Annotated in this window: 327 protein-coding genes, 1 tRNA gene, 4 pseudogenes and 2 riboswitches (1 of these 334 only partly in view); of the genes and pseudogenes, 137 read left to right on the top strand and 195 right to left on the bottom strand. The window is 67.1% G+C overall.

Annotated elements, in window-relative coordinates; genetic code table 11:
- Both QP609_RS01655 and QP609_RS01650 read left to right on the top strand, forming a co-directional pair.
- A protein-coding gene (locus QP609_RS01655) for a peptidoglycan DD-metalloendopeptidase family protein (RefSeq protein ID WP_032961400.1) crosses the window boundary here: on the top strand, positions 1 to 1,259 show its 3' portion. Its footprint begins 214 nt before the window's first position; 1,259 of the gene's 1,473 nt are visible here — the last part of the coding sequence; its start codon lies off the left edge, out of view; it ends in the stop codon at positions 1,257 to 1,259.
- Positions 1,260 to 1,325: 66 nt separating this feature from the next.
- Positions 1,326 to 2,453 (top strand): anhydro-N-acetylmuramic acid kinase, encoded by a 1,128-nt coding sequence (locus QP609_RS01650; RefSeq protein WP_014645679.1) that lies wholly within the window; start codon positions 1,326 to 1,328, stop codon positions 2,451 to 2,453.
- Between the two features lie 116 nt (positions 2,454 to 2,569).
- Here QP609_RS01650 and QP609_RS01645 read toward each other — a convergent pair whose 3' ends face one another.
- The 3 genes from QP609_RS01645 to QP609_RS01635 all read right to left on the bottom strand — a co-directional run bounded on the left by QP609_RS01645 (position 2,570) and on the right by QP609_RS01635 (position 4,980).
- Positions 2,570 to 2,800 (bottom strand): hypothetical protein, encoded by a 231-nt coding sequence (locus tag QP609_RS01645; protein WP_014645678.1) that lies wholly within the window; start codon positions 2,798 to 2,800, stop codon positions 2,570 to 2,572.
- A gap of 78 nt (positions 2,801 to 2,878) precedes the next feature.
- Complete coding sequence (locus QP609_RS01640; RefSeq protein ID WP_014645677.1) at positions 2,879 to 4,183, bottom strand: MFS transporter; 1,305 nt, start codon at positions 4,181 to 4,183, stop codon at positions 2,879 to 2,881.
- Positions 4,180 to 4,980, bottom strand: a complete 801-nt coding sequence (locus QP609_RS01635; protein ID WP_069118571.1) for an exodeoxyribonuclease III — start codon at positions 4,978 to 4,980, stop codon at positions 4,180 to 4,182. The genes QP609_RS01640 and QP609_RS01635 overlap by 4 nt, the downstream gene beginning before the upstream one ends.
- 162 nt (positions 4,981 to 5,142) lie before the next feature.
- Between QP609_RS01635 and pyrE the strand changes: the two genes are divergently transcribed.
- The 8 genes from pyrE (at position 5,143) to QP609_RS01595 (ending at position 14,628) form a co-directional block, all read left to right on the top strand.
- Positions 5,143 to 5,802: an orotate phosphoribosyltransferase gene (pyrE, locus tag QP609_RS01630; protein WP_032961411.1), complete on the top strand. Its 660-nt coding sequence runs from the start codon at positions 5,143 to 5,145 to the stop codon at positions 5,800 to 5,802.
- Between the two features lie 18 nt (positions 5,803 to 5,820).
- Complete coding sequence (locus QP609_RS01625; RefSeq protein WP_014645674.1) at positions 5,821 to 6,483, top strand: hypothetical protein; 663 nt, start codon at positions 5,821 to 5,823, stop codon at positions 6,481 to 6,483.
- A 210-nt stretch (positions 6,484 to 6,693) separates the two neighbouring features.
- Positions 6,694 to 6,786, top strand: coding sequence for a potassium-transporting ATPase subunit F (locus tag QP609_RS01620; RefSeq protein ID WP_005407770.1), 93 nt, complete (start codon positions 6,694 to 6,696; stop codon positions 6,784 to 6,786).
- 11 nt (positions 6,787 to 6,797) lie between these two features.
- The gene (gene kdpA, locus QP609_RS01615) at positions 6,798 to 8,507 is read left to right on the top strand and encodes a potassium-transporting ATPase subunit KdpA (protein WP_014645673.1); all 1,710 of its coding nucleotides are present in this window, start codon (positions 6,798 to 6,800) and stop codon (positions 8,505 to 8,507) included.
- A 10-nt stretch (positions 8,508 to 8,517) separates the two neighbouring features.
- Positions 8,518 to 10,575, top strand: coding sequence for a potassium-transporting ATPase subunit KdpB (kdpB, locus tag QP609_RS01610; protein ID WP_014645672.1), 2,058 nt, complete (start codon positions 8,518 to 8,520; stop codon positions 10,573 to 10,575).
- Positions 10,572 to 11,222, top strand: coding sequence for a potassium-transporting ATPase subunit KdpC (kdpC, locus tag QP609_RS01605; RefSeq protein ID WP_075076360.1), 651 nt, complete (start codon positions 10,572 to 10,574; stop codon positions 11,220 to 11,222). Before kdpB ends, kdpC begins: the two co-directional genes overlap by 4 nt.
- Positions 11,223 to 11,273: 51 nt before the next feature.
- Complete coding sequence (locus QP609_RS01600; RefSeq protein WP_014645670.1) at positions 11,274 to 13,934, top strand: sensor histidine kinase KdpD; 2,661 nt, start codon at positions 11,274 to 11,276, stop codon at positions 13,932 to 13,934.
- Positions 13,915 to 14,628 carry a response regulator transcription factor gene (locus QP609_RS01595; RefSeq protein WP_032961423.1) on the top strand — a complete coding sequence of 238 codons (714 nt, stop codon included), beginning with the start codon at positions 13,915 to 13,917 and terminating at the stop codon, positions 14,626 to 14,628. The genes QP609_RS01600 and QP609_RS01595 overlap by 20 nt, the downstream gene beginning before the upstream one ends.
- A 474-nt stretch (positions 14,629 to 15,102) precedes the next feature.
- Here QP609_RS01595 and QP609_RS01590 read toward each other — a convergent pair whose 3' ends face one another.
- The 3 genes from QP609_RS01590 to coaBC are packed head-to-tail and all read right to left on the bottom strand — an operon-like array spanning position 15,103 to position 19,223.
- The gene (locus QP609_RS01590) at positions 15,103 to 17,451 is read right to left on the bottom strand and encodes a phosphomannomutase/phosphoglucomutase (protein ID WP_075076361.1); all 2,349 of its coding nucleotides are present in this window, start codon (positions 17,449 to 17,451) and stop codon (positions 15,103 to 15,105) included.
- 12 nt (positions 17,452 to 17,463) lie between these two features.
- Positions 17,464 to 17,937 (bottom strand): dUTP diphosphatase, encoded by a 474-nt coding sequence (gene dut, locus QP609_RS01585; protein ID WP_197621341.1) that lies wholly within the window; start codon positions 17,935 to 17,937, stop codon positions 17,464 to 17,466.
- Positions 17,934 to 19,223 carry a bifunctional phosphopantothenoylcysteine decarboxylase/phosphopantothenate--cysteine ligase CoaBC gene (gene coaBC, locus QP609_RS01580; protein WP_014645667.1) on the bottom strand — a complete coding sequence of 430 codons (1,290 nt, stop codon included), beginning with the start codon at positions 19,221 to 19,223 and terminating at the stop codon, positions 17,934 to 17,936. The genes dut and coaBC overlap by 4 nt, the downstream gene beginning before the upstream one ends.
- Positions 19,224 to 19,422: 199 nt before the next feature.
- On the opposite strand from coaBC, the gene QP609_RS01575 reads away from it, so the two are divergent.
- From QP609_RS01575 to QP609_RS01560, 4 genes are all read left to right on the top strand, one after another.
- Positions 19,423 to 20,049: a response regulator transcription factor gene (locus tag QP609_RS01575; RefSeq protein WP_014645666.1), complete on the top strand. Its 627-nt coding sequence runs from the start codon at positions 19,423 to 19,425 to the stop codon at positions 20,047 to 20,049.
- A 70-nt stretch (positions 20,050 to 20,119) separates the two neighbouring features.
- A complete protein-coding gene (gene radC / locus QP609_RS01570; RefSeq protein ID WP_014035697.1) occupies positions 20,120 to 20,824 on the top strand; it encodes a DNA repair protein RadC in 705 nt (234 codons plus the stop codon).
- Between the two features lie 112 nt (positions 20,825 to 20,936).
- Positions 20,937 to 22,625: an arginine--tRNA ligase gene (argS, locus tag QP609_RS01565; RefSeq protein ID WP_032961431.1), complete on the top strand. Its 1,689-nt coding sequence runs from the start codon at positions 20,937 to 20,939 to the stop codon at positions 22,623 to 22,625.
- 21 nt (positions 22,626 to 22,646) lie between these two features.
- A complete protein-coding gene (locus tag QP609_RS01560) occupies positions 22,647 to 23,543 on the top strand; it encodes an SPOR domain-containing protein (protein ID WP_197621342.1) in 897 nt (298 codons plus the stop codon).
- 90 nt (positions 23,544 to 23,633) lie between these two features.
- Here QP609_RS01560 and QP609_RS01555 read toward each other — a convergent pair whose 3' ends face one another.
- Positions 23,634 to 24,386, bottom strand: a complete 753-nt coding sequence (locus QP609_RS01555; RefSeq protein ID WP_014035694.1) for an SDR family NAD(P)-dependent oxidoreductase — start codon at positions 24,384 to 24,386, stop codon at positions 23,634 to 23,636.
- 160 nt (positions 24,387 to 24,546) lie between these two features.
- On the opposite strand from QP609_RS01555, the gene QP609_RS01550 reads away from it, so the two are divergent.
- The gene (locus QP609_RS01550) at positions 24,547 to 25,014 is read left to right on the top strand and encodes a DUF1456 family protein (protein ID WP_014645662.1); all 468 of its coding nucleotides are present in this window, start codon (positions 24,547 to 24,549) and stop codon (positions 25,012 to 25,014) included.
- Here the strand turns inward: QP609_RS01550 and QP609_RS01545 are convergent.
- Complete coding sequence (locus QP609_RS01545; protein ID WP_014645661.1) at positions 24,983 to 25,870, bottom strand: LysR family transcriptional regulator; 888 nt, start codon at positions 25,868 to 25,870, stop codon at positions 24,983 to 24,985. The genes QP609_RS01550 and QP609_RS01545 overlap by 32 nt on opposite strands.
- Positions 25,871 to 26,013: 143 nt before the next feature.
- Here QP609_RS01545 and QP609_RS01540 point away from each other — a divergent pair, with 143 nt between their 5' ends.
- Positions 26,014 to 27,162, top strand: coding sequence for an MFS transporter (locus tag QP609_RS01540; RefSeq protein WP_343238362.1), 1,149 nt, complete (start codon positions 26,014 to 26,016; stop codon positions 27,160 to 27,162).
- Here the strand turns inward: QP609_RS01540 and QP609_RS01535 are convergent.
- A complete protein-coding gene (locus QP609_RS01535) occupies positions 27,159 to 27,857 on the bottom strand; it encodes a TorF family putative porin (protein ID WP_049408698.1) in 699 nt (232 codons plus the stop codon). The genes QP609_RS01540 and QP609_RS01535 overlap by 4 nt on opposite strands.
- A gap of 178 nt (positions 27,858 to 28,035) precedes the next feature.
- On the opposite strand from QP609_RS01535, the gene QP609_RS01530 reads away from it, so the two are divergent.
- Positions 28,036 to 28,425, top strand: coding sequence for a DUF6165 family protein (locus QP609_RS01530; RefSeq protein WP_010486915.1), 390 nt, complete (start codon positions 28,036 to 28,038; stop codon positions 28,423 to 28,425).
- A 6-nt stretch (positions 28,426 to 28,431) separates the two neighbouring features.
- Here the strand turns inward: QP609_RS01530 and QP609_RS01525 are convergent, their stop codons facing one another.
- Complete coding sequence (locus tag QP609_RS01525) at positions 28,432 to 29,115, bottom strand: response regulator transcription factor (protein WP_032961444.1); 684 nt, start codon at positions 29,113 to 29,115, stop codon at positions 28,432 to 28,434.
- 198 nt (positions 29,116 to 29,313) lie between these two features.
- On the bottom strand, positions 29,314 to 29,886 hold the full coding sequence (locus QP609_RS01520) for an Ax21 family protein (protein ID WP_014645657.1): 573 nt from the start codon (positions 29,884 to 29,886) through the stop codon (positions 29,314 to 29,316).
- Between the two features lie 210 nt (positions 29,887 to 30,096).
- Here QP609_RS01520 and QP609_RS01515 point away from each other — a divergent pair, with 210 nt between their 5' ends.
- Positions 30,097 to 32,499: a prolyl oligopeptidase family serine peptidase gene (locus tag QP609_RS01515; protein ID WP_197621343.1), complete on the top strand. Its 2,403-nt coding sequence runs from the start codon at positions 30,097 to 30,099 to the stop codon at positions 32,497 to 32,499.
- A 91-nt stretch (positions 32,500 to 32,590) separates the two neighbouring features.
- Positions 32,591 to 32,950, top strand: coding sequence for a DUF1428 domain-containing protein (locus tag QP609_RS01510; RefSeq protein ID WP_014645655.1), 360 nt, complete (start codon positions 32,591 to 32,593; stop codon positions 32,948 to 32,950).
- A 15-nt stretch (positions 32,951 to 32,965) separates the two neighbouring features.
- On the opposite strand, the gene QP609_RS01505 is transcribed toward QP609_RS01510, so the two are convergent.
- Positions 32,966 to 33,652 carry a hypothetical protein gene (locus QP609_RS01505; protein WP_014645654.1) on the bottom strand — a complete coding sequence of 229 codons (687 nt, stop codon included), beginning with the start codon at positions 33,650 to 33,652 and terminating at the stop codon, positions 32,966 to 32,968.
- 107 nt (positions 33,653 to 33,759) lie between these two features.
- The gene (locus QP609_RS01500; RefSeq protein WP_169412394.1) at positions 33,760 to 34,641 is read right to left on the bottom strand and encodes a histone; all 882 of its coding nucleotides are present in this window, start codon (positions 34,639 to 34,641) and stop codon (positions 33,760 to 33,762) included.
- 490 nt (positions 34,642 to 35,131) lie between these two features.
- Here QP609_RS01500 and QP609_RS01495 point away from each other — a divergent pair, with 490 nt between their 5' ends.
- From QP609_RS01495 to QP609_RS01450, 10 genes are all read left to right on the top strand, one after another.
- Positions 35,132 to 36,565 carry a Do family serine endopeptidase gene (locus tag QP609_RS01495; protein WP_014645652.1) on the top strand — a complete coding sequence of 478 codons (1,434 nt, stop codon included), beginning with the start codon at positions 35,132 to 35,134 and terminating at the stop codon, positions 36,563 to 36,565.
- Positions 36,566 to 36,666: 101 nt separating this feature from the next.
- Entirely contained in the window at positions 36,667 to 37,032 is a 366-nt protein-coding gene (locus tag QP609_RS01490) for a hypothetical protein (protein WP_004153835.1), read from the top strand.
- Positions 37,033 to 37,040: 8 nt separating this feature from the next.
- Positions 37,041 to 37,511: a phage holin family protein gene (locus QP609_RS01485; RefSeq protein ID WP_014645651.1), complete on the top strand. Its 471-nt coding sequence runs from the start codon at positions 37,041 to 37,043 to the stop codon at positions 37,509 to 37,511.
- Positions 37,508 to 37,963, top strand: a complete 456-nt coding sequence (locus tag QP609_RS01480) for a hypothetical protein (RefSeq protein WP_014645650.1) — start codon at positions 37,508 to 37,510, stop codon at positions 37,961 to 37,963. Before QP609_RS01485 ends, QP609_RS01480 begins: the two co-directional genes overlap by 4 nt.
- Before the next feature lie 67 nt (positions 37,964 to 38,030).
- Complete coding sequence (locus QP609_RS01475; protein ID WP_032961455.1) at positions 38,031 to 39,140, top strand: AI-2E family transporter; 1,110 nt, start codon at positions 38,031 to 38,033, stop codon at positions 39,138 to 39,140.
- Between the two features lie 91 nt (positions 39,141 to 39,231).
- Positions 39,232 to 39,699, top strand: a complete 468-nt coding sequence (locus QP609_RS01470) for a hypothetical protein (protein ID WP_032961458.1) — start codon at positions 39,232 to 39,234, stop codon at positions 39,697 to 39,699.
- Between the two features lie 74 nt (positions 39,700 to 39,773).
- Positions 39,774 to 40,493: an HAD-IA family hydrolase gene (locus QP609_RS01465; RefSeq protein WP_049441851.1), complete on the top strand. Its 720-nt coding sequence runs from the start codon at positions 39,774 to 39,776 to the stop codon at positions 40,491 to 40,493.
- A gap of 3 nt (positions 40,494 to 40,496) precedes the next feature.
- The gene (locus QP609_RS01460; protein ID WP_005411979.1) at positions 40,497 to 41,864 is read left to right on the top strand and encodes a M17 family metallopeptidase; all 1,368 of its coding nucleotides are present in this window, start codon (positions 40,497 to 40,499) and stop codon (positions 41,862 to 41,864) included.
- Between the two features lie 136 nt (positions 41,865 to 42,000).
- Entirely contained in the window at positions 42,001 to 43,104 is a 1,104-nt protein-coding gene (locus tag QP609_RS01455) for a catalase family peroxidase (RefSeq protein WP_053495702.1), read from the top strand.
- Entirely contained in the window at positions 43,101 to 43,637 is a 537-nt protein-coding gene (locus QP609_RS01450; protein WP_049441850.1) for a cytochrome b, read from the top strand. Before QP609_RS01455 ends, QP609_RS01450 begins: the two co-directional genes overlap by 4 nt.
- A 533-nt stretch (positions 43,638 to 44,170) precedes the next feature.
- On the opposite strand, the gene QP609_RS01445 is transcribed toward QP609_RS01450, so the two are convergent.
- From QP609_RS01445 to QP609_RS01435, 3 genes are read right to left on the bottom strand one after another with little or no spacing between them, the layout of a single operon-like run.
- Positions 44,171 to 44,773 (bottom strand): response regulator transcription factor, encoded by a 603-nt coding sequence (locus QP609_RS01445; RefSeq protein WP_014645643.1) that lies wholly within the window; start codon positions 44,771 to 44,773, stop codon positions 44,171 to 44,173.
- Entirely contained in the window at positions 44,770 to 45,993 is a 1,224-nt protein-coding gene (locus QP609_RS01440; protein WP_032956229.1) for a sensor histidine kinase, read from the bottom strand. The genes QP609_RS01445 and QP609_RS01440 overlap by 4 nt, the downstream gene beginning before the upstream one ends.
- Positions 45,990 to 46,118: a hypothetical protein gene (locus QP609_RS01435; RefSeq protein WP_257473236.1), complete on the bottom strand. Its 129-nt coding sequence runs from the start codon at positions 46,116 to 46,118 to the stop codon at positions 45,990 to 45,992. The genes QP609_RS01440 and QP609_RS01435 overlap by 4 nt, the downstream gene beginning before the upstream one ends.
- A 202-nt stretch (positions 46,119 to 46,320) precedes the next feature.
- On the opposite strand from QP609_RS01435, the gene QP609_RS01430 reads away from it, so the two are divergent.
- The 4 genes from QP609_RS01430 to QP609_RS01415 all read left to right on the top strand — a co-directional run bounded on the left by QP609_RS01430 (position 46,321) and on the right by QP609_RS01415 (position 50,868).
- Complete coding sequence (locus QP609_RS01430; protein ID WP_100450917.1) at positions 46,321 to 47,568, top strand: efflux RND transporter periplasmic adaptor subunit; 1,248 nt, start codon at positions 46,321 to 46,323, stop codon at positions 47,566 to 47,568.
- 102 nt (positions 47,569 to 47,670) lie between these two features.
- Positions 47,671 to 48,360, top strand: a complete 690-nt coding sequence (locus QP609_RS01425; protein WP_004137569.1) for an ABC transporter ATP-binding protein — start codon at positions 47,671 to 47,673, stop codon at positions 48,358 to 48,360.
- Positions 48,361 to 48,374: 14 nt separating this feature from the next.
- Positions 48,375 to 49,532: an ABC transporter permease gene (locus QP609_RS01420; protein ID WP_014035671.1), complete on the top strand. Its 1,158-nt coding sequence runs from the start codon at positions 48,375 to 48,377 to the stop codon at positions 49,530 to 49,532.
- Between the two features lie 13 nt (positions 49,533 to 49,545).
- On the top strand, positions 49,546 to 50,868 hold the full coding sequence (locus tag QP609_RS01415) for an ABC transporter permease (protein ID WP_197621673.1): 1,323 nt from the start codon (positions 49,546 to 49,548) through the stop codon (positions 50,866 to 50,868).
- 96 nt (positions 50,869 to 50,964) lie between these two features.
- Here QP609_RS01415 and QP609_RS01410 read toward each other — a convergent pair whose 3' ends face one another.
- On the bottom strand, positions 50,965 to 51,243 hold the full coding sequence (locus QP609_RS01410) for a YrhB domain-containing protein (protein WP_197621672.1): 279 nt from the start codon (positions 51,241 to 51,243) through the stop codon (positions 50,965 to 50,967).
- Between the two features lie 358 nt (positions 51,244 to 51,601).
- Between QP609_RS01410 and QP609_RS01405 the strand changes: the two genes are divergently transcribed.
- Positions 51,602 to 54,427, top strand: a complete 2,826-nt coding sequence (locus QP609_RS01405) for a TonB-dependent receptor (RefSeq protein WP_197621671.1) — start codon at positions 51,602 to 51,604, stop codon at positions 54,425 to 54,427.
- 207 nt (positions 54,428 to 54,634) lie between these two features.
- On the opposite strand, the gene rarD is transcribed toward QP609_RS01405, so the two are convergent.
- Positions 54,635 to 55,531, bottom strand: coding sequence for an EamA family transporter RarD (gene rarD, locus QP609_RS01400; protein WP_014645638.1), 897 nt, complete (start codon positions 55,529 to 55,531; stop codon positions 54,635 to 54,637).
- Positions 55,528 to 56,433, bottom strand: a complete 906-nt coding sequence (yedA, locus tag QP609_RS01395) for a drug/metabolite exporter YedA (protein ID WP_197621670.1) — start codon at positions 56,431 to 56,433, stop codon at positions 55,528 to 55,530. The genes rarD and yedA overlap by 4 nt, the downstream gene beginning before the upstream one ends.
- A 223-nt stretch (positions 56,434 to 56,656) precedes the next feature.
- Between yedA and QP609_RS01390 the strand changes: the two genes are divergently transcribed.
- Both QP609_RS01390 and QP609_RS01385 read left to right on the top strand, forming a co-directional pair.
- On the top strand, positions 56,657 to 57,991 hold the full coding sequence (locus QP609_RS01390; RefSeq protein ID WP_014645636.1) for an MFS transporter: 1,335 nt from the start codon (positions 56,657 to 56,659) through the stop codon (positions 57,989 to 57,991).
- Between the two features lie 67 nt (positions 57,992 to 58,058).
- Entirely contained in the window at positions 58,059 to 58,355 is a 297-nt protein-coding gene (locus QP609_RS01385) for a hypothetical protein (protein WP_014645635.1), read from the top strand.
- A 127-nt stretch (positions 58,356 to 58,482) separates the two neighbouring features.
- Here QP609_RS01385 and QP609_RS01380 read toward each other — a convergent pair whose 3' ends face one another.
- The 4 genes from QP609_RS01380 to QP609_RS01365 form a co-directional block, all read right to left on the bottom strand.
- On the bottom strand, positions 58,483 to 60,135 hold the full coding sequence (locus QP609_RS01380) for a M28 family metallopeptidase (RefSeq protein ID WP_197621674.1): 1,653 nt from the start codon (positions 60,133 to 60,135) through the stop codon (positions 58,483 to 58,485).
- A gap of 105 nt (positions 60,136 to 60,240) precedes the next feature.
- Complete coding sequence (locus tag QP609_RS01375) at positions 60,241 to 61,173, bottom strand: MBL fold metallo-hydrolase (RefSeq protein ID WP_197621669.1); 933 nt, start codon at positions 61,171 to 61,173, stop codon at positions 60,241 to 60,243.
- Between the two features lie 204 nt (positions 61,174 to 61,377).
- Entirely contained in the window at positions 61,378 to 61,674 is a 297-nt protein-coding gene (locus tag QP609_RS01370) for a hypothetical protein (protein ID WP_032956243.1), read from the bottom strand.
- Between the two features lie 203 nt (positions 61,675 to 61,877).
- Complete coding sequence (locus tag QP609_RS01365; protein WP_014645631.1) at positions 61,878 to 63,173, bottom strand: tryptophan--tRNA ligase; 1,296 nt, start codon at positions 63,171 to 63,173, stop codon at positions 61,878 to 61,880.
- A 108-nt stretch (positions 63,174 to 63,281) separates the two neighbouring features.
- Between QP609_RS01365 and QP609_RS01360 the strand changes: the two genes are divergently transcribed.
- Positions 63,282 to 64,088: a hypothetical protein gene (locus QP609_RS01360; RefSeq protein WP_197621757.1), complete on the top strand. Its 807-nt coding sequence runs from the start codon at positions 63,282 to 63,284 to the stop codon at positions 64,086 to 64,088.
- 73 nt (positions 64,089 to 64,161) lie between these two features.
- Here QP609_RS01360 and QP609_RS01355 read toward each other — a convergent pair whose 3' ends face one another.
- The 3 genes from QP609_RS01355 to rocF all read right to left on the bottom strand — a co-directional run bounded on the left by QP609_RS01355 (position 64,162) and on the right by rocF (position 65,804).
- On the bottom strand, positions 64,162 to 64,383 hold the full coding sequence (locus QP609_RS01355; RefSeq protein ID WP_004153772.1) for a CsbD family protein: 222 nt from the start codon (positions 64,381 to 64,383) through the stop codon (positions 64,162 to 64,164).
- 202 nt (positions 64,384 to 64,585) lie between these two features.
- Complete coding sequence (locus QP609_RS01350) at positions 64,586 to 64,723, bottom strand: entericidin A/B family lipoprotein (RefSeq protein ID WP_014035659.1); 138 nt, start codon at positions 64,721 to 64,723, stop codon at positions 64,586 to 64,588.
- Positions 64,724 to 64,883: 160 nt separating this feature from the next.
- Positions 64,884 to 65,804, bottom strand: a complete 921-nt coding sequence (rocF, locus tag QP609_RS01345; protein WP_197621758.1) for an arginase — start codon at positions 65,802 to 65,804, stop codon at positions 64,884 to 64,886.
- A gap of 208 nt (positions 65,805 to 66,012) precedes the next feature.
- On the opposite strand from rocF, the gene QP609_RS01340 reads away from it, so the two are divergent.
- The 3 genes from QP609_RS01340 (at position 66,013) to QP609_RS01330 (ending at position 68,290) form a co-directional block, all read left to right on the top strand.
- Positions 66,013 to 66,528 carry a hypothetical protein gene (locus tag QP609_RS01340; RefSeq protein WP_289213848.1) on the top strand — a complete coding sequence of 172 codons (516 nt, stop codon included), beginning with the start codon at positions 66,013 to 66,015 and terminating at the stop codon, positions 66,526 to 66,528.
- Positions 66,529 to 66,707: 179 nt separating this feature from the next.
- Complete coding sequence (locus QP609_RS01335) at positions 66,708 to 67,463, top strand: SGNH/GDSL hydrolase family protein (RefSeq protein ID WP_197621759.1); 756 nt, start codon at positions 66,708 to 66,710, stop codon at positions 67,461 to 67,463.
- A 467-nt stretch (positions 67,464 to 67,930) separates the two neighbouring features.
- A complete protein-coding gene (locus QP609_RS01330; protein ID WP_289213847.1) occupies positions 67,931 to 68,290 on the top strand; it encodes a hypothetical protein in 360 nt (119 codons plus the stop codon).
- Between the two features lie 24 nt (positions 68,291 to 68,314).
- Here QP609_RS01330 and QP609_RS01325 read toward each other — a convergent pair whose 3' ends face one another.
- A complete protein-coding gene (locus QP609_RS01325) occupies positions 68,315 to 69,085 on the bottom strand; it encodes a DUF3011 domain-containing protein (protein WP_289213846.1) in 771 nt (256 codons plus the stop codon).
- Between the two features lie 594 nt (positions 69,086 to 69,679).
- Here QP609_RS01325 and QP609_RS01320 point away from each other — a divergent pair.
- On the top strand, positions 69,680 to 70,081 hold the full coding sequence (locus tag QP609_RS01320; protein WP_197621761.1) for a hypothetical protein: 402 nt from the start codon (positions 69,680 to 69,682) through the stop codon (positions 70,079 to 70,081).
- A 172-nt stretch (positions 70,082 to 70,253) separates the two neighbouring features.
- On the opposite strand, the gene QP609_RS01315 is transcribed toward QP609_RS01320, so the two are convergent.
- From QP609_RS01315 to birA, 6 genes and pseudogenes are all read right to left on the bottom strand, one after another.
- A complete protein-coding gene (locus QP609_RS01315) occupies positions 70,254 to 70,556 on the bottom strand; it encodes an addiction module antidote protein (RefSeq protein ID WP_197621762.1) in 303 nt (100 codons plus the stop codon).
- A 58-nt stretch (positions 70,557 to 70,614) separates the two neighbouring features.
- Positions 70,615 to 70,901, bottom strand: a pseudogene (locus tag QP609_RS01310) (type II toxin-antitoxin system RelE/ParE family toxin).
- Between the two features lie 206 nt (positions 70,902 to 71,107).
- Positions 71,108 to 71,183: transfer RNA gene (locus QP609_RS01305), tRNA-Thr, on the bottom strand.
- Positions 71,184 to 71,223: 40 nt separating this feature from the next.
- Positions 71,224 to 72,078 carry an SPOR domain-containing protein gene (locus QP609_RS01300; RefSeq protein WP_197621763.1) on the bottom strand — a complete coding sequence of 285 codons (855 nt, stop codon included), beginning with the start codon at positions 72,076 to 72,078 and terminating at the stop codon, positions 71,224 to 71,226.
- Between the two features lie 9 nt (positions 72,079 to 72,087).
- Positions 72,088 to 72,819 carry a type III pantothenate kinase gene (locus QP609_RS01295; protein WP_053494627.1) on the bottom strand — a complete coding sequence of 244 codons (732 nt, stop codon included), beginning with the start codon at positions 72,817 to 72,819 and terminating at the stop codon, positions 72,088 to 72,090.
- On the bottom strand, positions 72,816 to 73,784 hold the full coding sequence (birA, locus tag QP609_RS01290; RefSeq protein ID WP_014645623.1) for a bifunctional biotin--[acetyl-CoA-carboxylase] ligase/biotin operon repressor BirA: 969 nt from the start codon (positions 73,782 to 73,784) through the stop codon (positions 72,816 to 72,818). Before birA ends, QP609_RS01295 begins: the two co-directional genes overlap by 4 nt.
- A 144-nt stretch (positions 73,785 to 73,928) precedes the next feature.
- Between birA and QP609_RS01285 the strand changes: the two genes are divergently transcribed.
- Complete coding sequence (locus QP609_RS01285) at positions 73,929 to 74,213, top strand: hypothetical protein (RefSeq protein ID WP_142235555.1); 285 nt, start codon at positions 73,929 to 73,931, stop codon at positions 74,211 to 74,213.
- A complete protein-coding gene (locus QP609_RS01280; protein ID WP_167692531.1) occupies positions 74,180 to 74,971 on the top strand; it encodes a M90 family metallopeptidase in 792 nt (263 codons plus the stop codon). Before QP609_RS01285 ends, QP609_RS01280 begins: the two co-directional genes overlap by 34 nt.
- Positions 74,972 to 75,056: 85 nt before the next feature.
- Here QP609_RS01280 and QP609_RS01275 read toward each other — a convergent pair whose 3' ends face one another.
- The 28 genes and pseudogenes from QP609_RS01275 to QP609_RS01140 all read right to left on the bottom strand — a co-directional run bounded on the left by QP609_RS01275 (position 75,057) and on the right by QP609_RS01140 (position 101,716).
- Positions 75,057 to 76,481, bottom strand: coding sequence for a sensor histidine kinase (locus QP609_RS01275; protein ID WP_014645620.1), 1,425 nt, complete (start codon positions 76,479 to 76,481; stop codon positions 75,057 to 75,059).
- A 25-nt stretch (positions 76,482 to 76,506) separates the two neighbouring features.
- Positions 76,507 to 77,190 carry a response regulator transcription factor gene (locus QP609_RS01270; protein ID WP_004136763.1) on the bottom strand — a complete coding sequence of 228 codons (684 nt, stop codon included), beginning with the start codon at positions 77,188 to 77,190 and terminating at the stop codon, positions 76,507 to 76,509.
- A 73-nt stretch (positions 77,191 to 77,263) separates the two neighbouring features.
- Positions 77,264 to 77,638 carry a hypothetical protein gene (locus QP609_RS01265; protein WP_014645619.1) on the bottom strand — a complete coding sequence of 125 codons (375 nt, stop codon included), beginning with the start codon at positions 77,636 to 77,638 and terminating at the stop codon, positions 77,264 to 77,266.
- Positions 77,639 to 77,851: 213 nt separating this feature from the next.
- Positions 77,852 to 78,883, bottom strand: a complete 1,032-nt coding sequence (gene dusA / locus QP609_RS01260; RefSeq protein WP_197621364.1) for a tRNA dihydrouridine(20/20a) synthase DusA — start codon at positions 78,881 to 78,883, stop codon at positions 77,852 to 77,854.
- Between the two features lie 90 nt (positions 78,884 to 78,973).
- Positions 78,974 to 81,388, bottom strand: coding sequence for a peptidoglycan-binding protein (locus tag QP609_RS01255; protein ID WP_197621363.1), 2,415 nt, complete (start codon positions 81,386 to 81,388; stop codon positions 78,974 to 78,976).
- 25 nt (positions 81,389 to 81,413) lie between these two features.
- On the bottom strand, positions 81,414 to 82,016 hold the full coding sequence (locus QP609_RS01250) for a lysozyme inhibitor LprI family protein (RefSeq protein ID WP_289213845.1): 603 nt from the start codon (positions 82,014 to 82,016) through the stop codon (positions 81,414 to 81,416).
- Positions 82,017 to 82,356: 340 nt separating this feature from the next.
- Positions 82,357 to 83,232, bottom strand: a complete 876-nt coding sequence (locus tag QP609_RS01245; RefSeq protein ID WP_014645615.1) for a lysozyme inhibitor LprI family protein — start codon at positions 83,230 to 83,232, stop codon at positions 82,357 to 82,359.
- Between the two features lie 155 nt (positions 83,233 to 83,387).
- Positions 83,388 to 84,167, bottom strand: a pseudogene (locus tag QP609_RS01240) (SulP family inorganic anion transporter); the annotation flags it as partial.
- Positions 84,168 to 84,296: 129 nt separating this feature from the next.
- Entirely contained in the window at positions 84,297 to 85,007 is a 711-nt protein-coding gene (locus QP609_RS01235) for a hypothetical protein (RefSeq protein WP_197621361.1), read from the bottom strand.
- Positions 85,007 to 85,324, bottom strand: coding sequence for a hypothetical protein (locus QP609_RS01230; RefSeq protein ID WP_041862969.1), 318 nt, complete (start codon positions 85,322 to 85,324; stop codon positions 85,007 to 85,009). The genes QP609_RS01235 and QP609_RS01230 overlap by 1 nt, the downstream gene beginning before the upstream one ends.
- Positions 85,324 to 88,812, bottom strand: coding sequence for a host specificity protein J (locus QP609_RS01225; RefSeq protein ID WP_197621360.1), 3,489 nt, complete (start codon positions 88,810 to 88,812; stop codon positions 85,324 to 85,326). Before QP609_RS01225 ends, QP609_RS01230 begins: the two co-directional genes overlap by 1 nt.
- Positions 88,809 to 89,402: a tail assembly protein gene (locus tag QP609_RS01220; protein ID WP_049405454.1), complete on the bottom strand. Its 594-nt coding sequence runs from the start codon at positions 89,400 to 89,402 to the stop codon at positions 88,809 to 88,811. Before QP609_RS01220 ends, QP609_RS01225 begins: the two co-directional genes overlap by 4 nt.
- A complete protein-coding gene (locus tag QP609_RS01215) occupies positions 89,395 to 90,135 on the bottom strand; it encodes a C40 family peptidase (protein ID WP_032956266.1) in 741 nt (246 codons plus the stop codon). The genes QP609_RS01220 and QP609_RS01215 overlap by 8 nt, the downstream gene beginning before the upstream one ends.
- Positions 90,136 to 90,197: 62 nt before the next feature.
- Positions 90,198 to 90,893: a phage minor tail protein L gene (locus QP609_RS01210; protein WP_014645608.1), complete on the bottom strand. Its 696-nt coding sequence runs from the start codon at positions 90,891 to 90,893 to the stop codon at positions 90,198 to 90,200.
- 152 nt (positions 90,894 to 91,045) lie between these two features.
- Positions 91,046 to 92,182, bottom strand: a complete 1,137-nt coding sequence (locus QP609_RS01205; RefSeq protein WP_197621359.1) for a hypothetical protein — start codon at positions 92,180 to 92,182, stop codon at positions 91,046 to 91,048.
- Positions 92,183 to 92,222: 40 nt separating this feature from the next.
- Entirely contained in the window at positions 92,223 to 93,362 is a 1,140-nt protein-coding gene (locus QP609_RS01200; protein WP_289213844.1) for a hypothetical protein, read from the bottom strand.
- 12 nt (positions 93,363 to 93,374) lie between these two features.
- Positions 93,375 to 93,827 (bottom strand): hypothetical protein, encoded by a 453-nt coding sequence (locus QP609_RS01195; protein ID WP_049441823.1) that lies wholly within the window; start codon positions 93,825 to 93,827, stop codon positions 93,375 to 93,377.
- 1 nt (position 93,828) lies between these two features.
- Complete coding sequence (locus QP609_RS01190) at positions 93,829 to 94,950, bottom strand: hypothetical protein (protein ID WP_152665595.1); 1,122 nt, start codon at positions 94,948 to 94,950, stop codon at positions 93,829 to 93,831.
- A gap of 31 nt (positions 94,951 to 94,981) precedes the next feature.
- The gene (locus tag QP609_RS01185; protein ID WP_197621356.1) at positions 94,982 to 96,133 is read right to left on the bottom strand and encodes a hypothetical protein; all 1,152 of its coding nucleotides are present in this window, start codon (positions 96,131 to 96,133) and stop codon (positions 94,982 to 94,984) included.
- 244 nt (positions 96,134 to 96,377) lie between these two features.
- Positions 96,378 to 97,361, bottom strand: coding sequence for a hypothetical protein (locus QP609_RS01180; protein WP_197621355.1), 984 nt, complete (start codon positions 97,359 to 97,361; stop codon positions 96,378 to 96,380).
- Positions 97,362 to 97,363: 2 nt separating this feature from the next.
- A complete protein-coding gene (locus QP609_RS01175) occupies positions 97,364 to 97,693 on the bottom strand; it encodes a phage tail protein (protein WP_049441818.1) in 330 nt (109 codons plus the stop codon).
- Positions 97,690 to 99,054, bottom strand: a complete 1,365-nt coding sequence (locus tag QP609_RS01170; protein ID WP_197621354.1) for a phage tail tape measure C-terminal domain-containing protein — start codon at positions 99,052 to 99,054, stop codon at positions 97,690 to 97,692. The genes QP609_RS01175 and QP609_RS01170 overlap by 4 nt, the downstream gene beginning before the upstream one ends.
- A 75-nt stretch (positions 99,055 to 99,129) precedes the next feature.
- Positions 99,130 to 99,387, bottom strand: a complete 258-nt coding sequence (locus QP609_RS01165) for a DUF1799 domain-containing protein (RefSeq protein WP_014645600.1) — start codon at positions 99,385 to 99,387, stop codon at positions 99,130 to 99,132.
- 50 nt (positions 99,388 to 99,437) lie between these two features.
- On the bottom strand, positions 99,438 to 99,746 hold the full coding sequence (locus QP609_RS01160) for a phage tail assembly chaperone (protein ID WP_014645599.1): 309 nt from the start codon (positions 99,744 to 99,746) through the stop codon (positions 99,438 to 99,440).
- A complete protein-coding gene (locus QP609_RS01155) occupies positions 99,746 to 100,405 on the bottom strand; it encodes a phage tail protein (RefSeq protein WP_014645598.1) in 660 nt (219 codons plus the stop codon). Before QP609_RS01155 ends, QP609_RS01160 begins: the two co-directional genes overlap by 1 nt.
- Before the next feature lie 71 nt (positions 100,406 to 100,476).
- A complete protein-coding gene (locus tag QP609_RS01150; protein WP_197621353.1) occupies positions 100,477 to 100,833 on the bottom strand; it encodes a DUF3168 domain-containing protein in 357 nt (118 codons plus the stop codon).
- Between the two features lie 23 nt (positions 100,834 to 100,856).
- Positions 100,857 to 101,207 carry a head-tail adaptor protein gene (locus QP609_RS01145; RefSeq protein ID WP_126411611.1) on the bottom strand — a complete coding sequence of 117 codons (351 nt, stop codon included), beginning with the start codon at positions 101,205 to 101,207 and terminating at the stop codon, positions 100,857 to 100,859.
- Positions 101,204 to 101,716 carry a head-tail connector protein gene (locus QP609_RS01140; protein WP_164077531.1) on the bottom strand — a complete coding sequence of 171 codons (513 nt, stop codon included), beginning with the start codon at positions 101,714 to 101,716 and terminating at the stop codon, positions 101,204 to 101,206. The genes QP609_RS01145 and QP609_RS01140 overlap by 4 nt, the downstream gene beginning before the upstream one ends.
- 378 nt (positions 101,717 to 102,094) lie before the next feature.
- Between QP609_RS01140 and QP609_RS01135 the strand changes: the two genes are divergently transcribed.
- Both QP609_RS01135 and QP609_RS01130 read left to right on the top strand, forming a co-directional pair.
- Complete coding sequence (locus tag QP609_RS01135; RefSeq protein ID WP_014645594.1) at positions 102,095 to 103,051, top strand: cation transporter; 957 nt, start codon at positions 102,095 to 102,097, stop codon at positions 103,049 to 103,051.
- A 111-nt stretch (positions 103,052 to 103,162) separates the two neighbouring features.
- Entirely contained in the window at positions 103,163 to 103,588 is a 426-nt protein-coding gene (locus QP609_RS01130; RefSeq protein WP_004153735.1) for an organic hydroperoxide resistance protein, read from the top strand.
- Positions 103,589 to 103,807: 219 nt separating this feature from the next.
- On the opposite strand, the gene mmsB is transcribed toward QP609_RS01130, so the two are convergent.
- From mmsB to QP609_RS01105, 5 genes are read right to left on the bottom strand one after another with little or no spacing between them, the layout of a single operon-like run.
- Positions 103,808 to 104,698: a 3-hydroxyisobutyrate dehydrogenase gene (gene mmsB / locus QP609_RS01125; RefSeq protein ID WP_005407687.1), complete on the bottom strand. Its 891-nt coding sequence runs from the start codon at positions 104,696 to 104,698 to the stop codon at positions 103,808 to 103,810.
- On the bottom strand, positions 104,695 to 105,870 hold the full coding sequence (locus QP609_RS01120; RefSeq protein WP_164077533.1) for an enoyl-CoA hydratase/isomerase family protein: 1,176 nt from the start codon (positions 105,868 to 105,870) through the stop codon (positions 104,695 to 104,697). Before QP609_RS01120 ends, mmsB begins: the two co-directional genes overlap by 4 nt.
- On the bottom strand, positions 105,867 to 106,664 hold the full coding sequence (locus QP609_RS01115) for an enoyl-CoA hydratase (RefSeq protein WP_197621352.1): 798 nt from the start codon (positions 106,662 to 106,664) through the stop codon (positions 105,867 to 105,869). Before QP609_RS01115 ends, QP609_RS01120 begins: the two co-directional genes overlap by 4 nt.
- On the bottom strand, positions 106,661 to 107,827 hold the full coding sequence (locus tag QP609_RS01110; RefSeq protein ID WP_134966924.1) for an acyl-CoA dehydrogenase family protein: 1,167 nt from the start codon (positions 107,825 to 107,827) through the stop codon (positions 106,661 to 106,663). Before QP609_RS01110 ends, QP609_RS01115 begins: the two co-directional genes overlap by 4 nt.
- Before the next feature lie 14 nt (positions 107,828 to 107,841).
- Positions 107,842 to 109,347: a CoA-acylating methylmalonate-semialdehyde dehydrogenase gene (locus QP609_RS01105; protein WP_014645591.1), complete on the bottom strand. Its 1,506-nt coding sequence runs from the start codon at positions 109,345 to 109,347 to the stop codon at positions 107,842 to 107,844.
- Positions 109,348 to 109,462: 115 nt separating this feature from the next.
- Between QP609_RS01105 and QP609_RS01100 the strand changes: the two genes are divergently transcribed.
- Positions 109,463 to 110,830 (top strand): short-chain fatty acyl-CoA regulator family protein, encoded by a 1,368-nt coding sequence (locus tag QP609_RS01100; protein WP_014645590.1) that lies wholly within the window; start codon positions 109,463 to 109,465, stop codon positions 110,828 to 110,830.
- A gap of 132 nt (positions 110,831 to 110,962) precedes the next feature.
- On the opposite strand, the gene QP609_RS01095 is transcribed toward QP609_RS01100, so the two are convergent.
- Positions 110,963 to 112,855, bottom strand: coding sequence for a patatin-like phospholipase family protein (locus QP609_RS01095; protein ID WP_289213843.1), 1,893 nt, complete (start codon positions 112,853 to 112,855; stop codon positions 110,963 to 110,965).
- A gap of 187 nt (positions 112,856 to 113,042) precedes the next feature.
- Between QP609_RS01095 and QP609_RS01090 the strand changes: the two genes are divergently transcribed.
- The 4 genes from QP609_RS01090 (at position 113,043) to pncA (ending at position 117,465) form a co-directional block, all read left to right on the top strand.
- Positions 113,043 to 114,098 carry a bifunctional nicotinamide-nucleotide adenylyltransferase/Nudix hydroxylase gene (locus tag QP609_RS01090; protein WP_126411609.1) on the top strand — a complete coding sequence of 352 codons (1,056 nt, stop codon included), beginning with the start codon at positions 113,043 to 113,045 and terminating at the stop codon, positions 114,096 to 114,098.
- Positions 114,099 to 114,162: 64 nt separating this feature from the next.
- Positions 114,163 to 115,572, top strand: coding sequence for a nicotinate phosphoribosyltransferase (locus QP609_RS01085; RefSeq protein WP_111206541.1), 1,410 nt, complete (start codon positions 114,163 to 114,165; stop codon positions 115,570 to 115,572).
- A gap of 134 nt (positions 115,573 to 115,706) precedes the next feature.
- A riboswitch (cobalamin riboswitch) is annotated at positions 115,707 to 115,936 on the top strand.
- A 175-nt stretch (positions 115,937 to 116,111) separates the two neighbouring features.
- Positions 116,112 to 116,783, top strand: a complete 672-nt coding sequence (locus tag QP609_RS01080) for an epoxyqueuosine reductase QueH (RefSeq protein ID WP_032962114.1) — start codon at positions 116,112 to 116,114, stop codon at positions 116,781 to 116,783.
- A 55-nt stretch (positions 116,784 to 116,838) separates the two neighbouring features.
- Positions 116,839 to 117,465 (top strand): bifunctional nicotinamidase/pyrazinamidase, encoded by a 627-nt coding sequence (gene pncA, locus QP609_RS01075; RefSeq protein WP_032962116.1) that lies wholly within the window; start codon positions 116,839 to 116,841, stop codon positions 117,463 to 117,465.
- 133 nt (positions 117,466 to 117,598) lie between these two features.
- On the opposite strand, the gene purU is transcribed toward pncA, so the two are convergent.
- Entirely contained in the window at positions 117,599 to 118,450 is an 852-nt protein-coding gene (purU, locus tag QP609_RS01070) for a formyltetrahydrofolate deformylase (RefSeq protein ID WP_005411937.1), read from the bottom strand.
- Between the two features lie 114 nt (positions 118,451 to 118,564).
- Here purU and QP609_RS01065 point away from each other — a divergent pair, with 114 nt between their 5' ends.
- The gene (locus QP609_RS01065) at positions 118,565 to 119,476 is read left to right on the top strand and encodes a LysR family transcriptional regulator (protein WP_142235534.1); all 912 of its coding nucleotides are present in this window, start codon (positions 118,565 to 118,567) and stop codon (positions 119,474 to 119,476) included.
- Positions 119,477 to 119,479: 3 nt separating this feature from the next.
- On the opposite strand, the gene QP609_RS01060 is transcribed toward QP609_RS01065, so the two are convergent.
- The 3 genes from QP609_RS01060 to QP609_RS01050 form a co-directional block, all read right to left on the bottom strand.
- Positions 119,480 to 120,580 carry an NADH:flavin oxidoreductase/NADH oxidase gene (locus tag QP609_RS01060; protein ID WP_014645582.1) on the bottom strand — a complete coding sequence of 367 codons (1,101 nt, stop codon included), beginning with the start codon at positions 120,578 to 120,580 and terminating at the stop codon, positions 119,480 to 119,482.
- 141 nt (positions 120,581 to 120,721) lie between these two features.
- Positions 120,722 to 121,528, bottom strand: coding sequence for an NAD-dependent protein deacetylase (locus tag QP609_RS01055; RefSeq protein WP_180834783.1), 807 nt, complete (start codon positions 121,526 to 121,528; stop codon positions 120,722 to 120,724).
- Positions 121,529 to 121,584: 56 nt separating this feature from the next.
- Positions 121,585 to 121,986 carry an acyl-CoA thioesterase gene (locus QP609_RS01050; RefSeq protein ID WP_004153688.1) on the bottom strand — a complete coding sequence of 134 codons (402 nt, stop codon included), beginning with the start codon at positions 121,984 to 121,986 and terminating at the stop codon, positions 121,585 to 121,587.
- 152 nt (positions 121,987 to 122,138) lie between these two features.
- On the opposite strand from QP609_RS01050, the gene QP609_RS01045 reads away from it, so the two are divergent.
- A complete protein-coding gene (locus QP609_RS01045) occupies positions 122,139 to 122,774 on the top strand; it encodes a LysE family translocator (RefSeq protein ID WP_075076406.1) in 636 nt (211 codons plus the stop codon).
- 123 nt (positions 122,775 to 122,897) lie between these two features.
- Here QP609_RS01045 and QP609_RS01040 read toward each other — a convergent pair whose 3' ends face one another.
- The gene (locus QP609_RS01040; protein ID WP_005420683.1) at positions 122,898 to 123,917 is read right to left on the bottom strand and encodes a ribonucleotide-diphosphate reductase subunit beta; all 1,020 of its coding nucleotides are present in this window, start codon (positions 123,915 to 123,917) and stop codon (positions 122,898 to 122,900) included.
- A 144-nt stretch (positions 123,918 to 124,061) separates the two neighbouring features.
- Positions 124,062 to 126,464, bottom strand: coding sequence for a ribonucleoside-diphosphate reductase subunit alpha (locus QP609_RS01035; protein WP_014645579.1), 2,403 nt, complete (start codon positions 126,462 to 126,464; stop codon positions 124,062 to 124,064).
- 554 nt (positions 126,465 to 127,018) lie between these two features.
- Here QP609_RS01035 and QP609_RS01030 point away from each other — a divergent pair.
- Positions 127,019 to 127,855: a DUF2884 family protein gene (locus tag QP609_RS01030; protein WP_032956617.1), complete on the top strand. Its 837-nt coding sequence runs from the start codon at positions 127,019 to 127,021 to the stop codon at positions 127,853 to 127,855.
- 100 nt (positions 127,856 to 127,955) lie between these two features.
- Here QP609_RS01030 and zapE read toward each other — a convergent pair whose 3' ends face one another.
- Positions 127,956 to 129,056, bottom strand: a complete 1,101-nt coding sequence (gene zapE / locus QP609_RS01025; protein WP_049441797.1) for a cell division protein ZapE — start codon at positions 129,054 to 129,056, stop codon at positions 127,956 to 127,958.
- Complete coding sequence (locus tag QP609_RS01020; RefSeq protein WP_014645576.1) at positions 129,053 to 129,724, bottom strand: CocE/NonD family hydrolase; 672 nt, start codon at positions 129,722 to 129,724, stop codon at positions 129,053 to 129,055. The genes zapE and QP609_RS01020 overlap by 4 nt, the downstream gene beginning before the upstream one ends.
- A gap of 43 nt (positions 129,725 to 129,767) precedes the next feature.
- Here QP609_RS01020 and QP609_RS01015 point away from each other — a divergent pair, with 43 nt between their 5' ends.
- Positions 129,768 to 130,625, top strand: coding sequence for an EamA/RhaT family transporter (locus QP609_RS01015; protein ID WP_111206550.1), 858 nt, complete (start codon positions 129,768 to 129,770; stop codon positions 130,623 to 130,625).
- 122 nt (positions 130,626 to 130,747) lie between these two features.
- Here the strand turns inward: QP609_RS01015 and QP609_RS01010 are convergent, their stop codons facing one another.
- From QP609_RS01010 to QP609_RS01000, 3 genes are all read right to left on the bottom strand, one after another.
- The gene (locus QP609_RS01010; protein ID WP_289213842.1) at positions 130,748 to 132,193 is read right to left on the bottom strand and encodes an ExeM/NucH family extracellular endonuclease; all 1,446 of its coding nucleotides are present in this window, start codon (positions 132,191 to 132,193) and stop codon (positions 130,748 to 130,750) included.
- Between the two features lie 208 nt (positions 132,194 to 132,401).
- Positions 132,402 to 132,920, bottom strand: coding sequence for a c-type cytochrome (locus tag QP609_RS01005; protein WP_014035592.1), 519 nt, complete (start codon positions 132,918 to 132,920; stop codon positions 132,402 to 132,404).
- Positions 132,921 to 133,128: 208 nt separating this feature from the next.
- Positions 133,129 to 133,746 (bottom strand): TetR/AcrR family transcriptional regulator, encoded by a 618-nt coding sequence (locus tag QP609_RS01000; protein WP_014645572.1) that lies wholly within the window; start codon positions 133,744 to 133,746, stop codon positions 133,129 to 133,131.
- A gap of 159 nt (positions 133,747 to 133,905) precedes the next feature.
- Between QP609_RS01000 and QP609_RS00995 the strand changes: the two genes are divergently transcribed.
- The 3 genes from QP609_RS00995 to QP609_RS00985 are packed head-to-tail and all read left to right on the top strand — an operon-like array spanning position 133,906 to position 138,714.
- On the top strand, positions 133,906 to 135,069 hold the full coding sequence (locus QP609_RS00995) for an isovaleryl-CoA dehydrogenase (RefSeq protein ID WP_197621580.1): 1,164 nt from the start codon (positions 133,906 to 133,908) through the stop codon (positions 135,067 to 135,069).
- Positions 135,070 to 135,079: 10 nt separating this feature from the next.
- On the top strand, positions 135,080 to 136,690 hold the full coding sequence (locus QP609_RS00990; RefSeq protein ID WP_046427997.1) for a carboxyl transferase domain-containing protein: 1,611 nt from the start codon (positions 135,080 to 135,082) through the stop codon (positions 136,688 to 136,690).
- A gap of 41 nt (positions 136,691 to 136,731) precedes the next feature.
- Positions 136,732 to 138,714 (top strand): acetyl/propionyl/methylcrotonyl-CoA carboxylase subunit alpha, encoded by a 1,983-nt coding sequence (locus tag QP609_RS00985; RefSeq protein WP_197621581.1) that lies wholly within the window; start codon positions 136,732 to 136,734, stop codon positions 138,712 to 138,714.
- Positions 138,715 to 138,733: 19 nt separating this feature from the next.
- Here QP609_RS00985 and QP609_RS00980 read toward each other — a convergent pair whose 3' ends face one another.
- Positions 138,734 to 139,900, bottom strand: coding sequence for a putative peptide maturation dehydrogenase (locus QP609_RS00980; protein WP_197621582.1), 1,167 nt, complete (start codon positions 139,898 to 139,900; stop codon positions 138,734 to 138,736).
- 138 nt (positions 139,901 to 140,038) lie between these two features.
- Here QP609_RS00980 and QP609_RS00975 point away from each other — a divergent pair, with 138 nt between their 5' ends.
- The gene (locus QP609_RS00975) at positions 140,039 to 140,332 is read left to right on the top strand and encodes an NHLP-related RiPP peptide (RefSeq protein ID WP_014645567.1); all 294 of its coding nucleotides are present in this window, start codon (positions 140,039 to 140,041) and stop codon (positions 140,330 to 140,332) included.
- A 7-nt stretch (positions 140,333 to 140,339) separates the two neighbouring features.
- Here the strand turns inward: QP609_RS00975 and QP609_RS00970 are convergent, their stop codons facing one another.
- From QP609_RS00970 to aceB, 4 genes are all read right to left on the bottom strand, one after another.
- Positions 140,340 to 142,829, bottom strand: coding sequence for a putative peptide modification system cyclase (locus QP609_RS00970; protein ID WP_014645566.1), 2,490 nt, complete (start codon positions 142,827 to 142,829; stop codon positions 140,340 to 140,342).
- 13 nt (positions 142,830 to 142,842) lie between these two features.
- Complete coding sequence (locus QP609_RS00965; RefSeq protein ID WP_041862962.1) at positions 142,843 to 143,883, bottom strand: GGDEF domain-containing protein; 1,041 nt, start codon at positions 143,881 to 143,883, stop codon at positions 142,843 to 142,845.
- Between the two features lie 432 nt (positions 143,884 to 144,315).
- Positions 144,316 to 145,617, bottom strand: coding sequence for an isocitrate lyase (gene aceA / locus QP609_RS00960; RefSeq protein WP_019337654.1), 1,302 nt, complete (start codon positions 145,615 to 145,617; stop codon positions 144,316 to 144,318).
- 64 nt (positions 145,618 to 145,681) lie between these two features.
- Entirely contained in the window at positions 145,682 to 147,304 is a 1,623-nt protein-coding gene (gene aceB, locus QP609_RS00955) for a malate synthase A (RefSeq protein WP_197621860.1), read from the bottom strand.
- A 110-nt stretch (positions 147,305 to 147,414) separates the two neighbouring features.
- On the opposite strand from aceB, the gene QP609_RS00950 reads away from it, so the two are divergent.
- Positions 147,415 to 148,383 carry a LysR family transcriptional regulator gene (locus QP609_RS00950; protein ID WP_046427979.1) on the top strand — a complete coding sequence of 323 codons (969 nt, stop codon included), beginning with the start codon at positions 147,415 to 147,417 and terminating at the stop codon, positions 148,381 to 148,383.
- Between the two features lie 331 nt (positions 148,384 to 148,714).
- Positions 148,715 to 149,623: a LysR family transcriptional regulator gene (locus QP609_RS00945; protein WP_014645561.1), complete on the top strand. Its 909-nt coding sequence runs from the start codon at positions 148,715 to 148,717 to the stop codon at positions 149,621 to 149,623.
- Positions 149,624 to 149,741: 118 nt separating this feature from the next.
- Here QP609_RS00945 and QP609_RS00940 read toward each other — a convergent pair whose 3' ends face one another.
- Entirely contained in the window at positions 149,742 to 150,998 is a 1,257-nt protein-coding gene (locus QP609_RS00940; RefSeq protein WP_197621768.1) for an MFS transporter, read from the bottom strand.
- Between the two features lie 123 nt (positions 150,999 to 151,121).
- The gene (gene lepB, locus QP609_RS00935; RefSeq protein WP_014645559.1) at positions 151,122 to 151,748 is read right to left on the bottom strand and encodes a signal peptidase I; all 627 of its coding nucleotides are present in this window, start codon (positions 151,746 to 151,748) and stop codon (positions 151,122 to 151,124) included.
- A gap of 275 nt (positions 151,749 to 152,023) precedes the next feature.
- On the opposite strand from lepB, the gene QP609_RS00930 reads away from it, so the two are divergent.
- Both QP609_RS00930 and QP609_RS00925 read left to right on the top strand, forming a co-directional pair.
- Entirely contained in the window at positions 152,024 to 152,425 is a 402-nt protein-coding gene (locus QP609_RS00930) for a hypothetical protein (RefSeq protein ID WP_014645558.1), read from the top strand.
- 3 nt (positions 152,426 to 152,428) lie between these two features.
- Positions 152,429 to 152,875 carry a 3-dehydroquinate dehydratase gene (locus tag QP609_RS00925; protein ID WP_004153636.1) on the top strand — a complete coding sequence of 149 codons (447 nt, stop codon included), beginning with the start codon at positions 152,429 to 152,431 and terminating at the stop codon, positions 152,873 to 152,875.
- Between the two features lie 146 nt (positions 152,876 to 153,021).
- On the opposite strand, the gene dcp is transcribed toward QP609_RS00925, so the two are convergent.
- The 3 genes from dcp to arfB all read right to left on the bottom strand — a co-directional run bounded on the left by dcp (position 153,022) and on the right by arfB (position 156,327).
- Complete coding sequence (gene dcp, locus QP609_RS00920; protein ID WP_049405170.1) at positions 153,022 to 155,178, bottom strand: peptidyl-dipeptidase Dcp; 2,157 nt, start codon at positions 155,176 to 155,178, stop codon at positions 153,022 to 153,024.
- Between the two features lie 110 nt (positions 155,179 to 155,288).
- Positions 155,289 to 155,891 (bottom strand): lysophospholipid acyltransferase family protein, encoded by a 603-nt coding sequence (locus QP609_RS00915; protein ID WP_014645556.1) that lies wholly within the window; start codon positions 155,889 to 155,891, stop codon positions 155,289 to 155,291.
- A 4-nt stretch (positions 155,892 to 155,895) separates the two neighbouring features.
- Complete coding sequence (gene arfB, locus QP609_RS00910) at positions 155,896 to 156,327, bottom strand: alternative ribosome rescue aminoacyl-tRNA hydrolase ArfB (protein WP_005420755.1); 432 nt, start codon at positions 156,325 to 156,327, stop codon at positions 155,896 to 155,898.
- Positions 156,328 to 156,461: 134 nt separating this feature from the next.
- Here arfB and QP609_RS00905 point away from each other — a divergent pair, with 134 nt between their 5' ends.
- The gene (locus QP609_RS00905) at positions 156,462 to 156,989 is read left to right on the top strand and encodes a DUF2059 domain-containing protein (protein ID WP_014645555.1); all 528 of its coding nucleotides are present in this window, start codon (positions 156,462 to 156,464) and stop codon (positions 156,987 to 156,989) included.
- 70 nt (positions 156,990 to 157,059) lie between these two features.
- On the opposite strand, the gene QP609_RS00900 is transcribed toward QP609_RS00905, so the two are convergent.
- Both QP609_RS00900 and QP609_RS00895 read right to left on the bottom strand, forming a co-directional pair.
- Entirely contained in the window at positions 157,060 to 157,803 is a 744-nt protein-coding gene (locus tag QP609_RS00900; RefSeq protein ID WP_197621767.1) for a pseudouridine synthase, read from the bottom strand.
- An 84-nt stretch (positions 157,804 to 157,887) separates the two neighbouring features.
- Positions 157,888 to 158,475: an O-methyltransferase gene (locus QP609_RS00895; RefSeq protein ID WP_197621766.1), complete on the bottom strand. Its 588-nt coding sequence runs from the start codon at positions 158,473 to 158,475 to the stop codon at positions 157,888 to 157,890.
- Between the two features lie 166 nt (positions 158,476 to 158,641).
- On the opposite strand from QP609_RS00895, the gene QP609_RS00890 reads away from it, so the two are divergent.
- The 4 genes from QP609_RS00890 to QP609_RS00875 are packed head-to-tail and all read left to right on the top strand — an operon-like array spanning position 158,642 to position 161,774.
- Positions 158,642 to 159,253, top strand: coding sequence for a PIG-L deacetylase family protein (locus QP609_RS00890; RefSeq protein ID WP_014645552.1), 612 nt, complete (start codon positions 158,642 to 158,644; stop codon positions 159,251 to 159,253).
- The gene (locus tag QP609_RS00885) at positions 159,253 to 160,392 is read left to right on the top strand and encodes a glycosyltransferase family 2 protein (protein WP_014645551.1); all 1,140 of its coding nucleotides are present in this window, start codon (positions 159,253 to 159,255) and stop codon (positions 160,390 to 160,392) included. Before QP609_RS00890 ends, QP609_RS00885 begins: the two co-directional genes overlap by 1 nt.
- The gene (locus QP609_RS00880; protein ID WP_197621765.1) at positions 160,379 to 160,984 is read left to right on the top strand and encodes an acetyltransferase; all 606 of its coding nucleotides are present in this window, start codon (positions 160,379 to 160,381) and stop codon (positions 160,982 to 160,984) included. Before QP609_RS00885 ends, QP609_RS00880 begins: the two co-directional genes overlap by 14 nt.
- A gap of 4 nt (positions 160,985 to 160,988) precedes the next feature.
- Positions 160,989 to 161,774, top strand: coding sequence for a YaiO family outer membrane beta-barrel protein (locus QP609_RS00875; protein WP_032962225.1), 786 nt, complete (start codon positions 160,989 to 160,991; stop codon positions 161,772 to 161,774).
- 52 nt (positions 161,775 to 161,826) lie between these two features.
- Here the strand turns inward: QP609_RS00875 and ubiB are convergent, their stop codons facing one another.
- Together ubiB and QP609_RS00865 are read right to left on the bottom strand one after the other, a co-directional pair.
- Positions 161,827 to 163,482, bottom strand: a complete 1,656-nt coding sequence (gene ubiB / locus QP609_RS00870) for a ubiquinone biosynthesis regulatory protein kinase UbiB (protein ID WP_014645548.1) — start codon at positions 163,480 to 163,482, stop codon at positions 161,827 to 161,829.
- Positions 163,479 to 164,114: an SCP2 sterol-binding domain-containing protein gene (locus QP609_RS00865; protein WP_005420772.1), complete on the bottom strand. Its 636-nt coding sequence runs from the start codon at positions 164,112 to 164,114 to the stop codon at positions 163,479 to 163,481. Before QP609_RS00865 ends, ubiB begins: the two co-directional genes overlap by 4 nt.
- A 469-nt stretch (positions 164,115 to 164,583) precedes the next feature.
- Here QP609_RS00865 and ddlA point away from each other — a divergent pair, with 469 nt between their 5' ends.
- On the top strand, positions 164,584 to 165,678 hold the full coding sequence (gene ddlA, locus QP609_RS00860) for a D-alanine--D-alanine ligase (protein WP_099475899.1): 1,095 nt from the start codon (positions 164,584 to 164,586) through the stop codon (positions 165,676 to 165,678).
- Between the two features lie 76 nt (positions 165,679 to 165,754).
- On the opposite strand, the gene QP609_RS00855 is transcribed toward ddlA, so the two are convergent.
- From QP609_RS00855 to oleC, 3 genes are all read right to left on the bottom strand, one after another.
- A complete protein-coding gene (locus QP609_RS00855; RefSeq protein WP_005407633.1) occupies positions 165,755 to 165,910 on the bottom strand; it encodes a DUF1328 domain-containing protein in 156 nt (51 codons plus the stop codon).
- Positions 165,911 to 165,991: 81 nt separating this feature from the next.
- Entirely contained in the window at positions 165,992 to 166,984 is a 993-nt protein-coding gene (gene oleD, locus QP609_RS00850) for a 2-alkyl-3-oxoalkanoate reductase (protein ID WP_014645546.1), read from the bottom strand.
- Positions 166,981 to 168,639 (bottom strand): olefin beta-lactone synthetase, encoded by a 1,659-nt coding sequence (gene oleC / locus QP609_RS00845; RefSeq protein ID WP_197621842.1) that lies wholly within the window; start codon positions 168,637 to 168,639, stop codon positions 166,981 to 166,983. Before oleC ends, oleD begins: the two co-directional genes overlap by 4 nt.
- Positions 168,640 to 168,743: 104 nt before the next feature.
- Between oleC and QP609_RS00840 the strand changes: the two genes are divergently transcribed.
- A complete protein-coding gene (locus QP609_RS00840; RefSeq protein WP_029380125.1) occupies positions 168,744 to 169,175 on the top strand; it encodes a YkgJ family cysteine cluster protein in 432 nt (143 codons plus the stop codon).
- A gap of 111 nt (positions 169,176 to 169,286) precedes the next feature.
- On the opposite strand, the gene QP609_RS00835 is transcribed toward QP609_RS00840, so the two are convergent.
- The 4 genes from QP609_RS00835 to QP609_RS00820 all read right to left on the bottom strand — a co-directional run bounded on the left by QP609_RS00835 (position 169,287) and on the right by QP609_RS00820 (position 174,820).
- Positions 169,287 to 170,177, bottom strand: a complete 891-nt coding sequence (locus QP609_RS00835; RefSeq protein ID WP_014645544.1) for an alpha/beta fold hydrolase — start codon at positions 170,175 to 170,177, stop codon at positions 169,287 to 169,289.
- Positions 170,178 to 170,317: 140 nt separating this feature from the next.
- A complete protein-coding gene (locus QP609_RS00830) occupies positions 170,318 to 171,334 on the bottom strand; it encodes a 3-oxoacyl-ACP synthase III (RefSeq protein WP_014035559.1) in 1,017 nt (338 codons plus the stop codon).
- Positions 171,335 to 171,437: 103 nt separating this feature from the next.
- Positions 171,438 to 171,755 carry a DUF4156 domain-containing protein gene (locus tag QP609_RS00825; RefSeq protein ID WP_005407628.1) on the bottom strand — a complete coding sequence of 106 codons (318 nt, stop codon included), beginning with the start codon at positions 171,753 to 171,755 and terminating at the stop codon, positions 171,438 to 171,440.
- Between the two features lie 215 nt (positions 171,756 to 171,970).
- Entirely contained in the window at positions 171,971 to 174,820 is a 2,850-nt protein-coding gene (locus QP609_RS00820) for a pitrilysin family protein (protein WP_169411661.1), read from the bottom strand.
- Positions 174,821 to 175,240: 420 nt separating this feature from the next.
- Between QP609_RS00820 and QP609_RS00815 the strand changes: the two genes are divergently transcribed.
- A complete protein-coding gene (locus tag QP609_RS00815; protein ID WP_005407626.1) occupies positions 175,241 to 175,717 on the top strand; it encodes a hypothetical protein in 477 nt (158 codons plus the stop codon).
- 69 nt (positions 175,718 to 175,786) lie between these two features.
- Positions 175,787 to 176,266, top strand: a complete 480-nt coding sequence (locus tag QP609_RS00810) for a tRNA (cytidine(34)-2'-O)-methyltransferase (protein WP_049441773.1) — start codon at positions 175,787 to 175,789, stop codon at positions 176,264 to 176,266.
- A 203-nt stretch (positions 176,267 to 176,469) separates the two neighbouring features.
- On the opposite strand, the gene QP609_RS00805 is transcribed toward QP609_RS00810, so the two are convergent.
- Positions 176,470 to 177,633, bottom strand: a complete 1,164-nt coding sequence (locus QP609_RS00805) for an acyl-CoA dehydrogenase family protein (protein ID WP_046427898.1) — start codon at positions 177,631 to 177,633, stop codon at positions 176,470 to 176,472.
- Positions 177,634 to 177,890: 257 nt separating this feature from the next.
- Here QP609_RS00805 and QP609_RS00800 point away from each other — a divergent pair, with 257 nt between their 5' ends.
- Together QP609_RS00800 and QP609_RS00795 are read left to right on the top strand one after the other, a co-directional pair.
- Complete coding sequence (locus tag QP609_RS00800; RefSeq protein WP_041862952.1) at positions 177,891 to 179,567, top strand: electron transfer flavoprotein-ubiquinone oxidoreductase; 1,677 nt, start codon at positions 177,891 to 177,893, stop codon at positions 179,565 to 179,567.
- A 65-nt stretch (positions 179,568 to 179,632) separates the two neighbouring features.
- Positions 179,633 to 180,034 (top strand): c-type cytochrome, encoded by a 402-nt coding sequence (locus tag QP609_RS00795; protein ID WP_197621400.1) that lies wholly within the window; start codon positions 179,633 to 179,635, stop codon positions 180,032 to 180,034.
- Here QP609_RS00795 and QP609_RS00790 read toward each other — a convergent pair.
- Complete coding sequence (locus QP609_RS00790) at positions 180,028 to 183,627, bottom strand: transporter substrate-binding domain-containing protein (RefSeq protein WP_046427896.1); 3,600 nt, start codon at positions 183,625 to 183,627, stop codon at positions 180,028 to 180,030. The genes QP609_RS00795 and QP609_RS00790 overlap by 7 nt on opposite strands.
- 75 nt (positions 183,628 to 183,702) lie before the next feature.
- On the opposite strand from QP609_RS00790, the gene QP609_RS00785 reads away from it, so the two are divergent.
- The 7 genes from QP609_RS00785 (at position 183,703) to pnuC (ending at position 192,522) form a co-directional block, all read left to right on the top strand.
- Positions 183,703 to 184,341: a response regulator transcription factor gene (locus tag QP609_RS00785; protein ID WP_014035550.1), complete on the top strand. Its 639-nt coding sequence runs from the start codon at positions 183,703 to 183,705 to the stop codon at positions 184,339 to 184,341.
- 376 nt (positions 184,342 to 184,717) lie between these two features.
- On the top strand, positions 184,718 to 185,488 hold the full coding sequence (locus tag QP609_RS00780) for a hypothetical protein (protein WP_197621399.1): 771 nt from the start codon (positions 184,718 to 184,720) through the stop codon (positions 185,486 to 185,488).
- A gap of 112 nt (positions 185,489 to 185,600) precedes the next feature.
- On the top strand, positions 185,601 to 187,589 hold the full coding sequence (locus QP609_RS00775) for a peptidoglycan-binding protein (RefSeq protein ID WP_032959398.1): 1,989 nt from the start codon (positions 185,601 to 185,603) through the stop codon (positions 187,587 to 187,589).
- A 247-nt stretch (positions 187,590 to 187,836) separates the two neighbouring features.
- A complete protein-coding gene (locus QP609_RS00770; RefSeq protein WP_014645533.1) occupies positions 187,837 to 188,244 on the top strand; it encodes a glycine zipper 2TM domain-containing protein in 408 nt (135 codons plus the stop codon).
- Positions 188,245 to 188,365: 121 nt separating this feature from the next.
- A complete protein-coding gene (locus tag QP609_RS00765; RefSeq protein WP_075076531.1) occupies positions 188,366 to 189,490 on the top strand; it encodes a phosphotransferase in 1,125 nt (374 codons plus the stop codon).
- A 98-nt stretch (positions 189,491 to 189,588) separates the two neighbouring features.
- Positions 189,589 to 189,684: riboswitch (TPP riboswitch) on the top strand.
- A gap of 70 nt (positions 189,685 to 189,754) precedes the next feature.
- Positions 189,755 to 191,944 carry a TonB-dependent siderophore receptor gene (locus tag QP609_RS00760; RefSeq protein WP_197621398.1) on the top strand — a complete coding sequence of 730 codons (2,190 nt, stop codon included), beginning with the start codon at positions 189,755 to 189,757 and terminating at the stop codon, positions 191,942 to 191,944.
- Positions 191,945 to 191,952: 8 nt separating this feature from the next.
- Positions 191,953 to 192,522 (top strand): nicotinamide riboside transporter PnuC, encoded by a 570-nt coding sequence (pnuC, locus tag QP609_RS00755; protein ID WP_046427881.1) that lies wholly within the window; start codon positions 191,953 to 191,955, stop codon positions 192,520 to 192,522.
- A 104-nt stretch (positions 192,523 to 192,626) separates the two neighbouring features.
- Here pnuC and QP609_RS00750 read toward each other — a convergent pair whose 3' ends face one another.
- The 6 genes from QP609_RS00750 to QP609_RS00725 all read right to left on the bottom strand — a co-directional run bounded on the left by QP609_RS00750 (position 192,627) and on the right by QP609_RS00725 (position 196,542).
- Positions 192,627 to 193,046 (bottom strand): hypothetical protein, encoded by a 420-nt coding sequence (locus tag QP609_RS00750; protein ID WP_046427870.1) that lies wholly within the window; start codon positions 193,044 to 193,046, stop codon positions 192,627 to 192,629.
- 119 nt (positions 193,047 to 193,165) lie between these two features.
- A complete protein-coding gene (locus QP609_RS00745) occupies positions 193,166 to 193,471 on the bottom strand; it encodes a hypothetical protein (RefSeq protein WP_169411669.1) in 306 nt (101 codons plus the stop codon).
- Between the two features lie 69 nt (positions 193,472 to 193,540).
- The gene (locus tag QP609_RS00740) at positions 193,541 to 194,515 is read right to left on the bottom strand and encodes a Dyp-type peroxidase (RefSeq protein WP_197621397.1); all 975 of its coding nucleotides are present in this window, start codon (positions 194,513 to 194,515) and stop codon (positions 193,541 to 193,543) included.
- Between the two features lie 123 nt (positions 194,516 to 194,638).
- Positions 194,639 to 195,007, bottom strand: a complete 369-nt coding sequence (locus QP609_RS00735; protein WP_169411673.1) for a VOC family protein — start codon at positions 195,005 to 195,007, stop codon at positions 194,639 to 194,641.
- A 68-nt stretch (positions 195,008 to 195,075) separates the two neighbouring features.
- A complete protein-coding gene (locus QP609_RS00730; RefSeq protein ID WP_046427864.1) occupies positions 195,076 to 195,843 on the bottom strand; it encodes a helix-turn-helix transcriptional regulator in 768 nt (255 codons plus the stop codon).
- Positions 195,844 to 195,966: 123 nt separating this feature from the next.
- The gene (locus QP609_RS00725; RefSeq protein ID WP_005411880.1) at positions 195,967 to 196,542 is read right to left on the bottom strand and encodes an Ax21 family protein; all 576 of its coding nucleotides are present in this window, start codon (positions 196,540 to 196,542) and stop codon (positions 195,967 to 195,969) included.
- A 161-nt stretch (positions 196,543 to 196,703) separates the two neighbouring features.
- Here QP609_RS00725 and QP609_RS00720 point away from each other — a divergent pair, with 161 nt between their 5' ends.
- From QP609_RS00720 to QP609_RS00705, 4 genes are all read left to right on the top strand, one after another.
- The gene (locus tag QP609_RS00720; RefSeq protein WP_289213841.1) at positions 196,704 to 197,708 is read left to right on the top strand and encodes a DUF2268 domain-containing putative Zn-dependent protease; all 1,005 of its coding nucleotides are present in this window, start codon (positions 196,704 to 196,706) and stop codon (positions 197,706 to 197,708) included.
- A 211-nt stretch (positions 197,709 to 197,919) separates the two neighbouring features.
- Entirely contained in the window at positions 197,920 to 198,192 is a 273-nt protein-coding gene (locus QP609_RS00715) for a hypothetical protein (RefSeq protein ID WP_010487149.1), read from the top strand.
- Positions 198,193 to 198,359: 167 nt separating this feature from the next.
- Positions 198,360 to 199,046 (top strand): L,D-transpeptidase, encoded by a 687-nt coding sequence (locus QP609_RS00710; RefSeq protein WP_197621396.1) that lies wholly within the window; start codon positions 198,360 to 198,362, stop codon positions 199,044 to 199,046.
- 185 nt (positions 199,047 to 199,231) lie between these two features.
- Entirely contained in the window at positions 199,232 to 199,564 is a 333-nt protein-coding gene (locus tag QP609_RS00705) for a hypothetical protein (RefSeq protein WP_289213840.1), read from the top strand.
- 28 nt (positions 199,565 to 199,592) lie between these two features.
- Here the strand turns inward: QP609_RS00705 and arsH are convergent, their stop codons facing one another.
- A complete protein-coding gene (gene arsH, locus QP609_RS00700) occupies positions 199,593 to 200,321 on the bottom strand; it encodes an arsenical resistance protein ArsH (protein ID WP_197621395.1) in 729 nt (242 codons plus the stop codon).
- 17 nt (positions 200,322 to 200,338) lie between these two features.
- On the opposite strand from arsH, the gene QP609_RS00695 reads away from it, so the two are divergent.
- The 4 genes from QP609_RS00695 to QP609_RS00680 all read left to right on the top strand — a co-directional run bounded on the left by QP609_RS00695 (position 200,339) and on the right by QP609_RS00680 (position 203,115).
- Complete coding sequence (locus QP609_RS00695) at positions 200,339 to 200,668, top strand: metalloregulator ArsR/SmtB family transcription factor (RefSeq protein WP_014645511.1); 330 nt, start codon at positions 200,339 to 200,341, stop codon at positions 200,666 to 200,668.
- A gap of 37 nt (positions 200,669 to 200,705) precedes the next feature.
- Positions 200,706 to 201,209, top strand: a complete 504-nt coding sequence (locus QP609_RS00690; RefSeq protein ID WP_111206057.1) for an arsenate reductase ArsC — start codon at positions 200,706 to 200,708, stop codon at positions 201,207 to 201,209.
- Between the two features lie 13 nt (positions 201,210 to 201,222).
- Entirely contained in the window at positions 201,223 to 202,254 is a 1,032-nt protein-coding gene (gene arsB / locus QP609_RS00685) for an ACR3 family arsenite efflux transporter (RefSeq protein ID WP_014645509.1), read from the top strand.
- A gap of 486 nt (positions 202,255 to 202,740) precedes the next feature.
- Positions 202,741 to 203,115 carry a hypothetical protein gene (locus QP609_RS00680; RefSeq protein WP_197621394.1) on the top strand — a complete coding sequence of 125 codons (375 nt, stop codon included), beginning with the start codon at positions 202,741 to 202,743 and terminating at the stop codon, positions 203,113 to 203,115.
- Between the two features lie 13 nt (positions 203,116 to 203,128).
- Here the strand turns inward: QP609_RS00680 and QP609_RS00675 are convergent, their stop codons facing one another.
- The gene (locus tag QP609_RS00675; RefSeq protein ID WP_164077211.1) at positions 203,129 to 203,794 is read right to left on the bottom strand and encodes a hypothetical protein; all 666 of its coding nucleotides are present in this window, start codon (positions 203,792 to 203,794) and stop codon (positions 203,129 to 203,131) included.
- A gap of 114 nt (positions 203,795 to 203,908) precedes the next feature.
- Between QP609_RS00675 and QP609_RS00670 the strand changes: the two genes are divergently transcribed.
- Positions 203,909 to 204,385, top strand: coding sequence for a nuclear transport factor 2 family protein (locus tag QP609_RS00670; RefSeq protein WP_164077210.1), 477 nt, complete (start codon positions 203,909 to 203,911; stop codon positions 204,383 to 204,385).
- 124 nt (positions 204,386 to 204,509) lie between these two features.
- Here QP609_RS00670 and QP609_RS00665 read toward each other — a convergent pair whose 3' ends face one another.
- From QP609_RS00665 to QP609_RS00645, 5 genes are all read right to left on the bottom strand, one after another.
- The gene (locus QP609_RS00665) at positions 204,510 to 205,535 is read right to left on the bottom strand and encodes an NAD(P)H-dependent glycerol-3-phosphate dehydrogenase (RefSeq protein ID WP_005420929.1); all 1,026 of its coding nucleotides are present in this window, start codon (positions 205,533 to 205,535) and stop codon (positions 204,510 to 204,512) included.
- Positions 205,536 to 205,555: 20 nt separating this feature from the next.
- On the bottom strand, positions 205,556 to 206,074 hold the full coding sequence (gene secB / locus QP609_RS00660) for a protein-export chaperone SecB (protein ID WP_005407596.1): 519 nt from the start codon (positions 206,072 to 206,074) through the stop codon (positions 205,556 to 205,558).
- A gap of 99 nt (positions 206,075 to 206,173) precedes the next feature.
- The gene (locus QP609_RS00655) at positions 206,174 to 206,611 is read right to left on the bottom strand and encodes a rhodanese-like domain-containing protein (protein ID WP_014645505.1); all 438 of its coding nucleotides are present in this window, start codon (positions 206,609 to 206,611) and stop codon (positions 206,174 to 206,176) included.
- A gap of 57 nt (positions 206,612 to 206,668) precedes the next feature.
- Complete coding sequence (locus QP609_RS00650) at positions 206,669 to 207,094, bottom strand: hypothetical protein (protein WP_014035526.1); 426 nt, start codon at positions 207,092 to 207,094, stop codon at positions 206,669 to 206,671.
- Between the two features lie 32 nt (positions 207,095 to 207,126).
- Positions 207,127 to 207,594 (bottom strand): YiiD C-terminal domain-containing protein, encoded by a 468-nt coding sequence (locus QP609_RS00645; protein WP_005407593.1) that lies wholly within the window; start codon positions 207,592 to 207,594, stop codon positions 207,127 to 207,129.
- A 35-nt stretch (positions 207,595 to 207,629) separates the two neighbouring features.
- On the opposite strand from QP609_RS00645, the gene QP609_RS00640 reads away from it, so the two are divergent.
- From QP609_RS00640 to QP609_RS00630, 3 genes are all read left to right on the top strand, one after another.
- Positions 207,630 to 208,439, top strand: coding sequence for a uroporphyrinogen-III synthase (locus QP609_RS00640; protein WP_197621393.1), 810 nt, complete (start codon positions 207,630 to 207,632; stop codon positions 208,437 to 208,439).
- A 104-nt stretch (positions 208,440 to 208,543) separates the two neighbouring features.
- A complete protein-coding gene (locus QP609_RS00635) occupies positions 208,544 to 209,521 on the top strand; it encodes a uroporphyrinogen-III C-methyltransferase (RefSeq protein ID WP_032959352.1) in 978 nt (325 codons plus the stop codon).
- A 6-nt stretch (positions 209,522 to 209,527) separates the two neighbouring features.
- On the top strand, positions 209,528 to 210,823 hold the full coding sequence (locus tag QP609_RS00630; RefSeq protein ID WP_197621392.1) for a heme biosynthesis HemY N-terminal domain-containing protein: 1,296 nt from the start codon (positions 209,528 to 209,530) through the stop codon (positions 210,821 to 210,823).
- Between the two features lie 226 nt (positions 210,824 to 211,049).
- Here QP609_RS00630 and QP609_RS00625 read toward each other — a convergent pair whose 3' ends face one another.
- Positions 211,050 to 212,345: an acetyl-CoA C-acetyltransferase gene (locus QP609_RS00625; protein ID WP_087786464.1), complete on the bottom strand. Its 1,296-nt coding sequence runs from the start codon at positions 212,343 to 212,345 to the stop codon at positions 211,050 to 211,052.
- 93 nt (positions 212,346 to 212,438) lie between these two features.
- On the opposite strand from QP609_RS00625, the gene QP609_RS00620 reads away from it, so the two are divergent.
- The gene (locus tag QP609_RS00620) at positions 212,439 to 213,326 is read left to right on the top strand and encodes a hypothetical protein (protein WP_041862938.1); all 888 of its coding nucleotides are present in this window, start codon (positions 212,439 to 212,441) and stop codon (positions 213,324 to 213,326) included.
- A 295-nt stretch (positions 213,327 to 213,621) separates the two neighbouring features.
- Here QP609_RS00620 and QP609_RS00615 read toward each other — a convergent pair whose 3' ends face one another.
- The 14 genes from QP609_RS00615 to glnA all read right to left on the bottom strand — a co-directional run bounded on the left by QP609_RS00615 (position 213,622) and on the right by glnA (position 228,283).
- On the bottom strand, positions 213,622 to 214,248 hold the full coding sequence (locus tag QP609_RS00615; RefSeq protein ID WP_111206061.1) for a superoxide dismutase family protein: 627 nt from the start codon (positions 214,246 to 214,248) through the stop codon (positions 213,622 to 213,624).
- 32 nt (positions 214,249 to 214,280) lie between these two features.
- Positions 214,281 to 214,850 carry a superoxide dismutase family protein gene (locus tag QP609_RS00610; RefSeq protein ID WP_014645498.1) on the bottom strand — a complete coding sequence of 190 codons (570 nt, stop codon included), beginning with the start codon at positions 214,848 to 214,850 and terminating at the stop codon, positions 214,281 to 214,283.
- A 93-nt stretch (positions 214,851 to 214,943) separates the two neighbouring features.
- Positions 214,944 to 216,392, bottom strand: coding sequence for a nitrogen regulation protein NR(I) (gene ntrC, locus QP609_RS00605; protein ID WP_014645497.1), 1,449 nt, complete (start codon positions 216,390 to 216,392; stop codon positions 214,944 to 214,946).
- Positions 216,385 to 217,446, bottom strand: coding sequence for an ATP-binding protein (locus QP609_RS00600; RefSeq protein ID WP_032959394.1), 1,062 nt, complete (start codon positions 217,444 to 217,446; stop codon positions 216,385 to 216,387). The genes ntrC and QP609_RS00600 overlap by 8 nt, the downstream gene beginning before the upstream one ends.
- 115 nt (positions 217,447 to 217,561) lie before the next feature.
- Positions 217,562 to 219,607 (bottom strand): TonB-dependent receptor, encoded by a 2,046-nt coding sequence (locus tag QP609_RS00595; protein ID WP_197621577.1) that lies wholly within the window; start codon positions 219,605 to 219,607, stop codon positions 217,562 to 217,564.
- Positions 219,608 to 219,710: 103 nt separating this feature from the next.
- Complete coding sequence (locus QP609_RS00590; protein WP_005411860.1) at positions 219,711 to 220,025, bottom strand: hypothetical protein; 315 nt, start codon at positions 220,023 to 220,025, stop codon at positions 219,711 to 219,713.
- Positions 220,026 to 220,133: 108 nt separating this feature from the next.
- Positions 220,134 to 221,300, bottom strand: a complete 1,167-nt coding sequence (locus QP609_RS00585; protein WP_164109089.1) for an MltA domain-containing protein — start codon at positions 221,298 to 221,300, stop codon at positions 220,134 to 220,136.
- A 67-nt stretch (positions 221,301 to 221,367) separates the two neighbouring features.
- On the bottom strand, positions 221,368 to 222,114 hold the full coding sequence (locus QP609_RS00580; RefSeq protein WP_197621576.1) for an N-acetylmuramoyl-L-alanine amidase: 747 nt from the start codon (positions 222,112 to 222,114) through the stop codon (positions 221,368 to 221,370).
- 463 nt (positions 222,115 to 222,577) lie between these two features.
- Positions 222,578 to 223,045: a hypothetical protein gene (locus tag QP609_RS00575; RefSeq protein ID WP_197621575.1), complete on the bottom strand. Its 468-nt coding sequence runs from the start codon at positions 223,043 to 223,045 to the stop codon at positions 222,578 to 222,580.
- The gene (locus tag QP609_RS00570; RefSeq protein ID WP_197621574.1) at positions 223,042 to 223,419 is read right to left on the bottom strand and encodes a VENN motif pre-toxin domain-containing protein; all 378 of its coding nucleotides are present in this window, start codon (positions 223,417 to 223,419) and stop codon (positions 223,042 to 223,044) included. The genes QP609_RS00575 and QP609_RS00570 overlap by 4 nt, the downstream gene beginning before the upstream one ends.
- Positions 223,420 to 223,979: 560 nt before the next feature.
- Complete coding sequence (locus QP609_RS00565; protein WP_146257712.1) at positions 223,980 to 224,486, bottom strand: hypothetical protein; 507 nt, start codon at positions 224,484 to 224,486, stop codon at positions 223,980 to 223,982.
- Positions 224,487 to 224,760: 274 nt separating this feature from the next.
- On the bottom strand, positions 224,761 to 226,191 hold the full coding sequence (amt, locus tag QP609_RS00560; protein ID WP_014645492.1) for an ammonium transporter: 1,431 nt from the start codon (positions 226,189 to 226,191) through the stop codon (positions 224,761 to 224,763).
- Positions 226,192 to 226,213: 22 nt separating this feature from the next.
- Positions 226,214 to 226,552, bottom strand: a complete 339-nt coding sequence (locus QP609_RS00555; protein WP_004134334.1) for a P-II family nitrogen regulator — start codon at positions 226,550 to 226,552, stop codon at positions 226,214 to 226,216.
- Positions 226,553 to 226,873: 321 nt separating this feature from the next.
- Positions 226,874 to 228,283: a type I glutamate--ammonia ligase gene (gene glnA, locus QP609_RS00550; RefSeq protein WP_014645491.1), complete on the bottom strand. Its 1,410-nt coding sequence runs from the start codon at positions 228,281 to 228,283 to the stop codon at positions 226,874 to 226,876.
- A 222-nt stretch (positions 228,284 to 228,505) separates the two neighbouring features.
- On the opposite strand from glnA, the gene QP609_RS00545 reads away from it, so the two are divergent.
- The 3 genes from QP609_RS00545 (at position 228,506) to QP609_RS00535 (ending at position 230,814) form a co-directional block, all read left to right on the top strand.
- The gene (locus tag QP609_RS00545; protein ID WP_014645490.1) at positions 228,506 to 229,300 is read left to right on the top strand and encodes an undecaprenyl-diphosphate phosphatase; all 795 of its coding nucleotides are present in this window, start codon (positions 228,506 to 228,508) and stop codon (positions 229,298 to 229,300) included.
- Between the two features lie 73 nt (positions 229,301 to 229,373).
- A complete protein-coding gene (locus tag QP609_RS00540) occupies positions 229,374 to 230,201 on the top strand; it encodes an META and DUF4377 domain-containing protein (RefSeq protein WP_049420290.1) in 828 nt (275 codons plus the stop codon).
- A 79-nt stretch (positions 230,202 to 230,280) separates the two neighbouring features.
- Positions 230,281 to 230,814, top strand: coding sequence for an NADPH-dependent FMN reductase (locus QP609_RS00535; RefSeq protein WP_014645488.1), 534 nt, complete (start codon positions 230,281 to 230,283; stop codon positions 230,812 to 230,814).
- Positions 230,815 to 230,915: 101 nt separating this feature from the next.
- Here the strand turns inward: QP609_RS00535 and QP609_RS00530 are convergent, their stop codons facing one another.
- The 9 genes from QP609_RS00530 to QP609_RS00490 form a co-directional block, all read right to left on the bottom strand.
- On the bottom strand, positions 230,916 to 231,527 hold the full coding sequence (locus QP609_RS00530) for a YbhB/YbcL family Raf kinase inhibitor-like protein (protein ID WP_014645487.1): 612 nt from the start codon (positions 231,525 to 231,527) through the stop codon (positions 230,916 to 230,918).
- A 10-nt stretch (positions 231,528 to 231,537) separates the two neighbouring features.
- Positions 231,538 to 233,607 carry a tetratricopeptide repeat protein gene (locus QP609_RS00525; protein ID WP_032961627.1) on the bottom strand — a complete coding sequence of 690 codons (2,070 nt, stop codon included), beginning with the start codon at positions 233,605 to 233,607 and terminating at the stop codon, positions 231,538 to 231,540.
- Positions 233,608 to 233,663: 56 nt separating this feature from the next.
- Positions 233,664 to 234,653, bottom strand: coding sequence for an alpha/beta fold hydrolase (locus tag QP609_RS00520; protein ID WP_046427777.1), 990 nt, complete (start codon positions 234,651 to 234,653; stop codon positions 233,664 to 233,666).
- Positions 234,654 to 234,705: 52 nt separating this feature from the next.
- The gene (locus QP609_RS00515; protein WP_032961622.1) at positions 234,706 to 235,497 is read right to left on the bottom strand and encodes a lysophospholipid acyltransferase family protein; all 792 of its coding nucleotides are present in this window, start codon (positions 235,495 to 235,497) and stop codon (positions 234,706 to 234,708) included.
- 118 nt (positions 235,498 to 235,615) lie between these two features.
- Positions 235,616 to 236,050: a hotdog fold thioesterase gene (locus tag QP609_RS00510; protein ID WP_075075902.1), complete on the bottom strand. Its 435-nt coding sequence runs from the start codon at positions 236,048 to 236,050 to the stop codon at positions 235,616 to 235,618.
- A gap of 10 nt (positions 236,051 to 236,060) precedes the next feature.
- Entirely contained in the window at positions 236,061 to 238,118 is a 2,058-nt protein-coding gene (locus tag QP609_RS00505; RefSeq protein ID WP_197621573.1) for a phospholipase D family protein, read from the bottom strand.
- Positions 238,115 to 238,732 (bottom strand): YceI family protein, encoded by a 618-nt coding sequence (locus QP609_RS00500; RefSeq protein WP_014645483.1) that lies wholly within the window; start codon positions 238,730 to 238,732, stop codon positions 238,115 to 238,117. Before QP609_RS00500 ends, QP609_RS00505 begins: the two co-directional genes overlap by 4 nt.
- Before the next feature lie 4 nt (positions 238,733 to 238,736).
- On the bottom strand, positions 238,737 to 239,213 hold the full coding sequence (locus QP609_RS00495) for a histidine phosphatase family protein (protein ID WP_014035499.1): 477 nt from the start codon (positions 239,211 to 239,213) through the stop codon (positions 238,737 to 238,739).
- A gap of 49 nt (positions 239,214 to 239,262) precedes the next feature.
- Positions 239,263 to 239,892: a ParA family protein gene (locus QP609_RS00490; RefSeq protein ID WP_005420986.1), complete on the bottom strand. Its 630-nt coding sequence runs from the start codon at positions 239,890 to 239,892 to the stop codon at positions 239,263 to 239,265.
- A gap of 123 nt (positions 239,893 to 240,015) precedes the next feature.
- Between QP609_RS00490 and QP609_RS00485 the strand changes: the two genes are divergently transcribed.
- Positions 240,016 to 241,500 (top strand): AAA family ATPase, encoded by a 1,485-nt coding sequence (locus QP609_RS00485; protein WP_014645482.1) that lies wholly within the window; start codon positions 240,016 to 240,018, stop codon positions 241,498 to 241,500.
- 472 nt (positions 241,501 to 241,972) lie between these two features.
- Here QP609_RS00485 and QP609_RS00480 read toward each other — a convergent pair whose 3' ends face one another.
- The gene (locus QP609_RS00480) at positions 241,973 to 242,608 is read right to left on the bottom strand and encodes a tetratricopeptide repeat protein (RefSeq protein ID WP_046427754.1); all 636 of its coding nucleotides are present in this window, start codon (positions 242,606 to 242,608) and stop codon (positions 241,973 to 241,975) included.
- Positions 242,609 to 242,777: 169 nt separating this feature from the next.
- On the opposite strand from QP609_RS00480, the gene QP609_RS00475 reads away from it, so the two are divergent.
- Complete coding sequence (locus tag QP609_RS00475; RefSeq protein ID WP_197621857.1) at positions 242,778 to 246,464, top strand: indolepyruvate ferredoxin oxidoreductase family protein; 3,687 nt, start codon at positions 242,778 to 242,780, stop codon at positions 246,462 to 246,464.
- A 73-nt stretch (positions 246,465 to 246,537) separates the two neighbouring features.
- Here the strand turns inward: QP609_RS00475 and QP609_RS00470 are convergent, their stop codons facing one another.
- On the bottom strand, positions 246,538 to 247,152 hold the full coding sequence (locus QP609_RS00470) for a DUF938 domain-containing protein (protein WP_032961616.1): 615 nt from the start codon (positions 247,150 to 247,152) through the stop codon (positions 246,538 to 246,540).
- A gap of 766 nt (positions 247,153 to 247,918) precedes the next feature.
- Between QP609_RS00470 and QP609_RS00465 the strand changes: the two genes are divergently transcribed.
- From QP609_RS00465 to QP609_RS00425, 9 genes are read left to right on the top strand one after another with little or no spacing between them, the layout of a single operon-like run.
- A complete protein-coding gene (locus QP609_RS00465; protein WP_032957606.1) occupies positions 247,919 to 249,550 on the top strand; it encodes a TldD/PmbA family protein in 1,632 nt (543 codons plus the stop codon).
- A 30-nt stretch (positions 249,551 to 249,580) separates the two neighbouring features.
- Positions 249,581 to 251,215: a TldD/PmbA family protein gene (locus tag QP609_RS00460; protein ID WP_014645477.1), complete on the top strand. Its 1,635-nt coding sequence runs from the start codon at positions 249,581 to 249,583 to the stop codon at positions 251,213 to 251,215.
- A 21-nt stretch (positions 251,216 to 251,236) separates the two neighbouring features.
- Positions 251,237 to 252,571 (top strand): TldD/PmbA family protein, encoded by a 1,335-nt coding sequence (locus QP609_RS00455; RefSeq protein WP_014645476.1) that lies wholly within the window; start codon positions 251,237 to 251,239, stop codon positions 252,569 to 252,571.
- Positions 252,571 to 253,278 carry a DUF4159 domain-containing protein gene (locus QP609_RS00450; protein WP_032957605.1) on the top strand — a complete coding sequence of 236 codons (708 nt, stop codon included), beginning with the start codon at positions 252,571 to 252,573 and terminating at the stop codon, positions 253,276 to 253,278. The genes QP609_RS00455 and QP609_RS00450 overlap by 1 nt, the downstream gene beginning before the upstream one ends.
- Before the next feature lie 16 nt (positions 253,279 to 253,294).
- The gene (locus QP609_RS00445; protein ID WP_014645475.1) at positions 253,295 to 254,278 is read left to right on the top strand and encodes a MoxR family ATPase; all 984 of its coding nucleotides are present in this window, start codon (positions 253,295 to 253,297) and stop codon (positions 254,276 to 254,278) included.
- Between the two features lie 7 nt (positions 254,279 to 254,285).
- Positions 254,286 to 255,182 carry a DUF58 domain-containing protein gene (locus tag QP609_RS00440; RefSeq protein WP_164077881.1) on the top strand — a complete coding sequence of 299 codons (897 nt, stop codon included), beginning with the start codon at positions 254,286 to 254,288 and terminating at the stop codon, positions 255,180 to 255,182.
- On the top strand, positions 255,179 to 256,300 hold the full coding sequence (locus QP609_RS00435) for a BatA domain-containing protein (protein WP_164077880.1): 1,122 nt from the start codon (positions 255,179 to 255,181) through the stop codon (positions 256,298 to 256,300). Before QP609_RS00440 ends, QP609_RS00435 begins: the two co-directional genes overlap by 4 nt.
- On the top strand, positions 256,297 to 258,465 hold the full coding sequence (locus tag QP609_RS00430; protein WP_197621685.1) for a hypothetical protein: 2,169 nt from the start codon (positions 256,297 to 256,299) through the stop codon (positions 258,463 to 258,465). Before QP609_RS00435 ends, QP609_RS00430 begins: the two co-directional genes overlap by 4 nt.
- Positions 258,462 to 260,270, top strand: coding sequence for a hypothetical protein (locus QP609_RS00425; RefSeq protein ID WP_197621684.1), 1,809 nt, complete (start codon positions 258,462 to 258,464; stop codon positions 260,268 to 260,270). Before QP609_RS00430 ends, QP609_RS00425 begins: the two co-directional genes overlap by 4 nt.
- 58 nt (positions 260,271 to 260,328) lie before the next feature.
- On the opposite strand, the gene QP609_RS00420 is transcribed toward QP609_RS00425, so the two are convergent.
- Positions 260,329 to 261,003 (bottom strand): hypothetical protein, encoded by a 675-nt coding sequence (locus QP609_RS00420; RefSeq protein WP_014645470.1) that lies wholly within the window; start codon positions 261,001 to 261,003, stop codon positions 260,329 to 260,331.
- 40 nt (positions 261,004 to 261,043) lie between these two features.
- Positions 261,044 to 261,562, bottom strand: coding sequence for a hypothetical protein (locus tag QP609_RS00415; RefSeq protein ID WP_032957598.1), 519 nt, complete (start codon positions 261,560 to 261,562; stop codon positions 261,044 to 261,046).
- 212 nt (positions 261,563 to 261,774) lie between these two features.
- Here QP609_RS00415 and QP609_RS00410 point away from each other — a divergent pair, with 212 nt between their 5' ends.
- The 3 genes from QP609_RS00410 to QP609_RS00400 all read left to right on the top strand — a co-directional run bounded on the left by QP609_RS00410 (position 261,775) and on the right by QP609_RS00400 (position 265,676).
- Entirely contained in the window at positions 261,775 to 264,264 is a 2,490-nt protein-coding gene (locus QP609_RS00410; protein ID WP_014645468.1) for a DEAD/DEAH box helicase, read from the top strand.
- Complete coding sequence (locus QP609_RS00405) at positions 264,261 to 265,283, top strand: ribonuclease H-like domain-containing protein (RefSeq protein WP_197621683.1); 1,023 nt, start codon at positions 264,261 to 264,263, stop codon at positions 265,281 to 265,283. Before QP609_RS00410 ends, QP609_RS00405 begins: the two co-directional genes overlap by 4 nt.
- Positions 265,284 to 265,361: 78 nt before the next feature.
- Positions 265,362 to 265,676, top strand: coding sequence for an I78 family peptidase inhibitor (locus tag QP609_RS00400; protein WP_014645466.1), 315 nt, complete (start codon positions 265,362 to 265,364; stop codon positions 265,674 to 265,676).
- Positions 265,677 to 265,742: 66 nt separating this feature from the next.
- On the opposite strand, the gene QP609_RS00395 is transcribed toward QP609_RS00400, so the two are convergent.
- Both QP609_RS00395 and QP609_RS00390 read right to left on the bottom strand, forming a co-directional pair.
- On the bottom strand, positions 265,743 to 267,743 hold the full coding sequence (locus tag QP609_RS00395; protein ID WP_164077876.1) for a M56 family metallopeptidase: 2,001 nt from the start codon (positions 267,741 to 267,743) through the stop codon (positions 265,743 to 265,745).
- A 3-nt stretch (positions 267,744 to 267,746) separates the two neighbouring features.
- On the bottom strand, positions 267,747 to 268,133 hold the full coding sequence (locus QP609_RS00390; RefSeq protein ID WP_014645465.1) for a BlaI/MecI/CopY family transcriptional regulator: 387 nt from the start codon (positions 268,131 to 268,133) through the stop codon (positions 267,747 to 267,749).
- Between the two features lie 191 nt (positions 268,134 to 268,324).
- On the opposite strand from QP609_RS00390, the gene QP609_RS00385 reads away from it, so the two are divergent.
- On the top strand, positions 268,325 to 269,446 hold the full coding sequence (locus tag QP609_RS00385) for a serine hydrolase domain-containing protein (RefSeq protein WP_164077882.1): 1,122 nt from the start codon (positions 268,325 to 268,327) through the stop codon (positions 269,444 to 269,446).
- On the opposite strand, the gene QP609_RS00380 is transcribed toward QP609_RS00385, so the two are convergent.
- From QP609_RS00380 to QP609_RS00370, 3 genes are all read right to left on the bottom strand, one after another.
- Positions 269,381 to 270,193: a hypothetical protein gene (locus QP609_RS00380; protein ID WP_075075917.1), complete on the bottom strand. Its 813-nt coding sequence runs from the start codon at positions 270,191 to 270,193 to the stop codon at positions 269,381 to 269,383. The two genes, QP609_RS00385 and QP609_RS00380, sit on opposite strands and share 66 nt — an antisense overlap.
- A gap of 3 nt (positions 270,194 to 270,196) precedes the next feature.
- Complete coding sequence (locus QP609_RS00375; RefSeq protein WP_197621081.1) at positions 270,197 to 271,612, bottom strand: XVIPCD domain-containing protein; 1,416 nt, start codon at positions 271,610 to 271,612, stop codon at positions 270,197 to 270,199.
- Positions 271,613 to 271,728: 116 nt separating this feature from the next.
- Positions 271,729 to 272,835 carry an SDR family oxidoreductase gene (locus tag QP609_RS00370; protein ID WP_014645462.1) on the bottom strand — a complete coding sequence of 369 codons (1,107 nt, stop codon included), beginning with the start codon at positions 272,833 to 272,835 and terminating at the stop codon, positions 271,729 to 271,731.
- Between the two features lie 218 nt (positions 272,836 to 273,053).
- Here QP609_RS00370 and QP609_RS00365 point away from each other — a divergent pair, with 218 nt between their 5' ends.
- A complete protein-coding gene (locus QP609_RS00365) occupies positions 273,054 to 273,362 on the top strand; it encodes a hypothetical protein (RefSeq protein WP_014645461.1) in 309 nt (102 codons plus the stop codon).
- On the opposite strand, the gene QP609_RS00360 is transcribed toward QP609_RS00365, so the two are convergent.
- Positions 273,350 to 274,408: a DNA topoisomerase IB gene (locus QP609_RS00360; RefSeq protein ID WP_014645460.1), complete on the bottom strand. Its 1,059-nt coding sequence runs from the start codon at positions 274,406 to 274,408 to the stop codon at positions 273,350 to 273,352. The two genes, QP609_RS00365 and QP609_RS00360, sit on opposite strands and share 13 nt — an antisense overlap.
- Positions 274,409 to 274,519: 111 nt before the next feature.
- Between QP609_RS00360 and QP609_RS00355 the strand changes: the two genes are divergently transcribed.
- From QP609_RS00355 to QP609_RS00345, 3 genes are all read left to right on the top strand, one after another.
- On the top strand, positions 274,520 to 274,909 hold the full coding sequence (locus QP609_RS00355) for an I78 family peptidase inhibitor (RefSeq protein ID WP_014035471.1): 390 nt from the start codon (positions 274,520 to 274,522) through the stop codon (positions 274,907 to 274,909).
- 174 nt (positions 274,910 to 275,083) lie between these two features.
- Positions 275,084 to 279,538 carry a glutamate synthase large subunit gene (gene gltB, locus QP609_RS00350; protein WP_197621082.1) on the top strand — a complete coding sequence of 1,485 codons (4,455 nt, stop codon included), beginning with the start codon at positions 275,084 to 275,086 and terminating at the stop codon, positions 279,536 to 279,538.
- Between the two features lie 61 nt (positions 279,539 to 279,599).
- The gene (locus tag QP609_RS00345; RefSeq protein ID WP_041862916.1) at positions 279,600 to 281,045 is read left to right on the top strand and encodes an FAD-dependent oxidoreductase; all 1,446 of its coding nucleotides are present in this window, start codon (positions 279,600 to 279,602) and stop codon (positions 281,043 to 281,045) included.
- Here QP609_RS00345 and QP609_RS00340 read toward each other — a convergent pair.
- Positions 281,031 to 283,439, bottom strand: a complete 2,409-nt coding sequence (locus QP609_RS00340) for an ATP-binding protein (protein ID WP_049442527.1) — start codon at positions 283,437 to 283,439, stop codon at positions 281,031 to 281,033. The two genes, QP609_RS00345 and QP609_RS00340, sit on opposite strands and share 15 nt — an antisense overlap.
- A gap of 166 nt (positions 283,440 to 283,605) precedes the next feature.
- On the opposite strand from QP609_RS00340, the gene QP609_RS00335 reads away from it, so the two are divergent.
- A complete protein-coding gene (locus tag QP609_RS00335; protein WP_197621083.1) occupies positions 283,606 to 284,472 on the top strand; it encodes a methylglyoxal synthase in 867 nt (288 codons plus the stop codon).
- Between the two features lie 320 nt (positions 284,473 to 284,792).
- Here the strand turns inward: QP609_RS00335 and QP609_RS00330 are convergent, their stop codons facing one another.
- The 3 genes from QP609_RS00330 to ttcA are packed head-to-tail and all read right to left on the bottom strand — an operon-like array spanning position 284,793 to position 287,494.
- Positions 284,793 to 285,572 (bottom strand): SprT family zinc-dependent metalloprotease, encoded by a 780-nt coding sequence (locus QP609_RS00330; protein WP_032962385.1) that lies wholly within the window; start codon positions 285,570 to 285,572, stop codon positions 284,793 to 284,795.
- A gap of 59 nt (positions 285,573 to 285,631) precedes the next feature.
- Positions 285,632 to 286,537: a recombination-associated protein RdgC gene (locus QP609_RS00325; RefSeq protein WP_005411825.1), complete on the bottom strand. Its 906-nt coding sequence runs from the start codon at positions 286,535 to 286,537 to the stop codon at positions 285,632 to 285,634.
- Positions 286,538 to 286,573: 36 nt separating this feature from the next.
- Positions 286,574 to 287,494 carry a tRNA 2-thiocytidine(32) synthetase TtcA gene (gene ttcA / locus QP609_RS00320; protein WP_197621084.1) on the bottom strand — a complete coding sequence of 307 codons (921 nt, stop codon included), beginning with the start codon at positions 287,492 to 287,494 and terminating at the stop codon, positions 286,574 to 286,576.
- Positions 287,495 to 287,585: 91 nt separating this feature from the next.
- On the opposite strand from ttcA, the gene QP609_RS00315 reads away from it, so the two are divergent.
- Entirely contained in the window at positions 287,586 to 287,789 is a 204-nt protein-coding gene (locus QP609_RS00315; protein WP_032962381.1) for a YdcH family protein, read from the top strand.
- 100 nt (positions 287,790 to 287,889) lie between these two features.
- Here the strand turns inward: QP609_RS00315 and plsB are convergent, their stop codons facing one another.
- The 5 genes from plsB to QP609_RS00290 all read right to left on the bottom strand — a co-directional run bounded on the left by plsB (position 287,890) and on the right by QP609_RS00290 (position 294,449).
- Positions 287,890 to 290,526 carry a glycerol-3-phosphate 1-O-acyltransferase PlsB gene (gene plsB, locus QP609_RS00310; protein WP_032962379.1) on the bottom strand — a complete coding sequence of 879 codons (2,637 nt, stop codon included), beginning with the start codon at positions 290,524 to 290,526 and terminating at the stop codon, positions 287,890 to 287,892.
- Positions 290,526 to 291,479, bottom strand: coding sequence for a hypothetical protein (locus QP609_RS00305; protein WP_014645453.1), 954 nt, complete (start codon positions 291,477 to 291,479; stop codon positions 290,526 to 290,528). The genes plsB and QP609_RS00305 overlap by 1 nt, the downstream gene beginning before the upstream one ends.
- A 284-nt stretch (positions 291,480 to 291,763) precedes the next feature.
- Complete coding sequence (locus tag QP609_RS00300; protein ID WP_075075923.1) at positions 291,764 to 292,585, bottom strand: serine protease; 822 nt, start codon at positions 292,583 to 292,585, stop codon at positions 291,764 to 291,766.
- A 218-nt stretch (positions 292,586 to 292,803) separates the two neighbouring features.
- Positions 292,804 to 293,529 carry an orotidine-5'-phosphate decarboxylase gene (pyrF, locus tag QP609_RS00295; protein ID WP_014645451.1) on the bottom strand — a complete coding sequence of 242 codons (726 nt, stop codon included), beginning with the start codon at positions 293,527 to 293,529 and terminating at the stop codon, positions 292,804 to 292,806.
- Positions 293,526 to 294,449, bottom strand: a complete 924-nt coding sequence (locus tag QP609_RS00290; RefSeq protein ID WP_014645450.1) for a 5'-nucleotidase, lipoprotein e(P4) family — start codon at positions 294,447 to 294,449, stop codon at positions 293,526 to 293,528. The genes pyrF and QP609_RS00290 overlap by 4 nt, the downstream gene beginning before the upstream one ends.
- A gap of 101 nt (positions 294,450 to 294,550) precedes the next feature.
- Here QP609_RS00290 and QP609_RS00285 point away from each other — a divergent pair, with 101 nt between their 5' ends.
- Positions 294,551 to 295,201 (top strand): DUF480 domain-containing protein, encoded by a 651-nt coding sequence (locus QP609_RS00285; protein WP_014645449.1) that lies wholly within the window; start codon positions 294,551 to 294,553, stop codon positions 295,199 to 295,201.
- Positions 295,202 to 295,332: 131 nt separating this feature from the next.
- Here the strand turns inward: QP609_RS00285 and QP609_RS00280 are convergent, their stop codons facing one another.
- A complete protein-coding gene (locus QP609_RS00280; protein ID WP_046427708.1) occupies positions 295,333 to 295,857 on the bottom strand; it encodes a GNAT family N-acetyltransferase in 525 nt (174 codons plus the stop codon).
- 225 nt (positions 295,858 to 296,082) lie between these two features.
- Here QP609_RS00280 and QP609_RS00275 point away from each other — a divergent pair.
- A pseudogene (locus QP609_RS00275) lies at positions 296,083 to 296,501 on the top strand (transposase); the annotation flags it as partial.
- A 123-nt stretch (positions 296,502 to 296,624) separates the two neighbouring features.
- Here the strand turns inward: QP609_RS00275 and QP609_RS00270 are convergent.
- The 3 genes from QP609_RS00270 to QP609_RS00260 are packed head-to-tail and all read right to left on the bottom strand — an operon-like array spanning position 296,625 to position 303,719.
- Positions 296,625 to 297,191: a DUF4304 domain-containing protein gene (locus tag QP609_RS00270; protein ID WP_080052954.1), complete on the bottom strand. Its 567-nt coding sequence runs from the start codon at positions 297,189 to 297,191 to the stop codon at positions 296,625 to 296,627.
- Entirely contained in the window at positions 297,188 to 301,069 is a 3,882-nt protein-coding gene (locus QP609_RS00265; protein WP_289213839.1) for an RHS repeat-associated core domain-containing protein, read from the bottom strand. The genes QP609_RS00270 and QP609_RS00265 overlap by 4 nt, the downstream gene beginning before the upstream one ends.
- Positions 301,070 to 301,082: 13 nt before the next feature.
- The gene (locus QP609_RS00260; protein WP_289213838.1) at positions 301,083 to 303,719 is read right to left on the bottom strand and encodes an RHS repeat domain-containing protein; all 2,637 of its coding nucleotides are present in this window, start codon (positions 303,717 to 303,719) and stop codon (positions 301,083 to 301,085) included.
- Positions 303,720 to 304,223: 504 nt separating this feature from the next.
- On the opposite strand from QP609_RS00260, the pseudogene QP609_RS20880 reads away from it, so the two are divergent.
- Positions 304,224 to 304,607, top strand: a pseudogene (locus QP609_RS20880) (hypothetical protein); the annotation flags it as partial.
- Positions 304,608 to 305,111: 504 nt separating this feature from the next.
- Positions 305,112 to 305,468, top strand: coding sequence for a hypothetical protein (locus QP609_RS00255; protein ID WP_014645445.1), 357 nt, complete (start codon positions 305,112 to 305,114; stop codon positions 305,466 to 305,468).
- Positions 305,469 to 305,848: 380 nt separating this feature from the next.
- Here QP609_RS00255 and QP609_RS00250 read toward each other — a convergent pair whose 3' ends face one another.
- Positions 305,849 to 307,825: a UvrD-helicase domain-containing protein gene (locus tag QP609_RS00250; protein WP_289213837.1), complete on the bottom strand. Its 1,977-nt coding sequence runs from the start codon at positions 307,823 to 307,825 to the stop codon at positions 305,849 to 305,851.
- 99 nt (positions 307,826 to 307,924) lie between these two features.
- On the opposite strand from QP609_RS00250, the gene QP609_RS00245 reads away from it, so the two are divergent.
- The 3 genes from QP609_RS00245 (at position 307,925) to QP609_RS00235 (ending at position 309,992) form a co-directional block, all read left to right on the top strand.
- The gene (locus QP609_RS00245) at positions 307,925 to 308,596 is read left to right on the top strand and encodes an SEL1-like repeat protein (RefSeq protein WP_014645443.1); all 672 of its coding nucleotides are present in this window, start codon (positions 307,925 to 307,927) and stop codon (positions 308,594 to 308,596) included.
- A 196-nt stretch (positions 308,597 to 308,792) separates the two neighbouring features.
- The gene (locus tag QP609_RS00240) at positions 308,793 to 309,362 is read left to right on the top strand and encodes a hypothetical protein (RefSeq protein ID WP_014645442.1); all 570 of its coding nucleotides are present in this window, start codon (positions 308,793 to 308,795) and stop codon (positions 309,360 to 309,362) included.
- Between the two features lie 9 nt (positions 309,363 to 309,371).
- Positions 309,372 to 309,992, top strand: a complete 621-nt coding sequence (locus QP609_RS00235) for a thymidine kinase (RefSeq protein WP_005421101.1) — start codon at positions 309,372 to 309,374, stop codon at positions 309,990 to 309,992.
- Positions 309,993 to 310,401: 409 nt separating this feature from the next.
- Here QP609_RS00235 and QP609_RS00230 read toward each other — a convergent pair whose 3' ends face one another.
- From QP609_RS00230 to QP609_RS00210, 5 genes are all read right to left on the bottom strand, one after another.
- Positions 310,402 to 312,006 (bottom strand): glucan biosynthesis protein D, encoded by a 1,605-nt coding sequence (locus QP609_RS00230; protein WP_014645440.1) that lies wholly within the window; start codon positions 312,004 to 312,006, stop codon positions 310,402 to 310,404.
- 105 nt (positions 312,007 to 312,111) lie between these two features.
- Positions 312,112 to 312,924 (bottom strand): bifunctional DNA-formamidopyrimidine glycosylase/DNA-(apurinic or apyrimidinic site) lyase, encoded by an 813-nt coding sequence (mutM, locus tag QP609_RS00225; protein ID WP_014645439.1) that lies wholly within the window; start codon positions 312,922 to 312,924, stop codon positions 312,112 to 312,114.
- A gap of 76 nt (positions 312,925 to 313,000) precedes the next feature.
- Positions 313,001 to 313,819, bottom strand: a complete 819-nt coding sequence (locus tag QP609_RS00220) for a hypothetical protein (protein WP_197621086.1) — start codon at positions 313,817 to 313,819, stop codon at positions 313,001 to 313,003.
- A gap of 198 nt (positions 313,820 to 314,017) precedes the next feature.
- Positions 314,018 to 314,350, bottom strand: a complete 333-nt coding sequence (locus QP609_RS00215) for a hypothetical protein (protein WP_014645437.1) — start codon at positions 314,348 to 314,350, stop codon at positions 314,018 to 314,020.
- A complete protein-coding gene (locus tag QP609_RS00210; RefSeq protein WP_014645436.1) occupies positions 314,347 to 315,549 on the bottom strand; it encodes a fatty acid desaturase in 1,203 nt (400 codons plus the stop codon). The genes QP609_RS00215 and QP609_RS00210 overlap by 4 nt, the downstream gene beginning before the upstream one ends.
- Positions 315,550 to 315,700: 151 nt before the next feature.
- On the opposite strand from QP609_RS00210, the gene QP609_RS00205 reads away from it, so the two are divergent.
- A complete protein-coding gene (locus QP609_RS00205) occupies positions 315,701 to 316,522 on the top strand; it encodes an ATP-binding cassette domain-containing protein (RefSeq protein WP_032962356.1) in 822 nt (273 codons plus the stop codon).
- A 130-nt stretch (positions 316,523 to 316,652) separates the two neighbouring features.
- On the opposite strand, the gene QP609_RS00200 is transcribed toward QP609_RS00205, so the two are convergent.
- Both QP609_RS00200 and QP609_RS00195 read right to left on the bottom strand, forming a co-directional pair.
- Positions 316,653 to 317,855: a DUF4785 domain-containing protein gene (locus tag QP609_RS00200; protein ID WP_014645434.1), complete on the bottom strand. Its 1,203-nt coding sequence runs from the start codon at positions 317,853 to 317,855 to the stop codon at positions 316,653 to 316,655.
- Between the two features lie 11 nt (positions 317,856 to 317,866).
- A complete protein-coding gene (locus QP609_RS00195) occupies positions 317,867 to 318,745 on the bottom strand; it encodes a hypothetical protein (protein WP_032962353.1) in 879 nt (292 codons plus the stop codon).
- Between the two features lie 258 nt (positions 318,746 to 319,003).
- Between QP609_RS00195 and QP609_RS00190 the strand changes: the two genes are divergently transcribed.
- Positions 319,004 to 319,843: a phosphatase PAP2 family protein gene (locus tag QP609_RS00190; RefSeq protein WP_049408886.1), complete on the top strand. Its 840-nt coding sequence runs from the start codon at positions 319,004 to 319,006 to the stop codon at positions 319,841 to 319,843.
- Between the two features lie 133 nt (positions 319,844 to 319,976).
- Here QP609_RS00190 and QP609_RS00185 read toward each other — a convergent pair whose 3' ends face one another.
- Entirely contained in the window at positions 319,977 to 322,247 is a 2,271-nt protein-coding gene (locus QP609_RS00185) for a TonB-dependent receptor (RefSeq protein WP_049408885.1), read from the bottom strand.
- A 157-nt stretch (positions 322,248 to 322,404) separates the two neighbouring features.
- Here QP609_RS00185 and QP609_RS00180 point away from each other — a divergent pair, with 157 nt between their 5' ends.
- The gene (locus QP609_RS00180; RefSeq protein WP_142235497.1) at positions 322,405 to 323,424 is read left to right on the top strand and encodes a TIGR00266 family protein; all 1,020 of its coding nucleotides are present in this window, start codon (positions 322,405 to 322,407) and stop codon (positions 323,422 to 323,424) included.
- Positions 323,425 to 323,627: 203 nt separating this feature from the next.
- Positions 323,628 to 324,620, top strand: coding sequence for a patatin-like phospholipase family protein (locus QP609_RS00175; protein ID WP_197621087.1), 993 nt, complete (start codon positions 323,628 to 323,630; stop codon positions 324,618 to 324,620).
- A gap of 39 nt (positions 324,621 to 324,659) precedes the next feature.
- Here the strand turns inward: QP609_RS00175 and QP609_RS00170 are convergent, their stop codons facing one another.
- On the bottom strand, positions 324,660 to 325,145 hold the full coding sequence (locus QP609_RS00170; protein ID WP_014645428.1) for an Lrp/AsnC family transcriptional regulator: 486 nt from the start codon (positions 325,143 to 325,145) through the stop codon (positions 324,660 to 324,662).
- Between the two features lie 124 nt (positions 325,146 to 325,269).
- On the opposite strand from QP609_RS00170, the gene phhA reads away from it, so the two are divergent.
- Complete coding sequence (phhA, locus tag QP609_RS00165; protein ID WP_014645427.1) at positions 325,270 to 326,163, top strand: phenylalanine 4-monooxygenase; 894 nt, start codon at positions 325,270 to 325,272, stop codon at positions 326,161 to 326,163.
- Positions 326,164 to 326,269: 106 nt separating this feature from the next.
- Here phhA and QP609_RS00160 read toward each other — a convergent pair whose 3' ends face one another.
- Entirely contained in the window at positions 326,270 to 327,325 is a 1,056-nt protein-coding gene (locus QP609_RS00160) for a LacI family DNA-binding transcriptional regulator (RefSeq protein WP_041862907.1), read from the bottom strand.
- A 240-nt stretch (positions 327,326 to 327,565) separates the two neighbouring features.
- Here QP609_RS00160 and QP609_RS00155 point away from each other — a divergent pair, with 240 nt between their 5' ends.
- From QP609_RS00155 to QP609_RS00140, 4 genes are all read left to right on the top strand, one after another.
- On the top strand, positions 327,566 to 328,156 hold the full coding sequence (locus tag QP609_RS00155) for a cysteine dioxygenase family protein (RefSeq protein ID WP_014645425.1): 591 nt from the start codon (positions 327,566 to 327,568) through the stop codon (positions 328,154 to 328,156).
- 117 nt (positions 328,157 to 328,273) lie between these two features.
- Positions 328,274 to 328,912: a bifunctional 4-hydroxy-2-oxoglutarate aldolase/2-dehydro-3-deoxy-phosphogluconate aldolase gene (gene eda / locus QP609_RS00150; protein ID WP_014645424.1), complete on the top strand. Its 639-nt coding sequence runs from the start codon at positions 328,274 to 328,276 to the stop codon at positions 328,910 to 328,912.
- Between the two features lie 96 nt (positions 328,913 to 329,008).
- Positions 329,009 to 330,037: an alcohol dehydrogenase AdhP gene (gene adhP / locus QP609_RS00145; protein ID WP_075075937.1), complete on the top strand. Its 1,029-nt coding sequence runs from the start codon at positions 329,009 to 329,011 to the stop codon at positions 330,035 to 330,037.
- Between the two features lie 166 nt (positions 330,038 to 330,203).
- Complete coding sequence (locus QP609_RS00140; RefSeq protein ID WP_197621088.1) at positions 330,204 to 330,596, top strand: hypothetical protein; 393 nt, start codon at positions 330,204 to 330,206, stop codon at positions 330,594 to 330,596.
- 75 nt (positions 330,597 to 330,671) lie between these two features.
- On the opposite strand, the gene ligD is transcribed toward QP609_RS00140, so the two are convergent.
- The 3 genes from ligD to QP609_RS00125 form a co-directional block, all read right to left on the bottom strand.
- Positions 330,672 to 333,164 carry a DNA ligase D gene (gene ligD / locus QP609_RS00135; protein ID WP_197621089.1) on the bottom strand — a complete coding sequence of 831 codons (2,493 nt, stop codon included), beginning with the start codon at positions 333,162 to 333,164 and terminating at the stop codon, positions 330,672 to 330,674.
- Between the two features lie 3 nt (positions 333,165 to 333,167).
- Positions 333,168 to 334,088 carry a Ku protein gene (locus tag QP609_RS00130; RefSeq protein ID WP_032958403.1) on the bottom strand — a complete coding sequence of 307 codons (921 nt, stop codon included), beginning with the start codon at positions 334,086 to 334,088 and terminating at the stop codon, positions 333,168 to 333,170.
- Between the two features lie 164 nt (positions 334,089 to 334,252).
- Positions 334,253 to 334,651 (bottom strand): hypothetical protein, encoded by a 399-nt coding sequence (locus QP609_RS00125; protein WP_289213836.1) that lies wholly within the window; start codon positions 334,649 to 334,651, stop codon positions 334,253 to 334,255.
- Between the two features lie 146 nt (positions 334,652 to 334,797).
- On the opposite strand from QP609_RS00125, the gene QP609_RS00120 reads away from it, so the two are divergent.
- Positions 334,798 to 335,142, top strand: coding sequence for a hypothetical protein (locus QP609_RS00120; protein WP_014645419.1), 345 nt, complete (start codon positions 334,798 to 334,800; stop codon positions 335,140 to 335,142).
- 79 nt (positions 335,143 to 335,221) lie between these two features.
- Here QP609_RS00120 and QP609_RS00115 read toward each other — a convergent pair whose 3' ends face one another.
- Positions 335,222 to 337,315, bottom strand: coding sequence for a TonB-dependent receptor (locus QP609_RS00115; protein WP_197621039.1), 2,094 nt, complete (start codon positions 337,313 to 337,315; stop codon positions 335,222 to 335,224).
- Positions 337,316 to 337,486: 171 nt separating this feature from the next.
- Between QP609_RS00115 and QP609_RS00110 the strand changes: the two genes are divergently transcribed.
- The 3 genes from QP609_RS00110 to QP609_RS00100 all read left to right on the top strand — a co-directional run bounded on the left by QP609_RS00110 (position 337,487) and on the right by QP609_RS00100 (position 340,784).
- Positions 337,487 to 338,689, top strand: coding sequence for an amino acid aminotransferase (locus tag QP609_RS00110; RefSeq protein WP_014645417.1), 1,203 nt, complete (start codon positions 337,487 to 337,489; stop codon positions 338,687 to 338,689).
- A 259-nt stretch (positions 338,690 to 338,948) separates the two neighbouring features.
- The gene (locus QP609_RS00105) at positions 338,949 to 339,965 is read left to right on the top strand and encodes a class 1 fructose-bisphosphatase (RefSeq protein ID WP_197621040.1); all 1,017 of its coding nucleotides are present in this window, start codon (positions 338,949 to 338,951) and stop codon (positions 339,963 to 339,965) included.
- A gap of 108 nt (positions 339,966 to 340,073) precedes the next feature.
- Positions 340,074 to 340,784, top strand: a complete 711-nt coding sequence (locus QP609_RS00100) for a 2OG-Fe(II) oxygenase (protein ID WP_134966366.1) — start codon at positions 340,074 to 340,076, stop codon at positions 340,782 to 340,784.
- Between the two features lie 96 nt (positions 340,785 to 340,880).
- On the opposite strand, the gene QP609_RS00095 is transcribed toward QP609_RS00100, so the two are convergent.
- From QP609_RS00095 to dnaA, 19 genes are all read right to left on the bottom strand, one after another.
- The gene (locus QP609_RS00095) at positions 340,881 to 341,399 is read right to left on the bottom strand and encodes a hypothetical protein (RefSeq protein ID WP_141098666.1); all 519 of its coding nucleotides are present in this window, start codon (positions 341,397 to 341,399) and stop codon (positions 340,881 to 340,883) included.
- 204 nt (positions 341,400 to 341,603) lie between these two features.
- Positions 341,604 to 341,807: a hypothetical protein gene (locus QP609_RS00090; protein ID WP_046427592.1), complete on the bottom strand. Its 204-nt coding sequence runs from the start codon at positions 341,805 to 341,807 to the stop codon at positions 341,604 to 341,606.
- A 291-nt stretch (positions 341,808 to 342,098) separates the two neighbouring features.
- Positions 342,099 to 342,281 (bottom strand): hypothetical protein, encoded by a 183-nt coding sequence (locus QP609_RS00085; RefSeq protein WP_041863994.1) that lies wholly within the window; start codon positions 342,279 to 342,281, stop codon positions 342,099 to 342,101.
- Between the two features lie 67 nt (positions 342,282 to 342,348).
- Positions 342,349 to 342,945, bottom strand: coding sequence for a hypothetical protein (locus QP609_RS00080; protein ID WP_249327337.1), 597 nt, complete (start codon positions 342,943 to 342,945; stop codon positions 342,349 to 342,351).
- Between the two features lie 66 nt (positions 342,946 to 343,011).
- A complete protein-coding gene (locus QP609_RS00075; RefSeq protein WP_032957941.1) occupies positions 343,012 to 344,103 on the bottom strand; it encodes a PA0069 family radical SAM protein in 1,092 nt (363 codons plus the stop codon).
- Positions 344,104 to 344,245: 142 nt separating this feature from the next.
- Positions 344,246 to 344,989, bottom strand: coding sequence for a pyridoxine 5'-phosphate synthase (locus tag QP609_RS00070; RefSeq protein WP_014645413.1), 744 nt, complete (start codon positions 344,987 to 344,989; stop codon positions 344,246 to 344,248).
- 9 nt (positions 344,990 to 344,998) lie between these two features.
- Entirely contained in the window at positions 344,999 to 345,268 is a 270-nt protein-coding gene (locus tag QP609_RS00065) for a hypothetical protein (protein WP_169411753.1), read from the bottom strand.
- Positions 345,269 to 345,308: 40 nt separating this feature from the next.
- Positions 345,309 to 346,769 (bottom strand): cardiolipin synthase, encoded by a 1,461-nt coding sequence (cls, locus tag QP609_RS00060; protein ID WP_180834725.1) that lies wholly within the window; start codon positions 346,767 to 346,769, stop codon positions 345,309 to 345,311.
- A 173-nt stretch (positions 346,770 to 346,942) separates the two neighbouring features.
- Complete coding sequence (locus tag QP609_RS00055) at positions 346,943 to 347,356, bottom strand: biopolymer transporter ExbD (protein ID WP_005411740.1); 414 nt, start codon at positions 347,354 to 347,356, stop codon at positions 346,943 to 346,945.
- 3 nt (positions 347,357 to 347,359) lie between these two features.
- Positions 347,360 to 347,785, bottom strand: a complete 426-nt coding sequence (locus QP609_RS00050; RefSeq protein WP_005421196.1) for a biopolymer transporter ExbD — start codon at positions 347,783 to 347,785, stop codon at positions 347,360 to 347,362.
- 61 nt (positions 347,786 to 347,846) lie between these two features.
- The gene (gene exbB / locus QP609_RS00045) at positions 347,847 to 348,608 is read right to left on the bottom strand and encodes a TonB-system energizer ExbB (RefSeq protein ID WP_005411738.1); all 762 of its coding nucleotides are present in this window, start codon (positions 348,606 to 348,608) and stop codon (positions 347,847 to 347,849) included.
- 94 nt (positions 348,609 to 348,702) lie between these two features.
- The gene (locus tag QP609_RS00040; protein ID WP_172601398.1) at positions 348,703 to 349,260 is read right to left on the bottom strand and encodes an energy transducer TonB; all 558 of its coding nucleotides are present in this window, start codon (positions 349,258 to 349,260) and stop codon (positions 348,703 to 348,705) included.
- 254 nt (positions 349,261 to 349,514) lie between these two features.
- Positions 349,515 to 350,708 (bottom strand): tetratricopeptide repeat protein, encoded by a 1,194-nt coding sequence (locus tag QP609_RS00035; protein WP_014035419.1) that lies wholly within the window; start codon positions 350,706 to 350,708, stop codon positions 349,515 to 349,517.
- Positions 350,709 to 350,840: 132 nt separating this feature from the next.
- The gene (locus tag QP609_RS00030) at positions 350,841 to 351,647 is read right to left on the bottom strand and encodes a M48 family metallopeptidase (RefSeq protein ID WP_014645409.1); all 807 of its coding nucleotides are present in this window, start codon (positions 351,645 to 351,647) and stop codon (positions 350,841 to 350,843) included.
- 71 nt (positions 351,648 to 351,718) lie between these two features.
- Positions 351,719 to 352,567, bottom strand: a complete 849-nt coding sequence (locus QP609_RS00025) for a type II CAAX endopeptidase family protein (RefSeq protein ID WP_046433405.1) — start codon at positions 352,565 to 352,567, stop codon at positions 351,719 to 351,721.
- A gap of 67 nt (positions 352,568 to 352,634) precedes the next feature.
- A complete protein-coding gene (gene gyrB / locus QP609_RS00020; RefSeq protein WP_014645407.1) occupies positions 352,635 to 355,094 on the bottom strand; it encodes a DNA topoisomerase (ATP-hydrolyzing) subunit B in 2,460 nt (819 codons plus the stop codon).
- Between the two features lie 112 nt (positions 355,095 to 355,206).
- Entirely contained in the window at positions 355,207 to 356,301 is a 1,095-nt protein-coding gene (gene recF / locus QP609_RS00015) for a DNA replication/repair protein RecF (protein ID WP_046433401.1), read from the bottom strand.
- A 991-nt stretch (positions 356,302 to 357,292) separates the two neighbouring features.
- Complete coding sequence (gene dnaN, locus QP609_RS00010; RefSeq protein WP_058983147.1) at positions 357,293 to 358,393, bottom strand: DNA polymerase III subunit beta; 1,101 nt, start codon at positions 358,391 to 358,393, stop codon at positions 357,293 to 357,295.
- Positions 358,394 to 358,668: 275 nt separating this feature from the next.
- The gene (dnaA, locus tag QP609_RS00005) at positions 358,669 to 360,000 is read right to left on the bottom strand and encodes a chromosomal replication initiator protein DnaA (RefSeq protein ID WP_014645405.1); all 1,332 of its coding nucleotides are present in this window, start codon (positions 359,998 to 360,000) and stop codon (positions 358,669 to 358,671) included.

Genomic DNA, 360,000 nt, shown 5'->3' with positions numbered 1-360,000 from the left:
ATGCCCCCTACGCTGACAGCCACACCAGCCTGGCGCTGCCGTTGCCGCCGCTGACCATGGCCCGCCAGCAGCAGGTGCCGGGTGACAGCTGGCAGGTGCTGCGCGTGCAGCGTGGCCAGACCCTGAGCGACCTGTTCGACAAGGCTGGCATTCCGGCCACCACCCTGCACCGGGTGCTGGACCACCCCGGCGCGCGTGAGGCGTTGACCAAGCTGCGCCCGGGTGCCGAGATCGCCTTCGACATGCCGCTGTCCGGCGACCTGCGCAGCATCCGTTTCGACCGCGATGCCGACAACCGCGTGGAACTGAGCCTGGCCGGCGATGACATCAAGGAGAAAGTGACCAAGCGTGAGTCCTCCACGCGCACCGTGGTCACCAGCGGCGAGATCACCAGTTCGCTGTATGCCGCGGCCCGACGGGCCGGGCTGTCGCCGTCGGCGATCGCGACGATGACCGACGACATCTTCAAGTACGACATCGACTTCTCCAAGGACCTGCAGCCGGGCGACCGCTTCAGCGTGGTGATGGATGAAACCTGGCGCGAAGGCGAGAAGGTGGACACCAGCAAGATCCTGGCGGCGACCTTCACCACCGGTGGCAAGACCTATTCCGGCTTCCGCTTCGACCGCAACGGCAAGTCCGAGTACTACGACATCAACGGCCGTTCGCTGAAGAAGAGCTTCATCCGCATGCCGATCCCGTTCGCGCGGCTGAGTTCGACCTTCGGCGCGCGCAAGCACCCGGTGCTGGGCAAGATGCGCATGCACAAGGGCGTGGACTACGCCGCGCGCACCGGCACTCCGATCATGGCCGCCGGCGATGCCCGCGTGCAGTTCGCCGGCGTGCAGCGCGGCTACGGCAACGTGGTGATCCTCGACCATGGCCGCGGCCACACCACCCTGTACGGCCACATGTCGCGCTTTGCGAACATCAGGACCGGCCAGCGCGTGGCCCAGGGCACGGTGATCGGCTATGTCGGCTCGACCGGCCTGGCGACCGGGCCGCACCTGCACTACGAATTCCGCGTCAACGGCGAGCACCGCAACCCGCTGACCGTGACCATGCCGCCGCCGGAACCGCTGAAGGGCGCCGAGCTGGTCGCCTTCCGCGCGCAGACCGCGCCGGCGATGGCGCGCATCCAGGGCATGGAGAAGCTGATCTACGCCGACGCCAGCCCGGCACCGACCAGCCGCGACGAGGCTGCGCCCGAGGTGGCCAGCGCCAAGGACAAGCAGGCGACCGGCCGCAAGCGCGGCTGAGCGTCTTGCGTTGACGAAGAAGGACGCGGCAGCCCAAGCTTGCCGCGTCCTTTTTTTATGCCTGCCATGAACACGACTGCCGACGCTGACGCCCCCCTGTACCTTGGCCTGATGTCGGGCACCAGCGCCGATGGCATCGATGCCGCGCTGGTGCAGTTCCCCGCCGGCGGTGGCTGCCGCTTCGTGCACGGCCTGACCGCCCGCTGGGAGCCGGTGCTGCGCGCGCGGCTGGTGGCGCTGGGCGAAGGTGGCCCGCTGGAGTCGCTGGAGGAACTGGGCGAACTGGACGCGCGGATCGCGATCAACTTCGCCGGGGCCGCCAATCAACTGCTGGCCGAGGCCGGCGTGGACCGCAGCCAGGTGCGCGCGATCGGCTCGCACGGCCAGACCGTGCGCCACCGCCCGCTGGCCGACCCGGCGTTCACCGTGCAGCTGGGCGACGGCAACCGCATTGCCGAACTGACCGGGATCACGACGGTATCCGACTTCCGCCGCCGCGACGTGGCGGCCGGGGGCCACGGTGCGCCGCTGATGCCGGCCTTCCACCTGGGCATGCTGGGCACCGCCGACGAAGACCGCGCGGTGCTCAACCTGGGCGGCATCGCCAATCTGACCCTGATCCCGCGCGAAGGCGCGGTGCGTGGCTTCGATACCGGCCCGGCCAATGCGCTGATGGACGCCTGGTGCCAGCGCCATACCGGCCGCACCTTCGATGCCGATGGCGCTTACGCTGCCAGTGGCACGTTGGACGAGGGCCTGCTGGCCGCCTGGCGTTCGGACCCGTGGTTCGCGCTGCCGCCGCCGAAGAGCACCGGGCGCGAACAGTTTCACCTGTCCTGGGCCGAAGCCCACATGGGGGAAGGCGAGTACGCCGCTGCCGATGTGCAGGCCACCCTGCTGGAGCTGACCGTGGCGACCGTGGCCGATGCGTTGCTGGCGCAGCAGCCGCAGACCCGGCGCCTGCTGGTCTGTGGCGGCGGTGTGCGCAACCGGCAGCTGATGAAGCGGCTGGCGGCGCGGCTGCCGGAGGTGCAGGTTGAGTCCAGCGCGGTGCATGGGCTGGACCCGGAGTACGTGGAGGCGATGGGTTTCGCCTGGCTGGCGCAGCGGACGATGGACGGGCTGGCGGGCAACCTGCCGAGCGTGACCGGGGCAACGGGCCCGCGGATCCTGGGGGCGATCCACCTGGCGTGAGGTGGGCCGTCCGCGCAGGTGAGGCGCCGTTGTAGAGCCGAGCCCTGCTCGGCTTAGCGCGGGCCGGGCCGGGCCGGGCCAAGAGCAGCCGAGCATGGCTCGGCTCTACAAAGGCGCTAATCGAAGCCCTGCCCTGCCGGCAGGGCCTGCAGGGCGGCAATCGCGGCGGAGAGGGCGTCCACTTCGGGATCGCCGAAGCCGGAGCGGACCTCCAGTTCACTGCTGAACAGCCCCTGCTCCAGCAAGGCGGCGCAGGTCTGTTCGTGGGTCCAGCCGCGGGCGACCGCGACCCGTCGGATGCGTTCCAGCAGCAGCGGGTCCAGGTCCCGCAGCACAACGTCGGCCATGCTCACTTCCCCGTTCGCAAGGCACCGCCCCCTCGGCGCGTCGGGGGCGATGATCCCGCAGTCCGGGCGGGCAGGCAATCAGGCGACCGGCGGCGGCCCGCGATCGGCGATCCGCGGCCACAGCCACGCCAGCAGCAGCAGGGTTGGCACCACGGTGATCGAGCTGAGGATGAAGAACGTGCTGTAGGACGTGGCTTCGACGATGTAGCCGGAGACGCCACCGACGAACTTGCCCGGCAGGTTGGCCAGCGAGACCAGCAATGCGTACTGGGTGGCGGTGAAGTTGCGGTCGGTCAGCGACGACATGAAGGCCACCAGCACGGTGCCGGCAAAGCCCTGGAACAGGTTGTCGGCACTGAGCGCGGCGTAGAACGCCCACAGCTTGCCCGGATTGTGCGCCATCAGCAGGAAGGCCAGGTTGGACAGCGCCACGCCCAGCGCGGCCACCAGCAGCATGCGGCGGAAGCCGAACGCAGCCACCGCGATGCCGCCAAGGAACGCGCCGCCGATGCCCATCCACACACCGAACAGCTTGGAGACGGTGGCGATGTCGGCCTTGTCGAACCCCGAGTCGAGATAGAACGGCCCGGCCATCACTCCGATCACCTGGTCGGGGAACTTGAACAGGCCGACGAAGGCCAGCAGCACCAGCGCCAGTGCCACGCCATTGCGGCTGAAGAAGCTGGAGATGGGCTGGACGAACGCTTCGGCAATATCGATGCGGCGCTGCACGGCGGTGGCCGGGCGCTGCGGTTCGGCGCACAGCAGGGTGGTGACGATCGGCAGCAGCATCAGCGCGGCCATCGCCAGGTAGGCGACGATCCAGCCTTCGAACTGGGCCAGGTACAGCGCGCCGGCACCGGCCAGGATCAGGCCGATCCGGTAGCCCAGCGTATAGGTGGCGGCCAGCGCCGCCTGGGCGGTCTGCGGCGCGATCTCGATGCGGTAGGCATCGACGGCCGAATCCTGGGTGGCGCCGGCGAACGACGCCACCAGCACCCACATCACCAACGGCCACACGCCCTGTTCGGGCCGCACGAAGGCCAGCGCGACCAGCCCGACCAGCACCAGCACCTGCGACACCAGCAGCCAGGAGCGGCGGCGGCCGAGCCGCCCCAGCAGCGGGAAGGCGTAGCGGTCCAGCAGCGGTGCCCACAGGAACTTGAGCAGGTAGAAGAAGCTGGCCAGGCTGATCAGGCCGATGCTGCCCAGGTCCAGCCCGACGTCGCGCAGGCGCGTGGACAGGGTCTGCGAGGCGATCAGCAGGAACGGCAGGCCACTGCCGAAGCCGAGCATGGCCATGGTCAGCGCCGACGGGGTACCGAAGGCGCGCTTGATGCCGGCCCAGCCCTTGTAGCTGACCGGCGTGGCGGCCTCGGTCACAGGTCGTAGTCCACGGTGAACGGGGCGTGGTCGGAGAAGCGCTCGTCGCGGTAGATCGAGCAGCTGCGCAGTCGGTCACGCAGGCCCGGGGTGATGAACTGGTAGTCGATGCGCCAACCGACATTGTTGGCACGGGCGGCGCCGCGGTTGCTCCACCAGGTGTAGTCCTCTCCGGTGGGGTTGAGCAGGCGGTAGGCATCGGCCCACCCACGGCCGCCGGCGACATCGGTGGTCTGGCCGTGGTCGGCGCACAGCGCGTTGAGCCAGTCGCGCTCCTCCGGCAGGCAGCCGGAGTTCTTCTGGTTGGACTTCCAGTTCTTGATGTCCAGCGCCGAACGCACGATGTTCCAGTCACCGCACAGCACGTAGTCGCGGCCGCTGCGCGCCCACGCTTCGAGGATCGGCCGCAGCCATTCCATCACTTCGAACTTGAAGCCCTGGCGCAGGTCGCCCGAGCTGCCCGATGGGATATAGAAGGAAACCACGCTGAGATTGCCGTAGCGCGCCTCGATGTAGCGGCCTTCGTCGTCGAACGGCGCCCAACCCAGCGAGGTGATGACCTGGTCCGGTTCGCGCTTGCTGTAGATCGCCACGCCGCTGTAGCCCTTCTTGGTGATGGCATCGCGATAGAAGCAGTGGTGGCCGTCCGGACGGAACATCGGGTCGGTCAGCTGGTCTTCCTGGGCCTTGGTTTCCTGGATGCACAGGACGTCGGCGTCCTGGGCACGGAACCAGTCGAGGAAGCCCTTGGTCGCGGCGGAACGGATGCCATTGGCGTTGAAACTGATGATGCGCATGCGGGGGACCTGCGGCGGGAAACCGGGCAAGCATAACGGTTGCCCGCAGGGCTGCGCAGTCCGCCAGGCCGGGCCTGGACGGCTTTCACATGGCGCTGGACGAGCGCGAAACGCCCAGCTGGATTAGGATTTGTGCTCCAAATGAAGATGAATCGAGTTTTGATGAGCGACCACCGCCACCGTTTCCTGCAGCTGGCCCTGACTGCCGACGCCCTGCGCTTCGGCCAGTTCACCCTCAAGTCCGGCCGGCTGAGCCCCTATTTCTTCAACGCCGGTCGTTTCGACTCCGGTTCGCTGCTGTCGCAGCTCGGCGCCTGCTACGCCGATGCCATCGATGCCACCGGGATCAAGTACGACGTGGTGTTCGGCCCGGCCTACAAGGGCATTCCGCTGGCCACCGCGATGGCCTGCGAGCTGGCCCAGCGTGGCCGCGACCTGCCGCTGTCGTTCAACCGCAAGGAAGCCAAGGACCATGGCGAAGGCGGCCAGCTGATCGGCGCCGACCTGAATGGCAAGCGCGTGCTGATCGTCGATGACGTGATCACCGCCGGTACCGCGATCCGCGAAGCGCTGGGCATCATCCGCGCTGCCGGCGGCACCCCGGCCGGCATCGTGGTGGCACTGGACCGCCAGGAGATCGCCTCGGAAGCCGACCGTCGCTCGGCGGCACAGTCGGTGGCCGAAGAAGCCGGCATTCCGGTGATCGCCGTGGCATCGCTGGCCGATCTGCTTGATTTCGCCTCCGGCAACCCGGAACTTGTCGGTTACCGGCAGCCGCTGGAAGCCTACCGGGCCCAGTACGGCGTCCGTTCGATCCGCTGACCGACCAGGGGAAAGGTCATGTCCCGAGTTCCTGCTGTTCTCTTTGCCGGCCTGCTGCTGGCCGTGCCGTTCACCGTGCCGGCGCAGTCGCGCGACGGCGGCAAGGTGGAAAAGAAGCTGTACTGCTGGAACGAGGGCAAGGAGCGGATCTGCAGTGATTCGCTGCCGGCCGATGCGGTAAATCACGCCCGCGAGGAGTTCAACGCGAAGAGCGGCCTGCGCAATGCGCAGGTCCAGCGCGCGTTGACCGACGAGGAGCGCGCCGCAGCCAGCACCGTGGCACAGCAGCAGCAGCTGGACCTGATGGCCGAGCAGACCCGCCAGCGCACCGAGCAGGCGATGCTGTCCACCTATGGCAGCGAGGACGACCTGCGCCGGGTGTTCGCCGAACGCCAGGAAGTGCTGGACAACAACCTGAAGACCGCCGAGTACAACGTCACCAGCCTGCGCGAATCGCTGGTGGCGCTGCTGTCGGCCGCCGGTGACCGCGAACTGGCCGGTGGCAAGGTGGCCGACAAGCAGGCCGAGGCGATCCGCCAGCGGCATATACAACTGCAGTCGCAGCAACGCCTGCAGGCCGGGTTCCTGCAGCAGCAGCAGGCGCTGAAGGCCGAGATCGACAGCACGCTGCAGCGCTATCGCGAGCTGAAGGGCGTGGCGCAGGCGAGCCAGGCGCCGTGATTCGCCTGTAGCGCCGGGCCACGCTCGGCTCCGCGTGACCTTGGGAAAGCATGGGCTCGGCTCTACAGCAGGCGGCGCCTGGTTACGGGTTGGCCCACGGAATTTATGCACTCTTTACGCGTCGGCCCGGTCCGGCGCGTAGTGCGTTTATGGGCGGCAGGACGACGATGACGGCCTGAGGTGGAGGGGTTCCACCAGGTCGCTATTGAAATGTCCCCCTGGCTGTCTTTGTTGTGTGGCGTGCTGGTGCTGGTCGCCGCCGCCTATCTTCTCTATGTCGTGCTGCGGCCCGAATCGTTCTAACGGAGCCGGCCATGACTGAGATGCTTGTCATTCTTGCCGCCAGCCTGCTGCTGGCGTGGCCGCTGGGCCTGTACCTGGCCCGCGTGATGCGCGGCACGCCGATGAAGGTCGACGTGCTGTTCAACTGGATCGAAAAGCCGTTGTACAAGGTGTTCGGCGTCGATCCCTCGCGCGCGATGTCCTGGCGCGGCTACGTGCTGGCCTTCGTGCTGAGCAACGTGGTGGTCGCTGTGTTGACCCAGGCGGTGTTCATGACCCAGGCCTGGTTGCCACTGAACCCGGACCAGATCCCGAACATGCGCTGGGACACCGCGCTGCACACGATGATCTCGTTCCTGACCAACACCAACCAGCAGCACTATTCGGGCCAGGCGCAGCTGTCCTACCTCTCGCAGATGACCGGCATCACCGGCCTGCAGGTGGTGACGCCGATGATGGGCCTGGCGCTGGCGGTGGCGACGCTGCGCGCGTTGTTCTCGCGTGCGCCGCAGGCTGCGGCGGCCACCGGTGCCGGCGATGACCGCCAGGTGGCGGTAGGCAACTACTACGTGGACGTGGTGCGCCTGTGCGTGCGCTTCCTGTTGCCGCTGTGCCTGGTGTGGACCCTGCTGCTGACCAGCCAGGGTGTGCCGTCGACGATGGCCGGTGGCCCGCAGGCCACGCCGATCGATGCCAGCGCCGGCATGACCGGACAGAAGCTGCCGCTGGGCCCGGTGGCGGCGATGGTCGCGGCCAAGCAGCTCGGCGCCAACGGTGGCGGCTGGTACGGCCCGAACAGCAGCTTCCCGCTGGAGAACCCGACCCCGCTGTCGAACGCGCTGGAAATCGTCGGCATCCTGCTGGTGCCGATGGCGGTGATCTTCATGATCGGCGCGTTCACCGGCCGGCGTCGCTTCGGCGCCCTGGTGTTCAGCTGCATGCTGGGCATGTCGCTGCTTTCCACCGGCGCGATGATGTGGAGCGAAGGGCATAGCGCCAGCGCCGCCACCCCGCTGCTGATGGAAGGCAAGGAGGTGCGCTTCGGCGCCGACGGCACGGCGCTGTGGGCGGCGGTGACTACCCAGGTCTCCAATGGCTCGGTGAACGGCATGCACGATTCGCTGGCGCCGCTGAGCGGTGGCATCGCGATGGTCAACATGCTGGTCAGCGCGATCTGGGGCGGCATCGGCTGTGGCCTGCAGCAGTTCATCGTCTATCTGCTGCTGGGTGTGTTCCTGGCCGGGTTGATGACCGGGCGCACGCCGGAACTGTTCGGCCGCAAGCTGGAGACTCCCCAGGTGCGCCTGCTGGCCCTGCTGGTGCTGCTGCAGCCGATCACCCTGCTGGTGTTCACTGCGATCACCCTGGCCGTGCCCGGCCTGGCCGGCACCTCCAACCCCGGCTTCCATGGCATCAGCCAGGTGTTCTACGAGTATGTCTCGGCCTACGCCAACAACGGTTCGGGCTTCGAAGGACTGGGTGACGCCACGCTGTGGTGGAACCTGAGCTGCTCGCTGGTACTGCTGCTGGGCCGCTTCCCGCTGCTGATCATTCCGCTGGTGGTGGCCGCACAGCTGGCCGCCAAGCGCCAGGCGCCGGAGTCTGCCGGCAGCCTGCAGATCGAAACCCCGACCTTCGCCCTGACCCTGGTCTCGGTGATCGTCATCCTGACCGTGCTGCAGTTCATGCCGGCGCTGGTACTCGGCCCGATCGCCGATCACCTGAGCCTGGGACTGCGCTGAGGACACCCTGATGAGTACCCAAGCAAGTTCAACCCGTAGTACCCATGCACCGCGCCCTGCCCTGCTTGATGGCGCCGGCCTGCGCCGTGCGCTGGTCGAAGCAGTGCGCAAGCTGGCGCCGATGCATCTGGTGCGCAGCCCGGTGATGGCGGTGGTGATGGCCGGCACGATCGTCGCCGCGATCGTCACCCTGACCGGCAATGCACCGCTGGGCTTCGGCCTGGCGGTAACCGCCATCCTGCTGGTGACCGTGCTGTTCGGCAATTTCGCCGAGGCAGTGGCCGAAGCGCGTGGCCGTGGCCAGGCCGCCTCGCTGCGCCGTGCCCGCCAGGACCTGGTGGCGCGCCGGCTGGCGGCGCCGCAGCCGGGCGCAGCCGAAGCCCAGGTGCCTGCCGCCGAGCTGCGCCCGGGCGACCATGTGATCGTCAGTGCCGGTGAGCTGGTGCCGGCCGATGGCGAGATCGTGCAGGGCCTGGCCACCATCAACGAAGCGGCAGTGACCGGCGAATCGGCACCGGTGCTGCGCGAGGCCGGTACCGACCGTTCCGGTGTGATCGGTGGCACCAAGGTGCTGTCCGACCAGATCATCGTGCGGGTGACCGCCGAGCCGGGCCACAGCTTCCTGGACCGCATGATCGCGCTGGTGGAAGGTGCCAATCGCCAGAAGACCCCCAACGAGATCGCGCTGACCCTGCTGCTGGCGGCGATGACGCTGACCTTCCTGGTGGTGGTGGCCACGTTGCCGGCGATCGGCGCGGCCGTGGGCGTGCAGGTCGATCCACTGCTGCTGATCGCACTGCTGGTGTGCCTGATCCCGACCACCATCGGCGGCCTGCTGCCGGCCATCGGCATCGCCGGCATGAACCGTGCGCTGGCCGCCAACGTACTGGCCAAGTCGGGCAAGGCAGTGGAAGTGGCCGGCGACGTCGACGTGCTGCTGCTGGACAAGACCGGCACCATCACCTACGGCGACCGCCAGGCCAGCCACTTCCATCCGCTGGCCGGCATCGACGCCAGCCAGCTGCGCGAGGCGGCACTGCTGTCCTCGCTGGCCGACCCGACCCCGGAAGGCAAGTCGATCGTGCGCCTGGCGCGCGAACAGGGCTGCGCCACCGCCGAGCCGGACCGTGCCGACTACCTGGCCTTCAGTGCCCAGACCCGGATGTCCGGCGTCGATCTGGAACATGGGCGGCAGATCCGCAAGGGCGCTGCCGATGCGATCCGCACCCACGTGCAGGCGCTCGGCGGCAGCGTGCCGGCTGAACTGGCCGGCCGCGTCGAGCAGGTCGCGCGCAATGGCGCCACCCCGCTGGTGGTGGCCGAGGGCCGCCACGTGCTGGGCGTGATCGAGCTGTCGGACGTGGTCAAGCACGGCATGCGCGAGAAGTTCGCACAGCTGCGGGCGATGGGTATCCGCACGGTGATGATCACCGGCGACAACCCGCTGACCGCCGCCGCCATCGCTGCCGAAGCGGGCGTTGATGACTACATCGCCGAGGCCCGTCCGGAAGACAAGCTGGCACGCATCCGCCAGGAACAGGCCGGTGGCCGCCTGGTGGCGATGGTGGGCGATGGCACCAACGATGCTCCCGCGCTGGCCCAGGCCGACATCGGCCTGGCGATGAACTCCGGCACGCAGGCGGCGAAGGAGGCCGGCAACATGGTCGACCTCGATTCAGACCCGGCCAAGCTGCTGGCGGTCGTGGAAGTGGGCAAGCAGCAGCTGATCACCCGCGGTGCGCTGACCACCTTCTCGCTGGCCAACGACGTGTCCAAGTACTTCGCGATCCTGCCGGCGCTGTTTGCCGCTGCGGTTCCGGCCATGGCCGCACTGAACGTGATGCAGCTGTCGAGCCCACGCAACGCGGTGCTGGCGGCGCTGATCTTCAACGCGCTGGTGATTCCCGCGCTGATCCCGCTCGCCCTGCGTGGCGTGCGCTTCCGTCCGGCCACGGCCACCGCGCTGCTGCGCCGGAACATGCTGGTGTACGGCCTCGGCGGCGTGCTGTTGCCGTTCGCGGCGATCAAGCTGATCGACCTCTTCCTTGTCCTGGTATTCGGCGCATGAACCGTTCTGCTTCCACCTCCACCTCCCTGCCCCGCGAACCGAAGGCCGAAGCCCGCGTGGCCAGCCTGCAGGACGGCGCCGGCTGGCGCCCGGCGATCGGCCTGGGCCTGGCCACCCTGCTGCTGGCCGGCGCGGTCTACGCCGGCATCGCCACCGGTTTCGCCGGCCTGGCCTACCCCACCCAGGCCGAGGGCAGCCTGCTGCGCGATGGCAGCGGCCAGGTGCGCGGCTCGGCATGGTTGTCGCAGCCGTTCACCGGCGATGGCTACTTCCAGGCACGGCCGTCGGCGGCCAACTACGACCCGATGGCCGCGGCCGGTTCCAACCTGGCGCGCAGCAACCCGGCGCTGGCCGAGCGTGTTGCCGCCAGCACGGCTGCGGTGGCCGCGCGCGAAGGTGTCGCCCCGGCGCAGGTGCCGGCCGACCTGGTCACCCAGTCCGGCGGCGGGCTGGATCCGCAGCTGTCGCCGGCGGCGGCGCAGCTGCAGGTGGCACGCGTGGCACGTGCCCGCGGCCTGCCGGTGGAGCGCGTGCAGGCCTTGGTGCAGGCACATACTGAAGGGCGCCAGTGGGGCGTGTTCGGCCAGCCGCGGGTGAACGTGGTGACGCTGAACTTCGCGCTGGACCATGCGGCCAAGGCGCCGTGATGCCGGCCTGCATCGGCTGCGCGCACAATGGCGGCCATGACAGCGGCCCCCATGACTGATGCGCGTACCCGCCAGGCCGATGCCCTGGTGGAAGGCCTGCAACGCGAAGCCGGTGGCAAGCTGACCGTGTTCCTCGGCGCTGCGCCGGGTGTGGGCAAGACCTACACCATGCTGACCCGTGCCCAGGAGCAGCTGCGCCGCGGCGTGGACCTGGTGGTCGGGCTGGTGGAAACCCATGGCCGCGCCGAAACCCAGGCCCTGCTGGAAGGCCTGCCGCAGCTGCCGTTGAAGGACGTGGCCTATCACGGCCACGCCCTGCAGGAGATGGACCTGGATGCCGTGCTGGCACGGCATCCGGCGCTGGTGCTGGTGGACGAACTGGCCCATCGCAATGCGCCCGGCAGCCGCCATGAGCGGCGCTGGCAGGATGTGATGGAGCTGCTCGACGCCGGCATCGACGTCTGGACCACGGTCAACATCCAGCATCTGGAAAGCCTCAACGACGTGGTGATGCGCATCACCGGCGTGCGGGTCAGCGAGACCGTGCCCGATGGCGTGCTCGATCGCCTGCACGACATCGTGCTGGTCGATCTGCCGCCGCGCGAACTGATCGCGCGCCTGCAGCAGGGCAAGGTCTATGTGCCCGAACAGGCCGCGCAGGCGCTGCAGGCGTTCTTCTCGCCGGCCAACCTGACCGCCCTGCGTGAGCTGGCGATGCAGGAAGCCGCCGACCGCGTCGACAGCAGCCTGCGTGAAACCCGCGCCGCACGGGGCGAAGGCAACCTGCCGCTGCGGCGCGGCGTGCTGGTGGCCATCGATGGCGGCGGCCAGAGCGAGTACCTGGTGCGGGTGGCGCGCCGCATCGCCGAGCGCCGCGACGCACCGTGGACGGTGGTGACCGTGCAGGGCCGGCGCCAGGACGAGGCCACGCGGCGCGAGATCGATGCGGCCTTCGCCCTGGCACGGCGGCTGGGCGGCGACGCCGAACTGCTGCACGGATCGAGCATCGCCGATGCCCTGCTCGACCATGCAGCGCACAACGGCGTATCGACCCTGGTGCTGGGGCGCACCCGTGAGCGCCCGCTGGCGCGGATGTTCAACCGAACCCTGACCCAGCAGCTGATCCAGCGCGGCGCGCACTACGAGATCACCATCATCAGCACGCCGCAGGCCCGGGCGCGCTCGCGCCGCGAAGGTCTGCTGCCACCGATGCGCGGCATCAGCTACGAGCCGGTACAGGCACTGATCGCCACCGCGCTGGCCTGTGCGGTGGCTTGGCTGGCCGAACGCTGGGTCGGCATGGCCGACCTGTCGATGGTGTTCATCGTGGCAGTGGTGCTGGTGGCGGCGCGCACGCGTGCCAGCGTGGCGGTGATGGCGGCGATCCTGTGCTTCCTGGCCTACAACTTCCTGTTCATCGCGCCCCGCTTCACCTTCGCCATCGGTGCGCGCCAGGGCGTGATCACCGTGTTCCTGTTCCTGGCCGCCGCCTTGGTGGCCGGACGGCTGGCCTCGCGCCTGCGCATGCAGGTCATTGCGCTGCGTGCGGCCAATCGCCATGCACGTGCACGCCAGCAGCTGGGCCGTCAGCTGGCCAGCGCCGCTGGCAACGGCGAGGTGGCACAGGCAGGTCGGCATGCCTTGGAGCAGGCGATGGATGTGCCGGCGTGGCTGCGGATCGGCGCGGACACTGCCGCCGGTGGCCGCAGCCAACCCGGCGATACCGACCTGGCTGCCGCCGACTGGGCGCTGCGCCACGGCCAGCCCAGCGGCCGCTTCACCGACACCCTGGCCGGTGCGCAGTGGTGGTTCCTGCCATTGCTGGATGGCGAAGATCGCGCGATCGGCGTGGCCGGCCTGTACCTGCCCGGCGCACAGGCACGCCTGCTGCCCGAACAGCGGCAGCTTGCCGAGGCGATGGTCGATGACATCGCGCAGGCCGCACTGCGTACCCGGCTGGTGGCCGAACTGGAACAGGCGCATGTCAGCAACGAGACCGAGCGGTTGCGCTCGGCCCTGCTCTCTTCGGTGTCGCACGACCTGCGCTCTCCACTGGCGGCGATGATCGGTTCGGCCGACAGCCTGGCCAGTTACGGCGCGGCGATGGACACGGCCGATCGCCGTGCCCTGCTGGACACCATCCTGGTCGAAGGCGAGCGGCTGGACCGCTACATCCAGAACCTGCTGGACATGACCCGCCTTGGCCACGAAGGTCTGAAGATCAACCGTGACTGGATCGGCGTGGACGAACTGATCGGCTCGGCCGCACGGCGCCTGCAGCGCTACCAGCCCAAGGTGCGGCTGGAGCTGGACATTCCGTCCACGCTGGCGCCGATCTGGGTACACCCGGCACTGGTCGAACAGGCCGTGTTCAACGTGATGGAGAACGCGGCCAAGTTCTCGCCGCCCGACGCCGCCGTGCAGGTGCAGGCGCGCGAACTGGACGGCCAGCTGCGCATCGACGTGATCGATGCCGGCCCCGGCATTCCCGACGACGAGCGCGCGCGCATCTTCGACATGTTCTACAGCGTCGAGCGCGGCGACCGCGGCCGCCACGGCACCGGCCTGGGCCTGACCATCTGCCAGGGCATGATCGGCGCACATGGCGGCAGCGTGCAGGCGCTGCCCGGACGCGACGGTCGCGGTACCCTGATCCGCATCACCCTGCCCCTGCTCAAGCCAGCCTCCCACGATGAGCCCGACCCCGATTGATGCCAGCGTGCCGGCCGCGCGCGTGCTGGTGATCGATGATGAAACCCAGATCCGCCGGTTCCTGGACATCAGCCTGCGCGCGCAGGGCTACCAGGTGCGACAGGCCGCCACCGGCCAGGAAGGCCTGCAGCTGGCCGCCAGCGAGGACATGGACCTGGTGATCCTGGATATCGGCCTGCCGGACATGGAAGGCCACGAGGTACTTGAACAGCTGCGGCAGTGGAGCCAGGTGCCGGTGATCATGCTGACCGTGCGCGCCGGCGAAGCCGAGAAGGTGCGCGCACTGGATACCGGCGCCAACGACTACGTGACCAAGCCGTTCGGCACGCAGGAACTGATGGCGCGGGTGCGGGCGCTGCTGCGCACGCGCAGCGTACCCAGTGATGGCACGCCGCCGGTGTTCGACGACGGCCACCTGCGCGTGGACCTGGTGCGCCGCGAAGTCGCCCTGCAGGGTGAACCGGTGGCGTTGACCCGCAAGGAATACGCGTTGCTGTCGCTGCTGCTGCGCAATGCCGGGCGGGTAGTGACACAGCCGCAGATCCTGCAGGAGATCTGGGGGCCGACCCACCAGCACGATACCCATTACCTGCGCATCCTGGTCGGCAAGCTGCGGCACAAGCTGGGCGATTCGGCGCTGGATTCACGCTACCTGTTCACCGAACCGGGCGTGGGCTTGCGATTCAAGGGGTGAGGGTGTGCCGAACAACGGTCGGCACCCACCAAAGCAAATTCGGAAGAGCATCCACGCATGGCGTGGATCTCTGCTGTGTCGACCAAGGTCGACACCTACCAAGAGCAGTTCATGCGGTTCGGACAGATCGCGGAAATCTGTCGAAGGCGGGGTGGGTCCGGTTGCGGGGGCGTGAGCCGCATGGGCCCGAGGTATGCCTCGGGCGGGTTGGGCAGGACGCCCAACCCCGGTCTTGCCATGTGCGCACGACTGCGCACACGAGCAAGCGGCGACCGAGCTTACATGGGTGAGGGCGCTTTGCTTGCGAAGCACTGCTTCGCAAGCGCCCGAACGCCCAGCCGCCAGCGGCTGGGCCGGGCCCCGGAGGGGGACTTGCAGCGTCCCCCGTAACCGGACCCACCCCGCATCCTACGGATAGCCGGCCTTTGACGTTGACGTTGATTCGGCGGGTGCCGGGCGCCGCCCGGCCCCACCTCAGAACCCCAGCGGGGTGTCGCCCAGCACCGGCTGCAGCTGGCTGCGGAACAAGGCCTTGATGCGCTCCAGTGCGGCATCGTCGTTGCCTTCGAACCGCAGCACCAGCACCGGCGTGGTGTTGGAGGCGCGCACCAGGCCCCAGCCATCGGCGAAGTCCACGCGCAGGCCATCGATGGTCGACAGGCGGCCCCCCACATACGGGTTGTCCGGCGACTGCGCCGCCGCCACCAGCATCGCCACCAGCGCATGCGGCGTCCCGTCGGCCACCGCTACCTTCAGCTCCGGCGTGGCGACCATTTCCGGCAGTTCGCCCAGCACTTCGTCCGGGGTTTCCTCGCGCTGGGCCAGGATCTCCAGCAGGCGCGCAGCGGCGTACAGGCCGTCGTCGAAACCGAACCAGCGTTCCTTGAAGAAGAAGTGGCCGCTCATCTCACCGGCCAGCTCGGCATCGGTCTCGCGCATCTTCGCCTTCATCAGCGAATGCCCGGTCTTCCACATCAGCGGGCTGCCACCGTTGCGCAGCACATGGTCGGACAGCTTGCCGGTGCACTTGACGTCGTAGATCACCATCGCGCCCGGATTGCGCATCAGCACGTCGGCAGCGAACAGCATCAGCAGGCGGTCGGCATAGATGATCCTGCCTTCGCCGGTGACCACGCCCAACCGGTCGCCATCGCCATCGAAGGCTACGCCGAGGTCGGCGCCGAAGCGCTTGACCGTCTGCACCAGGTCTTCCAGGTTGGCCGGCTCGCTCGGGTCGGGATGATGGTTGGGGAAGGTGCCATCGACATCGCAGTACAGCGGAATGACGTCGGCGCCGATTGCTTCCAGCAGCTGCGGGGCCAGTGCGCCGGCCACGCCATTGCCGGCATCGGCCACGACCTTCAGCGGACGGTCCAGCTGCACGTCATCGGCGATGCGCTGGATGTAGTCGGCACTGACATCGCGCTGCTGGTAGTCACCCGGCTCGGCGGACTGCACCAGGCGGCCCTCGACGATGCGCTGGTAGAGGTCGGTGATCGCATCGCCGGACAGCGTCTCGCCGCCGATCACCACCTTGAAGCCGTTGTACTCGGGCGGGTTGTGGCTGCCGGTGACCGCCACGCAGGTGCCGGTACGCAGATGGAAGGCGGCGTAGTACACGAGCGGGGTCGGCGCCAGGCCGATGTCGATCACCGCGCAGCCGGCACGGCGCAGGCCCTCGGCCAGCCCGGCCGTCAGCTCGGGTCCGGACAGGCGGCCATCGCGCCCGATCACCACCTCGCGCAGGCCCTGCTCCAGTGCCACGGTGCCGATGGCCTGGCCGATCAGCGCCGCGGTCTTCGGTGTCAGTTCGCTGCCCACCATGCCGCGGATGTCATAGGCGCGGAAGATGCCGGCGGCCAGCTCTTCGGCAGGCACCGGCGGTGGCGGCGGTGGCGTGGCATCGCCACTGCCGGTCACGGCGGCCACCGGTGGCGGCGCCTGCTGCAGGCTCTCGCTCAGGGTCGGGCCATGGTCGGCCTCGGACGCGGCGGCGCGGCGCGGCAACGGCAGCGACTTCGGCAGCCGGTCGCGCCCCACCACCAGCAACACGGCAATGAACGCCAGCAGCAACGCCACAATGGCGCTGGCCAGCGCGCCCAGGCCGAGCGGACCGGCCTCGACATTCGGCACCGACGCGACCAGCCGCAACGGCGTGCCTGCAACCGGGCGCGCCAGCGCTTCCGCGCTTTCGGCCAGGCTCGGGTCGCCCTGGGTGACCAGATCGAATGCTCCCTGGCGCAGGCCGAGGAAGCCGGCGGACGGCGCGCTGACCTGGTCGAGCGGCGACGTCAGCCGCAGCAGCGGTTGGCGGACATAGATGACGGCCGGCCCCAGGCTGCCCAGCTGCACCGGCGCGGCCAGGCCCAGGCGGTTGCCGCCGCCGTCGCGGACCACGCGCAGGCTTGGCCTGGCCTCGGCCAGCGCCGCTTCCAGCAGCGCCAGGCGGGAATACCCGAAGGTGGCCGGATCGGCATAGGCGTTGGCCAGATCGGCCGCCAGCACCTCGACCTGCTCGACCCCGGTCCAGCTCTCGCGAACGGCCAGCGCCGCCGCAGCGGCGTCGCCGGCCTGCAGCGCCTGCTGCACGCGATCATTCTTCAACTGCTGCTGCAGCTGCTGCAACTGGCCTGCAGCAGCCTGCTGCAGGCCCTGCACGGCCTGGTCACGCGCCTCTTCCAGCGCCTGCCCGTTGGCCTCCTGCCGCCATTGCTGCACCGCGCTCCATCCGAACCAGCCGGCCAACAGGATCAACAGCACCCCCAGTAGAGGTGCACTGCGACCCAACGACCGTCCCCGCTGTCCTTCCCCGATGCCGCTCATCGATGTCCCCTGTCAACGCACCCCGGTATGGCCGAATCCACCCGCGCCCCGCACGCTGTCGGTGAAAGTATCCACTACCTGCAGGCTGACGCGGGCGATCGGAACCACCACCAGCTGCGCGATGCGATCGCCCGGCTCGATGGTGAAGGCCTCGCGGCCACGGTTCCAGACGCTGATCAGCAGCGGCCCCTGGTAGTCGGCATCGATCAGGCCGGTGCCGTTGCCCAGCACGATGCCATGCCGATGGCCCAGCCCGGAACGCGGCAGGATCACCGCGCACAGGTTCGGGTCGGCAATATGGATGGCCAGGCCGCTGGGCACCAGCGCGGTGTCGCCCGGCTGCAGGGTCAGCGCGGTATCCAGCGCCGCGCGCAGGTCCATGCCGGCACTGGCCTCGGTGGCATAGGCCGGCAGCGGCCAGCTGTCGCCGAAGCGCGGATCGAGCAGCTTGACCTGCAGCGGGTGGGAAATGGATGCCTGGGTCATGCCTGGAGTCTCCGCGCGATCAGCGCCAGCAGTTGTTCGGCCAGCTCGCGCTTGGAAGTGGCCGGGAATACCTGTTCGCCGTCCTGCCAGAAGGCCGTGGCGGCATTGTTGTCGCTCTCGAAACCGCCGCCACTGATGCCGACCTGGTTGGCGATCACCAGGTCCAGGCGCTTGTCGACCAGTTTGCCGCGCGCGTATTTCTCCACGTCGTGGGTCTCGGCGGCGAAGCCGACCACCAGCTTCAGCGACTGCGTCTGTGCAGCGACTTCGGCGAGGATGTCCGGCGTGCGCACCAGTTCGATCACCAGCGACTGGCTGTCGGCGGTCTTCTTCAGCTTCTGCGCGGCGACCTGGCGCGGCGTGTAGTCGGACACCGCGGCGGCACCGATATAGATGTCGGCGGGCAGCGACTTCAGTACGGCATCGCGCATCTGCGCGGCCGAGCGCACGTCGATACGCTGCACGCCCGGCGGCGTCGGCAGCTGTACCGGACCGCTGACCAGCACCACCTGCGCGCCCAGCGCGGCAGCAGCGGCGGCCAGGGCAAAGCCCATCTTGCCGCTGCTGCGGTTGCCGACGTAACGCACCGGATCGATGTCTTCGTAGGTCGGGCCGGCACTGATCAGCAGGCGCAGCCCCTGCAGGGCACGGGTTTCCGGCGCGGCAACCGTCGCAGCGGCGCCGCCATTGGCGGCCAGCGCGGCCACGATGTCGCCGGGTTCGGCCAGCCGGCCGGGACCGGATTCACCTTCGGCCAGCGGGCCATCGACCGGGCCGATCACCTGCGCACCACGCTGGCGCAGCAGGGCGATGTTGGCCTGGGTGGCCGGATGCAGCCACATGCGATGGTTCATCGCCGGGCAGATCGTCAGCGGTGCGGTGCTGGCCAGGCACAGGGTGCTGACCAGGTCATCGGCATGGCCCTGGGCCAGCCGGGCCAGCAGATCGGCGGTTCCCGGCGCGACCACGATGCGGTCCGCCCAGCGGGCCAGCTCGATGTGGCCCATGGCCTGTTCGGCGGCGCTGTCCCACAGCGTGGTGCGGGTCGGCTGCCCGGACAGGGCCTGGAAACTGAGGGGGGTGACGAACTGCTGGGCGCCGGCGGTCATCGCCACCTGCACCTGGGCGCCCGCATCACGCAGGCGTCGCACCAGTTCCAGGGCCTTGTAGGCCGCGATCCCGCCTCCGACGCACAACAGCAGTTTCTGGCCTTCCAGCGCGCGGCCGGGCGCGGGGGAAGCGTTGGGGGAGTCAGCCACCTGGAATTCCTGTGCAAACGAGGGCATTAGCTTACCCGATGGTCGGTAATGTCCCGGTGCACAGCGCACATAGCGGGCAGCTATCAGCAGATGGGACTTGCACCACAGCGCTTCCGGGGTTCAAGACACTGCGATTCGGAACTTTCCTATACCTGTAGGCCGGCCACGTTTGCAGAATCATCAGTGGCCGCCGCAGGTGTGCCGCTTCGCTTTTCGAGGATTCCGCGTGCACCCGCGCATCATCATCGCCGACGACCATCCCGTCGTCCTGCACGGCATCCGCATCGTGCTGCAGACCCACCTGATGGAGGTCGTCGGCAGCGCGCGTGACGGCGCCGAGCTGCTGCAGCTGGTCGAGCACCACGGCTGCGACGCGGTGCTGACCGACCTCTCCATGCCGGGCACCGGCCCGGATGGCCCGGAACTGATCGCTGAACTGCGCGCACGCCACCCGCGCATGCCCGTGGTGGTGCTTACCGGCGCCCGCCACCCCGGCCTGCTCGATGGCCTGCTGCGTGAGGGTGTCAGCGGCCTGGTCGACAAGTGCGCCGATTTCGGCGAGTTGCCGCAGGCCTTGAACGCGGCCATGGCAGGGCAGGTGTTCGTCTCGCAGCAGCTGCGCCACCACCTGCAGGCGCGCGACCTGATGTTCGCGCGCGAACCGGCGGCGCTGTCCGCCCGCGAACAGGAAGTGCTGGACCTGTTGGCCGCCGGGCTGAAAGTGAACGCCATCGCCGTCCACTGCGGCCGCAGCCCCAAGACGATCAGCCGGCAGAAGGCCGAGGCCAAGCGCAAGCTGGGGCTGCAGAACAACCAGGAGCTGTTCGCCTACCTGCAGTCGCGACGCGACTGAGGCAACGGCCGACCCGGGCATGCGTCCTGCCCTGATGGGCCGCATCGCCCCCACTGGCGATGATGCAGGCATGCCCATCCACGACTGGCCCGAACAGGAACGTCCCCGCGAGAAGCTGATCGCACGCGGCCCCGCCACGCTGTCCGACGCAGAACTGCTGGCACTGTTCCTCGGCTCCGGCTTCGGTGGACGCGATGCGGTGCAGACCGCGCGCGACCTGCTGCAGGCGCACGGTCCCCTGCGTGTGCTGCTGGACCGCCCGGCCCGCGAGCTGGCCCGGTTGCCGGGGCTGGGCCCTGCTCGAAGCTGTGCACTGGCCGCCGGGCTGGAACTGGCCCACCGCTATCTGGCGGCCGAACTTCAGCAGGGCGAGGCCGTCGGCAACAACCCGGCTGCGGTCGGCCGCTATCTGCAGCACCGCCTGCGCGGCCAGGCCCGCGAGATCTTCATGGCGCTGTTCCTGGACAACCGCCACCGCCTGATCGCCTGCGAAGAACTGTTCCAGGGCACCATCAATGCCGCCCCGGTCTATCCCCGCGAGGTGGTGCGTCGAGCCCTGCTGCACAATGCGGCAGCGGTGATCCTCAGCCACAATCACCCTTCCGGCGACCCCGAGCCCTCCGGCGCCGATACCCGCATCACCGATGAACTGCAGCAGGCGCTGGCACTGGTGGACGTGCGCCTGCTCGACCACTTCGTGGTCGGCGAGGGCCGCCCCGTTTCATTTGCTGAACGGGGCCTGCTGTCCCCGCCCCAGCCGCGCCTGTTCGGCTGAACGGCCCTGGTCAGGGCCGGGCGGGCGCCCCGCAGGCATGTCCTGGTCAGCGTGGGCGCGGGCATCTGCGCTAAAATGGGCGATTCCGCCGCTCATTCTCACAGCAGGCCTCGTGAAAAATCTCCTCCGCGCCCTGATCAGCCAAGGCATCGAAGCCTTGCGCGCCAATGGCACCCTGCCCGCCGACTCCCTGCCGCCGGACTTCGTGGTCGAGCGCCCGAAGACCCGTGACCACGGCGACTTCGCCACCAACGCCGCGATGCTGCTGGCCAAGGCCGCGCGCAGCAATCCGCGCGCACTGGCACAGGCGCTGGTCGAGGCGCTGCCGCGCAGCGAGGACGTCAGCAAGGTCGAGATCGCCGGCCCCGGCTTCATCAACTTCCATCTGGCCCCGGCCGCGTACCAGCGCGAAACCGCCTCGGTCATCAAGGAAGCCCACGACTACGGCCGCAACCTGTCCGGCAATGGCCGCACGGTGGGCGTGGAGTACGTGTCGGCCAACCCGACCGGCCCGCTGCATGTCGGCCATGGCCGCGCAGCGGCGATCGGCGACTGCGTGGCCCGCGTGCTCGATGCCAACGGCTGGAACGCCAAGCGCGAGTTCTACTACAACGACGCTGGCGTGCAGATCGAGAACCTGGCGCTGTCCACCCAGGCGCGGATCAAGGGCATCGCACCCGATCAGGACGGCTGGCCGGAAGGCGGCTACCGCGGTGAGTACATCGCCGATGTCGCCCGCGCCTACATGGCCGGTGCCAGCGTCGACCTGGAAGGCAGCACCGTGGTCGGCGCCAAGGACCCGGACGACATGCAGGCAATCCGCCGCTTCGCCGTGGCCTACCTGCGCAACGAGCAGAACCTGGACCTGGCCGCGTTCGGTGTCGACTTCGACATCTACTTCCTGGAAAGCTCGCTGTACGCCGACGGCAAGGTTGCCGAAGCGGTGGCCAAGCTGCAGGCGTCCGGCCACACCTATGAGGAAGGCGGCGCGCTGTGGCTGCGCAGCACCGACTTCGGTGACGACAAGGACCGCGTGATGCGCAAGTCCGACGGCACCTTCACCTACTTCGTGCCGGACGTGGCCTACCACCTGTCCAAGTGGCAGCGCGGCTACGAGCGCGCGATCACCGAACTGGGCGCCGACCATCACGGCTCGCTGGCGCGCGTGCGCGCCGGCCTGCAGGCGATGGAAGTGGGCATCCCGCAGGGCTGGCCGGAATACGTGCTGCACCAGATGGTCACGGTCATGCGCGGCGGCGAGGAAGTGAAGCTGTCCAAGCGTGCCGGCAGCTACTTCACCCTGCGCGACCTGATCGAAGAAGCCGGCCGCGATGCGACCCGCTGGTTCCTGATCGCGCGCAAGCCCGATTCGCAGCTGACCTTCGACATCGACCTGGCGCGCCAGCAGAGCAACGACAATCCGGTGTTCTACGTGCAGTACGCGCACGCCCGTGTCTGCAGCCTGCTGCGCCAGGCGCAGGAAAAGGGCCTGGTGTACGAGCAGGGCAATGGCCTGGCCAACCTTGGCCACCTGGCCGACGATGCCTCGCTGCTGTTGATGAACGAGATCTCGCGCTATCCGGAAGTGGTGGAAGCGGCCGGCGTGGCGCTGGAGCCGCACCTGGTGGCGCAGTACCTGCGTGAATTGGCGCATGCCTTCCACACGTGGTATCACGGGACGCCGGTGCTGGTGGAAGACGCCGCCGATCGCAACGCCAAGCTGACCCTGGCCTGCGCGGCGCGCCAGGTGCTGGCCAACGGCCTTGAACTCCTGGGCGTGAGCGCCCCGGAAAAAATGTAAGCATCAGGAGACGCAGTACACATGGCAGCACGACGCGGCAAAACCCAGGCACGACGCAACAGCAGCAGCCAGGGCACACCCGGATGGGTGTGGCTGGTGGCCGGTGTGGCGATCGCCGCCGTGGTGTTCCTGGCGGCGCCGAACCTGTTCAAGGGCGAAGGCGACGGCTTCCTGCGCGCCGGTCCGCAGCCGAACCCGAACGCGCAGCCGGCCCCGGTTGCTGATGCAGACAGCGATGTCGGCAGCCAGCCAGCCGCGCAGCCGGCCACGCCGAAGCCGGCCGAACCGGAGAAGCCCGCGGCGACGCAGTACGACTTCTACACCCTGCTGCCGGGCAAGGAAGTGGAAATGTCCGACGCCGAACTGGCCGCCAGCGCGCGTGCCGAGGACCAGCGCCGGGCCAAGGCCGAAGCGTCGCGCGCGCAGGCCGCGCTGGAGGGCAAGCCGGTGCCGCCGGCGAGCACGGCCACGCCGGCACCGACCGCAACGGCCAGCGTCGCCAGCATCGCACCGGTGACCGCGAGCAACCGTCCGCTGCCGGCACCGCTGAGCGAGCGCCCGGCCGCGGCAACCCCGCCGGCCAGCACCGCACCGGCGTCGACCAGCACGGCCGCCGCCCCCGCGCCGCGCGCGGAAGCCGCGCCCACCGCGCCGGCGACCACTGCCGCACCGGCGCCCGCCGACAACGCCCGCTACATCCTGCAGGCAGGTGCCTTCGGTGCGTCCGGCGACGCCGAAGCCACCAAGGCCAAGCTGGCCATGATGGGCCTGGCGGCACGCGTGGAGTCGGCGCAGATCAACGGCAAGACCGTGTATCGCGTGCGCATGGGGCCGTACGGCAGCGCCGGCGAACTGTCTGAAGCGAAGCAGAAGCTGGATGGCACCGGCCTGCAGGCGATGGCCATCAAGGCGCAGTGACGTTCTGCGGGACTGCATGAAGAAAGCCGGGCATTGCCCGGCTTTTTTTGTTTCTGCCGAGTCGAGCATGGCTCGACTCCACACACGGCGTCAGCCCTCGCGGGCGACCTGGAACCCGGCGAAGGACTGGCTGACCGGCATCAGCTCCAGGCGATTGATGTTCAGGTGCGGTGGCAGCGTGGCCACCCAGAAGATCTGTTCGGCGATGTCTTCGGCGGTCATCGGATTGGCACCGCTGTACAGCTTGTCCGATGCATTCTGGTCGCCATGGGTGCGGACCACGGTGAACTCGGTCTCGGCCATGCCCGGCTCGATCGTGGTCACGCGCACGCCGGTGCCGTGCAGGTCCGAACGCAGGCCCAGCGAGAACTGGCTGACGAAGGCCTTGGTGCCACCGTAGGCGTTGCCACCCGGGTACGGGTAGACGCCGGCCACCGACGAGATGTTGATGATCGCGCCCTTGCGCTCCACCAGCTGCGGCAGCAGGCGGTGGGTCAGGGTCACCAGCGCGGTGATGTTGGTGTCGATCATCGTGGTCCAGTCCGACAGCCTGGCGCTCTGTGCCGGTGCGGTGCCCTGCGCCAGACCGGCGTTGTTGACCAGCAGGTCGATCTCGCCGAAGGCCGGCGGCAGCGCCAGCAGGGCCGCCTCCATCGCCACCGGATCGCGGATGTCGAAGGCGGCGGCGTGCACCACGTCCTTGCCATAGCGCTCGACCAGCGGTTGCAGGCGTTCGCCGCGGCGGCCGGTGGCGATCACTTTCCAGCCGGCCTGGGCGAAGCGGTGGACAGCGGCGGCGCCGAAGCCGGATGTGGCGCCGGTAATCAGGACAGTGCGGGTCATCAGGCAACTCCAGGGGGAAAACCAGATCCCCATTCTGGCACCGTCCGGCAGCACCCGTGTTGCCGGATCGGCCGGATCCGGGGTCAGATCCCTTTGCGGAGCAAAGGGGTCTGACCCCGGCGGCGACCCCACGTGTCGGGGTGACCGGTACAATTGCGCCATGATCAACAATGATGTCCTGCGCAGCGTGCGCTACTCCCTGGACCTGGGTGACCAGCACGTGGTCACCCTGTGCCAGATGGCCGACCCGGCCTTCGCCGTGGATACCGAGCAGGTGAAGGCTTGGCTGCGCCGCGAGGACGAAGCCGGTTTCGAGGCGATGAACGACAGCGCACTGGCGCACTTCCTCGATGGCCTGATCGTGCACCTGCGCGGTCGCGACGAGAGCCAGCCGCAGCGTGCGGTGGAAACCCGCATCGACAACAACCTGGTGCTGAAGAAGCTGCGCGTGGCCTTCCAGCTGCGCGACGTGGACCTGATGGAGATCTTCGCCAGCGCCGGCTTCAACGTGTCCAAGTCGGAAGTCGGTGCGTTGTTCCGCCAGCCCGGGCACACCAACTACCGGCGCTGCCTGGACCAGATGCTGCGCAACTTCCTCAAGGGCCTGAGCCTGCGCCTGCGCGGCTGAGCACGGCCTCGACGAAGGCGCGCGCGGCTGGCGTCGGCAGCCGCTGCCAGACCAGGTGTACGCGCCGGGTCGGGGTCGGCTGCAGTGGAATCTGAACCACGCCCTGGAAACCTTCGGCGATCAACGCCGGCACGATGCCGACCGCCAATCCGTGGCGGACGAAGCGCTCGACCAGTTCCATCAGGTTGACCTCGAAACGCACCGTGTGCGGCAGGCCAGCGGCGGCGAAGGCATCGTCGGTCTGCCGGCGCGCACCGGTACCGCGCGGGAAGTCGACCAGCGCTTCATCCTGCAGTGCGGTCAATGGCAACCGCGTGCGCCCGGCGAGCCGGTGCGACGGCGCCAGTACCGCTACCAGATCCTCCTCCTGCAGCACCTGGTGGCAGACGCCATCCAGCGCTGCCGACGGCGCCAGGCCGACCAGTGCCACATCCAGCGCGCGCGACTGCACCTGTGCGATCAGGTCTTCGCTCTTGTCCACGCGCAGCTGGAACTCCACCTGTGGGTGCACCCGCTGGAAGGCCGCCAGCATCGCCACGACGTCGATGTCGGTCAGCGAAGAAATCTGCCCGATGGCCAGCAGGCCACGCACTTCGCCACTGACGGCGGCCACGTCGGCGCGCAGGTGGCGCAGGCTGGCCAGCACCTGGCGTGCGTGCACCAGCAACGCCTCGCCGGCGGCGGTAGCCCGCACCTGGCGTGGCAGGCGCTCGAACAGCGTGGCACCCAGTTCCTGTTCCAGGTGGGCGATCTGGTGGCTGAGCGCGGACTGCACCACGTGGCAGCGCTCGGCGGCACGGGTGAAATTGCCCTCCTCGGCCAGGGCGACGGCAAACTCGAGCTGCTTGAGGTTCATCCAGCTATCTTGTTTTCAGATGACAAGGATGATGATGATTCATTTCCATCATGACCGCAGCAGGCGGACACTGTGCACCCCGCTTCCTGGAACACCGCGTGAGCCCGTCCCTTCCCCCTCTGCACCGCTGGCAGGTGCTGCTGATGTCGGTCGCCACCGGCGTGGCCGTGGCCAGCAACTACTATGCGCAACCGCTGCTGCACACCATCGCAGATGCCTTCGGCGTGCCGTTCGGCCAGGTCGGCATGGTGGTTACCGCAGCACAGCTGAGCTATGCCGCCGGACTGATCCTGCTGGTGCCACTGGGTGACCTGTTCGAGCGCCGCCGCTTGATCGTGGTGATGAGCCTGCTGTCGGCCGGTGGCCTGGTGATCAGTGCCTGCGCGCCGTCGCTGGCCTGGCTGCTGGTCGGGACCGCGATCACCGGACTGTTTTCGGTGGTGGCACAGGTGCTGGTGCCGTTCGCGGCCACGCTGGCCGCGCCGGAACATCGTGGCCGCGTGGTCGGCACGCTGATGAGTGGCCTGCTGCTGGGCATCCTGCTGGCGCGTACCGTGGCCGGCTTGCTTTCCAGCCTGGGTGACTGGCGCCTGGTGTATGCCATCGCTGCCGGCACCCTGGTGCTGACCGCACTGGCATTGCAGCGCGGCCTGCCGCGATTCCACCACAGCGCCGGCCTGGGCTATTTCGCCTTGCTGCGCTCGATCGGCGTGCTGTTCGTGCAGGAGCCGGTGCTGCGCCAGCGCACCCTGCTGGGTGCCTGCAGCTTTGCCATGTTCGCGATTTTCTGGACCCCGCTCGCGTTCCTGCTGGCACGGCCACCTTACGCCTACAGCGATGCCACCATCGGCCTGTTCGGGCTGGTCGGTGCAGCCGGCACGCTGGCGGCCGGCCTGGCCGGGCGCATGTCCGACCGCGGCCAGACCGGACGCGCCACTGCCATCGCGCTGGTGCTGTTGCTGCTGTCGTGGCTGCCACTGGGGCTGTCGGCCCACTCGCTGCTGGCGCTGCTGATCGGCGTGGTGGTGCTGGACCTGGCCGCACAGCTGCTGCACGTCAGCAACCAGAACCTGATCTATGCGCTGCAGCCCGCGGCGCGCAACCGCCTCAATGCCGGCTACATGACCGGCTACTTCATCGGCGGCTCGCTGGGTTCGCTGCTGTCGGCGCAGGTCTACCAGCGCTACGGTTGGACCGGCGTCTGCGTGGCCGGTGCCGCCGTGGCCGTGCTGGCCCTGCTGCTGTGGCTGCCCGGCGCGCTGCGCGCGCGCCAGGCGGCATCGTCGAACTAGAAGCTGCCCTGCAGCGCCAGCTCCCAGCGTCCACCGGCATTGCCCGGGAACAGTCGCTTGGCCGCGCTGTCGGTGTCATGCACGGTGGCGCGCAGCTCCCATGCCGGAGTCAGCGTGGCAATGGCACTGAGCTGGCCATGCAGGTAATCCGGGCCCTGCGCGGTGGCCAGCCAGTACTGGCCCACCGCTGCTTCCAGGCGGACGCGTTCGTGCAGCGGCACACGCACGCCCAGCTGGGCATAGGTTCCGCGATGGCCACCGGCCAACGCATCGTTGGAATGCGCGACCTGCAGCCAGGCGCGCTGCTTCCAGGTCACGGTGGTGTTGAGTTCGGTCCAGTCCAGCGCACGACCGGTACCCGGATACACATAGCGGGTCAGGTTCGCATCCAGCGTCCAGTCCGGTGCCAGCGCGCCGGACCAGCCCGCCACCAGGTCGAACTCGCTGCGCGCGCCATTGTCCGGCTTGAACGAGACGTTGGACCCCCACACGCTGGCGTACCAGCCCGATGGGATCGAGATCTTCGCGCCGGCCTGCACCGCCGGGTCACCATCGCTCTGCGAGCTGCCGCGCCACACGTAGTCACTGGTCAAGGCCGCACTGCCACTGACCTGCACCTGTGCCTGCGCGCTGCCCATGCCAAGCAGCCCTGCCAGGGCGGCCACCACCGCCGCCATCATCCCCTTGCTGTTCACTGCACTGTGTTCCTCGTCGAAGGCGGTCACGCCGCCGGGACGGCAGTGTCCAGCGCGTGGCCGTAACGGATCGAGGGTGCGGCCCGGCCCGCGGCGCAAATTCGGCGTAAATCCCGTGGATCGGGGCCATGCGCCAGCGGCGCGGTATCATGGCGCCCTGTTTCCAGGAACCAACCGCGTGGACGCCATCCTGACCCCGGTATCGATCGGCGAGCTGATCGACAAGATCACCATTCTCCAGATCAAGGCCGAGCGCATCGACGATGCCGCCAAGCTGGCCAACGTGCGCACCGAGCTGGACGGCCTGCTGCCCCTGTTGCAGCAGCAGCTGCAGGCACAGCCGGCCCTGGCCGCGCTGCAGCAGCAGTTGAAGGCGATCAACGAGCGTATGTGGGACATCCAGGACCAGCTGCGCGACAAGGAAGCGGCCCAGGTGTTCGATGATGCATTCATCCAGCTGGCACGCGGCGTCTATGGCACCAATGGCGAGCGCGTGCAGGTGAAGAACGAGATCAACCGCGTGGCCGGTTCGGCACTGGTGGAAGAGAAGCAGTACCAGGGCGAGTAACGCCGCTCATCCGCATTCCAGCAGGTGGCGGAAGCGGAACAGGTCACCGTCCCCGCGGATGCCGAGCTTGCGGTAGGCCGAGGTTTTCTGCGAGCTGATCGTGCTGGCTGAACGCCCCGATCGCAGGGCCATTTCGCTGGTGCTGACCCCTTTCAGCACCAGCCCGAGCACTTCCCGTTCGCGCTGGCTCAACGGCACCAGTGCCGGGGCCGGCATTCTGCGTGCACGCGTGCCCGGCAGGTTCAGTTCCGCGCGCAGCTCCGGTGGCACGAAGCGCCCTCCCCGGGCGACCACATCAATGGCACGCAGCAGCACGTCCGGTGGCGTCGACTTGGACAGGAAGCCGCGCGCACCGGCACGCATCGCGGTGGCCACCGTGCTGGCATTGCAGTGTGCCGAGAGCACCAGCACCGGCAGTGCCGGCCAGCGCTGCGACAGCACGTGCAACAGGGCCAACCCATCGCCCAGGTCGCCCATGGGCAACGCATCGATCAGCAGCAGGTCGACACACGTCGGGCTGCGCTCCAGCAGGTGCAGCAGGTGCGCCTCGCTGGACAGGCTCACCCGTACCTGCACACCCGCGTGCTGGCGCAGCAGCACTTCCACGCCCAACCGCAGTACCGGGTGCGGGTCCAGCAGCGCCAGGCGTCGTGGCCGATCAGGCAGCAGAGGCGGGAGGGTCAGCGGCATTGCGGCATGTCCAGGCAACATGGGACATCCAACGTAGGTCGGTGCCCGCAGCGGCGGAATCCAATTCCTTGCAATGGCTGGCCCGCGCATTCCGCCAGTCAGACAGCATTCCGGTTTGCCACGGCGCAAACGCAACAGGCCCGGCAAATGCCGGGCCTGTTGGGGCGTCTTCAGCGCGCAATCGCGCCGAGGCAGCAATTACCAGCTGAAGCGCGGGCCGACGGTGTATTCCTTGTCGCCGTGGCGGTTCATCTTCAGCTCGCCGTTCAGGCCCCAGTTCTGGTTCAGCTTGACCTGACCACCCAGGCGGCCGTACCACTGGCCATCCGGATTGACGCCGTGCTTCTTGGCGTAGTCTTCGTAACCGACCATGCCGTAGACCTCGGCGTGGGCGCCGAAGGCAGTGCGGATACCGGCTTCAGCGCTGTAGCCGTTGAAGTCCAGACCGTGCTTGCGGTCGAACTTCTGGTAGGCAACGCGGGCAACGAAGTCGGTGCTCGGAGCGATTTCAACGTTGTAGCCGGCACCGACCTTCCACTGGTCAACCTTCAGGTTGGTGTGGTCGATTTCCTGGCGGCTGTATTCGCCGAAGGCGTGGAAGTTCGGCAGGAAGCCGTAGGAACCCTTCACGCCCCAGCCGTCGGCCTTGATGCCTTCAACGTCGGTCTTGGCGTAGTCGGCTTCGGCGTAGTTGTAGGACAGGTTCTCAGCAGCCGAAGCGGTGAACGGCAGGGCAGCGGCCAGGGCCAGAGCAATCAGCGAATTCTTCATGGGGGTACACCTTTACTTTCTTATGGTGTGCAGCAGCGCCAGGGCGCCATCGCATCGGGAATGTAAATTCTCCGTTATTCGCCACAACGCTCCCTGAAAACAGCGGTCTTCGCATTGCTGAATTTTTTGGCTTGATTCAGGCTGCGTCTGGCATACGCGCGCGGCGCGCGTGCATTCGAATTCCGCTGACCCTTGCAACAGGAGGTTGCCTTGCACGTACCTGCCCCGCTGCGGTTCCGGTTCTGCGCCGCCGTCCTCGCCTTCATCGGCGTGCTTTCCACAGCATCGGCTCGGCCGTTGCAGCCCTCCGATTACCAGCGCGCCGAGCGCGTGCACGACAGCCACCTGCGCGGTGCGCTGCGCAATGCCTCGCTCCTGCCGAACTGGCTGGCCGATGGCCGCTTCTGGTACGAACGCGAAGACGGCCAGGGCCGGCGCGAGGGCGTGCTGGTCGATCCGGCGCAGGCCTCCCGGCAGATCCTGTTCGATCGCGCTGCGCTGGACAGCGCTGCGGGGGCCCTGGGGGTGAACGGGCAACGGTTGCGGTTGGTCAATGTGCAGGTGCTGGCCGATGGCCTGCGCCTGCGCTTCAGCGGTGAAGCCGGCATCGACTGCCAGTGGCCACGTTGGCAGTGCCTGCGGACGCAGGGCGCCATGCCTGCTGCCGATGCACTGCCCGCACCCGACGGCGAGGCCTGGCTGCAGGTGCGCGACCACAATCTATGGCTGCAGCAACGCCGACAGGCACCGCGGGCGCTGACCACCGGCGGTGTCGCCGGCCATGGCTATGGTGTATTGCCCGATTTCACCCTGCGCGGTATTCCACGCAGCCAGGGCCGGATGCCGGCGCGGCCATTCGCCGTCGGCTGGTCGCCCGATGGACGCTATGTTGCCGGCGTCCGCTACGACGAACGTGCGCTGCGGGACTACCCCTATCTGGAAAGCACCCCGGCCGGCGGCGCGCGGCCCCGCGTGCACACGGTGAAACTGGGATTGCTGGGCGATGCACAGCAGGTGCGTGACAGCCTGTACATCGTCGATGTGCGCAGCGGCCGGCAGCAGGACATCACCCTGCCCGAGGGCTGGAACACCCTCAGCGAGGCCGGCCTGCTGGGCTGGGACGGCCACCGGCTGTATGCCGCGATCGCGCACTTCGGCGCGCCGCGACGACTGCGCCTGGTGGAGATCGATGCCGGCAGCGGTGCGCTGCGCACCGTGCTGGAAGAAGCCGGCGACGCGCGCCTGCAGCTCAGCCTGTATTCCTACAACCGTGCCTCGGTTGCGATCCTGCCCGGCCAGGACACCGCCGTGTGGTTCTCGCAGCGTGATGGCTGGGGCCATCTGTACCGGGTGCGCCTGTCCGACGGCAAGGTGATGCGCCAGCTCACCCGCGGCCGGTGGGCGGTGCGTGACCTGCTCGGGGTGGACAGCGCAGGCGCTTGGGCATACTTCAGTGCTGGAGGTGTCGAGGGCGGCGATCCCTACGTACGTGGCCTGTACCGGGTAGCACTGCACGGTGGGCCGGTGCAGCGCCTGGCCGCCGATGGCAGCGACCACCTGGCCGATGCGGGCACCGGCATGCTGTTCGGCGGACGCGCGCCGCAGGCGCTGTCGCCCGGCGGCAGCTATCTGGTGGATACCGTGTCCAGCCTCGCGCAGCCGCCGCGCACGGTGCTGCGCGCCAGCGACGATGGCAGCGAAGTGATGGTGCTGGAGGCTGCGGATGCGCAGGCGATCATCGCTGCTGGCTGGCGGCCGCCGCGGCGCGAACGGCTGCTGGCCGCCGACGGGCGCACGCCGATCTTCGCCACCGTCTACCTGCCCCGCGACTATCGCGATGACGGCAGCTTCCCGGTGATCGACGCGATGTACGGCGGTGCCTTCATCAGCAATGCGCCGGTGACCTATGCCGAAGCGGTTTCGGCGCAGAACCCGGTATCGCGCGCCAGCCTGGCCGAGCTCGGCTTCGTGGTGGTCAGCATCGATGCCCGCGGCACCGGCGGCCGCGACAAGGCATTCCATGACAGCAGCTTCCTGCACGGCGCCGATGTGCAGCTCGATGACCATGTGGCCGCGCTGCGCCAGCTGGGCGAACGCTACCGGGGCATCGACCTGCAGCGGGTCGGCATCTACGGGCATTCGTTCGGTGGTTACAGCGCGGCGCGTGCACTGCTGCGCCACCCGGCGTTCTACAAGGTGGCTGTGGCCTCGGCCGGCAGCCACAATTTCCAGGGCATGTACGGCGGCGCCCTGCACGGCATGGACCGGCTGTTCGGTGGCGTGGTGCCAGCTACAGCCATGGCCGATGGCGTGCCGGCCCCCTTTGCCGGGCTCGACAATGCGGCACTGGCCGGCAACCTGCGCGGGCATCTGCTGCTGGTCTATGGCGAACTGGACGAGAACGCGCCACCGGCGCTGACCCTGCAGCTGGCCGCGGCCCTGAACAAGGCCCAGCGTAGTTACGACCTGCTGTACCTGGCCCGGCAGGACCACGAACTGTTCCGCAACGACGCCACCTACACGCACCGCATGTGGGACTACTTCGTGCGCCACCTGGCCGGCCAGCAGCCACCGGATACGGTGCTGGCCCCGCTCCCGGGTGGCCCGGGCTGAACAGGCGCACGCGGGATGTCGATTCCCTACGCGCTGGTTCGTCGTGTACCTGAAGGCCGTGCATGTGGCACGGTCCATCCGGAGGCAGGCAATGAGCTACATCGACGGTTTCGTCCTGGCGGTGCCCACCGCCAACAAGGAGAAGTTCCTCGCCCATGCACGCACAGGGGATCCCGTTTTCATCGAGTACGGCGCGCTGCGCGTGGTCGAGTGCTGGGGCGATGACGTGCCGCACGGCAAGACCACCGACTTCTTCGGCGCGGTGAAAGCCACGCCGGATGAGACGGTGGTGTTTTCCTGGATCGAATGGCCGGACAAGCCGACCCGCGACGCCGGCATGAAGAAGATGATGGAGGACCCGCGGTTTGATCCAACGAAGAATCCGATGCCGTTCGACGGCGCGCGGATGATCTACGGCGGCTTCGTGCCGCTCTACGAGCTGACGCGCTGAACCCGGCGGACGTGCTCAGCGCGCGTCCGTTTCATCGCTGGCAGCAGCATGGCCGGCGCCCAGTGCGGCGCCGGCACCGAGGCCCATGCCGCCCATGCCGGCGCCCATTCCACCACCACCGCCACCGCCTGCACGGCCGCCCTTGGCATCGCCGTCGTTACGGCCCTTGCCGCCACCACTGGCAACGGGCCGGGTCGGCCCCTGCGGTGGAATCTGCAGATCGGCCGGAATCGGGGCCAGATCCAGCGCTTCGCGCACGAAGTCGCGCAGCGAGACCACCAGTTCGTGGGTATGCACCGGCCGCCCCTGTGCCAGTTCGTTGGCGGCACGCGTGGCCAGCCGCACCTGTTCGTCGGTGCCCAGCAGCAGGATGTCCGACAGCGCGGCCTCGACCGCATCGCGGATGCGCCGCGCACGGTCCGAGCGCGGCTCGGCGATGCCGTCGGCATCTTCGCGCTGGCGCAGGTCGCGACGATGGCTGGGATCCACGCCCAGCTCGCCGGTGAACGAACCGCCCAGGGTCTTGTAGGCGGCCATCAGCGTGCGCAGCCGTTCGTTGATCTGCCGGTTCTCGCGCTCGCGGCGCTGCTGCAGGGTCTGCATCACCAGCAGGCGGATGCCGACGCCGAGCAGGGTGATCAGGACCAGGCCGGCCAACGTGGACAGCACGCCCTGCCAGGAACTGAAGTCGATACCGCGCATGGTCGGGGCTCCGGCGGGAAGAACCTGCATCTTGCCCCAGGTAGCGCCCCAGAAACGCGAAAGGCCCTACCACCCGGTGGGTGGCAGGGCCTTCGGTCACGGCGCGATTACTTGCGCTTGGCGACCTTGCGCACGGCCTTCTTGGCCGGAGCCTTCTTGGCGGCGACCTTCTTCAGCGGCGCAGCCTTCCTGGCGACCGTCTTGCGGGTGGCGGCAACCTTCCTGCCCACCGCCTTCTTGGCGACGGCGGTCTTCTTGCCGACAGCCTTCTTGGCGACGGCGGCCTTCTTGCCAACAGCCTTCTTGGCGACGGCAGCCTTCTTGCCGACAACCTTCTTGGCGGCCGCGGTCTTCTTGGTGGCGACCTTCCTGGTGGCGGCAACCTTCTTGCCGACAACCTTCTTCGCAGCCACGGCCTTCTTGCCGGCGACCTTCTTGGCGGCGACGGTCTTCTTGGCCACAGCCTTCTTGGCGGTGGCGACCTTCTTGCCGACCACCTTCTTGGCGGCCACGGTCTTCTTGGCAACGGTCTTCTTCGCGACGGCGGCCTTCTTGGTGGCGGCCTTCTTCACGGTGGCGACCTTCTTGGCGGCAGCCTTGGTGGCCTTCTTGGCGGCAGCGGCCTTCTTGGTCACAGCCTTGCCTGCAGCGGCCTTCTTCTTGGCCACTTCCTTCTTCAGGGCAGCGGCTTCGGCCTTGGCGTTCTTCTTGGCCGCTTCCAGCTTCTTCTTGGCATTGGCAACGGTCTTGCCGACCGACTTGGCGGCCTTGTCGGCCTTCTTGGCAACGGTCTTCTCGACCTTGGCCACGGCCTTCTTGGCCTTGGCAACGCGGGTACCGGCCGCCTTGGTGGCGCGCTTGACGGTCTTCTTGACCGACTTCACGGCGTCTTCGGCGGCGTGGGCGATGGTCTCGCCAACGTTGGTGGCGGCTTCTTTGACGTTCTCGACAGCGTCGGTCACGACCGACACACCATTACCGTTGCTCATGTTGCCCTCCTGGGGGCCTTAAGTATCAAAACGGGGCGATGCTATACCGACATTGACGATCGTGGAACGGGGCACGCGCCCGCAATCGCATCTGATGCGACGGCCATGGTGTAGCCCACCACTGCCGCAGAAGCGGCGGGTTGACAGGAAACCCCTTTTTTTAAGGACTACGCCACAGCAAGCGCGTGGTCGAAGATGGCCGTTGCGTGCCGCTGCACGGACGCGGCATCCGATGCGTGCTGTGGCGCATTGCGGCACCCGGTTGCGCGGAACTGCGCAGGTATCGGTCTGTGTCGGCGCCCCCGGCGATCGTCTTCGGTGGTGCAGGCGTCGCCTGTGCGGTGTCGCCACAGCCATGCTGTCAGCCTCCTCACTCGCCTTTCGCGGCCTGCGGTTTTCATGGCGCATTTATCCAGATCGCGACACACTCATTCAGCTTGTTTTACCGTAGGGCCGAACCGCCCCCACCCACGCCAGCGAACCGACAACCATGCGACCGCTTCCCACCCTGCTTACGCTCGCAATCGCCGCCGCCTTCGGTGGCTTCGTTGCCACCGGCATCAATGCCCACCTGGACAACCGTGCCGATGCAGCACCGCTGCCAGCGGTGCTGCCGACCACCGCCGCGTTGCCGGCCGCGGTGGCCGGACAGGCGGTGCCTTCGCTGGCGCCGATGCTGGAAAAGGCGATGCCGGCCGTGGTCAGCGTCAACACCAAGCAGGTGGTGCGCGTGCGCAACCCGTTCTTCAACGACCCGTTCTTCCGCCGCCTGTTCCCGGATATCCCGCAGGAGCGCATCAACGAATCGCTGGGCTCGGGCGTGATCATCGACGCCAAGGAAGGCCTGGTGCTGACCAACCACCATGTCATCGACAACGCCGATGACGTGCAGGTGACACTGGCCGACGGGCGCACGGTGAAGGCCGAGTTCCTCGGTTCGGACCGCGATACCGACATCGCGCTGATCCGCATCCCGGCGCAGAACCTGACCGACATCAAGCTCGGCAACAGCGACCAGCTGCGGGTCGGTGACTTCGTGGTGGCCATCGGCAACCCGTTCGGCTTCAGCCAGACGGTCACCTCGGGCATCGTCTCGGCGGTGGGCCGCAGCGGCATCCGTGGCCTGGGCTACCAGAACTTCATCCAGACCGATGCGTCGATCAACCCGGGCAATTCCGGTGGCGCCCTGGTCGACCTGCAGGGCCAGCTGGTCGGCATCAATACCGCCAGCTTCAACCCGCAGGGCAGCATGGCCGGCAACATCGGCCTGGGCCTGGCGATTCCGTCCAACCTGGCGCGCAGCGTGGTCGACCAGCTGGTCAAGCACGGCGTGGTGGTACGCGGCACGCTGGGCGTGGAGAGCCAGAACCTGACCGCGCAGATCGCCCAGGGGCTGGGCCTGGGCGAAACGCGCGGTGCGCTGATCACCCGCGTGCTGGCCGGTTCGGCGGCCGCCGCGGCCGGGTTGAAGCCGGGCGACGTGGTGGTCTCGGCCAACGGCCAACGCGTGGACAGCGCCGAAGCCCTGCACAACGTGGAAGGCCTGGCTGCGGTCGGCAGCCCGATGACGCTGGACGTACGCCGCGAAGGCAAGCCCGTGCAGATCAAGGCCACGCTGAAGGAACAGGCGCGTGCGGTCACCGGCGAGAGCCTGGACCCGCGGTTGACCGGTGCCACCTTCGTCGACCTGCCCGAGTCGCTGCGACAGTCGGGTGTCGGCGGCGTGCTGGTCAGCGAGGTCAAGCGTGGCAGCCGCGCGGCCAGCAACGGCCTGCAGCAGGGCGACATCATCACCGACGCCACCGTGGGTGAATTCGCCGACCTGGCCAGCTGGCGCGCCAACTTCCAGCAGCGCCCGCCGACCCTGGTGGTGCGCGTGCTGCGCAACAATGGCCAGCAGCAGGGCCAGCTCGTGATGCGCTGATCGCCCTGCCGTAACACCCCCTATACCCCGGCAATGCTATTGCTGTCAGTCCAGGTCGGCACCGCCGACACCCGTTCCCCCATCGCAACAGGAGTGATTCGATGAGCCCCACCAATACCGAGAACCTGAAGGAACACCTGGGTGAAGCCGGTTCCCACCTGAAGCAGGCCGCCACGGCCGCCGGCGGTGCGATCAAGGGCGCAACCGGTGCCGCGACCGACGAGCTGCGCATCGGCAAGGCCAACGTCAAGGCCGAACTGTCCGACAGCGCACTGTCTGGTCTGGCCGCCGCCGAATTCGGTGGTGCCGCTGCCAAGGAACAGGTTGACGCGTTGATGGACAAGGGCAAGGACCTGATCGACAGCGCCGCCGAGTTGATCCGTGAGCGTCCGCTGGCTTCGTTCGGCGTCGCCTTCGCTGCCGGCTGGATCATCGCCAAGCTGGCCCGCGGCAGCAGCGACAAGTAAGCCGCGGCGTGAGCGAAGACAACGCGCAAGCCCCTGATCCGGCGGCCACCCCGCCGCTGGATGAGAGCATCCGCCAGGTCGGCGCGGCCGGTCGTGCCGCCGCCGATTCGGCCAAGCACACCGTGCGCTCGCTGCGCCGGCTGGCCTCGGCCGACTTCGCCCTGGCCCGCAGCGCCTTCGGCCGTGCGCTGGCCTGGGCCGGCGTGGCGATCGTATTTGGTGCCTCGGCCTGGCTGCTGATGGCGGCCACCCTCATCGCCCTGCTGCAGAGCTGGGGCCTTAGCTGGCTGCAGGCGCTGCTGATCACCTCGCTGCTGAGCCTGGCCGTCACCGGCTACGCGATCTGGCGGGTGTCCTACTTCTTCCACCACACCGGCATGCATGCCACCCGGCGCCAGCTGTCACGCCTGGGCCTGTTCGACGAGCCCAGCGAAGACGACCCCGATGCCGGCGTGCAGCTGCCCGAGGGCAAGCCATGAAGTTCGGCGCGCTGCAGCGGCGGGTGAAACGCTGCGAACAGGTGGTGACCGTGCGCCTGGGCGAGACCCAGGACCACTGGTCCACGCTCAGCGACGTCTGGCGAAAGGGCTGGTCGCCGTTGCGCATCGTGGTGGTCGGCCTGGCCGGTGGCTTCATCGCCGGCAAGCTGGAAGTGCCCGGCAAGGTCAACGGTGCGCGCTGGCTGCAGATGGTCGGTTCGGTCTCGAACCTGTTCGCCAGTGCCCAGGCGGCGTTCGCCACGGCGATGGCGGCACAGGCTGCAGCAACCGCCGACGACGCGGCCGAAGAAGCCGACGATGCCAGCGAACAGGCACAGGCGGCGGCCTCCGCCGCCAACGCACGGCCGGCACCTGCCCCCCGCCCGGAACCCGAACCGGAACCGCGCGAACCGCGCCCGGCCGAAGCCGCCACCGAGCTGTCCGAACGTTGATCCACGCACTCCGCCGCGCCGATCGCGGCCGGCGGATAATGCGCTCCCCTTCCCGGTTGGTGCGTCGATGAGCGAGTCCCTCCTGTCCCCGTCACCAGCCGATCCGCAGGGTGCGGAGGCGCCGCTGCCGCCCCCGTCGCGTCCACGCGGGCCGATGTCGCTGGTGGTCCTGGCCACCCTGGCGGTGGGCTACACGCTGTGGGCCGCGCAGGACATCATCCTGCCGGTGCTGCTGGCGATGTTCTTCGCACTGGTCGGCAACCCGATCCTGCGCCTGCTGCAGAAGCTGTGGATTCCGCGCGCGCTGGGCGCACTGCTGATCCTCGGCGCCGGGCTGGGCGTGACCGGTTCGCTGGCGGTGCAGTTGATCGGTCCGGCGATGGAATGGGCGCAGGAAGCACCGCAGCAGCTGCGCAAGGTGGCCCGGCAGGTGCAGGACCTGACCAAGCCGGTGCAGCAGGCCAACCAGGCGGCGGAAAACTTCGCCCGCGTGGCCGGCGGTGACAGCAACCACAAGGTGCAGGTGATCCGCACCCAGCTGGACGATCCATACCGCATGCTGACCCGTGCACCGCGCCTGGCCGCGTCGGTGCTGGCGGTGGTGCTGCTGACCCTGTTCTTCATGATCTACGGGCAGAGCCTGCAGCGCGCAGCGATCGCCCTGTTCCCGAACCGCCAGCAGCAGCGGTTCACCACCGACATCCTGCGTTCGATCGAACGGGAGGTCTCGCGTTACGTGCTGACCATCAGCGTCATCAACACCCTGGTCGGGCTGGTGTTCGCCGGCGTGCTGATGCTGCTCGGCATCGGCCTGCAGGAAGCACTGCTGTGGGGCACGGTGGCTGCACTACTGAACTTCGCCCCGTATGTGGGCCCGCTGATCGGCGTGGCGCTGATGCTGTTGATGGGCTTCGTCGAGTTCCGCGACCCGCTGCAGGCCCTGCTGCCGGCCGCCGCCTACCTGGGCCTGCACACCCTGGAAGGGCAGATGGTGACCCCGATCGTGCTGGGCCGTCGGATGAAGCTGTCGCCGCTGGTGCTGATCCTGGCGCTGATGGTGTTCGGCTGGGCCTGGGGCATGATCGGGCTGCTGCTGGCAGTGCCGCTGCTGGTGTGCATCAAGCTGGTGCTGGCACGCCTGGATGGCATGCAGGGCTGGGCACGCCTGCTGGAGTGACGGCATCAACAACGGATGGACGCAGGTGGCGGAACCAGAAACAGGGACGAAGTGGCAGACTATGGCGCCCTACCCGGATGGATCCGCTCGTATGAACTCTCTCGCCACGCGTTGCCTTGCCTTGGCCTGCATTGCCGCTCCCGCGTTCGCCGCGACACCGCCGACTGCCGATCAGGCGCGCACCCAGCTTGCTGAGGCGGTTACCTGCAAGCGGCACCTCACGCCCATGCAGTTCGACGCCATGGCCCGGATGCTGGCACCGGCCCCGGCAAGGGCGCAGGACGGCGAATCCAGCGGCGAGTTCCGGCTGACCACGCCCTTGATGGTGCTGGGCCAGCCCGTGAACCGGCTGCAGTCCTATGACGGCGACAGCGGCGAGGATGGCATCGACAGTTTCACCGCGTACTTCAGCTCGGCCAGTGTGGAACAGGTCGCGGCACTGGCGAAGATGTCCGACCCGGTAGCAGGCACCTACACGAAGGAAGTTGGGCGGCACAACCTGGACGTGCAGCAGTTCGACGGCCAGACCACCATCGCCTGCTCGTACAACCTGCGCTGACCCGGCCCAGCCACAGTGCCCACCCGCCCGCCGCGTCGCATGAAAGCCCGCGCGGGCAGGGGTAGAATGGCGAGGTGAATTTCCCCGTCCAAGCCATCACCCTCGACCTTGACGACACGCTGTGGCCGTTCGCTCCGATCGGCGCCCGCATCGAACAGGTCCTGCACGCCTGGATGTGCGAACACAGCCCCGCTACCGCCGCGATGTATCCGGTGGAGGCGATGCGCGAACTGCGCGAGCGGCTGTACCACGCCCATCCGCACCTCCACCACGACCTGAGTGCGCTGCGCCGGCTGACCCTGCACGAAGCACTGCACACCAGCGGTGCCAGCCTCGATCTGCTGGAGCCTGCGTATGAAGTGTTCTACGCCGCGCGCAACCAGGTGGAGTGCTATCCCGATGCGATCGACGCGCTGGCGCGCATTGCCGCACGGGTACCGGTGGCGGCGCTGAGCAACGGCAACGCCGACCTGGAGCGGATCGGCCTGGCCCATCATTTCGCCTTCCAGCTGGGTTCGCGCGAACACGGCGCGGCCAAGCCCGAAGCCAGCATCTTCCATGCCGCGTGCACCCGCCTGGGTGTGGCACCGGCACAGGTGCTGCACGTCGGCGACCATGCCGACATGGACGTGGCCGGGGCGATTGCCGCCGGCCTGCGCGGCTGCTGGATCAACCGCGACGCAGCCACCTGGACCCATCCGCAGCTGCAGCCGGACCTGCAGTTCGACACCCTTACCGGCCTGGCCGACTGGTTGGATGCCAACCTCGACGCCGCCGCACCCCGGAGTACCTGACGCATGAGCGAGATCACTGGTTTCACCGCCGACACCGCTGCGGCGCTGCCGTTGTACGTGCTGGACCGCGAGCAGTTCGCCGCCTGGAAGGACAGCCAGCCGGCTGCCACGCAGGCGTGGCTGGCATCGCAGGGCTTCAACGCCGGCGCCCACAGCGTGGCACTGCTGCCGGGCGCCGATGGCCTGGCCGGTGCCGTGATGGGCGTGGGTGATCGTGCCGATGCCTACAGCTATGCGCATGCGCCGCACGCGCTGCCGGAAGGCAGCGTCTGGCAGCTGGCCAATGAACTGCCGGCCGCCGAACTGGCGCTGCTGCAGCTGGGCTGGGGCCTGGGCAGCTACCGCTTTGACCGCTATCGCAAGCGCAACCGCGCACCGGCGCAGCTGGTGGCCTCGCCGACCGGCGAAGTGGCCGACCTGATCGCCGCCAGCCTGCGCGTGCGCGACTGGGTCAACACCCCGACCGAAGACATGGGCCCGCAGCAGCTGGAAGACGCCGCGCGCGCGCTGGCCGATGCACATGGTGCGCAGGTCGAGGCGATTACCGGCGACGAACTGCTGAAGCAGAATTTCCCGGCCATCCACGCCGTGGGCCGCGCTTCGCATCGTGCGCCGCGCCTGGTCGTGCTGCGCTGGGGCAGGGAAACCGACCCGGCGCTGGTGCTGGTGGGCAAGGGCGTGTGCTTCGATACCGGCGGGCTGGACATCAAGCCGGCCGACGGCATGCGCAACATGAAGAAGGACATGGGTGGCGCCGCGCATGCACTGGCCCTGGCCGGCCTGGTGATGGCACGTGGGCTGCCGGTGCGGCTGACCCTGCTGGTGCCGGCGGTGGAAAACGCGATCGGTCCCGATGCCTTCCGCCCGGGCGAAGTGATCGCCACCCGCAAGGGCCTGAGCGTGGAGATCGACAACACCGATGCCGAAGGCCGCGTGATCCTGTGCGATGCGCTGACCTTCGCCGGTGAGCAGAAGCCGGACCTGGTGCTGGACTTCGCCACCCTCACCGGTGCCGCGCGCATCGCACTGGGCCCGGACCTGCCGGCACTGTTCAGCAACGACGACACGGTGGCCCAGCAGTGGCTGCAGGCCGGTGACGCGACCCGCGACCCGGTCTGGCGCATGCCACTGTGGCGCCCCTACCTGCGCTACCTGAGCAGCGGCATCGCCGACCTGGCCAACGCCGGTTCGCGCATGGCCGGCTCGGTGACCGCCGCGCTGTACCTGGAACGCTTCCTGGAAGACGGCCAGCGCTGGGCGCACCTGGATGTGTATGCCTGGAACGACGGCGAGCGCCCGGGCCGTCCGGCCGGTGGCGAAGCGCTGGCGCTGCGCTCGGCGTGGGCGATGCTGAAGCAGCGCTACAGCTGATCGGGTGGGTGCCGACCGTTGGTCGGCACCCCGTCCCCGGAAAATCTGACGAAAAATTGAATTTCGGCCCCGGCCGGGTTCTGCGAGGATGTGTGGGTCGACCACCCACACGCTCCGTGAAGGCAGGACTCCGACCATGTCGCTCTTCCGCTACACCCGCGCTGGCCAGACGCCGGGCGCGCCACGCAAGCATTCACCCCTGCTCTGGATCGCACTGATCGCACTCATTCTGGGTGCGGTCGCGCTGGCCTTCGCCTGGCTGGCCGGCTGGATTGGAAACCGCCTGACCGCGCAGCGCTTCACCGACACCATCGAGGCCACCGGCCCGGCCCACCCGGGCTTCCGCCGCGCGCACAGCAAGGGCATCTGCGTGAGCGGCTGGTTCGAACCCAGCGCGCAGGCGCCCACCCTGTCCAGCGCACGGGTGTTCTCGCAGCGCCGCGTGCCGGTGATGGGCCGGTTGTCGATCGGCGGCGGCGACCCCTACGGCGCCGACAACACTGCACGCGTGCGCAGCCTCGCGGTGCAGATGGTCAGCGATGATGGCCAGGAATGGCGCATGGCGATGAACAGCTTCCCGTTCTTCGCCGTGCCCAGCGCCGAGGCGTTCTACGAGCAGACCCGCGCCTCCATTCCCGACCCGGTCACCGGCAAGCCCGATCCGCAGAAGATGGCCGCGGTGCTGGCCAAATACCCCAGTGCGCAGGCTTTCCAGCAGTGGGCCAAGACCGCGCCGTGGACCAGCAGCTGGGCCGACACCACCTTCAACAGCGTCAACAGCTTCTGGTTCACCAATGCGCAGGGCCAGAAGCGCGCGGTGCGCTGGCGCTGGCAGCCGCAGGCGCCGGTGGTGGAGATGGATGCGGAAACCCGCAAGCAGGCCAGCGTCGATTTCCTCAGCCAGGAACTGCAGCAGCGCCTGGCCAGCGGCCCGGTGCGCTGGAACCTGGTCGTGACCACCGCCGAGCCTGGCGATGCCATCGATGATCCGTCGGTACCGTGGCCCGAATCGCGTGATCAGGTAGTGGCCGGCGTACTCAGCCTGGACCGCATGCAGTCGCAGGAACAGGGCGCCTGCGGGCAGATCAATTTCGATCCGCTGATCCTGCCCAGCGGCGTGCGTGGCAGTGACGATCCGATCCTGGCGGCCCGCTCGGCCGTGTATTCGCAGTCCTTCAACCGCCGCGAACGCGAGCGCGCCACCGGCAACGTCGAGCAACGGAAGGAGGCCGCACGATGAGCACCGGCAACGGCCACTTCAACCTGCTGGCGCGGGTGCTGCACTGGTCCATGGCGCTGATGATCGTCGCCATGCTGTTCATTGGCGTGACCATGGTCGCCTCGCTGCACCTGCGACCGATGCTGATCGACCTGCACCGCCCATTGGGCATCACTATCGGCGTACTGGTGTTGCTGCGCCTGTACAACCGGCTGCGTCATCGCCCACCGCCGCTGCCGGCGGATCTTCCTGTGTGGCAGGTGATGGCGGCCAAGGCCTCGCACTGGATGCTGTACGCACTGATGCTGGCGATGCCGCTGATCGGCTGGGCGATGCTGTCGGCCGGCGGTTACCCGATCGTGCTGTGGGGTGGCCTGCACCTGCCGCCGATCGTGCCGCATACCCCGGCGCTGTATGCCGCGTTGCGCAATGCGCACAGCCTGCTGGCCTATGTGTTGTTTGCCACGGTGCTGATGCATGTGGGTGCGGCGCTGTTCCACCTGTGGGTGCGGCGTGACGGGGTGTTCCAGGCGATGGCGCGCGGGAAGAATTGAAAGGATTCGCCGGGCGTTCCCGGCGGATTGTTTCCGCGACCGCGGGGGGTGTCACTTTCTTTGCGCGCAAAGAAAGTAACCAAAGAAACGCTCCGCCGGCCGCGAGCCGGCGTGCTTCGCACGCCGGTGCCCTGCGCTCCTCGGTCCGTCGAGGGACGGCGCGGGAACTCGCTGCGCTCAGACACCCGCGCCTCTTCGCCCTCGCCGGTCCTGCGGTGCTCGGCTCGCTCAAGGCGGACTGGAAGGTCAAGATCAACAGCAAGAGCATCCACGCATGGCGTGGATCTACCGGGTGCAGATTTTGCCTTTGACGTTGGGTCCGCCTTGAGCGAGCCGAGCATCGCAGGGGAATCAGGGGGCGCAGAGGCGCCGGTGTCTGAGCGCAGCGAGTTCGGCGCCGTCCCCTGATTCGCCGAGAAGCGCAGGGAACCGTCGCGTAGCGACGGCTCGCGCTCTGGCGGCGTGTTTCTTTGGTTACTTTCTTTGCACGAGCAAAGAAAGTGACACCCCTCCGCAGGCGCGGAAATGATCCGCTACAACCACCCCTTCTGCCGCGCCAGCCGGTACGCCTCGATCCGGTTGGCCACGCCCAGCTTGCCGATGCACTCGGACAGGTAATTGCGCACCGTACCGTGCGACAACCCCAGCTGCTCGGCGATCTCGCTGGCGGTGCGGCCCTCGCCCGCCAGCCGCAGTACGCGGCGCTCGCGGTCGGTCAGCGGATCGGCCTGCGACCACGCATCCAGTGCCAGCTGCGGGTCGATCGCGCGGATGCCCTGTTTCACCTTGCGCAGGGCATCGGCCAGGTTCTCGGCCGGTGCATCCTTCAGCAGGTAGCCCAGCACGCCGGCTTCCAGCGCGCGGCGCAGGAAACCGGCGCGGGCGAAGGTGGTCACGATCACCACCTTGATCGGCAGCTCGTGGCGCGCGATGCGCTGGGCAAGCTCGAGCCCGGACAGGCCGGGCATCTCGATGTCGGTGACCAGGATGTCCGGTTGCAGCTGCTGCAGCATCCGCCACGCGGTTTCGCCATCGGCGGCGCTGCCCAGCACCTCGATATCCGGCTCCAGGCCCAGCAACGCCGACAGTGCACCGCGCACCATCGCCTGATCCTCGGCCAGCAGGATGCGGATCATGCGGCACCGTCCTGTGCCAGCGACGGCGGCGCTCCCGGCGGCAACGGTGTGGTCGCGGCAGCCAGTGGCACGCGCACGGTCAGTCGCGTGCCCTCGCCCTTTGCGGACTGTACCTGCAGGCTGCCCCCCAGGGCGGCCACGCGTTCGCGCATGCCGCTCAGCCCGTTGCCCTCGGCCTGCACGCCGCCACGGCCATCGTCGCGGATCTGCATCGCCAGCATGCGTCCCTCCAGCATGAACTCCACCCGTGCCTGTGTCGCCTGTGCATGGCGCACGATATTGGTTGCGGCCTCGCGCAGCACCAGCGCCAGCCCGCGTTCGACATCCACCGGCATCGCCGGTGGTGGTGCGTATTGAAGGTGGACCTGCTGGCATTCCAACAGCAGCCGCGCCGATGCCAGCTCACCGGCCAGGTCGCTGGCGCGGATGCCGGTAACCGCGCTGCGCACCTGTGCCAGCGCTTCGCGGGCGATGGCCTCGGCCTCGCCGATCTCCAGCCGCGCGCGCGCGTCGCCGCGGTCGTGCAGCTTGCGCGCCAGCTCCAGCTTCAATGTGATCAGCGACAGGGTGTGGCCGAGCAGGTCATGCAGGTCGCGGCCGATGCGTTCGCGCTCGGCAGTGGCCGCCAGCCGCCGCACCTCGTCCTGCGACAGCTGCAGTGCCGCATCCTTCTGCTGGTTGAGCGCTTCCACGTTCACGACCAGCCCCACGATGTAGGACACGGCCGGGATCCAGACCAGGCTCTGCCACGGGTACTGGAACAGCAGCGCGAGGCTGCAGAACAGAAGGTTCAGGCCAGTGAGCTGCAGCAGATACTGCCACCAGCCACCGCGTCCGCTCACCCGCAGCAGCACGCAGCCGAACACGAAGTAGGTCAGCCCGGACGGATACCAGGGCAGCAGCACCAGCGACATCGCGATCAGGCCCAGCGCATAGCGCGGAGCGTGATGGCGCGGCGCCACCATCACCTTGGCGTACAGCAGCAGGAACACCGGATAGCTGGCCAGCGTCAGCAGCAGCCAGCGCAGGGTGAAGCCGTGGCCAAGCAAGGGCGTCAGGAAGATCCACACCGACCACAGCAGGTGGACTGCCTCGCTCCAGGGCGATTTTCCCCGGCGCAGCGTATCGGCCACCGCCGAGTCCGGCGCGGGGCGCAGCAGCGAGGCAAGCCATGTCGACGGCACGGGCGGTTCCAGGCGGGGACGATCGCCGCCGATCATGCCAGTTCAGCCGCCTGCGCGCAGGCGCCACCACCGGCCGGGCGGCACCGGCGCAACCGAGCGCGGATCACGGTACGCTTGGCGGCGCGGCTGTGGCGGGCCAGCGACGGGGTGATCGGATCCATGGGCGGTACCGGTAGCGGGGACGTTGCCATCCTGTGCCGCCGTGGTCACGTTTCGCAGTTGCCGCCGTCAGTGTCATCGGGTGACAGCTGTCACTGCCGTCATCGCTGTGTCTGCCTGCATGCTGTGCCGCACGCTCCACCGCCGGAACCGCCGCCGTCCGCCCTTCCGGCCACACCCGCCCAAACGCCTGTGATGGAACGAATGAACGCTTCTGCCGAGCTGTTGAAGGAACTCCGTATCGACCGCAAATCGCCGCCGCCCGCCTCCGGCGGCAGTGGCGGTGGCCGCCGCTGGCTGTGGATCGCGATCATCGTGGTCGTGTTGTTGCTGGCCGCTGTCGGCTTCGCCCTGTTCGGGCGTACGCCGGCAGTGGACGTGGAAACCGCCCCCGCCGTGGCCATCCAGCAGGGCAGCGCCAGCAGTTCGGTGCTCGATGCCAGTGGCTACGTGGTCGCCCGGCGCATGGCCACGGTATCGGCCAAGATCACCGGCAAGGTGCGCGAGGTGATGATCGAGGAAGGCATGCGCGTGGAACAGGGCCAGATCATGGCCACCCTGGACCCGATCGATGCCGACGCGCAGCGCAGCCTGTATGCCTCGCAGCTGCAGGCCGCACGCAGCCAGGTGGCCGGGCTGGAAGCGCAGCAGAGGCAGGCGGCCGCTGAAGCCAGCCGCCTGCAGGCACTGGTCGGCCAGCAGCTGGTGTCGCGCTCGCAGTACGACCAGGCGGTGGCCCAGCGTGACAGCCTGCGTGCACAGCTGGACACCGCACAGCGCAACGTCAGGGTGGCCAACGACCAGCTGGCCATCGCCGATCTGGGCGTGGACAACAACATCGTGCGCGCGCCGTTCTCCGGCGTGGTCACTGCCAAGGCCGCGCAGCCCGGCGAAATCGTCTCGCCGCTGTCGGCGGGCGGTGGGTTCACCCGTACCGGCATCGGCACCATCGTCGACATGGACTCGCTGGAGATCGAAGTCGAGGTCGGCGAGGCCTTCATCGGCCGCGTGCAGCCGAAGATGCCGGTGGAAGCCACGCTCAACGCCTATCCGGAGTGGAAGATTCCGGGCGAGGTGATCGCCATCATCCCCACCGCCGACCGCGGCAAGGCCACGGTGAAGGTGCGCGTGGCGCTGAAGGTGAAGGACCCGCGCATCGTGCCGGAGATGGGCGTGCGCGTCAGCTTCCTGGAGCAGGCGCAGCCGCAGGCGGCCGCCAAACCGCAGGGCGTGCGCGTGCCGGCGGGCGCCGTGGTCCAGCGCGAGGGCGCCTCGGTTGCCTTCGTGCTGGGTGACGAAAGCCGCGTGCAGCAGCGCACGGTCGAGGCCGGCCAGGCGATGGGCAAGGACCGCCAGATCCTTAAGGGCGTGAGCGCAGGTGAATCGGTGGTGCTGAACCCGCCGGACACCCTGCGCGATGGCGCCAAGGTGCAACAGAAACAAGCGCAGTAGCGGCCTGGCGCCCACGGGCGCCGCCGGCAGCACCGCTCGACGCACGCCTGCGGCCCCTGCCGTGGCGCTTCCCCGTTTCCCGCCTTCCGTGGAGAACCACCCATGTCGACCCTGGTTTCACTGCGCAACATCACCAAGACCTACCAGCGTGGCCCCGAGAAAGTGCAGGTGCTGCACGGCATCGACCTGGACATCGCCAGCGGCGACTTCGTCGCGCTGATGGGCCCGTCCGGCTCGGGCAAGACCACCCTGCTCAACCTGATCGGCGGCCTGGACAACCCCAGCGGCGGCGAGATCAGCATCGAGGGCGAGCGCATCGACCAGATGAGCGGCGGCCAGCTGTCGACCTGGCGCAGCCACCACGTCGGCTTCGTGTTCCAGTTCTACAACCTGATGCCGATGCTGACCGCGCAGAAGAACGTGGAACTGCCGCTGCTGCTGACCCACCTCAATGCGGCGCAGCGCCGCCGCAACGCCGAGATCGCGCTGACCCTGGTCGGCCTGGCCGACCGCCGCAGCCACCGCCCGAATGAACTGTCCGGCGGCCAGCAGCAGCGCGTGGCAATCGCCCGGGCGATCGTCTCCGACCCGACCTTCCTGATCTGCGACGAACCGACCGGCGACCTCGACCGCCAGTCCGCCGAGGAGATCCTCGGCCTGCTGCAGCAGCTCAACCGGGAGCATGGCAAGACCATCATCATGGTCACCCATGACCCGAAGGCCGCCGAGTACGCCACGCACACGGTGCACCTGGACAAGGGCGAGCTGGCCGACGCGCCGCTGGCCCACTGACGGAGGCCACGGCGATGAAATACTTCTCGTTGGTGTGGGCGCAGCTGTTCCGCAGCCGTACCCGCACGTTGCTGACCCTGCTCTCCGTGGTGGCCGCGTTCCTGCTGTTCGGCATGCTCGATTCGGTGCGCGTGGCATTCACCTCCGGCGGCAGCGTGGAAGGCGCCAACCGCCTGGTGGTCGCATCGCGGCTGTCGATCACCCAGTCGCTGCCGATCCGCCTGGAAGCCCAGGTGCGGCAGGTGGCCGGCGTGCGCGACGTGGCCTATGGCATGTGGTTCGGCGGCATCTACCAGGACCCGAAGAACTTCTTCCCGAACTTCTCGGTGTCCCCCAACTACTTCGATGTCTACCGCGAGCTGCAGATCGACCCGGCACAGCTGGAAGACTGGAAGCAGACCCGTACCGGCGCCATCGTCGGCGAAACCCTGGCCAAGCAGTTCGGCTGGAAGATCGGCGACACCATCCCGCTGCAGGCCACGATCTTCCCGCGTGGCGGCAGCAACGACTGGCCGCTGGTGCTCAAGGGCATCTACCGTTCCAAGGACCGTGCGCTGGCCGCCAACGAAGAACGCCAGTTGATGATGAACTGGAAGTACTTCGATGAATCCAACGACTACATCAAGAACCAGGTGAGCTGGTACACGGTAACGCTGGACAACCCGGACCACTCTTCGCGGGTGGCGCAGGCGATCGACGCGATCTCGGCCAACTCCGACCACGAGACCAAGACCCAGACCGAATCGGCGTTCCAGCAGGCCTTCGTCAAGCAGTTCGCGGATATCGGCATGATCGTCACCTCGATCATGGGCGCGGTGTTCTTCACCCTGCTGCTGTTGACCGGCAACACCATGGCGCAGGCCGTGCGCGAGCGCGTGCCGGAGCTGGCCACGCTGAAGACGCTGGGCTTCAAGGACAGCACCGTGCTGACCCTGGTGATGGTGGAATCGGTGCTGCTGATCGGCCTGGGCGGCCTGATCGGCATGGGCCTGGCCGCGCTGATCCTGCCGGCCATCGGCCCGAAGAGCATGGGCATGCTGCCGCCGCACGTGCCGACGCCAACCTGGCTGATGGGGCTGGGCCTGATCGTGGTGATCGGCATCATCGTCGGCCTGTTGCCGGCGCTGCGTGCCAAGCGCCTGAAGATCGTCGACGCACTGGCCGGTCGCTGAGGAGAACACAGACATGTTCAAGAGCAAACTCAAGAAGTGGCTGGGCAACGGCGTAACAGTGCTGCTGCTGGCGGTCGGCCTGGCGCTGTGGATCAGCCTGCCGTGGACCGGCGTGCTGGCCGTGACCGTGCTGGTGGCCCTGTGGCTTCTGCTGACCCGCGGGGGGCGACTGGCGCTGGCCGCCACCCGTATCGGCGTGGCCAGCCTGCCGCAGCGCTGGGGCGCGTCCTCGGTGATCGTGGTCGGCATCGCCGGCGTGGTCGGCGTGCTGGTGGCAATGCTGGCGATGGGCGAAGGCTTCCAGGCCACGCTCAACAACACCGGCGATGACACCACTGCCATCGTGCTGCGCGGTGGCTCGCAGGCCGAGACCAACTCGGTGATCACCCGCGAGCAGGTACCGATGCTGTCCACCCTGCCCGGCATCAGCCGCGATGCGCAGGGCCGGCCGCTGCTGTCGCCGGAGCTGTCGCAGGTGGTCAACCTGGTGTCGAAGTCCGATGGCACCGACGTCAACGCGCAGTTCCGCGGCGTGGGCCCGCAGGCGTGGGCGGTGCATGACAAGGTCAGGATCGTCGAGGGCCGCAAGTTCGCCACTGGCCTGCGCGAGATCGTGGTCGGCCAGGGCGCCAAGGGCCAGTTCCGCGACATGGAGGTGGGCAGGACACTGACCCTGGGCAACCAGACCTGGACCGTGGTGGGTGTGTTCGCCACCGGCGATGCGCATGATTCGGAACTGTGGACCGACGCCGATACGCTGGCCACCACCTACCAGCGCAGCGCCTGGCAGTCGATCAGCGTGCGCACCGAGGGCAAGGCAGGCTTCGATCAGTTCAAGGCCGCCGTCGCCGCCGACCCGCGCCTGAAACTGGACGTGGAAACCACCCGCGTGTACTACAGCAAGCAGGGCGGCGGGCTGACCAAGTTGATCGACATCCTTGGCAAGGTGATCGGCACGATCATGGCGGTCGGTGCGGTGTTTGGGGCGCTCAACACCATGTATGCGGCCGTCGCCACGCGCGCCCGCGAAATCGCCACCATGCGTGCGATCGGCTTCCGCGGCCTGCCGGTGGTGACGGCAGTGATGCTGGAGACGATGCTGCTGGCGCTGCTCGGTGGCCTGCTCGGCTGTGCGGTGGCGTGGCTGCTGTTCAATGGCTACAGCGTGTCCACCATCGGCAGCAACTTCAGCGCAGTGGTGTTCAAGTTCCATGTGTCGCCGGAACTGCTGTGGACCGGCCTGAAATGGGCACTGGGCATCGGCCTGGTCGGCGGCCTGTTCCCGGCCCTGCGCGCGGCACGTTTGCCGATCACCACGGCGCTGCGCGAAACCTGAGCATCGCGCAGCGGTGGACTGCGCATCACGCAAGGGGACGGAGCGAAGGCTCCGTCCCTTTCACGTTGCCGAACTCAGAAATCCGCCGCCGCAGCATCAGACGGCGGGGCCGCGCGCGGCCAGATGCTGGCGAAGGACCTCCTCGGGCGGATACGCCGTGCCCAGCGCGTGCTGCTCGCCTGTGTGCCGGTCGACGAAGATCGGCCCATTGCCGGCCAATGCATCCGAGATTTCGCCGGATTGCAGGTAGCGCAGCGACTGGAAGCAGAACAGCCAGCCTTCGACCACTTCGCGCTCATGCGTGATGGCAACCGGCTCATCGTCGCTGGCAAGTGCAGCCTCCACGCGACGGCGTGCTTCTTCAAGCTGGATCATTCCTTCGTCTCCTGCCTTCGATGACAAGGCGAAGAGCATTTCATGCGGGCAGGTGCATCACAACGCCTGCGCGCCTGCATACAAGCGCGTACTGCGACGCGTTGTCGCAACCACTCAAGCGTGCCAGCTTCGTGCCGCTATCGATGCCTCTGCCCATCGCAAACGCAGCGCGCGTGACGCTGCGCACAGCGCATCTGTGGATTGTTGGTTGCGATTCATTTTCGCGCACTTCCAGCAGCGCCGAGACAAACAGTTACGAATGGAAACATTCTAGAATCGCGCCCCCCACGTTGGTTTGCAGCACCCCACGCGCCCATAGAACGGGCGCTTGTTTTTACTGAAACACGAGATTTCACGGATGTCCCTGAAAACCAATCCGCTGCGCAACGCGATCGTCATCGCGCTGGCCGCCAGCTGCACCACCCCCGCCTTCGCACAGAGCGCCGGCGATACCCCGACCAACCTCGACCGCATCGAAATCACCGGCTCGCGCATCCGCCAGGCCAGTGTCGAAACCGCACAGCCGGTGGTCGCGCTCAACCGCGCCGAGATCGAGAAGAAGGGCTACGTCAACGTCGCTGACATCCTGCAGGACATTCCTGCCGCCGGTGCGCCGAGCATGAGCCGCGCCTCGTCGCTGACCTCCTCGCGCGACTTCGGCGGCATGTACGTCAGCCTGCGCAACCTGGGCCCGGAACGCAGCCTGGTGCTGATCGACGGCCGCCGCATGGGCGTCAGCGCCGGCGGTTACTCCGACCTGGCCTCGATCCCGTCGTCCATCGTCGAGCGCGTGGAAGTGCTGACCGACGGCGCCTCCGCGCTGTACGGCTCCGATGCCATCGCCGGCGTGGTCAACATCATCACCCGCAAGAATTTCGATGGTGGCGAAGCCAGCGTCTATGTCGGCCAGTACGGCCAGGGTGACGGCCAGAAGCGCGCCTACAGCGCGACCTTCGGCAAGACCTTCGAGCGCGGCTGGTTCAGCGTGGGTGCCGAGCGCACCAAGGAAGATGAGGTGCTGGGCAAGGACCGCGAGTTCAGCCGTTACACCAACGGCCCGCGCCACCCCAACGATGGCCTCAATGGCAACACCCCGTGGGGCTACGTCACCGTCGGTGGCAAGAACCTGACGGTGGGCCCGGGCGGCGACCCGGGCAAGGCCGGCAACTTCCATGCGCCGGACCCGGCTGATGGTGCCAACACCAAGTCGAACATGAGCCTGCTGACAGGCCTGGAACGCACCTCGGTGTTCGCCAACGGTGGCTTCTCGATCACCGACAACCTGCGCATCGTCGCCGACGCGTTGTACAGCAAGCGCGAGTCGACCAAGCACCTGGCCGGTTACCCGTACTCGGTCAGCGCCGCGCAGGCCCGCAATGGCAGCCGTGCCGCCCTGTCCAAGGACAGCGCGTTCAACCTGTGGGGCCAGGATGCGCTGTTCGCGCACCGTACCGAGGAACTGCCGCGCGGCACCGAGAACAACCTGGAAACCAAGCGCGCCAGCATTGGTCTGGAAGGCAGCTTCGAAACCGGTTCGCGGTACTGGGACTGGAACGTCAACTACATGTACAACCGCAACGAAGGCGAGCGCATCGGTACCGGCAGCATGTACCAGCCGCACGTCAACCTGGCCGTCGGCCCGTCCTTCATGGACGGCAACGTGGCCCGCTGCGGTGCGCCGGGCGCGGTGATCGCCGGCTGCGTGCCGTGGAACCCGGCCGCCCCGATGGGTTACACCGGACCCGGCTCGCTGAGCAACCAGGACGTGCAGGACTACCTGTTCACCCGCTTCGTCGACAAGATGCAGAGCACCACCAAGGTCGCCAGCGGCAACATCTCCGGCTCGCTGTTCACCCTGCCGGCCGGCGACATCCTGGCCGCGATGGGCTTCGAGCACCGCAGCGAAGAAGCCGGCTACACTCCGGACACGATGGTGCAGAAGGGCGAGATCGCCGGCACCAGCGGCCAGCCGACCCGCGGCAACTACTCGCTCAACGAGGTCTACCTGGAACTGCAGGTGCCGCTGCTGGCCGACCTGCCGTTCGCCCGCGAACTGTCGCTGGACATGGCCGGCCGCTACTCGGACTACAACAACTTCGGTTCGACCACCAACAGCAAGTTCGGCCTGAAGTGGAAGCCGATCGACAGCCTGCTGGTGCGCGCCACCTACGGCACCGGCTTCCGTGCGCCGACCGTGGATGACCTGTACGGCGGCACCGTCAGCAGCCGCGACTCGTTCACCGATCCGTGCGATACCTCCTTCGGTACCGCCGCCACCAGCCCGACCGTCGCTGCCCGCTGCCAGGCGCTGAAGGTGCCGGCCAACTTCCGCCAGCTCAACAGCGATGGCAGCGTGGCCACCAAGCCCGGCCAGCAGGCCACCACCGATTTCAGCTCGGGCTCCAACCCGGGCCTGAAGCCGGAAACCGCCAAGACCTGGACCGTCGGCCTGGTCTACAGCCCGGACTTCGTGCAGGGCCTGGACGTCAGCCTGGACTGGTGGAAGATCCGCATCGACAACGCCATCGTCGGTGAGTCGGCCACCAACATCCTGGAACAGTGCTACGTGCAGGGTTCGGATGCCGCCTGCGGCCGCTTCACCCGTGGCAGCAACGGCCAGGTCAACTCGCTGGACCGCTCGCTGGTCAACGCGGGCTACCGCGAAACCGCCGGCTATGACATCAACGTGCGCTACCGCCTGCCGGAAACCGCGTTCGGCAAGTTCGCCGTCAACTGGAACACCACGTACACCGACTACCTGGAGCAGCGCAACGACAGCGCCGCCACCACCCCGGTGGAACAGCGTACCGGTTGGGCCGGCGACTTCCGCGTGCGCTCCACCTTCAACCTGGATTGGCAGTACGGCGACCTCGGCATCGGCTGGACCGCGCGCTACTACTCCAGCATGAAGGAGAAGTGCTCGTACATGGATGAGTGCAACATGCCGGGCTTCAACTCGTCGTACACCAGCGCGTCGCCGACCAACAAGGTGGGCTCCAACACCTTCCACGACCTGCAGCTGCGTTACAGCCTGCCGTGGGATGGCACCGTGTCGCTGGGCGTGAACAACGTGTTCAACCACCAGGGTCCGATCATGTACAGCCAGCCGAACAGCAGCTTCACCTACTACGGTGGCTTCGACATCGGCCGCTTCATGTACATGAAGTACCAGCAGCGCTTCTAAGCCTGCAACCGCGTTCCCGCCACGGCCATCCCTCTCTCCTGGCCGTGGACGGAAGCAGAACGGCGCCCCTCGGGGCGCCGTTCTTTTTTGGGTGGAAGCGGCTCGGATCCCTTCGCCCTGCGAAGGGCTCTGACCCCACGCGACGGATAGAACAGGGTCAGAGCCCTCCGCATTGCGGAGGGATCCGACCCCGCAGCCCCGCCGGCGCTAGCGCTTGGCGCGCATCGTGCGGATGTTGTCGCCGACGAACAGGATCAGGCCGGCCCAGATCGCGGCAAAACCGATCGCCTTGGCGGTATCGAACGCTTCGTGGAAGAAGAACACGCCCAGCAGCAGCTGCAGGCTCGGTGCGATGTACTGCAGGATGCCGACCAGCGACAGCGGAATGCGCTTCACGCCGTAGGCAAAGCCGATCAGCGGTACGGCGGTGACTGCGCCACCGAAGATCAGCAGCAGGTCGTTGCGCCAGCCCCAGCCATGGAAGAACGCACCGCCATGGCCGTTTTCCGCCCAGATCGCGAAGGCCAGCGCCGGCAGGAACAGGTACATGCTTTCCACGCCCAGGCCGGCCACCGGGTCGACCGAGACCAGCTTGCGCAACAGCCCATACAGGCCGAACGAACAAGCCAGGCCGAGCGCGATCCACGGCGGTGTGCCGGCGTCGATGGTCAGCCAGGCCACGCCCACCGCCGCCATCGCCACCGCCACCCATTGCAGGCGGCGCAGGCGTTCCTTCAGCACCAGCACGCCCAGCAGCACGTTCACCAGCGGGTTGATGAAGTAGCCCAGGCTGGTCTCGATGACATGGCCGGCGTTGACCGCCCAGATGTACAGGCCCCAGTTGAAGGCGATGGTCAGGCTCGACACCAGCAGGATCGGCAGCGCGCGCGGCTGCGCGGCGATCTTCTGCCACCAGCCCAGGCGCGAGCTGATCAGCAGCCAGCCCAGCACCAGCACGGTGCTCCAGATGATGCGGTGGGCGATGATCTGGAACGAAGGCACCTCGTTGAGCAGGTGCCAGTACACCGGCACCAGGCCCCAGATCACGAAGGTGGACGCGGTGACCAGCAGGCCCCGGCGTTGTTCTTTCTCGTCCATGCTCATCTCTTTCGCGTCCTTGCCATCGTCAGTACCACCACACCCAGGAGAATCACCGCCATCGCCAGCAGGTCGCGCCAGCCGAAGCGTTCACTGTTGAGCAGCGCGCCGAGCAGCACCGCGATCACCGGGTTGACGTACGCATAGCTGCCGGCCAGCGCCGGACGCACGTTCTGCAGCAGCCACACGTAGGCAGTGAACGCGACGATGGAGCCGAACACGCACAGGTACGCCATCGCCAGCAGGCCACCGGTATCGGGCAGCGTGCTCGGGCGCTCGCCGACCGCCAGGCCGATCAGCACCAGCAGCACGCCACCGCAGATCATCTGCCCGGCCGCGGTCATGAACGGGCCCGGCAGGTCCAGGCCGCGTGCCCACACCGAACCGAAGGCCCAGCCGATCGGCGCGATCAGCAGCAGCACCAGCCCGGTCGGCGAGGCGGTCAGGCTGCTGCCGGCATTGAGCCAGACCACACCGAGGAAGCCGATGGCGATGCCCAGCCACTCACCGCGGCTGGCATGCTGCCCGCGCAGCGCCGAGAACAGCGCCATCCACAGCGGCACCGAGGCCACCGCGGTGGCGGCCAGGCCCGAGGACACCTCACGCTCGGCCAGCACCACCATGCCGTTGCCCAGCACCAGCATGGTCACGCCCATGATGACCAGGTTGCGCCATTCCCGCAGGGTCGGGTTCGGCAGCTTCCAGAACAGGCGCAGCGCCAGGAACATCAGGCCGCCGGCAATGATGAAGCGGCTGCCGGAGACCATCGTCAGCGGCAGTGCGCCGCCGTGCAGGGCCTTGGCGATGCCCAGGTAGGTCGAGCCCCAGACCACGTAGACCAGCAGCAGTGCCAGCGCGACAAGGCCACCCCGGGGGGCAGCCGCAGACGAAGAGGGGGGAGCCGACATGACACACCAGGGAGCCGGGGGAAGGCGGATTCTAGGACGTTTTGAGTATGGTCCGGGACCCCATGCGGTGGCACGCTGTCATCCATCCATGCACCCTGCTCTGGTCTGCTACCCCGTGTTGACGGTCGATGCAGTACCAAGAGGGCTGCCCGGCCGCGCCGCCCCAAGGCCGGGCGCCGTTTTCCCTGCGCACGGACGCGCCGCATCGAGGATTCCCACCCAGATGAGCACCACGCCCCAACCTGCTGTCCCCGCGAACGACCGCGCCGCCCTGCGGCGGTCGATCTCCAACACCCTCAAAGGCTCCGCCGGCAACCTGGTGGAGTGGTACGACGTCTACGTGTACTCGGTGTTCGCCGTGTACTTCGAATCGCAGTTCTTCTCGCCCGACGACAAGAACTCCACCATGTACGTGTGGGCGATCTTCGCCGCGACCTTCCTGATGCGCCCGATCGGCGCCTGGTTCTTCGGCCGCTTCGCCGACCGCCATGGCCGCCGCCTGGCGCTGACCGTCTCGGTCACGCTGATGGCGCTGTGCTCGTTCCTGATCGCCATCACCCCCACCGCCGCCAGCATCGGCATCTGGGCCGCGGTCATCCTGCTGTTCGCACGGCTGCTGCAGGGCTTCGCCACCGGTGGCGAGTACGGCGCCAGCGCCACCTACATGTCCGAAGCCGCCATTCCCGGCCGCCGCGGCTTCCTGTCGTCCTTCCACTACGTCACCCTGGTTGGCGGCCACGTGCTGGCCCAGCTGACCCTGCTGCTGATGCTGACCTTCTGGGGCAAGCCGGAAATCTCCGAGTGGGGCTGGCGCATCGCCTTCGGCATCGGCGGCATCGCCGCGGTGGTGGTGTTCTGGCTGCGCCGTGGCATGGACGAGTCGCTGTCGGAGTCGTCCATCGAGGCCGCGCGCGAGGGCAAGGCGCAGAAGTCCGGTTCGATGTACGAGCTGTTCGTGCACCAGTGGCGACCGCTGCTGCTGTGCTTCCTGATCACCGCCGGCGGCACCGTGGCCTTCTACACCTACTCGGTGAACGGCCCGAAGATGATCCAGAGCGCCTTCGCCGGCAACGATCCGATGACCGGCACCCTGATCAACCTGGGCGTGCTGGCCTTCCTGATGGTGCTGCAGCCGGTCGGTGGCTGGCTGTCGGACATCATCGGCCGCAAGACCCTGCTGGTGTTCTTCGGCGTCGGCGGCGTGCTGTACAGCTGGTACCTGATCACCCAGCTGCCGCACCAGCATGACGCCACCCTGGCCTTCCTGACCCTGGCGCTGGCCTTCGTCATCCTCACCGGCTACACCTCCATCAACGCGGTGGTGAAGGCCGAGCTGTTCCCCACCCACGTGCGTGCACTGGGCGTGGGCCTGGGCTATGCGCTGGCCAACTCGCTGTTCGGTGGCACCGCCCCGCTGCTGTACCAGGGCGCGCTGAAGACCGGCCACGTCGATTGGTTCGCCCTCTACGTGACTGCCACGATCGCGGTATCGTTGGTGGTCTATGTGTTCTTCCTCACCAACAAGGGCCCGAACTGGCTCGACGGCACCCGCAAGTAAGCGCGTTGCCCTGATCGCGGCCACCGGTGCAATGCCGGTGGCCGCTGCGTCTCCCGCTCCTCCACTGATGTGGATCGCGGTGACGCTGGCCGCAGCCACGGCACTGGCCTGGCTGCTGCGCCGCCCCAGCGCACAGGCCGCATGGCCACGTATCGGTTTCGGGATCGCCCTGCTGCTGTTCTGCGCCGCACTGGCGCTGCAGCTGGCAGTGGACCTGGGCAGCGGCCACAGCTCGCTGCAACTGCGCCTGCATCGCGGCGTCAACGGCGGATCGCTGGTCGGCCTGCGCACGATGGTGGCGTGCTATCTGGCAGCGCTCGCCGCCAGCGGCTGGGGCGCCTGGAAGCTGCTGCGCCGGCGCTGACGAACACCCGGTCGTGCCGGCCGCTGGCCGACACCTCCACATTCCTTTGGTAGTGCCGGCCGCTGGCCGTCAACCTCATGAACCTCCGGAAAGAGCAGGCAGTTGCCGGCCAGCGGCCGGCACTACCTCAGCGGCGGGCCGCTTCGCTCTTGTCGCGCGCGCCGCGGAACTCCGATTCCTTTTCCCACGTCGGCCAGCGGCGGCTGTTGGCCAGCTCCGCGCCCAGGTCGTAGACCAGCAGGGTATCGGCAGCGTGGCCGCTCGGGTCCCAGCGCGGCGTCCAGGCATCGCAGGCCTGGTGGTAGCAATCGGCGAAGTACTTCTCGCGCAGCGCGCGGCCGGCTTCAACCCCACCGTCCAGCTTGTCCAGGCCCGGGCCGATGGTGATTGCCGGCACGCCCAGGCGGGCGAAGGCGAAGTGGTCAGCGCGGTAGAAGAAGCCCGCTTCCAGGTTCGGGTCCGGGCTGTAGCTGCGGCCACGGGCCTTGGCCACGCGTTCCAGGTCGCCTTCCAGCGAGACCCGGCCCTTGCCCCACGACGCGATGTCGCGGGTCGGGCCATCCGGGCTGAACATCTCGATGTTCAGCACCGCGGCGGTCTTGTCCAGCGGCGCCAGCGGGTGCGCGGCGTAGTAGCTGGCGCCCAGCAGGCCCTTCTCTTCGGCGGTCAGCGCCACGAAGTACAGCGTGCGCTGCGGCTGCGGGCCGGCGGCGAACACCCGGCCCAGTTCCAGCACCGTGGCCACGCCGGTGGCGTTGTCGATCGCACCGCGGCGGATGCGGTCGCCCTTGGCGTCGGGCTGGCCGATACCGAAGGCATCCCAGTGCGCAGAGAAGATCACCGCCTCGTCGCCATGCTCGCCACCGGGCAGCTTGGCCACCACGTTGCGGGTCACCACCTGCTCGCGCTTCAGCGCGAAGTCCACGCTCAGCTTGGCGTTGTCCAGTGCCACCGGGCGGAAGTCGGCGCGCATCGCCTTGTGCTTCTCCGCAGCAAAGTCCAGGCCGGCGTCGGCGAAGATCGCCTCGGCCAGCTCGCGCTGCATCCAGCCACGCAGCGGCGTGTGCTGCGCCATCGCCTCGTCCTGGCCGCGCTCGATGTCGAACAGCGGCGATGTGCCCGAGCTCTTCACCGTGGCCCAGCCGTAGGCGGCCGGCGCGGTCTCGTGCACGATCAGCACGCCTTCGGCACCACGGCGTGCGGCTTCCTCGAACTTGTAGGTCCAGCGGCCGTAGTAGGTCACCGCCTTGCCGTCGAATGCGCCCGGTGCATCGGCTTCGAAATCGGCATCGTTGATCAGTACCACGACGATCTTGCCGTGCAGGTCCACGTCCTTGTAGTCGTTCCACTGGCGTTCCGGCGCATCGATGCCATAGCCGACGAACACCAGCGGTGCATTCCTGATCTGCACGCGCTTGCGCGGCTGCAGGCTCTGCAGGGTCACGTCCACGCCATTGGCCAGCGCACGCTTGCCCTGCTTCAGCGACAGGCTGGCCTTGGCCGGGCCGTCCAGCTGCGCGCGCACCAACGGGACCGGCTGCACCCAGCTGCCATCCACGCCGCCGGGCTGCAGGCCGTAGCTGCGGAACTGCTCGATCAGGTACTGCACCGTGCGCTCTTCACCCTCGGTGGCCGGCGCGCGGCCCTCGAATTCATCCGACGCCAGAACGCGCACATGGCGCGACAGCGCCTGCGGATCGATGCCGCCACCCGGCAGGTCGTTGGCCGCATGGGCAAGGCCACCGACGAACAGGCAGGACGACAGCAGCAACACGCGCATCGGATTCACGGCAGTACCACGGCTAGCTTGGAAGTCACCAGAGTGTAACGTGGTCGTGACATCACGGCGCGGCTTGGGCCCGCGTCATCCACGCAGGGCGTGGATCTACCTGCTCATGCGATCCAGCCAGCAGGCCAGGCCCTGTGCGTTGAGCTCGATATCCATCGCCAGCACGGTGGTCACTGCCGCATCGTCCAGCGCACAGCCATGCAGCTGTGCACGTTCCAGATACAGCGCCTGCAACGCGGCCAACAGGCAACGATGGCGGTCCGGTCGACCGTCGCACTGGCGGCCGATGGCGGCCATCGCATCGATCTGCTCGAACAGGTCGCCGGCCAGTTTCTCCACCTGTTCCACACGACCGTAGTGGGTCAGGTACATCGCCTGCGGGCCGTAGCCCAGCATGCGCTGGATCGAGGCCTTCATCGCCTCCGGGTCGAACTGCACCGGCGAGGAGGTCGGGAAGATGAAAGCGCCCTGCACGCTGTCCAGCTCGCGGTAGGAGATACCGAAGGTATCGCCGGTGAACCAGCTGCGGCTGCGCGCATCCCATACGCAATAGTGGTGCAGCGCGTGACCCGGCGTGTGCAGCAGCACCAGCTCGCGGCCGGCCAGATCGATGCGGTGGCCGTCTTCGGCCACCACCACGCGCGACTCCGGAATCGCCTCGATGCGGCCATAGCTGCGCGCGATCTCGTCGGCGCCATACACCGCCGTGGCACCGGCGATCAGCCGGGTCGGGTCGATCATGTGCGGCGCACCGCGCGGGTGCAGCACCGCCTTTGCGTTGGGCAGCTGCTGCATCAGCAGGCCGGCGCCGCCGGCGTGGTCCAGGTGCACGTGCGTGAGCAGCAACCAGTCCACCGCTTCCACGCCCAGGCCGGCATCCGCCAGCGCCTGCAGCATCGCCGGCACGGACAGGCCGGTGCCGCAGTCGACGAACGCGGCGCGGCCGTTTTCAACGATCAGGTAAGCCGCGTCGAAGTCCGGGCGCTGGAAGCCGGTATCGATGGTGTGGATGCTGGGGTCGGCGGTCATCGGCACGCACCTGGCAGGATCGGGAACAGACGCCCATGGTAGGCGCGCAGGCGGCCCGGGTTCGATGCGGCTTTGGTCGGAGTCCAGATTCCGTAGAGCCGAGCCCATGCTCGGCTGCCTTTCTGCCAGACATCAGCCGAGCATGGGCTCGGCTCTACAGAGGGCGCGTGCAGTCGAGCATGGCTCGACTCTACAAAGGCGGGGTTACCGGTCCAGCCAGCGCGGTCGCAGCAGCAACGCCAGCACCAGCACCGCCAGGAACGCGCCGTAGGCGTACAGCACCGCCAGCACCTGCGGCCAGATCGGGCCGGCGCCGGGTTGCACCACGCCGATGCGGTAGCCCCACAGCATCGACACAATGCTCAGCGCGAACGCCAGTACCAGGGTGGTGCCATCGAACAGGCGCCGCCGCGCGGTACGCGGCTGGCGCGGGAACAGCCAGTACAGGCTGCCCAGCAGCAGGAACCAGGGCAGGAACAGCAGCAGCGACAACCAGGCCATCGCAGACTCCATGTCATCGCGCCGGCGGCGCGCGGACATCATGCCATGGGTGCTGTGCCACGGTCGTGCCGGCGGGGGCGTCCCTGTAGAGCCGAGCCCATGCTCGGCTGCGTTGCTACCCAGCCGAGCACGGGCTCGGCTCTACAGAGGCGGAGCAAAGTCGAGCATGGCTCGACTCTACAAAGGGCAGGCAGGCCCGGCGATCAGGCCGCTTCGCGCAACACGGCCAGCGCGGCCAGCACGGCGTCCACCTCGGCGTCCAGCTTGAACAGCTCGCTCTGCAGTTGGTCGCCCTGCTCGGCCTGCTTGATCACGGCAATCAGCTGGCCGGCATCACGTGGCGAATCGAAGCCTTCGCTCTGGATCAGCAGCGTGCCGTCGCCGGCGGTCAGCTTGAAGTAGAACCGGCCGTCCTTCTCGCGGTACTGCTTGAACTGCGGCGGCGCCACGCGGGCCACGCCGGCATCTTCGCTGGCGATGTTGCCCGCCGTGGACAGGTCGCGCAGGCCCACGGCGTGGCGCAGTTCTTCCAGCAGCGGTGCCGCCAACTGCTCGCGCAGCTGCTGCCCACGGCGCTTGAGCAGCGCTTCGATCTTCTCCGGCTCGGCCATCAGCGCGTTGTAGCGCTCGCGCAGCGGCGACAGTTCGCTGTCGATGCGCTCGAACAACTGCTGCTTGGCGTCGCCCCAGCTGATGCCGGCAGCGAACGCCTTGGCGAACTCTGCGGTCTGTTCCGGTGTGGCGAACGCCTGGTACATCTGGAACAGCGCCGAGCCTTCGGTGTCCTTCGGCTCACCCGGTGCGCGCGAGTCGGTCAGGATAGAGAACACCAGCTTCTTCAGCTCCTCGCGCGGCACGAACAGCGGAATGGTGTTGTGGTAGCTCTTGCTCATCTTGCGGCCATCCAGGCCGGCCAGCGTCGCCACCTGCTCATCGATCACCACGTCCGGCAGCGGGAAGTACTCCTTGCCGTACACGTGGTTGAAGCGCTGGGCGAAATCGCGCGCCATCTCGATGTGCTGGATCTGGTCACGGCCCACCGGCACCTGGTTGGCCTTGAAGATCAGGATGTCGGCGGCCATCAGCACCGGGTACATGAACAGGCCGGCGCTGACGCCTGCGTCCTCGTCCACGCCTTCCTCGCGGTTCTTGTCCACTGCCGCCTTGTAGGCGTGCGCCCGGTTGAGGATGCCCTTGCTGGCGATGGCGGTCAGGAACCACATCAGCTCGGTGGTCTCGCGGATGTCGCTCTGGCGGTAGAACCACACATGCTCCGGGTCCAGGCCGCAGGCCAGCCAGCTGGCCGCGATCTCCAGGGTCGCGCGCTGGGTGCGCTGCGGGTCCTGCGACTTGATCAGGCTGTGCAGGTCGGCCAGGAAGAAGAAGCTCTCGATCCCCGGCGCGCGGCTGGCCGCGATGGCCGGACGGATGGCGCCAACGTAGTTGCCCAGGTGGGGCGTGCCGGAGGGGGTGATGCCGGTAAGGACTCGGGTCGTCATGACTGCGTGGGGTAACCTTCGATGAACGGGGCCAGTTTACCTTGCACGCCACCAACCCCGTCAGGGCCTGCGGCGCGTTCATTCACCCAACCCCGCTGGAGACGCCCGATGAAACGCCTGCTGCCCCTGCTGCTGATCCTGCCCCTGGCCGGCTTCCGCCCGGCGCCGCCTCCGCCACCGGCCTACGAAGGCGGCCCGGTGCGCATGACCCTGGTCGACCGCGACCGTGGCACCGAACTGCGCAGCTACCCCGCCGAGGGCCAGCGCTGGGTGGCCGGCGAGCGCGGCCACCGCTACGCCGTGCGCCTGCACAACGACAGCCCGCGCCGGGTGCTGGTGGTGCTGTCGGTGGACGGCGTCAACGCCATCTCCGGCGAGGATGCCGATCCCTCGCAGACCGGCTACGTGCTCAACCCCGGCCAGCGCGCCGACATCACCGGCTGGCGCAAGAGCCAGGACGAAGTGGCGCAGTTCGTGTTCAGCAGCCCCAGCGGCAGCTATGCCAGCCGCACCGGCCGCCCGGACAACATCGGCGTTGTGGGCGTGGCGGTGTTCGAAGAGGCACGTCGCTGGCGCCCCGAGCCGATCCTGCGCCGTGGCCTGCCGCTGCCGGCCCCGGCGGCCGAAGCGGCGGCCGATGCCAGTGCCAGTGCCAATGCCAGCCGCATCGAAGGCTACGCCAGCAAGTCGCAGGCCCCAGCGCTGGGTACCGGCCATGGTGCGCGCGAGCAGTCCTCGGTGCGCGATACCGACTTCGAGCGCGCCAGCCGCAGCCCCGCACAGGTATTGCAGCTGCGCTACGACAGCGCCCGCAACCTGCATGCGCGCGGCATCCTGGTGGATTCGCCCTCGCGCCTGCCGCGCGAACCGCAGGCTTTCCCCAACCGCTACGTGCCGGACCCGCCGGCGCGCTGATCGTCCGGCGCAGACAACACGACGCCCGCAACCTCACGGTGCGGGCGTCGTGTTGTGGGGGAAACCGAAGCGCTTACTTGTAGTCCGGATAGTCCTTGCTCACCGCGTCCTGGAACTCGCGCACTTCCTTCTCCGCGCGGTCCTTGGCCCAGCCATAACGTTCCTGCAGGCGGCCGGCCAGATACTCGGCATTGCCTTCGGCCACATCGAAATCGTCGTTGGTCAGATCGCCCCACTTGGCCTGGGCCTTGCCCTTCAGCTGCGACCACTTGCCGGAAATGATGTCTTTGTTCATTGCTGGGAGTCCTTGGTTGCAACGGCGTTCTTACCGTGGCTCCAGCTTCGCGCAGCGGCTGTTGAGTACCGGTCAACCGGCAATGAAATACATGCTCACCTGCTTGAATGGTTCACTCCGCTTCGACGGCCATGCGGCAAACAGCGCGCACAAAAAAGGCCGGGAAGATTCCCGGCCTTTTCGCTTCCAATCCGCGCCGGGCTCACTTGCCCTTGGCGGCGTCCTCAACTTTTTCACCGGCCTTCTGCACGTCCTTGCCGGCACCGGCAACGGTATTGCAACCGGCCAGCAGGGCCACCGAGAACATCGACAACAGCATCAGGGCAACTACGCGCTTCATGGGCTTCTCCTTGGGTTCGCCGCTACACCGCTTCATTCGCGGATGGGGTTCTGTCGCTCGGCGGGAGGGCACACTGCCACCGCCGCCGCGTGAAGTGCAATCTGGCGGCAGCGGCGTGGAGCGGGTGTGAACGGATCGGCGATCCGTTCAGGCCAGGCCCTCAGTCGCGCATCAGGGTGGACTTGCCGAACAGGCTTTCGACCAGGTCCACGGCCAGTTCGGCGGTGGCATTCTGCTTGTCCAGCAAGGGGTTGAGCTCGACGATGTCCAGCGATCCCATGCGCCCGGTGTCGGCGATCATCTCCATCACCAGCTGCGCCTCGCGGTAGTTCACCCCACCCGGCACCGTGGTGCCCACGCCCGGTGCGATGCTGGGGTCGAGGAAGTCCACATCGAAGCTGACATGCAGGTGGGTGTTCTCATCGATGCCGGCCAGCGCCGCCTCCACCGCGCGCTTCATGCCGTTCTCATCGATGTAGCGCATGTCGTACACATCCACCTTGTGGGTCTTGATCAGGCGCTTCTCCTCCGGGTCCACCGAGCGGATGCCGATCTGGTGCATCTGCGCCGGGGTGATCGCCGGTGCGCTGCCGCCCAGGTGGGTCAGCGCCTCCGGGCCGAGGCCGCACAGGCAGGCCACCGGCATGCCGTGGATGTTGCCCGACGGGGTGACATCGCTGGTGTTGAAATCCGAATGCGCATCCAGCCACAGCACGCGCAGGGTCTTGTCCTGCTCGCGGCACCAGCGCGCGACGGCGGTGATCGAACCGATCCCCAGGCAGTGGTCGCCGCCGAGCATGATGGGCATGCGGCCGGCCTGCAGCTCGGCGTAGCTGGCTTCCATCAGTGCATGGTTCCACGCCACCACTTCATCCAGATGGCGGTAGCCTTCCACCGGCGCGGTCCACGGGTTGCGCGGGCCATCCAGATTGCCCACGTCACGGACGTCCACACCACGTGCTTCCAGCGCCTCCGGCAGGCCCGCCACGCGCAGCGCCTCCGGCCCCAGCCGTGCACCGCGATGGCCCGCACCGACGTCGGTGGGAACGCCAATCAGGGATACGGAGATGGGATGGGCCATGGGTGCCTCCTGCGGTGGGAAAAAAGAAGCACAGTCTAGCCAGAGCTGTGTGACACCACTCGCGGCGGTGCAGCAGGGCAATACCCGGATCGCCGCGAGCACAAAGGCGCCCCGGTCAGGCATTCCAGCGCTGAGCGGTCAGAAATCCGCCCTTCCTTGATCCACTTCACACCCGAGTCGGCATCGCCTCTTACCCACGGCGGTCCTTGTGTCCACCCTGCGTCGGCACCCGGACGGTGCGGCTTCATTTCCCCAACCCTGGAGAACGACGCACATGAAACATGCACTCAATGGATTTGCGGTACTGGCAATTGCCCTGGGCGGACTGTTTCCGGCAGCTGCCAATGCCTCCTCGCAACGCATCACGCATACGGTGACCACCGACGCGTATCCCATGCAGACGGCGAGCGCACGCCAGGTGCTCGACTGGGTGGCGCAGCGGGTAAAGCCGTCGTTCGCCCCGCAGGGCTACGGCAACGTACAGGTGGAACGGCGTGCATTCTCGGTGGGGCGCGCGTCTGCACGCGCGGATGAATCGATTCCGGGAAAGCTGCCGGAGCAGGGCATTCCCGGTGAGATCTACCGGGTGGAAAACCTGCTTCCCGACGGCTCCCTGCAGACGTGGGAATTCACCTGGGTGGAACCCTCGTCCGGCCATGGCGGCGGCTGGGATGTCACCGGGTACACCTACAAGAAGGGAAATGACCCGGTAAACCAGCAATAGCGGGACGCTGCCCTGCCCCGCCCCAGGCACGACGCCGCGGAATCTCGGCAAATCGGCGTCAGGCGCGCGGCAAGCAGGCCCCCGAACAATCGCGAGGACCTGCTGCAGCCTGTGGCTTGACGACCGATCAGGAACGAATCGGTACCGATAGCGGCATTCGGGAGGGGTAGAATCCGTCCATGATCTTCATACTCCGACTAGCACGACTGGCCGCCGTTTCGCCCCTCCTTGTCGCCTGCTCTGCGCCCGTCACTACTGCAGATGCTGCGGCTCCGGTTGATGCGACAACGAAGCAGATCCTCATCGAGGAATATGGCGACTCCACGACCGTAGGCTACACCGCCACGCCTTCCGGAACGATCATCGCCGCGATGAATCAGCCCAACACACTGCAGCGTTTGCTGCGGACAGAGTACGGTGATCGTGTCGTTGTGAAGAACGAAGGGATTGGCGGAATTCAATCCTCAGATGCGCTGAACGGGACCGACGGAATTCACCAGTCGTGGGAGTCTGTCATGGCGAAATCCCATGCCCAGATCGTGACCCTGAACTTTGGGCTTGGCGATGCCTATCTGTTCTCCCGTCCAGAGTCTGGGAAGATCTCCGCATCACCACAGGAATACAAGCGCGTGATGGGCGAGCTGGTTCGTATTGCAAGAGAACATGGCAAAACCGTGGTGATCTACGAGCCCAATCCATCGTGCCACCCCGCCCGAGAAACAGGGATGCCGTACTACGTGATGCATCTCGATCAGTTGGGCCACGAGATGAACATACCAATAGCTTCCCAATTCTGGGCATTGCTTGCCAGGCCCAATTGGCGAGAGCTGCTGTCTGACTGTACACACCCTACTCCCGAGCTCTACCAGCTGAAAGGTGAGAACGCGTACAAGGTGCTTCGACCAATCGTGAAGCAGATCATCGACGCCAGCTGACATCCTATGCAATCGGAGAATGCTGTAAGTCCCAGGTTTCAACCGAACCTGAGCGCAACCTCCGTCAAGTCCACAATGAAGATAGCGGTGGTTCGCGGCCCCATCGTTACACCGCCGACCGGGAACGTGTTGGGGGTTACGACGACGTACAGGTGGAACGGCGCGCGTTCTCCGTAGGGCGCGCGTCTGCACGCTCGGATGAATCGATTCCCGGCAAGCTGCCGGAGCAGGGCATTCCCGGTGAGATCTACCGGGTGGAGAACCCGCTTCCCGACGGCTCCCTGTAGACGTGGGAATTCACCTGGGTGGAACCCTCGTCCGGCCATGGCGGCGGCTGGGATGTCACCGGGTACACCTACAAGAAGGGAAATGACCCGGTAAACCCGCGCTGACCTCCGTCCTGGCGTGCCGCAGCGGTGCAGCAGTGAAACGGCATGGCATGATGCCGCACTGACCTGCCGCCTTTCATGGAAGATTGTGATGTCGCCCTTTATCAACACCGCCTGGCCACGCTTCTTCATCGTCGCGCTGCCCATCCTTTTTCTGCGGTTCTGTTGAACAGCTTGATCGATGCGTCGCCGAACGGCTGGCTGATGCAGGCGGTGCTGCTGCTGACGCCATTCTCGCTTCTGCTGTTCTTGGCGTTCGGTTGGCAGCGTCTGCGCAAGGCGCACGCTGAGTATCCGATTCTGACAAGCGAACTGGACCGCATGTTGGCGGCGTTGATCGGCAACGTTAAGGTGGCCGCGGCGTGGTTCGGCCTGACCGTCATTGGTGTGTTCACCCTGATACTGGCATGGGTGCTACTGCGAACACCAGGCGGCTGACGGAGGCCCCCGCCCACGGCGAACTCAACCGCCGCGGCGACGAACCGGCGTCAGGCTCTGCACCTGGCCGTTGTTGCGCATCATGCACAAGAAGCGGCCATCGGGGTAATCGATGATCAGTTCCTGGTAGTCGCTACCCACCGGCATCTGGGTCACCAGCGTGCCCTGCGCGCCCTTGCGCATATTGCAGGAGCCCAGCGCGGTATCACCCGCCGGCGCGCTGTACGCCACCTTGGACACATTGCGGAACACCGCCCGGCACCCGGCGTTCACCCATACCGAGTGCCGCGACAGGCCCCAGTTCTGCCCTTGTTCGCAGCGGGTGTGGCTCAGCTGGCGCACCACCTCCACGTTGCCGCGCGTATCCATGTCGCACGACACCTGCTGCTGGTCGGTGGATTCGCAGGTCACCTCGCGCGGCAGCGCCGCATCGCTGTCGTCATCGTGGCGACGGCGATCGCGATGCTCTTCCCGCGCCGGCGTTCCGCTGGCACTGACCTGGCAGATGCCATTGGCGCCGCCACGGCCGGTGTAGCTGATCTGCGGCGTGCCATCCTCGCTGCTGCTGATCGACAACGTGATGCCGCTATTGGCATCGCGTGCTTCGACGTAGCGGTCGTTGAAGCGCTTGAGCGCCGCCTCGCGGCCCTGCACGTAGACGGGGCCGCCTTCGTCGGCGTGCACATCGATACCGCCCGGGCAGCTGGCGTTGAAGAACGGCACCGCGGCCATGGCCGGGGGCACGAAAGCGGTGGACACCAGTGCGACGGTGAGCGACAGGGCATGGCGACGCATGTGCGGATCCCGAAGGGGCCCAGGTGGGCGTGTAGCCGCAGTATGCGGTGGGGCGCTGCGGGCGGTCCGTGAGGAATATCAAGATCCGGGTAGCGCGCGTGGGGATTCACGTCTGGTATCGTTGCCTTGGTGCCTTACCGAGGCTGTTAAGCCAGCTTTACGTCGCACGCTACTGTAAGCCGTGCGGCAACAGTGGCGCGGCCCGGATGGCCGATGATGACGGCACTGCGCGATATGTCGCTTCTGGCATTGCGATGCTCGAAACAGGCCAAACGCGATAATTCATTTTTCGTTTCAGATCACCCGATGCCATCGAAACAAACGACTGGCAGGCGGGGATTTCGCGTGCGCATGATGAATCGCCACCTGCAAAAGGTGGTCGGGACTTCCAAGCCCGTGTTGTCAACGATGTATACGCTTGCCAGCCGGCGTCGTCCTTTCAGGGGCGGCGCCGGCTGGCAATCCGTTAGCCGATCGACGGCGGGCGGTGCGTGGGGGCCTCGTGCCCGCCGATTCGTTGACCCGGTCTTGGAAGCCACGCATCGCCCGCCACCCTATCGTGGCGGCACCTCTGTTCCTGACGAGGATGCCCGCATGTCCAGAACCCACCACCCCTACCTGACCGCCACCTTGGGCGAGGCCGCCCTGCGCCTGCCACCCGAACTGGCGCAGCCGTTGGAAGCCGCTTTTGCCGCTGCGAACGAGGCAGCCGCGCCGATCAATCTTCCCAGCTGCCTGCAGCGCATCCGCGCCGGTGATGCCGCCGATGGACAGCCGTGGCAAGGACCGGCCAGCACACCCGGCCAAGCCGTGGCCGCCGCTCGCCGGGACCGCGCTGCGGTGGATCTGGTGTCGTTGTTGGAGCTATATCACGCCGCCGAACGCGTGCGCGTGGACGGGGAAGAGAAGGACGATATCGGCGACAGCACGCGCGAAGGACTGATGCTGGCCTGCCGGGGGCTGGCGGAGTATCTGTCGTTGCAGGTGCGTAGCTGAGGCTGCGGCGGTCGCAGTGTCTGTGCGGCGTTGATCGATGGATTTGCCCACGTCATGCATTGAGCTGGCTCAGCGGGTTGGGGCGAGAAAACTGGCGAAAGGCGGTTCCTTCATTTTCGTTCCACCGCCTTCGACCGACGCGGTGCCGACGCATCATGATCGGCGCATGCGCTTATGCAGCGCTGGCGTGCAATCGCACACCCAGGGCCCGGATCACCTTCAGGATGGTCGCGAAATCAGGGCTGCGCTCGCCGGACAGTGCGCGATACAGACTCTCGCGTGACAGGCCTGCCGCACGCGCAACCTTGCTCATGCCCTGAGCGCGAGCGATATCGCCAAGCGCCTTGGCGATGAAGGCAGAATCGCCCTCGCTTTCTTCGATGCAGGCGTCGAGATAAGCCGCCATCTCCTCCGGTGTCCGAAGATGTTCGGCCACATCAATTGCTTTGAGTTCGACTTTTTTCTTAGTGGCCATGATGGAACAGCTCCAGTACTTCGGTATTGATTCGTTTCGACTACAGCCGGTTCGACGCTCACAGGGCACGTGCAATCTCCTTGGCCGTCTCTATATCGCGCCGCTGCGAACCTTGTCGCCTCCAACCAGAAGAATCACCCACTGCCTGCCGCGCTGGGTGTAGTACAGGCGGTAGCCCGGCCCTGCATCGATACGCAGTTCGGAAATACCGTCCTCCAGATAGCGGTGATCACCCGGATGGCCTTCGGCGAGCCGACCGATGCGGGCCAAGATGCGAGCGCGTGCAGTTACGTCCTTGAGAGCGTCAATCCATGTCGCGAACTGACGGGTACGCTGGATCTTCATGGAAAAATGTAGCCTACTGGCTACACATTTTCAACTGCGAGAAACGCGCATCAACCACGAAGCACGCGCACAGGCAGGTGGGACGCGCCTCGTCAGGTGCAAGATGAGATAACAGCAAGGAAGGAAAAGAAGGGGAGAGACGCAGCAGGGAGCAGTGCTCGACCGATTACTGCGCCGCCGTGTCGAGCTGCACAACTGGAGTTTGATGGTGCCGCTTATCCGAATCGAACGGATGACCTACTGTTTACAAGACAGTTGCTCTACCAACTGAGCTAAAGCGGCATGGGTGGTGCACCGGCGGCAGCGCCGCGGTCCGGGGATTCTAGCGCAACCGCGTGCATTCCAGCGACCGGCTCTGTGCCGCCCCGCTGCGCTGCTGGGCCTGGGCCGGCTGCGTACCCGCCGCCAGTTGTCCTTCCAGCCACCATTGGCCGGCGTCGCCGCTGGCCACCAGGCGCGGCTGGAAGCCGGCGGCCTGCACCGCTGCCATGCGGCGCTCGGCGCCTTCGCGGTTGCGGTACTGGCCCAGCGCCACGGCGTTGGCCTCCTCGCCCTGGCTGATGATGTAGTAGTCGCTCAGGCCGGCGGCGACGATGCGTTTCACGGTGGCCTGCGCTTCATCACGGTTGGCGGCGGCCGGCAGCATCACCCGGTAACGGGCGCTGCCGCTGGCAGCGGGCTGTTCGCGCAGGCGCGCCTGGCTGAGCAGCGCGCCGGCCTTGCCTTGCGCAGTGGTCGCGACGGCGCGGTCGGCGAACGGACCCAGCGCGACGCAACGCGGCGGCTCGGCGGCCGCGGGCGGGGTTAAGGGCTTTTCCGGTACCGGAACGGGTGCAGGCGGTGCTGCCGGCTTGGCAGCGGCAGCAATCGGCGTAGCGTCAGCCGTCTGCGGCTTGGGAATTTCCGGCTTGGCCGGCACGGCCGGCGCGGGTGCGGGCGTCGCAGCCACTGCGGTCTTCGCGGCCGGTTCGCGCTCCATCAGCGGTGCGGTCGGGGCGGCGGCGGTGGCCTCGGCTGCGGCATTGGCATCCGCGCCACCGGGCACCCAGCGCAGCTCGGCGACGCCAGCCGGTTGCGGTGCAGGCGCAGGCGGCTGCGGTGCATCGCGCAGCAGCCACCAGCAGGCGACGCCAAGATTGAGAACGGCCAGTACGACGATCAGGGCACGGGTCAGCATGCGCGGATACTAGCCTGCGGGCTGGTGCACCGCCCAGCGGGCGAGGCCATCCAGCACCAGCGAGGGGTGGTAGTCGGCACCCGGCAGCAACGGCATCAGTGCCGGTGCGCCGCCACCGTGCACCAGCAGCGAGGGCGCTACGCCCAGCAGCGCGTGCGCCTGCTGCGCACTGCGTTCAATCAGCGCCACCGCAGCGCCATCGCAACCGGAGGCCAGCGCATCGGCGGTGTCGTTGGCGAACTCGCTGTAGTCGCCGCCGGCAGCCGGCAGCTGCACGGCGCGGGCGTGCAGCGCTTCGCGCATGGTCGTGGGCGACGCGGAAATGCGGCCACCGTGGTGCTGGCCGTCGGCGTCGAGCAGGTCAATCGTCAGCGCGGTGCCCACGCCGACCACCAGCACCGGGCGCTGTGCCTTTGCGGCAGCCAGCAGGGCCAGGAAGCGGTCGACGCCGAACTTTTCCGGCTTGGCGTAGGCAATGCGCACACCGGCGCATTCGGCGCTGGTGCGCACCACGTGCACGTTTTCGAAGCGGCGTTGCAGCTGGTCCAGCATGGCGCTGGTCAGCGAGGGTGCGGCCACGCTGGCCACGAACGCGGTGGTACCGCTGGGCAGGCTGTGCGGCGGCTGCCTGGCCATCCCTTCGGCGCCATGCGCCCAGGCCTGCACGTCACCGGCACGGTCACCCTGCAACGGCGCGAACTTGAAGCGCGAGTTGCCGAGGTCGAACAACCAATCGCTCATGCTGCCCTCACGCTGACTTCGCCGGCGTGCAGCAGGCGCTCCTGGCCATCGATGCGCACGCGCAATGCGCCGTCATCGGCCAGGCCAAGCGCGGTACCGTGCTGCCACTGCCCGTCCAGTTCCACGCGTACTTCGCGGCCGGCCAGCATGTCGAAGGCGGCGTAGCGCGGCAGGAACGGAGCGAGGCCTTCGCGATCGAATTCCTCCAGCGCCGGCAGCAGACGGGCCAGCACAGCGGCAACGACCACGTTGCGGTCCACCGGCTTGCCGGCCAGGGTGTCCAGGTCCACCCACGGCTGGCTGATCTGCTCGGCGAACGACGGCGGCATGTGCGTGTTGATGCCGATGCCGATCACCGCGCGCGCCGGGCCGGCGTATTCGCCACCGCCCTCTGCGAGCAGGCCGACCAGCTTGCGCTTGCCATCGACGATCAGGTCGTTCGGCCACTTCAGCTGTGCCTGGGCATAGCCCAGGTCGTGCAGCGCTTCAGCCACGGCGATGCCGGCCACCAGGCTCAGCCCGGCCAGGCGGCCGAGGCCACCGGAGTACAGGCGCAGCACCGACAGGTAGATATGCGCGGCCAGCGGCGAGGCCCAGGTGCGGCCACGACGGCCACGGCCACCGGTCTGGCGTTCGGCCAGCAGCACGCTGACCCCGCGCTGGGGCGCGCTGCACCGCAGCAATTCAGCGTTGGTGGAGTCCACCGTCCAGGCCACCTGCAGGTCGTGCAGCAGCGGCAGAACCCCGGCCGGCAGGCCAGCACGGATCGCCGCCGGGTCCAGCAGGTCAACCGGGCGGGTCAGGCCATAGCCCTCGCCGGCACGGCCCTCGACATCCACACCGGCGGCCCTAAGCCCTTGAATACGCTTCCAAATAGCCGCACGGGTCTGGCCCAGCTCACGGGCCAGGGCGTCGCCGGACAGGCGACCGGCAGCGAGTTTGGCCAGCAATTGGCGATCGTCCACGGCAGCTTCCACGAAGTCAGGCAGGAATTATGCGGGAAAGCCGCCAGCGACGCCCGCCACGCTGGGTTCCGCGGGGGCTTCCAACGGGGCGCCGGGTTCGGGCTAGAATCGGGAACTCACCCTCCCTTAACGTGGATGTCGTCAATGCGCCGTTATGCCCATTGCCTGATCGTGCTGATGATGCCCTTCGCGGCGTCTGCGACGGCAGCGCTGGACGACAGCCGCGGCGCCTGCGTGTCCTCCAACGGTGATGCCGCCTCGCAGCGCGCGCCGACCGCGACTGCCTCGGCTGCGACCACCAAGCCGGCACCGGTACGCCCTGCGGCCAGCAGTGCCACCAGCACCGGGGGCGGCGGCAGCGACGATGACGTGCTGCAGCGCATCCGTGCGCCGAAGTGGCACAGCTACCTGCCGGGAATGTTCCGCTGATCAAGTCGTTGCTGCAGTGGCTGCGGCCTACGCCGCGGCCGATCGACGATGCACTGTGGGAACACGCCTGCCGCCGCGCGGCCTGGCTGGACGGACTGGACGACGAACGCCGCGCGCGCCTGCGCGTACTGGCCACGCGCTTCCTGCACGAGAAGACCATCACCCCGATCGGTGAGCTGCAGCTGCAGGCCGGTGACGGCGTGCTGCTGGCCGCGCTGTGCTGCCTGCCGCTGCTGGCGTTCGGTGAGGTGGGGCTGGAGGGCTGGTCGCAGCTGATCGTCTACCCCGATGCCTTCCGCGTGCACCGCAGCCACATGGATGCGGCTGGCGTGCTGCACGAGTGGGATGACGAGCTGATCGGCGAGTCGTGGGACAGCGGTCCGTTGATCCTGTCCTGGGCCGATGTGCAGGCCGACCTGGCGGCGCCGCACGAGGGCTACTGCGTGGCGGTGCACGAGATGGTGCACAAGCTGGATGCGCTCGATGGTGCGATGGACGGTACGCCGCCGCTGCCGCGCGAATGGCAGCGCGAGTGGGCGGGCACGTTCCAGCGCGCCTACGACGCGTTCTGTGCGCAGGTGGACGCAGGCGAAGAGACGCTGATCGATCCGTATGCGGCCGAGGCGCCGGAAGAGTTCTTCGCGGTGGCCAGCGAGTACCACTTCTCGGCACCGGATCTGCTGCAGCAGGCGTTGCCGGAGGTGGCGGCGCAGCTGCGACGGTTCTACGGCGAGCCGCCCAGGATCGCAATGCGGTAGTGCCGGCCGCTGGCCGGCAACCCCATGATCTTCGATGGCATTGCTTGGTTGCCGGCCAGCGGCCAGCACTACCGATCAACGAGGCTTACGGCCCTGGCGGCAGGCGCACTTCGAAGCGGGCGCCGCCCAGTTCGGCCGAACGGCCCACGGTCAGTTCGCCGCGGTAATCCTTGATCAGGTCCTGCACGATCGACAGGCCGATGCCGTGGCCCTGCACGCGCTCGTCGCCACGCACGCCACGCTGCAGCACCTTGCCGATGTCGTCCGGGGCAATGCCCGGGCCGTCGTCATCCACCGCCAGCAGCAGGCCGGCGCGGCGCGCGTTCGGGGCCGGCAGCGGCTGCGCGGTCAGCAGCACGCGGCGGTTGGCCCACTTGAAGGCGTTCTCCAGCAGGTTGCCGAGCAGTTCCTGCAGGTCGCCCGGTTCGCCGTGGAAGCGTGCGGCCGGATCGATATCGAATTCGCACAGCACGCCCTTGGAAGCGTAGACCTTTTCCAGCCCACGCACGATTTCCTCGGCATTGGACTCGATCGGCAGCGGCGCGGAGAACAGCTTGTGGCCCGAGGAGGCCGCGCGCGCCAGCTGGTACGAAACCAGGTTGTTCATGCGCTGCAACTGCACGTCCAGTTCTTCGCGCAGCGCGCCGTCGCCGGCACCGCTGTCCATCTGCGTGCGCAACACGGCAATCGGCGTTTTCAGGCTGTGCGCCAGGTCGGCCAGGGTGTTGCGCTGGCGCTCGAGGTTCTCGCGCTCGCTTTCGATGAAGGCGTTGATGCTGTCAGTCAGCGGTTCCAGCTCGCGCGGGTGGCGCTCGCTCATGCGCTCGGTCTCGCCGCGCTGCACCTTGGTCAACTCGGTGATCACCCGGCGCAACGGGCGCAGGCTCCACTGCAGGATGACGGTCTGCAGCAGCAGCAGGATCAGGCCGATGCCGCCCAGGTAGAACCAGACGCGGCCACGGAACACGCGCAGCTGGGCACCCAGCGCGCGCGAGTCTTCCATCACATAGATGGTGTACGGGAATTCGGTGGCAGGATCGGCGTCGGCGCCCCACACCAGGCCGAGGCCGTAGCGGTACACCGAGCCTTGGCTGCCGTCGATCTGGATCATCGGCAGCGGGCCTTCGAACACCTCCTGACGCGGTGCCAGCAGGCCGCCGCCCACGGTGGGCAGCATCGGGCCTTCGGCGGACATCGAATTGCCCTTGCCGTGCGGCATCACCACCTGCAGGTACAGGCCACTGCCCGGCACGTCGAAGCGCGAATCCGGCGGCTGCTCGCGGATATACAGCGAGCGGTCACGGGTGAAGTCGATGCCGGCCGCGTATGAGGTGGCGTAGTTCTTCAGGCGCTCGCGCAGGTTTGCCTTCGCCGTATCGGCGAAGGCGGCGTCGAGCGCGTAACCGGCCAGGGCCAGGAACGCCACCAGGCCCACGGACGCGGCGAGCATCTGGCGCGCCTGCAGTGAGCGCGGCCGCCAGCGTCGGAAGAACCACAGACGGCCGGACATCGTGTTATCGCCAGGGTGAGCCGGCTCAGCCCTCGTTGCGCGGGATCGCGAAACGGTAGCCGCGACCGCGTACGGTCTCGATCGGCTTCAGTTCGCCATCCGGGTCCAGCTTCTTGCGCAGGCGACCGATGAACACTTCCAGCACGTTCGAGTCGCGGTCGAAGTCCTGCTGGTAGATGTGCTCGGTGAGGTCGGCCTTGGAGACCAGTTCACCGGCATGCATCATCAGGTACTCCAGCACCTTGTACTCGTAGCTGGTCAGGTCGACATTGCTGCCGGCCACGCTGACGGTCTGGGCGGCGAGGTCCAATGCGACCGGGCCGCATTCCAGGGTCGGCTTGCTCCAGCCGGCGGCGCGGCGCAGCAACGCGTTGACGCGGGCCAGCAGCTCTTCGACGTGGAACGGCTTGACCAGGTAATCGTCGGCACCCTGCTTCAGGCCCTCGACCTTGTCCTGCCAGCTCGAACGCGCGGTCAGGATCAGCACCGGGAACTTCTTGCCTTCATCACGCAGGGCCTTGATCAGCTCCATGCCCGACATCTTGGGCAGGCCGAGGTCGATGATGCCGACATCGAACGGAACTTCGCGCCCCATGTAGAGGCCTTCCTCGCCGTCCTGCGCAGCATCGACGGCAAAGCCTTCGCGCTTGAGCCGCGCTGCCAGGGTCTCACGCAGCGGGGCTTCGTCTTCGACCAGAAGGATACGCATGAACTCTCCCTAGTGTCCTGGGTGTGGCCCGGAGGCCTGTGGGGTACGGGTTGATAGCGACAACTATCCCTGTTCAGGGGTTATCGCCGCGTAGTGATGACATATCCGACCGCGGCGTGCGCGGCTGTGAACGCGACGGGGCGGGGTCGTCCATGTAGCGGACCCGGCCCCGGTCGTCCATGTACTTCACCCGGTTGATATCACGACCATCGAACGGCACGCGCTCGGCACCGAGGATGTGACCACCCGTGGTGCGCTGCACGCGGCGCACGGCATCGGACAGCGAACGCTCGTCGCCACGGTTGCCGCGCTCGCCCCGCTCCATCATCTCCGCACGCCCCTGCTCACCCCGCGGCGGCTGCTGTGCCAGCGCCGACGACAGCGGCACGGCCGACAGGACCACGCAGGTGGCCAGGGCAATGCGGCGATGGAAGGGAGCGGAAGACATCGATGCGATCCTAGCCGAGCACGGCGATTCGTTCAAAAGTCGTAAATCCGGATGCCGGGTTCGGGGCCCGGCGCTTTACAAATCCTTTGCAAATTCTTGGTTTGGGGCAGTGAATCCGGTCTGAACTTTTCCGGCCGCGACCCCACGATGTTCAGCTAGGTGAACATTCGGAACGAATCGCCGCGCCTTGTCAAGTCAGGAATGTGACAGCGGTCACGCTGCGGCGCGATCAGCGTCGCGTTCGGTCGCGGCAAGCGCCTGCTCGACCAGGCTCCAATCGGCGCCCGGGCGGTGTGCGCCCTCGCTCAGCACCTGGCGGAATGCGCGGCCACCGGGCTGGCCATGGAACAGGCCGAGCAGGTGGCGGGTGATGTGCTTCAGCGCCAGGCCTTCGCCCAAGCGCGCTTCCACGTAGGGGCGCAGCGCGCGCAGCAGGTCGCCGCGGGCCTGCAGCGGGGCGCCGGTCTGCAGCGCCTCCAGCTGATGCAGCAGGTAGGGATCGTGGTAGGCCGCGCGGCCCAGCATCACGCCATCGACGTGCGCGGCCTGCGCCTGCACCGCCTCGACGCTGGCCAGGCCGCCGTTGAGCACCACCGGCAGCGCCGGGCGCTCCTGCTTCAGGCGGTAGGCCCAGTCGTACTTCAGCGGCGGAACCTCGCGGTTCTCCTTCGGCGACAGGCCCTTCAGCCACGCGTTGCGCGCGTGCACCACCACCATCGCGGCACCTGCGGCGACCTGGCGGTCGACGAAGGCGGCGAACACGTCGTAGTCGTTGTCCTCGTCCACGCCCAGGCGGCACTTCACCGTCACCGGGATCTCGACGGCATCGACCATCGCCGCCACGCACTCGGCCACGAGCATCGGCTCGCGCATCAGGCAGGCGCCGAAGCGCCCGGCCTGCACGCGGTCGGACGGGCAGCCGCAGTTGAGGTTGACCTCGTCGTAGCCCCAGTCGGCAGCGATGCGCGCAGCCTGCGCCAGCAGCGCGGGATCGCTGCCACCCAGCTGCAGCGCCAGCGGCTGTTCGCTGCGGTCGAAGCCGAGCAGGCGCTCGCGATCGCCGTGGATGACCGCGTTGGCGTGCACCATTTCCGTGTACAGGCGCACACCCGGTGCCACCACGCGATGGAACACGCGGCAATGGCGATCGGTCCAGTCCATCATGGGGGCCACGGACAGGCGCAGGGAATCGGCGTAACGGGCGGTGGCGGACGTCATCGGGGTGTTGATCGTGGAGACTGGCATTGCCAGTGAGATCAATAGTTTACACCGGACGGCTGAATGGCGGCGGGTGTCCCCGGGGCCGCTCGACCGGCCCCGGGGATACCGCGTGGCTTACAACCCGCGGTTGCGCACCTGTTCCTGCTGCTGTTCCTGCGCACGCTGGTTGAACTGACTGTCCAGCGCTTCGCTCTGCCGGCTGCTGGCCTCGACCGAGTGCGACACCGCCTGCTGGCGGTCGACGAAGGTCCGCTGCGCTGCCGGGTCACCCAGCTCGCCCTGCACCGCGAACAGGCCGGTGCCGTCCGGGCGGGCCACGACATGGTCGATCTGGCGCATGCCGGACACCTTGCTTTCGTAGGCCAGCTGGCCAGCCGCTCGTTCGGCTTCCTGCGAGTTGGCGAACAGCGGCTTCAGGCCGGCCTGGGCGCGCTGCTGTTCGAGCGCCTGCAGCTTCTCCAAAGCCTGGCCGAAGCGCGCGTTGTCGGCATGCCCGGCGTCGCGCATGCTGGCCGGCGCTGCAGGTTCGGCCTGGGCCGGTGCCGCCGGCGCGATACCGGCCTTCACCGCGTTGGGCGCATCCACCTGCGCCAGGGTCCTGCGGCCGGCCTTGCCATCGTCGTCCAGGCCATTGTTGGCCTGGAACTGCTTGACCGCTGCAAAGGTGTCCTTGCCATACACGCCATCGGCGTGCAGCGGCTTGCCGTCGGCCCCGGCGTAGCCCAGCGCCGCCAGCTTGCCCTGCAGGGCCTTGACCTCATCGCCGCGCTCGCCCTGCTTCAGCACGCCATCGGCCATCGGCGCCTGCTGTGCACTGCGTGCGGCCTGCGCGGCCTCGGGGCCCTGCGCGTGGACCTTGCCGCCCAGGGTGATGCGGTCGTTGAGCATGTCACCCAGGAACCTGCGGTACTGATCGGGCTCGAGCTCGATATGCGCGTGCACGGCACCCGGGGTACCGGCATCGGACTGGCGGATCAACGGCGCACCGTACTCGACGAAATCACCGGTCTTGTAAGGGGTGGTTCCACGCGCACCGTGCAGCACCTGCCCGACCAGTTCGCGCTGCGGATGCCCGGCCGGATGGCTCCAGATGCTGATCGAATTCCACTTGTCATTGTTGACCTGGACATACCCGGCGACCGGATTGGGAATCATCACCTCCCGGTCGCCGCGCGCATTGCTCAGGATCAGATCCTTGTGCACCAGCGGGATGCCGTTGCGATCACCGCGGGTCCGTACCGTTTCCAGTTCGCCCTCGACCATGGCCGACGGGCGGTCAGCCTTGGCGGCATTGCCGGTGCGCACGGCCTCGGCGTTGGTGTTGGGGTGATGGATCTTCAGTTCGCGATAGGCATCCTCGCCACTGGTGCCATGGCGCAGTGTGCGGTTGCTGCTGCCGTTGCCAAAGGGTTCGACCACGACGATGCGCTGGCCACCGGGCGCGGCGGCGGCATCGGCTTCCCGCGCAGTCGCGGGTGCGGGTGCCGCAGCAGGAGTGACCGGTGCAGGCGTGGCCGGTGCCACAGGCTGCGCCGGCGTGTGCTCGCGTACCGCCGTATCCAGGGCCTGCAGGGTCTGCCGGCCGGCCTTGCCATCGACGGTCAGCCCATGCGCCTGCTGGAACTCGCGCACTGCATGCTCGGTATTGGCACCGTAGTGGCTATCGGCTGTCAGCGGTTGCCCGTTGCGACCGCTATGGCCGGCCTGGATCAGCTTGGCCTGCAGGGCCTGGACCTCGGTACCGCGCTCGCCGGGTGCCAGCACGCCGTCGGCCATCGCCGATACCGCCGCACGCTGGCCGCGCTGGCCGCGCTGGCCGGGCTCAGGTTCACCGAACACCTGCTGGTAATCCTTGCCCCGGTAAGCCTCGGGGTTGTGGTTGACCTGGTCGTAGCGCGCCAGCCCGACCAGTGCGGTCTTCTCGGTGAGCGCACGATCACGCAGCGAATCCCACAGGGTGGGCGAGCTCTGGAAGTGCACCTGCACATTGGCGTGCTTGTAGTCCTGCACCGCGCGGACAATCTGCTCGTCACTCAGCTCAGTCAGCTTGAAGTCTTCGCCATAGGCCTGCTGCAGGCCCTTCTGGAACACCGACCGGGTCATGCCGCGGTACTGCACCGAGGTGCTCCACAGCGCATCCTGCACGGCCGCACCACGGCCGGAGAGATCGATGCCCACATCCTTCAGGCGGCCCATCTGCACGTCGTAGTACTTGTGCTGGATGAAGTCGTGCTGGTCCCTGGCAAACCCTGCCGGATCGGCGGCCGCCACTTCCTTCCAGCGTTCGGTGAAGGCCGGGGTTCCTGCCTGCAGGCCGTTGAAGCGGTTGCCATAGCGCGAGGCGGCGACGTACTCATCCACGCCGCCAACGTTGGTGGCGTACTGGTAACTGCCATACGACACGCCGCCATGGTCGCCCCTGCCGGTGGAAACGTGGCCGGGGCCGCGACCTCCGGTTTCGAAATGCGCCGACGTCTGGCCGCGATGCCAGTTGTCCATTGCCTGCTTTGCCTGGGTCACAACATCCATTTTCCTGCACTCCTTTGCGGGGGAATTACTTCGAGGTCAGTGCCTGCAGCACGTCGGCACGGTTGGCGGTGCGATTGATCCGGCAGGACTGCGCGTCCAGCATCTGCCCCTGCCCGTCTTCGGCAGGGTTCCAGCTGCAGTAGCGATTGGTATCGGACATGTAGGCGGCCTGCTCGTCCATCAGCCTGTCCTTGTCCTTGCCATCGGGACCGTCGACGATCTTCATGAAGGCCTGCTCGAGTCGCTGCTCCTGCCAGGCAAGCTCCTCATCGCCACACGCCTGCAGTGCGGGGGTCTCGCCGCCGCTGGAGTTCACGCACGTGGCGTACTGCGGCCGCAGCGTGGCTTTGTTGTAGGAATCATCCGGGCGCTGCGGCGGCATGTCCTGATCATCGGCATCGGCCGCTGTCGTGGCAGGTGCGGCGCGTGCAGGCTCTGCAGTGGCGGGCGGCGATGCGGTGGCGGGCGCGGCGGCCGCGGGGGCAACTGCCGTATCCGCCTCCGGGCTCTTGGCCTGACATGCTGCCTGGCTGAGGCCCAGGGCCAGCGCAAGCGCGATGGCCCCGGCCCTGCCGAACGTTTCGCGGGGGGCCGCTGGAAGGTGGTTTGTTCCCTGCATTGCTTGCATCTCCTTGGCATCCAGGCACGTGGCCCGTCAACGCGGGGCCGTCCATCGGCCCCATCGGGAACTGCATGCTACGCGAGCGTGGATTTCAGATGCCTGACTGGATTCAGAATGTGTGCACCTTGTCCCAACTGCAATCTGCACGGCGCAACGTCCTCGCGATCGCGTTCGCGAATTCGTATGTTGAGGTCGCTCACATGATGCCCAATGCTCACGAATCTCAACGAAACTGCCGTTTCAAGGACATCTTGAAGGCTTGACCGCAGTCAATTCCGCTGCCCTGCCAGCAGACGGGCTTTCGGATCGGCGTCGAGGCCCCCTGCAATGCCGCCATCGAGGCTCATCATCGCGCCAACACGCCCTTCTGCAGTTCCACCGCACGGTTGGCGTAACGATTGATGAGGCACGACTGTGCATCCAACGCCGGGCCCACGCTGTCAGTGGCCTGGCTGCAGTGTTTGTCCGTGTCTGCAGCCCAGTTGGCCTGCTCGTCCATCCAGCGGTCCTTGCCCGGGCCGTCGGGGCCGTCCATCAGTCGCGCGACCTGTGCTTCCAGCAGCGCCTTGTGATGGGCGAGCTCGGCCGTATCGCAGGCTTCCAACTGGTCGTCCATGCCGCGGGCGTCCTGCACGCAACGGGTGTATTCCGGACGCAGCGCTGCCTGGGTATACGAGGTATCCGGCGGCGCGCTCTGCGCCAGCAGCTGGTCGGCACGGTTGGCAACACGGTACAGGCGGCATTCCTGCGCGCCCTGCAGCTGCTGCACGCTGCTGTTGGGGACATCGCGGCAATAACGGTCTGTATCGCTGCGCCAGCTCGCCTGGGTGGCCTGGAATGCCGTCCGGGCAGCGCCGTCGAGTCCGGCCAGCGCCTTGCTGGCCGCCGCTTCGAGACGCCCTTCCTGGTAGGCGAGTTCGTCCTTGCCGCAGGCCTGGAGCTTGCCTGCATCTTCCACCCCATCCACACACCAGCCATAGGCTGGGCGCAGGCGACCGTCGGTATAGGACGCATCCGGGTAGTGGAGGGAATCTGCCGATGCCGGGCCGGAAGGGGCTGTCGGCGATGCCGCAGCAATCGACGCGGGGGCCGCCGTTTCGGTCGATGCCTGGGAAGAAGGCGCCTGGCATGCGGTGAGCGCCAGGCACAGGGCCAGCACCTTCCAATACCCATGGCCGACGCCGACCCGTTCGCTGCGCCCAAGCGCGCCCAATGCCTGCATTGCCAGTTTCTCCCTTGCGTGTCGCCAGCGGGTGCCGGCAAGGAGGGGCCGTCCATCGGCCCCATCACGCGGGCAATGCTACGACGGCGCCGGTTTCAGGTGCCTGACTGGATTCAGAATGCGTGCACGTCGTCTCAGACGCGGACGCTGGAACCTCAATGCCCGCCTCCGCGCCCGCCTACCTGTTCGATCAACGTCTGGCTGGCCGCATTCAGGCCCACCACCGTCACCCCCGCCCCATGCGCGGCCAGCTTTTCCTGCGCGCGTTCCAGCGCGGTCACCGCCGTCAGATCCCACAGATGGGCATCACGCAGGTCGATCTGCACCTTCGGCGCCACATGCTGGTAGTCGAACGCGGCGCCCAGCTGGCCGGCGGACGCGAAGAACACCTGCCCGCGTACGCGGTAGACCTGCGTGTCTGCGACATCCTCGCGCTGCACATCCAGCATGCGGCCAACCTTGCGCGCGAAGAACAGCGCCGACAACAGCACGCCACTGAGCACGCCCTTGGCCAGGTCGTGGGTGGCCACGGTGACCACCACGGTCAGCAGCATCACGGCCGAGGAACTGCGCGGATGCGTGCGCAGGTCGCGCAGCGAGCGCCAGCTGAAGGTGCCGATGCTGACCATGATCATCACCGCCACCAGAGCGGCCATCGGGATCTGCCGCACCAGGTCGCTGCCGTACACCACCAGCACCAGCAGCAGCACGCCGGCCACCAGGCAGGACAGGCGGCCACGGCCACCGGACGTCACGTTGATGACCGACTGGCCGATCATCGCGCAGCCGGCCATGCCGCCGAGGAAACCTGTGACCGTATTCGCCACGCCCTGGCCGACGCATTCGCGGTTGCGCTCGCTGGGCGTCTCGGTGATGTCCTCGACGATCTGCAGGGTCATCATCGATTCGAGCAGGCCGACCATCCTGAGCCGGGCGGGCCGGCTGCCGATGTGCGGCAAGGGTCAGGGTGGCGTGATCACTGCAGTGCGTCGTCGAGGAGCGTAGGAGGGGCGCAGTCTAGGCCCTGGCGGCTCAAATGGCCGCCTGCACGGGCCTGATTCAGGCTAGTAGGTGTGTGCGGCAATCAGGAAGTTCGGCAACTGCCCCGTGAAACTCTGGTAGGACGCGCCGCTCAACGAACGTTGACGGTTCTCTCTACGCCTGCAGTAGTTCAATCGCACCTGCGAAGCATTTGGAGTATTGATGTACGGCTGATAGCGCATGTTGCCGCGAATGGTCGGGCCACTTCCGTAGTAGGCGTAGATGTCATGGCACAGTCCAATGTCGGACATCAGATAGGCGAGATTCTCACCAGGACCGTTGAACAGTGGCCCTTGCCTCACATTTTCGGTGGACATCTCGGTAAAGCCTGGAACACTTCCACCCGATTTATCGACCAAACCAGCGATGCGCAGTGGACGGTTTGACATATCCCACTGGATGGATCCGTCGGCGTTGTAGACCTGCATGCCTGTGCTTCCACTGTTGACCGCCCGCCCCCATGCCCACCACTCGAAGCTGGTGGTCCCTTGCCCCATGCTCCAGTAAAAGCCATTCAGCGCTGACATCACCTGTGCGGATCCGCCATTGCAGCGGATGAACACCAGGTACGGCACGCTCTGTGCGGGAAGGCTTACAAACCCGCTCGCGCCATAGGCGGACGTATTGCTTGCAATGGACTGCGTGCCCTTGGCTATCGAAAAGAAGACGAAGGAATGTGCGTTCACAAGAACCGGAACGCCGCTGTCATTGGTGACTTCAAGACCAACAGACATCAGAAGACTCCGTAGTAGATGGAAGCAGTCGGGTTGGCAATCGGCGAGAACGTGAACTGCATCCGCAATGTATTGCCGCCGTCGACAAACGACATGTACCCAAGCGCAGGCGCGGAAAACTGATTGCCATTCTGGTCCTGCCAACTGTCGGAGCCAGGGCTGGGCAGGATGGCAAATGGCTCACCCAGGCCGGCCAGGCCCACACTGCTGGACGAGCTCCCAACGACCGAGAGAGTGCCCATGATCTTGCCGGCACGATCATTGGTGTCGAACCACATCTGCCCGTCCGGGCCGAATATCTGCATACCTGTTGCCATTACCAGATCCCCATGCGGACGCGGACGCGGCCGTTGCTGTCGTAAACGTGGATGACACTGTCATTGATGGTCAGGCGGCCGCCGTTCTCGGGGCCGTTCATCGTCAACGTGCCGTTCTTGTCTAGCCTCCATCGCGGTTGCCCGCCGGCACCGACCGCATTGGACTGGATCACGTCGCCGATCATGGCGTTCTGGATCCAGCCGTTGCCGATCAGTGCCTGGCTGATGAAGGTCTGCCCGCCCTGCACCACGAAGGGCGCACTGACCTGCCCGCTGTTGGTGTTGAACAGCGCGAAGCGATCAGCCTGCATCAGGATCTGGCTCTGATAGCTGCCATCTGGCTGCTGCTCCACGCCCAGACCCATGCCGGCCATGTAGATCTGCCCGGCGCTGGTGATCTGCGCCTTGACCGTATAGGTCGCGCTGACCTTGCCATCCAAGCTGACCACGGCCTGCGAGACCTGCTGGACCGCGGCGCTGACGCCCTCGATCTTGCCTGGAACACCTTCGATGGATGCTTCGACCGTGTCCACGCGCTTGGCCAGTGCCGCGTCCTTCTCGGCCATCACGCTGTAGACGGTGATGGCACCGGCGCTGACATCGTTCTCGCCGACGTTGTAGTCCTCCTCGCCGGCACTGTGGTCGCTGACCTGGGCGAACAGGCCATCGACCTTCTGCCCCTGCGCGGCCACCTTGCCATCGACGTCGGTCACGTCCATTTCCAGCTGATCGACACGGCCGACGATGGCACCCGCCTCGGCAATGGCATCGCCGATGTTCTTCCAGTGGCTGCCCGGCGGTGTTTCATTGCCTGCGGCAGTGCCCTGCCAGCTCCAGATCCGCCCGTCGTGGATGACGGTCTGCCCTGGGCTGTAGGTTGCCTCGGCATCCCAGACCAGCGGCAGCACTTGGGTGACGCGCTCGATCTTGCCCTTCAGCTGTTGGCCCAGCGCGCTTTCGTTGATGCGGCCGGCGAAGTAGGCGTCGTAGTCATCCGGGTTGCTGCTGGACTCACCCATCACCCCGGCTTGCGCCGGATACCACGGGCCGATGTTGCCACTTCGATCCACCAGCCGTCCCCAGAACCAGAAGCGCGCGCCAGCGGCCAGGCCGTTCATCTGGTGCTGGGCCTGCGGGTAGGCGAAGTCGCCCAGCTTGATCGCGCTCTCGCGATTGGGGCCAGTGCTGTACCAGAGTTCGGTCCGTTCGGTATCGGTTGCACCTGCGGGGAAGCCCCAGGACAGTGCGATGCCGAAGGGGCGGGCAGTGCTGGTCAACGATGCCAGCGAGGGGGGCGGCGTCGTCTTGCCTTCAATGGTGGTGAGCGCGCTGAGCGTCGGCTGCGACACCGCGCCCAGCGCATTGACCGCGCGTACGCGGGCCAGATACTCGCCTGCGTAGACGCCCCGCACTTCCAGGCTTTGCGTCCCGACGCGACCAGCGCGGACCCAGTTGAGATCGCCACGGCGCCATTCCACGTCATAACCGATCGCCTTGTCCGCAGCATCCCACTCGATCGTGAGCACGGAGGTAGCGATGCCCTGGTCGACCACCACATGCGAGGCCATCCGCACGTTGGCCGGTGCCGGCTGCACGCTGGGCGGGATGATGCTGATCGGCGGCTGCTCCAGGCGCGTGCCGTCGTCGATGGCGGCGTACTTGCCCGGCACGTGCTTGAGCGCGGTGATCTGATAGGTCAGGTCCTCGCCTTCGCTGATCGACAGCACGCGATAGTGCTGCAGGGCCAGCTCCGGCGATTCCAATGCCCAGACCGACTGCGCCACCGGCACCGCCGACCAGGGCGCGCTGACGGTCACCGTCTCGCCGTCCACCGACTGCACCGTGCGTGCTTCGGTCTGCCCGCTGGGCAGGGTGGCACGCAGGGTGTCACCGGCCGCGATCTGTTCCGGCATGCGGTCCAGCACCAGGCTGCGCGCACCTGCACTGCGGATGCGACCCGCATTGCGGCGGCCGGCGCGGTTCGGGTCGGCCACCTGGATCACATCACCGGGCATGCAGCCCAGCGCATCCAGGCCCACCGAGAAGCTGATCGTCTCGGTTTCCAGCATCTCGGTATGCAGGATGTGGTTGCCCACGCGCTGCGCCTGCGAACGCGAGTGGCAGCCCACCGCCGTCACTTCGGTCTGGTTGATGCCGTAGCGGGCCACGCCCGGAAGGTGCTGTACGACTTCGACCTTCTGCCGGCCGAAGTCGTCCGGATCGATCCACGACACCAGGGCCACCGTGTGCCGCGCCGTGCGGCTGCTGCCGGCATAGTGGAAGCGCCCTTCGATGACGTTGGCCTGGCTGTAGGTCAGCACCGGGTCCTTGGGCATGTCGGCCGAGGCCATCACTTGCCCCGCCGCATAGAAGCTGATGCCGCGGAACATGGTGGCGATGTCCTGCAGCACGCGGTAGGCCTCGGCGCGGGTCTGCAGATACAGGCTGCAGGTGAAGCGCGGCTCCTTGCCGCCCTGGCCATCGCTGACCAGTTCATCGCAGTAGCGCGCGATCTGGTACAGCCGCCACTTGTCCACCCAGTCCAGCGGGACACGATGGCCCAGGCCGAAGCGATCGTTGGTGACGATGTCGAAGAACACCCAGGCCGGATTGTTGGTCCAGCCACTCTTGAAGGTACCGTCCCACACACCGCTGTAGAGACGGCTGAGCGGATCGTAGTTGGAGGGGATGCGTACGATGCGGCCCCACAGCTGGTAGGACCGGGTGGGAATGTTCTGGAACTGGCTGGCATCAACCTGCACCGCCGCCAACGCACAGTTCGGATAGCGCAGCTTGGCATCGATGATCTCGGTCATCGACAGCACGTTGATGGTATCGGCGATGGTGCTGCTGTTGGCGTTGGCGGTCAGCCGGCGGATGCGCACCTGCCACTGGCTGCCGGCAGGCAGATCGATGCGGCGGCTGCGCTCGTACTGGCTGGTGGTCTTGCCACTGAAGGCATCGGTCAGCACGGTGCTGAACGGGCCGCCGTCGGTGGACAGATCCACCGCGTACATGATCCGGTAGCCTTCGGTATCACCATTCTCGGTGTTCGTCTTCTGCAACGCCGGCACCGCAAAGCGGATACGGACGGCTGACAGATCGGCACCTGATACGGTGCGCACCACCGGCGCATCGCTGCGCAGCTCGACGTTGACCCCGACTTCGTTCTCGATGGAGGGGAAGCCGCTGATGTGGTCCTGGTCCTGGGTGCCGGAACGCGTCTGCACGTCCACGCCGGAGAAGTTCAGCGTGCCGTCCGGATTCTCGATCGGCACCTGGTCCAGGTAGATCGACTGCTTGCCGGCGACCAGGCCACGGATCTCGCCCTCGCTGGCGAGGTCGATGATGCGGGCCACCGCCATCGAGTGCAGGCTGTCGGCGGTTTCGACCGGGGTTCGGGCGTTGCTCGCGCCCTTCTTGGCACCCGCCAGCACTGGCGTGGCTGCGCCACGCGTGCGCGGCGTGGGATGAGTGGTCTGATTCAAAACTGGTCCTCCGCCAGGATGCCGCCGCTGATCACGGCCGAGCCGATGAACATGCCCTTGGTGTCATGGCCGCCATAGGCGACCGGCACGGGGTTGCCTTGCGCCTGCGTGTTGACGGTGCCGTTCATGCTGTAGCTGGGTGCGTTTTCGGGTGTGTCTTTGGCGCCCAGGCCTTTCGGCTGGGGGGAGAGCATCTGGGTGATCCCGCCAACCACCATGCTGACGCCGGTTGATACCAGTGCAGCTCCGCCAGCCCAAGATGTGTAGCTCCCCACAACGATCAGCACGATGCCAATGATGGTTTGCAGTACACCGCCCCGCTTGCTGCCCACCAGCACCGGCGCGATGCGGATGTCATCCTGTCCCGGCGGGTCGTGCAACTGATCCCGCGACAGGTTCTGCCGGCCGTTGAACACGGCAAACTCCATGCCCTTGGCCTTTGCGCCCATCAGGTACTGCTGGAATCCTGGCAGCATGGTGCACAGTGCATGCACCGCCTCGGCCGGGCTGTTCACCGCCAGCCGGAACCTGCGCCCGAAGCGCGCACCCAGCTTGCCGTACAGGCGGATCGTACGAAGGCGGTCAGTCATGTCGCACCCCGCGATGGCGGACGATGCAGCGGGTGCGCTCGGCCCACATGCCGCCGTACGGCACGGTCTCGGACAGGCGCCCATGCAGGTGATGCAGCATCTGACCGTCGCCTAGGTAGATGCCCGCGTGGTTGGTGACCGGCGAGCGGATCTGCATCAGGATCATGTCGCCCCGCTGCGGCTCGCCCTCGATCAGGTCGAAGCCCTCGGCGTGCAGCCGTTCAAGGCTGTACAGGTCCTGGCCGTGGCTCCACCAGTCGTCCTGGCGTTCGTACTCGGACAGCGGGATGCCCAGTTCGCGTGCGTGGAAATCGCGGACCAGGCTGTAGCAGTCCAGCACACCGTGGGCGAACTGGCGACCGACCAACGGTGCCATGTAGCCCGTGGGATGCAAGGTCTGCAGATCACCGCACAGCGGTGCCTCGCCTGTTACCTGGCCGACGCTGACGATGTGCCAGGTCAGCCCGCTGCGCTCGCACATGACCCGATCGGCGTCGGACGGCGTTGCGGCGGCATCGGGATGGCTGTGCACCAGGGCCAGCACCTCGCCCTTGTCCTCGGCCACGGCATAGTCCTCAGCGGGCAGGCGGAAATGCTCGCTGGGCGTGGCGGCCACGTTGCGGCAGGGAAGATAGCGTTCGTGGCCTTCAATGGCCACGATCAGCCCGCAGCATTCGCGCGGGTACTCGGCCACGGCGTGCGCCTGGATGGCCTGCAGGGTTGTCGGTTGCATGTTTCACCCATGAAAAAGGCCCGCGCGGGCGGGCCTGGAAAGTGGAATCGGGAGGGGATCGATCAGGAGCGCAACAGGCCCGCGGCGGGGAAGCCGCCATAGGGCAGCGGCTTGTCCTGGCCGAAGCGCAGCTTGCAGCTGCGTACCCGACCGCCGCACTGGTCACGCGCCGGATCATCGGTGGCGACGTCGTCGCTGTCGGCCACCGCTGGCCCGTTGTAGCCGCAGTACGCGCCGCGATAGCCGCCACGCACCAGCCAGCCACACATGCCGGCGATGATCTGCCTGCCCGGCAGCTGCTGCCCATTGAGATCGATCGCGGTGGTCAACTCGAATTCGACCATCTGCTTGTCCTCACCTATCTTGCGCTCGATGAACCAGACTTCATCAGGGAAGTGCTCGCCAGGATCCGCGCTGGGATTGCCTTCCTCGAAGTTGGCGGCATCCAGGTACTTGGCCAGCGTCTGCCGGCGGATGATGCGTGCACCGACCAGGTCATCGAACAACAGGCACATGGCGGTGATGCGGCCATCGATGTTGCTCACGCGCAGGCGCGGGTTCGGCGGCTGGTCGCTGGTGCGCTCGAAGCCGCTGGCCTCGATCGGCCAGGGGCCATATTCCTGGCCCTGCCACCAGATGAGGCCACTCTGCAGGTGCGCGTGGAAGAAGAGCTTGTCGGCGCCGAAACTGCTGGCGTCAAGTTCATAGACGGTGATGCGGCCACCCGGCTCAAGCTGCTGGGCATCGGCGGTGATCATGGGGTGTTCTCCTGTGCGGCATTGGGAAGAGGGGGTGGCACGGGGTACCGTTCCTGGCCGCACGGCACGATGACGTGGTGGCCTGGGCGCAGCGAGGCAGTGGTGGTGAAGCAGGCGTGCTTTGGCGCCTGCGGAGCGGGGGTTGTCATGGCTCAGAGCTCCGCATCGGCCTGGACCAGCACCTGCGAGGTGGTCGACCACACCACCACCGCGCCCCAGAGCTGCATGTTGTTCGGCATCGAGGCGATGACTGCCGCGTCAACCGTGGACTGCCAGCTGGGCGCTCCACCGTCGAAGTTGACCAGGTTGCCGGCATTGCCGAAGCCCACCAGGTTCAGCGCGGTGGACGGCGAGGAGATTCTGGGCGCTGAGCGTTTGCGCACCTTGAACGGGATGCACGCACGCGTGTCGCCGTTGGCGGTGTAGGTGATGCCGATGATCCGGTTTACATCCACCGTCTCGTAGTAGCGCTGGCACAACAGCAGCTCCAGTGCTTCGGACCGGCGGTCGAAGTCGGTGGCGGTATCGCCTTCTTCGATCTGCACTTCGGCCACTTGCACGCTGCCGCTCTTCTGCCCGGCGGCGAACGCGCGGCCGCCGAAATCGGCACCTGCGTCCAGCCAGAAGCCCAGTTGCAGGTAGCTGTCCGGGCCCAGCGTCTTGCCGGCAAGACCGGGAACTTCCACGGTGACCTGGTGCCATCGCCACAGCGTATCGAGCACGACCGAGGCGCCGATGCTGTCGCGCGCGGTAGACCCACCCGTTCCGTAGGACTGCTGCAGCTCCACGCCGATGCGGAAGTCGTCCACCGAGGCGCGCGCCTTGAAACTGATCGTGACGGTGCGCCCGGCCAGTGTCCGGACATCCTCGATGCGCTGTTGGACCAGCGCCATGTTGCCGGCACCGGCAACGCTCTGCACCTCCAGCCGAAGCAGGTGGCGCGACCCAGCCAGCAGGCGCCCTCCCTGGCCGCCGCCTGGAGGCACATCCTCGCGTGAGGCAGCCACCCTGGTGCCGATGGCATTGATCGCCCAGCGGTCAGCGATGTAGCGAGAGCCCGTGGATGCAGGGAACACTGCACCGCGCTGCCAGAACCGGAAGTCGCCGTTGATGAGCGGGTTCCTTCCGGCCATGCGGCCTTCCAGATGCATGAGCGCCGATTGCGCGTCGTCCAGACCAGCGTAGATCTCGGCGAAGTTGTCGTTGATCTTGGTGAATGCCGGTCGCTGGGTCTCACCCCGCTTGCCGTTGGGCTGGACGGTGTCCAGGTCGATGATTCTTCGTGTCATGTGCAGTCCTCGCTGCGTGCGCCGGTGTTGACGGCCAGGGTCAGATCTCGGCGTCAGCCGCCCAGTTGCCGCCCACCAGATAGGCATAGAACGGCGTCAGGCCAGAACCGAAATCAAGCTGAAGCGTGAATCCATCGGGACGAAGGAACAGCGGGACAGCCATTCCACGTGACCACCCGTTGCCGTTGAACAACGACCAGTAGCCGAGGGCCGGCGCCACTTCACTGTTGGAGTAGAGCGTGAGTGCGGGCACAGTGCGTTTGGTGACCTTGAAGGAGATCTGCTCACTGCGCGCCAGGCCTGCCTGGAACGCGGCGGCGACGCCCTGCGGTGACGGCATGCCAAGCTGCGGTGCCTGTTCCAGCGGGAAGCTCTTCTCGTAGTACCGCTGGCACAGCATCAACTCGGTTGCGTCATCACGCATGTCGTAGTCGGTAGGTGTCGCCCCCTTCTCCAACTGCATGCAGGTCAGCGAAAAGGACCCAGACTGGCCGACAAGCTGTCCGCCATAACCACCGGGTGTCGCAAAGTCGACGATGACGTGCAGCTTGCTGTTGGCTCCCACGGTCTTGCCAGCAATGGATGGCAACTCGACGGTGAAGTACCTGAGCGCGGCCGCGGTGCCGATCTCCTGGACGCCTGCCCGGACCGTCACATCCGGAGACCCATTGGTACCAAACGTCTGGATGAAGCGAACGCCGATGCGGCAGCCCGGCGTCGCGGCCCATGCCTGCATGCTCAGCGTCACGGTACTTCCCGCGAGCGTCTGCACGCCTTCCACCGGCTGGGTGACGAACGCCTCGGTCGCGGCCGTCGATCCGGTGAGATCGCAGTTCATGAATCCCGTGACCCCGAATGCCGGGGCATCGAAGCTGCGGCGTGACACCGCGACCTGCCCCGCCCCGGTGCATACCACCTGGAAGCGATCGGGAACATACACCGCCAGAGGCGACACCACAGTGCGGCTGCTGCCCCGTTGCCAGAACCTGAAGTCACCGTTGACCAGCCGGTTCCGGCCGTTCTGCCTGCGCCGGAGATCCTGCACCGTGGTTTCGAGTTCATCCAGATCCGTGTAGAGATCGGCGAAGTTCTCATTGACCTTGGTGAAGGCCGGCCGTTGCGTCTCACCCCTCTTTCCGTTCGGCTGCACGGTATCAAGGTCGATTGTGCGTCGTGCCATGCGTCGTCCTCCTCAGCCGCCGATGATTTCCGGCGCCTGCTCGGCAGGCCAGCCGAATGCATCCGGCTGCGGCAGTTGCGCCTGGACCTGCCGCCAGTCCGGCGCGGTCTCCTCGGCGGTGGACTCAATAGTCTCCAATGCGAGGTTGACCCCGTCGCGCCAGGCAATCATGGCGATGGCGTCCTGCGCATAGCGCGGCACCGCACTGCCCGCGTAGCTGCAGCAACTCTCGATGCTGTCATAGCCGCGATCGCGGGCACACTGGGCCATCCACTCCCACGCCTTTCCGCGGATGAAGCGATGGAACTGCGCCGAGCCGGGTGCGAACAGCGGCGGTACCGGCTCCGGCTCATTGCCTGCCGTACACCAGGCTTCATAGTCATTCCACAGACGGTGGCCACGTGGAATGAAGGCGCCGGTCTGCAGGCACTTGATGGTGTCGATCTCTTCGGTCAGTTGATACATGTCATAGCTCCGCGTCGGCGGTCCAATGGAAGGAGGAGCCCCAGTTGCCTGCGGCGGATTGGTAATTGACCTGTGCGCCGGACTGGCCGGCATATACGATGGACGTCACCGTGCCGATGCCGCCGCTTGCGCCGGATATGCGCCCTGCCTGCCCGTTCACATCGCTGTAGACCGTGTAGGCTGGGATGGCCCGCTTGGGGACGCGACACCGGATATGCGAGGTGCTGCCAACGCCGACGCTGCGGTCGTAGAACTGGTTGTCGCGTCCGATGCCATCGGCCGTGCCAGGCGGCACATCCAGGTTGTAGCTCTTCTCGTAGTAGCGCTGGCACAGCTGCAGCTCGTGGGCCAGCGGGCGCAGGTCGAATGCCGTTGCCCTGTCGCCGCGCTCCAGCTGCATCATCGCAAGGCCGAACTCTCCGCTCTGACCGGAGATGACACCGCCATAGGCATCGGCGCACAGATCCACCACCAGCCACAGGAAATCGCTGTCGGCATTGCTGCCCAGCGTCTTCCCCTTCACCGATGGCAATCGCGCACTGAGCTGGAAATAGGTCCAGGACGCGGCGGTGACCGCTACGGTTCCCAGCTCTACGCTGACCGCGGCGGACGGCGAACCACCGGTGCCAAAGTGCTGGATGAGACGAACACCGATGCGTTTTCCTGGCGGGCCATAGGCGAAGCCGGAAACCACCACTTCGCCGTCGGACAGCGTGGCGACCCCTTCGACCTTCTGTGCGACATAGGCGCTGCTGCCAGCACTGACCTTGGAGACAACGCTGTTGAGGAAACGGCGCGATTCCGGCGCGGCTCCGCCGGCAGGAAGATTGGCCCCGCGATTTGCGGTATGCGTGCAGCTCAGCGCTGCCACGGTCCAACGATCGGCCACATAGATCTCGCCGCCTTGGGTGGTGCCAGTGGTGGCCCGCTGCCAGAAATCGAAGTTGCCGTTGATCAGGCGGTTCCTGCCTGGAGCCGCGCTCTGCAATGCGCTTTCCAGCGAATCCAGCGCGCCATACACTTCGGCGAAGTTGTCGTTGATCTTGGTAAACGCCGGGCGCTGGGTTTCGCCCCGCATTCCGTTCGGCTGAACGGAATCGAGGTCGATGATTTTTCTCGTCATTGCTGTCGTCCTGTTCCCTGCGGGCGCCCCATCAAAGCTCGGCGTCGGCCCACCAATGCCACCAGCCGCCCCAGCGGCCTGGATTGTTGGTCCAGCTGACTTCGTACCCGGAAGGCGAGGCGTAGTTGACCAGGCAGGGCACGCGGGAGATGTTGTCTTCCGCGATGTGTCCATCCTGCTGGATGTTGTCGGCCGAGATGATCATCACGTAGGGATGGGCGCGCTTTGCCGTCTGGAATCGCACGCTCTGGTAATGCGCCGTTCCCGGTGAGTTGATCGAGAATGCCTCGCGCCCTTCGTTGTGCGCCGTGTTGGGTACGATGTCGAAGTTGTAGCTCTTCTCGTAGTAGCGCTGGCACAACGCCAGTTCCACACCTGGCGGCCGCCAGTCGAAGCGTGTCGCTGCGCGGCCCGATTCGACCTGGAACTGGGTAAAGCCGAACGAGCCGTTCTGTGCCACCAGCTCGCCCTTCTGACCAGCACCGCACAGGTCGAACACTACGTAGAGGTGGTCGTTGCCGTTGCTGCCGAGCACCTTTCCCCGGGTACTCGGCAACGTCACCGTGATGCTGTGACGTTTGGCGGTGGTGCCCAGTGTGAGCACACCGGCTTCCAGCACCACCTGCGGCGAGGGTGAGCCGCCGGTTCCGAAATCCTGGATGACACGCACGCCCACACTGCGACCGGGCGCATCAGAGTTCGCCCATACCGAGATCGTGATGTCTCCGCTTGCACTGCGGACACCCTCGATCTTCTGCCCCATCCAGGCGCCACTTCTGGCGATGGCCTCGGATACGGTGCAGACCAGAATCGACCGTGTATCTTCCGGAAATCCGGCCTGCCCGTCGTACGCCACCCGCTGTACGTCGTGGTTGCAGACCAGCGCCGAGTTCGTGAAACGGTCGGCGAAGAACACTTCCGCGCCCAGCGTCCCCGACCCAGTGCCGACACGACCAGATGTACGGCGCTGCCAGAACTGCAGGGCACCATTGATGAGCAGATTCCTGCCTGGAACGCGCTCGGTGATGGCATTCGCCACGGTTTCCGGGATCTTCGCGACCTCGGTCAACGCGTCGTAGACCTCGGCGAAATTCTCGTTGATCTTGGTAAACGCCGGGCGCTGTGTTTCACCCCGCTTTCCGTTCGGTTGAACGGAATCGAGGTCGATGATCTTTCGTGGCATTTGTGCTGTTTCCTTGATGGTTTCGGTTGCGAAGGAACGCTCTCCAGCCCTCCCGCGGACCTCAGATTTCGGCATCCATGGTCAATCCAGTGCCCTCCGCTGCCGAATCTCCGCTCTGCAGGATGCCGGCCTGACCCGCTGCGGCAGTGTTCAGCGCACCGATGATGGTCATGCGGGTCGACGTAACTTCCGCCGCACTGAGCGCTGTCAGGCTGGTTGCACCGTCTCCCGTGAGCAGCCGCCATTACGATGGGTTCGAGAAGGCGACCGCGGGTACCGACCGCATTCGCTGATTGAATCGGTAGGTGAGGTACACCGCGTTGTCGCCCCGAATCAGGCCCACGCCCGCGTTGAAGCGCGATCCACCGTCGAACGGCACGCCAGTGGCATCCACCTGGTAGTAGCGTTGGCACAGCCGCAGCTCTTCCCCCTTCGGCCTCCACTCGAACGGCGTCGCGAGCGGGCCCGCCTCCCACTGGAACTCTCCGAAGTACAGCTGGCCCTGTTGCGCGCCCAGTCCTGCGGTGCGGCTGGCGAACTGCGTGCCCGCCGTTACCCATATGCAGACCACGGCCGCACCGTCACCGGACAGTGCCTTCCCTGAGATGGAAGGCAGGGTCACCGTCCTGCGGATCCGGTTCAGGCCGGAGGCCAGCTCGACCACCTCCGGCGCGATTCCCAGCACAGGCGTGCTTCCCCCCGCGCCAAAGGTCTGGGCGAATTCAAGGGCGATCTTCCGCCCGGCGGCGCCGGCGTTGAACACCAGGAACGAAACGGTGCTCTCCACGCCCGCGAAGTTGCGGACGTCTTCCACGCGCTGCTCGAAGACAAAGAAGTGGTTTGTGCCATCCGTATTGCCACTCGAACTGACCGACAACGTGAAGGTGCTGAACGGGAAGTTGTTGTCGCCTGCCGCTGCGGGATTGCGCTTGAACACGGCGTCTTCGACGTTGCCCATCTGCAGGAACCATCGGTCGGCTGTGTAGTTCCCGGAGATGCCGAAGCTGCTGCCGCGCTGCCAGATGTCGAAATTGCCATTGAGCAGGCGATTGCGCCGTGCCGGCGCGCGCATCATGGTATCGGCGAGCTGCCCGGGCAGGCCGTCGACTGCCTGGCCAACCTGCTGGAAGTTCTGGTTGATCTTGGTGAAGGCCGGCCGCTGGGTCTCCCCACGCTTTCCGTTGGGCTGGATGGTATCCAGGTCGATCCGTTGAAGATCCATGCTCATGCCTACGCGTGGAAGGTCTGCTCGAAGGTGGCGGTGATGGTCGATACCTGGCCGCCGAGATGGCTGTCGGTGTAGGAATCACACATGTACAGCCCCTGCCCCAGTGGCCCTTTCCACAGGAAGCTGCGGCCGGCATGACCATCCAGGAAGGTCACGATCTCGTTGATCGTTTTGCGGTTGCCGACGAACTGCAGCTGGTAACTGCGTGAAGTGGCGTTCAGGCCATCGGCAGCGGCCTGCGCATAGCCATCTCCGAACTTCGCGCGCTTCACGGCGGCGGTGGTGGTTCCAGTACTCTGGCTGGTTGCCGGCCAGGTGAAGGTGTCGGTCATTGCATGGCACTCCTGCTGAGCACACCACCTGCCTTCAGGTCACGACTCTGCAGCTCGCGGTACTTGCGTTCCACGAACTGGCCGATCTCGTTGCCGAACTGCTGCAGCATGCTTTCGTTGGTGGTGACTTCCTTGCCACCGTTGTTGTCGATGCGGATGCTGACTCCCACTCCGCCGCCACCGCCGCCACCGTGCGCGGCCACACCCAGGCGGCCGTCCGGCCCGCGCCGCAGCGGCATGATCGCTTCCGGTCCCGCTTCGCCGAACACGCCGGCGCCCTTGGCGAAGGCGAACAGCTGCGGAGTGTTGTAGACACCGCCGGAATAGGCCGACAGGCTCGGCGACTGGTAGACGCCACCGTTGGCGTTGGCCTCCACCCCCGTGCCATATCCGAACAGGCCCGCGATCTTCTTGACGCCCCAGACGATTGCCTGTTGGATGGCGATCATCTTGAGATCGGCGATGATCGACTTGGCCAGATCCTTGTAGTTGGACTTGCCCGTCTTCACGAAGCTCTGCAGTGCCGCCTCTGCGCCGGTGAACGCCTTGGAAAAGGCATCCTGGGTGGACTTGGCGGAGTTCTCGGTCTTTTCCATGTACTCGCCGAGCGCGCTGCCGAAGCCCTTGCGGAACCCCGAAAGTCCTGTGGTGCCCTTGGTGTCCTTGGCGTCCTTGGTTTCGCCCGCCTTGGCATCACCGGCCTTGGCGTCCTTGGCAGTCGCCACGCCTGCAGCCACCGCCGCCGCGTCCGTCGCTGCATCCTTGGGCGTCAGGTCGACCCCCATCAAGCCGGCGATCTTCCTCGCCCCCCAGACCAGTGCCTGCTGTGCGGCGATCATCTTGAGGTCGGACAGGATGGACTGGGCCAGTTCCTTGTACTTGGACTTGCCGGTGGTCACGAAGCTCCTCAACGCTTCGTCGGCGCCGGTGAATGCTTTGTCGAAGGCTTTCTTGGCAGCCGTGGCGGTGTTTTCGGTCTTGCCGATATAGTCGCCGAGCGCGCCGCCCAGGCCCTTGCGGATGCCTGCCAGGCCCTTGTCGTCCTGTTGGGCCTTCTCTTCCTTCTTTGCAGCCTTGCCGGCGTCCGCGCCCGCTGCGGTTGTTCCTGCCTTCGCCGCCGCCTGCAGCTGCGTGTTCAGGGCAGTCAGCTGCGCGGACAGTGCGGTGACCAATGATGCGCTGGTGGTCAGCACGGCATTGAAGGCCTGCTGCACCGTGTTGATCTTCTCCAGCTGCCGCTGGAACTCCTGTGTGGTGCCGGTCATCTCGGTCATGCCGCGCCTTGCTGCCTGCATGGCCGTTTCCAATGCGTTGCTGGCCTCCACGGTGGTCCGTGTGCTGCCAGGCGATGTAGTGCTCATTGAGTGTTCCTCGGGAGAGTCGGCTCCGCTTCGGCGGAGCCGGGATCGGCCATCGGCATTGCCGCGATGGCCGGCTCATTCCTGTTGCATCTGCTCCAAGGCAGCGCGTTCGATGATGCGGATGGCCGCCATCACCTCGTCATGCTGGTCGCCGTCGAGCGCTTCGCGCTCCAGCTCCCGGTAGACCACGTTGTAATCCAGCCCGATCGGGCCACCTGCGCCGACGCGCCACTGGGTGGCAACCCGCGAGAAAAGTTCTATGGGAAGCACGCACTCCGGCCACAGCTCGACCTGCGGCGGTGGAAAGTGCTTTGCCTTCAATCCAAGCTTCATCAGCTCGGACTCGGTGGGGGCCCGCCAGTACAGGGCCCCCACCGCATCGATCAGTTTCCCTTGCGTGCGACCTGCAGGGCCTGGGTGTAGCCACCGATGATGGCGCCATCCAGGCCGGCCTGCTGCTGCAGCGCCAGCTCGACGCCGGCGGTGTCCAGCGCCACATCGGCATCCCAGTCCACCACGATGTCCAGGATGGCCTGGGCCACGCTCAACGTGTCATCGCCCAGACGCTCCAGCAGGCTGGCGTAGTCGGCTACCGACAGGTGCCGGTAGGTCAGGTTGAGCTTCTGCTCGCGGCCGTGACCGACGATGGTCAGGGTGCTCTTGAAGCTCTCCGGCGCCTTGACCTGGAACATCAGGCGCCCTCGACCAGGATGGAGTCTGCCAGCGCGGTGAAGGTCGCGGTGGTGCCCATCGGGGTGTTGGCGGCCATGGTCGGGTCGCCGTTGTAGCTCAGGTAGCCGTACCAGTACAGCACGTCGCCACCGACCAGCTTGGCCCGCAGGATCACCGGCTCGCCCTTGGCGTCAGCGTTCTTCAGTGCCGAATACCACGGCTTCTTCGGATCGTAGAACAGCGGCAGGGTGATGGTCTTGGCGTTCTTGAAGGTCGGCATCTGGACCTGGCGACCGGTCGGGTCTTCGAGCAGCGTGCCGCTCCAGTACTGCTGCTCGCCACCGGCGGTGGTCGGGTCGCCCTGCTGGTCCAGGTCGACGAAGGCGCCCGCCTTGCGCAGTACACCGGCACCGCTGGTACCGGGGAACAGCACGGTATCGGTGGTGTCGATGCCCAGCAGTTCAACGCTGCCGGTGGCTTCAGCACCGGCGCGGGTGGCGCGGTTGTTCAGGGCCGGCCAGCCCGGCAGTTCAATGACCACCACATCGCCGGTGTCGACGCTGTTGGCGGCAACGCTGGCCAGCGCCGGCGCAGCCTTGGAGATCGCGCTGGTGGCGATCGCGGTGGAGACGACCGGTGCGAAGCCGAACTGGGTGCCCTTGGGAAGCTTGAGTGCCATGGTGTATTTCCTCGTTGGATAAAAAAAAGCCCGGCGAATGCCAGGCTGGGGTGTTGCACGGGTGATGCGGTTTACGGGTCGACGTACCACAGGCCGAAATCGAGCCGCGCGCCGTACTTGTGCAGCATCGGCTCATGCACGGCGATTGCAGCGCCGAACGATTCGGCGGTTGGCAATCCTGCGCATACCTGATCCTCGATGTTGCGGATCAGGGTGTTGGCCTGGGCGCGGCTGTCTGCCCAGACGGTCAGCTGCACGCGAGCGTGCTTCTGTTCGGGAATGGAACCTTCGTTGAACCACACGGACTGTCCACCCATCTGCTGGTAGACGGCACACGGATAGATGGCCGGTTCCGGCGGAAGGTCGGGATACAGCCGGCCCTGCAGCAGCGGGGCCAGCAGCGCGTGCAGCTGTGCTTCGTAACTCATCGCGGTGTCCTGGTTGGCGTCGCTCAGGCGATGCCTGAAGACTGTTCGGTGAACAGCACCGTGGTCTGGCGCTGGCTGAAGTCGGGCGCAACGCCGGTGATGTTGAAAACACGACCGTCATGCACGATGCGCATGCCGGCCTGGATGCCTGCCTGTCGTGCGGCTGCCAATCGGACATGGAAGCGCTGGCGCCGGATCGTTGCCGGCAGGCGGCTTTCCAGCGTCAGCCGCTGCACGCTGTCTGCGCGGTCGGCGATGATGGCGGCCCACAGTTCTGCCACCGGCTGCCAGGCGTCCAGCGGCTGCCCCCACGCATCGAGCTGGCCGTCCTGGCGCTCGATGCGGATGCGGCGATTGAAGTGGCCGGCGTTCATGGCGTTGCTGCCGATCGGTACGGATCAAGCAGCGCGGCCACGCCGAACGGCAGCTCCATTGCGATGGCAGCGGCGCCTGCCGGTGCATCGAACGTCTGCGCAGAGACGACCACGGCTTCGCGATGGGCGTACAGGTGGCCCAGCAACAGGCGCACCGCTGCACGGATGCTGTCGTTGACCGGCATGCCCTGCAGCAGGCGCGCACTGCGCGCGGTCGCCATGGCCAGGCGGCGATCGGCCACATCACGCATGGCCTTGGCCTTGGCCGCGTTGGTCTCGGCATTGGCGGCGGCAACCGCGGCTTCATGCCCGGTCACCGCCGCCGCCATGTCCTGCGGCAGCTGGTCCAGCGCCTGGTCCAGCGCGGCCTGGTCGGCGTACAGCTCGCGGCCCAGATAGGCCGCGGCTGCGTCGCTGGCTGCGGCCAGCAGGTCACCCAGGATGGCGTCGTCAAAATCGCCGTCGATACGGCAGTGCGCGCGGCACTGCTCAAGGGTCAGCAGGGGCATCGAATCCTCCTTCGTTGATGGATGTGGAGTGCCCCGATCCTGCGCGCACGGCGGCGCCCCACGCGATCACCAGGACGGCGCGGGAAAGGCAGGATCGGGGCGGAAAACAGAACGGCTGCGACGGGGACGTCAGGGCCGGTGGCGGTGACCTCGCAGCGCGCGACGGCGCAAACGAAAGAAGCCCCCGGGGTCACCGGAGGCTTCTATGTCATCGTGGTACAAACGATACGCTTCGGGTGTGCACCCGTCAATCCGCAAACGGTTACCAGTCTGGTGACTTTTCCAGGCGCTGTGCGGGCGTGGTCATGGCGACGTGCCGCAGGCTGGATAGAATGGCAACGCGCTGCTTCCGCAGCCCATTTCCCGCTGGATTCCCGCATGCCTGCCAACACCGAACGCTTCTTCGATGCGCGTACCGAACAAGGCGTGCTGCGCCTGTCCATCGCAGGCTCATTGCTGCTGGCTGCCGCTGCGGTGGTATTTGGTCTTCTGGCCAATTCCTCGCTGATCATCTTCGATGGCATCTACGGCCTGATCGATGTGGTGATGACCTGGCTGTCACTGCTGGTCGCGCGTCTGATCGCACTGTCCACCAGCACCGACGCGCTGCAGTCGCGGCTCAACCAGCGCTTCACCATGGGCTTCTGGCACCTGGAGCCCATCGTGCTGGGGGTGAGCGGCACGCTGATGATCGGCGCGGCACTGTATGCGCTGGTCAATGCGGTGGATGCGCTGATGTCCGGCGGCCGCCACATCGCACTCGGCCCAGCCATCGCCTTCGCCGGGTTGTCGATCATCGGCGAAGGTGCGCTGGCCTGGTTCGTGCTGCGCGCCAACCGCCGCATCGGTTCGGAGTTCATCGCGCTGGACGCGAAGAACTGGGTGATCGCCGCCAGCATGTCGGCCTGCTACCTGCTGGCCTTCCTTGGCGGCGTACTGGTGCGCGGCACCTCGCTGGCCTGGGTCGGGCCGTACATCGACCCGGCCATCCTTGCCTTCGTCTGCGTGCTGGTGATGATCGCCCCGCTCGGGACGGTGCGCCGGGCGCTGGCCGGCATCCTGCTGGTCACCCCGCCGGAACTGCAGGCGCACGTGGACGCGGTGGCACGCGCGATCGTGGCCAAGCATGGCTTCGTCGAGCATCGCAGCTACGTCGCCCAGGTGGGGCGTGGCGAGCAGATCGAGTTGTTCTTCGTGGTACGCGAGGACGACCCGCCGCGGCCCCTGCTGGAATGGGACCAGCTGCGCGACGAGATCGGCGATGCGCTGGGCGAGGCCTCGCCGGACCGCTGGCTGACCATCATGTTCACCACCGACCGCGAGTGGACGATCTAGGCCAACAGGACGATCAATCAAGTTTTTCGTACGGACTGCAACCCAACGTACGCAGAAACCGGGCAAAGTAGGCTCCATAGCAGTACCCACCCACTGACCAGGAGCATCCCGATGTCCATCGAAAAGGTTCTGTATACCGCCCAGGCCACCTCCACCGGCGGCCGTGAAGGCCGTTCCGTCTCGTCCGACAACGTGCTGGACATCCAGCTGTCGACCCCGCGCGAGCTGGGTGGTGCCGGCGGCCCGGGCACCAACCCGGAACAGCTGTTCGCCGCTGGCTACTCGGCCTGCTTCCTGGGCGCGCTGAAGTTCGTGGCCGGCCAGGCCAAGGTCGCGCTGCCGGCCGACACCACCGTCACCGGCAAGGTCGGCATCGGCCAGATCCCGACCGGCTTCGGCATCGAGGCCGAGCTGACCATCAACGTGCCGGGCGTGCCGCGCGAGCAGGTGGAAGAACTGGTGCAGAAGGCGCACATCGTGTGCCCGTACTCCAACGCCACCCGCGGCAACATCGACGTGACGCTGATCGTTGCCTGATGCGGTGCCGGGGTCGGATCCCTTTGCCACCGGCAAAGGGCTCTGACCCCATCCCAGGCCCGCACGGCTATATGGGGTCAGAGCCCTTTCGCGTTGCGAAAGGGATCCGACCCCCAAAAAAATGGGCGGATGCCGGTCGAAACCGAACATCCGCCCATCCCACCTCCGTTGTCCCGCACGGGGGCATGAGGTTGCCGGCCAGCGGCCGGCACTACCAGGTCACTTCTCGCTCGTGATGAGCTGCACGACGCTGGAGAAATCCAGCTTGCCGCGGCCGGCCTGGTGGTTCATCGAGTAGAGATTGCGGGCCACTTCGCCCAGCGGAATCGAAGCGCCGACACTCATCGCCGCTTCCACCGCCAGGCCCATGTCCTTCAGCATAAGATCGCTGCCGAAGCCACCGCTGTAGCCACGCGAGGCCGGCGCATTCTCCAGCACGCCCGGCCACGGGTTGCACACTTCGGTGGCCCAGCTGCGGCCGGTGCTGACCGCCATCATCTGCGACAGCACCTTGGGGTCCAGCCCGTGCGCCACGCCCAGTGCGATGGCTTCACCGGTCACCGCCATGATCACGCCCAGCGCCATGTTGTTGCACAGCTTGGCGACCTGGCCAGCGCCGCTGGCGCCAACGTGGAAGATGTTCTTGCCCATCGCCTGCAGCACCGGGCGTGCGCGTTCCAGCGCGTCTTCCTCGCCGCCGACGATGAAGGTCAGGGTGCCGGCCTGGGCGCCGGCGGTACCGCCGGACACCGGCGCGTCGATCATCTGCAGGCCACGCGCGGCGGCCGCTTCCGAGACCTTGCGGGCACTGGCCGGGGCGATCGTGCTGCAGTCGATGACCAGTGCACCGGCCGGGATCGCGGCAAGAATGCCGTCGTCGCCCAGGTACACGCCTTCGACATGACGGCTGGCCGGCAGCATCGAGATCACCACTTCGGCATCGGCCAGGGTGTCGCGCGCCGACGATGCAGCGCTGGCGCCGGCGTCGACAGCGGCCTGCACCGCGGCCGGAACCAGATCGAACACGCGCACGCTGTGGCCGTTCTTGACCAGATTGGCGGCCATCGGGCCACCCATGTTGCCCAACCCGATGAATGCAATGCGGCTCATGCAAGGCTCCTTTCAACAAGGGGAGTGCCCAGGTCGGCCAGCGGATGCGCGGCGTCGGCCCAGGGGGAAGCGAAGAAGGTGTCTGCCCACGCGCCGGTGGCCTCGGCCAGGGTGGCCGGGTTCCACTGCGGATTGCGGTCCTTGTCGACCAGCAGCGCGCGGATGCCTTCGGCGAAATCACCATGGGCGGCGCAATGCAGGGCGACGATGTACTCCAGGCGGTAGATCGCGGCCAGGTCCTGGCCGGCACTGCGGCGCTGCAGTTCGTACGCCAACCGTGCCGAACCCGGTGCACCGGCAGCAAGGGTCTTCTGAGCCGCCTGCAACCAGGCGTCGTCGGTCTGCAGGCCGGCAATGCGCGCCACGATGGCTTCAAGGTCATCGCCTTCGCACAACGCATCGACCTGCGCCGCGTGGGCCAGCAGTGGACCGGTGGCGGCATCGCTGGCATGCGACTGCAGCAGATGGGTCAGGCGTTCGTGGTTGTGTGCGGTGTCATTGGACCAGGCCACCTGCAGCAGCGCATCGAACACCGCGCTGCGGCGTTCTTCGGCCACGTGCACGTCGGCCAGGCCGGCGTAGATGGCATCGCCCGGGTTGAGCAGTGCGCCGGTCAGGGCCAGGAACAGGCCACCCTTGCCCGGCACGCGCGGCAGCAGCCAACTGCCACCGACATCAGGGAACAGGCCGACGGTGATTTCCGGGAAGGCCAGCTTGGAGCGTTCGCTGACCACACGGTGGCTGGCGCCGGACATCAGGCCGATGCCGCCGCCCATCACGATGCCGTGGCCCCAGCACAGGATCGGCTTGGTGTAGGTGTGGATGAGGTAATCGACGCGGTATTCGACGTCGAAGAACTCGGCGGCATAGGCGTTCTGGCGGATGTCGCTGTGGCCGGCCTCACGGAAGGCGACCATGGCCTTGTACAGGCTGTGCAGGTCGCCACCAGCACAGAACGCCTTTTCGCCGGCGCCCTGCAGCACCACCATGGCGATGCCATCGTCGTCGGCCCAGGCGTTGAGCTGCTTCAGCAGCAGGTGCGCCATCGGCAGCGAGAAACCGTTGAGCGTGCGCGGCGCATTGAGCGTGGCGATGCCGATGCGCGTGCCGTTGCCGGCCACGCGCTCTTCGAACAGCACCGGTGCGTCGTCGGCAGCGGTATCCGTGCTCATGCGTTCTTCCACTGCGCGGCGCGCTTTTCCAGGAAGGCAGTCACGCCCTCGACCTGGTCGGCGGTGTCGAACAGGTCGACGAAGGCTTCACGCTCGGCCACCAGCGCCGAAGCGTGGGTGCCGGTGCGGGTGGACTGCACCAGGGTCTTGCAGGCGGCGATGCTGGTCGGGCTCTGCTTGCCGGCCTTCTTCGCCCATTCCAGCGCCAGCGCCTTGGCTTCGCCCTTGCCGACCTTTTCTTCGGCCAGGCCAATGCGCAGCGCGGTCTCGGCGTTGATGCGCTCACCCAGCAGGATCATGCGCTTGGCCCAGCCCTCGCCGACCAGGCGCGGCAGGTTCTGGGTACCGCCGGCACACGGCAGCAGGCCGACGGTGGCCTCCGGCAGCGCGACCTGGGCATGGTCTTCAATGATGCGCAGGTCGCAGGCCAGCGCGCACTCCAGGCCACCGCCCATGGCGTAGCCGTTGATCGCGGCGATCGACACGCCACGGAAACCGGACAGCGCTTCGAAGGCTTCACCGAAGCGGCGCGCGGCCTCACGTGCAGCGGCCTTGTCGCCGGAGGCGAACTGGTTGAGGTCGGCACCGGCGGAGAAGAATCTCTCGCCGTCACCGGTGATCACCAGCGCGTAGATGTCGCGGTCTGCGTTGAGCGCGCCGACCAGGTCGCGCAGCGCCGACAGGCTGTGCACGGTCCAGGTATGCGCCGGCGGGTTGTTCAGGGTGACCACGGCGGTGTGGCCATCCACCTCCACCTTCAGGCCCACGTGCTCCTGGGTACGCCAATCCTTCATCGCAGTTCCTCTTCGGTGTTGAGCAGGTGACGGGCAACAATCACCCGCATGATCTCGTTGGTGCCTTCCAGGATCTGGTGCACGCGGCAGTCACGCAGCAGGCGCTCGATCGGGTATTCGCGGATGTAGCCGTAGCCCCCGTGGATCTGCAGCGCTTCATTGCAGACGTTGAAACCGGCATCGGTGGCGAAGCGCTTGGCCATCGCGCACCACACGTTGGCATCGCTGGCACCGGCATCGAGCTTGCGTGCGGCGGTATGCACCATCTGCCGTGCAGCCACCAGCTGGGTGACCATGTCGGCCAGCTTGAACTGCAGCGCCTGGAACTCGGCCAGCGCCTTGCCGAACTGGCGGCGCTCGCCCATGTAGCGGCGCGCAGCATCCAGTGCACCCTGTGCGGCACCCAGCGAGCAGGCGGCGATGTTGATGCGGCCACCGTCCAGCCCCTTCATCGCCAGCTTGAAGCCGCCGCCTTCCTCTCCCAGAAGGTGGCTGACCGGCACGCGGACGTTCTCGAAGGTGATGCCACGGGTGGGCTGGCTGTTCCAGCCCATCTTCTCTTCCTTGCGGCCGAAGCTGATGCCCGGCAGGTCCGCCGGCACCGCAATGGCGCTGACACCGCCGGCACCGGCACCGCCGGTACGCGCCATCACCACCAGCAGCTCGGTGGCACCGGCGCCGGAAATGAAGGCCTTGGAGCCGTTCAGCACGTAGAAGTCGCCATCGCGCACGGCGGTGGTCTTCAGCGAGGCCGCATCGGAACCGGCGCCCGGTTCGGTCAGGCAGTACGAGGCCAGCTTGTTGCCCGATGACAGGTCGGTGCCCCAGGCATCGCGCAGTGCCGGCTGGCCCCACGTCGACACCATCCACGAGGCCATGTTGTGGATGCTGATGTACGCCGCGGTCGACGGATCGACGCTGGCGAGCTCCTCGATGACGACGGCGGCGTCCAGTCGGCTCAGGCCGCTGCCGCCCACTTCCGGGTCCATGTACAGACCGCAGAAGCCCAACTCACCGGCCTTGGCGATCGCCTCGCGCGGAAAGATGCCCTCCGCATCCCATCGCGCGGCGTGCGGCGCCAGTTCAGCCTGTGCGAAGTCGCGCGCCGCCTCGCGGTACGCCTGCTGCGCTTCTTCCAGTTCCGTCGTCATCGAGTGGCTCATGGCTGCTCCTGCCGTTACTTCAGGCTGATCGTGGTGTTGACGCCGTGGCTCAGCGTCTCGTCATCGAACCAGCGCGCGGTGACCGTCTTGGTCTGGGTGTAGAACAGCACCACCTGCTTGCCATACGGGCCCAGGTCACCCAGCTTGGAGGCGCGCGAACCGGTGAACGAGAACAGCGGCACCGGCACCGGGATCGGCACGTTGATGCCGACCTGGCCGACGTCGATGTCTTCCTGGAACTTGCGCGCGGCAGCGCCGGACTGGGTGAACAGTGCGGTGCCGTTGCCGTTCGGGTTGCTGTTGACCATCGCGATGGCCTCTTCCAGCGTTTCCGCTTCGAGGATGACCAGCACCGGCCCGAAGATTTCTTCCTGGTAGATGCGCATGTCGGTGGTGACACCGGCAAAGATGGTCGGGCCAACGAAGTTGCCCTTCTCGAAGCCATCGACCTGCGGCTTGCGGCCATCGAGCACCAGCTTGGCGCCCTGCTCCACGCCCGAGGCGATCAGGCCTTCCACGCGCTCGCGGGCGCTGCAGGAGATGACCGGGCCGACGTCGGTACCGGACACGGTGCCGGCGCTGACCTTCAGGGTCTGGGCCTTGGCCACCAGGTCCTGCACCCAGTTGCGCGCTTCACCGACCAGCACCAGCGTGGAAGCCGCCATGCAGCGCTGGCCAGCGGCACCGAAGGCGGCACCGACCATTGCGTTGAGGGTCTGTTCCTTGTTGGCGTCCGGCAGCACCACGGCGTGGTTCTTGGCACCCATCATGCACTGCACGCGCTTGCCGGCCAGCGAGGCGCGGTTGTAGACGTGGGTGCCGACGCGGGTGGACCCGACGAACGACACGGCCTTGATGTCCGGGTGGTCGCAGATCGCGTTGACCACTTCCTCGCCGCCGTGGACGACGTTCAGCACGCCCTTGGGAATGCCGGCTTCCAGGGCAAGCTCGACCAGGCGCATGGTGACCATCGGGTCCTGCTCGGACGGCTTGAGGATGAAGGTGTTGCCCGTTGCAATCGCCATTGGGAACATCCACAGCGGAATCATCGCCGGGAAGTTGAACGGGGTGATGCCAGCGCACACGCCCAGCGGCTGCATGATCGTGTAGGTGTCCACGCCATTGGCCACGTTGTTGGCCAGCTCGCCCAGCTGCAGGTTGCCGATGGCGGCGGCGTGCTCGACCACTTCCAGGCCGCGGAACACATCACCTTCGGCGTCCGGCAGGGTCTTGCCCTGTTCGGCGGTGAGGATGTGGGCCAGCTCACTCATGTTTTCGCGGATCAGCTGCTGGTACTTCAGGAAGATGCGCGCGCGGGTGCCGATCGGGGTCTTGCGCCAGGTCTTGAAGGCTTCCTTGGCGGCGGCGACGGCGGCGTCCACTTCGCCCGTGGTGGCGAACGGCACCTGGGCCAGCACGTCCTGGGTGGCCGGATTGATCACGTCCTGCCAGTGGGAAGTGGCCGATTCAACGAACTGGCCATCGATCAGCATGCGGATACGGGGCGCTGCAACAGTCATGACGACAATCCCACAGGGTGCGAAAGATGCTTGGCATTATTCACAGCACCCGGCTCGATTTCCGGGCTGAATCCGCTTAATCTGGCCAACGCGCCCCACGATTCCTGTTAATTCTGTGAATTATTCAGCTCCCCAGCGGCAACTCGGCCTGCGCCTGCTGCGGCTGCGCGAGCAGCGCGGCTACAGCCAGGCCGATCTGGCGCGTGCGCTGGGGCTGTCGGCCAGCTACCTGAACCAGATCGAGCGCAACAAGCGCCCACTGACACCGGCGGTGCAGAAGAAGCTGGGAGAGGTGCTGGGCGACGTTTCCTCGCTGTTCGATGACGATGAGCCCGCCGCCCTGCAGGAGGCGCTGGGCGAAACCCTGCGCGACCTGGGCCTGGCCGAGGTCAGCGCGACCGAACTGCGCGCCCTGGCCGGCAACCTGCCGCAGGTCAGCCGCGCGCTGTTGGACCTGCACCGTCGTCACCTGGCGCTGCGCGAGCACGCGGCCGCACTGGAGTTCCAGCTGGGCGAGCCCGGCGCCGGCAGCACCCTGCCCGCCGGTGACCAGGTGCGCGAGTTCTTCAACCGCATGCACAACCACATTCCCGAGCTGGACGAGCTGGCCGAGCAGCTGTTCGCCGAATGGGGGCTGTCGCCCGGGCATGTGGCACCGCGGCTGCGCCAGCTGCTGGCCGACCGCCATGGCGTGCTGGTGGAAGTGGCCGCACTGCAGGCCGGGCGCGAAAAGCGGCACTACGATGCCGGTGCGCGGCGGCTGTGGCTGCCCGACTACCTGGAGCCCGGACAGCAGGCGTTCCAGATGGCGGCCGAGCTGGCCCTGCACGGCTACCTGCCGCAGATCGATGCGGTGGTGGCGCGCGCCGGGTTCACCGATGAGGCACGCATCGCGCAGGCGCGGATCGGTCTCTCCAACTATTTCGCCGGTGCGCTGGTGATGCCGTACATGCGCTTCCTGCGTGCAGCCGAAACCAGCAGCTACGACATCGAACTGCTGGCGCACCAGTTCGGCGTCGGCTTCGAAGCGGTCTGCCACCGGCTGAGCACGCTGGCACGGCGCAGCGCGCCAGGCCTGCCGTTCTTCTTCATCCGCGTGGATCGGGCGGGCAACGTCTCAAAGCGCCATTCGGCCACCGATTTCCACTTCTCGCAGGTGGGTGGATCGTGCCCGCTGTGGATCGTCTACGAGGCGTTCAACCAACCCGGGCGCATCCTCACCCAGACCGCGCGCATGCCCGATGGCCGCCGTCATTTCTGGCTGGCGCGGCAGGTCAGCAGTGGCCCGGTCGGCCATGGCCAACCGCGCAAGACCTTCGCGGTGGCGCTGGGCTGCGACCTGCAGCATGCCGAACGCCTGGTGTATTCACTGGGGCTGGATGTGCAGAGCCCGGGCAATTCGGTATCGATCGGCCCGGGGTGCCGGGTGTGCCCGCGCGAGGACTGCATGCAGCGCGCGTTCGCGCAGTTGCCGGGGCGATAGGGGGTTCTGCAGGGCTGCGCCCTGCACCTGCGGTAGTGCCGGCCGCTGGCCGGCAAGAGCAGCAACCACTGCGGGGTCAGATCCGTTTTCCTGCGGAAACGGATCCGACCCCGATTCGACCGCAGGATCGGGTCAGTAGATCGGGGTCACCTTCATCTGCGGCAGCGGACGCGGTGCGCCGTCGGTAAGGTCCGGGCCGAGGTCCTCCCAGGTGCGGCCCTGCTCGACCATCAAGCCCCACAACTGCTGCGAGGCCAGCCGTTTGTCTTCCGAGCCCAGCTTGTACGACGGTGGCGTCGGCTGACCGCTGGCGACCATCGCGTACGCCGCGCGGTAGGCCAGCACCTGCTGCGCCGGATCATCGGTGCGCGCCACTTCCAGCGTGTAGCGCTGGTAGGCCGAGGCCAGGTTGCGCCAGCGGATCCAGTAGTGGTTCTCGAACGAGAACGAACAGAAGCGCGCACCGGCCAGACTGCCCTTGTCGGCAATGCGGGTCAGCACGTCCTGCGGCATGTCCAGGTTCATGCCACCCTCGTCGCCCTGCAGGCTGACGTGCACGATGCGGTCGCGGTAGCCCGGTGCGCGCGCCTGCAGAAGGTCGCGCCAGTTCTGCATGGTCGCCACCACCGCGAACAGGAAACGACCCAGCTCGGCTGCGGCCAGTGGCGTGGCGATGGACTGGTAATGCCGTTGCCAGCCGTGGCGGTTTTCGGTGGGCAGGAACACCGCATGTTCCAGCGCCTGGCGGCCGCCGCTGCCCTGGCTCACCGCTTCGGCGTGCTGTGGATAGACCAGGTTGATGGCGAAGGTCGGCCAGCGCGGCAGGGCGGCGTCGAACAGATGGATCGGGAAGTTGCTGCTGATGCCGCCATCGGAGAACCAGCAGATGCGGAAGGCGGTGATCACCGGGCCGCAGGTCTGCCCGGCACTGGTCAGCCCTTCCATGCTGTCGGCAACGTTGTGCTCCTGGTCGGCCGCAGGGGCGGTCGGTTCGCAGCGTCGTTCGCGGCGTGAGGGTTCATGCAGCGGCACCGCGCTGATCAGCAGCGGGAAGCTCAGGCTCATGCGCGTGGCCACCAGCACCGGCAGCTTCGGGCCCTGTGGCAGGTGGTAGTACTGCCGCCCTTCCACCTCCAGCGGCGGGCCGGCCTGGCTCACCAGCCACTGCACCACGCTGGCGGGGAACAGCTGCTCGAACTCCTCGCGCAGGAACCAGAACTGCGCACCGCCCAGCGGCAGCGTGCGCGGCTCGTTGTGTGAGATGCAGGTGGTGATCATCTGCAGGCTGATCGCATGCGGGCTGTCAGGCTCACCGGCGTAGCGCGGCGCATCGTGCAGGTCGGCGAAGGTCAACGGTGCATCCAGCGGCTTGCCGGACAGCTGCTGCAGGCATTCATGCAACCACTCGGTCAGCGCCGGCGTGCGTGGATCGCGGCTGAGGCCGCTGCACAGGCCCAGCAGGTTGCGACGCGCCACCCGCGCGACCCGCAGCGCGGCACCGGCCACACCCGCACCGTAGGCGCACAACAGTGATGGCAGCAGCGTGGCGGCCACGCCGCTCCAGCCACCGCCCCACCAGCCCAGGCCGAGCAGCAGCGCCAGCGACACCAGCACTTCCAGCGGCGCGATCTCGAATACCGCAACGGCCAGGCACAGCAGTTTGTGCGGCAGGCGGGCATTGCCGGTCAGCACCACCAGCAGCCGATAGGCCGCGCGCGCGCCGCGCGCCGGCTGGAACAGGCTGTAGATGAAGCCGCGCCGGGACAGCTGTGCCGACACCGCCGACAGCCCGCCATAGCCTGCATCGCCGGGCAGCTGCTCGCCGGCCTGCTGGCGGCGATCGCCGCAGGCCGCTGCAGCCGCCACCGCTGCCGCAATGGCGCCGGCTGAAGTGCCGCCGATGCTCTTGAAGCGATACTCGCGGGCCAGCGCCAGTACCGCATTGGGGTACACGATGCCGCTGGTGATGCCGCCTTTCATGACCAGATCGCAGTACTTGTCCGCCACTGTCTTGCCCCCGAGCATGCCGTCCGCCGCGTGGGTTGCAGTATGGCGCAGGGGCTTCTCAGGGCCTGAGAACGACGGCGCAGTCCGCGCACGCAATGCGCCGTTCAGCAGAAAGCACGGCTGCAGGCTTGACCCGCCCTGCCATCGGCGTAGCATCTGCAGCAAGCCAAGGGACAGACCCGCGGCTGCCACAACGACATGAGGGATTCTCATGGAATTCGACTATCTCGTCTTCATCGGGCGATTCGAGCCCTTCCACAACGGCCACGCCGCCGTTGCCCGCCTGGCCCTGAGCCGGGCCCGCAAGCTGATCTTCCTGGTCGGCTCTGCCGATACCCCCCGCAGCCTGCGCAATCCCTGGACCGTGGCCGAACGCGCCGTGATGATCCAGGCGGCCCTCGACGACCACACCGACCGTCTGCTGATCCGCCCGCTGCGTGACCACCTGTACAACGAAGCACAGTGGATCGCCAACGTGCAGCGCCAGGTGGCTGACGCCCTGCGCAACGACGGTGCCGCCGCCGATGCCAGGGTGGGCCTGATCGGCATGGACAAGGATGCGTCCAGCTACTACCTGCGCGAGTTCCCGCAGTGGCCGCTGGTGGACGTGCAGCACACCGCCACCCTGTCGGCCACCGAGCTGCGGCGCTACCTGTTCGAAGCGGGCGACGTCGACTTCCACGGCGCGCTGCTGATGCTGCGTGGCAATGTGCCGGCGCCGGTGTACGACATGCTCGAAGCGTTCCGCAAGAGTGCGCCTGCGTATGGCCAGCTGGTGGCCGAGTACCGCTTCATCGAACAGTACAAGGCCGCCTGGAAGGATGCGCCCTACGCGCCCACCTTCGTCACCACCGATGCGGTGGTGGTGCATTCGGGCCACGTGCTGCTGGTGCGTCGCCGCTCGGAACCCGGCAAGGGGCTGTGGGCATTGCCCGGCGGCTTCGTCGGCCAGGAACAGAGCCTGCTCGACAGCTGCCTGCGCGAACTGCGCGAGGAAACCCGGCTGAAGATTCCGTTGCCGGTGTTGAAGGGGTCGCTGAAGGGCCAGCAGGTGTTCGACCACCCGGACCGCAGCCAGCGTGGCCGCACCATCACCCACGGTTTCCACTTCGAGTTTCCGGCCGGCGAGCTGCCGCCGGTGCGCGGCGGCGACGATGCCGACAAGGCACGCTGGATACCGGTGAGTGAGGCCCTGGACATGGGCCCGCAGCTGTTCGAAGACCACCTGCACATCCTGGAGTACTTCCTCGGCCGCGGCTGACCGGCCCGGCTTTCCCACTGGCGGATAGACCGCCGGTGCCACCCGACGCGAAGGAGCTTCCGTCATGCACTACCTCGATAATCTTCTCCTCAACACCGACAGCTACAAGGCCAGCCATTGGCTGCAGTACCCGCCGGGTACCGATGCCACGTTCTTCTACGTCGAATCACGTGGCGGCCTGCACGATCGCACGGTGTTCTTCGGCCTGCAGGCGATCCTCAAGGACGCGCTGGCACGGCCGGTCACCCACGCCGACATCGACGACGCTGCTGCGGTGTTCGCCGCGCATGGCGAACCGTTCAACGAGGCCGGCTGGCGCGATATCGTCGACCGGCTTGGCGGCCACCTGCCGGTGCGCATCCGCGCCGTGCCCGAGGGCAGCGTGGTGCCCACCCACCAGGCGCTGATGACCATCGAATCGACCGATCCGGCCGCGTTCTGGGTGCCGTCGTACCTGGAAACGCTGCTGCTGCGCGTGTGGTACCCGGTCACCGTGGCCACCATCAGCTGGCACGCACGGCAGACCATTGCCGCGTTCCTGCAGCAGACCAGCGACGACCCGCAGGGGCAGCTGCCGTTCAAGCTGCATGACTTCGGCGCGCGCGGTGTCTCGAGCCTGGAATCGGCCGCGCTGGGCGGTGCCGCGCACCTGGTCAACTTCCTCGGCACCGATACGGTCTCGGCCCTGTGCCTGGCGCGCGCGCACTACCACGCGCCGATGGCCGGCTATTCGATTCCCGCCGCCGAGCACAGCACCATCACCAGCTGGGGCCGCGAGCGCGAGGTGGACGCCTACCGCAACATGCTGCGCCAGTTCGGCACGCCCGGTGCGATCGTGGCGGTGGTATCGGACAGCTATGACATCTACCGCGCCATCAGCGAGCACTGGGGTACCACCCTGCGCGATGAAGTGATCGCCTCGGGCGCCACCCTGGTCATCCGCCCGGACTCGGGGGACCCGGTGGAGGTGGTGGCCGAAAGCCTGCACCGGCTGGATGAAGCGTTCGGCCATAGCCTCAACAGCAAGGGCTACCGCGTGCTCAACCACGTGCGGGTGATCCAGGGCGATGGCATCAATCCGGACACCATCCGCGCGATCCTGCAGCGCATCACCGACGACGGCTACGCCGCCGACAACGTGGCCTTCGGCATGGGCGGTGCGCTGCTGCAGCGGCTGGACCGCGATACGCAGAAGTTCGCGCTGAAGTGCTCGGCGGCGCGGGTCGAGGGTGAGTGGATCGACGTCTACAAGGATCCGGTCACCGACGCCGGCAAGGCCAGCAAGCGTGGCCGCATGCGCCTGCTGCGCCGCCTGGACGATGGCAGCCTGCACACGGTGCCGCTGCCGGCCAACGGCGACGACACCCTGCCGGACGGCTTCGAGGACGCAATGGTGACCGTGTGGGAGAACGGCCGCCTGCTGCACGACCAGCGGCTGGACGACATCCGCACGCGGGCGGCCGCGGGGCATTGAAGGTGCATCCCGACCGGGGTCAGAGCCCGCTGCGTGGCAGCGGGATCCGACCCCTTCCTTCCGCTGGGGTCGGATCCCGTTGCAGCGTAGCGGGTTCTGACCCCTGCGCTCTTGACCGGCGCCACCAACAGGTCCACCTTGCACACGCCGAAGGTATCCCTCCCATCGCTGCGGCGCGGGGAGGGATTTAAACGGGAATCCGGTGAAGGCGCCTCGCGCGTCCATTCCGGAGCTGCCCCGCAGCGGTGAATGGAAACGAATCCTGCCAACAGCACTGGGCTCGCGCCTGGGAAGCGGCGGGTAGTAGGTGGGCTGCGGCCCGTGTCCATCAGCCCGAATACCGGCCCCGGCCGGGGGACACGACCGTCCCCTGACTCGACCTGGAATCTCCGCGGGGAGGTTGCCGGGGCCGTCGTCGTCCTGCGCGTGCAGGCGGTGTGGCCGCGCGCGTCCTGTTCACGGTATCCGGCCAGACCCGTTCACCCACGCACTGATGCATGGGCCACCGCCGTTGCCGGCGGTCCATGCGGTACCTGACGATGACCGAGCTCCAACGCCCCACCCTGACCCTGCCCGCCGACGGCAAGCGCCTGCTGCTGCATTCGTGCTGCGCGCCCTGTTCCGGCGAAGTGATGGAGGCGATCACCGCCTCCGGGATCGACTACGCGATCTTCTTCTACAACCCCAACATCCACCCGGTGAAGGAATACGAGCTGCGCAAGCAGGAGAACATCCGCTTCGCCGAGCAGCACGGCATTCCTTTCATCGACTGCGACTACGACACCGACAACTGGTTCAGCCGTGCACGCGGCATGGAAAACGAGCCTGAACGCGGCATCCGCTGCACGATGTGCTTCGACATGCGCTTCGAGCGCACTGCGCTGTACGCGCACGAGCACGGTTACGACACCATCAGTTCTTCGCTGGGCATCTCGCGCTGGAAGAACATGGCGCAGATCAACGACTGCGGCATACGCGCCGCCTCGCGCTATGAAGGCCTGCAGTACTGGGACTACAACTGGCGCAAGGGCGGCGGCGCCAGCCGCATGATCGAGATCAGCAAGCGCGAGCAGTTCTACCAGCAGGAATACTGCGGCTGCGTGTACTCGCTTCGCGATGCCAACCGCCATCGCCGCGAGAATGGCCGCGAGCGGATCAGGATCGGCCTGCTGTACTACGGGCAGGACGCTGGGACGCCACAGGGCGATTGACGTGCAGGCATGGGGCGGCCACGCTGGTCGCCCCTTCTGTTGTAGCGGACCTGCCATGACCGCCCTGCCCGCCGATGTCGCCCTGCTGGTGATCGACCTGCAGCCGGACTTCATGCCCGGTGGCGCCTTGGCCTGCGACCAGGGCGATGCGCTGGTGGCACCGATCGCCGATCTGTTGGCGCAGCGCCGCTACCGCACCGTGGTGGCGACCCAGGACTGGCACCCGGCCGACCATGCCTCGTTCGCCAGCCAGCACCCCGGCCAACGCCCCTTCGAGACCATCCTGCTGCACGCGCAGCCGCAGACGCTGTGGCCGGACCACTGCGTGCAGGGCAGCGCCGGTGCCGCGCTGCACCCGGGCGTGGACTGGACCGTGGCCGACCTGATCCTGCGCAAGGGGACGCGCCAACAGGTGGATTCGTACAGCGCCTTCCGCGAGAACCACGGCCCCGATGGCGAGCGCCCGGCCACCGGCCTGGCCGGCTGGCTGCACGAGCGCCGCATCCGCGAAGTGCACGTGTGCGGCCTGGCCCGCGACTACTGCGTGCTGTGGAGCGCGCAGGATGCGGTGAAGTCCGGCTTCCGGGTGAAGTTCCTGTGGGAGCTGACCCGGCCGGTGACCGAAGCCAACGACGCGATGGTGCGCGAGGCGCTGGGCAAGGCGGGAATCGCGACCGCCTGACCCACAACGGTAGTGCCGGCCGCTGGCCGGCAACGCCTGGATCCCTGCAGTTGCCGGCCAGCGGCCGGCACTACCGGATCACACCCGTGGGTAGCGCCGGGCCATGCCCGGCGGACCTGGAAGGGGCAGCACGTTACCGGAACACCACCGTGCGATGCCCGTTGAGCAGGATGCGGTGCTCCACATGGCGGCGCACGGCGCGTGCCAGCACCAGCGATTCGGTATCGCTGCCCAGCCGCACCAGCTCGCGCGGCGCCATGGCGTGATCCACGCGGGCCACGTCCTGTTCGATGATCGGTCCTTCGTCCAGATCCTCGGTGACGTAGTGCGCGGTGGCGCCGATGATCTTGACCCCGCGCGCGTGCGCCTGGTGGTACGGCTGCGCGCCCTTGAAGCTGGGCAGGAAGCTGTGGTGGATGTTGATCGCACGCCCGGCCAGCGCGCGGCACAGCGTGGGTGACAGGATCTGCATGTAGCGCGCCAGCACCACCAGGTCGATGCGCTCGCGCTCGACCAGGTCGATGATCTGCTGCTCCTGCACCGCACGCGTATCGGCGGTCACCGGCAGGTGGTGGAACGGTACCTGGTAGGACGCGGCCAATGGCGCGAAGTCGGCGTGGTTGGAGGCCACCGCGGCAATGTCGACCTTCAGCTGGCCGCTGTGGGCGCGGAACAGCAGGTCGTTGAGGCAGTGCCCCTGCTTGCTGACCAGCACCAGCAGGCGTGCACGGCGGCGGCCATCATGCAGCTGCCAGTCCATGCCGAAGCCTTCGGCAAGCGTGGCCATCGCGGCGTGCACGGTCTCCAGCGGCAGGCCGGCGTCACGGTCGAAATGCACGCGCAGGAAGAAGCGGCCGCTTTCCTCATCGCCGAACTGCTGGGCGTCGAGGATGTTGCAGCCGTGGTCGAACAGCAGGCCGGACACGCGGTAGACGATGCCGGTACGGTCGGGGCAGGACAGGGTGAGGATGGAATCGGGGCGCATCGCCACAGTGTAGGGCAGCTTCCTGTCCAGCAGCCGGATGATCACCGATGCAACCGAACCGCTTGGTTCAGTCCCAAGCGATACTTGGCCATCACCGTGGCAAGCTGGTCGGTCATGAACCTGTTGCAACTGATCCGCAGCTTCACCCGCACCGCAGAGACCGGCAGCATTGCCGCCGCGGCCCGCATCCTTGGCATCAGCGCCACCGCAGTCGGCCAGAACATCAACCGGCTGGAAGCGCATCTGGGCGTACGGCTGCTGAACCGGAGTACGCGCCAGCTGGCGCTCAGCGAGGCCGGCGCGCTGTACCTGGCGCAGGTCCGCCACATCGAGGCCGACCTGGCGCGCGCGCAGGCGATGGTCACCTCCGGTGATATCGAACCGGCCGGGCCGCTGCGCATCGCCAGCAGCAGCGCGTTCGGCCGCCACGTGCTGGCCCCGTTGCTGCCGTCACTGCAGCAACGCTACCCGCAGCTGCAGCTGGAACTGCGGCTGACCGACCGCGCCGTGCAGCATGGTCCAGAGGCGGTGGATGCCAGCATCCGCATCGGCGCGCAGCTGGAAGACGGCGTGGTCGCACGGCAGCTGGCACGCGTACCGTTCGTGTTCTGCGCCTCGCCGGCCTACCTGAAGGCCCATGGCACCCCGCAGGAACCATCGGATCTGGGCAGCCATCGCGGGCTGCTGCACCGCTTCCCCACCGATGGCCGGCCGTTGCGCTGGGGCCTGCTGAAGGACGGCCAGCGTGTGGACGCCGCGCTACCGCCGAGCATGGTCTGCGATGACATCGATGCGCTGGCGTCGCTGGCGGCGGCCGGTGCCGGCATCACGCGGTTGGCTGCGTTCGTGGCCGAGCCCTACCTGCGCGATGGACGCCTGCAGGCCGTGTTCGGCGCCGACAGCACGTGGCGTCCGGAGCCGATGGAGGTCTATTTCTGCGTCAGCGATCGCCGCGACTTCACCGCCAAGATCCGCGCGCTGTTCGAGCACCTGCGGGCCGGCATGGCGCCGGCCTGGCGGGTGTGAGCCTCAGCGCGCCTTGAACACGCCGCGCGCATCGCGCGGCTCGCAGCGCAGGTACTGCGGCGCCGGTTCCACGCTGTCGCGCAATGCGGCGGCGGCATGCCACGGCCAGCGCGGGTCGTAGAGGATGCCGCGCGCCAGGGCCACGGCATCGGCGTGGCGATGGCGCAGGATCGATTCGGCCTGCTCCGGTTCGGTGATCATGCCCACGGCGATCACCGGCATGCGCACCTTGGCCTTGATCGCCGCCGCGAACGGCACCTGGTAGCCCGGACCGACGGTGATCTTCTGGCGCTCGTCCAGGCCGCCACTGGAGACATGCAGGAAATTGCAGCCGCGCGCGTCCAGCACCTGGGCCAGCGCTTCGCTCTGCACCAGATCCCAGCCGCCCTCGACCCAGTCGCTGGCGGAAATGCGCACGCCCACGGCGACCTTGTCGGACACCGCCGCGCGTACCGCGTCGAACACTTCCACCAGCAGGCGCAGGCGGTTCGGCAGCGACCCACCGTAGCCATCGGTGCGGCGGTTGCTCAGCGGCGACAGGAACTGGTGCAGCAGGTAACCGTGCGCGGCATGCAGCTCGATCAGCTCGAAGCCCAGGCGCTCGGCGCGCACCGCACTGGCAGCGAAGGCGGCGATGACCTCGGCGATGCCGGCCTCGTCCAGTTCCTGCGGTGCCGGATCGGCGGCATGGAACGGCAGCGGCGACGGCGCCACGGTGGCCCAGCCACGCGCATCGCCGGCCGGCAACTGGCCACCCCCGTCCCACGGACGGGCGGTGGATGCCTTGCGGCCGGCATGGCCCAGCTGGATGCCCAGCGGCATCGGCGACCAGCGGCGGACGCTGGCCAGCACCTGTGCCAGCGCGGCCTCGGTGCCGTCATCCCACAGGCCAAGGTCGGCCCAGCTGATGCGGCCGCGCGGCTCGACCGCGGTGGCTTCCAGGATCAACAGGCCGGCGCCGGACTGCGCCAGGTTGCCCAGGTGCATGGCGTGCCAGTCGCTGGCGCGGCCGTCTTCGGCGGAGTACTGGCACATCGGCGCGATGACGATGCGGTTGGACAGGGTCAGGGGGCCGAACGAGATCGGCGAAAACAGCTGGCTCAAGGGGGTGATGAACGACGTAGGGGGTGCGTATTGCACCGCTGCGCGGCTTCTGGATCAACCGTCTGGATGGATCGCTGTTTCGCAGCCGATCATGCCGCCGAGCGCCGAACAGCCCCTCGTAGAGCCGAGCCCACGCTCGGCTCAGCCCGCCACCCAACCGGACAAGGCTTCAGCGCAGTCCCGCTCATCCTTGAACAACAGCAGGTCGTCGGCACGGGTGCGGCCGCGGTTCAGCGCCGCCACCGGCAATCCTGCCTTCGCCGCCGCCTGCACGAAGCGGAAGCCGGAATAGACCATCAGTGACGAGCCCACCACCAGCACCGCATCGGCCTGCTGCAGGTGCTCGTGCACCGCCGCCACCCGCTCGCGCGGCACGTTCTCGCCGAAGAACACCACGTCCGGCTTCAGCACGCCGCCGCAGTGCGGGCAATCAGGTACCACGAACGTGGAGAAATCGGTCTCCAGGTCGGCGTCGCCATCCGGGGCGATGCCGGCCTCCAGCGCGTCCCAGCCGGGATTGGCGTCCAGCAGCCGCTGCTGGAAATCCTCGCGGTCACTGCGGCGCTCACAGCCCATGCAGCGCACCAGATCCAGGCGGCCATGCAGGTCGATCACGTTGCGGCTGCCGGCGCGCTGGTGCAGGCCGTCCACGTTCTGGGTCAACAGCACCTGCAGCTTGCCGCGGCTTTCCAGGGCGGCCAGGGCCTGGTGGGTGCCGTTGGGCCGGGCCAGGCCGAAGCGCGGCCAGCCCAGCAGGCTGCGCGCCCAGTAACGCTGGCGGGTGGTCGCCTCGCCCATGAAGGCCTGGTAGGTCACCGGCGGCGTGCGTTTCCACTGGCCGTCGGCGTCCCGGTAATCGGGTATGCCCGAGGCGGTGCTGCAACCCGCGCCGGTCAGCACGAACAGGCGCTCGGCGCGGTCGATGAAGTCGGTCAGTGGCGGGGTCATGGCTGCCAGATGGGGGCGCCGCAGCGCCCCCGCAAGCACCGGTTCAGCCGCTGGTCTCAGGCGGCCGGCAGCGGCGGCACCGCGATCGGGTGGCCTTCCTCGTCCAGCGCGATCATCACGAAGTGGCCGCGGGTGCACAGCTTGCGCTCGCCGCTGTGCAGGTCCTCGGCGACCAGTTCCACCTCGACCTTCATCGAGCTGCGGCCGACTTCGACGATGCGGCCGATGGTTTCCACCATCTGGCCGATGCGGATCGGCAGCTTGAAGTCGACCTGGTCGCTGCGCGCGGTCACCACGGTGCGGCGCGAATAGCGGGCGGCGGCCAGGAACGCGGCCTTGTCCATCCATGCCAATGCCTGGCCACCGAACAGGGTGCCCAGGTGGTTGGTGTGGTTGGGGAAGACGATTTCAGCCATGCGCACTTCGGTGGGCGGCACGGTCTCGGGGATCGGGGTCATGGGGGTGCTTCGGTGTGGGGTGCTGCGGATTCTAAGCGACCGGCGTGATGGCCATCGGCATGCACGTGCAACAGGCACCCGGCAGCGGTGCCTGCGCAGGCCGCGCCTGCGGCAGGCGTTACACTGCGCCACGCCCACTGCCAGGACTGCCCATGCCCGCCACTTCCGACCTGCTGGCCTTCGCGCTGGTTTCGCTGGCCATGGTGCTCACGCCCGGGCCGAACATGATCTACGTCATCTCGCGCTCGATCTGCCAGGGGCCGATGGCTGGCCTGATCTCGCTGGGCGGGGTGGCGCTGGGCTTTGTGTTCTACATGCTGTGTGCGGCACTGGGCATCACCGCCCTGCTGATGACCGTGCCGTTCGCCTACGACGCGCTGCGCATCGGCGGCGCGCTGTACCTGCTGTACCTGGCCTGGCAGGCGCTCAGGCCCGGCGGCCGTTCGCCGTTCGCGGTGCGCGACCTGCCGCAGGACAGCCCGCGCAAGCTGTTCACGATGGGCTTCCTGACCAATCTGCTGAACCCGAAGGTCGCGGTGATGTACCTGTCGCTGCTGCCGCAGTTCCTGCACCCGGACGGCGAAGGCAGCGTGCTGATGCAGTCGATCGTGCTGGGCTCCACCCAGATCCTGGTCAGCGTCAGCGTGAACGGCATGATCGCGCTGACCGCCGGCAGCATCGCCGGCTTCCTGGCCGCGCGCCCCACCTGGCAGATGGTGCAGCGCTGGCTGATGGGCACGGTGCTGGCCGGGCTGGCGATGCGCATGGCGGTGGAAGGGCGGCGCTGATTGTAGAGTCGAGCCATGCTCGACTTTCTTGCGAGCAGCAGTCGAGCATGGCTCGACGCTACGGAAACAAAAAACCCCGGCATTGGCCGGGGTTCTTCGTTGCGACAGGCCTGGCCGGTTCGATCAGAAGTTCATGTCGAAGGCGACTTCGCCCTGAACGCCGACCTGGTAGGCCGAGACGCGGCGTTCGAAGAAGTTGGTCAGCTCCTGCACGTCCTGCAGTTCCATGAACGGCAGCGGGTTGCGCACGTTGTACTTCTTTTCCATGCCCAGCTTGGCGAAATGCTGGTCGGCGCAGTGCTGCAGGTACTGGCGCATGTCGCGGGTCGAGATGCCGGCCACGCCACCGGACAGCACGTCCTCGGCGAACTGCACTTCGCATTCGATGGCTTCGGCCAGCATGTCGTAGACCTGCTGCTTCATCTCGTCGTCGAACAGGTCCGGCTCTTCCTCACGCACCACGCGCACCGACTCGAACGCAAACTCCATGTGCGCGCTCTCGTCGCGGAACACCCAGTTGGTGCCCGAGGCCAGGCCCGGCAGCAGGCCGCGCGAACGGAAGTAGTACACGTAGGCGAACGCAGCGAAGAAGAACAGGCCTTCGATGCAGGCGGCAAAGCAGATCTGGTTGAGCAGGAACTGGCGGCGCTGTTCGCGGGTCTCGATGCGGGTCAGGTCCTGGATCGAGTCGATCCACTTGAAGCAGAAATCGGCCTTCTTCTTGATCGAGTCGATGTTCTCCACCGCCGAGAACGCCTTGGCGCGCTCTTCCGGATCCGGCAGGTAGTTGTCCAGCAGGGTCAGGTAGAACTGCACGTGCAGTGCTTCCTCATACAGCTGGCGCGACAGGTACATGCGCGCTTCGGGCGCATTCAAGTGCTGGTACAGGTTCAGCACCAGGTTGTTGGACACGATCGAATCGCCGGTGGCGAAGAACGCGACCAGGCGGTGGATCAGGTGGCGCTCACCCGGCGACATCTTGCTGTGCAGGTCGGTGATGTCGATCTGGAAGTTGATCTCTTCCACCGTCCAGGTGTTCTTGATCGCATTCCGGTACATGTCATAGAACTGCGGGTAGCGCATCGGGCGCAGGGTCAGTTCAAAACCGGGATCGAGCAGCATCTGCTTGGGCTTGTCGGCCATGGGTGTTTCCTTGAATTCCTGGGTGAGCCGGCGGGCGTGGCCCGGCGCTACCGTGGGTGTTTTTCCGCAGCCGAGCATGGCTCGGCTCTACAGGTGCGAGGTGTTCGAGTGCCGACCTACGGTCGGCACCCACCGCGCGGTGTCTTACTGGCAGGCCTCGCAGGCTTCCGGGTTTTCCAGCGAGCAGGCGATGGCTTCGTCCGGGCTGAACACCTTGGCCGGGGCCGCAGCGCTGACCGTGGTCTTGGCGATCTTGGTGGCCGGGCGCGAACGCAGGTAGTAGGTGGTCTTGATGCCCTGCTTCCAGGCGTACATGTACATGGAGGACATCGCGCCGATGTTCGGGCTTTCCATGAACAGGTTGAGCGAGGCCGACTGGTCGATGAAGGCGCCACGCTCGGCGGCCATGTCGATCAGCGAACGCATCGGCAGTTCCCACGCGGTGCGGTAGACCTCGCGCAGCGTTTCCGGAATCTGTGCCACGCCGGCGATGGAGCCTTCGGCCAGCTTGATGGCATCGCGCATGTCGGCGGTCCACAGGCCCAGCTTCTTCAACTCGTTGACCAGGTAGCGGTTGACCTGCAGGAAGTCACCGGACAGGGTCTCGCGCTTGAACAGGTTGGACACCTGCGGCTCGACGCACTCGTAGCAGCCGGCGATCGAGGCGATGGTCGCGGTCGGGGCGATCGCGATCATCAGCGAGTTGCGCAGGCCGTGCTCCTTGATGCGGGCGCGCAGGGCATCCCAGCGCGCGGTGTCTTCCGGCACCACGTTCCAGGCGTCGAACTGCAGTTCGCCACCGGCGGCACGGGTGTCGTTGAACGACGGGTGCTTGCCACGTTCCTGGGCCAGCTCGCAGGAGGTTTCCAGCGCGTGGAAGTAGATCGCTTCGGCAATCTTCTTCGACAGGGCGCGGGCTTCGGCGCTGTCGAACGGCAGGCGCTTGCGGAAGAACACGTCCTGCAGGCCCATGCAGCCCAGGCCGACCGGACGCCAGCGCAGGTTGGCGCGGCGGGCGGTTTCGATCGGGTAGAAGTTCAGGTCGATGACGCGGTCGAGCTGGCGCACGGCCAGGCGAACGGTCTCGGCCAGCTTCTCGAAGTCGAACTCGTTGTGCTCGTCGAAGTGGTTGCCCAGGTTGATCGAACCCAGGTTGCACACGGCGGTTTCATCGTTGGAAGTGACTTCCAGGATTTCGGTGCACAGGTTGGACAGGTGGATCACGTTGCCCGGGCGCAGGGTCTGGTTGCTGGCGCGGTTGCACTTGTCCTTGAAGGTCATCCAGCCGTTGCCGGTCTCGGCCAGGGTACGCATCATGCGGGCATACAGCTTGCGCGCGGAGATGGTGCGGTTGGCCTTGCCCTGGGCTTCGGCCTGCAGGTAGGCCTGCTCGAAGGCTTCGCCGAACAGGTCGGTGAACTCCGGCACGACGCGCGGATCGAACAGCGACCATTCCTGGTCGGCTTCGACGCGCTTCATGAACAGGTCCGGCACCCAGTTGGCCAGGTTCAGGTTGTGCGCACGACGGGCTTCGTCACCGGTGTTGTCGCGCAGCTCGAGGAAGTCCTCGATGTCGGCGTGCCAGGTTTCCAGGTACACGCAGGCCGCGCCCTTGCGCTTGCCGCCCTGGTTCACTGCGGCCACCGACGAATCCATGGTCTTCAGCCACGGCACGATGCCGTTGGAATGGCCGTTGGTCGACTTGATCAGCGAACCACGCGAACGCACGCGGGTGTAGCTGACGCCGATGCCGCCGGAGAACTTCGACAGCTGGGCGATGTCGCCGTACTTGGAATAGATCGATTCCAGCGAGTCCTGCGGCGAGTCCAGCAGGAAGCACGAGGACAGCTGCTCGTGGGTGGTGCCGGAATTGAACAGGGTCGGGCTGGACGGCAGGTAGTCCAGGTTGCCCATGCGCTTGTACAGCGCCAGGGTCTCGGACACGTCCTCGCTCAGCGCGCTGGCGATGCGCAGGAAGAACTGCTGCGGGGTCTCGATCACCTTGCGGGTGTGCGGGTGGCGCAGCAGGTAACGGTCGTACAGGGTACGCAGGCCGAAGTAATCGAAGTTCAGGTCCAGCGAGATGTCGATGGCATCGTTGAGCTTGCGTGCGTTGGTCTGCACGAAGTTCAGCAGGCGGTCGTTGATCAGGCCGACTTCATGGCCACGGCTGACCGACTGCGAGAAGGCGTAGATTTCCTGGCCCGAGACTTCCTTGGCGATGTAGTTGGCCAGCAGGCGCGCGGCGAGACGGCCGTACTCGGGCTCTTCACCGATCAGCAGGGCGGCGGTGCGGATGGACAGTTCGTCCAGCTCGCGGGTGGTGGCACCGTTGTACAGGCCGGAAATGGTGCGGGTGGCCACGCGCATCGGGTCGACGGCGTGCAGGCCTTCGGAGGAACGCTGCACCGCACGCACGATCTTGTTCAGGTCCACCAGTTCGGTGGTCCCATTGCGCTTGGTCACACTCATCGCGTTGGCCGTCGGCGGCGACGTCAACAGGAATTCGCTTTCCTTCTCGATGGTGGCGCTGGATTCGGTGCTCACGGCGTGTGTCCTCTTGGCGTGATTTGGGGGTGCTCGATGCATCGGGTGACGCGGCCCGGGACATGACAGCCCAGGATGGCAGGACGGCGTCGCAGGGGATGAGACCCTGCGCCTGCCACTGCCGTTGACGATCGCGGATGGGTACCCCGGGGCAACCCCTGGAATGGGGGTTGCTGCGACCGACGGCCACAAGATAGTGGGGGTAATGGGGTCCGTCAACGCCAAATGTAGTGAAATTCGGCAATCCCTTGCGCCGCAAGGATCGTGCCATCGGCGCCCTGATCAGACGCTTCAGACCTGCCGGAACGGGCTGCGCAGTCAAGTCCGAAAGGCGTCATTGCGGTGGCACAACGCACCGCGAAAACGGAACAATGACAGCTTCACATGACAGTGATGAAACTGGCTAGGGACAACCCTGTGGATAGGTGGTGGGCAGCCGGTGGGAAAGCCGGTATGGCCGGACGAATCGCCATCGCGCAGTGACTTTCGGCGGGTGACGGCGCCTGCCGAACGCGGGATGCTGGGGTCCTGCAATGACCGGAAAGGATTCCACCATGCGCCTGTCAGCACCCGCCTTGGCCCTGTTGGCTGCTGTGGTCACCGTACCTGCAATTGCCGCTGACACCCCGAAGCTGCGCGCGGACCAGTGCGGTATCCACACCGACTATGACGTGCTGGTGGACAGCGGTGGCATCTGGCTGCGGCATGGCCCGCAGGCACCGCACGAGGTGGTGTTCCACGATGGCGTGCTGAGCCTGGACGACACGGTCGTGCCGGTCAGCGAGGCCGACGCGGCCCGCCTTCGGCAGATGGAGGCCGGGGCACGGCAGCTGATGCCGGCCGCCACGGCGCTGGCCCATGAAGTGAGCGGACTGAGCTTCGACGTGCTCGACGGGGTCTATGAAAGCCTCACCGGTACCGCCAACAGCCGCAAGGTCCGGCGCCTGCGCCGGCAGGCCGATGACTGGATCGGCGGCACGCTGGGCAAGGGCTACTGGGAACAGGCTGTGTTCGGGCCAGGCTTCGAGGCCAAGGTGCAGGACATGGCCGAGTCGCTGTCCGCCTCCATCGCCCGCAGCATGCTGTGGCAGATCTTCACCGGACGCAGCGATGCGATGGAGGCACGCGCCGACCGTCTGGACGCGCAGATGGAACAGCAGCTGGAAGGCCGCGCCGAACGCATCGAGGCCCAAGCACAATCGCTGTGCCCGCTGGTGCAGTCGCTGGCCGACACCCATGACGCGCTGGAAGTGCGCTACCAAGGCCAACCGCTGCGGCTGCTGGAGCGCAGCGAGAGCGTTCGGGTGGAGCACGGCGATGGCTCGGGCCTGCAGGTGTCGGCCGGGCCGGATGAGCGGCCGCGTGGGAATGCGGTGGCGCCTTCCCGATAGCTGCGCGGCGCTGCTGTAGAGCCGAGCCCATGCTCGGCTCCCTTTCGGCACATCATCCAGAAGCAGCCGAGCGTGGGCTCGGCTCTACAGTAAACCGCCCTCACGCCCGGTGCGGGGTACCCAGGTACTCGGCGCTCTGCATCTCGATCAGGCGCGAGGCGGTGCGTTCGAACGCGCCCTGCAGGCGCTGGCCGGTGTACAGCTCGATCGGCGAAGTGCTGGCGGTGCAGACCAGGTTGACGTGGCGGTCGTACAGCTCGTCGATCAGGTTGACGAAGCGGCGCGCGGCATCCTCATTCAAGCGGTCGAAGGCGGGAATGCCGCCCAGCAGCACCGTGTTGAACTCGTGCGCGATCTCGATGTAATCCGAGGGCCCGCGCGGGCCTTCGCACAGCGCGGCGAAATCGAACCAGGCAATGCTCTTGCCACGGCCGCGTACCGGAATCTTGCGGCCCTCGATCTCGATGTTGCCGGGCTTGGCCGGCTGGCCGCCGCTCAGCTCGTTCCAGCGCGTGGCCAGCCAGTCGTCGCTGTCGGCCGCCAGCGGTGCGCGGTATACCGGCGAGCGGGTCAGCGCGCGCATCCGGTAATCCTCGGTACCTTCGGCGTACAGCTCCACGCAGAAGCGCTGCAGCAGGCCGATGGCCGGCAGGAAGCTCTCGCGCTGCAGGCCGTTGAGGTACAGGTTCTCCACTGCGGTGTTGGAGGTGGTGACCAGGGTCACGCCCTCGGCGAACAGGCGCTCGAGCAGCCGCGCCAGCAGCATCGCATCGCCGATGTCGGTGACGAAGAACTCGTCCAGGACCAGCACGCGCAGGTTGCTGCGCCATTCCTGGGCGATCTTCGCCAGCGGGTCGCTCTGGCCCTGGTGCTCGCGCAGGCGCTCATGGACGCTGCGCATGAAGCGGTGGAAATGGGTGCGGTACTTCTGCTTGATCGGCAGCCCGTCGTAGAACAGGTCGACCAGGAAGGTCTTGCCACGGCCGACGCCGCCCCAGAAGTACAGGCCCTTGATCGGCTCGGGCTTCTTCCAGAACGAAGACAGGCGGTCCAGCCAGCCATCCTCGGCACTGTCCAGCAGGCCCAGGTGGATGCGGTCCAGCTCGGCCAGCGCCGCATGCTGGGCCGGATCGTTCTGCCAGTCGCCACGGGCAACCCCTTCCGCATACCGCTGCGACGGGGTCAGCTCGGGTGCACTCATGCCGCCGCGCCCAGCCAGTGCTTGACGCCGTGGGTCAGCGCGCCGCGCAGGTCGATCAGCTTGCGGTGGAAGAAGTGGCTGGTCTCGGGCATGCGTACCAGCTCATGCGGGGCGTCCAGCGTGTCCAGCCACTGGTAGACGGCCTGCGGGTCGACGATCTCGTCCTGCTCGCCCTGGATCACCAGCCAGCGCGCCGGCGGCGCGATGCCGTCGAAATCCCAGCGACCGGCCGGCGGCGCGATCGAGATCAGCGCTTCCGGCTGCAGCGTGGCGGCGGCCTTCAGCGACACGAACGCGCCGAAGCTGAAACCGGCCAGCCACAGGCGGTCATCCGGGCGCTGGCTGCGCACCCAGGCCGCGACGGCCTTCAGGTCATCCTGCTCGCCCACGCCGCCATCGAAGGTGCCAGCCGAACCACCCACGCTGCGGAAGTTGAAGCGCACCGTGGCGATGCCCAGCTCGCGCAGGGTGGAGGCGGTCATGGTGACCACCTTGTTGTGCAGGGTGCCACCTTCGGTGGACAGCGGATGGCAGACGATGGCCACGATCGGCTGCACCGGCACATCGGCCTTGGGCAGGTCGACGACCACTTCCAGCGGGCCGGCCGGGCCGTCCAGTTCGAGGCAGGCGGTTTCGCCGGGGGCGACGGGGAACAAGGGCTTGTGCATGGCACCATGATACCGTCCCCCGCCCCTGCCCTGTGCCCGCCCCATGCTCTATCTGTCACTGGCCGTGATCTGCAGTGTGCTGGTTTCGGTGTTGTTGAAGGTGGCCGCACGCCGCCAGCTGGATGTTGCGCAGATGGTCACCTGGAACTATCTGGTGGCGGCAACGCTCACCGCCGTGGTGCTGCAGCCACCGCTGGATGCACTGCGCGCGCCGCGTGCGCCGTGGCCGTCACTGCTGGCGCTGGCGGTGGTGCTGCCCTCGATCTTCCTGGTACTGGGCCGCGCGGTGGCGGTGGCCGGCATCGTCCGCAGCGACGTGGCGCAGCGGCTGTCGTTGCTGCTTTCCCTGGCCGCCGCCTTCCTGTGCTTCGGCCAGACCGCAACGCCCTGGAAACTGGCCGGCCTGGGCCTGGGCCTGCTGGCGATGGTGGCCATCAGCCTGCGCCCGCGCGGCCCGGCGGTGGCGTCCTCACCCGGCGGCTGGGGCTGGCTGCTGGGCGTATGGGCCGGATTCGCAGTGGTGGACGTGCTGCTCAAGCAGGTGGCGCTGTCCGGCACGCCGTCGATGGCGGCGGTGCTGGCCAGTTTCAGCGTCGCCTTCGTGCTGATGCTGGCAATGCAGCTGTGGCGGCATGTCAGTGGCCGCAGCCGACTGGCCTGGCGCAACCTCGGCGCGGGTGCACTGCTGGGCCTGCTCAATGGCGGCAACATCCTGTTCTATGTGCATGCGCACCAGGCGATGCCAGAGAGCCCGGCCACCGTGTTCGCCGGCATGAACATCGGCGTGGTGGTGCTGGGCGCGCTGGTAGGCATGTTCGTCTTCGGCGAGGCCACCACGAAGTGGAACCGCGCGGGACTGGCGCTGGCGGTGCTGGCGATCGGGATGATCGCCTGGGGGTGAGCGATACCCGGGGTCGGATCCCATTCCCACGGAATGGGCTCTGACCCCTACGCCTCAGACCCCGCGATGCCTTGGGTCAGAGCCCATTCCGTGGGAATGGGATCCGACCCCGGCCTGGCGCGTTACTTGTCGAAGCCCAGCAGCAGCGGGTCGTGGTCGGAGCTGCGCCACGGGCCCTGCACGTTGCGGCCCTGGTAGCCGCTGGCGTCCTGCTCGTCGGCGTTGCTGTGCCATTCGGCGGCACCGCGCAGGCGCCTGGCCATGCCCGGGTTCAGCAGCGCGTGGTCGAGGCGGCCGGTGTAGCCGTTGTAGACGTAGCTGTAGGGATGCTCGACCTTGGCAACCTTGAACGCGTCCTGCCAGCCCAGATCATGCAGGGCGCGGATCGGGCCTTCCATCGCGTAGGCATTGAAGTCACCCAGCAGCACCGCGTCCCTGGCGCCGGTACCGGTCGGATCGGTCTGCAGCCAGGCGTGCAGCTGCTGCGCCGACGTCACACGGGTGGCGTTCCAGCAGCCCTGATTGTCGTTGCGATCGGCGTCGGCACCGGCCGCGTCACGGCAACCCTTCGATTTGAAATGGTTGGCAACCACCACGAACGGCGCCCCCTGCTTGCCCTGGAAGGCCTGCGCCAACGGTACGCGGCTGTGCTCGACGAACGGGCCGCCGGTCAGCGTGGCCGGCTTGCCGACCGGCTGCAGGCGCGTGCTGCGATAGATGATGCCGACCCGGATCGGGTTGTCGCCGGGGCCGTTGCCGGCGTCGACGAAGCGCCAGTCGCCCTGCGCGCCGCGGTCGCGGTTGAGCGCATCGACCAGTTCGGCGATGGCCGACTGCGGGCCGTAGCCGTCGTTCTCCAGTTCCATCAGCGCAGCGACATCGGCGCCCAAGGCATTGACCGTGGTGACCAGCTTGGCGAGCTGCGCCTTGTGCTCGTCCAGCGTGCGCGCGCCGCGCAGCGTCGGGAAGCCACCGCCCTGGCCGTCACCATTGAAGAAATTCTCCAGGTTGAAGGCGGCCACGTGCAGGCTTCCCGGCACCGTGGGTACTGCCGGGCGCTTCAGTTCCGGCAGCTTCAGCGCGCCTTCGACCTGCAGGCGCGGATGGCCCTGCGCGTCCACGCGCACGATGCCCTCCACGTTGCGCAGCTGCATGCCGGTGCGCAGCACCGGGTTGCCCGGCAGGTAGGGCACGCTGGCGGGGTCGCGGGCATCGCTGCCATCTTCCAGCACCAGGCGGCGGCGCCGGTTGTCGGCCATCACCTGCTCATAGCCGGCAGTGCCCGGCGCGGCCACTTCGGTCGGCTGCCAGAGGCGGCCATCGAACGCCACCGTGAGCTGGCCGAAGTGCTGCAGGCCATCGGTACCGGCCAGGGTGAGCGGCGCGGCGATGCGCACGCGCTGCCCATCCAGCGCGCGCCAGTCGGCCGGCGCAGCGGTCAGCACCACAGTGGCGCTGCCGCGCGCGACGGAGGGCGGCGCGACCGGCGTGGCCTGCGGCTGGGCCTGGGCAAAGGCGCCGGCCGGCAGCAGCAGGGACAGGGCAAGGGCGAGGGAACGGCGGCGCATCAACGGGCGACTCCATGGAAGAGGCGCACAGACTAACCCTGAAATGCGAAACCCCGCCTGCGCAGCGGGGGCATATGAGCGATCAGGCCTCGGTGGGCAAAGCCGGGGGATCGTAGAGCCGAGCCCATGCTCGGCTGCACCTGGCCACACCGCGCGGAGCGCAGCCGAGCGCGGGCTCGGCTCTGCAGGAAGCGGCGCGTTGCGGCGGTTACTTCAGGTTGCCCAGCATCCAGTCCACGGTGGCGTGGATCTGTTCTTCGGTCAGCGCCGGGTTGCCGCCCTTGGGCGGCATGATCCCGCCGTCGGGGCCGGTATAGCCCTCGATGGCGTGCTTGTAGAGGGTGTCCTTGCCCTGCGCGATGCGCTTGTCCCAATGCGAATGGTCCAGCGTCGGTGCCATGCCCACACCGTTGGTGTGGCAGGCGGTGCACAGGTTGTCGAAGATCACCTTGCCATCCTTGGTGCCGCCGTAGGCCACCTGCGACGCCGCCTTGGCCAGCGCGGCGGCCTTGGCCGCGGCCTGCGCGGCGGCGCCGGTGCTGCCGGCATAGACCGCGCCGGTGGGCGAAATGCGCTGTTCGGTGCGCTTGGCCGCAGTGGGCGACACCTCGGGCGGAATCCGGGTGTGGATGTAGGCGGCAAGGAGGATGAGGCCGAGGGTGATGGTCGCCAGCAGCGCGATCACCATGGAGAAGCGTTTCAGGAACTCCAGATCGTAATTCCGCACTCTTCGTTACCCCTGGCTGATAGTCGTTGGACCACGGCTGAGCGACTGCGTGATGGACCGAGTATAGAACGCGCCTTGCGTGCGACAACAGGCGTCACTGCTGGTGCGGCGCAACATGCCGGGGGCTGGGGTCGGGGATGGGGTCAGATCCCTTTTGCGGCGCAAAAGGGATCTGACCCCAGCAACAGAAGCCGGCCAGCGGCCGGCGCTACCGGATTACCGGGGCGCCGATCGCGCGCAGGCAGAAGCTGCAGATCGCATCCACCAGCGCGTCTTCGTCGCGGTGCGCTTCGCGGCTGGGCGCGGTCGGACCGACCATCGCTTCGGTGAAGGCGCCGACCAGGCACGCGGCGGCCACATGCGCGTCCTGCGCCGGCAGCTCACCGGCGGCCACGCCTTCCTCCACCAGCCGCAGGAACACGTCGCCGAACGCGCGACGTCCGCGCATGCGCTCGGCCTCCACGTCCGGATCGACCGGTTCGACGATGAAGGCGTGCGCCAGCCCCGGCCCGGCCAGGGCGCGGCGGACGAAGGCGGTGATTGCCAGCCGCAGGCGCTCGCTGGCCACCTCCGGACCGCTGGCGATGCGCTCCATGATCGCGACCTCGTGGGCCACCGCGGCGTTGAGCACCTCCACGAACAGCTCGGCCTTGGACGGGAAGTGGCGATAGATCAGGCCGGTGGACACCCCCGCCTGGGTCGCCACGGCGGTCACCGGGGCGTTGCGCCAGCCGCCGGTGGCGACCAGCTCGCGGGTGGCCAGCAGGATCCGTTCACGGGCGCCCGCCAGGCGTTCTTCCATCAATGCAGAGCGTTTATAGGCCATGTTCTGATTCTAGTTTCAATTTTTGAATTCGTATTCACTTCTTATCCGAACCCCGCTACGCTGGGGCCATCGCCCGTGCGGGTGGCGGTCCTGCCGACCGCCGCCCGCTCCCCCGCCGGGTGCGTCCATTCCCTGCCATCCCGCCGTGGAGCCACCACAATGCACGTGCCATCCCTGAACTTCGATCTTGGCGAAGACATCGACCTGCTGCGCCAGAGCGTGGCCCATTTTGCCGCCGCCGAGGTCGCACCGCTGGCCGCCGAGGCTGATGCCAGCAACCAGTTCCCCCTGGACCTGTGGCCGAAGCTGGGCGAACAGGGCCTGCTCGGCCTCACCGTGGAAGAAGAATACGGTGGTACCGGCATGGGCTACCTGGCCCACGTGGTGGCGATGGAAGAAATCTCGCGCGCCTCCGGCGGCATCGGCCTGTCCTATGGCGCGCACTCCAACCTGTGCGTGAACCAGCTGCGCAAGAACGGCAACGAAGAACAGAAGCGGCGCTTCCTGCCCGGCCTGTGCAACGGCAGCCTGGTAGGCGCACTGGCGATGAGCGAACCGGGTGCCGGTTCGGACGTGGTGTCAATGAAGCTGCGCGCCGACAAGCGCGGCGACCGCTACGTGCTCAACGGCAACAAGATGTGGATCACCAACGGCCCGGATGCCGACGTGCTGGTGGTCTACGCCAAGACCGACATGGACGCCGGTGCCAAGGGCATCACCGCGTTCCTGGTCGAGAAGGGCATGAAGGGCTTCTCCACCGCGCAGAAGCTGGACAAGCTCGGCATGCGCTCCTCGCCCACCTGCGAGCTGGTGTTCCAGGACTGCGAGATTCCCGAAGAGAACGTGCTGGGCCAGGTCGGCGGTGGCGTGCACGTACTGATGTCCGGCCTGGACTACGAGCGCGTGGTGCTGTCCGGTGGCCCGCTGGGCCTGATGGCCGCGGCCATGGACGTGGTCATGCCCTATGTGCACGAGCGCCACCAGTTCGGCGAACCGATCGGCAGCTTCCAGCTGATCCAGGCCAAGATCGCCGACATGTACGTGGGCCTGGGTGCCTGCCGCGCGTATGTCTATGCCGTGGCGCGCGCCTGCGACCAGGGCCGCACCACCCGCCAGGACGCCGCCGGTGCGATCCTGTACGCCGCCGAGAAGGCCACCTGGCTGACCGGCCAGGCGATCCAGATCCTCGGCGGCAACGGCTATATCAACGAATACCCGACCGGCCGCTTGTGGCGCGACGCCAAGCTGTATGAAATCGGCGCCGGCACCTCGGAGATCCGCCGCATGCTGATCGGCCGCGAACTGTTCCAGCGCACCCTGTAAGGCCACCGCGATGACCGTCCTGAACAGCCAGCTGCAACCAGGCAGCGAAACGTTTGAAAGCAACCGCGCGGCCATGCAGGCCGTGGTCGACGACCTGCATGCCACCCTCGCGCGCACTGCGCTGGGTGGCAACGAGGCGGCACGCGCCAAGCACACCGCCCGCGGCAAGCTGCTGGTGCGCGACCGCATCGACGCCCTGCTCGACCCCGGCAGCGCCTTCCTGGAAATCGCGCCGTTGGCCGCGCACGGCATGTATGAAGACGCCGTGCCCGCCGCGGGCGTGGTGGCCGGCATCGGCCGGGTGAGCGGCGTGGAATGCGTGATCGTGGCCAACGACGCCACGGTCAAGGGCGGCACCTACTACCCGATGACGGTGAAGAAGCACCTGCGCGCGCAGGAGATCGCCGAGCAGAACCACCTGCCGTGCATCTACCTGGTCGATTCCGGTGGCGCGTTCCTGCCGCTGCAGGACGAAGTCTTCCCCGACCGCGACCATTTCGGTCGCATCTTCTACAACCAGGCCAACCTGTCGGCGCAGGGCATTCCGCAGATCGCCTGCGTGATGGGCAGCTGCACCGCCGGTGGCGCCTATGTGCCGGCGATGAGCGACGAGACCGTGATCGTGCGCGAGCAGGGCACGATCTTCCTCGGCGGCCCGCCGCTGGTGAAGGCGGCCACCGGTGAAGTGGTCACGGCCGAGGAACTGGGTGGCGCCGACGTGCACACCCGCATCTCCGGCGTGGCCGACCACATGGCCGACAACGATCTGCAGGCACTGGCACGGGTGCGCGCGATCATCGCCCAGCTCAACTGGCGCAAGCCGGAACCGGCGATGGCGGTGCGGCCCCCTGAAGCGCCATTGCTGCCGGCCCATGAGCTGTATGGCGTGATCCCGGCCGATACGCGCAAGCCCTACGACGTTCGCGAAGTGATCGCGCGGCTGGTGGATGGCTCGCGCTTCGACGAGTTCAAGCCGCGCTACGGCGCAACGCTGGTGACCGGTTTCGCCCATCTGAACGGCTACCCGATCGGCATCATCGCCAACAACGGGATCCTGTTCTCCGAGTCGGCCCTGAAGGGCGCGCACTTCATCGAGCTGTGCACCCAGCGCAACATCCCGCTGGTGTTCCTGCAGAACATCACCGGCTTCATGGTCGGCCGCAAGTACGAACAGGGCGGCATCGCCAAGGACGGCGCCAAGCTGGTGATGGCGGTGGCCTGTGCCAGGGTGCCCAAGTTCACCGTGGTGATCGGCGGCTCGTTCGGTGCCGGCAACTACGGCATGTGTGGCCGTGCGTACTCGCCGAACTTCCTGTGGATGTGGCCGAACGCGCGCATCGGCGTGATGGGCGGCGAGCAGGCCGCCAGTGTGCTGGCCACGGTCAAGCGCGATGGCATTGAAGCCAAGGGCGGCCAGTGGCCGGCGGCGGAAGAGGATGCCTTCAAGGCACCGATCCGCGACCAGTTCGAACAGCAGGGCCACCCGTACTACGCCAGCGCGCGCCTGTGGGACGACGGCGTGATCGATCCGGCCGACACCCGCCAGGTGCTGGCGCTGGCGCTGTCGGCCAGCCTCAACGCCGCCCCGCAGCAGACGCGCTTCGGCGTGTTCCGCATGTGACCCGTGCCATGACCGAGCACGCTCCTATGAAGCACGTTGCCATGTTCAGCAAAGTCCTGATCGCCAACCGCGGCGAGATCGCCTGCCGCGTCATCGCTACCTGCCGCCGCCTCGGCATCGCCACCGTGGCGGTGTATTCCGATGCCGACCGCAACGCACGCCATGTGCGCCTGGCCGACGAAGCCGTCCACATCGGCCCGGCCGCCGCACGCGAGAGCTACCTGCGCAGCGATGCCCTGCTTGACGCCGCGCGCGCTACCGGCGCACAGGCCATCCACCCCGGTTACGGCTTCCTGTCCGAGAATGCCGACTTCGCCGATGCCTGCGCCGCCGCCGGCATCACCTTCATCGGGCCACCGCCCAGCGCGATCCGAGCGATGGGTGACAAGAGCGCGGCCAAGGCGCTGATGGCCAAGGCCGGTGTGCCGCTGACGCCGGGTTACCACGGTGACCAGCAGGCGCCGGACTTCCTGCGCGCGCAGGCCGATGGCATCGGCTACCCGGTGCTGATCAAGGCCAGCGCCGGTGGCGGTGGCAAGGGCATGCGCAAGGTCGAACGCAGCGAGGACTTCGTCGATGCGCTGGCCAGCTGCCAGCGCGAGGCGGCCTCGGCGTTCGGCAACGACCACGTGCTGGTCGAGAAGTACGTCGAGCGCCCGCGCCATATCGAGATCCAGGTGTTCGGCGACAGCCACGGTGAGGCGGTCTACCTGTTCGAGCGCGACTGCTCGGTGCAGCGCCGCCACCAGAAGGTGCTGGAAGAAGCACCCGCGCCGGGCATGAGCCCCGAACGTCGTGCTGCAATGGGCAAGGCCGCGGTCGATGCCGCACGCGCAGTGGGCTATGAGGGTGCGGGCACGGTGGAATTCATCGCCGGCCCGGACGGCGATTTCTACTTCATGGAAATGAACACCCGCCTGCAGGTCGAGCACCCGGTCACCGAATACATCACCGGCACCGACCTGGTGGAGTGGCAGCTGCGCGTGGCTTCGGGCCAACCGCTGCCGCTGCGCCAGGACCAGCTGGCCATCCATGGCCACGCGATCGAAGCGCGGCTGTACGCCGAGGATGCCGACCGTGGCTTCCTGCCCTCCACCGGCACCCTGCGCCGCCTGCGCCTGCCGGCAGCGTCGGCCAACGTGCGCGTCGATACCGGCGTGGAGGAAGGCGACAGCATCACCCCGTACTACGATCCGATGATCGCCAAGCTGATCGTCTGGGACGTGGACCGCGACGCCGCGCTGCGCCGCATGAGCCAGGCCCTGGCCGACTGCCAGGTGGTGGGCGTGACCACCAACGCCGGCTTCCTGCGCCGCCTGGTGAATACCGATTCGTTCGCGCACGCCAGGCTGGATACGGCGCTGATCGAACGCGAACAGGCGGCATTGAGTGCCGTGGGCGACGCGGGTGCGGACCTGTGGCTGCTGGCCGCCGTGGCCGCGGTGGCAAGCACGGCGCCCGCCAGCACCGACGTGCGCGATCCGCATTCGCCGTGGCGGTCACAGGATGGCTGGCGGCTCGGTGCGTCCGCGCCGCGCGTAGTGCCGCTGCAGCAGGGCGAACGCAAGCACACGCTGAAGGTGTGGGCGCAGGCCGATGGCTGGCGCGTGCAGTGCGATGACACTGCACCGGTGCGGGTGATCGGCACGGCCGATGTGCAAGGACTGACGGTGCAGCTGGGCGAGCGCCGCGGGTCGCTGCAGCTGCTGCGCGACGGTAACCAGCTGTACCTGTTCGGCGCCGACGGCCAGCACCGCTTCACCCTGCATGATCCAGTGGGTGAATCGGACCACGCCGTGGCCGACGCCGGCAGCCTGCTGGCACCCATGCCGGGCAGGATCGTGGCCACGCTGGTCGCGGCCGGTACCGAGGTCAAGCGCGGCACGCCGCTGGTGGTGCTGGAAGCGATGAAGATGGAGCACACCCTGCAGGCACCGGCCGATGGCACGGTGAAGGGTTACCGTGCCAAGGCCGGCGACCAGGTCGGCGACGGCGCGGTGCTGGTGGACTTCGAGGCGACCTGATCGCCGGGGCGGCGGCCGCTCAGCGGTCGTCGCCCGTCGCCACCCGCCCGGCCGGATCGAATTCGGCCGTGTCCAGCGTGGCCCTGCGCCAGCCCAGGCCACAGATGGCCATCGCGCTCTGGCCGATGCCATCGAACCCAAAAGCACGATCGACATCGGCATCGTTGATCGCCGCTGTCACGAATGCTGCCAGCCCGCGCTCGGTGGCGCACAGGTACAGCAACTGCGAAATGTGGCCCACGTCCAGCGTCACCGCACGGTGCGCCTTGGCATGGTTGCGATACTTCCAGAAGCAGCGGTCATAACGCGGTGCCAGTACCAGCAGCGCTGGCGCATCGGCGAACCACGCCTGCCCGGACAGCATCCGCCTCGCCATCGCAGGCAACGCCTGCGGCGGTGGCGAGGGTAGCGGCAGCACGGCGTGCTGCACCGGATGATAGTGGTACAAGCCCGGCGCCAGTCCTTCCACGTTCTGCACCAGCAGGAAGCCCTCGGTGGGATGCAGGCCGCCACCGGAAGGCACGTTCTTCTTCAGGAACTCGGTATCGCGCTCGACCTTCTGCACCGCGTGCGCCATCAGCGTACGCTGCAGCACCTGGGCCAGCAGCGGCAGCGGCAACGCGCGCTGCGGGTCGAAATTGCGGCAGGTGGTGCGACGCGCCAGCAATGCATCGAACGCGGCCTCTTCGCTGCGCGGCAGCGGCTGGTAGTCGCCCTGCATCGGCTGCACCACCGGCGGTGGCGGCCCGAGGCGCTGGCGCAGGCCGGCCGCGGTGTCCAACCCCTGCCGGCGCATGTCCTCCACGCTGTCCACGGCCTGCCAGCGCGCATGGCGATGGGCCAGCGCAGCCAATGGCCACCACTGGCTGCGCCGCAGCGCCTCGTCGCGCATCTGGTGCCCCACCTCGCTCGGTGGGTCGGTCAACAGCAGGCCCTGCTCGACCAGGCGGGCCAGCATGGCCGGGCAGGCATCGGCGGGCGGTTCGCTCCAGCGGTGCGCGCTGAGCCCGCCCAGCAGCTGGCGCTCCTCGGCGTCCACCGGCAGTGGCTGGTCCAGGTGGGCGGCCAGCGCCACCCAGCTGATCTGGCTGTCCATCTCGGCGTGGCCGGCCAGCATCGCGCGCAGGTCCAGGGTGACCGCCTCGCGAGGCTCGAACATCAGGCTGGCGCAGCGGCGCAGGCGCATCGGTTTCCTTCCTTGTGCCGCACAGCCGGCATAGCAGCAACGACCGCAGCGCCGCCAACTTTAGCGACGTGCACAGCGCGGCCCTCAATGGCAGGCTGTCGCGGCCGATAGGAGTAGCTCCACCTACGGACAATCCCCATGAGCCATCCCCGTCTTTCCGCCGCCGACGCCAGCACCCTGCTGGACCACCTGATCGGCAGCGAAGCGTTCCGCAGCCACTTCACCGCTTCGCCGGCCAAGGCCCTGGCCTCGATCGGGCTGGACGGTGCCGTTGGCGAAAACGACTGCATGAAGATCGGCACCCTGGCCTCGGTCGAGGAGCTGAGCCGCACCCGTGATTCGCTGCATGCGTACCTGAGTACCTCGACCGCCTCGATGACCGTGGTGTTCTGCTTCGAAGCCGACCGCATCGACGAGCGCGTCAACGCCTGAGTCCGCATCAGCGCGACACTCGCACCGACGTCGCCTCGGTGGCGATGTCGTGCACATTCAGGGGTTGCCAGACCTGCATGGACGCCACCTCGGCAATGGCCTGGCCGTGGTGCCGGGCCAGCCAGGCCTGCTCGCGACGCACGCCGGCAGTGTCCTGCTCGGCACGCAGTGCCTGCAGCAGCACAACGTGGGCCTGCACAGGTTCGCTGCCATCAAAGGTGGGCTCGAGCAGATGGCGTGCCGCCCGCGGACGCTGTTGCGCCAGTTCGGCCATCGCCAACACAACCCGACGCCACTTGCCCACCACAGGGCTGCGCTGCCGCTCCAGCAGTTCGCCATGGTCGCGCAGCCACTCTGCGGCCAGCGCATGCTGGCCCTGGCGCTGGGCCAGATAAGTCAGGGCCAGCAGCTGCAGGCTGCGGCTGCCCACGGCGGAGTCGTCGTTGTTCCGCAGCAGCGGCCGCAGCACGGCGGCAATGGATTCAAGCTCCTTCGCATCGCCGGCCGTGCACAGCGTGGTCACGGTGGCGTGCTGCAGGCGTTGATGGATCTGGTAGTCGATCAGATCCGGTGCTGGACCGTCCGCAGCAATCGCGGCATGCAAACTGCTGCAATCACGCTGCTCCGCAGCCACCAGCAGGTGGGCCCGCAGGCGCATGCGCTGTTGCAGGTCGTCCCCCCGCGGCAACCGCATCAACAGCTGCTGCGCCTGTGCATCCAGGCCCTGCGCAACCAGCACGTCCACATCCAGGTCGTCGGCCTCGTCATTGCCGCGCAACATCCGTGCCTGGCGCAAGGTGCGCATTGCCTGCTGCGGCTGGCCGAGGCCCAGCTGTGCCCGCGCCAGATGGATGGTCGGATACAGCCGCAACGGGTCCTGAGGCACCGTCGCGGCGCGCGCATAGGGCTCGGCCTCGGTGAAGCGATTGTCCTGCAGCAACCCCCAGGAGGTATTGGACAGCCCAGCAAACGAATCCGGATAGATCTTGGCCAGTGCACGCCACTGTTCCAGCGGCCAGCCACCGGGTTCCAGTTCGGCCTGCCAGCCCTTCAGGTACAGGCGCTCACGCGCGGGCAGGCGCTGCTGCTGGGCCAGCGCGTGCTCCAGCGCGTCACGCGCGTCCGCGACCTGCGCGGTGCGCGCATGCAGCTTGGCCACGCCCATGTAGGCCAGGGCAAAACCGGGATCGATGTCGATCGCGGCCTGGTAGAGGTTGCGGGCTTCTTCGAAGCGACGCTGACCCAGTGCGCTCTCGGCCAGCGCGAACGCGCGCAGTGCGCGCAGGTCCTGGGTCGAGGCGCGCGGCAGCGGCAGGGATTGCTCCAGGCTGGCCACCGACTCGCCCAGTCCGCGACGCAGGCGACCGACCACGTCGTCCACCGCGAACACCATCTGGTCGGATCGATCGGCGGTGGCGGTGAAGGTCTGGATCACCTGGCCACTGCCCGGTGCGGCAACATCGATGGCCAGCTCGTAGCCACCGATCTTCTGCCGCACGGTCGGCAGCAGCACCGCGCGCGCGCCCTCCCGCACCGCCACATCGACCGCGGTATCGCGGTTGAGCCGGGTATCGCCCGAGAGCCGCGCCATTTCCAGGCTTTCGCGGATCTTGCCTTCCGACAGCACGTTCACGTAGCGCGACTGTTCCAGCGCGATCCGGATCGCGTGCCGCATCGAGTCATCGAAGATCGGATCGCCGGTGAGGTTGTCGACATCGCCAAGCACCACCCAGTCACGTTCGGCGAAGGCAATGGCCGGCTCCGACCGCAGCAGCAGCCAGCCGCCCAGCACGGCCGCGGCAAGGATCAGGCCTTCGGCGGCCAGCACCAGCGGTTGCCGCCACAGCGGCAGGTCGCGGCGCGCCTTGGCGTTGGCGCGCGGCATGCGCAGCGGCGCCGAACCGATCTCGCCCACTTCGATCACTTCCTGCACCACCGGCACGCCCTTGAAGCGCCAGCGCCCGTGCGATTTCCACAGCAGGCGCGTGCCACGCTCGCCCAGTGCATCGGTGGCACGGCGGGTCAGCGATTCGGCCACCGCCGACAGCAGGATCTGGCCGGGGCGGGCCAGCATCATCAGGCGCGCCGCCATCGGCTTGGCCAGGCCTTCCACCTCCATCGACTTGGCACCGGCACGGACCGCCTCGGCACTGTTCTCCCAGGTCAGCACGTCGCCCACGTGCAGGCCGGCGCGCGCGCGCAGTTCAATCGCGCGCTGCTGGCCCAGCGCGTGCAGTTCGCGCTGGTAGTCCAGGGCGAAGCCCAGTGCGTCGACGGCGCGCTCGAACAGCATGAACAAGCCATCGGAGCGATCGATCAGCTGGCCGTTCCAGCGCTGCTGCAGCACCAGTACCAGGCGATCGTGTTCCTGGAACAGGCTTGCCGCCGCCACATCGCCGATCCGCTCGACCAGCTGCAGCGAATCACACAGATCGGTGAACAGCAGGGCGCGCAGCTGTGGGCTATGCGGGGCTGACGTTCCGTTGTCGCCATTCATCGCCTGCCTCTCCCTATTGGCCGTCCGGATCATCCGCCCAGCGCAGGCAGTTGCCGCCATCGCGCTTGGCCTGGTACAGCGCACGATCCGCGCAGGCATACCACTCGCTCCAGCCTGCCTCCGGCGCCAGCAGGCAGGCGCCGATGCTGACCAGGCTCACATGCGGCGTGCCATGGCTGCGCTCGAGCAGGCCATGCACCGCACTGATGATGAACTCGGCCGCGTGCTGCGCGATCTCGCGGTTGCCACGGCGCAGGATCAGGCAGAACTCATCGCCACCAAGCCGGCAGGCCAGGTCCTGCTCGCCGGCCATCGAGCGCAGGATGTTGCCCATGCTCTGCAGCACGCGGTCGCCGGCCTGGTGGCCGTGGCGGTCGTTGATCTGCTTGAAGCGGTCGCAATCGATCAGCAGCAGCGCCTGCGGCGGCCCCTCGGCCCGCTCGCGGCACTCCTGCAGGTACAGGGTGAGGCCTCGCCGGTTGTGCAGCCCGGTCAGTTCATCGGTACGCACCAGCTCACGGGTGTGGGTCAACTGATGGGTAGTGATGTACAGATTGTCCAGCGCGGTTTCCAGATCGTGGTTGCGCCGGCGCAGCTGTGCGATCAGTGCCTGTTCGTTGGCCAGCACGCGCATGATCGTGCGGCGCAGGAAATAGGCCACCAGGCCGGGATCGGATTCGACCAGCCGATGGAAATCGGCCGGGCCCAGCTCCAGCACATCGCAGTCGACCAGCGCGCGCGCACTGGCGCTGCGCAGGTGGTCGCCGACCAGCAGGCCCAGTTCTCCGAAGAACTCGTGCTGCCCGAGCGTCTTGATCACCAGGTCCTCGCCGAAGTCCAGTTCGATCTGGCCTTCGAGGATCACATACATGCGCTCGCCGCGGTGGCCACGCTGGAACAGCCACTGTCCGGCACGGAGCTTGCATGCGCGGGCGAATCTGGCGAACAATGCCACCTCGGCATCGGACAACAGAGCGTGCACGATCTCGGCCATCGCCACCCGGGCGATACCTGTCGTCACATCACTGTTCTCGGCCGCACCCCTGCCGGTCATTCCCTGCACCCGCCGCCAGCGTCCCCTGGTGAGCCGCGGAGCATAGCACCGCTTTAAAGTGTGCGCCCTATCTCATTTTGACCCTTCTGCCGATCTTGATTGATGTGAAGATCGGTGATGGCCCGTTCTGGTCACGGGTGTCCGGGCAAAACTCCTGCTGGATCAATCCGATGCCGGGTTTCACAGGGTTTCGGCCAAGTTGCCGGCACCGGGGTGCGCCTGATTGACGCTCCGCGCGTGCTGCGCCCTTGCATCGATACAACAACGCCGGCAGGTCCCCCGACCGGCCGGCGTTGTCTGGCCCTTCCCTGGCCACCCTGATCACCCGGAGCCCGGTAGTGCCGGCCGCTGGCCGGCAACTGCATGGGCTTCGGAAACATCGATGGGTTGCCGGCCAGCGGCCGGCACCACCGGATCACGCGGCGCGCCGCATCACGCCGCGCGTTCGCTGCGCCCGCCATGGAACTGTTCTTCCTCGGTCGAGCCGGTCAGCGCGGTGGTCGACGACTGGCCCTGCTGGATCGCCTGGGTCACCGCATCGAAGTAGCCGGTACCGACCTCGCGCTGGTGCTTGACCGCAGTGAAGCCGCGCTCGGCCGCTTCGAACTCGGCTTCCTGCAACTCGACGAACGCGCTCATCTGGCGGCGTGCGTAGCCGTGGGCCAGATTGAACATGCCGTAGTTCAACGCATGGAACCCGGCCAGGGTGATGAACTGGAACTTGTAGCCGTAGCTGCCCAGTTCGCGCTGGAACTTCGCAATGGTGGCGTCGTCCAGGTTCTTCTTCCAGTTGAAGCTGGGCGAGCAGTTGTAGGCCAGCAGCTTGCCCGGGAACTTCGCGTGGATCGCCTCGGCGAACCTGCGTGCGAACTCCAGGTCCGGCTTGCCGGTCTCGCACCACACCAGGTCGGCGTAGGGCGCATAGGCCAGGCCGCGGCTGATCGCCTGGTCCAGGCCGTTGCGGGTCTTGTAGAAGCCTTCGACGGTGCGCTCACCGGTGGTGAACGGCTTGTCGTTGCCGTCGATATCGCTGGTCAGCAGATCAGCCGCTTCGGCATCGGTACGCGCCACCAGCAGGGTCGGCACACCCAGCACATCGGCGGCCAGCCGCGCGGCATTGAGCTTCTCGATCGCCTCGCGGGTCGGCACCAGCACCTTGCCGCCCATGTGCCCGCACTTCTTCACCGACGCCAGCTGGTCTTCGAAATGCACGCCGGCGGCACCGGCCTCGATCATCGCCTTCATCAGCTCGAACGCATTGAGCACGCCGCCGAAACCGGCCTCCGCATCGGCGACGATCGGCTGCAGGAAGTCGATGTCGTCCTTGCCTTCGGCGTGGTGCAGCTGGTCGGCGCGCAGCAGCGTGTTGTTGATGCGCTTGACCACTGCCGGCACCGAATCGGCCGGGTACAGCGACTGGTCCGGATACATCTGCCCGGCCAGGTTGGCGTCGGCCGCCACCTGCCAACCGGACAGGTAGATCGCCTTCAGGCCCGCCTTGACCTGCTGCATGGCCTGGTTGCCGGTCAATGCACCCAGCGCGTTGACGAACTCGCGCTCATGCAGCGATGCCCACAGCTTCTCCGCACCCAGGCGGGCCAGCGAATGCTCGATGTGGACGGTGCCGCGCAGGCGCACCACGTCGGCGGCGCTGTAGTTGCGCTGGATGCCTTCCCAGCGCGGGTTGGTATCCCAGTCGTGCTGGATCTGTTCGGCAGTGGGCAGCTTGCTCATGTCTTTCTCCAGTTCGGTTCGTGCGTGCAGCGGGGAGGGAAACGCCGGGAATCGCGGGCGGCGATCAGTCGATGCGCGCGTAGGCCGGCAGGGTCAGGAAATCGGTCAGTTCGTCGCTGCGGCTCAGTTCGCCGAGCAGGGCGATGGCCTCGCCGATGCGTGCGCCACCGGGCAGCGTGGCGGTGTCACCCAGCCGTGCCGGCAGCTGTGCCAGCGTGGCATCCAGCAGTGCCAGGTCGATGGCGGTGCCATCGTCCAGCTGCTGGCCCGGCGTATGCAGCCACTGCCACAACTGGCTGCGGCTGATCTCGGCGGTGGCCGCGTCCTCCATCAGGTGGTGGATCGGCACGCAGCCGTTGCCATCCAGCCATGCCGCCAGGTAGCGCACGCAGACTTCCACGTTGCCTTCGAAGCCGGCGCGGGTGATGGTGCCGGGCGGCCGTGCGATCAGTTCGTCGCGGCCGACGCACACATCCTGGCGCAGCACGCTGTGCTGGTTCGCACCGGGCATGTGTTCGTCGAAGATCGCCATCGCCACCGGAATCAGCGCCGGATGCGCGACCCAGGTGCCGTCGTGGCCGGCGGTCACTTCGCGCAGCTTGTCAGCGCGCACGCGGGCCATCGCCTGTTCGTTGGCGGCGGCATCGTTGTTGATCGGAATCTGCGCGGCCATGCCACCCATCGCATGTGCACCACGGCGATGGCAGGTCTGGATCAGCAGTTCCGAATAGGCCTTCAGGAACGGCTGGGTCATGGTCACCTGGCCGCGCTCGGGCAGCACGCGGTCGGCGTGGCGCCGGAAGGTCTTCAGGTACGAGAAGATGTAGTCCCAGCGCCCACAGTTCAGGCCGACGATGCGGTCACGCAGCGCGTGCAGGATCTCATCCATCTCGAACACCGCCGGCAGCGTTTCGATCAGCACGGTCACCTTGATCTGGCCGTGCGGCAGGCCGAGCATGCCTTCGATGTGCGACAGCGCGGTTTCCCACAGCGCCGCCTCTTCCATGCTCTGCAGCTTGGGCAGGTAGAAGTACGGGCCGCGGTCCTTCGCCTGCAGGGTGCGGGCGTTGTGGAAGGCGAACACCGCCGCGTCGAACAGGCCGCCGGCGATGAACTGGCCATCGATGCGCACGTGCTTTTCGTCCAGGTGCCAGCCACGCGGGCGCACGATCAGCACCGCCTGCTCGTCATGCGGGCGCAGCGTGTAGTGCTTGCCATTGGGGGCGGTGTAGTCGAGATCGCCACGCACCGCGGCGGCCAGCGACTGCTGCCCGGCCAGCAGGTTGCGCCAGGTCGGCGAGGTCGAATCCTCGAAGTCGGCCATGAACACCTTGGCGCCGGAGTTCAGCGCGTTGATGACCATCTTCGGGTCGGTGGGGCCGGTGATCTCGACGCGGCGGTCCTGCAGCGCGGCCGGCAGCGGCGCAACGCGCCAGTCGCCGCTACGGATCGCAGCGGTGTCCTCGCGGAAGTCCGGCAGGCCGCCCTGGTCGAAGAACGCCTGGCGCTCGCGGCGCGCCTGCAGCCGTGCCTGCCGGCCCGGTTCCACCGCACGGTGCAGCGACACCAGCAGGGCCAGCAGCGGCGCCGGCAGCACGGTGTCCTGGCCGGCCACGCGGGTCGCCAGGGCGATGCCGGGGGTAGCCTTGCTGGCAGGGGTGGGAACAGCGGAAGCGACGGCGGACATGGGGCGACTCCAGCGGTGGGGGAACGTCTCCACGGTGCCGCTGGGCCGGAGTATTTGGCAAAACAGTTTTTGCAATGTTCTACATAAGTTGTGCTAATACTCGTGACACGATGAGCACACGCACCCCGCCAAGTCCGCGTTTTTCCTACAAATCCGACCGGCTGAAGCCATTGCGTGCGTTCTGCCAGACGGTGCGCCTGGGCTCGGTCTCACGGGCGGCTGAGGCACTTTTCGTCAGCCAGCCGGCCATCAGCCTGCAGTTGCAGGCCCTGGAACGGGAACTGGGGGTGCCGTTGTTCGAGCGCAGTGGGCGCCGCCTGGTACCCAGCCGCGAGGGCCAGCTGCTGTACGAGATGGCGCAGCCGCTGGTGGAGAACCTGGACGGGCTGGAGGCGCGCTTCCGCGACAAGGTGCGCGGCCTGGACGCGGGCGAGCTGAACATCGCCGCCAACAGCTCGACCATCCTGTACCTGCTGCCGAAGATCGTCGAGCGCTTCCGCCTGCACCACCCGGACGTGCGCCTGACCCTGCACAACGCGATCAGCGCCGATGGCACCGACCTGCTGCGCGAGGACGCCGCCGACCTGGCGATCGGTTCGATGACCGATGTACCGGCCGACCTGACCTACGCCCCGGCCTACCGCTTCGAGCAGGTGCTGATCGCGCCGCACGACCATCCGCTGGCCAGTGGCGGCGAGCTGGAGCTGGCTGACATCGCGCGCTATCCGCTGGTGCTGCCGCCGAAGCGGCAGATCACCTACCGGCTGGTTGACCAGGTATTCCAGCGCCACCGCATCGCCTACACAGTGGCACTGGAAGTGGGCGGCTGGGAGGTGATCAAGCAGTACGTGGCGATGGGCATGGGCATTTCCATCGTGCCGGCGCTGTGCCTGAACGAGGCCGACCGCGAGCGGTTGGCGGCGCGGTCGATGAAGCGCTGGTTCCCCGAGCGCAGTTACGGGGTGATCGTGCGCCGGGGCAAGGCGCTGTCGGCGCAGGCGCGCGCGTTCATCGAGCTGATCCAGCCGGAGTTGTTCAGTCCGCGCGATTACGACCAGAGCGGGCATTCGGAGCGGTGAGGGGTGTTCGGCAGGGCTGCGCCCTGCACCTGCTGAAGCCAAAGCAACAGCAAAAGCCTGCTATCCGTAGATGGCGGGGCGGTGTGGGTGGGCAGGACACGCCGTGAACCCCTCATTGGGGGCTCGATGGCGCCATCCATGGCGCCAACGGTCCTGCCCACCCACACCGCCCCGCCTCTGACAGTTGGTCGCTGCTGTTGGTGGGTGTCGACCTTGGTCGACACGGTAGATCCACGCCATGCGTGGATGACGGGTGACCGGGGTCAGATCCGTTTTCCGCAGGAAAACGGATCTGACCCCATTTCCGGCTGGCGATGCATAGACTGGGCGCATGTCCATCGAACTCCGCCACCTGCGTTACTTCCTCGCCGTTGCCGATACGCTGCACTTCGGCCAGGCGGCGGAGCGGCTGGGCATGTCGCAACCGCCGCTCAGCCAGCAGATCCGCCAGCTTGAAGACCTGATCGGGGCGCGCCTGTTCGTGCGCAGCCATCGTCGTGTACAGCTGACGCCTGCGGGTGAGCTGCTGCAGGAGCGCGCACGGGCCATCGTGCAGCAGGTGGAAACCGCGGTGGACGAGGTACAGCGCGCGCAGCGCGGCGAGCAGGGCGAACTGCGTATCGGCCTGACCCGGGCCACGCCGCTGTCGCCGCAGATTCCGCGTTCGATCCTGCGCTACCGCCAGCAGTACCCACAGGTGCGGCTGCAGCTGAGCGAGATGAACACGCTGCAGCAGATCGATGCGCTGCTCGACGGTTCACTGGACGTGGGCATCATCCGCAAGCGCGCATTGCCGCCGGAGCTGGTGGCGCACAGCCTGTTCGTCGATCCACTGGCGTTGATCGTGCATGCCGACCACCCTGCCCTGCGCAGGCTGTCGAAGCAGGGCACGTTGTCGCTACGCGACTTCGCGCAGGAGCCGTTCGTGGCATTTCGCCGCAGCGCGGGCGCGGGCATCCATGACCACATGATCGCGCTGTGCGCGGCCGCCGGGTTCACGCCGCGCATCGTGCAGGAAGCCGGTGAGGCATCGACATTGATCAGTCTTGCGGCTGCCGGCCTGGGTGCGGCGATCCTGCCCTCGTCCTGCGATCACATCCGCGTGGAAGGCGCGCGCTTCGTGGCGCTGGCCGATGCCGGTGCGCATTCGGAGGTGCAGCTGGCATGGCACCGCGAGGGGGTGACGCCGCTGATCCGAAACTTCGCCGGGCTGCTGCGCGGGGCGTTCGCCGAAGGGTGAAGTGCCACCCACCTAGGTTTGGTAGACGCCAACCTTGGTTGGCTGCCGTGCCAGAGCGCCGACCAAGGTCGGCATCTACCAGAGCAACGCCGCGCCCGTGCGGAACGCGAGGCTGGCGTCAGGCCGTGACCGGCTGCGGCGCGTGCTGCTGCAGCGTCCAGACGATGCCGCCCCCGATCAGGGTCAGCACGGCAGCGAACGCGCACACGCCCAGCCAGTCCCAGGCCGCGTAGGCCAGGCCACCCACCCCGCCCAGCACGCTGGAGCCCAGGTAGTAGGCGAACAGGTACAGCGCCGACGCTTCCGCGCGCATCGTACCGGCACGGCTGCCGACCCAGCTGCTGGCCACCGAGTGGCCACCGAAGAAGCCGAAGGTCACCAGCGCGATGCCCAGTGCCATCGTGCTCAGCCACGGCATCGCCAGCAGCGCGATGCCGGCGCCGATCAGCGCGAACGAGATCGACAGGATGCGGCCGCGCCCGTACCGCGTAGCCTGCTGGCCCATCCACGCCGAACTGAAGGTGCCCACAAGGTACACGCTGAAGATCAGCCCGACCACGGTCTGGCTGAGGTGGTACGGCGGCGCCAGCAAGTGATAGCCCAGGTAGTTGTAGAGGGTGACGAACACGCCCATCAGCACGAACGAGGTGGCGAACAGCCACGGCAGGCCCCGGTCGGCGAACAGCGTGCGCCAGCGCGACGGCAACTCGCGCAGGCCATCGCGTCGCGCGCTGAAATGGCGCGACGGCGGCAGCTGCAGCCACAGCAGCACGGTGCTGGCCACGGCGATGATCGAGACCACGCCGATGCCCCAGCGCCAGCCCCAGTGATCGGCGATGATGCCGGCCAGCAGGCGCCCGCTCATGCCACCGATGGCGTTGCCGCCGATGTACAGGCCCATCGCCAGGCCCAGCGCGCGGCTGTCCATCTCCTCGACCAGGTAGGTCATCGCCACTGCCGGCACGCCGCTCAGCGCCAGGCCAAGCAGGGTGCGCAGCACCAGCAGCGTGGTCCAGTCGTCCACCAGCGCCGTGCTCAGCGACAGCATGGCCGACGCCAACAGCGCAACGATCATCAACGGGCGACGGCCGACCGCATCGGACAGCAGGCCGGCCAACAGCATCGCCACCGCCAGCGTGCCGGTGGTCAGCGACAACGACATCGCGCTGCCTGCGGCGGACACGCCGAAGTGGCGGCTGAACTCGGGCAGCAGCGGCTGCACGGTGTACAGCAGGCCGAAGGTGGAGAAGCCGGCCAGGAACAGTGCCAGCGCGGTGCGGCGGAAGACCGGCGTGCCCTGCTGGATGCGGGTCTCGGCGATGGGATCGACAGTGGGGGGGCGGCGCTCGACGGCCGCCGCGGTTTCGCCATTCATGGGATCGAAGGGCCGGTGGGGCGGCCGGGCATGGGAGGGAACGGGCCTCAGACTAGGCCTGTCGATCCAGTCGATCCATAACCTGATAAGTCAGGATTGATACCCAAGAAGTATCAATTCAGCTTACAGGCGCTGCCACTCGAAACCGTCGCCGCGGCGGTAGTACACCGCCACCGCACGGCCGTAGACCTTGTCGGCGTCGACGAAGCCGAAGAAGCGGCCGTCGAAGCTGTTGCCGCGGTGGTCACCCAGCACCAGCACCTTGCCGGCCGGCACCACCAGATCGGCGATGTCCGGACCGCCGCCCATGTCCAGGTCGAGGCGGGCACGGCGCTCGCCGAAGGCTTCCACGTCCTGCAGATCGGCGATCTGCAGCGGCTGGCCGTTGATGCTCAGATGGCCCTCGCGCATCTGCACGTGGTCCCCGGCCACCGCCGCCACGCGCTTGATCAGGCGGGTGCCGTCGGCCGGTGAATCGAACACCGCCACTTCACCGCGCTGCGGGACGCCGGTGGCCATCAGTTCCTTGCCGGTGAACGGCAGGCGCAGGCCGTAGGCGCGCATGTCCACCACCACCCGGTCGCCCGGCTGCAGGGTCGGCTGCATCGAGCCACTCGGCACCACGTAGTGGTTGGCGAGGGTATCGCGGGCGGCGGCGAGCAGGCCGAGCATCACCAGCAGCGGCAATGCTTCCTTCTTCAGCCAGACCAGCGCGCGTTCGGACAAGGGAGGACGGGCAGCAGCATCCATGACAGGCTCCGGGTAGGTGGTAGCTGCATCAGACCACATCCAGGCGGGAGAGGTTCCCGCGACGCGATCCGGTAGAGCCGAGCCCACGCTCGGCTTGTTCCTTGCAGCGTCGAGGTTGCCCGACTGGGGCGCAGAGCGGCCGAGCGCAGGCTCGGCTCTACAGGAAGGGTTACGCAGGTTTTACGCGCGGGACCGGCGGCGGGCATCGCACCTTTACGGGCGGCACGCGCATCGTGTGCCCACCGCGCCGCAGGGCGCATTCCGCAAGGTGTTGTATGACCCTCCTGGTGATCCGCCACGCCTCTTCGTCGGCACCGCGTCCCCAACTGCCGACGCAGCTGGCCGGCCATCGCGTGCTGTGCAGCGACTGCGCCAGCCTGTCCGAGGTACGCCAGTGCCTGTGCCAGCCGCAGGCGCGCTCGGCCGACTGGGTACTGCTGGATGTCGGTACCGCTGACGAGGCGCAATGGCAGGCCGAAGGTGGCGCGCTGCAGGCGGCGCTGGAACGGCTGCCGGCGCAGTACATCGAACTGCAGGCCCCCAGCGAACCCGGTCTGGAGGCACGCCTGCGCCTGCAGCACGGTCCCGCCGCCGTGGTGGTCGACCAGCGCAGCCAGCAGGCCGGCTACCCGTTGTCGCTGGCCATTGTCGGCCGCCGCCTGGCACAGGAGGGCTGAGCCATGTCGATCTTCATCATCCGTGGCCCGGAAGCGGCCGGCGCCCTGATCCGCACCGCGATGCCGCTGCCGGCACCGGTCCTGAAGTCACTGGTGCATCGTGCGATCGACGCCGGCACCAGCGTGGCGATCCGTGCCTGTGGTTCGGAACAGGAACTGCTGGACGCCCTACGCGTGGCCGACCACAGCCGCGGCGAGGTGACCCTGCTCGACCCGGGCGCGTGTGCCAACAGCCTGCGCCTGCAGCGCCTGCTGCCGTACCTGCACAACGCCTATGTGGAAGTGCATGACGACGGCGCGGTAGCCGAGCCGTGCCTGCCGGCTGGTGTCGGCCAGCGCCTGGGCATCGCCGCCGGCTACGGCGCGCAGAGTTACGTGCTGGCGCTGGATATCGCGCTGGATCACCTGGGCCTGGCCGAGCAGGCCAACCGGGTACACGTGGGAACGTAACGCTGTTTGTAGAGCCGAGCCCATGCTCGGCTGCCTTTCCAGGAACCATCAGCCGAGCGTGGGCTCGGCTCTACAGAAGAACGTCGAGCATGGCTCGACGCTACAGAAAGAAAAACGGCGGGGTTGCCCCCGCCGTTTTCGCTTTCTTACTTCAACCCGCGGAACTTCAGCAGCGGTTCCACCGACGGGTCCTTGCCGCGGAAATCGCGGTACAGGGTCGACAGTTCCACGCTGTTGCCGCGCGAGAGGATCTTGTCGCGGAACTCCTGGCCATTGGCCGCCGTCAGGCCACCGTGCTCGGTGAACCACTGGTAGGCATCGTGGTCGAGCACTTCGGCCCAGAAGTAGGCGTAGTAACCGGCCGAGTAGCCACCACCCCAGATGTGGTCGAAGTAGGTGGTGCGGTAACGCGGCGGCACCTGCGGCAGGTCGACCTTGAACTTCTTCAGCGCGCTGGCTTCAAAGGCGCCGACATCCTGCAGCGGCGCGTCGGCCTTCTGCGTGTGCCAGGCCAGGTCCAGCAGCGCGGCCGACAGGTACTCGGTCGTCGCGTAGCCCTGGTTGAAGCTGCGTGCCTTGAGGATCTTGTCGACCAGCTCCTGCGGCATCGCCTCGCCGGTCTTGTAGTGCTTGGCGTAGTTGGCGAACACCTTCGGGTCCAGCGCCCAGTGCTCGTTGAACTGCGACGGGAACTCGACGAAGTCGCGCGAGGTCGCGGTGCCGGCGATCGACGGGTACTTCACGTTCGAGAACATGCCGTGCAGCGCATGGCCGAACTCATGGAACATGGTGGTGACGTCGTCGAAGCTGATCAGCGCAGGCTGGCCGGCGGCCGGCTTGGTGAAGTTGCAGACGTTGTAGACCACCGGCTTGGCACCGGTCAGGCCGTCCTGTTCGACGAACACGTCCATCCAAGCGCCACCGGACTTGCTGTCACGCTTGAAGTAGTCGGTGTAGAACAGCGCCAGCGAGGTGCCGTCCTTGTCGAACACTTCGTACACCTTCATGTCCGGGTTGTAGGTCGGAATGTCGGTGCGCGGCTTGAAGGTGATGCCGTACAGCTGGGTGGCGGCGTAGAAGACGCCGTTCTGCAGCACGTTGTCCAGTTCGAAGTACGGCTTGATCTGCGACTCGTCCAGATCGTACTTGGCCTTGCGCACCTGCTCGGCGTAGAAGTCCCAGTCCGAAGCGGCCACCTGGAATCCGCCCTTCTGCGCGTCGATGACCTTCTGGATCTCGCCGGCTTCGGCACGCGCCTTGGCAGTGGCGGCCGGCACGGTATCGGTCAGCAGCTTGAGCGCGGCGGCCGGGGTCTTGGCCATCTGGTCGCCCAGCTGGTAGTCGGCGAAGGTGTCGAAGCCGAGCAGCTTGGCCTTCTGCGCACGCAGCTGGGCCAGGCGCTGCACGGTCTGCCGGGTGTCGTTGGCATCGCCGCGCTCGGCGCGGGTTTCCGAGGCCTTCAGCACGGCGGCGCGCTGGTCGCGGTCGCTCAGCGAGCCAAGCACCGGCTGCTGGGTGGTGTTCTGCAGCGGCAGCAGGAACTTGCCATCCAGCTTGCGGTCCTTGGCGGCGGCCGCAGCGTTGTTGATAGCGCCCTCGTCCAGGCCGGCCAGCTTGGCCTTGTCGTCGACGACGACGGCCGCAGCGGCGGTGGCGGCCACCAGGCGGGTATGGAACTGGGTGGAGAGCGTGGTCTCTTCCACGTTGAGCTTGCGCAGGCTCGCCTTGTCGGCGTCGGACAGCTGCGCACCGGCGCGCACCAGGCCATCGTAGTAGTGCTCCACCAGGCGCTTCTGCACCGGGTCCAGCTCCAGCGTGTCACGCTGGTCGTACAGCGACTTCACGCGCGCGAACAGCTTCGGGTCGAGGTTGATCTCGTCCTGGTGCGCGGCCAGCTTCGGCGCCACTTCTTCCTGGATCTTCTGGCGTGCGTCGTTGGTATCGGCCTGGACCAGGCCGAAGAAGATGCGCGACACGCGGGTCAGGGTCTCGCCGCTGCGCTCCATCGCCACGATGGTGTTGTCGAAGGTGGCCGGCTCGCTGCTGTCGGCGATCCTGCGCACGTCGGCCAGGTGCTGGCGCATGCCCTCTTCGAAGGCCGGCAGGTAGTCGCTGTCCTTGATCTTGTCGAACGGCGGGGCCTGGAACGGCAGCGTGCTGGCACTCAGCAGCGGATTGGTGGAGGCTTCGGCCGGCTGCTGGGCCGGGGTCTTCTGGGCATCGGACACGGGGGTGGACTCCTTGCCGGAACAGGCCGCCAGCGCCAGGCTGATGGCGGCGGCCAGGACTACGGTACGCGACATGTAAAACGCTCCTTGGGCAGACGGTATGGATACCAGCCCTCCACCCTACTCCTGTCGCGCTCGCCCGGCATGTGCCGGACGTGGCGTCTATGCGGCGGCCTGCAACCGGCTCAGACCGTGCCGCGGGTCTTGCCGATCCAGGGCCGGTAGAACTCGCGGATGGCAGCCATGTCGGCCACATCGTCGCCGCTCGGGGTGAACAGCGGACCGATGCCGATGGTCTTTTCCGGATAGTGGAAATACGCGGTCAGGATCGGTACGTCAGCCATCCGGGCAATCTTCAGGAAGCCGGCCTTCCAGTCCTTCACGGCCTTGCGGGTGCCCTCGGGCGTGATGGCGAACCACATCTTCTCGTTGTTGCGCAGCAGGTCCACGGCCTGGCCGACGGTGCCCTGCGGCGAGCTGCGATCGAGCGGGATCACGCCCAGCTTGTGCAGCAGCGGGCCCAGCGGCCACCAGAACAGCGAGGCCTTGCCCAGCACCTTCACCTTCATGCCCAGCGCGATCTTGGCCGCCATGCCCCACAGCCCGTCCCAGTTGGACGAATGCGGGGCGATGATGAAGACCAGCCTGGGGATGTCCGGCAGGGTGCCGGTCACCTTCCAGCCGCCCATGCGCAGGGTGCAGCGCGCCAGCCAGCGCAGGAAGGCGTTGGGTTTGACCTGTGGCATCTGCGGCGGCACGGCCGGCAGCAACGAAGTCGGGTTGTTCAAGCAATCACTCCCAGTCACGTGATGAGCGCCCGCGCTTGATCTGCGCGCGCCCGCGTTTGGCGTCCAGACGACGCAGTTTCGACCCGAGGGTCGGCTTGGTGGCCTTGCGCGGTTTGGGCACGCTCAGCCCGGCCTGGATGAAGGCCGCCAGCCGCTCGCGCGCATCCTCGCGATTGCGATCCTGGGTGCGGAATCGTTGCGCGTCGATGACCAGCACGCCTTCGCCGGTCATGCGCCGGTCACGCCGCGCCAGCAGGCGCGCGCGCAACGGTTCGGGCAACGAGGGCGAGTTGGCCACGTCGAAACGCAGTTCCACCGCGGTGGACACCTTGTTGACGTTCTGGCCGCCGGCGCCACTGGCGCGCACGAACCGCTCGACGATCTCGCCGTCGGGGATTTCAAGCTGCGCGCTGATGGTGACCGGTCCACTGCCCATCCGCGCATTGTAGCGGCAGGCACGTGGTGAAGTACGCCATCGCGCCCCGTATGCCGCCGATCAGGCACCGAACACGCCGCCTTCGCCTGGGCTGCGGGTATGCTGGCGGTCCCATGTACCGCAGGAAGCCCCGCATGACCCGCTCCACACCCGCCCTGCCGTCCCTGCTGCGCCGCGCCGCCCTGCTGCTGGCGCTGGCCGTGGCCAGCGTTCCGGCCCTGGCCGCCCCGCCGACCGACGGCGACATCAACCGCCTGCTGTCGGCCTCGCGCGCGCAGAGCATGATCGACACCATGGTGCCTCAGATCGAAGCCATGCAGCAGCAGCAGTTCCAGCAGGTGGCCGCGCAGCGCCAGCTCACCGCCCAGCAGCAGGAACAGCTGAAGCGGATCCAGGCCCGGACCAGCCAGACCCTGCGCCAGGCGATGTCGTGGCAACAGCTGCGGCCCATGTACGTGGACCTGTACAAGAAGACCTTCAGCAAGGAAGACGTGCTGGCAATGGCCGAGTTCTACGAGAGCGCGGCCGGCCAGAGCCTGCTGGACAAGACCCCGGCGCTGATGCAGAACGTGATGGTGGCGATCCAGGCGCGCATGCAGCCGCTGTTCGCGGATCTGCAGAAGGACCTGGAAGCGATCGTCAACGAGCCGGAAAAGAAATAACGGGGTGCGCCGGGCCACGCCCGGCCGCTGGCTGTAGAGCCGAGCCCACGCTCGGCTTACCGCAGCAGCATCAGGCGTCTTCCACCTGCCAGCCGAACAGGTCCAGCGCCTTCTGGAACTCGCGATCCAGCGGCGCACTGACATCCACGCTGCCACCGTCCGGGTGCGGGAAGCGCAGGCGCTCGGCGTGCAGCAGCATGCGGTGCACGCCCTGCATGCGGAAGATGCGGTTGTGGCGGCCATCGCCGTGGCTGGTGTCGCCGATCATGTGGTGCGACAGGTGCTTGAGGTGCCGGCGGATCTGCCGGAAGCGCCCGGTCTGCGGCTGGCAGCGCAGCAGCGCGTAGCGCGAACTGCTGAACTCACCCACCGGCACCGACAGCTCGCCGGTGGCCAGGCGCTGGAAGTCGGTGACCGCCGGCTTCTTCACCGGCTTGCCCGGGCCGCCATCCAGGTGATGGTCCACCCGCCAGGACAGCTCGGCCGGCCAGCCCCGGCAGACCGTCAGGTAGTCCTTGGCCACTTCACCCCCCATCAACGCCTTGCCCAGCGCACTGGCGGTCTCGCGGTCGAAGGCCAGCAGCAGGCAGCCGCTGGTGGCCCGGTCCAAGCGGTGCACGAGGAAGATCGGGCGGCCCAGCTGCTCGCGCAGGCGGTCGGCCAGGAAATCATCTTCGCCACGGGCCAGCTTGCTGTCGTGGACCATCAGCCCGGCGGGCTTGTTGACCACGGCCAGGCGCTCGTCCAGGTGCAGCAGCTGCAGGGGCGCGGTTTCGGTCTCGACCGCGGCGAGGGTGTCAGGTTCGGTGCTCACCGCAGGATTATACGGGCGCCCTGATCGGGGTCAGATCCCTTTTCCTGCGGAAAGGGATCTGACCCCGGGTTGGTGGCGCGGCGGTCAAGCGTTGCGCACGGCCAGAAGCTCGCCGTTGCCCACCGGCACCAGGCTGGTGCCGAAGTCCGGATCGGCATCCAGCAACGCGCGCAACGGTTCCATCTGCGCGGCGTGCGAGGTGGCGTTGTCCACCACCAGCAGGCCGCCCCGCCGCAGCACACGGCGCAGCTGCAGCCACCAGCCGGCGTACTGTTCGCGGTCCGAATCGAGGAACAGCAGGTCAATGCTGGCATCGGCGGCCTGTGCCAGCCACTGCCCGGCATCGCCGTGGACCAGCGTGATGCGATCGGCAAGGCCACTGCGCGCGAAGGTGTCACGCGCCATCGCCACCTTGTCTCCGGCGTATTCCAGCGTCGTCACGTGGCCGTCGATGGCGGCTGCGGCTTCGGCAATCCACAGCGTGGAGTAACCGTTGGAGGTGCCGATCTCCAGCACCCGGCGCGCATTGCCGAAACGCACCAGCACCGACAGGAATTCACCGGTGTCCGGCGTGATGTTGAGCATGCGCCGGGCGCGCTCGGTTTCATGCGCGTCGTTTTCAGCACCGAAGCGTGCCAGTTCGTTCTTCAATTCCGAAAGCTGCATCGTCATTGCTTCTTTCATTTGCCACAGCAAGGGTGAGCATTGTGGCCTGTCCGGCCACATTTCGTACTTGTCTTAAGCCTGTACTCCGATGGGGTTGCGATAGTTCCCGCCTTCTTCACGCGGGATGGTCCACCGGCCCGCGGCCCTCATTGGTTTCCGCAAGGACACGGCCATGGTTCTCGACATTCTGGCAATCGGCGCCCACCCCGACGACATCGAACTCGGTTGCGGCGGCAGCCTGGCCAAGCTGGCCCGCGACGGTGCACGCATCCATGCGCTGGTGCTCAGCCGTGGTGGCCGTGGCTGCCATGCCGGCATCGACCGCAGCGACGAATCCCACCGCGCGTTGCGCCGCCTGGGTGTGACCGAGGTGATCCAGCAGGATTTCCCGGATACGCGCTTTCCTGCCTGCCGCAACGACATCGTCGCGGTGATCGAGCAGGCCTGCGCGCAGATCGCACCGCATCGCGTCTACACGATGTGCGGCGAAGACCACCACCAGGACCATCGCACCGTCCATGAAGCGTCAATCATCGCCTGCCGCAGCATCCCGCAGATCCTCTGCTACGAGAGCCCCAGCACCCTGCCGCAGTTCGCACCGCAGGTGTTCGAGGACATCAGCGCACAACTGGACCTGAAGATCCATGCGTTGCGCGAGCATGCCAGCCAGGGCGATCGCCACTACATGCAGGAGGACCACCTGCGCTGCCACGCGCAGTTCCGCGGCCAGCAGATCGGCATCGGCCCCAGTGAGGGCTTCGTGCCCTACCGGCTGGTGCTGTGATGAAAACGCTGCTGTTCCTGGCCATGTGTGCCTTCATCCTGGTGCGTGTGTGCGTGCAGGCCTCGCGTCGCCCCAGCACGCGCCTGTACAGCATCGATGCGATCGTGCCGGCCTACAACGAAGCCCCCTGTCTGGAGCGCTCGTTGACCGGCCTGCTGCAGAACCCCTACGTGGCACGGGTGATCTGCGTGAACGACGGTTCGACCGACAACACCGCCCAGGTACTCGATGCGCTGCAGGCGCGCTGGCCCGGGCGCCTCGTGGCCGTGCACCAGGCCAACACCGGCAAGGGCGGCGCTCTGATGCATGGCCTGCGGCACGCCACCGCCGAGCAGGTGTTCCTGACCGACGCCGACACCCACATCGATCCGCGCGGCCATGGCCTGGGCCACCTGCTGGACGAGATCGAGCGCGGTGCCGATGCGGTCGGTGGCGTACCCTCGTCCAGCCTGCAGGGTGCCGGCTTCCTGCCGCATGTGCGCGCCAGCCTGAAGCTGCCGATGATCGTCATCAAGCGCAGCTTCCAGCAGTGGCTGGGCGGCGCACCGTTCATCGTCTCCGGCTCGTGTGGCCTGTTCCGCACCTCGGTGCTGCGCAAGGTCGGTTTCTCCGACCGCACCCGCGTCGAAGACCTGGACATGTCCTGGTCGCTGGTCGCGCAGGGCTACCGTGTCCGCCAGAGCGTGCGCTGCGTGGTCTACCCGCAGGAATGCAACACGCTGGTGGAGGAATGGCGGCGCTGGCGACGCTGGATCGTCGGCTATGCGGTATGCATGCGCCTGCATCGCGGCCTGCTGCTGACCCGCTTCGGCGTGTTCAGCATCCTGCCGATGATGCTGCTTGCCCTTGCCGGCATCGTGCTGACGCTGCAGGTCTGGTTCGGTGCGGCCCAGCTGCATGGGCCGGGTGGCCTCGCCCTGTCGGTGATGCCGTTGTTCTGGATCGGCATCGTCATGTTGCTGGCGGTGATCAGTGCGATCCACCACCGCCGCGCGTCGCTGGTCCCTGCCGCCGCGTTCTCGATGCTGTACGTGCTGCTCGCCTATGCGATCTGGCTGATGCATGGCGTGGCCGGGCTGTTTACCGGCCGCGAGCCGGCACGCGACAAGCCGACCAGGTATCCGCATGTGGTGGAATGACCTCGCCGCCATGGCCGACGCGCTATCGACGCTGCCACCCCACGTCGATTCCAGCGCCCAGGTTTCGCCGCGTGCGATCGTGCGGGGCGAGGTGCGGATCGGCGCTGGCAGCCGCATCTGCGACGGCGCCCAGCTGCACGGGCCGGTATCGATCGGCCGCGACTGCCTGATCGGCAACAACGTACTGCTGCGCGGTCCGCTGCACATCGGTGATGGTGTGCGCATCGGCTTTGCCAGTGAACTGAAGAACGCACTGATCGGCGACGGTGCCTGCATCGGCCCGCAGTGCTTCATCGCCGACAGCCGCGTCGACGCCCGTGCCTACCTGGGCGCGCTGGTGCGTACCAGCAACCATCGCCTGGATGGCGCAACGGTCACCGTCCACATCGGCGACACCGTCATCGACAGCCAGCGCGACAAGCTCGGCGCCTGGATCGGCGAAGGTGCCGCGCTGGGCGTCGGCGTGATCATCCTGCCCGGTCGCATCGTCGCCCCGGGCAGCCAGTTCGGCCCGCGCATCACCGTGGAACGAAACCTGCCGCCCGGTCGCTACCGGCTGCTGCAGTCGCTGCATTCCCAACCCCTGGAGTAACCCCATGCGATTGATCATCCGTGGCGCACTGCCGTGCGCCCTGCTGCTGGCTGTGTCCAGCGCCCATGCCGGCATCGACCGGGTCTCGGTGCAGCTGGATCATGCCGACTACACCGATGGCTTTGGCAAGCGCGACGTACAGACCGTGGATGTGGCCGGTCGCAGCGGTGACAGCCGCTGGCATCTGGGCCTGGCCCATGGTGAACGCGACTACGGCAGCAAACGCTTCAGCGGCAATCGGGTGCAGGGCTCCCTGCACCAGCGCTGGAGTCAACGCTTTTCGACCCGCACCGCCTTCACCGCCTCCAACGATGACCCGGTATTCGTCAACCGCCAGCTCAACCAGGACTTCCAGTGGAAGGTGGCACCGCAGACCGTGCTGAGCGTGGGCGGCAAGTACGCCCAGTACCATGCCGGCGCATACGTGAGTGGCTGGTCGGTAGGTGCCTCGCACTACTTCCCGCGCGTGACCACCTCACTGCGCCACGAGCGGCATCGCCAGTCCAATGGGCCCGACGGCCATGGCACCACGCTGTCACTGCGCCTGAAGGATGCGCAGGGCGGTGGTTCGACCCAGCTGTGGCTGGGCAGCGGTACGTCCGGCTACACCGCCGATTCCGATCCGCTGCTGCTGCGCGAACACGATGCACGTCGTGCCTTCCTGCGCCGCAGCCAGCCGCTGGGGGAGCATCTGGTGCTGGACATGGGCATTGGCAAGACCTGGCACAGGACGCGCCTGGACCGCTTCCAGAGCGTGCAGTCGCACCTGGGCCTGGGCTACCACTGGTAGAGCCGTGGCGGGTCGGCGGCGCGTGACGCCGCCGACCCTCGATCAACAGGCTTCAGCGCCACCACGCGCGCGCCAGCGCCAGCGCGCCGACGGCACCGGACACCCAGCTCCACATCGGCAGGTCGCCCCAGTACCAGCCTGGCGGCTGCAGCACGTACACCAGTGCGGCGATGGCCAGCAGGCCGACGCCGGTGATCGCACCGACCGCGCGTTTCTGCAGGCGCTGCACGCTGGCATCGAGCGCGACCAGATCGCGCGAGCGCATCGCCAGCTCATGGCGGCCCTCCACCTGCTGGGTCAGCCAGGCGTGCACCAGGCGCGGCATGTCCGGCGCGTGGGTCATGATTTCCGGCAAGCGCTTGCCGATCTCGCGCACGACCCGACGCGGGCTGTAGCGCTCGCGCAGGATCTTCGCCAGCACCGGCTTGGCCACCGCCCAGATGTCGATCTGCGGATCCAGCTGGCGCCCGACACCTTCGATGTTCAGCAGGGTCTTCTGCAGCAGGATCAGCTGCGGCTGCAGGGTCAGCTGGTAGCGCTGCGCCACGCGGAACAGCTTCATCAGCACTTCGGCCAGCGAGATCTGCGACAGCGGGCGGGTGAAGTACGGCTCGCACACCGAACGCACGGCCGCTTCCAGATCATCGATGCGCACGTTGTCCGGCATCCAGCGCGCCTGCACGTGCAGTTCGGCGATGCGGCGATAATCGCGGTTGAAGATGGCCATGAAGTTCTCGGCCAGGTAGTACTGATCTTCCTGCGACAGCTGGCCCATGATGCCGAAGTCCAGCGCGATGAAGCGCGGGTTGGCGCGACGCGACGGATCGGTATCGACCCAGATGTTGCCGGCGTGCGCATCGGCATGGAAGAAGTTGTCGCGGAACACCTGGGTGTAGAACACCCGCACGCCCTTGGCGGCCAGCGCCTTGCGGTCGATGCCGGCCTTGTCCAGTGCAGCGATGTCATCGGACGGAATGCCCCACACGCGCTCCAGGGTCAGCGCGCGCTCGGCGGTGTGGCTCCAGATCACTTCCGGCACGTACAGGTCGTCGCTGTTTTCCCAGAAGCGGCGCAGCACGCTGGCATTGGCGCCTTCGCGCTGCAGGTCCAGCTCAGCGGCCAGGGTGTTCTCGACTTCGGCCACCACTTCGCGCGGACGGATCTTGTCGGCACGCGGATGGGTACGCTCGACCAGGGCGGCCAGCGAGTTGAGCAGGGCGATGTCGGCGTCGATCTGCTTCTCGATGCCCGGGCGCAGCACCTTGACCACCACCTGGCGGCCATCGGCCAGCGTGGCCGCATGCACCTGTGCGATCGAGGCCGAGGCCAGCGGTTCGGTATCGAAGCTGGCGAATGCCTCGCTGACCGGCAGGCCGAGTGCTTCCTCGACGATGCGGCGCGCGGTATCGCCGTCGAACGGCTTGACCCGGTCCTGCAGCAGGGTCAGTTCGTTGGCCACGTCCGGCGGCACCAGGTCGCGGCGGGTGGACAGGATCTGGCCGAACTTGACGAAGATCGGACCGAGATCCTGCAGCGCCAGGCGCAGACGCGCACCGCGCGACTGTACAGCGATGTCGGCCGAGGCACGCGGCACGAACGGTTTGGCCAGGCGCAGCCAGCGCTCAGCCGGCGTGCCGTGCAGCAGGTCGTCCAGGCGGTAGCGCAGGATCACCCGGCCGATGCGGCTTGCCCGCAGCACGGCCTTCATGCGGCACCCCGCAGGCGCTGGACGCGCGCGCCAAGGCGCTCGACGTCATCACGCAGTACGTCCACATCATCGTGGAAGGCATCCAGTTCGGCGCGCGGTACCACGTCGCGCGATTCCTCGGTGATGAACTCGGCAGCGCTGTGGGCCAGATCGATCGCACCCTGGCGCGCGTGCTGCAGGGCGCTGCGCAGGGTGTTGGCCACCTGCACGCCCAGTACCTCGCCGAACACGCTGACGAACGGCTGCTGCCAGTCCGGGTCGAAACCCTTGGCCAGCTGCTGCAGGCGTCGCGCCAGTTCGGCGTCACCGGCCACGCGTACACGGCCCTTGTTGTTGGACTCGCCGCGCCGTGCGTTGGCCAGCAGCGGCAGCTGCGCCAGCACGCCGGCCAGGCTGCTGCGCACGGCCAGGTCGGCTTCCTGCGCATCCACCGGGCCGACCCGCAGCTGGTCGCCGTCGACGCTGATGCGCATCGCCAGCGACGGCGCTTCCAGGGTCAGGTCGATGTGCCGGCCATCGAGGCTGGCCAGTGCATGGCGGGTATCCGGATCCAGCGCCAGCGCGCGGTTCAGGGCGATCTGCAGGGCGCGGCCAGCGACCGGCTTGAGGGACTTGAGCAGGGAAAGAGCCATGTGCGCATTCTACCTGCGTGGGTGGGGGGCTTGCGCCGGGCTGCCGCCCGGCACCCGCGGTAGTGCCGGCCGCTGGCCGGCAAGATCAACATCAAAAGCTGGCGATCCGTGGGATGGCGGGGTGGGTCCGATTGCGGGGGACGCTGCAAGTACGTCCATGTAAGCTCGGTCGCCGCATCCATGCGGCTCACGCCCCCGCAACCGGACCCACCCCGCCTTCGACAGTTTGCTGCGATCTGTCGGACTATCCGGGGTCGGATCCCGTTGCTCCGCAACGGGCTCTGACCCCAATGCTGATCGGATCTCGTGTTGGGGGATGCCGACCTTGGTCGGCGCTGGATGTCTGGGGGGACAACCAAGGTTGGCCGCTACCCGAGCCGGCAGCCCGGCGGTTCATCTGTGCCTCACCTGCGTGGCAACGGAAGGTTCATGCTGTACGGCCACGCAACGCACAGGACATCGCATTCCCATGGCACGGACCCGGGTCGGCATCATCTTCGGGGGCAAATCCTCCGAGCACGAGGTTTCACTGCAGTCGGCGAAGAACATCCTCGATGCGCTTGATCGCGAGCGCTTCGAGCCGGTGCTGGTCGGCATCGACAAGCAGGGCCAGTGGCATCTGAACCAGCCGGACACCTTCCTGATCAACGCCGATGATCCGTCGCGCATCGCGCTGCATCGCTCGGGCCAGTCGCTGGCGGTGCGCCCGGGTGCGGAACAGGCACAGCTGCAGCCGTCCGATCCGGCCAGCGCGCTGGGCCAGATCGATGTGGTGCTGCCGATCGTGCATGGGCCGCTGGGCGAAGACGGTGCGCTGCAGGGCCTGCTGCGCATGGCCAACCTGCCCTTCGTCGGCTCGCCGGTACTGGGTTCGGCAGTGGCGATGGACAAGGACGTGACCAAGCGCCTGCTGCGCGACGCTGGCCTGCAGGTGGCACCGTGGCTGTGCATCCGTCGCCACCAGGCGGCAACGGTCGATGTCGATGCGGTGATCGCGCAGCTCGGCCTGCCGCTGTTCGTGAAGCCGGCCAACCAGGGTTCGTCGGTGGGCGTGAGCAAGGTCAAGGACGCAGCGGGCTTCGCCGAGGCACTGGCATTGGCGCTGCGCTACGACCACAAGGTGCTGGTGGAATCGGCGGTGGTCGGCCGCGAGATCGAGTGCGCGGTACTGGGCAACGCGCACCCGCAGGCCAGCCTGTGCGGCGAGGTGGTGGTGCACGACGAGTTCTACGCCTACGACACCAAGTACATCAACGAAACTGGCGCCGAGGTGGTGGTACCTGCGGATATCGATGCCGCAACCCAGGCGCGCATCCAGCAGATCGCACTGCAGGCCTACCAGGCGCTGGAGTGTGCCGGCATGGCGCGCGTGGACGTATTCCTAACTGCGGGCGGCGGGATCGTCATCAACGAGGTCAACACGCTGCCGGGCTTCACCCGCATCAGCATGTACCCGAAATTGTGGGGTGCCAGCGGAGTCGATTACACGACGTTGATTACGCGCCTGATCGAACTGGCACTGGAGCGTCACGAAGCCGATCGCGGATTGCACAGCGCCGCGTAGCGTTGTGATCGCCCGCAGAGCCGAGCATGGCTCGACTCTGCGGAAAGCGATGCCGGCCAGCGGCCGGCACTACCGGCTAGCCGCGCTTGCGGAACATCGAGATCACCGCAAGGATCAGGAACACCACGAACAGGATCCAGGCGATGTTCGTTGCGGCGCCGGCAATGCCGGAAAAGCCCAGAACGGCGGCGATGATGGCGATGACAAAGAAAATGATGGCGTAATGCAGCATGGCGCTCCTCGCGGGTGGTCGAGCCTTGGATGGCGTGGGTCCATCCTCCCGATCCTGCGGTGTGCAACCAGTGACGGCGATCTATGCAGCAGATGAAGCCTTCAGCCTGCGCAGCCCTTCTTCGATGCTGACCTGCGGCACATAGCCGAAATCGCGGCGGGCCGGCTCCATGCTGTACCAGTGCGGCGTGCACAGCTGCTCGGCCAGGAAGCGGGTCAGCGGCGGCTCGCCACGCAGGCGCAGCAGCGGCCACAGCCGTTCGCAGACCGCGCCGATGCGATAGGCGGTCTTGAAACTGATCGCCTTGTCCACCGTCGGCGCGCCAACAGCGGCCAGCAGCCGGTTGACCAGCTCGCGCATGGGCAGCGGTTCGCCGTTGGAAATGAAGTAGGCCTTGCCCGCACACGCGGCACCCGGCGCCAATGCCTCGAAAGCGAGGAAATGCGCGAGTGCGGCGTTGTCGATGTAGGTGGTATCGACCTTGTTGTTGCCGTCGCCGACCAAGCGCAGGCGACCCTGACGTGCACGCTCGGCCAGGCGTGGCACCAGCTGCTGGTCACCCGGGCCCCAGATCAGGCGCGGGCGCAGTGCCACCGTCGCCAGCGATACATCGTTGGCGGCCAGCACGCGCTGTTCGGCGATCGCCTTGGTCGCCGCATACGGTGCCTGGAAGTCCTCGCCGTACGGCACCTCGTCAGCCCCCAGGCCTTCCACCGGATGCGTGGCGCGGTGGGTCACGCTGGGCGTTGAGGTGTAGACCAGCCGGTTGATGCCGTGCGCGCGGCATGCCGCAATGACATTGTCGGTGCCGACCACGTTGGCCTGGTGGTAGCTGTCATAGCTGCCCCAGGCGCCGGCCTTGGCGCCGTTGTGGAACACCGCATCGACGCCGGCCACCGCGTGCAGCACTGCCTGCGCATCGGCCAGATCGCCGCGGATCTGGCCCACGCCCATGGCCTGCAGTTCCGGGTAGTGGCTGCGGTTGAACGCAAGCACCTGGTGGCCACGTTCAACCAGCCCGCGGCACAGCGCCTGGCCAAGGAAACCACCACCACCGGTGACCAGGATCTTCATGCGCGCTTCTCCAGTTCGGCGCTGGCCCAGACGGCGAGCTTCTCGCGGCCGATCTTGGCGTTGTGACGGATATCGACGGGGAACGCGGGATGCACCAGGAAGTGCTGCAGGCCGGCCTCAGGCGTGCGCGCTGCGGCATGCGCACGCAGCGCTTCCTGCAGCGCCGGGCTGTCGCTCTGGCCACGCTGCAGTTCCACGCACAGCACCGGTACCTGCGCACCCGCCGGGCCAACGCCGACCAGTGCCGTGCGTGCCACGCCGGGCACGGTATTGAACACCGGCTCGACCTGTTCGGTGTACAGCGGCCCTTGTGCGGTTTCCACGCGATGGGTCTTGCGCCCGCAGAACCACAGCCGGCCCTGCGCATCGAAGTAGCCCACGTCACCCATGCGATGGACGATGCGGGTGCTGCCATCGGCCAGCGTCTCGCGGATCTTCGCGGCGGCCGTGGCCTGCGGGCGGTTGAAGTAGCTGTCGGTGGCGGTCGGGCCAGCCACCGTGATTTCTCCCACTTCGCCAACCGCCAGCACGCGCGCCTGCGACCAGTCGGCCAGCGGCGCGTCATCGATGGCGATGATGCGCACTTCGTTCGGGGCCACCACGCTGCCCACGCAGGTGCCGGCGCCGGCCTCGGTGGCCGCGCGGGTACGCTCCAGCTCACGCCCCTCGACCACCGCCACCGGCAGGCACTCGGTGGCGCCGTACGGGGTCCAGAACTGCGCATCGGCGGGCAGCAGGCTGCGGATGGTGGCGACCACGTCCGGCGGCACCGGCGCACCGGCCGAGGTCACCCGGGTCACCGTCGGCAACGGCCGGCCATGCCGGGCCAGCACCCGCATCAATGCCGGCGAGCCGAACAGCTGGGTCACGCCGAAGCGCTGGATGGCATCGTGCAGGCGTGCCGGATCGGCCTGCGCCGGCCGGGTCGGGTCCATGTCCGGGATCACCGAGGTCAGGCCCAGCGCCGGGTCGAACAAGGCAAAGGGCGGGAAGGTCGGCAGGTCCACGCCGCCCGCTTCCATGCCGAACGCGCTGCCCAGCAGCTGGATCTGGCCCACGAAGTGGCGGTGGCGGTAGACCACGCCCTTGGGCACACCGGTGGAGCCGCTGGTGAACAGGATCGCCGCCATGTCCTCGCCATCGGTGTCGGCCAGCATCGCCCCGCCCTTGGCGCCGGCGCGCTCCAGCGCGGCCAGGCTGGTACCGCCCCAGCCGAGGCGGCGGCCAACGGTGACCAGGCGGGTTGCCGACGGCGCCCAGCGCAGCGCCAGCCGCGCCACGTGCGCCAACGGAATGCCGATGAAGGCCTGCGGCTGCGCCTCGTCCAGGCACTGTTTCAGCGCGCGCTTGTCGATGCCCGGATCGACCAGCACCGGCACCGCGCCCAGCTTGAACAACGCGAACATCAGCAGGAAGAACTCCGGCGACGGCCGCACCATCACCACCGTGCGCACTCCACGGCCGATCCCATAGCCGGCCAGGCCGGCGGCCATGGCATCACTGCGGGCGTCCAACTGGCGGTAATCCAGGGTGACATCGTAGGCGGCCATGCCGTTGCCGGCGCCCCGGCGGCCCGGGCAGCGGATGGCGATCTGGTCAGGGCGTTCACGCGCCAGTTCAGGCAGGCGCGCGGCAATGTTGCAGGGTCGGTTCATCCGTTCATTGTCGCCGCTTACGGAATTTCTTGCGCGGCGGCCCACTTCGTGGAAAATCCGCACCCTCGTTCCTGATTCCGACTGCCGCCCGAGGCGGCTTGCCCATGCAACATCCCTGCATGACCTGCGGCGCCTGCTGCACCCAATACCGCGTGGCCTTCCACTGGATGGAATCGGACGAGGTCACCCCCGGCGGCGTGCCGCACCAGCTGACCGAGGTGCTGGACCCGCACCGCCTGTGCATGCGCGGCACCCACTCCAAGCCGGTGCGCTGCGTGGCGCTGGACGCGCAGATCGGCGTGTACTCACGCTGCACCATCCACCCCAACCGGCCCAGCGTGTGCCGTGAGGTGGATGCATCGTGGGAGTACGGCAAGGCCAGCCCGCAGTGCGACAAGGCACGCATCGCCTACGGCCTGGACCCGCTGACGCTGGCCGACTGGCGCTGGCGCGATGACGCCGACAATGACGACGATCACCCGGACGACAACGGCAACAGCCCGTCCTCACCGCCGCAGGCACCGGTCGCGGCGTAGTAGTGCCGGCCGCTGGCCGGCAACCTCATGAACCCTTCGAGTGTGCCGACCAACGGTCGGCACCCACCGGAAGAGGAAGGGGTGGGTGCCGACCGTTGGTCGGCACACCGATCAGATCGGGTTCTTGTCCAGAAAAGCGCGGATCTCCGGCACCAGCACTTCGTGCTTGTCTTCCAGCACGTAGTGCCCGGCGTCCTCGAAGGCATGCACCTGGGCCTGCGGCAACGCGGCCTGGAAGCCCTTCAGGAAGTGGTGGTCGAACACGAAGTCGCGCAGGCCCCAGCCGAGGAAGGCCGGTCGGTCGGCGAACGACGGCAGCGCCTTGCCGGCCCGCTCCAGCAGCGACCAGGCCTTGTCGGCCGGCGACAGCGGGATGTCCTGCATGAAACGGATGGTGCTGATGCGGTTGGCCCAGCTGTTGTACGGCGACACGTAGGCGCGGCGCACGTCGGCCGGCATCTTCCGCTCCACGCCCAGCCACGAGGCACCGGACGAGAACGCATTGAAGCTGCGGATGATCCACTCGCCGATCTTCCAGTGGCGGCCCAGCGCGATCTGCCACGGCATCGTCTTCGCCGCCGGCATCGGGAACGCGGCGGTATTGAGCACCACCAGGCGCTTGACCTGGTCGTGGTGCGACAGCGCCCAGCCGAAACCGATCATGCCGCCCCAGTCGTGCACCGCCAGGGTCACCGGGCCGGTGATGCCCAGGTGCTTCAGCAGCGCATCGAGGTCGTCAACGCGCGACTGCAGCGTGTACTCGTAGCGGCTGTCATCGGGCTTGTCCGACAGGCCCATGCCGATGTGGTCCGGCACGATGCAGCGGTATGTGTCCGACAGGCCGGCCACCAGCGTGCGCCAGTAGTAGCTCCACGACGGGTTGCCATGCACCATCACCACCACTTCGCCATCGCGCGGGCCTTCGTCGAGATAGTTCATCGACAGGCCGGGGCGAACCTCGAAGCGCTGCGGGTGGGCGGGGTAACCGGGAAGATCGCGCATGCGGAGCACCTAGGGAGAGTCGCGGCGCAATGTGGAGCCGAGCCGATGCTCGGCTGCTCTCCGGTCCGCTGCGGAAGAGCCGCGCTGCGCGCGTGAGCCGAGCATGGCTCGGCTCTACAGGAGGTCGGGCAGCGGGCTGCTTACCAGACCACTTCAGCCATCGAGCAGTTCAGGCCGGAACCAATGCCCAGAAGTGCAATGCGATCGCCCTTCTTCAGCTTGCCCAGCTGCTTGAGCTTGCTCAGCACGATCGGCACCGAGGCCGGGCCGATGTTGCCGTGCTCGCCGAAGATGGTCATGACCTTCTTCGGGTCGATGCCGAAGTTCTTGATGAACGCAGCGGTGTGCGGCTGGCTGACCTGGTGGATCACGAACTGGTCCAGCTCTTCCACGGCCCAGCCCAAGGCGATCTTGGCGGCGGTGAAGGTCTTCTGGGCCAGCTTGATGCCTTCGATCAGCAGCAGGCGGGTATCGGTGACCATGCGGTCCAGATTGCCCAGGCACAGCTGGTTCCACTCGGTGGCCGAACGGGTCACGCCACCCTTGTAGCGGGGTGCATCCGGCACCAGTTCCGAGCGCGCCATCACCATCGCGGCGGCGCCCGAACCGGTGGTCAGGGCGGCCAGCTCGTTGCGGAAGTCGTCGGCGGTGACGTCCGGGGCGGTCATGCGCTCCAGGGTCTTCTCGTACACCAGGTTGGCGGTCTCGCCATCCACCACCAGCGCGTAGTCGATGTCGCCACGCTCGATCATGCGCGCCGCGATATCCATGCCGTTGATGAAGGCCAGGCAGGCATTGGCGACGTCGAAGGTCATGCACTCGTCGCTGACGCCGAGGTTGCCCGACACGATCGAGGCGGTGGACGGCTCCAGGTAGTCGCGGCTGACCGAGGTGTTGACCAGCAGGCCGACCTGCGTCGCATCGATGCCTGCGTCTTCCAGCGCCTTGCGGCCGGCCATGGTGGCGGCATCGGACGCCAGCACGCCGTTGTCCCACAGGCGGCGGGCATGGATGCCGGCGATATCGCCGAGCACGTCGGTGCGGATACCGAGGCGATCCAACGTCGGCTGCAGCCGCTCGTTGATTTCCTTGGTCGTCAGCGTATGCGGCGCATCAACGTGTGCCAGGCCGGCGATCGAGACATTCTTGAAGAGCATCGAGGTTAGCGCCAAGGCTCAGGCAAAAGGGGGCGCTATTCTATAACCCCCGGGGCCTTCACCGCATCTTTACGAATTCAGGCTTGGCCGTATGGTGAAGCGTTCAGCGCGGCGGGCACTGGAACGCGGCGAACCGCTGGCTGCCATCGGCGGGCGCGGCGGCGGCCTGTACGGCGTTGGCGCCAGCACTCGGGGCCTCGTTGCGGGCCAGGGTTTCCAGCTCTTCCTGCACGCGCAGCGGGTTGCGGTTGTAGAAGCCGACCTTGCTCTTCACGGTGACCACCACCTCGCCCTTGGCGATGCAGCCGGCCGGAACCGGACCTGCCGGCAACACGCGGGTCGCCTTGCCGGCCGGTTCGATCGGCACCCAGGTACAGGCAGTGACGGTGAGCAGCAGAGAGGAAAGCAGCAGAACGCGCATGGGCAGATCCTGGAAGGGTATGGGGCGATTCTGCCTGAACAGCCTGAATCGGGGGTAGCCGGGGCCGGGGTCAGAGCCCCCTGCGGGGGATCCGACCCCAGGTCGGCAGAGGGGTCGGATCCCCCGCAGGGGGCTCCGACGCCTTAAGGGTTTGCCGGCCAGTGGCCGGCACTACCGGGGGAGCCGGCCCGCCACAGGCGGGCCGGGGTCGTGCCTTATTTCTTGACCGGGTTGCCCTCGGCGTCGATCACCGTCACCTCGCCCAGGTTCAGCGCGCGCACGGCCGCTTCGGTCTGCTTGAGATCGCCCACCACCACCCAAGTCAGGGCCTGCGGCTTGATCTCGGCAGCAGCCTGCTGCACCTGCGCCGGGGTCATCGCTTCGATCTCGGCCTTGCGACGCAGCACATAGTCGTCCGGGCGCTTGAACTGCACGATCGAACCGATGGTCGCGGCCACGGCACTGGCGGTCTCGTAGGCACCGGGCAGGCTGAGGGTCTGGATGTTGCGGATGCGGTTGACTTCGGCAGCGGTGGCCGGCTTGCTGCCGTCGGCGAATGCGGCGATCTCCTTGCGCATTTCCGCCAGTGCCGGGCCGGTCTTGTCGATCTGCACCGGCGCACTGGCCATCCACGGGCGCTGGCCCACCGAACTGGTCGCGCTGCTGCGCGCGCCGTACGACCAGTGCTTGTCCTCGCGCAGGTTCATGTTCAGGCGCGAGGTGAAGTCGCCGCCGATCACGCCGTTGGCAATGTCGAAGCGGGTCGAACTGGCGGCGCTGGACGGCGCCACCACCTGGCCGGCGAACAGGTTGGCCTGCACCGCACCCGGCTGGTCGATCAGGAACACGCGCGGGCCCTTCGGCAGCGCGACATCGGTGGCCGCCTTCACCTGCGGCGCCTCGCCGGTCGCCTTCCAGTCGCCCAGCTGCTTGTCCAGCAGCGGCACGATCTCGGCCAGGGTGGTGTCACCGACCACGATCAGGGTGCCATTCTGCGGGCGCAGCCAGTCGTGGTGGAAATCAACCAGATCTTCGCGGGTCAGGCCGTTGATCGCCGCCTCGTCGCCGCTGCCGGTGAACGGGATGGCGTACGGGTGGCCCTTGCCGTACAGCAGCGGCGGCAGCACGCGCATGGCCACTGCACCCGGGTTCACCTTCTCCTGCTGGATGCCGGCGATCCAGGTCGCCTTGACCCGGTCGATCTCGCCCTGCTCGAAACGCGGTTCGCGCAGCAGGTCGCGGTACAACGCCAGCGACGGTGCCAGGTTTTCCTTCAGCGCCGACAGGTCCACGCTCATCGAGTCCAGGCCGGCCGAGGCATCCAGGCTGGCGCCCAGTGCGTCGGCGGCGTCGGCGAAGGCCAGCGAACCGAGCTTGCCGGCGCCTTCGGTCATCAGGCTCATGGTGAAGTTGGCGGTGCCGGGCTTGCGGCCCTGGTCGGCGCTGAAGCCGCCCGGGAACTGGTAGCTGAACTGCACCACCGGAATCTCGTGGCGTTCGGCCAGGATCACCTGGGTGCCGTTCTTCAGCGTGGCGCGCTGCAGTGCCGGGAACTTCAGCTGCGGGAACTCGCGGGTCTGCGGCACGCCGGCCTTGCGGTCCACCTGTTCCGGCAGGGTGCTGTACTTCGGGTCCACCGCCGGCACGGTGAACGGCTTCGGCGTCTGGCTCGGTTCTTCCTTCAGCGCCACGCGCTCACCCGGTGCGATCACCAGGGTGTGGCTGCCCTTGTCCAGCCACTCTGCGCCCAGGCGGCTCAGATCGGCGGCACTGGCCTTCTCGATGTTGGCCAGCGAGGTGCGGAAGCAACCCGGGTCGCCGGTGAACACCGCGCACTCGGCCAGCGCATCGGCCTTGCCGCCGAAGCCACCGATGCGCTCGATGCCACGGATGAAGCCGGCACGGGCGCCGGTCTTGGCGCGCTCCAGCTCGGCCGCGGTCGGGCCCTGCTTGATCAGGCGGTCCAGTTCCTCGTCGATGATCTTCTCGACCTTGGCCGGGTCCTGGCCCTGCTTGACGGTCGCCACGATCACGAAGTTGGAGCCCAGCTGCGACGTCGACAGGCCCGAGCCGATGCTGTCCACCAGCTTGTCCTGGTGCTGCAGGCGCTGGCTCAGGCGTGAGGACTTGGCGCCGCCCAGCACTTCGGAGAACAGCTGCAACTGGTCGATGTCGGCGGTGCCGATCTGCGGCACGTTCCAGGCGCGGTAGATGCGCGCCTGCGGCACCTTGTCGGTCATCGTCTCGCGGGTATCGGCACTGCGCTTGGCCACGTTCACCGCCGGCTGCGCCATGGTCGGGCCAGCGGGGATGCTGCCGAAGTACCTGGCGACCTTCTCCTTGGCGGTGGCCAGGTCGATGTCGCCGGCCAGCACCAGCACCGCGTTGTTCGGGCCATACCAGGTGCGGAACCAGGTCTTCACGTCATCCAGCGAGGCCGCGTTGAGATCGTTCATCGAGCCGATCACGCCGTGGTGGTACGGGTGGCCAACCGGATACAGCGCCTTGTTGATCTGGTCCCAGGCCTGGCCGTAGGGCTGGTTCTCGCCCTGGCGCTTCTCGTTCTGCACCACGCCGCGCTGCTCGTCCAGCGCAGCCTGGTCGATCGCACCGACCAGATGGCCCATGCGGTCCGACTCCATCCACAGCGCCATGTCCAGCGCGGTGGTCGGCACGTTCTCGAAGTAGTTGGTGCGATCGGTGTTGGTGGTGCCGTTCTGGTTGGTGGCACCGACCTGCTTGAACGGTTCGAAGAATTCGCCGTCGTGGTTCTCGCTGCCCTGGAACATCAGGTGCTCGAACAGGTGCGCGAAGCCGGTGCGGCCGGCCGGTTCATCCTTGCTGCCCACGTGGTACCAGACGTTGACCGCGACGATCGGCGCCTTGCGATCGGTATGCACGATCACGCGCAGGCCGTTGGGCAGGGTGAACTGCTCGTACGGGATATCGACCTTGGCCGGTGCCGCCGGCCTGGCGGCAAGCGCGGAGGTGGGCGCAAGCGTGCCCAGGGCGGTGCTGAGGGCGACGGCCAGCAATGCGGCGCGCGGGCGAAGGGCGAGAGACATATCCGGATCCTTGGTCACATAGGTGAATCCCGATCCTAGCCTGCGCAGGCAACGGCAGGAATCGGTCGCCAGTCACTGGGGGTGTTTGCCCTGAAGGCCATCCGGCCCGGCCCCAGCCGGCGGGCGGGCGTGAACCGTCACATGTGCCGGCTGAAGGCGTCCGGACAGTGTCCGCGGCATATCGAATGGACAGGTGTCCGCCCACCGGACACTTTTCGATTGATAAAAAACCCTTGTAAATCAATGAATAAAAGTTGGCACGGGGATTGCTTGGTACTTCCTGCGCCAGGAAGGGCTTCAGACTCAAGCTGACTGAAGACTGAACAAATGCAGGAAATCGAAAATTCTACTTGCATCCCCAGAATTGGTGTACTACCTTACTACCACACCACTGATCACCAACACTAAACAGGCCCCGTCATGAACGCCAAGACCATTGCCATCGCCATCGCCCTGATCGCCGGCACCGCGGTTGTTTCGTCGGTGCAGGCCTCTGAATCCATCAAGACCCTGTCCACCGTGCAGGTTCGCCCGGCCGCCGACCAGCTGGCCCAGCAGGCCTGGGAACAGGCCAGCGGCATCCCGACCCTGGCCACCGTGGAAGTGCGCCCGAGCGCCGACCAGCTGGCCGAGCGCAGCGGCTACGTCGCCGCCCCGGTCGCCGCCGCGATGCCGATCACCACCCTGGCCTCGGTGGAAGTGCGCCCGAGCCTGGAACAGCGCGTCGCCCTGGCCGCCGAACTGGAAGCCCAGCGCTACGCCGCCACCCTGGCTGCCGCTGCCACCAGCGTCGCCAACCAGGTGATCGTCAACCTGCCGGCCCTGCAGGTGCGTCCGAGCGCTGCAGACCTGCAGGCCCTGGCCACCGAAACCGCCCAGGTCCTGCTGCGCCCGTAAGCGGTGCCGCCCTGCCCAGCGCAGGGCGTGCGCCGTAGAGGCGGCCGCCGTCGCAGGTACACTGCGCCGATGAATGCCGCGCCCCCGTTCCACGTAATCCTGTTCCAACCGGAAATCCCGCCCAACACGGGCAATGTGATCCGGCTCTGCGCCAACACCGGCGCGCAGCTGCACCTGGTCGAGCCGCTCGGCTTCGCACTGGAAGACAAGCAGCTCAAGCGCGCCGGCCTGGACTACCACGAGTACTCGCGCCTGCAGGTGCACCCCGACCTGGACACCGCGCTGGCGCGGATCGCACCGAAGCGGTTGTTCGCCCTGAGTACGCGTGCCAGCGTCCGCTACGACAGCGTGGCGTTCGAAGATGGCGATGCCTTCCTGTTCGGCCCGGAAAGCCGTGGCCTGCCGCAGGACGTGCTCGATGCGCTGCCGGATGGCCGCCGCCTGCGCCTGCCGATGCGGCCGGGCAACCGCAGCCTCAATCTTTCCAACACCGTTGCCGTGGTGATGTACGAGGCGTGGCGGCAGCATGGGTTTGCCGGCGGCGCGTAAACCGCTCCGGGGTGGCTGTGGATCGCTGCTGGTGGGTGTGACCTGCTTCTGGTGGGTGCGGACCTTGGTCCGCACTGTTCCCCGGTCGCGTGCCGAAGGAGTGTGCCAACCAAGGTTGGCACCTACCAAAGACAGGTCAAGGCGGCTGCAGAAACTTCTGGAAAGATGTGCCAACCAAGGTTGGCACCCACCGGAACCAGGTTTCAGAACGCGTTGATGCCGGTCAGTTCGCGGCCGATCACCAGCTGGTGCACGGTCTCGGTGCCTTCATAGGTGATCACCGATTCGAGGTTCAGCGCGTGCCGGATCGCCACGTGTTCGGTGGTGATGCCGGCCCCACCCAGCAGATCGCGACATTCGCGGGCGATGTCGATGGCCATGCGGCAGTTGTTCCATTTGGCCAGGCTGACCTGCTGCGGCTGCAGCTGCCCGGCTTCCTTCAGGCGGCCCAGCTGCAGCGCCAGCAGCTGCGCGGTGGTGATGCGGCGGGCCATTTCGGCCAGCTTGATCTGCGCGCTCTGGGTGGCGGCCAGCGGGCGGCCGAACAGCACGCGCTCCTTGGCATAGCCCAGCGCTTCATCCAGGCAGGCAACGGCGGCACCGATCGGGCCCCAGCTGATGCCGTAACGGGCCTGGGTCAGGCAGCCCAGCGGCCCCTTCAGGCCCTTCACGTTCGGCAGGCGATGGCTGTCGGGCACGCGCACGTCATCGAAGAACAGCGCGCCGGTCAGCGACGCGCGCAGGCTCATCTTGTGCTTGATCTCCTGCGTGGTGAAGCCGGCCATGCCCTTCTCCAGCACGAAGCCCTGGATGCCGTCCTCGGTCTGCGCCCAGACGATGGCCAGGTCGGCCACCGGGCCGCTGGTGATCCACATCTTGCTGCCGCTGATGCGCCAGTCGCTGCCGTCGCGCACCGCGCGGGTCTTCATGCTGGCCGGGTCGGACCCACCGTGCGCCTCGGTCAGGCCGAAGCAGCCGATCAGTTCGCCGCGCGCCATCGCCGGCAGCCACTGCTGGCGCTGTTCCTCGCTGCCGTAGGCATAGATCGGGTACATGCACAGCGAGCTCTGCACCGAGACGAAGCTGCGCAGGCCCGAATCGCCGCGCTCCAGCTCCTGGCAGATCAAGCCATAGCTGACCGCACCCAGATCACCGCCGCCGTATTCGGCCGGCAGGGTGGCGCCCAGCAGGCCCAGCGAGGCGATCTCCGGCACCAGTTCAGAGGGGAAACGGGCCTGGTCGAAGGCATCGCCGATGATCGGCAGCACGCGCTCGTTGGTGAAGCGGGCGACGCTCTCCTGCACCGCGCGCTCTTCCTCATTGAGCAGGGAACGGACATCGAACAGATCGTACGGATGCAAAGCCATGGCACTCACGCGCAGTCAGGACCCGGCCATTGTCGGTCATCCGGGCAGAGCGTGCCGACCAGGGTCGGCACCCACCCGGGCCACAGCCTTACGCTGCACCGCAGCAATCGTGACGTGAACATCGGCGATCTAGCTCGATCACGCGCGGCCCGGTACCCTGACACATTCAAACAACCGTTTCGCTCGTGGCTGCACGCGCGATTCCCAGGCACCGCCGGTGGCCCCGATGCCGGCCCTACCCACGAGTCATGCAATCGATGAGCGCTGAAGCCAACGCCCTGCCCCCGCGTGAAGTAATGGAATTCGACGTGGTGATCGTCGGCGCCGGCCCCGCCGGCCTGGCCACCGCGATCCGCCTGCGCCAGCGCGCGATCGAAGCCGGCCGCGAGTTGTCGGTGTGCGTGCTGGAGAAGGGGTCCGAACCAGGCGCGCACGTGCTGTCTGGTGCGGTGATGGATCCGCGCGCGCTGACCGAGCTGTTCCCGGACTGGGCCGAGCGCGGCGCACCGCTGAAGCAGAAGGTCACCCGTGACGAATTCCTGTTCCTCAGCGAAACCGGCGCGCGCAGCACGCCCAACGCGCTGCTGCCGGAGTGCTTCCACAACGAAGGCAACTACATCATCAGCCTGGGCGAAGTGACCCGCTGGCTGGCGCAGCAGGCCGAGGCGCTGGAAGTGGCGATCTTCCCCGGCTTCGCCGCAGCCGAGGTGCTGTACGGCGACAACGGTGAAGTGATCGGCGTGGCCACCGGCGACATGGGTATCGAGAAGGATGGCAGCATCGGCCCGGCGTTCGAGCGCGGCATGGCGCTGCAGGCGAAATACACGATCTTCGCCGAAGGCGCGCGCGGCCATCTCGGCCGCCAGTTGATCGCGCGTTACACGCTGGACGAAGGCAAGGACCCGCAGGCCTACGGCATCGGCATCAAGGAGCTGTGGCAGATCGACCCGTCCCGGCATGAGCCGGGTCTGGTGGTTCACGCCGCCGGCTGGCCGCTGGACAGCGACACCTACGGCGGCGCGTTCCTGTACCACGCCGACGGCGGCAAGGTCGCCATCGGCTACGTGGTCGGCCTGGACTACAGGAACCCGTGGCTGAGCCCATTCGAAGAGTTCCAGCGCTTCAAGACCCATCCGTCCATCCGCAAGCATCTGGAAGGCGGTACCCGCATCGGTTACGGCGCGCGTGCGATCACCGCCGGTGGCCTGCTGTCGCTGCCGAAGACGGTGTTCCCGGGCGGTGCACTGGTCGGCTGCGAGGCCGGCTACCTCAACGCCAGCCGCATCAAGGGCAGCCATGCCGCGATCAAGACCGGCATGCTGTGCGCCGACGCCGCGTTCGACGCGCTGGCCGCCGACCGCCAGCACGATGAACTGAGCGCCTACCCGAAGGCGTTCGAAGCCAGCTGGCTGTTCACCGAACTGCAGCAGGCCAAGAACTTCAAGCAGTGGTTCAAGAAGGGCCAGACCGTGGCCACGCTGATGACCGGCGTCGAGCAGTGGCTGCTGCCGAAGCTGGGCGTGCGCAACCCGCCGTGGACCCTGCACCGCACGCAGCCGGATCATGCCTGCCTGGAACCGGCCGCCAAGCACACCCGCATCGCCTACCCGAAGCCGGATGGGGTGCTGACCTTCGACCGCCTCAGCTCGGTGTTCCTGAGCAGCACCAACCACGACGAGAACCAGCCCAGCCACCTGACGCTGAAGGACCCCAGCATTCCGGTGAAGGTGAACCTGGCCGAGTACGCAGGCCCGGAAGCCCGCTATTGCCCGGCCGGTGTGTACGAGTTCGTTGGCGAAGCCGACAATGCGCGCCTGCAGATCAACGCGCAGAACTGCGTGCACTGCAAGACCTGCGACATCAAGGATCCGACCCAGAACATCGTCTGGGTGACCCCGCAGGGCGGCGGCGGCCCGAACTACTCGGGCATGTGATCGCCCCGGGCTGCGACCGTGTGTCGCAGCCCGACCGCTCCACCGCACCGCTATCCTGCCCACCCATGCGTGCCCGCCGCCTGCTCACCGCCGTTGCCGTGGCCCTGCTTGCCACGGCCTGCCAGCGCCCGCCCGCGGTGCCGGCCACGCCCGAACAGGCCCGGCAGCAGGCCATGCAGCGCGCGTTCGAACTGTGTGCCGGCTGCCACACCGTGCAGCCCGGTGGCATCCACCGCTTCGGACCCAACCTGCACGGCGTGATCGGCCGCCGCGCCGGCAGCCTGCCCGACTATGGGTATTCCGACGGCATGCGCCGCGCCGACATCACCTGGACCGCACAGACGCTGGATACCTTCCTGCAGTCACCCACGCACCTGGTGCCGGGCACCCGCATGTACAACGCCTTCCCCAGCGCAGAACGCCGCGCCCTGGTGATCGCCTACCTGCAGCAGCAGTCGGCTCAGTGAGCCAGGCGCTGCAGCTGTTGCTGCAGCCGCGCCACGAACGTCGTTACGGTGGCGAACAACGGCGCCGTATCGGCCTCTGCCGCATCCTGCAGGCGCTCGACCAGGGCATTGGCCTGCTGGGCCAGTGCCGTGGCCCCGATCGCCCCGAGCCCGCCGGCCTGGCGATGCAGGTGCAGCGCCGCAGCCTGGCGGTCGCCAGCCTGCACGGCGCGCTGCACGGCGGCCAGGTCACCCTCGCTGGCCTGCAACAGGCTGTCGCGCAGCTGCTCGGCCACCACGCGCGAGCCGAAGCGCTGCTGCAGGGTGGCCAGATCAGGCAATGCTTCACCGTCGTCGGCGGCAACCTCCGGCACCGGCACCTCGAACGACTGGCCCTGGGCCTGCGGCAGCCAGCGCAGCAGCGCCGCACGCAGCGTGGCCAGCGACAGCGGCTTGGCCAGTACCTCGTCCATGCCGGCCTCGCGGCAGCGGCGCGCATCGTCGTCCAGCACGCTGGCGGTCAGCGCCAGCACCGTCAGCCGCGGCTGGCCGGTACGGCCCTCGCGTTCGCGCAGCAGGCGGGTGAAGCCAAATCCATCGAGTACCGGCATGCGGCAGTCGGTGATCACCAGGTCGAAGCTCTCCGACGACAGGCGATCCAGCGCCTGCTGGCCATCGCCCAGCAGCACATGGGGCACGCCCAGCTGCTGCAGCCGCCACGCCATCATCGCCTGGTTGGTCGGGTGGTCCTCGATCACCAGCACCCGCGCCTGGCGCAGCGCGGCGGGCAGCAGCGCGGACTGGTCCTGCTCGGCCAGCAGTGCCGCCGCGTCCTCGCTGCCGGCCTCCACCAGCGATACCCGCACTTCGGCGCGGGTTCCTTCGCCCAGCGTGCTGTGCAGGGTCAATTCGCCCTGCATCATCTGCACCAGTCGCTGGCAGATGCTCAAGCCCAGGCCGGTGCCGCCGTGGTCACGCTGGATGTAGGCACCGGCCTGCGTAAAGGGCGCGAACAGGTGCTGCAGTTGTTCCGGTGCGATGCCGATGCCGGTGTCGGTAACGCTCAGGCACAGCGGTTGCACGCCGTCTTCGCTGGTCGGCCCCAGCACCTCCAGCTGCAGGCGCACCTCGCCCTGTGCGGTGAACTTGATGGCATTGCTGAGCAGGTTGAACACGATCTGGCGCAGCCGCACGCCGTCCACTTCGTGGGCCGGCGCCAGCTCGGGATCGATCTGCACGTGCAGCGCCAGGCCACGCGCGCTGGCCTGGGCCGACAGCAGGCGGCACACGCTCTCCAGCAGGGGCCGCAGCGGTTGCGGCACCGGTTCCAGGCGCAACGCCCCTGCTTCCAGCCGCGAGTAATCGAGGATGTCATCGAGGATCTGCCGCAGCATCTGGGCCGAATCCTCGATAACGCCGAGGATGCGCTGCTGTTCGCTGTCCAGCGGTGAGTGCGCCAGCACCTCCAGCATCCCCAGCACGCCACTCATCGGCGTGCGGATCTCATGGCTCATCGTGGCCAGGAAGCGCGATTTGGCCTCGGCGGCCTGCTCGGCGTCCGCCTTCGCCGCCGCCAGGGCATCGGCCTGCATCCGCGCTTCGCTCACGTCCACCCAGTAACCGCTCCAGATCACCGCGCCCTCTTCGGCGGCATAGGGGTGGGCCTGGCTGCGCACCCAGCGCACGCCCTCCCCATCGCTGCGCAGGCGGAACTCCAGGATCAATGGGGCGAACTGGCGCGCGGCCTGCTCGATGGAGTGCAGGATGTGCGCGCGGTCCTCTTCCTCGATGCGTTCCAGCAACACCCTCGCATCCTGTTCGGCCTGCTGCCGTGTAATGCCGAACAACGCAGGCAGGTCACCGGCGATGAACGGGAAGCTGAGCGCGCCATCGGCGTCGCGACGCGCCTGATAGACCACTGCAGGCAGGTTGTCGGTCACCTCGGCCAGACGCTGCTCCAGCTGGCGACGTCCTGCCACCTCGCGGCGCAGCCGCCAATGGCCGACGCCATGTACCAGCAGCGCGGTCAGCAGCACCAGCAGCACCGGCACGCCCCACCGCAGCACCTTGTTCCAGTCGACACCGTTGCGGTACTCCACCCCCAGCCAGGCATTGCGCAGGGCCTCGCGCTTGCGTGGGGTCATCTGCAGCAGCAGGCGATCGAAGGTGGTAGCCAGTGCCGCGTGGCGGCGGTCCACAGCCAGCACCAGCTGGTCGTTGAAGCCGGCCGGTGCCGCCACCTGCAGCCGTCCCGGGAAACGGCTGCGCAGCAGGTGATCGACCACGGCAAGGTTGCCGATGTACGCATCGGCGTCGCCAGCGAGCAGGCGCTGCAGCGACTGCTCGGCGCTGCGTGCAGCGATGATCCGCGCCTGCGGTGCCTGCTGCAGCACGTAGCCGCGCACACGCTCCGGGTCGGACAGCAGCACGCGCTTGCCCTGCAGGTCAGCCAGGCCCAGCAGCGACTCGCCATCGCTCCTGACCACAATCACGTTCGGCACGCTGATGAAGGGCTGGCTGAACACCCAGTCCGGGCCCAGGTACCGTGAATCGACAGGAATGCCCATCACCGCCTGCAGCTCACCGCGGCGGGCCTTCTCGCGCACCTCGTACCAGTCGTGGCTGTCCTCGACCTGCAGGTTGGCACCAGCCTGCATCAGGCGCTGCAGGTATTCGCTGGCCAGCCCGCTGGGCCGGCCATCCTCGCCGGTGAACGACAGTGGCGCGGCATTCGGGGCGAAACCGATCTTCAACGGCTGCTCCAGCACGCGCTTCTCGGCCTGGCTCAGCGCCAGCTGCGCCGATGCCGACCAGTGCGGCGGTGGCAGCCATCGTTGTGCGAGGGCATCACGCTGGGCCTGGCTGGTGGCCGCCAGCGCCAGGTCCAGGGCTTCAGCCAGGGGTTGCTTGCTGTTGGGAATGCCGAAGTGCAGCCGTTCAGGGGGCAGGTCGCTGGGCCGCAACAGCGCCACGCCCTGCAGGCGCCGGCTGGCAATCAGCTCGGTGGCGACAAAGGCATTGCCGATGTAGACGTCGGCCTTGTCGTCTCTGACCATCTGCAATGCGCTCAACGTGTCGTTTACGACAAGCTGGCGGGCACGCGGGAATCGGGCGCGCACCTGCGGACCGGTCAGGAAATCCTGCTCGATCACCACCCGCAGACCCTCCAGGTCGGGCATGTCGGAGGCACGCAGGTCGTCCGGCCGGCCCACCAGGGCCAGCGGCGCTTCGCTGTAGGCCGCGGTATAGACCATGCAGCGGGTGCGGTCGGCACTGAGGCCGACATTCATCACCACGTCGATCTCGCCACGACATGCCGCATCCAGCACGGATGTCCAGTCCGGATAGCGGCGCGCCTCGACCTTCATGCCGAGCTGGCGTGCAAGATGCGACAGGTAGTCCGGTCCCAGACCGACCTGCTGGCCGTCACGGAGGGACTCGAAGGGCGGCCAACCGCTGTCATACTGCCCGACAACGATGGTCGGATGCGCCACCAGGTATTCGCGCTGCAACGGGCTGAGCGGCAGCAGCCCAGGGGCCGGCTGTGCCTGGGCCACGGGCAGGGCCAGCACCGCCAGCAGCAGGAGCAGCCCGCGAACAGCCCACCTACGCATCTGCGTCGATCTCCTAGAATCCTGCCAGGGACCGCGATGGTCGCGGCCCGGCGTGCCCGATGGCCATACTAGAGCATGAGCTTGCGCATCATCATCGCAGACGATCACCCGGTGGTCCGCATCGGTACCCGCGCCGTCATCGAGTCGAGCGGCGTGGGCCGCGTGGTCGGCGAGGCCGACAGCGCGCAGGCGCTGATGACCCTGCTCGCCAACCAGCCCTGTGACCTGCTGGTCACCGACTACTCCATGCCGGGCAGCCCGCAGGCCGATGGCTTCGCCATGATCGGCATGATCCGCCGCCGGCATCCGGACCTGCCGGTGCTGATGCTCAGCGTCTCCAGCAACCTGGCGATCCTGCGCATGGTGCTCGACAGTGGCGTGCTCGGTCTGGTCGACAAGAGTTCGTCAATGGACGAGCTGCCGCAGGCCATCCAGTCGGTGTACCGCGGCCAGCCCTACATCAGCCGCAGCCTGCGCGAGCGGGTGGACGCGGCCGGCAGCTGGCGCATGCGCGAGGGCGACGGCAAGCCGTTGTCACCACGCGAAGTGGAGGTGCTGCGACTGCTCGGCACCGGCATGACGGTGAAGGAGATTTCGCTGCAGCTGCACAAGAGCGTCAGCACCATCAGCCGGCAGAAGGGCGACGCCATGCTCAAGCTGGGGCTGAAGGGCGACGCCGAATTGTTCGACTACCTGCGTGACGGCAAGATCTGAGACGCACTTCACATCACAGACCCGGCTGCCGCCCCCCCTCTTTGACGGCCTGCGGATCTGTGCCAAGATGGGCACGCATGAGTTCTCAATGCGAGGTCGAAGGAATCGACCGGCTCATGTCCTCGCTCCCGTCCGTGGTGGATGGGGTGCGGCTTCCTGCCGGCCGTCTGGCCCGGCAACGCTGACCATGGAGAGGCGCATGCAGTCCCCCCCTGAGCTACGTTGGACCCTGCCGTTGCGGCCCCTGCGCGCATTCGCGGCATGCCTGCTCGTCTCTCTTTCCGCTGCCGCCTGCAGCGCCGCCGATCCGGCCCCCTCGTCCTCCCAGCCTGCGCCTGCGCAGGCTGCCAAAGCGCCCCGACAGGATGTTGCCCCGATGCAGAACCCCTCCCCCGATGCCGCCGTCACCCCGCCCGACGCGCCGACCGTGATGTATTTCATCTACCAGGTCGATGGCGACGGTGCGACGTCCTATGAGGTCCAGAACGGCAGCGTGGCGACCTTCTGGTTCGGCCACCGCTTCACCCTGGACGGCACCACCTACTACACCGGTTTTTCCTGGGACACCCGCGAGCACTACGGCAAGCCGGGCGAACAGCAGCCGGCCGGCCCCGACGACCGCGCCAATCTGGCCGAGGCCACCTTCGTACTGGCCGGCGGCGACGCGAAGAAGCCGTGGAAGTTCCGTGGCCAGGAATGGACCATCGGTGCGCTCGGCGCCTACGACAAGGCCGACGACGTCGATACCCGGCGCAAGCCGATCGAACACCACACCGCCGACGGCCGCCTGCTGCTGGCGGTGCCGACCAGCAGCTTCGACCGCGGCATCAGCAGCAGCGGCTACGCCCTGCTGCTGTTCAACCCCAAGCGCAGCGAGGACGACCTGGACAGCAAGGCCTGGCGCTACGTCGGCTCGGTGCGCACCGGCGAAGACAACAGCGCGGCCTGCGACGACGGCAACGTGATGCCGTGCACCGACAGCGATGGCGAACTGGCCTTCGTGGCCGATGGCAACGGCCTGCCGCAGCTGACCGTGACCTTCAAGGGCACCACCATCGAAGCCCCGGGCAAGACCCGCGCGCTGGGTGCCGGCGACACCGTGCACTACCGCTTCGACAGCAAGGCCCAGCAGTACATCGCGCCCTGATTTCCATCCGCCGCAGGCGGGTTACCTGTTGACCGACATGTTCTTGACTCACGGATGAGTCCGGTTGGCGATTCGCGGCATCGGCCGCTCCATCAACCCCGAGGAAAACGTCATGGCACAGCATGACTACAGCAAAAAGGAAGTCCTGGACATCGTCGAGCAGGTCGCCCGGCAGAAGGGCATTCCGGTCGATGACTTCATGCGCTTTGCGCACATCGAGACCGGCGGCACGTTCAACGAACGCGCCCACAACACGTCGACCGGGGCCAAGGGCCTGTTCCAGTTCGTGCCCGGTTCGGCGCGCCAGTACCACCTGACCGGCCACGAGTTCGATCCGACCCGCAACACCGAAGCCGCCGCGCAGATGTACCAGGACAACCTGGGCTCGATGGCGCGCCGCAATGAGCGCACCGGCCACCCGTACCTGTCCGGCGGCGACACGCCGACCGGCCTGGACCTGTACCTGGCCCACCAGCAGGGCAGCGCCGGCTATGGCTCGGTGCAGACCGCGATCGCCACCGGCACCTTCGGCGTGGTCCGCAACGGCCATGGCGAAGAGATCAACATGCGCCGCAACGTGCTCAACCAGATCGGGTCCGATGCCAAGGCGCTGACCGGCCACACCCTGGCCGAAATGCGTGGCATGAACGACGGCGACCTGGCGCGGACCTTCTCCAGCTACTACATCCACAAGTACGCAGCGATCAGCATCCCGGAAAAGCACATCACGCCGCAGACCGTGGCACCGGGCCAGGCCCAGGCTCCAGGCACACCTGCGCAGACCGCCGCAGTGGGCGCCGCTGCGGCCACGCTGGCGGCGACCGCAACGGCTCCTGCTGCGCCGAAGCCGGGCATCGAACTGCACGCCGCGTACGACGCTGGCGTGAAGTACGACGATGTGAAGTACGCCATCAACATCCCGGGCCACGCGCTGTACGTGCCGGGCAAGACCGGCAAGAACGTGGACCAGGGCTACATCGATTGCTCCGGCTGGGTCGGCACCCTGCAGAACCGGACCATGGACGAGATCAACCAGAAGGCCGGGCACGCTGTCTTCAGCAAGGCCGACCGCATCGACCTGGGCAACCTCGGTTCCGGCGGCATCGTGCACAAGGCCGTCGAACAGTCCGGCGTGCTGCTCGAGCGCGACGCCATCCTCAAGCCCGGTGCGCTGAAGGAAGGCATGGTCATCGGCCTGGATACGGCCAGGACCCGCCACGAGCACTGGAATGGCATCGACCACATCGTGATGGTGGTGCGCGACCCGAATACCGACAAGCTGCTGATCAGCCAGTCCACCGGCAGCAAGGGCGTGCACACCATGCCGGTGGAGGATTACCTCAAGCAGGTGAAGGACCACCCGCACTGGAAGCTGTTCGCGTCGGACCCGTTGTCCAAGGCGCGCGACCTGCTGGAAAGCCGCACCCAATCGCATGAGCAGACCCAGGGCAAGCCTGCGGCCGAACACAAGGCCGCTGCCGCCCCGCACGCCGAGCTGTACAAGCCGGGCGCGCACAGCGAGGGCGTGCGCAAGGTGCAGGAGCAGCTGGGCCACCTCGGCTATGCCGGGGCCGACGGCAAGCCGCTGGCCGAGGACGGCCGCTTCGGCCGCAATACCGAAGCGGCGGTACGCCAGCTGCAGAAGGACAACGGGCTGGTTGCCGACGGCATCGTCGGTGCAAAGACGCTGGATGCGATCAAGGAGGCCCGCGAGCGCCCGCTGCTGAACGACGAGCGGCACCCGCGCAATCCGATGTACCTGCAGGCCACCGAAGGCCTGGAACGGATGCCGGCGGGCACCTTCAAGGACCGTCACGCGCTGGAAAGCGCCGCAGCGGCCCTGACCAGGGAGGCGCATGCCGCCGGCCTGCAGCGCATCGACGCGGTGGTGCCCAGCCCGAACGGTGAGCGCCTGTTCGCCGTGCAGGGCACGGTCGGTGACCCGGCGGCCAGCCGCGTTGCGGTGGAAACCCGCACCGCCAGCGAGCAGAGCATGGCGCTCAGCAGCGGCGCGGTGCAGGGCGCGCCGAACGTGCTGCACCAGCAGCAGGACGCGCAGCAGGAACAGACCCGCCAGGCGCAGAAGGCCATGGGCGTCTGAGCCCGCAGCGCCTTGCAGACCGGGAGGGGCCGCGCCATGCGCGGCCCTTTCCCTTTCTGCCAGCTGAGCGGTAAAAGCCACTTTCAGCCTTGCTTCATGCCGCCTGACGCTAGATGAATGCGCAAGCCGCCCGGTAGGCCAGGCAATGTTCCGCCAATGTTGGAACGCCAGCGTGGTCTCCACGGCAGCCGGGGCGCCCCGCGCCCTCCCTGCCCAGCGTGGCATGCACCTCACAGGAGAACCGAACATGCTCAGTACTTCCACACTCAGCTTCCGTGGTCTGGCGATGGCCCTGGCACTGGTTGCCGGTGTCGCCGTGGTCAGCGATGCCAGCGCGATGTCGAGGAAGGACAAGCGCACCCTGGTCGGCGCCGTGGTCGGTGGCGTGGCCGGCAACCTGCTGTCCAACGGCGACCCTGCGGCCACCGTCGGCGGTGCCGTGGCCGGCGGCGCGATCGGCAACCTGACCACCTCCGACCGCCGCGACCGCCGTTACTACGACAATCGCCGTTACGACGACCGCTACGATCGCCGTTACGACCGTGGCTACTACCGCAGTGGCTACTACGACCGTGGCGATGACCGCCGCTGGCAGCGTGAGCGCTACTACGACAACCGCTACTACCACGACCGCGGCCGCCATCGCGGCTGGTAAGCAGCGCCGACATACCGATGACGCGGAGACGGGCGGGTCGATGACCCGCCCGTTTGCGTTGGCCACGCGCATGGCGTTGAATGCGCAGCCTTGGATGTGACTTTCCCGATCGGACTGTGGCATGACGTCTTCCTCCCACCGCGTGCAGGGCCTTAACAACGACGAGGTCGCTGCCGACTGGCCAGCGATCAGCGCGGCGGACATCGCGTGGCTGAGTACGCGTTACCCGCAGCTGGGCGGGCACAGCCAACCGCGCTGGCACAGCCCGCGGCCGCTGTCTGCCGCCGCCATCGTCGACGGCACGCGCGGCGCGGTGTTCATCAAGCGCCACCACCACAGCGTGCGCAGCGCGGCCTGTCTGGAAGAAGAACACCACTTCATCGCCCATCTCGCCGCCGCCGGCGTGCCAGTGGTGCAGGTGCTGCCGGCCACCGATGGCCACACTGCGGTCGAACACGGCGAATGGACGTTTGAACTGCACGATGTCGGCGTGGGCGACGACCTGTATCGCGACGCGGTGTCGTGGTCGCTGTTGACCGATGTCGCGCAGGCCCGCGAAGCAGGGCGCACGCTCGCACAGCTGCACCGTGCCGCCGCCAGCTACCACGCGCCCCAGCGCAGCACCCATCTGCTGGTGGCGCGCGACGACCTGATCCGTGCCGACGATCCGATCGCCGCCATCAAGGCAGGACTGGATGAACGTCCCGGGCTGGCACGCTATCTCGCGCGCATTCCATGGGAAGCACAGCTGCAGCGCGACGTGCTGCCGTGGCACGCCGGCCTGGCCGAGCGCCTGCGCGCCGAGCCCCGGCTGTGGGCGCACAACGACTGGCATGTCTCCAACCTGCTGTGGCGCAACGGCGAGGTCAGCACCGTGCTGGATTTCGGCCTGGCGTCGCCCACCAGCGCGCTGTTCGACCTCGCCACCGCGATCGAGCGCAACGCCGTGGCGTGGCTGGAACTGGAGCGCGGCATGGAGGCAGTGCGCATCGATATCGCGCTGGCCCTGCTCGACGGCTACCGCGAGGTGCTGCCGTTGTCGGCGGCACGCGTGCACCTGCTGGCCGACCTGCTGCCAATGGTCCATTTCGACTTCGCACTGTCCGAAGTGGAGTACTTCGAAGGTGTCACCCGCTCAACCGCGAATGCCGACGTGGCCTGGCAGCCCTTCATGCTGGGCCATCCGGCGTGGTTCCACAGCGCGCCGGGGCGGGCACTGCTGCAGGCCCTGCACGCCGTCGCGTGATCCGGTTGACGCAGCGTTGCGGTCAGATCCCTTTCCGCAGGAAAGGGATCTGACCCCGGCTGGCGCTCGCAAATCCGTACCATTTGTAGTGAAATGGTCACCTGAAGCGGGGGTGCCTGGATCTGCCAGGCTGAGAGAGTCCCTTGGAACCTGATCCGGTTTGCACCGGCGTAGGGAGCTTTGAGCCGCAGCCACACCCCCATCATGGGCCGGTGCACCTGCGCGCCGTCGCTTCGTCTCCCTTGTTGTCCGAAGACGAACCGAATGAACCGCTGCCTGCGCCCCACCCTGCTCTCACTCGCCCTCTGCGCCGCGCTGCCGCTGCATGCCAGCGAGGCCGAGGCCACCACCGATGCGGCTGCCACTGGTGCCGAACGCTCGCCGACCGAACTGGCGGCGGTGCGCGTGGAGGCCGGCAAGCCGAAGGCCGATACCTCGCGCGTGAATGCCTTCGGCGGCGGTTCGTGGAAGGACACGCCGGCTTCGGTGAACGTGCTCGAGCGCGACTATCTCGAACGTCGCCAGGTACGTTCGCTGTCCGAGCTGGCCAGCAACGATGCCTCGCTGGGTGATGCGTATGCACCTGTGGGCTACTACCAGAACATCGCCATCCGCGGCTTCGCGCTGGACGCCGCCACCGGCTACCGCTTCAACGGGCTGTCCATCGCCGGCGAGCAACGCCTGGCGCTGGAGAACGTGCAGTCGGTCGAGATCCTCAAGGGTGAAGCCGGCCTGGCGGCAGGGGTGATGGCGCCGGGCGGGATCATCAACTACATCGGCAAGCGCCCGGCTGAAGTACGCACCGCCACGCTCGGCACCGATTCGGAAGGCTCACGCTACGTCGCCGTCGATGTCGGCCACTGGATCACCCCGCGTTTCGGCCTGCGCCTGAATGCCGCATGGGACTCCAGCAATTCCTACGTCGCGCACGCCGATGGCCGCCGCAACTTCTACTCGCTGGCCGCCGACTGGCTGATCGGCGAGCGCGGCAAGCTGGAAGTGGATGCCAACTACCAGACCAGCTCGCAGCGCTCGGTGTCCGGCTACCAGCTGCTGGGCGCGCGTGACCTGCCGCGCGGTGTCGACCGCGAGCACCTGCTCGGCTACCAGCCGTGGCAGCGCCCGGTGGATATCGCCAGCACCAACATCACCGCGCTGCATACCTACGACTTCAACGATGCCTGGCAGTCGCGCGTCTCGGTCGGCCACAGCCGCTCGGTGATCGATGACAACGTCGCCTTCGCCTACGGCTGCTACTACGCCGTGCAGTGCGCCGATGGCAGCGTGCCAGGCAACTACTTCGCGCCCAACGGCGACTACGATGTCTACGACTACCGCAGCCCGGACGACACCCGCCGCAACCAGCAGGCCCGTGCCGAGCTGCGTGGCCACTTCGAGACCGGCAGCGTCGGCCATCAGCTGACCCTCGGTGCCGACTACTTCCGCCGCACCGTGGACAAGCGCCCGAGCGTCAACGAGTACGTCGGCACCAGCAACATCCACGACCCGCAGGTGCCCGTGTTCGAGCCGTCGCCGAAGATGCCCGGCCCCTCCGCACGACGCCTGGACAGCCGCCAGACCGCGTTCTTCGCGCTGGACCGGATGAGCTTTGGCGATGACTGGCAGTGGTTGGCCGGTGGCCGCTTCGTGCGCCTGGACGAGCGTGCCTACGACAAGCGTGGCGTTCCGCAGCGGCACAGCCGCCTGTCGCGGTTCCTGCCGCAGACCGCGGTGGTGTGGAAGGCCACCGATCAGCTCAACGCCTATGCCAGCTACGTGCGCGGCATTTCGCTGGGACAGGAAGCGCCGTTCTGGACCAGCAATGCCGACACTTTCCTGCCGTCGGTGCAGTCGCGGCAGCTGGAAGCAGGCGTGAAGTACGTGCCGGTCGAAGCACTGACCTTGGGCGCGGCGGTGTTCCGCATCTCGCAGCCGTACCAGTACGCCAGGCCCGACAGCAGCGACGTCGGCTACACCTTCGTCGAGGAAGGCACGCAGACCCACACCGGCCTGGAGCTGACCGCCAACGGCCAGCTGACCGACACACTGCAGGTCGTGGCCAGCGCCAGCGTGCTGCAGGCGCGCGCGCGCGACACCGGCACGCCGGCCTATGAAGGCCATCAGCTGGTGAACGTGCCGAAGGTACGCGCCAGCGTGCACATGGCCTACGCGCTGCCGTTCGTGCAGGGCCTGGACGTGACCGGTGGCTGGCGCTATGCCGGTGCCAACGTGGCACGCGCCGATGGTGGCGTGCGCGCGCCGGACTACTCGGTGTTCGATGCCGGCCTGCGCTTCCAGCATCGCCTGCACGAACGCGCGGTGACCTGGAACCTGTCGGTGGACAACGTATTCAACCGCTTCTACTGGCGCGATACCGGCAGCAGCGGCGGTGACTACTACCTGTTCCCCGGTGCACCGCGACAGGCCCGCCTGTCGGTGACGTTCGCGCTGTGAGCGGCGTGATGCTCGAGTGGACCGCCGCGCTGTGCAGCATCCTCGGCGTCTGGCTGATGGCCAGGCGCCGGCTGTCGGCATGGCCGGTGGGCCTGCTGTCGGTGGCGCTGTATGGCCTGGTGTTCGCCGAGGCCAAGCTGTACTCGGACACCCTGCTGCAGGTCGCCTTCGGTGGCTTCCTGGTCTATGGCTGGCTCAACTGGCGGCAGCACGCCGCCGATGAGGGCAGCATCCGCATCGTGCCACTGGCACGCGGCACGCTGCTGCGCGACCTGGCCTTCGGCCTGTGCGGTGGCGTGGCGCTGGGTGCGGCCATGCACACCTTCACCGATGCCGCGCTGCCCTGGCTGGACGCGATGCTGACCGCGCTGAGCCTGGTCGGCCAGTGGTGGCAGGCACGCCGCCACGTGGCCTGCTGGTGGGTGTGGATCGCGGTGGACGTGGTCTATGTGGGTGCGTACCTGTTCAAGTCGCTGCACGTGACCGCGGCACTGTACGTGTTCTTCCTCGGCCTGGCCGTGTTCGGCCTGCGCGCATGGAGCGCCGCTGCGCGTGAACCGCAGGTGGCAACGCGATAGAGCCACGCCATGCGTGGCCGGGCTACCGGTAGTCGCCAACCTGGGTTGGCGCGCCTGCCGACCAAGGTCGGCATCTACCCACCACATCCACGCATGGCATGGATTTACTTCGGCTCCAGCAACAGGCCCAATCGCAGCGGTTGGCGCATGTCGGCCGGCGGTGCCGCCTGCAACGGCGCGGCCTGCAGCGTCGCGCGCAGGTCGGCGTCGACCTGGGCATCGCCCAGGCTGTCGAATTCCAGTTTCGAAATACGGCCATCCGCCGCGATCCACACGCTCACCGGTAGCGGCGTCGGCGTGTCAGCGTGTGCCTGCAGCCATTCCAGCACGCGCTGTGCCTGCGGATCGTGCTCCTGCTGCAGGCGCTGCTGCAGCTGGCCTCCCACGGAGGCGGCGTAGGCCATCCAGTGCGCAGGGGCTTCCTGTGCGGACACTGCGGCACTCCCCAGTGCCAACGCGCCGAATACTGCAGCCAGAGGCCGCCACCAGCGGCGCATGCCGGTCCTGTTCCCTGCCATGGCCATCACCTGCCTCCTGCGCTCCCATCCAGCGCGCCATGGTCGGCGCCCTAGATGACAGGCAGATGGCGGGCCATGATGGCGCCGCGCGTCGAGCTTGCCCGATTGCGAGGGATTGCCTTCGATCAGTCCAGGCAGGCCTTCAGATCATCACGTGTCCAGCCGGTGAGACCTGCACCCTTCCAGTAGCGTGCAGACGTACCAGCCGGGACAGAGGCAAGCTCGACAATGGCAATCACCCCATGGTTCACAGGGTTGTCGATGACAATGCGCTGCCCGGATTCAGTGGGCAGCACGCGCACGACCTTATTGCGTTGTGTCCACGTCTGGGACAGGCAGACGGTGACCTGCTGTACCGATTTCGAAGAAGCAAATGACTCGGGTGCTTGTTCAAGCAGACCAGGTGCTGTCGAGCAGCCGGCGATGCCCATGAACAATGCCGCCAGGAATGGGGCTCTCAAGACAGACATACGTCCTCCAGATGCATACGCGTGCGTTGATCACTCGCCCAGGTCGGCCAGCACCTTGCGCGAGGGCGCGAAGAAGGTCACGCCGGTGGTGGCGGTGGAGAAGTCGAGGATGCGGTCGTGCAGCGGTGCAGGATTACCGATGAACATGCGCTCGAGCATCTTCTCGATCACCCACAGGCGGCGCGTGTAGCCGATGAAGTAGGTGCCGTACTCGCCGCGGCCCGGGTTGGCGAACGGCATGTTGTCGCGCAGGATCTCGTGCTCGCCGTCGGCATCCTCGATGGTGCATAGCGTCTTGTGCGATTTCTGCGCATCGGCCGGCGCGTCGTCCAGCTCGATGTTGTCGTGCTTGGTGCGGCCGATGATCGCCTCCTGCGCCTCGGTCTTCTGCGCGCGCCACGCATCGAGGTTGTGCAGGTACTTCTGCACCACCACGTAACTGCCGCCGGCATGCTCCGGGTCCTCGTCACCCACGATCGTGGCTTCCGGCAGCGACAGCCCCTCCGGGTTGGCGGTGCCATCGACGAAGTCGAGCAGGTCGCGGCCATCGAAATAGCGGAAGCCGGCCACGTCATCGACCGCTTCGACCGCATCGCCGAAGGCCATCAGCAGGTTGCGCTCGAAGGCCACGATCAGGTCCATGGTGCGTGCGCGGATGTGGTACAGCAGGTCACCGGGCGTGGACACGGCGGTGTGGGTCGCGCCCTTGATCTCGCGGAACGGTGCCAGCTCGCGTGGCGGCGTGGAGCCTACCAGCGGCTGCCACACGCGATGGCCGATGGCCACGTTGCAGGTGAAGGTGCGCTCGATCTCGCGGATGGCGGTGTTCTTGATCAGATCGTCGGTACTGGCCAGCACCTCGCGCGCCTTGGCGATCGACGCCTCGTCATCCTTCACCTTCAGCACCAGGAACGCCGCCGAATGGGTGAGCGGCGCAGTGATCTGCTGCGGCTCGTTGTCGAGCGTGTGGTTGACGGCGGTGATCGGTGCGGGCTGGGAGTTCACGGCGGTTCCTGCTGGCTTGAGGCGGACGCATCGCGTGTGGCGATGTGCGGGCGATCATAGCGGAACCGCCTGACCGGGGACGGAGCGGTTCTCGTTCCGTCCACCAGCGAAGGTACGAAGACCTCAGTCCACATCACTCCAGACCGCCAGTTCGTAGCCATCCAGATCGCGGAAGTGGAAGCGGCGGCCCCCGGGGAAGGCGAACGCCGCCTGCACCACTTCGCCACCGGCGGCGACCACGCGCTGCCGTGCGTCGGCCAGGTCCGCGCAGTACAGGATCACCAGCGGTCCTCCGTGAGCACGCAACGGCGCGTCAGACACGAAGCCGCCCTTCAGCCGGCCATCGTCGAACTCGGTGTAGGACGGACCATAGTCGGTGAACTGCCAGCCGAACACCTCGCCGTAGAAGCGTTTGCTGCGGGCGATGTCGGCGACGTTGAATTCGATGTTGTCGATGCGGCGTTCGGCTTCGTGGGTAGCTTCGTGGCTCATGAGGTTGCTCCGTGATTGGAACCCCAGCTTCGGTCAGCGCGGCACGGCGGTCTTGAACAAAACGGCCGTCATTGTCCCCACTCCAGGCGCAGCTCGCTGGCGGTCATGCCAGTCAGCTCGCGCGCCTCGCGGCTGAGATGGGCCTGGTCGGCATAGCCGGCATCAGCGGCCAGCATCGCCAACGAATGCTGTGGCAGCGCGCGACTCTGGCGCAGGAAACGTTGCAGCCGCAGGATCCGCTCCAGCGTCTTGGCGCCGTAGCCGAACTGCGACTGGCTGAAACGCCGCAGGCTGCGCGGGCTCAGGCCCAACTGCGCCGCCAGCGTATCCAGCGTGGCATTACCCGCGGCGAGCGCTTGGAACAGGACATGGGCGCGCTGCGCCGGCGTATCGAGCGCGGCCGCACCCATGTGCTGTTGCAGGCAGTGCGCCATTCGCTGCAGGCGCTGTGCAGGCGCGGTGTCGCCGATGGAGGCCGCCGCCTTGTTCGCCCACGCGCCCTTCAGATCAGCCAGTGGCACGGCCTGGCCGATGATCCCGGCCAAAGGCAGGCCCAGCGCGGCCAATGCCTGGCCGGGGCGGAAGCGTGCGCCCAGCACCTGCGCACCGGGTGCCAGCGCCGGGTGCGCGGCCACACGGTCCGGGCCGACGACGAACAGCGCACCGTCGCGCCAGAGGATATCCACGCAGCCATCGGGCAATACGGTGATGTGCCCATCGGCATCGGCAGGAAGCTGGCTCTGCCACAGCTGGCCAAAGTGGCCGCGCAGCGGCGCAGGCGTCAGATGTTCCTGGTAGGTCGTGCCGGTGCCTGCAAGAGAGGAAGGGTCGCCCATGCCGCATTGTGGCGCCACGGGGCCCATAAAAGTGAAGCCCGGCGCGAGGCCGGGCTTCGGTTGGCGTGTGGGAGAGAGAGAGAGTCACACGCCAGCACAACACGCACTAACGACAGGCGTTTGTTACCAGGTGAAGCGCGGGCCCACGAACCACTCGCGGTCGCCGGCCTTGGCCAGCTTCACTTCGCCACTCAGGCCCCAGTTCTGGTTGAACTTGGCGGTGGCGCCGACGCGGCCGTAGAACTCGCCGTCCGGGTTGATGCCGTGCTTCTTGGTGTAGTCCTCGTAGCCGGCCATCACGTAGCCTTCCACGTACGGGTTGAACGCGGTGCGCACGCCGACTTCGGTCGAGTAGCCGTTGAAGTCCAGGCCATGCTTCATGTCGAACTTCTGGTACGCAACGCGGGCCACCAGGTCGGTGTTCGGTGCGATGCCGTAGTTGTAGCCGGCACCGATGCGCCACTGGTCGACGTCATTCTTGAACTTGTCGGTCTCCTGCGCGCTGTAGTCGCCGAAGATGTGGAAGTTCGGGTGCACCGCCACGGAGCCCTTCACCTTCCAGCCATCGGCGTCGCCGCCCTTGGCATCGGTGTTCACGTAGCCGCCTTCAACGTAGTTGTACGACAGGCCGTCGGTTGCCGATGCAGCGAACGGCAGGGCAGCCAGGAGACCCAGGGCGAGCAGCGAATTCTTGTTCATCGGGACACACCTTTAATTATTTTGGTTTCGTCGGCCGCCTCCCGGGAGGGGGAGAGAGAGGAGGCGGTCGACAGGTGTGAATTATCCGTTAGGGGGTCTAATCGACCCTGAATATTGAACTGACTGGTGTATAAATAAGGCTGGCGTTCAGGGAACTCCACATGCCGCACGCGTCCGTCGCGTCACTGCTGTTTCCGCCCCATGCGCGCCGCGCGGTGCGGGTGCTGCTGCTCGTCGCCCTTCCGATGATGCAGCTGCCAGCCAACGCGGCCGAGCGCGCCCAACCTTCTGCACGCATCGTGGTACAGACAGACGATGTCACGCGTTTCTTCAGCGTGCTGGATGCCACTGGAGGAAAACCAAGTGCCGAAGACCTGCAGCGCGGCTATCTGGACACCGGCACGGAGGCATTGCGCAGCTTCACCGACAGCCGCATCGGATCAATGGAGCGTTTGGCCAGGGCCATCCAGGACAAGCCGGCGTTGTTCGCCAGGGCGCGGACCTGTGCAGCGGCATTGCCGGCGATCCGCGCGCGGGTTGCCGACGCACTCGATCGGTTGGGCACGCTGCTCCCCACTGCACGTTTTCCTCCGGTCACCGTGCTGGTCGGGCGGGGTAACAGCGGCGGCGTCACCACCGAAGATGGTGTGGTGATCGGACTGGAAGCACTGTGCAACGCCGACTGGATGCAGCCTGACGTCGGCGATCGTTTCGTGCACCTGATCGCCCATGAGTACGTGCACGTGCAACAGCCCGGTGCGAGCGTCGATGTCGCGCAGCCCACCCTGCTCTATCAGACGTTGCTTGAAGGCGGCGCCGAGTACGTGGGTGAACTGATCTCGGGGCAACCGGCCAACGCGCATCTGCGTCGCTGGGCCCAGGGCCGCGAATGTGCGCTGGAGCGCGCGTTCGTACAGGACAGTGGGGGCACCGATCTTTCGAAGTGGCTGTACAACGGCCCCGGCGATGAAGCACGACGTGGAGATCTCGGATACTGGGTCGGCTACCGCATCGCGCGCAGCTATGTTTCCCGCGCGCCAGACAGGACCAGGGCCATCGCCACGCTGCTGGATGTGCGGCCCGACACCGCCGCGACCGTGTTCGAGGCGAGTGGATGGACGCCTGCCTGCACTGCTGCCAAAGGCATGGAAACGCAAGTGCTGTGAGAGCCGCTTCATACTGATGAATTGGCGACCTTGAACAGGCACAAGGCACGCCGCCGACGTAGATCAGCTCGCCTGATCCCGCTTGTTAATGTTGGGTCAGGGGCCGGGTTCACAGTGCTTCCACGTATTCAAATTCCAGCTGAAAGCGCTTGGTAGCGGCGGGAACAAACGCCGCTATATTCCAGCTTCCCCAGACGAAGGAGGGAGTGCAATGAACCTGAACCCGCAACACATGAAGACGGCCCGCGCACTTGCTGTAGCGCTCATCGCCACCGTAAGCCTTGGCGCCTGCGCGTCATACAAGAACGAGTTTGCAACCATCAACTCGCGTCTCGATCAGCTCGACGTCAAGGTGCAGGGCGCTGCGCAGAGCGCGGAGTCCGCCAACCAGTCCGCACAGCAGGCCAATCAGCGCCTGGACCAGATCGAAGGTCGCGTGCAGCAGCTTGAAAGGGCACCTGCCGGCCGCAAGCCGCGCGGGTAATCGCTCCCTCACCTTTTGAATTGATCCACCTCTGTATCGGGTGTATCGGGGACCCAGTGGCCTTCGCCGGCCACTGGCATCCTTCCACCCACGATTGCATTGCAAGGAGCCGTCCCATTCGTACTTCTCCCTCCCCTGCACGCCCCGCCCTCCATGCCGCCCTGGCCATGGCACTGGCCGTTGCGTGCGGCGGCGTAGCCAACGCCAGGGACAAGGACGCACCTGCACCATCGGTCGCCGCCGTTGATGAACTTCCGCCCGACCAGAGCGTGTCCGAGACAGTGATCGAGCTGGCCGGCTGGGTGGTCGCCAGCAAGGACAACCAGGGCTATCCGTTTGCGGTCATGGACAAGGCGGCGGCGCAGGTTCTGGTCTTCGGCGGTGACGGCAAGCTGCGCGGCGCCGCACCGGCGCTGTTTGGGTCGGCGATCGGCGACCATTCCGCACCGGGCGTCGCCAAGCTCGCACTGAGCGCGATTCCCGGCCACGACCGCACCACGCCTGCCGGCCGCTTCATTGGCGGTTACGGCCCGTCCGACGATGCCGGACGCGTGCTGTGGGTGGACTACGATTCCGCCGTGTCGATGCACCCGCTGCCGCCGGGCAGCCCGAAGGAAAAGCGCGCCGAGCGGTTGGCATCGCCCTCGCCGGACGACAACCGCGTCACCCACGGCTGCATCAATGTCTCGCCCGCGTTCTACGAGCAGATCGTGCAGTCCACGTTCGAGAAGGGCGGCGTGTTCTACATCCTGCCGGACAAGGATTCGATCGCGAAGACGTTCCCGGAGTTCGCGCAGAGCCGTGCCGTCACCGATGGCAACCAAAAGAAGACCGCACAGCACGCTGGCGAGTAGTGCGTTTGTGCGTCCGCCCTGGGCGTTGTGGGCACATGCCGCCCGCCGGGCGGCTGCGATGCACAGTCTGCTCATGGAGAGTCGCCTGCGTGTGAGGCGTGGTGCCCCCGAGGCCCGGCACGCTGGCATACTGCGCCCGTAGACGATCCTGCGAGGCAATGTCTGCCTCGTCCATGAGGCCGCCGGTGGACCCACTCTTCCAGTTTCTGCTGAGCACGATGGGAGGCGTATTCGTCTTCCTGTTCTTCGTGGCGCGCGACTACCTGCGTGGATTGGGGTGGCTGCTCGGTTCCTGGGATCCGAACATGGGGCACGCGACCGAGGATGCGCTCATTTCGAAGGCCAATCGCAGCGCCTTGCTGATTGCGGCGGTGCTTCTGGCGTGGGCCTTCATGGGCCCTCCTCCCTACCGCCGCAACTGGGAAATCGAAGTAATGGGCATCGGCACCGGCATGTTGCTGGCCTATGTGGTGATCATCCGCCTTGCAGCTTCAAGGGTGAAGAGGCTGCTTGGGTGAGCGTGCCTCACATCGGCACCAATGAGGATCAGGAAGCCGTAGCCTCTGCAGCCCGCGCCAATGCCGCGGCGTGGGCGTCGCCCTTCCGCTCGCTGTAACGGTCTACCAGGTAGTCCGACCGGCCCCGCGTCAGCAGCGTGAACTTCACCAGCTCTTCCATCACATCCACCACCCGATCGTAGTACGGCGAGGGCTTCATCCGGCCGTCGTCATCGAATTCCTGCCAGGCCTTGGCCACCGACGACTGGTTGGGGATGGTCAGCATGCGCATCCGACGACCAAGCACGCGCAACGCGTTGACCGTGTTGAACGACTGCGAGCCGCCGCCCACCTGCATCACCGCCAGCGTCCTGCCCTGCGTGGGCCGCACGCTGCCATCTTCCAGCGGCAACCAGTCGATCTGGTTCTTGAACACGCCGGTGACCGTGCCATGCCGCTCGGGGCTGACCCATACCTGGCCTTCCGACCACTGCGACCATTCGCGCAGTCGCTGCACTTCAGGGTGGTGCGGGTCCACGCTGTCCAGCATCGGCAGCGCATGCGGATCGAGCACCCGGGTTTCGCACCCCAGGTGGCGCAGCAGCCGCTCGGCTTCCAGCGCCAGCTTGCGGCTGAACGACTGGGGCCGCAACGAGCCGTAGAGCAGGAGAATGCGTGGCGGCCCCAGATCTGCCGCGGCGAGCTGGTGATGATTGGGCTGGGGCAATGACGATTCCACCAGGTTGGGCAGGTCCAGGCTTGTGATTGGCTCATTCATTCGATTATTCTAGAAATATGGAAACATCGAATGCAATCTCCGCCCTGACCGCCCTCGGTCATGCCACCCGTCTGGCTGCCTTCCGCCTGCTGGTGGAGGCCGGCCCGGCAGGGCGCATGGCGGGCGACATCGCTACGGCCCTGCAGGTGCCCCCAGCCACGCTCAGCTTCCACCTGAAGGAGCTGGTGCAGGCCGGGCTGGTGGAGAGCGAGAACCAGGGCCGCAACGTCTGCTACCGCGCCAACTTCGATGCCATGAACGGCTTGATCGAGTACCTCACGCACAACTGTTGCGCGGGCTCACCCAGCAACCAGTGCGTCCCCGCCGAACCCGCCTGCAAGTGCTGATACCGCACACGACCCACCCCATCGAAGCGATTGCCACATGACCCGCAATGTCCTGTTCCTCTGCACCGGCAACAGCGCGCGCAGCGTGCTGGCTGAAGCCACCCTGCGCGCCTGGGACAGCGATCGCTTCAGGGCATTCAGTGCGGGCAGCCAGCCCACCGGCCAGGTCAATCCGTTCGCGCTGGCACAACTGCATGCCGAAGGAATGCCCGTTGAAGGGCTGCGCAGCAAATCATGGGACGAGTTCGTGGATGCAGCGCCCATGGACCTGGTCATCACCGTGTGTGATGCGGCCGCTGCCGAAGCTTGCCCAGTGGTGTTCGGTGACTTCATCCGCAGCCATTGGGGCCTGCCCGATCCGGCCGCCGTGGCAGGCAGCGATGCCGACAAGGCCGCAGCCTTCGCGCTGGCCCATGCCATCGTGAAAACCCGCCTGCGTGCGCTGCTCGCACTGCCCGAATCGGTGTGGTCCGAACGCGAAGCGCTGCAGCACGCGCTGGACCGGATCGGCCAGCTGTTGCCGACCGACGGCGCGCAGTGACGGTGCCACTGCCATGAGCCTGTTCGAGCGACACCTGACGCTGTGGGTTGTGCTGTGCATTGCGATGGGCACGCTGCTGGGCCACGTCCTGCCCGGTGCCTTCGCGGTGCTGGCGTCCGCCGAAGTGGCCAAGGTCAATCTGCCGGTTGCGGTGCTGATCTGGCTGATGATCATCCCGATGCTGCTGAAGGTCGACTTCCGCGCGATGCGCCAGTTGCAGCAACACTGGAAGGGCATCGGGGTAACACTGTTCATCAACTGGGCGGTCAAGCCGTTCTCGATGGCGCTGCTGGGCTGGCTGTTCCTGCGCCATGCCTTCGCCGACTGGCTGCCCGCAGCACAGATCGACAGCTACATCGCCGGGCTGATCCTGCTGGCAGCCGCACCCTGCACCGCCATGGTGTTCGTGTGGAGCAACCTGTGCCGCGGTGATGCCAACTTCACCCTGAGCCAAGTGGCGTTGAACGACGCGATCATGGTGGTTGCCTACGCGCCGGTGGTTGCACTGCTGCTCGGCCTGTCGGCGATCACCGTACCGTGGGATACGCTGTTGCTGTCCGTTGGTCTCTACATCGTGGTGCCGGTGCTGGCTGCTGCACTGCTGCGGCACTGGATCCTTTTGCGCAGCGGCGAGGCGGGCCTGCAACTCACGCTTCGAAGGTTGGGGCCGCTGTCCCTGTCCGCGCTGCTGCTGACGCTGGTGGTGCTGTTCGGGTTCCAGGGCCAGCAGATCGTGAAGCAACCGCTGGTAATCGCGCTGATTGCCGTGCCGATCCTGATCCAGGTCTATTTCACCTCGGGCCTGGCCTACCTGCTCAACCGTCGGCTGGGCGTGGCACATTGCGTGGCCGGCCCGTCAGCGCTTATTGGTGCCAGCAACTTCTTCGAACTGGCGGTGGCGACTGCGGTGGGACTGTTCGGCGTGCATTCCGGGGCGGCGCTGGCGACGGTGGTGGGCGTGCTGATCGAGGTGCCGGTCATGCTGTCCGTGGTGCGCATCGTCAACCGTACTCAGGCCTGGTACGAAAGACCCCAAGAGCGCTGACAACCAGAGTGGGGCGAGTTCGATTTACGTTCTTCGCTCCGCACTGTCGTCATCGGCTTGGTGGGGTACCCATATCCCTGTCATCAAGTTCGAACCATGTCGCATATTCCCCATGCTGCTACGGCCGTTGCGGCGCCTGCGTCCGCGACGACTTAACAGCATGCAAGAATGCTGAAAGCGTCTTTGATCGAACGCTGTTTGCAACTCGTCTGATTGGCGTTTCGCAGCGACGGCGGTACAGATGGCGTGCCACCGGAAAAAGGTGGCCGGGCCTCGAAAACCCGTGGCAATGCGTACGTTGTATGCGCCTGCCCGTCGGCGTCACCCAGTGTGGCGCCGGCGGGCAATTCGTCTGCCGACTATGGCGGGCGGAGCGTGGAGGCCTTGTGCCTGCCGGCCTTGTACGCACTGTCCCGGTTTTCGAGCCACGTCTCCGCCCGCCACCTTTGCGTGGCGGCTACCGTCTGTCCTGCACGGGGCACTGCCATGACATCACCGGACTTCCCACGCCTGCATCCGCATCGCTCATCCGCCACTGGCGGTGGGCCGCCAGAGCACGCGGCTGCGACCGATCCGAATGCCTTCATCGCCACGCTTCACCGCATCGGCAAAGGCGCGGCCGCCGACGGCCAGCCCTGGCCAGAGCGTCACCAGATGCCGGGCCGCTGCATGGCGCTGGCCGATGCGGACTGTGCACTGGCCGGCCAACGCGTGACGCTGGAGCTGCTGCTGGCGGCCGAGCGCGTGCGTCAGAACGGCACGGAGGCCGAGTACGTGGGCGACCGGGTGATGGAAGGGCTGATCCTGGCGTGCCTGGCCATGAACGCACAGGCCAGCGCGCGCATGCGGCCGGAAGGGTGAGGCGGGCACCACATCACTCGCAGAGCGCGCTGTCTTCCTTCAACGCGGCATCCTGCAGTGGCTGGCGTTGTTCAATCTGCGCACGTTGTTCCGCCGTCGGCTCGCCCAGCCACCACACACGACAGCGCGCGGTAAGACGGCCGACCATCTTCGCCTCCGTCGGCGAATACAGCATCGCCAACGCGGTGCCGGGGCAGTCGTGGGCCTGGCAGGCGGTATAGAACCACCACGGCTCGCCCTGCAGCACCAGCAGCTCACCAGGACCGCTGGGCCCGCTCAACAGGCGTTCGCGCAGCGATGGAATCTCCCTGTCAGCGGATTCGGCTGCGGCTGTGTCCTTCATCAGGGCGTTGAACGCGGCCAGCACCTTCGGGTCCTTGCGGCCGCAGTCGTCCACGGTATTGCCGCCCACCAGGGTGAAGAAATGCGTCGCCAGCGGGTTGTCCGCGCAGGTGAGTTCGCCGCCGGCACTCGGGTCTTCCGGTTCGCCTTCGTTGTCCCACACCGAGGGATCCACGCCATCTTCGATGGATGGCGCCTTCTCGCCCACCGTTGCCGTGGCCGCAGGTGCTTCTGTGGCCGGTGCTGGTGCGGCTGGTGCTGCATCGGGTGCCGGTGCCTGCCCGCAGGCGGCCAGCAATGCGACCGTCAGTGCCATCCCTGTGATTCGAATCTTCATTCCCTGTCCTTGTCTGATCTGCACTGCATCCAGCAAATCGGCAGCCGCGTGATTCTAACCAGCACCGTGCCAGGATGCGTTCGTAGCGTCCCGTCATCGCCTGGAGCCGGACGCATGCGCCGTACACGACTCGCCAAGATCTTCTGCAGTGCCCTGCTGATGGCATCGCCGGCAATTGCCCACGATGCAGAAAACGCGATGCCTGCACAGCCTCTCCCAGGCGCAGCCCTGCCCGCACCGCTGGAGCGCGTACTGCGCGATTACGAGCGGGCGTGGCGCTCGGCTGATGCCAAGGCATTGGCTGCGCTGTTTGCCGAGGATGGTTTTGTACTGCAGAGCAACCAGCCGCCGGTGCGCGGGCGTACTGCGATCAAGGCCGCGTATGCCGGCCAGGGCGGCAGTCCGTTGCGGCTGCGGGCGTTGGCTCACTCGGTGGAGGGCAACACGGGCTACATCATTGGTGCGTATCGCTACGGCAGCAACGAGGGGGACACCGGCAAGTTCACGCTGACGCTGAAGCGCGTGGGCGACGGGCCGTGGTTGATCTTCTCGGACATGGACAACACCAGCGCGCCGCCACGGGCGCGGTGATTGCCGCCGTCGGGCGCCAACCAAGGTTGGCAGCTACCAGAAGCGGGTTCGGCAGTAGATCCACGCCATGCGTGGATGGCTCGCGCACATAAAAAACCCCGGCACGTGGCCGGGGTTTTTCGATTCACTTGAACAGCGTGTCCGGGTATTCCGGTTTCTGTTCCCGCGCCAGCAGTGCGCGCAGGCCTTCTTCCGGGGTCTGCTCGCCGTGCAGCACGGCACGCACGCCGTCGGAGATCGGCAGGTCGATGCCATGGCGGCGTGCCTGTCGCATCACTTCGTCGGCGGTCTGCACCGACTCGACCACCTGGCCGATTTCGCGCACGGCATCCTGCAACGTCTGGCCACGGCCCAGGGCCAGGCCCAGGCGACGGTTGCGCGACAGGTCACCGGTGCAGGTCAGCACCAGATCGCCCAGGCCGGCCAAGCCCATCAGCGTTTCCGGCTTGGCGCCGATCGCCGCAGCCAGGCGCAGCATTTCATTGAGACCGCGGGTGATCAGGCCGGCACGGGCGTTGAGGCCCAGCTGCATGCCATCGGCCACGCCGGTGGCCACCGCCAGCACGTTCTTCATCGCACCGCCCAGCTCGGCACCGACCATGTCGTCGCCGGTGTAGGCGCGGAACGCCGGGCCATGCATCGCCTCGGCCACCGTCTGCGCGAACTCGGGCACGTCGCCGTGCACGGTGATCGCGGTGGGCAGGCCCTGGGTTACTTCCTTGGCGAACGATGGCCCGGTGACGACGGCCAGCGGCACGTCCTCGCCCAGCACTTCGCGCGCCACTTCATGCAGGAAACGGCCCGAACCGGGTTCGAAGCCCTTGGTGGCCCAGGCCACGCCGGCACCGGCCGGACGCAGCGGCGCCAGCGCACGCACGGTTTCACCGAAGGCATGCGACGGGGTCACCACCAGGATCCAGGCCGCGCCTTCCACCGCCGACGCCAGGTCGGTGGTGGCACGCAGGCTGTCCGGCAGCGGGATGCCCGGCAGGTAGCGCGGGTTCTCGTGGCGCTGGTCGATGGCCTCGACCACGGCAGCGTCGCGCCCCCACAGCACGGTCGGGTGACCGTGCCGTGCGAGCAGGCTGGCCAGCGCGGTTCCCCAGGAACCGGCGCCCAGCACGGCGATCTTGTCAGCGGGAGTGCTCATCCGTGACGTCGCGGCAGGAATCAGGCGTTGCCAGCCGGCTCGGAGTCAGCCAGCGACGGTGCGTCGCCCTGCTCCTGGCGCTGGCGCAGGGTTTCTGCGTACAGGCCTTCGAAGTTGATCGGCTGCAGGAAGAACGGCGGGAAGCCGCCGGCCTGGATCAGGTCGCTGATCAGCTGGCGCACGTACGGGAACAGGATGTTCGGGCACTGGGTGCCGAGCAGCACGTCGATCGACTGCGGGTCCAGGCCGACCAGGCCGAACACGCCGGCCTGCTTCACTTCGGCCACGTAGGCGGTGCGCTCACCGGCCTGGCAGGTCAGGGTCACGGCCAGCACGACTTCGAAGGCGTTCTCACCCAGGCGCTGCACCTGCTGGTTCAGGTTCAGCTGCAGCTCCGGCTGCACCTGGTCATTGAAGATGGTCGGGGCGTTCGGCGACTCGAAGGAGACGTCCTTGACGTAGATCTTCTCGACGGTGAAAGCGGGGCCGGTGGCGGCATCGACCGGCGCAGCAGCGCCGTTGGTGATCTCTTCGGACATTTCCAGTAACTCCAATGAATGCAATGAAAACGATGGTCGAATTACTGCGATGGGGGCGGGATCAGGCCCATACAAGGCCGGATCCGCCACCTGCGGCAATCAGTTGCGGCCCTTGACCAGCGGCAGCTCGGCCTGCTGCCAGGCGGGAATGCCGCCGTCGAGCACGTAGACCTTCTCGAAGCCGGCCTTCTTCAGCGCCTTGGCGGCGGTTTCCGAGGCGTTGCCGCTGCGGCACACCAGCACCACCGGCGACTGCTTGGCGTTGGCCACCAGCTTGTGGTCCGGGCCGAAGGCACTGGCCTGGGCGTTGCGGCTGCCGGCAATGTGGCCCTTCTCGAAGTCACCGCTGGCCGACAGGTCGACCACCACCGTGCCGCCCGCGTTGATCAGCTGGGTCAGTTCGGCGGGCTTGATGCCCTTGAAGCCCCGGAACAGGCGGCGGATCTCGGTGACGATGATGGCCACGGTCAGGCCGACCAGGGCCGCGGACAGCATCGGGTTTCGGCCTGCAAAGGCCAGCAACTCTTCGTAATTCACTCAGGTCACGGGTCGATTAAGCGGGCGCCGATTGTCGCACAAGCCGGACGCGGCCCGTCACTGCCCCTTCCACAGGTCCGGCAGGCCGGCGGTCTGCCACCAGCGCTTGGCTTCCGGGTCCCAGCGCCAGCGCTCGACCACGACCACCGTGCGCTCGGCCTGGGTGTTCTGGTTGATCACCCCGATTTCGACCCGGCGCTCGACCAGTCCCCCGTCCAGTGAGGCACTGCTGCGCTCGCGGTAGGACGACACGCGCAGCTGCGCGTAACGGTTGAGCTCGAACTCGGTGGGCGGCTTTTCCTTGCGCAGCTTGGGGTCGAGGTAGCCGATGGCATCGTCCATGCTGCCCCAGCGGATGGTCGCCCCGTAGGCGATCTGGGTCTCTTCCAGCAGCTTGCGCTGCTTGCGGCTGAGGTCGTCGGCCGAGGCCACGGCACTGGCCAGCAGCAGGGAACAGATCAGGAACTGGATCAGGCGGCGCATCAGTGGTTTCCCCAGAACGTCAGCCTGCCATCCTACCCTTTGGCGAAGGCAACGAAGCGACCGCTGAATTCGGCGGCGGGCTTGCCATCGGCGCCGGGCTGGGTGGCGATGATGCTGATGCGGGCCTTGCGGCGCTGCCGGAAGGTGTTCAGGAAGGCATCCCAGCCGGTGGCCTCGGCCGCCTCAGCGTGGGCGTGCAGGTCTTCGTAGACCGGGGCCAGGTAGCGCAGGTTGCTGTCGGCCACGTAGACCTCGGCATCGTGGCCGGCCAGGCGCAGGCGCAGGCTGACCAGCGCCCAGCCGGACAGGGTCAGCACCGAGGCCAGGCTGCCACCGAAGGCGTTGCCCTTGTCGTTGACGTTGGCGGCCAGCGGCGCGGTGATGCGCAGCACGCCATCGGCATAGCCGTCGAGCTGGATCTGCATGGCGCGCACCGCCGGCATGCAGTCCAGCACGTCCTGCAGGGCGGCCAACGAGGAAGTCAGGGCATCAACGGACATCGGAGCAGCGACCACGACAACGAAGGGCCCGCATAATGCAGGCAATGGCCGACCATACGATACCCACTGGCGCCACCCGTTCCGGCGCGCGCTGGACCCTGATCTCGCTGCGCCCGCGGGGCCAGAATGTGGCGCTGCGCCGCGCCGTTGCTGGGCTGGGCGGGGATGTCCTGGCCCTGGCGCCCTGGCGCCTGCAGCGCCTGCATGGCACGCCTGTGGTGCGTCAGCTGCAACGCGCGCTGAACTGCGATCGGGTGGTGTTCACCAGCCCGGCCGCCGTGACCGCGGCCGCCACCCTGCTGCCGCTGGCCGAGGCGCAGCGCAGCCCGTGGCTGGCCGTCGGCGAAGGCACCGCGCGCGCATTGCGGGCACACGGCATCACCGAGGTGCATGCGCCGCAGCGGATGGACAGTGAAGGCCTGCTGGCGCTGCCGGTGCTGGCTGACGTACAGGGCCTGCGCATCGGCCTGGTGACCGCGCCCGGCGGGCGTGGCCTGATTGCCGCGCAGCTGCAGGCGGCCGGCGCCACAATCGAACGTGCCGACATCTACCAGCGTCGCCTGCTGCATCTGCCGCCCCGTGCGCTGGCCCGATTGGCGCATTCAGCGCAGCCGTGGATGCTGGCGGTGAGCAGTGGCGAAGCGCTGCAGCATTTCTGGCAGCAGCTTCCGCCGCCCTTGCAGCAGCGCCTGCAGGCGCACGCGACTGCCGTGGTGGCCAGTGATCGCCTCGGCGAACAGGCCCGGGCACTGGGCCTGCAGCATGTCGTGCGCGCGGCAGGCCCCACCAGCGCGCAGCTGGTGGCGGCCGCACACGCCACGCTCACCGTCCCGGCAGCGACCTGAACAGGGACGTGGGTCACGCTTGCCGCTGTCGTCGGCAACAGTGATGCTGTGCACAACGCGGCCTGCCGGCCCCCGACCGGCGACGTTGCCGACAAGGAAGCCCGATGAACGACACTCCGCCCGTTTCCCCGCCCCGTCGACCCGTGCGCTGGCTGCTGCCGCTGGCCGGTGTGGTCGTGCTCGGCGTGGGCGGCTATGCCGGCTGGTACGTCTGGCAACAGCAACAGAACGAACAGGCAGCGCAGGCACAGACCACGGCTGTCCAGCTGAAGGGCCTGGAGGCCACGCTGGATGCGCTGCGTCGTGACCAGCGCGCGACCAGCCAGCGCCTGCAGGACGCGGCCGCCACCAACCGCGTGCTGCGCGACGAGATGCTGGGCCTTTCCCAGCGCAGCGCATTGCTGGAAGAGAACCTGGCCAAGCTGGCCGACAGCGCCAACCAGGGCCGCCAGGCGGTACAGCGCGATGAGGCCGAACTGCTGCTGACCCAGGCCGCGCAGCGCCTGAACTACGCCGACGATGTGGAAGGCGCACGCCGGTTGTACGCCCAGGCCGCGACGGCACTGGCCGAACTGCCCGACAGTGATGGCCTGAACCTGCGCCAGGCGCTGGTGCAGGAGCGCGAGGCACTGGATGCGCTCGGCAGCGGCCCCCGCGTGCAGTCGCTGCAGCGCCTGGATGCTGTGGGCAGGGCACTGCAGGGCCTGCCTTCGCAGATCACCGGCACGACCGGCAGCAGCACCGCCAAACCCTGGTGGCAGGCAGCTCTGGCGCCGTTCGTGGACATCACCCCGAGCCGCCAGAACGGCCCGCTGACCGCCGCCGAACAGCGCAATGCCGACGACGCGCTGCAGCTGGAACTGACATTGGCACGTGCGGCAATCGAGCGCGGCGACCGCGCGGGGCGCAATACCGCATTGGACCGCGTGGAGCACTGGGCACAGCGGCGCTGGCCGGATTCACCAGCCCTGCGCGCGCAACGTGCTGAACTGAAGGCCTTGCGCGAACTGCCGCTGCAGGCCAACGACGCTGTCCTTGGCAGCACCCTGCAACAACTGCGCACCCAGACCGACCGGAGGTAAGCCCGCATGAAACCCCTGCAATCCCTGGTCGTGCTGTTGCTGGCCGTGGCCATCGGCGTGGTCGCTGCGCAATGGCTCGGCGCCGAAGACCTGAACCGCTTCGGCGAAGTGACCCTGCGCTACGGCGGCTACGACTACCACAGCAACCTGCCGAAGGTGGCGCTGCTGGCAGTGATCGCGGTGCTGGTGCTATGGCTGCTGTGGAGCCTGATCGCCGCACCGTTCCGCGCCTGGGGCCGCTACCGCCGCAAACAGGGCCGGGTGCGCCTGATCGACGGCCTGCAGGCCTATGAGCACGGCCAGTGGCAGCGTGCCGAGAAACTGCTGGACGGTGCCGCCAAGGATCCGGAAGTGAGCGCGGTGGCGCTGGCCAACGCCGTGCGCAGCGCGCAGGCACGTGCCGACGGCCCGGCTGGCGAGGCGCTGCTGCAGCGCCTGGGCGAAAGTGATGCCACCCTGCAGGCGCTGCTGCGCGCCGAACAGCTGCTGGCGCGCGATCTGCCGGTGGATGCGATCAACGCATTGGACGTAGCGGCGATCCAGCCGCTGCCGCCACGTGGCCTGTGGCTGCGCACCGAGGCACTGGCACAGGCCGGCCGCGCCCACGAGGCGTATGGCCAGCTGGGTGCACTGCGCCAGAGCAAGGTGCTGCCGGCCGAGGCCAGCAGTGAACTGGAAGCACGCCTGGCTGCACAAGCGCTGCTGGAAGCGGCCGACGTCAACGCACTGGCCGCGCAGTGGGAAGCCACGCCGAAGGCACTGCGACCGACTCCGGACGTGGTTGGCGCCTATGCCAGCCGCGCGGTGGCGCTGGACTGGGACGAGCCGGCGCTGCTGGCGCTGGAACAGGCCCTGGACCAGCGCTGGGATGACGAACTGGTGGCGCTGTATGGCCGTCTGCCGGCCGAGCGCCTGGCTACCCGCCAGGCCAACCTCGCACGTTGGCGCAACGTGCATGACGGCTCGGCCGCGTTGCGCCTGGCGCAGGGCCGCGTGGCCCTGGCCCAGCAGCAGTGGGAGGCCGCCGATGCGTTCCTGCACGAGGCCATCGCCGCCGGCGCCGGTGCACCGGCGTGGGAAGCGCTGGGTGAACTGTTCGCCCAGCGTGGCGAACACGCGCTGGCCGCGCAGTGCCTGGCCAATGCGCTGCGCCTGCAGCGCGGCGAGGACAGCGTGGCGCTGGTGCGCGGCGGCGAGACGCCACTGCGTGCCACGGTGGAAGAACAGCCGCTCGCGGTGCAGCCGCCGGTGTATGACGCCAACGAAGAGCGCGACGAATTCGGTAATCCGCGGTTGCCGTGACCGTTGCTGAAGTGGGCCGACCAACGGTCGGCACCCACAGGAGCAAAAAACGCCGCCCAATGGGCGGCGTTTTCATGTGCGGGACCCGTTAGTCGCCAACCCTGGTTGGCGCGTGGCCTTTCCGAGCGATGCCGTTTCACGGCCGACCAAGGTCGGCATCTACCACAGCAGATCCAGCACGCATTTCTGGTAGTCGCCAACCTTGGTTGGCGCGCGGTCGCAGCGATCAGCGTTCGACGATCGCCACCACGCCCATGCCGCCGGCGGTGCAGATCGACACCAGCGCGCGACCACCGCCGCGTTCGGCCAGCTGCTTGGCGGCGGTGGCGATGACGCGGGCGCCGGTGGCGGCGAACGGATGACCGGTGGCCAGCGACGAACCCAGCAGGTTGATCTTGTCCGGGTCGATGCGGCCCAGCGGTGCGTCCAGCCCCAGGCGGTTGCGGCAGTAATCCTCGCTCTCCCACGCACGCAGGGTGCACAGCACCTGCGCGGCGAAGGCTTCGTGGATCTCGTAGATGTCGAAGTCCTGCAGGGTCAGGCCATTACGCTTGAGCATCTCCGGCACCGCGATGGTCGGCGCCATCAGCAGGCCTTCGCCATGCACGAAGTCCACCGCAGAGACATGCGCGTCGCGCAGGTAGGCCTGCGGCTCATGGCCGTGCGCGCGCGCCCACTCTTCGCTGGCCAGCAGTACCGCAGCGGCACCGTCGGTCAGCGGGGTGGAATTGGCGGCGGTCAGCGTGCCGCGGCCGGAGACCTTGTCGAACGCCGGCTTCAGCGTGGCCAGCTTTTCCAGCGAGGTATCCGGGCGCAGGATGTTGTCACGCTCGACGCCACGGAACGGTGCGATCAGGTCGTTGAAGAAGCCACGCTCATAGGCGGCGGCCAGCTTCTTGTGCGAGGACACCGCCCACTCATCCTGCGAGTCGCGCGAGATGTTCCATTCCTTGGCCATGTCCTCGCAGTGGTCGCCCATGCTCTTGCCGGTGCGCGGCTCGGCCACGCCCGGGAACTCGGGCTTGAGCTCGGAGAACTTGAAGCCGGCGGTGAGCGCGCGGATCTTGTCGCCGGTGCTCTTGGCGCGGTTGGCGGCCAGCAGGCGTGCACGCAGCTTCTTGCCGTAGACGATCGGCACGTCGGACGTGGTGTCAGAACCGCCACCGATGCCCGATTCGATCTGGCCCAGCGCGATCTTGTTGGCCACGGTGATGATGCTGTCCAGCGAAGTGCCGCAGGCGCGCTGCAGGGTGATGCCCGGGGTCAGCGGCGACAGGCCGGAGGACAGCGTGGCCTCACGGCCCAGGTTCCAGTCGCTGGAGTGCTTGATCACCGCACCCATCGCCACTTCGCCCAGCTGCTGGCCGTGCAGGCCGAAACGTTCAACCAGCGCGCCCAGCGTACGGACCGACATGCCGAGGTTGCCGACATCCGAATACGCGGTGTTCTGGCGGCAGAACGGAATGCGGACGCCACCGAGGATGGCGACGGGACGAGCGTTGGGCATGGAGATACCTGGCATGGATGAGGGTGTCTGCAACATGGCCTGCACGGCGGAGCAGGCATAATGGAGCCAAGTGTAGCTGCCGCCCTGTGATGGGCCAACCGTGGAACCATGAGCAAACCCGACCCCGCGATGAATGCCCTTGGCGTGCTGGCCCTGGAACTGGCCGGCGGCGAAATCCCCCGCCAGGCGGTGCTCAGCGCTGAACAGGCCGGTGAACTGGCCGAACGCGTCGGCCGTGACCTTTCCAAGCTGGTGCCGCAGGTGGCCGAGCTGGACCTGGTGTTCGCGGCCGCCCATTTCGACCCGGCCGAAGTACTGCGCCCGGGCTGGCCGATCCATCGCCGCCTGGAAGAACTGCAGATGCGTGCCCCGGGCCGCAACCAGGGCCCGCGCCTGCTGGCCTTCGGCACCGATGCCGCAGGCGATGTGCCGCTGCCGTTCCAGGCCGATGCGACCCTGGTGGGGGGCGGCCTGCGCGTGGTGCCGTTCCTGCTGACCGGCAGCGACGTGGCCACCACCAACGCGGTGGCCAATGCGCTGGAAGAAACACTGCTGGCCAACGGCATGGCGCATGCCGACACCGCGTTGATGGCACAGAACAGCTTCGGTGCCCGCATCGAACACGCGCGCTATTTCACCGTGAACGACCTGGCCGCGATGATGTCGATGCAGTACGACAACCAGGGCTTGGCGGCGCTGTGGCCGCTGATCGAGACCGCGATCATGGCGCCGGGCGAAGACGAGTGGCTCAATGCCGCGCCCGAGCCGCTGCTGCGCTATACCCATGGCGAGGCACGCATGGCGCTGTTCGATCCGGCCGGTTGGTGCGCGTACTACAACCACAGCAAGAACGATTGCGACCGCCTGCAGGGCATCTACGAGCAGTTCCTGATGCGCCAGCGGCAGATGGCCGCGGTGCTGGAAGCGCACGGCGTGCCGGTGCTGTTCGTGCACTGCGAGGCCGGGCAGGACGCGCGCGAACTGCTGGCGCGCTGAAGACGGGTAGTGCCGGCCGCTGGCCGGCAACGTCCGGATCTGCGATTGCCGGCCAGCGGCCGGCACTACCGATAAAGAAGAACGCCGGCTTGCGCCGGTGTTTCCCGTTTTCAGCAGAAGTGGCGCAGTGCTGTTCGTGCACTGCGAGGCCGGGCAGGACGCGCGCGAACTGCTGGCGCGCTGAAGACGGGGAGTGCCGGCCGCTGGCCGGCAACGTCCGGATCTGCGATTGCCGGCCAGCGGCCGGCACTACCGATAAAGAAGAACGCCGGCTTGCGCCGGCGTTCCTTGATTCTTACGGGGCCTTCTGGATCACCGCACACGCCAGGCGTGCGCCGGCGTTGCCGGTCGGCTGGGTCTTGTAGTCGTCCGCATCGGCGTGGACGATCAGGCCGCGGCCGATGATGTCGAAGTCATCACCCTTGCCGATGTTGACATTGCTCGACACCGGGCCGTCGATGCTGGCCACGCCCTTGTCGTCGGCCTTGATGTTGGGCATGTCGCCGCCGTGGTGCGGATCGGTGGCGACGTTGCCGTGATCCTGCTTGCCCGGGTTGAAGTGGCCGCCGGCGCTCATGCCGTCCGGCGCGCTGCAGTCGCCCTTCTCGTGGATGTGGAAGCCGTGCTCGCTGCCCGGCTTCAGGCCAGTGATCTGGCCGGTCACGTGGACCTTGCCGTCGACCACCTTGAAGGTGACGCTGCCCTTGGTTTCGTTGCCCTGGGTCGGTGCCAGTTCGGCGGTGGCCGAGGCATCGGCAGCCGGTGCATCCGCCGGGGCTGGCGTTGCGGCCGGTTCGGTGGTGGCGCCCTCGGCCGGGGCGGCCGGCGGGGTTTCCGTCTGCGGAGCGGCCGGCTGCTGGCCGCAGGCCGCCAGGCCCAGCGCGGCGATGGCCGCAAACAGCGAAGTGTGGATCAGACGCATTGGAATCTCTCCCTGGATGTTGCCTGCAGTGATCAGCGGACGACCCGGATCACGCCACAGGCGATGCGGACGCCGGCATTGCCGGCGGGCTGGCTGCGATAGTCGTCGGCGTTGGCATGCACGACCAGTGCACGTCCGGCGATATCGGTGGCGGCGCCTCCGCCAAGGGTAACGCCCTTGAGGTGGATATCGACGTTGGCGCGGCCCTGGGCATCGGCACGCAGGTTGTCCATGTCGCCCAGGTGGTGCTTGCCGGTGCCGGCGCGGCCATGCGCGGCGCCACCGGGGTTGAAGTGGTTGCCGGCGCTGCTGGCATCCACCGCGCTGCAGTCGCCGCGCTCGTGGATGTGGAAGCCGGCCTGCTGCATCGGCTGCAGGCCACCGATCAGGCCGGTGATGTGGATACCGCCGGGCTCCACCATCAGTGCGATGCGGCCACTGACGATGCTGGCCGAGGCCGGAGACAGATTGGCCTCACCCTGCTTCGCTGCGCTGACCACGGTGGGCGGCGGCGGGGTGGGCTCGGCCTTCTTCGGCGCGCTGCCACAGGCAGACAGCAGCACGGCGGCGGACAACGGCAGGATGGCAAAGGACAGACGCATCGAAGACTCCTTGCAGGTGACACTAAGCATTGCATCGTCCATGAACGATCAACGGTTCGGCAAGCGGGCGCGAGGATCGCGTGCAGGGACCGTTCAATGGCCCCCGCGACGGCGCCCGGCGCCCAGCTTGCGGGTAAGGGTATTGCGGCCGAGGCCGAGGCGGGCAGCGGCTTCGGCGCGGCGACCGTGGGTGATCTGCAGCGCTGCCTCCAGCAGGGCATGGTCGACCCGCTCGCGCACCTGCGCGTGCAGCCCTTCCACGCCTTCGGCCAGCTGACGGCGCGCCCATTCGGCCAGCAGCGCTTCCCATTGGCCCGGATCGGCTGCGCTGGCGCTGTTGCGGCGGCCGCGCGCGCGGTTCAGCGCGGTATCGACATCGGCCACGCCGATGGTGTCGGCGGCGGCCAGCGCGGCCATCCGCCAGCACACGTTCTCCAGTTCGCGCACGTTGCCCGGCCAGTCGTGTTCGCGCAGCGCCTGCAGAGCCGCGGCGGTGAGGCGCTTCGGCGGCGTATCCAGCCTGCGTGCGGCGGCGGCCAGGAACGTGCTGGCCAGTTGCGCGATGTCCTCGCGGCGCTCACGCAGCGGCGGCAACTGCAGGCGCACCACGTCCAGGCGATGCAGCAGATCGGCGCGGAACTTGCCCTGCGCGACCAGGCCTTCCAGATCCTGGTGGGTGGCGGCCACCACGCGCACATCGACGCGGATCAGCTCGCGGCCACCGACGCGGAAGAACTCACCCTGCGCCAGCACACGCAGCAGGCGGGTCTGCAGCGGCAACGGCATGTCGCCGATCTCATCCAGGAACAGCGTGCCGCCGTTGGCCTGCTCGAAGCGGCCGACATGACGGCGCTGCGCACCGGTGAAGGCGCCAGCTTCGTGGCCGAACAGCTCGCTCTCCAGCAGTTCGGCCGGGATCGCGGCGGTATTGAGCGCGACGAACGGGCCCTGCGCACGCGGCGATTCGCGGTGCAGCGCATTGGCCACCAGCTCCTTGCCGGTGCCGGTCTCGCCGGTGATCAGCACCGCCAGCGGTGCCTGCGCCAGGCGACCGATGGCGCGGAACAGCGCACGCATCGGCGGGGTATCGCCCACCAGTTGCGGCGGCTGGTCGCCGGGCGTTTCGGCGGCGGGGCTGGGGGCGGCCAGCGCGGGCGCCACGGCCGGCAGCACACGCTGCGCCAGCGCCACGGCATCGTCCAGGTCGAACGGCTTGGACAGGAATTCATGCGCGCCCCCGCGGAACGCACCGGCGGTGCTGGCGACATCGGTATAGGCCGACATCACCACCACCGGCAGCTGCGGCAACGCGGCCTTGAGCTTGTCCAGCAGTACCAGGCCATCGTCGCCGGGCATGCGCACATCGGTGAACAGCAGCGCCGGTGGCGGGCCCGCGCTCAACGCCTGCAGGGCGGGAGCGGCACTGTCGAAATCAACGACCTGGTACCCCGCCTCGCGCAGCGCGGTGCACAGTACGAAGCGCACCGCACGATCATCGTCGACCACCCAGATGCGCTGTGCGGTGGTGGGGGACTCAGACATCGCGCGGGGCCTCCTCGGCAGGAGCGGCGCCGTTGCCGATCGGCAACAGCAGGGTGAACACGGTATGGCCCGGACGCGAGCGGTAGGTGAGCGTGCCGCGATGCTCGCGCGCGACCTGCTGGGCCAGTGCCAGGCCCAGCCCGGTGCCTTCGGCACGGCCACTGACCAGCGGCAGGAACAGGTGTTCGGCCAGCTCCTCGGGCACGCCACGGCCGTCGTCGGCGATTTCCAGGCGCAAGGCCAACGTGTGCAGCTGCTCGGCGATACGCACCCCATGCTCCACGCGGGTGCGCAGGGTGATGCTGCCGGCACCGGCCTGGATCGCGTTGCGCACCAGATTCCACACCGCCTGGGTGAGGCGGTCGGCGTCGCCGTGGAATTCGGGAATGCTGGGGTCGTAGTCGCGCTGCAGGCGTACCGCCCAGCCGGCCTCGTTCTCGGCCAGGCGCAGCACACGTTCCAGCGCGGCATGGATGTTCAGTTCCGCATGCGGCGCGGCCGGGGCCGGCGACAGCAGCTGGTCGAGAAGGCCGTTGAGGCGCTCGATCTCCGAGCCGATCAGTTCGATCAGCTCACGTTCGCTGGCGTCGCGCTGCGCCGCGCGGCGGGCCAGCAGCTGGGCCGCGCCCTTCAGCCCGGCCAGCGGGTTGCGCAGCTCGTGGGCCAGGCCCTTCAGCGCCGCGCTGAGCGCACTGGGCAGCGCCTGGGTTGGGTCCAGCCCGGGGAATTCATCGACCGGATGCGCCTCCAGCAGCCAGCCACCATCGTCGCGGCGGCTCATCCAGCCCTCGGCGAAGCGCGGCGCCTCGCCGGGCACCGCCAGCGCCAGCCGGTTCAGGCGCAGGCTGTCGCGCTCATCGCGGGCCAGGAAATGGGCAAGTGCCTCGCCCTGCACTTCCAGTGCGGCCAATGGCCGACCCAGCAGGCGCCGGACGCTGACGCCCAGCCAGCGGGCGAAGGCCGGATTGCAGCCGGCAATGCAGCCATCGGCCCCGGCCCAGGCCAGCGGCGTGCCCAGGGCATCAAGGGACGGCGGGGGTGCGGGGTCGGACATTGCACCAATGTAGTGCAAAACGCGGGGTTCGGGGTCAGAGCCCTTTCCTGGCGGAAAGGGATCTGACCCCTGCTGCAGGTCGAGCAAGCTCGACCATTGCCAGATGCGTGGCCGGCTACAGCTTCATGTTGAGGCCGACGAACACGCTGCGGCCCGGGGCTGGCGAGAACATCGGGCGGGCGCTGTCCCAGAAGAAGCTGTCGTACCAGGCGTAGGCGTACTCGCGGCCGGTGACGTTCTTCAGTTGCAGGTCCACGCTGAAACGCGGGGTGAGCTGATAGGCAGCACTGAGGTCGAGCACGGCGAAGCCACCGAACTTGCCGGCCACGTTGCGCTCTTCCAGGTAGTAATCGCCCTGTGCACGCGCCTGCAAGCCCAGCCGCAGCGCATCACTGGCGCGGTAGTCCACGCCCAGATTGCTGATGTGGCGCGGGGTGGCGGCCACTTCGCGGCCGTGCAGGGAAATGCCGGCATCGCGGTCGTCGCGGGTGATCTTCGCTTCCTGGTAGGCGTGCGACGCCCATACCGTCCAGTCATCGCCCAGCTGCAGGCTCAACTGCGCATCCACGCCGCGCCGGCGGGTCTTGCCCAGGGTGACCGTGGTGCCGGTGGCAGGCATGTTGGATACCTCGTTTTCCGCGTCCTGCTGCCACACCGCCAGGCGCGCCTGGGCGCCCTGGAACGGCTGGAACTTCAGGCCCAGCTCCATGCCCGTATTGGTGGACGGCTGCATCGGCGCCTGCCCCGGGGTGAGGTAGGCCGGTGCGGTGGACCCGGTCAGCACCTGGAAGGTGCGGCCCCAGTTGGCGTAGACGTGGGTGGTCTGGCCCAGGCTGTGGATGATGCTCAGCTTGGGCTGGCCGATGCTGCCGTAATCCTGCAGCCGGGCGGTGATGCCGTTCATCAGGTGCGTGCTGCCACTGAAGCGATCGATACGATAGGCCGGCACGATCTTCCACGCCTCGGCGGGCTGGTAGATGGCCTGCACGTAGGCGCCCCAGTTGTCGAAGCTGTGGCGGTCGTCGTTCTGCACGCGCGCCGGCGGCTGGCTGTAATCGGTCGGTTCGGCGTAGGCATAGCGCTCGCGGATATAGCCGTTGTCCTGCTGCTCGTAGTTCAGGCCGCCCTCGACAGTAAGCGTGGAGCTGGCCTGCCAGGTCAGCGTGCTGAGCAGGCCAGTCTGGCGTTCATCCCACACGCGGCGCTGGCGCGGCAGGTTGCCGGTGGGCAGGTCGCTGAAGGTCACGCGGCGGTCGTCTTCATAGCGGTTGTAGTAGAGCCGCGTGCCGAAGGTGAGTGCGTCGGACAGCTTCAGGTCGACGTGCGCGGCGATCTGGCGCATGTCGCGGTCATCGCCGTCGTTGCCGTTGCGCAGCTCGCTGCCACGGCGGTGCGTGCGCAGTTCCTCAGCGGTCATGAAGCCCGGTTCGTCGGCTTCATGGTGATAGGCGCGCGCGGTCAGGCCCACGCGCAGCCCTTCGTCCAGCGTGCCGAAGAACCACTTGCCGCCCAGCGAGTACTTCCTGGAGGTGTCGTGGTCGCGATAACCATCGCTGGCCTGGGTGCCGACAAAGTAGTTCTGCGCGAAGCCATTGGCTTCGCGGCCAATCGCCAGCTGCGCATCACGGGTGTTGTAGCTGCCGTAGGCCAGGCGCGCATCGGTGTAGCTGCCGCCCTGGCGCGTACCGAAGTTCACGTTGCCGCCGATGTTGTGCAGGCCATAGCGCGGATCGTTGGTACCACGCACTACTTCGATGTAGCTGATGTCCAGCGGGAACAGCATGTCGATGAAGCGCTGGTTGCCGCTGTTGACGTTGCTGGGGATGCCATCGATCAGCGTCTTGATGGCATTGAGGTAGCCCTCGCCGTTGAAGGCGCGGAAGCTGACCTTGCCCGATTCGGCACCCTGCCGGGTTTCGGTGAGCTGGATGCCGGGCATCTGCCCGAGCAGTTCCCAGCTGTGCGAAACGTTGCGGTTTTCGATCTGGTCTGCACCCAGCACGTCCACCGAGGTCAGCACCTGGTGCGCACTGAGCTGGCCTTCGCCGTGCTGGTGCACCTGCACCTTGCCGAGGGTGAGCGCGGCATCGGCGGACTGTGCGAAAGCTTCAGGGGCGAACGGTGCGGCCGCCAGGGCGGCCACAAGGGTGGGAGTCTTCATGGGAAGGGGCGGTTATGGTGAAATGTAATTATATAACATTTCACATGCCCGCTTTTGCAGCGTCGAGCAAGGCTCGGCGCTACAAGGGCGGGAGCCGGGGGGATTACACCGGGTAGCCGGTGGCTTCCCGTGCCTTCTTCCAGGCGGCTTCGAATTCACGCGCGGAGATCTCGTCGTCCTCGTCGAAATCCAGGAACGACACCGGCTGGTCGGCCAGCAGGAAACGGTCATCGCTGTGGGCGTGCTCGTCGGCCCAGACCATCTTGGTGCCGTAGATTTCCACCTGCCGCACGATCTTGTCGCCGCGCGCTTCCATCAGCACGTTGCCCTTGCCCAGGCCCGATTCGGCCCAGTGCTTGTAGTACTTCTTTGCGGCGGATTTCGCGCCGGGTTTTGCGTTGTGCTTTGCGTAGGTCATTGCAGGGGTCCTGGCCGCAGGCGCGGCCGGAAAGTTCGGAATGGCGCCATTATCAGGCATCCGGGGCCAGAGCCCTTTCCTTTGGAAAGGGATCCGCCCCCTGCTGGTTCAGTTCGGCAGGGGCACGCCCTTCGGCCACAGCATCCAGATGTTGCCCTTCTGCTTCATGTCGCCGGCCAGCTTGCCGGCGGCATCGCCACTGCCCCAGTACAGGTCGGCGCGCACCTCGCCGGCGATGGCGCCGCCGGTGTCCTGCGCAGCCACCGGGCGTACCACGGGCGTGCCATCGGGGCGCGTGGTCGACAGCCACAGCAGGCTGCCCAGCGGCACCACGGTACGGTCCACCGCCACGCTGTAGCCCGCAGTGAGCGGCACGTTCAGTGAACCGCGCGGGCCTTCCGGGCTGTCCGGATTGCGCACGAAGAACACGTAGCTGGGATTGCTGCGCAGCAGTTCCGGCACGCGCGCGGGATTGGCCCGGGCCCAGGCGCGGATCGCGTCCATGGTGACGTCTTCCTTCTTCAGCTGGCCCTGGTCCACCAGCCAACGACCGATGGCACGGTAGGGGTGGCCGTTCTGTTCCGCATAGGCCAGCCGTACCTGCTTGCCATCGGCCAGGCGCACGCGGCCGGACCCCTGGATCTGCAGCAACTGCAGGTCCATCGGATCGGTCAGCCAGGCCAGCACCGGCGCCTTGGCGCCCTTGGCCGCGATGGTGCCGGCGTCGTCATAGGGCTTGAGCACCTTGCCTTCGACGCGCCCGCGCAGGCGCTTGCCCTTCAGTTCCGGGTAGAGGCTGTCCAGCTGCACCACCACCAGATCATCCGGCGTGCCGTAGACCGGCACCGTCGCCTTGTCGGTGCGGGTCAGGCTGCCGGGGTAGATCGGCTCGTAGTAGCCGGTGATCAGTCCGTCGGCCTGATGGCCACCGGCACGCAGCGCATAGGCATCGAGGTCGCGCTGCAGGAACTGGCGGATCGCGGCCGGGTCCTTGTCTGACACCGCTGCGGCGGTGGCGCAGGGCTTGGCCCAGACAGCGTCGTTTTTCAGGCGGGCGCAGCTGCTGCGCCAAGCCACGAAGCCGGCCTGCAGATCGCTGTCCGAGACCGCTGGCAGGGCTTTCCAGCCGACCTTGGCGTAGGTGGCCGCCGGCGGCGACGTCGGCGTGGGCGCTTCGGAACCCGTGCGCGGAGCGGTGGTGGCGCAACCGGCGAGCACGGCCGCTGCCAGCAGGGTCCAGTGCTTGCGCTTGAAGAAGGTGGCGGAATCGATCATGCCGCCATGGTGGCGGGCCGGCCGCTGGGCGGCAACCCAGCGCGGGGCCAAGCGTTCATGCGCGGAGTCACGGCGTCTGCAGCAGCAGCGAGTGCAGGACGCGGGCGTCTTCGGCATCCAGCGTCTTCGGCAGGTCGTCGCGGCCACGGAAACGGCGGTGGAAGGCGGCGACGGTGGCTTCGCGGTTGTCCAGCGGATAGCCGAAGCGGGCCAGGGCATTCCACGCGTCGAAACCTTCCGGTGCCGCGCCGTCGGCCGCGCGCGGCCACACGCCGAAACCGACCTCAGCCAACTGCTGCCATGGGAAGAAGCGGCTCGGATCCTGCTTGCGCGTCGGCGCCAGGTCGGCATGGCCGATCACCTGGCGCGGCGGGATGTTCAGGCGCGTGGTGAGATCGCGCAGCAGCACGATCAGCGATTCGATCTGTGCCGCACTGAACGGGCTGCGGCCATCGTTGTCGAGCTCGATACCGATCGAAGCCGAATTGAGATCGGTGATGGTGCCCCAGCGCCCGGCGCCGGCGTGCCAGGCACGGCGCTCATCAGCCACCAGCTGGTAACGATGGCCATCGGCGCCGATCAGGTAGTGCGCACTGACCGGCCCACCGCTGTTGGCCGTGCGCAACGTATGCAGGCTCTGCTGCACCGATTTCTGCTCGGTGTGGTGGATGACGATGATGACCGGGGTGCGCGCGTTCTGGTTGGGTGATGGGACCCAGGTGGCGAGCGGGTTGTGCTGCACAGGCGCGGTGGCGGTGCAGGCCGAAAGGGCCAGGGCCAGCAGTGTGGAAGCCAGAAGGCGGGGGCTGATCATGGACGAATTGTAACCATGACTGCAGCCGTGGTTCTTCGCTTCGTCCGGATCGCTGGAGAACTGGGGAGCTGTCATGCAAAAAACTCAATAACGCCCCCACCTCATGCCCAAATCTCAAACTCCAATTCGAATAGCCAAGCGCCCAAGTTCCTCATCACCTACCTTCAATCCTCGAAACGGACCCAGCCATGCCGCCGAATCGATTCCAACACCGTGGACACGTGAACCCAGGGAACAACCGTCATAACAACTTGAACAAAATGATTCATCAACGGCCCCTCAGATCCCGCCAGTGGCCGATCTGGTCAATCCCTCCGCGCCCGCATTGCGAAGAAATCTACCTTGGCGCGTCACCACTGCTTCGACCGGTGACATACAGACTGGCAACACCGTCAAGCCGAGCAACTTCATCGAGGCGGCCGTTTAACCCCAACTTCCATTGAACAAGCAACCGCCCAGAACCCTATGCCCTCACCTTCCTAACCGACTCCACCCACTCAGCCCAGACAGAGGAATCATCAAGACAACCGGAATCACCTAGAGGCGACATAAGGCGAACAACAACTTCGAACAGCGGAAGATCCTCACCAGATCGATCAAGAATCGACTCAAGGAATACCATCATTAACGAGAACGCATCCAGCAACGCCAAGTACTCGCCCGACGAATTAATTTGTGCGCTACAAAATTCAGAATTAAGAGCACTCCCCACGGTGACAACCTCTGCAAATGCATCACACCAGTCATCCCACATTGCCGGATCGTTGGGCAAGCCATTCGCCCATAGAAATGACCCTCCCGAAGATAACAGATCAACAAGAGTGTCCTGCCCCTCCCCCCTCTCCATATACTTCTGAAGGAACACGCACATCAATACATATGCAGCCTGAACGGAAATTCTTCCAGCATCTTTCACATCACTAGCACTCATTTCGTGACCTTCCTTTGCTCCGACAGCCCGCCCGCCAGTGCGCCAACTGCCTGCGACAACGCCAGCACCATCTCTTTCTGCTCCGGGCTCAGCTTGGAGGGGTCTCCGCCGGTCAATGTATTAGTCAGTACCTTCGCGGCCAACTCGCCGCCGGCCGCGGACACCGCTCCGGTTCCCGCACTGCCACCATCGGCTTCCGCCAGCAGCGCACCCAACACCGCATGCGACAGCAGTTGCAGAGTCGCATTGGGGTCGCTGCCGTGGTTCGGGTCAAGCGTGCTGCCGATGAAGTGAGCGGCATAGGGCGCCAGTGCATTGGACGCGGCCTGGCCAGCGCCCTGTCCCGCCACACCGCCCACCAGCGCCGTCGTCACTGCGTTCAGTGCACGGTTGTACTCATCGATGCCCTCTACTTCCCCGCGCCGCTGTATGCCTGGCTATTTGCCGCCACCGTGCTGCGCACAGGCACCCGATTCCATCGCCCTCAGTCACAAGGCCGTGTTGACCTTCATCATTCGTCCAATCCGCGGCCAGATCAACATGTAGAAGGCACCCACGGCCAACCCGATGAAAAGCATGATGCCAGCGCGCCTGGGAGCCCACCCAAACCAAAAGGAAGGACTGGTCCAGACCTTTATCCAAGCGCCAGGAGAGAAGGCACCCTCGAACGCGAGCCACGCCAACAAGGCACAGATTGGTGCAGCTACAACATAACGAGCTTTGAACCGCGGAAGAAACTTGTCCACAAGCATAACCCCGGGCACACCGAAGATGAGGCCCGACACAGCGGCTATGGCGCAAACCAGCGATGTGAAAATTGCAGCCTGCGAAATGCTGCCTATCCGAGAACTCAGCGGAATGCCTATGAATAGAGCCGCTCCAAGCACGGAGCTGGCAATCACAGACACAATCTTTGCCCCCAACTCACGCTCACTCACTGGCAGATCTCCACCATCTTTCCATCAGAGCCCCGGTAGCTCATGCATTTCTGCCTTGAGGGAAAAGTACTCCAAGGCCACCGCAACTTGCCAACTTCGCCACCAGTATCGCGCGTATTGGAACTCCACACTTGGCCCACCAATTCGAGTTGAACATTGGACGCGAACCCGTACCCCAGCCTCTGGTTGAGACTGAGAATCCACCGAATCCATCCGGAAGCACCTGTCGGATCACAAAGCCCGGATCCAATGCATGTGCTCCAGGCACCATGATGTTGATCAGACTGCTGGTGCTCGGATCGACGATCGATGCTGGAAAGCCCCAGCTCCGGAGGCAGGCCGTAGGAGAGTCGCCACAGACCGGAGGAAAGGCAGCGACAGGTGAGCTCCACAGCGAAGCTCCAGTGTTCTCGATCTCCTGCGCCGGCCACACTACGCACCAGCGCATGCGGACTGTAGTCGTCCAGGGTCAGCAGGTAGACATACCATTCGATGTCTTCCATCACTGCTGCGGAAGTCGCCTGAATCACGCCTACTCCGTTCTGTAGTCCATCGAGGTCGTTGGAGGCGTGTACACGCCCACCTGCAGACAGCCATTGGAGCAGGAACGGTAGAGCCACGCCATGCGTGGATGGGCTACCCGCTGTGCCGACCAACGGTCGGCACCCACCAGAGCAGACCCAGACCCCGTGCCAAGCAAGCTTGGCACCTACCAGAACAAGGACAGTGGAAGTGCCGACCAACGGTCGGCACCCACCACGTCAGTGCGCCGCCACGTCAGGCCTCGTAGGCGGACTCGCCGTGCGAAGTCACATCCAGGCCGGTGCGTTCGGCCTCTTCGGTCACCCGCAGGCCGACCACGACCTTGACCACCAGCAGGATGACCGCGGTCATCACCGCCGACCACACCACGGTCAGGCCGACGCTGACCACCTGCACCCAGACCTGATGGGCGATATCCAGATCGGCCTTTGTGCCGCCCAGCGACTGCGCACTGAACACGCCGGTGAGGATCGCGCCGACGATGCCGCCGACACCATGCACACCGAACACGTCGGCGGTGTCGTCCACCTTCAGCAGGCGCTTCAGGCCGGTCACGCCCCACACGCAGACCACGCCGGCGACAAAACCGATCACGATCGCGCCAAGCGGCCCGACGGTGCCACAGGCCGGGGTGATGCCGACCAGACCGGCCACCGCACCCGACGCAGCGCCCAGCGCCGAAGGCTTGCCCTTGCCGATCGCCTCCACCAGGGTCCAGCCAAGCACGGCAGCGGCGGTGGCCAGCACGGTGTTGAGGAAGGCCAGCGAGGCCACGGTGTCGGCCGCTGCTGCCGAGCCGGCGTTGAAGCCGAACCAGCCCACCCACAGCAGCATCGCGCCGATGTAGGTAAACGGCACATTGTGCGGCTTCAGCGCGGTCTGGCCATAGCCCAGGCGCTTACCGACGAACCACGCGCCGACCAGGCCGGCGACGCCCGCGTTGATGTGGACCACGGTACCGCCGGCGAAGTCGATGGCACCCAGCTCACCCAGGTAGCCGCCACCCCAGACGATATGTGCCATCGGGATGTAGCTGAGGGTGAACCACAGCGCCGAGAACAGCAGCACCGCGCGGAACTTGATGCGCTCGGCGAAGGCACCGACGATCAGCGCGGTGGTGATGCCGGCAAAGGTCGACTGGAACGCGACGAACAGATAGTCCGGCAGGCCCTTGATCGGCGTGTTGCCCACCGACTCCGGGGTGAAGCCCTTGAGGAAGGCGAATTCGGTGAACGAGCCGAAGAACGGATTGCCGGCGCTGAACACCGCGCTGTAGCCATAGGCCACCCACAGCAGCAGCACCAGCGAGAACACCACCAGGATCTGGCTGAGCACCGACAGCACATTCTTCGAACGCACCAGGCCGCCGTAGAACAGGGCCAGGCCCGGTACCACCATCAACAGCACCAGCAGGGTCGAGGTGAGCATCCAGGCGACGTCGCCACGATCATAGGCGGCGGCCGCTTCGGCCACGGCCGGCGCCGCGGCGGTGGCGGCCGCATCGTGCAGCGGCTCGACCGCCACGCTTTCGCTCGGCAACGGCGATACCTGGGCCTGGGCATGGGCGCTGCCCGGCCAGGCACCGGCGGCCAGTGCGCTGAGCAGCATCAACAGGCACACCAGATGGAACCGGGCTTGCCACCCGGTGAGAAGGCGCATCTTCATGGGGGGAATCTCCGGAAGGGGGTTACAGCGCGTCGGCACCGATTTCGCCGGTGCGGATGCGGATGACCTGTTCGACGGCGGTGACGAAAATCTTGCCGTCACCGATCTTGCCGGTGCCTGCCGACGACTGGATCGCTTCGATCACCGCGTCGGCACGCTCGTCGGTGACCACCGTTTCGATCTTGATCTTGGGCAGGAAATCGACGACGTACTCGGCGCCGCGATACAGCTCGGTGTGGCCCTTCTGGCGACCGAAACCTTTCACTTCGGTCACGGTGATGCCCGACACGCCTGCATCGGACAGGGCCTCGCGGACCTCGTCGAGCTTGAACGGTCGGATGATGGCGGAGATCAGTTTCATGCGCATGTCCCGAGGGTGGATGGGGCCAGCGCGCCAGCGCGCGTTGGCATCAGGCAACCACGGGTCATCAGGATGATGACCGTGGCTGTTGCACCGGACACGTACAGGGCCGGGACGGCCGTGCCTCTCTCCTTGCACGACCGACGCGGGAGGGAGGGCGGCCCTGGTCGCGTATCCGGTCTCTCTCTTGCCCCTGGATAGGGATCAGCGTCCATTCGTAAACGAATGGGATCCGACCCCGATCTGACCGCGGCTCCCCAGCCGCGAAAACGGAAGCGATGGCGGCGGGTGGGAGGGGGAACCCACCGCCATCGCATCCGGTCAGCTGGCGTAGTACAGCTGGTATTCCAGCGGGTGGGTGGCCGCGCGGAACTTGGTCACTTCCTGCATCTTCAGCGCGATGTAGCCGTCGATGAAGTCATCGCTCATCACGCCGCCGGCCTTCAGGAACTCGCGGTCCTTGTCCAGCGCTTCCAGCGCCTGGTCCAGCGAGGAGCAGACCTGCGGGATCAGCTTCTCTTCCTCCGGCGGCAGGTCGTACAGGTCCTTGTCGCTCGGTGCACCCGGGTCGATCTGGTTCTTGATGCCGTCCAGGCCGGCCATCATCAGTGCGGTGAAGGTCAGGTAGCCGGACTGGATCGGGTCCGGGAAGCGCATTTCGATGCGGCGCGCCTTCGGGTTGGACACCCACGGAATGCGGCACGAGGCCGAACGGTTGCGGGCCGAGTAGGCCAGCATCACCGGCGCCTCGAAGCCCGGCACCAGGCGCTTGTAGCTGTTGGTGCCCGAGTTGGCGAAGGCATTGATGGCCTTGGCGTGCTTGAAGATGCCGCCGATGTACCACAGCGCCAGCTGGCTCAGGCCACCGTAGCCGTCACCGGAGAACAGGTTGGTGCCGCCCTTGGACAGCGACTGGTGCACGTGCATGCCGCTGCCGTTGTCGCCCACGATCGGCTTGGGCATGAAGGTGACGGTCTTGCCGTTGCGGTGCGCGACGTTCTTGATCACGTACTTCATGCGCAGCAGTTCATCGGCCTTCTGCACCAGGGTGCTGAACTTGGTGCCGATCTCGCACTGGCCGGCGGTGGCCACTTCGTGGTGCTGCACTTCCACTTCGATGCCGACCTGTTCCAGGGTCTTGCACATCTCGGCGCGCAGGTCGTGCAGGGTGTCGGTCGGCGGCACGGGGAAGTAGCCGCCCTTCACGCCCGGACGGTAGCCGCTGTTGGCGCCGTCGTACTTGGCGCCGCTGTTCCAGGCGGCTTCTTCGGAATCGACCTTGAAGAAGGTGTTGCCCATTTCATTGGCGAAACGGACCGAGTCGAAGATGAAGAACTCCGGCTCCGGGCCGAAGAACGCGGTTTCGGCGATGCCGGAGGACTTCAGGTAGGCCTCGGCGCGCTTGGCGATGCCGCGCGGGCAGCGGCCGTACGGCTGCATGGTGGCCGGATCGAGGATGTCGCAGCTGATCACGATGGTCGGATCTGCGTAGAACGGGTCGACGTAGGCGCTGGTGGTGTCGGGCAGCAGGACCATGTCCGATTCGTTGATGCCCTTCCAGCCGGCGATCGAGCTGCCGTCGAACATCTTGCCTTCTTCGAACAGCGACGGTTCGACAATGCTGACCGGGAAGGTGACGTGCTGCTCGACGCCACGCATATCCACGAAACGCAGATCGACGAACTCGATCTGGTTGTCCTTGATCAGCTTCTCAACGTTTTCCACGGACATCGGTACGACCTCGGATGGGGATGAATGCCTGCTGAGGTACAGCAACGACCGTGCCAACTTTTCGCTGGCCGCAAGTCATTGATTTCAAAAAGGGCGCTCCGTGGCGGTGCAGAACGGTGCGCACCAAACGGGTGCACCCGCCACCAGACGCACCCGTTTGGTGCGGCAGGGATCGTCTATCCTCTCGACCTTCTTCCTTCCGCCGCGCGTCACGCACCGTCCATGTCCGACCTGCTCTCCGCCCTGCTGCTGGGCATCCTCGAAGGCTTGACCGAATTCCTGCCGATCTCCAGCACCGGCCACCTGCTCATCGCCCAGCACTGGCTGGGTGCCCGCTCGGACTTCTTCAACATCGTCATCCAGGCCGGCGCGATCGTGGCCGTGGTGCTGGTGTTCCGCCAGCGCCTGCTGCAGCTGGCCACCGGCTTCAACCAGCGCGAGAACCGTGAGTACGTGTTCAAGCTGGGCGCCGCCTTCCTGGTCACCGCCGTGGTCGGCCTGGTGGTGCGCAAGGCCGGCTGGTCGCTGCCGGAGACGGTCAGCCCGGTGGCCTGGGCATTGATCATCGGTGGTGTCTGGATGCTGCTGGTGGAGGCCTACACCGCGCGCCTGCCCGACCGCGACCAGGTGACCTGGACGGTGGCGATCGGCGTGGGCCTGGCACAGGTCGTGGCCGGCGTGTTCCCCGGCACCTCGCGCTCGGCCTCGGCGATCTTCCTGGCCATGCTGCTGGGCCTGAGCCGCCGCGCCGCCGCCGCCGAGTTCGTGTTCCTGGTCGGCATTCCCACCATGTTCGCCGCCAGCGCCTACACCTTCCTGGAAATGGCCAAGGCCGGGCAGCTGGGCAGTGAGGACTGGGCCGACGTGGGCGTGGCCTTCCTTGCCGCGGCCATCACCGGCTTCGTCGTAGTGAAGTGGCTGATGGGCTACATCAAGTCGCACAGGTTCACCGCCTTCGCGATCTACCGTATCGCGCTGGGCGCGGCGCTGCTGCTGTGGTTGCCCTCCGGCAGCTGAACAGCGCCGGGGTACGGTAACCCCGTTGCCGGCCCCACCCCGTTTCCCCCACGGTTCCCCAAGGAGAATCACCATGAACCGCAAGCTCACCCTGCTCCTCCCGCTGGCCCTGATGGCCGCCTGCAGCCAGACCCCGGCCCCGGCCGGCACCGGCGGCGACGACGTGGCCCCGGCCGCGGCCAAGGCAGCAGACCAGCAGACGCTGGCGCACCTGGATGCGCAGCGCCTGCAGAGCCAGCACTGGCTGCTGCAGCAGGCCACCGGCGCCGACGGCAAGCGCATCGACGCGCTGTTCGCCCGCGAAGACAAGCCGGTCACCCTGGACTTCGCAGATGGCCGACTGTCGGTCAGCAACACCTGCAACCGCATGGGCGGCGGCTACACCCTGGCCGACGGCAAGCTGACGGTCAGCGCGATGGCCTCGACCATGATGGCCTGCACCGACAAGGCGCTGATGGCGCTGGACGAAGCCGTGTCGAGCCGCCTGCAGGGCGAGCTGAAGGCCGAGCAGGATGCCGATGGCAAGCTGACGCTGACCAACGCCAAGGGCGACGTGCTGGTGTTCAACCCGGAGCCGACCGCTGAAACCCGCTACGGCGGCGCCGGCGAAACCGTGTTCCTGGAAGTGGCCGCCAAGACGCAGAAGTGCTCGCACCCGCTGATCCCGGACTACCAGTGCCTGCAGGTGCGCGAAGTGAAGTTCGACGACAAGGGCCTGAAGCAGGGTGAGCCGGGCAAGTTCGAGAACTTCTACGGCACCATCGAGGGCTACACCCACGAAGACGGCGTGCGCAACGTGGTGCGCGTGAAGCGCTACGAAGTGAAGAACCCGCCGGCCGATGCGCCGTCGCAGGCGTACGTGCTGGACATGGTGGTCGAGTCGGCCATCGAGAAGAAGTAAATAAACAGAAGGGCGGCCACGAGGTCGCCCTTCCACGTTCTGTAGCGTCGACGCAGCCCCACGTGCCAGCCTTGCCACGATGAAGATTCTCGCCATATCCGGCAGCGCGCGCCGGCAGTCGACCAACACCGCTCTGCTGGTGGCCCTGAAAGCCATCGCGCCGCCCGGCATGGAGATCGAGGTCTACGCCGGGGTCGGCGAACTTCCGGTGTTCTCCCCCGATCTGGAAGGCACCGATGAACCCTGCAGCGTGACGCGCTTCAAGGCTGCCATCGCCCGCAGCGACGGTGTGCTGGTGTGCAGCCCTGAATACGTGCGTGGCATTCCCGGCGGATTGAAGAATGCGATCGACTGGCTCGTATCCGGCGACCAGATCGTCGGTCGGCCCATTGCGTTAGTGCATGCGTCCCATCGTGGCGAGGACATGCTGCAGGCACTTCGCGCGGTGCTGTCCACGGTCAGTGCCGCGTTCAGTACAACGCTGTTCCTGCGTGTACCGGTGCTGGGCCTGGAACCGGAGGAGATCTTCGAGGTGCTTCAGTCGGAAGTGCATCGCGCCGAAGCGGATGCGTTCCTGGCAGGGTTTGCTGTTTACTGCAGGTCCATTGCGTAGCAGAAGCAGCCGAGCATGGGCTCGGCTCTACAAGGCAAAGTCGAGCATGGCTCGACTCTGCAGAAAGCAAAGCCGGGCATGCCCCGGCCCTACAAGGGCTCTCAGCCCAGCGCCGGGTTCAAGGTGTAGGTGCCGTGCAGTGCCGCTTCGGCGAGCACGTGGCCGTGCATGGCGCGGTAGGCGTCGGCGGCGGTGAAGCGTGCCGGCAGCTGCAGCGATGCCACGTCCAGTGCGAACACGCGGAAGAAGTAGTGGTGCAGGCGTTCGTCGTTGAACGGCGGGTACGGGCCGTCATAGCCCAGGTAGTCACCGGCCATGTCCGGATTGCCTGCGAACCAGCCGGTGAAGTCGTTCAGGCCCTGGCGGCTGCCGGCCGGGCCGGCCGGTTCGGACTTGCCCTTCACCACGAAGCCGTCGCTGCAGCTGCCTGCGGCGATCTCGCGCACCGAGGCCGGAATGTCGGCCATTACCCAATGCACGAAATCACAGCGCGGCTGGTCGCGCGGCACGCTCATGTCGGTGCGGCCGACCGTCTCCGGCACGGTCGGCACGTCCGGATCGACACACACCAGCAGGAACGAACGGGTGCCCTCCGGCACATCGCTCCAGGCCAGGTGCGGATTGCGGTCCGGTGCGAAGCCCGCGGCATCGCCGGCGGCGAATTCGCGGTCGATCGGTGCACCGTTGGTCAGGCTGTGGCTGCTCAGTTGCATCGGCGTGTCCTCACTCTTCCGGGTAACCCAGGCGCACCGCGATCGGGGTGAGCTTGGCGAAGGCGGCGCTCATCACGTCGCGGTAGTTGCGCCAGTGGCCCGGCGGGAAGCGCGGCGCACCCAGTTGCGCGGCTGGCGGCATCGGCCGCTCGAACAGGCGGCCCAGCAGTTCGGCCATCGCCTGCGGATCGTTGCCGATCTGGTCGATGCGCAGCAGCACCTGCGGGTACAGATCGTCCTCGTGCAGGGCGGCGACCTGGGCCAGCGCGCGCGCCAGCCATTCGCTGGCTTCGGCCAGCGAGGTCATTGCCAGCGGTGCGGCGGCACCGTAGGCCACCCAGTCCAGCAGCATGTCGCGCGGATCGCGCAGCACCACCAGCAGGCGGCCCTGCGGCAGCTGCGGGCGCAGCGCCCACAGCAGCGCGTTGTCCCACCACAGCAGCCAGTCGATGATCGCGTCGTCCTGCACGCCGCGCGACGGCAGCTGTTCGCGCCAGCGCTGCACCAGCCGCTCCGGGGTCAGCACGCCCGAGGCAAGGTCCTGCAGCGTGTGGTAGTTCTGGAACGCGTCGTCGGGTGCGTTGGAGGTATAGCGGTCGCTGCGCAGCACCGGGCTGGCGGCGGCCAGGCCGGTCGCCACGCGCTCCACGCCCGAACCCGGCGCGCCCCACAGGAAGATCGGCGCGGAAGTGGCATCACCGTCGATCTCGCCCTTGTCCGGCCAGCTCGGCGGCGCCTTGGCCTGCGGCGGCAGCGGCAGGCGCTGCGGTGCCTGGTCGGCCTGCAGTGCCAGCCAGGTCTGCAGCGCGTCTTCGTGCTGCCCGGCGCGATCCTGGATCTCACCCAGCCAGGTGCGCAGGTCGGCGCGGTGGCCTTCCGGTGCCATGTCGATCAGCGCCTGCACGCGGGCGACCGCGGCGGCCGGATCGCGCTGCAGCAGGCCTTCGACCAGGCGGGTTTCGCCGCTGACGCGGCCCGGTTCGAGGTTGACGATGCGCTCGGCGATCGCTTCGGCCTGGGCGTGTTCGCCCACCATGTCGTGCAGGCGCAGGCGCGCTTCCAGCGCCGGCAGGTGGCCCGGCATCGCGTCCATCCAGCGCTCGACCGTGGCGGCGGCGGTGGCACTGCCGACCTCTTCCACCGCCAGGCGTGCCAGCCACAGGTCGTGCAGCTGCGGGTGCTGCTCCAGGGCGGCATCCAGGCGTGCGCGGGCCTCGTCTTCGCGGCCCAGGCGCTGCCAGGACATCAGCAGCAACTGCAGTACGTCGCGGTCGTCAGGCAGCGATTCCAGCAACGGCAGCAGGTGCTCCAGCGCCTGCAGCGGCTGGCCGCTGCGCAGTGCCAGTTCGCCGGCCAGGCGGCGCATCGATGGCGTATCCAGGCCCTGCTGCTGCAGCGCGATCTGCATCGCTTCGGCGGCAGCGTCCAGGTTGCCCTGGCGCATGGCCAGCTGCACCACCAGGCCATGCAGCGAGGCGATGGTCGGGTTCAGTTCCAGCACGCGGCGGAACGCCTGCTCGGCGAAGGCCAGCATGTTCTTGCCCAGGTAGGCGAAGCCCAGTGCGTAGAGCACGCGAATGTCGTTGGGCTGGGCCTGGTTGGCGGCCGACAGCAGCGTCAGCGCGCGATCGGCATCATCGCGGCGCAGCGCGATCATGCCGTCGATGGTCAGCAGTTCCGGGTGGTCCGGTTCGACACGCGAGGCCAGGGTGGACAGGCGCTGCGCTTCATCGAAATCGTTGCGGCCGATCGCCAGGTGGGCCTGCATCAGGTAGGCAGCGAAGGCGTTCGGGTCCAGCCCGGTGGTGCGCGTCAGTGCTTCGCCAGCGCCGTCGAACTGGCGCAGGGCCAGCAGCAGGCCGGCGTGCTGCAGGTGCAGCTGGGCATTGTCCGGGGCCAGCTGCAGCGCCTGCTGCAGGGCCTCCATCGCGTCCTCGGCCTTGCCCTGCTGCTGCAGCGCAAGCGCCAGCCAGCGGTGGGCCTCGGCCTGGCCGGGTTCATCACGGGTCCACGCCTGGGCCAGCTGCACGGCCTGGTCGGCCTCGTTCTGGCGCAACGCTTGGATGATCTGGTCTTGCATGGCGGTCCGGTTCAAGGGCAAACCCGCATTGTAGCGGCCTGCGCGCCCGTGCCGGTTCAGCCTTGCAGCACGCGCTGCAGGCGCTGCGCCACCCAGCGCTCGGAGAAGCCGTCACCGCGCCAGTTTTCCAGGAAGCCACAGTGGCCGCCCCAGCAGGCGGTTTCCAGGTGCGCGTTGCGCGGCAGCTGCCAGTCGCTGAAGGTCGCGTACGGGATCACCGGGTCGTCCTGTGCCATCAGGATGTCGGCCGGCACCTGCAGCGAGGACAGGCGATCGCCGGCAATCGAGTAGCCGTCGAAATAGGCCTGCAACGAGCCGAAACTGGTGTGGCGCTCGACCAGCCAGGCGGTCAACGCGCGGATGTCCAGCTTCAGCACGCGGTCGTCGCAGTCGCTCAGTTCGGGGAACAGGTCGCGCTTGCGCCGCAACGAACCGGCCCACTTGCGCCGGAAGTACCAGTCGTACATTGCCGGGCCGTTCTCGATGCTCTCCATGGTCAGCGCCGGGTCCAGCACCGGGCATACCGAGGCGACGCGCAGCAGCGGCACGCCGGCCGCCGGCGCACGCAGGGCCAGGCGCAGCACGAAGTTGCCGCCCAGCGAGTAGCCGGCGGCCACCAGCGGCAGCTGCGGCCAGCGCTGGGCGATATCGCCTGCGGCATGCACCACTTCGTCGATCAGGTTGGAGTGGAAGATGCCGGGGTTGAGGTGATGGGTATTGCCGTGGTCGCGGAAATTCAGCCGCACCACGTCGAAGCCCTGTTCGAGCATGCGCGCGGCCGCCATGCGCATGTAGCTGGATTCGGCACTGCCTTCCCAGCCATGCAGCAGCAGGGCCATGCCCTTGGGTTCGCGGCCTTCGACATGGCTGTGCCAGCCCTGCAGGCGCACGCCGTCGCCGCCGTCGAGGATCAGTTCTTCGCTGATCGCGCCGGTCGCGGCCAGCAGCAGCAGGCCGCGCTGCAGGCGCATGCGGCTGGAGCTGAGCATCGACTGCAGGTGCGGATTGCGCAGCCAGCGCGGTGGCTGGTAGTCAGCCGCGTGCAGCGTCGGCGTGCCGGCGTCCAGGACGGGTGGCGGGATCAGGGCCACCGCACCCTCACTGCGTGCTCATGGCCGCCACGATGCGCGCGCGCGACGTCTCCGCGATGCGCCGACGGCCTTCCAGGTCCTGCGCACCGATCGGTGCCAGGAAATGCACTTCCGCACGCCGCGCCGGCTCACCGAGCAGGCGCAGGAAATTGGCGAAGAAACTCTCGCCGGGGCCGAACGCGACAATGGTCTGCGCGTCGCCCTTGAGCCCGTACACCAGAGCCACCGGCTGCACCGGCACGCCGGTCTCAACCGCCGCCTGGAAGATGCGGGCATGGAACGGGCCCACTTCGTGGCCACCGCGGGTACGCCCTTCGGGGAACACGCCCACTGCCTTGCCTTCGCGCAGGCGATCGGCCATCACCTGCATCACGCCACCGAGCGATTCGGTGTTGCCGCGCTGGTGGAAGATGGTCTGCCCGCGCGCGGCCAGCCACCCGACCAGCGGCCAGCTGGCGATCTCGCGCTTGGCGACGAAGCCCATCATGCGCTGGCTGTGCAGGATGCAGATGTCGACCCAGCTGACGTGGTTGGCGACGAACAGCACGGCGCCGGGCAGCGGCCTGCCGATCTGCACCAGGCGGAAGCCGAAGATCCACATCAGCCCCCCCTGCCACCAGTTGACCACTTTGGCCCCCAGGGTCGCCTCGCCCACGCGCAGTTCGCCCCACGGCCGAAGCATGCCGATCAGGATGAGCGGCAGGAACACGATGATGTGGACCAACAGCAGCGGTACGCGGTACAGGTAACGGCACACACGCGCCACGCCGCCGCGGGGGGCCGGAGTGGGGGAAGTCATCCGCGCACGATACCGGAGGGCCGTCATCGCTGCCAGCCGATTTAGGCCATAACACCCATCGACCGGGGCAATCGGCAGGGAACGCTGGGTTCCGCTGCCGTCACCGCCCGTCCGGGGCTCAGCCGTGGCCGGCCGCCACCACCGCCAGGGTCAGCCGCGAGATGCACACCAGCCGGCCCTGCTCGTCCTCGATGCGGATCTCCCACAGCTGGGTGCTGCGGCCCACGTGCAGCGCGCGGGCGGTGCCGGTGACCGTGCCCGAACGCACCGCACGCACGTGGTTGGCGTTGATTTCCAGCCCCACGCAGATCTGCTTGGCCGTATCCACACACAGGTTGCCGGCGCTGCTGCCCAGGGTCTCGGCCAGCACCACCGACGCGCCGCCATGCAGGATGCCGTAGGGCTGGCGGGTGCGCTCGTCCACCGGCATGGTGGCCTGCAGCCAGTCGTCACCGGCCGCGCTGAAGATGATGCCCAGCGACGCGATTGCGGTGTTGCGGCTGAGCGTATTGAGCTGCTCGAGGGAAACGGCTTCGCGGAACACCTGGGTCATGCGGGCACCTTCAGAGGATGGGAACGAGGCCGGCGCCGAATGCGGTCAGCATGCGTACCAGCAGCCACTTCGGGCCGACATTGACCTCGGGGAAATCACCCACGGCGACATAGCAGCGGTGGAAGCCCGGGTCCTGCCGGGGCAACGGCTGCGGGCAGTCCGGGCCGGGCTTGAACTCGTAGTCGGTGGCATAGCGCCACGGCCAGAAGTCGAGGATCGGCAGTGCTTCGGAGGCCTTGCCGACGCTGTAGTTGAGCCCGGACAGCACCGGCGGCTTGGCCCGCGGCGCCACCGTCCACGAGTTCTGCGGGTGGGTGTCGCGCAGGATGCTCTCGGCCAGCTGCTCGGCGAAGGCCGGGTCATCGATGATCACCGCGCCTTCGGTGTTGTAGTTCTCGCTGCGCGGGTCGAAGTTGTGGGTACCGACCACGCCGATGCGGCGATCGACCACCAGCGACTTGGCATGCAGGCCCATGCGCGCGCCCTTGCGGGTGACCGGCAACGGCTTGTTGACCGCCTTGCTGCCCAGGAACGAGGGCCGGGTCTCGGTGCGCAGCAGGCGGGTTTCGACCTCGCTGCCGGCCGCACGGCGGCGCTCGCGCGCGTTCTGGTAGGCACTGCCGGTGCGCGGATGGTTCACCGGCCCCTGCTTGCCGGTGGGTGCCGGATGCTCGTCGCGATCGCGACGGTCGCCGGCATTGCTGCCGGCAGCACTGCCGCCGATCAGCGGGTTGCGCCCGCCGTCGTCGTCGCCTTCCGGCGCGGCGATCGGGTCGGGCAGCAGGTTGCGGTAATCGACCGGTGCATCCAGCGGGAACGGCTTGTATTCGAAGATGTTGAAGCCCAGTTCGCGCATGTTGCGTCGCTTGTACTTGTACGACAGCGCATAGACGATCGGGTTGTCGGTCGCCGCCAGGCTGTTGCTGGACACCACCACGCGCGGCGGCTGCGGTCGCTTGCGCAGCTCGCGGAACAGCTTCTGCGCCGGTTTGGACAGCACCAGGTACGGCGTCTGCAGGATCACTTCCTTCTGCGCGCCGGCGATCAGCGCATCCAGCTGCGGCTCGGTCACGTGCTGTCCGGCCAGCGGCGCATCGGCCTTCTCGCGCCGGTGCTTGCGCGGCAGGTCGGCGACATAGCGCACCGAGGCCACCGGCAACGCGGTATCGACGAAGGAACGGCTGACGAAGTCCATGTCATTGGCTTCGGCACTGACCCGCTCCACCCGCTCGGGGCGGCGGAAGCTGGCCGGCGGCAGGGTCGGCACGCCCTCGCGCAGCAGGGTGCGGCCGACATCGTTCAGGCGCTCGGCCGGCACGCTGCGCCTGGCGCGCCAGAAGGCATCGAAGTTGGCCGCCATCGCCCGCGCCTCCGGGCCGGCGATCAGCACGTCGCGGTCGCGGAAGTTGTACTCGCGGTCCCAGTCGTAATAGTCGTCCTGGTAGTTGCGGCCGCCGACCACGCCGATCGCATCGTCGATCACCAGCAGCTTGTTGTGCATGCGCTGGTTGAAGCGGCGGAAGCAGCACAGCACGCTGCCGGCATAGTCGAAGTAGTTCAGCCGGGCCTTGCCGAAGGTCGGGTTGTAGACCCGCAGCTGGAAGTTCTGGTGCGCGCCGGACAGGGCGCCGAGGATCTGCAGGTCGGAGATCGCCGAGAGCTGGTCGATCAGCACCCGCACCTTCACCCCGCGCCGCGACGCGGCCAGCAGCTCGTCGATGACCAGCCGGGCACTGTCGTCCTTGTCGAAGATGTAGGTCTGCAGGTCGATGCTGCGGGTGGCGCTGCGCAGCAGGTTCAGGCGCGCGACCAGGGCACCCTCGCCCTCGTCGAGCAGGGTGGCGTAGTGGCGTGGCTGTTCCGGGGTGGATTCGGTGAACGCCCGGCCCGCCAGCGCACGCAACGGCGAGTCCTGCGCGCAGCGGTCGGCGCGCCGGCAGTCGACGTCGGTCGAGCGCGCCTGCACGGCAATCGCTTCGGCACGGTCACGCTCGGCATGCGAGAGCGATGCACAACCGCTGCCCAGCAACACGGTTGCCAGCGCCAGGACGCGCAGCAGGAGGTTCACGGTTTCGGCGCCTCGCTCAGGCGCGCACGCAATACGAAGGTCACTCGGTCACTCAAGGCTAGCTGCCAGCTGTCCATTCCATACCGGCCTCGCTGCACGGTACCGCGGCTGACGACGTCGCAATCATAGCCGGGTCGGGCGCACTCCGCCTTCTCGACCTGCAATGACTCGGGGTGGCTGATGCCGCGCAGGGTCAGCCGGCCGTTGATGGCGCCGCCCTGCTCCACGGTCTCCGGCCAGTAGGGCAGCGAGTCGAACTCGACCACCGGATGGCGCCCGGCATCGAAGAACTCCTCGCCGCGCATCCAGCCGGTATAGCGCGCCTTGCCGGGGATCTCCACCGAGCGGGTGAACATCTTCAGGTGCACCTGGTGACGGCCGTCGGACAGGATCTCGATACGCCCCTCGAAGTGCGGGAACACGCCTTCGATGCGCTGGCCGAATCGGGTGCGCACCTCGAAGCCGATCCGCGAGCGCTGGGTATCCAGGCGCAATACCCGTGGCGCCTCGGCGGACACGGGCGGCAACGGGGTCGGTGGGGGCGCCGCGGCCCAGGCCGGGCCGAGCGCCAGCAACGCGGGCAGCAGGAAGCGGCTGCGCCGCGCCAGGCTCATCGGATCACGGCCACCAGAACGCGTTCAGGCTGGCCACGCCGGGTTCGATCGAGGCCTCGCGCGGGAAGCCAAGCACGGCCACGCCGCCCGGCGGCATGCCGCGATAGTCACTGCTGGTGCCGTCGGTCATCAGGGCCACCAGCTGCTCCAGGCCCGGGTTGTGGCCGACGATCAGCACCCGGTCCAGGTCACGACGCTCGTCCACCAGCGCCGCCAGGGTGCCCGGGGTGGCTTCGTAGATCCGGTCTTCCAGGCGCTTTTCGACATAGCCGATGGCCGTCATCACCGCTTCCAGGGTCTCGCGGGTACGTCGCGACGGCGAGCACAGCACGCAGTCGGGCAGCAGGTTGTTTTCCTTCAACCACTTGCCGGCGGCTTCGGCCTCGGCGAGCCCCACCGGCGACAGCGGCCGGTCGAGGTCGGCCTGGCCGGAAACGGCGGGTTCGGCATGGGCATGGCGCAGCAGGATCAGTTCACGCATCGCGGGTTTCCATGGAGAAGAGGATGCAGCAGGAGAAGTGAGGCAGGCATCAAAGCTTGAGCCAGGACAGCAGCGGCTCCCAGTCGGCCTGGTGTTCGCGCACCTGGGCGGAGCGATAGTCGAACAGGCTGCGGCCCAGGCCGGTCATGACCACGTAGCTCTGGCTGTCACGCAGCTGCGCGACCACCGGGTATGGCCATTCGGCCAGCATCTGCAGCGCCTGCTGCGAAGTCTGGGTCCAGGGTTTGGTGCGGTTGAGGACCAGCCCCACCGGCAGCTTGCGGCTGTGCACGCGCGGGTTCTGGGCCAGGCTGTTGAGGAAGCCGACGATGGCTTCGATATCCAGCGCCGAGGGCAGCACCGGCACCACCACGGCGTCGGCCGCGTCCAGGAAATGGGGGATATCGTCGGCCAGCGCACCGGCCGGTGCATCGATGATGACGGTATCGGTACCGTCGGGCAGCTTCTGCGCCCACTGCTTCTTCCGATACACATCGATGGGGAGCACCGCGCTTTCCAGCCCTGCACGCCGTTGTGCCCAGCGGGTGCTGGAGCCCTGCGGGTCGGCATCGGCGATCACCGTGGCCTTGCCCTGCAATGCCGCGTACGCGGCCAGGTGGGTGGCGACGGTGGTCTTGCCCACCCCGCCCTTGGAACCGGCCACCAGGATCGTCTTCATGCCAGCCTCGCTTCCGGGTACGTGCCCCGAGCGTACACCGGCGGTGGTGACGGGAGGTAGCACCGTGCTGAACCAGTGGCCATCGCCTTTGCTATCGTGGCGCCCCCGAAGGATCGAACCGGCATGAGCGAACTGCAGGACCTGAGCGCACTGATCCGCGCCAATACCCCCCTGATCGTGATCGAGACCCAGGATGAGGCCCGCATCGTCGAGCTGTTCCGGCAGACGCTGATGCACGTGTGGCGGGCCCTGCACCGCTGGTCCATCACCGAGGGCCTGCGTCGCATCGACCTGGACCGCGAGGACCCGCCGGTCGGCCCGCCCGATGCCAGCGCCGCCCTGCAGATGATCCGCCAGGCCGATCAGCGGGGTGTCTACCTGCTGCTCGATTTCCACCCCTACCTGGGGTATGCCAGCCACCAGCGCGCGCTGCGCGACCTGATCCAGCGCCGCCATAGCGAGCCGCATGTGCTGGTGCTGATCGGCGCCAAGGTCGAGCTGCCGGCCGAGCTGGAGGCCCTGGCGGTGCGCTTCAACCCGCGCCTGCCCGATGCCAACGCCCTGCTGAAGATGCTGCGCGAGGAGGCCGACGCCTATGCGCGCGAACACGGCGGCCGCCGTGTCGAGGTCGACAGCGAGGCGGTGAAGAAGATCCTGAAGAACCTGCAGGGCCTGAGCCTGGTCGATGCCCGCCGCATCGCCCGCCAGCTGATCTACGCCGATGGCGCGCTGCGCGACGACGACCTGCCGCAGCTGGCACGGCTGAAGTTCGAGCTGCTCAACCGCAGCGGCCACCTGTTCTTCGAGCATGACAGCGCGCGCTTCGGCGACGTGGCCGGTGCCAACCGGCTCAAGCGCTGGATCAGCCAGCGCCGGGTGGCCTTCATCGCCGGCTCGGCACCGGCCGGCCTGGATCCGCCGCGCGGCATGTTGCTGCTGGGCGTGCAGGGCTGCGGCAAATCGATGCTGGCCAAGGCCACCGCCGCCGGCTTCGGCGTACCGCTGCTGCGCCTGGACGTGGGCGCGCTGTACAACAAGTACCACGGCGAGACCGAGGCCAACCTGCGCCAGGCGCTGGCCTCGGCCGAGCAGCTGGCGCCCTGCGTGTTGTGGATGGACGAGATCGAGAAGGGCCTGGCCAGCGGTGGCGAGGACGGTGGCGTATCGCGCCGCGTGCTCGGCTACCTGCTGACCTGGATGGCCGAACGCAAGGCGCCGGTCTTCATCGTCGCCACCGCCAACCAGGTACACGAGTTGCCGGCCGAACTGCTGCGCAAGGGCCGCTTTGACGAGATCTTCTTCGTCGACCTGCCCACGCCTGAGGTGCGTGTGGAGCTGCTGCGGCTGCACCTGGGGCGACGCCAGCTCAACGGCGACGACTTCGCGCTGCCGGCGCTGGCGGCCGCGGCCAATGGCTTCTCCGGCGCCGAGATCGAGCAGGCGATCGTGGCCGGGCTGTATGCGGCGCACGCCGAAGGCCGGCCGTTGGATACCGAGCTGCTGATGAACGAGATCCGTGCGACGCGGCCGCTGTCGGTGCTGATGGCCGAGCAGGTAGAGGCATTGCGGGCATGGGCGTCGGGGCGGACGGTTTCCGCGGACGATTGAGGGGTTCCGGCGAACGGCGCAGCCCCTCGTGGCTGGTTGCTGAAAGCAACAGCTGCGGTTGGCGATCAGCCACGTGGAAGAAAGAAAAAGAGCAGAAGCAAAAGCAAAAGCGGTTGGCTGGCTGCTCTTGAGGCCCTGGGGTCAGATCCGTTTTCCAGAGGAAAACGGATCTGACCCCAGTTCGATTTCTATCCCTGGCAGATCTCATCCACGCATGGCATGGACCTACCGTGTCGACCAAGGTCGACACCTACCAACAGCCGCCGGAACCTGTCGAAGGCGGGGCACTGTGGGTTTGCGGGGTGTGAGCCGCATGGATGCGGCGACCAAGCCCCCATGGATGGGTTTACGGCGGCCCCGCAAACCCACAGTGCCCCGCCATCCCGCAGGAAGCCCGCTGTTGCTTCGGCTGCTGCAGTTGCTCCAGCCGTTGCCTCTGCGGGTGCCGGGTGCAACCCGGCCGCCCCCTCCCTCAGGGCCAGGCCGGCGGCGCGGCCGCCCAGGCCTGCTGCACTTCCGCCAGCGAGGCGCGCTCGTCGTCACGCCACAACGGCAACAACTGCGCAAAGCGGCTGCTGTCGCTCCATTGCGTCGGCTCGGTACGCACCGCTGCGGCATACCACTGCACCGCCTCCTGCTTCTGCCCGGCCCGCCACAGCGCCAGCGCATAGGTGGGTGGCAGCCAGCCCGGCTTGCTCAGCGAACCACCGGCAGCGGCCTGCCATTGCTCCAGGGCGGCTTCGGGCTGGCCCTGACGCAGCAGGTCCCAGCCGTAATTCCAGCGCACGCTACGGCCCAGGCTGCCCTGCACCGGCGCATCCTTCAGTGCTTCGCGATACAGCTGTTCACCCAGCTCGGTGCGGCCCTGCGCAATGGCCACCGACGCCAGCTGCACGGTGGCCTCCACGGTACGCCGGCCGCGCTCGCGCTGTTTGAGCAGCTGCGCCACCAGCGCATCCCCGTCGGACTGGACCACGATCATGGGCACGGCGGCCGCATCGCTGTCGAAGTAGAACTCCTGTGGTGCCGGCACCGCCGGCGCGGCCCACACGGGGGCCGTTCCCGAGACCAGCAACATGCTGCCCAGGATCTTTGCTGCAACTGACATCCCTTCTCCCCAGGCCGCAACCGCAGCCTCCCTCTCTCTCCCCGATCCTAACCCCAGCATGGCCGCCGGCGCGAGTGCCGGGGCGGTCGGGCCTCGCTGCTACAATTCGCGCCTTTCCCGCCGCGTGCCTGCACGCGGCCGGTGCCAGCCGATCCTGACCGGGCCAGCCATGACCAGTACCGCGCAACTCACTTCGCCCTCTTCCGCCGACCTGATCGACCGTGACTACACGCTCGACCACAAGTACACCCGCAACGAGGGGCGGATCTACCTGAGTGGCGTGCAGGCGCTGGTGAAACTGCCGTTGATGCAGCGGCTGCGCGACGCGCACGAAGGCATCGACAGCGCCGGTTTCGTCAGTGGCTACCGTGGCAGCCCGCTGGGCGGCTTTGACCTGGAGCTGTGGCGCGCGCGCAAGCACCTGGACGCGGCCAAGGTGAAGTTCACCCCCGGCCTGAACGAGGACCTGGGCGCCACCATGGTGTGGGGCACCCAGCAGACCAACCTGTTCCCCGGCGCCAACGTGCAGGGCGTGTTCGGCATGTGGTACGGCAAGGGCCCAGGCGTGGACCGCTGCGGCGACGTGTTCAAGCACGCCAATGCCGCCGGCACCTCGCGCCATGGCGGCGTGCTGGCGCTGGCCGCCGATGATCACGCCTGCCGCAGTTCAACCCTGCCGCATGGCAGCGAGGACGAGTTCGTCAGCGCGATGATGCCGGTGCTGAATCCGGCCGGCGTGCAGGACATCCTGGACATGGGCCTGCTGGGCTGGGCGATGAGCCGCTATACCGGCCGCTGGGTCGGCTTCAAGACGATCGCCGAGACGGTGGAATCGTCGGCCTCGGTCGAGGTCGATCCGATGGCGCGCCGCATCGTGCTGCCGGAAGACTTCGAGATGCCGACCGGCGGCCTCAACATCCGCTGGCCGGACCCGCCGCTGGACCAGGAAATGCGCCTGCACCGCTATGCGGTGAAGGCTGCACAGGCGTTCGCCCGCGCCAACGGCATCGACAAGGTGGTGATGGACGCGCCGCGCGCGCGGCTGGGCATCGTCACCACCGGCAAGAGCTATTTGGACGTGCTGCAGGCGCTGGAATACCTGGGCCTGGACGAAGCCGCCTGCGCCGACATCGGCATCCGCGTGTACAAGGTCGGCATGACCTGGCCGCTGGAGCCGCAGGGCATCGCGCGCTTCGCGCAGGGCCTGGAAGACATCATCGTGGTGGAGGAGAAGCGTGCCTTCATCGAGCGCCAGATGAAGGAACAGTTCTTCAACTGGCCGGCCAGCTGGGGCCAGCGCCCGTCCATCGTCGGCAAGTACGACGAGAGCGGTGAGTGGATCCTGCCGTCCACCGGTGAACTTACCCCGGCCACCATCGCCGGCGTGATCGGTCGCCGCATCCAGAAGTTCTTCAACAACGCATCGATCGAGCAGCGCCTGCAGTGGATGCAGGAGAAGGAAGCCGAACTTGCGTTGCCGCGCGCCAGTTTTCCGCGCGTGCCGCACTACTGCTCCGGCTGCCCGCACAACACGTCCACCAACGTGCCGGAAGGCTCGCGTGCGCTGGCCGGCATCGGTTGCCATTACATGGTGACCTGGATGGACCGCAGCACCGATACCTTCACCCACATGGGCGGCGAAGGCGTGACCTGGGCCGGGCAGGCGCCGTTCACCGATACCCCGCACGTGTTCCAGAACCTCGGCGACGGCACCTACTTCCACAGCGGTTCGCTGGCGATCCGCCAGGCGGTCGCGGCCGGCGTCAACATCACCTACAAGATCCTCTACAACGATGCGGTGGCGATGACCGGCGGCCAGCCGGTGGACGGTCCGCTGAGCGTGCCGGACATCGCAAAGCAGATGCGCGCCGAAGGCATCCACACCATCGTGGTGCTGTCGGACAACATCGGCAGGTGGACCGGCCAGCGCGAGCACTTCCCCAGCGACGTCGAGTTCCATGACCGCAGCGAGCTGGACGAAGTGCAGAAGCGCCTGCGCGAAGTGAAGGGTGTTTCGATCCTGATCTACGAACAGACCTGCGCCACCGAGAAGCGCCGCCGCCGCAAGCGCGGCAAGCTGGAAGACCCGCAGAAGCGGGTGCTGATCAATTCGCTGGTCTGCGAAGGCTGCGGCGACTGTGGCAAGAAGAGCTTCTGCGTGTCGGTGCTGCCGAAGGAAACCGAGTTCGGGCGCAAGCGCGAGATCGACCAGTCCAACTGCAACAAGGACTATTCCTGCGTGAACGGCTTCTGCCCGAGCTTCGTCACCGTGCACGGTGGCCAGCCGCGCAAGGGCAGCAAGCGCGATGCGTCCACGCTGCTGGACAACCTGCCGGCACCGACCCTTCGCGACAGCCTGGAACAGCCCTGGAACATCCTGATCACCGGCGTCGGCGGTACCGGCGTGGTGACCATCGGCGCGCTGCTGGGCATGGCCGGCCACCTGGAAGGCAAGGGCGCGACCGTGCTCGACCAGACCGGCCTGGCGCAGAAGGGCGGCGCGGTGACCACGCATATCCGCATTGCCCGTCGCCCTGAAGACATCCACGCCGTGCGTATCGCCGCCGGTGAGGCCGACCTGGTGCTGGGCTGCGACATGGTGGTGGTCAACGATTACTGGGCGCTTTCGAAGGTGCGTGCCGGCCGTTCGCAGGTGGTGCTGAACACCTACGAAGCGATGCCGGGCACCTTCACCACGCGCCCGGACATGCAGTTCCCCGCCGCCGACATCATCGCCGGCGTGCGCGTGGCACTGGGCGGCCAGGAACCACTGCTGCTCGATGCCACCCAGCTGGCCACCGCGCTGCTGGGCGATGCCATCGCCGCCAACCTGTTCATCCTCGGCTACGCCTGGCAGCAGGGCCTGGTGCCGCTGTCGTTCGACTCACTGATGCGCGCCATCGAGCTCAATGGCGCCGCCGTGGCGATGAACCAGCAGGCCTTTGCGTGGGGCCGCCTGGCCGTGGTCGATCCGCAGGCCGTGCAGCAGGCCGCCGGCCTGGTGCGCAACCGCCACACCGATGCCGAATCCACCCCGGGCCCGCTGCATCCGCTGCCGCCAGGCGAGTGGGAGGGCAATGAATGGGGTGCCACTGCGGCACCGCGCAACACCGGCGACGAACGCGAACTGCGCGGCCTGCCCTCGCACGGTGGCGACGTGGCGTTCCTGCCGCTGGATGACGCCCGCCTGTCGCGCTCGCTGGATGAAATGATCGAGCGCCGCGCCGCGTTCCTGGTCGAGTACCAGGACACTGCCTACGCCAACCGTTACCGCCGCCTGGTCGAGCGCGTGCGCACCGCCGAAGCCGAGCGCATCGGCGGCTCCACTGCGCTGACCGAGACCGTGGCCCGCTACCTGTTCAAGCTGATGGCCTACAAGGACGAGTACGAAGTGGCCCGCCTGTACACCAGCGGCGACTTCCAGCGCCGCCTGCAGCAGCAGTTCGAGGGCGATTACCAGCTGCGCTTCCACCTGGCGCCGCCGCTGTTCGCCAAGAAGGATGAGCAGGGCCGGTTGCTGAAGAAGGAATACGGCCCGTGGATGTTCAAGGCCTTCGGCCTGCTGGCCAGGCTGAAGTTCCTGCGTGGCGGCCGCTTCGACGTATTCGGGCGCACCGCGGAACGCCGCATGGAGCGCAAGCTGATCGGCGATTACGAGGCCACCGTGCAGGTACTGCTGGACGGCCTGGATGACGACCGCCTGGCCCTGGCGGTGGAGATTGCCAGCATCCCCGAGCACATCCGCGGCTTCGGCCACGTCAAGGAAGCGCATTTCGAGCAGGCCAAGGCGCGCGAAGCGGCCCTGCTGGCGCAGTGGCGCAATCCGAAGGCGCTGCATATCGTGCAGGTGGCCTGAAGGGAGTGCCGGCCGCTGGCCGGCATTCATCCCGGCAATCGGTTGCCGGCCAGCGGCCGGCACTACCGATGGTTTACCCCAACCGCCACAGCAGCAGGCGGTTGTTGGCCGGCATCGCCACATCCCCCAGGCGGGTGAATCCGTGGTCGGCGGCCAGCGCCTGCACCGCTTCGCTATCGCGGATGCCGCTGCGCGGGTCGCGCGCCTTCAGCCAGGCATCGAACTGCGCGTTGCTGTCGCTGCTGTAGCGGCCGCCGTAGTTGAACGGGCCGTACGCCGCCAGCAGCGCGCCGCGACGCAGCACCGATGGCAGCGCGGCGAACAACGCCTGCACGTGCGCCCAACTCATGATGTGCAGCGTGTTTGCGCTGAACGCGGCGTCGAACGTGCTGCCCTGTGGCAGGCTGAGCCCAGGCGCCGGTGGCAGTTCCACCTGCAGCGCCACCGGCGGCAGCAGGTTCAGAAGCGCCGCTTCCGCGCGCCAGGCCTCGATGCCGGGCAGATGGTCCGGATGGTCGCTGGGCTGCCAGCGCAGCCAGGGCCAACGCTCGGCGAAGAAGGCCGCGTGCTGGCCGGTGCCGCTGCCGATTTCCAGCACCCGATGGCGGTCGCCCATCCACGGGTCGAGTGCGGCGGCGATCGGTTCGCGGTTGCGCTCGCAGGCTTCTGAATGCGGCTTGCTCGACATCAGGACGGTGTCCAGGCGGGGTCGGCCCATTGTGCACGAGGGGGGTGTTCCGAGCAGGGCTGCGCCCTGCACCTGCTTCAAGCCACAGCAACGGCAACAGCCAAAGCAACAGCAACAGCGGGCTTCCTGAGGGATGGCGGGGTGGATCCGGTGGCAGGGGACGCCGTAAATCCGTCCATGGAGGCTCGGTCGCGCCATCCATGGCGCTCACGCCCCTGCCACCGGACCCACCCCGCCTTCGACAGTTGGCCGCGATCTGTCGGAAACACTCTTGGGGTCAGATCCGTTTTCCGCAGGAAAACGGATCTGACCCCGAATTTCATTCGATATCTGACAGATGTGTCGACCAAGGTCGACACCTACCAACAGCCGCCGGAACCTGTCGAAGGCGGGGCGGTGTGGGTGGGCAGGACCGTTGGCGCCATGGATGGCGCCATCGAGCCCCCATGGGTGAGGGCGCTTTGCTTGCGAAGCACTGCTTCGCAAGCGCCCGAACGCACAGCCGCCAGCGGCTGGGCCGGACCCCGGAGGGGGGTTTACGGCGTGTCCTGCCCACCCACACCGCGCCGCCATCCCTCAGCAAGCCCGCTGTTGCTGTGGCTGTTGCTCCGGCTCTGAGCAGGTGCAGGGCTGCAAGCCCTGCCGAAACACCCCCAACCATGACTGCAGTCACTTGCCCGGATGCCCCGCGCTGGCGAAAGTCGAGTGGTTGACGTGATCGGCTCGGCCCGTTGCCGGCCGCACGCAAGCGAGAGAGAGAAACGCTGTGCAACGACGTGAGTTCCTGGCTTTTTCCGGTCTGGGCCTGGCGGGCCTGCTGCTGCCGCATTCCCGTGCCATCGCCGCCGAGCAACTGCTCGCCCCGGTCGACACCCTCCAGCGCAGGCGCCTGGCGGACGTGGCGCTGGCCACCGCACGCACGGCCAAGGCCAGCTACTGCGATGTGCGCATCGGCCGCTACCTCAACCAGTCGGTCATCACCCGCGAGCATCAGGTCGGCAACGTGACCAACCGCGAATCGTCCGGCGTGGGCGTGCGGGTGATCGTCAACGGGGCCTGGGGCTTCGCTGCCACCCACCAGCAGACCGAGGCCGCCGTACGCGCTGCGGTCGAGCAGGCGGCCGCGATCGCCCGCGCCAACGCCAGCATCCAGACCCGGCCGGTGCAGCTGGCGCCGACGCCGCCGGTCGGGGAGGTGCGCTGGCAGACCCCCGTCCGCAGGAACGCGATGGCGGTGCCGATCCAGGACAAGGTCGAACTGCTGCTGGCCCTCAATGCCGCCGCGCTGGATGCGGGCGCCGACTACATCAATTCCACCCTGTTCCTGGTCAACGAACAGAAGTACTTCGCCTCCAGCGATGGCTCGTTCATCGACCAGGACATCCATCGCATCTGGCTGCCGTTCACCGCCACCGCCATCGACAAGGCCAGCGGCAGGTTCCGCACCCGCGCCGGCCTGTCCTCGCCGATGGGCATGGGCTATGAGTTCCTCGATGGCGATGCGCGCGGCAAGGTGCACCTGCCCGGTGGCATCACCGCTTACCGCGATTCCTACGACCCGGTCGAGGACGCCATTGCGGCCGCCCGCCACGCGCGCGAGAAACTGAAGGCGCCGTCGGTGAAGCCCGGCAAGTACGACCTGGTGCTGGACCCGTCCAACCTGTTCCTGACCATCCACGAGAACGTCGGCCACCCGCTGGAGCTGGACCGCGTGCTCGGCTACGAAGCCAACTACGCCGGCACCAGCTTCGCCACGCTGGACAAGCGCGATGCGGGTTTCCGCTGGGGCAGCGACATCGTCACCTTCTTCGCCGACAAGACCCAGCCGGGCAGCCTCGGTGCGGTCGGCTACGACGACGAGGGCGTCAAGACCCAGCGCTGGGACCTGGTGCGCGACGGCATCCTGGTCGATTACCAGGCCACCCGCGATGAAGCCCATATCCTCGGCCGCGATGCATCGCATGGCTGCAGCTACGCCGATTCCTGGTCCAGCGTGCAGTTCCAGCGCATGGCCAATGTCTCGCTGGCGCCGGGCAAGCAGCCGCTCAGCGTCGAGGACATGATCAAGGACGTGGAGAACGGTATCTACATCCACGGCCGGGGGTCGTACTCGATCGACCAGCAGCGCTACAACGCGCAGTTCGGTGGCCAGCTGTACTACCAGATCAAGGACGGAAAGATCGCCGGCATGGTCGAGGATGCGGCCTACCAGATCCGCACGCCGGAATTCTGGAATGCCTGCACGGCCATCTGCGATGAACGCGATTTCCGCCTGGGCGGTTCGTTCTTCGACGGCAAGGGCCAGCCCGGCCAGGTCTCGGCGGTCTCGCACGGTTCGTCCACCACCCGCTTCAACGGCATCAACATCATCAACACCGCGCGCAGTCTCGGCGCTTGAGCCACCCATCCTTCGACATGGAGAGCAGCCTTGCAAAGACGTGACTTCCTGGCCCTGACCGGGCTTACCGCGGGCGGGCTGATCGTGCCCTCCTTCTTCGGCAAGGTGATCGCCGCCGAGCAGCTGCAGTCCAGCCTCGACCCGGCATTGAAGAAGCGCCTGGCCGACGCGGCGCTGCAGGCGGCGCGCAGCGCCGGTGCCACCTACTGCGACGTGCGCATCGGCCGCTACCTGCGGCAGTTCGTGATCACCCGCGAGGACAAGGTGCAGAACGTGGTGAACACCGAGTCCACCGGCGTGGGCATCCGCGTGATCGTCAACGGCGCCTGGGGCTTTGCCGCCACCAACGCACTGGGTACCGCCGACGTGGCCAGGGCCGCGCAGCAGGCGGCGGCCATCGCCAAGGCCAATGCCGGCGTGCAGACCGCACCGGTGCAGCTGGCCAAGGCGCCGGGCGTGGGTGAGGTGAGCTGGCGCACGCCGATCCGCAAGAATGCGATGGAGGTGCCGATCAAGGACAAGGTCGGCCTGCTGCTGGACGTCAACGCTGCCGCAATGGGCGCTGGTGCCAGCTTCGTCAACTCGATGCTGTTCCTGGTCAACGAGCAGAAGTACTTTGCTTCCACCGATGGTTCCTATATCGACCAGGACGTGCACCGCATCTGGGCGCCGATGACGGTCACCGCCATCGACAAGAGCAGCGGCAAGTTCCGCACCCGTTCGGGCCTGTCCTCGCCGATGGGCCTGGGCTACGAGTACCTGGACGGCGCCGCCGCCGGCAAGGTGGTCAGCCCGAATGGCGTGGTCAACTACAGTTCTTCCTACGACATGAAGGAAGACGCCATCGCCGCCGCCCGGCAGGCGCAGGAAAAGCTGAAGGCCCCGTCGGTGAAGCCGGGCAAGTACGATCTGGTGCTCGATCCGTCGCATACCTGGCTGACCATCCACGAGTCGATCGGCCACCCGCTGGAACTGGACCGCGTGCTCGGCTACGAAGCCAACTACGCCGGCACCAGCTTCGCCACCCTGGACAAGCGCGAACAGCATTTCCAGTACGGCAGCGAGCTGGTCAACATCTTCGCCGACAAGACCCAGCCCGGCAGCCTCGGCGCGGTGGCATACGACGATGAAGGCGTGAAGTGCAAGCGCTGGGACCTGATCAGCAACGGCAAGCTGGTGGACTACCAGACCATCCGCGACCAGGCCCACATCCTCGGCAAGACCGAGTCCGACGGCTGCTGCTATGCCGACTCGTGGTCCAGCGTGCAGTTCCAGCGCATGGCCAACGTGTCGATGGCACCGGGCAAGACGCCGCTGAGCGTGCCGGACCTGATCAAGGACGTGGAGAACGGCATCTACATCATCGGTGATGGCTCGTTCTCGATCGACCAGCAGCGCTACAACGCGCAGTTCGGCGGCCAGCTGTTCTACGAGATCAAGAACGGCCAGATCACCCGCATGCTGGAAGACGTGGCTTACCAGATCCGCACGCCGGAGTTCTGGAACGCCTGCACCGCCGTGGCCGACGAACGCGACTACCGCCTGGGCGGTTCGTTCTTCGACGGCAAGGGCCAGCCGGGACAGGTCTCGGCGGTCTCGCACGGCTCGTCCACCGCGCGCTTCAACGGCATCAACGTCATCAACACCGCACGCAGCCTCGGCTGACCGGTCAGGAGCCCTTACACCATGAGTATCTTCACCGAAGCCCAGGCCAAGGCCATCCTCGACAAGGTCATCGCCCTGTCCAAGGCCGACGAGTGCACCGCCGTGCTGGCCGGCGCGATCAGCGGCAACATCCGCTTCGCGCTGAACAATGTCTCCACCAGTGGCATTGTCGACAACACCGAACTGGCAGTCACCGTCGCCTTCGGCAAGCGCGTCGGCACCGCCTCGATCAACGAGTTCGACGATGCCGCGCTGGAACGCGTGGTGCGCCGTGCCGAAGACCTGGCCCGCCTGGCCCCGGAGAACCCGGAGTTCATGCCGGCCATCGGCAAGCAGAGCTACCGCGCCAGCCCCACCTTCAGCGAATCCACTGCTGCCATCGATCCGGCGTTCCGTGCCAAGGTCGCCGCCGATTCGATCGCCCCGTGCCGTGGTCACGGCCTGATCGCCGCCGGCTTCCTCGAGGACGGCCAGGGCTTCCAGGCCACCGCCAACAGCAACGGCAACTTCGCCTACCAGCGCACCACCAACTTCGATTACACCTGCACTGTGCGCACTGAAGATGGCCGCGGCTCGGGCTGGGTCGGCCGCAACCTGAAGGATGCGGCCGACTTCAAGGCCGACCAGGACATCCGCATCGCCATGCGCAAGGCCACCGAGTCGGCCGAAGCCAAGGCGCTGGAACCGGGCAAGTACACGGTGATCCTGGAGCCGGCCGCAGCGGCAGGCCTGATCAGCTTCATGATGAACTTCTTCAGTGCGCGCTCGGCCGATGAAGGCCGCAGCTTCCTGTCGAAGAAGGGTGGTGGCAACAAGCTGGGCGAGCAGGTCTACGACCCGCGCGTGACCATGATCGCCGATCCGTGGCATCCGGACGCACCGGTGCTGCCGTGGGACAACGAAGGCCTGCCGCGCGAGCGCATGGCCATCATCGAGAACGGCAAGATCGCCAACCTGGACTACTCGCGCTTCTGGGCGCAGAAGCAGGGCAAGACCGCCAAGGCCTCGCCGGGCAACCTGCTGATGAGCGGTGGCGACAAAAGCACCGCCGAGCTGGTGCGTGGCACCCAGAAGGGCATCCTGGTCACGCGTACCTGGTACATCCGCATGGTCGATCCGCAGACGGTGCTGCTGACCGGCCTCACCCGCGACGGCACCTTCTACATCGAGAACGGCCAGATCAAGCACCCGGTGAAGAACTTCCGCTTCAACGAGTCGCCGGTGATCATGCTCAACAACATCGAAGAGCTGGGCAAGCCGGTGCGTGTGGCCGGTGATGAGTCCAGCTACGTGATGATGATCCCGCCGATGAAGCTGCGCGATTTCACCTTCACCTCGCTGTCCGACGCCGTCTGATGGATCGCCGGGCCTGCCTGCGCTGGTTGGCCGCTGCCGCTTCGGCGGCGGCGCTGCCGGCCTGGGCACAGGCAGGCCCGCGCAGTTCGCGCTACGACTTCTGGTTCACCCGCCTGCAGTACGACTCCGGTGACTGGGACGTGGACGCGCGCATGCCGTCCAACCTGATCACCTCGCTGATCGACTACACCTCGCTGCGCGTGGACCCGCAGGAGCACGTGGTGGCACTGGCCGACCCGCGCATGCTGGAAGCGCCGTTCTGCTACCTGGCCGGCCACACGCTGGTGGAGTTCAATGCCGCCGAGCGGCAGAACTTCGTGCGCTATGTGCGCAATGGTGGCTTCGTCTTCGTCGACGACTGCAACCACGATATCGATGGGCTGTTCGCCACCTCGTTCGAGGCACAGATGGGCCGCCTGTTTGGTCCCAGGGCACTGCAGAAGCTGCCCAACAGCCACCCGCTGTACCGCAGCTTCTTCCGTTTCCCCGATGGCCCGCCGGCCACCAGCTTCGAACTCAACGGCTGGGGCGACGACCTGGTGCACGACTACCTGAAGGGCATCGAGATCGATGGCCGCCTGGGGCTGCTCTACAGCAACAAGGACTACGGCTGCGAGTGGGACTACGACTGGCGCAACAAGCGTTTCCTGGCCGAAGACAACACCCGCTTCGGCGTCAACATCGTGATGTACGCGTTGAACAATTGATAGGACCGGCACGCCCATGACTTCCCCCGACCTCGATTCCCTGTTGCCACGCCTGGATGCGCTGCGCGCCGCGCTTGCACGCGCCGTGGTGGGCCAGCACACCGTGGTCGAGCAGCTGCTGATCGGCCTGCTGGCCGGCGGCCACTGCCTGCTGGAAGGCGCGCCCGGGCTCGGCAAAACCTTGCTGGTGCGCTCGCTCGGGCAGGCGCTGGAACTGCAGTTCCGGCGCGTGCAGTTCACCCCCGACCTGATGCCCAGCGACATCCTCGGCACCGAACTGCTGGAGGAAGACCACGGCACCGGCCATCGCCATTTCCGTTTCCAGCAGGGCCCGATCTTCACCCACCTGCTGTTGGCAGACGAACTCAACCGCACCCCGCCCAAGACCCAGGCCGCACTGCTGGAAGCGATGCAGGAACGCACGGTCAGCTACGCCGGCACCACCTACGCACTGCCGGCGCCGTTCTTCGTGCTGGCCACACAGAACCCGATCGAGCAGGCGGGTACTTACCCGCTGCCGGAAGCGCAGCTGGACCGCTTCCTGCTGCACGTGCTGGTGGATTACCCCAGCGAGGACGAGGAGCGGCAGATCCTGGAACAGACCACCGGCGGCGCCACCGACGCGGTGCCGAAGGTGATGGATGCAGAGGCGGTGATCGCGCTGCAGGCCGCCGTACGCCAGGTGCATGTCAGCCCGGATGTGCTGGCCTGGATCACCCGCCTGGTGCGCGCCAGCCGCCCAGGCGAAGGCGCACCCGCCGCGATCAACCAGTGGGTGAAGTGGGGCGCGGGCCCGCGCGCCGGGCAGTCGCTGGTGCTGGCGGCAAAAGCGCGCGCATTGCTGCAGGGCCGCTTTGCCGCCACCCGCGAGGATGTGCAGGCGCTGGCCGCGCCGGTGATGCGCCATCGCCTGCTGCTGTCGTTCGCCGCCGAGGCCGAGCAGAAGCGTGCCGACGACGTGGTCGCCGCCCTGCTGCAGGCTGTGCCGTTCCCGGGTTGAGCCACGCGTGAACGCCGGTACCCCGCTGACCTTGCCACCGGAACTGCGTGCGCGCCTGCGCACGCTCCGCGTGCGGCCACGCCTGGCCAGCGGCGCCAGTGGCATCGGCCAGCACGCCAGCCGCAGCCGCGGTGCCGGCCTCGAATTCGCCCAGTACCGTGCCTACGAACCAGGCGATGAGCTGCGCCAGATCGACTGGAAGCTGTATGCACGCTCGGACCGCTTCTTCGTGCGCGAATCCGAACGCGAAAGCCCGATCACGGTCTGGCTGCTGCTTGATGCCACCGCCTCGGCCGGGCAGGCCGATCGCGCGGCACCGCAGCGCACCCGCCTGGACCACATGCGCGGTGTGGCCGCCTGCGTGGTGGAACTGGCCCTGCAGCAGGGCGACCGTTTCGGCCTGCTGGCGATCAATGGCGATGGACTGCAGTTGGTGCCCGCAGCGAACGGCGCACGCCAGCGTGATCGCGTGCACCTGCAACTGCATGCGCTGCAGGCGCGTGGCGGCTGGCCTGTGGCCGATCGCCTGCGCCCGCTGTGGGAGCGCTTGCGCCCGGGCGACCTGCTGCTGGCGATCGGCGACGGTTTTGACGAGGCCGGCATTGTGCTGCTGGAACAACTGGCCAGCGCACGCCGCGAAGTGGCACTGCTGCAGATCCTCACCGCCGACGAGCGTGACTTCCCGTTCGGCGCAGGCCATCGCTTCCGCGATCCGGAGACCGGCGAGGAACTGCTGGGCGATGGCGCGGCGATCCGCACCGACTACCTGCAACGCTTCGCTGACGCACGCAACGCATTGCAGTCGCGCCTGCAGGCCAGCGGCATCGCCAGTGCCACTGGCTGGCTCGACCAGCCGCTGGACCAACCACTGCAGGCACTGTTTGGCCGCAGGGGCGGCGCATGACCCTGCTGTTCCCGTTGGGCCTGGCCGCGCTCGCTGCAGGGTTGCTGCCGCTGCTGATCCACCTCGCCCGCCGCCATCCGTACACACCGCTGGATTTCGCCGCGCTGCGCTGGCTGCGTGCACAGATCCGGCCGCGCCAGCGCATCCGCTTCGATGACTGGCCGTTGCTGCTGGTGCGCCTGCTGTTGCTGGCCGCGTTGGCCTTGCTGCTGGCACGACCTGCATTGACCGGGCCTGCGCCAGCCCCCACTGCGTGGACGGTCGTAGCCTCAGGGCTGGACGCGACCGCACTACGCGGCACCGCCGAAGCGGGCAACTGGCATTGGCTGGCGCCCGGCTTCCCGGCCATTGATGAAGTGCCACCCGCGTCCACGGCTTCCCTGCCCAGCCTGCTGCGCGAACTGGACGCACAGCTGCCTGCGGGCACCGCATTGACCGTGCACGTTCCCGATCCCCTGCCCGGCCTGGACGGCGCACGCCTGCAGCTGTCGCGCGAGGTGCAGTGGCGCCCGCAGCCGATACCGGTGAGTGAGCAACCGAGTGCCGCAACGTTGCCGCGCCTGCGCGTGCACAGCGATGCATCGGCCGTCGTCCAGCACTGGTTGAATGCACTGCAGCGCGCGTGGGGCAGGCAGGCGCCGCTCGCGCCTCTGGTGGCGGATGCGCTGCCCGAACGCGGCGAGATCGGCGTGTGGAGCCGCAACAGCGCACTGCCGGCAAACTGGCAGGCGTGGCTGCAGGACGGTGGACGTGTAGTGACTGCCGGCAAGCCTGCCGCCGAGGCCAGCATCCTGCTGCGCAACACCGAGGGCACCCCGCTGCTGTGGCAGCAACGCATCGGCCACGGTGTCCTGCTGTCTCTGCCCGGCGACTGGGATGCCTCAGGCAACGCTGCGCTGCGCGATCCGCAGTTGCCACGCGCGCTGCTGCTGGCTCTGCAGCCGCCTCCACTGCCACGCCTTGGCGATGCCCGGGACCAGGCCCCCCGCCAGGCAGCACTGCCTGCGGCAACGCCGCCGCTGCGCAAGCTCACCCCGTGGTTGCTGCTGGCCATCGTGCTGCTGTTCGCGCTGGAACGCTGGATGGCCAGCAGTCATCGACGCGGGGGGCCCGCATGAACACCCTGCAGCTCGCCTGGCAGCACGCGCGCCGCCGCCGTGCGCTCGTCACCCTGCTGCTGGGCCTGCCGTGGGCGCTGGCCGCAACGGTGCTGGCGCTGCGCCTGGCGGGCTTCGATATGGCCTGCGTGATCGGCACCATCGGCCTGCTTGCCTGCGCAGCGCTCGCCACGGCACGCTCCCGCCAGCTGGACCCGCAGTGGTTGCAGCGCCAGCTCGATGGCAGCGGCGCCAGTGAGGACAGTGCCGACCTGCTGTTTGCCGATGCGCTTACCCTCAATCCGCTGCAGCAGCGCCAGCGCGCGCATGTGCTGGCCACGCTGGAACGCGCGATGCCGGAACTGCGTCCGCGCTGGCCGCGTGGAGCATTGGCGCTGTGCTGGATCGCAGGCCTGGCCATCGTTGCGCTGGCATTCGGCTGGCCACGTTCCAGCCCCGGCTCCGCGCCGGCCCGTGCGTCGGCGCCTGGCAGCACGGCTGCCGCGGGCCCACTGCACCTGCAGTCCACCCGCATGCGCATCGACGCGCCGGCCTATACCGGCCAAGCCACGCTCACCCAGAACGCACTGGATGCCAAGGTCGCCGCCGACAGCCGGCTGTCGTGGTCGTTGCGCTTCGATCGCGCACCGGACAAAGCATGGCTGCAGTTCCACGATGGTCGCCGGTTGCCGCTGAACGAACACGATGGCCAGTGGCAGGCACAGGATGTGGCGCGCACGCCGGTGCTGTACCGCGTGGTGAGCGAGCCGGCGTTGGCCGGAACCGACCTGCATCGTCTGGACGTGGTCGCCGACCGCGCGCCCGGCGTACGCGTGCTGGAGCCGGCCGCCAGCCTGGTGCTGGGCACGCCCGGGCAACGCCAGTGGTCGTTGCGCTTCGAGGCCACCGACGACTATGGCGTAGCCGCGCAGGCAACGCTGTCGATCACCACCACCCAGGGCAGCGGTGAGAACATCACCTTCGTGAAACGCAGCGTGACGCTTGCCGGCAGCGGCGAAGCCACCGCGCGGCGTTTCGCCCACACGCTTGATCTGGCTGCGCTGGGCGCGCAACCGGGCAACGATGTCATCGCCCAGCTGGAAGTGCGCGACAACCGCGCGCCAACAGCGCAGACCGGGCGCAGCAGCAGCGTGATCCTGCGCCTGCCCAGCGCCGAGGTTGCACTCGGTGCCGAACTGGAAGGCCGCATCAAGAAGACCCTGCCGGCCTATTTCCGCAGCCAGCGGCAGATCATCATCGATGCCGAAGCGCTGATCCGGCAGCGACGCAGCCTCGCCGCCGAGGACTTCGTGAAACGCAGCGATGCGATCGGTGTCGACCAGCGCATCCTGCGCCTGCGCTATGGCCAGTTCCTGGGCGAAGAAAGCGAAGGTGCACCGAAGCCACCGCCGACCAGCGACCTGCCCACCAGCGATGCGCCGACCGCAGACAGCCACGACGACGAACACGATCACGACCATGGCGCCGAGGCCGGTGCGCACGACGCGCATGGCCACGACCACGGCGGCAAGGCGTCCAATGCCGATGCGCCACCGGTGTTCGGCAGCGCCACCGATGTGCTGTCGGAGTACGGCCACACCCACGACCATGCCGAGGCCGCGACCCTGCTCGACCCACAGACCCGCGCCACGCTGAAGGCCGCGCTGGACCAGATGTGGTCGGCCGAAGGCGAGCTGCGCCAGGGCCGTCCGGAGCAGGCACTGCCGTTCGCCTACAAGGCACTGGGGTTCATCAAGCAGGTGCAGCAGGCCGAACGCATCTACCTGGCACGGGTGGGGCCGGAGCTGCCGCCGATCGATGAAGGCCGCCGGCTGGGTGGCGATCGCGCTGGGCTGGCCAGCCGTGAACTGCCGTTGGCCGCCCGCACCCCGCCCGATCCGGCCATCGTCGAAGCGTGGCAGCGCCTCGGCGATGACACCAGCGTGCCCGACCTCGACGCACTCGCCAGCTGGCAGCAGCGCAATGCCGCCTACCTGCCCGACGCACTCGATCTGGCTGCCGCCATCGAGCAGCTGCGCATCGAACCCGGCTGCCGCGACTGCCGCCAGCGCCTGCGCGCACAGGTATGGCGCGCGCTGCAGCGACCCCTGCCGCAGGCAATGCGGCGCAACGCCGCCGATGCGATGGGGCAGCGGTACCTTGACGCGCTGGAGGTGCAGCCATGAACGCCTCCGCTGTGAACCTGTGGATTGCGCTGGCACTCGCCCTGATCGTGGTCATCGCCAGCGTGCGCCAGCTGCGTGGCAATGCCGCGCGTCGTGGCCGCCAGTGGATCGTGATTGCGCTGCAGCTGATCGCTGCCACGCTGCTGTACTTCTGCCTGGTCCCGCCCACCGGCCAGCAACCCGCGGTCGGCCTGGTCGTGCTGGGAATCGATGCCGACAAGGCCGGCGCGCTGCCGGCCAGCGCAGGCCCGCGGCTGCTGTTGCCTGAGGCTGCCGATGTGCCTGGGGGCCAGCGCGTGCCGGACCTGGCCACGGCGCTGCGCCAGCATCCGGCTTCCACGCTGACGCTGGTCGGTGCCGGCCTGGTCGCGCGTGACCGCGACGCGGTACTGCCACGCGACGTGCGCTGGCAGCCGGTAGCTCCGACGCGCGGGTGGATCGCGCTGCAGCCACCCGCCGACACCGCGCCCGGCGCACGCTTCGACGTGCATGCACAGGCGCGCGGCGTCGCCAAGGCCAAGGCGGAACTGCTTGACCCCGCCGACAGCGTGGTCGATCGCGTGGACGTTGCCGAGGACGGTCACGTGCAGCTCAGCGGCATCGCCCGCGCCGAGGGCCGCAGCGTGTTCCAGCTGCGCCTGCTCGATGCCGGCGGTCATGTGGTGGACAGCGCGCCGGTACCGCAGCAGACCCTGCCGGCGGCACCGCTGCGCATGCTGGTGCGTGCCAGTGCGCCGGGCCCGGAGCTGAAGTACCTGCGCCGCTGGGCCGCCGATACCGGCATCCGCGTGCAGGTACAGGCCGATACCGGGGCAGGTGTCAGCGTGGGGGATGGCGCGGTCGCGCTGGATGCAGCGTCACTCGCGCGCAGCGATCTGTTGCTGCTGGACGAGCGCAGCCTGACCGCATTGAGTGCCGGCCAGCTGGCTGCCGTGCGGCAGGCGTTGCGTGACGGCCTTGGCGTTCTGTTGCGTAGTGCAGGCGCACCTGCAGCCGGCGCGCGCCAGCGCCTGCAGGATCTGGGCCTGCCGGTGCAGGGCGATGGCAGCAGCCACGCCCTCGAACTTCCCGGCGACGGCGACAGCGCGGTCCTCGCCGCACGACGCGGCCCGCTCGCCGCCGGAACGCTGCCGACCGGCTACGGCGAGGAGGCTGACCGCAGCTCGCACAGTGCGCCCCTGCCCGCGCTGGAAGCACTGGCGCTGCAGGCGCCAGGCAGCAACGCCCTGCTGCGGGATGGGACGGGCAAGGCCGTCGGCGGCTGGCGCGCTGCCGGCAAGGGCCGCATCGGCCTGCTGCCGATCACCGACAGCTGGCGCTGGGTGCTGGCCGGACGCGATGATCGCCACGGTGAACTCTGGAGCAGCGTAGTCGCCACGCTGGGGCGTGCGCAGGGCAGCGGTGATGCGCTGTGGTCGCCGCAGACGCTCGGCTGGGCGGGCGAACGGCAGGCGCTGTGCGGCGTGCAGGCGCCACTGCAGGTCTTCAACGCGCGCGGAGACAGCGTGCCCCTGATCGTCGACGGCGCAACGTCGACCCTGCGCTGCGCCGGCTGGTGGCCGCGCGAGGCGGGTTGGCAGCGCCTGCAGCACGGCGACACCACGGTCTGGCGCTATGTGTTCGACCCGAAGGCCGCACCTGCACTGCACCAGCAGGCGATGATCGATGCAACCACGCGGGCGTTGGCCGTCAGCGGGCCGACGAACACGGCGATGATGCAGCCCGTGCCGGGCTCGCGCTGGCCCTGGTGGCTGGCGTTCACGGTGTGCGCTTCGCTGCTGTGGTGGCTGGAGCGGCGGCGCTGACCCGGGGTCGGATCCCTTTCGCCCACGAAAGGGCTCTGACCCCTCCGTCATGCGTCCTTCAGCGTTTCCCCGCGCGCCGGTAAACGCCGTTGAAGCGCACGTTCATGCCACCGCATTCGCTGTTGTCGGCCACGATCAGCACCTCGCCCAGCGAGTGCACGCGCACCCGGCACGTGTCCTCGACGAACTCGACATCAGCACCACGCGGCGTCGCGCGCGCTTCCACCTGGCCCATGTTCGGGCCATACGGGCGCTGTTCCGGCGTGGGGTTGGCAGAGGGCCAGTAGGCGTCGCCATCCACATGCAGTTGTCCACCCTGCACGGTGATGCGCAGGCCGTTGTCGCCGTCTTTCCAGTGGCCCACCCAGTCCTGCAGCGTTGGCACGGCCACCGGCAACGGCTGCAGCTTGCTGCGGTCCACCCAGCCGGCGCTGCCACCCACCTTGTTCGGGAAGAACGCACAGCGGTAGCGGCCAAGGTCGCGACCGGTCACCACCGTATCGCCGTTGACCACATAGCTGCGCTGGCGGCAGGCCGGTTCGCCCTTGGCGGGGCACCCGTCCATGTCGCCGAGCAGATACAGGCGCGGTGCGTCGACCACCCGCGCCAGCGCGAACCGGCTCTGTTCGGAGGGGAACGCGCCATTGCGGCACGCGCCATCACCGGCGATGCCGGCAGCAAAGGCGGACGCGGGCAGCAATGCAGCCAGCAGGCAGAACGAACGCAGGAACATGGCAGCGCTATCGGTTGAGGAACCGGCAGGATATACCGGCCTACTTCACCGGCGGTGCATCACCGGCATCCTGCTGCTGGGAGAACCGCAGCGCACGCTGCCGCTGTTCGGCACTGAGCTCAGGCGGTGGCCGGGCGATGGCGGACTGGATCTGGTCGGGGCCACCGGTGAGCTTGTTCAGGCCCCGGCCCGCCGCCAGCACGCCCTTGACCACGCCCATCATGATGTAGCCGCCGCCCATGCTGACCTGCTCCGGTGACGGTGGCTCGCTCCAGTCGCGGCTGAAGCGGTTGTCGCCGAACTTCACCGGGTTCTTGAAGCGGTACAGGTCCAGCGGCTCGTCGTCGGGCTTGAGTGCACGCACCTCGCCGAGGGTGGTGACGTTGTCCTGCGGCAGGGCGGTGGAGATCGGCGCGGTGGCTGCTGCCGGGGCATCAGCAGGGGGAACGGGTGCAGGATCGGGCACCGATACCGGCGCGGCCTGCTGCGCCTGCGCGATGCCGGCCAGCAGCATGCCGGCCAGGAGTGCTCCCTGCGTTCCACGTCGTGCCACAGCCATCCGCCCTGTTGGTTGCGTCCAGCGCCCAAGGATACGGATGCCGGCTTCAGATTTCGTTGCTGCACTGGCAGCTGTTCAGCCAGGGGAGATGCGGCGGCGCCACGGGAAGCGAGCACTGAACGGTTCACGCCCTCCGTGTGCGATGTCTCACATCCTGAGACGTGGATGTGGTGCCATGTGACCCCTCGCAATCCGTCCCGGCTCCACTTTCCATGGCTTACGAACTCGCCAAGCGCACCGCCGATGCCGAGCAGAAGCTCGCCACCCGCGATGGCCTGCCCGCCCGTGACGGCGCCCTGCTCAGCGCGCGCCTGCAGCGCCGCTACCAGGACCGCATCACCGGCAGCTTTGCCATTCCCGGCCGCGAGGGCCGCTACGCCCCCATTCCCGATGCGGTACCGCCGGCCCTGGCCGCGGCCCTGAAGGCACGCGGCATCGAGCAGCTCTACAGCCACCAGGCCGAGGCCTGGGAGGCCAGCCAGCGTGGTGAGCACGTGGCCATCGTCACCCCCACCGCCAGCGGCAAGTCGCTGTGCTACACCCTGCCCGTGGTCAGCGCGGCGATGCAGGACAAGGCCAAGGCGCTGTACCTGTTCCCGACCAAGGCGCTGGCACAGGACCAGGTGGCCGAGCTGCTGGAACTCAACCGTGCCGGCGATCTGGGCGTCAAGGCCTTCACCTTCGATGGCGATACCCCGGGTGATGCGCGCCAGGCGATCCGCCTGCATGGCGACATCGTGGTGTCCAACCCGGACATGCTGCACCAGGCGATCCTGCCGCATCACACCAAGTGGGCGCAGTTCTTCGAGAACCTGCGCTACATCGTCATCGACGAAGTACACACCTACCGCGGCGTGTTCGGCAGCCACGTCACCAACGTGCTGCGCCGGCTCAAGCGCATCTGCGCGTTCTACGGCGTGCAACCGCAGTTCATCCTGTGCTCGGCCACCATCGGCAATCCGCAGGCGCATGCCGAGGCGTTGATCGAGGCACCGGTCACCGCGATCACCGAATCCGGTGCGCCCAGCGGACCGAAACAGGTACTGCTGTGGAACCCGCCGGTGATCAATCCGGACCTGGGCCTGCGCGCCTCGGCACGCTCGCAGAGCAACCGCATCGCGCGCATCGCGATCAAGTCCGGGCTGAAGACCCTGGTGTTCGCGCAGACCCGGTTGATGGTCGAAGTGCTGACCAAGTACCTGAAGGACATCTTCGACCACGACCCGCGCAAGCCGCCGCGCATCCGCGCCTACCGTGGCGGCTACCTGCCCACCGAGCGCCGCGAGACCGAGCGTGCGATGCGCGCCGGCAACATCGACGGCATCGTCAGCACGTCGGCGCTGGAACTGGGCGTGGATATCGGCAGCCTGGACGTGGTCATTCTCAACGGCTATCCCGGCAGCGTGGCCGCCACCTGGCAGCGCTTCGGCCGCGCCGGTCGCCGCCAGCAGCCGGCGCTGGGGGTGATGGTGGCCAGCTCGCAGCCGCTGGACCAGTACGTGGTGCGGCATCCGGACTTCTTCGCCGAGGCCTCGCCCGAACATGCACGCATTGCACCTGACCAGCCGCTGATCCTGTTCGACCACATCCGCTGCGCAGCCTTCGAACTGCCGTTCCGGGTTGGCGATGGCTTCGGCCCGATCGATCCGGAAGTGTTCCTGGAAGCGCTGGCCGAAACCGAAGTCATCCACCGCGAAGGCGAGCGCTGGGAATGGATCGCCGACAGCTATCCGGCCAACGCGGTGAGCCTGCGCGCGGTGGCCGACGGCAACTTCGTGGTGGTCGACCGCAGCGACGGCCGCCAGCAGATCATCGCCGAGGTCGATTATTCCGCCGCCGCACTCACCCTGTACGAAGGCGCCATCCACATGGTGCAGTCCACGCCCTACCAGGTGGAGACGCTGGACTGGGACGGCCGCAAGGCCTATGTCACCCGCACGCATGTGGATTACTACACCGACAGCATCGACTTCACCAAGCTCAAGGTGCTGGACCGTTTCGACGGTGGCGTGGCCGGCCGTGGCGATTCGCACCATGGCGAAGTGCACGTGGTGCGTCGCGTGGCCGGCTACAAGAAGATCCGCTATTACACCCACGAGAACATCGGCTATGGGCCGGTGAACCTGCCCGACCAGGAACTGCACACCACTGCGGTGTGGTGGCAGCTGCCGCAGGCGCTGCTGCTGCGCGCGTTCGCCAGCAAGCAGGATGCGCTGGATGGCTTCCTTGGCGCCGCGTATGCCCTGCACATCGTCGCCACCGTGGCGGTGATGGCCGATGCGCGCGATCTGCAGAAGTCAGTCGGCAACGGCGATGGTGCCTGGTTCGCGATCGCCGACCAGAGCGGCCGTGGCCAGCTGCGCGGCAGCGAAGGCGACCCTGGCGCGGTGGAGCTGCTGCAGGAGTTCGTGCCGACCGTTTATCTGTACGACAACTTTCCTGGCGGCGTTGGCCTGAGCGAGCCGCTGTGGCAGCGCCAGGCCGAGCTGGTGCAGCGCGCGCGCGAACTGGTGCAGCGTTGCGACTGCAAGGCCGGTTGCCCGGCCTGTGTCGGCCCGGTGCTGGCTGCACAGGAGGAAGATGAAACCTCGCCGCGCGCGCTGGCGCTGCGCGTGCTCGACCTGTTCGACGCAGAAGCCTGCCAGCACGTGCGCGACGTGGTGGTGACCACGCGCGAGCCGATGGAGCTGCTGGCACCGTGAGCCTGAGCCTGGAAAAGCTGCGCCTGCTGCGGAAGCAGGCCGGCGACCCGAAAGCAGTCACGCCGGTGGCACCCGAGCCGCCCCCCCCGGCGCCGGCCCCGGTAGCCGCCAACGATGCACAGCAGCCACCGGCAGAGCGCTCGGTGTTCGCCTGGGTCGAACAGGAAATCCGCCACAAGCCGACCGGCGCTGCCGCGCCTGTGACGGCCGCCGCACCGTTGCGTCGACCGGAAGTGGGCAGCCTGCACCGCCTGCTCGGCCTGCGCTCGCGTGGTGGAGCCGCACCGGCACGCGCCAGTGCCCAGGATCGCCAGCTCCCCGGCGAGGAAATCGCGCCGGGACTGTTCCTGATCGAGTCGCTGCAGCCGCAATCGATTCCCGCGGAACCGCTTTCCCTGGCTTTCGCCAGGCGCGAGCACGAGCACGTCGCCGCGCGCGACCTGCTGTTCTTCGATACCGAGACCACCGGCCTGGCCGGCGGCACTGGCACCCGCGCCTTCATGATCGGCGCCGCCGACTGGCACGTGTGTCCGCAGCGTGGCGAAGGCCTGCGCATCCGCCAGTTGCTGATGTCGACGATGGCCGCCGAGGACGCGATGCTGGCCACCTTCGCCCGCTGGCTGCAGCCGTCCACCGTGTTCTGCAGCTACAACGGGCGCAGCTACGATGCGCCGCTGCTGAAGACGCGCTACCGGCTGGCCCGCCAGCGTTGCCCGATCAGCGCGCTGGATCACGTCGACCTGCTCTACCCGACCCGCCGCCGCTATCGCGGCACGTGGGAGAACTGCAAGCTGTCCACCATTGAGCGCCAGCTGCTGCGCGTGGTGCGCGAGGATGACCTGCCTGGCTCCGAAGCCCCGGGCGCATGGCTGCGTTTCCTGCGCGGCGGCGATGCGGTGAACCTGCGTCGGGTGGCCGACCACAACCATCAGGACGTGGTCACCCTGGCCCTGCTGCTGCAGCGACTGGTGCGCGAGGAGCAGCGCGAGCGCGAAACACTGGCGCTGGTCGGGCAGTAATGGCCAAGGGCCGCGTTGACATGCCCTGACGGTGGCAGCGGTGACACTGCCGCCACCATCCACGCCTGGAGCCCGACGATGCGCCTCAATCCGCTTGCCCTGCTCGCCATCCTGCCGCTGGCCGCCTGCAGCCACGCCGGCAGCAGCACCACCCACGATGCCGCACCGGCACCGGTGGCCGATGCCGCCCACGAATGCAGGCCGGAAGCGCTGGAAGCCTTCACCGGCAAGACCGCCGACGAGGCCACCATCAAGAAACTGGTCGCCGACAGCGGTGCCCGCAACGCGCGCGTGGTCAAGCCGGGCATGGCGGTAACCATGGACTTCCGCCAGGACCGCGTGACGGTGCAGGTGGACGGTCAGAACCGGATCGAGCGCGCCAGCTGCGGTTGATCAACCCAGTGGGTGCCGGCCACTGGCCGGCACCCCACATTGCCGGCCAGCGGCCGGCACTACCAGTCAGAGTCGCTCGGCCTTGCCGCTGGCCAGTGCGCGCGCGATCACCTGCTGCGCCTGCCGCGACGCCTGCTCATGCACGCGTGCCTGACGCTCACCCAACGCAGCCTGCCGGCTGCCCAGCGCCGCCTGGCGGCTGGCCAGTTCAGACTGCTGGCTGGCCAGGCGCTGCATGCCGCGGGTGTGGGTGGCCCGCGCGGTTTCGTTGTCCACTTCCTGCATCGCACGACGTGCCTCTGCAGCAGCCTCACGTGCAGCCTCACGTGCAATGGCCGCATCGTTGGTCGCGCCCCGCGCCGCCTTCGCCGCTTCTGCCGCCGCTTCGCGGTTGATGTCATGCGCGGCCACCGCGCTGCGCGCAGCCTCGGCAGCGGCCAGTGCCATGCGGCGCGCCTCCTCGCCCTGCAGGCGGCCCATCTCGCCCATCTGCCTGCCGAGTTCGCCCTGCTGGCGACCCAGCGCACTCTGTTGGCGGCCCAGTTCGCTCTGCTGGCGGCCCAGATCCGCCGCGCCGCTGTAGGCACGCTGCAGGCTCTGGATCATCATCGGGTCTCGCACCACGTAGCGCTTGTCGCCCTTGCGGAACCACAGCGCCGGGCCCTTGCCGAGCTGTCTGCGGGCCACCGTCACGTCGTCCATGCCGCCGTTGGCGAAGGTCGAATCGCCATCTACCAGCACGAAGGCCTCCGGCGGCGATTTGCCCAGGTCCAGGCGGCCGTAGGTGGTGATGGAAGTGGTGCGGGAGGTCGTGTGTTCACTGTGCATGCCGGTATCGACATCGACATCCGCATCCACGTCGACCGCCACATCCGCATCGTCCGGACCTGACAACGCCTCGACATCAGCCGGCTCGGCGGGCGGCGCGGGCGCCACCGGCACGGCCGGAACGCGCGCGGACGAAGGCGGTGCGGGCGGCGCTTTCGGAGCCTTCGGCGGCGGCGGCGGCACGACCTTCGGCGCCGCAGGAGGCGCGGGCGGTGCCGGCGGCACCGGCGCTGCGACCAGCCGCATCGGCGCCACGCCCACCACCAGCACCATCGCAGTCAACGCCATCGCCAGGATGCGCGGGCAGGACCGGCGCGACTGCAGCGAGAGCAGGCGGCGCTTGAGGCTGGTGGTATCCGGTGCGGCACTGGCCACGCCCAGATGCGGCTGCGGTGCCACGCCCAGCTGCAGCAGCAGACGGCCATAGGCCTGGCGGCTGGCACCGTGCTGGCCAACCACCGCTGCATCCACCGCTTCCTCGCGCGCCTGTGCATATTCACGCACCGACAGGCGCAGCAGCGGGTGGAAGAAGAACAGGTGCTGGGCCAGTGCAGGCAGCAGGCCCCATTGCAGGTCACGCCGCTGCAGGTGCTGCAGTTCGTGGGTCAGGGCCAGGTCCAGCGCGTCGCCCTGCAGGGCGTTGTCGCCCGCCGGCAGCAGCAGCACCGGGCGGAACGGCCCGACCAGCTGCGGTGCGTCCACCTGCGTGCTCATCCACAACCGCGGCGCAGGACGCACGCCGTGCGCATCGGAGGCCAGCTGCAGGGCCTGCACCAGCGCCTCGTCCTCGCAGGGATAGGCCGCTGCCAGCAGCGCGCGGCAGCGACGCCACTCACCGAAGGTACGCAGGGCCATCAGCAGCACGCCGGACATCCACAGCGTGGCCAGTGCGACGGCCCACCATGCCACCGCCGGCACATCCGCGGCGGGCATCGGCATTGCGGCCAACAGCTGTGCCGAGGCCTCCGGGGCCAGCGGGTAGACCATGTCGGCGGCCACATCGGTCGCGCTCATCGCCACCGCCTGCGGCGCCGGCAGCCAGGCCAGCTGCAACGGCTGGCTCCAGAACAGGCCGAGCACAGCCTGCAGCGAGACCAGCCACCACAGGCGGCAGCGGGTCGCCGCCGACAGCGACGGCAGCGCGCGGCATACGCCATACACCAGGGCCACCAGCAGCACGGTCTGCAGGCTGGTCCAGCCCAGCCGTTCCAACATCGGGATCAGCATCGTGGTGTCCATGGCTCAGCCCTCGTGGCGGCGCGATTGGAGTTGGGCAACCAGCGCTTCCAGTTCGGCCAGCTCGTTGTCGCTGACCTGCTGGCGCTGCGACAGGTAGGCCACGAACGGCGACACCGAGCCCTGCAGGGTGTTGTCGACGAACTGCGCCACCGCGCCCTGCAGCACGCTCTGCGGGCCACGCGTGGCCTGGTAGCGGTAGACACCGTCCTGCTGCTGGCGCTGAAGATACCCCTTCGCCCGCAGTCGCTCCATCATCGTCAGCACGGTGGAGCGGGCCAGCCCACGGGCCTCCCCGTAGCCACTGGCGACCTCGCCGACCGTGGCCGGCGCATGTTCATCGATGTACTGCAGCAGGGCCAGCTCCTGGTCCCCGATCGTCTTGCCACGCATGACACCACTCCCTTGACTACACGTGTCGCCACTGTCTGCGTGACGACAACTGTAGTCAACCCCCCGGAAGTCATGGGCCGACGAACGGTAGGCACCACCGAGCGCCTAAACCTTTGACCCGCCCGCTGCATCCGATCTGCAACGCCCCGCTGGAATTCCACATGTCCCGCCCAATGCTCCGTGCCCTGCTCATGCTCATCAGTGCACTGCCCTTCGCCGCCGTTGCTTCCAGCCAGGACCACGCCAACGACCAGACCCGCCGCCTGATCCGCCAGATCATGCTGGAGCAGCGCATCCCCGGCTTGCAGGTCGCGGTGGTCAAGGACGGGCAGATCGTGCTGTCCGAGGCCTACGGTCTGGCCAATGTCGAGAACGGTGTGCGTGCCTCGCGCGACACCCGCTTCCCGCTCAACTCGGCCACCAAGGCATTCACCGGCGTGGCGGCTGCGCAGCTGGCGCAGGAGGGACGACTGGATCTGGACGCGCCGGCCTCGCGTTACCTGGATGATCTTCCGCCAGCGTGGAGAGACGTGCGCGTACACCAGTTGCTGGCGCATGCCTCAGGCCTTCCGGACATCCTTGATGCGAACGGACTGCTGGGCGGTGGCTCCGAAGCACAGGCGTGGACGGCGGTGACAGCGCGGCCGCTGGAAGCGGCGCCCGGGCAGCGCTTCGCCTACAACCAGACCAACTATGTCCTGCTGGCACGGATCATCGCGCAGCAATCCGGTATGTCCTACGAACGTTTCCTGGCCACACGCCAGTTCAGCAGCGCGCGCATGGCCCGCACCACCTTCGGCGACAGCTACGACCTGATTCCGGATGCGGCGACGATGTACAGCCTGGCCCCGCGTGCCACCGATGCTGTGGATGCACCGTCCCGCCTGTCGCACTGGTTCTACGACATACCGCCTTCGCTCTGGGCCGGTGGCGGCATCCTCACCACCGCCGACGACACCGCGCGCTGGCTCGTCGCACTGACCGAAGGCCGTTTGCTGCCGGAGACGGCACTGCGGCGGATGTGGAGCGCAGAGCGCCTCGCTGATGGCCGCGCCGGCCCGTGGGCGGGTGGCTGGGCGGTACTGCGCGCATCGCCCGACCTTCAGGTGGCCGGTATCGGCGGTGCGCGCTCGGCCTTTGTGGTCTATCCCGAGCGCGGCGTGGCGGTCGTGTTGCTGACCAATCTTGTCGGTGCCAATCCGCAGCAGTTCATTCCGCGCATTGCCGACTTCTATGTGCGCGATGCCTCAACGCCCCGTCACGAACGGGTCGGCCTTGCACGGCAGCAACGGGCTGTCATCGCAGGGCCATAGCGCGGCGGGAACGGCCCTGGCCACTTCGAAGTGATCCTGGTTCCAGTGCAGGAAACCGCCGTGGATGGCATTGCCATGGTCGAAGCTGCGTGCATCGGCGGCCAGTGGCTGTTCGGGGTCGGCTTCGGCCACCCAGCGCAGCACTGGCACTTTGTCCAGCACGCCGATGAAGGCGAACAGATCGCCCGCGCCCTTTTCCTGGTAGGCCGTCATGGTCGCCGCATCGGGCAATCCGGCCTGCGCCAGGATGGATGCGGTGACATCCTGCAGCGGTGCGGCTCCCTGTGCGATGTAGGCGCGCATGCCCGTGGTGGTTGCCGGGCAGCCCTGCAGCTGCACCAGATAGCCGGTGGTACCGCCACTGCCGGAGAACGACCGCATCCAATAGCGGAAACGCGGCCCGCTGCGATCAGTAACCATCAAATCCTGCTGGCCATCCTGCGCGGGAATGGAGAGCACCTGCACCTTGCTGGCGCTCTCCACGTTGCACTTCAACTGCGCCAGCACCTGCCTGGCAGGTTCGGGCAGCGTAGCGTAGCGGCCGCCGGGATGGCCGCTGCCGGAAGCCTTCGGCAATGCGGGCAGTCCGCGATCCGTGGGAAGGGTCTGCGCAGGCAGGGCCTCCGGTTTCGCGGCCGAGCTGGCAGTGGGCGCCACCGGCGCGACGCGCTCTCCAGCGGGCGCGCAGGCACTGCAGGCCAGCAGCAGCATCAATGGAACGCTCGGCGTCAGCTGCGATCGGATCATCGATCAACGCCCTCCCATCACCGGCGCGTCCTGCTGCTGTGCCGGCGCGGACGCAGGTGCAGCCTGTTCGCGCGATTGCTGCTGCAGCTGGCGCAGGCTGGATTCCACCGCGGTCTCGCGCACCTCGGCCGCATTGACCCCTGCGCGCAGCGCCGCAGGATCGCCCGGGCTGCCCTGCACCAGGAACAGTGTCTCGCCAGCCGCACGGCCGGCGCTGGGATTGCTGGCCACGATCTGGTCGACCCGGGTGATGCCCGCGGCCTTCGCTTCGCGCAGCATCACCAGGCTGTAGTCCTCGGCATGCTCGGCGTAGCGTCCGCCCAGGGCCTGCAGGCGCGTACTGATCTGCTGCTGCAGGGCATGATCGCGATGCTGCGGCTGACGGGGGTCATCGTTGGCCGCGAGCGGCACGTCCTGCCCAAATTCGCGCGTCTGGCCGGGTGCAGCCGAGGTCAGCACGTACTGCCAGCGGTTCTGCCCAGGCGTGCCGCGCACCGTCGACACGAAGTCGTCATACTCGCCGCCACCGATGGTCTGGCAACCGGCCGAATCGGTGTTGGAACGGCTGCCACGATGGATCTTGAAGGTGTCGTTGAGGTCCTGCACGCCCTGGGTATCACGCGCATCGAACCAGCCATCGCCATTGCTGTCGCGCTCCACCCGTCCGGCGCCCGCAGTGATCGCGTCCTGCGAAGGACGCAGCGCGAACTCATCGGGATGGCCATTGCGCGGATGGGTGGTCGCGCGCATCTCGATGGTGCCCTCGCCCAGGCGCCCCAGATCCTTGACCCGGTCGCCGTTGACGTCCTCACCCTCGGTCTTGGCACGCGGCGCCACATTGCCAAAGCCCGGGCTGCGCGGCGCGGTCTTGGCATGGCCGTCGTACTGGGCGGTCGGCTCGGTCGTGGCCTGGTTGAACTCGCGCACATGGCCGCGGCCCTGCGCATCCTTCCACAGCACCACGATGCGGTCATCGTAGACCCCACGTCCGCGCGCCTCGGTCGTGCGGTTCTCATCGCGCAACCCCAGCACCACGCGGTCCTGGGTTGCCATTGCATCGTTCGCTGCGATGTTGCCGCGCTGGGCCACGATGCTGCCATAAACGTCGTACTGCTGGGCCTGGCTCAATCCCGCTGTCTCGGCAGCATCGGGCATCCGCGGCGGGCGCGTCGCCTCGCCCAAGCGATCCAGCATCGGATTCACCGTAGCTGCATCCGCTGCGGCCACGCCCCCGTTCCGGCGCAAGCCCTCAAGCTCGGCGGCCGCACGCGCCGAGATATAGCGATCCAGCGATTCCTGCACCACTGCGCTCTGGCCGTCGTGCAGGGCCTGGAGGCGGGTGGCGGCAGCACGCGCATCGTTCCGCCGCAGCAGGGCGACGACCTCGTTGGCTGCGGCATTGATATCCATTTCGGGCATGGTCGGTCCTTGAACATGGTCGGTACAGGATCAGCCTACCCCAATCGCACGGTGTGGGGCCTTTGACAGGCCGCACACCTTCGCTGCCGCCGGATCCAGGCGGGAACCGACACGACTCAGCCGCGCGGTCCACCCATCACCGGCAGGATCGCCCCACTGATGTAGCTTGCACAGACCGGCGAGGCCAGGAACACATACGCCGGTGACAGCTCTTCAGGCTGGGCAGGCCGGCCCATGTCGCTGTCCTTCCCGAACTCGGCGACATCCCCGGCCTGCTTGTCGGCCGGGTTCAGCGGCGTCCATACCGGCCCCGGCGCCACGCAGTTGACCCGGATGCCGCGCGGCAGCAGCTGGCTGGCCAGGGCCTTGGTGAACGCATGGATCGCGCCCTTGGTGGCCGAGTAATCGATCAGCGCCTTGCTGCCGAAGAGTCCGGTTTCCGAGCCGGTGTTGATGATGCTGGCGCCCTCGCCCAGATGCGGCAGTACCGCACGCGCCATCTGGATGTAGCCGCCGATGTTGGTCTGCAGCGTCTCCTGCAGGTGCGCGTCTTCCAGATCCTCCAGCCGCTCGCAGTGCAGCTGGAACGCGGCGTTGTTGACCAGGATGTCGATGCCACCGAAGGCCTTGGCCACCTGCTTGACCGCCTTGTTGCAGAAGCGCGGGTCGCGCACGTCACCGGCGATCACCACACAGCGGCCACCTTCGCGCTCCACGTGCTGGCGGGTGATGTCGGCATCTTCGGCCTCGTCCAGGTGCAGGACCGCCACATCGGCGCCTTCGCGTGCGAACAGCACGGCCACAGCACGGCCGATGCCGGAATCACCGCCAGTGACGATCGCGCGCATGCCCTGCAGCTTGCCGCTGCCGGTGTAGTCCGGCGCGAGGAAGCGCGGTGCCAGCTCCAGTTCGTGTTCGTGCCCCGGCTTTGCCAGCTGCTGGGCCGGCATGGCCTCCGGCTGGCGGCGTGCGCCGGCCTGGGTCGCGGTCTTTTTCGTGGCCTTCTTGGCCGCGCGGGCGTCCTTGGCCTTTTCCTGGTCCTGCAGGCGCCGCTGCCGGGCGGCAACGCGGGCGGCGCGGGGATCACCAGCCGCGGCCTTGCGGGTTGCGGTCTTCACCACCCGCGGGCGAGCGGGGTCGGCAGCGGTCTGGGTCGCGGTGCTGCCTTTGCGCACCTTGGGTGAGGCTTTGCGGCGTGCGGGGGTCTTTCGGGTGGTGGCCATGCAGGTCTCCTCGGGGGGGGAATGGGATCGCCGGCCAGCGGCCGGCACTACCGGGCGCATGCGCCGCAGTACCGGGGGCGGCATCCGCCGCGACTGCAGTGTCTCCACCCAGGCTGTTGGCGGGGGTGAGCGCACCGTATCCACGATGTGCACGGTGTTCATTCCGCCACCACGTGCGCCGTCGCACGCTGCACGCAACCACACCAAGGAACCCTTCCATGAAGCATGCCATCGCCACCGCCGCCGTCTGTCTCGCCCTCGCCGCCTGCAGCAGCACGCCGGTGGCCCAGGTGCAGCCGATCGACGGCGTGATTTCCGGCCAGTGCCACAGCGACAGGGTGCGTGGTGCGCTCGGCTTGGCCGCCTCCGCCGCAACCGTCGAGCGCGCGCGCGTGGACAGCGACAGCCTGCACGTGCAGGTGCTGCGCCATGACGGCCCGCGCGTGCCGCCGGCACACGAAGGCGGTGACCGCCTGACCATCGAGAAGGGCCGCACCAACAACATCACCGCGATCTATTGCGGCTGACGTCTGCGGCTGAGCCGGCGCGCCCTGCGCAGCACGCGCAGGGTGGCCTGTTCCCACTGGCGCGGCCCACGCAGGCCGGCCAGTTCCGCCAGTTCGCCGCGCTCCCAGCCGGCGAACACGCAGGGGTCGATGTAGGCCTTGCGGCACACCGCAGGGGTATTGCCCAACTGGGTCGCCACCTTGCACACCACCTCACGCTGTACCTTGGCCAGCGCACGCTGGCTGGCCGGTTCGGGCAACTCGGTGGCCGCGAACGCTTGCACCGCGGCCAGGGTGCCGCCCCAGGTGCGGAAATCCTTGGCGGTGAATTCCTCGCCCATCACCTCGCGCAGGTAATCGTTGACCGCACCGGAGTCGACCGGCTGGATGGCACCGTCGTCGTCGCGATACTGGAACAACGCCTGGCCCGGCAACTGCTGCACGCCGCGCACCAGCGTGCCCAGCCGGCGGTCACCTACCGTCACTTCGTGCAGCTGCCCGGATTTGCCGCGGAAGCGCATCCGTACGCGCCCGCCGCGCAGCAGGTCGAGGTGCCGGTTGCGCAGCGTGGTCAGGCCAAAGGATCTGTTTTCCTTGGCATAGGACTCATTGCCTACCCGCACCAGGGTGTCGGCCAGCAGCGCGACCACGACCGCCAGCACCTTTTCGCGGGGGAAGCCGCTGTGCTTGAGATCGCGGCTGAGCCGGCGCCGCAGCGCGGGCAGTGCTTCACCAAAGGCGATCACCCGGTCGAACTTGCCGGCGTCGCGCACTGCGGCCCAATCGGCGTGGTAGCGATACTGCTTGCGCCCGCGGGCATCGCGGCCGGTGGCCTGCAGATGGCCATTGGCGTGGGCGCAGATCCATACGGCGGTATAGGCCGGTGGGATCGCCAGCGCGCGGATGCGCTGCAGGGTGGCGGCATCGCGCACCGCATGGCCATCGGCATCGCGGTAGCTGAAGCCCTTGCCGGCGCGGCGCCGGCTGATGCCCGGCTGGGTGTCGTCGACATAGCGCAGGCCCGCAGCGCGCGCGGCCTGTCGTTCGGGGGTAGAGGGGGTCGGCATGCGCGCAGTGTCGCTGCCGCGCTGCCGCGATCCTGTCGATAACACAAGACAAACACGTGAGGATCGGTTCGCCGCTATGCTCGGGCTTTCACAATCCCTTCCGGAGTCATGATGTCGTTCCCGATTCGCGCCCGTTCGCTCTCCGCCCTGCTGCTGCCGGCCGTGCTGGCCCTGACCGCCTGCCAGGCACCGGCGCTGGATGAACAGGATTCGGCCACGGCCCATGCCCAGCAGGCTGCCGAAGCCGCCAAGGCACCCGCCGACGAAGCCGGCAAGGCCACCGAGGCACCGCCGGTCGGCACCTGCGATGCCAGCCAGGTGCAGAGCCTGGTCGGCCAGGCCTACGCCGACGCGCTGGGCAAGCAGGCGCAGGAAGATGCCGGTGCCCACCAGCTGCGCGTCATGAAGCCCAACGACGTGGCCACGATGGAATTCCTCGGCGACCGCCTGAACATCGAAGTGGACGACAAGGGCCTGGTCAGCGGCGTGCGCTGCGGCTGAGGGCGACCCCGCGCCGGCACGGGGTTGCCGGCGCGTTCTGTTGCACCTGCAACCGTGTATTGCGGCGCTGCAGCAACCTGTGATCTAGTCGAGGCATCCGGTGGCCTCACGATGCGCTCCAGGGAATGAGCGGGGACGAGTGTCGCCGCCAACCCTATACGCATCGAGGTAGAGATGGCCCCCCGCAACCGCCAAGGGCTTTACGACCCGCGCTCCGAGCGCGATGCCTGTGGATTTGGCATGGTCGCCCAGCTCGACGATCAACCTTCGCGCCTGTTGGTTGATACCGCCATCGCCGCGCTTTCGCGCATGACCCACCGTGGCGGCGTCGCCGCCGATGGCCTGACCGGCGATGGCTGTGGCCTGCTGCTGCGCCGCCCCGATGCATTCCTGAAACTGCTGGCCAGCGAAGCCGGCATCACCACCGCCGCGCGCTTCGCTGCCGGCCTGGTGTTCCTGCCGCACGACAGCGAGGCCGCCGACGCCTGCCGTACCCAGCTGCAGGCGCAGGTGGAAGCGGTCGGCTGCAAGGTCGCCGGCTGGCGCGAGGTACCCACCGATGACAGCGTCTGCGGCCAGCTGGCGCGCGATACCCTGCCGCGCATCGAACAGGTGTTCGTCGATGCCGGTGTCGGCCAGGACGATGCCGGCTTCGCGCTGGCGCTGTTCCTGGCCCGTCGCCGCAGCGAGCAGCAGCTGCGCGATCACGCTGATTTCTACGTCACCACCCTCACCCCCGATGCGATCAGCTACAAGGGCATGGTGCTGCCGGACAAGCTCAGCCGCTTCTATCCCGACCTGCAGCGGCGCGAACTGGCCTCCAGCGCGATCGTGTTCCACCAGCGCTTCTCGACCAACACGCTGCCGCGCTGGCCGCTTGCCCACCCGTTCCGGATGCTCGCCCACAATGGCGAGATCAACACCATCGAAGGCAACCGCCGCTGGGCCCAGGCGCGCAGCAAGGTGTGGAAGACGCCGCGCTTCGACATCGCCGAATTCGACCCGGTGATCTCCATGCACGGCTCGGACTCGCAGAGCCTGGACAACATGCTGGAACTGATGGTCGCCGGTGGCATGGAGCTGATCCAGGCGCTGCGCATCCTGGTGCCGCCGGCCACCCAGTCGCTGGAGTTCAAGGACCCGGACCTGGCCGCGTTCTACGAGTTCCACGGCCTGAACAGCGAGCCGTGGGATGGCCCGGCCGGCATCGTTGCCTGCGACAGCCGCTACGCCGTCTGCACCCTCGACCGCAACGGCCTGCGCCCGGCACGCTGGATGCTGACCGCCGACCGCCACTTCCTGGTTGCCTCTGAAGCGGGCGTGTGGGAAGTGCCCACCGAGCGGGTGGTGCGCAAGGGCAAGCTCGGCCCCGGCGAAATGATCGCGATCGACCTCAAGCGCGGCGACCTGCTCGACTCCGATGCGGTCGACCGCATCAACCGCGGCCGCGCGCCCTACAAGCAGTGGCTGCAGCAGGGCGTGACCTACCTGCAGACCGAACTGATCGACCCGTCGCTGGTGGAAGAGCCGTTCGACGAAGCCACCCTGCGCAGCTACCACAAGCTGTACCAGCTCAGCAGCGAGGAAGTGGAGCAGGTGCTGCGGCCGCTGGCCGAGACCGAGCAGGAAGCCACCGGCTCGATGGGCGACGACACGCCGATGGCGGTGCTGAGCCAGCGCAGCCGCCCGCTGTACGACTATTTCCGCCAGGCCTTCGCGCAGGTCACCAACCCGCCGATCGATCCGCTGCGCGAAGACTGCGCGATGTCCCTGTCCACCCAGCTCGGCAAGGAGACCAACATCTTCCATGCCGGTCCGGAGACGGTGAACCACGTCATCCTCAATTCGCCGGTGCTCAGCCAGCGCAAGCTGCGCCAGCTGCTGAAGATGGACCAGTACGCGCAGGCCAACCGTCTGCTCGACCTGTCCTACAGCGAAGACGAGGGCCTGCGTGCCGGCATCGAGCGCATCTGCGCCGAGGCCGAACAGGCCGCGCGCGAAGGCATGGTGATGCTGCTGCTGTCCGACCGCTACCCGGTGGCCGGGCGGCCGATGGTGCATGCCCTGCTCGCCACCAGCGCCATCCACCACCACCTCTCGCGGCTGGGCCTGCGCTGCGACGTGAATCTCATCGTCGAGACCGGCACCGCGCGCGACCCGCACCACATGGCCTGCCTGCTCGGCTTCGGCGCCACGGCGGTGTATCCGTACCTGGCCTACCAGACCCTGTTCGACCTGGGCCGCCGCGGCATCCTCAAGCTCAGCAAGGGCGGTGAGCAGTCGCAGATCGGCCGCCGCTACCGCAAGGGCGTCTGCAAGGGGCTGTCGAAGATCATCTCGAAGATGGGCATCTGTACCGTGGCCAGCTACCGCGGCGCGCAGCTGTTCGAGATCATCGGCCTGGAACCGGAGGTCGTCGATCTGTGCTTCCCGGATACCGCTTCGCGCATCGGTGGCGCGGGTTTCGCGCGCCTGGATGCCGACGCGCGCGAGCTGTGCGCGCAGGCGTGGGACGCGCAGCAGGACGTGGATGTCGGCGGCCTGCTGAAGTACGTGCACGGCGGCGAGTACCACATGTACAACCCGGACGTGGTCACCACCCTGCAGCGCGCGGCGCGCAGCGGCGATCCGCGTGCCTGGCAGCAGTACTGCGATGCGGTGCATGCGCGCCCGCCCTCGGCACTGCGTGACCTGCTGGAACTGGTCCCTGCCGCCACGCCCGCACCGCTCGATGAAGTGGCCCCGGCCAGCGAACTGTTCCCGCGCTTCGATACCGCGGCGATCAGCCTCGGCGCCCTGTCACCGGAAGCGCATGAAGCGCTGGCGATTGCGATGAATCGCCTGGGTGGCCGCAGCAATTCCGGCGAAGGCGGTGAAGACCCCGCACGCTATGGCACCGCCAGGCGCAGCAAGATCAAGCAGGTGGCCTCCGGGCGCTTCGGCGTGACCGCCGAGTACCTGGTCAATGCCGAGGTGCTGCAGATCAAGGTCGCGCAGGGTGCCAAGCCCGGCGAGGGTGGCCAGCTGCCCGGGCACAAGGTCAACGAACTGATCGCGCGGCTGCGCTATGCGCGCCCGGGCATCGGCCTGATTTCGCCGCCGCCGCATCACGACATCTATTCGATCGAGGACCTGGCGCAGCTGATCTACGACCTCAAGCAGGTCAACCCGACCGCGCTGGTGTCGGTGAAGCTGGTCAGCCATGCCGGCGTCGGAACGATTGCGGCGGGCGTGGTCAAGGCCGGTGCGGATCTGATCACCATCTCCGGCCATGATGGCGGCACCGGTGCCTCGCCGGTCAGCTCGATCCGCTATGCCGGCGTGCCGTGGGAGCTGGGCGTGGCCGAGGCGCACCAGGCGCTGCTCGCCAACGACCTTCGCGGCCGTACCCTGCTGCAGACCGATGGCGGCCTGAAGACCGGGCTGGACGTGGTCAAGGCCGCATTGCTGGGCGCCGACAGCTTCGGCTTCGGCACCGCGCCGATGATCGTGCTGGGCTGCAAGTACCTGCGCATCTGCCACCTCAACAACTGTGCCACCGGCGTGGCCACCCAGGACGAGCGCCTGCGCGAGAACCACTTCACCGGGCAGCCCGAGCGCGTGGAGAACTTCTTCCGGCTGCTGGCCGAGGAAGTGCGTGGCTGGCTGTCCTACCTGGGCGCGCGTTCGCTGGAAGAGATCGTCGGCCGTACCGACCTGCTGCGCCAGATCGAATCCGCGCCGCGCGACGGCGTGCGCGTGGACCTGTCGCGCCTGCTGGCCGACAGCCGCTACGAGGGCAGCCACTGCGCCGCGCAGCGCCTGTACGAATCGCCGGACAGCCTGGCCACGCAGATGGATGGCCTGCTGGCGCCGTCGATCCAGCACAAGCGCGGCGGCGAGCATCGCTTCCTGATCCACAACACCGACCGCAGCATCGGTACCCGCCTGGCGGGTGCGGTGGCACGCGCGCACGGCAACCAGGGCATGGCCGAGGCACCACTGGAACTGCGCTTCCGTGGCAGCGCCGGGCAGAGCTTCGGCGCCTTCAATGTCGGTGGCCTGCACCTGGAAGTGGAAGGCGAAGCCAACGATTACGTCGGCAAGGGCATGGCTGGCGGCCGGCTGGTGGTGCGGCCGCCGCGTGGCGCGCGCTTCGAGGCACGCAGCACCGCCATCATCGGCAACACCTGCCTGTACGGTGCCACCGGCGGTGAGCTGTTCGCTGCCGGCCGCGCCGGCGAGCGCTTCGCGGTGCGCAATTCCGGCGCACTGGCCGTGGTCGAAGGTGCCGGTGACCACTGCTGCGAGTACATGACCGATGGCGTGGTGCTGGTGCTGGGCAAGGTCGGGCTGAACTTCGGCGCCGGCTTCACCGGCGGCCTGGCCTACGTACTGGACGTGGACCGTGATTTCGTCGACCGCTACAACCACGAGCTGATCGACATCCATCGCGTGTCCGCCGAAGGCTTCGAGAACTACCGCCAGCACCTGCACCGCCTGATCGGCCGCCATCGCGAGCTGACCGGCAGCATCTGGGCACAACAGATCCTGGACGAGTTCCGCGATTACATCGGCAAGTTCTGGCTGGTCAAACCCAAGGCCGCCAGCATCGAGTCGCTGACCGAAACCCTGCGACGCGCCGCGTGATGTTTTCCGGTAGTGCCGGCCGCTGGCCGGCAACGTTCCCCCCCGCATTCCAGAGCCCGCCATGAGCCGCAAGCACGCCTTCCAGTTCCTCGACCTGCCCCGCACCATGCCGCAGCGCATCCCGGTGGAACTGCGCACGTCCGGCGACTGGGGCGAGCTGTACGGAAAGTTCGGCAAGGAGGACGCCCAGTACCAGGCGGGCCGCTGCCTGGACTGCGGCAACCCGTACTGCAGCTGGAAGTGCCCGGTGCACAACGCCATTCCGCAGTGGCTGCAGCTGGTGCAGGAGAACCGCATCCACGAAGCCGCCACGCTGTGCCACAGCACCAACCCGCTGCCGGAGGTGTGCGGCCGGGTCTGCCCGCAGGATCGCCTGTGCGAGGGCAGCTGCACGCTGGAAGAGTTCGGTGCGGTCACCATCGGTGCGGTGGAGAAATACATCGTCGATACCGCGCTGGCCAGCGGCTGGCGCCCTGACCTGGGCGCGGTGCAGCCGACCGGCCGCAGCGTTGCGGTGATCGGGGCCGGTCCCGCGGGCCTGGCCTGCGCCGACCGCCTGGCCCGCGCCGGCATTGCCGCGGTGGTCTATGACCGCTACGAGCAGATCGGCGGCCTGCTGCAGTTCGGCATTCCCAGCTTCAAGCTGGACAAGGACGTGATCCACCGGCGCCGCGGCGTGCTGGAGGGCATGGGCGTGCAGTTCCGCCTCGGCGTGGAGATCGGCCGCGACCTCAGCGTGCAGCAGCTGCTGGACACCCACGATGCGGTGTTCATCGGTACCGGCGCCTACCGCTACACCGATGGTGGCCTCGACGGCCAGGACCTGAAGGGCGTGCTGCCGGCGCTGCCGTTCCTGGTGCAGAACAGCCGCATCGTCGGCGGCGATGACCCGAAGGGCCGGCCGATTGCCGGCTGGGAAGACACCATCGCCCTGCCCGACCTCAACGGCAAGCGCGTGGTGGTGCTCGGTGGTGGCGATACCGGCATGGACTGCGTGCGCAGCGCGGTGCGCCTCGGCGCGGCCAAGGTCACCTGCGCCTACCGGCGCGACGAAGCCAACATGCCCGGCAGCGCTCGCGAAGTGGCCAATGCGCGCGAAGAGGGCGTGCGCTTCCTGTTCAACCGCCAGCCGCTGTCGATCGAAGCCGGCGCCGACGATGAAGTGATCGGCGTGACCGTGGTCGAAACCCGGCTGGGCGAACCCGATGCCAATGGCCGCCAGAACGCCGTGCCGATCGAAGGCAGTGAATCCCTGCTGGAAGCGGACGTGGTGATCATCGCCTTCGGCTTCTCGCCGAGCGTGCCGGCGTGGCTGGCGGACCTGGGGGTGGAAGGCCAGCCCAACGGCCGCATCGTCGCCGGGGGCAAGGACCGCCTGCCGTTCCAGACCGCGCATCCACGCCTGTTCGCCGGTGGCGACGCGGTACGCGGTGCAGACCTGGTGGTGACCGCCGTGGCCGAAGGCCGCGATGCCGCTGCCAGCATCGTCCGCCTACTGGCGCACTGAGTCCGGCAACAGCAGCTCCTCCAGCAGCGCGCGCAGTTCGCACGGCGCCACCGGCTTGGCCAGGAAATGGTCGATGCCCGCATCACGGCAGGCCTCGCGTGTGCGTTCCAGCACACTGGCAGTCAGCGCGACGATCGGCACCTGCGCACGGATGGCACAGGTATCGCCACGGATCGCCCGTGCCAGCGCGAAGCCGTCCATGTGCGGCATATGGCAGTCGGTGATGACCAGATCAAAGGGCTGCGCCTGCCAGGCCTCCCATGCCTGCTGGCCGTCGTCGCAGGCGTGTACCTGCAGCCCCAGCTCGCGCAGGCGCTGCACCAGCAACTGCAGGTTGGTCGGATGGTCTTCAACAACCAGTGCCCGCGCCGGCGGCAGCGGCCGTTGCACGGCCGTCGTGAGCACCGGTACCACCGTCGGTGCCGCACAGGCCGCCAGCACCAGTTCCAGCCATACGGTGGTTCCCTTGCCCGGCGCGCTGCGCAGGTGCAGCTGGCCCCCCATCGATGCCGCCAGCTCGCGGCAGATCGACAGGCCCAGCCCACTGCCACCAAAGCGGCGCGTGGTCGAGGTCTCGGCCTGCTCGTAGGCAGCGAATACCGCCTGTTGCCGCTCCATGCTGATGCCCACGCCCGTATCGGTCACCTGCAGGCGCAACCGCTGCCCGCCATCGCGCTGCTGCAGCACATGGGCCTGCAGCACCACGCTTCCCTGCAGAGTGAACTTGAGTGCATTACCGGCCAGGTTGAACAGGACCTGGCGCAGGCGCAGCCCATCGGCCAGCGACCACTGCTGCAGCATGGGGTCGATCTCGCTGTGCAGGTGCAGGCCGCGGCTGGCCGCGACGGGCATCAACAGCTGCTGCACCGCGCGCACCAGCGCCGCAAGATCGGTCGGCCGCAGCTGCAGTGGCGCTGGCTGCAGGCGCTGGCTGTGCAGCACATCGTCCAGGATCTGCCGCAGCATCTGCGCGGCATCACCCACGGTGGTCAGCACCTGCCGCTGGCCCGCATCCAGGTCACTGGCAGCCAATCGCTCCAGCATGCCCAGCAGGGTACTCATCGGCGTGCGGATCTGGTGGCTCATGGTCGCCAGGAAATGGCTCTTGGCCAGCGCCGCCTGCTCGGCCGCGCGGCGCGCCTCGGCCAGCGCTACGGCACGCGCCTGTGCTTCACTGACATCCAACCAGTAGCCGCTCCACTCCACGCTGCTGTCATCGCACTGCAGCGGTCGTCCCTGTGATCGGACCCAGCGCCAGCCCTGCGCCGACCGGGTGCGGAACGTAACGTCGATGGGACCGCGCACCAGCGCGGCCGCTTCGATGCACGCCATCACCCGGCTGCGGTCGTCGGCATGCACCGCGGCCAGCAGTTGCAGATGGTCGATCCGCGCAGTCTCCACGCTTACGCCGAACAACGCCTGCACGTCACCGGCGATCTGCGCCAGGCTGTAGTGGCCGGTTGCCGAACGGCGGGCCTGGTAGACCACCGCCGGCAGGTTCGCGGTGACGTCGTGCAACCGCTGCTCCAGCACGCGGCGACGCACGCTCTCGCGATGCACGCGCCAGTAGCCGAAGGCATGCAGCAGCACGAGCGCGAGCAGGATCAGCGACGCCGGCACCAGCCAGCGCAGCGCCGAACCGGTGAGCCGCGCGCGTGGCCGGTCCGGCAGCCAGGCGCTGCGGCTCGACGCGCGATGTGCATCGCTCTCCTGCAGGAGCCGCTGGTCGAAAGCAGCGACCACCTCGGCACAGGCCGGCACGGCCGCGAGTACCAGTGCATCGCCGAAGCCCGCGGGTGCCGCGATCACCACAGCATCGCCTGGCTCCGCGCGGAGCGCGGCTTCCAGTTCAGCGAGATTGGCGACCACGGCGTCGACCAGCCCGGCGCGCAGCAGTGACAGCGCGTGGTCCAGCGGCGCAGGGGCCAGCAGCTGCGCCCCCGGTGCCTGCTCGGCCAGCAATGGCTCCAGCGGCAGCCGGTCCGGGCTGGCCACGCTGCGGCCACGCAGGCCCTCCAGCCCCAGCACCGCAGCGGCGCCCTCGCGCCGCACGATCACCTGCGGCACCTCCAGGTAGGCCCTGCTGGCCACCCAGCCTGTCGGCAGCTGTGCGCGCGGCCAGCCCAGCAGCACCTGGGTGCCGGCCGGCAGTGCTCCCTCGGTAAGTACCGTCGCAGGCAACGGCTTCGCATGCTGCGCCGCCTGCATGCCCAGCAGCGGCAGGTAATCCGCGGCCAATCCCGCAACCTCGCCCTGCTGGCTGTATGACAGGGGCGGCCGGTCGGAGCGCCATGCCACCTGCAGGGGGCCCGTACAACCGGATGCAGCGGCGATGCCGGGCAGCAACAGCGATGCCATGACGGCGGCGACGGCGCGGCGGCCGGCGACATTCACGGTAGACGTCCTCATTTCGCGGGCAGGAACCACGGCCGCGCAGCGGTACCGCTGCCAGCCACGCTAGCGAGGCAGGCTTCCGCGACAATGAGAAAAATTGGAAAAGCATCCGCATCGGCGAATGCCGACATACACTGCCGCTTCTACCCGTCCTACGGAGCGCTCGATGCGTATCGGCCTGGCCGCCAACCGTCTCCATCACCACGATGCGCGCGCGGCGCTGTTCCGCTGGCTGCGTGCCAGCGAGGCAGGCCTGCGCGAACTGGGGGCGTCACTGCATGCGGTCGGGCGCACCCACGATGCGATCGAACGGCAGGGATTCCTGGCCGGCTACGGCGGCCTGCACCGGTATCCCTACGGCCGCGAGGGAGGCCTGATGAAGCTGGTGGCCGAAGTGGTCGGCATGGGGCCGGAGCGGACACTGGACGGTGCGATCTACCTGATCGACCCGGTCGATCCGTCCTCGGTGTTTCCGGAAGCAACCGCGCTCAAGCGGCAGTGTGTGATCCACGGCAAGCCGTTCATTTCGACCGTGGCCACTGCACGCGACTGGATCGAGGTGGAGCGCATCCACGCCGGGCTGGCTGCCGACACCGGTGCCGACGACCTGCATGCTTTCCAGGGGCAGACGCTGGCGCTGATCGCGCATGATGCGATGAAGCCGGCGATGCTGGCCTTCGCCGATGAACACTTCGATGTGCTGGCCCGGTTTGGCCAACGCGTTGCGACGGGCACCACCGGGCAGCGCTTGAACGAGCTGGCCTGGAGCCGGGGTTGGCCCAGCGATACGCCGTGGGTGACGCGTTACCAGAGTGGCCCGATGGGCGGCGATGCACAGATTGCCGACCGGGTGCTGGAGGGGCGCTGCCAGCGCGCGATCTTCTTCGAGGACCCGCATGTGGCACGCCAGCACGAGGCCGATATCCAGCTGCTGGAGCGCGCGGTGACGACGGTGACCGACCAGGCGGTGTGCATCACGGCGCCGCGGGTGGCGGCACGCTGGGCGGCAGCGGCGGCGTTGCGGGCGGGGTGAGGGTTTCGGCCAACGGCTGAGCCCCTCGTGGTGGGTCGTTCAAATCAGAAGCCGTGCTCGGCCGGGCGGGGTGGATTGCGCAGGGGTCGCTGCAAGTACGTCCTTGCAAGCTCGGTCGCCGCATCCATGCGGCTCACGCCCCTGCGCAACCCACCCCGCCCGGCCACGGACAGTTTCCTGTGTGCCCATCACGGAAGGAAGAAGGAAGAGCAGGAGCGGGTCGCGCGCTGCGCGCGCTTTTGTAGAGCCGAGCCATGCTCGGCTGCTGTCGATCGCGAGGGCTGGATATCCGCGCCACGCGCGTCAGCCGAGCATCGGCTCTACAGCAGCTGGCGAAGCATCGCCTTCAGCCTGCGCCCTTCCAGCTGGAAGTAGTCGCGCTGCTCGCGCCACGCGGGGAAACGTTGTTCCACTTCGTGCCAGAACGCGGGCGAATGATTCGGCTGGATCAGGTGGCAGAGTTCGTGCACCAGCACATACTCGAATGCTTCAGGGCGCCCCAGCACCAGTGCCAGGTCCAGTGCCATGCTGCCATCCGGCGCCAGCGAGCCCCACTGCGAAGACATCACCTTCAGCCGCAGGCGGCTGGGTGCACGTGGCAGGGTGGGCAGGTACTTCGGCAGCCAGCGGCCGACATCGGCGCGGGTCTGTGCTTCGTAGAACTCGCGCAGCAGGCGGCGCAGGGTGGCATCGCCGGCACGGGTCGGCCACTGCACGCAGGCGCCGTGTTCGTCGATCTCCAGCCGCGCATAGCGGCCTTCCTGCCAGCGCAGCGGCAACAGGTCGCCGCGCAGTGGCAGCACGCCGTCCTCGCCCGGCTGCAACGGGGCGGGCAGGCCCTGGCTCTGGTACTGGCGCAGCTGCAGCGCCAACCAGTCGCGGTGCTGTTCCAGGAATCGCTCGCCCATCACCAGGCTGGCCCGCGGCGGCAGCGTCAACCGTGCGCCGCGCTCGTCCACGCTCAGCTTGATCCGGCGCGCGCGCGGATCGCGCACGCGCAGCACCTCGATCTCGGCATCCTCCAGGCGCAGGCGAACGGTGTCGCGCTGCACGGTAGCGGGCGGGGTCGGGCTGATCAGGCGGCGCAGCAGACGGCTCATGCGCCCAGCATAGCGCTGCTTCGGGCCGCCGGATGACCGGCGGCCCACAGGGTGCCTGTTCAGTCAGCCTTGCTGAGCTTGAACGCTTCTTCCAGCAACAGGAACAGGCGGCGGATCTCGGCGCTCTGCAGGGCGAAGCGGGCGTCGAACTCGGCGCGGCGGCCGTCTTCGTCGGCATGCTCCAGCTGGTCCAGTGCGCCGTCGAGGAACTTCAGCTTGCGCACGATCAGGTCGTCGCCGATCACGAAGGACAGGTTGTCCTCGAAGATCAGCGCCAGCTTGGTCACCTGCTTGCCGGCGTCCAGGTGCTTGTCGATCTCGTCGCAGCGCAGTTCCTGGTGCTGGCACTTGACCACGGCGCCGCCTTCCACCGGATCCTTCATCTCGCACTCTTCGCCCAGGCTCAGCCCGGTCGGCAGCGGCTCGCCGGCGATCCAGCCGGTCAGGATCGAACGCGGTGCGACTTCGGCGTTCAGCGGCATCGCCGGGAAGCTGCCGAGCAGGCCGCGGATGTCGGACATGAAGTACTCGCCGGTCTTGCGGCTGGAGGTATCCACCGCCACGTAGCCGTGCTGCAGGTCGATGAAGGCATCATTGCGCGAGGACTTCACGAAGGCGCGCGGCAGCAGTTCATGCAGCAGGTCGTCCTTCATCCGCTTGCGCTCGCGGCCACCCGGGCGGCGGCCTTCCTTCTCCTCGATCTCCTCCAGCTTGCGCTCGAGCAGGTCGTTGACCACCGCCGCCGGCAGGATCTTGTCCTCGCCGCCCACGGTCAGCCACAGGTGTTCGGCGATGCGGTGGGAGAGCAGTTCCTTCTCCTCGCGGCCGAACGGCGAGATGAAGCCGCGCGAATTCATTTCCAGCGCGCCGACCGGCTTCAGCAGGGCGTGCGGCAGCAGGGTGTCGACTTCGGAAAAATCGGTGGTGGTCGGGAAACGGAAGAACGTCAGGTTGCGAAAGAACATGGAATTCCGGATGGCGAAGAGGAAGGGCGCCCGACCTTAAACGGTGGGCGTCTCGGGATCTGCGTCGGCGTCGGCCGGGGAGCCGGCCAGCCAGGCATGGGCGTCGGGCAGCGGCGCGTCGTCGCGACGGCCCAGCGCCATGAAGTCGAACAGGGTGGTGTCGGCCAGCTGCGAGGGCCGGACTTCACCCATGGCGCGCGCGATCTGCTCGATGCGGCCCGGGTGGTCCTTTTCCCATTGCTTCAGCATCAGGCCGACCTGGCGGCGCTGCAGGTTCTCCTGGCTGCCGCACAGGTTGCAGGGAATGATCGGGAACCGGCGTGCCTGCGCGTACTCGACGATGTCACTCTCGCGCACGTAGGCCAGCGGCCGGATCACCACGTGCCTGCCGTCGTCGCTGCGCAGCTTCGGCGGCATGCCCGACAGCTTGGCGTGGTGGAACAGGTTCATGAAGAACGTGGCCACCATGTCGTCGCGGTGGTGGCCCAGCGCGATCTTGGTGAAGCCGTGGGTCTCGGCGTAGTTGTACAGCGCGCCACGACGCAGGCGCGAGCACAGCGAACACATGGTCTTGCCTTCCGGGATGACCCGGCTGACCACCGAATAGGTGTCCTGCTCGATGATGTGGTACGGCACGCCCAGGCCTGCCAGGTATTCCGGCAGCACCTGCTCGGGGAAGTCCGGCTGCTTCTGGTCCAGGTTCACCGCCACCAGCTCGAACGGCACCGGCGCCTTCTTCTGCAGCTGCAGCAGCACGTCCAGCAGGGTGTAGCTGTCCTTGCCACCGGACAGGCACACCATGATCTTGTCGCCGGCCTCGATCATGCCGAAGTCGGCAATCGCCTCGCCGACCTGGCGGCGCAGGCGCTTGGCCAGCTTGTGCTGCTCGCGCTCGGCCACGCGCGGATCGCGGGCGGCGCGCGGTGGGGGATCGGGAAGGGAAATCACGGCACTCATGGGTTCCATTCTAACGGCTCGGAGCCGCCCCGGCCGGGGATCGGGATTCCCCTCTCCCGGCGGTCATCATCGCTGTGTATGCTCGGAGGCTGTGGACACCTACAGCCCCGCCGAGATCGTCGAGCGCCTCGTCGCCCTGCGCGCCGAGCACCGCCTGCTGGATGAACAGATCACCCGCATGGCCGCCAACGGCGAGGACGAGCTGGAGTCCAAGCGCCTGAAGCGGCGCAAGCTGCAGCTGAAGGACTGCATCGCCAGGCTGGAAAGCCTGCAGATTCCCGACGAGCCGGCCTGAGCGGTGGCCCATCCACGCATGGCGTGGACCTACTGCTTCGCGCCTGTAGATGCCAACCTTGGTTGGCATGTCGTTCGCCGGGCAGGACCCGGCGCTGCCTTCAATCCTGCGGCGCAGGCTCGTCCGGGCGGGCCGCTTCCGGGCTGACCCGTTCGATGGTGTGGCGCAGCTCACGGCCCAGGATGAACTTGGCATCCTTGGCCCAGGCATCCAGGCGCTCGTCGAACAGCAGCTTGCTGTTCTCGTCCGGCCACACCAGGCGCAGTTCGCGCAGCTTCTGGATGAAGCCACGGAACAGGGACTTGTCGAAGAACTCCGGCGCGGCCGGCGCATAGAGCAGGCTCAGCCGCTGCGCGGCCTGCTGGCACAGGCTTTCCAGCTCGGCAGCGCCGAGCACGCCGGGGCCGTTCTTCACCAGCACCGAGATGGCAATGTAATAGCGCTCGAACGCCTGCTGCAGCGAATGGCCGATCGCGCGCAGGCGGAACACCTCGTCGGTCTGCCCGGTGTTGCGCGCCAGGATGCCGCCGTCGTCATCGTTGACGTTCTGCAGCAGGCCCTCGCGCACGAACACATCGATGGTCCGGTCGATGCGCTGGGCGAACTCGTCCTCGCTCCACGGCAGGAACAGCTCGGCCTGGAGGAACGGGTACACCGTACGGCCCAGCTGGACCAGGCCGGTGCGGCTCATGCGGCGGTTGTTCTGGAAGCAGCAGGCCACCCACGACGAGGCGGTGAACAGGTGCACCACGTTGTTGCGGAAGTAGCTCAGCAGCACTGCGGTGTCGCCGCTGACGCTGAGCACATCGCCCAGCGGGTGCTTGATGCGGGTGAGGACGTTGATCTCCTCGGCGTGGGCGATGATCCGCTCCGGCGAGTGCGGCGTCACCGTCACCCGGTCCGAGTACGGCATCTCGACCAGCAGGGTCTTGCACAGTTCGATCTGCGCGATCAGGTCGGCCTCGCCCATCGCGTGCTTCGGCGTGGACAGCAGGGCCAGCGCCAGCAGGTTGATCGGGTTGACGTCGGCGGCGCCATTGATGCGCACCTGGATGCGTTCGGCCAGCGTGTCCACCGTGGTCGACAGCCAGGCCGGCTTTTCGTCCTCGGACACCGCCTCGCCCTTCCACTCCGGCGCCTTCTCGGCCAGCACGTCGTTCAGCGCGATCGGCTCGCCGAAGTTCACCACCACCTGGCCATAGTTCTGCTTGAGCACCTTGGGGATGCCCCACAGCAGCGACCAGATCGATTCCTTTTCCTTCGGCCGGCCGGACAGTTCGTCCAGGTAGCTGCCGCCTTCCATCAGCTTCTCGTAGCCGATGTAGATGGGCTGGAACAGCACCGGCTTGCGCGGCTGGCGCAGGAACGCGCGCAGCGTCATCGAGATCATGCCGCCCTTGGGCTGCAGCAGGCGCCCGGTACGCGAGCGGCCGCCTTCGACGAAGTACTCCAGCGAGTAGCCACCGGCCACCAGTTGCGCGACGTATTCGCTGAGCACCGCCGAGTACAGCGCGTTGCCACGGATCGAGCGGCGGATGAAGAATGCACCGCCCTTGCGCAGCAGGGTGCCGACCACCGGCAGGTTCAGGTTGATGCCGGCCACGATGTGCGGCGGCACGATGCCACGGTCGTACAGCAGGTAGGACAGCAGCAGGTAGTCCATGTGGCTGCGGTGGCTGGGCACGTAGACCACTTCGTGCCCCGGCGCGGCGGCCTTGAACTTGTCCAGGTGGTGCACCAGCACGCCCGCATAGATGCGGTTCCACACGTGGCTGAGCATGAAGCTGGCCGAGCGCACTACCGGGCTGGAATAGTCCGCAGCGATTTCCCAGGCGTAGGCGTGTGCCTTCTTCCAGGCATCGGCCGGCTTTGAGTTGTCGCGCTTGGCCTGTGCGGCGATCGCTTCGCGTACCGGCTCGGCGGCCAGCACCTGGTCCACCAGCAGGCGCCGGGTCGACAGGTCGGGGCCGATCACCGATTCACGGATGCGTCGGAAGTGCGTACGCAGCACGCGCTGCAGCTTGCGCACCGTGCGCTCCGGCTCCAGGCCTTCATCCACGGTGTTGCGCAGGGAGATCGGCGGGGCGAAGCGGACGATGGTGCTGCGGCCGTTGAGCAGCACCGCCAGCAGGCGACGGAAGCGGCCGACCAGTGCCCAGTTTTCCGAGAACAGCACCGCGAACCAACCGCTCTGCTTGTCCGGGGCGCGGCCGACGAAGATCGACACCGGCACCAGGTGCACGTCCAGGTCATCGCGCACGCGGTGCGCCTGCAGGACCTTGGCCAGCGAGTCGGAGTGGGTCTTGGCGCCGCGCTGCTCGGGAATCAGCGAGTTGCTGGAGCTGCGCCGCGACAGCGCCAGGTAGGCGCGCTTGCGGCCGGTCGGGTCACCGGCCAGCGGCACCAGCGGCGACGGCAGGCCGGCCTGGCGGCAGGCCTTGTCCAGGATCAGCGCGTTGGACAGGCCGTAGTCTTCCAGCACGTACATGACCGGGCGGCCATCGTTGTACTGGCCCGGGTCTTCCGGTTCGATCTTCAGCGACAGCCACGGCTCGACCAGGCGGCCGAGCAGGCGAGCCCACAGCGGGCGGCGGCCGGCCGGACGCGCGTGCGCGGGCGGCGGTACCGGGTTCGGGCCGGTACCGGTCGAGGGGGACGCCGGCACCGTATCGGCGGGCGTCGACTGGGATTCTTCGCCGGGGAACGGCAGCGGGTTCTGTTTCGACATCGGCGCCATTATGGCTTAGGCGGCGGCGTTGCCGCTTCCCCACCTTCGGCGGGGGCCTCAGCGGCTGCCGGCGACGCAGCCGCGCGGGCCGCGTCGGCCTTGCGCAGCAGCGCGTCGGTGTCGGCCAGGGTGCGGGTCAGGTACCAGTGGCCCTCGCGCCGGCTCAGTGGCAGCTGCAGGCTCATCTCGCGGCCGGCCAGGTCGTAGTGCAGGCGTACCAGCGCATTGTCGCCTTCCACCGAGAGCAGCTCGCCCCGCACGCTGCGAAGCGCGTCATCCACGCCCAGCCCGTAGCTGCCAAGCACCGCCTTGAGGGTGTGGATGAACGGCGCCAGCTGCTGCAGGCTGCCCTCCATGCCAGCCGCCTGCAGGCCAGCCTCGTCATCGAAGCCGACCTTGCCGGCCGCGCCTACCAGCGCGGCGATGGTGCTGCGTGCACGGGCGCGGTCACTGATCGGCGCGCCCTGCGCCCAAACGGCAAGGGTTTCGACCAGGGCGATGTAATGGGCCTGCTGGCCGGGCGTGTAGCCCTTCTGATGGCGCAGGTACTGCACCCCGAAATTGCCCATCGACTGCGCGGCCTGGCGCACGGCGCTGGCCTGGCCGGCCAGCTGGCGGTCGAAGCTGCGCTGCAGTTCGGTGCTGGCATCGGGCTTGCGCAGCGCGGCCAGCATCGGCAGCAGCTGGTCCCCCAGCGGCAGCTCGGTCAGCGGCCACTGGCTGTGTCCCTCCGCCCAGGCCTGCTGCAGCCGCTGATACTGGCCTGGCGGTACCGACAGCTTTGCGTAGCCGACCAGATCATCTTCGGCCAGGCGCAACGCCATCGCCTGCACCGCAGCCACCGGTTCGGCCGCCGGCCTGGCCGGATCGTTCACAGACTCGCGGCATGCCGCAACGGCCAGCAGCAGCATGGCCGCCAGCCCCCATCCACGCGCAGACCTTCCTCGCACCGCCACGCTCATGCACTCGGACTCCCCGGACCGGCCCGCATCTTGCGGCCTGCGACGTGACAGCGGCAAGCCGTGCGGTCACGTTTCCAACCAAGGGATCTGACCCCAGAACCACCAGCGGGATAAAAAAAGAGCCCGGATCACCGGGATCACAGGCTCTTCAAACCGGCACGGGGCCGGAGGACAGTGTTGTGGCACATGTCCGGTCCGAGGACCGGATGGCGGCGATCCTACGCTGCCCTTCAAGTTAAGGCAACACTTCACGTAATGCCATGCATGTATTTGATTTTATTGAATCAATCGTGCTGCCAGACGGATTCAATGAAATCTACGGCGTGTTTTTCGGCGATTCGGGCATAAATCCCCGGATAGCCGGCCAGCGCGCAGCCCTCGCCCCAGCTGACGATGCCGAACTGGGTCCAGCCTTCACGCAGGCGCAGCAGCAGCGGCCCGCCGGAGTCCCCCTGGCAGCTGTCGATGCCCTCGCGGCCGGCGCAGATCACCTTGCCGCGCGACAGTTCCCCACCGTAGGCCTGCTGGCATTCATCGAATGCCACGAACGGCACCTGCACGGTCTGCAGCTGGATCGGGTAGACCCGGCCATCGCCGATGTCGGTGTCGCCCCAGCCGATCACGGTGAATTCGCGGCCCGGCTTGAGATAACTGGCGTCGGGCCGCAGCCGCAGCGCCACCGGCTGTGCACCGTCCAGGGGGGCGTTGAGCTGGATCAGGGCCACGTCGTGCTCCAGCGAGTTGCCGCTGTTGAATGCCGGATGGACGTGGATCGCCTTGACGTTGGAGGCGCGGGGCGAGGCTTCGGTGGACAGGGCCGCGGCGTTGCCGACGACGGCGATGCCGCCCGGCGCTTCCCCCTGCATGCAGTGCGCGGCGGTCAGCACCCACGAAGGCGAGATGAGGGTGCCCCCGCAGAAGTGGCGGTCATGATCCGAATCGCCGTCGAAGATGCCCTGGATGCTGACCATGAACGGGTACTCGCCAGCCGGCGCTGCTTCACCGCCGATGATGCGCGGTGCTTCGCGCACCTGTGGCGCAGCGAAGGCGGGTACGGCGGACGCGGCCAACAACAGGCCGATGAACAAAGAGGTGCTGCGATACATATCCCTGTACTCCTCTATCAATGGTTGGAACCGGCGCGGCCGCGGTCCGTGCCGGTGCATCGATTTGGAAGCAGGGATGAAGCCTGCAGCGCGAACGCGCGCACAGTTTCGGTGCAATGCGCTGCCTGCGACAGTCGCAGGCCAACAATTGCGAACGCCATCCCGCATGGATCGGAATGGCGTTCGTGGTGCCGGCGTGACCGGCGTCAGCGGTGGGCTCAGCGTGCAGCCAGAGCCGACGCGATTTCCTGCTGGATTGCCTGCGCAGCGGCCTGCGGATCAGCCGCCAGGCGGATCGGGCGTCCGACCACGATGGCGTCGGCGCCATCGGCGAAGGCCTGGGCCACGCCAACGGTGCGCTTCTGGTCATCGCCGACCGGACCACCGGGACGGATGCCCGGACAGACGATCGAGAACCCGCTACCGGTCGCGGCACGGATCGGTGCAGCCTCCTGGCCCGAGGCGATCACGCCATCGACGCCCGCTGCCTGGGCGGCCAACGCGCGTTCGACCACCACGTCCACCGGCTCGCGGTCGACGCCCATCTGCGCCAGATCGGCGCGCCCCATCGAGGTCAGCACGGTCACCGCCAGCAGCCGCATGTCGCTGCTGTTGGCGGCCGCGCAGGCCTCCATCATCGCCGGGTGCCAGCCATGGATGGTGGCGTAGCTGACCGGCCACTGCGACAGGCGCTTGATCACCGCCGCAGCGGTCGCCGGGATGTCGAAGAACTTCAGGTCGACGAACACGCGCTTGTCGCGGCGGGCCAGCTCATCCAGCACCTGGAAGTACTCGCCGGAGGCGAGCAGTTCCATGCCGATCTTGTAGAACGCCACGCTGTCACCAAGGCGATCGACCCAGTCCAGTGCCTGCACGCGATCAGGCACGTCCAGCGCGAAGATCAGGCGCTCATCGGCGCGCAACGGCAGCGGTGCGCGGCTCACGGGGCGTAGTCCAGGGCGGCGCGCTTGGCGTCGTGGCGGGCCTGGCGCGACTGGCTGTAGTCGTTGTTGAACTGCGCCGGCTCGAAGCCGCCGTAGGTCGGGTTCGGCAGCATCCACCAGCGCTCGCCGAACCAGTCGTGGTACTGCTGCAGCAGCGCGTCACGGCCGTCGTTGGTGTTGGCGGTCACTTCGACGAAGTCACCCAGCTGGTCGCCGAACTGCATCAGCACGCGGTACTTCTGCCCTGCCAGGCGGCGGCGGCAGTTCTTCTCGCTGCCGGCCTGCTCGCAGCCCGGCACCACCGTGCCCAGGCCAAGGAACACGCTGTCGTCGGCCACCGGCAGGCCCTGCTCGCGCAGGTTGGCCAGGGTCGCGTCCTTCAGGTGCACGGCGCGGTTGGAGATGTAGAGCAGGGTCACGCCCTTGGCATTGGCGGCCTTGGCGAAGTCGACCACGCCCGGGATCGCCTTGGCCTTCTTTTCGGCTACCCACTGGTCCCAGGTCAGTTCGTCGTATTCCTTGCCATCGCGCACCAGGCGCGCCTGGTAGGGCGAGTTGTCCAGCACGGTCTCGTCCACGTCCAGCACCACGGCCGGCTTCAGGCCCTTGGCGTCGTTGCCGCGCTCTTCCGGCACCAGCGCATCCCAGTGGGCTTCCTTCAACGCCGCATCCAGGTGGTCGGCGGCGGCGCGGTAGGTCTGCTCGGTGATCGCCCTGTACTCCTGCGCGCGCTGCATCCACAGCACTGCGTTGAGGTTGTCGTTGGCGGTGGCATCGAGCGCGCCGTCGGCCTTGGCGGCGGCAGCGGGCGCCTGCGGGGCCGTGGCTTCGGCGGCGGGCGCCTCCACGCGCTTGCAGGCGGACAGGCCCAGCGCCGCAGTGGCGAGCAGGGTCAGGGACAGGGAAACGGGACGACGCATGGATTCACCGGCAATCAGATATACCGGCGCATTTTACCGGCAAAGCCGGCCCCGGGACGGCTATGCTTGGCGGTTGACCCGTTGCCCTTCCGGAGGCCGCCATGACCGATTCCGCCCAGACCCCTGACGTCCCCCTGCTCGACGCCGTGCAGGCCCGCCTGCTGGGCTGCCTGGTGGAGAAGGAGGCGACCACCCCGGACACCTACCCGCTGACGGTCAACGCGGCCCAATCGGCGGCCAACCAGAAGACCGCGCGCGAGCCGGTGATGAACGTGGACGCTGGCAGCGTGCAGCACGCGCTGCGCCAGCTGGAGGCGTTGGGCCTGGCCCGCCAGCACTTCTCCTCGCGCGCCGATCGCTACGAACACCGCCTGCAGGCCGCGCTGGACCTGACCCGGCAGCAGACCGTGCTGCTGGCGCTGCTGCTGCTGCGCGGTCCACAGACGCTGGGCGAGCTGGTCACGCGCAGCGAGCGCCTGCACCGCTTCGCCGACACCGACGAAGCCCGCCATGCCATCGAGCGCCTGCAGCAGCGTGCGCTGCTGGTGGTGCTGCCGCGTGCCAGTGGCCAGCGCGAAGACCGCTACATGCACCTGCTGTGCGGTGAAGTGGATGGCGCGGCGCTGGCGGCGAAGTACGCCAGCAGCAGCGGCAGCAGCGATGCGGCCGACCCGGGCCTGGCCGAGCGCGTGGCCCAGCTGGAAGCGGCCGTGGCCGAGCTGCAGGCACAGCTGGCCGAACTGCGCGGTTGAGGCAATCTACTGGGGTCGGATCCCGCAAGGCGGGCTCTGACCCCAGTGCTATCCCGGGTTGCCGGCCAGCGGCCGGCACTACCGGATGTCCTGCCGATGCAGTGCAGACCAACTGTCGGCACCCACCATGATCAAACCTCGGCCGCGCCCGGCGTGGCATACAGCCGGCTCGGGCTGTCCACGCCCGGTAGCTGGATCACCCCACGTTCCTGCATGCCCAGGCCCAGCAGGATCTTTCCGGACACCACGTTGTCCAGGTCGGTGATGCCATACAGATCGTGCAGGCCCAGCGCTCCGCGTGCATGCGCGAACACTGCCCGCGCCGCCTCGCCGGCATAGCCCTGCCCGGCAAATTCCGAAAGCACCGCATAGCCGATATCCGGCCCCGGCAGGCCATCCCGCCGCACCAGCCCGGCATTGCCCAGCCAGGCACCATCGGACAGCCGCTCGATGGCATACATGCCATAGCCATGCAGCGCATAGGCCGGCAGCACCCTTGCCGCCGCGTAATCACGCGCCTCCTGCTGCGTACGCACGCCACGATCGCCGATGAAGCGCACGAAGCCCGGATCGTTCAACAACGCCAGCATCTGCACGGCATCACGCTCCGGATCGATCCGGCGCAGCCGCAGACGTTCGCTTTCAATCGGATGCACGCCCAGACCCTCCAACAGAAAGCCCGATTGTGCCCCAGCCCCCGGCTGTTGCTTTTGATTTTCTCTGCGTTGCCGCGGTAGGACGCGCCCGGAATCCTTCAGAGGCCGGGTGGGGCGGGTTCGCGGGGGTACCGGCGCCATGGATGGCGCGAAAGAGGATGCTCTGAACAACTACCCGGGTAGTGCCGGCCGCTGGCCGGCAACCCGAGAGACAATGCGGCTCATGTTGAGGAGCCATCCATGGCATTGCATGAGATCGCCTCGATGCGGTTGTTCGCCCGGCCCGGCGGTCCTGATGCGATTCCGGATGAAACCAAGATCCTCAATGTCCGTCGTCTGCTGGAGCTACACGGCCTGGCGGCGAAGATGCTTGAAGCGGTGAACGCGCACCTGCCCGAAAGGGCCAGAGCCTGCGCGCAGGCACGATCGTGGATCGCCTCCATCATCCACGGGGCAGCTCAACCAAGAACGCCGCAAGGGCGGGAGATTCTGAGATGCACGAGACCCGCAAGGGCAACCCGTGGTACTTCGACATGAAGGTCCATATCGGTGTAGATGAGTTTTCAGGCCTGGTGCATCACGTGAAGTGTACTGCGGCCGATGTCGGTGACATGACGGTCACCCATGAGCTGCTGCATGGCAAATAAGACTGGGTGTTCGGCGACAGTGGCTATACCGCCGCAGACAGGCGTGCTGAGCAGCACGTATGGAATGTCGGGATTGTCCAGGCGGCTCTTATGTATTTCCTGCTCGACTTTACAGAACCTTCAACCGATATCACACCCAATCCTTCGTGCAACTTCCATGGATCTATCACTCCAGTCCCCACGCGCTTTCTCATGCACCTTACGAAGAATAGCGCATGCACTTTGAATGTCCCCGCCTTGGCATTTGAGGATCGCCAGATAGATCTTCGGCAGGGGGTAATTTCCATGTACGGCTTCCAAGAATGCCTCCATTGCCTCTTGAGTTCGCGACCTTTCCAAGAAAGGGAGAACATGTGTTCCCAGTGTCATGGCGACGTTCTTTGGAGTTTGGTCATCATTCAGAGGCCACCAGAGATCGTGATTGTTGACGATCTCTCCAACGCGAGCACGCACGATGCAAAAGGGCTCTTCCACAAATCCTTGAGGCTTGTAGCCCCATGCTTTCTCGAAGGCGTCGACTTGCAACACACCGGCATTAATCGTCGCAGTATCGCCAGACTTACCTACCTGAATATCAATAACCTCAACAATTGAATCAATCGTGCGATTCCAAAGTGCGCCCTTTCGGTTGAATCCAAGGGGTGCAAGGACCTCATCTGTGCGCGCAATGAGTTTCTTTATTGTCATGGCTTTTTAAATTTATCCGGGTCGTAATAGATGACTCGTGCACGCATGCCGAGCTGCTTTTCGTAATTTGCAGTTTGCCGAGCGCCCGCTGCCATACCAGAAGGTGTATTCGGCTTCAACTCGAGGATTCGACCATTCGGTGTGACTGCATCAGGTTTGTAGACCTTACCGTCAGCTCCAATCATTCGCGGCTCAGACTGCCAGCCAGGTTTCGCTGCAATCCTTTGGGCTAGAGCGGCGTGAGCTGCGCGTCCAGTTGCAGCGGCAGCATTCTCTCCGCCGCGCGTAGCCCGAACAGCAAGTGTACCCCCAGTGGCAGTGCCCGTCACACCAGCTGCGTCAGCCGCAACGTTCGCTGCAGTGGCGACTGTTCCTGGGTTAGCGAGGGCTATCATGCCAAGCTCCCACACGACGGGAGCTGCCATTGCAGCTGTTACGACGAATGCGGGTATGATAAAGCCAGGGTGATCGAAAGCCTTAGAATCCTTAGCAAATGTATCGCTAAATCTATCACACGATGGGCACCGGCCATCTGGGTCCCTGAATCTGTACGGATTGTTGTAGGCATAGACATAGCGGTTGAAATGCCGCATGTCTCCGTGATCCAGTGCTGTAACAGGATCAACCGACAGAAATCTACCAATGACGGGTTCGTAATAGCGCCGCCCCATGTAGATTAGGCCTGTATCTGAATCCGCAAGATGCCCTGAATAGCCCGGGATCTTTGCGCTAGGTGCAGCATCTACTTCACCATACGGCGACCAGAAGTGGCGCGTCAGCACAATACCGTTGGCGCCGCTGGTCGCCGTTAGGGTATTGAGTGCATCGTGATGAAGATAGGTGAGCGTGTTGCCCGTGGCGGAGCTGGTGCGAATGGCCAGCAACCGCTTGCCGAGGTAGATGTAGTCGGAGGTTTCCTCGCCCTCGGTGGATTCGATCAGCTCCCCGCCCACCAAGTACTGCCAAGTGTGGTCTAGATTTCCGACCGAAAGATCCGGCAGACCTACATCGCCTCCAGGGATGGACACCTCCCAGTCGTGGGCAACATTTATCAACTCCTTGCCTGAGATGGGCGGGGCAGTGGGTACTGAAGAATGTGCACGCCGTCCTGCTCCATCGTAGAAGTACTTCTGCACATCTCCCACTGAACGGAGCTGGCCGCCTATATCGTAGGTGAGCGCCTGACCGTTACGCGTCACCAGATTGCCCGCAGAATCGTAAGAGAAGCCAGAGACGCCATTGCCACCGGGGTCCCGCAGCAACTCCAGGCGATTGCGGGCGTCGTAGTGGAACGTACGCTCCCGCTTTCCCGGCAACCGCATCGAGACGATGTTGTCCAGCGTGTCATAGCCGAACGTGTATTGCCCACTGCCACCATAGGCTGGAGCACTGGCTTGAATCAGCCGGTCGAGGCGGTCGTAGCCCAGGCTGATCGTCCCGGAGTCGCCGCGCACGCCATCGCGGATCTGGGTGATGTTTCCTGCTGCGTCATAGCTATACTTCAGATCGATCACACCACCGTCGACGATACGGTCGGTCAACCGTCGCGCGTTCTCGATTACGCCACGTACGATGCCGTTGCCGTAGGTCAGCGCGGTGGTTTCGCCACTGGGGGCGTAGGCGACGTTGCTGGCGAGCACGGCGCCGGTGCCATCTTGCAGCTGTACGGGCTGGCCCAAGGCGTTCAAGGACTGCCGGACGGAGTAGCCATCGGGATAGTCCGTACGGATGTGTTGCCCCATAGGGTCGTAGCCAAATGCCAGGGACCGGGCGCTAGCGCTACCCACCACACGGCTCTGACTTGTCACCGCCCCGAGTGAGTTGTAGGTACGAGTGGTGACAACCGCAATCCGATCCTGATTAAAGACCTTTTCGATCTTCAATTGGCCAGTCGGGGTGTACTCAAGCTGTTGATCCCCAAGACCATCGGGATATACAACAGCCTGCAGACGATTGCTGGCGTCGTAGTCACGCGAAACACGGCGAGAAGCAATCTGGGGCGCGTCGCGATTGCATTCCGTCACGCTGGGCAAATCCAGCCCGGTTGCGCTCCAGGAGAGATTCCCCGCCGCGTCGTAGCCAAATACGCTCGACCCAGTCTCAGGTTCGATGACCTTGCACAGCCGGAGGTTGTCGTCGTAGACGTATCTCCGGGCAACCGTCGGGGCCGGATTGTCTGGATTGACGGGCACGACAGGAGCGGCCTTGGCGGTGGCAACTGCCGTGGCAACCGCGTCGCCGGTGACCGAGAGCGTAAAGCGGCTCGTTCCGGCACCGATTGGCACAACAACGGAGCCGCTGGCTCCACTGCCTACCACCGAGCCGCCATCACGCTTTAGCTCCGCGCGCGAATCCGTGGCCGACCAGACCAAGGTGATGTTGCAGGTCTGGGCATCCGATGCAATCTGGCACGTGGCCGGAGTTGCGGAAAGCGTGCCACTGGGCGCCTCAGGCACTACAACTGATCCGGAGCCGTCAAGGGTGTTGTTGGGTTGTCCAACGGGGGAAATTCCATGGACATAGATCGGTTGCCCAGCCTGCAGGCGGCGCTGCTCGTTGCTCATCTGAAGCGAGAAGCGATGATTGCCTCCAGCCTTGCAGGACGTAGCCACGGCCGGCTCACTCGCCAAGTCGGCCTTGCCGGTCAGGAAGATCGTCCCACCACTGCCGGCGGCTCCACCGGTGTAGGCATGAATGTCAATCGACGAATCAATGCCCGTCGAGCACGCCCAGCCTCGAATCTGACCGTCGCTGGTGACACCATCGATGTTGCCGATTACCTTGGACGGCGGCCCGTTGACCGTGACCTGAACATTGTCGCTTTCCCGACCAAACCATTCTTTGCCCTCTTCCAGCAACCGCCATTGGAAGCTGTAGACACCTGGCAATGAAGGAGCTACCACGTCGAATTCAAAGAACGCAGGCAGCTGTGGACTGACGTCATTCGGCATTGGAACCCGCGCCCTGCCCCAGCGGACATTGTCATTGGGATTCCAGGACCCCAATGCATAGCCCGCCGACGCCGACCACGTCGTGTTACCCGTGTTGGTGAACTTCAGCTTGACTCGATAGGTCCGCCCGGTCTCCATGCTGGTCGGGACCTCTTGCTCATACATGACGCCGCGATTGAGCCTTCCGGTCGTCTCAAAGATCTGCTCGCTGCTGGTGCTACCGAAGCGAGCACCATTCCGGTTCATTTGCCATTGGAGCGTTGTCGGTCCGTTTTCACTGGCCGCTACTCCGCTGAACGCAAACGTTGCTGTGCCACCAGGAGCCACGTCGTGGGGTACGGCAACCTCGGCAATTCCGAGTTTCGTGGCGCCGGAAACGTAGCGCTCGGCCTGACCCAGTCGATAGCCTTCCCCTGCTCGCCACGTTGTGTTGCCCGTGTTCCGGAAGGTGACAGTACCGCTGAACGGGGTTCCTCTATCGGCCGAATTAGGCCAGCTTGCGGAAACGTACTCCGCGCCGTCAAATGGGGTTGGCGGTGCCGCCACCGTGATCGTGATCGCGGGTGAGATCAGCTGCCTGTAAGACTCATTGCCGTTGAAGTTGCGCACGCCAAATGCCTTGTAGACATACTGATACGTACCCGCCGACAGGCCGTTCTCGGTATAGGTCCCGTTCGGAAGTCGGGAGATCACTTGGCCATTGCGCGTGAGCTGTATGTCTTCCAGATACTCAGCTTTGGGGCCAGTGCTTGTGACGCCACTTTTGAGCTGCAACTGATAGGTTGCTGGTGCCGTGTAGGAGATTTGGGCTGGCCCAGTGAGTTCAATCCAAGCGTCAGCGTGTGCCACCTGGCACAGGAAGATGATCATCAGCCCCAGCAGAACCGCCGCGGCCATGCGCAGTTTTTCAGTGTTCACGAATGCCATCCTTGACGTGGTTTCAGTTTGCGGACTGGGCCACTTCGGTAGTGAGGCCAAATGCATTCCGTTTTATGCTGACTTTGCTTCCGTCGGCACGAATGATCTGCGCAGGCCGTTCATAGTCCGGTCCTTCAAAGGCATCAAACCGGGTAATCGTCTGATGGCCGAGCGGATCAACGACGGTAGTCGTAGCATTGCTGCTGTAGGCAATGGTCGTGATCAGCAGGCCTTGCTCGCTGTCCTGGGCCGAGGAAGTTTTCCTCCCAAGTGCGTCGTACTCAGTCCAGGTGCCGGTCGCCACATTGCTATCCTTTGAAGGGTAGGAAGTGAAGATCGGGCGACCCTCGCTGTCGTAGCTGTTCCTGACCCACCGTTGGGTCCCCGCGATGTCGTTTGCATCGTATTCGCGCACCAGGAGCGGCTGCCAAAGCGCATCGAGATAGGTTTCCTGACGCCGTGCCCCTTGAGCGTTATCGACTCGCCAGTGTCCCGGCGAAAGGCCGTACTCATCGGCCGCGACCTGCTGGAACGAGATGGTTGTCTTGGTCCACTGGTTCTCATCGACTGGTGGCTGGACCTCCTTCACGCGACCCATCGAATCGTGCTGATAGGACGTGGTCCTCTGCAGCGCATCCGTGGTTGAGGTGATCCACCCGTTTCCGTCGGCCGACATGCTGTTGGTGGTGCCATCAGGATTGGTGACCAGTCGCGGTACACCCCGATACCAGTCCTGGATTTGGGTCGTATTTCCCTTTCCGTCACGCACCGTACTGATCGTGCCATCCGCGGCATAAGTCACACTCTGCAGTAGCGCTCCAGCGCGATAGACGGCATTCGGCTTGGCCATGGCGTCATAGCTATATCGCGTGGTGACCTTCCCGGACGCAACCTCCTTGACGCTCAACACCTGATCCAAGACCCAAGGGTTGGGCGTATCAAGATGCTCTCGTATCTCGGCCTTGGATCCGGAGGGGCCAGTGTAAGTCACGCGTGCCGGACGGGCATTGCGATTGAAGTCGCTGTAGACCACGCGATAGGTATCGCCATCCTGACTGAATTGGCTCTCGCTCAGCGCACTCAGCGTGCCCGCCAAGAACTGGCCTGACTGAAGTCCAATTGACCGTCCTACCCGGACGGCAAACGGACCTGTCTCGGAACCAAAGGTGTAGGTGCTTAGCTCATCACGTTGCACCTGGCCGGCCGCATCCAGAATCTGCTTTTGGAGGAGCTTTCGTTCGTTCAAGCCCGGATCTGCGCCATAGCGTTCGCGAATCTGCGTGCCATCCGGCTTGGTCAGGCTGGACCAGCGCCCACCTCCCGGCAACTGCAGGTTGTAGCCTCGCGTACTCACCATCGAAGGCAGTCCGGGCCCCATGATGCTGCGCTTCTTCAAGGACCATGCATCGTAATGCGACGGAAGGAGTCCGTTGCAAGGATCAGAGCGGATAAACAGCTCCATTTCAAAGTCGAAGATGCCTTGAGCACCTGACGGAGAGGTTACCGTCATCTGCGTGGGTGGAGGGGCATTGCCCGCGCGGATCTCGCACCCGCCCCCATCGTCACCGCCACGCAAAGGAAGGCTTGATTGAAGCCGCCCGCGATGACTGTAGGTCCAAGCAGAGCCATCCGGGAGTGTCACTTGGGACAAGCCGCCGTCATTTCCCTCCGTATCGCCCACATAGGCATACCGCCAAACTCGCCCATTGGCCGTGACTGTGGTCACCCGGCCGTCGCCATCGTAGCTCAGGTCAATCCGGCGTCCATCGCTGGACTCAATCCTGGTGAGCCGGTACCCGTCGTAACTATAAGACACCCAGTTCCCATAACGATCCTCAACACGCGATGCCAGAAGGTAGACGCGCTTACGCGCCATCATGCGACTCCCGGCCTTGGCTGTGGCGTAGGGCTTTTCCGCTCCCCAGTCAAAGAAGTACTTCTTGCCATCGGGCGTATGCCCCACGAACGCCTCGCCTGGGTATCCGTTGCGCGTTGCAGACAGACAAGTGAATCGCGCTCTGGACGCTGTCATCCACTTGGGTACCTCAAGGCCTGGCGCAGAGGCATAGGACGGGTCATCGGCAATCAGAAGTTCCTCGCCGGTTCCGCCATTCCACTTCACATCGATGCCAAAGCCGATGTCGGTGTAGCCCCAGGTCTCCAGCAGCAAGGGCGCGGTGTTGACCGAACAACGCTGCGTGGTCTGAGCCCCTTGGTCACCCGTGATCCATCCAGCGCCTTTGGTCCACACGCCCGACATATAAGGCACGACGATTTCCCAATCATCGAACAGTGTCAGACCCTTGGTCTCGCTATCGCGAAATCCTCGGTTAGTCGCCTCCACCGAAAAGCGTCGAGCGACGCTCACAGGAAGGTCAAAATTGCCGGGAATGGACACGTCCTCAATGAAGAACTCCGTACTACCGTCGAAGCCTGCGGTCCGATCGCCAAACACCTCATCGGTAGAGATAGCGGCGAGCGACTGCGCGCTCTTTATCCGCTTCTCATATTCTTGGTAATTGAAGAGCCCATCTTGCGCCGAAGCGTGGAACCCAGCCCCCAACGTAAGCGCTGCGCCCGTGATGATCGAGCAAAGTCGCGAATTAAGATAATTACTACGGGGGGATTTTCCCTCCCGCCTGTCCTTGGCAGAAATCATCTTCGCTACATCCTTGGATAAGGAGTGAAAGGAAAATCAGCTGCTGTTTGAGCAAAGAACTACGCCTATAGCTTCGCGTTGTCAAACCCCTATTGAGCGGAGCTGTAATGACCCACTAATTTTCCGATCAGGAGCTACGGCAATCTCCTACGGATTGGCCGCAGCCAGAAGTGAAACATCCTCTCAACCTATTCCGAGGCGATCTCGTGAGGAATTCACGATTCATCAAATTTCCTGCTGCACTTCCGCAAACCGATGCGCCAAAAACGCCACCAGGCGTCTTTTGCCTGCTCATCCGGGTGATGCGGCAAGATCGGGAGGTTGAGGCTCTTCTACAATCGCCAGCCATATCGGAGTGAAACCCTTTTCATCAACACCACCCCATCAGATAGCTCTCCATAGGATTTGAGCTCATTAACTGACGCGTCATGCCAGGTCGCCCCCGATGGCACCCGACCCCACACCCACTATTGTGCCAACCCCCACACGGACGAGGCGGCACACATGCCCTATATCGGAATCGGACTCCACGTACTGGCAGCCATCTACTTCGCGGTGCGCGCCATTCGCTCGGGCCAGAGCCTCTACTGACTCATCCTGCTCTTCTCGTTTCCGCTGCTCGGCAGTGTCGTCTACTTCCTCGCGATCTACTTCCCGGAAGCCCGCAACTCGCGCGGCGCCCGCCAGGCCATTCGCTCTGCCAAGCAGTTGATTGAGCCGGGTCAGGACCTTCGCAACGCTCGCGCCGAACTTGCGCGCACGCCCACCGTGCAGAACCGCGTTCGCTTGGGCATGACGCTGCTGGATGCCGGCCAGGCAGACGAAGCCAGGACCCTGCTCGAGCAGGCGGTCAGCTCGCCATTGGGCGACGATCCCTACATCCTGACATGCCGTATGGCTGGAGCTGATCAAAGCCGCGCTGAAGAGGTGCTGAGACCAAACAGTCTCAGGCGCCCCTGTCGCATCCGCCTCGTTTATGACCCCGCCGGGCGGATGTCGACAGTCCGCTGGCATCCACAACCAACATCGCCGATAGCCTTGCAGCGCTGGGCTCCGGCCCCGTTACACCATATGCAACGATTCTGAAAATGTTGAAAGTGATGACGGCATCGGCCCTACTGCATTGGCATCACGCATAGGTCCGCGTATTCCTTGCCGTGCCACCGAGCACTGGTGGTCGGGATTCGAAACCCCGGTTGTGTGGATGTTGTTTGCACGTTGCCAGCCGGCACCGCCTCGTGCGGTGCCGGCTGGCAATCCGTCGGCCGGCTATGGCGGGCGATGCGTGGAGGCCTAGAGCCTGCCCGGTCATCCACACACGGGGTTTCGAACCATGCATCGTCCGCCACCTTTATCGGTGGCGGCTTCTGCCTGCACGCAAGGAGCCCAGCCATGACCCAGCCCCACTCCCCTGCCCCGCACCCAATCCACGACGTGCCCGCGAACGGGCCGGCGCTGGATCCGAGCACCCTCATTGCCCTGCTGCACAGCATCGGCTCCGGCGCTGCTTCCGATGGCCAACCCTGGCCGGAACGGCATCAGATGCCCGGCCGACGATTGGCCCTGGCCGACACCGACTGTTCGTTGGCGGGCCTGCGCGTGGTGCTGGAGATCCTGCTGGCCGCTCAGCGCGCCCGCGAGAACGGCGAACTGGAGCAGTACGTCGGCCCGCGGGTCATGGAAGGTCTGATCATGGCCGGGCTGGGACTCACCGCGCACGCCAGCACGCGCCTGCAGCCGGAGGGCTGAGTGGTGCGGCACCCTTGGGAGGCAGGGATTCCAGCTCGTCGAACGACATGCAGACGGCGCTTTCCGGATTCACTGCAGAGACGTTCCAGTGCTGTGGTTGGATAGGCGCTCGCAGCATTTGCTGCTGCGGGTTTCACTGGATGCGAAACAGCGAGCGCCCGACGTTCTGCAGTTACGGGCGCTGCTGCAACGACAGATGCATCCATTGGACTACCTGGAACAGGTGCTTGCTGGCGTGCCGGAGCCTGTTTTGATGGATCGGGTGCGGTGGATACTTGCCGGTGGGTGCCCGATGGGGCGCGATGTGGCACGCAATAGTCGAGCGTGGCTCGACTCTAAAGAGGGAATGCTGCGCTCAACGAGGAGTGTTCAGACCCCACTTAGTCGAACAACGCCTCGATCGCCGCCAACCCGGCACTCGCCCGCTCCTTCTTCCGCGCCGCATCGGCCACCGGGTCGGCACCGTCGCGCTGGATTTCCTCGGCCGGAATCTCCTCGAAGAACCGGCTTGGCTTCAACCGCACATGTTCGCCGAACTTGCGCGTCAGCTTGCTGTAGCTCATCCACAGCTGGATCTTGGCGCGGGTAATGCCCACGTACAGCAGGCGCCGTTCTTCCTGCAGGTTGCCCTCGTCCAGGCTGACCTGGTGCGGCAGCACGCCGTCCTCGCAGCCGACGATGAACACGTACGGGAATTCCAGGCCCTTGGAAGCGTGCAGGGTCATCATGCGCACCTGGTTGCCGCCCTCGTCCTTGTCGCTGCGCGACAGCAGCGCCAGCTGGCCGGCCAGGTCGGCGGCGGTTGCACCGCGCGGGCCGCCCTCGAACCACTGCGCCAGTTCCTCGATGTTGTTTGCGCGGCGCTGGTAGCTGGCCTCTTCCTTGGCCTGCTGGCGCAGCTCGCTCAGCAACCCGGATTCCTTGGCCACCTTGCGGATCATGTCGCCGGACGTCACCTGGCGCATCTGTGCACGCAGGTCGCGTAGGATGTCGGTGAAGCGCGCCAGGCTGTTGGCCGCGCGCGGTGGGAGCTGCTGCAGGGCACCGATGGTTTCGGCCACATGCGCCATCGGCATGTCTTTCTCCTGCGCCAGTTCGGCCAGCCTGGCCAGCGTGCCGGCACCGACATCGCGCTTGGGTGACTGCACCGCACGCATGAACGCGGTGTCGTCGTCCGGGTTCACCAGCAGGCGCAGCCAGGCCAGCGTGTCCTTCACTTCCTGGCGCTCCAGGAACATGGTGCCGCCGGTCAGGTGATAGGGAATGCGCAGTAGCTGCATCGCCTTTTCCAGCGGGCGCGACTGGAAGTTGCCGCGGAACAGGATGCAGAAGTCACTCCACGGCACGTTGCGCGATTGCGCCACGAAGGCGATCTCGGCGGCGACCTTCTCCGCTTCATGTTCGCTGTTGCGGCATTCCCACACGCGGATGCGTTCGCCGTCGGCCTGGTCGCTCCACAGCTTCTTCAGGTGCTCATGCGGATTGTTGGCGATCAGCGCGTTGGCGGCGCGCAGCACGCGGTTGGAGCAGCGGTAGTTCTGCTCCAGCTTGATGATTTCCAGCGTGGGGTAATCGCGCCCCATCTGCTGCAGGTTTTCGGGATTGGCGCCGCGCCAGGCGTAGATCGACTGGTCATCGTCGCCGACGCAGGTGAAGTTGCCCTTCTCACCGGCCAGCTGCTTGAGCAGGCGGTACTGCGCGTCGTTGGTGTCCTGGCATTCGTCCACCAGCAGGTAGCCGATGCGCTCGCGCCAGGCCAGCGCGATCTCCGGGTTCTCTTCCAGGATCTGCACCGGCAGGCGGATCAGGTCGTCGAAGTCGACCGCATTGAACGCGGTCAGCCGCAGCTGGTAGCGCTCGTAGACGCTGGCCGCTTCCTTCTCGCGGTTGCTGCGCGCGGCGGCCATCGCCTGTTCGGGCGACAGGCCAGCGTTCTTCGCGCGCGACACCAGGTTCTTCATGTCCTCGATGTCATCGGGCTTGGCGCCGTACATCAGGTCCTTGATCTGCGCGGTGGCATCATCGGCATCGAAGATCGAGAAACCGCGCTTCAGGCCCACGGCGGCATGTTCGATCTGCAGGAACTTCAGGCCCAGCGCATGGAAGGTACAGATGGTCACCTCGTCGGCGTCCTGCTCGCGCAGGCGCTTGGCCACGCGCTCGCGCATTTCCTTGGCCGACTTGTTGGTGAAGGTGATCGCGGCGATGCGGCGGGCCGGGTAGCGGCCACAGCCGATCAGGTGGGCAATCTTCTCCACGATCACGCGTGTCTTGCCGCTGCCGGCGCCGGCGAGCACCAGCAACGGGCCTTCGACGTGCAGGACCGCGGCAGCTTGGGGAGGATTCAGACCGTGCATGGGGACAGGATTGTAGCGGGGTGCCGGCAGGCCCACCTGACTTGCATGGCGCCCGCCCGTAAGGTATTGAATCGGCACCGGAACACAGGAGCGTGGTCCATGTCCCCGACTGTCATCGCCCGTCCGCTTGCGGCCGCCCTGCTCGGCCTGCTGGCCCTGCCTGCGGCCGGGTCCGGCCCGCCGCCGCGCACGGATGCCTATGAAGCGATCGTGCTGCAGTCGCACGAGTTCCTCGTCTACCATCCGGACCTGCGCTTCCGTGGGCTCGGCATGCAGGCCCGCGAACGGGGCCGCCACGAAGAAGCCCGCATCGACTTCCGCAATGCCGCGCGCTACGGCGACAAGCTGTCACAGGCAGCGCTGGCCGACATGCTCTGGAACGGGCAAGGCGGCCCGGCTGACCGCGCCCTGGGCTACGCGTGGATGGACCTGGCGGCCGAGCGCGGCACCGAGTGGCTGGTGGTGCAGCGCGAACGCTTCTGGGAGGCGCTGTCCGCCGACGAACGGGAGCGCGCGGTGCGCGAGGGCCGCGCGCTGTACGCCGAGTTCGGTGACCCCGCCGCCACACCGCGGCTGGAACGCGAACTGCGCGCCGGCAGCATGCAGCAGACCGGCAGCCGCGCCGGCTGGAGCGGCGCCATGCGCAGCCAGGGCCGCGGCGATGCCGGGCCGCGCGTGCTGCAACCGGAGAAGCACCAACTGGCCCGTTACTGGGATCCGGTGGCCTACCGGCAATGGCAGGACGAGGCGTTGGCGAAGTCGGGGCGATGACGTTGGTTTTTCCATGGCCATGGCCAGGAGGGCGATCATGAAGGCGAAACACGCTCCACTCTGCCTGTTGCTGCTTCTGTCGACGGCCGCTGCCGTCGCCGCAAAGGAATGTCCGGTTGAGGCCCCGCGACGGATTCCGCCCACCGTCCTGACCGGAGGGTTTTTCGATTCGCACCCGGACCTCTTCTGGCGAAGCATGGCCCAACGGGCCGAACAGGATAAACAGCCCGCCAGGGCCCTGGTCTACTACAAACGCTCGGCACGCTACGCCGACAAGTTCTCCCAGGCAATGGTGGCAAGGCTGTACCAGGAGGGTATCGGCACTGCGCCGGACCCGGTGATGGCCTACATCTGGATGGACCTGGCCGCCGAGCGCATGTACCACGACTTCCTGGTCCTGCGGGAACACTACTGGGCACGCCTTGATCCGCTGCAGCAGGCACAGGCGATCGAGCGCGGCCAACAGGTATACGCCGACTATGGCGACCGCGTAGCCAAGCCCCGCATGGAACGGGCGCTCAGCGACGGGCGCCGGCAGATCACCGGCAGCCGCGTCGGCTACGTGAGCTCGGCCCTGGTCGTCGTGCAGCGCCGCGGCGACGAGCAGGGCATCGCAACACCAGGCAACATCGTCTACGACAACGACTACTGGAAGGCCGCCGACTACTGGTGCCTGCAGGACAACTACTGGCGGCCAGCGCTTGCGCCCAGCATCGAGATCGGTGCACCGCAGCAGATCCGCGACGGCGGGCCGGGGGGCGACTAGAATTGGCCGATGGCCAAGCTCTACTTCTACTACTCGGCGATGAACGCCGGCAAGACCACTACCCTGCTGCAGAGCGCACACAACTACCGCGAGCGCGGCATGCGGGTGGCGATCCTGACCCCACGCCTGGACGACCGTGCCGGCGCCGGCGTGGTCGCCTCGCGGATCGGCCTGCGCGCCGATGGCATGGCCTTCGACCGCGATACCGACCTGCAGCGCTGGGTGGAGCAGGATCTGGCGGCCAACGGCCCGATGGGCTGCGTGCTGGTGGACGAGGCGCAGTTCCTGACCCGCGCCCAGGTCTGGCAGCTCAGCGAGGTAGTCGACCAGCTGCGCATTCCGGTGCTGTGCTACGGCCTGCGTACCGACTTCCGCGGCGAGCTGTTCGAAGGCAGCCAGTACCTGCTGGCCTGGGCCGACGAGATGCAGGAGATCAAGACCATCTGCCACAGCGGCAAGAAGGCGACCATGACCGTGCGCGTGGACGAGCATGGCCACGCCGTGCAGGACGGGCCGCAGGTGGAGATCGGTGGCAACGAGCGCTACGTGTCGGTCAGCCGTGCGGAGTTCAAGAAGATCACCCGCGGCGAAGGACGGATCGATCCGGCGCAGGCACCCCTGCCGCTGTAAGGGGTGTTCTTTTGCAGGGCTTGCAGCCCTGCACCCGCTCAACGCAACGGCAACGGCCAAAGCCAAAGCGGCATTCTGCGGGATGGCGGGGCGGTGTGGGTGGGTGTCGACCTTGGTCGACACATCTGTCAAATATCGAGTGAGATTCCGGGGTCAGATCCGTTTTCCTTCGTAAACGGATCTGACCCCATGAGCAATTCCGACAGATCGCGGCGATCTGTCGAAGGCGGGGTGGGTCCGGTGGCGGGAGTGTTCGCGGCATGGATGCCGCGACCAAGCCCCCAGGGACGGGTTTACGGCGTCTCCCGCCACCCCGCCTGCCCTCAGGAAACCAGCTTCTGCTTCGGCTGTTGCTGTTGCTCTGGCCTCTGCAGGTGCAGGGCTGCAAGCCCTGCAAACCCAACCCCTCTTAGTACAGCGTGCGCTCCGGCGCACCCGCCGGCGGCGGGGTGTACTGGTACAGCCAGGTTTCCGTAAGCGTCTTGCCGCCACTGCGCAGGAACAGGCGGATGTCGATCTGCTCGGTACTGCCTTCCGGCGGCACCAGGTCGAACATCGCGCGATAGCCGTTGATCTCGCGCAGCGGGCGCGCCGACACGATCTCGACCCGGCCACGGCTGGCTTCCACCACCGCCTCGACCTCACCCTTGTCGATCAGGCTGGCCAGCTCGCCCCCTTCGAAGTCCACCGCGAAGCGCCAGCTGAAGTACTCGCGCTTCTTGCCGACCACACCGCCCAGGCCGGTGCGGCTGGCCACGCAGTGCGCCAGCGGCGGGCGCGCCGGCGGTTCGGCGCCCCAGTACAGGCGGTAGCCGACCAGCAGCTCCTGGCCCGGCTGCGGCTTTTCCTTCGGGTTCCAGAACGCCACGATGTTGTCGAACGTCTCGTCCACGGTGGGAATCTCCACCAGCTGCACCGAGCCCTCGCCCCATTCGCCCTTCGGCTCCACCCACAGGCACGGGCGCTTCTCGTAGAACACGCCGTCGTCCTGGTAATGGTCGAAATTGCGGTCGCGCTGCAGCAGGCCGAAGCCGCGCGGGTTGCGGTCCACGAACATGTTGAAGCGCAGGTTGCGCGGGTTCAGCAGCGGCCGCCAGATCCATTCGCCAGCGCCGGTCCACAGCGACAGGCCATCGGTATCGTGGATCTCCGGGCGCCAGTCCCATGCCATGCGGCGGTCGTTCTCGCCCACCTGGTACATGCTGGTGCACGGTGCGATGCCGAGCCGCTCGATCGGCTTGCGCGGGTACAGCGCGCTGTCGATGTCCATCAGCAGCACGTCGCCATTGGTGATCGCGAAGCGATAGGCGCCAGCCACGCTGGGTGAATCCAGCAGGCCGTAGACCACGATCGTGTCCGAATCAGCCGATGGCTGTTCCAGGTAGTAGGCGATGAAATCCGGGAATTCCTCCGGCTTGCCCATCCCGGTGTCGATCGCCAGGCCGCGCGCGGACTGGCCGTACTGGCCTTCCTTGCCTACCGCGCGGAAGTAGCTGGCGCCGAGGAAGGCGGCGAAGTCGCGGTCAGTGTCCTTGCGGGTGTTCAGGCGGAAGCCGGCGAAGCCGAGGTCGGCCGGCAGCTCGCCATCCTTGATGCCGCTCTTGCCGTAGTTGAACGCCGCGCCGTCATAGGCCAGTTCCTGCGCCTTGCCGTCGACCACGTCGAACATGCGCACCGGCGAATGGAAGTACAGGCCCAGGTGGAAGAACTTGGCCTGGAACTTGCCGGGCTGGTCGGCCCACAGCGCATGGTCCTGGCGGTAGCCGATCGACTGGTACTGGTCCCAGTCCAGTCCTTCCAGACGGCCCGGCAGCACCCGCTTGTGGCTCTTGTAGGGCGCCTGCGCCAGCGCGCGCGCCTGGCCCTTCAGGGTGGCGAAGTCGAACGGTTGCGGCTGGCCGAGGCGGCGCAGGCCCATCTGGCCGCTCCTGCTGGCCGCGCACGCGGGCAGGGACGGCAGGCCGAATGCAGCCAGGGCGAGGGAGGCATTGCGGATGAAGTCGCGTCGTTGCATGCAGGCGCGTCAGGCACAGGGAGGAAGGTCGGCCATCATAGGCAGACAAACGTTAACGGGCAGCGGAGACGCGCCCTGCCCGTTCAGCTGCCGCTGGCTGCCGGCTCAGCGCTGGCAGTGGCTGCACCAGACGCTGGCGCGCTGGCCGATGGTGGCGTGCTTCAGCGCGCGGCCACAGTTCGGGCAGGGCAGCCCGTCACGGCCGTACACCAGCAGTTCCTGTTCGAAGTAGCCCGGCGCGCCATCGGGGCTGATGAAATCGCGCAGGGTGGTGCCGCCACGGGTGATGGCATAGCCCAGGATCTCCTTCACCGCGTCGGCCAGCCGCTGGTAGCGTTCGCGCGAGATCTTCCCAGCCTCGCGCAGCGGACTGATGCCGGCCTTGAACAGGCTCTCGGCGGCGTAGATGTTGCCCACGCCCACCACCACCGCCTGGTCCATCAGGAAGGTCTTCACCGGCGCACTGCGGCCACGGCTGCGCGCAAACAGGTAGTCGCCGTCGAATCCCTCGTCCAGTGGTTCCGGGCCCAGCCCCTGCAGCAGCGGGTGGATCTCACCGGCGGGCTGCCAGAGCAGGCTGCCGAATCGGCGCGGGTCGTTGAAGCGCAGCAGGCGGCCGTTGTCCAGACTGATATCCACATGGTCGTGGGCGCGCAGCGGTGTGTCACCGGGCAGCACGCGCAGGCTGCCGGACATGCCCAGGTGCAGCACCGCGCTGCCGATGGCGGTATCCAGCAGCAGGTACTTGGCGCGCCGGCGGATGTCCTCGATGCGCTGCCCCGGCAGCAGCTCGGCCACTTCCGGTGGAATCGGCCAGCGCAGGTCGGCGCGGCGCAGGATCACGCCATGCACGCGGCGGCCCTGCAGGTGCGGCGCCAGGCCGCGGCGGGTGGTTTCGACTTCGGGCAGTTCAGGCATGCAGGGATTCTATCCCCGCTCTGCGGCCGGCACCTGGCCGTCGATGCCGGGGAATGATCCCCGGCATCGACCGGTGTCAGGCGCCCTGGCCGGCGCGCACAGGCTCCGCCGGAACCGGTGCCGCAGCGGCGGAACGGTCCGGGAACAGCGACGGCAGCGTTTCCACGAACCGGGCCAGGCACTGGTCGCTGTAGCGCTCGGCCGTCTGCTTGACCAACGCATAGTCGTCGGCCTGCCAGGCTTCCAGGGGTGCGGCCACCGGTGCGTCGACCTGGCACTGCACGCCTTCGCCACCGACCAGGCGCAACAGCTTGCGGGTATACGGGAAGCCGACGTGCTGGATCTGGCGCAGCTCGTACTGGGTATCGGCATCGCCCAGTTCCTTGTAGATCAGGGTGAAGCCATCGGCGGTGATCTGCACCGGCCGTACCTCTGCCGGCACAGCGCCCGGATGCGCGGTGAAGTACTCGGCCAGGCGCATGCGCACCTGGTCCTGCAGGTAACCGAAGGCCGGGTTCGGAACGGTCTCCACCCGGGTTCCCTTCAGCTGGTCCTTCTTGAACGAGCTGCCGCCGAGCGTGCCGGAAAACAATGACACGGCAACCTGCGCGGCCACCAGCTTGCCGGTGGTGGAACGCTGCACCAGGCGCAGCGTCTTGTCGCCGACTGGCTGGCCATCCGCGCCCATCTGCAGCTTCACGCTCACCGGCACCCGGCTTTCCCAGGCAGGCAGCTCCGCCACGGCGGCGACAACGCCGGCATCAGCGGCGGGAACGTCTGCAGCCGTCGCCGTGTCGGACGGGGCGGTCGGGGGTGGCTCATTGGCCAGCACAGGCGAGGCGATGACGAGGCTGCCGAGCAGCGCGGCCGCCAGCAGGGGTGGGTTCGATTTCATGGGGGATCCTTGGGTCGTGTCGGGCCAGTGCAGGCGATTCCGTTCGGCATCGATCATCGCAATGGCACCGCACTCCCTTCCATGTCCTTCCCCCTACCGCGATCCATCGCGGTCGACATGCCAGATCGCCTTACCCGTGCGGATCGACCGGTACCCGGGATCGCGTCGAACCCACCATCGGCAGCACGCCGGGAATCTTTAGCGCGGAGGCGCCGCCAGTTCGCGCGCATCCAGGAAACCATCACCGTTGGCATCCTGCTTGTGGAAGCGCTGCACGATCACCTGCCGCTGCTGCTCGCGGCTGATCGCCCTGCCCTTGCCACCGGGCAGCTCCTCGGCCGTCAGCACACCATCACCGTTGCGGTCCATGCGGTCGAAGGCATACAGCATCCACTGCACGTACTCGGCCTCGCTGACCCTGCCGTCGCCATCGCTGTCCATCCGCTGCAGATAGCTGGCGGTGTCGGTGACCTGGGCCAGCGCCGCGCCCGGCAGCAGTGCCGCCAGCAGAAGCCCGTACCCTGCCCTCACGCGCCCACCAGGCTGTAGCCCTTCAAGCGTGCGGCGTAGGCCTGCAACGCCGCGATACCGCTTTCCTCGGCCTCGCGGCACCACGCCTGCAACTGGTGCAGGCGCTCGGCGGCATCGTGGCCTCGGGCTTCCAGCAACGCCGCCAGCCGCGCGCGGTACTCGACCAGGGTGCGGATGCGCGGGCGCTGTGCCACCCATGCGCTGAGCTGGGCACGGCTGTCCGGCTTCAGCCAGCGACCATCGTTGACCAGTCCACGGCGCAGCCGGCGCGGCAGCAGGCGGCGCAGCTTGGCTCCGGCCTGGGCGGCTTCCTCGCGCAGGGCCGGCATGAACACATTGCGCTGGTAGTCGGTCATCGCCTGGAAGCGATGCGACAGCAGCGCCTTAAGGGTCTCGGCATCGGGCACGGCGATGTTCGGACGCACGTCCATGGCCGGTGCCACCCGCAGCACCTTGGCCAGGCGCAGCGCCTGCAGCAGGCGGATCGCACTCCAGCCGATGTCGAATTCCCAGCGCCGCATCGCGAAGCGCGCCGAGCTGGGGAAGGCATGGTGGTTGTTGTGCAGCTCCTCGCCACCGATCCAGAACCCCCACGGCGTGAGATTGGTGGAGGTATCGGCAGACTCGTAGTTGCGGTAGCCCCACCAGTGGCCCAGGCCGTTGACCACGCCGGCCGCCCAGAACGGGATCCATGCCATCTGGATCGCCCACAGGGCCACGCCGGGCAGGCCGAACAGCACGCTGTTGATCACCAGCAGCAGCACCGGGCCCAGCGTGGCGTGCGGGGTATACAGGTGGCGCTCGATCGCATCGTCCGGGGTACCGCGCCCGTACTGTTCGATGTCCGCGCGCATGCCGCGTGCCTCCCGGTACAGCTCCACGCCGTGCCAGAACACCCTGCCGATGCCGCGGGTGACCGGGCTGTGCGGGTCGTCCTCGGTCTCCACCTTGGCGTGGTGCTTGCGATGGATGGCCACCCACTCGCGGGTGATCATCGAGGTGGTCAGCCACAGCCAGAAACGGAACACGTGGGCCAGCGCCGGGTGGAAATCGACCCCGCGATGGGCCTGGCTGCGGTGCAGGTACAGGGTCACCGAGAAGATGGTGATCTGGGTGAAGACCAGCAGCACTGCCAGCATGGCCCACCACCCCAGGCCGAGCACACCACCGGTCAACAGGGACATCAGGGCATCAGGCATGACGGCTCTCCGGATCGACGCGGGGATGGCAGACATGATGGCCGCTTGCGTTGCAAACTGCATCCCTGCGGCGATGTATCGCATCGCCATCCGTGGCACCGTTCACAGTTGGGGACCTGAGTTGTCGAGCCTTGATCCACGCGCCAGCGCCATGACCGCCGCCCCGCCCGTCGCGGAGCTGCCCCCCTTGATCGAACTGGACCGCGCCACCGTGGTGCGCGGCCAGGTGAAGGTGCTGCACGGGCTCAGCCTGCGCATCGCGCAGGGCCAGCACACCGCCCTGCTCGGCCCCAACGGCTGCGGCAAATCCACCTTCATCAAGCTGATCACCCGCGAACTGTATCCACTGGCGCAGGGCGACGGCACGGTGGCGGTGAAGGTGCTGGGCCAGAACCGCTGGCAGGTGGACCGGCTGCGCTCGCAGCTGGGCATCGTCACCGGCGACCTCAGCAGCAACCTGGCCGACATGCCCGGCCTGACCGTGGAACAGGCGGTGCTGTCCGGCTTCTTCGCCAGCTACGTGGTGCCGGCCTTCCGCGAGGTGACCGCCGACATGCGTGCACGCGTCGGTGAAACGCTGGCGATGACCGGCGCCCTGACGCTGCGCGAGCGCGCCTATGCCGAGCTGTCGGCCGGCGAGACCCGCCGCGTGCTGATCGCCCGCGCGCTGGTCAATCGACCGCAGGCACTGCTGCTGGACGAACCCTCCACCGGGCTGGACCTGGTCGCCCGCGAGCAGCTGGTGGCGACCATGCGGGTGCTGGCGCAGCAGGGCATCACCCTGGTGCTGGTGACCCACCACATCGAAGAGATCATTCCCGAGATCGAGCGCGTGGTGCTGCTGCGCGATGGTCGCGTACTGGCCGACGGCACCCGCGCCGAGCTGCTGCGCAACGAACCGCTGTCGGCGGTGTTCGGCGGCGCGATCACCGTATGCGAGCAGGAAGGCCGGCTGACCGCGTACGCGGGGTGATCGACATGCCACTGTAGAGCCGAGCCGATGCTCGGCTGCTCCTGATCACGACAAACAGCAGCCGGGCATCGGCTCGGCTCTACAGGATGCAATGCAGCGGGCCGGATATCCCGGCCCGCCACCGCCGTGCTCAGAACCGCAACGCCAGCGCGCGCGACTCGATCGGTGCCATCCGGCTCTGGTCCTGCAGCTGCAGGTCGCGCAGTTCGTACGGCGCACCGAAACCGGCCGGCAATGCGGCCTGGTCGAACGGCAGCACCAGCTGGCCTGCACCGGGGCCATCGAACCACGCCGCCGCATGTGCCTGCGCGACCGGCTTCAACTGGCCATCGCGGGCCGTGGCGTACAGCGTGCCGCGTGCTTCGTAGCGGCCAGCGGCGGCCACCTGCAGCGGCAGTGCCACCTGGCGGCTGGACGGGTCCGGTGCCGCCTGGCCACTGAAGCGCGCGGTCGGCCGTGCCACCGCGAAAGCCACCTTGCCGTCGCGCAGCACGCCATCGGCCTGGGCGAACACCTGCAGTTCCCACAGCCCCTGCACGCTGCCGAGATCGGCGGGGATGCGCACCTGCGCGCGCAGGCTGCCGTCGGTGGTGCGCAGCAGGCGCTGCGGCCAGCTGCGGCCATCCGGTGCGACCAGCAGGGCTTCACCGCCCAGGCCGCCACGGCGCGATGCCAGCTGCGCGGTGGTGGCGCTGTCTTCCAGCAGGCGTGCCTGCAGCTGCACGTTGCCACCAGCCAGCACCTGCGCCTGGTTGGCCTGCACTTCCAGCCGCAGCGGGCTGTTCGGCTCAAGCACCTGCACCACATAGCGGCCCTGCGCCTGCGTGCTCTGCAGCGTGTACGCACCGGCCGAACTGGTCGCGCCGGTGCGCAGCATGCTGCTGCCATCACTCACCGGCATGCCGGCATCCTGCAGCGCGCGCGCATCGACACGGCGGGCCACGCTGCTGCGGCCGGCCGGGTCGCGCACCTGCAGGGTGTTGGCCGGCAGCGCGCGGGCACCTGCGGCCGGGCTCAGCTGGATCACCGCATCGGGCGCCGTCAGCGGCAGGTCCAGGCCGCGTTGCAGCTGCGTGCCATCGACCTGCTGCCAGTAGCTGCGGCTGACCGAGGCATACGGCGTGGCCGCCTGCAGCGGTTGTGCCGGGTCCAGCGCCCAGGCAAAGGACAGCGGCGCGTGCTCGCTTTCATCGGCGGGCAGCGGCGCGGCCACCAGTGCGGCAGGCACCTGATCGCCCGCGCGGGCGGCCTGCAGCGGCTGCGCGGCCTGCGCTGCGGAAAGGGACAGCACGGCCAGCAAAGCACTGGCCAGCAGGGTGGAATGGTTCGTCATGGTCATCTCCCTCACTGGTTCAGGTCGTTGCGCAGCAGGGTGCCGAGGCCGAAGCACTCGCGCCGGCTCTGGTTGTGGCTGAGTGGTTCGGCGCCCTGGGTGCGTGCCTTGTCGGTGAACCAGGTGGTGCCGGCAGCCTTCTGGCTGCTGCACTCCAGGAAGCCATCGGAGCAGGACGACAGCCAGTTCTGGGTGAACTCCAGGCCGACATTGGCGGCGTAGCCACCGCAGTAACTGTTGCTGTCCCACACCGCCGATTCCACATCGCTGCCGACCACCGCACGGAACGGTTTGGGCAGCGCCGGGCGACCGGCCGTGCCGTACAGGTTCTGCGCGTTGTAGGTGGCCATGCTTGCCACCTGCTGCTGGCGTACCGCGTCGTTCTTGTAGCCCAGCAGCCAGCCCAGCGACGTTTCGAAGGTATTGCCGTTGAGCACTGCATCGGCCAGCGGTGTACCGGCCGAGGACGGAGCCAGCGCATTGACCTTGCGCACCGTGCGGATGATCTTCGGATAGCGGCTGTCGTAGGTGGGGTTGGACAGGATCCAGCGCATCACGTTGCCGCCGTTGGAGTGGGTGATCACCACCAGCTGGGTGATGCCACGGCTGTCGATGAAGCCGGTCAGCTGGTTGGCCAGGCAACCGGCCGCTTCCGGTTTCCACATGTACTGGGTGAAGTCACAGTTGATGACGACGTAGTTGCTGCTGTTCGGCAGACCCTGGCGCACGGTGTCGATGATCGCCGGCTGCCAGTAGTCCTGGGTGGCATTGGTCTGCGCGCCGGTGCCATGCACGAAGGCCACGCCGACCACGTCGGCGGCCTGCGCCGGGGCGGTTGCCAGCCCGAGGAGCAGGGCCAGGACGGTACTTCCTGTTGCGGTGCTGCGCATCGCTTCTCTCCCTCTGTCAGTGGATCCCCCCGACCCGGCTGGAACTGGACGGCCTCTCGACCCCGTTGTGTCGATGCTCGCGGCGCAGGCGCGTGAAAGTCCGTGCGCTGCGCCCGGATTCAGGAGACTGACGACACTCGATGACGTTTTTCATACTGCCCCGATGACCATGCCGGGTCTGGCCGTATGACCGATGGCCACTGCGGTGTCGCATACGGGCTGCGATCATGACGCGATGTTTTTCCTCTGGAGCCGTCCATGTCGCTGATTTCCCACACCGCCCGCCCACTGCTCGGTCTCACCGTTGTCGCGGTCCTGGCTGGCTGCGCAGCCACCGCCAGCAAGCCGACCGCCGTCGAAGCCAACATCACCACCAAGGCGGTGGGCTATCTGGACACGAGCGCGGTTCCGGCCAGCCTGGACCTGGTGCCGGCACCACCGGCGGCCGGTTCGGCCGCCCTCGCCCTGGACGAACAGGTCAGCCGTGAAGCCCGCGCGCTGCGTGGCAGCCCACGCTTCGCCCAGGCCGGCGTCGATGCGGAACTCGGCTTCCCCGAAGGCGCCAACCACTTCTCCTGCGCCGCCGACATCGACGTCGATGCAGTGAAGACCCCGGCGCTGTACCGACTGCTGGAGCGCAGCCGGATCGACGCCAGCGCCGCCACCAAGGCGGCCAAGAACCACTACCAGCGCCCGCGCCCGTTCATGGTCAACGGTGAGCCGACCTGCTCGCCGAAGGACGAGGACGGCCTGCGCAAGAACGGTTCCTATCCGTCCGGCCACACCTCGATCGGCTGGGCCTGGGCCCTGATCCTGTCGGAGATCGCGCCGGACCGCGCCGATGCCATCCAGGCCCGCGGCCGCAACTACGGCGAGAGCCGCCTGGTGTGCAACGTGCACTGGCAGAGCGACATCCTCGAGGGCCGCTTCATGGGCGCGGCCGCCGTGGCCCGCCTGCATGACAACGCTGCCTTCAACAAGGACCTGCTGGCCGCACGCAAGGAGATCGAGGCGGCGCGCAAGGCCGGTCGGCACTCCAGCCGCGACTGCGCCACCGAGAATGCGGTGCTGAAGGTGCGCCCGCAGAGCGCGCTGTAGGCCACGCCTCTGTAGAGCCGAGCCATGCTCGGCTCAGAGCAGCCGAGCGCAGGCTCGGCTCTACACGAAGCAGAAAACCAGAAGGGCCGGCATTGCGCCGGCCCTTCTGCATTGCATCAACGCAGCCACCGCATCAGAACTTCGCGGTGAACTCCACGCCCCAGGTACGCGGCTCATTGAGGAAGCCGGTCAGGTTGTTGAAGTCGATCGCGCCGACCACGCGGGTCTGGTTGGTCAGGTTGCGACCGAACACCGCCACGTCGTACTGGCCGTAATCCCAGTTGTAGCCCAGGCGCAGGCCGCCTTCCAGCGAACTACGGCCGCGGAATTCCGGCGACTCGTAGATGAAGAAGTTCACCGCACTGCGGTAGGCCCAGTCGGTGTAGGCGTACAGCTCGCTGCCATCGCTGAGCGGGAAGCCCACGCGCAGGGTCGCGTTGTGGATCCACTTCGGCGCCTGCGGCAGCGGGTTGCCGTTCACCAGCGCATAGGTCTGGCCGTTGATCACCGTGGTCGGGTCGGTGATGGTGCAGCCACCGCCGCAGATCGCCACCGCCAGGTTCTTGTCCTTGATCTCGGTGTCGTTGTAGCTGCTGCCGAAGGTCAGCAGGACGTTGTCGGCCAGGTAGGCCTCCAGGTCCAGCTCGACGCCCTGGCCGATGGTCTTGTCGGCGTTGAGCAGGGTGGCGGTGTTGTTGCTGCCGCCCACCGCGATCAGCTGCTGGCCATCGACGTTGTAGCGGAACACGCTCAGGCCCAGGCGCGCGCGGCGCTCGAACAGGTCGGCCTTGATGCCGGCCTCGTACGAGATCACCTTCTCCGAATCGGCCTGCGACAGGCCTGGCGCGAAGGCCAGGCGGCCCTGGATCGACGGCGCGCGGAAGCCCTTGGCCACGCGGGCATAGGCGTTGATGTCGTCGGTCAGCTTGTAGACGCCGCTGAGGTCCCAGCTGACGTCGTTGACGTCGGTGTTGGCCAGGTACGGGCCACTGACCGGGGTGCCGAACGGAACGGCCTGCAGCACGCTGGCGCTGAAGTCCTTCTTGTCCTGGGTGTAGCGCACGCCGGCACGCAGCTTGAAGCGGTCGGTGACATCGAAGTCACCCGAGGCGAACACCGCCCAGGCCTTGTTGCGCTGGTTCTGCACCACGTGGCCGGTCTGCGGATTGCCCGGGGCCAGCGAGTCGTAGTTGAAGTTGTTGATGGTCACGTCTTCATCGAAGTAGAAGACGCCGGCCTGCCAGTCGAAGCGGCCCCACTCGTTGGACTCGATGCGGACTTCCTGCGTCCACTGGCGGTGATGCGGCAGGCCGTCAGCCGACTCCGACGAGAACGGAATCAGGCCGGGGCCGTAGTTGCCGGCGCCAAGGAACGCCGCGCCGTAGCCACCGTCAATGTCACCGCGGTTGAGCGATTCGGCGGTTTCGTAGCCGGTGATCGAGTGCAGCGTCACCGAGCCGAGGTTCCACTGCAGGCGCGCGCTGCCACCCCAGGTCTTCAGGTCGGAGAAGTTGACGCCGTCGTTGGCCACCTTGTCGCGGTCGAAGTTCTCGACCAGCGAGTTGCCACCCTTCTCGATGATGTTGGCGCGGAACAGGCGGGCGGTGCCATTGAGCTTGCGCTTGTGCAGGTTGAACAGCGCTTCGAAGTCATCGCCTTCGTACAGGAACTGCACGCGGCCGGCGGCTTCGTCATAGCCTTCGAAGCCACTGTTGGGAGCGCCGACGCGGGTGTTGTCGACCCAGTCATCGCGGCGCTGGTAGATCGCCGAGACGCGTGCCGACCAGCGATCGGTCAGCGGGCCGCCGTAGGCGCCCTGCACGTTCCAGCTGTTGTAGCTGCCGTAGCCGACGCGGATGTAGCCATCGGCATCCTGCGACGGACGCGCCGAATCGAATTTGACCACGCCGGCCGGGGTGTTGCGGCCGAACAGCGTGCCCTGCGGACCACGCAGCACTTCCACGTTGGCCAGGTCGAACAGCGGGAAGCCCTTCAGCAGCGGGCTTTCCTGCACCACGTCGTCGTACACCAGCGACACCGGCTGCGACGCATTGAGGTCGAAGTCGGTGTTGCCCAGGCCGCGGATGTAGAAGCGCGGGAAGGCACGGCCGTAGGACGACTCGATGTTGAGGCTGGGCACGCGTGCGGCCAGGAAACGGATGTCATCGCCGGCCGAACCGAGCACATCCAGCTTCTCGCCCTGGATCGCGGAGAGCGCGACCGGCACGTCCTTGGCGTTCTCGACACGGCGCTGCGCGGTCACCTGCAGGGCGTCGAGGGCAACCGGATCCTTGGCAGCGGGGGTTTCCTGGGCGGCTGCTACCAGCGGCAGCAGGGCGGAAAGAGCGGCAACGAGGGGGCGCGCGACCGGAAATCGGCCACGGGAAGTGCGGGTCGGGGACATGGCGGTAGGCTGTGTTTGGAGGGGTGGTAAAACGGCGCTACCAGATAATTGTTGCAATACAGCACCTACGCCGCAAATGCCTGCCGTTCATGGCCCCGTCGCCGGCACCCCCGGGCGCTCGCTAGACTCGGGGTTTCCACGCGACGGACCCGCCGCCATGACCCAGTGGTACTTCCATGCCTCCGCCCAGGCCGAGCGAATCGGCCCGCTTGATGACGGGGCCGCACGCCGCTACGCCCAGGCCAATCCACGCGCCCTGGCATGGTGCCAGGGCATGAGCGGGTGGACGCCGATCGCCGAGGTGGCCGAGCTGCAGGCTCCAGCCCCGGGCATGCCCAACACACCGCCGCCGGTCCCGGTCGCCGCCGGCGCCAGCGGCCGCGCCGATGACATCGAGTTCCGCATCGTCGGCCATGAAATGCAGTTCGTGGAGATCGAGCTCGACCCCGGCGAGAGCGCCATTGCCGAGGCCGGCGCCTTGATGTTCAAGGACGCCACGGTGCAGATGGACACGGTGTTTGGCGCTGCCAACGGTGACCAGGGCGGCTTCATGGGCAAGGTGATGGCCGCCGGCCGCCGTGTGCTGACCGGCGAGAGCCTGTTCGCCACCGTCTACACCCAGAGCGGCCATGGCAAGGGCAAGGTCGCCTTCGCCGCGCCCTACCCCGGCACGGTGCTGGCGATGAAACTGGACCAGCACGGCGGCCGCCTGATCTGCCAGAAGGACAGCTTCCTGGCCGGCGCGCGCGGCGTGCAGATCGGCGTTCAGTTCCAGCGCAGGATCATGACCGGCCTGTTCGGCGGCGAGGGCTTCATCATGCAGAAGCTGGAAGGCGACGGCTGGGTGTTCATCCACGCCGGTGGCTGCGTGATCGAGCGCGAGCTGGCCGCCGGCGAGCGCCTGGACGTGGATACCGGCTGCGTGGTGGCCTACCACTCCAGCGTGGACATGGACGTGCGCCGGGTGGCCGGCATCAAGAGCATGCTGTTCGGCGGCGAAGGCGTGTTCCTGGCCACGCTGACCGGCCCCGGCAAGGTCTGGCTTCAGTCGCTGCCGTTCTCGCGCCTGGCCGGCCGCATGTGGATGGCCGCACCGCAGGGCGGCGGCCAGAGCCGCGGCGAAGGCTCGGTGCTGGGCGGCCTGGGCCGGATGCTGGATGGCGACAACCGGTTCTGACCCACTCATTTGGTAGGTGCCAACCCTGGTTGGCACATTCCTTCAGCGCGCGACCAGGCATTTGTGCGGACCAAGGTCCGCACCCACCAGAAGCGATTCACGTTTTTTTGCTGAATAGGGAGTTCCCCCCACTCTGCCCGCCCCGCCACGGCTTCGGTATGCTGGCGCCCTTTCCTGAATCCAGCGCCGCGAGCGCACTGCCGATGAGCCTGTTCCGCCCCCGCATGCTGCTGTCCGTCGCCCTGATCGGCCTGCTGGCCGGCTGCGGTGGCGACCCGGTCCGCCCCACGCCGCCGCCGGCGCCGACCGTGGTGCCGCAGGCCAAGCCGATCAGGATCGGCATCGCCCTCGGTGGCGGCGCGGCCAAGGGCTTCGCGCACATCGGCGTGATCAAGATGCTGGAAGCCAACGGCTTCGAGCCGGCCGTGGTCTCCGGCACCAGCGCCGGCAGCGTGGTCGGTGCGCTGTATGCCAGCGGCATGGACGCCTTCCAGATGCAGAGCAAGGCAGTCGCGCTGGACGAAGGCAGCATCCGCGACGTACGCCTGTTCTCCGGTGGCCTGGTGCAGGGCCAGAAGCTGCAGGACTACGTCAACGAGCAGGTCGCCAACCGTCCCGCCGAGCGCCTGAAGAAACCGTTCGCCGCCGTTGCCACCCAGCTGGAAACGGGCGAGCGCGCGATCTTCGTGCGCGGCAACGTCGGCCAGGCGGTGCGCGCGTCGAGCAGCATCCCCGGTGTGTTCGAGCCGGTGAAGATCGGCGGCCGCAACTATATCGACGGCGGCGTGGTCAGCCCGGTGCCGGTGGATGCCGCGCGCCAGCTCGGCGCCGACTTCGTGATCGCCGTGGACATCTCCAGCAAGGCCAGCGGCAAGGCACCGACGGACATGCTGGGCATCGTCAACCAGTCCATCTCGATCATGGGCCAGCGCCTGGGCGAGCAGGAGCTGGCGCGCGCCGACATCGTCATCCGTCCGAAGGTACTGGACATCGGCGCCGCCGATTTCAGCCAGCGCGGCACCGCGATCCTGGAAGGCGAGAAGGCCGCAATGGCGGCCATGCCGCAGATCCGCGCGAAGATCCAGCAGTTGCAGCGCGCGCGCGCCGCCGCGGCGGCACCCGCGCCGGTGGCCGCACCAAAGTGCGAGGAAGCCTCGCGCCTGGGCAAGCTGATGGGCCGCAAGGACAAGTGCTGATCCATTGATGCCAGGCCACCGGGCACGCCTGGTGGCTGCTCAGGGCTCCAGCTGCGACAACGGCAACGCCTGGAAACCCTTCACCGTTCGCAGCACGAAGCTGGAATTGGCATCGGCCACGCCGCCGGCGTTGAGCAGCCGGTCCAGCAGGAAGTGCGAGAAGTGCTCCAGGTCGCGCACGTAGACGTGCAGCAGGTAGTCCATGTCGCCGGTCAGCGCATGGCAGGCCACCACCTCGTCCCACGCTTGCACGCTGTCCACGAAGTGGCCGATGGCGGCCTGGTCATGCTTTTCCAGCTGCACGCGCACGAAAGCCTGCAGGCCCAGGCGCAGCTGGCGCGGTTCCAGCCGCGCGCCATAGCCGACGATCACGCCCTCGCTTTCCAGCCGCTGCAGGCGGCGCAGGCAGGCCGAGGGCGAGAGGTTCACCCGTGTCGCCAGCTCGGCGTTGGTGGCGCGCCCATCCCGCTGGATTTCAGCCAGTAGACGTATATCCGTGCGATCGAACTGGACTTCTCCGGCCATTGTTGCCCCGCAACATGGTGAGTACGCAAGGATATTGCGCCAACAAGGCCAATCGACGCAACTTTTGCAACCCTGTTGCGTGCGCCCTGCCCTAGCATCGTGGGTATCCCGTCAAGGAGTGCCCATGGACCTCGCCCAGCCCCGCCGCGTCGAACACCAGCAGACCGACAAGGGCTACGTGCCGGTGTATACCACCGCGCTCGTCGAGCAGCCGTGGGACACCTACAGCGCCGACGACCACGCCACCTGGAGCACGCTGTACCAGCGCCAGCGCGAACTGCTGGTCGGCCGCGCCTGCCAGGAGTTCCTGGACGCGCAGGACGAGATGGGCATGAGCGCACACATGATTCCGCGCTTCGACCAGCTCAACGAAGTACTGGGCGCCGCCACCGGCTGGACCCTGGTCGGCGTTGAAGGCCTGCTGCCGGAACTGGATTTCTTCGACCACCTGGCCAACCGCCGTTTCCCGGTGACCTGGTGGATCCGTCGCCCGGACCAGATCGACTACATCGCCGAACCGGACCTGTTCCACGATCTGTTTGGCCACGTGCCGCTGCTGATGAACCCGGTGTTCGCCGACTACATGGAGGCGTACGGCCGTGGCGGCGTCAAGGCCCACGCGATCGGCCCGGATGCACTGCAGAACCTGACCCGCCTGTACTGGTACACGGTGGAGTTCGGCCTGATCGATACGCCCGACGGCCTGCGCATCTACGGCGCCGGCATCGTGTCGTCGAAGGGCGAGTCACTGTACTCGCTGGAATCGCCCGCGCCCAACCGCATCGGTTTCGACCTGCAGCGGATCATGCGCACCAAGTACCGCATCGACACCTTCCAGAAGACCTACTTCGTCATCGACAGCTTCGAACAGCTGATGCAGGCGACGTCGCCGGACTTCACCCCGATCTACGCGGCACTGGCCGACCAGGCGCATCTGCCGGCCGGTGATGTGCAGGACGACGACCGCGTGTTCCAGAAGGGCACGGGTGAAGGCTGGGCCGACGGCGGCGACGTGTAAGCGCGTAACGCACACCGCTTCGCAGTGGAAACGGCGCACCCTGGTGCGCCGTTTTCGTTGTTGCCTGCACCGTTCTGTCGCGACGGCGCAGGCGAGGGCAGGACACTCAGCCGTCCACGGCCCGGCAGGAACCGCGCACCATCAGTTGCGGATGCACGCTGGCCGCAGCCGGCGCCTCCGGTACGTCGGTCTGCACCAGCATCGCGGCAGCCATGCGGCCGATGTCGGAGACGTGGCGGCGTACCGACGTCAGCGGCGGCCACAGCCGCGACGCCAGCGGGCTGTCGTCGTAGCTGACGATCGACAACTGCTGCGGCACCGCGATGCCCGCACGCAATGCCACCTGGTAGACGCCCGCGGCGATTTCGTCGTTGCCGGTGAAGATCGCACTGGGGCGTTGTCCGCCCATCAGCAGGCGTTCGGCGGCATGCACGCCGGACTCGAAGGTGTCGCCCGCTTCCAGCACGCGCTCGCCCGGCAGGGTCACGCCGACCTGGGCCAGCCGATCAAGGAAGCCGTGGGTCCGCTCGCGGGCAGCGCGCCGGTCACCGGGACCGGCAATCACCGCGATGTCGCGGTGGCCAAGCGAGAGCAGGTAGCCCGCAGCCGCCGCCGCACCATCGCGATCGTGGGTGACCACCGCCTGCACGTCTTCTTCCGACGCATGCGCGTTGATGCGGATGTGGCGGCAGTCGATCGCGTCGAGCATCTGCGCCAGCGCCATCGATTCGGAGGCGCGCGGGCCGAGGATCACGCCATGCAGTTTCTGCTGCTGCACGAAACGGCGCACGCCGTCCGCACAGTCCGGATCCTGGCTGTTGCACGGGTGCACCACCAGCTCATAGCCGGTGCCGCGCAGCGCTTCCAGCGCGCCGTGCTGCAGGTCGACAATGCATTGGGCGCCGGGGTCGTCATACACCAGGCCGATCAGGAAGGAGCGGCGGAACGCGAGTCCGCGCGCCAGCGGGTCGGGCACGTAACCGACCTCCCGCATCAACGCCTCGACCTTGTCGCGGGTGTCTTTGCGCACCAGCGGCGAGTTGTTGATGATTCTTGAAACCGTTTTCTTGGAAACTCCCGACAGTCGTGCGATGTCGTTGATCGTGGCAGCCTTGCCTTTCGATGCCGGCAACGCGGCATCGCTCATATTTCGCACTGACATGTATAGAACCAGGTAAGTCGGAGAATTCTAGCCTTGCACCCGTCGGATGCGAAGTTGCGGAACGTCGCAGCGGATCTGAATCGCGTCGTGTTCGACACGTTTTGCTGCGCGAGGTTCCCTTGTGATTGCTCTAGTGCCTCTGCATCTGAACCGTTCTTCTGCGCGTGTTCACCCTGAATGCGGACGCGACGCGCGCGAACGCCAACATTCCCTTAACCATGCTCCGCTACAGTCAGGTGCATGGACCTGCAGACCTCTCCGTTTCCGCCGTTCCGTGGCCGCGACCGGTTGATCGCTGCAGTCGACGCGGCGGTGACCGCCGGTGATGCCGGGCGCATCACCGCCGACCTGCAGCTGGCGCTGCAGGAAGCCATAACCGACAGCCGCATCGAATTGCCCGAATGCGTGCATCGGCCGGTCAGTGATCATTACGCGCGGCGTCCGCTGTACCACAGCCGCGAACACGGCTACAGCGTGATCGCCATGAGCTGGGGCCCAGGGCAGGGCACGCCGCTGCACGACCACGATGCCATGTGGTGTGTGGAGGGAGTGTGGTTGGGCGAACTGGAGATCACCCGTTACGAGCTGCTGGAGCGCGCCGGCGAGCGCTGGCGTTTCCACCGCCACGCCACGCTGCGCGGAGGCTGCGGCAGTGCCGGCAGCCTGATCCCGCCGCACGAGTACCACACCCTGCGCAACGCCAGCGACGACGCATTGGCGATTTCTGTGCACGTGTACGAGTCGCAGATGGAGCGCTCGGCGGTGTTCGACCCGCTCGGTGGCGACTGGTACCAGCGCCGCATCCAGGCGCTGCAGGCCGACCCGGCCTGACCGGGGCAGGGCGGGGCGACGCTGCCAGCACCTTCGTGAGCCACGTGGCATCATGCGCCGCTGCGCTGCCGTACCCGGCGGCGATCCGCGATGCCCCGTCGGCCAAGGAGCAAGACCATGTCCAGCGCTGATCCGCGCCTGCGCGCGCTGTTGAAGCTGGCACCGGTGATCCCGGTGTACACCCCCGAAGATGTGAATGAAGCGGTCGACGTCGCCCAGGCACTGTTCCGCGGCGGCCTGCCGGTAATCGAGGTGACGCTGCGCACGCCGCAGGCGCTGGATGCGATCAAGGCGATGGTCGAGGCCGTGCCGGACGCGGTGATCGGTGCCGGCACCGTACTCGACGCCGCGCAGATGCAGGCAGCAAAGCAGGCCGGCGCGCGCTTCGCGGTGTCCCCCGGTGCCACGCCGGCGTTGTATGCGGCCGCGCGTGATGCCGACCTGCCGTACCTGCCCGGTGCCGCCACCGCCTCGGACCTGATCCTGGGCCTGGAGCATGGCCAGGACACCTTCAAGTTCTTCCCGGCGGTACAGGCCGGCGGCGCCGCGCTACTGGCCGCCTGGCACGGTCCGTTCGCCGATGTGCGCTTCTGCCCGACCGGCGGCATCAGTGCGCAGACCGCGCCGCAGTTCCTGCATCTGCCCAACGTGCTGTGCGTCGGCGGTTCGTGGCTGACCACCCCGGCACTGCTGCAGACCCGCGACTGGGAGGCGATCGAACGCCTGGCCCGCGAGGCGTCCGTGCTGGCCAGCTGAACCTGCTCCGCGAATCTTCAAAGGTTTGATCGTGATCAAAGCGCCGGCCTCGTGCCGGCGTCATTCTGTGGGCAAGCGCACTACGGAGATCCGAACATGAATTCGACCATGAAGGCCGCTGTCGTGCGTGAGTTCGGCAAGCCACTGGTGATCGAGGAAGTCTCGGTACCACGCCCGGGGGCGGGCGAGGTACTGGTCAGGATCGAGGCCTGTGGCGTCTGCCACACCGACCTGCACGCCGCCGAGGGCGACTGGCCGGTGAAACCGAACCCGCCGTTCATCCCCGGCCACGAGGGCGTGGGGCACGTCGTGGCCGTGGGAGGCGGGGTAGGGCACGTCAAGGAAGGCGACAGGGTCGGCATCCCCTGGTTGTACTCGGCGTGTGGCCATTGCGAACACTGCCTGGGTGGCTGGGAAACGCTGTGCGAGACACAGCGCAATACCGGTTACTCGGTCAACGGCGGCTTTGCCGAGTACGCACTGGCCGATGCCAACTATGTCGGCCTGCTTCCGAAGGATGTGGGCTTCGTCGAGATCGCACCGGTGCTGTGCGCCGGCGTGACCGTCTACAAGGGCCTGAAGGTCACCGACACCAAGCCCGGCGACTGGGTGGCGATTTCCGGCATCGGTGGCCTGGGCCACATGGCGGTGCAGTACGCCCGTGCGATGGGCCTGAACGTGGCTGCGGTGGACGTGGACGACAACAAGCTGGCATTGGCCCGGCAGCTCGGCGCGCAGGTCACCGTGAACGCGCGTACCACCGATCCGGCCGCCTTCCTCAGGAAGGAGATCGGCGGCGCGCACGGCGCCCTGGTCACGGCGGTCTCACCGAAGGCGTTCGAGCAGGCGCTGGGCATGGTCCGCCGTGGCGGCACGGTCTCGCTCAACGGACTGCCGCCCGGTAATTTCCCGCTGGACATCTTCGGCATGGTGCTCAACGGCATCACCGTGCGCGGCTCGATCGTCGGCACCCGGCTGGACCTGCAGGAGTCGCTGCAGTTCGCCGCCGAAGGCAAGGTCGCGGCCACGGTCAGCACCGACCGCCTGGAGAACATCAACGACGTGTTCGCGCGCATGCACGCGGGCACCATTGAGGGCCGCGTGGTACTCGACTTCGCCGCCTGACCGCCTGTGCATGGCCGTCGTCGCTCCGTCCCCCTCTCCCACGGACGCGGCGGCCATGCCGATTCATCGGTAGTGCCGGCCGCTGGCCGGCAAACCCCAGGCGGTTCGGTAGTGCCGGCCGCTGGCCGGCAACGCGGGCACTCTGTGGCCGCCGTACAATGCGCGCATGCCCGGCCTGCTCAAGACCCTGTTCCTGTCCATCGTCGCCCTGATCGGCGGCGTCCTGTCGCTTGCGCTGGTCAGCAGCGTCGCCAGCTGGCTGCCCCCGTTGCTGGGCCTGTCGCCGGACAACAACAGCGTGCAGCTGGGCTGGGACCTCACCTTCAGCGTTCTTGGTGGCATCGCGGGCGTTTCCTTTGCCACCTATTACGCCCCCTGCTGGCCGCGTTCGCATGGTTTCTCGATCTGGTCGCTGATCGCGCTGGGCTGTGGCTACGCGATGTGGACGGCCGGTGCGGATTTCCCGTTCTGGTTCGTCATTGCGCTGCTGACATCGCTGCCGCTGCAACTGCTGGCCGGTTGGTGGTTCGGCCGTCGCGCCTCGCGCGACGCAGGGTAACGCCGCCTTTGTAGAGCCGAGCCCATGCTCGGCTTTCATGCACATCGACACAGGCAGCCGAGCATGGGCTCGGCTCTACAGGTCCATGCGCGGCAGCGTCTGCTTCAACTGCGCGATGCCCTGCCATGGGTCACTCTTCAGGCGTTGCGCCCTCGCCAGCGCCTTGCCCATGGGAAAGGCGTCGGCAGCACTGATACGCGCCAGTTCCTCCCAGCGCAGCGGCACTGCCACACCGGCGGAATCGCGCGCGCGCAGCGACCACGAGCACACGCTGGTGGCCCCTCGGGTGTTGCGCAACCAGTCGATGAAGATGACGCCACTGCGCTTGGCCTTGCTCATCGTCGCCACATAGCGATCAGGTTGCTCCTTTGCCATTGCCTGCGCAAAGGCCTCGCAGAACGCCTTCGCCTCGTCCCAGCCAGCCTTGGGCTGCAGTGGTACCACCACATGCAGCCCCTTGCCGCCAGACAGCCGCACGAAGCTCTCCAGGCCCACCTGCTGCAGACGATCACGCACATCACGTGCACCCGATTTCACCTGTGCCCAGCTGACGCCGTTGCCAGGATCGAGATCGAATACCAGTCGATCCGGATGCTCGGTGTCTGCTACGGTCGCACCCCACGGATGCAGCTCCAGCGTGTTCATCTGCACCAGCTGCAGCAGGCCCCGTGCGTCGTCGATATAGACGTAGTCCTCGGGGCCGCTCTTCTGCTGCAGGGGCACCGCGTGCACCGCGTCGCCCAGGCCGGGGCCATGATGCTTCTGGAAGAAACAGGCCTTGCCCACCCCATCGGGGCAGCGCAGCAATGACAGCGGCCGTCCGGCAATTTCGGGCAGGATCCAGCGCGCCATGCGCCGGTAATAGTTGGCCACGTCGCCTTTGCCCAGTCCCTGACTGGGAAACACCACCCGCTCCGGATGCGTGATCTGGACCTCACCCCCGGCTTCAGCAACTGCTGTTGCGTTGCTCATTCCCAGGTCCTCCTTCTGCTTGTCGCTGCGCAGCCGCTTGAAACTGGCCTGGCGCAGCAGGCCTTCCTTGCCCCAGCCACGGAACGCCACTTCCGCCACCGTCACCGGCTTCACCCAGCGCACGCTGGCGGCGCGGAACGGCACATGCGCCGGAAGCTGCAGCACGGGCGTCTTTACTGCCAGTGGCTGCAATGCCTTGAGCAGCGCGCGCAGGTTCTCGTCGTCGAAGCCGGTACCGACGCGGCCCACATAGCGCAGACCCTCCTTGTCCGGCGTTGCCAGCAACAATGATCCGAAACCCACCCGCGAGCCCCTGGGGGCCGTGTAGCCGACAATCACGAACTCGTCGGTGTCTTCGTGCTTCACCTTCACCCAGCTGCGTGCGCGGGTGTTCACGTACGGCGCGTCCACCTGCTTGCTGACGATGCCTTCGAATCCCGCCTGGCCACTGGCATCGAACACCTGCGGGCCCTGGTCGATCACATGTTCGCTGAAGGCCAGGATGCCGGGCACCGGTCCGATGAGATCCTTCAGCAGCGCTTTGCGTTCCAGCAATGGCGCACGACTGATGTCCGCGTTGGCCACACCCGGAAGATCGAACACGATGTAGCGCAGCGGTTGCTTCGAGCTTCCATCGATCACGCGCTGCAACGCTGCGAAATCGCTGCGCCCTTCCTTGTCCAGCACCACCAGCTCACCGTCCAGACGCGCATCGCGCACCGGCAGCGCCTGCACGGCCTGCACCACCTCGGGGAAGTCATCGGTCCAATCCAGGCCATTGCGGGAGCGGAGCTTCACCTCGCCGTCGTGCAGATCGGCCAGCAGGCGATAGCCGTCCCACTTGATCTCGTGCAGCCAACGCGCGCCGTCCGGCGCGCTGTCGCGATGATCGGTCAATTGCGGTTTGAACCCATGCGGGTAGGGCGTGTCACGTGCGCCGTCCAGTTTCAGCGCGCGCGCATGCCAGCGTGCATCGGCCTTGCGGGTAGCCGTGCGTGCGGCGGGCACAGCACGCCCTGCCTTCCCCCCAGTGCGCTTCATCACGGTGGATGCGCGCTTGGGCACGTGCGCGTCCAGCAGATCGTCTGCTTCGGCATCGCGCGCCTGCTCGTCGTCGCGCTTGATCAGCAGCCACTGCACCTGGCCTCCCTTCATTGCCGTGCGCACCAGCTTCCAGCCACCGGCCAGGCGTTGTCCATGCAGTACGAAGTCGATCTTTCCAGCTGCCAGCGCCTGCAGTGGATCGCCTTCGCAGGCCCAGGTGCCCTGATCGAACACCTCCACGTGCCCCGCGCCGTAGTGGCCTTCGGGAATGTCGCCCTCGAAGCCAGCGTAGGACAACGGGTGATCTTCCACTTCCACGGCCAGCCGCTTCTCGCCGACGCGAAGCGAAGGACCTTTCGGCACCGCCCAGCTCTTCAGCACGCCGTCCATCTCAAGGCGGAAGTCATAGTGGCGCGAACTGGCATGATGCAGCTGGATGACGAAGGTTGGCCGCCGCTGCGGATCACCGCGTGCGGGTGTGTCGTCAGGCTCCGGCGTCTGCCCTGTGCCTCCGCCAAGCCGGCGCTTGCGCCGGTACTGGTGCAGCGACATGGTTCAACCTGCCTTGCGCCGTGGTGCGGCCTTCTTCGCAGCCTTCTTCGTTGTCTTCTTTGCGGCCTTCTTCACCGTCGACTTTGCAGCTGCCTTGCGCGTTGCGGCCTTCTTCGCCGGCGTGCGCTTGTTCGCATCCAGGCTCTTCTGCAGCAACGCCATGAAGTCGACAACGTTCGTTGTCGCATCCTCGTGTGGTGCGGGCTCATCTTCCACCCGCGTGGTGCCGCCCTTGGACTTGATGCGCTTGTTCAGCACCTGCTGCAGGCGCTCGCGGAATTCATCGTGGTAGTGCGATGGGTCCCAATCGCCGGACATCGACTCGATCAACTGCTCGGCCATCGCCGTTTCCTTGCTGGTGATGCGGTAGTCGGACAGCTTGCCGGCAGGCAGCTTGTAGTCCTCGGGATCCACCAGTTCCTGCGGATAGCGCAGGATCATCAGCACCAGCGCGTCCGCATGCGGCATCACCGCACACAGGTACTCGCGCGTGCGCACCACCACCCGGGCAATGCCTACCTTGCCGGTACTGCGCAGCGTTTCGCGCAGGAGCACGTAGCCCTTTTCGGCCTTCTTGCCGGGCACCAGCAGGTACGGCTTCTCGTAGTAGCGCGGGTCGATCTGCGCTGCGTCCACGAAGGATTCCACCTCCACCGCTTCGTGGCTTTCCGGCGCCGCCGAGCGGATGTCGCCTTCCTCCAGCACGACATAACTGCCCTTGTCGTACTCATAGGCTTTGACGATGTCCTTCCAGGGCACTTCCTCGCCGGTGTCGGCGTTGACCCTTTCGAAACGGATCGGCTTGCGATCGCGCGAGTCGAGCATGCGGAACTGCAGGTCAACCTTGCGTTCGCCGGACATCAGCGACACCGGCACATTGAGCAGTCCGAAGGACAGCGTACCGGTCCAGATCGGGCGGGCCATGGACGCACCTTTGATGGGGCAGGGCACCCAGCTTCGGATGGGCGGTGTAAACCACCCGTGTCGATACCGTGCACGTGGGTTCCACGCAGGTGCGGTAGTGCCGGCCGCCGGCCGGCAGAGCTCGCGGCCTGAAGTGTCCTGGGGTTGCCGGCCAGCGGCCGGCACTACTGCAGCAACGGCCTCACCGCCGCCGCCGGAATATGGTCCAGCGCGCGCCAGGCGTCCTCCACCACCGGCCGCGCCTGCGACCAGCCCAGCCGCGACTGCCCGCGCATCTGTTCCCAGTGCTCGGCCAATTCCTCGCAGGTATCGGCAGCGTCGCCGCGCGGCCAGTCGGCAGCATGGGTGGTCAACGCGAAGGCATAGACCGGGCACAGGTCACGCCAGTTGCGATGACTTTGCCCGCGACGTTCCTCGTAGTCAATGAGCATGTACTGCAGATAGTCCTGGGCCACCGCCTGCGGATCCTCATGGCGGCGCGTGCGGCGCTGCGCGGTACGTTGGCCGAGCGGATCGAGCAGGGCGTTGAACACGGACGGTGCGGGTCGTTCAAGACGGGGCATGGCCGGCTCCTGCAGCGGGGGCGGGTGGGCAGGAATACGCGCGGTGCCGTTACCAGCGGGTGAGCGAGATGTTCATGACGCCAGGTTCGCGGCGGCTTTACCTGCGTCGCGGTGTAGTGGGAACCCCAAGCGCAGGTAGCCAGACCATGAGCCGAGAGACCTCCCGCGACCCGCTGCGCGCAAACCACCCGCCCATTCCGGGCGAGCAGCGCGGCAAACGCGATGCCGACAACGCCGACTACCGTGGCACCGGCGCACCGTTCTTCGATGCCGAGCACGGGAGCGACCATCTGCCGGTGAAGCACGAGGCTGAACAGGCGGCGCAGGACCGCAAGGATGGCGGTGACCGCCATCGCGGTGGCCAGGAAAGCCCGCTCAAGCGCCGCGAACGCAAGCAGCGCGCCAGCGACAACCAGGACGAAGCGCTGGAGGAGACCTTCCCGGCCAGCGACCCGACATCGCCGTTCGTGCCAGCCAAGGCCCCCGACTGACGGGTAGTGCCGGCCGCTGGCCGGCAACCTCCTGACGTCCTGCACGGCGCGATGCCGGCCAGCGGCCGGCACTACCCCTTCAACGCCACGACCATTGCAGGCCGACGTTGGCCCGCCGTCCCGGTCCCGGTTCGTAGAAGCGCCCGTTGCCATCGTTGACGATCACCGAGCCTATGTAGGCCTGGTCCAGCACGTTCTCCATCCGGGCGAAGGCGCGCAGCTCGCCACCCGGCAGGGCCCAGCGACGGCCGCCTTCCAGATGCAGCAGGGCGAAGCCGGGCGCGCGTTCGGTCGCCACGTCGTTGACTACGGTATCACTGCTGGCGGAGGCCTCCAGCGCCCACTGCCACTGGCCGGGCGACCATTGCAGCCGGGCAAAGGCCTGCTGGCGCGGTACCCCGGGCAGGCGGCTGCCGGCGGCAACCAGGGTGTTGGAGGTGAGGTACGGCGAACGCGCCTGCGCCTGCAGCCAGGTCCACGCCAGCTGCAGCTCCAGCTGCTCGGCCAGCGGCTGGCGATACTGCAGTTCCACACCCTGGCGGCGGGTGCGGCCGATGTTGCGATACGTGCTGCGACCGCCGATGTTGCTGGCAACTGCCAGCTCGTCGTCGGTATCTGCACGGAACAGGCTGACATCGAGCTGGGTTCCATCCTGTGCGTGCCACTTGCTGCCTAGCTCCAGGCTGCGGCTGCGGGCGGCCGCCAGATCCAGCGCCAGGCCCGCCTGACCATCGGCGCGATACCCCAGCTCGTTGAAGGTGGGGGTCTCGAATCCACGCCCCACGGCGGCATGCAGGCGCCACTGCGGGCTGGCCTCGAAGCTGACGCCTGCCACCGGCGTGGTCGCCTGGTAGCGCCGGTGGCCACTGTCATCCGGGTTGCGGGTGGTGATGTAGCGATCGTCCGAGTCGAAACGCACCGCGCTGTGGCGCACCCCGGCCAGCAGCGACCAGCGCGGACTCCATTGCCACCAGGCCTGGGCGAACTGGTCCACGTTCTGCACGGTATCGATCTGGTCACGGCGCAGGCGCCCGCGCACCCCGAGGGCGCTGCCCACGAAGTTCTCGTAGCCGGTGCGGTGCTGGCGCTGGCGGTCGGCGCTGAGCCCGGCCACCAGGTCCAGCGGCCGGCCGGCGAGGTCGCCGTGCCAGCCCCAGCGCGCGTCCAGCCCGCCATACCCGCCCTGCAGATCGATCACGCCGCCGGCATGCAGCGGGCTGTTGGTCTGGGGTGCCGGCGGAATCGGCAGGTATTGGGTCACCGTGCGTTGGCCGGCATAGCCCATCAATTGCCAGCGCTGTGCCCCGGTCTCCCGGGTCCAGCGCAGGCCAGCCTGCTGCTGGCGCACCGATTTGCGGGTGTTGTACTGGTGCGCGACTGCCGTGGCCTGGCGCGGATCAGCCGCCACCTGGGCACGGCTCAGGCCCAGCGGATCCTGCGCATCGGGGGCATCCAGCGCATTGAGCAGCAGCTCCAGCCGCCCACCGCCCAGATCACCACCAATGCGTGCGTTGAGCGATTCGCGGCGCGCACGGCTGTGGTCCCGCCAGCCATCGGTGCGGAAGTGGTTGGCCGCGATGTTGTAGTCCAGCGCTGGGCCGGCACCCTTGAGCTGTGCGCCGACACTGAGCGTGTTGTCGGCGCCGGCATTCACGCGCAACCGCCACGGGTCACCGGCCTGGCCCTGCGCGCTCCAGACCTGCAGCACGCCACCGGAGGAATTGCCGTACAGCGCCGAGAACGGCCCGCGCAGCACCTCGATGCGCTCGGCGCCCAACAGGCTGGCATGCGACAGCTGGCCCTGGCCGTCAGGCATGGTGGCCGGCACGCCGTCGATCAGCACCCGCACCCCGCGCACGCCGAAGGTCGAGCGTGCGCCGAAGCCACGAATCGACAGCTGCGTGTCCTGGGCGAAGTTCTGCCGGTCACGTGCCAGCAGTCCGGGGACCCCGGCCAAGGCCTCAGACAGCTGCGCACCGGTGCCCGCGCGGCTGGCGTCGATCCAGACCGTGTCCTGGCTGGCCGGCAGCGCGAACGGATCGATGCCCGGCACCCGGGCGGCCTGTACCTGCACCGCAGGCAGGGCGGTGGGCGCAGGCTCGGCCACCGCCGTCCAAGGCGACAGCAGCAGGGCGGACAGCGGCAGGCAACGGCGTCGTGCGGCGGGATTCATGATTCAGGTTGATGGATCGGGCGGCAACGCACGCCATGGTACGGGGCCGCGGATGACGATGGCGGCGGCCAGCCCCGGCAGGCTTTGTTACGATGGGCTGTTTCCGGCCGAAAAGCCGCGGACCGCGTAGCGCACTTCCTCCCCCTTTCCGTCTACCGAACGAGTACCGCCGTGTCCTTCTTTGCAAACGTGGAACTGGTCCCAGGCGACCCGATCCTGGGCCTGACCGAGGCGTACAACGCCGACAGCCGCCCGACCAAGGTCAACCTGGGTGTGGGCATCTACTACGACGAGAGCGGCCGCATTCCGCTGCTGCGCGCCGTCAAGCAGATCGAGCAGCAGCTCGCCGCTGAAGCCAAACCGCGCGGCTACCTGCCGATCGATGGCCTGCCGGCGTACACGCAGGCGACGCGTGAGCTGGTGTTCGGCAAGGATTCGCCGCTGCTGGCCGCCGGCCGCGTGACCACCGCGCAGACCGTTGGTGGCAGCGGTGCGCTGCGCGTCGGCGCCGACGTGCTGAAGAAGCTGCTGCCGCACGCCACCGTTGCGCTGAGCAACCCGAGCTGGGAAAACCACCGTGCGGTGTTCAGCGCCGCCGGTTTCGAGGTGCTGGATTACACCTACTTCGACCCGGGCACCCATGGCGTCGATTTCGACGGCATGCTGGCCGACCTGGGCAAGCTGGAAGCCGGCACCGTGGTGCTGCTGCACGCCTGCTGCCACAACCCCACCGGCGCTGACCTCACGGTCACCCAGTGGAAGCAGGTCGCGCAACTGCTGAAGGACAAGCAGCTGTTCCCCTTCATCGACATGGCCTACCAGGGCTTCGACAAGGGCATCGAGCAGGACGGCGCAGCGGTGCGCATCATCGCCGAAGCCGGCATCGACAGCTTCATCGTCGCCAACTCGTACTCCAAGTCGTTCTCGCTGTATGGCGAGCGCGTGGGTGCGCTGTCGATGGTGGCGCCGACCGCCGCTGACGCCAAGGCCGTGCAATCGCAGGTCAAGCGCGTGATCCGCACCATCTACTCCAGCCCATCCACCCACGGCGCTGCACTGGTGGCCGGCGTGCTGACCAACCCGGAACTGCGTGCGATGTGGGAGCAGGAGCTGACCGAGATGCGCGAGCGCATCCACGCCCTGCGCCACGGCCTGGTCGAGAAGCTGGCCGCTGCCGGTGCACCGCAGTTCGGTTTCATCAACGAGCAGGCCGGCATGTTCTCCTACTCCGGCCTGAGCCGTGAGCAGGTCGAGCGCCTGCGCGACGAGTTCGGCATCTACGCCGTCGGCACCGGCCGTATCTGCGTGGCCGCGCTGAACCAGAACAACCTGGAATACGTCGCCAAGGCCGTGGCCACCGTCGCCAAGGGCTGAAGCAACGCTCCAGTAGCTTGAGGACAAAGGCGCCGAAAGGCGCCTTTGTTTTTTGCGCCCTGGTCTCTGTAGAGCCGAGCCTACGCTCGGCTTGTGCGGCATGAAGGACGAAGAGCAGCCGAGCGCGGGCTCGGCTCTACAGAAGGAAGGCGCCACGAGCGCAACGCATCTGGAAACGATTACGCCTTCCCGCGCTCACGCACGCCCCCGCCAGACGGGCGACAATAGGCGTTTTCCCGCTGCCGAGACCTGCCCGCTCATGTCCCGTACTTCGTTGACCCGCTTCCTGATCCAGGAACAGCACGCCGGCCGCATCAATGCCGACCTGCGCCAGCTGATCGCGGTCGTCGCCCGCGCCTGCACCAGCATCTCCATCGCCGTCAGCAAGGGCGCCCTCGGTGGCGTGCTCGGCGACGCCGGTACCGGCAACGTGCAGGGTGAAGCGCAGAAGAAGCTCGACGTCATCAGCAACGAGATCCTGCTCGAAGCCAACGCCTGGGGTGGCCACCTCGCCGCCTGCGCCTCGGAGGAAATGGACCACAGCCAGCCGGTGCCGGACATCTATCCCCGCGGTGATTTCCTGCTGCTGTTCGATCCCCTCGATGGCAGCTCCAACATCGACGTCAACGTCTCCGTCGGCACCATCTTCTCCGTGCTGCGCTGCCCGACCAATGTCGAGCTGCCGGGCGACGACGCCTTCCTGCAGCCGGGCAGCAAGCAGATCGCCGCCGGCTACTGCATCTACGGGCCCAGCACCCAGCTGGTGCTGACCGTCGGCCATGGCACCCACGCCTTCACCCTGGACCGCGAGAAGGGCGAGTTCGTGCTGACCACCGAGAACATGCAGATCCCGGCGACCACCCAGGAATTCGCGATCAACATGTCCAACCAGCGCCACTGGGAAGCGCCGATGCAGGCCTACGTCGGCGACCTGCTGGCGGGCAAGGAAGGCGTACGCGGCAAGAACTTCAACATGCGCTGGATCGCCAGCATGGTGGCCGACGTGCATCGCATCCTGACCCGCGGCGGCATCTTCATCTACCCGTGGGACAAGAAGGACCCGTCCAAGGCCGGCAAGCTGCGCCTGATGTACGAAGCCAACCCGATGGGCCTGCTGGTCGAGCAGGCCGGCGGTGCCGCCTGGACCGGCCGCGAGCGCATCCTCGACATCCAGCCCGACCAGCTGCACCAGCGCGTGCCGGTGTTCCTCGGTTCGCGCGAGGAAGTGGCCGAGGCCGTGCGCTACCACCACGCACACGACGACGCACAGGGCTGACAACCGATCGCCTGACAGCGGTCATGGCAGATCGATGACATGACCGTGGGGTGACACCGAGGGCGGCAAACGGCACCATCAAGCCGTTGCCGCCTAAGGAACGCACGCATGCACGAGCAGGGCCCGGTCGATTTCATCGAAGTCATCCACAACGCCGTCCCCAGCGAGGTCTGCGCGGCGATCGTCGAGCGCATGCGTGCGACGCGTGGCCTGCTGCCCGGCGCGGTGGGCAGTGGCGTGTTCCCGGAACTCAAGCACAGCAAGGATCTGCGCATCAGTGGCCTGGACGGCTGGCAGGATGTTGATCAGCAGCTGCAGATTGCGGTGTTCAACGGCCTGCTGACTTATCTACGCCGTTATCCACAGGCGTTGATCGCCCCACTGATGTTGCAGATCCAGGACAGCAACGGCCAACCGCGACGCCTGTCTGCCGAGGACTTCCCCGACATGCCGCAGCAGCAGCTGGCCGACCTGGCCCGCACCTGCCTGCGCCCGGGTGCGATCAACCTGCAGTGGTATGCGGCGGGCGAGGGCGGCTACCCGTACTGGCACTGCGAGCTGTACCCGAAAGATGCGCAGGCCGAGACCCTGCACCGGCATGTGCTGTGGACGCTGTACCTCAACGACGACTTTGACGAAGGTGAAACCGAGTTCCTGTTCCAGGGCCGCAAGATCGCGCCGCGTACCGGCAGCCTGCTGATCGCCCCGACGGCGTTCACCCACACCCATCGTGGCAACCGGCCGCAGGGTGGCGACAAGTTCATCGCGACGAGTTGGATCCTGTTCCAGAGTGCGCAGAAGTTGTTTGGAGGAGGGTGAAGCAAACTGGTCACTCGATGTTCTCAGCATCTTGTCCGGATCAAGAAGCGGGCCCCCGAGATCCTGTGCTGTCGTGCGGGCAGTTGGTGCTATCTCCTAAGGCAATCCGCTACTCGGGCTGCCCTCGCTGATAAGAGAATCTCCAGGGGCGTGCACGCCTTCCCAGGCGCCCACCTGACCCAGCGGTCTCCGGATGGCATTCAGTTCATAGCTGAGCTCGCGCATCTTGCAGTGGTCCTTCCAGCCCGCGGGGCTATCGAGATCAAAGCGTGCGTTGATGCGAAGCTGCATCAGATCATTGGATTTCCTGAGGATTTCGACGCTGCCTGAAACGGCCTTTCCGTAGCATCCAGTGCTGCCAGGTCTCAGGCTAAGGCCAGTGCTGTAGAACGCCCTGATATCACCCTCCGTCAAACTGAAGACATCGCCCTCCGCCAGATTCGGGGGAAGGATCAATGTCAGCTTCCTGTATCTTTCATTCTCAATCTTGGTCGCTGTGTACTCGCGCAATGCCACTACGACATTGTCGCCATCAACAATCCGATGGCACGCAAGTGAAATTTCCCTGTAGTCAGACCTTTCGCAGCCGGTCACATCAGAGTTGGCGTTAGACACGTAGAAGGCGCTGATCTTATGGCTACCAGGAAGCGACGCGCACGCGCTGCAGCTCAAGCCTAGAACAAGCGCAATCAACAATCTCGTTCGCACAGTCGCGCTCCCCAGAAACAACTACTTGTACGGTGCGAATTTTTTATATCGCTCGCGTCGTAACCACGGCGGTCGACACCGACCAGCTCGCCCGGAACCACCGGCTCAGAATCAGGGTCTCGGCTTCCTACCTGGCCTGATCAAGGTCTTGTGCATGACCCAGGCGATCCAGCCGCAGACCAATCCGATCCCCGCGACAATGATTTCCTCTTCCTCGAAGGCAGTTCCATTTAGCCCTTGATAGGCGACGAACGCGATTGCTCTCAATGACAGCAAAGCAAATAAACCAACAGGTACCCAAAGTAGAATCTTCATCACTCTCCAAATCGCGATCGCACAAACCAGTGCTGGACGACTGGCAATCCTGGATCTCTTTTCCTGCTTTTTCGCGGTGCCATAAGTTCCTCGCACAGTCGCCTTACCGCGGATGATGTACCCAGTGCCTTGAATCCGCCGCGAGCGGTCGTCCAGTCAGAAATGATTCTGACTGCCTTGGCTCTGTGATGCCCCAGGAGAGCTCCGCCACTCTTCAAGGCTGCCATGCCAGGACCTCCAGTCAGTGCTTTCTCAGCAATGGACCCGGACCACGGTCGAACGAACTCACCTCTACCGAGGGCGGCGGCGATAGAGAATCCCTCCCGCCATCAGACCAAAGAGGGCGACGCCGAAGCCCACGAGTTCTTCGTTCCCAAGCGCGTTTCCTGACATCAGCTTGGCAGTCGTCAGCAGAAGAAAGTTCAGTGGAAGCATCCAAAGGAACGCGATGCCGAGCCGGTGGATGATCTTCATTTCAGTTATCGCATTGTTCCAGATACATCGAAATAAGCCAGTATTGGGTAAAGGTTGATCCGCTCGATTATCTGGCAGGTCCAAAGGATCCCAAGAGGTTGCCGTTGCCGCCTTGCCAGGCACTGAGCTTCTCGACGGGGATCTCCTCGAGTTGACAGGTGAACTGGAGATAGAAGGAACGGTCCTCCTTTCGATAGCTGTTCCACCCAACAGCCGTCACTTTGACTTCGATCCGACTGTCGCCCTTGTGCGGCCGATGTAGTTCGATATCCGCTGAATCGGACAACCAGTAGTCTCCCTTGTGCGCGAAGCCCGCGCTGCCACTGCTCAGGCGTGCGCCGAGCACGGCCGGAATCCCTTCAGAGGACGGAGTGTATCCAGACAGGGTGCCGGTGACCTTGGTGAACTCTTGGGAATCCATCACGCCCGGTGATTCCGAGAACAGGCGAAGCAGAAGAAGGGTGTCGGTGCCCTTGCTGACCACCTGACCTGCATTTGCTGTCCACAAACGTTGTTCGAACTCGTCCAGGCCAGCCGGCATTTCAGTGACGACCGCGGCCTGCGGAACGACGATGCATTCGTGCAGGGCGCGGGCCTGGACTTGCAGGGTCGCAAGGCAGAGAAGAAGACCACTGGCACGGAAGCAGTGACTGCATTTCATCATGTACAACACCAGGCGATGCGGCAGGATGTGGATTGTTACCGGTGGATCGCGCTGCGGTCCAGAGCCCTAGAACAGACTGCCCTGCGGCGACTCCTTCTTCGGCGGCAGCGGCTTCTGGAACCGGCTGCAATCCAGCTTCGGCCAATGGCTGTTCTGTGCATTGAAGCCCAGACGCTTGCGTGCCAGCTTGAACCGGTTGTTCAACAGATCGGCATACACGCCCTGGCCACGCATACGCGTGCCGAACTGGCTGTCGTAGTCCTTGCCGCCGCGCAGCTGCTGGATGGTGCTCATAACGTGCGCAGCGCGATCGGGATGGTGCGTATCCAGCCAGTCGCGGAACAGCGGTGCCACTTCCAGCGGCAGGCGCAGCAGCACGTAACCGGCGGTGCTCGCACCTGCGCCGTGCGCAGCCTCCAGCACGGCTTCCAGCTCGCTGTCGTTGATCCAGGGAATCACCGGCGCCACCATCACACCGACCGGAATGCCGGCGTCATGCAGGCGCTTCATCGCGCGCAGCCGTGCATGTGGCGCTGATGCACGCGGTTCCAGCTTCGCGGAAAGATGCGGGTCCAGCGAGGTCACCGAGAAGTGCACGCTGACCAGGTTCTCCGCGGCCAGCGGCGCGAGCAGATCGATGTCGCGCTCGACCAGTGCGTTCTTGGTGATCAGTGAGAACGGATGCCGGGTCTCCAGCATCACTTCAATCAGCTGGCGGGTCAGCTTGAACTTGCGTTCGATCGGCTGGTACGCATCGGTGTTGATGCCCAGTGCGATCGGCTGCGGCACATAGCCCGGTTTCGACAGTTCCTTGCGCAGCAGCTGCGGCGCATTGGTCTTGGCGAACAGCTTGGTCTCGAAGTCCAGCCCCGGCGACAGGTTCAGATAGGCATGCGAAGGGCGGGCGAAGCAGTACGAGCAGCCGTGCTCGCAACCGCGGTAGGGATTCACCGATTGACTGAAGCCGACGTCGGGCGAGTTGTTGCGGGTGATGATGCTGCGCGCGGTTTCGGCGCGTACTTCGGTGCGCAGGCGCGGGGCGAGGAATTCTTCGCTTTCGTCGACCGCCCAGCCGTCGTCCACCGCCTCGCTGACGGTGCTTTCAAAGCGCCCGGCAAGGTGGGACGTGGAACCTCGGCCCTTGATCGCAATACCCATTGCGGCAGGGTACGTCGTGGCCGTCTCAATGGCTGCGACGGCCGCCTGAAGGGTTCAGGGCGAGGCTGAGCCGAGCATGGACTCGGCTCTACAGTTGATGCAGAGACCTTGTGGAGCCGAGCCTACGCTCGGCTGCAATGCATCAAAGCAGCGCCAGGTACCCGCGCACGGTGGCATCCAGCCCGTCATACAGTGCCTCGCCGATCAGCGCGTGACCGATCGACACCTCCAGCACCTCCGGCACGTGGGCCAGGAAGTCGCGCAGGTTGTCCTGCGACAGGTCGTGGCCAGCATTGACACCCAGGCCGACGGCCTGCGCTCGTCGGGCAGCAGTGGCGAACAGCGCCAGCATCGCATCGGCATCGCCCGCCGCATGCGCCTCTGCATAGGGCCCGGTATACAGCTCGATGCGGTCCGCCCCCACCTCAGCTGCCTGCTCCAGCAATGGGTTGCCCGCGTCAACAAACAGGCTGACCCGACACCCCATGGCCTTCAGCGCAGCCACCAGCGGACGCAGGCGCTCGGCATCTCGTTCGAAGTCGAAACCGTGGTCGGAGGTGATCTGGCCGTCATCATCGGGGACCAGGGTGGCCTGCGCCGGACGGGTCTGTTCGCACAGCGGCAGCAGCCCCGGGTAGCCCTCGCGCGGCGGCGCGAACGGGTTGCCTTCGATGTTGAATTCAACGCCACGCGCGCGGGTCAGCGTGGACAGGGCCAGCACGTCCTCGGCGGTGATATGCCGGCGGTCCGGCCGTGGATGCACGGTGATGCCATGCGCGCCGGCATCCAGGCAGGCCTGGGCGGCACGCACCACGTCCGGTTCGGCGCCGCCGCGCGAATTGCGCAGGACGGCGATCTTGTTGACGTTGACGCTGAGCTGGGTCATGGAACGGAACTACTTGGAAAGAAGGGACGGGTCGTGGTCGTTGTGGTCGTCAGTGCGGCGGGCCTGGGCCTGTTCGCGCAGGCGGCGCAGCTCCTCGGCATCGATCAGCGTAGCCGGGTCGCGCTGCAGGTCGCCGAAACGGGCCACGTAGCGGCCGCGCACCCAGGCCAGCAGGAAGCCGAGCGCCGCCAGCAGGCACAGGGTCATCAACCCCGCGCTCGGGGTCTTCAGGGCGAAGGCAAAGCAGCCCAGCGCCAGCAGCAGGTACAACCAGTACATAGTCGGGCTCCCCGGATGATCGCCGCAGTGTAGCGCTGCGTCAGAGCAGCGGCGAGGCCAGCCGGGCGAAGGCCTCGGGCAGGCGGTGCAGCCACAGCGAGCGGCCGGCCTGGTCGTGCACCCGCGTGGAACGGTCGAATTCGCCCTGCAGCAGTTCGGCCAGCGCAGCGACGCGGTCACGGTCGCTGATCATCATCGACAGTTCGAAGTTCAGCCGGAAGCTGCGGTGGTCGAAGTTGGCGCTGCCGACGATGCAGACTTCGTCGTCGGCGATGAACGCCTTGGTATGCAGCATGCGCGGGCCGTACTCGTAGATCTTCACGCCCGCGTGCAGCAGTTCATCGAAGTAGGACCGTGCGGCCTGGGTGACGAACCAGGAGTCGCTCATCTTCGGCACCAGCAGGCGCACGTCCAGGCCGCCCAGCGCGGCCGAAGTCAGCGCCATCCTCGCTGCTTCACCGGGCACGAAATAGGGCGTCACCAGCCACACGCGCTCGTGTGCTTCCTGGATCGCCGCCACGTGCAGGCGGTGGATGGTCTCCCAGCCCGAGTCGGGCCCGGACACCAGCACCTGGGCGCTGATCGGTCCATCCGCACGCAGCGGCATGTCGGCCGGCCACAGGCGGGCGATGTCGAAACGCGAGTGGTCCTGGCCACTGGCATAGAGCCAGTCCTCGGCGAACACCAGCTGCAGGCTGCGCACCACGTGGCCGCGGATACGCATGTGCAGGTCGCGGTAAGCGTCGGGCCTGCGGCTCTCGTCTTCCTCGTCAGTGATGTTGATGCCGCCGGTGAAGGCGAGGCGACCGTCGACGATCACCAGCTTGCGGTGGGTGCGCAGGTTCAGCCACGGGCGCTTGAACGGCTTCAGCAGCTGTCGCGGATGGAACCAGATCGCTTCGCCGCCGGCGTCCAGCAGTGGCTGCAGGAAGCGCCGGGGCAGGGCGGAAGAGCCCACCGCATCCAGCAGCAGGCGCACCTGCACACCGGCCTGCGCACGTTCGACCAGGGCATCGCGCAGTGCGGTGCCGGCATGGTCGGGGTTGAAGATGTAGTACTCCAGGTGCACGTGGTCGCGCGCCTGCGCGATCGCGTCGAGCAGCGCGGCATAGGTGGCTGCGCCGTCGACCAGCCAGGTCACCTCGGTGGCACTGCTGGGCGCCAGTCCGGTGGTGGCCTGGGCAACCTTGGCCAGCTCGGTGCAGTCCGAATCGGGCGGGCAGACATCGCTGTAGTGCTCCATGCCCGAGCGTGCACGGCCACGACGCAGCCGTTGCCGCTTCACCTTCTGCGGCCCCAGCAGGTAGTAGATGAAGAGCCCGAGGTAGGGCAGCAGTGCCAGCGAAAGGATCCAGCTCAGCGTGGCCACCGGCTCGCGCTTCTGCAGCATGATCCAGCCCGCCAGCGCGAACAGGTAGAGCAGGTAGGCCACCGCCAGGATCGTGCCGAGGTGGGCGATGCCGTCGAGCCAATGGCGCAGGGAGTCGAAGAGGGCGAGCATCCGCCGATCATAGCGGCGCCTGCTGCCGGATGGGGTCGGATGGGCTCAGATCCCTTTCCTCAGGAAAAGGGATCTGAGCCCAACCCGTGCGCCACGACGAGAACACAAAAAAACGCCCCTGTTTCCAGGGGCGTCTGCAGTCGCGTCATGACTGTTGTATTGCGGTGTAGCGTTTACTGCTGCACAAATCCGATCTTCTTCATCTGAGCATTCTTCGCGGCGGCCAGAACCTTGGCCATCACGTCGTACTCGGAATCCGGGCTGGCGTCGATGCGCAGTTCCGGCTGGTTGGTCGGGTCACGCTGGACCTCCTGCTCCATCCGCTGCTGCAGCTCGCTGGTATTGATCGGGCTGTTGTTCCACGAGACCTGGTTGCTGGCGTCGATCTTCAATTCGATCGGCGGCGGCGGTTCGACCAGCTGCGGCGGTGGGTTGAGCACGCGCTGCGGCAGGTCCACGGCGATCGGGTACGTCATGATCGGCGCGGTCACGATGAAGATGATCAGCAGAACCAGCATCACGTCCACGAGGGGCGTGACGTTGATGTCTGCCATGGGGCCCTTGCCACCACCACTACTGAATGCCATGGCTTATTGCCCCTTTTCTTTGGTCGCAACGAAGCCGACGTCCAGCATGCCCTGTTCCTGCGCGACCTTGGTCAGGTCGTTGATGACGCGCATCTTGGTGGTGCGGTCACCACGCAGGTTCAGCGGCGGCTGCGGGGTCTGCTGTGCGGCGGTCGCCAAGCGGGACTCGAGAGTCTGCTTGTTGATTTCTTCGTCGTTCCAGTAGATCGAGCCGTCTTCCTTGACTGCCAGCGTGATCGGGTTCGGACGCTTTTCAGCATCTTCCGGCTTCTGGATCAGGTTGGCTTCCGGCAGATCCACCTTGACCTTGTGGGACATCAGGGGCGCCGTGATGATGAAGATGATCAGCAGCACCAGCATCACGTCCACGAGGGGCGTAACGTTGATGTCGGCCATGGGGCCGCCGCTGTTACCACTACTGAAAGCCATAACGGGCTCCGTCTAGATCTTGGTGACTACTTACTTCGTCGCTGGGTGACGCGCGCCGCAATTAGCGGACGCGCGAACCGGTGGCGAAGAAGTCGTGCAGGTCGTGCGCGAAGGTATCGAACTTGCTGATGGTCGCGCTGTTGATCTTGCTGAAGAAGTTGAAGGCGAACACGGCCGGGATTGCGACGAACAGACCGATCGCGGTCATGATCAGCGCTTCACCCACCGGGCCGGCAACGGCGTCGATCGAAGCGGAGCCGGTGGCACCGATCTTGATCAGCGCGCCGTAGATGCCCCACACGGTACCCAGCAGACCGACGAACGGAGCGGTCGCGCCGACGGTGGCCAGCAGGGTCATGCCCGACTGCAGCTTGTTGCTTTCGCGGGTGACGGCCTGGCGCAGAGCGCGGTCGACGAACTCCGAACGGCTCAGGTTCTCACCGACGCCGCCGGTAGCACCGCCTTCAGCGCGCTGGTGGTGGGCAGCGGCCTGGGCAGCGTCCAGGGCGATCTTCGAGAACGGCTCCGAAGCCGGCTGCTCTTCCATCGCACGGATGGCGTCCTGCGCGTTCGGGGTGTCCCAGAACAGGCTGACGACGCGGTCAGCGGCGCTCTTCAGGCGGGTGGCACGGAAGATGTTGATGACGGTCCAGTACCAGGACATGGCCGACATGGCGATCAGGGTCAGCAGCACGACCCAGGAAACCGCGAAATCACCCGGCTTGGTGGTCATTTCGTGGATCAGGTGCTCGAAGCCCATCTGCGACAGGGCGTTGGACGGATTGCCCCCGGCAGCAGCGGCGATGAAAATTTCCTGCAGCATGACGCTTACCTTTGTTGTGTGTGGTGATAAAGGGTGTAGCTAAGCTAAACAATCGAACCGGGAGCGGGGGTGGCCGGAGGGCCACCCGGACGCATCAGTTCAGCGCAAAGTTGACCGGGACGCGAACGCGACCTGCCGCCTTCTTACCGCCAGATTCAGCGGCGTTGAAGCGCCACTTGCGAGCTGCTTCCATCGCAGCACGGTCCAGGTCGCGGTTACGGCTGGACTTTTCCACCGTGACATTGGTGACGTTGCCGTTGGCATCGACATCAATGATCAGGATCACTTCGCCCTGGATACCCGCGCGGAAGGCGGCCGGCGGATAGCGCGGCGGATTCATGGCCTTCGACGAGATGTCCACGCTGGCCTCGATCGAGGTCGGCGGAGCCGGCGGCGACGGGGGCGACGGCGGGGTGACGATATCGTTCGGGCGCGGCTCCGGCACGTCCACGACCGGCGCCTGCGGCGGCGGCGGTACGGGCGACGGCTTCGGCGGCGACAGATTCTTCACCGGCGGTGGCGGAGTATCCTGCGGCGGCGGCGGCGGCGGCGGCGGTGGGGGCGGCGGCGGCGCGTCGACGATGGTCACCATGACGTTGCGCTCCTTCTCCGCGACGGCCTTGGGAGCCACGGCGGGAATGAGGAGCATCATGAAGGCGGCCAGATGCAGGGCAATTACAAACGCGATGCCGACGATGCGAGGCCAGCTCAGCCCCTTGTCATCGGGTTGTTCGTACCGGTGAACGACTAGTTGTTCCGTCATGCGCCAAGAGCTCAATAGTGGGGCCGGAATCCCGGGGGCGGGATCCCTGATCAGCGGTGCATGACACCGCAGGAACCTCCAAGCTTATACCAATCCTGAGCGCCTGCGCATCAACTGAGCAGGCATTCAGGCGTTATTCCTACTTACTTCAGGTTGATGATTTTTTTGGCATCCGCCTGGTTCTTCACGCCCTTCGCCAGCGCCTGCTGGGCGGCCTGCTTGGCCTCGGGGACGCGACCTTCGGCATGCAGGACGCGTGCCAGGTTCAGGTAGGTCTCACCGTCCTTGGAGAGCGGGGCAGCCTTCTGCCACGCATCGATCGCCTGCGGCACCTGGTCGGAGTAGTAGTAGGACTGGGCCAGCGCCAGGTAGACCTGGTAATCCGGCTTCAGGATGCCCTTCTGCAACCCTTCGTTGATGACCGCGATGACGTCCTTTTCCTTGTTCTCGGTGTTGGCATAGATCGAGTACAGCTGCTTGTACTCGCGCTCTTCGGTGAGCTGGCCGCTGCTGCGCAGCTTGTCCATCACCGCGGCGGCCTTCGGCATCTGGTCAGCCTGCATGTACATGTTGGCCAGATTCAGCTGGGCCTTCTTGTCCGTCGGGTTCTTGGCCGCCAGCGCTTCTGCGGCCTGCACGGCCTCACCGGTCTGGCCGGCTTCGGACAGGGCCGCCATCAGCAGCTGGTTCCAGTTGTCCTTCGGCTCGGCGGCGCCGGCGATGGCCTGCTTCAGCACCGGGATCGCTTCCTGGTAGCGCTCCAGCTGGTACAGCGCCTGGCCCTTGGCGATCAGCTCTTCCGGCTTGGTCGACTTGCTCTCTGCGAAGTACTTGTCCAGGGTGGCCAGGCCTTCGGCGGTCTTGTCTTCCTGCAGCTGCAGCTGGCCCAGCATCAGCATCGACTGGAAGTGGCCGTTGTTGTCCAGGCCGTTGAACTGGATCACCTGCTTCAGATACGCGATGGCGCCCGGCACGTCGTCGGTCTGGTAGGCGGCCTGCGAGGCCAGCTGCGCGGCCAGCGACTTGTCGTACTCGTTGGAAGCGCTGTCGGCCAGGATCGCGTCAGCCTGTTCGCGCGTCTCCGGGAACTTTTCCTTGTTGTAGCTGTCGATCATTTTCTGCAGCTTGCTGCCCATCTTGGCCGAGGCCTTGGCGGTCGGCTCCTGGCGGGTCGCATTCGGGTACAGCGGTTCGGCCTTGGCCTGCTTGCTGCTACCGCCGCGGCTGCCACGGTCGGAGGAACGCGAGGACTGCGCAAAGGCATCGGTGACCACGGCGCCGGTCAGGGCGGTCGCGACGAGGACGGAAAGCACAGCTTTGTGGTTACGGAAAATCATCGTTCACCTCGATCGAACCGCCGGATAGCGGCAAAGTCGGACTGTCAGAAAAATCTGAGCCGCCAAACGTATCAGAAACAGATGGCGTGAGAAATCGTTTTATGTGCTGCAATACAGCATAGAACTGCGCACTCATCCGCACTTTGGCCGCAGCCCGGCCGCCTGCGCCTGCTGGTAGACCGGCGTCAGGCCCGGTGCATCACGTCGCAGCTCCTGGATCCGGTTGGCCGGATCGGGGTGGGTGGACAGCCATTGCGGGCTGCGACCGCCGCTGGCGGCCATCATGTTCTGCCACAGGTCCACGGCCTGGGCCGGGTTGAATCCAGCCTGCGCCATCAGCCGCTGGCCAATCACGTCTGCCTCGCTTTCCTGCGTGCGCGAACCCGGCAGCAGGAAGGCCGCCTGCGCGCCCATCCCACCCAGCTGGTTGACCGTGCTGGCGGCGCCATCGCCATAGGCGGCACCGGCCAGCGCGCCCAGCACGGCCAGGCCGGTCTGCGCGCCCATCTGCCGGGTGATGCGTTCTTCGTGGTGACGCGCGATGACATGGCCGATCTCATGGCCGATCACGGCAGCCAACTGGTCCTGGTTCTTGGCGACGGTGAAAATGCCGGTGTTCACGCCCACTTTTCCGCCGGGCAGGGCAAAGGCGTTCGGTTCCTTGTCGACGAACACGGCGGTCTCCCACCGTACGCCACGGTACTGAGGCGGCAACTGCGCGACCAACGCGTTGACCACGCACTGCACGTAGCCGTTCTGGCGGCCATCGGTGCTGATCTTCTCTTTCTGCTTGGTCTCGGCAAACGCCTGCGCGCCGAGCTGGTCAAGCTGTGCCTGCGATACGCCGCCCACCATCTGCCGTCTTCCGGTTGGCGAGGTGGTGGTCGCACAGGCACTGACCACGGTGGTGATGACTAGAGCCAGCAGCAGTTGTTTCATGGGTCCGCCCCCGTGTTCATGTGCGCAGTGTGTAGCGTACCTGCTTAATCTTTCGTCAAGCGGGCACGGCGTTACGTTGACCCCAGGAACACCATTGCGGCGAGCGCCACCGCGTTGTTCAGCGCATGCGCCGTGATCGCCGCCCACAGGGTGCCGGTGCGGCGGTACAGCCAGCAGAAGGCGGCACCCATGCCGCCGTAGACCAGCCACAGCTGCGCCATGCCCAGCAGCGAGTTCTTGCTGACACCGGGCACTTCATGGACCAGGGCGAACGCCAGGCTGCTGAGGATGAGGCCCAGCCAGGGGCGGCCGGCCTGCCACAGGCGCCCGAACAGGACACGACGGAACAGCAGCTCTTCGTAGGCGGGGGCGAGGACGACCGCAAACAGCACCAGGAACAACGGGAAGCGCGCGATCGCGCTCTGCATCAGTTCCACGTTGGTCGGCACCGGCTCGATGCCGAACTGCTTGGAAAGGAAGGCGACGCCGTTGCTGCCAACCACGATCAGCGTGGCCACCAGCAGGGTCCAGCCCCAGGTGGAAGGACGCTGCAGCGCCTGTCGCGAGGCCAGGCGTTCGCCGGCGTTCGCCGGGCGCCGCCAGAAGTACAGCAGCAGCGCGGCACCACCGGTGGCGATCAGGGCCATCAGGATCTGGGCCAGGGCCCCGGGCTGGCCCACTGCCGCGCCGGCGCTGTCAGGTGTGAGTGCACCGCCATTGGCCGCGACGTTGGCGCGGCTGACCACGATCGCACGGTAGAAGCCCCAGAACAGTCCGGTGACCATGCTCAGGCCGACCAGGGTGACGGCGGCGATGCCCAGGTCGATGAAGAAACCTGCCAACGGTGCCACGGCGCGCGGCGGGGTAGACGGCGGCGGAACCGGAGGCGGAGCGGCGGAGACCGGGGCGGATGCGGACATCAGGTACCTGCGTTCAAGGGACGAAGGCCGGTGCAGCTCCCCGCGCACCGGCCAGGTCCCGATTGTGTCAGATATCCAGGTTGGCGACCTTCAGCGCATTGTCTTCGATGAAGTCACGACGCGGTTCGACCACATCGCCCATCAGGGTGCTGAAGATCTGGTCGGCAGCGACCGCATCCTCGATGCGCACCTGCAGCAGGCGACGGGTCTCCGGGTTCACCGTGGTATCCCACAACTGCTCCGGATTCATTTCACCCAGACCCTTGAATCGCTGGATCTGGCGGCCGCGCTTGGCCTCCTCGAGCAGCCAGTTCTGCGCCTTCGCGAAGCTGTCGACTTCGATCGACTTGGCGCCGCGGGAAATCGTTGCACCTTCGCGCACCAGCCCGTGCAGCAGCTTGGAGGCCTGGTGGATCGCACGCAGTTCGCCACTTTCGAACGCCGACAGCGGCAGCACCTGGATGTGCTCCTCGCCCATGTGGCGACGGGTCACCAGCACGGCGGCGGGGCGCTCCTCGTTGGCCTCCTGCAGTTCCAGGCTGAAACGCGGGCTGCCCAGGCTGCCCTGGTTGAGGCGCTTGGCCAGCGCATCCAGGCCTTCGCCTTCGCCCGCATTGCGCAGGCTGTCCATGTCCATCGGCACGAAATCGACCAGCGCTTCGAGCAGGTTGCGGTCATAGCGGTGGGCATTGCGTTCGATGGAATCGAGCGCGGCGGCATAGGCCAGCAGCAGCTTTTCCAGCGCCAGGCCTTCGATGCCCGGTTCGCCGGTGGCCGGCACCAGCGCGGCGTTTTCCACCGCACTGCTGGCCAGGTAACTGTCCAGCGCCGGGTCGTCCTTCAGGTACAGCTCCTGCTTGCCCTGCTTGATCTTGTACAGCGGCGGCAGGCCGATGTAGACGTAACCGCGCTCGATCAGCTCCGGCATCTGACGGTAGAAGAAGGTCAGCAGCAGGGTGCGGATATGGGCGCCGTCGACGTCGGCGTCGGTCATGATGATGATCTTGTGGTACCGCAGCTTGTCCGGGTTGTACTCGTCACGGCCGATGCCGGTGCCCAAGGCCGTGATCAGCGTACCCACCTGGTCGGAGGACAGCATGCGGTCGAAGCGTGCGCGTTCCACGTTGAGGATCTTGCCGCGCAGCGGCAGCACCGCCTGGTTCTTGCGGTTGCGGCCCTGCTTGGCCGAGCCACCTGCCGAGTCACCCTCGACGATGAACAGTTCGGACAGCGCCGGGTCCTTTTCCTGGCAGTCGGCCAGCTTGCCCGGCAGGCCGGCGATATCCAGCGCGCCCTTGCGGCGCGTCAGGTCGCGGGCCTTGCGCGCCGCTTCGCGTGCACGCGCAGCGTCGACGATCTTGCCGGCGATCGCCTTGGCTTCGTTCGGGTTTTCCTGCAGGAACTCTTCCAGGCGCGCGCCGAAGGCGTTTTCCACCGCCGGGCGCACGTCGGAGCTGACCAGCTTTTCCTTGGTCTGGCTGGAGAAGCTCGGGTCCGGCACCTTCACCGACAGCACCGCGATCATGCCTTCGCGCATGTCATCGCCGGTCAGGTTGATCTTGGCCTGCTTGGCGATGCCGTTCTGCTCGATGTAGTTGTTGAGCACACGGGTCAGCGCACCGCGGAAGCCGGCAAGGTGGGTGCCGCCGTCCTTCTGCGGAATGTTGTTGGTGAAGCAGTACATCGTCTCCTGGTAGGAGTCGGTCCACTGCAACGCCACATCCACGACGATGCCGTTGTGCTCGCCGGTGACCGAGATGACGTTCGGGTGCAGCGGGGTCTTCAGCTGGGCCAGATGCTCCACGAAGCTGCGGATGCCGCCTTCGTAGTGGAAGTCATCACGACGGCCATCGCCACGTTCGTCGGCAAGGACGATCTTGACGCCGGAGTTCAGGAACGACAGCTCGCGCAGGCGGCGAGCCAGGATGTCGTAGTGGAATTCCACGTTGTCGTGGAAGGCGACCGTCGACGGCCAGAAGCGCACGGTGGTGCCGCGCTTGGTGGTGGTTTCCAGCTTGGCCAGCGCGGTCACGGCGGCGCCGTTGCTGAATTCCTGCTGGTAGTGGAAGCCGTTCTGGAACACGTCCACCAGCAGCTTCTGCGACAGCGCGTTGACCACGCTGACGCCGACGCCGTGCAGGCCGCCGGACACCTTGTAGCTGTTGTCGTCGAACTTGCCGCCTGCGTGCAGGACGGTCATCACCACTTCGGCGGCCGACACTTCGCGACCGAGCTTGGCGCTCATCTGCTCGTGCTTGCCGGTCGGAATGCCGCGACCGTTGTCGGACACCGAGACCGAGCCGTCAGCATGGATCGTCACTGCAACGTGATCGGCGTGGCCAGCCAGGGCTTCGTCGATCGAGTTGTCGACAACCTCGAACACCATGTGGTGCAGACCGGTGCCGTCATGCACGTCGCCGATGTACATGCCGGGTCGCTTGCGGACAGCCTCCAGGCCTTCCAGGGCGGTGATGCTGTTGGCGTCGTAATTGCCGTTGTTTGCCGGGGTGTTCTGTTCGTCGCTCATTGCGCTTGCCGTAGGCTCCGCAGGTCGGCCACCGCTTGGAGCGATGCGCCGAGAATGAAAGGATTTCAACCCGAATTATACCAGCCGGGGTCGAGCGGCCCTGGTGTGCCCACTATGGCACAGCCACGATCTGTGCATGTTCCACGTGGAACCGGGCGATGTGGGTCAGTTCCTGCAGCGCCGCCGGCGTTTCGGTGGCGGTGATGAAGATCTGCGCCGGCCCACCGAGCAGGCGCTGCAGAACCCGCGTCTGGTGGGTGCGATCCAGCTCCGAGCCCAGATCGTCCAATGCGATCACCGGCCATTCGCCGCGCTGTTCCGCGTAGTCCTCGGCCTGCGCCAGCAGGCAGGCCAATGCCGTCAGCTTGGCCTGGCCGCGGGACAGCGCATCGCGACCCGGAATGCTGTGGAAATCCACGCTCCAGTCTGCCCGGTGCGGACCGACCGAGGTGTATCCGGCCTGGCGGTCACGTTCCCGGGCCAGAAGCAGCGCATCGGCCAGAGGGAGCTCGTGCCGACGCCAGCCCGGGCTGAGTTCCAGCGCCTGGATGCCGAGCTGCGGGGCCAGGCTGGAAGCCAGCGCCACGGTGCGCTGCTGCAGACGCTCCAGGTAGTGCTGCCGACGGCTGGTCAACGGTTCGCCGGCTTCAGCCAGTTCGTGATCCCAGGTATCCAGCATCCGCGACGGGCCACCTTGCTTGAGCAGGGCATTGCGCTGTTTCAGTGCCCGCGAATACCGGCGCCACAGGGACAGGAAATCAGGTTCCACGTGGAACAAGCCCCAATCGAGGAATCGGCGGCGAGGTTCACCACCACCGCTGACCAACGCATGGCTGCCTGGCTCGAATGTGACTACCGCAAGCGCTGCGCACAGATTGCCGAGCTGGGCCACGTCTTCGCCGTCCAGGCGCCCCTTCCAATCCTGGCCACTGTGCCGCAGGCCGGCCTTTCGGCGGTGCGGCGGGTGATTGGCACGTTGTTCGTCCCATTCCACGAAGATTTCCAGCGCTTCCTGGCCCTGGCGCACCAATCCATCGCGGACACGACCACGGAAGCTGCGCCCATAGGCCATCAGGTGCAGGGCCTCGAGCACGCTGGTCTTGCCGGCACCGTTGTCGCCGGTCAGCAGGTTCAATCCCGGCTGGGGCGACAGCTCCACCGCATTGAAGCGACGCAGTTGGTGCAGGGCGAGGCGGCGGATAAGCATGGGGCGCGAAAGACCATCCGCACGGGGCGGCAGAGGGGCAGGGAATCCATCAGCTTACTGCATCGGTCAAGCCGGACGTGCCCGGCCAGCTATCCGGCCAGCTATGGAGCAGTTACCGCAGGTCTGCCTGCGCCCTGACCGCTGGTTCCACGTGGCGCTGTTTCCTCATCCCAGCAGATGCGGGTCTCGGCAAGCCCGGAAATCCTTCGATTCTGCGAAGGGTAGCGGGGGTGTGAGCCTTGGATTTCGCCGATTTCAGGCGATGCCGTGGACAGCGCTTGCCTCGTCGCCGGCGAGTACCAGCGGATGAACCTGCAGATTCCTTGAAATCTACGGTCCCATGCCCTGGGCGGTTCCACAGATTTCAAAGAATTCAGACCGATCGTTCCACGCTGTCCACAGCTGCCCTGTATGACTTATACACAAGGTATGGGCAATCTGTGGATAAAAAAGCCCTTTTGCCATGCCTTCAAAACTATCCACAGGTTCCCCCCCAGGCTGGGAGGCCGATATACAGGGGGTTTCAGGTGCATAAATTTCTTTTAAATCAGTCAGATGAGGTGTTTTTCCACGAGATCTGGCTCTACCATCACCACCATGCTTTAGATTTATACCCAGATTTAGAAGCTAGGCTTGCCCCAGTCTGCATCGAATCTTCCCTGTGGACAGCGGCGTTTGCAGAGGGAAGTCCATCGCGCCGCGATGCAGGATCATCGGTCCCTGTCTGGCCAGATCTGGGGACAGGCGACGAGTATCGGTTCCTGCACCTGGACTTTCGATCAATCGCGACTCGTCATTGCTACGATCCAGCGATCCTGTTTTCAACGATCGAGACGAACATCCCGGAAAGGCAACGGATTTCAACCGAGCCTATCGACGGAAGTGACGTCGTCCGGAGAACTGCGTCTTCTCGATGCTCCACGTGGAACCTGCAAAAAAAACGCCCGGGAAGATCCCGGGCGTCGTTCGGTTCCACGTGGAACAGCAGCTGTCAGAGACGCAGCGGCATCACCACGTGGCGCGACTTCTCGCTGCTGGACTCACGTACAAGCGCCGAGGAGTTGGAATCGCGCAGCTGGACAATGACTTCCTCATCGCGCAGGGCGGAGAGAGCGTCCAGCAGGTAGTTCACGTTGAAGCCGATGGCCAGATCGCTGACCGTGGTGTCGGCTTCGATCTCTTCCTGGGCTTCTTCCTGTTCCGGGTTGTGCGCGCTGATCTTCAGGTTGCCCGGCGAGACTTCCACGCGGATGCCGCGGTACTTCTCGTTGGACAGGATCGCGGCGCGCTGAAGCGAGGCGCGCAGCGCTTCGCGATCAACCTTCACTTCACGGTCGGCACCGATCGGAATCACCGCTTCGTAGTCCGGGAAGCGGCCGTCGATCAGCTTCGAGGTAAAGGTGACATCGTCGCGCTTGACGCGCACGTGGCTGCGGCCGACTTCCAGCTCGATCTCGCGATCGCCGCTTTCCAGCAGTCGCTGCAGTTCGGTCACACCCTTGCGCGGCACGATGATCTGGCGCTTGGACCCACTGGGCTTGGCCAGATCGGTTTCACACAGCGCCAGGCGGTGGCCGTCGGTGGCTACGGTACGCAGAGCATCGCCGCGCAGGTCGAACAGCAGGCCGTTGAGGTAGTAGCGCACGTCCTGCTGGGCCATCGCGAACGCGGTGCGCTCGATCAGCTCCTTCAGGGTCGCCTCACCGATGGCCACGCGCTCGGTGGCTTCCACTTCATCCACCGACGGGAAGTCGTTCGAAGGCAGCGTGGCCAGGGTGAAACGGCTGCGACCGGCCTGCACGGTGATCTTGTCTCCGGTCTGCGAGACGGTGATCCGGCTGCCGTCGGGCAGGGCGCGGATGATCTCGAACAGCTTGCGGGCGGGAATGGTGGTTTCGCCGTCCTGGGCATCTTCAACCGCGATCCGCGACACCATCTCCACTTCCAGGTCGGTACCGGTCAGCGACAGCTGGCCGTTCTGCACCTGGACCAGGAAATTGGCCAGAACCGGAAGGGTCTGGCGGCGTTCGACCACGTTGACGACCTGTGCCAACGGCTTGAGAAAGGCTTCGCGCTGCAGTGTGAAACGCATGTGGTTCCGTGCCCCTATGCTTTAAAAAATGTGGAATAAATCAAAAGCTTGGTGGTGCTGGTAGAGACAGAATCGCTGGAAAACAATGCTAAGTCTTTGTAATCAAAGGTATTTCAGACCTCGAAACCCTCTGCATTACCGACCCCCAAGGGGTGGGGAAAGCTGTGGATAAATCTGGCGCGATTTCAAACGGCATTTTTATCCACAACGTGTCCCGCGCTTGCTACCGGATTCTGCACCGTTTTGTGCGATGACGCCTCATCGGCATCCGTGCATCATTCGCTCAGCTTCCGGATCAGCTTGTCCCAGTCCTCGCGGAGCTTGCCGTCGGTCTCCATCAGGGTCCGGATCTGGCGGCAGGCATGCAGCACCGTGGTGTGATCGCGACCGGCAAAGGCGTCGCCGATCTCGGGCAGGCTGTGCTCGGTCAGTTCCTTGGTCAGGGCCATGGCGACCTGGCGGGGACGGGCCAGCGAGCGGGTCCGACGCTTCGACAGCAGATCCTTGATCTGCAGGCCGTAGTAGTCGGCAACGGTTTTCTGGATGTTGGGAATGCTGATCGCCTGCTGCTGGGCGCGCAGCAGGTCACGCAGGGTTTCCTGGGCGAATTCGGTGGTGATCGCGCGGCCGGTGAAGTTGGCGCGGGCGGTCAGGGTATTCAGCGCGCCCTCGAGGTCGCGCACGTTGGAGCGCATCTTCTTGGCGATCAGGAACGCAACATCATCGGGAATCTCGGCACCGCGTTCGCGCGCCTTGGCCAGCACGATCGCGGCGCGGGTCTCGAAGTCCGGCGGTTCGATCGCGACCGACAGGCCCCAGGCAAGCCGCGACTTCAGGCGCGCTTCCAGGCCCTCGACTTCGCGCGGATAGCGGTCGCAGGTCAGGATGATCTGCTGCTTGCCATCGAACAACGCGTTGAAGGTGTGGAAGAACTCTTCCTGGGTGCGGTCCTTGCCGGCGAAGAACTGGATGTCATCGATCAGCAACGCATCCACCTGCTGGAACTGGCGCTTGAACTGATCCATGGTCTTTTCCTGCAGGGCCCGGATCATCGCGCTGAAGAACTGTTCCGAACGCAGGTACAACACCTTTGCACCTGGATTGGCCTGACGCATGGCGTTGCCGGCGGCGAACATCAGGTGGGTCTTGCCCAGGCCCGTGCCTCCGTACAGCAGCAGCGGGTTGTGCGCCCGGTCGCCCGGCTTCTGCGCTGCCTGGAAGGCGGCGGCCAGGCCCAGCTGGTTGCTGCGGCCTTCGACGAAGTTGGCGAACGTGTAGTGGCTGTCCAGATTGCCGGCGAAGGGCACCTGCGGTTCGCTGGACACATGCGCCGACGGCGTGGAAACCGGCGCGTTCTGCGCCTCCACAGGGCGCGGGCGCGAGCCGATTTCAAGAAAAACGTCGCTGAAACCGGCGAAATGCGCCAGCAGCTCGCGGATCCGGGCCAGGTACAGCTCGCGGACCTGGTCGACGATGAAGGCATTCGGTGCATACAGCACCAGGCTGTCCACGCGCAGATCGGCCTGCAGCGGCTTCAACCAGGTATGAACGTCTTCCGGCGGGAACTCCGCTTCGAGGCGCTCGAGACTACGGGACCAGGCATCCAT

The sequence above is a fragment of the Stenotrophomonas sp. 8(2023) genome, assembly GCF_030345295.1.
Classification (GTDB): Bacteria; Pseudomonadota; Gammaproteobacteria; order Xanthomonadales; family Xanthomonadaceae; genus Stenotrophomonas; species Stenotrophomonas muris.
The sequence above is the reverse complement of the archived record's forward strand: the minus strand, read 5'-3'. Positions and strand labels throughout refer to the sequence as shown.

Coding starts and splice junctions, on each gene's coding strand:
- QP609_RS01625 (WP_014645674.1), top strand. CDS start 5,821: ATGTCCCGAGTTCCTGCTGTTCTCTTTGCCGGCCTGCTGCTGGCCGTG.
- QP609_RS01600 (WP_014645670.1), top strand. CDS start 11,274: ATGACTGATGCGCGTACCCGCCAGGCCGATGCCCTGGTGGAAGGCCTG.
- QP609_RS00080 (WP_249327337.1), bottom strand. CDS start 342,945: ATGATGAAATGCAGTCACTGCTTCCGTGCCAGTGGTCTTCTTCTCTGC.
- QP609_RS00800 (WP_041862952.1), top strand. CDS start 177,891: ATGAGCGCTGAAGCCAACGCCCTGCCCCCGCGTGAAGTAATGGAATTC.
- QP609_RS00750 (WP_046427870.1), bottom strand. CDS start 193,046: ATGGCCATGGCAGGGAACAGGACCGGCATGCGCCGCTGGTGGCGGCCT.
- QP609_RS00495 (WP_014035499.1), bottom strand. CDS start 239,213: ATGCGTGAACTGATCCTGCTGCGCCATGCCCATGCCGAACCCGCCGTT.
- QP609_RS00260 (WP_289213838.1), bottom strand. CDS start 303,719: ATGATTTCTGCCAAGGACAGGCGGGAGGGAAAATCCCCCCGTAGTAAT.
- zapE (WP_049441797.1), bottom strand. CDS start 129,056: ATGAGTGCACCCGAGCTGACCCCGTCGCAGCGGTATGCGGAAGGGGTT.
- QP609_RS00395 (WP_164077876.1), bottom strand. CDS start 267,743: ATGGACACCACGATGCTGATCCCGATGTTGGAACGGCTGGGCTGGACC.
- QP609_RS00130 (WP_032958403.1), bottom strand. CDS start 334,088: ATGGCCCGCCCGATCTGGACCGGTACGCTGTCCTTCGGACTGCTCAAT.
- QP609_RS00825 (WP_005407628.1), bottom strand. CDS start 171,755: ATGCGCGTTCTGCTGCTTTCCTCTCTGCTGCTCACCGTCACTGCCTGT.
- QP609_RS01475 (WP_032961455.1), top strand. CDS start 38,031: ATGAGCGAGTCCCTCCTGTCCCCGTCACCAGCCGATCCGCAGGGTGCG.
- QP609_RS00270 (WP_080052954.1), bottom strand. CDS start 297,191: ATGACAATAAAGAAACTCATTGCGCGCACAGATGAGGTCCTTGCACCC.
- QP609_RS01620 (WP_005407770.1), top strand. CDS start 6,694: ATGTCCCCCTGGCTGTCTTTGTTGTGTGGCGTGCTGGTGCTGGTCGCC.
- dcp (WP_049405170.1), bottom strand. CDS start 155,178: ATGTCGCGTACCGTAGTCCTGGCCGCCGCCATCAGCCTGGCGCTGGCG.
- QP609_RS00365 (WP_014645461.1), top strand. CDS start 273,054: ATGAAGCATGCCATCGCCACCGCCGCCGTCTGTCTCGCCCTCGCCGCC.
- QP609_RS00470 (WP_032961616.1), bottom strand. CDS start 247,152: ATGTCGAGCAAGCCGCATTCAGAAGCCTGCGAGCGCAACCGCGAACCG.
- QP609_RS00240 (WP_014645442.1), top strand. CDS start 308,793: ATGGCCCAACGGGCCGAACAGGATAAACAGCCCGCCAGGGCCCTGGTC.
- QP609_RS00610 (WP_014645498.1), bottom strand. CDS start 214,850: ATGCGTCTGTCCTTTGCCATCCTGCCGTTGTCCGCCGCCGTGCTGCTG.
- QP609_RS01520 (WP_014645657.1), bottom strand. CDS start 29,886: ATGAAGAATTCGCTGATTGCTCTGGCCCTGGCCGCTGCCCTGCCGTTC.
- amt (WP_014645492.1), bottom strand. CDS start 226,191: ATGAAGATGCGCCTTCTCACCGGGTGGCAAGCCCGGTTCCATCTGGTG.
- QP609_RS01245 (WP_014645615.1), bottom strand. CDS start 83,232: ATGCAGGCATTGGGCGCGCTTGGGCGCAGCGAACGGGTCGGCGTCGGC.
- QP609_RS00360 (WP_014645460.1), bottom strand. CDS start 274,408: ATGCCGACCCCCTCTACCCCCGAACGACAGGCCGCGCGCGCTGCGGGC.
- QP609_RS01170 (WP_197621354.1), bottom strand. CDS start 99,054: ATGAGCACTACATCGCCTGGCAGCACACGGACCACCGTGGAGGCCAGC.
- QP609_RS00160 (WP_041862907.1), bottom strand. CDS start 327,325: ATGTCAGTGCGAAATATGAGCGATGCCGCGTTGCCGGCATCGAAAGGC.
- QP609_RS00555 (WP_004134334.1), bottom strand. CDS start 226,552: ATGAAACTGATCTCCGCCATCATCCGACCGTTCAAGCTCGACGAGGTC.
- QP609_RS00285 (WP_014645449.1), top strand. CDS start 294,551: ATGACCGATTCCGCCCAGACCCCTGACGTCCCCCTGCTCGACGCCGTG.
- QP609_RS00420 (WP_014645470.1), bottom strand. CDS start 261,003: ATGTTCCTGCGTTCGTTCTGCCTGCTGGCTGCATTGCTGCCCGCGTCC.
- QP609_RS01210 (WP_014645608.1), bottom strand. CDS start 90,893: ATGATCACCGCCGATGCCCAGCAGCTTGAGCCGGGTGGCCGCATCACC.
- QP609_RS00810 (WP_049441773.1), top strand. CDS start 175,787: ATGAATGCCGCGCCCCCGTTCCACGTAATCCTGTTCCAACCGGAAATC.
- ubiB (WP_014645548.1), bottom strand. CDS start 163,482: ATGAAGGCCGTGCTGCGGGCAAGCCGCATCGGCCGGGTGATCCTGCGC.
- secB (WP_005407596.1), bottom strand. CDS start 206,074: ATGTCCGAAGAGATCACCAACGGCGCTGCTGCGCCGGTCGATGCCGCC.
- QP609_RS01220 (WP_049405454.1), bottom strand. CDS start 89,402: ATGACTGACCGCCTTCGTACGATCCGCCTGTACGGCAAGCTGGGTGCG.
- QP609_RS00480 (WP_046427754.1), bottom strand. CDS start 242,608: ATGTCAGTTGCAGCAAAGATCCTGGGCAGCATGTTGCTGGTCTCGGGA.
- QP609_RS01105 (WP_014645591.1), bottom strand. CDS start 109,347: ATGACTGTTGCAGCGCCCCGTATCCGCATGCTGATCGATGGCCAGTTC.
- QP609_RS00875 (WP_032962225.1), top strand. CDS start 160,989: ATGCGATTGATCATCCGTGGCGCACTGCCGTGCGCCCTGCTGCTGGCT.
- QP609_RS01055 (WP_180834783.1), bottom strand. CDS start 121,528: ATGACCCCGCCACTGACCGACTTCATCGACCGCGCCGAGCGCCTGTTC.
- QP609_RS00840 (WP_029380125.1), top strand. CDS start 168,744: ATGCAACATCCCTGCATGACCTGCGGCGCCTGCTGCACCCAATACCGC.
- QP609_RS01275 (WP_014645620.1), bottom strand. CDS start 76,481: ATGTCCGGCCGTCTGTGGTTCTTCCGACGCTGGCGGCCGCGCTCACTG.
- ddlA (WP_099475899.1), top strand. CDS start 164,584: ATGGCACGGACCCGGGTCGGCATCATCTTCGGGGGCAAATCCTCCGAG.
- QP609_RS00305 (WP_014645453.1), bottom strand. CDS start 291,479: ATGAGCGTGGCGGTGCGAGGAAGGTCTGCGCGTGGATGGGGGCTGGCG.
- QP609_RS00490 (WP_005420986.1), bottom strand. CDS start 239,892: ATGAAGACGATCCTGGTGGCCGGTTCCAAGGGCGGGGTGGGCAAGACC.
- QP609_RS01160 (WP_014645599.1), bottom strand. CDS start 99,746: ATGTTCCAGGTCAAGGCGCCGGAGAGCTTCAAGAGCACCCTGACCATC.
- oleD (WP_014645546.1), bottom strand. CDS start 166,984: ATGAAGATCCTGGTCACCGGTGGTGGTGGTTTCCTTGGCCAGGCGCTG.
- QP609_RS01370 (WP_032956243.1), bottom strand. CDS start 61,674: ATGGCCTGGTTGTCGCTGCTGCTGTTCCTGCCCTGGTTCCTGCTGCTG.
- QP609_RS00995 (WP_197621580.1), top strand. CDS start 133,906: ATGCACGTGCCATCCCTGAACTTCGATCTTGGCGAAGACATCGACCTG.
- QP609_RS01445 (WP_014645643.1), bottom strand. CDS start 44,773: ATGATCCGCATCCTGCTGGCCGAGGATCAGGCGATGGTGCGCGGTGCA.
- QP609_RS01020 (WP_014645576.1), bottom strand. CDS start 129,724: ATGCACAAGCCCTTGTTCCCCGTCGCCCCCGGCGAAACCGCCTGCCTC.
- QP609_RS01110 (WP_134966924.1), bottom strand. CDS start 107,827: ATGAGCCACTCGATGACGACGGAACTGGAAGAAGCGCAGCAGGCGTAC.
- QP609_RS00120 (WP_014645419.1), top strand. CDS start 334,798: ATGAGCCGAGAGACCTCCCGCGACCCGCTGCGCGCAAACCACCCGCCC.
- QP609_RS01455 (WP_053495702.1), top strand. CDS start 42,001: ATGTCGCTCTTCCGCTACACCCGCGCTGGCCAGACGCCGGGCGCGCCA.
- purU (WP_005411937.1), bottom strand. CDS start 118,450: ATGCGCCCCGATTCCATCCTCACCCTGTCCTGCCCCGACCGTACCGGC.
- QP609_RS00775 (WP_032959398.1), top strand. CDS start 185,601: ATGGCACAGCATGACTACAGCAAAAAGGAAGTCCTGGACATCGTCGAG.
- QP609_RS00590 (WP_005411860.1), bottom strand. CDS start 220,025: ATGACCTACGCAAAGCACAACGCAAAACCCGGCGCGAAATCCGCCGCA.
- QP609_RS01135 (WP_014645594.1), top strand. CDS start 102,095: ATGCCTGCCAACACCGAACGCTTCTTCGATGCGCGTACCGAACAAGGC.
- QP609_RS00765 (WP_075076531.1), top strand. CDS start 188,366: ATGACGTCTTCCTCCCACCGCGTGCAGGGCCTTAACAACGACGAGGTC.
- QP609_RS00980 (WP_197621582.1), bottom strand. CDS start 139,900: ATGCGCCTGCGCCGCTGCGCCAGCCTGATGTTCGAGCCTCGCGAGGCG.
- QP609_RS00790 (WP_046427896.1), bottom strand. CDS start 183,627: ATGCGTAGGTGGGCTGTTCGCGGGCTGCTCCTGCTGCTGGCGGTGCTG.
- dnaN (WP_058983147.1), bottom strand. CDS start 358,393: ATGCGTTTCACACTGCAGCGCGAAGCCTTTCTCAAGCCGTTGGCACAG.
- QP609_RS01335 (WP_197621759.1), top strand. CDS start 66,708: ATGATCTTCATACTCCGACTAGCACGACTGGCCGCCGTTTCGCCCCTC.
- recF (WP_046433401.1), bottom strand. CDS start 356,301: ATGCTTATCCGCCGCCTCGCCCTGCACCAACTGCGTCGCTTCAATGCG.
- QP609_RS00650 (WP_014035526.1), bottom strand. CDS start 207,094: ATGCGCCGCCTGATCCAGTTCCTGATCTGTTCCCTGCTGCTGGCCAGT.
- QP609_RS00380 (WP_075075917.1), bottom strand. CDS start 270,193: ATGATCCGATCGCAGCTGACGCCGAGCGTTCCATTGATGCTGCTGCTG.
- QP609_RS01415 (WP_197621673.1), top strand. CDS start 49,546: ATGTTCAAGAGCAAACTCAAGAAGTGGCTGGGCAACGGCGTAACAGTG.
- QP609_RS01390 (WP_014645636.1), top strand. CDS start 56,657: ATGAGCACCACGCCCCAACCTGCTGTCCCCGCGAACGACCGCGCCGCC.
- QP609_RS00155 (WP_014645425.1), top strand. CDS start 327,566: ATGGACCTGCAGACCTCTCCGTTTCCGCCGTTCCGTGGCCGCGACCGG.
- QP609_RS00425 (WP_197621684.1), top strand. CDS start 258,462: ATGAACGCCTCCGCTGTGAACCTGTGGATTGCGCTGGCACTCGCCCTG.
- QP609_RS00545 (WP_014645490.1), top strand. CDS start 228,506: ATGTCCGACCTGCTCTCCGCCCTGCTGCTGGGCATCCTCGAAGGCTTG.
- QP609_RS00065 (WP_169411753.1), bottom strand. CDS start 345,268: ATGTACTGGTTGTACCTGCTGCTGGCGCTGGGCTGCTTTGCCTTCGCC.
- QP609_RS01525 (WP_032961444.1), bottom strand. CDS start 29,115: ATGCCGCTGACCCTCCCGCCTCTGCTGCCTGATCGGCCACGACGCCTG.
- rocF (WP_197621758.1), bottom strand. CDS start 65,804: ATGGCCCATCCCATCTCCGTATCCCTGATTGGCGTTCCCACCGACGTC.
- pyrE (WP_032961411.1), top strand. CDS start 5,143: ATGAGCGACCACCGCCACCGTTTCCTGCAGCTGGCCCTGACTGCCGAC.
- QP609_RS01490 (WP_004153835.1), top strand. CDS start 36,667: ATGAGCCCCACCAATACCGAGAACCTGAAGGAACACCTGGGTGAAGCC.
- QP609_RS00585 (WP_164109089.1), bottom strand. CDS start 221,300: ATGATCGATTCCGCCACCTTCTTCAAGCGCAAGCACTGGACCCTGCTG.
- QP609_RS00050 (WP_005421196.1), bottom strand. CDS start 347,785: ATGGCTTTCAGTAGTGGTAACAGCGGCGGCCCCATGGCCGACATCAAC.
- QP609_RS01435 (WP_257473236.1), bottom strand. CDS start 46,118: ATGGATCCGATCACCCCGTCGCTGGCCCGCCACAGCCGCGCCGCCAAG.
- mutM (WP_014645439.1), bottom strand. CDS start 312,924: ATGCCTGAACTGCCCGAAGTCGAAACCACCCGCCGCGGCCTGGCGCCG.
- QP609_RS00690 (WP_111206057.1), top strand. CDS start 200,706: ATGACCCGCAATGTCCTGTTCCTCTGCACCGGCAACAGCGCGCGCAGC.
- QP609_RS00430 (WP_197621685.1), top strand. CDS start 256,297: ATGAACACCCTGCAGCTCGCCTGGCAGCACGCGCGCCGCCGCCGTGCG.
- QP609_RS00615 (WP_111206061.1), bottom strand. CDS start 214,248: ATGCGTCTGATCCACACTTCGCTGTTTGCGGCCATCGCCGCGCTGGGC.
- QP609_RS00385 (WP_164077882.1), top strand. CDS start 268,325: ATGCTCATCAGTGCACTGCCCTTCGCCGCCGTTGCTTCCAGCCAGGAC.
- yedA (WP_197621670.1), bottom strand. CDS start 56,433: ATGTCGGCTCCCCCCTCTTCGTCTGCGGCTGCCCCCCGGGGTGGCCTT.
- QP609_RS00855 (WP_005407633.1), bottom strand. CDS start 165,910: ATGCTGCATTACGCCATCATTTTCTTTGTCATCGCCATCATCGCCGCC.
- QP609_RS01195 (WP_049441823.1), bottom strand. CDS start 93,827: ATGTATCAACTGACCGAAGAGATCGACACCATCAAGTGCCTGCAGACC.
- QP609_RS00930 (WP_014645558.1), top strand. CDS start 152,024: ATGACCCTCCTGGTGATCCGCCACGCCTCTTCGTCGGCACCGCGTCCC.
- QP609_RS00565 (WP_146257712.1), bottom strand. CDS start 224,486: ATGGAAGACATCGAATGGTATGTCTACCTGCTGACCCTGGACGACTAC.
- QP609_RS00455 (WP_014645476.1), top strand. CDS start 251,237: ATGAGTATCTTCACCGAAGCCCAGGCCAAGGCCATCCTCGACAAGGTC.
- QP609_RS00435 (WP_164077880.1), top strand. CDS start 255,179: ATGACCCTGCTGTTCCCGTTGGGCCTGGCCGCGCTCGCTGCAGGGTTG.
- glnA (WP_014645491.1), bottom strand. CDS start 228,283: ATGTCCGTGGAAAACGTTGAGAAGCTGATCAAGGACAACCAGATCGAG.
- QP609_RS00745 (WP_169411669.1), bottom strand. CDS start 193,471: ATGGGCATCGCCGGCTGCTCGACAGCACCTGGTCTGCTTGAACAAGCA.
- QP609_RS00070 (WP_014645413.1), bottom strand. CDS start 344,989: ATGACCCAGCTCAGCGTCAACGTCAACAAGATCGCCGTCCTGCGCAAT.
- QP609_RS00180 (WP_142235497.1), top strand. CDS start 322,405: ATGACCCAGTGGTACTTCCATGCCTCCGCCCAGGCCGAGCGAATCGGC.
- QP609_RS01145 (WP_126411611.1), bottom strand. CDS start 101,207: ATGAACGCCGGCCACTTCAATCGCCGCATCCGCATCGAGCGCCAGGAC.
- QP609_RS01550 (WP_014645662.1), top strand. CDS start 24,547: ATGATCAACAATGATGTCCTGCGCAGCGTGCGCTACTCCCTGGACCTG.
- QP609_RS00250 (WP_289213837.1), bottom strand. CDS start 307,825: ATGCACGGTCTGAATCCTCCCCAAGCTGCCGCGGTCCTGCACGTCGAA.
- QP609_RS01155 (WP_014645598.1), bottom strand. CDS start 100,405: ATGGCACTCAAGCTTCCCAAGGGCACCCAGTTCGGCTTCGCACCGGTC.
- QP609_RS01200 (WP_289213844.1), bottom strand. CDS start 93,362: ATGGCACGACGCACAATCGACCTTGATACCGTGCAGCCGAACGGAAAG.
- QP609_RS00390 (WP_014645465.1), bottom strand. CDS start 268,133: ATGCGTGGCAAGACGATCGGGGACCAGGAGCTGGCCCTGCTGCAGTAC.
- QP609_RS00030 (WP_014645409.1), bottom strand. CDS start 351,647: ATGAAACAACTGCTGCTGGCTCTAGTCATCACCACCGTGGTCAGTGCC.
- QP609_RS01470 (WP_032961458.1), top strand. CDS start 39,232: ATGAACTCTCTCGCCACGCGTTGCCTTGCCTTGGCCTGCATTGCCGCT.
- QP609_RS01505 (WP_014645654.1), bottom strand. CDS start 33,652: ATGCGCGGTATCGACTTCAGTTCCTGGCAGGGCGTGCTGTCCACGTTG.
- QP609_RS01130 (WP_004153735.1), top strand. CDS start 103,163: ATGTCCATCGAAAAGGTTCTGTATACCGCCCAGGCCACCTCCACCGGC.
- QP609_RS00075 (WP_032957941.1), bottom strand. CDS start 344,103: ATGGGTATTGCGATCAAGGGCCGAGGTTCCACGTCCCACCTTGCCGGG.
- QP609_RS00715 (WP_010487149.1), top strand. CDS start 197,920: ATGAACCTGAACCCGCAACACATGAAGACGGCCCGCGCACTTGCTGTA.
- QP609_RS01215 (WP_032956266.1), bottom strand. CDS start 90,135: ATGCAACCGACAACCCTGCAGGCCATCCAGGCGCACGCCGTGGCCGAG.
- QP609_RS01650 (WP_014645679.1), top strand. CDS start 1,326: ATGAACACGACTGCCGACGCTGACGCCCCCCTGTACCTTGGCCTGATG.
- QP609_RS00600 (WP_032959394.1), bottom strand. CDS start 217,446: ATGTCCGACCCCGCACCCCCGCCGTCCCTTGATGCCCTGGGCACGCCG.
- QP609_RS01265 (WP_014645619.1), bottom strand. CDS start 77,638: ATGTCTTCCGCTCCCTTCCATCGCCGCATTGCCCTGGCCACCTGCGTG.
- ntrC (WP_014645497.1), bottom strand. CDS start 216,392: ATGTCTGAGTCCCCCACCACCGCACAGCGCATCTGGGTGGTCGACGAT.
- QP609_RS00595 (WP_197621577.1), bottom strand. CDS start 219,607: ATGAAGACTCCCACCCTTGTGGCCGCCCTGGCGGCCGCACCGTTCGCC.
- aceB (WP_197621860.1), bottom strand. CDS start 147,304: ATGTCCGCCGTCGCTTCCGCTGTTCCCACCCCTGCCAGCAAGGCTACC.
- QP609_RS01450 (WP_049441850.1), top strand. CDS start 43,101: ATGAGCACCGGCAACGGCCACTTCAACCTGCTGGCGCGGGTGCTGCAC.
- QP609_RS00720 (WP_289213841.1), top strand. CDS start 196,704: ATGCCGCACGCGTCCGTCGCGTCACTGCTGTTTCCGCCCCATGCGCGC.
- coaBC (WP_014645667.1), bottom strand. CDS start 19,223: ATGCCCTCGTTTGCACAGGAATTCCAGGTGGCTGACTCCCCCAACGCT.
- QP609_RS00530 (WP_014645487.1), bottom strand. CDS start 231,527: ATGCAACTGAGCAGCCACAGCCTGACCAACGGTGCACCGATCGACCGC.
- QP609_RS00665 (WP_005420929.1), bottom strand. CDS start 205,535: ATGAGCACTCCCGCTGACAAGATCGCCGTGCTGGGCGCCGGTTCCTGG.
- QP609_RS01645 (WP_014645678.1), bottom strand. CDS start 2,800: ATGGCCGACGTTGTGCTGCGGGACCTGGACCCGCTGCTGCTGGAACGC.
- QP609_RS01555 (WP_014035694.1), bottom strand. CDS start 24,386: ATGACCCGCACTGTCCTGATTACCGGCGCCACATCCGGCTTCGGCGCC.
- QP609_RS01635 (WP_069118571.1), bottom strand. CDS start 4,980: ATGCGCATCATCAGTTTCAACGCCAATGGCATCCGTTCCGCCGCGACC.
- QP609_RS01375 (WP_197621669.1), bottom strand. CDS start 61,173: ATGACCGCCGACCCCAGCATCCACACCATCGATACCGGCTTCCAGCGC.
- QP609_RS00820 (WP_169411661.1), bottom strand. CDS start 174,820: ATGTCTCTCGCCCTTCGCCCGCGCGCCGCATTGCTGGCCGTCGCCCTC.
- QP609_RS01420 (WP_014035671.1), top strand. CDS start 48,375: ATGAAATACTTCTCGTTGGTGTGGGCGCAGCTGTTCCGCAGCCGTACC.
- QP609_RS00475 (WP_197621857.1), top strand. CDS start 242,778: ATGACCAGTACCGCGCAACTCACTTCGCCCTCTTCCGCCGACCTGATC.
- QP609_RS01115 (WP_197621352.1), bottom strand. CDS start 106,664: ATGAAGGATTGGCGTACCCAGGAGCACGTGGGCCTGAAGGTGGAGGTG.
- QP609_RS00535 (WP_014645488.1), top strand. CDS start 230,281: ATGAAGATTCTCGCCATATCCGGCAGCGCGCGCCGGCAGTCGACCAAC.
- QP609_RS01030 (WP_032956617.1), top strand. CDS start 127,019: ATGCGCCTGTCAGCACCCGCCTTGGCCCTGTTGGCTGCTGTGGTCACC.
- QP609_RS01295 (WP_053494627.1), bottom strand. CDS start 72,819: ATGAGCGATTGGTTGTTCGACCTCGGCAACTCGCGCTTCAAGTTCGCG.
- QP609_RS00195 (WP_032962353.1), bottom strand. CDS start 318,745: ATGCGCAGCACCGCAACAGGAAGTACCGTCCTGGCCCTGCTCCTCGGG.
- ttcA (WP_197621084.1), bottom strand. CDS start 287,494: ATGAGTGCCGTGATTTCCCTTCCCGATCCCCCACCGCGCGCCGCCCGC.
- QP609_RS00805 (WP_046427898.1), bottom strand. CDS start 177,633: ATGGCTTTGCATCCGTACGATCTGTTCGATGTCCGTTCCCTGCTCAAT.
- QP609_RS01460 (WP_005411979.1), top strand. CDS start 40,497: ATGAGCGAGATCACTGGTTTCACCGCCGACACCGCTGCGGCGCTGCCG.
- QP609_RS01040 (WP_005420683.1), bottom strand. CDS start 123,917: ATGGCCGACAAGCCCAAGCAGATGCTGCTCGATCCCGGTTTTGAACTG.
- QP609_RS00400 (WP_014645466.1), top strand. CDS start 265,362: ATGCGCCTCAATCCGCTTGCCCTGCTCGCCATCCTGCCGCTGGCCGCC.
- QP609_RS00125 (WP_289213836.1), bottom strand. CDS start 334,651: ATGCCCCGTCTTGAACGACCCGCACCGTCCGTGTTCAACGCCCTGCTC.
- QP609_RS00725 (WP_005411880.1), bottom strand. CDS start 196,542: ATGAACAAGAATTCGCTGCTCGCCCTGGGTCTCCTGGCTGCCCTGCCG.
- QP609_RS01165 (WP_014645600.1), bottom strand. CDS start 99,387: ATGAAGCTTGGATTGAAGGCAAAGCACTTTCCACCGCCGCAGGTCGAG.
- QP609_RS00445 (WP_014645475.1), top strand. CDS start 253,295: ATGACTTCCCCCGACCTCGATTCCCTGTTGCCACGCCTGGATGCGCTG.
- QP609_RS01205 (WP_197621359.1), bottom strand. CDS start 92,182: ATGACACGAAGAATCATCGACCTGGACACCGTCCAGCCCAACGGCAAG.
- QP609_RS01500 (WP_169412394.1), bottom strand. CDS start 34,641: ATGAGCAACGGTAATGGTGTGTCGGTCGTGACCGACGCTGTCGAGAAC.
- QP609_RS00680 (WP_197621394.1), top strand. CDS start 202,741: ATGACATCACCGGACTTCCCACGCCTGCATCCGCATCGCTCATCCGCC.
- QP609_RS01425 (WP_004137569.1), top strand. CDS start 47,671: ATGTCGACCCTGGTTTCACTGCGCAACATCACCAAGACCTACCAGCGT.
- dnaA (WP_014645405.1), bottom strand. CDS start 360,000: ATGGATGCCTGGTCCCGTAGTCTCGAGCGCCTCGAAGCGGAGTTCCCG.
- QP609_RS00375 (WP_197621081.1), bottom strand. CDS start 271,612: ATGCCCGAAATGGATATCAATGCCGCAGCCAACGAGGTCGTCGCCCTG.
- arfB (WP_005420755.1), bottom strand. CDS start 156,327: ATGGGCAGTGGACCGGTCACCATCAGCGCGCAGCTTGAAATCCCCGAC.
- QP609_RS00670 (WP_164077210.1), top strand. CDS start 203,909: ATGCGCCGTACACGACTCGCCAAGATCTTCTGCAGTGCCCTGCTGATG.
- dusA (WP_197621364.1), bottom strand. CDS start 78,883: ATGCCAGTCTCCACGATCAACACCCCGATGACGTCCGCCACCGCCCGT.
- QP609_RS00890 (WP_014645552.1), top strand. CDS start 158,642: ATGGTTCTCGACATTCTGGCAATCGGCGCCCACCCCGACGACATCGAA.
- QP609_RS01595 (WP_032961423.1), top strand. CDS start 13,915: ATGAGCCCGACCCCGATTGATGCCAGCGTGCCGGCCGCGCGCGTGCTG.
- QP609_RS00975 (WP_014645567.1), top strand. CDS start 140,039: ATGAGCCATCCCCGTCTTTCCGCCGCCGACGCCAGCACCCTGCTGGAC.
- QP609_RS00815 (WP_005407626.1), top strand. CDS start 175,241: ATGAACGCCAAGACCATTGCCATCGCCATCGCCCTGATCGCCGGCACC.
- QP609_RS01385 (WP_014645635.1), top strand. CDS start 58,059: ATGTGGATCGCGGTGACGCTGGCCGCAGCCACGGCACTGGCCTGGCTG.
- QP609_RS00965 (WP_041862962.1), bottom strand. CDS start 143,883: ATGACCGGCAGGGGTGCGGCCGAGAACAGTGATGTGACGACAGGTATC.
- QP609_RS00925 (WP_004153636.1), top strand. CDS start 152,429: ATGTCGATCTTCATCATCCGTGGCCCGGAAGCGGCCGGCGCCCTGATC.
- QP609_RS00485 (WP_014645482.1), top strand. CDS start 240,016: ATGAGCGAACTGCAGGACCTGAGCGCACTGATCCGCGCCAATACCCCC.
- QP609_RS01545 (WP_014645661.1), bottom strand. CDS start 25,870: ATGAACCTCAAGCAGCTCGAGTTTGCCGTCGCCCTGGCCGAGGAGGGC.
- cls (WP_180834725.1), bottom strand. CDS start 346,769: ATGCTCGCCCTCTTCGACTCCCTGCGCCATTGGCTCGACGGCATCGCC.
- QP609_RS01315 (WP_197621762.1), bottom strand. CDS start 70,556: ATGGCCACTAAGAAAAAAGTCGAACTCAAAGCAATTGATGTGGCCGAA.
- QP609_RS01430 (WP_100450917.1), top strand. CDS start 46,321: ATGAACGCTTCTGCCGAGCTGTTGAAGGAACTCCGTATCGACCGCAAA.
- QP609_RS00945 (WP_014645561.1), top strand. CDS start 148,715: ATGTCCATCGAACTCCGCCACCTGCGTTACTTCCTCGCCGTTGCCGAT.
- QP609_RS00865 (WP_005420772.1), bottom strand. CDS start 164,114: ATGGCTCTTTCCCTGCTCAAGTCCCTCAAGCCGGTCGCTGGCCGCGCC.
- QP609_RS01360 (WP_197621757.1), top strand. CDS start 63,282: ATGAAACGCCTGCTGCCCCTGCTGCTGATCCTGCCCCTGGCCGGCTTC.
- gyrB (WP_014645407.1), bottom strand. CDS start 355,094: ATGAGCGACGAACAGAACACCCCGGCAAACAACGGCAATTACGACGCC.
- gltB (WP_197621082.1), top strand. CDS start 275,084: ATGGCCCCCCGCAACCGCCAAGGGCTTTACGACCCGCGCTCCGAGCGC.
- QP609_RS00695 (WP_014645511.1), top strand. CDS start 200,339: ATGGAAACATCGAATGCAATCTCCGCCCTGACCGCCCTCGGTCATGCC.
- QP609_RS00730 (WP_046427864.1), bottom strand. CDS start 195,843: ATGGGCGACCCTTCCTCTCTTGCAGGCACCGGCACGACCTACCAGGAA.
- QP609_RS00105 (WP_197621040.1), top strand. CDS start 338,949: ATGTCCCGTACTTCGTTGACCCGCTTCCTGATCCAGGAACAGCACGCC.
- QP609_RS00580 (WP_197621576.1), bottom strand. CDS start 222,114: ATGATCAGCCCCCGCCTTCTGGCTTCCACACTGCTGGCCCTGGCCCTT.
- QP609_RS00085 (WP_041863994.1), bottom strand. CDS start 342,281: ATGAAGATCATCCACCGGCTCGGCATCGCGTTCCTTTGGATGCTTCCA.
- QP609_RS01010 (WP_289213842.1), bottom strand. CDS start 132,193: ATGCGCCGCCGTTCCCTCGCCCTTGCCCTGTCCCTGCTGCTGCCGGCC.
- aceA (WP_019337654.1), bottom strand. CDS start 145,617: ATGAGCAAGCTGCCCACTGCCGAACAGATCCAGCACGACTGGGATACC.
- QP609_RS00905 (WP_014645555.1), top strand. CDS start 156,462: ATGACCCGCTCCACACCCGCCCTGCCGTCCCTGCTGCGCCGCGCCGCC.
- QP609_RS01140 (WP_164077531.1), bottom strand. CDS start 101,716: ATGCCCCTGCTGACCCTTGAGCAGTGCCGCGCGCACTGCCGTATCGAC.
- pncA (WP_032962116.1), top strand. CDS start 116,839: ATGACCGCCCTGCCCGCCGATGTCGCCCTGCTGGTGATCGACCTGCAG.
- QP609_RS01080 (WP_032962114.1), top strand. CDS start 116,112: ATGACCGAGCTCCAACGCCCCACCCTGACCCTGCCCGCCGACGGCAAG.
- QP609_RS00410 (WP_014645468.1), top strand. CDS start 261,775: ATGGCTTACGAACTCGCCAAGCGCACCGCCGATGCCGAGCAGAAGCTC.
- QP609_RS01065 (WP_142235534.1), top strand. CDS start 118,565: ATGAACCTGTTGCAACTGATCCGCAGCTTCACCCGCACCGCAGAGACC.
- QP609_RS00235 (WP_005421101.1), top strand. CDS start 309,372: ATGGCCAAGCTCTACTTCTACTACTCGGCGATGAACGCCGGCAAGACC.
- QP609_RS00090 (WP_046427592.1), bottom strand. CDS start 341,807: ATGAAGATTCTACTTTGGGTACCTGTTGGTTTATTTGCTTTGCTGTCA.
- QP609_RS01050 (WP_004153688.1), bottom strand. CDS start 121,986: ATGACCCCGATCCCCGAGACCGTGCCGCCCACCGAAGTGCGCATGGCT.
- QP609_RS00760 (WP_197621398.1), top strand. CDS start 189,755: ATGAACCGCTGCCTGCGCCCCACCCTGCTCTCACTCGCCCTCTGCGCC.
- QP609_RS01190 (WP_152665595.1), bottom strand. CDS start 94,950: ATGACGAGAAAAATCATCGACCTCGATTCCGTTCAGCCGAACGGAATG.
- QP609_RS00325 (WP_005411825.1), bottom strand. CDS start 286,537: ATGTTCTTTCGCAACCTGACGTTCTTCCGTTTCCCGACCACCACCGAT.
- pnuC (WP_046427881.1), top strand. CDS start 191,953: ATGCTCGAGTGGACCGCCGCGCTGTGCAGCATCCTCGGCGTCTGGCTG.
- QP609_RS00770 (WP_014645533.1), top strand. CDS start 187,837: ATGCTCAGTACTTCCACACTCAGCTTCCGTGGTCTGGCGATGGCCCTG.
- QP609_RS00645 (WP_005407593.1), bottom strand. CDS start 207,594: ATGTCCGTTGATGCCCTGACTTCCTCGTTGGCCGCCCTGCAGGACGTG.
- QP609_RS00355 (WP_014035471.1), top strand. CDS start 274,520: ATGTCGTTCCCGATTCGCGCCCGTTCGCTCTCCGCCCTGCTGCTGCCG.
- QP609_RS00525 (WP_032961627.1), bottom strand. CDS start 233,607: ATGCAAGACCAGATCATCCAAGCGTTGCGCCAGAACGAGGCCGACCAG.
- QP609_RS01270 (WP_004136763.1), bottom strand. CDS start 77,190: ATGCGTATCCTTCTGGTCGAAGACGAAGCCCCGCTGCGTGAGACCCTG.
- QP609_RS00510 (WP_075075902.1), bottom strand. CDS start 236,050: ATGACCCAGGTGTTCCGCGAAGCCGTTTCCCTCGAGCAGCTCAATACG.
- QP609_RS00940 (WP_197621768.1), bottom strand. CDS start 150,998: ATGAATGGCGAAACCGCGGCGGCCGTCGAGCGCCGCCCCCCCACTGTC.
- arsH (WP_197621395.1), bottom strand. CDS start 200,321: ATGAATGAGCCAATCACAAGCCTGGACCTGCCCAACCTGGTGGAATCG.
- kdpB (WP_014645672.1), top strand. CDS start 8,518: ATGAGTACCCAAGCAAGTTCAACCCGTAGTACCCATGCACCGCGCCCT.
- QP609_RS01250 (WP_289213845.1), bottom strand. CDS start 82,016: ATGCAAGCAATGCAGGGAACAAACCACCTTCCAGCGGCCCCCCGCGAA.
- QP609_RS00625 (WP_087786464.1), bottom strand. CDS start 212,345: ATGCCAGGTATCTCCATGCCCAACGCTCGTCCCGTCGCCATCCTCGGT.
- QP609_RS00780 (WP_197621399.1), top strand. CDS start 184,718: ATGCAGAACCCCTCCCCCGATGCCGCCGTCACCCCGCCCGACGCGCCG.
- QP609_RS01540 (WP_343238362.1), top strand. CDS start 26,014: ATGTCGGTCGCCACCGGCGTGGCCGTGGCCAGCAACTACTATGCGCAA.
- QP609_RS01410 (WP_197621672.1), bottom strand. CDS start 51,243: ATGATCCAGCTTGAAGAAGCACGCCGTCGCGTGGAGGCTGCACTTGCC.
- QP609_RS01480 (WP_014645650.1), top strand. CDS start 37,508: ATGAAGTTCGGCGCGCTGCAGCGGCGGGTGAAACGCTGCGAACAGGTG.
- QP609_RS01000 (WP_014645572.1), bottom strand. CDS start 133,746: ATGGCCTATAAACGCTCTGCATTGATGGAAGAACGCCTGGCGGGCGCC.
- QP609_RS00985 (WP_197621581.1), top strand. CDS start 136,732: ATGTTCAGCAAAGTCCTGATCGCCAACCGCGGCGAGATCGCCTGCCGC.
- rarD (WP_014645638.1), bottom strand. CDS start 55,531: ATGAGCATGGACGAGAAAGAACAACGCCGGGGCCTGCTGGTCACCGCG.
- QP609_RS00450 (WP_032957605.1), top strand. CDS start 252,571: ATGGATCGCCGGGCCTGCCTGCGCTGGTTGGCCGCTGCCGCTTCGGCG.
- QP609_RS00055 (WP_005411740.1), bottom strand. CDS start 347,356: ATGGCATTCAGTAGTGGTGGTGGCAAGGGCCCCATGGCAGACATCAAC.
- QP609_RS00330 (WP_032962385.1), bottom strand. CDS start 285,572: ATGAGCCGTCTGCTGCGCCGCCTGATCAGCCCGACCCCGCCCGCTACC.
- QP609_RS01235 (WP_197621361.1), bottom strand. CDS start 85,007: ATGTCTGTTGGTCTTGAAGTCACCAATGACAGCGGCGTTCCGGTTCTT.
- QP609_RS01150 (WP_197621353.1), bottom strand. CDS start 100,833: ATGAGTTACGAAGCACAGCTGCACGCGCTGCTGGCCCCGCTGCTGCAG.
- QP609_RS01185 (WP_197621356.1), bottom strand. CDS start 96,133: ATGCCACGAAAGATCATCGACCTCGATTCCGTTCAACCGAACGGAAAG.
- QP609_RS01180 (WP_197621355.1), bottom strand. CDS start 97,361: ATGAGCATGGATCTTCAACGGATCGACCTGGATACCATCCAGCCCAAC.
- QP609_RS01365 (WP_014645631.1), bottom strand. CDS start 63,173: ATGACGACCCGAGTCCTTACCGGCATCACCCCCTCCGGCACGCCCCAC.
- QP609_RS00620 (WP_041862938.1), top strand. CDS start 212,439: ATGAGCAAACCCGACCCCGCGATGAATGCCCTTGGCGTGCTGGCCCTG.
- QP609_RS01285 (WP_142235555.1), top strand. CDS start 73,929: ATGCGCCGTTATGCCCATTGCCTGATCGTGCTGATGATGCCCTTCGCG.
- QP609_RS00190 (WP_049408886.1), top strand. CDS start 319,004: ATGTCGCTGATTTCCCACACCGCCCGCCCACTGCTCGGTCTCACCGTT.
- QP609_RS01405 (WP_197621671.1), top strand. CDS start 51,602: ATGTCCCTGAAAACCAATCCGCTGCGCAACGCGATCGTCATCGCGCTG.
- lepB (WP_014645559.1), bottom strand. CDS start 151,748: ATGGATGCTGCTGCCCGTCCTCCCTTGTCCGAACGCGCGCTGGTCTGG.
- QP609_RS01320 (WP_197621761.1), top strand. CDS start 69,680: ATGTCCAGAACCCACCACCCCTACCTGACCGCCACCTTGGGCGAGGCC.
- mmsB (WP_005407687.1), bottom strand. CDS start 104,698: ATGAGCCGCATTGCATTCATCGGGTTGGGCAACATGGGTGGCCCGATG.
- QP609_RS01015 (WP_111206550.1), top strand. CDS start 129,768: ATGCTCTATCTGTCACTGGCCGTGATCTGCAGTGTGCTGGTTTCGGTG.
- QP609_RS01350 (WP_014035659.1), bottom strand. CDS start 64,723: ATGAAGCGCGTAGTTGCCCTGATGCTGTTGTCGATGTTCTCGGTGGCC.
- QP609_RS01120 (WP_164077533.1), bottom strand. CDS start 105,870: ATGAGCACGGATACCGCTGCCGACGACGCACCGGTGCTGTTCGAAGAG.
- QP609_RS00640 (WP_197621393.1), top strand. CDS start 207,630: ATGCAGGCAATGGCCGACCATACGATACCCACTGGCGCCACCCGTTCC.
- QP609_RS00835 (WP_014645544.1), bottom strand. CDS start 170,177: ATGCGCGATCTTCCCGGTTACCCCGCCCACCCGCAGCGCTTCGAGGTT.
- QP609_RS00140 (WP_197621088.1), top strand. CDS start 330,204: ATGCCCGGCCTGCTCAAGACCCTGTTCCTGTCCATCGTCGCCCTGATC.
- QP609_RS00035 (WP_014035419.1), bottom strand. CDS start 350,708: ATGATTTTCCGTAACCACAAAGCTGTGCTTTCCGTCCTCGTCGCGACC.
- QP609_RS01590 (WP_075076361.1), bottom strand. CDS start 17,451: ATGAGCGGCATCGGGGAAGGACAGCGGGGACGGTCGTTGGGTCGCAGT.
- QP609_RS01440 (WP_032956229.1), bottom strand. CDS start 45,993: ATGATCGGCGGCGATCGTCCCCGCCTGGAACCGCCCGTGCCGTCGACA.
- QP609_RS01255 (WP_197621363.1), bottom strand. CDS start 81,388: ATGGATGTTGTGACCCAGGCAAAGCAGGCAATGGACAACTGGCATCGC.
- QP609_RS01560 (WP_197621342.1), top strand. CDS start 22,647: ATGGCAGCACGACGCGGCAAAACCCAGGCACGACGCAACAGCAGCAGC.
- QP609_RS01045 (WP_075076406.1), top strand. CDS start 122,139: ATGCCCGCCACTTCCGACCTGCTGGCCTTCGCGCTGGTTTCGCTGGCC.
- eda (WP_014645424.1), top strand. CDS start 328,274: ATGTCCAGCGCTGATCCGCGCCTGCGCGCGCTGTTGAAGCTGGCACCG.
- QP609_RS00025 (WP_046433405.1), bottom strand. CDS start 352,567: ATGTCCGCATCCGCCCCGGTCTCCGCCGCTCCGCCTCCGGTTCCGCCG.
- QP609_RS00735 (WP_169411673.1), bottom strand. CDS start 195,007: ATGAGCCACGAAGCTACCCACGAAGCCGAACGCCGCATCGACAACATC.
- QP609_RS00970 (WP_014645566.1), bottom strand. CDS start 142,829: ATGAATGGCGACAACGGAACGTCAGCCCCGCATAGCCCACAGCTGCGC.
- QP609_RS00990 (WP_046427997.1), top strand. CDS start 135,080: ATGACCGTCCTGAACAGCCAGCTGCAACCAGGCAGCGAAACGTTTGAA.
- radC (WP_014035697.1), top strand. CDS start 20,120: ATGCCCATCCACGACTGGCCCGAACAGGAACGTCCCCGCGAGAAGCTG.
- arsB (WP_014645509.1), top strand. CDS start 201,223: ATGAGCCTGTTCGAGCGACACCTGACGCTGTGGGTTGTGCTGTGCATT.
- phhA (WP_014645427.1), top strand. CDS start 325,270: ATGGACCTCGCCCAGCCCCGCCGCGTCGAACACCAGCAGACCGACAAG.
- plsB (WP_032962379.1), bottom strand. CDS start 290,526: ATGGCGCCGATGTCGAAACAGAACCCGCTGCCGTTCCCCGGCGAAGAA.
- QP609_RS00200 (WP_014645434.1), bottom strand. CDS start 317,855: ATGACGAACCATTCCACCCTGCTGGCCAGTGCTTTGCTGGCCGTGCTG.
- QP609_RS00170 (WP_014645428.1), bottom strand. CDS start 325,145: ATGGCCGGAGAAGTCCAGTTCGATCGCACGGATATACGTCTACTGGCT.
- QP609_RS01300 (WP_197621763.1), bottom strand. CDS start 72,078: ATGCTGACCCGTGCCCTGATCGTCGTACTGGCCGTTCTCAATCTTGGC.
- QP609_RS00950 (WP_046427979.1), top strand. CDS start 147,415: ATGAGCACACGCACCCCGCCAAGTCCGCGTTTTTCCTACAAATCCGAC.
- QP609_RS00895 (WP_197621766.1), bottom strand. CDS start 158,475: ATGACGATGCAGCTTTCGGAATTGAAGAACGAACTGGCACGCTTCGGT.
- QP609_RS01325 (WP_289213846.1), bottom strand. CDS start 69,085: ATGCGTCGCCATGCCCTGTCGCTCACCGTCGCACTGGTGTCCACCGCT.
- QP609_RS00540 (WP_049420290.1), top strand. CDS start 229,374: ATGAACCGCAAGCTCACCCTGCTCCTCCCGCTGGCCCTGATGGCCGCC.
- QP609_RS00785 (WP_014035550.1), top strand. CDS start 183,703: ATGAGCTTGCGCATCATCATCGCAGACGATCACCCGGTGGTCCGCATC.
- QP609_RS00230 (WP_014645440.1), bottom strand. CDS start 312,006: ATGCAACGACGCGACTTCATCCGCAATGCCTCCCTCGCCCTGGCTGCA.
- QP609_RS00345 (WP_041862916.1), top strand. CDS start 279,600: ATGAGCCGCAAGCACGCCTTCCAGTTCCTCGACCTGCCCCGCACCATG.
- QP609_RS00635 (WP_032959352.1), top strand. CDS start 208,544: ATGAACGACACTCCGCCCGTTTCCCCGCCCCGTCGACCCGTGCGCTGG.
- QP609_RS00185 (WP_049408885.1), bottom strand. CDS start 322,247: ATGTCCCCGACCCGCACTTCCCGTGGCCGATTTCCGGTCGCGCGCCCC.
- QP609_RS00830 (WP_014035559.1), bottom strand. CDS start 171,334: ATGCTCTTCAAGAATGTCTCGATCGCCGGCCTGGCACACGTTGATGCG.
- dut (WP_197621341.1), bottom strand. CDS start 17,937: ATGACCCAGGCATCCATTTCCCACCCGCTGCAGGTCAAGCTGCTCGAT.
- QP609_RS00675 (WP_164077211.1), bottom strand. CDS start 203,794: ATGAAGATTCGAATCACAGGGATGGCACTGACGGTCGCATTGCTGGCC.
- adhP (WP_075075937.1), top strand. CDS start 329,009: ATGAATTCGACCATGAAGGCCGCTGTCGTGCGTGAGTTCGGCAAGCCA.
- QP609_RS00100 (WP_134966366.1), top strand. CDS start 340,074: ATGCACGAGCAGGGCCCGGTCGATTTCATCGAAGTCATCCACAACGCC.
- QP609_RS00795 (WP_197621400.1), top strand. CDS start 179,633: ATGCGTGCCCGCCGCCTGCTCACCGCCGTTGCCGTGGCCCTGCTTGCC.
- QP609_RS01355 (WP_004153772.1), bottom strand. CDS start 64,383: ATGAACAAAGACATCATTTCCGGCAAGTGGTCGCAGCTGAAGGGCAAG.
- QP609_RS01380 (WP_197621674.1), bottom strand. CDS start 60,135: ATGCGCGTGTTGCTGCTGTCGTCCTGCCTGTTCGTCGGTGGCCTTGCC.
- QP609_RS01495 (WP_014645652.1), top strand. CDS start 35,132: ATGCGACCGCTTCCCACCCTGCTTACGCTCGCAATCGCCGCCGCCTTC.
- QP609_RS00210 (WP_014645436.1), bottom strand. CDS start 315,549: ATGCCTGATGCCCTGATGTCCCTGTTGACCGGTGGTGTGCTCGGCCTG.
- QP609_RS00290 (WP_014645450.1), bottom strand. CDS start 294,449: ATGCGTCGTCCCGTTTCCCTGTCCCTGACCCTGCTCGCCACTGCGGCG.
- QP609_RS01095 (WP_289213843.1), bottom strand. CDS start 112,855: ATGCTCGGGGGCAAGACAGTGGCGGACAAGTACTGCGATCTGGTCATG.
- QP609_RS00415 (WP_032957598.1), bottom strand. CDS start 261,562: ATGGCTGTGGCACGACGTGGAACGCAGGGAGCACTCCTGGCCGGCATG.
- QP609_RS00885 (WP_014645551.1), top strand. CDS start 159,253: ATGAAAACGCTGCTGTTCCTGGCCATGTGTGCCTTCATCCTGGTGCGT.
- QP609_RS01230 (WP_041862969.1), bottom strand. CDS start 85,324: ATGGCAACAGGTATGCAGATATTCGGCCCGGACGGGCAGATGTGGTTC.
- QP609_RS00370 (WP_014645462.1), bottom strand. CDS start 272,835: ATGGCCACCACCCGAAAGACCCCCGCACGCCGCAAAGCCTCACCCAAG.
- QP609_RS01510 (WP_014645655.1), top strand. CDS start 32,591: ATGAGCTACATCGACGGTTTCGTCCTGGCGGTGCCCACCGCCAACAAG.
- QP609_RS00040 (WP_172601398.1), bottom strand. CDS start 349,260: ATGATGCTCCTCATTCCCGCCGTGGCTCCCAAGGCCGTCGCGGAGAAG.
- ligD (WP_197621089.1), bottom strand. CDS start 333,164: ATGTCGCTGCACCAGTACCGGCGCAAGCGCCGGCTTGGCGGAGGCACA.
- QP609_RS00245 (WP_014645443.1), top strand. CDS start 307,925: ATGTCCCCGACTGTCATCGCCCGTCCGCTTGCGGCCGCCCTGCTCGGC.
- QP609_RS00630 (WP_197621392.1), top strand. CDS start 209,528: ATGAAACCCCTGCAATCCCTGGTCGTGCTGTTGCTGGCCGTGGCCATC.
- kdpC (WP_075076360.1), top strand. CDS start 10,572: ATGAACCGTTCTGCTTCCACCTCCACCTCCCTGCCCCGCGAACCGAAG.
- QP609_RS00710 (WP_197621396.1), top strand. CDS start 198,360: ATGGCACTGGCCGTTGCGTGCGGCGGCGTAGCCAACGCCAGGGACAAG.
- QP609_RS00115 (WP_197621039.1), bottom strand. CDS start 337,315: ATGAATCCCGCCGCACGACGCCGTTGCCTGCCGCTGTCCGCCCTGCTG.
- QP609_RS00880 (WP_197621765.1), top strand. CDS start 160,379: ATGTGGTGGAATGACCTCGCCGCCATGGCCGACGCGCTATCGACGCTG.
- QP609_RS00500 (WP_014645483.1), bottom strand. CDS start 238,732: ATGAGCCTGGCGCGGCGCAGCCGCTTCCTGCTGCCCGCGTTGCTGGCG.
- QP609_RS00300 (WP_075075923.1), bottom strand. CDS start 292,585: ATGTATCGCAGCACCTCTTTGTTCATCGGCCTGTTGTTGGCCGCGTCC.
- QP609_RS01085 (WP_111206541.1), top strand. CDS start 114,163: ATGCACTACCTCGATAATCTTCTCCTCAACACCGACAGCTACAAGGCC.
- QP609_RS00220 (WP_197621086.1), bottom strand. CDS start 313,819: ATGAAATCGAACCCACCCCTGCTGGCGGCCGCGCTGCTCGGCAGCCTC.
- QP609_RS00515 (WP_032961622.1), bottom strand. CDS start 235,497: ATGACTTCCCCCACTCCGGCCCCCCGCGGCGGCGTGGCGCGTGTGTGC.
- QP609_RS00335 (WP_197621083.1), top strand. CDS start 283,606: ATGCGTATCGGCCTGGCCGCCAACCGTCTCCATCACCACGATGCGCGC.
- exbB (WP_005411738.1), bottom strand. CDS start 348,608: ATGCTGCAGGAAATTTTCATCGCCGCTGCTGCCGGGGGCAATCCGTCC.
- QP609_RS00255 (WP_014645445.1), top strand. CDS start 305,112: ATGACCCAGCCCCACTCCCCTGCCCCGCACCCAATCCACGACGTGCCC.
- kdpA (WP_014645673.1), top strand. CDS start 6,798: ATGACTGAGATGCTTGTCATTCTTGCCGCCAGCCTGCTGCTGGCGTGG.
- QP609_RS00265 (WP_289213839.1), bottom strand. CDS start 301,069: ATGGCATTCGTGAACACTGAAAAACTGCGCATGGCCGCGGCGGTTCTG.
- QP609_RS00175 (WP_197621087.1), top strand. CDS start 323,628: ATGAGCCTGTTCCGCCCCCGCATGCTGCTGTCCGTCGCCCTGATCGGC.
- QP609_RS01330 (WP_289213847.1), top strand. CDS start 67,931: ATGGAAGATTGTGATGTCGCCCTTTATCAACACCGCCTGGCCACGCTT.
- QP609_RS00205 (WP_032962356.1), top strand. CDS start 315,701: ATGACCGCCGCCCCGCCCGTCGCGGAGCTGCCCCCCTTGATCGAACTG.
- oleC (WP_197621842.1), bottom strand. CDS start 168,639: ATGAACCGACCCTGCAACATTGCCGCGCGCCTGCCTGAACTGGCGCGT.
- QP609_RS00575 (WP_197621575.1), bottom strand. CDS start 223,045: ATGAGTGCTAGTGATGTGAAAGATGCTGGAAGAATTTCCGTTCAGGCT.
- QP609_RS01175 (WP_049441818.1), bottom strand. CDS start 97,693: ATGACCGACACCTTCACCTGGCCGGCAACCAGCCAGAGTACTGGAACC.